Annotated in this window: 411 protein-coding genes, 6 pseudogenes, 1 CRISPR repeat array and 1 riboswitch (1 of these 419 running past the window's edge); of the genes and pseudogenes, 295 read left to right on the top strand and 122 right to left on the bottom strand. The window is 44.9% G+C overall.

The genetic code is table 11. From position 1 onward, the window contains the following. The 4 genes from cdiI (BSQ33_RS19475) to BSQ33_RS19460 all read left to right on the top strand — a co-directional run. On the top strand, positions 1 to 211 hold the 3' portion of the coding sequence (gene cdiI / locus BSQ33_RS19475) for a ribonuclease toxin immunity protein CdiI (RefSeq protein WP_088135003.1). The gene continues 167 nt to the left of window position 1, outside the view; 211 of the gene's 378 nt are visible here — the last part of the coding sequence; its start codon lies beyond the left edge, outside the window; its stop codon occupies positions 209 to 211. Further along, positions 204 to 641, top strand: a complete 438-nt coding sequence (locus BSQ33_RS19470; RefSeq protein ID WP_088134972.1) for an immunity protein YezG family protein — start codon at positions 204 to 206, stop codon at positions 639 to 641. The genes cdiI (BSQ33_RS19475) and BSQ33_RS19470 overlap by 8 nt, the downstream gene beginning before the upstream one ends. A gap of 1,024 nt (positions 642 to 1,665) precedes the next feature. Then, positions 1,666 to 2,124: a hypothetical protein gene (locus tag BSQ33_RS19465; RefSeq protein ID WP_088135002.1), complete on the top strand. Its 459-nt coding sequence runs from the start codon at positions 1,666 to 1,668 to the stop codon at positions 2,122 to 2,124. Next, positions 2,124 to 2,417 carry a hypothetical protein gene (locus BSQ33_RS19460; protein ID WP_088135001.1) on the top strand — a complete coding sequence of 98 codons (294 nt, stop codon included), beginning with the start codon at positions 2,124 to 2,126 and terminating at the stop codon, positions 2,415 to 2,417. The genes BSQ33_RS19465 and BSQ33_RS19460 overlap by 1 nt, the downstream gene beginning before the upstream one ends. A gap of 232 nt (positions 2,418 to 2,649) precedes the next feature. Here the strand turns inward: BSQ33_RS19460 and BSQ33_RS19455 are convergent, their stop codons facing one another. Further along, positions 2,650 to 3,096 carry a hypothetical protein gene (locus BSQ33_RS19455; protein WP_088135000.1) on the bottom strand — a complete coding sequence of 149 codons (447 nt, stop codon included), beginning with the start codon at positions 3,094 to 3,096 and terminating at the stop codon, positions 2,650 to 2,652. 77 nt (positions 3,097 to 3,173) lie between these two features. Further along, positions 3,174 to 4,049: a HEPN domain-containing protein gene (locus BSQ33_RS19450; RefSeq protein ID WP_157721452.1), complete on the bottom strand. Its 876-nt coding sequence runs from the start codon at positions 4,047 to 4,049 to the stop codon at positions 3,174 to 3,176. Between the two features lie 501 nt (positions 4,050 to 4,550). On the opposite strand from BSQ33_RS19450, the gene BSQ33_RS22295 reads away from it, so the two are divergent. Then, positions 4,551 to 4,679, top strand: coding sequence for a hypothetical protein (locus BSQ33_RS22295; RefSeq protein ID WP_420070640.1), 129 nt, complete (start codon positions 4,551 to 4,553; stop codon positions 4,677 to 4,679). After that, positions 4,679 to 5,119, top strand: a complete 441-nt coding sequence (locus BSQ33_RS19440) for an immunity protein YezG family protein (RefSeq protein ID WP_074374381.1) — start codon at positions 4,679 to 4,681, stop codon at positions 5,117 to 5,119. The genes BSQ33_RS22295 and BSQ33_RS19440 overlap by 1 nt, the downstream gene beginning before the upstream one ends. Positions 5,120 to 5,220: 101 nt before the next feature. Here BSQ33_RS19440 and BSQ33_RS19435 read toward each other — a convergent pair whose 3' ends face one another. Next, the gene (locus BSQ33_RS19435) at positions 5,221 to 5,664 is read right to left on the bottom strand and encodes a HEPN domain-containing protein (RefSeq protein ID WP_157721451.1); all 444 of its coding nucleotides are present in this window, start codon (positions 5,662 to 5,664) and stop codon (positions 5,221 to 5,223) included. Between the two features lie 95 nt (positions 5,665 to 5,759). On the opposite strand from BSQ33_RS19435, the gene BSQ33_RS19430 reads away from it, so the two are divergent. From BSQ33_RS19430 to imm45, 10 genes are all read left to right on the top strand, one after another. Further along, positions 5,760 to 6,578 (top strand): EndoU domain-containing protein, encoded by an 819-nt coding sequence (locus BSQ33_RS19430; protein ID WP_088134996.1) that lies wholly within the window; start codon positions 5,760 to 5,762, stop codon positions 6,576 to 6,578. Between the two features lie 2 nt (positions 6,579 to 6,580). Next, positions 6,581 to 7,012, top strand: coding sequence for a hypothetical protein (locus tag BSQ33_RS19425; RefSeq protein ID WP_088134995.1), 432 nt, complete (start codon positions 6,581 to 6,583; stop codon positions 7,010 to 7,012). 391 nt (positions 7,013 to 7,403) lie between these two features. Next, positions 7,404 to 7,796: a hypothetical protein gene (locus tag BSQ33_RS19420; protein ID WP_232471995.1), complete on the top strand. Its 393-nt coding sequence runs from the start codon at positions 7,404 to 7,406 to the stop codon at positions 7,794 to 7,796. Between the two features lie 11 nt (positions 7,797 to 7,807). Beyond that, a complete protein-coding gene (locus BSQ33_RS22080; protein ID WP_232471994.1) occupies positions 7,808 to 7,960 on the top strand; it encodes a hypothetical protein in 153 nt (50 codons plus the stop codon). Between the two features lie 234 nt (positions 7,961 to 8,194). After that, a complete protein-coding gene (locus tag BSQ33_RS19410) occupies positions 8,195 to 9,448 on the top strand; it encodes a hypothetical protein (protein WP_088134994.1) in 1,254 nt (417 codons plus the stop codon). Then, a complete protein-coding gene (locus tag BSQ33_RS19405) occupies positions 9,449 to 9,916 on the top strand; it encodes a hypothetical protein (protein ID WP_088134993.1) in 468 nt (155 codons plus the stop codon). A gap of 192 nt (positions 9,917 to 10,108) precedes the next feature. Then, positions 10,109 to 10,621: a hypothetical protein gene (locus BSQ33_RS19400; RefSeq protein WP_088134992.1), complete on the top strand. Its 513-nt coding sequence runs from the start codon at positions 10,109 to 10,111 to the stop codon at positions 10,619 to 10,621. Between the two features lie 57 nt (positions 10,622 to 10,678). Next, on the top strand, positions 10,679 to 11,179 hold the full coding sequence (locus BSQ33_RS19395) for a hypothetical protein (protein WP_088134991.1): 501 nt from the start codon (positions 10,679 to 10,681) through the stop codon (positions 11,177 to 11,179). 77 nt (positions 11,180 to 11,256) lie between these two features. Continuing rightward, entirely contained in the window at positions 11,257 to 11,514 is a 258-nt protein-coding gene (locus tag BSQ33_RS19390) for a hypothetical protein (protein ID WP_088134990.1), read from the top strand. 262 nt (positions 11,515 to 11,776) lie between these two features. Beyond that, on the top strand, positions 11,777 to 12,082 hold the full coding sequence (gene imm45, locus BSQ33_RS19385; RefSeq protein WP_198298199.1) for an Imm45 family immunity protein: 306 nt from the start codon (positions 11,777 to 11,779) through the stop codon (positions 12,080 to 12,082). 183 nt (positions 12,083 to 12,265) lie between these two features. Here the strand turns inward: imm45 and BSQ33_RS19380 are convergent, their stop codons facing one another. Continuing rightward, on the bottom strand, positions 12,266 to 12,721 hold the full coding sequence (locus BSQ33_RS19380) for a HEPN domain-containing protein (RefSeq protein WP_157721450.1): 456 nt from the start codon (positions 12,719 to 12,721) through the stop codon (positions 12,266 to 12,268). A gap of 83 nt (positions 12,722 to 12,804) precedes the next feature. Between BSQ33_RS19380 and BSQ33_RS19375 the strand changes: the two genes are divergently transcribed. The 5 genes from BSQ33_RS19375 (at position 12,805) to BSQ33_RS19355 (ending at position 16,324) form a co-directional block, all read left to right on the top strand. Further along, complete coding sequence (locus tag BSQ33_RS19375; protein ID WP_198298198.1) at positions 12,805 to 13,398, top strand: colicin D domain-containing protein; 594 nt, start codon at positions 12,805 to 12,807, stop codon at positions 13,396 to 13,398. After that, the gene (locus BSQ33_RS19370) at positions 13,395 to 13,664 is read left to right on the top strand and encodes a colicin immunity domain-containing protein (RefSeq protein WP_021021966.1); all 270 of its coding nucleotides are present in this window, start codon (positions 13,395 to 13,397) and stop codon (positions 13,662 to 13,664) included. The genes BSQ33_RS19375 and BSQ33_RS19370 overlap by 4 nt, the downstream gene beginning before the upstream one ends. 337 nt (positions 13,665 to 14,001) lie before the next feature. Further along, positions 14,002 to 14,472 carry a POTRA domain-containing protein gene (locus tag BSQ33_RS19365; RefSeq protein ID WP_088134988.1) on the top strand — a complete coding sequence of 157 codons (471 nt, stop codon included), beginning with the start codon at positions 14,002 to 14,004 and terminating at the stop codon, positions 14,470 to 14,472. Positions 14,473 to 14,529: 57 nt separating this feature from the next. Then, positions 14,530 to 15,702, top strand: coding sequence for a tetratricopeptide repeat protein (locus tag BSQ33_RS19360; protein WP_088134987.1), 1,173 nt, complete (start codon positions 14,530 to 14,532; stop codon positions 15,700 to 15,702). A 64-nt stretch (positions 15,703 to 15,766) separates the two neighbouring features. Then, positions 15,767 to 16,324 carry a hypothetical protein gene (locus BSQ33_RS19355; RefSeq protein ID WP_088134986.1) on the top strand — a complete coding sequence of 186 codons (558 nt, stop codon included), beginning with the start codon at positions 15,767 to 15,769 and terminating at the stop codon, positions 16,322 to 16,324. 52 nt (positions 16,325 to 16,376) lie between these two features. Here BSQ33_RS19355 and BSQ33_RS19350 read toward each other — a convergent pair whose 3' ends face one another. After that, positions 16,377 to 16,625, bottom strand: coding sequence for a HEPN domain-containing protein (locus BSQ33_RS19350; protein ID WP_088134985.1), 249 nt, complete (start codon positions 16,623 to 16,625; stop codon positions 16,377 to 16,379). Positions 16,626 to 16,681: 56 nt separating this feature from the next. Between BSQ33_RS19350 and BSQ33_RS19345 the strand changes: the two genes are divergently transcribed. Together BSQ33_RS19345 and BSQ33_RS19340 are read left to right on the top strand one after the other, a co-directional pair. After that, positions 16,682 to 16,981: a hypothetical protein gene (locus BSQ33_RS19345; protein WP_232471993.1), complete on the top strand. Its 300-nt coding sequence runs from the start codon at positions 16,682 to 16,684 to the stop codon at positions 16,979 to 16,981. A 10-nt stretch (positions 16,982 to 16,991) separates the two neighbouring features. Beyond that, complete coding sequence (locus BSQ33_RS19340; RefSeq protein ID WP_021021972.1) at positions 16,992 to 17,519, top strand: hypothetical protein; 528 nt, start codon at positions 16,992 to 16,994, stop codon at positions 17,517 to 17,519. Here the strand turns inward: BSQ33_RS19340 and BSQ33_RS19335 are convergent. Together BSQ33_RS19335 and BSQ33_RS19330 are read right to left on the bottom strand one after the other, a co-directional pair. After that, positions 17,516 to 18,112, bottom strand: coding sequence for a DUF4291 domain-containing protein (locus BSQ33_RS19335; RefSeq protein ID WP_198298197.1), 597 nt, complete (start codon positions 18,110 to 18,112; stop codon positions 17,516 to 17,518). The genes BSQ33_RS19340 and BSQ33_RS19335 overlap by 4 nt on opposite strands. 11 nt (positions 18,113 to 18,123) lie before the next feature. After that, positions 18,124 to 18,999 (bottom strand): HEPN domain-containing protein, encoded by an 876-nt coding sequence (locus BSQ33_RS19330; protein WP_088134983.1) that lies wholly within the window; start codon positions 18,997 to 18,999, stop codon positions 18,124 to 18,126. Positions 19,000 to 19,490: 491 nt separating this feature from the next. On the opposite strand from BSQ33_RS19330, the gene BSQ33_RS19325 reads away from it, so the two are divergent. The 3 genes from BSQ33_RS19325 to BSQ33_RS19315 all read left to right on the top strand — a co-directional run bounded on the left by BSQ33_RS19325 (position 19,491) and on the right by BSQ33_RS19315 (position 22,395). Then, on the top strand, positions 19,491 to 19,865 hold the full coding sequence (locus BSQ33_RS19325) for a hypothetical protein (protein WP_021021969.1): 375 nt from the start codon (positions 19,491 to 19,493) through the stop codon (positions 19,863 to 19,865). Between the two features lie 383 nt (positions 19,866 to 20,248). Beyond that, the gene (locus BSQ33_RS21880) at positions 20,249 to 22,006 is read left to right on the top strand and encodes a hypothetical protein (protein WP_088134982.1); all 1,758 of its coding nucleotides are present in this window, start codon (positions 20,249 to 20,251) and stop codon (positions 22,004 to 22,006) included. Then, positions 22,003 to 22,395, top strand: a complete 393-nt coding sequence (locus BSQ33_RS19315) for a hypothetical protein (protein ID WP_088134981.1) — start codon at positions 22,003 to 22,005, stop codon at positions 22,393 to 22,395. Before BSQ33_RS21880 ends, BSQ33_RS19315 begins: the two co-directional genes overlap by 4 nt. Here the strand turns inward: BSQ33_RS19315 and BSQ33_RS19310 are convergent. Further along, positions 22,380 to 22,940, bottom strand: a complete 561-nt coding sequence (locus tag BSQ33_RS19310) for an RNA 2'-phosphotransferase (protein ID WP_088134980.1) — start codon at positions 22,938 to 22,940, stop codon at positions 22,380 to 22,382. The two genes, BSQ33_RS19315 and BSQ33_RS19310, sit on opposite strands and share 16 nt — an antisense overlap. A gap of 30 nt (positions 22,941 to 22,970) precedes the next feature. Then, positions 22,971 to 23,849, bottom strand: a complete 879-nt coding sequence (locus tag BSQ33_RS19305) for a HEPN domain-containing protein (RefSeq protein WP_157721449.1) — start codon at positions 23,847 to 23,849, stop codon at positions 22,971 to 22,973. 992 nt (positions 23,850 to 24,841) lie between these two features. On the opposite strand from BSQ33_RS19305, the gene BSQ33_RS19300 reads away from it, so the two are divergent. Both BSQ33_RS19300 and BSQ33_RS19295 read left to right on the top strand, forming a co-directional pair. Beyond that, entirely contained in the window at positions 24,842 to 26,575 is a 1,734-nt protein-coding gene (locus BSQ33_RS19300) for a hypothetical protein (RefSeq protein WP_088134978.1), read from the top strand. A gap of 13 nt (positions 26,576 to 26,588) precedes the next feature. Then, entirely contained in the window at positions 26,589 to 26,843 is a 255-nt protein-coding gene (locus BSQ33_RS19295; protein ID WP_088134977.1) for a hypothetical protein, read from the top strand. Positions 26,844 to 26,951: 108 nt separating this feature from the next. Here BSQ33_RS19295 and BSQ33_RS19290 read toward each other — a convergent pair whose 3' ends face one another. Beyond that, positions 26,952 to 27,830 (bottom strand): HEPN domain-containing protein, encoded by an 879-nt coding sequence (locus tag BSQ33_RS19290; protein WP_088134976.1) that lies wholly within the window; start codon positions 27,828 to 27,830, stop codon positions 26,952 to 26,954. Positions 27,831 to 28,323: 493 nt separating this feature from the next. On the opposite strand from BSQ33_RS19290, the gene BSQ33_RS19285 reads away from it, so the two are divergent. Continuing rightward, positions 28,324 to 28,698 (top strand): hypothetical protein, encoded by a 375-nt coding sequence (locus BSQ33_RS19285; protein ID WP_021021969.1) that lies wholly within the window; start codon positions 28,324 to 28,326, stop codon positions 28,696 to 28,698. A 150-nt stretch (positions 28,699 to 28,848) separates the two neighbouring features. Here the strand turns inward: BSQ33_RS19285 and BSQ33_RS19280 are convergent, their stop codons facing one another. Beyond that, on the bottom strand, positions 28,849 to 29,304 hold the full coding sequence (locus BSQ33_RS19280) for a HEPN domain-containing protein (RefSeq protein WP_157721448.1): 456 nt from the start codon (positions 29,302 to 29,304) through the stop codon (positions 28,849 to 28,851). A gap of 83 nt (positions 29,305 to 29,387) precedes the next feature. On the opposite strand from BSQ33_RS19280, the gene BSQ33_RS19275 reads away from it, so the two are divergent. From BSQ33_RS19275 to BSQ33_RS19255, 5 genes are all read left to right on the top strand, one after another. Next, complete coding sequence (locus tag BSQ33_RS19275) at positions 29,388 to 30,083, top strand: CdiA family toxin C-terminal domain-containing protein (RefSeq protein ID WP_088134974.1); 696 nt, start codon at positions 29,388 to 29,390, stop codon at positions 30,081 to 30,083. Positions 30,084 to 30,086: 3 nt separating this feature from the next. After that, positions 30,087 to 30,464 carry a ribonuclease toxin immunity protein CdiI gene (gene cdiI / locus BSQ33_RS19270; RefSeq protein ID WP_088134973.1) on the top strand — a complete coding sequence of 126 codons (378 nt, stop codon included), beginning with the start codon at positions 30,087 to 30,089 and terminating at the stop codon, positions 30,462 to 30,464. Then, on the top strand, positions 30,457 to 30,894 hold the full coding sequence (locus BSQ33_RS19265; RefSeq protein WP_088134972.1) for an immunity protein YezG family protein: 438 nt from the start codon (positions 30,457 to 30,459) through the stop codon (positions 30,892 to 30,894). The genes cdiI (BSQ33_RS19270) and BSQ33_RS19265 overlap by 8 nt, the downstream gene beginning before the upstream one ends. A gap of 432 nt (positions 30,895 to 31,326) precedes the next feature. Next, positions 31,327 to 32,901, top strand: a complete 1,575-nt coding sequence (locus BSQ33_RS19260) for an AHH domain-containing protein (RefSeq protein ID WP_088134971.1) — start codon at positions 31,327 to 31,329, stop codon at positions 32,899 to 32,901. A 1-nt stretch (position 32,902) separates the two neighbouring features. Next, on the top strand, positions 32,903 to 33,412 hold the full coding sequence (locus BSQ33_RS19255) for a hypothetical protein (protein ID WP_021021564.1): 510 nt from the start codon (positions 32,903 to 32,905) through the stop codon (positions 33,410 to 33,412). A 171-nt stretch (positions 33,413 to 33,583) separates the two neighbouring features. Here the strand turns inward: BSQ33_RS19255 and BSQ33_RS21875 are convergent, their stop codons facing one another. Further along, entirely contained in the window at positions 33,584 to 33,850 is a 267-nt protein-coding gene (locus BSQ33_RS21875; RefSeq protein WP_021021563.1) for a hypothetical protein, read from the bottom strand. Positions 33,851 to 34,040: 190 nt separating this feature from the next. On the opposite strand from BSQ33_RS21875, the gene BSQ33_RS19245 reads away from it, so the two are divergent. From BSQ33_RS19245 to BSQ33_RS19225, 5 genes are all read left to right on the top strand, one after another. After that, positions 34,041 to 34,424: a hypothetical protein gene (locus BSQ33_RS19245; protein ID WP_021021562.1), complete on the top strand. Its 384-nt coding sequence runs from the start codon at positions 34,041 to 34,043 to the stop codon at positions 34,422 to 34,424. A 309-nt stretch (positions 34,425 to 34,733) separates the two neighbouring features. Further along, a complete protein-coding gene (locus BSQ33_RS19240; protein ID WP_088134970.1) occupies positions 34,734 to 35,099 on the top strand; it encodes a hypothetical protein in 366 nt (121 codons plus the stop codon). Between the two features lie 158 nt (positions 35,100 to 35,257). Then, positions 35,258 to 35,683: a hypothetical protein gene (locus BSQ33_RS19235; RefSeq protein WP_021021560.1), complete on the top strand. Its 426-nt coding sequence runs from the start codon at positions 35,258 to 35,260 to the stop codon at positions 35,681 to 35,683. 335 nt (positions 35,684 to 36,018) lie between these two features. Beyond that, positions 36,019 to 36,258 (top strand): contact-dependent growth inhibition system immunity protein, encoded by a 240-nt coding sequence (locus BSQ33_RS22290; RefSeq protein ID WP_088134969.1) that lies wholly within the window; start codon positions 36,019 to 36,021, stop codon positions 36,256 to 36,258. A 119-nt stretch (positions 36,259 to 36,377) separates the two neighbouring features. Then, positions 36,378 to 36,821, top strand: a complete 444-nt coding sequence (locus tag BSQ33_RS19225) for an SMI1/KNR4 family protein (protein ID WP_157721447.1) — start codon at positions 36,378 to 36,380, stop codon at positions 36,819 to 36,821. A 73-nt stretch (positions 36,822 to 36,894) separates the two neighbouring features. On the opposite strand, the pseudogene BSQ33_RS19220 reads toward BSQ33_RS19225, so the two are convergent. Further along, a pseudogene (locus tag BSQ33_RS19220) lies at positions 36,895 to 37,130 on the bottom strand (transposase); the annotation flags it as partial. Between the two features lie 176 nt (positions 37,131 to 37,306). On the opposite strand from BSQ33_RS19220, the gene BSQ33_RS19215 reads away from it, so the two are divergent. The 7 genes from BSQ33_RS19215 (at position 37,307) to BSQ33_RS19180 (ending at position 42,517) form a co-directional block, all read left to right on the top strand. Then, positions 37,307 to 38,446: a deaminase domain-containing protein gene (locus BSQ33_RS19215; protein WP_088134967.1), complete on the top strand. Its 1,140-nt coding sequence runs from the start codon at positions 37,307 to 37,309 to the stop codon at positions 38,444 to 38,446. 2 nt (positions 38,447 to 38,448) lie between these two features. After that, on the top strand, positions 38,449 to 38,787 hold the full coding sequence (locus tag BSQ33_RS19210) for a hypothetical protein (RefSeq protein WP_021021977.1): 339 nt from the start codon (positions 38,449 to 38,451) through the stop codon (positions 38,785 to 38,787). Between the two features lie 251 nt (positions 38,788 to 39,038). Then, entirely contained in the window at positions 39,039 to 40,253 is a 1,215-nt protein-coding gene (locus tag BSQ33_RS19200; RefSeq protein ID WP_088134966.1) for a toxin C-terminal domain-containing protein, read from the top strand. Positions 40,254 to 40,259: 6 nt separating this feature from the next. After that, the gene (locus BSQ33_RS19195) at positions 40,260 to 40,718 is read left to right on the top strand and encodes a hypothetical protein (RefSeq protein WP_088134965.1); all 459 of its coding nucleotides are present in this window, start codon (positions 40,260 to 40,262) and stop codon (positions 40,716 to 40,718) included. A gap of 429 nt (positions 40,719 to 41,147) precedes the next feature. Next, the gene (locus BSQ33_RS19190; RefSeq protein ID WP_021021973.1) at positions 41,148 to 41,417 is read left to right on the top strand and encodes a hypothetical protein; all 270 of its coding nucleotides are present in this window, start codon (positions 41,148 to 41,150) and stop codon (positions 41,415 to 41,417) included. Next, complete coding sequence (locus BSQ33_RS19185) at positions 41,414 to 41,833, top strand: hypothetical protein (RefSeq protein WP_021021974.1); 420 nt, start codon at positions 41,414 to 41,416, stop codon at positions 41,831 to 41,833. Before BSQ33_RS19190 ends, BSQ33_RS19185 begins: the two co-directional genes overlap by 4 nt. A 402-nt stretch (positions 41,834 to 42,235) precedes the next feature. Beyond that, complete coding sequence (locus BSQ33_RS19180) at positions 42,236 to 42,517, top strand: hypothetical protein (protein ID WP_088134964.1); 282 nt, start codon at positions 42,236 to 42,238, stop codon at positions 42,515 to 42,517. 142 nt (positions 42,518 to 42,659) lie between these two features. On the opposite strand, the gene BSQ33_RS19175 is transcribed toward BSQ33_RS19180, so the two are convergent. Continuing rightward, on the bottom strand, positions 42,660 to 43,538 hold the full coding sequence (locus BSQ33_RS19175) for a HEPN domain-containing protein (RefSeq protein ID WP_157721446.1): 879 nt from the start codon (positions 43,536 to 43,538) through the stop codon (positions 42,660 to 42,662). A gap of 468 nt (positions 43,539 to 44,006) precedes the next feature. On the opposite strand from BSQ33_RS19175, the gene BSQ33_RS19170 reads away from it, so the two are divergent. From BSQ33_RS19170 to BSQ33_RS19160, 3 genes are read left to right on the top strand one after another with little or no spacing between them, the layout of a single operon-like run. Next, positions 44,007 to 46,640, top strand: a complete 2,634-nt coding sequence (locus tag BSQ33_RS19170; protein ID WP_198298196.1) for a hemagglutinin repeat-containing protein — start codon at positions 44,007 to 44,009, stop codon at positions 46,638 to 46,640. A 3-nt stretch (positions 46,641 to 46,643) separates the two neighbouring features. Continuing rightward, complete coding sequence (locus tag BSQ33_RS19165) at positions 46,644 to 47,018, top strand: RES family NAD+ phosphorylase (RefSeq protein WP_088134961.1); 375 nt, start codon at positions 46,644 to 46,646, stop codon at positions 47,016 to 47,018. Continuing rightward, a complete protein-coding gene (locus tag BSQ33_RS19160) occupies positions 47,011 to 47,310 on the top strand; it encodes an antitoxin Xre/MbcA/ParS toxin-binding domain-containing protein (protein ID WP_088134960.1) in 300 nt (99 codons plus the stop codon). Before BSQ33_RS19165 ends, BSQ33_RS19160 begins: the two co-directional genes overlap by 8 nt. 101 nt (positions 47,311 to 47,411) lie before the next feature. On the opposite strand, the gene BSQ33_RS19155 is transcribed toward BSQ33_RS19160, so the two are convergent. After that, complete coding sequence (locus tag BSQ33_RS19155) at positions 47,412 to 48,287, bottom strand: HEPN domain-containing protein (RefSeq protein WP_088134959.1); 876 nt, start codon at positions 48,285 to 48,287, stop codon at positions 47,412 to 47,414. Positions 48,288 to 48,806: 519 nt separating this feature from the next. Between BSQ33_RS19155 and BSQ33_RS19150 the strand changes: the two genes are divergently transcribed. Continuing rightward, complete coding sequence (locus BSQ33_RS19150) at positions 48,807 to 50,585, top strand: YwqJ-related putative deaminase (RefSeq protein ID WP_088134958.1); 1,779 nt, start codon at positions 48,807 to 48,809, stop codon at positions 50,583 to 50,585. Position 50,586: 1 nt separating this feature from the next. After that, complete coding sequence (locus BSQ33_RS19145) at positions 50,587 to 51,477, top strand: hypothetical protein (protein ID WP_088134957.1); 891 nt, start codon at positions 50,587 to 50,589, stop codon at positions 51,475 to 51,477. Here BSQ33_RS19145 and nfi read toward each other — a convergent pair. Together nfi and BSQ33_RS19135 are read right to left on the bottom strand one after the other, a co-directional pair. Continuing rightward, positions 51,469 to 52,110: pseudogene (gene nfi / locus BSQ33_RS22075) on the bottom strand (deoxyribonuclease V). The gene BSQ33_RS19145 and the pseudogene nfi sit on opposite strands and share 9 nt — an antisense overlap. A gap of 92 nt (positions 52,111 to 52,202) precedes the next feature. Beyond that, positions 52,203 to 53,078: a HEPN domain-containing protein gene (locus BSQ33_RS19135; RefSeq protein ID WP_157721445.1), complete on the bottom strand. Its 876-nt coding sequence runs from the start codon at positions 53,076 to 53,078 to the stop codon at positions 52,203 to 52,205. Positions 53,079 to 53,962: 884 nt separating this feature from the next. Between BSQ33_RS19135 and BSQ33_RS19130 the strand changes: the two genes are divergently transcribed. Both BSQ33_RS19130 and BSQ33_RS19125 read left to right on the top strand, forming a co-directional pair. Further along, a complete protein-coding gene (locus tag BSQ33_RS19130) occupies positions 53,963 to 54,931 on the top strand; it encodes an EndoU domain-containing protein (RefSeq protein ID WP_088134955.1) in 969 nt (322 codons plus the stop codon). Further along, on the top strand, positions 54,931 to 55,356 hold the full coding sequence (locus BSQ33_RS19125; RefSeq protein ID WP_088134954.1) for a hypothetical protein: 426 nt from the start codon (positions 54,931 to 54,933) through the stop codon (positions 55,354 to 55,356). The genes BSQ33_RS19130 and BSQ33_RS19125 overlap by 1 nt, the downstream gene beginning before the upstream one ends. Positions 55,357 to 55,604: 248 nt before the next feature. On the opposite strand, the gene BSQ33_RS19120 is transcribed toward BSQ33_RS19125, so the two are convergent. Beyond that, positions 55,605 to 56,716 (bottom strand): IS3 family transposase gene (locus BSQ33_RS19120; protein ID WP_420070639.1). Its coding sequence is split into 2 segments (ribosomal slippage): positions 55,605 to 56,455 and positions 56,455 to 56,716, totalling 1,113 coding nucleotides; the frame shifts between segments, so codons are not numbered across the junction. A 1,021-nt stretch (positions 56,717 to 57,737) separates the two neighbouring features. Between BSQ33_RS19120 and BSQ33_RS19115 the strand changes: the two genes are divergently transcribed. The 11 genes from BSQ33_RS19115 to BSQ33_RS19065 all read left to right on the top strand — a co-directional run bounded on the left by BSQ33_RS19115 (position 57,738) and on the right by BSQ33_RS19065 (position 110,655). Beyond that, positions 57,738 to 65,228, top strand: coding sequence for a non-ribosomal peptide synthetase (locus tag BSQ33_RS19115; RefSeq protein WP_088134953.1), 7,491 nt, complete (start codon positions 57,738 to 57,740; stop codon positions 65,226 to 65,228). Next, a complete protein-coding gene (locus BSQ33_RS19110) occupies positions 65,225 to 71,857 on the top strand; it encodes a type I polyketide synthase (RefSeq protein ID WP_088134952.1) in 6,633 nt (2,210 codons plus the stop codon). The genes BSQ33_RS19115 and BSQ33_RS19110 overlap by 4 nt, the downstream gene beginning before the upstream one ends. Before the next feature lie 28 nt (positions 71,858 to 71,885). Continuing rightward, positions 71,886 to 77,264 carry a type I polyketide synthase gene (locus BSQ33_RS19105; RefSeq protein WP_088134951.1) on the top strand — a complete coding sequence of 1,793 codons (5,379 nt, stop codon included), beginning with the start codon at positions 71,886 to 71,888 and terminating at the stop codon, positions 77,262 to 77,264. 17 nt (positions 77,265 to 77,281) lie between these two features. Beyond that, entirely contained in the window at positions 77,282 to 83,845 is a 6,564-nt protein-coding gene (locus BSQ33_RS19100) for a type I polyketide synthase (RefSeq protein WP_088134950.1), read from the top strand. Positions 83,846 to 83,876: 31 nt separating this feature from the next. Beyond that, positions 83,877 to 91,634, top strand: coding sequence for a type I polyketide synthase (locus BSQ33_RS19095; RefSeq protein ID WP_088134949.1), 7,758 nt, complete (start codon positions 83,877 to 83,879; stop codon positions 91,632 to 91,634). 5 nt (positions 91,635 to 91,639) lie between these two features. Continuing rightward, positions 91,640 to 97,180 carry a type I polyketide synthase gene (locus BSQ33_RS19090; RefSeq protein WP_198298193.1) on the top strand — a complete coding sequence of 1,847 codons (5,541 nt, stop codon included), beginning with the start codon at positions 91,640 to 91,642 and terminating at the stop codon, positions 97,178 to 97,180. Then, on the top strand, positions 97,180 to 101,298 hold the full coding sequence (locus BSQ33_RS19085; RefSeq protein ID WP_088134947.1) for a type I polyketide synthase: 4,119 nt from the start codon (positions 97,180 to 97,182) through the stop codon (positions 101,296 to 101,298). Before BSQ33_RS19090 ends, BSQ33_RS19085 begins: the two co-directional genes overlap by 1 nt. After that, positions 101,295 to 106,052, top strand: coding sequence for a non-ribosomal peptide synthetase (locus tag BSQ33_RS19080; protein WP_088134946.1), 4,758 nt, complete (start codon positions 101,295 to 101,297; stop codon positions 106,050 to 106,052). The genes BSQ33_RS19085 and BSQ33_RS19080 overlap by 4 nt, the downstream gene beginning before the upstream one ends. 135 nt (positions 106,053 to 106,187) lie before the next feature. Beyond that, complete coding sequence (locus tag BSQ33_RS19075; RefSeq protein WP_157721443.1) at positions 106,188 to 107,402, top strand: cytochrome P450; 1,215 nt, start codon at positions 106,188 to 106,190, stop codon at positions 107,400 to 107,402. 470 nt (positions 107,403 to 107,872) lie between these two features. Further along, positions 107,873 to 109,828, top strand: coding sequence for a threonine--tRNA ligase (gene thrS / locus BSQ33_RS19070; protein ID WP_088134944.1), 1,956 nt, complete (start codon positions 107,873 to 107,875; stop codon positions 109,826 to 109,828). A 59-nt stretch (positions 109,829 to 109,887) separates the two neighbouring features. Continuing rightward, on the top strand, positions 109,888 to 110,655 hold the full coding sequence (locus BSQ33_RS19065; RefSeq protein ID WP_088134943.1) for a thioesterase II family protein: 768 nt from the start codon (positions 109,888 to 109,890) through the stop codon (positions 110,653 to 110,655). 269 nt (positions 110,656 to 110,924) lie between these two features. Here the strand turns inward: BSQ33_RS19065 and BSQ33_RS22285 are convergent, their stop codons facing one another. Together BSQ33_RS22285 and BSQ33_RS19055 are read right to left on the bottom strand one after the other, a co-directional pair. Beyond that, the gene (locus BSQ33_RS22285) at positions 110,925 to 111,326 is read right to left on the bottom strand and encodes a DDE-type integrase/transposase/recombinase (protein ID WP_088134942.1); all 402 of its coding nucleotides are present in this window, start codon (positions 111,324 to 111,326) and stop codon (positions 110,925 to 110,927) included. Between the two features lie 55 nt (positions 111,327 to 111,381). Continuing rightward, positions 111,382 to 111,771 carry a helix-turn-helix domain-containing protein gene (locus BSQ33_RS19055; RefSeq protein WP_072955215.1) on the bottom strand — a complete coding sequence of 130 codons (390 nt, stop codon included), beginning with the start codon at positions 111,769 to 111,771 and terminating at the stop codon, positions 111,382 to 111,384. A 94-nt stretch (positions 111,772 to 111,865) separates the two neighbouring features. Here BSQ33_RS19055 and BSQ33_RS19050 point away from each other — a divergent pair, with 94 nt between their 5' ends. Continuing rightward, a complete protein-coding gene (locus BSQ33_RS19050) occupies positions 111,866 to 112,366 on the top strand; it encodes a DUF2938 domain-containing protein (protein ID WP_088134941.1) in 501 nt (166 codons plus the stop codon). Between the two features lie 5 nt (positions 112,367 to 112,371). Here the strand turns inward: BSQ33_RS19050 and BSQ33_RS19045 are convergent, their stop codons facing one another. Then, complete coding sequence (locus BSQ33_RS19045) at positions 112,372 to 113,823, bottom strand: APC family permease (protein WP_088134940.1); 1,452 nt, start codon at positions 113,821 to 113,823, stop codon at positions 112,372 to 112,374. Between the two features lie 379 nt (positions 113,824 to 114,202). Between BSQ33_RS19045 and BSQ33_RS19040 the strand changes: the two genes are divergently transcribed. Then, positions 114,203 to 114,811 (top strand): TetR/AcrR family transcriptional regulator, encoded by a 609-nt coding sequence (locus BSQ33_RS19040; RefSeq protein ID WP_021021109.1) that lies wholly within the window; start codon positions 114,203 to 114,205, stop codon positions 114,809 to 114,811. 108 nt (positions 114,812 to 114,919) lie between these two features. Here BSQ33_RS19040 and BSQ33_RS19035 read toward each other — a convergent pair whose 3' ends face one another. After that, complete coding sequence (locus BSQ33_RS19035; RefSeq protein WP_088135306.1) at positions 114,920 to 115,849, bottom strand: LysR family transcriptional regulator; 930 nt, start codon at positions 115,847 to 115,849, stop codon at positions 114,920 to 114,922. A 135-nt stretch (positions 115,850 to 115,984) separates the two neighbouring features. Here BSQ33_RS19035 and BSQ33_RS19030 point away from each other — a divergent pair, with 135 nt between their 5' ends. After that, positions 115,985 to 117,379, top strand: a complete 1,395-nt coding sequence (locus BSQ33_RS19030) for a DHA2 family efflux MFS transporter permease subunit (protein WP_088134939.1) — start codon at positions 115,985 to 115,987, stop codon at positions 117,377 to 117,379. Between the two features lie 150 nt (positions 117,380 to 117,529). Here the strand turns inward: BSQ33_RS19030 and argF are convergent, their stop codons facing one another. The 3 genes from argF to BSQ33_RS19015 form a co-directional block, all read right to left on the bottom strand. Next, positions 117,530 to 118,576: an ornithine carbamoyltransferase gene (gene argF / locus BSQ33_RS19025; protein ID WP_021021106.1), complete on the bottom strand. Its 1,047-nt coding sequence runs from the start codon at positions 118,574 to 118,576 to the stop codon at positions 117,530 to 117,532. Positions 118,577 to 118,684: 108 nt separating this feature from the next. Beyond that, a complete protein-coding gene (aguA, locus tag BSQ33_RS19020) occupies positions 118,685 to 119,776 on the bottom strand; it encodes an agmatine deiminase (RefSeq protein WP_021021105.1) in 1,092 nt (363 codons plus the stop codon). An 11-nt stretch (positions 119,777 to 119,787) separates the two neighbouring features. Beyond that, positions 119,788 to 121,191 carry an APC family permease gene (locus BSQ33_RS19015; protein ID WP_088134938.1) on the bottom strand — a complete coding sequence of 468 codons (1,404 nt, stop codon included), beginning with the start codon at positions 121,189 to 121,191 and terminating at the stop codon, positions 119,788 to 119,790. 281 nt (positions 121,192 to 121,472) lie between these two features. On the opposite strand from BSQ33_RS19015, the gene arcC reads away from it, so the two are divergent. Continuing rightward, positions 121,473 to 122,381: a carbamate kinase gene (gene arcC, locus BSQ33_RS19010; protein ID WP_088134937.1), complete on the top strand. Its 909-nt coding sequence runs from the start codon at positions 121,473 to 121,475 to the stop codon at positions 122,379 to 122,381. Positions 122,382 to 122,475: 94 nt separating this feature from the next. Next, a complete protein-coding gene (locus tag BSQ33_RS19005) occupies positions 122,476 to 123,105 on the top strand; it encodes a TetR/AcrR family transcriptional regulator (RefSeq protein WP_088135305.1) in 630 nt (209 codons plus the stop codon). Positions 123,106 to 123,328: 223 nt separating this feature from the next. Here the strand turns inward: BSQ33_RS19005 and BSQ33_RS19000 are convergent, their stop codons facing one another. Continuing rightward, the gene (locus tag BSQ33_RS19000) at positions 123,329 to 124,009 is read right to left on the bottom strand and encodes a B3/4 domain-containing protein (RefSeq protein WP_021021101.1); all 681 of its coding nucleotides are present in this window, start codon (positions 124,007 to 124,009) and stop codon (positions 123,329 to 123,331) included. Between the two features lie 40 nt (positions 124,010 to 124,049). Between BSQ33_RS19000 and BSQ33_RS21695 the strand changes: the two genes are divergently transcribed. Next, on the top strand, positions 124,050 to 124,193 hold the full coding sequence (locus BSQ33_RS21695; protein ID WP_021021100.1) for a hypothetical protein: 144 nt from the start codon (positions 124,050 to 124,052) through the stop codon (positions 124,191 to 124,193). Here BSQ33_RS21695 and BSQ33_RS22280 read toward each other — a convergent pair. Genes BSQ33_RS22280 through BSQ33_RS18985 form a run of 3 tightly spaced genes read right to left on the bottom strand, consistent with a single transcriptional unit; the run spans position 124,186 to position 125,923 of the window. Further along, the gene (locus BSQ33_RS22280; RefSeq protein ID WP_039837567.1) at positions 124,186 to 124,428 is read right to left on the bottom strand and encodes a 2Fe-2S iron-sulfur cluster-binding protein; all 243 of its coding nucleotides are present in this window, start codon (positions 124,426 to 124,428) and stop codon (positions 124,186 to 124,188) included. The two genes, BSQ33_RS21695 and BSQ33_RS22280, sit on opposite strands and share 8 nt — an antisense overlap. Positions 124,429 to 124,430: 2 nt before the next feature. Continuing rightward, a complete protein-coding gene (locus tag BSQ33_RS18990) occupies positions 124,431 to 125,039 on the bottom strand; it encodes a LysE/ArgO family amino acid transporter (RefSeq protein WP_021021098.1) in 609 nt (202 codons plus the stop codon). Then, on the bottom strand, positions 125,039 to 125,923 hold the full coding sequence (locus tag BSQ33_RS18985) for a fatty acid desaturase family protein (RefSeq protein WP_021021097.1): 885 nt from the start codon (positions 125,921 to 125,923) through the stop codon (positions 125,039 to 125,041). The genes BSQ33_RS18990 and BSQ33_RS18985 overlap by 1 nt, the downstream gene beginning before the upstream one ends. A gap of 300 nt (positions 125,924 to 126,223) precedes the next feature. Here BSQ33_RS18985 and BSQ33_RS18980 point away from each other — a divergent pair, with 300 nt between their 5' ends. From BSQ33_RS18980 to BSQ33_RS18950, 7 genes are all read left to right on the top strand, one after another. Further along, positions 126,224 to 127,096, top strand: a complete 873-nt coding sequence (locus BSQ33_RS18980) for a PhzF family phenazine biosynthesis protein (RefSeq protein WP_088134936.1) — start codon at positions 126,224 to 126,226, stop codon at positions 127,094 to 127,096. Between the two features lie 172 nt (positions 127,097 to 127,268). Then, a complete protein-coding gene (locus BSQ33_RS18975; protein ID WP_088134935.1) occupies positions 127,269 to 127,799 on the top strand; it encodes a DUF2937 family protein in 531 nt (176 codons plus the stop codon). Positions 127,800 to 128,208: 409 nt separating this feature from the next. Beyond that, positions 128,209 to 129,480 carry an O-acetylhomoserine aminocarboxypropyltransferase/cysteine synthase family protein gene (locus tag BSQ33_RS18970; protein ID WP_088134934.1) on the top strand — a complete coding sequence of 424 codons (1,272 nt, stop codon included), beginning with the start codon at positions 128,209 to 128,211 and terminating at the stop codon, positions 129,478 to 129,480. A 351-nt stretch (positions 129,481 to 129,831) separates the two neighbouring features. After that, positions 129,832 to 130,488 (top strand): Qnr family pentapeptide repeat protein, encoded by a 657-nt coding sequence (locus tag BSQ33_RS18965; protein WP_021021092.1) that lies wholly within the window; start codon positions 129,832 to 129,834, stop codon positions 130,486 to 130,488. A gap of 665 nt (positions 130,489 to 131,153) precedes the next feature. Then, complete coding sequence (locus BSQ33_RS18960) at positions 131,154 to 132,725, top strand: ABC transporter substrate-binding protein (RefSeq protein WP_088134933.1); 1,572 nt, start codon at positions 131,154 to 131,156, stop codon at positions 132,723 to 132,725. Between the two features lie 51 nt (positions 132,726 to 132,776). Further along, the gene (locus BSQ33_RS18955) at positions 132,777 to 134,864 is read left to right on the top strand and encodes a methyl-accepting chemotaxis protein (RefSeq protein ID WP_088134932.1); all 2,088 of its coding nucleotides are present in this window, start codon (positions 132,777 to 132,779) and stop codon (positions 134,862 to 134,864) included. A 392-nt stretch (positions 134,865 to 135,256) separates the two neighbouring features. Next, the gene (locus BSQ33_RS18950; protein WP_021021091.1) at positions 135,257 to 137,356 is read left to right on the top strand and encodes a TonB-dependent receptor; all 2,100 of its coding nucleotides are present in this window, start codon (positions 135,257 to 135,259) and stop codon (positions 137,354 to 137,356) included. A gap of 67 nt (positions 137,357 to 137,423) precedes the next feature. On the opposite strand, the gene BSQ33_RS18945 is transcribed toward BSQ33_RS18950, so the two are convergent. The 6 genes from BSQ33_RS18945 to BSQ33_RS18920 form a co-directional block, all read right to left on the bottom strand. Next, on the bottom strand, positions 137,424 to 138,215 hold the full coding sequence (locus BSQ33_RS18945) for an IucA/IucC family C-terminal-domain containing protein (protein WP_198298192.1): 792 nt from the start codon (positions 138,213 to 138,215) through the stop codon (positions 137,424 to 137,426). Continuing rightward, positions 138,193 to 138,957, bottom strand: a complete 765-nt coding sequence (locus BSQ33_RS18940; protein WP_198298238.1) for an ABC transporter ATP-binding protein — start codon at positions 138,955 to 138,957, stop codon at positions 138,193 to 138,195. Before BSQ33_RS18940 ends, BSQ33_RS18945 begins: the two co-directional genes overlap by 23 nt. Before the next feature lie 135 nt (positions 138,958 to 139,092). Then, the gene (locus tag BSQ33_RS18935) at positions 139,093 to 140,121 is read right to left on the bottom strand and encodes a FecCD family ABC transporter permease (RefSeq protein WP_088134931.1); all 1,029 of its coding nucleotides are present in this window, start codon (positions 140,119 to 140,121) and stop codon (positions 139,093 to 139,095) included. Continuing rightward, entirely contained in the window at positions 140,114 to 141,127 is a 1,014-nt protein-coding gene (locus tag BSQ33_RS18930; RefSeq protein WP_088134930.1) for a FecCD family ABC transporter permease, read from the bottom strand. The genes BSQ33_RS18935 and BSQ33_RS18930 overlap by 8 nt, the downstream gene beginning before the upstream one ends. Beyond that, positions 141,124 to 142,116, bottom strand: a complete 993-nt coding sequence (locus BSQ33_RS18925; RefSeq protein ID WP_088134929.1) for an ABC transporter substrate-binding protein — start codon at positions 142,114 to 142,116, stop codon at positions 141,124 to 141,126. Before BSQ33_RS18925 ends, BSQ33_RS18930 begins: the two co-directional genes overlap by 4 nt. Positions 142,117 to 142,599: 483 nt before the next feature. Further along, on the bottom strand, positions 142,600 to 142,995 hold the full coding sequence (locus tag BSQ33_RS18920; protein WP_021021085.1) for a RidA family protein: 396 nt from the start codon (positions 142,993 to 142,995) through the stop codon (positions 142,600 to 142,602). 175 nt (positions 142,996 to 143,170) lie between these two features. Between BSQ33_RS18920 and BSQ33_RS18915 the strand changes: the two genes are divergently transcribed. From BSQ33_RS18915 to BSQ33_RS18890, 6 genes are all read left to right on the top strand, one after another. After that, positions 143,171 to 143,758: a TetR/AcrR family transcriptional regulator gene (locus tag BSQ33_RS18915; protein WP_021021084.1), complete on the top strand. Its 588-nt coding sequence runs from the start codon at positions 143,171 to 143,173 to the stop codon at positions 143,756 to 143,758. A 281-nt stretch (positions 143,759 to 144,039) separates the two neighbouring features. Continuing rightward, a complete protein-coding gene (locus BSQ33_RS18910; protein ID WP_088134928.1) occupies positions 144,040 to 144,372 on the top strand; it encodes a hypothetical protein in 333 nt (110 codons plus the stop codon). 144 nt (positions 144,373 to 144,516) lie between these two features. Then, positions 144,517 to 145,287, top strand: a complete 771-nt coding sequence (locus BSQ33_RS18905; RefSeq protein ID WP_088134927.1) for a GNAT family N-acetyltransferase — start codon at positions 144,517 to 144,519, stop codon at positions 145,285 to 145,287. Between the two features lie 216 nt (positions 145,288 to 145,503). After that, complete coding sequence (locus tag BSQ33_RS18900) at positions 145,504 to 146,385, top strand: HEPN domain-containing protein (protein ID WP_157721442.1); 882 nt, start codon at positions 145,504 to 145,506, stop codon at positions 146,383 to 146,385. Between the two features lie 228 nt (positions 146,386 to 146,613). Further along, positions 146,614 to 147,099 (top strand): hypothetical protein, encoded by a 486-nt coding sequence (locus BSQ33_RS18895; RefSeq protein ID WP_088134925.1) that lies wholly within the window; start codon positions 146,614 to 146,616, stop codon positions 147,097 to 147,099. Positions 147,100 to 147,105: 6 nt separating this feature from the next. Next, on the top strand, positions 147,106 to 147,459 hold the full coding sequence (locus BSQ33_RS18890; protein ID WP_088134924.1) for a hypothetical protein: 354 nt from the start codon (positions 147,106 to 147,108) through the stop codon (positions 147,457 to 147,459). A 384-nt stretch (positions 147,460 to 147,843) separates the two neighbouring features. Here the strand turns inward: BSQ33_RS18890 and BSQ33_RS18885 are convergent, their stop codons facing one another. After that, on the bottom strand, positions 147,844 to 148,806 hold the full coding sequence (locus BSQ33_RS18885) for a transposase (RefSeq protein WP_088134923.1): 963 nt from the start codon (positions 148,804 to 148,806) through the stop codon (positions 147,844 to 147,846). A gap of 276 nt (positions 148,807 to 149,082) precedes the next feature. Here BSQ33_RS18885 and BSQ33_RS18875 point away from each other — a divergent pair, with 276 nt between their 5' ends. After that, positions 149,083 to 149,514 carry a nuclear transport factor 2 family protein gene (locus tag BSQ33_RS18875; protein WP_027694302.1) on the top strand — a complete coding sequence of 144 codons (432 nt, stop codon included), beginning with the start codon at positions 149,083 to 149,085 and terminating at the stop codon, positions 149,512 to 149,514. Positions 149,515 to 149,649: 135 nt separating this feature from the next. After that, positions 149,650 to 150,063 (top strand): GNAT family N-acetyltransferase, encoded by a 414-nt coding sequence (locus BSQ33_RS18870; protein WP_021021074.1) that lies wholly within the window; start codon positions 149,650 to 149,652, stop codon positions 150,061 to 150,063. A gap of 319 nt (positions 150,064 to 150,382) precedes the next feature. On the opposite strand, the gene BSQ33_RS18865 is transcribed toward BSQ33_RS18870, so the two are convergent. Next, positions 150,383 to 151,132 carry a 5'-methylthioadenosine/adenosylhomocysteine nucleosidase gene (locus tag BSQ33_RS18865; protein ID WP_021021073.1) on the bottom strand — a complete coding sequence of 250 codons (750 nt, stop codon included), beginning with the start codon at positions 151,130 to 151,132 and terminating at the stop codon, positions 150,383 to 150,385. Positions 151,133 to 151,490: 358 nt separating this feature from the next. Between BSQ33_RS18865 and BSQ33_RS18860 the strand changes: the two are divergent. The 3 genes and pseudogenes from BSQ33_RS18860 to BSQ33_RS18850 all read left to right on the top strand — a co-directional run bounded on the left by BSQ33_RS18860 (position 151,491) and on the right by BSQ33_RS18850 (position 153,769). Continuing rightward, positions 151,491 to 151,971 (top strand): annotated as a pseudogene (locus BSQ33_RS18860) (DUF1456 family protein). 132 nt (positions 151,972 to 152,103) lie between these two features. Further along, positions 152,104 to 152,415 (top strand): LysE family translocator, encoded by a 312-nt coding sequence (locus tag BSQ33_RS22275; protein ID WP_088134921.1) that lies wholly within the window; start codon positions 152,104 to 152,106, stop codon positions 152,413 to 152,415. Between the two features lie 139 nt (positions 152,416 to 152,554). Continuing rightward, positions 152,555 to 153,769: a hypothetical protein gene (locus BSQ33_RS18850; RefSeq protein WP_088134920.1), complete on the top strand. Its 1,215-nt coding sequence runs from the start codon at positions 152,555 to 152,557 to the stop codon at positions 153,767 to 153,769. Positions 153,770 to 154,044: 275 nt separating this feature from the next. Here the strand turns inward: BSQ33_RS18850 and BSQ33_RS18845 are convergent, their stop codons facing one another. Further along, a complete protein-coding gene (locus BSQ33_RS18845) occupies positions 154,045 to 156,081 on the bottom strand; it encodes a starch-binding protein (RefSeq protein WP_088134919.1) in 2,037 nt (678 codons plus the stop codon). Between the two features lie 446 nt (positions 156,082 to 156,527). Between BSQ33_RS18845 and BSQ33_RS18840 the strand changes: the two genes are divergently transcribed. Further along, on the top strand, positions 156,528 to 157,136 hold the full coding sequence (locus BSQ33_RS18840) for a histidine phosphatase family protein (RefSeq protein WP_088135302.1): 609 nt from the start codon (positions 156,528 to 156,530) through the stop codon (positions 157,134 to 157,136). A 13-nt stretch (positions 157,137 to 157,149) separates the two neighbouring features. On the opposite strand, the gene cobA is transcribed toward BSQ33_RS18840, so the two are convergent. Continuing rightward, positions 157,150 to 157,935, bottom strand: a complete 786-nt coding sequence (gene cobA / locus BSQ33_RS18835; protein WP_088134918.1) for a uroporphyrinogen-III C-methyltransferase — start codon at positions 157,933 to 157,935, stop codon at positions 157,150 to 157,152. Between the two features lie 336 nt (positions 157,936 to 158,271). Then, a riboswitch (cobalamin riboswitch) is annotated at positions 158,272 to 158,467 on the top strand. Positions 158,468 to 158,611: 144 nt separating this feature from the next. On the opposite strand from cobA, the gene BSQ33_RS18830 reads away from it, so the two are divergent. The 14 genes from BSQ33_RS18830 to BSQ33_RS18765 all read left to right on the top strand — a co-directional run bounded on the left by BSQ33_RS18830 (position 158,612) and on the right by BSQ33_RS18765 (position 169,191). Beyond that, positions 158,612 to 159,292: a cobalt-precorrin-8 methylmutase gene (locus tag BSQ33_RS18830; protein ID WP_088134917.1), complete on the top strand. Its 681-nt coding sequence runs from the start codon at positions 158,612 to 158,614 to the stop codon at positions 159,290 to 159,292. Further along, complete coding sequence (gene cbiD, locus BSQ33_RS18825) at positions 159,289 to 160,425, top strand: cobalt-precorrin-5B (C(1))-methyltransferase CbiD (protein WP_088134916.1); 1,137 nt, start codon at positions 159,289 to 159,291, stop codon at positions 160,423 to 160,425. The genes BSQ33_RS18830 and cbiD overlap by 4 nt, the downstream gene beginning before the upstream one ends. Continuing rightward, positions 160,422 to 161,030 carry a cobalt-precorrin-7 (C(5))-methyltransferase gene (locus BSQ33_RS18820; RefSeq protein ID WP_021021066.1) on the top strand — a complete coding sequence of 203 codons (609 nt, stop codon included), beginning with the start codon at positions 160,422 to 160,424 and terminating at the stop codon, positions 161,028 to 161,030. Before cbiD ends, BSQ33_RS18820 begins: the two co-directional genes overlap by 4 nt. A gap of 38 nt (positions 161,031 to 161,068) precedes the next feature. Next, positions 161,069 to 161,644: a decarboxylating cobalt-precorrin-6B (C(15))-methyltransferase gene (locus tag BSQ33_RS18815; protein ID WP_021021065.1), complete on the top strand. Its 576-nt coding sequence runs from the start codon at positions 161,069 to 161,071 to the stop codon at positions 161,642 to 161,644. After that, positions 161,641 to 162,408, top strand: coding sequence for a cobalt-precorrin-4 methyltransferase (locus tag BSQ33_RS18810; RefSeq protein WP_088134915.1), 768 nt, complete (start codon positions 161,641 to 161,643; stop codon positions 162,406 to 162,408). The genes BSQ33_RS18815 and BSQ33_RS18810 overlap by 4 nt, the downstream gene beginning before the upstream one ends. Then, positions 162,395 to 163,489 (top strand): cobalt-precorrin 5A hydrolase, encoded by a 1,095-nt coding sequence (locus tag BSQ33_RS18805; protein ID WP_088134914.1) that lies wholly within the window; start codon positions 162,395 to 162,397, stop codon positions 163,487 to 163,489. The genes BSQ33_RS18810 and BSQ33_RS18805 overlap by 14 nt, the downstream gene beginning before the upstream one ends. Further along, positions 163,474 to 164,199 (top strand): precorrin-3B C(17)-methyltransferase, encoded by a 726-nt coding sequence (locus BSQ33_RS18800; protein WP_021021062.1) that lies wholly within the window; start codon positions 163,474 to 163,476, stop codon positions 164,197 to 164,199. The genes BSQ33_RS18805 and BSQ33_RS18800 overlap by 16 nt, the downstream gene beginning before the upstream one ends. Then, complete coding sequence (cobK, locus tag BSQ33_RS18795) at positions 164,196 to 165,017, top strand: precorrin-6A reductase (protein WP_021021061.1); 822 nt, start codon at positions 164,196 to 164,198, stop codon at positions 165,015 to 165,017. Before BSQ33_RS18800 ends, cobK begins: the two co-directional genes overlap by 4 nt. Next, positions 164,992 to 165,837 carry a sirohydrochlorin cobaltochelatase gene (cbiK, locus tag BSQ33_RS18790; RefSeq protein WP_088134913.1) on the top strand — a complete coding sequence of 282 codons (846 nt, stop codon included), beginning with the start codon at positions 164,992 to 164,994 and terminating at the stop codon, positions 165,835 to 165,837. The genes cobK and cbiK overlap by 26 nt, the downstream gene beginning before the upstream one ends. Then, positions 165,834 to 166,679, top strand: coding sequence for a cobalt-factor II C(20)-methyltransferase (locus tag BSQ33_RS18785; protein ID WP_088134912.1), 846 nt, complete (start codon positions 165,834 to 165,836; stop codon positions 166,677 to 166,679). The genes cbiK and BSQ33_RS18785 overlap by 4 nt, the downstream gene beginning before the upstream one ends. 86 nt (positions 166,680 to 166,765) lie before the next feature. Further along, positions 166,766 to 167,446, top strand: a complete 681-nt coding sequence (locus BSQ33_RS18780; protein ID WP_039837596.1) for an energy-coupling factor ABC transporter permease — start codon at positions 166,766 to 166,768, stop codon at positions 167,444 to 167,446. Continuing rightward, a complete protein-coding gene (locus tag BSQ33_RS18775) occupies positions 167,443 to 167,727 on the top strand; it encodes an energy-coupling factor ABC transporter substrate-binding protein (protein WP_021021057.1) in 285 nt (94 codons plus the stop codon). Before BSQ33_RS18780 ends, BSQ33_RS18775 begins: the two co-directional genes overlap by 4 nt. Beyond that, positions 167,711 to 168,385: a cobalt ECF transporter T component CbiQ gene (gene cbiQ, locus BSQ33_RS18770; RefSeq protein WP_021021056.1), complete on the top strand. Its 675-nt coding sequence runs from the start codon at positions 167,711 to 167,713 to the stop codon at positions 168,383 to 168,385. The genes BSQ33_RS18775 and cbiQ overlap by 17 nt, the downstream gene beginning before the upstream one ends. Beyond that, a complete protein-coding gene (locus BSQ33_RS18765; RefSeq protein WP_088134911.1) occupies positions 168,385 to 169,191 on the top strand; it encodes an ATP-binding cassette domain-containing protein in 807 nt (268 codons plus the stop codon). The genes cbiQ and BSQ33_RS18765 overlap by 1 nt, the downstream gene beginning before the upstream one ends. Positions 169,192 to 169,306: 115 nt before the next feature. Here the strand turns inward: BSQ33_RS18765 and BSQ33_RS18760 are convergent, their stop codons facing one another. The 4 genes from BSQ33_RS18760 to BSQ33_RS18745 all read right to left on the bottom strand — a co-directional run bounded on the left by BSQ33_RS18760 (position 169,307) and on the right by BSQ33_RS18745 (position 172,795). Next, positions 169,307 to 170,944, bottom strand: a complete 1,638-nt coding sequence (locus BSQ33_RS18760; protein ID WP_088134910.1) for a phosphoethanolamine transferase — start codon at positions 170,942 to 170,944, stop codon at positions 169,307 to 169,309. A gap of 380 nt (positions 170,945 to 171,324) precedes the next feature. Beyond that, entirely contained in the window at positions 171,325 to 171,900 is a 576-nt protein-coding gene (locus tag BSQ33_RS18755) for an NAD(P)H-dependent oxidoreductase (protein ID WP_021021053.1), read from the bottom strand. Between the two features lie 48 nt (positions 171,901 to 171,948). Beyond that, positions 171,949 to 172,308, bottom strand: coding sequence for a MerR family transcriptional regulator (locus tag BSQ33_RS18750; protein WP_021021052.1), 360 nt, complete (start codon positions 172,306 to 172,308; stop codon positions 171,949 to 171,951). 274 nt (positions 172,309 to 172,582) lie between these two features. Further along, complete coding sequence (locus BSQ33_RS18745; protein WP_027694299.1) at positions 172,583 to 172,795, bottom strand: cold-shock protein; 213 nt, start codon at positions 172,793 to 172,795, stop codon at positions 172,583 to 172,585. A 755-nt stretch (positions 172,796 to 173,550) separates the two neighbouring features. On the opposite strand from BSQ33_RS18745, the gene BSQ33_RS18740 reads away from it, so the two are divergent. Further along, positions 173,551 to 173,754 carry a hypothetical protein gene (locus tag BSQ33_RS18740; RefSeq protein WP_021021050.1) on the top strand — a complete coding sequence of 68 codons (204 nt, stop codon included), beginning with the start codon at positions 173,551 to 173,553 and terminating at the stop codon, positions 173,752 to 173,754. A 98-nt stretch (positions 173,755 to 173,852) separates the two neighbouring features. Here BSQ33_RS18740 and BSQ33_RS18735 read toward each other — a convergent pair whose 3' ends face one another. The 8 genes from BSQ33_RS18735 to BSQ33_RS18700 form a co-directional block, all read right to left on the bottom strand. Continuing rightward, a complete protein-coding gene (locus BSQ33_RS18735; RefSeq protein WP_021021049.1) occupies positions 173,853 to 174,605 on the bottom strand; it encodes an SDR family oxidoreductase in 753 nt (250 codons plus the stop codon). Between the two features lie 97 nt (positions 174,606 to 174,702). Further along, the gene (locus BSQ33_RS18730; protein ID WP_021021048.1) at positions 174,703 to 175,473 is read right to left on the bottom strand and encodes an alpha/beta fold hydrolase; all 771 of its coding nucleotides are present in this window, start codon (positions 175,471 to 175,473) and stop codon (positions 174,703 to 174,705) included. 255 nt (positions 175,474 to 175,728) lie between these two features. Continuing rightward, the gene (locus tag BSQ33_RS18725; RefSeq protein ID WP_088134909.1) at positions 175,729 to 177,561 is read right to left on the bottom strand and encodes a M4 family metallopeptidase; all 1,833 of its coding nucleotides are present in this window, start codon (positions 177,559 to 177,561) and stop codon (positions 175,729 to 175,731) included. A 689-nt stretch (positions 177,562 to 178,250) separates the two neighbouring features. Continuing rightward, on the bottom strand, positions 178,251 to 179,225 hold the full coding sequence (locus BSQ33_RS18720; protein WP_088134908.1) for an ABC transporter ATP-binding protein: 975 nt from the start codon (positions 179,223 to 179,225) through the stop codon (positions 178,251 to 178,253). Beyond that, positions 179,222 to 180,232 (bottom strand): ABC transporter ATP-binding protein, encoded by a 1,011-nt coding sequence (locus BSQ33_RS18715; RefSeq protein WP_021021045.1) that lies wholly within the window; start codon positions 180,230 to 180,232, stop codon positions 179,222 to 179,224. The genes BSQ33_RS18720 and BSQ33_RS18715 overlap by 4 nt, the downstream gene beginning before the upstream one ends. Then, entirely contained in the window at positions 180,229 to 181,116 is an 888-nt protein-coding gene (locus BSQ33_RS18710) for an ABC transporter permease (protein WP_021021044.1), read from the bottom strand. Before BSQ33_RS18710 ends, BSQ33_RS18715 begins: the two co-directional genes overlap by 4 nt. Before the next feature lie 10 nt (positions 181,117 to 181,126). Next, positions 181,127 to 182,080 (bottom strand): ABC transporter permease, encoded by a 954-nt coding sequence (locus BSQ33_RS18705; RefSeq protein WP_021021043.1) that lies wholly within the window; start codon positions 182,078 to 182,080, stop codon positions 181,127 to 181,129. 11 nt (positions 182,081 to 182,091) lie between these two features. Next, on the bottom strand, positions 182,092 to 183,876 hold the full coding sequence (locus tag BSQ33_RS18700) for an ABC transporter substrate-binding protein (RefSeq protein ID WP_088134907.1): 1,785 nt from the start codon (positions 183,874 to 183,876) through the stop codon (positions 182,092 to 182,094). Between the two features lie 810 nt (positions 183,877 to 184,686). On the opposite strand from BSQ33_RS18700, the gene BSQ33_RS18695 reads away from it, so the two are divergent. Continuing rightward, the gene (locus BSQ33_RS18695) at positions 184,687 to 187,137 is read left to right on the top strand and encodes a beta-glucosidase (RefSeq protein WP_088134906.1); all 2,451 of its coding nucleotides are present in this window, start codon (positions 184,687 to 184,689) and stop codon (positions 187,135 to 187,137) included. 438 nt (positions 187,138 to 187,575) lie between these two features. Next, entirely contained in the window at positions 187,576 to 188,619 is a 1,044-nt protein-coding gene (locus BSQ33_RS18690) for a helix-turn-helix domain-containing protein (protein ID WP_021021040.1), read from the top strand. A 98-nt stretch (positions 188,620 to 188,717) separates the two neighbouring features. On the opposite strand, the gene BSQ33_RS18685 is transcribed toward BSQ33_RS18690, so the two are convergent. Continuing rightward, entirely contained in the window at positions 188,718 to 189,326 is a 609-nt protein-coding gene (locus BSQ33_RS18685; RefSeq protein WP_021021039.1) for a Yip1 family protein, read from the bottom strand. Between the two features lie 260 nt (positions 189,327 to 189,586). On the opposite strand from BSQ33_RS18685, the gene BSQ33_RS18680 reads away from it, so the two are divergent. From BSQ33_RS18680 to BSQ33_RS18665, 4 genes are read left to right on the top strand one after another with little or no spacing between them, the layout of a single operon-like run. Then, a complete protein-coding gene (locus BSQ33_RS18680; protein WP_157721441.1) occupies positions 189,587 to 191,077 on the top strand; it encodes a pyridoxal-dependent decarboxylase in 1,491 nt (496 codons plus the stop codon). Beyond that, complete coding sequence (locus BSQ33_RS18675; protein WP_088134904.1) at positions 191,074 to 192,078, top strand: gamma-aminobutyric-acid receptor subunit beta; 1,005 nt, start codon at positions 191,074 to 191,076, stop codon at positions 192,076 to 192,078. The genes BSQ33_RS18680 and BSQ33_RS18675 overlap by 4 nt, the downstream gene beginning before the upstream one ends. Further along, a complete protein-coding gene (locus BSQ33_RS18670) occupies positions 192,075 to 193,643 on the top strand; it encodes a cache domain-containing protein (protein ID WP_088134903.1) in 1,569 nt (522 codons plus the stop codon). The genes BSQ33_RS18675 and BSQ33_RS18670 overlap by 4 nt, the downstream gene beginning before the upstream one ends. After that, the gene (locus BSQ33_RS18665) at positions 193,640 to 194,785 is read left to right on the top strand and encodes an MFS transporter (protein WP_021021035.1); all 1,146 of its coding nucleotides are present in this window, start codon (positions 193,640 to 193,642) and stop codon (positions 194,783 to 194,785) included. Before BSQ33_RS18670 ends, BSQ33_RS18665 begins: the two co-directional genes overlap by 4 nt. Positions 194,786 to 195,270: 485 nt before the next feature. Here BSQ33_RS18665 and BSQ33_RS18660 read toward each other — a convergent pair whose 3' ends face one another. Further along, complete coding sequence (locus tag BSQ33_RS18660) at positions 195,271 to 196,227, bottom strand: substrate-binding domain-containing protein (protein WP_088134902.1); 957 nt, start codon at positions 196,225 to 196,227, stop codon at positions 195,271 to 195,273. 667 nt (positions 196,228 to 196,894) lie between these two features. Here BSQ33_RS18660 and BSQ33_RS18655 point away from each other — a divergent pair. Continuing rightward, positions 196,895 to 197,413, top strand: coding sequence for a GNAT family N-acetyltransferase (locus tag BSQ33_RS18655; protein WP_088135301.1), 519 nt, complete (start codon positions 196,895 to 196,897; stop codon positions 197,411 to 197,413). 209 nt (positions 197,414 to 197,622) lie between these two features. On the opposite strand, the gene BSQ33_RS18650 is transcribed toward BSQ33_RS18655, so the two are convergent. Further along, a complete protein-coding gene (locus BSQ33_RS18650) occupies positions 197,623 to 198,285 on the bottom strand; it encodes a transaldolase family protein (RefSeq protein WP_088134901.1) in 663 nt (220 codons plus the stop codon). Positions 198,286 to 198,909: 624 nt separating this feature from the next. Here BSQ33_RS18650 and srlA (BSQ33_RS18645) point away from each other — a divergent pair. The 18 genes from srlA (BSQ33_RS18645) to BSQ33_RS18560 all read left to right on the top strand — a co-directional run bounded on the left by srlA (BSQ33_RS18645) (position 198,910) and on the right by BSQ33_RS18560 (position 212,534). Then, on the top strand, positions 198,910 to 199,458 hold the full coding sequence (gene srlA / locus BSQ33_RS18645) for a PTS glucitol/sorbitol transporter subunit IIC (RefSeq protein WP_021021032.1): 549 nt from the start codon (positions 198,910 to 198,912) through the stop codon (positions 199,456 to 199,458). A gap of 13 nt (positions 199,459 to 199,471) precedes the next feature. After that, entirely contained in the window at positions 199,472 to 200,512 is a 1,041-nt protein-coding gene (gene srlE, locus BSQ33_RS18640; protein ID WP_088134900.1) for a PTS glucitol/sorbitol transporter subunit IIB, read from the top strand. Between the two features lie 10 nt (positions 200,513 to 200,522). Continuing rightward, positions 200,523 to 200,879 (top strand): PTS glucitol/sorbitol transporter subunit IIA, encoded by a 357-nt coding sequence (locus BSQ33_RS18635; protein ID WP_088134899.1) that lies wholly within the window; start codon positions 200,523 to 200,525, stop codon positions 200,877 to 200,879. Between the two features lie 46 nt (positions 200,880 to 200,925). Beyond that, the gene (srlD, locus tag BSQ33_RS18630; protein ID WP_027694296.1) at positions 200,926 to 201,702 is read left to right on the top strand and encodes a sorbitol-6-phosphate dehydrogenase; all 777 of its coding nucleotides are present in this window, start codon (positions 200,926 to 200,928) and stop codon (positions 201,700 to 201,702) included. Between the two features lie 371 nt (positions 201,703 to 202,073). Beyond that, the gene (locus BSQ33_RS18620) at positions 202,074 to 202,430 is read left to right on the top strand and encodes a transcriptional regulator GutM (RefSeq protein ID WP_021021026.1); all 357 of its coding nucleotides are present in this window, start codon (positions 202,074 to 202,076) and stop codon (positions 202,428 to 202,430) included. A 72-nt stretch (positions 202,431 to 202,502) separates the two neighbouring features. After that, positions 202,503 to 203,285 carry a glucitol operon DNA-binding transcriptional repressor SrlR gene (gene srlR, locus BSQ33_RS18615; RefSeq protein ID WP_232471991.1) on the top strand — a complete coding sequence of 261 codons (783 nt, stop codon included), beginning with the start codon at positions 202,503 to 202,505 and terminating at the stop codon, positions 203,283 to 203,285. Between the two features lie 122 nt (positions 203,286 to 203,407). Further along, entirely contained in the window at positions 203,408 to 203,971 is a 564-nt protein-coding gene (srlA, locus tag BSQ33_RS18610) for a PTS glucitol/sorbitol transporter subunit IIC (RefSeq protein WP_021021024.1), read from the top strand. Then, positions 203,971 to 204,951 carry a PTS glucitol/sorbitol transporter subunit IIB gene (gene srlE / locus BSQ33_RS18605; RefSeq protein WP_088135300.1) on the top strand — a complete coding sequence of 327 codons (981 nt, stop codon included), beginning with the start codon at positions 203,971 to 203,973 and terminating at the stop codon, positions 204,949 to 204,951. The genes srlA (BSQ33_RS18610) and srlE (BSQ33_RS18605) overlap by 1 nt, the downstream gene beginning before the upstream one ends. Positions 204,952 to 205,010: 59 nt before the next feature. Further along, entirely contained in the window at positions 205,011 to 205,331 is a 321-nt protein-coding gene (locus BSQ33_RS18600) for a PTS glucitol/sorbitol transporter subunit IIA (protein ID WP_232471990.1), read from the top strand. Between the two features lie 366 nt (positions 205,332 to 205,697). Beyond that, the gene (locus BSQ33_RS18595; protein ID WP_088134897.1) at positions 205,698 to 206,315 is read left to right on the top strand and encodes an HAD family hydrolase; all 618 of its coding nucleotides are present in this window, start codon (positions 205,698 to 205,700) and stop codon (positions 206,313 to 206,315) included. 154 nt (positions 206,316 to 206,469) lie between these two features. After that, complete coding sequence (locus tag BSQ33_RS18590) at positions 206,470 to 207,372, top strand: DMT family transporter (RefSeq protein ID WP_232471989.1); 903 nt, start codon at positions 206,470 to 206,472, stop codon at positions 207,370 to 207,372. Between the two features lie 141 nt (positions 207,373 to 207,513). Next, on the top strand, positions 207,514 to 207,717 hold the full coding sequence (locus BSQ33_RS18585; protein ID WP_021021019.1) for a 2-hydroxymuconate tautomerase family protein: 204 nt from the start codon (positions 207,514 to 207,516) through the stop codon (positions 207,715 to 207,717). A 151-nt stretch (positions 207,718 to 207,868) separates the two neighbouring features. After that, positions 207,869 to 208,174 (top strand): YkgJ family cysteine cluster protein, encoded by a 306-nt coding sequence (locus BSQ33_RS18580; RefSeq protein ID WP_021021018.1) that lies wholly within the window; start codon positions 207,869 to 207,871, stop codon positions 208,172 to 208,174. A 94-nt stretch (positions 208,175 to 208,268) separates the two neighbouring features. Next, the gene (locus BSQ33_RS18575; protein ID WP_021021017.1) at positions 208,269 to 208,601 is read left to right on the top strand and encodes a hypothetical protein; all 333 of its coding nucleotides are present in this window, start codon (positions 208,269 to 208,271) and stop codon (positions 208,599 to 208,601) included. Positions 208,602 to 209,496: 895 nt separating this feature from the next. Next, on the top strand, positions 209,497 to 211,200 hold the full coding sequence (locus BSQ33_RS22145; RefSeq protein WP_088134896.1) for a glycoside hydrolase family 11 protein: 1,704 nt from the start codon (positions 209,497 to 209,499) through the stop codon (positions 211,198 to 211,200). Between the two features lie 418 nt (positions 211,201 to 211,618). Next, positions 211,619 to 211,966 carry a cupin domain-containing protein gene (locus tag BSQ33_RS18565; RefSeq protein WP_027694291.1) on the top strand — a complete coding sequence of 116 codons (348 nt, stop codon included), beginning with the start codon at positions 211,619 to 211,621 and terminating at the stop codon, positions 211,964 to 211,966. Between the two features lie 75 nt (positions 211,967 to 212,041). Further along, a complete protein-coding gene (locus tag BSQ33_RS21855) occupies positions 212,042 to 212,227 on the top strand; it encodes a hypothetical protein (protein WP_198298191.1) in 186 nt (61 codons plus the stop codon). A gap of 25 nt (positions 212,228 to 212,252) precedes the next feature. Next, positions 212,253 to 212,534, top strand: coding sequence for a hypothetical protein (locus BSQ33_RS18560; RefSeq protein ID WP_021021013.1), 282 nt, complete (start codon positions 212,253 to 212,255; stop codon positions 212,532 to 212,534). A gap of 187 nt (positions 212,535 to 212,721) precedes the next feature. On the opposite strand, the pseudogene BSQ33_RS18555 reads toward BSQ33_RS18560, so the two are convergent. Beyond that, positions 212,722 to 213,677: pseudogene (locus BSQ33_RS18555) on the bottom strand (IS110 family transposase). Between the two features lie 254 nt (positions 213,678 to 213,931). Between BSQ33_RS18555 and BSQ33_RS18550 the strand changes: the two are divergent. From BSQ33_RS18550 to lepB, 17 genes are all read left to right on the top strand, one after another. Then, positions 213,932 to 214,405 carry a GrpB family protein gene (locus BSQ33_RS18550; protein WP_021021001.1) on the top strand — a complete coding sequence of 158 codons (474 nt, stop codon included), beginning with the start codon at positions 213,932 to 213,934 and terminating at the stop codon, positions 214,403 to 214,405. A gap of 154 nt (positions 214,406 to 214,559) precedes the next feature. Further along, on the top strand, positions 214,560 to 215,141 hold the full coding sequence (locus tag BSQ33_RS18545) for an HD domain-containing protein (RefSeq protein ID WP_088134895.1): 582 nt from the start codon (positions 214,560 to 214,562) through the stop codon (positions 215,139 to 215,141). Positions 215,142 to 215,441: 300 nt separating this feature from the next. Beyond that, positions 215,442 to 216,323, top strand: a complete 882-nt coding sequence (locus tag BSQ33_RS18540) for a HEPN domain-containing protein (protein WP_157721440.1) — start codon at positions 215,442 to 215,444, stop codon at positions 216,321 to 216,323. A gap of 553 nt (positions 216,324 to 216,876) precedes the next feature. After that, positions 216,877 to 218,208, top strand: coding sequence for a KAP family P-loop NTPase fold protein (locus BSQ33_RS18535; RefSeq protein ID WP_088134893.1), 1,332 nt, complete (start codon positions 216,877 to 216,879; stop codon positions 218,206 to 218,208). Positions 218,209 to 218,344: 136 nt separating this feature from the next. Further along, positions 218,345 to 218,821 carry a GNAT family N-acetyltransferase gene (locus BSQ33_RS18530; RefSeq protein ID WP_088134892.1) on the top strand — a complete coding sequence of 159 codons (477 nt, stop codon included), beginning with the start codon at positions 218,345 to 218,347 and terminating at the stop codon, positions 218,819 to 218,821. A gap of 139 nt (positions 218,822 to 218,960) precedes the next feature. Further along, positions 218,961 to 219,416, top strand: coding sequence for a hypothetical protein (locus BSQ33_RS18525; RefSeq protein ID WP_072955408.1), 456 nt, complete (start codon positions 218,961 to 218,963; stop codon positions 219,414 to 219,416). 146 nt (positions 219,417 to 219,562) lie between these two features. Next, a complete protein-coding gene (locus BSQ33_RS18520) occupies positions 219,563 to 219,817 on the top strand; it encodes a type II toxin-antitoxin system Phd/YefM family antitoxin (RefSeq protein WP_072955410.1) in 255 nt (84 codons plus the stop codon). Next, positions 219,810 to 220,079, top strand: a complete 270-nt coding sequence (locus BSQ33_RS18515; protein WP_088134891.1) for a Txe/YoeB family addiction module toxin — start codon at positions 219,810 to 219,812, stop codon at positions 220,077 to 220,079. Before BSQ33_RS18520 ends, BSQ33_RS18515 begins: the two co-directional genes overlap by 8 nt. Before the next feature lie 141 nt (positions 220,080 to 220,220). Next, on the top strand, positions 220,221 to 220,724 hold the full coding sequence (def, locus tag BSQ33_RS18510; protein WP_088134890.1) for a peptide deformylase: 504 nt from the start codon (positions 220,221 to 220,223) through the stop codon (positions 220,722 to 220,724). Positions 220,725 to 220,826: 102 nt separating this feature from the next. Beyond that, positions 220,827 to 221,324 (top strand): GNAT family N-acetyltransferase, encoded by a 498-nt coding sequence (locus BSQ33_RS18505; RefSeq protein ID WP_021020996.1) that lies wholly within the window; start codon positions 220,827 to 220,829, stop codon positions 221,322 to 221,324. Between the two features lie 279 nt (positions 221,325 to 221,603). Beyond that, a complete protein-coding gene (locus BSQ33_RS18500) occupies positions 221,604 to 222,482 on the top strand; it encodes a HEPN domain-containing protein (protein ID WP_157721439.1) in 879 nt (292 codons plus the stop codon). Positions 222,483 to 223,060: 578 nt separating this feature from the next. Further along, entirely contained in the window at positions 223,061 to 223,684 is a 624-nt protein-coding gene (locus tag BSQ33_RS18495; RefSeq protein WP_088134888.1) for a hypothetical protein, read from the top strand. 95 nt (positions 223,685 to 223,779) lie between these two features. Next, a complete protein-coding gene (locus BSQ33_RS22270) occupies positions 223,780 to 223,980 on the top strand; it encodes a phosphotransferase-like protein (protein ID WP_088134887.1) in 201 nt (66 codons plus the stop codon). Positions 223,981 to 224,120: 140 nt separating this feature from the next. Next, the gene (locus tag BSQ33_RS18485) at positions 224,121 to 224,816 is read left to right on the top strand and encodes a methyltransferase domain-containing protein (RefSeq protein WP_157721438.1); all 696 of its coding nucleotides are present in this window, start codon (positions 224,121 to 224,123) and stop codon (positions 224,814 to 224,816) included. 455 nt (positions 224,817 to 225,271) lie between these two features. Then, complete coding sequence (locus BSQ33_RS18480) at positions 225,272 to 226,150, top strand: alpha/beta hydrolase family protein (protein ID WP_157721437.1); 879 nt, start codon at positions 225,272 to 225,274, stop codon at positions 226,148 to 226,150. A gap of 36 nt (positions 226,151 to 226,186) precedes the next feature. Further along, a complete protein-coding gene (locus tag BSQ33_RS18475; protein ID WP_088135298.1) occupies positions 226,187 to 226,933 on the top strand; it encodes a carbon-nitrogen hydrolase family protein in 747 nt (248 codons plus the stop codon). A 31-nt stretch (positions 226,934 to 226,964) separates the two neighbouring features. After that, positions 226,965 to 227,786: a signal peptidase I gene (gene lepB, locus BSQ33_RS18470; protein ID WP_088134884.1), complete on the top strand. Its 822-nt coding sequence runs from the start codon at positions 226,965 to 226,967 to the stop codon at positions 227,784 to 227,786. Between the two features lie 105 nt (positions 227,787 to 227,891). On the opposite strand, the gene BSQ33_RS18465 is transcribed toward lepB, so the two are convergent. Next, positions 227,892 to 228,635 carry an HAD-IIB family hydrolase gene (locus BSQ33_RS18465; protein ID WP_232472028.1) on the bottom strand — a complete coding sequence of 248 codons (744 nt, stop codon included), beginning with the start codon at positions 228,633 to 228,635 and terminating at the stop codon, positions 227,892 to 227,894. Between the two features lie 4 nt (positions 228,636 to 228,639). Between BSQ33_RS18465 and BSQ33_RS21690 the strand changes: the two genes are divergently transcribed. Then, complete coding sequence (locus BSQ33_RS21690; protein ID WP_157721436.1) at positions 228,640 to 228,786, top strand: hypothetical protein; 147 nt, start codon at positions 228,640 to 228,642, stop codon at positions 228,784 to 228,786. Between the two features lie 50 nt (positions 228,787 to 228,836). Here BSQ33_RS21690 and BSQ33_RS18460 read toward each other — a convergent pair whose 3' ends face one another. Continuing rightward, on the bottom strand, positions 228,837 to 229,766 hold the full coding sequence (locus BSQ33_RS18460) for a LysR family transcriptional regulator (protein WP_021020974.1): 930 nt from the start codon (positions 229,764 to 229,766) through the stop codon (positions 228,837 to 228,839). Positions 229,767 to 229,912: 146 nt separating this feature from the next. On the opposite strand from BSQ33_RS18460, the gene BSQ33_RS18455 reads away from it, so the two are divergent. Then, complete coding sequence (locus BSQ33_RS18455; protein ID WP_088134882.1) at positions 229,913 to 230,773, top strand: prephenate dehydratase; 861 nt, start codon at positions 229,913 to 229,915, stop codon at positions 230,771 to 230,773. A 70-nt stretch (positions 230,774 to 230,843) separates the two neighbouring features. On the opposite strand, the gene BSQ33_RS18450 is transcribed toward BSQ33_RS18455, so the two are convergent. Next, positions 230,844 to 232,664, bottom strand: a complete 1,821-nt coding sequence (locus BSQ33_RS18450) for a sigma-54-dependent Fis family transcriptional regulator (RefSeq protein WP_088134881.1) — start codon at positions 232,662 to 232,664, stop codon at positions 230,844 to 230,846. 286 nt (positions 232,665 to 232,950) lie between these two features. Between BSQ33_RS18450 and BSQ33_RS18445 the strand changes: the two genes are divergently transcribed. The 5 genes from BSQ33_RS18445 (at position 232,951) to BSQ33_RS18425 (ending at position 237,964) form a co-directional block, all read left to right on the top strand. Continuing rightward, entirely contained in the window at positions 232,951 to 234,471 is a 1,521-nt protein-coding gene (locus BSQ33_RS18445; RefSeq protein WP_088134880.1) for an aldehyde dehydrogenase family protein, read from the top strand. 327 nt (positions 234,472 to 234,798) lie between these two features. Continuing rightward, positions 234,799 to 235,410, top strand: coding sequence for a YagU family protein (locus BSQ33_RS18440; protein ID WP_088134879.1), 612 nt, complete (start codon positions 234,799 to 234,801; stop codon positions 235,408 to 235,410). 225 nt (positions 235,411 to 235,635) lie between these two features. Continuing rightward, positions 235,636 to 236,610: an amidoligase family protein gene (locus BSQ33_RS18435; RefSeq protein WP_021020969.1), complete on the top strand. Its 975-nt coding sequence runs from the start codon at positions 235,636 to 235,638 to the stop codon at positions 236,608 to 236,610. Continuing rightward, a complete protein-coding gene (locus BSQ33_RS18430) occupies positions 236,583 to 237,269 on the top strand; it encodes a gamma-glutamyl-gamma-aminobutyrate hydrolase family protein (RefSeq protein WP_088134878.1) in 687 nt (228 codons plus the stop codon). Before BSQ33_RS18435 ends, BSQ33_RS18430 begins: the two co-directional genes overlap by 28 nt. Before the next feature lie 167 nt (positions 237,270 to 237,436). Next, complete coding sequence (locus BSQ33_RS18425; protein ID WP_088134877.1) at positions 237,437 to 237,964, top strand: hypothetical protein; 528 nt, start codon at positions 237,437 to 237,439, stop codon at positions 237,962 to 237,964. A 113-nt stretch (positions 237,965 to 238,077) separates the two neighbouring features. Here BSQ33_RS18425 and BSQ33_RS18420 read toward each other — a convergent pair whose 3' ends face one another. Further along, the gene (locus BSQ33_RS18420; RefSeq protein ID WP_021020966.1) at positions 238,078 to 239,484 is read right to left on the bottom strand and encodes a glycoside-pentoside-hexuronide (GPH):cation symporter; all 1,407 of its coding nucleotides are present in this window, start codon (positions 239,482 to 239,484) and stop codon (positions 238,078 to 238,080) included. 760 nt (positions 239,485 to 240,244) lie between these two features. Between BSQ33_RS18420 and BSQ33_RS18415 the strand changes: the two genes are divergently transcribed. The 3 genes from BSQ33_RS18415 to BSQ33_RS18405 all read left to right on the top strand — a co-directional run bounded on the left by BSQ33_RS18415 (position 240,245) and on the right by BSQ33_RS18405 (position 244,131). Continuing rightward, complete coding sequence (locus BSQ33_RS18415) at positions 240,245 to 240,514, top strand: hypothetical protein (protein WP_021020965.1); 270 nt, start codon at positions 240,245 to 240,247, stop codon at positions 240,512 to 240,514. A gap of 99 nt (positions 240,515 to 240,613) precedes the next feature. Beyond that, positions 240,614 to 243,376, top strand: coding sequence for an immune inhibitor A domain-containing protein (locus BSQ33_RS18410; protein ID WP_021020964.1), 2,763 nt, complete (start codon positions 240,614 to 240,616; stop codon positions 243,374 to 243,376). Between the two features lie 218 nt (positions 243,377 to 243,594). Beyond that, positions 243,595 to 244,131 (top strand): thioesterase family protein, encoded by a 537-nt coding sequence (locus tag BSQ33_RS18405; protein ID WP_027694286.1) that lies wholly within the window; start codon positions 243,595 to 243,597, stop codon positions 244,129 to 244,131. A gap of 25 nt (positions 244,132 to 244,156) precedes the next feature. On the opposite strand, the gene BSQ33_RS18400 is transcribed toward BSQ33_RS18405, so the two are convergent. Genes BSQ33_RS18400 through BSQ33_RS18390 form a run of 3 tightly spaced genes read right to left on the bottom strand, consistent with a single transcriptional unit; the run spans position 244,157 to position 247,264 of the window. Beyond that, on the bottom strand, positions 244,157 to 246,208 hold the full coding sequence (locus BSQ33_RS18400; RefSeq protein WP_039837557.1) for an FUSC family protein: 2,052 nt from the start codon (positions 246,206 to 246,208) through the stop codon (positions 244,157 to 244,159). Beyond that, entirely contained in the window at positions 246,205 to 247,059 is an 855-nt protein-coding gene (locus BSQ33_RS18395) for an HlyD family secretion protein (RefSeq protein WP_198298223.1), read from the bottom strand. Before BSQ33_RS18395 ends, BSQ33_RS18400 begins: the two co-directional genes overlap by 4 nt. Before the next feature lie 4 nt (positions 247,060 to 247,063). Beyond that, complete coding sequence (locus BSQ33_RS18390; protein ID WP_021020961.1) at positions 247,064 to 247,264, bottom strand: DUF1656 domain-containing protein; 201 nt, start codon at positions 247,262 to 247,264, stop codon at positions 247,064 to 247,066. 798 nt (positions 247,265 to 248,062) lie between these two features. Here BSQ33_RS18390 and BSQ33_RS18385 point away from each other — a divergent pair. Genes BSQ33_RS18385 through galM form a run of 3 tightly spaced genes read left to right on the top strand, consistent with a single transcriptional unit; the run spans position 248,063 to position 251,350 of the window. Continuing rightward, a complete protein-coding gene (locus tag BSQ33_RS18385) occupies positions 248,063 to 249,115 on the top strand; it encodes a UDP-glucose--hexose-1-phosphate uridylyltransferase (RefSeq protein WP_021020960.1) in 1,053 nt (350 codons plus the stop codon). 11 nt (positions 249,116 to 249,126) lie between these two features. Then, on the top strand, positions 249,127 to 250,287 hold the full coding sequence (gene galK, locus BSQ33_RS18380) for a galactokinase (protein WP_088134875.1): 1,161 nt from the start codon (positions 249,127 to 249,129) through the stop codon (positions 250,285 to 250,287). A gap of 10 nt (positions 250,288 to 250,297) precedes the next feature. Next, on the top strand, positions 250,298 to 251,350 hold the full coding sequence (gene galM, locus BSQ33_RS18375; RefSeq protein ID WP_088134874.1) for a galactose-1-epimerase: 1,053 nt from the start codon (positions 250,298 to 250,300) through the stop codon (positions 251,348 to 251,350). A gap of 98 nt (positions 251,351 to 251,448) precedes the next feature. On the opposite strand, the gene BSQ33_RS18370 is transcribed toward galM, so the two are convergent. Beyond that, positions 251,449 to 251,874, bottom strand: a complete 426-nt coding sequence (locus BSQ33_RS18370) for a VOC family protein (RefSeq protein ID WP_088134873.1) — start codon at positions 251,872 to 251,874, stop codon at positions 251,449 to 251,451. 315 nt (positions 251,875 to 252,189) lie between these two features. Between BSQ33_RS18370 and BSQ33_RS18365 the strand changes: the two genes are divergently transcribed. Beyond that, positions 252,190 to 252,603: a GFA family protein gene (locus BSQ33_RS18365; RefSeq protein WP_088134872.1), complete on the top strand. Its 414-nt coding sequence runs from the start codon at positions 252,190 to 252,192 to the stop codon at positions 252,601 to 252,603. Positions 252,604 to 252,778: 175 nt separating this feature from the next. Here the strand turns inward: BSQ33_RS18365 and BSQ33_RS18360 are convergent, their stop codons facing one another. Next, positions 252,779 to 253,405: a helix-turn-helix domain-containing protein gene (locus tag BSQ33_RS18360; RefSeq protein WP_021019992.1), complete on the bottom strand. Its 627-nt coding sequence runs from the start codon at positions 253,403 to 253,405 to the stop codon at positions 252,779 to 252,781. Between the two features lie 339 nt (positions 253,406 to 253,744). On the opposite strand from BSQ33_RS18360, the gene BSQ33_RS18355 reads away from it, so the two are divergent. Continuing rightward, a complete protein-coding gene (locus BSQ33_RS18355; RefSeq protein ID WP_088134871.1) occupies positions 253,745 to 254,155 on the top strand; it encodes a GNAT family N-acetyltransferase in 411 nt (136 codons plus the stop codon). A gap of 3 nt (positions 254,156 to 254,158) precedes the next feature. Here BSQ33_RS18355 and BSQ33_RS18350 read toward each other — a convergent pair whose 3' ends face one another. Next, positions 254,159 to 254,824, bottom strand: coding sequence for a phage repressor protein CI (locus BSQ33_RS18350; protein WP_021019990.1), 666 nt, complete (start codon positions 254,822 to 254,824; stop codon positions 254,159 to 254,161). A 350-nt stretch (positions 254,825 to 255,174) separates the two neighbouring features. Between BSQ33_RS18350 and BSQ33_RS18345 the strand changes: the two genes are divergently transcribed. From BSQ33_RS18345 to BSQ33_RS21685, 3 genes are all read left to right on the top strand, one after another. Next, positions 255,175 to 255,954: a hypothetical protein gene (locus BSQ33_RS18345; RefSeq protein WP_157721435.1), complete on the top strand. Its 780-nt coding sequence runs from the start codon at positions 255,175 to 255,177 to the stop codon at positions 255,952 to 255,954. Between the two features lie 349 nt (positions 255,955 to 256,303). Next, positions 256,304 to 258,061 (top strand): diguanylate cyclase, encoded by a 1,758-nt coding sequence (locus BSQ33_RS18340; protein WP_198298222.1) that lies wholly within the window; start codon positions 256,304 to 256,306, stop codon positions 258,059 to 258,061. Between the two features lie 425 nt (positions 258,062 to 258,486). Next, entirely contained in the window at positions 258,487 to 258,693 is a 207-nt protein-coding gene (locus BSQ33_RS21685) for a hypothetical protein (protein ID WP_021019986.1), read from the top strand. A gap of 70 nt (positions 258,694 to 258,763) precedes the next feature. Here the strand turns inward: BSQ33_RS21685 and BSQ33_RS18335 are convergent, their stop codons facing one another. Next, positions 258,764 to 260,437, bottom strand: coding sequence for a SulP family inorganic anion transporter (locus tag BSQ33_RS18335; RefSeq protein ID WP_021019985.1), 1,674 nt, complete (start codon positions 260,435 to 260,437; stop codon positions 258,764 to 258,766). Positions 260,438 to 260,622: 185 nt separating this feature from the next. Between BSQ33_RS18335 and BSQ33_RS18330 the strand changes: the two genes are divergently transcribed. From BSQ33_RS18330 to BSQ33_RS18310, 5 genes and pseudogenes are all read left to right on the top strand, one after another. Continuing rightward, positions 260,623 to 261,627, top strand: a complete 1,005-nt coding sequence (locus tag BSQ33_RS18330) for a 2-hydroxyacid dehydrogenase (RefSeq protein ID WP_088134868.1) — start codon at positions 260,623 to 260,625, stop codon at positions 261,625 to 261,627. Positions 261,628 to 262,024: 397 nt separating this feature from the next. Beyond that, positions 262,025 to 262,336, top strand: a pseudogene (locus tag BSQ33_RS18325) (portal protein); the annotation flags it as partial. A 478-nt stretch (positions 262,337 to 262,814) separates the two neighbouring features. Next, positions 262,815 to 263,399, top strand: coding sequence for a type VI secretion system PAAR protein (locus BSQ33_RS22180; protein ID WP_332457875.1), 585 nt, complete (start codon positions 262,815 to 262,817; stop codon positions 263,397 to 263,399). Then, positions 263,399 to 263,974, top strand: a complete 576-nt coding sequence (locus BSQ33_RS18315) for a type VI secretion system amidase effector protein Tae4 (protein WP_088134867.1) — start codon at positions 263,399 to 263,401, stop codon at positions 263,972 to 263,974. The genes BSQ33_RS22180 and BSQ33_RS18315 overlap by 1 nt, the downstream gene beginning before the upstream one ends. Next, entirely contained in the window at positions 263,956 to 264,390 is a 435-nt protein-coding gene (locus BSQ33_RS18310) for a hypothetical protein (RefSeq protein WP_232472027.1), read from the top strand. Before BSQ33_RS18315 ends, BSQ33_RS18310 begins: the two co-directional genes overlap by 19 nt. Positions 264,391 to 264,679: 289 nt before the next feature. Here the strand turns inward: BSQ33_RS18310 and BSQ33_RS18305 are convergent, their stop codons facing one another. The 6 genes from BSQ33_RS18305 to BSQ33_RS21680 form a co-directional block, all read right to left on the bottom strand. Then, positions 264,680 to 265,429: a sulfite exporter TauE/SafE family protein gene (locus BSQ33_RS18305; protein ID WP_232472026.1), complete on the bottom strand. Its 750-nt coding sequence runs from the start codon at positions 265,427 to 265,429 to the stop codon at positions 264,680 to 264,682. Between the two features lie 34 nt (positions 265,430 to 265,463). Next, on the bottom strand, positions 265,464 to 265,934 hold the full coding sequence (locus BSQ33_RS18300; protein ID WP_088134866.1) for a GNAT family N-acetyltransferase: 471 nt from the start codon (positions 265,932 to 265,934) through the stop codon (positions 265,464 to 265,466). Positions 265,935 to 266,317: 383 nt separating this feature from the next. Then, positions 266,318 to 266,788: a GNAT family N-acetyltransferase gene (locus BSQ33_RS18295; protein WP_088134865.1), complete on the bottom strand. Its 471-nt coding sequence runs from the start codon at positions 266,786 to 266,788 to the stop codon at positions 266,318 to 266,320. A 179-nt stretch (positions 266,789 to 266,967) separates the two neighbouring features. After that, positions 266,968 to 267,321, bottom strand: coding sequence for a hypothetical protein (locus BSQ33_RS18290; RefSeq protein ID WP_088134864.1), 354 nt, complete (start codon positions 267,319 to 267,321; stop codon positions 266,968 to 266,970). Positions 267,322 to 267,343: 22 nt separating this feature from the next. Beyond that, positions 267,344 to 267,772, bottom strand: a complete 429-nt coding sequence (locus BSQ33_RS18285; protein ID WP_088134863.1) for a GNAT family N-acetyltransferase — start codon at positions 267,770 to 267,772, stop codon at positions 267,344 to 267,346. A gap of 226 nt (positions 267,773 to 267,998) precedes the next feature. Beyond that, positions 267,999 to 268,136, bottom strand: coding sequence for a hypothetical protein (locus tag BSQ33_RS21680; protein WP_157721433.1), 138 nt, complete (start codon positions 268,134 to 268,136; stop codon positions 267,999 to 268,001). 201 nt (positions 268,137 to 268,337) lie between these two features. On the opposite strand from BSQ33_RS21680, the gene BSQ33_RS18280 reads away from it, so the two are divergent. From BSQ33_RS18280 to BSQ33_RS18270, 3 genes are read left to right on the top strand one after another with little or no spacing between them, the layout of a single operon-like run. Then, on the top strand, positions 268,338 to 268,835 hold the full coding sequence (locus BSQ33_RS18280; protein ID WP_088134862.1) for a type VI secretion system PAAR protein: 498 nt from the start codon (positions 268,338 to 268,340) through the stop codon (positions 268,833 to 268,835). Then, a complete protein-coding gene (locus BSQ33_RS18275; RefSeq protein ID WP_021019977.1) occupies positions 268,835 to 269,638 on the top strand; it encodes a polymorphic toxin type 44 domain-containing protein in 804 nt (267 codons plus the stop codon). Before BSQ33_RS18280 ends, BSQ33_RS18275 begins: the two co-directional genes overlap by 1 nt. Next, complete coding sequence (locus tag BSQ33_RS18270; RefSeq protein WP_088134861.1) at positions 269,628 to 270,047, top strand: hypothetical protein; 420 nt, start codon at positions 269,628 to 269,630, stop codon at positions 270,045 to 270,047. Before BSQ33_RS18275 ends, BSQ33_RS18270 begins: the two co-directional genes overlap by 11 nt. A gap of 177 nt (positions 270,048 to 270,224) precedes the next feature. On the opposite strand, the gene BSQ33_RS18265 is transcribed toward BSQ33_RS18270, so the two are convergent. After that, a complete protein-coding gene (locus tag BSQ33_RS18265) occupies positions 270,225 to 273,263 on the bottom strand; it encodes an AAA family ATPase (protein WP_088134860.1) in 3,039 nt (1,012 codons plus the stop codon). A gap of 9 nt (positions 273,264 to 273,272) precedes the next feature. Continuing rightward, the gene (locus BSQ33_RS18260) at positions 273,273 to 274,406 is read right to left on the bottom strand and encodes an exonuclease SbcCD subunit D (protein ID WP_021019974.1); all 1,134 of its coding nucleotides are present in this window, start codon (positions 274,404 to 274,406) and stop codon (positions 273,273 to 273,275) included. 517 nt (positions 274,407 to 274,923) lie between these two features. On the opposite strand from BSQ33_RS18260, the gene BSQ33_RS18255 reads away from it, so the two are divergent. From BSQ33_RS18255 to BSQ33_RS21850, 5 genes are all read left to right on the top strand, one after another. After that, positions 274,924 to 277,227 (top strand): hypothetical protein, encoded by a 2,304-nt coding sequence (locus BSQ33_RS18255; protein ID WP_157721432.1) that lies wholly within the window; start codon positions 274,924 to 274,926, stop codon positions 277,225 to 277,227. 70 nt (positions 277,228 to 277,297) lie between these two features. After that, entirely contained in the window at positions 277,298 to 280,132 is a 2,835-nt protein-coding gene (locus tag BSQ33_RS18250) for a DUF637 domain-containing protein (protein ID WP_176698969.1), read from the top strand. 165 nt (positions 280,133 to 280,297) lie between these two features. Continuing rightward, positions 280,298 to 280,522, top strand: a complete 225-nt coding sequence (locus BSQ33_RS18245) for a YgjP-like metallopeptidase domain-containing protein (RefSeq protein ID WP_232472025.1) — start codon at positions 280,298 to 280,300, stop codon at positions 280,520 to 280,522. A gap of 58 nt (positions 280,523 to 280,580) precedes the next feature. Beyond that, a complete protein-coding gene (locus tag BSQ33_RS18240) occupies positions 280,581 to 281,294 on the top strand; it encodes a zeta toxin family protein (RefSeq protein WP_088134859.1) in 714 nt (237 codons plus the stop codon). Positions 281,295 to 281,309: 15 nt separating this feature from the next. Continuing rightward, positions 281,310 to 281,474, top strand: a complete 165-nt coding sequence (locus BSQ33_RS21850) for a hypothetical protein (RefSeq protein WP_198298221.1) — start codon at positions 281,310 to 281,312, stop codon at positions 281,472 to 281,474. 210 nt (positions 281,475 to 281,684) lie between these two features. Here BSQ33_RS21850 and BSQ33_RS21675 read toward each other — a convergent pair whose 3' ends face one another. Both BSQ33_RS21675 and BSQ33_RS18235 read right to left on the bottom strand, forming a co-directional pair. Further along, the gene (locus tag BSQ33_RS21675; RefSeq protein ID WP_157721431.1) at positions 281,685 to 281,828 is read right to left on the bottom strand and encodes a hypothetical protein; all 144 of its coding nucleotides are present in this window, start codon (positions 281,826 to 281,828) and stop codon (positions 281,685 to 281,687) included. A gap of 1 nt (position 281,829) precedes the next feature. Then, positions 281,830 to 285,351, bottom strand: coding sequence for an AAA domain-containing protein (locus BSQ33_RS18235; protein WP_088134858.1), 3,522 nt, complete (start codon positions 285,349 to 285,351; stop codon positions 281,830 to 281,832). A gap of 459 nt (positions 285,352 to 285,810) precedes the next feature. Between BSQ33_RS18235 and BSQ33_RS18230 the strand changes: the two genes are divergently transcribed. The 6 genes from BSQ33_RS18230 to alsE all read left to right on the top strand — a co-directional run bounded on the left by BSQ33_RS18230 (position 285,811) and on the right by alsE (position 291,215). Beyond that, positions 285,811 to 287,445: a BglG family transcription antiterminator gene (locus BSQ33_RS18230; RefSeq protein WP_198298220.1), complete on the top strand. Its 1,635-nt coding sequence runs from the start codon at positions 285,811 to 285,813 to the stop codon at positions 287,443 to 287,445. Positions 287,446 to 287,468: 23 nt separating this feature from the next. Then, complete coding sequence (locus BSQ33_RS18225) at positions 287,469 to 287,924, top strand: PTS sugar transporter subunit IIA (RefSeq protein WP_088134856.1); 456 nt, start codon at positions 287,469 to 287,471, stop codon at positions 287,922 to 287,924. 394 nt (positions 287,925 to 288,318) lie between these two features. After that, entirely contained in the window at positions 288,319 to 288,786 is a 468-nt protein-coding gene (locus tag BSQ33_RS18220) for a PTS sugar transporter subunit IIA (protein ID WP_088134855.1), read from the top strand. Between the two features lie 68 nt (positions 288,787 to 288,854). Beyond that, complete coding sequence (locus tag BSQ33_RS18215; protein WP_088134854.1) at positions 288,855 to 289,178, top strand: PTS fructose transporter subunit IIB; 324 nt, start codon at positions 288,855 to 288,857, stop codon at positions 289,176 to 289,178. A gap of 56 nt (positions 289,179 to 289,234) precedes the next feature. Further along, positions 289,235 to 290,335 carry a PTS fructose transporter subunit IIC gene (locus tag BSQ33_RS18210; RefSeq protein ID WP_088134853.1) on the top strand — a complete coding sequence of 367 codons (1,101 nt, stop codon included), beginning with the start codon at positions 289,235 to 289,237 and terminating at the stop codon, positions 290,333 to 290,335. A gap of 187 nt (positions 290,336 to 290,522) precedes the next feature. Continuing rightward, a complete protein-coding gene (alsE, locus tag BSQ33_RS18205) occupies positions 290,523 to 291,215 on the top strand; it encodes a D-allulose 6-phosphate 3-epimerase (RefSeq protein WP_088134852.1) in 693 nt (230 codons plus the stop codon). A gap of 174 nt (positions 291,216 to 291,389) precedes the next feature. Here alsE and BSQ33_RS18200 read toward each other — a convergent pair whose 3' ends face one another. From BSQ33_RS18200 to BSQ33_RS18185, 4 genes and pseudogenes are all read right to left on the bottom strand, one after another. Further along, entirely contained in the window at positions 291,390 to 292,268 is an 879-nt protein-coding gene (locus BSQ33_RS18200; protein WP_088134851.1) for a HEPN domain-containing protein, read from the bottom strand. A 788-nt stretch (positions 292,269 to 293,056) separates the two neighbouring features. Next, complete coding sequence (locus BSQ33_RS18195) at positions 293,057 to 293,539, bottom strand: helix-turn-helix transcriptional regulator (protein WP_027694144.1); 483 nt, start codon at positions 293,537 to 293,539, stop codon at positions 293,057 to 293,059. Beyond that, positions 293,524 to 294,763: pseudogene (locus BSQ33_RS18190) on the bottom strand (type II toxin-antitoxin system HipA family toxin). Before BSQ33_RS18190 ends, BSQ33_RS18195 begins: the two are co-directional and overlap by 16 nt. Before the next feature lie 389 nt (positions 294,764 to 295,152). Continuing rightward, complete coding sequence (locus tag BSQ33_RS18185) at positions 295,153 to 297,510, bottom strand: glycoside hydrolase family 3 N-terminal domain-containing protein (protein WP_088134850.1); 2,358 nt, start codon at positions 297,508 to 297,510, stop codon at positions 295,153 to 295,155. Positions 297,511 to 298,040: 530 nt separating this feature from the next. Between BSQ33_RS18185 and BSQ33_RS18180 the strand changes: the two genes are divergently transcribed. Next, a complete protein-coding gene (locus BSQ33_RS18180) occupies positions 298,041 to 299,213 on the top strand; it encodes a carbohydrate-binding protein (RefSeq protein WP_088134849.1) in 1,173 nt (390 codons plus the stop codon). Positions 299,214 to 299,430: 217 nt separating this feature from the next. On the opposite strand, the gene puuE is transcribed toward BSQ33_RS18180, so the two are convergent. Next, positions 299,431 to 300,345, bottom strand: coding sequence for an allantoinase PuuE (gene puuE, locus BSQ33_RS18175; protein ID WP_088134848.1), 915 nt, complete (start codon positions 300,343 to 300,345; stop codon positions 299,431 to 299,433). Positions 300,346 to 300,369: 24 nt separating this feature from the next. Continuing rightward, positions 300,370 to 301,044, bottom strand: coding sequence for a GntR family transcriptional regulator (locus BSQ33_RS18170; protein WP_088134847.1), 675 nt, complete (start codon positions 301,042 to 301,044; stop codon positions 300,370 to 300,372). Between the two features lie 347 nt (positions 301,045 to 301,391). Here BSQ33_RS18170 and BSQ33_RS18165 point away from each other — a divergent pair, with 347 nt between their 5' ends. The 11 genes from BSQ33_RS18165 (at position 301,392) to BSQ33_RS18115 (ending at position 313,620) form a co-directional block, all read left to right on the top strand. Continuing rightward, on the top strand, positions 301,392 to 302,840 hold the full coding sequence (locus BSQ33_RS18165; RefSeq protein WP_021019960.1) for an NCS1 family nucleobase:cation symporter-1: 1,449 nt from the start codon (positions 301,392 to 301,394) through the stop codon (positions 302,838 to 302,840). Between the two features lie 441 nt (positions 302,841 to 303,281). Continuing rightward, positions 303,282 to 304,073, top strand: coding sequence for a transporter substrate-binding domain-containing protein (locus tag BSQ33_RS18160; RefSeq protein ID WP_088134846.1), 792 nt, complete (start codon positions 303,282 to 303,284; stop codon positions 304,071 to 304,073). 16 nt (positions 304,074 to 304,089) lie between these two features. Continuing rightward, positions 304,090 to 304,758: an amino acid ABC transporter permease gene (locus BSQ33_RS18155; RefSeq protein ID WP_021019958.1), complete on the top strand. Its 669-nt coding sequence runs from the start codon at positions 304,090 to 304,092 to the stop codon at positions 304,756 to 304,758. A gap of 12 nt (positions 304,759 to 304,770) precedes the next feature. After that, complete coding sequence (locus BSQ33_RS18150) at positions 304,771 to 305,412, top strand: amino acid ABC transporter permease (RefSeq protein WP_021019957.1); 642 nt, start codon at positions 304,771 to 304,773, stop codon at positions 305,410 to 305,412. A 99-nt stretch (positions 305,413 to 305,511) separates the two neighbouring features. Then, positions 305,512 to 306,240, top strand: coding sequence for an amino acid ABC transporter ATP-binding protein (locus BSQ33_RS18145; protein WP_021019956.1), 729 nt, complete (start codon positions 305,512 to 305,514; stop codon positions 306,238 to 306,240). Positions 306,241 to 306,331: 91 nt separating this feature from the next. Continuing rightward, complete coding sequence (locus BSQ33_RS18140; RefSeq protein WP_021019955.1) at positions 306,332 to 307,189, top strand: MurR/RpiR family transcriptional regulator; 858 nt, start codon at positions 306,332 to 306,334, stop codon at positions 307,187 to 307,189. A 70-nt stretch (positions 307,190 to 307,259) separates the two neighbouring features. Next, on the top strand, positions 307,260 to 308,264 hold the full coding sequence (locus BSQ33_RS18135; RefSeq protein WP_088134845.1) for a bile acid:sodium symporter family protein: 1,005 nt from the start codon (positions 307,260 to 307,262) through the stop codon (positions 308,262 to 308,264). A 14-nt stretch (positions 308,265 to 308,278) separates the two neighbouring features. Further along, complete coding sequence (locus tag BSQ33_RS18130) at positions 308,279 to 309,484, top strand: amidase (protein WP_021019953.1); 1,206 nt, start codon at positions 308,279 to 308,281, stop codon at positions 309,482 to 309,484. Beyond that, complete coding sequence (locus tag BSQ33_RS18125) at positions 309,481 to 311,049, top strand: gamma-glutamyltransferase family protein (RefSeq protein ID WP_088134844.1); 1,569 nt, start codon at positions 309,481 to 309,483, stop codon at positions 311,047 to 311,049. The genes BSQ33_RS18130 and BSQ33_RS18125 overlap by 4 nt, the downstream gene beginning before the upstream one ends. A 35-nt stretch (positions 311,050 to 311,084) precedes the next feature. Beyond that, positions 311,085 to 312,317 (top strand): pyridoxal-phosphate-dependent aminotransferase family protein, encoded by a 1,233-nt coding sequence (locus tag BSQ33_RS18120; protein ID WP_021019951.1) that lies wholly within the window; start codon positions 311,085 to 311,087, stop codon positions 312,315 to 312,317. A 37-nt stretch (positions 312,318 to 312,354) separates the two neighbouring features. After that, entirely contained in the window at positions 312,355 to 313,620 is a 1,266-nt protein-coding gene (locus tag BSQ33_RS18115; protein WP_232472024.1) for an allantoate amidohydrolase, read from the top strand. Between the two features lie 105 nt (positions 313,621 to 313,725). Here BSQ33_RS18115 and BSQ33_RS18110 read toward each other — a convergent pair whose 3' ends face one another. Continuing rightward, on the bottom strand, positions 313,726 to 314,481 hold the full coding sequence (locus tag BSQ33_RS18110; RefSeq protein ID WP_021019949.1) for a DUF3307 domain-containing protein: 756 nt from the start codon (positions 314,479 to 314,481) through the stop codon (positions 313,726 to 313,728). After that, on the bottom strand, positions 314,474 to 315,151 hold the full coding sequence (locus BSQ33_RS18105) for a hypothetical protein (RefSeq protein WP_232472023.1): 678 nt from the start codon (positions 315,149 to 315,151) through the stop codon (positions 314,474 to 314,476). The genes BSQ33_RS18110 and BSQ33_RS18105 overlap by 8 nt, the downstream gene beginning before the upstream one ends. A gap of 292 nt (positions 315,152 to 315,443) precedes the next feature. On the opposite strand from BSQ33_RS18105, the gene BSQ33_RS18100 reads away from it, so the two are divergent. The 5 genes from BSQ33_RS18100 to zntB all read left to right on the top strand — a co-directional run bounded on the left by BSQ33_RS18100 (position 315,444) and on the right by zntB (position 319,081). Continuing rightward, positions 315,444 to 315,848 (top strand): DUF6088 family protein, encoded by a 405-nt coding sequence (locus tag BSQ33_RS18100; RefSeq protein WP_088134842.1) that lies wholly within the window; start codon positions 315,444 to 315,446, stop codon positions 315,846 to 315,848. 3 nt (positions 315,849 to 315,851) lie between these two features. Further along, on the top strand, positions 315,852 to 316,796 hold the full coding sequence (locus BSQ33_RS18095; RefSeq protein WP_088134841.1) for a nucleotidyl transferase AbiEii/AbiGii toxin family protein: 945 nt from the start codon (positions 315,852 to 315,854) through the stop codon (positions 316,794 to 316,796). A 157-nt stretch (positions 316,797 to 316,953) separates the two neighbouring features. Then, complete coding sequence (locus tag BSQ33_RS22265) at positions 316,954 to 317,277, top strand: DUF2834 domain-containing protein (protein WP_021019945.1); 324 nt, start codon at positions 316,954 to 316,956, stop codon at positions 317,275 to 317,277. A 232-nt stretch (positions 317,278 to 317,509) separates the two neighbouring features. Beyond that, positions 317,510 to 318,010, top strand: a complete 501-nt coding sequence (locus BSQ33_RS18085; RefSeq protein WP_157721430.1) for a hypothetical protein — start codon at positions 317,510 to 317,512, stop codon at positions 318,008 to 318,010. A gap of 96 nt (positions 318,011 to 318,106) precedes the next feature. Beyond that, positions 318,107 to 319,081 (top strand): zinc transporter ZntB, encoded by a 975-nt coding sequence (zntB, locus tag BSQ33_RS18080; protein ID WP_088134839.1) that lies wholly within the window; start codon positions 318,107 to 318,109, stop codon positions 319,079 to 319,081. A 144-nt stretch (positions 319,082 to 319,225) separates the two neighbouring features. Here zntB and xylA read toward each other — a convergent pair whose 3' ends face one another. Further along, on the bottom strand, positions 319,226 to 320,545 hold the full coding sequence (gene xylA, locus BSQ33_RS18075; RefSeq protein WP_021019942.1) for a xylose isomerase: 1,320 nt from the start codon (positions 320,543 to 320,545) through the stop codon (positions 319,226 to 319,228). A 337-nt stretch (positions 320,546 to 320,882) separates the two neighbouring features. Here xylA and xylE point away from each other — a divergent pair, with 337 nt between their 5' ends. Next, complete coding sequence (xylE, locus tag BSQ33_RS18070; RefSeq protein ID WP_021019941.1) at positions 320,883 to 322,286, top strand: D-xylose transporter XylE; 1,404 nt, start codon at positions 320,883 to 320,885, stop codon at positions 322,284 to 322,286. A gap of 160 nt (positions 322,287 to 322,446) precedes the next feature. Here xylE and BSQ33_RS18065 read toward each other — a convergent pair whose 3' ends face one another. Then, a complete protein-coding gene (locus tag BSQ33_RS18065; RefSeq protein WP_021019940.1) occupies positions 322,447 to 323,706 on the bottom strand; it encodes a XylR family transcriptional regulator in 1,260 nt (419 codons plus the stop codon). 276 nt (positions 323,707 to 323,982) lie between these two features. On the opposite strand from BSQ33_RS18065, the gene xylB reads away from it, so the two are divergent. Continuing rightward, a complete protein-coding gene (gene xylB, locus BSQ33_RS18060) occupies positions 323,983 to 325,437 on the top strand; it encodes a xylulokinase (protein WP_021019939.1) in 1,455 nt (484 codons plus the stop codon). 243 nt (positions 325,438 to 325,680) lie between these two features. On the opposite strand, the gene BSQ33_RS18055 is transcribed toward xylB, so the two are convergent. The 3 genes from BSQ33_RS18055 to BSQ33_RS18045 form a co-directional block, all read right to left on the bottom strand. After that, entirely contained in the window at positions 325,681 to 327,078 is a 1,398-nt protein-coding gene (locus BSQ33_RS18055; RefSeq protein ID WP_021019938.1) for a peptide MFS transporter, read from the bottom strand. A gap of 326 nt (positions 327,079 to 327,404) precedes the next feature. Then, complete coding sequence (locus tag BSQ33_RS22055) at positions 327,405 to 328,595, bottom strand: cellulase family glycosylhydrolase (protein WP_088135294.1); 1,191 nt, start codon at positions 328,593 to 328,595, stop codon at positions 327,405 to 327,407. A gap of 434 nt (positions 328,596 to 329,029) precedes the next feature. Next, a complete protein-coding gene (locus tag BSQ33_RS18045) occupies positions 329,030 to 329,476 on the bottom strand; it encodes a DUF1353 domain-containing protein (protein WP_074373047.1) in 447 nt (148 codons plus the stop codon). A gap of 346 nt (positions 329,477 to 329,822) precedes the next feature. Here BSQ33_RS18045 and BSQ33_RS18040 point away from each other — a divergent pair, with 346 nt between their 5' ends. The 4 genes from BSQ33_RS18040 (at position 329,823) to BSQ33_RS18025 (ending at position 334,914) form a co-directional block, all read left to right on the top strand. Next, positions 329,823 to 330,509: a DUF4336 domain-containing protein gene (locus BSQ33_RS18040; RefSeq protein ID WP_021019935.1), complete on the top strand. Its 687-nt coding sequence runs from the start codon at positions 329,823 to 329,825 to the stop codon at positions 330,507 to 330,509. 117 nt (positions 330,510 to 330,626) lie between these two features. Then, positions 330,627 to 331,028, top strand: a complete 402-nt coding sequence (locus BSQ33_RS18035; RefSeq protein ID WP_088134838.1) for a GFA family protein — start codon at positions 330,627 to 330,629, stop codon at positions 331,026 to 331,028. 156 nt (positions 331,029 to 331,184) lie between these two features. Next, positions 331,185 to 333,020 carry a CHASE domain-containing protein gene (locus tag BSQ33_RS18030; RefSeq protein WP_232472022.1) on the top strand — a complete coding sequence of 612 codons (1,836 nt, stop codon included), beginning with the start codon at positions 331,185 to 331,187 and terminating at the stop codon, positions 333,018 to 333,020. A gap of 160 nt (positions 333,021 to 333,180) precedes the next feature. Next, positions 333,181 to 334,914 carry a putative bifunctional diguanylate cyclase/phosphodiesterase gene (locus BSQ33_RS18025; RefSeq protein WP_088134837.1) on the top strand — a complete coding sequence of 578 codons (1,734 nt, stop codon included), beginning with the start codon at positions 333,181 to 333,183 and terminating at the stop codon, positions 334,912 to 334,914. A gap of 23 nt (positions 334,915 to 334,937) precedes the next feature. Here the strand turns inward: BSQ33_RS18025 and BSQ33_RS18020 are convergent, their stop codons facing one another. After that, entirely contained in the window at positions 334,938 to 336,974 is a 2,037-nt protein-coding gene (locus BSQ33_RS18020) for an NADPH-dependent 2,4-dienoyl-CoA reductase (RefSeq protein ID WP_088134836.1), read from the bottom strand. Positions 336,975 to 336,979: 5 nt separating this feature from the next. Between BSQ33_RS18020 and BSQ33_RS18015 the strand changes: the two genes are divergently transcribed. Continuing rightward, positions 336,980 to 337,684 (top strand): TetR/AcrR family transcriptional regulator, encoded by a 705-nt coding sequence (locus BSQ33_RS18015; protein WP_198298219.1) that lies wholly within the window; start codon positions 336,980 to 336,982, stop codon positions 337,682 to 337,684. 111 nt (positions 337,685 to 337,795) lie between these two features. On the opposite strand, the gene BSQ33_RS18010 is transcribed toward BSQ33_RS18015, so the two are convergent. After that, positions 337,796 to 337,978 (bottom strand): hypothetical protein, encoded by a 183-nt coding sequence (locus BSQ33_RS18010; protein ID WP_021019928.1) that lies wholly within the window; start codon positions 337,976 to 337,978, stop codon positions 337,796 to 337,798. Positions 337,979 to 338,458: 480 nt separating this feature from the next. Here BSQ33_RS18010 and BSQ33_RS18005 point away from each other — a divergent pair, with 480 nt between their 5' ends. The 3 genes from BSQ33_RS18005 (at position 338,459) to BSQ33_RS17995 (ending at position 342,479) form a co-directional block, all read left to right on the top strand. Continuing rightward, a complete protein-coding gene (locus BSQ33_RS18005) occupies positions 338,459 to 339,616 on the top strand; it encodes a glycerate kinase (protein ID WP_021019927.1) in 1,158 nt (385 codons plus the stop codon). A 236-nt stretch (positions 339,617 to 339,852) separates the two neighbouring features. Then, a complete protein-coding gene (locus BSQ33_RS18000; RefSeq protein ID WP_088134835.1) occupies positions 339,853 to 340,626 on the top strand; it encodes a RimK/LysX family protein in 774 nt (257 codons plus the stop codon). Between the two features lie 377 nt (positions 340,627 to 341,003). Further along, on the top strand, positions 341,004 to 342,479 hold the full coding sequence (locus BSQ33_RS17995) for an endo-1,4-beta-xylanase (RefSeq protein WP_021019924.1): 1,476 nt from the start codon (positions 341,004 to 341,006) through the stop codon (positions 342,477 to 342,479). Between the two features lie 295 nt (positions 342,480 to 342,774). Here BSQ33_RS17995 and fruA read toward each other — a convergent pair whose 3' ends face one another. From fruA to fruB, 3 genes are read right to left on the bottom strand one after another with little or no spacing between them, the layout of a single operon-like run. Next, on the bottom strand, positions 342,775 to 344,505 hold the full coding sequence (fruA, locus tag BSQ33_RS17990) for a PTS fructose transporter subunit IIBC (protein WP_021019923.1): 1,731 nt from the start codon (positions 344,503 to 344,505) through the stop codon (positions 342,775 to 342,777). A 22-nt stretch (positions 344,506 to 344,527) separates the two neighbouring features. After that, entirely contained in the window at positions 344,528 to 345,481 is a 954-nt protein-coding gene (gene pfkB / locus BSQ33_RS17985; RefSeq protein ID WP_088134834.1) for a 1-phosphofructokinase, read from the bottom strand. A 9-nt stretch (positions 345,482 to 345,490) separates the two neighbouring features. Then, positions 345,491 to 346,627 (bottom strand): fused PTS fructose transporter subunit IIA/HPr protein, encoded by a 1,137-nt coding sequence (gene fruB / locus BSQ33_RS17980; RefSeq protein WP_088134833.1) that lies wholly within the window; start codon positions 346,625 to 346,627, stop codon positions 345,491 to 345,493. 357 nt (positions 346,628 to 346,984) lie between these two features. Between fruB and cra the strand changes: the two genes are divergently transcribed. Beyond that, on the top strand, positions 346,985 to 347,980 hold the full coding sequence (gene cra, locus BSQ33_RS17970; RefSeq protein ID WP_021019919.1) for a catabolite repressor/activator: 996 nt from the start codon (positions 346,985 to 346,987) through the stop codon (positions 347,978 to 347,980). 35 nt (positions 347,981 to 348,015) lie between these two features. On the opposite strand, the gene BSQ33_RS17965 is transcribed toward cra, so the two are convergent. Further along, positions 348,016 to 348,828, bottom strand: coding sequence for a class I SAM-dependent methyltransferase (locus BSQ33_RS17965; protein WP_157721429.1), 813 nt, complete (start codon positions 348,826 to 348,828; stop codon positions 348,016 to 348,018). A gap of 153 nt (positions 348,829 to 348,981) precedes the next feature. Here BSQ33_RS17965 and BSQ33_RS17960 point away from each other — a divergent pair, with 153 nt between their 5' ends. The 13 genes from BSQ33_RS17960 (at position 348,982) to BSQ33_RS17905 (ending at position 365,485) form a co-directional block, all read left to right on the top strand. Continuing rightward, positions 348,982 to 349,941, top strand: coding sequence for a kinase (locus BSQ33_RS17960; protein WP_088134831.1), 960 nt, complete (start codon positions 348,982 to 348,984; stop codon positions 349,939 to 349,941). A gap of 461 nt (positions 349,942 to 350,402) precedes the next feature. After that, the gene (locus tag BSQ33_RS17955; protein WP_021019916.1) at positions 350,403 to 351,068 is read left to right on the top strand and encodes a response regulator transcription factor; all 666 of its coding nucleotides are present in this window, start codon (positions 350,403 to 350,405) and stop codon (positions 351,066 to 351,068) included. Next, the gene (locus tag BSQ33_RS17950) at positions 351,068 to 352,498 is read left to right on the top strand and encodes a sensor histidine kinase (RefSeq protein ID WP_088134830.1); all 1,431 of its coding nucleotides are present in this window, start codon (positions 351,068 to 351,070) and stop codon (positions 352,496 to 352,498) included. The genes BSQ33_RS17955 and BSQ33_RS17950 overlap by 1 nt, the downstream gene beginning before the upstream one ends. After that, the gene (locus tag BSQ33_RS17945) at positions 352,495 to 353,556 is read left to right on the top strand and encodes an ABC transporter substrate-binding protein (protein ID WP_232472021.1); all 1,062 of its coding nucleotides are present in this window, start codon (positions 352,495 to 352,497) and stop codon (positions 353,554 to 353,556) included. The genes BSQ33_RS17950 and BSQ33_RS17945 overlap by 4 nt, the downstream gene beginning before the upstream one ends. 184 nt (positions 353,557 to 353,740) lie before the next feature. Continuing rightward, complete coding sequence (locus BSQ33_RS17940; protein WP_088134828.1) at positions 353,741 to 354,808, top strand: 4-oxalomesaconate tautomerase; 1,068 nt, start codon at positions 353,741 to 353,743, stop codon at positions 354,806 to 354,808. A 322-nt stretch (positions 354,809 to 355,130) separates the two neighbouring features. Then, positions 355,131 to 356,264: a Bug family tripartite tricarboxylate transporter substrate binding protein gene (locus tag BSQ33_RS17935; RefSeq protein ID WP_021019912.1), complete on the top strand. Its 1,134-nt coding sequence runs from the start codon at positions 355,131 to 355,133 to the stop codon at positions 356,262 to 356,264. A gap of 158 nt (positions 356,265 to 356,422) precedes the next feature. Continuing rightward, positions 356,423 to 358,399 carry a tripartite tricarboxylate transporter permease gene (locus tag BSQ33_RS17930; RefSeq protein ID WP_232472020.1) on the top strand — a complete coding sequence of 659 codons (1,977 nt, stop codon included), beginning with the start codon at positions 356,423 to 356,425 and terminating at the stop codon, positions 358,397 to 358,399. A 12-nt stretch (positions 358,400 to 358,411) separates the two neighbouring features. Beyond that, positions 358,412 to 359,263: a universal stress protein gene (locus BSQ33_RS17925; RefSeq protein WP_021019910.1), complete on the top strand. Its 852-nt coding sequence runs from the start codon at positions 358,412 to 358,414 to the stop codon at positions 359,261 to 359,263. Positions 359,264 to 359,735: 472 nt separating this feature from the next. Beyond that, positions 359,736 to 359,951, top strand: coding sequence for a hypothetical protein (locus BSQ33_RS17920; protein WP_088134826.1), 216 nt, complete (start codon positions 359,736 to 359,738; stop codon positions 359,949 to 359,951). Between the two features lie 255 nt (positions 359,952 to 360,206). Continuing rightward, the gene (locus tag BSQ33_RS21670; RefSeq protein WP_157721428.1) at positions 360,207 to 360,476 is read left to right on the top strand and encodes a hypothetical protein; all 270 of its coding nucleotides are present in this window, start codon (positions 360,207 to 360,209) and stop codon (positions 360,474 to 360,476) included. 189 nt (positions 360,477 to 360,665) lie between these two features. After that, complete coding sequence (locus tag BSQ33_RS17915; protein ID WP_088134825.1) at positions 360,666 to 363,509, top strand: type VI secretion system Vgr family protein; 2,844 nt, start codon at positions 360,666 to 360,668, stop codon at positions 363,507 to 363,509. Continuing rightward, positions 363,506 to 363,955: a DUF1240 domain-containing protein gene (locus BSQ33_RS17910; RefSeq protein ID WP_088134824.1), complete on the top strand. Its 450-nt coding sequence runs from the start codon at positions 363,506 to 363,508 to the stop codon at positions 363,953 to 363,955. Before BSQ33_RS17915 ends, BSQ33_RS17910 begins: the two co-directional genes overlap by 4 nt. A gap of 645 nt (positions 363,956 to 364,600) precedes the next feature. Further along, positions 364,601 to 365,485 carry a hypothetical protein gene (locus BSQ33_RS17905; protein WP_088134823.1) on the top strand — a complete coding sequence of 295 codons (885 nt, stop codon included), beginning with the start codon at positions 364,601 to 364,603 and terminating at the stop codon, positions 365,483 to 365,485. A 100-nt stretch (positions 365,486 to 365,585) separates the two neighbouring features. Here the strand turns inward: BSQ33_RS17905 and BSQ33_RS17900 are convergent, their stop codons facing one another. Further along, the gene (locus tag BSQ33_RS17900) at positions 365,586 to 366,428 is read right to left on the bottom strand and encodes an alpha/beta fold hydrolase (protein ID WP_021019907.1); all 843 of its coding nucleotides are present in this window, start codon (positions 366,426 to 366,428) and stop codon (positions 365,586 to 365,588) included. 114 nt (positions 366,429 to 366,542) lie between these two features. Here BSQ33_RS17900 and BSQ33_RS17895 point away from each other — a divergent pair, with 114 nt between their 5' ends. After that, positions 366,543 to 366,755 (top strand): hypothetical protein, encoded by a 213-nt coding sequence (locus BSQ33_RS17895; protein ID WP_021019906.1) that lies wholly within the window; start codon positions 366,543 to 366,545, stop codon positions 366,753 to 366,755. A 105-nt stretch (positions 366,756 to 366,860) separates the two neighbouring features. Here the strand turns inward: BSQ33_RS17895 and BSQ33_RS17890 are convergent, their stop codons facing one another. Then, on the bottom strand, positions 366,861 to 367,076 hold the full coding sequence (locus tag BSQ33_RS17890; RefSeq protein WP_088134822.1) for a hypothetical protein: 216 nt from the start codon (positions 367,074 to 367,076) through the stop codon (positions 366,861 to 366,863). 643 nt (positions 367,077 to 367,719) lie between these two features. Between BSQ33_RS17890 and BSQ33_RS17885 the strand changes: the two genes are divergently transcribed. The 8 genes from BSQ33_RS17885 (at position 367,720) to cas2e (ending at position 376,467) form a co-directional block, all read left to right on the top strand. Next, complete coding sequence (locus tag BSQ33_RS17885; protein ID WP_088134821.1) at positions 367,720 to 370,440, top strand: CRISPR-associated helicase/endonuclease Cas3; 2,721 nt, start codon at positions 367,720 to 367,722, stop codon at positions 370,438 to 370,440. Beyond that, a complete protein-coding gene (gene casA / locus BSQ33_RS17880; RefSeq protein WP_088134820.1) occupies positions 370,440 to 372,038 on the top strand; it encodes a type I-E CRISPR-associated protein Cse1/CasA in 1,599 nt (532 codons plus the stop codon). Before BSQ33_RS17885 ends, casA begins: the two co-directional genes overlap by 1 nt. After that, complete coding sequence (gene casB, locus BSQ33_RS17875; RefSeq protein WP_021019903.1) at positions 372,038 to 372,628, top strand: type I-E CRISPR-associated protein Cse2/CasB; 591 nt, start codon at positions 372,038 to 372,040, stop codon at positions 372,626 to 372,628. Before casA ends, casB begins: the two co-directional genes overlap by 1 nt. 91 nt (positions 372,629 to 372,719) lie before the next feature. Continuing rightward, positions 372,720 to 373,754, top strand: coding sequence for a type I-E CRISPR-associated protein Cas7/Cse4/CasC (cas7e, locus tag BSQ33_RS17870; protein WP_021019902.1), 1,035 nt, complete (start codon positions 372,720 to 372,722; stop codon positions 373,752 to 373,754). A gap of 9 nt (positions 373,755 to 373,763) precedes the next feature. Further along, positions 373,764 to 374,552 carry a type I-E CRISPR-associated protein Cas5/CasD gene (cas5e, locus tag BSQ33_RS17865; protein ID WP_088134819.1) on the top strand — a complete coding sequence of 263 codons (789 nt, stop codon included), beginning with the start codon at positions 373,764 to 373,766 and terminating at the stop codon, positions 374,550 to 374,552. A gap of 3 nt (positions 374,553 to 374,555) precedes the next feature. After that, positions 374,556 to 375,248 carry a type I-E CRISPR-associated protein Cas6/Cse3/CasE gene (gene cas6e, locus BSQ33_RS17860; RefSeq protein WP_021019900.1) on the top strand — a complete coding sequence of 231 codons (693 nt, stop codon included), beginning with the start codon at positions 374,556 to 374,558 and terminating at the stop codon, positions 375,246 to 375,248. Next, entirely contained in the window at positions 375,248 to 376,168 is a 921-nt protein-coding gene (gene cas1e / locus BSQ33_RS17855) for a type I-E CRISPR-associated endonuclease Cas1e (RefSeq protein ID WP_088134818.1), read from the top strand. The genes cas6e and cas1e overlap by 1 nt, the downstream gene beginning before the upstream one ends. 8 nt (positions 376,169 to 376,176) lie before the next feature. Next, positions 376,177 to 376,467: a type I-E CRISPR-associated endoribonuclease Cas2e gene (gene cas2e / locus BSQ33_RS17850; protein WP_353844469.1), complete on the top strand. Its 291-nt coding sequence runs from the start codon at positions 376,177 to 376,179 to the stop codon at positions 376,465 to 376,467. Between the two features lie 157 nt (positions 376,468 to 376,624). Further along, positions 376,625 to 377,263: a CRISPR direct-repeat array (repeat unit 29 nt; unit sequence GTGTTCCCCGTATGCACGGGGATGAACCG). 116 nt (positions 377,264 to 377,379) lie between these two features. Here cas2e and BSQ33_RS17845 read toward each other — a convergent pair. Together BSQ33_RS17845 and BSQ33_RS17840 are read right to left on the bottom strand one after the other, a co-directional pair. Continuing rightward, the gene (locus BSQ33_RS17845; protein WP_088134817.1) at positions 377,380 to 377,778 is read right to left on the bottom strand and encodes a hypothetical protein; all 399 of its coding nucleotides are present in this window, start codon (positions 377,776 to 377,778) and stop codon (positions 377,380 to 377,382) included. 556 nt (positions 377,779 to 378,334) lie between these two features. After that, positions 378,335 to 378,793: a Flp pilus assembly complex ATPase component TadA gene (locus tag BSQ33_RS17840; RefSeq protein ID WP_088134816.1), complete on the bottom strand. Its 459-nt coding sequence runs from the start codon at positions 378,791 to 378,793 to the stop codon at positions 378,335 to 378,337. A gap of 370 nt (positions 378,794 to 379,163) precedes the next feature. On the opposite strand from BSQ33_RS17840, the gene BSQ33_RS17835 reads away from it, so the two are divergent. The 3 genes from BSQ33_RS17835 to BSQ33_RS17825 all read left to right on the top strand — a co-directional run bounded on the left by BSQ33_RS17835 (position 379,164) and on the right by BSQ33_RS17825 (position 381,790). Continuing rightward, positions 379,164 to 380,375 (top strand): MFS transporter, encoded by a 1,212-nt coding sequence (locus BSQ33_RS17835; RefSeq protein WP_198298218.1) that lies wholly within the window; start codon positions 379,164 to 379,166, stop codon positions 380,373 to 380,375. 34 nt (positions 380,376 to 380,409) lie between these two features. Next, entirely contained in the window at positions 380,410 to 381,018 is a 609-nt protein-coding gene (locus BSQ33_RS17830) for a DUF4573 domain-containing protein (RefSeq protein WP_088134814.1), read from the top strand. 67 nt (positions 381,019 to 381,085) lie between these two features. Continuing rightward, complete coding sequence (locus BSQ33_RS17825) at positions 381,086 to 381,790, top strand: hypothetical protein (protein WP_021019893.1); 705 nt, start codon at positions 381,086 to 381,088, stop codon at positions 381,788 to 381,790. A 176-nt stretch (positions 381,791 to 381,966) separates the two neighbouring features. Here BSQ33_RS17825 and BSQ33_RS21665 read toward each other — a convergent pair whose 3' ends face one another. After that, positions 381,967 to 382,128: a hypothetical protein gene (locus BSQ33_RS21665; protein WP_021019892.1), complete on the bottom strand. Its 162-nt coding sequence runs from the start codon at positions 382,126 to 382,128 to the stop codon at positions 381,967 to 381,969. Between the two features lie 36 nt (positions 382,129 to 382,164). Beyond that, positions 382,165 to 382,380, bottom strand: coding sequence for a hypothetical protein (locus BSQ33_RS17820; protein ID WP_021019891.1), 216 nt, complete (start codon positions 382,378 to 382,380; stop codon positions 382,165 to 382,167). Positions 382,381 to 382,876: 496 nt separating this feature from the next. On the opposite strand from BSQ33_RS17820, the gene BSQ33_RS22140 reads away from it, so the two are divergent. The 9 genes from BSQ33_RS22140 to BSQ33_RS17780 all read left to right on the top strand — a co-directional run bounded on the left by BSQ33_RS22140 (position 382,877) and on the right by BSQ33_RS17780 (position 391,874). Then, on the top strand, positions 382,877 to 383,011 hold the full coding sequence (locus BSQ33_RS22140) for a hypothetical protein (protein WP_269768130.1): 135 nt from the start codon (positions 382,877 to 382,879) through the stop codon (positions 383,009 to 383,011). A 270-nt stretch (positions 383,012 to 383,281) separates the two neighbouring features. Continuing rightward, positions 383,282 to 384,178, top strand: a complete 897-nt coding sequence (locus BSQ33_RS17815; protein ID WP_088134813.1) for a glycoside hydrolase family 25 protein — start codon at positions 383,282 to 383,284, stop codon at positions 384,176 to 384,178. Then, positions 384,175 to 385,254 carry a hypothetical protein gene (locus BSQ33_RS17810; RefSeq protein ID WP_088134812.1) on the top strand — a complete coding sequence of 360 codons (1,080 nt, stop codon included), beginning with the start codon at positions 384,175 to 384,177 and terminating at the stop codon, positions 385,252 to 385,254. The genes BSQ33_RS17815 and BSQ33_RS17810 overlap by 4 nt, the downstream gene beginning before the upstream one ends. A 453-nt stretch (positions 385,255 to 385,707) precedes the next feature. After that, positions 385,708 to 386,127, top strand: a complete 420-nt coding sequence (gene rbsD / locus BSQ33_RS17805) for a D-ribose pyranase (protein ID WP_021019888.1) — start codon at positions 385,708 to 385,710, stop codon at positions 386,125 to 386,127. A gap of 75 nt (positions 386,128 to 386,202) precedes the next feature. Continuing rightward, the gene (gene rbsA / locus BSQ33_RS17800) at positions 386,203 to 387,714 is read left to right on the top strand and encodes a ribose ABC transporter ATP-binding protein RbsA (RefSeq protein WP_088134811.1); all 1,512 of its coding nucleotides are present in this window, start codon (positions 386,203 to 386,205) and stop codon (positions 387,712 to 387,714) included. After that, positions 387,711 to 388,691 (top strand): ribose ABC transporter permease, encoded by a 981-nt coding sequence (gene rbsC, locus BSQ33_RS17795; protein WP_027694129.1) that lies wholly within the window; start codon positions 387,711 to 387,713, stop codon positions 388,689 to 388,691. Before rbsA ends, rbsC begins: the two co-directional genes overlap by 4 nt. Before the next feature lie 140 nt (positions 388,692 to 388,831). Further along, the gene (rbsB, locus tag BSQ33_RS17790) at positions 388,832 to 389,710 is read left to right on the top strand and encodes a ribose ABC transporter substrate-binding protein RbsB (protein WP_021019885.1); all 879 of its coding nucleotides are present in this window, start codon (positions 388,832 to 388,834) and stop codon (positions 389,708 to 389,710) included. A 188-nt stretch (positions 389,711 to 389,898) separates the two neighbouring features. After that, the gene (rbsK, locus tag BSQ33_RS17785; RefSeq protein ID WP_088134810.1) at positions 389,899 to 390,819 is read left to right on the top strand and encodes a ribokinase; all 921 of its coding nucleotides are present in this window, start codon (positions 389,899 to 389,901) and stop codon (positions 390,817 to 390,819) included. Between the two features lie 47 nt (positions 390,820 to 390,866). Continuing rightward, entirely contained in the window at positions 390,867 to 391,874 is a 1,008-nt protein-coding gene (locus BSQ33_RS17780) for a substrate-binding domain-containing protein (RefSeq protein WP_088134809.1), read from the top strand. A gap of 69 nt (positions 391,875 to 391,943) precedes the next feature. Here the strand turns inward: BSQ33_RS17780 and BSQ33_RS17775 are convergent, their stop codons facing one another. Then, the gene (locus BSQ33_RS17775) at positions 391,944 to 392,423 is read right to left on the bottom strand and encodes a hypothetical protein (protein ID WP_021019881.1); all 480 of its coding nucleotides are present in this window, start codon (positions 392,421 to 392,423) and stop codon (positions 391,944 to 391,946) included. Positions 392,424 to 392,876: 453 nt separating this feature from the next. Between BSQ33_RS17775 and BSQ33_RS17770 the strand changes: the two genes are divergently transcribed. Beyond that, on the top strand, positions 392,877 to 394,541 hold the full coding sequence (locus BSQ33_RS17770) for a putative transporter (RefSeq protein WP_021019880.1): 1,665 nt from the start codon (positions 392,877 to 392,879) through the stop codon (positions 394,539 to 394,541). A 72-nt stretch (positions 394,542 to 394,613) separates the two neighbouring features. Here the strand turns inward: BSQ33_RS17770 and BSQ33_RS17765 are convergent, their stop codons facing one another. Genes BSQ33_RS17765 through BSQ33_RS17750 form a run of 4 tightly spaced genes read right to left on the bottom strand, consistent with a single transcriptional unit; the run spans position 394,614 to position 398,206 of the window. Next, positions 394,614 to 395,486 carry a metal ABC transporter permease gene (locus BSQ33_RS17765; protein ID WP_021019879.1) on the bottom strand — a complete coding sequence of 291 codons (873 nt, stop codon included), beginning with the start codon at positions 395,484 to 395,486 and terminating at the stop codon, positions 394,614 to 394,616. Further along, positions 395,479 to 396,423 carry a metal ABC transporter permease gene (locus BSQ33_RS17760; RefSeq protein ID WP_088134808.1) on the bottom strand — a complete coding sequence of 315 codons (945 nt, stop codon included), beginning with the start codon at positions 396,421 to 396,423 and terminating at the stop codon, positions 395,479 to 395,481. Before BSQ33_RS17760 ends, BSQ33_RS17765 begins: the two co-directional genes overlap by 8 nt. Positions 396,424 to 396,428: 5 nt before the next feature. Continuing rightward, on the bottom strand, positions 396,429 to 397,328 hold the full coding sequence (locus BSQ33_RS17755; protein ID WP_021019877.1) for a metal ABC transporter ATP-binding protein: 900 nt from the start codon (positions 397,326 to 397,328) through the stop codon (positions 396,429 to 396,431). Continuing rightward, on the bottom strand, positions 397,325 to 398,206 hold the full coding sequence (locus BSQ33_RS17750; RefSeq protein ID WP_021019876.1) for a metal ABC transporter substrate-binding protein: 882 nt from the start codon (positions 398,204 to 398,206) through the stop codon (positions 397,325 to 397,327). The genes BSQ33_RS17755 and BSQ33_RS17750 overlap by 4 nt, the downstream gene beginning before the upstream one ends. A gap of 530 nt (positions 398,207 to 398,736) precedes the next feature. Between BSQ33_RS17750 and BSQ33_RS17745 the strand changes: the two genes are divergently transcribed. Further along, a complete protein-coding gene (locus BSQ33_RS17745; protein WP_021019875.1) occupies positions 398,737 to 399,465 on the top strand; it encodes a MaoC family dehydratase in 729 nt (242 codons plus the stop codon). 129 nt (positions 399,466 to 399,594) lie between these two features. Here the strand turns inward: BSQ33_RS17745 and BSQ33_RS17740 are convergent, their stop codons facing one another. Beyond that, the gene (locus BSQ33_RS17740; RefSeq protein ID WP_027694127.1) at positions 399,595 to 400,059 is read right to left on the bottom strand and encodes an Lrp/AsnC family transcriptional regulator; all 465 of its coding nucleotides are present in this window, start codon (positions 400,057 to 400,059) and stop codon (positions 399,595 to 399,597) included. 176 nt (positions 400,060 to 400,235) lie between these two features. Between BSQ33_RS17740 and BSQ33_RS17735 the strand changes: the two genes are divergently transcribed. Both BSQ33_RS17735 and BSQ33_RS17730 read left to right on the top strand, forming a co-directional pair. Continuing rightward, on the top strand, positions 400,236 to 401,252 hold the full coding sequence (locus BSQ33_RS17735) for a 1-aminocyclopropane-1-carboxylate deaminase (protein ID WP_088134807.1): 1,017 nt from the start codon (positions 400,236 to 400,238) through the stop codon (positions 401,250 to 401,252). A gap of 767 nt (positions 401,253 to 402,019) precedes the next feature. Continuing rightward, positions 402,020 to 403,321 carry an anaerobic C4-dicarboxylate transporter gene (locus BSQ33_RS17730; protein ID WP_021019872.1) on the top strand — a complete coding sequence of 434 codons (1,302 nt, stop codon included), beginning with the start codon at positions 402,020 to 402,022 and terminating at the stop codon, positions 403,319 to 403,321. Between the two features lie 76 nt (positions 403,322 to 403,397). Here BSQ33_RS17730 and BSQ33_RS17725 read toward each other — a convergent pair whose 3' ends face one another. Beyond that, positions 403,398 to 404,087: a LexA family protein gene (locus BSQ33_RS17725; protein ID WP_021019871.1), complete on the bottom strand. Its 690-nt coding sequence runs from the start codon at positions 404,085 to 404,087 to the stop codon at positions 403,398 to 403,400. Between the two features lie 287 nt (positions 404,088 to 404,374). Between BSQ33_RS17725 and BSQ33_RS17720 the strand changes: the two genes are divergently transcribed. From BSQ33_RS17720 to lysC, 7 genes are all read left to right on the top strand, one after another. Then, positions 404,375 to 405,214, top strand: a complete 840-nt coding sequence (locus BSQ33_RS17720) for a conserved phage C-terminal domain-containing protein (RefSeq protein WP_021019870.1) — start codon at positions 404,375 to 404,377, stop codon at positions 405,212 to 405,214. A gap of 23 nt (positions 405,215 to 405,237) precedes the next feature. Beyond that, complete coding sequence (locus tag BSQ33_RS17715) at positions 405,238 to 405,912, top strand: replication protein P (RefSeq protein WP_085049847.1); 675 nt, start codon at positions 405,238 to 405,240, stop codon at positions 405,910 to 405,912. A gap of 3 nt (positions 405,913 to 405,915) precedes the next feature. Next, the gene (locus BSQ33_RS17710; protein ID WP_072959894.1) at positions 405,916 to 406,293 is read left to right on the top strand and encodes a hypothetical protein; all 378 of its coding nucleotides are present in this window, start codon (positions 405,916 to 405,918) and stop codon (positions 406,291 to 406,293) included. Between the two features lie 89 nt (positions 406,294 to 406,382). Then, positions 406,383 to 406,661 carry a hypothetical protein gene (locus BSQ33_RS17705; RefSeq protein WP_021019866.1) on the top strand — a complete coding sequence of 93 codons (279 nt, stop codon included), beginning with the start codon at positions 406,383 to 406,385 and terminating at the stop codon, positions 406,659 to 406,661. Between the two features lie 26 nt (positions 406,662 to 406,687). Beyond that, positions 406,688 to 407,224 carry a lysozyme gene (locus BSQ33_RS17700; protein WP_021019865.1) on the top strand — a complete coding sequence of 179 codons (537 nt, stop codon included), beginning with the start codon at positions 406,688 to 406,690 and terminating at the stop codon, positions 407,222 to 407,224. Then, the gene (locus BSQ33_RS17695; protein WP_088134806.1) at positions 407,214 to 407,552 is read left to right on the top strand and encodes a hypothetical protein; all 339 of its coding nucleotides are present in this window, start codon (positions 407,214 to 407,216) and stop codon (positions 407,550 to 407,552) included. The genes BSQ33_RS17700 and BSQ33_RS17695 overlap by 11 nt, the downstream gene beginning before the upstream one ends. Positions 407,553 to 407,562: 10 nt before the next feature. Continuing rightward, on the top strand, positions 407,563 to 407,748 hold the full coding sequence (lysC, locus tag BSQ33_RS17690; protein ID WP_027694126.1) for a hypothetical protein: 186 nt from the start codon (positions 407,563 to 407,565) through the stop codon (positions 407,746 to 407,748). A gap of 341 nt (positions 407,749 to 408,089) precedes the next feature. Here lysC and BSQ33_RS17685 read toward each other — a convergent pair whose 3' ends face one another. Continuing rightward, positions 408,090 to 408,341, bottom strand: a complete 252-nt coding sequence (locus tag BSQ33_RS17685; protein ID WP_021019862.1) for an ogr/Delta-like zinc finger family protein — start codon at positions 408,339 to 408,341, stop codon at positions 408,090 to 408,092. Positions 408,342 to 408,841: 500 nt separating this feature from the next. Here BSQ33_RS17685 and BSQ33_RS17675 point away from each other — a divergent pair, with 500 nt between their 5' ends. The 19 genes from BSQ33_RS17675 (at position 408,842) to BSQ33_RS17585 (ending at position 426,524) form a co-directional block, all read left to right on the top strand. Continuing rightward, positions 408,842 to 409,339: a phage tail protein gene (locus BSQ33_RS17675; RefSeq protein ID WP_088134804.1), complete on the top strand. Its 498-nt coding sequence runs from the start codon at positions 408,842 to 408,844 to the stop codon at positions 409,337 to 409,339. A 151-nt stretch (positions 409,340 to 409,490) separates the two neighbouring features. Beyond that, the gene (locus BSQ33_RS17670) at positions 409,491 to 410,609 is read left to right on the top strand and encodes a DUF2586 domain-containing protein (RefSeq protein ID WP_072959881.1); all 1,119 of its coding nucleotides are present in this window, start codon (positions 409,491 to 409,493) and stop codon (positions 410,607 to 410,609) included. Next, complete coding sequence (locus BSQ33_RS17665; protein ID WP_072959879.1) at positions 410,606 to 411,061, top strand: phage protein; 456 nt, start codon at positions 410,606 to 410,608, stop codon at positions 411,059 to 411,061. Before BSQ33_RS17670 ends, BSQ33_RS17665 begins: the two co-directional genes overlap by 4 nt. Positions 411,062 to 411,352: 291 nt before the next feature. Then, a complete protein-coding gene (locus BSQ33_RS17660; RefSeq protein ID WP_021019857.1) occupies positions 411,353 to 411,634 on the top strand; it encodes a putative phage tail assembly chaperone in 282 nt (93 codons plus the stop codon). 8 nt (positions 411,635 to 411,642) lie between these two features. Continuing rightward, positions 411,643 to 411,822: a DUF6890 family protein gene (locus BSQ33_RS22260; RefSeq protein WP_021019856.1), complete on the top strand. Its 180-nt coding sequence runs from the start codon at positions 411,643 to 411,645 to the stop codon at positions 411,820 to 411,822. A gap of 26 nt (positions 411,823 to 411,848) precedes the next feature. Next, positions 411,849 to 413,777 (top strand): phage tail protein, encoded by a 1,929-nt coding sequence (locus BSQ33_RS17650; RefSeq protein ID WP_157721427.1) that lies wholly within the window; start codon positions 411,849 to 411,851, stop codon positions 413,775 to 413,777. After that, positions 413,767 to 414,099 (top strand): DUF2590 family protein, encoded by a 333-nt coding sequence (locus BSQ33_RS17645; protein ID WP_021019854.1) that lies wholly within the window; start codon positions 413,767 to 413,769, stop codon positions 414,097 to 414,099. The genes BSQ33_RS17650 and BSQ33_RS17645 overlap by 11 nt, the downstream gene beginning before the upstream one ends. Then, positions 414,096 to 415,307, top strand: coding sequence for a baseplate J/gp47 family protein (locus BSQ33_RS17640; RefSeq protein ID WP_088134802.1), 1,212 nt, complete (start codon positions 414,096 to 414,098; stop codon positions 415,305 to 415,307). Before BSQ33_RS17645 ends, BSQ33_RS17640 begins: the two co-directional genes overlap by 4 nt. Beyond that, positions 415,279 to 415,863: a phage tail protein gene (locus BSQ33_RS17635; protein WP_420070644.1), complete on the top strand. Its 585-nt coding sequence runs from the start codon at positions 415,279 to 415,281 to the stop codon at positions 415,861 to 415,863. The genes BSQ33_RS17640 and BSQ33_RS17635 overlap by 29 nt, the downstream gene beginning before the upstream one ends. Before the next feature lie 8 nt (positions 415,864 to 415,871). Continuing rightward, positions 415,872 to 417,638 carry a tail fiber protein gene (locus BSQ33_RS17630; protein ID WP_088134800.1) on the top strand — a complete coding sequence of 589 codons (1,767 nt, stop codon included), beginning with the start codon at positions 415,872 to 415,874 and terminating at the stop codon, positions 417,636 to 417,638. Between the two features lie 11 nt (positions 417,639 to 417,649). Then, positions 417,650 to 418,630 carry a hypothetical protein gene (locus BSQ33_RS17625; RefSeq protein WP_141650674.1) on the top strand — a complete coding sequence of 327 codons (981 nt, stop codon included), beginning with the start codon at positions 417,650 to 417,652 and terminating at the stop codon, positions 418,628 to 418,630. A 112-nt stretch (positions 418,631 to 418,742) separates the two neighbouring features. After that, positions 418,743 to 420,473: a phage tail protein gene (locus BSQ33_RS17620; RefSeq protein ID WP_021019849.1), complete on the top strand. Its 1,731-nt coding sequence runs from the start codon at positions 418,743 to 418,745 to the stop codon at positions 420,471 to 420,473. A 2-nt stretch (positions 420,474 to 420,475) separates the two neighbouring features. Continuing rightward, positions 420,476 to 420,829, top strand: coding sequence for a hypothetical protein (locus BSQ33_RS17615; protein ID WP_088134799.1), 354 nt, complete (start codon positions 420,476 to 420,478; stop codon positions 420,827 to 420,829). Between the two features lie 118 nt (positions 420,830 to 420,947). Then, positions 420,948 to 422,912 (top strand): phage tail protein, encoded by a 1,965-nt coding sequence (locus BSQ33_RS17610; RefSeq protein WP_088134798.1) that lies wholly within the window; start codon positions 420,948 to 420,950, stop codon positions 422,910 to 422,912. Beyond that, on the top strand, positions 422,912 to 423,313 hold the full coding sequence (locus tag BSQ33_RS17605; RefSeq protein WP_021019846.1) for a hypothetical protein: 402 nt from the start codon (positions 422,912 to 422,914) through the stop codon (positions 423,311 to 423,313). Before BSQ33_RS17610 ends, BSQ33_RS17605 begins: the two co-directional genes overlap by 1 nt. Positions 423,314 to 423,315: 2 nt before the next feature. Continuing rightward, positions 423,316 to 424,203: a hypothetical protein gene (locus tag BSQ33_RS17600; protein ID WP_021019845.1), complete on the top strand. Its 888-nt coding sequence runs from the start codon at positions 423,316 to 423,318 to the stop codon at positions 424,201 to 424,203. After that, positions 424,191 to 424,736, top strand: a complete 546-nt coding sequence (locus tag BSQ33_RS17595; RefSeq protein ID WP_021019844.1) for a hypothetical protein — start codon at positions 424,191 to 424,193, stop codon at positions 424,734 to 424,736. Before BSQ33_RS17600 ends, BSQ33_RS17595 begins: the two co-directional genes overlap by 13 nt. Then, positions 424,733 to 426,325, top strand: coding sequence for a hypothetical protein (locus BSQ33_RS17590; RefSeq protein ID WP_088134797.1), 1,593 nt, complete (start codon positions 424,733 to 424,735; stop codon positions 426,323 to 426,325). Before BSQ33_RS17595 ends, BSQ33_RS17590 begins: the two co-directional genes overlap by 4 nt. Position 426,326: 1 nt before the next feature. Further along, on the top strand, positions 426,327 to 426,524 hold the full coding sequence (locus BSQ33_RS17585; protein WP_088134796.1) for a hypothetical protein: 198 nt from the start codon (positions 426,327 to 426,329) through the stop codon (positions 426,522 to 426,524). Positions 426,525 to 426,555: 31 nt separating this feature from the next. Here BSQ33_RS17585 and BSQ33_RS17580 read toward each other — a convergent pair whose 3' ends face one another. Continuing rightward, positions 426,556 to 426,858, bottom strand: coding sequence for a helix-turn-helix domain-containing protein (locus BSQ33_RS17580; protein WP_021019841.1), 303 nt, complete (start codon positions 426,856 to 426,858; stop codon positions 426,556 to 426,558). A gap of 219 nt (positions 426,859 to 427,077) precedes the next feature. Here BSQ33_RS17580 and BSQ33_RS17575 point away from each other — a divergent pair, with 219 nt between their 5' ends. From BSQ33_RS17575 to BSQ33_RS17540, 8 genes are all read left to right on the top strand, one after another. After that, positions 427,078 to 427,308: a hypothetical protein gene (locus BSQ33_RS17575; RefSeq protein WP_021019840.1), complete on the top strand. Its 231-nt coding sequence runs from the start codon at positions 427,078 to 427,080 to the stop codon at positions 427,306 to 427,308. 187 nt (positions 427,309 to 427,495) lie between these two features. After that, a complete protein-coding gene (thrS, locus tag BSQ33_RS17570; RefSeq protein ID WP_021019839.1) occupies positions 427,496 to 429,424 on the top strand; it encodes a threonine--tRNA ligase in 1,929 nt (642 codons plus the stop codon). A 27-nt stretch (positions 429,425 to 429,451) separates the two neighbouring features. Further along, entirely contained in the window at positions 429,452 to 429,979 is a 528-nt protein-coding gene (gene infC / locus BSQ33_RS17565; protein WP_021019838.1) for a translation initiation factor IF-3, read from the top strand. Between the two features lie 102 nt (positions 429,980 to 430,081). Next, positions 430,082 to 430,276, top strand: coding sequence for a 50S ribosomal protein L35 (gene rpmI / locus BSQ33_RS17560; protein ID WP_027694124.1), 195 nt, complete (start codon positions 430,082 to 430,084; stop codon positions 430,274 to 430,276). Between the two features lie 41 nt (positions 430,277 to 430,317). Further along, complete coding sequence (rplT, locus tag BSQ33_RS17555) at positions 430,318 to 430,671, top strand: 50S ribosomal protein L20 (RefSeq protein WP_021019837.1); 354 nt, start codon at positions 430,318 to 430,320, stop codon at positions 430,669 to 430,671. Between the two features lie 145 nt (positions 430,672 to 430,816). Then, the gene (locus BSQ33_RS17550; protein WP_021019836.1) at positions 430,817 to 432,019 is read left to right on the top strand and encodes a sugar efflux transporter; all 1,203 of its coding nucleotides are present in this window, start codon (positions 430,817 to 430,819) and stop codon (positions 432,017 to 432,019) included. Between the two features lie 233 nt (positions 432,020 to 432,252). Then, the gene (locus BSQ33_RS17545) at positions 432,253 to 432,783 is read left to right on the top strand and encodes a GNAT family N-acetyltransferase (RefSeq protein WP_021019835.1); all 531 of its coding nucleotides are present in this window, start codon (positions 432,253 to 432,255) and stop codon (positions 432,781 to 432,783) included. Positions 432,784 to 432,980: 197 nt separating this feature from the next. After that, a complete protein-coding gene (locus tag BSQ33_RS17540; protein ID WP_232472041.1) occupies positions 432,981 to 433,550 on the top strand; it encodes a beta-phosphoglucomutase family hydrolase in 570 nt (189 codons plus the stop codon). Between the two features lie 75 nt (positions 433,551 to 433,625). Here the strand turns inward: BSQ33_RS17540 and BSQ33_RS17535 are convergent, their stop codons facing one another. Continuing rightward, complete coding sequence (locus tag BSQ33_RS17535) at positions 433,626 to 434,102, bottom strand: FKBP-type peptidyl-prolyl cis-trans isomerase (RefSeq protein ID WP_021019833.1); 477 nt, start codon at positions 434,100 to 434,102, stop codon at positions 433,626 to 433,628. Between the two features lie 252 nt (positions 434,103 to 434,354). Between BSQ33_RS17535 and BSQ33_RS17530 the strand changes: the two genes are divergently transcribed. After that, complete coding sequence (locus BSQ33_RS17530) at positions 434,355 to 434,969, top strand: OmpA family protein (protein ID WP_021019832.1); 615 nt, start codon at positions 434,355 to 434,357, stop codon at positions 434,967 to 434,969. Positions 434,970 to 435,043: 74 nt separating this feature from the next. On the opposite strand, the gene tkt is transcribed toward BSQ33_RS17530, so the two are convergent. Both tkt and tal read right to left on the bottom strand, forming a co-directional pair. Further along, positions 435,044 to 437,035, bottom strand: coding sequence for a transketolase (tkt, locus tag BSQ33_RS17525; RefSeq protein ID WP_088134794.1), 1,992 nt, complete (start codon positions 437,033 to 437,035; stop codon positions 435,044 to 435,046). 85 nt (positions 437,036 to 437,120) lie between these two features. After that, a complete protein-coding gene (gene tal / locus BSQ33_RS17520) occupies positions 437,121 to 438,071 on the bottom strand; it encodes a transaldolase (RefSeq protein WP_027694039.1) in 951 nt (316 codons plus the stop codon). A 434-nt stretch (positions 438,072 to 438,505) separates the two neighbouring features. Between tal and BSQ33_RS17515 the strand changes: the two genes are divergently transcribed. Further along, positions 438,506 to 439,495, top strand: coding sequence for a sugar-binding transcriptional regulator (locus BSQ33_RS17515; RefSeq protein WP_021019323.1), 990 nt, complete (start codon positions 438,506 to 438,508; stop codon positions 439,493 to 439,495). A gap of 158 nt (positions 439,496 to 439,653) precedes the next feature. On the opposite strand, the gene BSQ33_RS17510 is transcribed toward BSQ33_RS17515, so the two are convergent. The 3 genes from BSQ33_RS17510 to moeA all read right to left on the bottom strand — a co-directional run bounded on the left by BSQ33_RS17510 (position 439,654) and on the right by moeA (position 442,585). After that, a complete protein-coding gene (locus BSQ33_RS17510; protein WP_088134793.1) occupies positions 439,654 to 440,484 on the bottom strand; it encodes a sulfurtransferase in 831 nt (276 codons plus the stop codon). 83 nt (positions 440,485 to 440,567) lie between these two features. Beyond that, a complete protein-coding gene (moeB, locus tag BSQ33_RS17505; RefSeq protein WP_088134792.1) occupies positions 440,568 to 441,338 on the bottom strand; it encodes a molybdopterin-synthase adenylyltransferase MoeB in 771 nt (256 codons plus the stop codon). 11 nt (positions 441,339 to 441,349) lie between these two features. Beyond that, a complete protein-coding gene (moeA, locus tag BSQ33_RS17500; RefSeq protein ID WP_088134791.1) occupies positions 441,350 to 442,585 on the bottom strand; it encodes a molybdopterin molybdotransferase MoeA in 1,236 nt (411 codons plus the stop codon). A gap of 256 nt (positions 442,586 to 442,841) precedes the next feature. On the opposite strand from moeA, the gene folE reads away from it, so the two are divergent. Next, positions 442,842 to 443,498, top strand: a complete 657-nt coding sequence (gene folE, locus BSQ33_RS17495) for a GTP cyclohydrolase I FolE (RefSeq protein WP_021019319.1) — start codon at positions 442,842 to 442,844, stop codon at positions 443,496 to 443,498. A 148-nt stretch (positions 443,499 to 443,646) separates the two neighbouring features. Here folE and BSQ33_RS17490 read toward each other — a convergent pair whose 3' ends face one another. From BSQ33_RS17490 to BSQ33_RS17480, 3 genes are all read right to left on the bottom strand, one after another. Further along, positions 443,647 to 446,265 carry a pectinesterase family protein gene (locus BSQ33_RS17490; protein WP_088134790.1) on the bottom strand — a complete coding sequence of 873 codons (2,619 nt, stop codon included), beginning with the start codon at positions 446,263 to 446,265 and terminating at the stop codon, positions 443,647 to 443,649. A 348-nt stretch (positions 446,266 to 446,613) separates the two neighbouring features. Next, complete coding sequence (elbB, locus tag BSQ33_RS17485; protein ID WP_021019317.1) at positions 446,614 to 447,264, bottom strand: isoprenoid biosynthesis glyoxalase ElbB; 651 nt, start codon at positions 447,262 to 447,264, stop codon at positions 446,614 to 446,616. 60 nt (positions 447,265 to 447,324) lie between these two features. Beyond that, positions 447,325 to 448,272 (bottom strand): LysR family transcriptional regulator, encoded by a 948-nt coding sequence (locus BSQ33_RS17480; protein WP_021019316.1) that lies wholly within the window; start codon positions 448,270 to 448,272, stop codon positions 447,325 to 447,327. Between the two features lie 137 nt (positions 448,273 to 448,409). On the opposite strand from BSQ33_RS17480, the gene yjjG reads away from it, so the two are divergent. Together yjjG and BSQ33_RS17470 are read left to right on the top strand one after the other, a co-directional pair. Next, complete coding sequence (gene yjjG / locus BSQ33_RS17475; RefSeq protein WP_088135291.1) at positions 448,410 to 449,084, top strand: pyrimidine 5'-nucleotidase; 675 nt, start codon at positions 448,410 to 448,412, stop codon at positions 449,082 to 449,084. A 135-nt stretch (positions 449,085 to 449,219) separates the two neighbouring features. Further along, positions 449,220 to 449,921: a GntR family transcriptional regulator gene (locus BSQ33_RS17470; RefSeq protein WP_021019314.1), complete on the top strand. Its 702-nt coding sequence runs from the start codon at positions 449,220 to 449,222 to the stop codon at positions 449,919 to 449,921. A 123-nt stretch (positions 449,922 to 450,044) separates the two neighbouring features. On the opposite strand, the gene BSQ33_RS17465 is transcribed toward BSQ33_RS17470, so the two are convergent. Next, on the bottom strand, positions 450,045 to 450,752 hold the full coding sequence (locus BSQ33_RS17465; protein ID WP_021019313.1) for a hypothetical protein: 708 nt from the start codon (positions 450,750 to 450,752) through the stop codon (positions 450,045 to 450,047). 298 nt (positions 450,753 to 451,050) lie between these two features. On the opposite strand from BSQ33_RS17465, the gene BSQ33_RS17460 reads away from it, so the two are divergent. Genes BSQ33_RS17460 through BSQ33_RS17440 form a run of 5 tightly spaced genes read left to right on the top strand, consistent with a single transcriptional unit; the run spans position 451,051 to position 457,154 of the window. After that, entirely contained in the window at positions 451,051 to 451,575 is a 525-nt protein-coding gene (locus BSQ33_RS17460) for an NUDIX hydrolase (protein WP_021019312.1), read from the top strand. Between the two features lie 13 nt (positions 451,576 to 451,588). Next, positions 451,589 to 453,409 (top strand): extracellular solute-binding protein, encoded by a 1,821-nt coding sequence (locus tag BSQ33_RS17455; protein ID WP_088134789.1) that lies wholly within the window; start codon positions 451,589 to 451,591, stop codon positions 453,407 to 453,409. A gap of 8 nt (positions 453,410 to 453,417) precedes the next feature. Further along, positions 453,418 to 454,503 carry a microcin C ABC transporter permease YejB gene (locus tag BSQ33_RS17450; RefSeq protein WP_021019310.1) on the top strand — a complete coding sequence of 362 codons (1,086 nt, stop codon included), beginning with the start codon at positions 453,418 to 453,420 and terminating at the stop codon, positions 454,501 to 454,503. Beyond that, positions 454,504 to 455,547, top strand: a complete 1,044-nt coding sequence (locus BSQ33_RS17445; protein ID WP_021019309.1) for an ABC transporter permease — start codon at positions 454,504 to 454,506, stop codon at positions 455,545 to 455,547. Then, positions 455,544 to 457,154, top strand: a complete 1,611-nt coding sequence (locus BSQ33_RS17440) for an ABC transporter ATP-binding protein (RefSeq protein ID WP_088134788.1) — start codon at positions 455,544 to 455,546, stop codon at positions 457,152 to 457,154. Before BSQ33_RS17445 ends, BSQ33_RS17440 begins: the two co-directional genes overlap by 4 nt. 167 nt (positions 457,155 to 457,321) lie before the next feature. On the opposite strand, the gene BSQ33_RS17435 is transcribed toward BSQ33_RS17440, so the two are convergent. Further along, complete coding sequence (locus BSQ33_RS17435) at positions 457,322 to 458,758, bottom strand: glyceraldehyde-3-phosphate dehydrogenase (RefSeq protein ID WP_088134787.1); 1,437 nt, start codon at positions 458,756 to 458,758, stop codon at positions 457,322 to 457,324. A gap of 348 nt (positions 458,759 to 459,106) precedes the next feature. Next, complete coding sequence (locus tag BSQ33_RS17430) at positions 459,107 to 459,742, bottom strand: hypothetical protein (RefSeq protein WP_021019306.1); 636 nt, start codon at positions 459,740 to 459,742, stop codon at positions 459,107 to 459,109. A 394-nt stretch (positions 459,743 to 460,136) separates the two neighbouring features. Here BSQ33_RS17430 and BSQ33_RS17425 point away from each other — a divergent pair, with 394 nt between their 5' ends. Continuing rightward, positions 460,137 to 460,679 carry a cytochrome b gene (locus BSQ33_RS17425; RefSeq protein ID WP_021019305.1) on the top strand — a complete coding sequence of 181 codons (543 nt, stop codon included), beginning with the start codon at positions 460,137 to 460,139 and terminating at the stop codon, positions 460,677 to 460,679. Then, complete coding sequence (locus BSQ33_RS17420) at positions 460,676 to 461,245, top strand: YceI family protein (protein ID WP_021019304.1); 570 nt, start codon at positions 460,676 to 460,678, stop codon at positions 461,243 to 461,245. The genes BSQ33_RS17425 and BSQ33_RS17420 overlap by 4 nt, the downstream gene beginning before the upstream one ends. The last annotated feature ends 128 nt before the right edge of the window (positions 461,246 to 461,373 follow it).

Below are 461,373 nucleotides of genomic sequence, written 5' to 3'. Positions count from 1 at the left end.
TGAAGAGGAGCAACCACCATTTGATGGAGTATGCATTCGTTTTATGGATGACTGTACAATAGTATCTCATGAGTATTTTTATTCTTTCTTAATTACTGCATGTAGTAAATTTTTAGAATCACATATAGATAGATACGAAGAGATGAAACCTCTCATATATAATGCAACAGTCATACGTAACCACTACTCAAAACAGGTGAACAATGACTGATGATCAAAAGATATATCAACATATAGGCAAAGCTCTTTGGTCAATAATGCCAGAGAATGCTTCATCTATTTATTGTATAGGGATGATTTATCCTGATACTTATCAGATAGGACCAGAGTGGATAGATAGCAATGGTTTAGTTCAATGCTTTGATTTTGATAATTATCCTAATGAATTTTGCGATAAAATTTATTGTTTAACTCAGAAACTTCAGAGACTACCACCTTTTGATAGAGAACCTTGGACACATTTTAAAGCGACATTGACAGAAGCTGGTAAATTTAAGATGGACTTTGCGTATATACCAGAAGATGATTCCTGGTCAGGCTTGTTTATGAAACGGGTCAGTGAATTGAGTTTGGAAGAAGTAGAAGAAAAATATATACCAGAGGAAGAGTGGAAGAAATGCGTCGATAAATACGGTTCCTGAAGAGGTTGTTCATTATTCTGGTGTCGCACCCATTTTTATAAATCCAGGTATGGGATGAGTCGGCTTTTAAGCGCATCCATGCTCTGAAAAGCCTAACCATTCTCCCGGAATGGTTTTCTTGGTTGGGTGGTTGATTTTAATAAAGTAAAACACTGAATAAATGAAGCTAAATTGATCGATGATCTCAGGGTAAAATTCAGGGACGAATTTTAAGCTTTTCGTGAGCAGGAGCGAATAAAAGCGTCCCTGATTACACGCGCTGAACTCAAACTCAAGGCACTTTTGGGGACTTTTGCTGCTGGGCAAAAGTCTCTGGGATGCTGTCGAAAATGCCATTGAAATTGATGAATGTTATTGCGTCCCAAACACCTACACAAAAGTTTTATTTGCCTAGCCTCCGGCTCCGAAATATGACGCACAATTCCGTTTTTCGATTTCAGAGGCATCGGTGTGCTGTGCGCCTGTTCATCTTTCAGAGATGAAAGACGAACCAGAAAATCTTTCTTTGTTGGGCTTGGTCGTGCGTTGTCCAGAACCAGCTTTACGGGCGTCCTGCCCGGAAAAGCCTAACCATTCTCCCGGAATGGTTTTCTTGGTCGGGTGGTTTTCACAAACCACGGAATTACAATTTATCTTCCCAGCCTCCGGCACCGAAATATGACGCACTTTAAGGTGTGTGTCCTGATAAGCTAAAAAGGACGATAATAAACTTCCAATAAAAGATAAGCTAGGTAACTATATACTTGATCCTGAGGCTAGTATTCCTAAAGGAAAATATATTACTTTTACAAAAGATGTTGAGGGTCTTTCAAATAGCGAAACAAAAAATAAACTGACAATCGAGAGTGTTCCGGGACAGCAAGGTTATGAACAGTACAATGGTTCTAATGTTCGTATTGACTTCGACATTGACACTCCGGATAGTGTTTTAGATATACCGCAGAAATCCGATTATCTGAATGATATCGGTGGACCAAGAGCTTTAGGCGGAGCACGCCAGCGGGTTCCAAATCAGACTCTTCCGGTGAATAATCCGACGGCGACTAGGCTGGGTGATGCTAAATCAGCGGAAATTGGTGGAGGGACAGTGTTATTGCCAAATTCAAGAACAACCTCCTCGATACTGATGATTAATGATAGGGTTGATAATAATTATTCGTTAGACAGTTTTACTGATGTTGGTAATAAGATTAGTCAAAAGCAAATGAGACATGTTGCGGGGCGGAAGGAATATCGTGGTGGAGGATTTATGGATAGCCTTGATGATGCTCAGAAGGTGCTAGATGCTTATAATTCAGGTAAGTCAAATATTATCGGTAAGTCTAAACAAGGGTTTCCGATAATCACAGTCGAAGATGTTACTGGGACTAATGTCTCTAACGTTGTTTCTGGAACATATAAACAAGCAACAAATATATTCATGGTCAAAGGTACAAAATCACCAAGCATTGTACCTATGAATCCAAATTGGAGTGATAAGTAATGCTAGATTATCTTCGAAAACAATCCCTAATATTGATGCAGGCTTTATTAGGTGTAATATCTGCTAATTTTCGGATGGTTTATATTAGTCAAAATAATGGTTGTGTAACTGTTACTATTGTTCTTGAATCAGAAAATGATGATGATTTTGAGGAGATTGAAGATCTAAAAAGTGAATTTGAGGCACTTCAAGAGTCGCCTATTGACTATGATTTTATGGTAAAAGTGACAGATAGAGAATTGTTTTGGCCTGATTGTAATACAATCGTAGTTTTTAGACGACGAGAATTTTAGAGACTAGTGATGAAATAAGAATTTCTGAGTTCTGTGTCATTCATTGATGAAACTGAATCTAAAAGGGAATGATATAAATAATGAATAATTTCATAAGTTATTTGTACTAATTCAGACCTGATCTGACAATTACCCACTTTTAATCAAAGTTGGTAATTATCTTCTTTTCAAAGTGAAGCGTCAGATCGATTTTGAACTAATACAACTTAGAAATGGCTGTTTTTCCTTATGATCAAGATATATTAATGATTGGAGATGGTATATTATACTTATTACAAAGAGAGTTAATTAGCTCTCTATCTTTTTTAGGTAAGGATAATTTTGATTCTTTCGACCAACGGTCTTGAATATAATAACAAGCCTTTTCAAAGAAAATGCGTTTTTTTATCTCTGATTTTTCATTTCTTAATATATTAATGTACTCTTTTGAGAATTTAATACCAAAGCATGAGGAAAGATAAAATATTTGCTTTACATTTTCTTCTAATTCATCATTTTCTTTTAATTTATTATAGCCCATATAAAATACAGAAATTTTTTCTTCTTCAGATAATGGTTGTAGATATTTCTCATCATAATGATTATACTCTTCCATTCCCCAAGGGCTAGATATGATGTCATCATATTGACCTTCAATTAATAGAATTAATTTTTTTGCTGCTAGTTCTAAATTTTTCATATATATTTTCCAAATAGATTCATTATTCTAATAATACTCTAATCTAATTAAACACTAAAATAATCTTTTTAGTTCACTCACCCAATCCGCCCCAAACAAACCCGTTCCACCAATCCTTTCAGCTTTTGCACCTCACCCTCCAGATACGCCAATTCTTCAACCGTAATTTCATAATGCTCCGAATAGCGGGCTTCGATATAGGCGCGTTGCAGGCGGCGGAAGCAGCGGCGGTGGAATTTGTTGTCGAGCGGGAAAATCGTCGCAAATTCAGCATCGATTTGGGCGCATAGTTTGCCCAGTTTTTCGATGTTGTGGGATTTAGGTAAATAATTGGTGCAGGTGAGTAGGGTACAGGCAAACAATTTTTCAGTGACTTGGTGAAGCTGAAATGCCGCAGTCTTCAGATGATGATTTGCAGTCATGAGTTCAAAACACATAAAGAATTCGTTGGCACTCGTAAACCACTGTTCATAATGCTTACGGGCAATTTCTTGCTTTTCTTGCTCGGTTAAATCCCCCGGCTCGGCCAATGGTTTCGGTGTGGCGGCAAACAGTTCAATTCCTTCTTCGCGGATATCTTTGAAGAAATAATGCCCTTGCTGTAGCCGTTCGTTCACTTCCTGCAAATCATGGACGATCAATCCCAGCGGTGCGGAAGTGACTTTACGGTCGATCTGCTCTTTGGCGCGTTGCCAGACCACATCTTCCTCAACCAGAGCGGCTTTGTTCACAATCACCAGAATATCGTAATCGCTGATATAACCATTGACCGGATCGTTGACCCAACTGCCTTTGGCATGGCTGCCGAACAGGATGATTTTTAGGATCCGAAACTCGCTTTTACTCCCGTTTTTGCCCTGAAGATAGTCGTCCAGCGTATCGCGCAGAATGGTCGATATGGTGGCAAGCTCCTGTTGTTTGGATTCGGGCAAATGATCGAGAGATGTTTTCATAAAGCAATGTTTGGTCTGTGATTGAATCGCCATAGCATAAAAGAAGTGAGCGGCAAAAAACACTGTTTGTCATGGTTTTAGATGGGTTGCCTAGGGAAATGCGACGGGGTTCGGTTTTATTGATTTGTCTGGTGATTCTTGTCGCCTTTGGCTTCGAGGCATGACGCACAATTCCGTTTTTCGATTTCAGAGGCATCGGTGTGCTGTGCGCCTGTTCATCTTTCAGAGATGAAAGACGAACCAGAAAATCTTTTTTGTTGGGCTTGGTCGTGCGTTGTCCAGAACCGGCTTTTACAGGCGTCCTGCCCGGAAAAGCCTAACCATTCTCCCGGAATGGTTTTCTTCTTTCAGTGATTCATTTGAGTACTCATGGGACACACAGATTAAAAGCAAATAATCAGGACACGCACCTCAAGGAATGGATTTACTTATGATGAGTGTCCTCGTAATTTGTACAAACTTGAAACACAATGGCGTAATATTCTTGGTAAAGGAGGCTCTGTGAAAGTGAAGGTAGAGCCGATATATTCAGGTAAGCGTAAGAGACCTGATACTTTTAAAGTTAGGTATTCGGCTAACAGTGGTAAGACAATTACCCGTATACTGCAAAATACTCCTACAGGTGAATAATGACAGACGACCAAAAAATATATGCAGAAATAGGAAGATCTCTTTGGAATATAATGCCTCATACAGCCTCGGAGATTTATTTTTATGGTGATATCTTTCCTAAATCAAAAGGTTGTACAACTGAGTTTAAGTTAAAAAAAGATAGCTCAATTTCTTGGTTTAAGTTTGGTGAAAATCCAGAGGATGTTGAGCTATTTATTCTTAGCAAGGCTGAACTATTACAAAAAACTGAACCGTATAAACAAGAGCCTTGGACACATTTTAAAGCGACATTGACAGAAGCTGGTAAATTTAAGATGGACTTTGCGTATATACCAGAAGATGATTCCTGGCCAGGCTTGTTTATGAAACGGGTCAGTGAATTGAGTTTGGAAGAAGCAGAAGAAAAATATATACCAGAGGAAGAGTGGAAGAAATGCGTCGATAAATACGGTTCCTGAAGAGACTGTTCATTATTCTGGTATCACGCCCATGTTTATAAATCCAGATATGGGGTGAGCCATCCTTCAAAGTGGATGCAAAGCTGAGACCACGTCAGGTTTCAGCTCTGCATCCACCCCAAACAAACCCGTTCCACCAACCCTTTCAGCTTTTGCACCTCACCCTCCAGATATGCCAATTCTTCCACGGTAATCTCATAATGCTCCGAATAGCGGGCTTCGATATAGGCGCGTTGCAGGCGACGGAAGCAGCGGCGGTGGAATTTGTTGTCGAGCGGGAAAATCGTCGCAAATTCAGCATCGATTTGGGCGCATAGTTTGCCCAGTTTTTCGATATTGTGGGACTTGGGTAAATAATTGGTGCAGGTGAGTAGGGTACAGGCGAATAAATGTTCACTTGCTTGATGGAGTAAAAACGCAGCTTTTTTCAACCAATGGTTTTGCATCGTCACTTGGTGTAAAGCAATAAACTGAACTGCACTTTCAAACCACTGCTCATAATGCTTACGGGCAATTTCCTGCTTTTCTGCTTCGGTTAAATCCACCGGCTCGGCCAATGGTTTGGGTGTGGCGGCAAACAGTTCAATCCCTTCTTCGCGGATATCTTTGAAGAAATAATGCCCTTGCTGTGGCCCTGCGGATGATGGGCAAAAATGAAGAAGCTCAGCAGGTGGGAGCGAAGCATGTTGGTGAGATGCTGACCAATATCGCGTTAGGTCTGGGCGGAGAAGCGGCCGCGACCAAAGCCGTTGAAGCGATAGGCAAGGTCACAAAGACAGTCAAGGGTGCGCTTCCGGTGATTGATAACACGTCATTACCGAAATATACCGGAGGCAATGGGTCAGCGGTTGTTGAGGGTGAATTTGCCGGGCAGTCAAGTGCGCAGGGGGTGATTGAGAAGGTTGCAAAAACCGAGGCCGCAACTGCACAGAAAGTGGCGAATAGTGGGGAGACTACGGGGACGAAATTGACTGAGAGTGATACGAGCCAACCGAGTCTGACACCCCTTGAGTTAGTACAACAGGCATCTAATCAATCTAAACATATAGCTAGTATTGGTTTAGAACATATAATTGATGGTGAAGTTAAACCAGTAGTGAAGTCTGGAGTTGTGGTAGGGAAGCGGGCTGTTGGTGGGCATTATCTACGTTCATCAAATGTTAGAGTTACAGAAATAATAGGGGAAAGTGATGCCAATGGTGTTATGAAAGCTAAAATTCAAGTACATGACCCAGATACAGGTGGATGGGTTGATAAAACAGCACCTTCAACTTTCTATCCAGAAAATTGGTCGAAACGGCAAGTTAAAATCGAGATACAAGAAGCATTTTATAACTCCAAGCCTATAGGCGGTGATATGTGGGAAGGTAAGTCTCCAAGCGGAGTAACCATTAGAGGGTATTATAAAGTGCCGGATGGCAGTGCATCTACAGCGTGGCCTGTCTATAGTAAGGAATAAAAATGAAAGGTAATGTTTCTTTTATAAGACCGAATGATTATCTAGTACCTGTGGGCGATACTATAGGTGCTAAAACGGTAGCAAATTGGTTAGGGAATGATATTCAGTATAGCCAAAGAGATGTCGAAGAGTGGTTAAACGTCTTGTCGGAAGTTGAGGCTGGGAAAAGAAAATCTGGTTATCAGGGAACTGGAAATTCACATTCTGTCATGATAATACAAGATGTCATATATATTGAATGTGAATATAATGACACACATAAGGTATTTATAACAAAAAGTCAATTTGTTGATATTCTAAATAAATATATACTTTTTTTAAGAGGTGGTTACAAATCCTCTCGGGTTGAAGTCGAACCGTTTACCATAGAGTATGAGTTTGAAGGAGATGAAGCGCTGGAGCAATATATTAATTCTGGAGGCGATCTGGTGTGATATACCAGTGTTCATTGAAGATGCTTGATTTTCGATAGGAACAAGATCATGCTACATCCCATGAAAATGATGCTGCCACCCCAACAGAAGCTATAACTCGAACAGAGAGACTGTTCATTATTCTGTGTCACGCCCATGTTTATACATCCAGATATGGGGTGAGTCGGCTTTCACGGTTGGGTAGTCTCCGGCAGCTTTAGTTGTCCTCTTTCTTATGGTTATGAGTGTGTAATTTATTATGCTCAGATAGTAAAAGCATTCAGTCATGTTTTGAGAAAAAACAGGAACTTTGGTACCAAGATTTTATTTTTGAAATTAAGTGATGAATGATGTTCGTATAAGCAGATATTTTTATTAAAAAGTAAATAAATCATAAATAGGTGTTAAGAATATGCTACGTAATTTATTAATTTGTATCGGTATGTTGTTTTTATTTGGCTGTTCCAGTGGTCCGGGATATAAATATTATGTCGATCCCGTACCAATCACAAAAGGTGTTACCAAATATAAGCTGGGAACTGTCAAAGTTAATTTAACTTTAGGAAATGGTGCGATTGAGGGGGATACGACTTTTGCTTCAGAAGAAGTCTTGAATCAGGAATTTTTCGATGATATCCAAAAATATATGCAAGAGCAGGGAATACTGGCAGCATCAGAAAATCAGGAATCACCTACAGTTGATATTACCATTGATTATAAGCGGACATTTAATATTGGTGGAAAAGCTTTAAGAAAACCAGAGATTTCTCATCATGTTGTTGTATCTCAGAATGGAAAAAATTAGCAGATTTTGGTATGAGTCACTATACAACCAAATATGCTTATTTCGAAGAAGCAGCAGTTGACTTTAAAATTTTATCTTTCTTATGGGATGAGAAAGATGAGCCTAAGGATGTCGATTTAGCCTCTCAACTGATGATTAAAGAACTCGCTGGATTGGGCAAGTAAACGGTAGCAATTCAATGATATCCCAAGCTGGAACCATCAGGTTCCAGCCCCTTCACCCAACCTACCCCAAACAGACCCGTTCCACCAATCCTTTCAGCTTTTGCACCTCACTCTCCAGATATGCCAATTCTTCCACGGTAATCTCATAATGCTCCGAATAGCGGGCTTCGATATAGGCGCGTTGCAGGCGACGGAAGCAGCGGCGGTGGAATTTGTTGTCGAGCGGGAAAATGGTTGCAAATTCAGCATCTGACTTATTCGGCTATGCAGGCATTGGGTTATGACCCTGCAGGATATGAGAACAAGATTATTGCGAAAGACGATGATGCTCGCAAAGGTTTCCATTCAGAAGAGACCCAAAAATCTTATATCAATGATCAGAATGCCAATAATACCGAAGAGTTAGTTCTCATTGCCGGACATGAGATGAGTCATGCGGTTGATGATAAAACAGGAGATGTGAATCGATATTCTGAGCAGGATCGGGAAATCTATGCAAACAATATCGGAGAAGACTTCACGGACTATACAGACACAGCACTGGGTGTGACTGGGAACGGCAGCATGGCGAGTCGTAATAGCCATGTGGGTAATACAGGAAGTACCGTGGTCGGTAACAATCAGGCGTATAAGCGATTAGATAAGAGTCAGGGCGACAATTTAATACCGTTAGTGATACCCGCTGCAGTAGCAATCACTTCTATTACTGCGGCTGCAATTGCTGATCCTAAAATGCAACAAGTTACCCAACAAGCGTTAACGGATGCAATGGCGGGAGCGAAAGAAGTCGGCAACGGTATTTTAAATTTCTTTGAGCCGGATGCTCAGTACACAGATGAAGAGCTTGATATTGCGGCCAAAGCCTATCTTCAGATGCAGGAATACAGAGATTCGAGTACTGAAACGGGCGATTGGGTCGAGATGGATAACCTGATGCAACAGGTTAGTGCGGAAGTTGTTGCGCGAGCACACACGATGAGCGCCCAGAATAAAGAGATTGCGGAAACGATTCCGATGCCGAGCGGTAGTGAAATTGTGGAAGGGACATCCACAGTTTTGACCAATCCTGTCGGAGAAAGCATTGACGCATCATCGGTGACAGTAGCAGACAAAGATCAGGGAATGTGGACGACGGAAACCCCGGCAGATCATGGTGTGGATGTTCCGTTGGTTGTTACGGTGGAGAATAGTAGTGGGGATGAAGTAAAGTATGCTCCTACAGATAAGCATCGAAAAGGTGGTTGGGGAACTGAAATGGATCTTGATGATAACATAGCTCAAGATGTCTTAAACAACTCAATTCAAGGTGGCAAACAGCGATATGGCTATTATGACGGTAAGCTTTATGAATTCCAAGCAGATAATCAAGGTGGGTGGCATGGTTATCCAATTAAAGGAACAGAAGCTCCTCCGTCAGTGTTAAAAGAATTAAGAGATAGCGGAGAGTTTTCAAATGCAGAATATAAAAAATTAATAAAAGGAAAATAAATGTATAAATTCAATATTGATATTAAACCAGCGAATGAAATCGATGAATTAGGGCGATTAAAATATCTTATTATGAAACTGGTTATAGCTGGTAAAACAGTTGAATTGGTCTCATTGGTTCTAGAAAATATAGAACAACTTAGTTGGTTTATAGAAAATGAGGAAGCTATAAGATATACAAGATGTCCTTTGGATATTGAAAATTCTTGTTCCATTGCTGAAGGTATTAACCTTTTATACGACAAACTAGACTATGATTCAGATGTTCTGGATAAGTTATATATGTTTAGATCTCAACATGCACTTAGATTTGCATTTCGAGGGCAGGATATACCTGATATATTTATTGCATTGAACAATGATCAGTATGAGGTTTCTTGTTCAGATGAAAATTGTAAATGTCATTACGTGGTTGATATAGATAGTCTATTTCATGAAGTGAGAAAATTAATTGAGTACAATAAATAGAATTTAGCAAGTGAAAAAATAAATGGGACATATATGGTCACTCCGTCAGAGTCAATCAATGTTGATGGTTAAAAATAGAAGAAAATGTCACCGGAAAATTTTTCACTGTTGGAAGATGCATGTAGTAGAATTAAATGTGCTTCTAATGAACAATATGATGATTTCTTAAAAAATTAACTGGATGAATAGATTATGTCTTATATAAATCCTTTATTATCTTTACTGGGACTGCCTAAAAGCGATACTACATTATCTGTAGAATTGGAAAAAAAAGATATTGTTATTTCTAATGAGTTGGTTTTGGGAGATGATGAATATCGAGCATATATAGAGCGACCTAATTATGGGTTTTGTCTGATTTTTACAGATGAATCCTATTTTTTAGGAAATAGTGGGGTAGCTATTGGCGAGGGGGAGCTATTCTATTCTGGTGTGTTTTTTCATTCAGAAGGTAAAGATGACTATAAAGAATATAAAGAAGATTTGCCTTTTAATTTGTCATTTTTAGATACAAGAGACGATGTATTGAATAAGTTAGGTAGGCAATCATGGCAGCGCTTAGCAAAAGATGGGGTAAGAGTGATATCTGACCGTTGGGATGATTTGGCAGAAGTCCCGTATCGTTTAAGTGTGACTTATGATAAAGAATCGGGAAGAGTCAGCATTATTTCTGCTAGTATTCCTGATCAACCTTTAAACGGATAGGCTGTACTAGTGTCAGCATCCATTGCTGAGCAGTTTGATTTGAACCCTGTATAAGCGATGACAGCGCTGGTCAAAACAGCGAATGGTCAGTCCGCGAAAGGCGCATATGCGGCAGGGAAGGTGCTCATTAATGATGCTACACATTATCATCTTGAAGATATTGCTAACACCATCGGCCATGAAACCCAACATTATCTGGATGATGCTCAAAGTACCGGTACACATAATGACGCCTATGAGGCGAACCGGGAAAAGGCATCGATAATCTGTCGGGGAAATTCTGGCGGTTCAGTGGCCGGAGCTTCTTCAACGGAGAGCGGTCCGCTGTTACTGGAATATAAACCGGGCGTTGCAGATAAGTCCAAGTTGCCGGTGGTGACTGCCGAGATACCGAGTGTGAATCGTGGTAGTTTGGTAAGTGCTGGTTCTTCTTCATTGGTGGCAGAGGGTGAAGGAACTGGTCGTCCTATATACGAATATCAATTTAATGGTCAAACGCACCGTACGGCAATTACTGTCGGAAATAACGGTTTTATTGTAGGGGCTAATCCGCAATGACATCCATATCTAGAAAAATAAAGCTAATGGCAGATTATGAGTGTTAGTGCTTATGGGAGGTAAATCCATCGGAGGGTATGCCGTATAACATTGACCCCAAAACATTGCCATTATCGAAGGAATTACTAAATAGGCTTTCAGCTTGGGAAGATAAATTTGATGCTACATTGGTGCGCGATAATCCCATTGATTCTGGGTTTAAGACGAAAAAAGAAGCGATTTTATTTAATGATGAAGGTTGGAAGTTATTTGATACCTTGAAAAATGAAATGCCGATGGTGGAGTTCTATTATTTCGATAATGAACTTTCTGAGCTTTTAAAAGAAAAGCCATGACAGGTGTAGTGGTCAACGAGAATTGGCCACGGTTTTAGAATTTTCCCAATACAGTGGTTTAGACTCATTGGGTGTCAACCCATTATTATATTGATCTGGCCTTAGTTAAGACTATTCATCACTCAAAAATAGCGAGGACACTCGCCCGAAGTTAGATCATAAAACTGTACCATTTTTGCTACAACAGGAGTTGGGTAATGTATGAGAAAAAATTTGTGGTTTGTTAAGGTGTGTGTCCTTGTAAGAATTTAAAGGTAAAATAATGATTAAGCTAGTAGACAGTCCAACGGAACAAATCTATAGGGGAAGCGTTTTAAGGTTTCCAGCTACTCATCCTTATGAAAAGTTCGTAGACTTTATGGTATTTGAACAACATCAGGATAACACTAGAGGGATGGGACTAATGGTGACTTCAGGTTATAAAGCTGGTCTCATTTCTATTGTTTTACCTTCAGAATCTGGAAAGACATCAGTAGATAAAGCATGGCTGATTGCCAATTGGAACAAATGGGTTTATCCAGATTGTAATGTAGAAGATGTTTATCTTATTGATTGCTATAAGATTTAATAAATAATATGAGAAAGAATAAGCAAGATATGCACCTCAAGGAATGAATTCAGGGGAGCAGGTCAAAACTAAGCTAGCTCTCGAGAGACTGTTCATTATCCTGTGTCACGCCCATGTTTATAAATCCAGATATGGGGTGAGTTGGCCGTCAAAGTGGATGCAGAGCTGAGACCACGTCAGGTTTCAGCTCTGCATCCACCCCAAACAAACCCGTTCCACCAACCCTTTCAGCTTTTGCACCTCACCCTCCAGATATGCCAATTCTTCCACGGTAATCTCATAATGCTCCGAATAGCGGGCTTCGATATAGGCGCGTTGCAGGCGGCGGAAGCAGCGGCGGTGGAATTTGTTGTCGAGTGGGAAAATGGTTGCAAATTCAGCATCGATTTGGGCGCATAGTTTGCCCAGTTTTTCGATGTTGTGGGACTTGGGTAAATAATTGGTGCAGGTGAGTAGGGTACAGGCGAATAAATGTTCACTTGCTTGATGGAGTAAAAACGCAGCTTTTTTCAACCAATGGTTTTGCATCGTCACTTGGTGTAAAGCAATAAACTGAACTGCACTTTCAAACCACTGCTCATAATGCTTACGGGCAATTTCTTGCTTTTCTGCTTCGGTTAAATCCCCCGGCTCGGCCAATGGTTTGGGTGTGGCGGCAAACAGTTCAATCCCTTCTTCGCGGATATCTTTGAAGAAATAATGCCCTTGCTGTGGCCCTGCGGATGATGGGCAAAAATGAAGAAGCTCAGCAGGTGGGAGCGAAGCATGTTGGTGAGATGCTGACCAATATCGTGTTAGGTCTGGGCGGAGAAGCGGCCGCGACCAAAGCCGTTGAAGCGATAGGCAAGGTCACAAAGACAGTCAAGGGTGCGCTTCCGGTGATTGATAACACGTCATTACCGAAATATACCGGAGGCAATGGGTCAGCGGTTGTTGAGGGTGAATTTGCCGGGCAGTCAAGTGCGCAGGGGGGGATTGGGAAGACAGTTGGTGATAATCGTGATAGTTTAGCAAACTTTACCGAGAAGCAATTGGCTAAGAAATTCAAACATGCTTCAGACTTTGGAGTTAACACGACTAAAAAGAACCCTCAGACTCTTGCAGAATTTCAAAATGCAATTACGAGTCACCTTGATGATGCTACAACTGTACAGAAAGGAACGTATGGTTTTGTGAATGATTCAAAGGTATTTTTTAATCCTAATACAAATAATGTGGTTGTTTTGGATAGTGTTGGTGATTTTGTTACTGGCTTTAAGCTATCACCAGGTACTCCGCAGTTTGAAAACTTCATGAATAATGGTTTGTTACGATGAGTATTACAGTTTTGGCATTAGCAAGAGCATTCTCTGCCGAGAGGTTGACGGCAGATGAGTTTTCAAACGCATATATGGAATTATGGAAATTCGAGCGCGATAGTAATCTTCTGCAGGAGGATGAAAGCAGTTTAAGCGAGTGTCTTTCAAGTATTTTTTGTATAACCGATTTATATAATCCCAAATTTGATCGTGAAGAATATGAACTCGATGAGGAACAGCTTCGGGTTAAAGTGGCTGAACTTATCGAGAAATTTAAACTATAGAATAAGAAAATAAGCAGGACACACACATTCAAGGAATGGATTTACTTATGGCGTGTGTCCTCGTAATTTTATGTTTAACTGACCTGATGGATTTATATTATATTACCAAATATGAATCTTGATTCGCATAACTCTTTTATACAGTAAGTGTGTCTCCTTAAAATCTTATATTTGAGAAAGCAAAAAATATAAGTTTTCAACATTTTTTTATAAAATTTTGAATTAGAATTGAGAATTTTATTGCTGTTGATGTTTTTGTAACCTAAAATTCGTCCCCAATTAAGAAAAACAATAAATCCCTTTCCTGGGATGATATTAATGCTAGGTTGTTCCCTGAATGAGAAAACGTAATTTTCAGCGCTTTGTGCTGTCCGGATTTTTATTTCTTTCTTTTTATACTTACAGTGATACCGGCGCTGTCCCGGTTTCCCCTGCGACTCAGGCTAGTATTGAGCAGGAGCAGGAGCAGGAGCAGGAGCAGCGCCAGCGTCTGCAGGATGTTGAAAATTCAAAACAATCTGTTCAGCAACTGAGTGAGCTGCCAACCCTGCCCGCACCACAGGCGTCTGCTCAGGCGCAGCAGTGTTTCCCTGTCCGCAATATTACTTTTACCGGAAATACCTTATTCCCCCAGGAACAACTGCTGGCATTGAGTCATTTTAAACCGGGCTGTCAGGGTTTGGCAGAGATTAATGAATATCTGCGTTTAATTACTAACGAATATGTGGCTGCAGGATATGTGACTTCCTGGGCTTATTTAGTGCCTCAGGATTGCCGTAGTGGAAATGGTGAAACCTGTCAGGGTTAGGGACATCTTTCATATGATTTTTGGTATAAGTGGTCAATTTTAGAATTAAGGTGATTTATGTTAAAGATATTAAAGCCGTTTTATATTGTTTGTGTGATTTTATGGCTTACTGCCTGTGCCTCTCAGACAGTACTTGAAAAGTATAAGAAAAAAGCAGATCAAGGAGATCCGAAGAGTCAGCTGATGGTTGGAGATGAATATTATTTTGGTTCAAAAACACAACCTGTAAATAAAGAGCTTGGAGTTAAATATTATACACTTTCTGCTGAGGGTGGGAATTCTGATGCTGCATTCAATTTAGGACGAATTTATGAAAAAGAAGGTAAGAACGAGAAAGCAGTTCATTACTATAAATTATCTGCTGATGCAGGTAATTTAAAAGCGCAAGATAATCTTGGTATTATGTACCAATATGGAAGAGGCGTACCTAAAGACATAAAAAAGGCAGAGTCGCTTTATCGACAAGCTTTGGAAAATGGTAGTGAATACAGCCAGCTTAACTTGGCAATTCTATATAAAGATACTCAACGAATAGATAAGTCTATTGAAGAGTTTAAAACTATTGCTACTTCTCCAGAAACATCAGTTATAACAAAACGGCATAAGAAAGCTATCGCATTTAATCTTATGAATTTATATCTCTCACAAAAAGATGACAGGAATGCTTATATTTGGGGGGCTGTTTCAGTATTATCTGGCTACTTTGATTCCGAAAATGAAAATATTGAAAAAGAGATAGAACAATATGAGACTTTAGCCAATCAATTAACTGATGAAGAGAAAAATGAGTTAGCAAAAGATGTCATGTTGATCGAGTACAAGGTGTTCCAACAATTTGACTCTATGATTAAAAAAAGAGAAAACTATCGACTAAGTGATGGACTAATTCGCTTGTCTGGAGATGAGACCCTTAAATTTGTTGTTGATTCGGTGATGTTAAATAAAAAATTGCATGTCGCTCTCAGTTATTATAAAGATAAAACCGATGATAATTCTAGGATTAATTATGCTATAGGTAAATTGAAAATGGCAGCGTACAATATTTCTATTGGTGCTATTTACATGAATTATTATTATGCACTCAAAGGTATTGAAGAGGCAATTGATATTTTAAATAAATATGATAGAAGTAATATTTCACATATAAAACGAAGTAGTGCAATTAAGCTTGATATTGTGCGGCGTGTTTGGAATTATCAAGAAAAATTATATAAAAATTTAAATGGATAAAAGTTATTTTTGGTTATCAGTTGACTAATTTTCTATGTTGAACTTATTATTAGGTGTTTAAATTATGCTAAGAAGTTTATTAATCTGTACCTGTATTTTATTCTTTGCTGGTTGTTCCAGTCACTCAATGTATAACTATTATGTTGAGCCAGTCCCCATCACAAAAGGTGTTACCAAATATAAGCTGGGAACTGTCAAAGTTAATTTAACTTTAGGACATGGTGCGATTGAGGGGGATGAGACTTTTGCTTCAGAAGAGGTCTTGAATCAGGAATTTTTCGATGATATCCAAAAATATATGCAAGAGCAGGGAATACTGGCAGCATCAGAAAATCAGGAATCACCTACAGTTGATATTACCATTGATTATAAGCGGACATTTAATATTGGTGGAAAAGCTTTAAGAAAACCAGAGATTTCTCATCATGTTGTTGTATCTCAGAATGGAAAAAAATTAGCAGATTTTGGTATGAGTCACTATACGACCAAATATGCTTATTTCGAAGAAGCAGCAGTTGACTTTAAAATTTTATCTTTCTTATGGGATGAGAAAGATGAGCCTAAGGATGTCGATTTAGCCTCTCAACTGATGATTAAAGAACTCGCTGGATTGGGCAAGTAAACGGTAGCAATTCAATGATATCCCAAGCTGGAACCATCAGGTTCCAGCCCTTTCACCCAATCCGCCCCAAACAAACCCGTTCCACCAATTCTTTCAGCTTTTGCACCTCACCCTCCAGATATGCCAATTCTTCCACGGTAATCTCATAATGCTCCGAATAGCGGGCTTCGATATAGGCGCGTTGCAGGCGACGGAAGCAGCGGCGGTGGAATTTGTTGTCGAGCGGGAAAATGGTTGCAAATTCGGCATCGATTTGGGCGCATAGTTTGCCCAGTTTTTCGATGTAAAATAGCGAGGACACTCGCCCAGAGTTAGATCATAAAACTGTACCATTTTTGCTACAACAGGAGTTGGGTAATGTATGAGAAAAATTTGTGGTTTGTTAAGGTGTGTGTCCTTGTAAGAATTCTATATTTCCAAATCTTGAGACCAGGTTCTGAGATAACTTCCTTTGATATCCCTAAATGGATGGATGATTTCATTGAGGAAAGTGCCATTCCTCAAGTGAACTATAAATCTAACCCATTGAGTCAGGGCGGTTTAGCTCCAAAAATTGTAGACCCTACAACTCCTGGACGCTCATATGAATTACCATCAATTTGGACACAATGGCTTGAAGAAACGGCAGTCAAAGGATCAGGAAAAGTTATTAAATAGGTATATTTAAATGAGCGATATAGAAGATCAAAAAGTTGTAGTAGTAGTTCGTTTTAAAGGAAAAATTTTTTGGTTTAGGAGTGATCGTGATTTATGGGTTCTCGATGTCAATAAGTGGCGTGATGAGTTTATAGCACATGGTTATGAAGTACCTGAGTTCCAAGACGATTATCGATTTGGGATTCGTTCAGTTAATCAAGAAACTGCCCAACAGTTTCTTGATAGCATGTTTGAGTTTGAAGTTCAGCGTGATGAATTGAGTATTGAGTTAGCGAATAGATTTACTACTGCAAGATCATGGTGGGATGTTTCAGATTTATTTCCAATAATGTTCGTAAATTTTGATGACTGCAAGGTTGCAGGGTTTTATCCAGATGGCACCCCGATGGAACGCTATATTCCAGATGGCTGGGAAGGTGAATTTATCGACTTTGCGAATGATTATCCCGAAGAAGTTTTTCCAACTTCCGAAAAGTTTTGGGTTCAAGGTGAGTCTGATCTATTGAAGCTATTGAATGAAAAAGGTGCCAGCAATTAAGTGTTCAAGTGCTTAAAGATATCGTCTGCAACCTCGTAGGGTTCTTCAACAGGCAGCAGCTGTTCAGCGGCTGCCTGTTCTCCTTTCTCAACCAGTGCATGGATCTCAGTCGCCAGATCAGTCACTTCAGTAATCTGCTGTATCCACTCATTCACATAAAGCGGTACAGCCTCATTAGAGAGTCCGATCTGAATAGCTCGATGCTCTAGCGGCTGTAAATACAAGTCCCGTTCCGGATCCCATTGAATGCGAATCGGCGTGGCTTTTTTTATTTTTAGCCACTCATCTCTGTCTTTATATTTTTGAGCGTCATGGCTGAGTAAACTGTTTTCTAAGGCCCATTCAAAACCTCCTCGTGTAATATCAATTGCGAGTATCCGATTTTGACCAGCATCTTTCTGCCCCCAACCAGAGCGGTACATCATCCAGAGGAAAGAGGGTTTAATCCAAGTCATGCGTTCCATCTTGAATGGTGGTGATTTGAATGTACCGTGTTCAAGGGCTGAATCAGCAATTGCATCATTGTAAGCTTGGTAGACTCGAATAGTTTTATCGTCATAGACAGCTCGGATTTGTCGAATTGGAATAGTCATATTTTTTATCATCACCCAACCCTTTCCAAACAAACCCGTTCCACCAATCCTTTCAGCTTCTGCACTTCACCCTCCAGATATGCCAATTCTTCCACGGTAATCTCGTAATGCTCCGAATAGCGGGCTTCGATATAGGCGCGTTGCAGGCGACGGAAGCAGCGGCGGTGGAATTTGTTGTCGAGCGGGAAAATGGTTGCAAATTCAGCATCGATTTGGGCGCATAGTTTGCCCAGTTTTTCGATGTTGTGGGACTTGGGTAAATAATTGGTGCAGGTGAGTAGGGTACAGGCGAATAAATGTTCACTTGCTTGATGGAGTAAAAACGCAGCTTTTTTCAACCAATGGTTTTGCATCGTCACTTGGTGTAAAGCAATAAACTGAACTGCACTTTCAAACCACTGCTCATAATGCTTACGGGCAATTTCTTGCTTTTCTGCTTCGGTTAAGTCCCCCGGCTCGGCCAATGGTTTGGGTGTGGCGGCAAACAGCTCAATCCCTTCTTCGCGGATATCTTTGAAGAAATAATGCCCTTGCTGTAGCCGTTCGTTCACTTCCTGCAAATCATGGACAATCAATCCCAGCGGTGCGGAAGTGACTTTACGGTCGATCTGCTCTTTGGCGCGTTGCCAGACCACATCTTCCTCAACCAGAGCGGCTTTGTTCACAATCACCAGAATATCGTAATCGCTGATATAACCATTGACCGGATCGTTGACCCAACTGCCTTTGGCATGGCTGCCGAACAGGATGATTTTTAAGATGCGAAACTCGCTTTTACTCGCTGTTTTGCCCTGAAGATACTCGTCCAGCGTATCGCGCAGAATGGTCGATATGGTGGCAAGCTCCTGTTGTTTGGATTCGGGCAAATGGTCGAGGGATGTTTTCATAAAGCGATATTCGGTCTGTGTGGATTGAATAGCGCATAGGATAAAAGAAGTGAGTAGCGAAAAACACTGTTTGTCATGGTTTTAGTGGGGTTGCCTAGGGAAATGCGACGAGGTTCGGTTTTATTGATTTGTCTGGTGATTCTTGTCGCCTTTGGCTTCGAGGCATGACGCACAATTCCGTTTTTCGATTTCAGAGGCATCGGTGTGCTGTGCGCCTGTTCATCTTTCAGAGATGAAAGACGAACCAGAAAATCTTTTGTTTGACGGCGTCGCGTGTTGTCCAGAACCAGCTTTTACGGGCGTCCTGCCCGGAAAAGCCTAACCATTCTTCCATGAATGGTTTTCTTGGTCGGGTGGTTTTCCCAAACCACGGAATTACAATTTATCTTCCCAGCCTCCGGCACCGAAATATGACGCACTTTAAGGTGTGTGTCCTGATAAGCTAGAGAAAAATATCCAAATATTCAGTTAAATATTTTTACGGTGGTTGAATGAATAACAGAAATAAAAGATTAACCTATAGAGACGCTTTGACTATAGCAGAAGGTTTGTTCTCTTCTGCTTTAAATGAGTTTCAATTTAGCGCAGGGCAAGCTTGGGCATTTACTTTAGATGAACTGGATTCAGTTAAAAATAAGACAGATCCTAAAGGAAACATTATTGTACTAACTGCAATTTATAAGTTGGCGTTGGTTAACAATGTTGAGTTATCTAAATCCGACGACTATACGAATGATATGTTGCTTGAGTTAAAAGAGTCGTACCAGCAATTTGATGAGTGCATCTTTGACGACCTTAATATGAGTACAGAGGAAAGATTGTTTTTGAAGTCAGATATGCAGTTGGTTTCTAACAAGTATCTATAGATAGAGACGGTTCTATTTCATATCGAGAGACTGTTCATTATTCTGTGTCACGCCCATTTTTATAAATCCAGGTATGGGGTGAGTTGGCCGTCAAAGTGGATACTGAGCTGAGACAGCGTCAGGTTTCAGCTCTGCCCCCGCCCCAAACAAACCCGTTCCACCAATCCTTTCAGCTTCTGCACTTCACCCTCCAGATATGCCAATTCTTCCACGGTGATCTCTTAATGCTCCGAATAGCGGGCTTCGATATAAGCGCGTTGCAGGCGGCGGAAGCAGCGGCGGTGGAATTTGTTGTCGAGCGGGAAAATCGTTGCTGCGTATCGAGGACACACACAACAGTGGCGATACCGAGCGTCTGAACCGGGATATCACACCTGTACTCAGTGGATCGTCAGCAGGGCAACGTTGATGTCACGCTTGACCATCGGTTGCTGAGTGAGACCGGGCGTGCACAAATCAAGGAAGACTTTAAACGCAATGCAATCACTGGCACTGCGATTGCCGATACGGTAACGAAAAAGAGCGTAGGCTTATTGAGTGATGACGACAGTGGTGTCAGCAGCCTGCGGGAGCATGTGGGACAGAAACAAGGGTTCTTTACCGCAGCAAAAACATTTGTGACAAGCGATGACAATCAGGCGTATGTCGAGACGCTCAATAACCCGACTGCAACCCCAGCGCAAAAGGAGACGGCTTATCAGGCACTGTCAGCATCCATTGCTGAGCAGTTTGGTTTGAACCCAGCACAAGTGATGACAGCACTGGTTAAAACAGCGAATGGTCAGTCCGCGAAAGGCGCATATGCGGCAGGGAAGGTGCTCATTAATGATGCTGCACATTACCGTCTTGAAGATATTGTCAACACCATCGGCCATGAAACCCAACATTATCTGGACGATGCTCAAAGTACCGGTACACATAATGATGCCTATAAGGCGAATCGGGAAGAGTATGCCGACACGATGGGTGAAGCCACTGAAGATTATGTTGGTTTCAACTTCGCCAATACAGGGCGTGGCGATTTCGGTGGCTGGAATTTACAGCGAGGCACCAATCATAGTGATTTAGTCCGGGAAAATACACAAACGGCAGCGCCATTATTGCGAGACCCGACGATTGATTATCGTCAGCCGAATGCTGATGAGCGAACTGCGATTCTGGCACTTGCCGGGAATGATAAGCGCCGTCAGCAAGAGCTGAAAGAGGCCGCCTGTGCCTTGACGCATTGCTCTGCGGAATATGCAGTCGGCACAGAAAAATATAATGAAATGAAAGCCCTTGAAGAGGCTGGAGCCAGCAATCCGGAAGCACAGGAAGTGTTGTTGAAATATAGCTTCCTGAAAGTTGCCGACAATATGAACATGGCAACGGTGGTGGACAAATCATTTGGCTACACCAACAGCGATGCGCGGACGGATCGGTATCAAGCGGGTATGGATCAAGGGACTGAGAATAGTCTGAAAGCATTCAATGAGGCCTACGGAACCAATATCACTAAAGAGCAGTTTGAGTCAGGGGTCGGTTTCTTGAGTGGTCTTGCCGCTGGATTAGGTGCGGCGAAAGGTGGCAGTACGCTGGGTACAACTGATGGCTCAGTTGTTTCTAAAGTTGCTGATGATGTGCAGTCACCGAAAAAATATGGCAGTAATGGCTCTTATGTGGCCGAGGGAGAATTTGCCGGACAGTCGAGTGCGCAGGGGGTGATTGAGACGACTATTGATAGCCCTATTGCTACTCTTAATGCAAGTGAAGTTCGTTTTTCTCAGAATTCCGTGTCTTTTAATAAAAAAGATCGCATTACGGGAGAGAGATATACATATAAGGATTTGGTTTCCAGTATGAGTGAAAAAGGATGGCAAGGTGACCCTGTTGATGTTATTCAGATGCCAGATGGAAAACTCACCAGTATGGATAACACTCGTATAAGAGCAGCGAGAGAAGCTGGAATTGAAGTTGAGGCTAATGTGAGAGATTTCAATGAACCGTTGACTCAAGAAATTCAGAAGGCTAGGGGCTGGGAAGATTATAAAACATGGGGTGAGGCTATCTTGGCAAGAATAAATAAACAGTCTGGAGGATTCTCCAAATATGACCCTTATGGTTCAAATTCAGAACCTAAATTATCGGGAGTGAAAAAATGAAGATTTATCTTTTTGAAGGTAATGAATTACCTGATGATTTCCAATATCCAAATGATTTTTTAAAGTTTGTTTCATCTTATGATGAAAAGATGATAAAACCATGGCGGATTTTAGGGGAATCTAAATCTGAGCTTATATTTTTTCGTACATCAATGAATGAAATATATACTGATAAGCCTTTAATTCCATTTGCTCGTCTAGAGGATAGTGCCAATGGTGATTTAGCTTGCTTTGATGGCAGTGATATTTCAGGAAACCCTCGGATATTTTTTCATGTTTATTGTTATCAAGGTGAGCTTCCTAGCTGGGATAAACGCTATAGCCTGGATAATTTTAATTGTTGGCTTGAGGAAGCTCAAGAAGAAGCAAGCTTTTATGATGATGTGTAGTTTATAAACTTCGATGGCACATAACTCGTTAACCAAACACCATTTTCGGAAACATTGAATTCAAAGCCCTGCTCATGCATGAGTTGGGCTTTAATTTCTAAAATAACAGGTTTACCGTACCGCTGGCCAACAGTGACAGCTGTCTCTTTATCTGTAGATAAATGAACATGCTGGCGTTGCTGTGGTTTTAATCCTTGCTCGATAATACTGTCTAAAAATCGAGTCGCTGTACCGTGGTATAAAAATTCTGGTGGGACAGAAGGTTGTAGTTGTAAATCGACACGAATTGAATGTCCTTGGTTGGCTCGAATATGTTGACCATCTTCAGACATAATGAAACGTTTTTTATCATTGGTATCTACAACTTCTTGAATTAAGTCCCTATCAATATTCTCTATTTCGTTCGAAGTAGAAGCTTTATGAATCAGCTCGTCAATATTAGCCCAGCCATGAGGGTCAAGTGTTAGACCAATCGTTTCTGGTTTATGACGTAGTACAAGGCTTAAAAATTTACTGATATGTTTAAGTTGATTTTGGGAAGTCATATATTTTATTTTCTCTATTACATACTTAAGTTAGTTAATTATTCGTTTTAAACAAACCCGCTCCACCAATCCTTTCAGCTTTTGCACCTCACCCTCCAAATAAGTCAGTTCTTCCACGGTAATCTCATAATGTTCCGAATAGCGGGCTTCGATATAGGCGCGTTGCAGGCGGCGGAAGCAGCGGCGGTGGAATTTGTTGTCGAGCGGGAAAATGGTTGCAAATTCAGCATCGATTTGGGCACATAGTTTCCCCAGTTTTTCGATATTGTGGGATTTAGGTAAATAATTGGTGCAGGTGAGTAGGGTACAGGCGAAAAAACGTTCCGTCGATTGATGTAGGAGAAAAGCTGATTGCTTCAACCATTGCCTCTTCATTCCATCTTGAAAGAATACAAAGAGCTGTTCTGCACTTTCAAACCACTGTTCATAATGCTTACGGGCAATTCCCTGCTTTTCTGCTTCGGTTAAGTCCCCCGGCTCTGCCAATGGTTTGGGTGTGGCGGCAAACAGCTCAATCCCTTCTTCGCGGATATCTTTGAAGAAATAATGCCCTTGCTGTAGCCGTTCGTTCACTTCCTGCAAATCATGGACGATCAATCCCAGCGGTGCGGAAGTGACTTTACGGTCGATCTGCTCTTTGGCGCGTTGCCAGACCACATCTTCCTCAACCAGAGCGGCTTTGTTCACAATCACCAGAATATCGTAATCGCTGATATAACCATTGACCGGATCGTTGACCCAACTGCCTTTGGCATGGCTGCCGAACAGGATGATTTTTAGGATGCGAAACTCGCTTTTACTCGCTGTTTTACCCTGAAGATAGTCGTCCAGCGTATCGCGCAGAATGGTTGAAATGTTCTGAAGCTCTTGCTGTTTGGATTCGGGCAAATGGTCGAGAGATGTTTTCATAAAGCGATATTCGGTCTGTGTGGATTGAATCGCCATAGGATAAAAGAAGCGAGCGGCAAAAAACACTGTTTGTCATGGTTTTAGATGGGTTGCCTAGGGAAATGCGACGGGGTTCGGTTTTATTGGTTTGTCTGGTGATTCTTGTCGCCTTTGGCTTCGAGGCATGACGCACAATTCCGTTTTTCGATTTCAGAGGCATCGGTGTGCTGTGCGCCTGTTCATCTTTCAGAGATGAAAGACGAACCAGAAAATCTTTTTTTGTTGGGCTTGGTCGTGCGTTGTCCAGAACCAGCTTTTACGGGCGTCCTGCCCGGAAAAGCCTAACCATTCATCCGTGAATGGTTTTCTTGGTTTGGTGGCTGATTTGAATTGAGAGAAATATTTTTAAAGCCAAATTGAGCGATGCTCTCAGGGTGAAAAATCATGGAAGATTTTTCAGGATTGCTTGAGCAGGATGCGAATCAATCCGACCCTGATTACACGCGCTGAACTCAAACTCAAGGCACTTTTGGGGACTTTTGCTGCTGGGCAAAAGTCTCTGGGGCGCTGTCGAAAATGCCATTGAAATTGATGAATGTGATTGCGTCCCAAACACCTGCACAAAAGTTTTATTTGCCTAGCCTCCGGCTTCTAAATTTGACGCACAATTCCGTTTTTCGGTTTCAGTGGCATCGGTGTGCTGTGCGCCTGTTCATCTTTCAGAGATGAAAGACGAACCAGAAAATCTTTTTTGTTGGGCTTGGTCGTGCGTTGTCCAGAACCGGCTTTACGGGCGTCCTGCCCGGAAAAGCTTAATCATTCTTCCATGAATGATTTTCTTGGTTGGGTGGTTGATTTTAATAAAGTAAAACACTGAATAAATGAAGCTAAATTGATCGATGATCTCAGGGTAAAATTCAGGGATGAATTTTAAGATTTTCGTGAGCAGGAGCGAATAAAAGCGTCCCTGATTACACGCGCTGAACTCAAACTCAAGGCACTTTTGGGGACTTTTGCTGCTGGGCAAAAGTCTCTGGGACGCTGTCGAAAATGCCATTGAAATTGATGAATGTTATTGCGTCCCAAACCACAGCATCATTAATACGGCCATTGGTCAGGAGCTGGGACGCCAGAAGGATGTTCAGAGTGGAATCAGCGATTCGGCAGACCGGACTTCGATGAACGAAGCGATGGGTGAACAGTATGCCCGGCGTCTGGGACAGTTGTACAGCAGTGACAACTATTCGAGCTATTCAGAGACGTTTGCCAGCAGCCTACAAAACAGTTCGATAGTGGCGCAGGGCACCGCATCGGCCAATCAGGTAGGTGATGCGAATGTGGTGTATCGTCAGTTACACCCGAAAGAGGTGGCTGCGATTCACTCGCTGTCAGACCAACTGGCGCAGAAGACCGGGATGTCGAGTGACAAGGCTGAAAAACTTTTAGCACAAGTTGCCGCAGGCCGGGTGGATGAGAAATGGTCTGAAGTCTACCAACTGGATGATGCCAGTACTGCCGATGATGTTGCGGCGGCAAACGCGCTGTTGGATGGGTTTGCTGAAGCGCAGGGTAAAGAGCTGCTCAAAGATGATGATGTGGTGGCGAACTGGTTCAGCGAAGACCCTGAGTCGGATGTGTACAAGGATACCAGTCTGTTCAGTGAAAACCTGACCAGTGGGGTTGAGGTCAACAATCCGGGCGGTTATCCGCAGAGTGAGGCTGCCGGACCGGTGGCACGCAATCCAGAATATCTGAACTTCTACAAGCAGAACCTTGAAGTTGCGGTGGCAGATACCTATCAGGGCAAGCTGACGGCAGAGCAGCTATCCGCGATGAAAGCGGGCGCGACCCAAAGCCTCGATGACATGGTTGATGCCGTGAAACAGTTACCGGAAGTTGCAGCGTTTGCGGCTTCACACCCGGTATTATTTGGCAAAGCGATGGCGAAAGCATATACGCAGATGCTGACGGATAACCAGCGGGATACGGGTGAGATGCTGACCAATATCGCGTTAGGTCTGGGCGGAGAAGCGGCCGCGACCAAAGCCGTTGAAGCGATTGGCAAGGTCACAAAGACAGTCAAGGGTGCGCTTCCGGTGATTGATAATACGTCATTACCGAAATATACCGGAGGCAACGGGTCAGGTGTGGCACCAACTCATAACAGGAACCTTTCTGATGTTGACACTGAATTTGGGGTATTACCACTAAATTCTACAATTTCAAACCGTATTGATTTTGGTAACTATGTATCAGACAACAAACTGACATTTAAAGATGGATGGAGTGTTGATAGGGTCTATGATGAAATAGTTAATATTCCTCACGGGAGTCGTCCTGCCCCTACAACTTATTTAACAGATGCTCAAATAGAGGCCCACTTATCAACTTTTGACGAAGGAGCTATTCGATTTACATCGAGAGAGAAAGTTGAACAGTATGGAACAGCTGGGACATCAGAAGCATTTGTCTTGCCTAAAAAAGAATTTGATCGGATTGTGAAAGATTCTAATGGTAATTTACGTTCGATTGAGAAAAAACTTGGATTAGATCAAGGTTACTTAGGAAATGGGGACACAATGGCTGTGTACATTAAGCCAGAAGATATTAAAAATATTCATATACCATCAGGCAATGAAGCTGGTGCCAATGGTCAATGGATTCCTGGTGGATACACAAATGGAGGTGTCCCAGAAGCTATAATTGATCTCTCAGACTCTCCTTTTACTGAAATTTCAATAAAATGAAGGATATTATATTATGAAAAATTCACGTTACATTGAGGTAGGGAAAACCTTTGACCCTAAGGAGCATAAACGTTCGGTCTCTGTCTCTGATGATGAAGTTATTGGTAATTATTGGAGAGTTTGGAATGATGGAGGTAAATATTTTTATGAGTATGACACAGGGCATTTCGCTACCAAATTTGATGTGGTTCAGATTTCGGAAGATGATTTTTTGCTGATTAAATCTGGAAAATTAGATGTAGAGAGCCTACATCGGAAATACACATAGATATTATGGAGACTGTTCATTATTCTGTGCCACGTCCATATTTATAAATCTAGATATATGGGTGAACCATCCTTGAAAGTGGATGCAAAGCTGAGACCACGTCAGGTTTCAGCTCTGCACCCGCCCCAAACAAACCTGTTCCACCAATCCCTTCAGCTTTTGCACCTCACCCTCCAAATAAGTCAGTTCTTCCACGGTGATCTCATAATGCTCCGAATAGCGGGCTTCGATATAGGCGCGTTGCAGGCGACGGAAGCAGCGGCGGTGGAATTTGTTGTCGAGCGGGAAAATGGTTGCAAATTCAGCATCGATTTGGGCGCATAGTTTGCCCAGTTTTTCGATGTTGTGGGACTTGGGTAAATAATTGGTGCAGGTGAGTAGGGTACAGGCAAAGAGTCTTTCTGTGACTTGATGAAGCATGAATGCAGAAATTTTCTCATCCCCTTTTTCTAAACTGAACTGGAAATGATCAAAGAAACCATTGGCGCTTTTGAACCACTGTTCATAATGCTTACGGGCAATTTCTTGCTTTTCTTGCTCGGTTAAATCCCCCGGCTCGGCCAATGGTTTGGGTGTGGCGGCAAACAGCTCAATCCCTTCTTCGCGGATATCTTTGAAGAAATAATGCCCTTGCTGTAGCCGTTCGTTCACTTCCTGCAAATCATGGACAATCAATCCCAGCGGTGCGGAAGTGACTTTTCGGTCGATCTGCTCTTTGGCGCGTTGCCAGACGACATCTTCTTCAACCAGTGCGGCTTTGTTCACAATCACCAGAATATCGTAATCGCTGATATAGCCGTTGACCGGATCGTTGACCCAACTGCCTTTGGCATGGCTGCCGAACAGGATGATTTTTAAGATGCGAAACTCGCTTTTACTCGCTGTTTTGCCCTGAAGATAGTCGTCCAGCGTATCGCGCAGAATGGTCGATATGGTGGCAAGCTCCTGTTGTTTGGATTCGGGCAAATGGTCGAGGGATGTTTTCATAAAGCGATATTCGGTCTGTGTGGATTGAATAGCGCATAGGATAAAAGAAGTGAGTAGCGAAAAACACTGTTTGTCATGGTTTTAGTGGGGTTGCCTAGGGAAATGCGACGGGGTTCGGTTTTATTGATTTGTCTGGTGATTCTTGTCGCCTTTGGCTTCGAGGCATGACGCACAATTCCGTTTTTCGGTTTCAGTGGCATCGGTGCCCAGTGCGCCAGTTACTCTTGCCAAGATGCAAGAGTAACCAGAAGATCTTTTTTGTTGGGCTTGGTCGTGCGTTGTCCAGAACCGGCTTTTACGGGCGTCCTGCCCGGAAAAGCCTAACCATTCATCCGTGAATGGTTTTCTTGGTCGGGTGGTTTTCCCAAACCACGGAATTACAATTTATCTTCCCAGCCTCCGGCACCGAAATATGACGCACTTTAAGGTGTGTGTCCTGATAAGCTAGAGAAAAATATCCAAATATTCAGTTAAATATTTTTACGGTGGTTGAATGAATAACAGAAATAAAAGATTAACCTATAGAGACGCTTTGACTATAGCAGAAGGTTTGTTCTCTTCTGCTTTAAATGAGTTTCAATTTAGCGCAGGGCAAGCTTGGGCATTTACTTTAGATGAACTGGATTCAGTTAAAAATAAGACAGATCCTAAAGGAAACATTATTGTACTAACTGCAATTTATAAGTTGGCGTTGGTTAACAATGTTGAGTTATCTAAATCCGACGACTATACGAATGATATGTTGCTTGAGTTAAAAGAGTCGTACCAGCAATTTGATGAGTGCATCTTTGACGACCTTAATATGAGTACAGAGGAAAGATTGTTTTTGAAGTCAGATATGCAGTTGGTTTCTAACAAGTATCTATAGATAGAGACGGTTCTATTTCATATCGATTATCAGATATGAGATGTTATTTTGATACTATTCATTATTCTGGTATCACGCCCATGTTTATAAATCCAGATATGGGGTGAGTTGGCCGTCAAAGTGGATGCAGAGCTGAGACCACGTCAGGTTTCAGCTCTGCATCCACCCCAAACAAACCCGCTCCACCAACCCTTTCAGCTTTTGCACCTCACCCTCCAGATATGCCAATTCTTCCACGGTAATCTCGTAATGCTCCGAATAGCGGGCTTCGATATAGGCGCGTTGCAGGCGGCGGAAGCAGCGGCGGTGGAATTTGTTGTCGAGCGGGAAAATCGTCGCAAATTCAGCATCGATTTGGGCGCATAGTTTGCCCAGTTTTTCGATATTGTGGGATTTAGGTAAATAATTGGTGCAGGTGAGTAGCGTGCAGGCGAAAAAACGTTCCGTCGATTGATGTAGGAGAAAAGCTGATTGCTTCAACCATTGCCTCTTCATTCCATCTTGAAAGAATACAAAGAGCTGTTCTGCACTTTCAAACCACTGTTCATAATGCTTACGGGCAATTTCCTGCTTTTCTGCTTCGGTTAAATCCCCCGGCTCGGCCAATGGTTTGGGTGTGGCGGCAAACAGTTCAATCCCTTCTTCGCGGATATCTTTGAAGAAATAATGCCCTTGCTGTGGCCCTGCGGATGATGGGCAAAAATGAAGAAGCTCAGCAGGTGGGAGCGAAGCATGTTGGTGAGATGCTGACCAATATCGTGTTAGGTCTGGGCGGAGAAGCGGCCGCGACCAAAGCCGTTGAAGCGATAGGCAAGGTCACAAAGACAGTCAAGGGTGCGCTTCCGGTGATTGATAATACGTCATTACCGAAATATACCGGGGGCAATGGGTCAGCGGTTGTTGAAGGTGAGTTTGGTACAACCACTTTTAATTATGCTGATAGCCATATTGAATTTTCATCGAATATTAAGAATCATATTTCAAGTGTAGATGGCTTTCGTCAAACGAAAGGTGTTATAGGAGGGCACAATCAAAACGTTTTTGATCAAATTGTTCAAGAAAAAGGATTAAAGATAGTTGATGAAGTTGTTGATCCGGAAATTCTGGGTATCAAAAAAATAACTTACCAAATTCCTTCTAAAGATAGGGCTGGTAACATTACTGGTTATAAAGATAAATATTATGAGAAAACTATCTATGATCCAAAATATTTTTCTGATGAGAGGATATATGCTCTTGGGCGGCAGGCATCAAATCAACTTACACCGGATGAGTTAGTGAGTGGTTCGGCATATTTCAATAAAGTTGTTGATGGTATAAAATTTAGAGTTTATGTTCGTGATGGTAAAGTGGTCAACTTCCATCCACAGATAAATGGAGAATAATTTATGGACGTTCATCTTTTTAATGAACCAAATAATGGTGATCAAGATAGCATATTGATGTGGTATTTTAACTCGATTAATGGTAACCAATTTCCATCAGTGATTAAGAAGCTTTTGAATAAAATTGGGTATGGAAATGAATATTTTTCGTGTGATTTTGAAACATTAGATGAAGAGGAGCAACCACCATTTGATGGAGTATGCATTCGTTTTATGGATGACTGTACAATAGTATCTCATGAGTATTTTTATTCTTTCTTAATTACTGCATGTAGTAAATTTTTAGAATCACATATAGATAGATACGAAGAGATGAAATCTCTCATATATAATGCAACAGTCATACGTAACCACTACTCAAAACAGGTGAACAATGACTGATGATCAAAAGATATATCAACATATAGGCAAAGCTCTTTGGTCAATAATGCCAGAGAATGCTTCATCTATTTATTGTATAGGGATGATTTATCCTGATACTTATCAGATAGGACCAGAGTGGATAGATAGCAATGGTTTAGTTCAATGCTTTGATTTTGATAATTATCCTAATGAATTTTGCGATAAAATTTATTGTTTAACTCAGAAACTTCAGAGACTACCACCTTTTGATAGAGAACCTTGGACACATTTTAAAGCGACATTGACAGAAGCTGGTAAATTTAAGATGGACTTTGCGTATATACCAGAAGATGATTCCTGGTCAGGCTTGTTTATGAAACGGGTCAGTGAATTGAGTTTGGAAGAAGTAGAAGAAAAATATATACCAGAGGAAGAGTGGAAGAAATGCGTCGATAAATACGGTTCCTGAAGAGGTTGTTCATTATTCTGGTGTCGCACCCATTTTTATAAATCCAGGTATGGGATGAGTCGGCTTTTAAGCGCATCCATGCTCTGAAAAGCCTAACCATTCTCCCGGAATGGTTTTCTTGGTTTGGTGGCTGATTTGAATTGAGAGAAACATTTTTAAAGCCAAATTGATCGATGCTCTCAGGGTGAAAAATCATGGAAGATTTTTCAGAATTGCCTGAGCAGGATGCGAATCAATCCGACCCTGATTACACGCGCTGAACTCAAACCCAAGGCACTTTTGGGGACTTTTGCTGCTGGGCAAAAGTCTCTGGGGCGCTGTCGAAAATGCCATTGAAATTGATGAATGTTATTGCGTCCCAAACCACAGCATCATTAATACGGCCATTGGTCAGGAGCTGGGACGGCAGGGTCTGAGACGGAGCGGACTTCGATGAACGAAGCGATGGGTGAGCAGTATGCCCGGCGTCTGGGACAGTTGTACAGCAGTGACAACTATTCGAGCTATTCAGAGACGTTTGCCAGCAGCCTACAAAACAGTTCGATAGTGGCGCAGGGCACCGCATCGGCCAATCAGGTAGGTGATGCGAATGTGGTGTATCGTCAGTTACACCCGAAAGAGGTGGCTGCGATTCACTCGCTGTCAGACCAACTGGCGCAGAAGACCGGGATGTCGAGTGACAAGGCTGAAAAACTTTTAGCACAAGTTGCCGCAGGCCGGGTGGATGAGAAATGGTCTGAAGTCTACCAACTGGATGATGCCAGTATTGGCGATGATGTTGCGGCGGCAAACGAGCTATTGGATGGGTTTGCTGAAGCGCAGGGTAAAGAGCTGCTCAAAGATGATGATGTGGTGGCGAACTGGTTCAGCGAAGACCCTGAATCGGATGTGTACAAGGACACCAGTCTGTTCAGTGAAAACCTGACCAGTGGTGTTGAGGTCAACAATCCGGGCGGTTATCCGCAGAGTGAGGCTGCCGGACCGGTGGCACGCAATCCAGAATATCTGAACTTCTACAAGCAGAACCTTGAAGTTGCGGTGGCAGATACCTATCAGGGCAAGCTGACGGCAGAGCAGTTATCCGCGATGAAAGCGGGCGCGACCCAAAGCCTCGATGACATGGTTGATGCCGTGAAACAGTTACCGGAAGTTGCAGCGTTTGCGGCTTCACACCCGGTATTATTTGGCAAAGCGATGGCGAAAGCATATACGCAGATGCTGACGGATAACCAGCGGGATACGGGAGAGATGCTGGCCCTGCGGATGATGGGCAAAAATGAAGAAGCTCAGCAGGTGGGAGCGAAGCATGTTGGTGAGATGCTGACCAATATCGCGTTAGGTCTGGGCGGAGAAGCGGCCGCGACCAAAGCCGTTGAAGCGATTGGCAAGGTTACGAAGACCGTCAAGGGTGCGCTTCCGGTGATTGATAATACGTCATTACCGAAATATACCGGGGGCAATGGGTCAGCGGTTGTTGAGGGTGAGTTTGCCGGGCAGTCAAGTGCGCAGGGGGTGATTGAGAAGACAGTTGGTGATAATCATGGTAGTTTGGCGAGTATGGGCTCTTCAGCCTCGGCGGAAGCTGGTGCGGGGACGGTGCTGGCTGAGGGTACGACGCAGGGTGGAAGTGTTGTTCCAAACACTGAGCGGTTGCTTTCTGGAACACCTGGACAAGTAACTGGCGGTAGTTCGACAAAGCTAGGGAAAAACCTCAATGAGGCTATGGGTCGGAATCGCTCTGATTCATGGGCGGGTTATCAGGCTCAACATCTAATTCCTTCGGAGTTAAAAAGTCATCCGATATTAAAGAAAGTGGGTATCGATTTAGATGATGCTTCTAATGGTTTGTTTTTACCGGCAACCAAAGCTAAACCGGAAGGCATAGTAAGTGGTCTTCCAAGGCATACTGGTAGCCATCCAAATTATACTGAGGCTGTGAGACAGAGCCTGAATAATATGGATCGAAACTTACCAGTAGAGCAGTTACAAAAACAGATGTGTGGTTGAAATGGATAAACAAATAGAAGTAGGCGAAAACTCTAATTTGGTAACTGAGATATTGGACTTTGTAGATAGAGGTGTGCTTCTCAAGCCCTCAGGTCAGATTGCTTCAGGAAGTGAAGCAATCTTGGATCTTGAGATGGCGAAGAAGTTTGCGTGGGAAGAGGTCTATGGCGAAGACGAATTTACTTGGGCGGATTTACGTTCTGAAAAAATGAGCGAGATTTGGGAGCTCATTTATGAAAATGAAGAAAAATATTCCGAAGTAGATAGTAAGTTATCAAGCATTTTGGATGAATTAAGTCGTGTGATTCAAAAGCAACTTGATCAATCACATAAAGAACTGCTAGATGATATTGTTTCAGATCTGAAAGGCTGTATGTTCAGTCGGGCAGTACAAGGTAAGAATAATGAGTTTTTCGAGAATATTTTAGCTATTTATTTAGAGGGCGGATGGCCATGTGGTTGGAAGGGCGATTGGCCTAATGGTGAGGCGCTTACCTATCGTAAAGCTTAATCGGTTCGTTGGTTCGTAACTTGTTGTTCCAGACAGTAATCTTCGCTAAAGAACCGATGTTTTCTTCTTGATAAGAGTGCTTTGAGCCAGTCTGATTTTTGTTCAAATCTAAATTGAATATATCGGCATACAGTAGTACTGAACAAGTAGTTTTCATTGGCTAAACCGCCCTTAATTTTGGTTTGTTTGGGGATCAACCCGCCCCAAACAAACCTGTTCCACCAATCCTTTCAGCTTTTGCACCTCACCCTCTAGGTATGCCAATTCTTCCACGGTAATCTCATAATGCTCCGAATAGCGGGCTTCGATATAGGCGCGTTGCAGGCGGCGGAAGCAGCGGCGGTGGAATTTGTTGTCGAGCGGGAAAATGGTTGCAAATTCAGCATCGATTTGGGCGCATAGTTTGCCCAGTTTTTCGATGTAAAATAGCGAGGACACTCGCCCGGAGTTAGATCATAAAACTGTACCATTTTTGCTACAACAGGAGTTGGGTAATGTATGAGAAAAAATTTGTGGTTTGTTAAGGTGTGTGTCCTTGTAAGAATTTTAAAGCAGTATTAAACCTAGATGGTACATTAAACATCGCGAAGACCACTCAAGCAAAGAAAACAGGAAGAAGGCTACCTAAATGATTGAAGATTTAAAGTTCCTAATTAAGTGTTTAGAACGAATATCTGATAGCAAAGACATCGATACGAAGAATTTAAAGTTAGAAATTGAAGATTGTTTTCATGATATTGAAGTTTTAAAAGAAAGAGTCAGTGGATTGGCTGGTGCTATAGAATGTAAGGAAGAGTTATCAACGCTTAGTGCTCTAATGCTGGTAGGTATGAGTATACAAGATTTATGCACTGCGTTTTCTAACATAACAGATGAGCTTAACCCAGTAGCAGTGGATAGTCGTTGGGCAGATTTTCCTGAAACAGAGCAATATGAAACTGAAAGTAAAAGAGAATATTACTGTAAAGTTGGTGAAAAAGTTAGAGAAAAATGGTCAGGTAAATGTCGGTGATAGGAAAATAAGCAGGACACGTACTTCAAAGAATGGATTTACTTATAGCATGTGTCCTCGTAAGAATTCTGAAACACCAGCATCTCTGGTGTTTATTACTCAAGGAATAAGCAGGACACACACATTCAAGGGATGGATTTATTAATGGTGTGTGCTCTTGTAAGAATTTATGGGGATGCCAAATTTGAATTTGTAGGTACAAATAATGATGGGTTTATTACGACTTAGCATATTGAATCAAAAGATTTTTGGAAAATGATTAATAATGATAAACATCATAAAGTAATTTACCCAACGGAGTGATTTTGAATGGAAATAATAGTTAAAAATCTTAACTCATTGATAGAAGAAGAAGTCTTGATTAGTGATGGAAATACAGACTTTATAGTTTTTGCAAATATTTGCCCATATCCTTTGGAAATGGGTAAGAAATATCCTGTGGAATTAAATTTGGTTTTTCTCGATGAATTAAATTATGAGGAATTTACTGAATTAGATGAAAAAATAGAAAGAATTGATGACAGTTTTAGCTATAGGATTGTCGGGTTATTGGATGATGGTAAAATATTTGTTCGAGGGATTCCTTTTATATGTGATGAATTTGATGGTATGAGCTGTCTTTATGGGAAATGGATAGGAGTAACTGTAGATAGGATTAGTGCTGAATTTAAGTAATAGTAAATAAAATAAGTAGAGACGAGACTGTTCATTATTCTGTGTCACGCCCATTCTCACAAATCCAGATGAGTTTGTTTTTTGATCTCATTTTGAAAAATGAAACTACAGATCAGAGAAAACCTGGGGTTCCACGTATTTTATAAGGTGTAAAGTTGATGAGTGAAATAGAAGTTAAATCTCAGCATGAGCCAAATAGCGTTAAAGCGATAGGATTTGATATATCAGAGCAAGATATAGAAATGATTAAGTGGCTGCGTAAGGGTGATGAAGTAACACAGTTCGTAATTGGTGACGTTGAAAGTGAACTGTATGTACAGGATAGTGCTTCTCAATTGATATCTGTCCATTGTCTAAGGAAGCCGGAATTTCAAACGAAAGCATTGAAGAAGCATCCGAACGATAGTCAGGTTATTGTCTCTCAGTTTAAAGTGATGTTTCCTTTGCTTGTTGAAGTTAGAAGCTCAGATGGAGTTGTTTGGAAGCTAGAAATTGAGCATAGCTATCACGCGTTAAATATGGAAACGCCTGATAATTTTGTTTTAAGACTTGATTTTACGATTGTAGGACAGCAGCAGGCTTAGCGAGACTGTTCATTATTCTACGTCACGCCCGACATTGATATTTATTGAAAGAATTCGGTTGTATATGGATGAGAATAAAAGTGAGCAGAATGAATTGAAAATTTACTATCGGTTAGTAGAATGTTATTTCTTAGCTTTGGAAAAGCTCCTCAATTAAGATTGTAGGTTATTACCCAATTTGATAAGAGGACTGTTTGTCAAAAAATAAGCAGGGCACATACCTCAAGGAATGAATTTGCTTATGGTGTGTACCCTCATAAGAATTCATTATTAAGATGCTCCAAATGGATATAGAGTCCAGACTTCTTTTCCTAAACCAAATGAATAGGTAATAAATGGATAGTATTTTACGGTATCTAGCTGAAGCATATTTTCATCAAGACTGGCGCTATGACCACACTACCTCTAAGTCTTTGATGGAGAGTTTTGTAAAATGTGAAACAGAAGACACAGTTCACGAGCTGTACAGTTGCCTTTTAGCACTGCGTGAGACAGATAACTTGCCCCAGAGTTTTATTAACGACATTGGCGGAAGTTTTAGACCAGAATCTGAAGACATGTCGTCATATCAATGAATTGATATGTCTCTAAGTTTGCTTTTGCCTGATAATGATGAGAGCACCAATCAATAAATGGCGAACAGATTATTAGAAATTCCGAGCAAATGATTTTTAATTTGATAGGTTGTCTGAATATGAATGATTTAAATGAGGCTTTTCAGCTAATCAATGATTTTGGTGGTGATTTCGAGGGTGAAAAAGATATTGCTCTGATTGAGAAAGCTGAGTCTGCCTTAAACTTAAAATTCCCACCATCATATCGAGTGTTCTTAAAAACATTGGGTTGCGGGGACATTGAAGGTTTAGAGTTTTATGGACTAATTGATGATAACTTTGAAAGCTCTTCAGTACCAAATGCTATTTGGTTGACGCTGCATGAACGTAAGGCATCTGGTTTGCCGAATCATCTAGTACTTATCTATGGTTTAGATGACGGTACATTTTATGCGGTGGATACTAAAACAACAGGGTTAGATGGAGAAAATCCTATTGTTAGGTATGGAGCTAATGGAGTAGCTGAAAAAGTCGCTGATAGCTTTGGCTCCTTTTTACTATCAGAACTTAAGACTGTTTTATAGTACAGTTTTGTTTAAGAAAGCCCGCACTAGCGGGCTTTTGAGACTGTAAAAGATTCTGTGTAAACGTCAGTGGTTACATGTAATCCGATAAACGGTCTTCAAATTCAATCATAAAACGATTCAGGGCTTGCTTCCAATTTCTTATGGGCATCGTCCATTTTTTAGACACATCCTGAATCGCCATTCCGTTGGGAAGAGTTTGCGTTTTTTAATCGCTTTCCTGATAACACTGTTCAGTGACTCAATTGAATTCGTTGTATAAATGGCCTTACGGATATCCTGAGGATAATCGAACAACGTATTCAGGTTGTTCTGACCTGCTCCCGAGAACTAATCCAAAACTTCATTAGTAATGCTAGTTAAATTACCGTTGTTTCGTGCTGTTCTTGTTGTAACTTCGACGCAGGTCCGAGTTTATGACTTCCCTTAGCTGCTTCTTTGCTGTGCAGTAGCTCATCAACTGAGCTGGAAAAACGCCGTGGCGTGTGTCCTTACAATTCGAAGCACAAATCAAGTTGTCTGGACTGGTTGGTGGTATTGCCGGTTTGATTGTGACGGGCGATGAAAGCGGGATCACCGCTGGGCAAAGCGCTGGAGAAGGAGTGTATGCGAATAATTATCTGAATCACAATGAAGCGATCCGACTAGATAAAGAGCTGAACAGTTGTCAAGATCCGTCCAGTTGTCAGAAAGTTATTGATAAATATAGGGCTTTAAGTGATAAGAACTCGCAAGAGCTTCAAGCCGCATGTGCAAGACACCCGATGACATGTACGGCACATTATCAAAAGCTGGTTAGTAATGGTTTAGACGCTACGGAAATTCCTGATTGGGTGCCATTAAACGATTCCATGTCGAATGAGCAAGCCATTGAATTTGTAAGAGCAGTTAATCGTGAAGATCAGGAATATATAAATACACATACTTCGCTCGCGGATAAAGTTCTGCCAGTTGTTTCAGATCCAGAAGTCCAATTCGGGCTTTTAACCGGAGCTGTTATAGTCAAAGACTTGGCGTTAGCGGTATCGAATGGCGCAAAAAATCTTTTTGGGAATGCCGGAAAGGTTGTAACATCAGAGGTGAGTGCTGCGGGATCAGCTTCAGGTTTAACGCGAAGTAGGAGCTCTGTTCCAAACCGCAGACAAATTTATTTGAGCAATTCGACGAATCCAGAGGTAAGGCAGTCCTTACTTGATCGAAGTCGAGAATTACGGGGCGAGTTACCTAGCAAATTGAAGAGAGAAGGAAATGTTGGAGTAGCTCAAATTGAAATAGAAGGCCAACCTCTAGAATTAAAAGCGCATAGTAAGATTAACTATTCTGGTGATAAGGGAAGTGACCGAGGTTTCACATTATTGAAACCACAAGAGGATTGGGTGTTTACACCGAAGAAAGTTAATTCAGATGGTTATCTAGATGAAACCGGCTATTTAAGGCATGCGGACACAGAATTTAAGTTATTGGAAGATATTGCTTCCCGATTAGGCAGTGATAAAGCAGCAATTGGTAAAATAAATTTATTTACTGAACGACAGGCGTGTCAAAGCTGCGGTGACGTTATTTTGGATTTCCGAAATAGATATCCGAATATACAGTTAAATATTTTTTTACGAGATATTGAATAATTATGGAAAGATACACTTATGAAGAAATTATCGAGAGTGTCGAAGAAGACTTTCAATCTTCTTTCAAACTCGGCGATGATCATGTAGCAGCTACAATGAGATTACTTGGGGATTTTTACAAGGATATTATCCAGTCGAACTCGATTGAGAATCTTATGTTTCATGTTGCAATTTGCTTGTATTTAAAAGCTCAGAATTTTTCAATAGAGCATATGAAAATGTCATTGGTAAAAGTAATTGAAGATGTGCCATTAGCTAGTATTAAAGATGACTTGGAAGTAGAAGAGTTCAACCGTTTACAAAATGATTTGAACCAAGTTCAAGCTTTTGTGAGCATTTAGTTTGATATAGTAGAGAGCACTCGCAATAGTGACGAAGTAGATGCAGAGCTGAGACCACGTCAGGTTTCAGCTCTGCACCCACCCCAAACAAACCCGCTCCACCAATCCTTTCAGCTTTTGCACCTCACCCTCCAAATAAGTCAGTTCTTCCACGGTAATCTCGTAATGCTCCGAATAGCGGGCTTCGATATAGGCGCGTTGCAGGCGGCGGAAGCAGCGGCGGTGGAATTTGTTGTCGAGCGGGAAAATGGTTGCAAATTCAGCATCTGACTTATTCGGCTATGCAGGCATTGGGTTATGACCCTGCAGGATATGAGAACAAGATTATTGCGAAAGACGATGATGCTCGCAAAGGTTTCTATTCAGAAGAGACCCAAAAATCTTATATCAATGATCAGAATGCCAATAATACCGAAGAGTTAGTTCTCATTGCCGGATATGAGATGAGTCATGCGGTTGATGATAAAACAGGAGATGTGAATCGATATTCTGAGCAGGATCGGGAAATCTATGCAAACAATATCGGAGAAGACTTCACGGACTATACAGACACAGCACTGGGTGTGACTGGGAACGGCAGCATGGCGAATCGTAATAGCCATGTGGGTAATACAGGAAGTACCGTGGTCGGTAACAATCAGGCGTATAACCGATTAGATAAGAGTCAGGGCGACAATTTAATACCGTTAGTGATACCCGCTGCAGTAGCAATCACTTCTATTACTGCGGCTGCAATTGCTGATCCTAAAGTGCAACAAGTTACCCAACAAGCGTTAACGGATGCAATGGCGGGAGCCAAAGAAGTCGGCAACGGTATTTTAAATTTCTTTGAGCCGGATGCTCAGTACACAGATGAAGAGCTTGATATTGCGGCCAAAGCCTATCTTCAGATGCAGGAATACAGAGATTCGAGTACTGAAACGGGCGACTGGGTCGAGATGGATAACCTGATGCAACAGGTTAGTGCGGAAGTTGTTGCAGCGGCTGAAAAGCTCAGAGCGGAAGGCATATCTTCCAATACTGGCGGTAGTGAAATTGTTGAAGGAAGAGTTACCAATTATACTAATCCGGCTCATGAGGGAATTGATTCATCGACTGTATCAGTAGCAGATAAAGATCAGGGTGTCTGGACGACAGAAACCAATGTTACAGATGAGAAGGGGGTAGGGACGACGGAATCTCCTGCTGAATCTGGTGTGGATGTGCCGTTGGTTGTTGTATCGGAGAACATCGGGGATGAATTTAATCCAAAAGTGGCGGCTAATGAACTTGGTTATAATAGAAGAATAGCGCCACAAAAAGCCCCATTTAACTCTCATGGTCAACCCGTATTCTTCAATGGGAAAGGGTATATTTCGCCAGATGTAGATAGCCACAATGTTACAAATGGATGGAAAACATTTGATAAAAAAGGGCGAAGAACAGGAACCTGGAATTCAGATTTAACTAAAAGAATTAAGGACTAAAAACTTATGTTTAGTTTAAAACTTGGAACAGTAAAAATTGAATCTGAAGGTGAGCAGATTCTAGTAGGAAATATAAAAATAGAAGATTTTTCAGAAGATTTTCATGTTCCTCTTTCTTATTGGGATAGAAATGAGTATCTATCACAATGGACTAGAGGGTTAGAAGTGATTTTTTCAGGTGGCAAAAAATCTGCTTTTATTACTGCGATGTATAATCCAACTACAGCTAACTTTATTTTTTGGTGGGTTATCTATCGAGTTGGAAATGATGTTTATATACAAAATCATGTTCTGTTCGTGGATGAGTTAAAGGAGCCGTTTGATGAAAATAATTTTATAAGATATGTTCCTGAACGTGAAACAATTACAGAAGATGGTGATCCTATTTCTGAATGGAAAGTTAATATTGATGATATTGGACAAGCATTGTTAACTATTAAAAGTTTTGAAAAAAATAACGAGTGAAAAATAGCGAGGACACTCGCCCGAAGTTAGATCATAAAACTGTACCATTTTTGCTACAACAGGAGTTGGGTAATGTATGAGAAAAATTTTGTGGTTTGTTAAGGTGTGTGTCCTTATAATTCGTCATGGATGCTACCGGGATGATGATATATGAGTATTATCGTGGAGGATTGAGGCTGGATAGGGAATCGATTTAACCGCTGATTCCGAGTGAGTTCAAATTTATTGGTCATCAATGATCAGACTGATTTCATGATGATGATAGATTGATTAGAGCGGGTGTCCTTATTTTGTTTCCTTATTTTGTTCTGATGCTCATAGCCCAGAAAAGTATCGTTCAGGACCATTGAGAATCGTAATTTATATGGTTATCAAGAGGGAGGAAACTATGCAGGGAGCTTTAAGCGACCAGAGGTTGATGATCAAAAATTGCAAAATATAGTAAATGATGTTTATAAAGGGGATAAATTCTCTTCATATGAAGGGACTGGCAGTACCGCTGATGCAGCTCGATGGGAATATAATTCTGGTGGTATGTTAAATGGTGCAGACCATTTAAATAATAAAGCTCCTCAAGTTATAACAAGGCTTGAGAAGTGGTTGAAGAGCAATTCATCAGCATCTCTTTCAGATAAGCATGCTGCTCAGGAGATGTTGAAAGACTTTCGCAATGCTATAGATGGTAAGAATAATAAATGATGATGGATACACCAGACGAACTACTCAAATTTTTTATATATATAGCTCCCAGCTTTATTGAAAGATGGAATTCTGACGATAATTATAATATTGAAGATAATGGTGATTTTACATTTTGTGGTGTATGCAATGAATTTGCTCATTTCTTTATTGATCAAAGTCAATTTAGACATAGCCCCGCTACTATGAAAATTGAGCCTGATTGGCAAGAGAATATCAATGTTGGAAAAATGGTAGAGTTATTTGATTTTATAGAGCATAGTTTAACCCACTCTAACTCCTTGTTAGCAAATTCTCTTAAATCTTGCTTTTTAGAAGATATCGCTCAGACTGCTGCGGGTGAATATGCTAGATCGTTTATGGGAAAAAATTCATTAAATTTTTTCTCCCAGTGGCATAGAGATATAAGATATTAACTCTGGTAGCAAGACGAAATTGTTCATTATTTATCCTTGGAACGTCAAAGTGGTTGCAGAGCTGAGACCACGTCAGGTTTCAGCTCTACACCCGTCCCAAACAAACCCGTTCCACCAACTCTTTCAGCTTCTGGAATAAGCAGGACACACACATTCAAGGGATAGATTTACTTATGGCGTGTGTCCTTATAATTCGTCATGGATGCTATTGGGATGATGATATATGAGTCTTATCGTGGAGAATTGAAGCTGGATAGGGAATCGATTTAACCGCTGATTCCGAGTGAGTTCAAATTTATTGGTCATCAATTATCAGACTGATTTCATGATGATGAGAGATTGATTAGAGCGGGTGTCCTTATTTTTTTTGAACCCAGTATCCTGTGAATTAAGAAGTAACATATGCCAATACCAGAGCCATTGAAAAAAGTTTTTGAATCTTATTGTCATGTGAATGCAACTAATATTGAGCTGCTGGCAGAGCATTATAAATATGATAATTGGTCATATAGTAAGCCAAATATTTTCAAGGAACAGCTTCGATCAGCAATTGAAAATCATTCTATTTCAATTGCTGAATATGATGAGATAACCAAAGAAGAGTTTGACTCATCTGAAGAGTTGTATGGATGGCTCATTGAAATTTGGAATAGAGTCATAGGTGAGCCTATTAACATTTCATGAGGAGAGTGTTCAGAATCCTGAGACAGTGAAATAAGCAGGACACACACCTCAAGGAATGGATTTACTTATGGTGCGTGTCTATAGTGGTTTAACTACCCAAAGGATATCAGGAAGGCGCTCAGCCAGTATTTGTACGAGACTTTCAGCTCTGCACCCGCCCCAAACAAACCCGTTCCACCAATCCTTTCAGCTTTTGCACCTCACCCTCCAGATACGCCAATTCTTCAACCGTAATTTCATAATGCTCCGAATAGCGGGCTTCGATATACGCCCGTTGCAGACGGCGGAAGCAGCGGCGGTGGAATTTGTTGTCGAGCGGGAAAATGGTTGCAAATTCAGCATCGATTTGTGAGCAAAGTTTACTGAGCTTTTCGATATCGTGAGATTTTGGCAGGTAGTTGGTGCAAGTAAGTAGAGCACAAGCGAAGAAACGTTCAGCCGATTGATGAAGCATGAAAGCTGACTTTTTGAGCCAATTCCGTTTTAGATCATCTTCATATGAAACGAAAAACTGCTCTGCACTTTCAAACCACTGCTCATAATGTTTCCGAGCAATCTCCTGTTTTTCTTCCTCAGTCAAATCTCCCGGCTCGGCCAATGGTTTTGGTGTGGTGGCAAACAGTTCAATCCCTTCTTCGCGGATATCTTTGAAGAAATAATGCCCTTGCTGTAGCCGTTCGTTCACTTCCTGCAAATCATGGACAATCAATCCCAGCGGTGCGGAAGTGACTTTACGGTCGATCTGCTCTTTGGCGCGTTGCCAGACCACATCTTCTTCAACCAATGCGGCTTTATTCACAATCACCAGAATATCGTAATCGCTGATATAGCCATTGACCGGATCGTTGACCCAACTGCCTTTGGCATGGCTGCCGAACAGGATGATTTTTAGGATCCGAAACTCGCTTTTACTCCCGTTTTTGCCCTGAAGATAGTCGTCCAGCGTATCGCGCAGAATGGTCGATATGGTGGCAAGCTCCTGTTGTTTGGATTCGGGTAAATGGTCGAGGGATGTTTTCATAAAGCAATGTTTGGTCTGTGATTGAATCGCCATAGCATAAAAGAAGCGAGCGGCAAAAAACACTGTTTGTCATGGTTTTATTGAGGTTGCCGGGGGAAATGCGACGAGGTTCGGTTTTATTGACTTGTCTGGTGATTCTTGTCGCCTTTGGCTTCGAGGCATGACGCACAATTCCGTTTTTCGATTTCAGAGGCATCGGTGTGCTGTGCGCCTGTTCATCTTTCAGAGATGAAAGACGAACCAGAAAATCTTTTTTTGTTGGGCTTGGTCGTGCGTTGTCCAGAACCGGCTTTTACGGGCGTCCTGCCCGGAAAAGCTTAATCATTCTTCCATGAATGATTTTCTTGGTTGGGTGGTTTTCCCAAACCACGGAATTACAATTTATCTTCCCAGCCTCCGGCACCGAAATATGATGCACTATGAGGTGTGTGTCCTGATAAGCTGACCCTTGCTTCCAAAACGACCCTGTTGGCAAAACAAAATGCTGCGGCGGTAAACAGTATCACTTCCGGTGCGTTTGGTTTTGACGCCGGGCTGCATCTGGATATTGATGCCAACAAACAAAACAGCCAGTCCCTTCAGGTGACGTCGGTCGGCTCTCAATTGTCGGGGCAGAATGTCACGATTGAGGCGGGTCACCAAGCCGGACAGTCAGCGACGGTACAGGGCTCTGTGGTACAGGCTGAAGACACACTGGCTGTCAGTGGCAATCAAGTGAATCTGCTGGCGTCAGATGAGCAAAACAGCAACTCAAATGGCAGCGAGTCGGCGCATGTCGGTGCTTCTGTCACGCTATTCGGGGCGAACAGCGGGATTAACCTTGATGCCAGCTATAGCCGCAATGAGACTGTATCTAACAGTCAGACCCACACCAACAGTGTGTTGAGTGCCGATCATATCCAAATTACCTCGGACGGTAATACCGATGTGAACGGTGCCAGCGTTGCGGCCAATGAGCAACTGGATATGTCGGTGGGCGGTGACCTGAATGTGGCGTCGGTACAGAACCGCTACAGCAGCACCAATCACGGCGGTTCTGTCAGCGGTGGATTGAGTCTTTCCGGCGGGGATGTCGGCAGAGGTGGTGCTGTGAGCGGCTTTGATCATGCCGGGAACTTACAGGGCGTGAATGGTGGCGTGAACCTCTCCAACGGGCGTTCACACAGCCGGGAAACCGTGCAAACCCGTATCACTGCCGGTGGTGATGCCAATATTAGCGTGGGTGGCAATACCGATATCAAGGGCGCGACGATTGCGACGGTGAATGAAGACGGCAGCGACGCAGGAAAGCTCAATCTGGAAACCGGCACGCTGAGCTATACCGACCTGAGCAATACCCGTTATACCAGTAGCCTCAATGCCGGGGTGAGCACGGGTGTCGGTATCGGCAAGGATAAAACCGATTCGACCCAAATGGACAGTACCTATAACTCATCGAGATATCAGTACACCAATCAAAGCGGTTATCACAAGAGTAAAACGCTGGCGACGGTCGGACAGGGCGTGCTGCGTATTGAGGACACACACAACAGTGATGATACCGAGCGTCTGAACCGGGATATCACCAACACGACCAAAGACCTGTACTCAGTGGATCGTCAGCAGGGCAACTTTGATGTCACGGTTGACCATCGGTTGCTGAGTGAGACCGGGCGTGCACAAATCAAGGAAGACTTTAAACGCAATGCAATCACTGGCACTGCGATTGCCGATACGGTAACGAAAAAGAGCGTAGGCTTATTGAGTGATGACGACAGTGGTGTCAGCAGCCTGCGGGAGCATGTGGGACAGAAACAAGGGTTCTTTACCGCAGCAAAAACATTTGTGACAAGCGATGACAATCAGGCGTATGTCGAGACGCTCAATAACCCGACTGCAACCCCGGCGCAAAAGGAGGCGGCTTATCAGGCACTGTCAGCATCTGTTGCTGAGCAGTTTGGTTTGAACCCTGCACAAGTGATGACAGCACTGGTTAAAACAGCGAATGGTCAGTCCGCGAAAGGCGCATATGCGGCAGGGAAGGTGCTCATTAATGATGCAGCACATTACCGTCTTGAAGATATTGTCAACACCATCGGCCATGAAACCCAACATTATCTGGACGATGCTCAAAGTACCGGTACACATAATGATGTCTATAAGGCGAATCGGGAAGAGTATGCCGACACGATGGGTGAAGCCACTGAAGATTATGTTGGTTTCAACTTCGCCAATACAGGGCGTGGCGATTTCGGTGGCTGGAATTTACAGCGAGGCACAAATCATAGTGATTTAGTTCGAGAAAATACACAAACGGCAGCGCCATTATTACGAGACCCGACGATTGATTATCGTCAGCCGAATGCTGATGAGCGAACTGCGATTCTGGCACTTGCCGGGAATGATAAGCGCCGTCAGCAAGAGCTGAAAGAGGCCGCCTGTGCCTTGACGCATTGTTCTGCGGAATATGCAGTCGGCACAGAAAAATATAATGAAATGAAAGCCCTTGAAGAGGCTGGAGCCAGCAATCCGGAAGCACAGGAAGTGTTGTTGAAATATAGCTTCCTGAAAGTTGCCGACAATATGAACATGGCAACGGTGGTGGACAAATCATTTGGCTACACCGACAGCGATGCGCGGACGGATCGGTATCAAGCAGGTATGGATCAAGGGACTGAGAATAGTCTGAAAGCATTCAATGAGGCCTACGGAACCAATATCACTAAAGAGCAGTTTGAGTCAGGGGTCGGTTTCTTGAGTGGTCTTGCCGCTGGATTAGGTGCGGCGAAAGGAGGCAAATATACTGGCGCAGCGACAGCAGAGGATGCGACAGCATATAAGGCACTCAAGGGAATAGGGGAGAAAGCTGATACGGTTAGTTCGTTGTCGACAAAAGGATTGCCAACTTCAGGGAACACGTTATCCCGGGAAGAGGCATCGATCATCAGTCGGGGAAATTCTGGTGGTTCAGTGGTCGGGGCTTCTTCAGCCGAGACACCGAGTGTGAATCGTGGTAGTTTGGCTGAGCCAGTGTCGCCTTCATTAGGTTATGATTTATCTAAAATTGATCTACCTGAAGGAAAAACTTATGAAGGGACTGTTTATCGATATGAAAAGCCTTAATACATAGAAACTTCTTGGGATCAGCATTCTGGAAATATAAATGCTGACCACCGTTATACAGGGCAGGGTCAGGGAGGTGTTTATGCTGGAACTTCTCAGAACACGGCTCTGAACGAAATAAGTCACTACGATCCTAATGCTCAGGATTTGAGAGTTGTACTAACTAAAGAAGTAAAATTAAAAAAAGTTTTGGATTTAACTGATAGCCAAGTTAGAGGTAAATTAAATGTGACTTTGGAAGATATTACTAACGGTAGTGACTATTCAAAAACACAAGCAATTGGAAAGTGGGCTAAAGAGCATGGATATGATGGTATTCTAGCTCCTTCAGCCCGAGACTCCGAAGGTTCAAATATAGTGATACTGAAAAATGAATAAACTTCCTGAAGAATTGATAGAACTACATAATAATTACTTGGGTGAATATGCATGGAAAATATTTGTAAATAGTTTGCGTTTATCTGAATCAGAGGTTGATAAATTATTTGATTCTGAAATCTCAGAAGATGTGGCAAAAGTACTTCTGTGTAAAGTTGGCCCGGTAGAACATTCAAAGCGTTGGCTTGAAACAAATATTCCTGCTCTGCATAACTATAAGCCATTAGACGTAATTAAAAATTATAAGGAAGGTGAGGAAATTATTCGCTCTATTTTGATGAGAATGCCATAGTAGCAGCTAGTGTAATCCATATGAATATTTTTGAATAAATAAAATCCAAACAGGGGTGATTCATTCGCCCACCAAGCTGGAACCATCAGGTTCCAGCCCCTTCACCCAACCCGCCCCAAACAAACCCGTTCCACCAACTCTTTCAGCTTTCGCACCTCACCCTCCAAATAAGTCAGTTCTTCCACGGTAATCTCATAATGCTCCGAATAGCGGGCTTCGATATAGGCGCGTTGCAGGTGACGGAAGCAGCGGCGGTGGAATTTGTTGTCGAGCGGGAAAATGGTTGTAAACTCAGCATCGATTTGGGCGCACAGTTTGCCCAGTTTTTCGATGTTGTGGGATTTAGGTAAATAGTTGGTGCAGGTGAGTAGGGTACAGGCGAATAAATGTTCACTTGCTTGATGGAGTAAAAACGCAGCTTTTTTCAACCAATGGTTTTGCATCGTTACTTGGTGTAAAGCAATAAACTGAACTGCACTTTCAAACCACTGCTCATAATGCTTACGGGCAATTTCCTGCTTTTCTGCTTCGGTTAAATCCCCCGGCTCTGCCAATGGTTTCGGTGTGGCGGCAAACAGTTCAATTCCCTCTTCGCGGATATCTTTGAAGAAATAATGCCCTTGCTGTAGCCGTTCATTCACTTCCTGCAAATCATGGACAATCAATCCCAGTGGTGCGGAAGTGACTTTACGGTCGATCTGCTCTTTGGCGCGTTGCCAGACGACATCTTCTTCAACCAATGCGGCTTTATTCACAATCACCAAAATATCGTAATCGCTGATATAGCCGTTGATCGGATCGTTGACCCAACTGCCTTTGGCATGGCTGCCGAACAGGATGATTTTTAAGATCCGAAACTCGCTTTTACTCCCGTTTTTGCCCTGAAGATAGTCTTCCAGCGTGTCACGCAGAATGGTTGAAATGCTCTGAAGCTCTTGCTGTTTGGATTCGGGCAAATGGTCGAGAGATGTTTTCATAAAGCGATATTCGGTCTGTGTGGATTGAATAGCGCATAGGATAAAAGAAGTGAGTAGCAAAAAACACTGCTTGTCATGGTTTTAGAGGGGTTGCCTAGGGAAATGCGACGGGGTTCGGTTTTATTGATTTGTCTGGTGATTCTTGCCGTCTTTGGCTTCGAGGCATGACGCACAATTCCGTTTTTCGATTTCAGTGGCATCGGTGTGCTGTGCGCCTGTTCATCTTTCAGAGATGAAAGACGAACCAGAAAATCTTTTTTTGTTGAGCTTGGTCGTGCGTTGTCCAGAACCAGCTTTTACGGGCGTCCTGCCCGGAAAAGCCTAACCATTCATCCGTGAATGGTTTTCTTGGTTGGGTGGCTGATTTGAATTGAGAGAAATATTTTTAAAGCCAAATTGAGCGATGCTCTCAGGGTGAAAAATCATGGAAGATTTTTCAGGATTGCTTGAGCAGGATGCGAATCAATCCGACCCTGATTACACGCGCTGAACTCAAACTCAAGGCACTTTTGGGGACTTTTGCTGCTGGGCAAAAGTCTCTGGGGCGCTGTCGAAAATGCCATTGAAATTGATGAATGTTATTGCGTCCCAAACCACAGCATCATTAATACGGCCATTGGTCAGGAGCTGGGACGGCAGAAGGATTTACAAACGGGGACGGCAGGGTCTGAGACGGAGCGGACTTCGATGAACGAAGCGATGGGTGAGCAGTATGCCCGGCGTCTGGGACAGTTGTACAGCAGTGACAACTATTCGAGCTATTCAGAGACGTTTGCCAGCAGCCTACAAAACAGTTCGATAGTGGCGCAGGGCACCGCATCGGCCAATCAGGTAGGTGATGCGAATGTGGTGTATCGTCAGTTACACCCGAAAGAGGTGGCTGCGATTCACTCGCTGTCAGACCAACTGGCGCAGAAGACCGGGATGTCGAGTGACAAGGCTGAAAAACTTTTAGCACAAGTTGCCGCAGGCCGGGTGGATGAGAAATGGTCTGAAGTCTACCAACTGGATGATGCCAGTATTGGCGATGATGTTGCGGCGGCAAACGAGCTATTGGATGGGTTTGCTGAAGCGCAGGGTAAAGAGCTGCTCAAAGATGATGATGTGGTGGCGAACTGGTTCAGCGAAGACCCTGAATCGGATGTGTACAAGGACACCAGTCTGTTCAGTGAAAACCTGACCAGTGGTGTTGAGGTCAACAATCCGGGCGGTTATCCGCAGAGTGAGGCTGCCGGACCGGTGGCACGCAATCCAGAATATCTGAACTTCTACAAGCAGAACCTTGAAGTTGCGGTGGCAGATACCTATCAGGGCAAGCTGACGGCAGAGCAGTTATCCGCGATGAAAGCGGGCGCGACCCAAAGCCTCGATGACATGGTTGATGCCGTGAAACAGTTACCGGAAGTTGCAGCGTTTGCGGCTTCACACCCGGTATTATTTGGCAAAGCGATGGCGAAAGCATATACGCAGATGCTGACGGATAACCAGCGGGATACGGGAGAGATGCTGGCCCTACGGATGATGGGCAAAAATGAAGAAGCTCAGCAGGTGGGAGCGAAGCATGTTGGTGAGATGCTGACCAATATCGCGTTAGGTCTGAGCGGAGAAGCGGCCGCGACCAAAGCCGTTGAAGCGATTGGCAAGGTTACGAAGACCGTCAAGGGTGCGCTTCCGGTTGTTGATAATACGTCATTACCGAAATATACCGGAGGCAACGGGGCTAGTGATATCGACAGAACGCTTCCGTTAGCCGAAACACCGCAACATGAGCTAACAAGTACAGTTTTAAATGATGCGGCTAAGATATTAGATTCGGGGTTATCAACAAAGAAATTAAAAAGACAAGCAGCGGTTTCAAGAGCATCGGTTGATGAACTGGAAGTTGTGAGCAAAGAATATACAAATCTCCCCGGCAAGGTAAATAAATTCCCGGGTGTTAGCCAAGTTGATGAGCAACATTTTGTGATTGAGGATAAACAGGCATTTATCTCTGCTGTTAAGGAATTATATGAAGATGCAAAAAATCCCCTTAATCAAATAACTCAAGCAGAAATAATGAAACATATTGGTGAAGGAAAAGTATTTGATACCATCGCAGGGATTCCTGGGCTACATGCAGAGGTTCAGTCTGTGAATGATATTATTAATCAACTACCCGAAGGTTTTGATTTATCTAAAGTAAAAGTATCAACAGTTAAATTGGCTCCGGGCAATGGGCAAGGGCAAGCTTTTCCTGCATGTACCAACTGTAGTGGTATACTGTCGAATCAGGTCGATATTCTTACAGGAGTCAAATGATATGAAGTATTTTATGCTGAGGGTAAAGCAAAGTGCTTTAACGGAGAAGGAGGGGGTATTCTTCTATAACGATGTTCCTTTTACTGGCGTAGCCTTCTTAATGAATGACAATATGCTGGAAAGTGCGAATGAATTTAGCGATGGTAACGTTGTTGGAGAATACTTATTTGAACATTTTCATGGCTTTGATACAAAGCTAATTATTGATGACGAATTACTCGAACCTGAAGATGAAGATTCTTATCAGCCTTTTATGTGTTTTAATGGCGATATGTTTACGGGTTTATCGCTTGAATTTGAAGGGGATTTTTGCACAGCAGAGTATATGTATGTGAGAGGCTGGAGTGATTCGAGTATCGGATATTATCCGACGGGTTGTATTGAGGCAATTGAGATTGAACACCCCAAGTTGTCGCAAAATTTTCTTTGGTATAAAAGTGGTCAGGTTGAACGGTTTGAGATTTCATATCATCATCAGATTTTTATAAAACTATTGTTTAATGAAGATGGAACTATCTCAGTATTAAATATTAGTGATGATTATTTTAATCAAGTGATATTATTATCAGATCAATTACTTTGTGGCTTATTTAGAGATGATTGTTTTATAGATACATTAAGGATAGGAGATTTTTTGTCTATTCGAGGATTATTTATTGATGATGATGTGTTTAAAAGAATTTTCACAAATGATGGTATTAAAAATATAAAAATATTATATGTTTCTGATACAAAAATCACAGAAAGGAGTGTTTTTTTGTTGAAAGAATTACCAATGTTAGAAAACCTTTCCATTACTTCTACATTGATTAATGCAGAAGTAATAAGAGAAATAAAGCTAAATAATCCAGAATGCTATATAAAATTTAATGATAAAGAGATCTTACTGTAGAATCTCTTTCATGTATTGGTTAACAAGTTGATCAGCGAGCCGGGTTGTTTCAGGGAGGCGGTACTTGGGGGCCAGTTTTAGTATCCAGCCACAAGCAGTTTCTAAGGAAATCCGGTGACCTATAGAAACATAGATTGGATTCACATTGTTTTGTGTTCTTAATACCGAACCAATAATCTCATTCTCATTAAAGAGGGGGCTCACTTATCCTCTTATTGTGTTTGGTTCATCATATGTGCCGATTAATCGTGTTTTGCCACAGCCAATCGTTGGTATATCGAAAATTACACCTAAATGACAGGCTAGTCCAAATCGGCGAGGGTGGGCATAGCCTTGTCCATCACAAACAATTAAATCCGGTTTATGTTGAAGTTTTTTGAATACTTTTACTAATGGAGGTATTTCCCGAAAGGAGAACAATCCGGGAATGTAAGGAAACTGCTCGATATCTTCCTCTGCTACTTTTTCTACAACATCTAAGGTATCAGCATCAAGAATAACTGCGGCTGCGACAAGTTTATGGCTGCTTTTTTGATAAGCGACATCAACACCGGCAACTAATCCAATTTTATTAAAGGAATCATGCGTAATTACTTTTTGGGCGAGCTCTTTTTGTATATCTAATGCTTCCATTTCAGATAAAGCCCAATTGTGATGAATGACAGGTTCCAATATATACTCCTATTTAAGTAGACGGTTCATTGTTCTACGTTGTTCCAGCTCTATTACCCAATCCACCCCAAACAAACCCGCTCCACCAACCCTTTCAGCTTTTGCACCTCACCCTCCAAATAAGTCAGTTCTTCCACGGTAATCTCATAATGCTCCGAATAGCGGGCTTCGATATAGGCGCGTTGCAGGCGACGGAAGCAGCGGCGGTGGAATTTGTTGTCGAGCGGGAAAATCGTCGCAAATTCAGCATCGATTTGGGCGCATAGTTTGCCCAGTTTTTCGATGTTGTGGGATTTAGGTAAATAATTGGTGCAGGTGAGTAGGGTACAGGCAAAGAGTCTTTCTGTGACTTGATGAAGCATGAATGCAGAAATTTTCTCATCCCCTTTTTCTAAACTGAACTGGAAATGATCAAAGAAACCATTGGCGCTTTTGAACCACTGTTCATAATGCTTACGGGCAATTTCCTGCTTTTCTGCTTCGGTTAAATCCCCCGGCTCGGCCAATGGTTTGGGTGTGGCGGCAAACAGTTCAATCCCTTCTTCACGGATATCCTTAAAAAAGTAGTGCCCTTGCTGTAGCCGTTCGTTCACTTCCTGCAAATCATGGACAATCAATCCCAGTGGTGCGGAAGTGACTTTACGGTCGATCTGCTCTTTGGCGCGTTGCCAGACCACATCTTCTTCAACCAGTGCGGCTTTATTCACAATCACCAGAATATCGTAATCGCTGATATAGCCATTGACCGGATCGTTGACCCAACTGCCTTTGGCATGGCTGCCGAACAGGATGATTTTTAGGATGCGAAACTCGCTTTTACTCGCTGTTTTGCCCTGAAGATAGTCGTCCAGCGTATCGCGCAGAATGGTTGAAATGTTCTGAAGCTCTTGCTGTTTGGATTCGGGCAAATGGTCGAGAGATGTTTTCATAAAGCGATATTCGGTCTGTGTGGATTGAATCGCCATAGGATAAAAGAAGCGAGCGGCAAAAAACACTGTTTGTCATGGTTTTAGATGGGTTGCCTAGGGAAATGCGACGGGGTTCGGTTTTATTGGTTTGTCTGGTGATTCTTGTCGCCTTTGGCTTCGAGGCATGACGCACAATTCCGTTTTTCGATTTCAGAGGCATCGGTGTGCTGTGCGCCTGTTCATCTTTCAGAGATGAAAGACGAACCAGAAAATCTTTTTTTGTTGAGCTTGGTCGTGCGTTGTCCAGAACCAGCTTTTACGGGCGTCCTGCCCGGAAAAGCCTAACCATTCATCCGTGAATGGTTTTCTTGGTTTGGTGGCTGATTTGAATTGAGAGAAATATTTTTAAAGCCAAATTGAGCGATGCTCTCAGGGTGAAAAATCATGGAAGATTTTTCAGGATTGCTTGAGCAGGATGCGAATCAATCCGACCCTGATTACACGCGCTGAACTCAAACTCAAGGCACTTTTGGGGACTTTTGCTGCTGGGCAAAAGTCTCTGGGGCGCTGTCGAAAATGCCATTGAAATTGATGAATGTTATTGCGTCCCAAACACCTGCACAAAAGTTTTATTTGCCTAGCCTCCGGCTCCGAAATATGACGCACAATTCCGTTTTTCGATTTCAGTGGCATCGGTGTGCTGTGCGCCTGTTCATCTTTCAGAGATGAAAGACGAACCAGAAAATCTTTTTTTGTTGGGCTTGGTCGTGCGTTGTCCAGAACCAGCTTTTACGGGCGTCCTGCCCGGAAAAGCCTAACCATTCTCCCGGAATGGTTTTCTTGGTCGGGTGGTTTTCACAAACCACGGAATTACAATTTATCTTCCCAGCCTCCGGCACCGAAATATGACGCACTTTAAGGTGTGTGTCCTGATAAGCTTTGAAGTGGCCGTGGCCGAGACTTATCAGGGCAAGCTGACGGCAGAGCAGTTATCCGCGATGAAAGCGGGCGCGACCCAAAGCCTCGATGACATGGTTGATGCCGTGAAACAGTTACCGGAAGTTGCAGCGTTTGCGGCTTCACACCCGGTATTATTTGGCAAAGCGATGGCGAAAGCATATACGCAGATGCTGACGGACAACCAGCGGGATACGGGTGAGATGCTGGCCCTGCGGATGATGGGCAAAAATGAAGAAGCTCAGCAGGTGGGAGCGAAGCATGTTGGTGAGATGCTGACCAATATCGCGTTAGGTCTGGGCGGAGAAGCGGCCGCGACCAAAGCCCTTGAAGCGATTGGCAAGGTTACGAAGACAGTCAAGGGTGCGCTTCCGGTTGTTGATAATACGTCATTACCGAAATATACCGGAGGCAATGGGTCAGCGGTTGTTGAGGGTGAGTTTGCCGGGCAGTCAAGTGCGCAGGGGGTTATTGGGAAGACTGCTGGGAATGATCTTTCAAATGATTACGTTCAGAATTCACCTGTAGATTTTAACCATATTCTGAAGGCAGATTATACCAAAAAAGGCAAACCAACAGGTGGCCATACTTTACTTTATGGTGATGTCCGTATCGTTTCTGGGACTGAGTCAAAGCCGGATATATCAGGTGTATACAAAGCAACTATTCAGGTCCCAGATCCAGCGAATCCTGAACAATGGATTACCAAAACTAGTAATAAATCTACTAATTCGATGTTCCCCAAAGATTGGGACGAAACTCGTGTTAAAGTAGAAGTTGATGCAGCTTGGAATAGCCCAAATAAAATAGTCGATGGTGATTTTTGGAGTTCTACAACCCCATCAGGTGTTAAAGTAGAAGGATATATTTCTCCAAGAACTACAGTCTACCCAGTATATCAGGAGTCGATTAAGTGATGAGTAGTATGAATATAAAGCTAAAATGTTTCTATACTGACGGTGGTCAAAATCCAAATATTGGGCAAGTATTTCAACGACGTAAAATTATAGAAGGAGACAGTAAGCAGATGGAACGATACCAACGTTACCTTGCGAATACACTAAGTCTTATAGCTCCTACTATAGATGACTGTGATTTTGTTTTGTGTTGCATTGATAAAGTAGAAAGTGGAACTGAAGCCGAATTTGAGGTTGAGGGTACAGATGTGGATTGGGTGATTAATGCTTCTGGGGTACAAATAAATATCAACATTAATGATGATTGGGTTGATCAACCTGAAGGTAAGTTCGAATTAAACGAGGTTAAGGTTGCTGTGAATGGATGGAAATCATTTTTGTGTATGTCAGAGGCATTTGATTCAATTGTAGAGGTTGAGTTGTAGGTGGTTTCTATAGTAGCTGATACATATAGATGGTAGATAGATTATGGAGCCTGTTACATAGAGGCAGGCTCAATTTATTTCAATAGCGAACTTACTCCAACTTATTGTAAATAGTTTTTGATGAAAATGTAGCTGTTGAGACAGCATTAACGGAACATGGACAAAAATGTAATCAAGGAATTTCTAGAGACGGTTCATTATTCTGTGTCACGCCCATTTTTATAAATCCAGGTGTAAACCTCCCCTAATTAGTTACACCCATAATTAGAGCTTTCAGCCTGTTCATGCTTCATTAAATATTCCCATGGTGTCAGATCGTTCAGTGCTCCATGAGGACGTTCTTCGTTGTATTCCCTGAGCCAGTCTTCCGTTAATTCTCGAACTTCCGTCAGTGTTTTGAAGACGTACATATCCAAGATTTCAGTGCGGTATGTGCGATTAAATCGTTCAATGTACGAGTTCTGAGTGGGTTTTCCTGGGTGGATAAATTCCAACTGAACATCGTGTTCTTCTGCCCATGTTGCTAATGTTGTGGAGATAAACTCAGGGCCATTATCCATTCGAAGTTTCTCAGGGTAGCCTCGCCATGCAATGACTCGTTCAAGTACTCGAACCACTCGCTGAGCGGGTAGGCTGAGATCGACTTCGATAGTTAATACTTCTCGGTTAAAATCATCCACAATATTGAAGGTTCGGAACCGACGTCCGCATTGCAGGCTATCGCTCATAAAATCAATAGACCAACACTGATTCTCTGACAACGGTACACTCAGCGGCTCTGGGTTACGATTTGGCAGACGCTTTTTCCCTTTACGACGTTTATTGAGTTTTAGCTCGCAGTAAATCCGATATATCCGCTTATGATTCCACGTCTTACCCCAGCGACGAAGGATCTTGAGTAACAGACCAAAGCCGTATGCCGGATAGCGCTCAACGGCCTTCTGCAATTCACAGATCACCTCTTGGTCATCGTTCGCTTTAGGCTGATATCGATAAACAGAGTCGCTAATGCCAACTGCGCGACAAGCAAGACGTAAACTGACGTTATGCACCTGTCGAGCATAATCAACGAGTTCACGTTTAGTCGCTGGCTTTACAGCTTTTTTTCCACGATATCTTTGAGAATTCGGTGCTCTAAGCTCAATTCTGCAAACATCGATTTAAGACGACGATTTTCGTCTTCCAGCTCTTTTAAACGTTTAACATCCGATGCTTCCATACCACCATATTTAGATTTCCAGTTGTAATAAGTTGCGTCAGATATGCCGTATTCTCGGCAGACTTCCTTGATAAGGCGGCCACCTTCTACTTCTTTCAAAATCTTCACGATCTGTGTTTCGGTATAGCGTGATTTTTTCATAGCGAGTTCTCCCTGATTAGCTCAGTTTATGCTGAAGAACTCCAAAATGGTATGCCACTATTTTAGGGGGTGATTACATCATCACCCAATTAGTCGTCGATGGCAGACGCTCCCTGTTTACTGGTGATGCGGGTATTGAGGCTTTGGAACATGCAGTAGATCAGGTGGAACGATGTACAAGTATAAGTGGTGCAGAGCTGAGATTTATGCAAATCCCGCATCATGGTAGCAAGCGTAATATTGGTACGACAGTGCTAAAACCGGATACACGGTTTTATGCAATGAAGACTGGTAACAAGGGAATGCCTCAGTTTCTTGAATTCAAATGCTGAAAGTAATTTTCTTACCGATAGCACTGAACTAACTTTGTAAACTAACAATAAAGTGATAATTACAACCATCTCTTGATAATTATCACGACGATAATATTACCTCTTCATTGTTAAGACTTATGTGAGTTTATTTATATTCTTTCAATGTGATCTTACTGAAAATACTATAATAGTGTTAGATTATGCTTTTTATAATCCTACATATTATGTCTTTAACTTTATATTGAGTGTATCAATGACAACAGTATTCGTTTCGTCAATATTGTGTTTCTGTTCTTACCACCCCTTTTATGACCAGAATTTTAATAGCATGATTTTTAGGCCAGCATCCATATATTCCATATATCAACTTATTTCAATACAGCGATGTTCTTCGATTCTGTAAAGCGTGATTTTTATGGTGGTTTTATACATTAGTTATTACAGGATTATCTAATTAATTCTATCTTATTTTAGAGGTGTAGATATTATGATATTTATCAATACTAATTAACTAATATGTTATTATTTTGTTTGATGTTAAATTTATTGACTGCTATTGTCTGGGTGTAATAACATGGATGTAACATAAGAATTAGACGTTTATCTTTAGAGTTACTCACTATCAATGTTAACTAAAGATAATGAGCCTTAATAGATTATTGTAAAGTCAGACATCGGTGTCTTATCACCGTCAAAGGATAGGTATAATGGATTCTTCTTTCCAAGAGAGAATGATTCTGTCTATTAGACAGCATCGGTTTGTTCTAGATGAAGCGATTTACTGTGGAAATGAATTTTCATCAGAAAATAGAGTAAAAATATATATTGTTCTAGAAAACGGTTATTCTGTACCCATTTGTCGAGAAAAGATATTATCAGATCTTTATTATATTGATAACTTTAAAGATACGGTATGGGATATGTACTTTGTTTCAAATATTCCTATTATTGATGGAGATGTTGATTTTGATGGATTGAATTGTCAATTTACATTCAAGCATGAAATTCAAGATATAGATTCTAATGATATATATCAATATTCCGATATTGAATTCGTATTAAAGGAGCGCGTTAATCAAAGCCGTCGCCTGCACTTATCTGATGTTTTTCAAAACCAATATTTATCTAATGACTATGATAATATCCAGATAGATTCCGCAGAATATTCTTATTCTAATGAAAATTATAAAGAAATTGTTCTTGGAAGACCTAAGGCGATTAGTTGTGGCGGAGAGTTGCCAGAATTTAAGCACTCAGCTTGTACAATGACTGACGCTTTACTCACTACTGTAGATCTATATCCAAATCGTGCTATTACATGTATTGATGAATCTGGTCAGGTAATTAGATTAACTTATAAAATGTTGTTAGCTGAAGCCCAAAAAGTTTTGGCAGGTCTTTCATTATCTGGAATCAAAGCTGGTGATACAGTCATTCTTCAGATAAATAAACTCAATACCTATTTTCCCATGCTATGGGGGTGTATTTTAGCTGGTGTTCGCCCTATTACTGTTGCTGTTCCTCCTGTCTATCATCCAGATCAAAATGTAGTAAAGAAGCTATTTAATATTTGGAGCTTACTAGATAAGCCGGCCGTTATAACCACTTCTGACCATTATTTAGAGATAGAAGAACTGTCATCAGTTATGTCAATGGAAGGATTACGCGTTTTTTCAAGTGAGAAACTGATTAAAAATGGCAGTGTTGATACCTATGCGGAAAGAACACCAAAAGATATTGTTTTTTTGCAGCTGAGTTCTGGGAGTACTGGTGTATCTAAGTGTATTCCAGAGACAAGTCGATCAATCATTAGTCATGCTCAGGCTGAGCAGGTCTATAACGGAGTCAGTGATAAAGATATTACATTGAATTGGTTACCTATGGATCATGTGGTTCCTTTGTTAACTTGCCATTTAAAAGATGTATATCTGGGCTGTGAGCAACTGCATGTTGATACCGGATATATATTATCTGATCCTCTAAGATGGCTTGATTTGATTGATACATATCGGGTGACACATACATGGGCTCCCAATTTCGGTTTTCGCTTAGTGAGTGAGCAATTATCCGAAGGTACTTCGAAACACTGGGATCTTTCTTCTATTCAGTATTTCATGAATGCAGGAGAGCAAGCTACGCTCTCTGTTATTAAAGCCTTTATTGAGGCTGTAAAACCATTTGGGGTTAAACCTCAGTCGATGCAACCTGCTTTTGGTATGGCAGAATCATCAACTTGTATTACCTATAAAAATGATTTTGATGTTGATACTGGAATGTATCATGTTCAACCTGATAAGCAGTTTCCACATATACTGCATCCATATTCAGAATCTGGAGAGGAATATTTTTCCTTTGTGTCTTTAGGGAAGCCTGTTCCCGGAGTTGAGATTCGTATTGCAGATGAAAATAATGAAACTCTTTCAGAAGGGGTTATTGGGAATTTACATATTCGAGGTGCAGTCGTAACTAGCGGTTATATTCGAAATGATGAGGCTAATACAGAAGCACTTGTCGGAGATGGTTGGTTTAATTCAGGAGATCTGGGGTTTATTAAAGATAAAGACTTAGTATTAACTGGCCGCAAGAAAGAACAGGTAATCGTTAATGGTGCAAATTACTATTGCTATGATATTGAAGATATTGTTTCTTCTGTTTCTGGTGTTTTATCTGGCCATGTTGCATCTTTCGGAGCAAGAAATTCTCAGACAGAAACACACTCATTGATTATTTGCTTTGTCCTGTCTGATGAATCTGTTCTGAAAGATCTTTCCATACTATGCCCTATTATTGATGAAATTCGTAGTAGTTTATCTCGTCAGATTGGATTAAGTCCTGAATATATTATCCCTATGTCTAAAGAGCATTTTCCGAGGACAACGAGTGGTAAAATCCAAAGGACAATGCTTTGTAATCAACTTATCCAAGGGAAGTTTGATCTCTTGCTTAAAGAAATTGATCTGTATAGTAACAATTCTAATACTATTCCTGATTATTTTTTTAGCCAGATATGGAGTGTCCGGAATGATTATTCGGTGATGTCAGATGATTATGTTCAGTCAGTAGTTATATTTACTGACTCCTATGGTTTAGGTGATGAATTATCCTATCAGCTCAGAGAGTCAGGATTTTTTGTAATAATCGTTGAATCAGGAGACCAATATGATGTGACCGCTGAGGGACATTATACATTAAATCCACGAGAGTCCAGTCAGATAGAATCTTTATTTCAGACACTCAGACAAAAGAATCAATTCCCATCTTCTGTTATTTGTCTGTGGGGTTATAAGCTGAATAACATTGTTAATGAACATTTCAATTTTCCAGATGATCTTCAGACTATTTTTCATTTTTTATCTCTGGCGAATACTCTGGGAAAAGTGACAGGAGAAGATGAGCAGGTTCATCTTATGATTGTTGGTAGTCAGATGTATACTGTTCTCTCAGATGATACTACTAATTTGCAATTAGGGGTATTACCGGGATATCTCAGAACATTCTCTCAAGAGAATCCTTGCATATTATGTCGTTATATTGACTTAGAGCCTCGGTCATCATTGGAACGGATTGATGCTACAGTTTTAGCACAAGAGTTAAGAATAGTTTCATCAGCGACTGAAGTGGCTTATAGACATGGCAAACGATGGGTCCCGCAGTTGTCAAAAGTCCTTTTTCCACAACAAGAGATCGAATTATTTTCTTCTCCTTTCCAGCAACATGGGTTTTATGTGCTTACCGGAGGTTTGGGAGGAATCGGATTCTTAGTTGCCAGACATTTACTGCAACATTATCAGGCCCGTTTGCTTTTGATTGGTCGTGACTTAACGTTAGACAAATCAGATAAACTAAAAATCCTACAAAGCTTACAGGGTGATGTACTGTATGAAAATGCTGATGTTTGTAATATTGAAGCAATCAGAGCCGCAGTAGAAAAAGCGGAATCTATATGGGGGCAATCGTTGAATGGCGCCATTCATCTTGCTGGTCACTATTCAGAAAGAAAAATTGCCGATGAAAATATTGAATCCGCTCTATTGGATATGGCTCCAAAAGTCCAGGGGGCTTGGGTTTTACACCAAATATTAAGCTATAGAGAAAATACATTCTGTTTATATATGTCTTCAGTTCTTGGTCTGTTTGGAGGAGTGGATGTAGGAACATATGCAGCAGCCAACTCTTTTCTAAGCAATCTCACTCAGTACCAAAATAGTTGTACATCTGTAAGAGCCTACTGCCTTGACTGGAGCATGTGGAACAATGTTGGTATGAATACTGGCTATAAGTTTAAGGATTTCTTTATTGCGAAAGGTTACTTTTTGATCCCCCCACGTCAGGCTTTACTTGCTATGGAAGCTGCATTGCAAACTGGTCCGGGTCGAATTGTTATTGGTCTTGATAAAGAGAATAGAAATATTGCTGCTCGTCTGGATCAGCCCCCAGTTTCTTCTGAGGGCTGGTATGGGTATTATGTTTTGCATGATCAGAGCACCCCATTGCCTGACAGACTGATGAAACAATATAAGACTGATTATGGTATTGCTGGCTTTATTGAATTAGATAAATTTCCACTGACCGACTCGAAGGAAATTGATTTTCGTGCATTAGCACTCTATCGGGAAGAGCAAAAGGAATATGTTAAACCGGCAAATGATCTTGAGTTCAAGATTGCAGAGATTTGGCAAAAAATATTACAAATAGAAGATGTTAGTGTATGTAGTACATTTTTTGAGTTAGGCGGGAACTCACTTTCGGCGATGAAACTCATCGAGCAGTTGTGTACTTTCACCGGACATCCCTTGATGTTAAATCAATTATTTGATTATCCGACAATCAGAGAATTCTCAGAATGGATTGCGACGCTTGAAATTCAAGAGAACTCTCATGAACATATGTTACTTCTGGGAGATGAACAAGATCGCTATAAATCATTTCCATTAACAGACATGCAGCAAGCATATTTTGTCGGACGGCAAAATGTATTTTCTCTGGGAGGAGTGTCGTTACATTGGTATGTTGAAATTGAATGCAGCTCATTAGATGTTTTCCGCTTTAATCAAGCATGTAATTCGGTTATCCGTCGTCATGAAGCACTACGAACAGTAATTGTTGAAGATGATCAGCAGTGTGTTCTTGAACATGTACCTACATGGGAAATACCGATAGTGGATTATTCACATCTACAAGATGTTCAAGTTGATAAATGCTTATCTGAAATTCGGGAAGAAATGTCTCATCAGGTTATTGATCTAAAAGAATGGCCAATGTTTGATGTCAGACTCTCGGTTTTTTCTCCGGAAAAACAGAGGCTGCATATTAGTATTGATGGACAATTTTTAGACACGAGAAGCTTTCAGATTATCTTGCATGATTTACTGGTTCAATATCAACAACCAACGGATAACGATCTATTGGAGCCGTTTGCGTTTTCATTTCGTGATTATGTCCAATGGCAAGAAAACCGACGTCAGGTCCAGGAGCAACAACATTCATTGAACTATTGGCGAGAAAAGATAAAGACGTTAGCGCCGGCCCCTGATTTACCATTGGCAAAACAGCCGAATCAATTGACACAACATAAGACCCGAATTCTTCACCGGAATCTTGCGGTTGATCTGTTGAACAGCATTGAGTCTCAATCACAGGAATATGGTTTAACCTCCGCAGCTGTCTGGTTGACTGCTTATACGACAATATTGGAACGATGGAGTCATTCTCCTCGCTTTACCATCAATGTGCCCATTTTGAACCGCCCATCTGTACATGATCAGATTCATGATGTTGCCGGGTTGTTTTCGACATTTGTTCCTGTGGAAGTTGATTACTCAACTGAAATGACCTTTGTTGAAAAGGTAAAAGATATTCAGTACCGACTTGCTGAAGCTATGGCACATGCTGATGTTTCCGGTGTTGAGATATTAAGGGAAATTTTTCAGCAGCAGTCTCATATCTCAGATAATCTGATGCCGGTTGTTTTTACATGTTTTCCCTCGGGACTGAGTTCATGGGATAAGACGCTTAGTAAGCGTATGAAATCCGTATTCGGGGAACCAGTCTATGTTGCCAATCAAACGCCTCAGGTCTGGCTGGATTATTTAGTGACCCAGGAAGAAGATTGTGTTCATGTTAGTTGGGTTGTTACTGACGGTCTTTTCCCTGAAGGTATGATTGAGGATATGTTTGATGCTCATTATCAGCTTTTGTGTCAGTTGGGCACTATGAGTGAAGCATGGCATTGGCTACCTAAGTCAAGCTGTAGTTTACCCAAAACACAAATGGCTGTTCGTCAGCAGAGTAACAACACCACAACGTCATTTCCTGCTTGTATGCTGCATGAGTTGTTTGATGATCAGGCGGAAAGTCAGCCGGAAAGTATCGCTCTGATAAGTGGTGGGAAACGATTCAGTTATCAGGAAATATTTCATCTTAGTAACCATATCGGTCATCTATTGAGATTGCATGGTATCCAGCCAAATCAGCTGGTTGCAGTGGTTATGAAGAAAGGCTGGGAGCAGATAGTTGCAACCCTGGGAATCTTAAAGTCAGGTGGTGCATATTTGCCCATAGATGCTTCATTACCAGAGGAAAGGCAACATTATTTGCTGGAGAATGCAGATGTAAGTATCGTGCTCACACAGGAAGAATTTGAATATTCATTACGGTGGCCTAAATCTGTTCGAGTTGTTCGTATTAACGATGATATGAAATCTGACGCTTCAGGAAGTAATAAATTGCCTGTTGTACAGTCATGGAATGATCTGGCATATGTCATCTTTACATCGGGGTCTACCGGTCAGCCTAAAGGAGTTATGATCGATCACCTTGGGGTTACGAATACAGTATTAGATATTAATCAGCGCTATCGTGTAACTAACAGTGATCGTACGCTTGCAATCTCCTCACTTAGCTTTGATTTATCTGTCTATGATATCTTTGGTGTACTGGCTGCTGGCGGCACAGTTATCGTACCTGATGCGGATAAACTACGTGATCCGGAACATTGGTTTGAGCTAATCGAACAGGAGCAGGTTAGTGTATGGAACACGGTTCCGGCATTGATGCAAATGCTTGTTGATTATGCTGAAGAATGTCATGGACATCTTCCTGAATCACTTCGCATTGTTCTGATGAGTGGGGATTGGATTCCTGTAAGTTTGCCGGGACGCATCTGGACACTGGGGCGAGACATTGATGTTAATAGTCTGGGTGGGGCGACAGAAGCCTCAATCTGGTCAATACACTATCCCATACGGAATGTAGATCCTCAGTGGAAAAGTATTCCATATGGACAGCCTCTGCTTAATCAGACCTATTATGTTTTGGATCATCATTTGACTGAAAAGCCGGATTTTGTAACCGGAGACTTGTATATCGGTGGTATTGGCCTTGCTCAGGGATACTGGAAAAATCAGGAAAAGAGTCAGGAAAGTTTTATTCTTCACCCAGACACGAAAGAACGCCTGTACCGAACCGGTGACCGCGGTTGTTATTTGCCTGACGGAAATATTCTTTTCCAGGGACGAGAAGATTATCAGGTCAAAATTCAGGGATACCGAATCGAGCTGGGAGAAATCGAGAGTGTTCTAAAAGAATGTGAATTTGCTCAGGATGCTGTGGTCATTGTGATTGAGCCTCGGAAGGGTAGTCGGCAACTTGCTGCGATTGTCCAGGAAGAAGGGGGAAAAGAGCTCAGAAGTCAGATAATATCTGAAGTATTAGAGAAAAAATTACCGGAATATATGGTGCCTTCAGCAATTGTTGTGGTTTCGACAATGCCGTTGACATTTAACGGTAAAGTTGACCGGAATGCTTTGGAAAAACTGGCCTGTGAAGCTTATGAACAAAGACAGAACTCACAATCTTCAGTGCCTGTGTCAGATTTGGAAGCAACCTTGACAAGTGGGCTGCAAGATATTTTATCGGTTCCTTCTGTTGATTTAGAAAGTAGCTTTTTCTCGCTTGGTGCGACTTCTGTGGATGTTGTAGCATTTTACCGCAAACTGAAACAGTCGCTGTCATGTGAACTGTCTACTTCAGATCTCTTTAAATACACGTCTATCCGTAAACTTGCTGACTTTATTGTATCGAAAGACTCTCAGAATCTTGATTTATCAGTTGCTAAATCTCGTGCCAATAAAGCCAGACAGTCATCCGCCAATGCCCGTTCCCGCAGGAAAAGTCGGTTGGAGAATTATGAACTATGAAAGAATTAACACCGGAAGAGTTACAAAGTATTGCTGTTATTGGAATTGGTTGTCGTTTCCCCGGTGCAGATAGCCCTCAGCAGTTTTGGGATAATATGGCTGCCGGTTTAAGTGGAATGGGAGAGTTATCTGAGGATTATTTACAGAATAAAGGTGTCACGAAAGCCAAAAGATCTGATAAAAACTATGTAAGAAAATCAGGGATTCTTAATGGTGTCGAGTTTTTTGATGCTCAGTTTTTTAAAATGCCTCCTTCTGATGTTCGGGTAACTGATCCGCAGCAAAGACTATTACTGGAATGCGCACATGAAGCAATGGAAGATGCTGGTTATGCCTCTGAGCCGGAGGGTTGCCCAGTAGCTGTTTATGCCAGTGTCGGCCTGAATACGTATTTCATCAATAATCTACATAGTGATTTTGTCCGGTCGGATTCGATAGAATATTTAAAATTACTGGTCGGGAATGATAAAGATTATGCAGCAACGATGATTTCTCATCAACTTAATCTGACGGGGCCAAGTGTTAGTGTCAATACGGCTTGTTCTAGTTCTCTTGTTGCGATACATATGGCATGTCGGGCGCTGTTATCCTATGAGTGTGATATGGCTTTGGCTGGTGGGGCGAAGGTTATTGTTCCACATGGTGTTGGTTATCAATATGTAGAAGGTGGCATATTTTCTCCTGATGGACAAATTCGGGCATTTGATGCTGACGCTCAGGGGCCAGCTCCTGGAAATGGGGTTGGGATCGTTTTGCTGAAACGACTGGAAGATGCACTTACTGATCAAGATCCTATCTATGCAGTTATTCGTGGTTCAGCCGTCAATAATGATGGTGGAGACAAAATGTCTTTCACTGCACCGAGTCAGGCAGGGCAATCATCAGTAATTGCTGAAGCATTAGCTATTGCTGATGTGTCAGCAGAGACAATAGGTTATGTCGAGGCGCATGGCACTGGTACTGCTTTGGGGGATCCTATTGAGATCTCAGCATTAAGTGATGTTTATAATCAGGATACTACAAAAAAAAATTATTGTGCTATTAGTTCGGTGAAGACTAATCTGGGACATTTAGATGTTGCTGCTGGTGTGGCAGGTTTCATTAAAGCTGTGGGCTCACTTTACCGTCAGCAATTATTTCCTAGCTTGAATTTTGAACGGCCAAATCCTCAAATTGACTTTGATAATTCTCCTTTTTATGTCAACACCCAGTGTCGGCCGTGGATTAACAATGATGTCAGACGTGCAGCTGTGAGTGCATTTGGCTTCGGTGGAACGAATGCTCATTTAATTTTGGAGCAGGCTAATCTTCCCCTGAGAAATGAAATGCATGTAGGGGCTAAAGAGGACATCTATCCTCTGTGTTTGTCTGCAAAAACCCCTGATGCATTGCGTGATCTTGTTCAGTCTTATCACAATTTTTTGCAGAATTCTCCGGAAGTTTGTCTGGCTGGTCTTTGTTATACGGCTTCTGTAGGCAGAAATCACTATCAATATCGGGCTGGTTTTACTGGCAGAAATCATCATGAACTGGAAACTGGATTGTGTGACTTTCTGAGGGAGAAAGATCAGCCGGTATGGGCATCGTCTGGAGCGATGGGCTGGTCTTTTACCGGTCAGGGGGCACAGTACTCAGGGATGGGCAAGCAACTTTATCGGCAATATCCTGTTTTCAGAAAAGCCCTTGACCAATGTGCTTCTCTACTGGAAGCATACTGGAGTGTTCCACTTACATCTGTTTTGTGGGGAGAACAGAGTTCTCTCCTTTCCCAGACTCAGTATACTCAGCCTGCTATATTTGCTTTTGAATATGCGTTGGCACAACTTTGGCGAACGTGGATCGGTTTGCCAACCTGTGTGCTTGGGCACAGCATCGGAGAATATGCCGCGGCCTGTATTGCCGGCATTTTCTCGCTTGATGATGCGATTAAGATGCTTGTTGCCCGGGGACGGCTGATGGAAGAGCTGACTTTACCTGGCAAAATGCTGGCGGTTTTTGCTTCAGAGGTATCCGTGCAGGAACTATTGACTCAGTTTGAGCAAACATTGTCCATTGCCGCAATCAATGGTCCGGAACATGTCACGATTTCAGGTGCGGCTGAGTGTATTGATGATTTTATAAATCTTTTGCACGAACATGCCGTTGACTACCGTCCTTTAGATGTTTCCAGAGCTTTCCATTCCACGCTGATGAAGCCGATGTTGAGCGAATTTGAGCGAGTTATTAGTACGGTGACATTTCACTTTCCCCAATTAAAGATGATATCTACAGTTACCGGGCAAAGTGAAAGAGGGCTCTTTTGCGATAAACAGTATTGGGTTAGTCAGGTTGAGCAATGTGTACAGTTTGAAATGGCTGTACATACGCTTCATCGGGAAGGAACCTATCTTTGTCTTGAAATCGGGCCTGTGGATATTTTAAATAAACTGGCACAACGATGTGTTCCTGACGGGGTTCAGTGGCTGACCTCGATTGCATTTCGACATCAAGAATATTATCTGCTTGAAACTCTGACTCGTCTGTATACATTGGGAGTAAACATCCACTGGCATTCTGTATATGCTGAAAACCAACCGCAACGTGTCCATCTGCCGACTTATCCTTTCCAGAGACAAAGGTATTGGGTTGAAGCAGATATAAGAGCGAAATCCATTCTTCCGGAGTCGGTAGATCTATCTTCTCATTCTTTACTTTTACATCCACTGTTGGGACGGCCATTTTCTTCTCCATTGCTTGAGAAAGATACTTTCTTGTTTGAATCTCAGGTTTCAGCGGATATGCCGGATTTTCTATCCGATCATGTCCTTCATGGTCAGGTCTTTATGCCTGCCAGTGCAATGATAGAGATGATCTTAGAGGCATCTGTTCAGGTGACTGGCAGCACATTCTTGAGTCTTCTTCAGCTAAGTATTTATCAACCACTTCAATTACCAGTAGACGGAGCTGTAACCCTGCAGGTTTCCTTGGTTAAAACAAGTGAAGGATATACGGCAAAAGTATTTTCTTTCGAACAGGGAAGCCGTCGTATCGGAGCTAGTGCTTTGCTACATGCAGAATGCCAGATTATTGCTAATGAAAACAATCACATAACTGATTCCGGATTTGCCGGATTATCTCAACGATGTACGAAAGAGGTTAGTGTTAGTGAGCTGTATGATATTTTAAAACAGCAAGGTATTGAATTTGGCCACTCCTTCCGGTTATTACAAACAGTCCGACGGTCTGCAGATGAAGCATTCGCGACAGTTGTGTTACCTGAACATATGCAATCACAAATAGATCAGTATTCTCTCCATCCCGCACTCATTGATGCTTGCTTTCAGACACTGAGTGCATTGGATTTGGGGGGTAATACTGATGAAACTTTCCTTTTTCAGGGGTTTGAATCGATGCATTATCATTCGGGGAAAGTGAGTGAATTAAATTGTGCAGTCCGTATAAGAACTGGTGTAAACACTTCTCCGGGTTTACGTATGGCCGATATTCTGATCACGGATTCGGAGCAACAGGCTGTTGCTTCTGTTCTGGGGGTTAAGATCCGGATTGTTCCGAAAACTTTGCTGCAAAACAATATCGTTATAGAGGATCAATTGTCTCTTTATGATGTCCAGTGGCAATACAAGCTCCGCAGTTCTGTTCGGGCCCGGTTGGAAAATTTACCCAGCATTGAAGAACTGATGGCGGAGGTTATACATCAGGATAAGTCTCAGAATAAAATAAGTATCAAAAGTTATTTTGAGGAGCTTAAGTCTGTTGAATCTATGAGTATCGTATATGTTCTGAAAGCACTGCGGAAACTGGGATGGGTGTGGCAGGAAGGAGAATCGTTTACCACAGAGCAATGTGTCCAAACATTGGGTGTTATTCCTAAGTATCAACGGCTTATGGCCCGTATTCTTGCAATGTTAACTGAAGTGGGTTTTCTGGTTCAGAGTGAGCCGCATCTTTGGAATGTGGTGTCTTTGCCAGAAGGCGATGAAGAAGTGATTACGAATCTGGTATTGGATTCGGTGACTGCTGAGCTGAACATACTGAACCGTTGTGGTCCAGTATTGGATCAAGTGCTGATAGGTGTTGCTGATCCTTTGGATGTGTTATTTCCCGATGGTGATGTTACCGATGTCAACCAAGTTTATGAGCATACACCGTTAGCTCAGAGAATGAACCAATTGGTGACTCAAACAGTCATTCATGTTTTAGACACATTTCCTCTTGATCAGGAAGCCAGTATTTTGGAAATTGGCGCGGGTACCGGTGGTACAACGGCAGCTCTTCTGCCTTCTTTACGGGAACATTCGGTACATTATGATTTTACTGACATATCGCCGTTGTTTGTCGAAAATGCTAAAGAGCGTTTCTGTGCCTATGATTTTGTCAGTTATCAGACACTGAATATTGAAAGTGATCTGGAAGAGCAGGGGTTCTCCGAACACCAGTATGACATGATCATTGCTTCTAACGTGTTACATGCGACGAGGGAGATGCACCAGACAATGGCTCAGGTCCACCGGCTTTTGAAGCCGGGGGGAATTCTCGTAATGCGTGAGGTGGTTAAGCCTCAGCGCTGGGGCGATCTTAGTTTTGGCCTGACCGATGGGTGGTGGCATTTCACTGACATAGGCTTACGTCCGGATTATCCTCTTTTATCGGGTAAACAATGGCAATGTCTGTTGCAAGACAATCACCTGACGAATACACACGTTTATCAGCTTGATGAAGCCAGTGCCGAAGCTCTGATTGTTACCTCCCGAGAGTTGGATATTGAGGTGGTTCCGTCGGCTCACTGGCTGATTTTTGCAGATCACCAGGGTGTTGGTGAGTCTATGATGAGATTGTTGACAGCTCGTGGTGACCAGGTGACCTGCGTCACCCAAGGGAATGACTTTGTGAAGACCGGTGAAAGTCACTTCATACTCAATCCATCGGTAGCGCAGCATTATGACATGTTGAGCCAGCATGTTCCTGTTTCCCGGCTTACTTATGTAGTCCACCTGTGGAATCTGGATTTATTGACAAATCATGATTCGCCGAGAGGTTTTACGAAGCAAGTCTCCACAACTTGTGCGAGTGTTCATGCTCTTGAAACATTACTTTCCACAATGGCAGAAAGCGCCTCCTCCGGTAGAGTTTGGGTGGTTACCCGAGGTGCTCAGCAAGTTAGTCATGAGGGTGCAGATGGTTTTGCTCAATCACTTGCCTGGGGTATAGGAAAAACGCTTTCAGTTGAGTACCCGGATTATTGGGGGGGATTAATTGATTTAGACTCTCACCGTGAAGAAGATATTAATAATGATATTGAAGCATCATGTTTATGGCGAGAGATCACGGCAAATGATGGCGAAGAACAACTGGCTTTTCGTGGCAGTTCACGCATGGTTGCCCGGCTCACCCCTTTAACCCCCGATACCGGAAGACAAGAACAGGAATTCTCTTTTGATTCAGAAGCTAGTTATCTGATAACCGGAGGTCTTGGTAAGCTCGGTTTGAGAGCAGCTACTTGGATGATAGAACAAGGTGCAAAACACCTGATTTTAATTGGCCGGAATTCTCCGTCACAGCAGGTAGAATCGACTCTGGAAGAGCTTCGGGTAAAAGGAGACAAAATATACCTTTGCCAGGCGGATGTTACAGACAGAGAATCGATGACGCGGTTATTTACATCTCTGAAACAGACAATGCCAGAAATTAAAGGGGTTATCCATGCTGCTGGAATTTCCGGAGGAGTAACACAACGGTTTGATATCGATTGTTTGGATAACGTCTTACAACCCAAAGTAGCTGGCGCCTGGAATCTTCATGAACTCACGAAAGAGATGCCTTTGGATTTCTTCATTTTGTATTCATCAATGGTCTCTGTATGGGGAGCATCCGGACAGGCTCATTATTCGGCTGCAAATGCTTTTCTGGGAGCTTTGGGGGCATTCCGCCGACAGCAGAATCTTCCGGCGTTAACAGTCTATTGGGGACCATGGAAAGATACGCTGGGCCATCATGAACAGAAAATGGCAGAGAAGTCCGGAGCACGTTTACTCCGCCCTGATGCGTCGTTAAATAAAATGTTTTCTCTGATCGAACAAGATATAAGCCAGGGAATCATTGTTGATATTGACTGGGAAAAATTCAAAGCTGTTTATCAGTCACGAAAAAACCGTCCACTTTTTACCAATATTGTCACTGATACATCGGTAGTTTCACAGTCGAATGCCTCAGTGCCTGATGATGATTTGCAACAGCGCCTTACTGAACTTCCTCCTCAGGAACGTTTACCCCGGCTGACAGCATCCATTTGCAAGGAAATATTGGATGTTCTCGGCTTGCCACCAGAAGAAATTGTAAACCCAGAGCAAGGGTTCTTTGATATGGGAATGGATTCCTTGCTGATTATCGATTTACGTAAGCGATTGTCTCTTCAATTGGGAGGCAGCATTGCCGCACAGGTGATGTTTGATTATCCATCTGTTTCCCGGCTGGCTGAGTTTATTTTGTCATCATTACTTCAACTGGAAAGTCCGGCACCGACAGTTTCAGGGCAACAATCTATCGATGTGGTACAGAATGAATCGGATAACTACGAAGATTTATCGTCAGATGAACTGATGGCTCTATTGGAAGACAGTCTGATTGACTGAAAATAATTATATAAAAAGGATTGATATCATGGGCAACATAAATGATGCAGAGAAGCAAAAGACAGTTATGGCTAGGGCTTTGCGTCAAATAAAGACATTATCAGCAGAAGTGGAAGCACTGAAAGAGCCGATTGCTGTTGTCGGCTTAGGATGTCGTTTCCCTGGTGCTGATGATATTACTCAATTCTGGGATTTGCTCCGCTCTGGCGTAGATATGACGACAGATATGCCGGAAACACGTTTTGATTTATCCCGAGACTATCATCCGGATCCGGATGTTAAAGGAAAAATGTCAGTTTGCCGGGGAAGTTTTTTCTCTGCGATCGATCAGTTTGACCCGTATTTTTTTGGTATATCTCCAAGGGAAGCACAATCGATGGACCCACAGCAGAGATTGCTGCTGGAAGTCTGTTGGGAGTCTCTGGAGAATACAGGACTGTTGCATGAGAGAAGTCTCCCGTCTGCAACTGGTGTTTTTGTCGGTGTCAGTACAGGTGACTATGCTTCACCTTCGTTAATGCTTAACGATTACAGGCAGATTGATGCTTACTCGCTCACCGGAAACGCTGCAAATGCCACTGTTGGTCGACTCTCTTATGTTTTTGGTTTTATCGGACCGAATATTGCGGTAGATACAGCATGTTCTTCATCATTGGTTGCTATTCACCAGGCTTGTCAGAGTCTTCGCTCCGGAGAGTGTGAGCAGGCGATTGCCGGAGGAATTAATCTGATTATTTCCCCTGCTAATACAATTGCGTTGTCCCAGAATAAAGTGTTGTCCCCTGACGGAAGGTGTAAAACTTTTGATGCTTCAGCTGATGGTATGGCCAGAGGAGAAGGATGTGGCCTGATTGTGTTAAAGCGGTTAAGCAGTGCGTTGCAAGATGGCAATCCTATCTGGGGGATTATCCGGGGATCAGCTATTAATCAGGATGGGCCAACAAGTGGTTTCACCGTACCTAACGGGCGCTCTCAACAATCATTACTTCAGACAGCATTAGAAAAGGCACAGGTTGAGCCTGATGAGATTGATTATATCGAGGCTCACGGGACAGGAACACCATTGGGAGACCCGATAGAAATTAGTGCAATTCAGGCTGTATTCGGTCAGACAAGACAAAAGGTACAGCCGTTAAAAGTGGGTTCTGTAAAAACGAATATTGCCCATACAGAAGCGGCGGCTGGTGTTGCTGGCATTATTAAAGTTTTGTTGTCGATGCACCATGAGAATATTCCGGCGCATTTACATTTTCACCAACCAAATCCTGAAATTGACTGGGATTCCAGAGTCATTGATGTTGCAGTGAAGCAGACAGCCTGGCAACGGGGAAACCGAAAGCGTTTGGCTGGGGTTAGTTCCTTTGGTTTTAGCGGTGTGAATGCACATGTGATTCTTGAAGAAGCACCATCGTCATCACTATGTATTGAACCGACATCGACACATGATATCAAACCGGACGGTGGTCAAAATCATGTACTTTGCCTGTCTGCTAAAACTTCAGACTCATTATATCATCAGGTACGAAGATATATCAGTTACTTACGTGACCAGCCTGAGGTGTCTCTTGCTGACATCTGTTATTCGGTAAACACAGGACGATTACATTTTGAAAACAGAGTCTCCGTAGTTGGTCATTCGGTGAACGAAATAGTTTCGCAGCTACAACATATTGCTGAAAACTTTTCGCCAGATAAATTTCGCACGGCTAATGTGCCTGAACTGGTGATGTTTTTTCCTGAGACAGGTCATTATCGGCCAGATGTTGTGAAGCGTATGTACCAAGATTATGCTGTTTTTCGGCAATGTATCGATTATTGCTCCAAATTGCTTATCCCACATCTAGACCGCCCTTTATACGACATCCTCTGGTCCGAGACGGCTACAGGTGATTTCGTTGGTACTCTTTTACACGGGCAGGTTATAGGCTTTGTTCTCGGGTATGCAACAACAACATTATGGGAGAGCTGGGGAATACCGATTCACACAGTCACTAGTGTTGGTAGTGGAGCTTATGCTGCTGCCTGTGTAGCTGGTATTTTGATGCCAGAAGATACGATTGCTTTGATCATTGCTCAGGATAAGGGCAGAAAGGCCTTTACTCATGCTGTAGAACAAGCGGTTTACCATATGCCGAATCGTGACTATCTTTCTCTGACAAATGGAGAAAATATTGCTCAGCATATGGCGTCGGCAACCGGTTGGCTGGAACAGTTCGATATGTCTAGTGACATGGATCAGCGATCACTACAGATTCAACTGGAGTCCTCTGGTTATGATGCCTGTCTGATAGTCTCAACTTCACTTCTCTCTTTTTCATCAGTAGTAACATGTGTTTCTGCTTTTCCCGATATGCAGGATGACCATGCCAGATGCGTGTTGCTTTCCTCGTTGTATCAGGCTGGTGTCATGCTACGTTGGAACGACATCTATCCGTCGGAAGGTTATCACCGCCTCCATTGGCTGCCAACCTATGCTTTTCAGCGGCAGACCTATTGGAAAAGTCTGCCGAAATTATCAGTACGAAGTGATGGTGAAGTACATCCTCTTCTAGGACGAAAAGTATTGTTGCCACCAGTTTCGTCGTTCATTTGTTTGTTCGAGAATCGGCTTTCGGTTCAGTCAGTTGCTTACCTGGCTGATCATTCGTTAGATGATCGGGTAATTGTTCCTGCTGCAGCTCTGCTTGAAATGGGAATGATTGCTGGAAAGACAGGGCTTAACCAAAATTCTATTGAATTAGAGAATATTGAATTTCAGCAGCCGCTGTATCTTACTGATGATGGTTGTCTTGTGCAGACAACCTTGTCTGAATATGAAGATGATGGTTGCTATACATTTGGCATATACAGTTGGAATGATGCGGCAGATGAACAATCGTGGCTTTGCCATGTTCAGGGGAAAGTTGTTCTCGTTAGCGAGAAAGACACACCGTCCCATAACGTTCTGAGTTCACTGCAGGATGCTTGTCAGCAGGTACTGGATGTTGATGTTTACAATATTACGTCTGGTGTCTGTTTAGGTGAGAGTTTCCAATGTCAGCGACAGCTCTGGGGTGGTCCGGAGCAGGCTCTGGCAAGAATAGAGTTGCCGGTATCGGTTGAAATGTCCCGAGGGGATGTTCTGCATCCTGTTCTTTTAGATGGTGCATTTCAACTACTGGCTGCTTTTCTGGACAAGAATGAAAGAGATAAATCAGCACATTTACCTGTTGGTGTAAAACGTTTTCGTGTGTTGTCTCATCCGACGGTAACTTTGTGGGGACATGCCCGTCTGGTTCGTGCCCGGCAGAATTCAATTGAGTTAGATTTGCGCCTGTTTTCTGAGTCCGGTGAGATAGTTGCCTGTATTGATGGTTTTCAGGTTTTATCACGCAATCCATCTCATGCGGAAACTCAGATTCAGCATCTTCTTTATCATGAAGATTGGCAGCATATCGAATTATCTACTGATGTCTCGTCAAACCTTCCTACGCCCGGGGACACATGGCTGATTTTTGCAGATCAGGATGGAGAAGGGGCAGCCATGGCTGTCGATCTGGAAGATTTGCAGCAACGTGTGTTGCTGGTCTATAAAGAACGGCTTCCGGAAAGGCGGGGTGATAACCATACTCCAGCAGTGGTATATACAGATACCGGTACCCTTGAAACCTTGTGTCAGGAATACTTAGGTGGTGTTCCAAAACAGGTGAGTTACTTATGGGGGCTTGATATATCAGCGAACGAGGATGATGTTGCTGACAAAGTTTTCCACACTTGCCGATTATGGATGGAAACGATACAGGCGTTGAGTTGTTTTGATTTTGTTCTTCCGCCCCGGATATGGCTGATTACCCGGCAGGCTCAGGAACTTTGTCATGGAGAATCAACTTCTTTGGCCTGTCAGAATTTGGCTCAGGCTCCTTTATGGAGTCTGGGACAGGTTATAGCTTGTGAATTTTCTCAATGGCGTTTTCGGTTTGTTGATATCGATTCGGTGTCAGTAATGTCAGGTCGAGAGTCCCCACTCCTCCATATGCTGCTTGCTCTGGATGAAGAAGCCCATTTGATGCTCAGGGGAGAGCAAACCTATGCCCGAAGAATTGTGCCATGTCAGCCAGAATGGGTAGATGGTCATATTTCTTCCTCTGTCGATCCCGATGGTCTGTATGTAGTAACTGGTGGCTTGGGTGGATTAGGGTTTGCTGTCACAGAGTGGCTTGTCAGCCAAGGTGCAAAACATATTCTGTTACTCGGCAGGAACAGAGCCAGTACTGAAAAGGAAAAACGTATCTCCGAGCTGAGTCAGCAGGGAATTGATATTCAGGTAGAGCATGCTGATGTCAGCCGTTATCAGGATATGGAGAGAATTTTTTCCGAGTATGGAGCCAGATACTCGATCAAAGGTGTTATCCATACTGCCGGAGTTTTGGACGATGGCATGATCAAAAATTATTTGCCTGAGCGATTGTCTGGTGTTTTAGCACCGAAAGTTGCTGGTGCCTGGAATTTACATCGTTTAACACAATCATTATCTCTTGATTTATTTGTTTTATTTTCTTCAGCATCTAGTTATTTACCTGGAAATGGTCAAGGAGCATATGCCGCTGCCAATGGCTTTTTAGACTCTCTGGCATCGTATCGTCGTATGCACCATTTACCTGTTCAGAGTATTAACTGGGGGCCATGGCAAGATGTGGGTATGGCCTCAGCTTTGGATACCACTGAACAGGAACGCCTGAAATCAATCGGAATGGAATTTATTTCCATCAGGCAGGGTTGTGAAATTATGCAGGCATTAGTTCATGGTCAGTCAAAAGGTGTGCCGCCACAGGTTATGGCACTTGATATTCACTGGCCGCATTACGCATCGCACTGCAAATTTCCTGCATTACTGAAAGCATTACCTGCCATGAGGGAGCAACGACCAGAAAAAGGAGAACAGTCCCATCTGCTAAAAAGCAGTTCGACTTTGTCAAAGTCCCAGGCAAGAACCACAACGTCTCCCTTGTTATCTGTATTGGAGCAAACCCCTGCAGATAATCGACGCCGCACACTGGCAACACATCTGGTTGATATGGTTGCTCAGGTCATGGGAATTAAGCAGGTTGAGATGATCGATATTGATAAGCAGCTGTTTGATATCGGTATGGATTCGCTGATGGCAGTTGAATTTAAAAATATGCTTCAAAAGCAGCTTGCCTGCTCATTTCATTCCACGTTGATTTTTGATTTTCCGACAATTAAGAAACTTGCCGGGTACATAGTGGATGAATGCCTGTCATTTGACCCGTCAGATGTTGCTGACATAGATGAGGTTACCGAAGAAGAAAATCAGATCGATACAGAGTCAGTCAGTACTCTAGGCATGCTTGAATCCATGACGGATGAAGAAGTTGCCGAATTAATGATGAGTCAGTTTGAAAGTTAATGGATGCATAAGAAAAAATGACTAATACAGCCTTAGAAGAGCAAAGTTCCCAGCAATTATCTCCAATCAAGCGTGCTTTTCTTGAAATGGAAAAGATGCGGAAGGAGATCTCTTCACTGAAAAAGCAGACAAGTGAGCCGATTGCCGTTGTAGGTATGAGCTGTCGATTTCCCGGGGGGGTCAATAGCCCAGAATCATACTGGCAACTATTGGGTAATGGAATTGACGCCATTGAAGAGATTCCTGAAAGCCGATGGAATGTTGAACAATATTACCATGCTGATCCTGAAGCAACCGGAAAAATGTATTGTCGTCATGGCGGTTTCTTAACCGGTATTGATCAGTTTGATGCGGATTTTTTCGGAATCACACCTCGTGAGGCTGCGAATATGGATCCTCAGCAGCGTTTAATGTTGGAAGTCGGTTGGGAAGCATTAGAGCGTGCTTGTATCAGCCCTGAACAGTTAGTACAAACTTCAACGGGTGTGTTCATTGGTGTCAGCGGTTCCGACTATGTCAAAACTCACGGTGGAGAAGCCAATGCTTATATGGGGGTTGGTACATCCCTGAGCTCGACGGCAAGTCGGATATCTTATCTGTTGAATCTGAATGGCCCTGCTATAGCAGTCGATACTGCATGTGCTTCTTCACTGACTGCGGTACATTTAGCCTGTCAGAGCCTGCACACCGGTGAAAGCAATGTGGCTTTGGCCGGAGGAGTTTGTTTACTGCTCGACCCGCATATGAATGTTGTGACATCTAAAGCCAAAATGCTTTCGGAAGACGGCCGCTGTAAAGCATTTGATGCCTCGGCAAATGGTTATGTCCGAAGTGAAGGCTGTGGCATGGTTGTCTTGAAACGATTGTCACAGGCTCAGAATGACGGAGATACAATTCTTGCTCTTATCAAAGGTAGTGCGGTAAATCAGAACGGGACCAGCGGTGGACTGACAGTACCCAGTGCCTACGCACAGGAGCAGGTCATCCGGAAAGCTTTGAAACAGGCGGGGTGTTCTCCGAAGATGATCGACTATGTTGAGGCTCATGGAACAGGCACATCATTGGGTGACCCGATTGAGATCCGGGCACTGGAAGCCGTTTTTAATCAGGAGCGAACAGCTCCACTATGGGTGGGCTCTGTAAAGACGAATATTGGTCATACTGAATCTGCTTCGGGGATTGCCGGATTAATCAAGACGATATTAGCGATGCAACATCGGCAATTACCACCTCATTTGCATTTGGATCATCCTTCCCCGCACATTCCCTGGGATAAATTGAATATTCGCATCCCTGTCCGGTTGAGTGAATGGGAAGCTGTTCAAAAAAGCAGAATGGCCGGGATCAGCTCTTTTGGTTTTACTGGAACAAATGCTCATGTGATTCTTGAAGAAGCACCAGAGCCTGCAACTGAGCCAAATCAGGAGCCAATGTCACCTTATGTTTTGACATGGTCTGCCAGAACGAAGAAAGGGCTTAGGGAAGTCGCATCACAATTGTCTGCATGTCTGAGTCATACTCAGGAAGAACAACTGTCATCTCTATGTTATAGCGCGAATATTGGGAAGAAACATTTCAAATACCGTCAGGGAATTACTGCGGCTTCAAAAATTGAGTTGCAGTCTCAGTTACAGGAGATCGTTCATTCTGATAGTGAGAAGGTAGCCGCTGCCGAAAGCAATATTGTGTTCTTATTTACCGGACAGGGTTCTCAATACATTGGAATGGGGCAGACACTGTACCGGAGAAATAAACAATTCAAACAGTATCTGGATGACATTGAAGATTTATTTATAGAACAGATTGGTGTTTCCTTATTCAGTTTACTCTGGGGAGAGTCTTCATCCAAATTGAGTCAGACTCAGTATACGCAGCCTGCTCTTTTCGCTCTGGAATATGCTCTCGGCCGATTATGGTTTGCATGGGGTATCGAACCGGTTGCCATGATGGGCCACAGTGTTGGTGAATATGCAGCTGCTTGTCACGCCGGTGTATTCAGTTTTGAAGATGGATTAAAACTGATTGCAGCCCGAGGACGTCTGATGCAGCCGTTGTCGGCAAAAGGAGAAATGTATGCCGTGATGGCTGATGCAAAGACTGTAGAGACTTTACTTGTGCCATTCACCGGGCAAGTGTCTGTTGCTGCATACAATGGGCCGGAGCAGACCGTCATTTCAGGGGATCAAACAGCGCTACAATCAATCATTGAGCTGCTGGATAAGCAACAAATCAGATATTCTCAGTTAGATGTTTCTCATGCTTTCCATTCTCCATTAATGCAGCCAATGCTGGCAGAATTTGCAGTAGTGGCTGCAAGTATTCACTACGAGCTCCCCAAGCGGACTCTGATATCTAATGTTTCTGGCCAAATAGCCCAGAATGATATTAGCACTGCGGATTATTGGGTTCAGCATATTCAAGCTCCTGTGAATTTTCTTCAAAGTATTCGGGTGTCAGAACAGTCCGGAGGTAATATATTTCTGGAAATTGGTCCGCGTCCGACCTTGGTTTCATTGGGAAAGCAATGCATTGAGGATGAAACAGTCCTATGGCTGGGTAGTTTTCAGCCAGGCCGTCAGGAGGCTGAATATCTGGCTGAATCTTTAGTCCACATATACCAGCGTGGAAGTCATATTTCCTGGGATTCGTATTATCAGGGCTCTCGATGGGAGAAAATGTTGTTACCGGTTTATCCGTTTGAACGTCAGCGGCATTGGTATTCTGAATCTACATCCGGAAAGACATTATTGTGTAACCATGTTGATCATTCAGAGATCTCTTTGTTAGGTTCTCCAGTTTCGGTAGCAACCCTTCATGATGAATGGTGTTATGAGAAAACACTCTCATACGAGTCTTTGGGGTATCTTGCTGATCATTGTGTTTATGATCAGATTATTTTCCCTGCTGCAGGATATCTGGCGATGATATCGGCGGCGATGAGGCAATTGCCTGGGGAGCCTAAAGACACCATCATGAACTTCAAGATAGAGCAGCCGCTCGTGCTTCCGAAAACAGACACTATATCTGTGCAGACATCACTGAAAAAACAAGATGATGTCTATATCGGTCGTGTGTTCAGCACGAGTGAATCCGGAGCCCAGACACAATGGTTGCAACATATAGAATGTCAGATAACGTCAGTACATAGTACAGTTCCGAATATTGATGGTCTTGCACAGTTGCATCGTTGGCAGCAATCCTGCCAACAGATGATTTTCCCTGGTCATTTTTATCAGCGTGCGGCGCGTCAGGGTATGGAATACGGCTCTGCATTTCAGGCAATAGATGAACTTTGGGTTGGTGATACATCGGCACTGAGTCATATAAAACTTCCGGAACTGCTGGAAAATGATCTGGATTTTCATCCGGTGTTGCTTGATGCCTGTTTTCAGTCTTTAGGTGGGCTGTTACAGCATCAGGACTCTATCTACTTGCCGATAGGAATTGAGCAAGTCTCATTTTACCACTCCGGTGAACGAGAGTTGTGGTGTCACGCATGCATCCAGTCACCTGTTCAGACTGATGGAACATCGCTTTATGCCGATTTAGATCTTGTGAATGCTGAAGGTCAGTGGGTTGCTCGATTCAAAGGACTGGAGCTTCGGCAGGTTTCCGGTTCTTCGAAACGAAGTATGACCTGGCAGCAAGCAGAACAGTTACTTTACCAAGTGCAGTGGCAACAGGCAGAAGCGGGTGAAACCCACTCTGTTGCAGGTCAGTCTTGGATCATTGTCGGTAATGAATCTCAACCTGTCGAACAGGTTGCCGGGTTACTGCGTATGCAGGGATGTGACTGTGCTGTCTGTGATGTGGCCGGAGTGGAGTCAATGCTTACTTCTCTTCAGACTCCTTTCTGTCATGGTGTGATTGTTCTGGGTGATTTTCCTGTCACTGTATATCCGTCTGAGGTAGTGGATGATGGGTTGATTGAATCCTTGAGCGAAATACCGACACAGATATTGTCTCTGGTGGAAGTTCTGTCCCGACGATTGCAGGATAAACCTCCACAACTCATGTTGATTACTCATGGTGCCTGTGCTGTACCGAATGATCATCACACATATTCGGTCAGACAAAGTACATTGAATGGTTTGATTCAGGCTATCGATGCTGAGCATCCTGAGTTGGCATGTTTGCATCTTGATTTAGACCGGGTGATGTCATCAGAAGATTATGATTTCCTGCCCATCGTTTCTGAGATGACTGCCAATGATGCTGAGATACAAGTTGCTTATCGTGGAAAACAGCGGTTTGTCAGTCGTTTTCAACCATTTGTGTATGATGTTAAAACTAAGACTCAGGACTTCAAAATTCAGCTGTCAGAATATGGTGTGTTTGACAATCTACATCCGGTAACAATTCAGAAAAGAGAACCCCGGCAGGAAGAAGTTCAGGTCCAGGTCAGAGCTAGTGGCCTCAATTTCAAAGATGTTTTATATACATTGGGGATGCTTGAAGAACATGCTGTAGAGCTTGGCATTCATTCAGCAGAGCAACTACCTCTCGGGTATGAGTGTGCTGGGGTTGTAACCGCTGTTGGTGAGGGTGTTGATCAGATTCGGGTGGGGACGTCTGTTATTGTATTTGCAGCCGGAACTTTTGCCAGCACAGTTACGGTTAGTCAGGACTGTGTAGTCCCCATGCCGAAGACACTGGATTTTGTTCAGGCGTCAGTGTTGCCAACAGTTTTTATGACCGCATGTTATGCACTGAATCATCTGGCTTGTCTGCAACCGGGAGAACGTATTTTAATTCATGCGGCAGCTGGTGGGGTTGGTCAGGCTGCGGTACAGATTGCTTTGTCACGAGGTGCTGAGATCTTTGCAACAGCAAGCCAGCCGAAATGGACTCACTTAGAAAGTCAAGGTATCTGTCATGTGATGGATTCTCGCAGCCAGGAATTCCGTCAGCAGATTCTGACACTAACGGAAGGGCAAGGTGTAGATGTTGTTTTGAACTGCCTCAATGGGGATTTCATTCAGAATTCATTTGATGTGCTGGCATCGAAAGGCAGGTTTGTCGATATTGGTAAGATCGGTGTGTGGAGTGAGGCGCAGGCTCATCAGTATCGGTCCGACGCTCAGTATTTTTCTTTTGATTTAGGACAGGCAATGGCAGTCACACCGGGGCTGCAGACTCAACTGTTATCGGAAATGGTTGATGGCTACCAGCAGAATTTGTATCAACCTCTCCCGGTTCAGTCTTTCCCGGTGGAATCGGTCAAACAGGCATTCCGGCTTTTATCTCAGGGTAAAAATATTGGCAAAGTTGCTCTGTATATGCCACCCAGAGAGATGGAGAGCAGACCCGAATCGATTGATCCTCAGGCTACATATTTAATCACAGGTGGTTTAGGTGATCTTGGACTTGCCAGTGCAGCTCTGCTTGTTGATATGGGAGCTAAACATTTAGCTCTTCTTGGACGCTCTGCACCTAGTGAGATGGTTTCTCAGATTCTTGAAAGTTGGCGCTCCCAAGGTGTGGATGTTTCTTCATGGCAAGTTGATATTGCTGAAGAAACAGAACTCGCCTCTGCGTTGGACAGTATTCGGGAAACGATGCCATTAATGAAAGGAATCATTCATACGGCAGGTGTATTACATGATGGTGTGATAGAGCAACAGACACGTAATACGATTGAGGAAGTCATAAGGCCTAAAGCGGTTGGTGCATGGTTATTACATCAATGGTGCCGACATGCCGATATTACTCTGGATTTTTTTATCAGTTATTCTTCTCTGGCATCGGTTGTTGGAGTGAAAGGTCAATCGAACTATGCAGCTGCTAACGCATTTCTTGATGGACTGGCACATTATCAAAGGCAACTGGGCATTGTCGGATACAGTATCAATTGGCCTTTATGGCAAGACATGGGGATGGGAGCCAGACTTTCATCTCAGGAGCAACAGAGACTTGTAAGAGCCGGATTAACCCCCTTGTCATCTACTGATGGTTTGCAGATGTTGCAATTAATCCTGCAGTCACCATTACTTCCGGCTCGGCTTTGTGTGGCACAGATAGATTGGCCGACATGGTTGTCTTCTGTACCTGAACGGATGAAACAAACATTTTATCGCCATTTCTATGAACGCTATCGGGAACGCTGTAAGGTTGAGCGTGATCTGCTGACAGACATTCGAGATGCCCATTTTAGTGATCAGCCTGCACTGATGCTGGAGTCAGTACTTCATGAAATTAAGAAAATACTTGGCTTTCGTCACCATCAGACAATGGATGCAGACGCTCGTCTGACCGACACCGGTGTTGATTCATTAATGGCTATCGAACTTAAAAATCAATTACAAAAACGTTTTTCCTGTCGTTTAGGCAGTACATTGATTTTCGATTATCCAACCCCCCGGGCGATTGCTCAGTATTTGTCAGAAATGTTGTTACCCAGCCCGAAGACGGCGGAGGGTGAACATTTTTCTGAAATACCACCAGCACATGTTACCGAGTCTGCATCTGCAGAATCGGAGATAGTAGATAAATTAGGAAATTTTGCAGAAGATCAATTGGATGAATGGCTCAATGATAAGTTGACTTTTGTAGATGGTTTAACGAATAGCGACTCAATCTAGAACAAGAACAAAAACAAGATGGAATGACGTAATGAGAGATAATAGTCAGAATGATCGTCAGAGGTTACTCAAAGCCCTGACCGCGCTTGAAAAAATGGAAGGTAAATTAAAATCGTTGACGACAGCGCAAAATGAACCGATTGCAATAGTTGCTGTGGATTGCCGTTTTCCCGGTTCGGTCAATGATCCCGATGCTTATTGGCAAATGTTGCTTAGCGGAGAAGATGCTATTGATGATATTCCCGAAGGGCGTTGGTCGGAAGAAATACTAGAATCATTGTCTCAGGATGTTTCCATGATTCGTCAGGGAGGATTTATCGGACAGATAGATCAATTTGATGCTGCATTTTTTGGTATTAGTCCCCGTGAAGCGATCGATATGGATCCGCGTCAGCGATTACTACTCGAGACAACCTGGTCAGCTTTGGAACGGGGCAATCTGTCACCGGAGCGGCTCATGGGGTCAAATACTGGAGTATTTATCGGTTACAGTGGTGCTGAATATATTAATGAACAAAATCGTATTGCCCCTGAACGAGTGAATGGTTATATGGGGACAGGCTCGGCACCAAGTGTTGCTGCAGGGCGGATTTCTTATATTTTAGGATTAAAAGGACCGAGTAGTGTTGTTGATACAGCCTGTTCTTCCTCATTGGTTGCGGTTCACATGGCATGCGAAAGTTTACGACGAAATGAGTGCCAGCAGGCGATTGTCGGAGCGGCTAATCTGATTGTATCGCCACAGACCAGTATTATGTTTGCACGTTCGGGGATGCTCTCTGAAGATAGCCGATGTAAACCATTTGATGACAGTGCTAATGGTTATGTCCGAGGCGAAGGTTGCGCAGTCGTTGTATTAAAAAGGTTGTCAAAAGCAATTGCTGATGGAAATGACATTCTTGCTGTGATTAAAGGATCAGCAGTGAATCATGATGGTACAAGTTCTGGTCTGACTGTACCGAATGTTCATGCTCAGGAAGAAGTCATTCGCCAGGCTTTGAAAAATGCTGGTGTGACTCCGGATGACATTGATTATATTGAAGCTCATGGTACCGGAACATCACTTGGTGATCCGATTGAAATTGGGGCGCTGACCTCGATTTTTCATCAGCCTGAAGTGCGAAATTGTCCGTTATGGATAGGTTCAGTCAAGAGTAATATCGGTCATTTGGAAGTCTGTGCCGGGATGGCGAGTCTGATCAAGGTTGTTCTGGCGCTGAAAAATCGCCGTATACCAGCTCACTTACATTTCCATCGCCCCAATACGCATATTGACTGGGAAGATACCTCGGTTCGGGTGGTACAAGAAGAAATGTCCTGGCCTGAATCAGGTAAAAGCCTTCCATGTGCCGGTGTCAGTGCTTTTGGTTTTAGTGGTACTAATGTTCATATGGTGATTTCGGGTGCTCCGGGTTATGACTCTTCCCAGAATGTGAAGGAAAAACCGCCAAGAGAACAGATTCTGACGCTGTCCGCAAAAAGTGGTCAGGCACTGAGTGACTTAGTTCAGCGTTATATTGACTTTTTAAAACCCTCAAATCCTGGCCGGGAGTATCCACTAGAGCATATTTGCTATTCTGCTAATGTCGGACGGACACATTTCCGACACAGACTGGCACTACATGGACATACTCATGATAGTCTGTATCGTCAGTTACAGGATCTTCAGAAAGAGTTTCTGGCGCAGGAAACTGCTCCATTTTCCGGGAACAAGGATATTGTATTTCTATTCACTGGACAGGGCTCTCAATATATTGGAATGGGGAAAGAGCTGTATAACACCATTCCATATTTTCGTCAGATTGTTGACCAGTGTGACGAGATTCTACAGCCAATTCTGGGGTGTTCAATTTTGTCGGTGCTGTGGGATGAATCTCAATCAGAACGTATCCACCAGACTCAATACACACAGCCAGCGTTATTTGTACTTGAATATGCCTTGACTAAACTGTGGCAGTCATGGGGAATCCAGCCATCGGCGGTTGTCGGACATAGTGTTGGTGAATATGCTGCTGCTTGTATTGCCGGTGTATTTAGTTTGAATGATGCATTATTACTTATTGCAATGCGTGGAAAGCTGATGTCCGAACTCCCGGGGGAAGGCGCTATGGCTGCGGTGATGGCTCCGGCTGCTGATCTGGTGGACATTATCAATCCTTTTGCCGAATCATTGTCGATTGCTGCTTGTAATACTCCGGCTCAGACAGTTCTGTCCGGTAGCGAAGACGCGATGCAGCAAGTGCTTGATATGTTAAAGCAACAAGATATATCTGCTCATCCCCTGGAAGTATCGCATGCTTTTCACTCCCCGTTAATGCGACCAATACTGGATGAATTCCGGATCGTAGCCGAACGTGTGACTTACCATCGACCAACGCTCAAGATTATTTCTAATGTCTCGGGACATTTGGCAGATGAGCGATTAATGTCGCCCGAATACTGGGTTGAGCATGTGACTGCCCCGGTTCGTTTTATGGAGAGCATCACCAACCTTCAGAGTCAGTTACGTGGTGAGGTTCGTTATCTGGAAGTCGGACCTAAGCCTGTATTAATAAAGATGGTGCAGCAGTGTCTTAAACAGCAACAGCTCTATGTATTGGCGAGTATTCAGCCAGAAATACCTGAAACTGAGTTAATGATGACAAATCTGGGGCGACTTTATACCGATGGTGCAAGCGTTCTTTGGCAAGATTTTTATCAGGATTTTGCATTGCAGTTCTGCTCGTTACCGACTTATGCATTTCAACATCAACGTTTTTGGTTTGATCGCCTTACTCAGGAAGAGCGCCCCCGTAAAGAATACACATATTCTTCTGTTGCTACTCATTCCGGAACTCATCCACTATCGGGCAAACTGCTTCAGTCTCCGGTGCCTATTTTTGCTCTGGAGTTGTCTCGCATGAAAGACGTCTTCTGGAATGAACATCGTGTTTATGATCAAGTTGTCATTCCGGGGGCTGCATTTCTGGAGACAGGACTCGCTATTGCGAAAGCGCAATTTCCGGATAAAGTATTCGTTCTGGAAGATATGAAGATCCAGACAATGCTGAGTTTTTCTGCACAGGAAGCAGACACTCTGCATTTGCAAACCGTGCTTCAGCCAGAGCAGAAAAGGACACGATTTAGTATATACAGTCGTCAACAGGATGCATCAGAATGTACCTGGACAGAACATGCAAGCGGTTTCTTCCAAGTGACTGAACCATCAGTCGAGTTATCCGGGTTCCCTGAGTGGATTGAGAATGCACCCGTAGTTGATGGAAAGACGTTGTACCATGTTCAGGACTCTGGCGTATTTTATGGCCCGGCATTTCAAAGTGTGTCATCACTTCACTTTAGTGGTACAGGAAGTGTTGCTACCCGGCTGGAGGTTACTGATGCGATAGATACAAGTGCATGGATATTTCACCCAACACTTCTGGATGGATGCTTTCAGACTGTCGGTGCACTGATGAAACAGCAGGAAATGCTTGATGGTCTGTACATTCCGGTCAAGATCGGACGGTTTTATATGCATCAGCCGGTGGGAGACAGTGTCTGGTGTGTCGTTGAGCAGGTAACCGACAACAGAGAGATCAAAGTTGCTGATTTAGTATTTTATGACGCGGAAAAACGGCAGGTAGGTTATCTTGAGAGTCTCCAGTTACACCGGATTGAGACACCGCATTTGCAAGAACAGTCAGAAATATCTGCCTCCGGTGATTTTTCAGATGACTGGCTGTATTCGATTTTCTGGCAGCAGAAAAATTTGTACACACAACAAGGCCAGATTGGATTATCCGTAGCATTGAAGGATGTCGATTTTCAACGATGCACATTTAGTGAGTCGAACCATGATTTGGAGCTCATCAGTCAGGTTTTTGATCAGCTAAGTCTTGTCTATGTCAAACAGGCATTTGAGGTGCTGGGGTGGTCCTGGAAAGTTGGTGATGTCTTTTCTACGGGGCAACTTGCTACTTATTTTGCTGTTCATCCGAATCATATCCGTTTGTTGAATCGGATGCTTGAGATTTTATCTGAAGCAGAACTGATTGAATCTGAAGGGGAAGAGTGGCGGGTTTGCCAGCTTTTAGAGCAGTTAGATCTTAAAAGTGACATTGCAGACGTGGCAGACATGCTACTGGCTCACTTTCCGGAAACAGTTAGTGCACTACGTTTGTTAAAACGTTGCGGAGAGAAACTGGCTGATGTCATTACGGATCGAACCGATCCTATCCAACTATTGTTCCCTGGGGGGGATCTGTCAGATACGACTGCAGTTTATGAAAATATGCCAGAAGCACAATTGATGAACCGACAGATGAAATCATGTTTGCAGTCGTTGATTAAAAGTCGGCCGACATACCGGGGACTTCGTATTCTGGAAATCGGTGGTGGAACAGGAGGAACGACTTCTTCACTATTGAAAGAGTTGGATGATGTTGTCTGTGAATATACATTTACTGATATATCCCCATCATTTACTGCAAAGGCGAAAGTACGTTTTAGTGATTATGATTTCGTGAAATATCAGGTTCTGGATATCGAATCTTCTCCACAAAGTCAGGGTTTTCAGCCTGGTGACTATGACATAGTCATTGCAGCTAACGTTCTGCATGCAACACAGAACATGACCAAAACGATGACCCATGTGAAATCACTTCTGGCACCTGGTGGTGTTTGCCTGATTCTGGAAGGCACGGTTCGGCAGCGGTGGTTAGATCTGACATTTGGTATGACAACCGGGTGGTGGAGTTTTCAGGATGATACTCTTCGTCCTGATTATCCGTTAATGTCTGCCTCTCAGTGGCAATTATTGTCAGAAGCGGTATCACTGGAATCGTTTACTCTTATTCAGCCGAAAGCTAAAACTTCACAAGCAGTTATTTTGGCTCAATCCCCTGCTGTCAGTGAATATAGTGATCACTACCTGTTTTTAGCCGAGGAGCATTGTGCCCAGAGTTATCATGATGTGATGAATCACTACGGATTGAATTGTACGGTGGTTGTCCGGGGTGATGAATATTGCAAAATCAATGCGTACAGCTACATGATTCGGGAAGATGAAGCAACAGATTACATCCGTCTGTTGCAGGACATCACCCATGAACATAGCTGTGAACAGGGTGCACAGACACAGATTCTATATGCCTGGGAAACTGGTATTTCTCAGGATCTTGCTGAAAACCATCCTCTTGCTGCTGTCGGTCAGCAAGACTGTCGGAGTTTGTTGTATCTGATTCAGGCAATAACATCAGCCCAACTGCCCGCTTCTCTGACACTCGCGACTCAAGGAGCACAGCCTGTTGCCGGTTTTGATTGTCCTAATGTTGCACAGTCAAGCTTATGGGGTATGGCGAAAGTCATTGCCATGGAGCATCCTGAACTTCACTGCCGCCGGATTGATTTAGATCCTCAGGGTGATAATCGTTCTAATCTTCTGTATCTGATTGATGAGTTTCTCAACGATTATGATGATGAGCAGGTCGCGTTGAGAGACGGAAGTCGTTATGTCGCTCGCATGGCACCTTACTATCATGAGAAGAAATTAATTGCTGACGGGGACAATTGTCAGTTAATGATTTCTGAGCCCGGTAATTTGTCTACGATGCAATACGCTGTCTCTCACCGAAGAAAGCCAACTGCAGGAGAAGTTGAAATTGAGGTGAAAGCTTCCGGACTGAACTTTATGGATGTTTTAGATGCACTGGGTCTGTATCCGGATCCCCGACCCGGAGGGTTAGGAGGAGAATGCGCCGGTGTCGTTGTTTCAGTCGGAGAAAATGTTGAAGGAATCCAGGTTGGTGATGAAGTGATGGCTATGGCTCCAGGAGCTTTTGGGCGTTTTGTTTATACAAATGCCCATTTAGTCATGCCAATCCCCACTGCGATGACTTTTGAGGCAGCAGCAACCGTTCCAGTTGCTTTTTTAACGGCCATTTATGCGTTACGCCATGTCGCGCAAATTCAACCGGGTCAACGGGTTTTGATCCATGCTGCCGCTGGTGGGGTAGGAATGGCTGCAATTCAGGTTGTTCAGGCCTGTGGTGGCGAAGTGTTTGCCACAGCGAGCCCGGAAAAATGGCCAGTGTTGGAATCACTAGGTGTCCGGCATGTGATGAACTCCCGGACACTGGACTTCGCCGATCAAATTATGCAAGAAACACAAGGTGTTGGTGTGGACGTTGTTCTTAATAGTCTGGCCGGTGATTTCATCCCTAAAAGCCTGGATATTCTGGCTCAGGGCGGTGTGTTTGTTGAAATCGGTAAACGGGATCGTGAACTGTGGGGAGAAGAGCAGATTCATAAAATACGTCCAGATGCACATTTTAGCCTGATTGATTTGATGGCGACGACAGACTCACAGCCACATATATTTGCTCCTTTGATACAGATGTTGTCTGAAGGGTTAGTGCAAGGAAATTATCAGCCACTTCCTTCAAAGACCTTCCCGGTAGACAAAGCCGTACAAGCTTTTCGTTTTATGCAGCAAGCGAGACATACGGGAAAAATTGTGTTGGATATGCGGATGTTGTCTGTCATACAAGAGAACAAGCCCGGGCAAGATCTTCTCTCTGCGGAGCGGACTTATTTGATCACCGGCGGTTTAAAAGGACTTGGTCTTCTGATTGCTCAGTGGTTGGTTGAATGTGGTGTCCGGCATATTGCTTTAATTGGCCGTTCAGCTCCTGAAGACTCTGCTTTATCTACAATTCGTTCACTTCGCGACAGTGGAGCTGACGTTCAGATCTATCAAGTTGATGTGACATCATATGATGAAATGGCAACACTCTTTCAGCAAATTGAGCACGCAATGCCACCGCTTATCGGTGTCATACATGCGGCCGGTGTTTTGCTGGATGGCGTGTTATCCAAACATAACTGGGTACAATTTTCTAAGGTATTGTCACCAAAAGTGGATGGAGCTTGGCTTCTACATCATTTCACACAACATATGGATCTCGATATGTTTACGCTGTTCTCTTCAGCAACTGCATTGATTGGTAATGCCGGACAAAGTAGTCATGCTGCTGCGAACAGTTTTCTTGATGCACTGGCAGGCTATCGTCACTCGCTTGGACTCCCGGGATTAAGTATAAACTGGGGAGCTTGGTCTGATGTGGGATCAGCCGCGTCACATTCACTCCTTGAACGTCTTCAAATGAAAGGACTGGGTGTCATTACTCCACAACAAGGACTGCGTGCATTTGAATTATTATGTTTACCTCAGATAGCTCATCAGGTCGGAGTTATGCCTGTCCATTGGGATGTGCTTCGTCAGGAATTAAAAAGTAAAGGAAGATGGTCAGATTTCCTGGAAGCTTTTAATGTGACTGATAACTGTACTGTTCCGATGATGCAGGAGCAGTCGGATCCAAAACACAATATCCGCGAGCAGCTTACTCAAAGCGCGCAGCAATCACACTTTGCTCAGATGTCCCGTTATCTCGAAGGCGTGGTCAAAACGATTTTGCAGTTAGGTCAACATGATTCTGTAACGAGCGATCGTCCTTTACAGGAACTGGGAATGGATTCTTTGATGGCGGTAGAGCTGCGTAATGTCATCGGTACCGGTACAGGTCTGAAATTAGCGTCGACCCTATTGTTTACTTATCCAACGATTGAACAGCTCGGCCATTATCTTCTGTCAGAGTTATTTCCGGTGGAATCAGAGGAAGCGATTTTAGTTCCCGAATCATACTCAGATACTCCGGCTTCTTTATCGGACATTGACTCAATTACACAGATTTCAGAACAGGAACTCGAACAAATGCTGGGGGGATTCTACCAGCCCCAAGAGGAAGTATGAGCCTTATGGAAAAATATTTACAGCAGATCGGACGCTTATCCCGGAACCAGTTACTGTTGCTGGCTGCCCGACAGCAGCAATCTTTGGAACATCAGCAGCAGTCATCAGCAGAGCAACGTTCGATAGAAAAAAAACCGGATGTTCAGGAGCCGATAGCCATTATCGGTATGGCTTGCCGATTCCCTGGAGATGTCCGTGATCCTCAGTCTTTCTGGGAGGCTCTGGAAAATGGTCGCGATCTCATGTGCCAGCCTGAAGCTATAGGAAGACAATTTGACTCGCGGCATCCGGAAGACCTTTGTATGGGGTTACTCCGTGATATTGACTTATTTGATGCGGCATTTTTTGGGTTGTCTGAACGAGAAGTTGAGCAAATGGATCCGCAACAGCGTCTGCTATTGGAAGTCAGTTGGGAAGCTTTGGAATGTGCAGGTTATAACCCCAGAGGTCAGAAAGAATCACTGACAGGGGTTTTTATTGGTATTAGTTCAAACGATTACGGACGTTTTTCGACCGGAGGAGATAAGCCATCTATTTATAGCCTGACAGGAAATTCCGGTAGTGTTGCTGCCGGACGTATTGCCTACATGCTGGGACTCCAGGGGCCGACAGTATCCATTGATACTGCCTGCTCTTCATCTCTGGTCAGCCTTCATTTAGCGTGCCAGAGTTTAAAACTGGGAGAAAGCAATATGGCACTTGTAGGTGGTGTGAATCTGATTCTCGACCCTTACAATACAGCAAGTTTTTACGATGCTGGCATGTTGGCATCTGACGGTCATTGTAAAACATTCGATGCTTCAGCTGATGGGTTTGCCAGAGCTGAAGGTTGTGGAATGGTTGTTTTGAAACGCCTGAGTGATGCTCAAAGAGACGGGGATAATATTCGGGCTGTTATTTCAGGAAGTGCTGTTAATCAGGATGGGCGCAGTCAGGGACTAACGGCTCCAAATGAACTATCTCAGGTCAAATTATTACGTGCAGCACTGAAAAATGCCGGTATGAGTACTTCTGATATTGATTATATTGAGTGCCATGGTACGGGAACGGCTTTAGGTGATCCGATAGAGTTTTCTGCCCTTGCGACAGTATTTGGTGATGATCAGGCGCGCCGGGGAAATCTAATTATGGGAGCTGTGAAAACCAATATGGGCCATGCAGAAGCGGCTTCTGGTATGGCTGGACTTTTGAAAACTATATTATCGATCGAACATGGTGTTATTCCGCCAAATAAACATTTTCATCATCCCAGTCCTCATATTTTATGGGAGAAATTACCAGTAGAATTTCCGACACAATGTATGCTGTGGAGTGACTCAGAACATCCCCGGACAGCAGGGCTTAGCGCGTTCGGATTTAGTGGGACGAATGCTCATATTGTATTAACACAAGCACCAGAGAAAATCTTGCAGAAAGTGAGTCAGGCAGAGCGTTCCCACCATATGTTGACATTATCTGCAGAAACCCCCGAAGCATTGGAGACGCTGGTAAAACGTTACAATGAAATGTTATCCGACAAGGAGTATTTTGTTGGTGATGTCGGTTTCAGCGCCAATTCCGGAAGATATGCTGCATCCCATCGGTTGGCTATTGTTGCCGAAAATACAACACAGCTTCAGGCTCTGATAACACAATATATTCAGGGAATTCCATCTTTGCAGATTAACCATGCATACAGTGAAAACGAGAAAAAAATCGCATTCCTTTTTTCCGGACAGGGCTCTCAGTATGCAGGAATGGGATATGATTTGTACTGTTCTTCTCCGGTTTTCAGACAGGTGATCGACCGTTGTGAAACAATTCTGGCGTCAGAGCTTGATTATGCACTTACTTCGTTATTATGGGGAGAACATACACATCTTGTGCGCCAGACTGAATATACACAACCAGTTTTGTTTGCGTTTGAATATGCACTGGCAACATTGTGGCAATCATGGGGGATTCAGCCGGATGTATTAATTGGACACAGTCTGGGGGAATATGTTGCAGCTTGCATTGCAGGTGTTTTTAGTCTGGAAGATGGTCTGAAACTTGTAGCAACGAGAGGACGTTTGCTAGCGGCACGGTGCCAGCCCGGCAGTATGATGAGTATTGCAGCACCAACTGATGTTGTTGCGACTATGATTCTTTCATTTCCCGGAGTCGTTATTGCTGCTGAAAATGGCCCGGTAAGTACAGTTGTTGCCGGAGAGACCGATTGCATACTGGCATTGGAAGCCCATTTACAGGCACATTCGTTGACGTACCAGATGCTGGCCGTTTCTCATGCATTCCATTCACCGCTGGTCGAACCGATGTGTGAAGCCTTTACAGAAGTGTTATCTCAAATTAAGTGGGCCCGGCCTCAGCTTCCCGTGATATCTAATCTGACCGGTGAGATTGCCGGTGAGCAGTTGTGTACCTCAGAGTACTGGCTTAAGCATTTGTGTAAACCAGTAAAATTTTATCAGGGAGTTCAACGGCTTGATGCTGATGGTGTGGATACCTATCTGGAAGTCGGTCCGTCGGCAACTTTATTGAGTATGGCTCGTCAATGTTTGCCATCCTCAATAAAACCAGTGCTCTGGTTACCTTCGCTTCGGCGGGGACATGACGAATGGCTGCAGATACTGACTGCAGCTTCTCAACTTTATGTTTATGGGCAGTCATTCGACTGGCAGACATTTGAGCAGGGATTCTATCGTCAGCGGGTCACGTTACCAACCTATCCGTTTGAGGTTACGGGCCGATCATTCTGGTGCCAGAAGCAAGAGGAATCATCTTTATATCATCATGTAACAGCTCACTCTATTAATAATATTGACGATATAGACTCGGTATTATTGCCGCAGGTTATTTCAATGGCTGAGGATGAATGGTTATGTTGTCTGACACTGGATCAGCATCACCCTGATTTTTTACAGGATCACCGTGTTCGGGGGGCTGTCGTTGTTCCTGCTGCCATGTTTATTGAACTGGCACTTGAAGCCGGAAGAGTCGTTCTGAAAGATGGACCTTTGTCTTTAAATTCGATTGATATATCACAGATGCTGGTTATCCCTGATGGTGAAAAGATTGACGTTCAGGTTAAGATCAAACTGCTTCAAAATGGTACCTATCGTTTTTCGATCCACAGTCACCAGTTTCGCTGGGAGCAGCACTGCAGTGGAATCATTGAGCCAACGGTACAAGTCAGGAACACCGCTCAGCAATCTTTGCCGCAAATTCAGCAGCAATGCCGCCAAGAAATTCCGATGTCGGAATATTATACACGTATGGCTCAAGAGGGACTAGAACTTGGACGTCAGTTTCAGACACTGAAGCAAATCTGGAATGGTGAGCGAATAGCTTTGGCCCGAATTGGACTTCCGGAAGAAAGCGGGCAAAAGAATTATTGTCTGCACCCGCTGCTGATAGATGCTTGTTTTCAGATGTTGGCCACATTACTTCCCGAAGATGATAAGACCCTTTATCTTCCCTGTGCTGTTAGTCAGATCCGGTTTTTTTCTAAACCATGTTCTGCGCAGATATGGGCGACCGCCCAACTAATCTCGTATTCACCGGAACGGCTGGAGGCCGATTTTGAGCTTATCACCGATGATGGTCAGCTTGTCGCTACTATCGAAGGGCTACAACTTGTTCCTTTTTCTGGTCAGCCAGCTACACCGATGACGTTCTATCAGCGTCAGTGGATTGAGTGGAAGCCAGATGAGAACGAAGATTTCCTTCTGGCTCAGCAAGCATGGCTCATATTAGCCGATCAGTCGGGATTTGCGCAAAAGCTGGCTGATGTTTTAGTCGATGAAGGACATCAGGTAACTTTAGTATATGCAGATTCAATACCTCCTGAATCGGTTGGTCAGGCACACAATCAACTGGCATTAGATCCGAACGATAAGTGCGAATTTGAACAGCTGTTATCTATTTGGGCCGAACAGATAGCATCAGTTGATGATTTGCATATTGTTCATTGTTGGAGTCTGGATACTTATGATGTGGTGCAAAGTAGCCGTCTGAATGGTGCTGGTATCCTAAACCTGATTCAGGCGGTACCAAGAACGTTAGGTTCAGATATCCCTCAACTGACATTCGTGACGGAACAAGCCCATTCTGTTGTTAACGGAACAGAAGACCCTGTCATGAATCCGGCAAGTTCTATGTTATGGGGGATAGCTGATGTGATACGGATAGAACATCCTGAGTTTGGTTGCCTCTCTGTGGATCTTCAGTGTGATGGACAGTTTGGATATACAGAACAGGCTCGGCAATTATGTCATCTCATTCATTTGCATGGCAAAATCGATCAGGTTGCCGTTCGTTGGGGAAGGTTGTGGAAAGCTGAACTTCGAGCTTTGGCACCTTCACAACAAAGTCATACCTATATTCGACATGATCGTAGTTATCTGATTACCGGAGCTTTTGGTGGTATTGGTCAGCAAGTTACAGCATGGCTTGCTGACCAAGGTGCCGGACATCTGATATTGCTGAGCCGGAGTGAGCCTCAGAAATCACAGAAAATACTGGAAGAACGACTAGGAGTACCAGTGACCGTTTTGAGATGTGATGTGTCAAAGGCTGAGTCACTGAATCTGGCTCTTTCCCAAGTATCAGAACAGACATTCCCTTTGGCCGGAATATTACATCTGGCCGGAGAAGCTCATGATACCGTTCTGATGAAACAGACGTGGGATGATTTTTCCCGGGTTCTGGCTCCCAAGGTATGGGGAGGCTGGCATTTACATCAATTCACTGAAGAACACGCCATTAATCTCGACTTTTTTGTCTGTTTTTCATCAGTTGCTTCATTATTTGGTTCTGCCGGACAGGCTGCTTACGCATCAGCCAATGCATTTATGGATGGGCTAATGCAATACCGCTGTCAACGTGGCTTATCTGGCATCAGTATCAACTGGGGACGCTGGGATGATACCGGGATGGCGAAGCAGGTCTCCGGACATCTGGAGAAAGTCGGATTACTGCCTATCTCTTCTGAACAAGGGTTACAGGCACTTTCATGGTTACTGGGTGCAAGTGAGGGCCAGATAGGAGCTATGAATATCGATTGGGTACGATTCTTTGAGTATCTGCCTGAAGGTCTGCACCTTTCTGTTCTGGATTCAGTCCGTCAGACCATTTCTACTCAGAATAAGAATGAAGTCAGTCCGGAGATAACGCAGTGGCACCATTTGCCACTAGCAGAGCAACAGCAACAACTGGAGGTTTATGTTCGACAACAGGTGACATCGTTGCTTGGTCATATGACGGACCGGCATGTCCGGCCAAGAGACAAGTTTTTTGATATTGGCTTTGATTCTATGATGGCGGTTGAATTGAAGAATCGACTTCAGTCTGGTTTAGGTCTGACTCTTTCTCCGACTTTATTGTTTGACTATCCCAACCTTCAGGCACTGAGCTGCTATCTCGGAGAACTGATCTTTGAACAAAGTAATGATGATGAGCCAGCTCCGAAACAGGCAGTTTCGGGAAATGTTGATGACATTAAATCACTGGATGATAGTGACATTGACAAGTTACTTGATGATTTAATTGAGGAAAACGTATTGTGATGAAGTCGTTTATTGATGAACTTAAGGGAATGTCTCCGAAGCAACTGATGTTGTTGGCAGCTCAGATGAAACGTGAATTGACTGTAGTACAAAAACGACAGCATGAGGCGATTGCCATTGTGGGTATGGGATGTCGTTTCCCGGGGGGCGTTACAACTCCGGAAGTCTACTGGGAAAGACTTTGTGAAGGATATGATGGTATTTCAGATGTTCCTGCGGATCGCTGGGATAATGAGAAATACTACGATCCGGATATCCGGGCTCCCTGGAAGATCAGGACAAAAAAGGCAGGTTTTCTTTCTGACATTGATCTGTTCGATGCAAGCTTTTTTGAAATCTCTCCCCGAGAAGCGATGAATATGGATCCCCAGCAACGTATGTTGCTGGAGGTTAGCTGGGAAGCATTTGAACAGGCGGGAATTACTCAGGCACAACTCTACGGGAAAAATACAGGAGTATTCATTGGTATCAGTGGCGCCGAGTATTTATCTGCTTATATTCAGTCAAACCCGGATGATTTAAATGGTTACATGGGTAGTGGTTCAACGCCGAGTGTTGCCGCTGGGAGAGTCTCTTATACGTTTGGTTTGACCGGCCCCAGCATCACTTATGATACTGCATGTTCTTCATCACTTGTCGCAATCCATCATGCGGTTGAAAGCCTGAGACGTGGAGAGTGTGACAGTGCATTGGCCGGGGCAACCAATTTGATTTTGCTGCCAGAGACAAGTTCGGTCTTTTCTAAAGCACAAATGTTGTCTCCTGACGGGTATTGTAAAACATTTGATGAGTCAGCAAATGGTTTTGTCCGGGGAGAAGGATGCGGAGTCGTTGTCCTCAAACGACTGTCCGATGCTCAGGCGGATGGTGATCATATTCTGGCAGTTATCCGTGGAAGTGCGGTCAATCAGGATGGCGCAACAGCAGGACTGACAGTACCAAATGGCCATGCCCAGCAGGCTGTGATCCGGGCCGCACTGGATGACGCTGGATTGAGTCCAGCAGCGGTTGGATACATCGAGAGCCATGGGACCGGAACGGCCTTAGGAGATCCGATTGAATTAGGCGCTCTGGGGCAGGTTTTTCGTCAGGGATTTAGCCGGGAGCAACCTCTTTGGGTCGGCTCGGTGAAAACAAATGTCGGTCATCTGGAAGCCGCAGCAGGAATGGCGAGTCTGTGTAAGGTTGTGATGGCGTTACAAAAGCGCACCATACCACCGCATCTGCATTTTCAAACACCTAGTTCGAAAATTTCCTGGGATACACTTCCTGTCCGGATTCCAACACAGACTCAGTCATGGGAACCTCGTCAGGAAACTCGTATTGCCGGGATTAGTGCGTTTAGTTTTATGGGAACCAATGCTCATATTCTGGTTGAGCAGGCACCTACTCAAGAACAACTTCCGGATGAAGCGGTATCGGAACAACGAAAGACATTCATGCTGAAATTGTCGGCTAAAAGTCTCTCGGCATTACGGGATATTGCAGCTGACTATCTGGCGAAGCTACAAGGTAAAAATCTATCTGGCCTAGATAAATTATGTGCTGCAAGTGCTGTTAGACGCTCCGATTTTGCGTATCGGTTGGCTGCTATAGCTGAGACTTCAGAGTCAATGGCGGAACAGCTACAAGCGTTTACTGATCAGCGCCAGTCGTCAGGTTTACTGACTTCAGAGCAAGGAGAGCAGGAACCGAAAATTGCATTTTTGTTCACTGGTCAGGGAAGCCAATATGTCGGGATGGGGAAGAATTTATATCAGTCGGAGCCTCATTTCAGATATGTATTGGATCAAATGGATGAACAATTTTTACAGCATATGGATGTCTCTTTATTATCTGTGCTATGGGGAGAGAATCACCATCTTCTTGATCAGACTCAGTACACTCAGCCTGCTTTATTTGCTATTGCATATGCATTGACAGCATTGTGGGAGAAATGGGGCATTCGGCCTGATTTTGTTATGGGGCATAGTGTTGGCGAATATGCTGCAGCATGCACGGCCGGAGTATTTTCCTGGCAAGACGGATTCTCTCTCATTTGTGCCCGGGGACGTTTGATGGCTGAATTAGCTCAGCCGGGTGGAATGTTGTCTGTTCTTGCTTCCGTCGAACAAATTAATCCATTGATCCTCGCAGACAAAGATAATGTTACGGTTGCGGCCGATAATGGGCCGCAGCAGGTTGTGCTTGCCGGAGATATTCAGACTTTAGAACGTATTCAGCAAACTTTGCATACGATGGATATCACGACAACGATGCTGAATGTCTCTCACGGTTTTCACTCTCCATTGATGACTCCGATGTTAGAAGCATTTCGTGAAGCGTTGGACAAGATCAGTTTTTCTGCTCCGAAATTACCAGTTGTTTCCAATATAACTGGTGAGTTAGCCGAGGCTGATAAAATCTGTCAGCCTCAGTATTGGCTTAAACATGTTCTGGCTTGTGTTCAGTTCCGGAAAAGTATTCAGACCTTACAACAGTTTCATGTTGACACTTACATTGAAATCGGTACGGGGAATACATTGCTGTCAATGGGGCGTCAGGTTTCTGAACTGCATTCGGTCTCCCGGCCTGTGGCATGGTTGCCTTCTTTGGCCCGGGGTAAGCAGGATGAATGGCAACTGATGAAAACACTGGGACATTTATATGTCCGCCATGCAAATATCTGCTGGGCAGGTGTTTATCCTAAGGGCTTTTCAACCCGCATAGAGTTACCAGGGTATCCGTTTCAACGTCGGCGTTACTGGTTTTCAGACTCTCAGAAAATACTCCGGAAGTCTGGCGTTACCACTTCAGATATATTTTCTGAAGAAAGCTCATTGCTTGGAAAACAACTCTCGGTACCAGCAGATGATGACATTCGTTTTGAAAAATATGTTCAGGCTGACATGTCGGCGATACTACGGGATCACTATTTGCTGGGGCATTGTGTAATTTCAGCATCCTATTACGCTGAAATGCTATGGCTTCTGGGGCGTCAGTTTGATCAGAATTCTTGCTGGCGGCTTCAGAATCTTACATGGCACTCTCCTTGTATTGTCGCAGACGGGGAAGTAAAGCGGTTACATTCATTAACCACGAATGCTCAAAATATGTCGAGGCAGGTTCAGGTATACAGTCAGTCAGTTGTTGATCCCGGCTCCATCGGACCATGGACAATTCATTTTTCTGCAGAGATGCACGCTGTTGATACACAATCTCTTCAAACTGTCTCTGAACAGAGAATGAAAGAAGTTCAGGATACTGGGCAGGTATTTCAGGGGAAAGATTTTTACCAATATTTGTCAATGACAGGATATGTATTGGGAGATACATATCGTTGGCTGAGGAAAGGTTGGACTACTCAGGAGCAGTGTGTCGCACATGTACGAATGCCGGAGACGGTAGCTCTCGATACAGGAGTCTCGGTGTATCCTGGATTATTCGAATCTTGCTACCAATCCATGATGGTTTTAATTAACCGAATATATCCGGGGCTGCCTTATGCATTAAGCCGGATCAGTCAAATATCATGTTACGAGAATATTAAACCATCAGGTCAGTATAAGACTTGGGTGAAATTGACGACATTACCATCGGCCGCATCCGGGATTCCGGAGTCTCTCTGTGCCGATATCATGTTGGTTCGCGACGATGAAGCCGTTTGTTTGGTTTTACAGTCGGTTGAAGCTGCTCTGATCAACGAAGAAGCGACCAGAATATTGGATCGTGAACAGTCGACTACCGGGGACAACAGAATTCTTCTCACTGAATTGTCACAGCTATCCGAGGAAGATCAACTCAAATCACTGCATTTATATTTATGTGCGCTGATTGCTCCGGTTTTACAAATGAATGAACAGGATATTCCATTACATGAACCTGTCACCCGCCTTGGGATTGACTCATTAATGGCGATTGATATCCGGACTAAAGCCAAAAGAACGCTGGGAGTAACATTTGCATTAGAAGCTTTGCTTGGCCGGGGGACATTGAATGATCTAGCTGTTGATGCATTGCAGACGCTTAAAGAGAGAAATTTCTCTCTCGACGGGGAAGTGGAAAGCCTGACACAGGATGTAGTTGTTATCGATACACAGGAAGATGTATTGAATTTATTGGTTGAGGGAGAAATATGATCCAGAAACTGTTTGATCAATTAATAGCTCAGGAAGTTGAGCTTTGGCTTGAAGGTGATCGGATTCGTTATCAGGGTCCGGGTTCAGCGATTACTCAAGAGTTACTTCATGTACTCAGAGAAAATAAACCTGAGTTAATTTCCTGTCTGACAAAGTATCCGGAGAAGGGGCTGATTCGCTATCCTCTGAGCTATAGTCAAAAGTCTCTTTGGATCATCTATCAGCAGGATCCGGAAAGCCCTGCTTATAACGTAACTTTAGCAATTAGCTTAGCGCAGGATTGTGATCTGGATGATTTACACCGGGCTGTCTGTTTACTGGTTCAGCGTCACGCATCATTACGGACCACTTACGTCGAAAGTGGGGGAAATCCTGTTCAGGTAGTTCAGCGGCAGGGAGCTTTTGAATGGAATGTTGAGTCTGTCGGGGCCCAAACCAGCCAAATACTTGAACACTGGATTGCTGAAAAAAGCGATAAGCCATTCGATTTGTCCAAAACACCATTACGGTTTGATATTCGTCAGGATGCGTCGGATACCCGGACATTGGTCATGACTGTACACCATATTGCTGCTGATTTCTGGTCGCTGGAAATTATGATGAGAGAGCTGATGACTCTTTATCAGGCAGTGAGAGATGAAGGGACTGCTTCATTACCTGCTTTACCGTATCAATATCATGAATGGGTTGAAAAAGAACAGCGTTGGCTGGCATCGGGTGAAGGGCACATGAGTGAAGCCTTCTGGCTGCATGAAATGTCAGGAGGGATCCCGGTTGTTCATTTACCTACAGATAAGCCCCGGCCTGCCAGAATGACCCGCCACGGGCAGACCTGTCAGTTAACAATAGATAGCACGAGAGTGAAACAGATCCGGTCATTATCAAAATCTTATCATGCGACTCCATTTGTTTGCCTGTTAACTGTTTTTCAGGTTCTATTGCAACGGTTTACTAATCAGAATCAGTTGGTCATAGGAATACCAACGGCCGGCCGTACTGATGAGTACATGAATAATGTTGTCGGTCATTTTGTCAATACCGTAGTGTTTAAGTCTGAGCTGAATCTGCAAGAATGCTTCGGGAACCTGGTTGAAGCATTCCATTTGCGGATTCTGAACCTGATGGAAAATCAAAGTTATCCGTTTCCGAAGTTGGTTGAGCAGTTAAATCCTGAACGTGACTCCAGTCGTTCACCAATATTCCAGATTATGTACAACTGGAATCAGACACACGATAGTATCGATAAACGGGGGCTGACGTCTGATTATCAGCGTCTTATTGAAAAGATTTTGTATACCTCCAGTTCTGGTGGGAGTGGGACAACTCATGATTTAGTTCTTACCGTGACGGATGAGGGGGAACAGTTCCAGTGTTCATGGTTGTATAACTCTGATTTATTTGAAGTATCAATAATTGAGAGGATGGCAGCATATTTTCTTGAGCTTGTCGATGAAGTGATTGCCCGACCGGAAAATGCATTATGTGATTATGACATTATGCCCGGTGATGAGCGGGAGAAGATACTGCAACTCTGGAATCAAAATGTGTTGGCGTTGCCTTCAGTGACAGCCATCCATGAGTGGGTTGAAAAGCAAGTCGATATTCAGCCAGAGTCTATTGCTGTCAAAGATAGTGATGGGAAGTCCTACAGTTATCAGACACTAAATCAGCAGGCTAATCAACTGGCGCGGTATTTGAGGGAACTGGGCGCTGATGAACATACCTATGTTGGTGTGTTTCTGGAACGTTCATATAATATGCTTGTCGGTATATTAGCTATTTTAAAAGCTGGTGCAGCTTATGTTCCACTGGATCCTGCTTATCCAGAGAATCGTTTAGCGGCGATTCTTGACGATTCATCTCCTGTGATTGTTTTATCTCAGTTGCATTTAAAAGAGAAGCTTGAGCTTGACTTACAAGCATCGGTCAATTTAGTCATTGCGATAGATGATCCTTTGATCATGAAGACCGTCAGCCAGTTTATGACAACAAATTTGAATCTATCTTTAAGTGCTGGTGCATTATCACATATTATTTTTACTTCTGGCTCTACCGGTCGCCCGAAAGGTGTGATGATTCAACACCAAAATGTGATTGCTTTACTAGCCTGGGCACAACAAGAGTATCAGCAGGCTGATTTATCTGGAGTGCTTGCCGCAACCTCGATTTGTTTTGATCTGTCAGTCTACGAAATCTTCTTCACTTTGATTTCCGGTGGATCGATTATTTTAGTAGAAGATGCATTGCAACTACCTGAGTCTCCGTGGCGCGAGTCGGTGACTTTGATCAATTCAGTCCCTTCTGCGGTGACAGCACTATTACAACATCATGCTATTCCTGAATCGGTCAAAATCGTAAATCTGGCAGGAGAGCCACTAGTTCGCCATTTGGTTGGGCAGCTTTATGCCTTACCTCATATCGAGAGAGTTTATAACCTGTACGGGCCGAGTGAAGATACTACCTACTCAACTTATGAATGGGTTCCTAAAGATGAAAAGCGGGAACCGACAATTGGTCGTCCTATCAACAATACGTCGGCTTATATTCTGAATGCTGATTTGAATCCTGTTCCTATTGGTGTTTCAGGAGAGCTTTATCTGGGAGGGAACGGTGTTTCTCTGGGTTACTTGCATCGCCAGGATTTAACCGATGAACGATTCATTCCAGACCGATGGAATCACCAAAAGGGGAAAAAGCTATATAAAACCGGGGATTTAGTCCGTTACCTCCCTGATGGCCGCATTGAGTATCTGGGCAGAAGTGATTTTCAGGTCAAAATCCGTGGTTACCGTATTGAGTTGGGTGAAATTGAGAGTGTCATGCGCTGTCTTGATCATATTCAGGATGCAGTTGTTGTTGCACAGACCGATGAACAAGGGAATAGTCGTTTGGTCGCTTACGTTATTCTTTCAATGCAGCAGGATTCCTGGCAGGAAGGTATTCGGCATCATTTGTATGAGTTGCTTCCTAAGTATATGGTTCCTTCCCTGTTCTTTGCGATTGATGAATTCCCTTTGGCGCAAACGGGGAAAGTTGATCGTCAGAAGCTGATATTGATGGTTCCGGAGAGTGGGCCTTCAGAAACAGTTTATACTGCTCCAGATTCGGTATTAGAACAGGAGCTGGCAGAAATATGGCAGCAGGTACTTGGTAAATCAGAAGTCGGGATCTATGACAACTTTTTTGCTTCAGGCGGTGATTCGATTATTGCATTGAAAGTTGTTTCCCGGATGAGGCAATCAGGTTATAGCATTGCTATGAAAGATCTTTTTGAATATCAGAATATTGCTGAACTAGCTTATTTCATTTCTGAGCATACTACTGTACCCATGACCTCAGATTTTCAGGTAAAAATAGCGGAAATTCCTAATTCAGGATATCGGGTTGAAGACTATATCGATACCGGGAAAGCGGATTCAATTGAGTCTGTTTATCCATTAGCGTCTTTACAGGATGCTTTTCTGCAAGAGCTGGGTGTGGTGGAATGCTCTACTGTCGAGCGTTTGATCGTTCAATATATTGCTGAGCTGGATAAGATTAATGTTCAGGCATTGAAACAGGCCTGGGATAGTGTTGTTCAAAGGCATGATATCTTAAGAACTAGTTTCCTGATGTCGGATTCCGGCGAAAAATTGCAATTGGTTCATCAAGAAATCGTTCTGCCGTTTCAGGAGCTTGATTGGTCCGGTCTGGAGCAATCTGAGCAAGAACAAAGCTTTGAACGCTGGCTCGATGAAGATAGGCACTCAGGCTTCTTCTTCGAAAAAGCGCCTTTATTACGTGTCCAGTTGATTCGGTTTTCTGCTTCCTCGTATAAAATGATATGGAGTTTCCATCATGCTCTATTGGATGGTTGGTCCGTTGATATCATTAGGCGTGAATTAGTATCGTTTTACGACCAGTTTGCAAGTCAACGACAGCCGGATGTGACACCAGGATATCCTTATTACCGTTATATCCAATGGCTACAAGACAAAGTTGCAGATCAGAGAGACAGCCGAAAGTACTGGCAAGACTATTTAGCAGGGAAAGAACAATATACACCTTATCCTGCATTGATGAAGCAGTCTTCAGATGACCAGAACTCACATGATTTTCTCCCTGCATATTATACGATTGAGTTATTGGATTCGTTTTGTCTGAACCAGTTGGAAAAATTTGCACGGACTCAGCAAGTTACATTGAATGTTATTTTTCAGGCGGCCTGGGCATTGTTACTCAGATTCTACTCGCATGAGGATGATGTACTTTTTGCTACTGTTGTTGCTGGGCGTCCGTCGGAGCTGGATGGCTGTGATCAGATGGTGGGCTCTTTCTTCCAGGCTTTACCTGTCCGGATTCAAATGTCTCCACACCATGAAAAATCGGTGTGGCTAAAAGCATTACATCTCAATCAGATTTCTATGGAAGAACATAAATATGTTGGGCCAATGGTTATTCAGGATTGTAGCCAACTGCCGGAAGAGACTCATTATTCCAGTCAGCCGATTCTGGTATTCCAGAAGTTCTCTGAAGAAACCAGTGAAGTAGACAGTTTAAATTCATCACATTGGTTCCATCGGCAGCCGGGAGCATCACCGCTGCATATTTCTTTAATTCCTCAAGATGAAACCATACAAGCCTATATACGTTATGACAGAAATAGTTATAACCCGGAATCTCTTAATAAAGTAATGGAAAAATATAAAGATATATTATCTATTTTATCAGTAGAGGAGGTTGAGCATTTAGCTGATACCAAAATATTTGATTGATAAATCCAGATAATCCAGAAAGTTGATATCTTTCATTATTCATCTGAACCAAAAGGATGGGGTGAGAGATATTCAGCAATCATTCAAAGCATGAATAATAGTAAATTTATTGATGATGACAATAAGAGGAACACTATGAATACTCAAATTCTGAATGAATTGATTTTTAACCCGACAGATAAAGATTTTTTATATAACCCATATCCGTTTTATCGATGCTTAAGAAGTGAAGATCCAATACATTATTCTCCATTGGGATTTTGGTTGGTGACTCGTCATAAAGATATAGAAGATGTATTGAGGAATAAATTTTTTGGCAAAAACTTCGGTGCAGTACTCGAAAAACAACTGAATACAAAAATAGCAGATGAACCAGCATTGAAGATGATTAATTTACAGGTTCTAATGTCTAATCCCCCTGCACACACCAGACTACGGAAGCTCATTATGAAAGCTTTTGTTTCCAGTTCAATCAAGAAGTTACAGCCCATGATTGAAGAAACAGCCAATATGCTGATTGATAGGGTTGAGGCAGAAGGCAGTATGGATATTATGAGAAACTATGCCGAAAGGCTTCCGTTGATGGTCATCTGCAAAATGTTAGGGATTGATGCGGAAGCTGATATGGATTTCTTTGTCAGTCGGATTCCCAGCCGGTTGTTGGATTTGAAACCTGTCTCTCGTGAGGAACTTGATGAAGTAAATCAGGATGTTATTGAGTTAAGTGCCTATATTAAAGGGTTGTGTGATGAACGTCGGGTATCTCCTAAAGACGACTTAATTACCCATATGGTTCATGCCCGCGAAGATGGTGATATATTATCTGACGATGAACTTGTCGCCAACATTATGTTAACACTGGGGGCAGGTTATGAGACTACAACATCACTTATCTCCAATGCTCTGCTACTCTTGTTCCGTCACAAGGAGAGCCTTGATGAAATTAAAGCTGACCCTTCATTAACCGTTAATGCAATTGAAGAGGCGTTACGATATGAGCCTCCGGTGCAGATAGCCGCGAGAACTGCTTTAGAAGACACATCTATCGATGGTCAAATGATAAAAAAAGGAGAAACAGTTATCCTTGTTCTTTCCTCAGCAAACAGAGATGAAGAGGTTTATTCCAACCCGGATGTTTTTGATATTTACCGGGAAAATATTCGTCCAATCTCATTTGGTGGTGGTGCCCACCTTTGCTTAGGGGCACAACTTTCCCGTGTTGAATCGGCTATTGCAATTAATACGATATTAAAGAGATTGCCTCACCTTTCTTTAGATGATGTTGAACAGCCGAATTGGTCATTACAGTTTACAAGACGTATATTGAATAATCTAATTGCTCACTGGTAAAGCATGAATCATTATGAAGATAAAGAATATCCCAATTGACTTCAATTTGGTATAGACTGTTAGATTCATCATAAATTGGAAGTCTTCTCATTTGATGTTAGGCTTGTAAGTTCTTCGAATGAAATATAAATGTTTCTAATTTTTATGAGACATTAGTGGTAGTTTTGTCAGTAATGGTTGGTGGCTTGAGTTGTATCCTATTTGTTCTGATATAAGAGTTATCTGAATTACAAATGATAAAACTCATATTGTTTGTTGAGTTTATAATTGATTTTGTGGGCCGGAAGAAACTGGCTTCACTGTAGTACGACTATTGCTGTTAAATGGTTGTGACTTCCTATTTTATGGATTAGATACTTTATTAAGAATGAACTTTACTAAGAATGTCTAATATAAAACCCTGCGTTATTATATAAATTAGATATTTATTCTGTCTTTATCATAGTTTTTATTGAAGGAAATTTAAAATCATGCCTGTTATCACATTTCCCAATGGAGAAAAAAGAGCATTCCAGGAGCCAGTCTCAGTTTTGGATATTGCTAGAAGTATCAGCCCAAGTTTAGCTAAATCTGCAGTTGCCGGGCAGGTGAATGATCAATTGGTCGATCTCTGTGAACTGATTACCGGTGATTCAACGGTGCGTTTGATCAAAGATAAGGATCCTGAAGGAATTGAAATAATTCGCCATTCATTTGCCCACATGATAGGTCAAGCCGTTAAGCAGTTATATCCAGAGGCTAAAATGGCAATTGGCCCAGTTATTCAAGATGGTTTTTACTATGATGTTGAGCATGAGCCCTTTACGACAGATGATGTAGAAACGATTGAAGCGCTTATCCAAAAGTTAGTGAAGAAAAATTATGATGTTATTCGGAAAAGAGTCACTGTAGATGAAGCGATTCAAGTATTCACCGAACGGAATGAACCCTATAAAGTGGAAATTATCCAAGAACTGGATGAAAGCATAACCCATGTGAATCTATATATTCATGAAGAATATATAGATATGTGCCGGGGACCTCACGTACCAAACACTCGTTTCTTACGCCACTTCAAACTGCTGAGAGTGTCCAGTGCATACTGGAGAGGTGATTCAAGCAAACAGTCATTGCAGCGTATTTATGGTACGGCCTGGAATACTCAGGATGAACTGGATGGGTATTTACATGCATTAAAAGAGTCAGAGAAGAATGATCACCGGAATATTGGCCGACGACTTGACCTTTTTCATATGCAGGAAGAAGCCCCGGGGATGGTTTTCTGGCATCCGAGAGGATGGCGGCTTAATAAGACAATTGTCAATTATGTAAGTGAACGGTTAGAAACATTTAACTATGATGAAATTCATACACCACAGTTAGTTGACAAGAATTTATGGAAGAAATCTGGGCATTCGGATAAGTATTCTGAAAATATGTTTGTAACTCATATTGATGGGAGAGAATATGCAGTAAAACCTATGAATTGTCCCTGCCATATTCAGGTTTTTAATGATGGTCTGAAAAGTTATAAAGATTTACCGATCCGGTACGCTGAGTTTGGATGCTGCCACCGCTATGAACCATCTGGTAGTTTACGCGGTTTGATGCGTGTCAGGTCAATGGTTCAGGATGACGGACATATTTTCTGCCAAGAGAAACAAATTCTTTCTGAAGTTGCTTTATTCACTTCTCAGGTATTTCAGGTATATCAGGATTTCGGTTTTGAAGAAAAAAATATATCGATAAAAATTGCGACGCGTCCGGAAAAGAGAATAGGTTCAGATGACGTTTGGGATCGAGCTGAAGCGATGTTACAGGATGCTGTTACAAAAGCGGGTTTTGAGTACGAAATACTGCCGGGAGAAGGGGCGTTTTATGGGCCTAAAGTTGAGTTTCATTTGAAAGATCGTATGGGACGTGAATGGCAATGTGGAACTGTTCAGTTAGATTACATGGTTCCTGAACGTCTGGGAGCTAGTTTTATTAATGAAGAAGGCAATAAAGAAGTACCAGTAATGCTACATCGAGCAATGTTAGGGTCGGTCGAGCGCTTCATTGCCATTCTGATTGAACATTATGCAGGTGCGTTGCCAACATGGCTGTCTCCACATCAGCTTGTCATTATGAATATTTCTGAGAAGCAATCAGATTATTGTCAGGCATTATATGAAACATTTAAGGAACAAGGAATTAAAGCTAAATTAGATATTCGCAATGAAAAAATTGGGTATAAAATTCGTGAGAATACGCTGAAAAAAATTCCTTATCTAGTTGTTGTTGGTGATGCTGAAGTTGAAAATAATCAAGTATCTCTGCGTATTAACACTGGTGAAGATTTAGGCAGAATAGATGTTACAAAATTGATTGATATTATTTTTGATGATATTAAATTGAAGCGTCGTTCCCCGTTAGTTGCTTTAGATAATCAATTAATGGCTGTATAAGTATATTCTACCTAAGAGGCCTAGCTGTCTCTTAGGTAATAATTTTTTAGGTTTAAAATATGAATTTAGACATAGATGATAAATGGCTATATTGCCCTAAGAAAAATAAAAATGCTGGAAAAAGAATGTTCATTTTTCCACATGCTGGTGGTACAGCACAGGGATATAGGAAATGGGCAGAAGCTTTAATTGAGAGAAATAATGTTGAAGTTTATATTGTTCAGCTTCCTGGGCGTGCTGAACGCATGAATGAAGAACACATTGTTCATATGCCCAGCTTAGTTAATGGGCTTTTAGGAGCAATCCAACGTTTTTTAGACAAACCATATCTATGCTTTGGGCATAGTTTAGGGTGCTTAGTTTGCTTTGAATTAATGAAAGAGATAAGAAATAAAAGTCTCAGAATGGCTGAGCACATGATTTTTTCTGCGAAGCGAGCCCCTCATTTACCACGCCAATATGATAAAATTTCCAGTCAATCAAAATCAGATCTTGTTCGTACATTAAAGACATTTGATGGTACACCTTCATTTATTTTAGATGATGATGATCTACTAAACATACTATTGCCTATTATGCGCAATGATTTTTTATTAGATGAATCATATACATATATAAATTCTGAGCCTCTAGATATTCCATTAATGATATTAGGTGCAGATAAAGATTTACTAGCAAGTCAATCAGAATTGCTGGCTTGGAATATACATACATTAAATGAATTTAATTATAAAATATATAGTGGATCTCATTTTTATATATTTAATTATGAGAAAGAGATATTGAATTTAATGAGCGAAATTATAAGTGATAAATTAAATTTTTAATTTAAAATGTGATTGAGCATTGATTTGGATAGTGTTGATTAGTTTTTTAAATTAACAACATATTTATTCTCGATTGCATTATTTAAGATATGCTAAAATATCAGCAGCGAAATATGACGTATAATTTAGTTTATCAAATTTAGATACATCCATATTAGTGTGAAAAATCTATGAATATTTTTTAGGGTTACATGAGCAGGATGCGAATCAATCCGTCTCTGATAATATACGCTGAAGTTGTAAAGATGTTTTGGTTCCACTGATATCTATCAAAAGGAACTTTGGGAGGTGTTATCATGGCAGTTTCCACGTCGACTCATACTTTGTTCAATATTAAACGACTCCCGTAACTTTCGGCATTTTCGACTCGAATATTGGCTACCCTGATCGGAGTGCAAATGAACGATGGATTCTGGCTTTCTTTTCCAATAAGCCATGGTGATCGCCGAGAGAACAAGGTCTTCTGTCATTCTTTCCGACATTGACCAGCCCACAATGTTACGTGCATACAAATCCATCATAACGGCCAAAAATAAGAAGCCCTCATGTGTATGAATATACGTAATGTCTCTGACCCACCATTGATTGGGGGCCGAAATGAGTTCATGCCCTGAGTCATCCACTTTAGGGCGCTTATAACCCCGTAAAGCTTGAATTTTCGCACTTTGCATCAATCTCAATACGCGATCTCGACCACATTCAATCTCCTCAGCAGAGAGTCCAATCTCAAGACAAATAACGCTTCACTGATTTCATTAGTTTTTGAAATGATGAACAGTCTAAATGCGATGACTGCGGGCAAGTTGCCACATGCTTAAGACTATCTCGTACAATTTTCAGGCGTTTGATCTGAATATCAATTTCTACCGCTTTTTGCATGAGCAAATTTCGGTCAATCGCTAAATCATCCGCAGTGTCAAACATTGTGGCGATTTCATTGAGCGATAATCCCGCCATCCGTCCGAGTGAAATAATATTCAATTGATTCAAAATTTTCGGGGCATATTGTCGCCTCAATCCTTTTCTGCCATTGGAGCGGATCAGTCCGATTTTTTCGTAATATCTTAGCGTTGATGGGGTTAATCCCGATTCTCGAGACACGTCAGCAATATCCATAAAATATCCTATGACTTAAAGTCAACTTTAAGTTGTATGGTGTCTGCCAATATAACAAGCCTTAATAAAAGTACAACGTGTGAGGAGTATGAGAATGGAAACTTCAATGGGGTTACAAGCGATATTGGTCGGCATCGGTGCCACGTTCATCATGGATGTCTGGGGTTGGTTACAAAAAAATATATTTAATAGCCCACCACTAAACTATGCACTGATCGCCCGTTGGCTGGCATGCATGCCTAAAGGACAGTTCGTCCATCGGCCTATTATGGCGACGCCATCGATTCGGGGAGAAAAGCCGCTAGGTTGGGTGCTGCATTACGTGATAGGGATTATTTTTGCGCTGACTCATGTGTTCATTTGGGGAGAAGGGTGGTTGACTGAGCCGAGGGTGATTCCTGCGATATTCACTGGTATTGTCACGCTGGTATTCCCTTTTTGTCTCATTCAGCCTTGTCTTGGTTTTGGGGTTGCTGCCAGTCAAACCCCAAGGCCTTGGAAAGCGCGGTGGTTAAGTTTTTTAGCACACGGTGCGTATGGTCTCGGCTTATTCGGAAGCGCTTTAAGTCTTCACATAGGTAGTGTCATCCTGTGATTGAATCAATGCCTATAACTCAAACACCGCAGACTTGCTTCGTTTGCTATCGGTTGGGCGAGCAATATTTTCACTCGCAAGCCTTTCTTCAACTCAGCTTGTTTCAGCATATACTCTCCGACTAAAATCGTCACAATCACGCCACTCAATACCGGTGCGCTGTAACGCCAGTCAATGCTGAAATCAATGAGCGCAGGGAAAATGAACAGGATCAATGCTTGTACAATGACCAGAAAACAGACGGTGGTGAGGGTGTACTGTACAAGCATATTTCCCGGGACTTTGAAGGTGCGTGGTGTTGCCAAGTCGCTTAAACGGAGTTTCAGATAAGCAGGAAACATAAACAAGTAAGGGATTAAGAAAATACAGCTGGAAAACGCAAATACCGACCAGAATAGGCCATCACTGTTTTGTGCAAACAACGCATAGAAAGCAATCACCGTCGTGGAAACGATACCGGTTATTTTATTGGCGCCTGAGGGGGTATGGTATTTTTCATGTAACTGGCCAATCATCTGAGGCAGTTCGCCTTCTCTCGCCGCTTCTACTGCTGCTCTTCCCGCCCCCATTGTCCAAGTCACCATATTGCCGATAAAGCTCAGTAAAATCATGGTACCGACGATGTAGACCATGCTGTTACCAAACGCCGAATCTCCGAACAACTGTCGCAGTGTGGCAATCATTCCCGACACTAAACCGATATCTTCCACCGGTAACGCCATTAAAATGCCTAGCGTGCCGAAGATATAAAGAAATGCGGTGATACCAATGGCTAAAAATATCGCTTTGGGCATATCGCTCACATCTTTCATATCTTTGCTCATGGTGGCAACGAGCTCAAAGCCCATGAGGTTAAAGACTAATGCAGGCAGAAAGGCGATACCGGAATCAAAGCTCGGTAACATGGCAGAAAAACTAAACTGATTAGCGATGCCATACTGGGCGGCATACATAAAACCACCGACCCCCAGAATGAGGATCACTACCACTTTCAAGACGGCTGAGATATTGACGACCCAGACACCGATGTTGGTTGACACGTTACAAATCGCAATGGTTACCCAAGTCAGAACAATACAAATCACGACTTGGGAAAAGAGAGAAAGGGCGAGGTTAAACAGTTCAGAAAATACGCCAGCGAACATGATGTAAACTGCCGGCATCCATAAGCCGACATTTATCCAGTAAAACCACGTTGTTCTCATCGCCCAGCAGGAACCAAAGGCCCTTTTGACCCAGTCATATATGCCGCCTTCGCAAGGATAAGATGCGGAGAGTTCAGAGGTAATGAGACCGTAGGGAATGATAAAAATGATCAGCGTGGTTACCCACCAACCAATCGAACTGACGCCAATCGCTGCGGATGCACATAAAGTATCCACTGCAATCACGGCACATAGGCTAAACAGAGCGACACTACCGATTCCCATTTGCTGATCTTGTGTCTGAATACTCATGCTCTGTCTCCGTTAGTGACTAAAAGCTTACTAACACCATAGTAAAAGCTTCGCGGGGACAATCTTGTTACTCAAATCACTTATCCGGTGCTCATGTGTTTTCAGGCATAAAATCTTGAGCGAGTGCAGATTAATCAATATCCGACGCCCGCTTGAACAGAAACTTGATTCTAGTCAAGTATGTGGTTCGTTCTGAAAACGGTGACCCCTGCAATAAGCCGCCATAAAATGGAATCGAACATCAAACTTGGTTTTCCAGATCATGCTAGTATGGGTTGATTTCGTGACGTACATCTTTAAAGCGGTAATGGTCACTTTCAGTCTGGAATGAAAGTTGAGCGTTAGAAGTAGCATCTAGCATGAATTTAGAGATTAAAAGATGAGAAAAGAATCAACAGAGCAAAGGCTGGAAAGGATCCGAAGCGCAGCAATCAACTTAGCCTCAAAAAGGGATGTGAATACCATATCGATATACGATATTGCCAAAGAAGCGAGTATCGCCGCATCGAGTGTGTACCACCACTATCCCAATGTTGAAGCCCTTATGTGTGAACTTATGGATGATGTGTTCACCGACTTCGAAACCGTTCTCAACCAAGCGGTCGATAGTGATAAAGTCACTCACTGGTCTGATATAAACCGAATGATCGAAAAAGGCTTTGTTGACTACTATCGCACGAGTCCGCTGGCCCAACATACGCTATTAGGGCAACATACCTACATGACAATCCGCCATGCGGATGCGCAGAATGATCAGTTATTGGCCCAAAAAGTCGAAAGCATCTATCGGGAACATTTCGTTCTGCCGCCGCTCCCCACGGACGTCAACATTTTTGCGGTTGCGCTACAGGTTGCCGATAAAGTCTATTCAATGAACTATCGAGAAGACGGGGACATTGCGCCAGAGATGGAAAGAGAAGCGATTATTCTCACAGAAGCCTATTTAGGGGCTTACTTACCGCAAGTGCTTCCCAAAGTAGAAAAATAACATCAAAGGGATTGCGCTAACTCGTTGATGTTCCATGAGTGTTCGATCATCCGTCTAGTCGTTATCAACCTGATATGATCAATATCGTTTGCCCTGATCGCTGGTCATTTAAAACCAACGTTTTTCCATTGCTCCCTGACAAACTTTATCGACTTGTTCTCTCAGCCAGATATGTGCGGAATCTAGTTGTAGGCGGGGATGCCACATCATGGAAATCGTAATGTCATTGGTCTGTACTGGCAGCTCAAAGACCCATAAACCAGATTCACCGGCGCTCAGTGATTCATTGATCAAAAATGAAGCTGGCACTAAGGCGATTAAATCTGAATTTCTGGCGACTTCAAGTGCAGCAGGAAAGCTGGGGACTGTCGCAGCGATATGGCGCGCTACGCCTTGTGCTTTGAGCGCTTCATCGACCGGTCCTGAAAAATCACCTCTTCGGGAAGCGATAATATGACTAAATTGACAGTATTGTTGTATCGTTACCTGTTTGCATTGATTCAGTGGGTGTCCTTTCCTGACGACACCCACGAAGTGATCATAAAACAAGGCTTTGATGCGTATTTCAGGCCCCATATTTTTGAGTACACCAATTTCTAAATCGATTTTACCTTCTCGCAGAGCCTCAGGGCTTTTTTGCTGTTTTGGCATGAATCGTAACCGGACTTGCGGCGCATGTTGAGTCATGTGAGTGATGAGTTTGGCTGCAAACGTTTCAATGAATCCATCGTTGGCACGAATGGTAAAAGTCCGTTCAAGTGTGGGTAAATCTACAGCTTGAATATTTGGCTGAAGAATATTGAGCGCTTCAAATACAGTCTGTCTTGTCCGCTCTCTAATCGATTCAGCATAAGGGGTTAATACCATCTTTCGTCCGGCACGAACCAGCAGTTGATCGCCCGTGATGAAGCGTAATCGGGCTAATGTCCGGCTCATTGCTGAGGGACTTAAAGATAACTGATTCGCAGCCCCTGCGACACTTTGCTCCGCAAGTAAAACGTCCAGTGCAGCGAGTAAGTTCATATCAGGCATGGTCATCGTTTCCCCTTGCATTGTTGTTGCATCTGAAATGATATGGCGTCTGGTGCAACTATATAGTGAATTTGATGCGTCTTCCGCCTTGTATGATAGCAATTTAAACTTTAATCTTTCAAAGAAAAGAGGTGGCAATATATGGCACTGTTTATGAATCAAGCGGGCGATGACGGATTGCCCGGTAAAGAACGATTATTTGCGATGTTGGCCGTCATGATTACGACGACGATGAATGTTTTTGATGGTTCGATGATCAATATAGCATTGCCCCAGATGTCAACATCACTCGGGGTCAGTGCTTCCGAGGCCGTTTGGGTTGCGAATGGTTACTTACTTGCTGTTGCGATGTCTTTGGCTATTTTTTCAGCACTGGCGACTCGTATCGGTTTTCGTAAACAGTTTATCGGGGGATTGATTGTTTTTACGCTGTCTTCTGTGGGATGTGCATTATCTTCTTCATTATCAGAGCTGGTGGTCATGCGTTTTATTCAGGGGATTGGTGGCGCAGCGACGCTCAGTATCGCACCGGCACTCCTGAGACGGATTTTCCCCACCCGATTACTCGGACGAATTTTAGGGATGAACGCATTATTAGTTGCCACATGTACCGCAGTCGCACCATTAATCAGTGGTGCTTTGTTGGTTACGTTAAGCTGGCCGTGGCTGTTTATGATCAATGCCCCGCTCGGCGTTATCGCTGTCGTTTTTTCGAAACGATTTCTTCCTCAGTCCGCTCAGCTTGATACACGTCCTTTAGATAAAATCGGTGCATTGTTGTCTGTCATTATGCTGGGTAGCACGATCTTGTGTGCCAACTCATTTTCTAAACATGTAACCAGTGATAACGAACAACAGGCGTTGTTTTATGCGGTAACTGCGTTGGTGAGCGGTATAGCATTCGTTTATCGTCAGCGCAGAACCATTGCGCCATTGTTGCCGTTAGAAATTTTTTCAAATCAACGTTTCTCTCTCTCAGCGATTACATCTTTCATTTCGTTTATCGCTCAGGGGATTATTTTTATTGCACTGCCATTTTTATATGAGGGGGTTTATGGCTATAGTCCACTCGCATCCGCGCTGCTTTTCCTGCCATGGCCTGTCGGTATTATTCTTGCGGCACCACATGCAGGGAGGCTGGCCGATAAGAAAAATCCGGCAATGATTTCAACGTTCGGGCTTGTCATTTTTGGGATGGGATCGCTGCTATTAATCGGTCTCCCACAAACCCCGTCAGTTTTAGATATTGCGTGGAGAAGTTTAGTTTGTGGTATTGGTTTCGGCTTATTTCAAAGCCCTAACAATCGTGAAATGATGGCAAATGTGCAGGTCAATTACAGTAGTTATGCTTCCGGAGTATTGGCGATGATGAGAACATTTGGTCAGTGTCTTGGTACTGCGGTGATTGGTATCATACTATCCCAGTCAGATTCTCTTGCCTCATCTTCCGGAAATATAGTCCACCTAGGGTTGTGGTTTGCTTCCGGCTCCGTATTTTTAGCGATTTTATTTAGTGTGAGTCGGATTAAAAAATAAATAGGGTAGATTCATCTTTTATTCATTGATGGTTGCGCCATGTATTTAGCACTTAGATCAATGAAAGAGGCAGCAATCACCACCTCTTTCATCTGTCTCATTCAACAATGAATCTGTATTTTAATTGATCGTTTCTTTATATCGAGTGAGTTACAACGTTTTTAAAAAATCACCGATTTTTGCTTCGTGTTTCTTCACCACATCGGCTGATGGCAGATGAGAATGTTTGTGAGTGAAATAAACCAAAATTGCCATTTGTGCGGTTAAACGGTTTTCAGCTTCATCGAACGCAACAGAGTATTCGCTTTCAAGTGCGCCACGAGTGATTTCTTCCTGATCGTTCGCCGGTAGGCAGTGAAGGAGCATGGCGCCCGGTTTTGCTTTCGCCATGAGTTCTTCTGTAATCACATAATCCGGCATGAATGCCGCCAAGCGTTCTTCTTTCTCATCCGTTTGAGTGACCCAGTAGAAGCTATCACCGTACACCACATCACAGTCACGAATCTGGTCGACATCATCAGTGATTTCGATATGACCACCAGATTCAGCACAGAAGGCTTCGGCGAGATCAATCCACGCTTGCTCCATATGGTATTTCTTCGGACCAATCTGTTTAAAGCCCATTCCATATTTTGCACAGGTAAGCATCAGTGAACGGCACACATCCGTTGCATCTCCCATGAACGCCAGCGTTAAGTCTGATAAAGCCCGTCCGTCAGTGATATGTTCTTTAATGGTGAAGAGGTCCGCCAGCATCTGAGTGGGGTGGAAACGCGTATCGAGCCCATTGATTACGGGGACAGTCGACATTTTCAGTAACCCATCCAGTGTTTCCGGGCTATTGGTACGCGCCATAATGATGTCACACATACGGGATAGCACGCGTGATGTATCATCAATCGACTCTTTGCCGCCAAGGTGGATATCTTTTGGCGATAAGAACAGCGCATGACCGCCTAACAGTGTCGCTGCCACTTCGAAAGACACGCGGGTCCGCGTTGAGCCGGCCTCAAAAATCATCGCGACAGATTTACCCTTAAATAATTGAGGAATCGCATTGTCCTGACGCGCGTCTTTTAAATAGCTCATTAATTCCATCATGCGATCCATTTCTTCGACACTGAAGTCTTTCATCGACACCATGTGTTCCATATTTTTTTTGTTGAGTTCGGTCGCGCTTGAAGATGGTAATTTCATAATATTATTCCTTCTTGATCAGAATTTGGGGTGTAGATATTCATACCTACACAAAGTAGATTTAATTCGTTATTCAATTGAGAGGGCGTTTAAATTAAACGTGATGAATTAAACTGCCGGTACTTGTTGTGATATACAGTGAATATTTCCGCCGCCTAATAATATTTCCCGAGCATTCACCCCATTCACTTTATAATCTGGATAGAGCGTTTCTAATTTATGTTTCACGTCCATATCGTAACGTTCATCTAATAATGGAAATACAATCTGGTGATTGGTAATCAGATAATTGGCATATGATGCGGCAAGTCTCTCTCCGGCTTCACGTTCCATACCTGCGGCAATATCAATCCCGGATGCTTCTGCTTCATTCATAAATAGCGGGCCAGGCATAGGGAGCTTGTGGACTACGATTTTTCGTCCTTTCGCATCGGTCTGGCGGGTTAAACAGTCGTAAGCTTCACGGCTAATTGCATATTGTGGGTCATGCTCATCATCACACCAGGTCAGAACAACTTCTCCGGGCTTCACGACATGAAGAAGGTTATCAACGTGACCATTGGTTTCGTCGTTATATAAGCCATGAGGTAACCAGATAATCTTTTCGACATTTAAGTGTTCACCAAGAATGTTGCTTAATTCTTCTTTGGTTAAATCGGGGTTCCGGCTGGCATGCAGCAAACACTCTTCCGTTGTATAAAGTGTGCCTTCACCGTCAACATGAATTGAACCACCTTCTAAAACAATCGGTGCGCGATAACGGCTGTCTCCCGTCATTTCACACATTTTCTGCGCGACTTGGTCGTCGCGTTTCCAAGGCCAGTAGAGACCATCAACAAAACCACCCCAGGCATTAAACTCCCAGTCAACACCACGGCGTTCGCCTTTATCATTGACGACGTAACTGGCGCCGATATCCCGCATCCAGGAATCATCGGTTGAGACTTCTAACACTCTGATGTTATCAGGCAGACGAGACACGGCATTATCATACTGGTCTGCACTCACCAGCATGGTGACCGGTGTGGTTGCGCGAATCTGTGTCGCGACTTCAACGAAAGCTCGCTGAGCGGGTTTGGCACCATCACGCCAGTTATCCGTCCGCTCAGGCCATGCCATCCACACTTCACTGTGAGGTTCATGTTCAGCCGGCATTCTGAAGCCGTCTTGTTTTGGGGTTGTCGCTAATAATTTGCTCATCTCAATACTCCTCATTCAGTATCTTGCTGCTTTAATTCATTTTGTTTTCTTTTCAGTGCGCCGGATAGAATCCACTCACCCATCACAATGGTCACGATGACGCCGATCAAGACAGGGGCGGTGTAATTCCAGTCAGCCACTTCTAAATCCAGCGCTTCCGGGAAGATGAAAAGAATTACGGCTTGAAAAACGACCAAGAAACAGACGATTGACATTAACCACTGCATTCCCCGACCCCCAGGGACCTTGAATGGTCGCTCATGTCCGCCATCCGTAACGCGAAGTTTCAAGTACGCTGGGAACATGAATAAATAAGGCAATAAGAAGATGCAGCTTGAGAAAGCAAACACCGACCAGAACAGATCGTCGTTCCCTTGTGCGAAAAACGCGTAAGAGATAATGACCACGGTAGAAACGATTCCCGTAATGTTATTTGCCCCAACCGGAGAGCCTTTCTCAGATACTTTTGCCACAGCCGCCGGTAACTCACCTTCTTGTGCAGCTTCAGCCGCAGCCCGGCTTGCGCCCATTGTCCAGCTCACCATGTTGCCGATCAGCGTCAGGAGAGCACAAACCCCGAGGGCATAAACCATCGCTGTCCCCATTGCACCGCCACCAAACAAGGTTTTAAAGGTATCGATCAAGCCGGCGACCAAGCCAATATCTTTAACGGGTAACGCCATCAAAATACCGACTGTACCAAAGATGTATAAAAATGCTGTAATGCCGATAGAAAGGAACACCGCTTTCGGCATATCACGAACATCTTTCATTTCTGAAGTCATGGTTGCGACCAGCTCAAATCCCATGAGGTTAAAGACAATCGCAGGTAAGAACGCGACCGCAGAGTCAACACCCGGTGTCATCGTTTGGAGCGAAAATTCATTGGCAACACCATGTTTCATGCCATAGATAAAACCGCCCACACCAACTGTGCCGATAACCATAATCTTCAAAATTGCGCCAACGTTGGTGACCCAAACCCCAATATCTGCCGAGACATTACAGATCCATATCGTTAACCAGGTCAGAGCGATGCAAATCGCAATTTGTCCCCACAATGACAGATCAGGCATAAAGAGTTCGGCGAACATACCGGCAAACATGATGTAAACTGCGGGCATCCATAAACCGACGTTTATCCAGTAAAACCAAGTGGTCCGTACCGCCCATTTGAAATCAAAAGCTGACTTAACCCAGTCGTAAATCCCACCTTCACCAGGGTAGGCTGTACTTAGTTCTGACGTGATTAATCCATAGGGGATAACGAAGAAAATCAACATGACCACCCACCAACCGATAGCACTTACACCGATGCTCGCAGAAGCCGTGAGTGTATCGACAACGAGCACCGCACATAACGTAAATAACGCTATACTGGCGACCCCCATTTTTCCTTTTTGCTCAGTACTCATAGTTATTCTCCTTCAAAGACGTCGTTGCTGCTTTTGATTAAGACTGACTGAATATTGACCTGAACACTGTGATAAAAATTCACTATCGGCTTTGATTGAAGTTTTCATGGATAGATTAAAATAGAGGTAACACTTTTAATTCAAAATAATCGATAAATTCGGAATATTGACTCTGATCAATTTTAGTTTTATTTCTCTTCGACTAGCATAAATAAATATTCTCTATCAATGTGCATACACGGCACACATAAAATGAATAAAATTCTAAAGAGGAATTTTTTATGAACAAGCCAATTATTGTTGTTGCTATCGGTGGCAATGCATTACTTCAACGTGGTGAAATAATGAGTTGTGATAATCAAAAAAAGAGCATCACCAAAACATCTGAATCACTTGCTGAATTAAGTAAAAATTACCGATTAGTCATTGTTCATGGTAACGGACCACAAGTCGGCCTGCTTTCATTGCAAAATGATGCTTATAAAGATTGTCCGTCTTATCCATTCGATGTATTAGGTGCAGAAACACAAGGTATGATTGGATATTTAATTCAGCAGGGTTTAAATGCCGCGATTGATGATAAATATACCACAACAATATTAACAAGAATGGTCGTAGACTCAAATGACCCTGCTATTTTAAACCCGACTAAATTCATTGGGCCAGTATATAACGAAGCCGAGGCTTTAGCTCTGGCAGATAAAAATAATTGGGTTGTTAAACCCGATGGTCAATATTGGCGTCGGGTTGTACCATCACCAAAACCTAAAGAAGTATTAGAAATTAAAGCAATTAAAGATTTACTTGAAAAAGATCATCTGGTTATTTGTGGTGGCGGCGGTGGTACGCCAGTGATCGAGAAAAATCATGCTTATGAAGGTTTTGAAGCGGTCATCGATAAAGATATGAGTGCAGCGCTGATTGCCAAAGAAATTGGTGCAGAACACCTGATTATTCTGACGGACGGTACTCATGTTTGTTTAGACTGGGGAACCGACAACGAACAACAGCTGCATGATGTCTCCGTGGCAGAAATTCAAGGCTATAACTTTGCTGCCGGTTCCATGGGACCCAAGGTTGATGCTTGTTGCCAGTTTGTTCAACAAACAGGAAAAACCGCACATATTGGTGATCTCTATTACGCTCTGGATATTATTAAAGGCACTTCAGGAACTCATATTCATCCTTAATGAATGGTCTCATACCAATTATTGATCAAAGCGATATGGATACCCAATTGTCAGGGTATCTCTATCCATACTATTGAAACATAGGGTGGATTATATGCAAAAAATTAGCAAAGAGAAAAAATTGGATAGAATACATCATGCAGTGATGAATCTTATTGAGCGCAGAGATGCGAACGATATCTCGATATACGATATTGCCAAAGAATGTGGCATTGCAACATCAACGGTATATCATCACTATCCAAATATAGAATGTCTCTTCCAATCACTGATGGCGGATGTATTTACAGATTTTGATGCTATATTAGATAGTTGTATAAAACCGGATGAAATTAAACATTGGTCTGATATTAACCGTATGATTGAATCTGGATATGTTCAATATTATGAAGATAATGCGATTGCACAAAAATTAATACTGAGTCGGCATACATTTACCAGTATCAATCATTCTGATGTGGAAAATGATTTTGCATTAGGTCAACGTGTCGAAAATATCTATCACCGTTATTTTAATCTTCCGGCATTACCTGAAAATATTAATATTTTTGCTATTGCACTGCAAACGGCGGATAAGGTTTACTCGCTTTCATATAGAGAGCACGGCTGTATAGAAAGAGATATGGCAGAAGAAGCGGTCAGATTAACTCAAGCTTATTTAGGACTGTATCTTCCCAATCAAATGCAACGGATATACCCAAGTAACCTCAAGATGCAGGATTGAAGCACTCCCGAAGGGCGAGTTCACCGAACTCAGAGACTGCGTTAGAGATTCTCGCTGAAACTGCATCTTGAGGTCATTTGGGTATATAAATATTAAATATGCACTTTGTTCCTTAAATCTGATTGGGCGTTAACTAAGATTTTTAATTTCAGTATTGACCGTTCAAACTTTTATATTCATTGTCTGTCATCGGTTGGCGAGACAAATTCCCCCGTGTTGTTTGTCACACGCTGGTTTGTTCAATGATTGCGTCAGGCATCAGTATTTGTAAGTGTTTCACCATATCTTGACCGGCTTGCTGTAAGCTTTCTAATGGCATTTCAGGTAGGCTTTCCAATATAAACCACATATTGCGTGTATCTGGCTCAATGCGTGTCCGGAGTCCTTGCCGCCAATTCCACCGGCGACATGTTACGCCGATCGCATCACGCCATATGACTTCTCCGGCGTTTGGCGATTCAGTCGTGAGCGAACCATCTTTCATGGTGTCAAATCGTTCTGTCCCGTCGGCAATCGTGAGTGTCGGTGTTCCTTGGTAAGCATCAATATTTTCTCCGCCAACAGGAAGCGCATATTGAATACTGACTGCGTTATAAATATCCACAATCGGATCAATGCTTTCCATGCCACCGTTTTTCAATACTCGTTTTCTCAGCGCTGCCGCAGAGCACGGTGTTCGATTCGGTTTCGAACCAAATTGACGGAAAACATCTCCCCAAGCATCAATGTGAGACTCTGCCCATGCGTAGTCGCTCTCAGTCACAAATGTACAAGCCGCTTGCAGAACCTGCTTTGCGTACTCCGGATTCTGGATGGCGGTTCCCTGAACGGAAATACTCAATGCTCTAAATTTTGGGGCGATATGATAAATTCGATCGTCAATCGACGGTACTATCACTACCATGCGATTCATTCCTTTGGTGATTGATTGATGATATTGACCGATGCTTAAGGCGATAATCGGTTATCAAGCCACGACGCCAGAAGGGTTCACTCTGGCGTTTATTTCGCTGATGGCTATCAACCCGTTTACATCGTCTTTATTCAGCATCGTTGTTCTGGTCACGTTGACGTTTGTGCTTACTTGATAGTGCTAAACCGATTGGTTTGCGTGGGCAAAATGATCCTCTGACACGCAAGGACGGTGATGTCACCTTGGCTTGTGTGCTCGACAACCGCGCATTTTTTACATATCCCACTCTGGCATTTATGCTGAATATTTATCCCATTGCTTAAACAAACGCGAAGCAGCGTTGATTTTTTGCTTGCTGAATAAGCTTTGTCATCGATATCAACGGGGATTTTTTTAAACAGTCCAAACATATTCATATTTCCATGACGATTAATTTATATGCGATAAAGTACATAAATAATGCAATGACACCGTCTAAAACACGCCAATAGACCGGTTTCGAAAATATTGGCGTGAGCAACCTTGCTCCAAACCCTAAGGCGAAGAAGAATGTGAATGAAGCCATAATCGCGCCCACGGTAAAGAACAACTGTTGTTCTGCGTAATTGGTGGAAATTGAACCAATCAAAAGAACCGTATCAAGATAGACATGTGGATTGAGCCATGTGAATGCTAAACAGGTTAAAATAACCTTGGTGAATGGTAATCCGTCACTGCCTTCTGCGGAGAGAGATGATCCACTGTGCCATATGGCTGAGCGTAAGTTTTGTGTGCCGTAAAAAATCAGAAAGGCGACCCCAAAATATTTAGCAGCAATAGAGAATTGAGGCAGTAGCGATACAATCGTTGCCATCCCATAGACACCAATGGTGATCAGAATTGCATCGGATAGTGCACAAAAAATACAGACTGAAAAAACATACTGCTGTTTTAAGCCTTGCTTGAGGACGAAGGCATTCTGAGAGCCGATTGCCAAAATTAAGCTAAAACCCAGCGTGATCCCTGCAATGAATGCTTCCATTACGCCTTTTCTCCTATCAGTGATTTGAATTTTTCAACGGTTGATGTTCGATGATATCCGTTCATGTACTTTTCATCACGCGCCATTAAGAATTCGTGCGCTTTTTTGTGGTTCCAAAATGGTAGCGTAGGATAGAGATGATGAAGTAGATGGTAGCCATCGGAGGCCGGATGAAACAGCCAGCGATCGACAAAGGATAAGTTATTGAATGTTGAACCTAATTCAGAATCAGACAACGTATAATCGTGTTCCGCCATTTCCGCGATGTAGCGTATCGCGGGTAAAACTAAAAAAAAGGCCACCAGAGCAATCATTGTCAATCTTACTGCAATCTCGCTTGAAGCCAACTGTGCGATTAAGGCGTATAGACCTGAGTAATAAAGGACAGTCATCAATATGACCGATTTATTGGCATGAATTTGTTTATAAAAGCTGAATGTCATGGCAACCATGTTTGTGAATGGTTGATCCTGATTTTTATATCGAGCCATACATGGATCGTTTTCCTCTCCAAAATAGGCATGATGCATTGCATGACTCATTCGATAGGCTTTGACCAACTGAAAAACTTGGATGCCAGCGAAGATATTGACCAATAAGTCGTTAATGGTATGGTTGTCACTGGCACAATAATGGCTGCCGCTATGGACTAAGTTTTCTTGGAATCGAAGGTTTATCGCAAATAATATGACAGCGAGAGCTGCCAATAACCATGAGATTAAACTGTTGCCATCCCAATATTTGGCTGCCATGAGCGCCACCGCAAAGGCAATCAGTGTCGAGAGCAGCGACCTGCCGACAAACTGAGTGAGCGATGGCGTGAAAAACAGATTGAAGAACTCTTTATGTTCCTTTTCAGTGAGTGAACTCTCGCTTATTGACATGACCATGCTCCTTCACCTGAACGTTGGAACTGAGTATCAAAGTAAAATTTATCTGAGGTAGGGCTTTCTTCGGTCTTGACTAATTCTGTATCAGTCAGCCTGAATGACAATAAATGATTGGTTAACACGTTCATCGTAACAAAATCCTTTAATTTCAATTGCAAATAAACGACTAAGCCTATTCGGGGGCCTAATCTAATCAGATTGATTCGAAAATGCAATGCGTTTGTATAAAATTAGTTGCGTTTTGGTTAAATGTGAGTTTTGTTGATTGAGTTGTAGTAAGTCAGGAGAAAGAGATTGAAAGACATTGAAGTTATTTTAGTGAATGCTTTTATTGAAAATGGCTCTGGCGGGAACCCTGCGGGGGTGGTGTTGTATGCCGATGATCTGTCAGATGCAGAAAAGCAAGAAATAGCCAATGCGGTTGGTTATTCCGAGACTGCATTTGTATCACAGGATGATGACGTAGACTTTGCGCTGTCATTTTTTACCCCAACCGATGAAGTTGATTTTTGCGGGCACGCAACATTAGCCGCATTTTCAGTCATGTACCAAAAGGGGATTGTCACCAACGCGGAATACACACAAAAAACCAAAGCGGGGCAACTCGGTGTTACGGTTGCGTCAAATGGTTATGTCGTCATGGAGCAGAACTTACCGGAATATCTTCATGTTCTTGATTACGAGTCTGTATCAGCGTTAATCGGTATTGATGCTGCGTTGCTGGAGTCAACCCAATTACCGGTTGAGGTGATCTCAACAGGATTGCCCGACATTATTGTTCCATTACCCCGTGGCTTCCTTGATAAAATCCAAGTGGATGAAGATTTACTCAGGGATTTTTCACAACAACATCAGGTGACGGGGATGCATGTGTTTGAACTGTGCGATGAAAGTAGCGGATTAACCGCAAGTTGCCGAAACTTTGCGCCTTTATTTGGTATTCCCGAAGAATCAGCAACCGGGAGTGCAAATGGTGCACTTGCATGTTATCTGACCAAGCATCTTTATGGCGGGCCCGTTAACCATTTCACGTTCGAGCAAGGTCGGGCAATGGGGAAAACCTCGAGACTTACAGCGTCAGTTGAATCAAATGAGTTTGGTATTATCAAAGTTTCGGTTGGTGGTTGTGCGCAAACATTCGGGGAGCGGACAATCTCCGTGTGTTAATTTTTATCCTTATGGCTTTGGGGGCAGGGCAACGAGTGAGCAAGCCACATTTTTAGCAATCCAGACAACAATTTTTACAATCATCCGTTGTGTTATACAGAACAATACAGGGAAACTATACAGTTGAGTGCTGTCTAACAGCGGTGAAACACTAATTTTATCAGGAGTCAGAGTGGGTCTATTTTTTTCATACATCAGAATTTTCGTATTCCTCGGATGTACTTTGGCTGCCATTCAAGTGCCCGTGTTTGTGGATCAGTATGGGAAAAGTCTGGAGTCGCATTTTATAGAATCCCAACTAGCCCTGAATGAATTTCAGGATGATGCTGATAAGTTCTTTAACGGCAGTTTAGCGAAGTTGATTGCCCACTATAGAGAAAATGGCGATGCGGTTTTCAATGCGGGGGGTCGAAGTATTGCATCCATTTACGAGCGCAATAGCATGCTCAGGCGTCATTTCGAACAATTTCAGAGCAGTTCGTGGGCTGCCTATACTCAGGCCATACTGGCTCCGGTGCCTGATATCGGGAAGGCGGTATGGAAGAACTATTCTTACGCAATACAGTTAAAGCCGACTGCACTCGCGTTTGGCCTAATGACAGGTTTAATTTTCACTTTGGTGGTTGAGCTTCTGCTCAAGTTACTTTGCCATACGCCCAAAATGCTTCACGCCAGATTCAGGCGACAGCATCGGCGTGCCTGACATCGTGATTCGTTGTATCTGATTGTGAGAGGATGATTTATATTTACGAATTATTATGAAATCAAATGCTTAGATGAGCATATTCAGTGAGCTTTTGACTTAACGTTGTTATGGTTGTTGTGATACGTTTGTAATGGAACCGTTTAATTAATACTCTAGGGCTGTTGACCTTTTGTGATGTTTTTTGCAGCAATTTGTCGTGCATTTAGTCAAGGCAGGTCATGTGAAGTGATCTACATGAACTATATGCAGTTGCCTAGAAGGTTTTTATTGTTCTGTGATTAGCACAATGAGGGATCTGAGAACGGCAGTAAACTGAACGGAAATCATAGAATAGTGGCTTTTCTTAACCAAAAAAGAGAGCTGTTATTTAGTAATATAATCACGATAAATTTAAACGAGATATGCTATGAAACTCGAATCTATTGCTCTGCATGAAGGCTATAAATCTGAAGCGACCACTAAATCCGCAGCTGTACCCATTTATCAAACCACATCGTATACCTTTGATGATACTCAGCATGGTGCGGATCTGTTTAACTTAGCCGTGCCGGGTAATATTTATACCCGCATTATGAACCCAACCACCGATGTGTTAGAAAAACGTGTCGCTGCGATGGAAGGCGGTATTGCAGCGCTGGCGGTGTCGTCCGGTATGGCTGCCATTACCTATGCGATTCAGTGTATTACACAAGTGGGTGACAATATTGTCAGTACCAGCCAGTTGTATGGAGGGACGTATAACTTGTTTGCGCACTCGCTGCCGCGTCAGGGTGTGGATGTGCGTATGGTATCGCATGATGATTTCGCAGGCTTTGAAAACGCAATTGACGAAAATACCAAAGCGGTATTTTGCGAATCGATTGGTAACCCAGCCGGTAATATTGTCGATATTGTGCGTTTGGCCGAGATTGCGCACAAACATGGTGTCCCTCTGATTGTCGATAATACGGTTGCCACACCTTATCTGTGTCGTCCGTTTGATCTGGGTGCCGACATTGTGGTGCATTCACTGACTAAATATATTGGCGGCCACGGTACATCGATTGGCGGTATTATTGTTGACTCTGGCAAGTTTGATTGGGTTGCCAATAAGAAACGTTTTCCGATTCTTAATGAGCCTGATCCTTCATATCACGGTGTGGTTTACACCGAAGCCTTAGGGGCTGCCGCGTATATCGCGCGTTGCCGGGTGGTGCCACTGCGTAATACCGGCTCGGCCATTTCACCGATGAATGCGTTTCAGATTTTACAAGGTTTGGAAACGCTGGGTTTGCGGATGGATCGCCATTGTGAAAACGCCCAGCGCCTTGCAGAATATTTGCGGCAACACCCGAAAGTAGAATGGGTCAACTATGCTGCTTTACCAGATAGCCCGTATTATGAAACCTGCCAAAAAATTACGAAGGGCAAAGCCTCAGGTATTTTGAGTTTTGGTATCTCTGGAGGGATTGATGCCTGTGCTAAGTTTATTGATTCGCTTGAGATGATTTTACGCTTGGTCAACATTGGCGATGCGAAATCACTGGCATGTCATCCTGCATCGACGACACACCGTCAGTTGAATGAAGAAGAGCTTAAAAAAGCGGGTGTGAGTGCTGACTTGGTGCGTATCTCCGTCGGTATTGAGCACATTGACGATATTATCGCTGATGTATCGCAGGCGTTAGATAAAGCCTAAAATGTGATGCAAGGGCCTGCATTGAAGTGTCAGGCCCTTCTTCACCCGTTTGTGTCCGAACACCTGCATCGGCGGACGGTGGTTAGCTTTATTCGCTTCCCTTTGTATTGTGTTGCTCACCACTTCTTTGGAAGTAATGGACTTTGTCTAAAATCAATCAGGTGCCCGCAAACTTTTTTCTAGCAGCCCACATGCGGTATTTCTGAATTACCCCCTTCAAAACGCCCGTTTGATACCTTATTTTGGCTAATTTGGCATGTTTTAACGCATTGTTTTTGTGTGATTTGTTTTTGTTGAGAAGTTTCAGGTAAGTGATAACCTTCCAATCAAATCATTTTTTGGGGTGACCACATGAAAAAAACTGAACAGTCATATACCCAAGCCGACTTTTCTCATCAAGACTTGAGTGAACAGACCTTTATAAACTGCACATTTATCCGTTGTAGTTTTAAGCGCGCTAACCTTCGAGATACACAGTTCATTGGCTGTACTTTTATCGGGCAAGGTGAATTAGAAGGATGTGATTTTTCTTTTGCAGATCTTCGCGATGCTTCGTTTAAAGACTGTCGGCTGGCAATGTCATATTTTAAGGGGGCCAATTGCTTTGGTATTGAGCTAAGAGATTGTGATCTGAAAGGTGCAAATTTTAGCCAAGTCAGCTTCGTAAATCAGGTGTCGAACAACATGTATTTTTGCTCTGCATACATCACCGGCTGTAATTTGTCTTACGCAAATTTTGAGATGCAACTTATTGAAAAGTGTGATTTATTTGAAAATAGATGGATTGGTGCAAACCTCAAAAATGCTTCGTTTAAAGCATCAGATTTAAGTCGGGGTGTTTTTTCTGCAGACTGTTGGGGTCAATTTAAAATGCAGGGGTGTGATTTGAGTCACTCTGAACTTGACGGTTTAGACCCACGAAAAGTTGACCTGACCGGTGTTAAAATATGCGCTTGGCAGCAAGAGCAACTACTAGAACAACTCGGTCTGATCATTGTTCCGGATTAGCACACACTCTCAACCACGCATATAACAAGACGAACCCATTGATCTTGTACTGTCACAAATGTTGGTTCCCTAAATCAAGATTGGTCCCCTAAATCGTCGCAATTCTAGAATGCGAGCTACGGTCAAATGGATTCGCGACACGTGGCATCGACACACGTCGCGTTAATTAGAGTGATAAGGCCGTGTATCGCGGTTGCTCCCCCCTTCGCAGATGACGCCATATTCCATGCTGGTTGATATGGGCAAGACATCTCAATATGTCGTACGAAGTCGTGACGGAGGCTGGATTGTCATGCAACTAAGCATAAGTATTTCATCATTATATATGGCAATACTGGCTTATTGAGGAAAGTAATACATTATTTTTGCACTCCCCCAAACAGCTGCTATGCTTTTTTAACGTAAATAAAAATAGATAAAAACATGACATGCTTGAAGTATTGGCTCTAATTATCGCCATATCCATATAGGAACTTCAAGTCGGTGATGACCTTAGAAATATGATGATGCTAGATAGTAAATAGGACTACGCATCTTCTTCTTAAGCATCATTATCGATTAGCAAATCGGATTTTTTAGTCTGGATTTGTCTTTGTTAATAACACTAGGTGGATGAGAAAATCAATTAACCATTCACACTATGTTGCTGATTTATGGAGAAACATATGTGTAGTTCATTTTTGCGCAACACATTTTCACTACTTTGTGTGTTTTCTATTCTGTCTTTTTTACCGACGGCTGGTGCAGCACCAGTGAAAGGTTCACATGTAAAAATATATATCTCAAGCCTTCCTTACCTTTACACATCTCATGCTGTCAACGGCTCACTTTTAAGACCCGCTCATAATGAACGTGGTTGGGAATACTATATGGCCACATCGCATACACAAATTAGCGATACCGTCTATGAATTTAAGTTACGCCAAGGTGTTCAGTTTCAGGATGGAACGCCATTTAATGCAGATGCAGTCATTGAAAATATGGCGTACTTCAAAAAAGAACCCTTTTTATTTAGTAAAATCAATACCGTATATGACCACACTGAAAAAGTGGACGATTATACAGTAAGGTTCTATTTGAAAGAAAAGTACGGAACATTTTTGAATGATGTTATCTGGATTCAATTTTATACAACAAAATATCTCGAAAAATTTGGCTGGAATGGTAAAGCGACCTGCCCGAATCTGGCCGAAGCCGGTCCTTATGGATTAGGCCCTTACATGCTGAGTGAAGGCTACATAGAAGGTGATAGAAAAACGGATAAAGCCGTATTTACTGCGAACCCTTACTACTATGACAAAGATTTAGCAAAAGTAGAAAAATTCACTGTTTACACAAAAATGGATCCCAAAATTGCATTATCTGATGTCATTGAATCGGAAGGTTATCTGGATATTATGCCAATCGATTTTTCTGATGTTAAATTAGTCAGTTCTTCTCCTTATGCCAAATTAGTTACCGGTCCATCAACAGATAATATCGCCATTCATATCAATATGGTTAACGGTAATGAAAAACTAAAAGATAGAAAGGTACGTCTTGCTCTCAATAGAGCGATCGATCAGCAGCAGCTATTAAGTTATGCATTTTCTGGTTATGGTCAAATAAAGCCCACATTAGCTTCACCTAATTTTCCTGGTGTTAAAGATGCGGTAAAAAATCTGAAGGCCTATTCAGAAGTTGAGTCACCCAAAGAAATCCGGCAAGAACTAAAGAGTATTTTAGATGGGCTAAAACTTAAAGTGCTAACGCAACAGAAGTTCATGTTTCTTTGGCGCTCAATCGACCGAGATTTACGCAAAGTTGGTGTAAAGCTTGATTTTGAAATCGTTGATGAAACCACTATTTTTGGACAAGTTTTGTCTACCAATGCGGGTAAGAATACTAAATCGTGGGATTTAATTGTGTGGGGTGATGATGATTGGTACTTCAATCATCCGTGGGCTGCGATCTTTGTTTACCAGCCAAATAGTGTTTGGAGTACGATGCCTGCGGATCCTTTGATGGGTGAATATATCGATGAAATGTTTAAAGCAACAGCCAACACGCCACAATTCAGTGAAGTCATGACCAAAATGCTGAATCATGTCTACAAGAATGCTTATATGCTGGTTGTACCTGCACCTAATAAGGTTGTTGCAGTCAATAAGAAAGTTTCTTACACCCCATTACCAATGGCTTCTCTGCCATTATGGGAAATTGAAGTGAGTGAAGATCACTGGTCGCTAAAAAAATAACAAACATTCGTAGCCACTTGCTCAAATATTTATTTTTATCGAGATAATCATATGAAAATAAAATTAAAACTTAGAAGTCAATTGTTACTTATTTTCTCTTTGATAGGGATATTGCCAGTTGCAATTGTTGCGACTATTTCATTAATGAAATCGAGTGCAGCACTGGAAAGTAATGCATTGGAGCAGCTGATAAGTTCACGAGATGTTAAAGCGAGTCAAATAGAAAGCTATCTTAACAGTGCAAAAAAAGAAATTTCTATCCTATCAAATAGCAGAGATATATATGAGTTGTTCCATGCGTTGCAAGTTTATCAAGAGTTAGAAGAGATCGGTTCTGAAAATGATAAGTTTGGCATTGACAATATAGACTATAAAGGGATATGGAAAGAGCGAAGTGAAAATCTATTAAAATATGTCGACATTCTGGGCTATCGTGACCTTTTATTATTGTCTGCTGATAAGGGGCATATTATTTATAGTGTGAAAAAAGGTGCGGAACTTGGTTCAAATGTTAAAAAGAATTTCGATGAAAAAAATCCAGTGGCAGCACTATGGAGAAAGGTTTTAGAAACAAAGAATATCGCGTTTCAGGACTTTACACCTTATCGCTATCGGAATAATAGTCCGAGATTCTTTATTGGTGCGCCGGTGCTTAACTTGCGGGGGGATATCACCTCAGTCATCATTTTAGAGCTTTCCGGAGACATCATTAATGACATCATGTCTCAGCGTTCAGGGCTCGGAGAAACAGGTGAAACCTATCTCGTTGGGCAAGATAATTTAATGCGTTCCAACTCGTATTTGGATAGTGCACGTTATTCAGTGATGAATGCATTTGCCAATCCAGAAAGTAATCAAGTCACAAGTATCGCAATTAACGCTGCACTATCGGGTGAAACAGGCTCAAAAGTGATCGACAGTTATTTAGGGCGTGAAGTGTTGTCTGCTTATGCACCACTAAAATTTGAGGGTGTGACATGGGCGATTGTCGCAGAACAGTCACATGGGGAGGCTTTTGCATCGGTGAGTGCAATCAAATGGGCCGTCATGATTTCAATCTTAATTACAGCCGTCATCATTATTGCAATCGGTATTGTATTAAGTCGCTCTATTACCCATCCTATTCTTAAAATGACCGATATTGTTAATCAATTGGCGAGTGGTAATGTGCGTAAGAGAACGAATATAAAACGCTCAGATGAACTTGGAGATATGGCCTCGTCGTTAGATAACTTTGCAGAAGAGCTGGACACGGTTTTTGTGAGTAGTTTAGAGAAAATATCAGAAGGTGATTTGACGAGTAATTTAACGTCAAACGGCCAACAAGATGTCATCACCAATGCACTGATTAAAACGAATGCTGATCTGAAAAGCATCGTGACCGACATTTCAGGTTATACCAATAGCATCGTTGAGCAGAGCAATAAAGTCATGCTTTCCAGCGAAACAATATTGTCTAATACGGCAAGTTCTGAACAATCGATACAGTCGATTTCAGCGGCAATCGTTGAAGTTAACGAGCAAGTCAAGATTACTGCGAATACCGCGAAAGAGGCTGATGAATTGGGTCAAAAAGCGAAGCAGTCGGCTTCACTTGGGAGCGACCTTGTGAGCAAAACCGTGTCAGCTATGAATGACATCAGAGAGGCGAGCAGTAATATTTCTTCTATTCTTTCTGCGATAGAAAACATTGCAAATCAAACCAATCTGTTGGCCTTGAATGCAGCGATTGAGGCCGCCAGAGCGGGTGAGTCAGGCAGAGGGTTTGCTGTGGTTGCAGATGAAGTACGTGCTTTGGCCGCACAGAGTACAAAAGCGGCAAATGAAACGGCTAAGTTAATTGAAATTGTGGTTGAAAAAACGCAAGTCGGTGCAGAAATTTCTGAAAGCTCGTCTGAGAGCCTTAAAGAGATCGTTGACTCTATTGAAGTCGTATGCGACTTGATGGGTAATATTGCGGTGGCTTCTGAAGAGCAGGCTAGAACCATTGATGATACGAGTAGCAATTTAAATCGTATCGCTGATAAAAATGTTGAAACAACATCAGAAGCGAAAGAGGGCGCGGGTACTTCTCAGAAACTAACCGAAATGTCGTCTGGACTGAAAGGCATTGTGGAAAAATTTGTCCTCAGCCGCTAATCCACACATTCTAATCACCGATCGTAAGGTCTGTCTCAAACATGAGGCTGTAACTGGTTTGGTGTCCGCTTAAAAACGCCCCCTCCCGGCACTGGATTTGTCCTTGGGGGCTGTCATCATGATTCTTTCTTCAATTGCCACAATGGGTCGGGAGCAGGGCGTGAATCTGGTAAAATGCCTGCCTTCCAGTCATTACGTTGATAGCACTCGATTTACCTAAAATCAGACCCTATTTTGACCAATCATGCTATTTTATGCCGTGTACCACGCACTGTGCACTAAATAACGGCATCGATTCTATCGATATATTGTTATCTACAAAATTATAACTAGAAATGATAATTATTATCATTATAATCCTTATTCTAAATAAAGTGATAAGGCAGTCGTAAATGAAAATATCGAACAAGAAGTTTTTACTCCCCATTACGGTTTCAACTTTAATCCCCATTTATGCAGTGGCTCAAGCCCCACAAACAGAAACAATGGTTGTTATGTCGAGCCGGACCGACTTGACGCCGGAAAACTCTGCACAAGTTGTCAGTATTATCACGCAGGAGAAAATTGAACAGCAATTAGCCCTGACCAGTGATAGCTCGCAGGTCTTATCAAACTTGTTGCCAGCATATTCCCCTAATACTCAAAAACTCAACAATAGCAGTCAGACATTCAGGGGACGGTCCGTTCTGTATATGATTGATGGTGTGCCTCAGTCGAACCCGTTGAGAGAGGGGAGTCGTTCAGCACACACGATTGATTTATCGATGGTAGAAAGAATCGAAGTCATCCATGGTGCCACTGCGATTCACGGACTTGGAGCCACAGGCGCTATTATTAACTTCATTACCAAATCAAATAATACCAGTGAGCCACTGAAGCAACATTTTGGTTTGCAATTAACAACCCCGACGAACGATGCAGACACCGATTCACTTGCCTACCGGGCAACTTACAATGCCAAAGGTTCCAAAGATAATTGGGACTATCTGGTCGGTGTGACTGGGGATGTTCAGGGCATTTTCGAAGATGCGAATGGCAATGATGTCGGCTCGGCGACGGTTCGCGGTGATCTGATGGACTCTCGTAGTTATGACGGGTTTGTGAAATTAGGATATTGGTTTAGTGATAGTGAAAACCTGCAATTTGCTGTGAACCAATATCAAGTTAAAGGGCAAATGAATTATACCGGCGTGCCGGGAGATCGGGATAACGGCATTGCGACATCCTCTGTGAAAGGTCGCCCGGTTGGGAAAGCTGCGTTAAATGATGTTCAAACCTACAGTCTGGTTTATACCGATACCGATTTTTCGGGTATGTCACTCAAGGCGCAAACATTTTATCAGCGTTTTGTCGGGCGCTATGGTGCAACAACGTCTTCCAGCTTCCAAGACCCGAGCACTCCAGAAAAAATCTACGATCAGTCGCAAAATGAGTCAGATAAAATTGGGGCTAAATTCAGTTTATCGAAGCAAGGGTTGTTGAACCAAACACTGAATATTACGGGTGGTCTCGACCTTTTGAAAGACACCACGAGCCAGAATCTCATTTTGACCGGACGAACCTATGTGCCGGAAACCACGTACTATAATTACGCACCATTCTTACAACTGGAATACCAACCAATCGAGCGCTTAGTGCTGCAAGCCGGTGTGCGATACGAGAATGCAAAGCTTGATATACCAACCTATCAGACGGTTGCAGCCCGAAACGGCGTGACGGTTGATGGGGGCTCGCCGAGCTTTGATAAAACAGTATATAACGCGGGAGCGGTGTTTAAGCTGACACCAAGTGTGAGTGCCTTTGCCAACTACTCTCAAGGCTTTGGTATGCCAGATGTCGGGAGAGTACTTCGTGGTGTGAAAAAAACCGGACAAGACGTCGATGATTTGATCGACCTCTCACCGATCATCACAGATAACTACGAAGGTGGTTTTCGTATCAATAAAGATAGCCTTGATTTTGAAATCAGTTACTACGAATCCATATCAAAGCTAGGAAGCCGTATTGTTAACAATGGCGGTTTATATACGATCAAGCGGGAAAGAAAAGAAATAAAAGGTGCTGAAGCATCAGTGGGTTATCAGTTCAATCAGCAACATCGATTCGTGACGGGTTATTCTTATATTGAGGGTAAATCAGATACTGATGGTGATAACCAAGTTGATACGAAACTGACGGGTGCAGATATCCCACCAAACCGTTTACGTATTGCCTGGACGGCACAGTGGACACCGGATCTCTTCACAATGCTGCAAGCAAATCATAATTTTGACCGGACATTCGATGACGAGGCGCTTAATTTCAATGGCTATACATTAGTTGATGCTTCCATGGAATACACGCTGCCGGTCGGAAAACTGAGAGTCTCTGTTGCGAACTTACTCAATGAAGATTATTTCACTTATTATTCGCAAAGTGCTTATCAAGATGATGATTTTTACTTCAAGGGAAGAGGGCGCACACTCACGATTGGATATGGACTAAACTTCTAGATCATCTGACACGCCATCTTCAGTTGAATGAAGGTGGCGTTTTTTATACGGATGATGGTCTCTGTGATTACGGTTTTCTTTTACGCAGTAACGGGCAATTACGACAGAATATCATCGGCTCGGTTGCCTTATAGTAGTAACAGCAGGTACGCCGAACCCTGACAGCCTTCGATGGATTCTCAGACATGGATGGCTCAGTGTGATAGCGAGCGATAGGGTTGGCTGGTGTGTTATAGATTTCCGTCGTGTTTTTATCGAGTAAGTAGGCCAAGTCCGATTGTGCGATCATCAATTGTTGTGGCTGGGAAAGATCGCTCAGGATCCATCTTTCGTAAATGCTGAAAATACGTACCGCGACATTTTCCCACAACACAGCCGATGGCACCCGGGTTAACTTGTTCAGTTGGGTCACTAATAAAGATAAATTGCCTTGAAAAGCCTGCGTCAATAAGGTTTGACGCCAATGGTCTCTCGTTTGTAACGGTACGGTAACCTGGATATTTTTAAGCGGCATTTTGGAGCGCCACAGCCGGTTTTCCAATGGATATTCAAAAATACAATTCTCAATCGATACATCTAAGCCCTTGTTGTAACAGGACATCGCATAAAGCATTGGCGCTAAGGTTAGAAAAGCAATGCGTTTGATGACCAGAGAAGCCGTCACTTTCAAGTCAGGGGCACCAATTTCAGGCTGTATTTGCCTGAGCACTTCCAGACAGGTTTCATCGTCCAGTAGCGTGAGCGTATCAACGGATAGCAAAGCCGCACAGCGACTGTCCCTCAACCCGAGTTCTTCTAATTTTTCCCATTCATTACCGAGTAGGGGATGCTTTTCGTTATGCATTGTTTTTGTTGTCATCAGAAAGAGAACGTCCTTTACCATATGGGATACACATCGGGGTACCAAACAGAGGATCCCGGGTGATGTGGCATTTCATACCAAATACGCTTTCAACCATATCAACATCGAGAATATCTTCGGGAGCGCCCTGCCGAAAAACGGTGCCATCTTTGACAGCAATCATTTGGTGCGCATAACGGCAAGCCAAGTTGAGATCGTGAAGAACCATCAAAATGGTGCAATGCTGCTTTTGGTTCAATTCAAACAACAGATCTAAAATTTCTATTTGATGGGTGAGATCCAGATAAGTCGTCGGTTCATCAAGTAACAGGACATCCGTATCTTGCGCCAAAGCCATGGCTATCCATGCTCGCTGTCGCTGACCGCCAGACAGAGACTCAACGCTTTGTTTGGCTAATGCTAGCATGTTGGTATCTAGCAAGGCTTTTTGAACCAAACGTTCATCTTTTTCACCCCAGCTATTTAACCAATTTTGATGCGGGTAGCGGCCTTGCCTGACCAATTGCTCAACGGATAGTCCTTCAGGCGCAACAGGGCCTTGGGGCAGAATCGCTAACCGTCGGGCCACGGCCTTACCGGACTGCTGATTGAGATTCTTGTCATAGAGAAATATCTCGCCCGCCTGTGGTTTGAGTAGGCGAGCCAGTGATTTGAGTAAAGTCGATTTACCACAACCATTACCTCCGACCAGAGCCGTGATCTGATGGGGTTGGATCGTTAAATTAAGCGAGTTGATGATCGGTTTTTTACCGTAGCCAAGTAACAGGCTTTCTGTTTTTAACGGCGCTGTTTTTGACGGATCGATTTCTAACGGATCGTTTGCGAATGGCTCTGTTGCTTGCAAAGAAGTCACCAATTCAATGTCTCTCTTATCTTAAAAGCGCTGACGGTACAGCAAATAAATGAAGAATGGCGCACCGATAGCCGACACAAATACACCTGCCGGTATATCTAACGGTTGAAATAAAGTTCGGCCACATAAATCAGCCAGCATCACCAAACAGGCACCGGTGCAGGCTGTCATTGGCATTAATAAGGCAAAACTTCGTGTGACAAAACGGCGGGCAATATGAGGCGCAATTAACCCCACAAAGCTTACCGCCCCTGCATAGGCGATGGCCGGTGCTGCCATGACGACGCTTAGAAATAACAAACAGACTCTGGTGGACTGTAGTTGAATCCCCAGACCGACAGCGGTTTGGTCTCCCAGTTCTTGTACGTTGATTTTGCGGGCAAAGAACAGAGAAAGAATCAGGCTGACGAGAACCCATACCGCGAGTGCTTTCACATCATCCCAACTGGCCCCATAGACACTGCCTGTCAGCCAGATATAGGCGGTGAGGCTTGTTGATTCTGAGCTGACCGCAATGAGAAAAGTTACAATCGCGCCCATGAAAGCCGATACCCCAATGCCAACTAAAATCAATCGCATCGGCGTCACACCTTTATGCCAGGACATGAGATATATCGATAAGCTGGTGATGAATGCACCACCAATTGCAAAAACAGGTAACCACTCGATACTCAGTATCGCTTTGAAAAAAAAGAGAAAGCATACTGCGGCGGCAGATGCGCCACTGGTAATCCCGATGATATCCGGAGAGGCCAGTGGGTTGCGGATCATAGATTGAAGCACAAGTCCTGAACACCCTAACGCAGCCCCAACCAGCGCAGCCATTAACATACGAGGTAAGCGCAACATTTCGACCACAAATGGAGAGGTTGCATCAGGGGTAAATCGGTTCAATAAGGTCGCGCTCACATCAACGTGCAGTGTACCTATCGCCAACGAGCACCACATCACCAATAAAGTGAATAATACAGAGATGAACAGAACGGTCAGATCTGATATGGATACCGAAAAAGATAGCCAATGACGGCGTACTGTTATTTGTTTATCCATATCGATGTCCTTTCCGGGAGAGGAAAATGAAGAAAGGGGCGCCCAGTAATGCGGTCATCACACCAATCGGTATTACTTGTGGTGCCAGAATGATCCGCCCCAAAACGTCCGCCAGCAGTAACAATATCGCGCCCCAAATCGCACTAAGAGGCAGTAACCATTGATGATTGTTACCGACGACCGCTCTTACCATATGTGGGACGATTAAGCCAATAAAGCCAATGTTTCCGGCGATGGAGACACAAAGACCTGCGAGACTGACGATCAACAGACTCAGGACGATTTTAAGCAAGAAGATACTTTGCCCCAGCCCCGTTGCGATATCGTCTCCGGATAGCAACACATTGATATGTGGGGAAAGTAAGATGGCAGCAAATATCCCTAGATATATATAAGGTAAAAAGGGGGATACGGTGGATAATTCATGCCCGGAGACAGAACCCGCAACCCAAAATAGGACACTGTCTAATCCCTCCTGCCCGATGATGAGGATGCCCTGAGTAAAGGCCATAAATAGCGCTGAAATTGCGGCACCGGCAATGACCACTCTCACGGGAGATAGACCATCACGCCCCATACAGCCTAATCCATACACCAGCCCTCCGCCTAATGCAGAACCTGCAAAAGCGATCCAGATATAGTTATCAAGTGAGCCGACACCCAAAAATTCTGTAAACAAAACAATCAAGAAAACCGCACCGCTGTTAACACCGAAAACCGCCGGAGAAGCCAATGGATTACGGGTCAGTGACTGCATCAGAACGCCAGCGACAGCAAGACCGGCCCCAACAGAACAAGCAATCAAGCTGCGAGATAAGCGTGTTGTTGTGAGAATGACATGATCAATCGAGTTGGGGTCAGTTGACCAAAGTGCGTCCCATGCATTGGTGAATGGAATCGGGTACTGTCCAACCAGCATACTGCTTGTAAAAGCAATCAAAATGAGGAGCAGCGATAAACAGACGATCCCGAAGCGGTCACGATAATTCGATTGAATCAATTTCATAAATAACGCGATTGCTCTTCTGATTTGAGATGATAAAGACTGGATAGCTGGTCGAGTATCAGATTGGCGCCCAAAATACCGCCAGACAATAACCAGCTCGTTCTATCAACGATGTACACTTCACCATTTCTCGGGGCATTAAGGATCTTCCACAATGGGTGGTGACTCCAGCTTCGGTAATTCTGTTGAACGGCTGGATCGTCAGACTGGGGAATGATGAAAAACACATCTGCATTTATGGTGGGCAACGATTCTTTTGATTTGAGTTTCATTCCCCAACCCGCGAAATTATTTGCCTTTGGGAATTGAAATCCGATCGATTTCAATACCATTCCCGGGAAGCTATCTTGTAGATATAAACGTAAATGGTCGGCTCTGACATTGATGATCGATGCTGTGATTGGCCATTTTGTATTGTTTCCCTGAAGCTTTGCTCTGAATTGTGTGACACGGCTGTGCCACTGTCCTAAAAGCTTCGCTTCTTCTGATTCGTGCCTTGTTGCTTTGGCGATAAGTGCCAGCGTTCGTTTAAAGTTGTAAACATTTTCAGTAAAGATGGTTGGCGCGATTTGTGAGAGTTGAGGATAAATTTTCTCATGGCGTGATTTCGAGCCGATAATCAAGTCTGGATGAAGGGCTGCGATTTTTTCCAGATTAGGCTGTGTTTCCAGACCCACATGTACGACGCCTTTTAACGACTCACGTAAATACCGATACGTTGGCTTTTCGGCCCAGGCGTCAACGACGCCTATCGGACGAAGGCCCAAGGCAATGGCAGAATCTGTCGCGCCTTGAAATAAAGTGACGATACGAATCGGTTGCTGAGGAATGTCAGTATTCCCCATCGCATGAGCGACGGATTGAGGCGCAACCTCTCCTGAATAAGCAAAAAAGCTGGAGAATAGGCAGAGGGGGAGGAGAAGCACAGGGTTTAAAATAATTTGACTAACGATTTTATTAACGAAAGCAACAACACTGCGAATGCGCATTCATAAGGCCTTATTGAGCATTTGATTATGATAATGATAAGTATTGTTATTTACATGTTTTCGGTGCTTTAGTCAAATCTGTATATGATTCATCGACACCTTATTCCGCAGAATTTAAACGCGATAAATGCGAAGTAGCAACGTTCTTCACCAAAGCGTTACCGTAAGGTCTCTTGCGATATCGCGTTGCCGCGATACGTTTTCGGTTCGTCTTATGTGCCGGTGTTTGAAAGTCGCCCCCCACTGGTTATTACGCTTGGGTGGTTCGTCAGCCGAGCCCGCGGGCTCTTGCTAACGCAAAGTTATTCGCACGAATAAGCGAGCGACAACCTCTCAACCATAAGTGGTGCAGTTATTCTCTGAATTCGGGTATCTCTGTACATTCATCAAATGGTTGATACATCCACTTTACTCGCGCTTAGTCTCAAAACATTTTGCGATGTTATGTACAGCCGAATTTTGCATAAAGTGTTCTCGGATGATCTATGGAATACGAGCGATAACTTTGATTTCAAAATCAAAGCCGGCAAGCCAATTGACACCCAAAGCAGTCCAGTTTGGATGAGGCGTAGTTTTAAATACAGCTTGCTTGACTGCCATGATGGTTTCAAACTGATTTTCAGGGTCCGTATGAAAGGTTGTCACATCAATGATGTCATCGAAAGTACAGCCTGCTGCTTTCAAAACATGAGTTAAATTTTCAAACGCCAATTCCACCTGCTTTTTAAAGTCTGGCTCCGGACTGCCATCTAACCGGCTTCCGACTTGACCTGATACAAATAAAAGATCACCAGATTTGATTGCGGCTGAATAGCCATGCTCTTGATAAAGAGCATGGCGTTCTGATGCTGCTGGGAAAATAGCTTCACGTTGTGACATGTTTTACCTCAATAAGTACAATTCTGTTTCAAGACGGTGTTTCTGCTACTGAGAGCTTTGAAGCACGACAGACTCCAAATGGAAAATTTCACATGCGGAGCGTAAATCACTATAATTCACATACGCCGCGAATGTCAATTTAATATACGCCACGTATGTAAAGGAGCTTAAAGTAATGAATAAACGCTTAGAAAAAATGGCAGAGACGAAAGCGAAATTGATCACGGCAGCCAGAGCGGCATTTGCAGAGAAAGGATTCACCGCAGCATCAATGGATGATTTGACATCAAGCGTGGGTTTGACGCGGGGGGCCCTTTATCACAACTTTGGCGACAAAGTGGGATTGCTAGCCGCTGTTGTAGAGCAAATAGACTCTGAAATGGCAATCAAAGCACACGCTGAAGGAGAAAAGCACAAAGATGCATGGGAAGGTCTTTTAGCAGAAGGTGCTGCTTACGTAGAAATGGCGATAGTTCCAGAGGTCCAGAGAATCGTGCTGCGAGACGGCCCAGCGTTTTTAGGCGACCCATCTCAATGGCCAAGCCAAAGTGGTTGTCTTCAGTCTACTATCAAAACTCTAGAAACGTTATTTGCGAGTGGTGTTTTGAAGGAAGTTGATATAGAAGCCGCTGCGAGACTGCTCAATGGTGCAACTTTAAACGCGGCTCTGTGGGTCGCTGCCAGTGACACACCGGACGAAGTTCTGCCAAAGGCAATTGATGCGTTTAGAGCGTTATCAACTGGCTTACTAAAGCAATCTTAAACATTCATTATTGCGGTCGTTCATTCAACTCGCAGTCGGGCATTTAACCGCCATTCAGTCATCAAATGGTGATTTTAAATGCGCTCTTCTACTGGTCGCAGTTACATGACAAAAGTGCTGTTGGCTGATTGGACAGCACTGCGCTGGTAATTTCTACCGCACCTCTTTTTTGATTTATTTGGGTATACAACAATTTTTATATTCAACAGTTGTGTTATACGGAATAATGTAGGGGTTGTTTAATCACGGTTTGTACCACTATGTAATTCTGGAGACGTAATATGTTTAGGTTGTTTTTATTGGTATTGGCTTTATTGCCGATTAGCTCGATGGCAGGTAATGGCAGTAAAGGGAAAGTCACATTAATTGAGTTTATGGGTAATGGCGTGATTTTGTTTCGTCATACAGGGGCACACACTGCTATTCCTACATGTGTGGGTAATAACTTCAGAAATAGATGGGCGATTGATGCCAAGACAGATGCTGGTAAAGCTCAACTTTCAGGTTTGCTAACAGCTTATTCGGCAGGAAAGGATGTTACAGTCATTGGCGCAAACAGCTGTTCGTTGTGGGGAGATACTGAAACAGTGAAATATTTCTATATTAGTGGGTAGTGGTGACAAAAGCTTCAAACCGGCAGCCAACGCGCGGCACTTTTGGTTTGCGTTAATTTTAGTGTTTAAGGCGTCATGCAGCAGCTAGTTTTGTGCGTTGTCTGCGGTTTAAGCGATTATATTTCATTCAATATCGAGGGAACGATGCAAGATAAAAGAGTCAAAGACGTATATAACTCTTACTTTCACTTTAATAATGAGAGAACGCTGTCAACCGATTTAGCAAGTGAACTTTTTTCGGCTGAAGTAGAAGGGTGCTCAGTTTTTGTGGACAAAACGCGCAAGTATGATAATCAGATAATTATTCATGGTATGTGTAGCGCAGAAAACTTAGAGAACCATCTGAGGTTATATAAACATGGTTTTTCACCTGAGATTTCGATCGAACCACAGGCCATGACAAATGAGCTGAAAGCATGGTTATCAAGTCATGAGTTTGTGCCAGCTTATGAGCATGAGTTTCTCGAATTAAGGGCGGCAAACTATGTAGCACTTGCTGACGCATCAGAACAAGTACAAGTTGAGCGATGGTCAAATGATCATGTCGATGCGTTTTTAGCTTTACTCAAAACGTCAGGTTTAAAGTGTTCGGACGAAATCTGGGAGAAGAAGCGTTCGCTTTATTGCACCGATACTTTTCGTTGCTATGTTGCAACAATAAATGGTAAGCCGTGTGCTTGGGCGACGAGTTTCATCGAGGATGAATACGTAATATTAGCGAATGCATACACACAGGAGAACTATCGTTCGAAGGGGTGTCAAACGGCCTTACTGAAAGCTCGAATCGAAGATGCAATCTCTTTGGGTATCAAGGTAATTTTAACTGATGTCATGCCAGACAGTACGAGTAGTAAGAATTGTAAATCAGTCGGTTTTAGTCGTGTTGGGATACGAAGTGTGTGGTGCAAAGAATAGAAGTACAGCAAACGAGTATGCCGTCAATCATTGATTTTTACTCAGCCATCACAGCCTTTAATACCAAAAGGCTGTGATGGCTAGAATTCGCTACAGCTTTGAATTGAATCGCATTTTAATCAGCAATATGCGCAAAATGAGAGTTGGTGGTGTTCTTTGTCAGCCCCTTCTTTTATGCTAACGCCATTCATCCACAACCAGCCCCATGTCACGATTATGAAAACAACCCTCGACCATCTGCCCGAATATAAACAGCGTGAGCTGGCGACAATCTCAACCATTCTGCGTGACACGTTAGACGATTATCTGCAAGGCAAAACGGGCAGTAAAAGTGAGTTTCGTATTCTGAAAATCATCCTATTTGGCAGCCATGCCAAGGGGAATTGGGTCAAGGATCCGGTCAATGGTTATATCAGTGATTACGATATTCTGGTGATTGTGAATAAAGCGGCAATGGTGGATGACGATGTGGTCTGGCAACGCGCCAAAGAACTGATTGACCGTAAAGTCACCTCTGCTCCGCTGGGGCTAATCGTTCATGATTTGAATGAAGTGAATAATCGACTGCAACAGGGCCATTATTTCTTTAAAGATATTCGCGAAGAAGGGATTGAGCTGTTTGCCGCCACCCCGAAACCGTTGGCAGAGCCGGGGGATTTAACTGAGGCAGAAAAACGGGAAATCGCCCGTAAGCATTATGGACAGTGGTCTTATTCAGCGCAGCGTTTTTTTCGTTATTATGAAGTTGCTGTTTCTGATGACGATTGGATTCATGCAGCCTTTATGCTTCATCAAGCCACAGAAAAAGCTTATGCCTGCACTTTGCTTACTTGTACCAACTACTTACCCAAATCCCACAATATTGAAAAGCTAAGTAAGCTGTGCGCCCAAATCGATGCTGAATTTACAACAATTTTCCCGCTCGACAACAAGTTTCATCGGCGCAGTTTCCGCCGCCTGCAACGGGCTTATATCGAAGCTCGCTATTCTGAACATTACGAAATCACTGAAGAAGAGCTTCATTATCTGGCAACCGAAGTACAGCGTTTGCAGGCATTAACGGTGCGGGTTTGTCGGGAGAGAATAGGAGAGGTTTGAGCGCACTTTTAACCTTGATTTGCTCAGCCATTGGCTCCGAAATTTGACGCACAATTTAGTTTCTCGATTTCAGAGGCATACTAGATTTGTAAATAACATTTAGGGAATTACTAAATTTTTAAAAAAATAAATAAAATTAATAAATATGTAGTGCTAATATATGATGAGATCAATTAATGATTTTTTGAACCGTATAGTGTATTGACAATCATAAATAGGTGGTGTTGCGTGCGTTATTTGTTATTTATTCTATCAGTATTGATTTTTGGTTGTAGTTCTGGTGTAGATACAAAACAGTCACTAAAGATAGAAGAACAGTCAATAGAAATAAACCAATTAAAACAAACTTCTAGGGATTTGAACAATGAAATAGAAGAGCTGAGAGTAGAGATTAAGCTCAAAAGTAAAGATATCAACACAAATAGTGATGAGCTTGCGGATTTACATTTTCAGCTTGGGAAGGCTCTGAAAAATAAAACAGAAATCAAACAATTAATTGAAAATCTCAAATCAGGGATTATAAGTAATAAATCAGCTATATCAAAAAACAATAAGATTATTTCCGAAATGGCTAATCGGGAAAAACTCAGGAAGCAAAGAGAAAAAGAAACTTTATCTCGTTTAGACAAAATTGAAGAAGAAAAACAAAGGAAATTGGATTCTTTAGAGGGGAAAGCAAGATTAGAATTTCCAAAAATCAATATTAAGGAGTAATCAATTATGGATAAAAATACAAAAACTAATGACAACCAGTTAAACGCACCAGTTGAAAAAAAGGGCCTTGTAATGAATCTAACTCCGGTTACTAGTGCGTTAATCTCGGGATTGGTCTCGGGATTGGTTTCTTTTGGGTATTTTTCAAGTAAAGCTGATTCTATTGATAAAAACACAGATAAAGTTAGTGAGCTAGAAAGCAAATTTATAAAATTAGAGTATGAACTACCTACATATTTTAATAAAAACTTCAAACCTCTCCTCAAAATGGATAATGAGATAAAAAGGCTACAGATCATTGTGGATGCACAAGAAAAAAAAATCTACGAATTAACAGAATTGATTCGAAAAAACCAGTAGAAAGTAACGCATAACAAGATCATTGGACACCCGTTTTCATGACGAACCTAAGGTGTGACTTGTCCTAACATAGGTTGTCACTTTGAGATTAACGCCTGATGTATTTCATAGGGCGTTTTGTATTTTAATGCCATATGGGGGCCATCTCTAAGGGCGACGCTAGAAAAAATAAGAAATAAGCAGGACACGCACCTCAAGGAGTGGATTCGTTAGAGGTTGAAGTCGTTCTAGGTTTTCTAAGCTAGCTCTCGAATTGAATGATTGTTTGCTCGTTTTATGTCGGGGTATTGAATAATTAAGGGCAGTTTTGCGTACCGATAACGTGAATCACCGGTTTGAATGGATGACGAGTGTGGCAACTGAATTGATATTGAACGGTATTGTTCAGGAAATATGAATCCCGAGCATTCTCTGCTTTTTGAGTTGTTGTTTCGCGAGATTAAGCCGTTCGGTTGAACCGACCCAGAGTCTGGGTTTCTTTTCCAGCTCGGTGCAGAGTTTGAGGCATTCCTGCTGAGGCAGAGACAACCGCGTGAGAATGTTGGGTAGGCGTTGGTTAATATCGCCCCGTTTATCTTTCCTGATTTGCCGCTCGACCCAATCAACCAATTCGATATAATCCATCAGTCGGAAAGGAATACCTTGGGGTTTATCCTGATGTTCATAGCCGATGAAATTCACTAAATTGTGGGCTTCAGTTTTTCCTTGCGCCAGTGAAGTCAGTCGGGCTTTAATCGAAGTGTATTCAGACTGCTCGGGTGTGTCAGCCATATTTGCCCTGACCGGATTGAGGTCAACATAGGCCATTGCTGTTAGCAGAGCTTTCTCATCGAGTAAAGCTTGAGATTTAAACCGTCCTTCCCAGAATCGCCCTTTGCACTGGTCTTCTTTATTGGCACGGACGGCAATCTCATGATTGAGCTCTTGCATAAAACAACTGAGGGAATAGAGCCGGTGACGCCAAGTTTCAATGAGTTGGGTGCAGGCATCACGCTCAGCTTGAGAAGTCAGTTGGCCGTCGAGAAGGCGCTGAATGAGCTGGGGGAGTTGATGCTCTTGTCCCCATCGTTCAATGACCTCATGGTCAGAAAGAGAGATAGCCTTCTTTTTATCGATATAGACGACCATATGGTAATGGTTACTCATTACAGCATGAGAGCAAATCCCAATACAGTAGATAGACGCTAATGTGAAAATACGCGATTCCACCCATTCCCGGCGATGTTCATAGGATTTACCACAATAAGGGTCATAACCACATAGAAATGAGCGACGGACACAGCGGGAGACGATGTGATAGTAGGGCGTGACTTCGGGGCAAATGAGTTGTGAGCGGGCAGTGGTCATGGATGCTCTCGGGATGATGATAGATGAGTATTATCGTGGAGGATTGAGTCTGGATAGGGAATCGATTCAACCGCTGATTCCGAGTGAGTTCAAATTTATTGGTCATCAATGCTCAGACTGGTTTCATGATGATGAGAGATTGATTAGAGCGGGTGTCCTTATTTTGCTGCTTATTTTGCTGTTATTTTGCTGTTATTTTGGATTGTCTTATTTTGGTAGAGTGGTTCTGTATAATAAACTGTTGTACGTAAAGATAATATGGACGTAGGAATAATCATGAACAAAGATGAGTTAGTTGAACTAGTAATTAAGTATTTCAAGAAAGTAGACGCAGGTGATCCTAGTTATCTGGATCTGTTTTCAGAGGATGTTGATTTTTTCTTTCCTAAATTTGGACAAGCGAAAGGAAAGAATGCCCTAGTGGAGTTCGGCAATAGAATTGGTAGCTCGTTGATAAGTATTTGGCACGACATAGAAGGCTTTCAAATAACAACCGCTGGAAACAAGGTAATTGTTGAAGGACAGGAGGGTGGTGTAATGAGCGATGGTACTTCTTGGCCAGACAACAATGTTTCCACTGGTCGTTTTTGTAGCGTATTTGAATTTAAAGGAGAAAAAATAAGTCGTATGTATGTGTATGTAGATCCTGATTTTCCAAGCCAAGATTTAGAAAGAATTTCTGTCCTGTCAGGAGAAAGTCACGCATAACAAGGCGTTAAAGAGGGACAGCCAACGCGTGGCATTTTTATTATGCGTTGTTTGTTGTGATTACGGTGTTATGCGGAAGCTTGGCCGCTGCGTTGTCTGCCCCTTAACACGGCGTTAGCTGCCAAGAGGAATTGTATGGAATTTGAATTAGATTTGTCTCCTTCAGACGAGAGCATTAATGAAATTAGAGATGGTTTGGTTGAACATAACTCACAGTATCTGAATGGAATAGAGCGTAATAAAATCGCGTACTACATTACTGAACGTGGGAAGAAAGTCGCAGGCGTAACTGCCGAAATATTTGGGAGTTGGCTACTAATTAATTTTCTTTGGGTAGATAAAGAATTACGCGGTTCTGGAATGGGTAGTGAGTTGATGGCTAAGCTCGAAGCCTATGCAAAATCAAAGGGATGCATGTTCTCATTGGTGGACACCTTTAGCTTTCAAGCCAAACCATTTTATGAAAAGCTCGGCTATGAATGTCAGATGTCTTTAGAGCAGTATCCAGTATCACATGCACGACATTATTTAACGAAGCAAATGGCATAAGCAGCTAACACAAAAATAAGAATAAGCAGGACACGCACCTCAAGGAATCAACATCCTTTTCCTAATCTGACAGAAACATTTTAGAGCATCAGATTTATCACGTGTCCAATTGTGGTTTAACGTAATTAATCAGAGACAGAATGTGTCATTGCATTTTCAGTATTTTGACTAATTGTTGGTAACAAAGGCTCGATGGGCGTAAGTATCTAATTAAAGATGAAGAAAAGTTCTCAATCGAAGGGGGATGGCGGACTGCTAATTCTGGATGATGCCATCAAATTGTTATGATGGCATCGGTTTCAACCAGTTAATCTAAAGCTTATTTGAACATTTCCAGTAGAATTGATATCGAGTTATGAGCGGTTGTATTTTTCATCTCATCATAAGTAAGTGATGCAGAGCCATCAGCTTTGTCTGAAATAGTACGAATCACAACGTAAGGGATATTAAACTGGTCAGCCACTTGTGCCAGAGCTGCGCCTTCCATTTCAACCGCTTTAGCTTGGAATTCTTGATACAAAAATGCTACTTTTTTCTTATCTGCTATAAATTGGTCACCAGAAACAATCGTTCCTGTTGTTACTTTATCTTCACCTAAAACAGAATGAGCAGCCTTCAATGCCTGATTAACCAGTGACTCAGAAGGTAAAAATTCTCGATTTTCATAACCATCAAGCAAGCCTATAGGGTTACCGAAAGCTGTTAAGTCTACATCATGTTGCACTAATGCCGTTGAAATGACTACATCCATAGGTTCTAAATCTGGAGAGCAAGCACCTGCAATCCCAGTAAATATAATTGAAGTGACATTAAATTTGGACGCAAGCAATGTTGTAGTGAGCGCTGCATTTACTTTTCCGACACCAGATTTTGTAACGATGACTGGCTTCTTATTTAGTTCACCAATATAAAAAATATGGTTTCCAATGGTTTCGTGCTTAACATTGGTTAGTTTGGGCAGAATACCTTCAATTTCTACATCCATTGCACCAACAATGGCAATACGCGCTACAGATGCAAAGCAGTTAAAAGAAAAGAGTGTTAGCAACAGGGCAAAAATACGAAACATGAAAAATCTCCTTATTAATGATGGAGATATTACGCTACATGCTTCACTCAGGCAATCGTTTGCTTACGTCGGACGGACTATTCGTATAGCGGTCGTATATGTGTGTTCATCAGAATGGAATGATTACGGATAGCATTTGCAGTCCAAAGAATAGGCGAAATTTGTCTAGGAGAACGGTGGTTATTCAGTCGCTGTTTTCTGATAAAAACAACGCCAAATTACTCGCTGGTGAATAAAGCGTTATGATTCTCTCTCAAATGGATACAATTGGTAGGGAGCAGGCCGTAAATCTGATAAAATCCAAGCCTTCCAGTAATCGTGTTGATAGCACTGGATTTACCTGAAACTAGGAACTATTTTGACCAATAATGATATTTTACCCCGTGTACGTTATACCTTTGATTTAAAAGACAATGTAATGACTGAAATTTTCTCTTTAGCAGACTTTACTGTGACAGATGAACAAGTCATTCGTTGGCTAAAAAAAAGAAGACGATGAGTCTTTTGTTGAACTTAGTGACACCGAGTTGGCTATATTTCTGAACGGTTTTATCAATTTTAAGCGTGGTAAACGTGAAGGTGAACAGCCTAAGCCAGAAGAGAAGTTAACTCATAATATTGTACTCCAGAAGTTACGCATTGCTTTGAACTTGAAAGCGGAAGATATCTTAGAGATTATGCAACTTGTAGATTTTCGTTAAAGTAAGCATGAACTCAGTGCATTTTTCCGTAAGCCGGATAATAAGCACTATAGAGAGTGCAAAGACCAAATTCTTCGCAACTTCTTGTTAGGTCTTCAGCATCAGTTGCGCCCAAGTGGTGATGAATCCGAATCATAACAAGCCAATTTAATTGAAGTGGTTTATCGTTGGCGGTTGCAGTTTAGCGTTACACAAACACTTTAATTTTATTGGTGTACACAATTAAACGGAACGTTATGCTTTGATTGCATATATACGGAGTATAAATTAATGGGCTATTTTATATATTTAGGTATATGTATTGTAGCGACAGCTAGCCCCGGACCTGCGATATTTTTGTCTATTAAAAATGGCGCAAAATATGGGCTTTCAAAAGCACTTATAGGTGTTGTCGGCAATGTTGCAGCAATGCTCACTTTGGCCTCAGTGTCGGCGGTAGGTTTAGGCGCCGTAATTCTAGCGTCTCCGTTGTTGTACACTGCTATAAAAGTTATAGGTGGCTTGTATCTGATTTATCTAGGTGTAAAGGCATGGTGCTCTAAACCTCTATCTCATACGGAACCCGTACGAAAAACAAGCTGAAGAGATTGAATTTAACTAATTAGATAACAAGTCGAATCAATTGATAAAAATACATATCACGAATTTTGGCACCCCAAATATAGCACCATGTATTTTTGCAACTGTTGTCAGCGTTAACTCACTTAATAGGAATTACAGTATGTCTGTAGATTGGGCAAATAGACAAAGAGATACAAATAAATTAGTACGTATAGTTGCAGAATATGTCTTCGATCAAAATGAAATTTCAGCGGAGCAACTCTATGGTTTATCAAAATTATCTTGGATTACTAATAGTTATGAAGGTGAAAATGCTGGCTATTTATCAAGCACGAAAATTCCTGCTTTAGCTGCGATATTTAATCGAGACTACGATAGATTAACCATTCAAGAAGTTGCTGAGGATGTTGCAAAAATAATTAAGAATCCCAACGTCACAGAATGGATTTTGAAACACACGGGCTTTACTCATTTCTATAAAGCATATCGTAATAGTGTTTACGAGTGGGTAAAAGATAATTTTGAAGTTCTATTGCCTATGTACAAGCGTGCTTTTCTAGCGCAAAGCTCACAAGATCGTAGAAATATTGTCATCGAGATAGCCAGATCATCAGGAATACCAAAAGCTAATCACCCAGATCAATTGATGAAGCCTGAGTATTTCTTAACGCCCACATTCTTCACGCTCGACGCAGAGATTAAGTTTCCACTTATAAATGGAAATGAATGGGTTAAAAACCTATTAAAAAAACTAGAAGTTCAAGGTCGAAGCTTACCAGAACAATATGATGCCATGGTTGAACTATACGGGGTTGGTGGAATTGTCGACGCTGCAGACTTGGACCAAGTAGGACGGGATATTCCTGACTTTATCAGCGCACCCGGGAAAAGTGCAAAAAAGAAACTTCTAGAGGGGAAAGGCACTAGAAGCCCCTCAGCACTCCCATTAAAGGATGAGAATGATGTAGAAGTCATTAAGAGCTCAGGAACAATCAAGCAAAGAAGAATTCATAACCAGTTAACAAATAAATTATTAGATAGCCTTTCTAGCTTTACCCTCCTCGAAGGTTGTGACGATTCTTGTATGTTTGACGTACTTGTATGGAATTATGATAGTGATGAAAATGATCTAATAATAGAAGTAAAAAGTTCTATAGAGAAATCAAACATACGAATGGCTATCGGTCAGTTATATGATTATTGGTATGAGCTAAAAGGTGATAAAGAGCCGCATATATCGATTCTGCTACCAGAGCGACCAGATGATAGAGCTATACAGTTCTTAGATTGGATGGAGATTGGTATGCTGTGGTATGAAGGTGACGATCTACACACATCATCAGATTGGCTTAACCATATAGCAACCGTAAGCTAACGAAAAAATCCAGGTGACGCCTATGGTGCACCTGATTTAGGCATTAAAAATATAAGTAAATCACATACAAATAAAGTATCAACAGGCCGATGAATCTGACGGTGAGTTGCTGGCTGATATCCGAGTCAGTGCGATGAAACCTAGCCCATATACATATACAGCCCCTAGCTATCAAGGCGAGGAAGCAGATCCGCAACGCCCGGCAAAAGTAATCGCGTACCAAATCACTGCTCCTCAATGTTTATTTCCCCAGCCTCCACCCCCGATTTTATTTCTTACTCAGAACTACACGCACTCATCTCATGCCACTTATTGTCCTTATAACAGAGCTTTGGCGGTGTTGCCGATAGATCAGCGGTTTGGCGGCTGCCATTGTCACTGAAAATTACATTCAGTGAAGACAACGTCTGATGGAAATCATAGCAATAGCTGTTGTTTTCCGCGGTCATGGCCACGCCCGGCCATGAGACGGTATTGACCGGAGCGGTGGCCTCAACATTCCAGAAATAGAGATAAGGCTGAGCAAAATTTTGCTGGTTGTCATAACACACTTTGTTGTTTTGCACCGTCGGATTGCCACCCTCTCCCGGTTTGAGTGAAAAGCCACACTCACGCAGTGACTTCCAGTCGCCGTTGAAGTAACAAGTACCGGATTGCGTGGTGAAATCGGCCGTTTGCGAGGCGCCTTGGTCCGAGAAAATTACATTCAGTGTTGTCAGCTGGGTCGCGGGCTCAAAACAAGCAAAGTCACCATTTTTCGCCATCGCGACGCCGGGCCAGCTTGTCGCTGCCAATGCATCGCTTGGCTCGACATGCCAATAGTACAGAGATGGTTGGTTAAAGGTGGTGTTTTTATCGTAGTAGCAGATTGCATGCTCACTCACGGCTGTTGCAGGAACCGGCTCGTTTGGTTGGGGCGTGGTTCCGCCTGAGATTTTAGCACCGACGTGAATTGCCGCAGCATTTTGTAAAGATACATGAAATGTGGCGTTGCCCTGACTATCGACATGAATGATATTGCCGCTGCACGCCCGACGACCCGAATCGAAATTACCGGAAATAATGTCACAGTAGTCCCCTTCAGGCATGCCGGTGCTCAGGGTTTTGTCTAATGCCGCGGTATCACTGCGGTTAATCACGACAAATCCCAGTCCGCCACGGCCGAATGCGATTTGATTACTACCGTTATCCCACCAGTGAGTGACTTGCTGCTGTGATGCGGTCTCGTTGCGGAAGGCCACCATGTTTGCGACGCCGCGCCATTGATGGGTACAGATCCAGTCGCCACCATTAAAACGACAGGCATTGCCTGAATGGACTCCCGTTGCCGGCGGTGCATCATCGCTGTGGTTAAATTGATAACCGGACATGATTTTCGGATAGCCGTAAGGGTAGGCCAGCATGAAGACATTGCCGAGCATGTATAAATTGCCCTGATCTTTATAGGTCAGTTCATTGCTGGCATTGGTGCGTTCATCATCATGATTGGTGACGAAGACAACCGCATCATCGCTGGGGAGCCAGCCGCTCCAGTGATTTAATTCTTTTAACTCATTGATGTGACCGTTTTTAAATTTACTGCCGAGAGTGCGGGCAAAGTTAAATTCCGTGACATCGCCATTGCCAACATATTCTGAAGGTTGGATCGGTTCGCCGCCAGCACCGATGACTTCCTGAAAGATGTATGGATTGCCGTTGAGTTTACTTTTTATCGCAGCAATATCGGCTGCCGGAATATGTTTGGCCGCATCAATTCTGAAACCGGCAACGCCCATACTGATGGCATCATTCATATAGTCCGCGATTTTCTGTCGCACATAGTCTGATTCGGTTTTTAAGTCGTTCAGCCCCACCAAGTCACAGTTTTGCACTTGCCAGCGATTGCTGTAATTAATATTGTCCGTGCAGTTATGAAAATCGTTGGGGCCATAAGGGACATCGGGGAAACTCCGATTTAACGCTGCCATATGATTGATAACCGCATCCAGATAGATATCGACACCAGCCGCTTTACACCGGCTCACCATATCTTTGAACTGTTCGCGATTGCCACTACGACTGTCGAACTGATAGCTCATCGGCTGATAGCGAGACCACCACGCCGCGTTATCGATACTTTTCTGCGGTGGCGAAATCTGGACGGCCGCGAACCCTTTTGGCCCCAAAAAATCTTCACACTCCGTCGCAATATCTGACCAGTGCCATTCAAATAAATGAACAAAAGTCGTTTTGGGCGCGTCCTGTGCGTACACTGGCGATAGCCCCCACAGGCTGCCGCATAGCATTATTCCGGTTAATAGTTTGTGATTCATATTCTCGTCCTAACCATTCCAATTGGTGTTCATTGTTCCATCAACATGTGTTTGGTTTCGTTAACGTGTCACTCAAGGGTTTTCATATTCACGCAGCAACACATCAACAACACCTATCATAGAAACAAATCATAGCGGAGAGCTCATCCACGGCTGCAGATGATGGGGAGGAATTCGACAGGCGTAGAATTGCATCAACCGTTTATTGTGTGAGAGCTGTCACTGATTCGGGGATGAGAGGCGTGAATCGATGCTAAAGGGCATAAGGATCCTGAAACCAAAGTCTCCTGAAACCACAGCATCTTGAAACAACAGTACCTTGAAACAACAGCAGCTTACCGGATGATGCAGCCATCGTTCGGCTTCAGTGTGCGCATCTTCAAAATAGTTGAGCGCTTTTTACAGAAATTGATATGCTGAGTGAATCGGATATCAAAGGACATGAGATGATTCACTTATATTTGCTGCGACATGGGAAAACCGAGGGGAAGCCAGCACTGAACGGGCATACGGATGTCGGTGTCGATGAAGTGACTCAACAAACGATGGCGCGTGCTTTACTGACCGATTATCAGTTTCAGACCATCTATACCTCGCCTTTAACCCGGTGCCGCTATCTGGCAGAACAATTAACGGCATTGGATCCGGCGCTGCATTTAACCGTGGATGAACGGTTCAAAGAGCAGAATTTCGGTCGGTTTGATGGGGTGCCGTTCGATGCGTTGCAAAACGAATGGGAGACCTTAGAAAAGTTTTGGATGGATCCGGCACATGCGCCCCTGCCGGAGGCTGAGTCATTGGCTCACGGTGTAGCACGCGTGACCGAAGCGTGGGAAGCCCTGATTGAACAATGCCAGCATGATAGTTTGATTATTACGCATGGCGGTCCGATTCGTTTTATCCTCGCACATGTGCTGGGGCTGGACTGGCAGAATCCGCGCTGGTACACCGGACTGGCGATTGCGAATCAGAGCGTCACACATCTCACCCTCAACCGCTATCAGGGGCAGGCTTATCTGACCGTTAACAGTATTGCATGTCCGTTAACGGTTTGAAGGCCGGTTGTTCTCACCACGACGACGCCATGAACGCTTCTAACTCACTGATATGGCGACAAGTTGTCTGAAACGAAAGCGTGGTATGTTTTGCCGCAACACCGCCAATGACAATCAATGCGGGAGATTTGATCTGAGCTTCTGCGACACGCTGGGCAATATTGGCAACAGTGCCGGTGACCACTTGCTGATTGTCCCGGCTGGCATAACGAACCACAGCCGCCGGGGTACTGACCGGTTTACCGCCATCCATCAGTTGTTGACAGATATGCTTGATTTGGCTCATGCCCATGAGAATCACCAGCGTTCCGTCCAGTCTGGAAAACTGTGTCCAGTCGAGCGGATCTTTCCCCTGTTGCAAATGGCCGGTGACCACATGAAAAGACGACGCACAGTCACGATGTGTGACCGGAATTCCTGCATAGGCGAGTCCGCCAATCGCTGAACTGATACCGGGAATCACTTCAAATGCAATATCGAATGCGGCCAGTGCTTCGGCTTCTTCGCCGCCGCGGCCGAACACGTAAGGATCACCACCTTTCAAACGCACCACATTGTGCCCCTGCAACGCAAACTGGATCAGACAGTCATTGATATCATCCTGAGGAATGGGATGATAATTAGGCAATTTGCCGACATTGATCATTTTGCAGTGGGGTGGTGCTTCCTGCAAAATTTCATCGCTGACCAAACGGTCATAGACGATCACTTCTGCCTGACGGATACAGTAAAGTGCTTTCACGGTCAGCAATGTCGGATCGCCCGGCCCGGCACCTACCAACCATACTTTGCCTTTCATCGTCTTACCTCATATTGATTCATTGGTCGGAGTGACCGTAACGCTGATTAAACGATTCGTTTATTGAGCATTTCGCTTATTGAACACTTCGCTTATTGAACACTTCGCTTATTGAACACTGCCCGTCAGAAAAGATCGTTGATCCAGAAGGGGGTTATATGCCAGCAATGAATATTTTTTGGGAAGGTGATGGACTGCTGAGGAATCAGCATTGCTTTGGTTATGTGACGATAAATTGATGATTATCAATGTAATCTGGCGTTGTTATGTCAGGGTGTTGATACGAATAAACATCATTGCTTTGATGCGAATCCGTTATCCAACACCTCTTAACATGACGCTTTGCAAGCGTTTGATATGAATGAATCGCAACATATTGAGGTGACTTGGAGACGGCCGGAAGTGAGGTGAAATTCCTCCACAGCCCCCGTTGCTGTAATGCTGACGACCTGATTAAACCACTGTGCAAACGGGAAGGGATCAGGAAGGTTGAAGCTAAGTCAGAAGACGAGTCAAAGCAATTCCGTAACTCCTTCGGTGGGAAGCGAGTAGGGTGCAGTCTTCAAATCGTCGATTTGGGGGCGGTTGCTTTATACCCGCAATTCACCAGTAGAACAGAACTTGGTTAAACCGGTCTTGGTTGAACCTTTCTCAGTTAAACAGTGATTGGTGGTCTATGAAAGCGAACCCAAACCGATGCCAGACAACAAGTCAGCAACCGCAATCTTTTATTCAACAGCCGCAGCAAATCGAATCGACCAGTTTCGAGATCATTGATCAAATCATCCAGACCGACTTTCCGACCTATCGTTTCCGCCATCCGCTTGAGCAAAAAATCATTACCCGGGCGATCCACACCACCGCCGATTTTGACTGGCTGGAGATCTTAAAATTCTCGCCAACGGTTCTGACCGGGCTGCAAGCTCAGATTGCGGCTGGGTGTGTGTGTTATACCGACACCACCATGGTGCTCGCCGGGATGAATAAATCACTGCTCCGTCAATTCGGCTGTGAAGTGCGCTGTTATATTGCCGATCCGGATGTCGCTGCGATAGCCAAGGCACAGGGTAAAACCCGGTCAATGGTTGCGGTAGAAAAGGCGTTGGCTGAAAGTGACGATGCGGTGTTTGTCTTCGGCAACGCCCCGACGGCTTTGTTTCAGTTACTGCAAAGTGCCGGAGCAAAGCGGCCTGTCACCATCGGCGTTCCGGTGGGGTTTGTCGGTGCGGCTGAATCAAAACAAGCCCTGTATGACAGTGATTTCCCTTTTATTACCGCGCTGGGGCGCAAAGGCGGCAGTAATGTTGCCGCCGCGATTGTTAACGCGGTGCTGTATGACATGCAGGAGGGACGATGACTGAATCGACGGCTCAGGATCTGGTCTGGCATCGCGGTAAAGCATATCGCAAAGGCTATACCACCGGCTCGTGTGCGACTGCGGCTGCGAAAGTCGCGGCACTGATGCTGCTGCGTCAACAACGTATTGATCAAGTTTCGATTGTGACACCGTCCGGTGTTCCACTGCATCTGAGTGTTGAAGCTGCGACTGTCGCGCAGTTTCAGGCTGTCGCTGCGATTCGCAAAGATGGCGGGGATGATGTCGATGCGACGCATGGCATGTTGATTTTTGCCCGAGTGACACGCAATTCCGGCACATCGATTGATATTACGGGAGGCGAAGGCATCGGCATCGTCACACGGCAAGGCGTTGGTTTGCCGGTCGGTGCAGCGGCCATCAATAAAACCCCGCGCCATACGATTGAACAAGCGGTGCGTGAGGTTATCGGGCCGAACCAAGGCGTCACGGTTGAGATTTTCGCACCGGAAGGTATTGAGCGAGCCAAACAAACCTACAATGCCAAGCTGGGCATTGAAAATGGGATTTCGATTATCGGGACATCCGGCATTGTGACGCCAATGTCTGAGGAGAGCTGGAAACGCTCGTTAGCCATTGAACTGGAACAGAAAAAAGCCCAAGGTCACCGCCGGGTTATTCTCGTCCCGGGCAACCATGGCGAACGGTTTGTGCGTCAACAGTTGCATCTGAATCACGAGATGGTCGTCACCATGAGTAATTTTGTCGGCTACATGTTGCAAGAGGCCAGTCGTCTTGAGTTCGAGCAGGTTCTACTGGTCGGGCATATCGGCAAACTGATTAAGATTGCTGCCGGTGTTTTTCATACCCATTCGCATGTTGCCGATGCGCGGCTGGAAACGCTGGTTACCCATTTGGCATTGCTGGGGGCCCCGAATGCATTGCTGCAACAAGTTTATGCTTGCCTGACCACAGAAGAAGCACTGGTACTGATTGAACAGCATGGCTATCAGGCCGTATATACCGCGCTGGCGCAGCGGATCTGTACGCGGGTTGCGGACATGCTGCGTTATGCCAGTCACCCGTTTTGTTGCGATGTAGTGCTGTTTTCTTATGACAATCAGATCTTAGGCTGTCATCGTCCGATTGACACAATTTTGGAGGATTACCAATGATTTATGTGGTTGGTATCGGCCCCGGTAAAGATGACATGCTCACGCTGGCTGCGCGTCAGCTCATTGACCGTGCAGAGGTGTTGGTCGGCTGGCCGAGATTATTGCAGCTGTTCCCTGATTTTCAGGGCGAAAAAATAGCAATGTCGGGCAGTATCGACCAAGCCATGCAATTTCTGGCTGAGATTTCATCCCGTCAGGTGGTGGTGTTGGCATCGGGCGACCCGATGTTGTTTGGGATCGGTAAACGTATCTGCCAGCATTTTCCGCCCGCTCAGCGGCAAGTCATTCCCGGTATCAGTTCGATTCAGATGTTGTTTGCTGAAATCGGCATGGATATGAACGAGCTGTATATCACCAGTAGTCATGGTCAGTCACCGGACTTCGATTTTCTGTTTGCACACGACAAGGTTGCATTGGTGACGGATCAATATCTCGGGCCGTATCGCATTGCCCAGCAAGCGCTTATCCGGCAACTGAAGCGGACCTTTATTATTGGTGAAAATCTGGGCTACGCCAATCAACGGATTTCGATGCTTCGGGCAGAACAGGTGCAGCGGTCATATGACATGAATGTGGTCATTGTGCTCAATGAATCCCCTGAATAAATGTAACGGAACAAAGGTACTGAACGAAAGAGACACAGATGAAAGATAGCGAATTTCTGAGAGCCGACAAAGTGCCGATGACCAAGCAGGAAGTCCGCGCTGTCGTGCTTGACCGATTAGAACTCGGTCGGGCGCAGCGGTTGATTGATGTCGGGGCGGGAACCGGAAGTGTTGCGATTGAAGCAGCCCTGCGTTTTCCTGAGTTGGCCGTTACCGCGATTGAGAAGAATGCCCGGGCGCTGGCGATCATGCGGCAAAACATCAAGCACCACGCCGTCGAGCGGATTGCGCTGATTGAGGCTGTTGCCCCTTGTGATCTGACGGGAGGCGCGGATGCGATATTTATCGGCGGCAGTGGCGGTAACCTCACGGCGATCATTGACTGGGCTCTGGCTCATTTGACGGAACATGGCCGGTTAGTGATGACATTTATTCTGCAAGACAATCTGCATCAGGCGTTAGAGCACCTGAAACACGGCCCGATCCGGGATCTGGACTGTACCCAAATCATGGTGTCCCCGATGACCCCGTTGGGCAGCAGTTACTATTTCAAACCCAATAACCCCACGTTTGTGATGTCGTGTACCAAGTGTACTGAAGGGAGCGCACAATGACGGAGACACTGGATAAAAGCAAAGTCTATTTTGTAGGTGCCGGACCCGGAGACCCGGAGCTGATGACCCTGAAAGGGTATCGCTTGCTGCAACAGGCGGATGTGGTGATTTATGCCGGTTCGCTGATCAATCCGGCCTTACTGGATTACTGCAAGCCGGAAGCGGAATGCCATGACAGTGCAGCCTTACATTTACAGCAAATCATTCAACTGATGGTTGACGGTATTCACGCCAACAAACTGGTGGTGAGACTGCAAACCGGTGACTTGTCGTTGTATGGTTCGGTGCGAGAACAGGGGGAAGAACTGGCAAAACAGCAGATAGGGTTTCGCTGTATTGCCGGGGTGTCTTCTTTTCTGGGAGCCGCAGCTGAGCTTGGGGTTGAATACACGGTGCCTGAAGTCTCGCAGAGCCTGATTATTACCCGGATGGCGGGCCGGACACCAACCCCGGAGCTGGAGTCGCTGACTCGCTTTGCCGGCCATCAAACCTCGATGGCGATCTTCCTGTCAGTCAAGGGCATCGCTGCCGTTGTCGAACAATTGGTGCAGGGGGGATACCCGCTCGATACCCCCGTCTCTGTGGTGTATAAAGCCACTTGGCCGGATTGCCAGATCCTGAAAGGCACCCTTGCCGATATCGCTCAAACCGTGACGGATGCAGGCATTCAAAAAACAGCGTTGATCTTGGTTGGTCGCTTTCTGGGAGAAGAATACCACTACTCTAAACTTTATGATGCGGCGTTCAGTCATGAATACCGTTAACGGTTTTTCCGTCTCTCTGTTTAGCCTGACACCGGGCGGTCAGCAGATTGCCCGGCGGCTTCGTCAGGCGTTTCCGGCATTATCAATGCGTTGCTACTGCGCGGAGAAGTACCTACAGGCTGGATTCCTGCCATTTGACGGCAGTTTGAAGCAGACGGTGGCGCAACGGTTTGGCTGCGATCATGCCCTGATTTTTATTGGTGCCTGTGGGATTGCGGTCAGAATGATCGCGCCGCTACTGAAAGATAAATTCACCGACCCGGGCGTGTTAGTGATTGATGAACAAGGACAATTTGTGATCAGTCTGTTGTCGGGGCATATCGGTGGGGCGAATGAGCTGGCTCGACAGGTGGCTGACAGTCTTGGGGCGCAGCCGGTGATCTCGACGGCAACGGATGTCAATCAAACCTGTGCTTTCGATCTGTTGGCACAACAGTTGAATGCCGCGAGTGAGCAGTTGCATGCTGCGACCAAAACCGTAAACCAATTGCTGGTCAGTGGGCACACGGTCGGGCTTCATATTGACCCGTGGCTCGAAGCGACACTCGGTTTTGATATCCATCAGTTTGATATTCGTGGTTTGACCCTTGTGACAGAACACGATGTTGCCCGTTATGCGTTGTCCGCGCTGATTGATGTGTCGATGCAAGTGACGCGACCGGACTGGCCCATTCCCAGCTTTCAGTTGATCCCGAGACGCCTCGTTGCCGGCATCGGGTGTCGGAAAAACATGTCTTCCGTACAGCTACTGACCCTCTTTCAGCAACAGTTGCAACGCCTCAATATTCATCCGCTCGCTATGGCTGCGATTGGCAGTATTGATCTCAAATGTGATGAGCCGGCATTGCAACATCTGGCGCAGCAGTATCAGGTGCCCTTCAAATTATTCAGCGCGGCCGAATTAAGTTCGTGTTCAGCACAATTTCCTCAATCGGAATTCGTTCAACAAACTGTGGGTGTCGGATGTGTTTCTCAACCGGCAGCCTGGCTGCTCAGTGACGGTTGTCTGTTGGGGGAAACCCTAAGACAACAAGGTATTACCCTGACCTATGGAGTCATGAAATCATGTTATATGTCGTAGGCATTGGCCCCGGTGGCCTAGAGATGATGACCGCAGAGGCGCGCGCTGCCATTGAAGCGGCTGATGTGATCGTGGGCTATAAAACCTATACCCATCTGGTGAAAGCGTTGGTGGGCGATAAACCGGTGATTAAAACCGGGATGTGTAAAGAGATTGAACGGTGTCAGGTCGCCCTTGAGATTGCACAATCGGGTCAAACCGTTGCGCTTATCAGTAGTGGCGATGCCGGGATTTATGGCATGGCCGGCTTGATTCTGGAAATGGTGACCAAGCAGACGTGGCATGTTGAAGTGAAGGTTGTGCCGGGAATGACCGCAAGTATTGCTGCCGGTGCTGCGCTGGGGGCGCCCCTGATGCATGATTTTTGTCACATCAGTCTGAGTGATCTATTGACACCTTGGTCAGTGATTGCCAAGCGCATTACCGCAGCCGCAGCCGCTGATTTTGTGATCTGTTTTTATAACCCGCGCAGTCGGGGGCGGGAAGGGCACTTACGTCATGCATTTGAATTGATGTCGCCCTATAAAGCACCGGAGACACCGGTCGGGGTCGTCAAAGAAGCCGGGCGTCGTAAAGAAACCAAATGGCTGACCACTTTGGCAGCCATGGATTTTGAACGGGTCGATATGCGTACGATGGTGATTGTCGGCAATCAGTCCACTTATGTTGAACAGGGGCTGATGATTACACCACGAGGATATACGTTATGAGCCCCGACCATGTTCTGGTTTTTGGCGGCACATCCGATGCAGCTATTCTCTGCCGGATGCTGGCGCAATGTCGCATCCGCTATACACTGTCCGTGGCGACCCCGACAGGGCTGGCTGCGGTACAGTCGCTGGGCGCGCCGGTGATTCAAGGCCGGCTGGATACCGCAACGATGAGCTCATGGATATTGACGCATCAGGTCGATTGTGTGATTGATGCCGCCCATCCTTATGCGCAGCAATTACGGGAAACCATCGTGGCTGCCAGCCTGAAAACGGGGTGTCCGGTGATTCGCTATGAGCGTCCGACACCGGTCGATGTCGGTGCGCATCCGCTGCTTACCTATGTCCGCAGCATTGCTGAAGCCTGTGAACGCATCACCCCGCAACAGCAGAATGTGTTGTTGACCACCGGGAGTAAAGATCTCGCCCGGTTCCGGCAATTACTGAGCGATAAAACCTTATATGCGCGTGTATTGCCGACATCGGAAGTGGTTGCGGAATGTGAGTCTCTGGGGCTGAGCTATGCGCAAATTATTGCGATGAAAGGTCCTTTTTCCGCAGCGATGAATCACGCGCTGTACGACATGATCCAGCCGGATGTGGTGATTACCAAAGAGTCCGGTCGGGCCGGTGGCTTTACCGAAAAAGTGGAACCATGTCTGTCACTGGGGATCCCTTGCATTGTGATTCAACGTCCTCCCCTGAATTTTGTGACCCACTATGTTGAAACATTACACGACCTTGACGCGTGCGAAGCATTGTTCCGCTCATGGCAACAGAAGGAATCATTTGATGAAAAAAGCACTATTAGTGATTAGTTTCGGAACCAGTTATCCGCAAGCACGGCAAAAAAATATTGAGGCGTGTGAACAAGCTTTGGCGGACGCATTTCCCGACCGGGATTTCTTTCGGGCTTTTACCTCATCGATGATTATTAACAAGTTAGCGCAGCGGGATGGGATGGATATTCATCACCCGCGTCAGGCACTGGAATCGCTGAAACGCGCCGGATATCAGGATGTGTTAATCCAGTCGCTCCATATTATCAACGGTGACGAATATGAAAAGATCGTCCGTGAAGTTGCGCATTTTCAAGACCAGTTTGCACGGATCGACATCGGTGTTCCATTGTTGAGTGGCGATGATGACTATCACCGCTTGATTGATGCGATTGAATACCAGTCACCGCCACTTGCGAGCGATGAACGCTTGGTGTTGATGGGACACGGGACGACACATCATGCGTTTTCAGCTTATGCGTGCCTTGACCATATGATGCAAACATATCAGCGACCTTTTATGGTCGGTGCGGTGGAAAGTTATCCGGGGATCGAGACCGTTATCAAGCGGCTGCAACAGGCGCAGATACGGAAAGTTTATTTGATGCCATTGATGCTGGTGGCCGGTGACCATGCGATTCATGACATGGCCTCCGATGAAGCGGACTCATGGAAAGTCCTGATTCAACAGGCTGGGATTGCCGCCGAACCGATCGTTCAGGGATTAGGTGAAAATCCGTTGATTCGTCAGTTGTTTATTGACCATTTAGCTGCGGTTGCCCCGCCACCGGAGCCGTCTGGCAATCAACGCTCAGCCACCGTTATGCCAGCAACGGATGTCAAGGAGCCTGTCGCATGAGTGGTGGAAAATTAAAGGATGGTGGGAAGTTCAAAAATGGTGGGAAGTCCAAAAATGGCGGAAAGTTATTTGCCATGGGCACCGGACCGGGAGCCAGTGATTTAATCACCGTCCGCGCTGCCCGGATTTTGGGTCATCTCGATGTATTGTACGCACCGGCCGGGCGTCAGCAGGGGGACAGTCTTGCTTTGTCCATTGTGCGCGAGTATCTGGGGGAACACGTGGTGATCCAAGCGCGCCACTTTCCGATGACCAACGATGCAGCAGCCAAGCATCAGGCCTGGGATCGCATTGCCGCAGAAATCGCACAAGATGTCACCGCGGGGAAGCAGGTCGGTTTTATCACTCTGGGTGACAGTATGCTGTTCAGCACTTGGGTGTTCTTGCTCGAACGGCTTGCGCCACAGTTGGATATTGAAGTGGTGCCGGGCATCACGTCATTTGCTGCCATTGCTGCCGGCGGACAATTTCCGCTGTGTATGGAACAACAGTCAATGGCGGTGATGTCATGTACGGCGGACGAAGCGGTTTTGCGCCGAGCGCTGACCGAGCATGAATGTGTGGTGTTGATGAAAGTGTATGGGCGATTTGAAAAAATCCGCACCCTACTGGATGAACAGGGATTGCTCTCCTGTGCCATTTTGATGGCGAATGCGTCAATGGACAACGAAATCTATTATCCAGACCTGAGCGCGATTCGTAGCGACACCCCGCTGCCTTACTTTTCGACCATTTTAGTCAATCGGCGTTTCGCCCATCAAGGTTTCGTCCACCGGGATTTCGTGAAGACCAGTCATGGTGACCAACCACAAAAGTTCTCCGCCGTTTCAGACAACAGATAAGGAACTGACTTATGTTTTCTCAACGCTTGTTCTCTCAACTCTCCTGCAAACCCTTTGGGCCATGTCTCGGAGCAGTGGCGTGCTTGATGTTCCCCATCCGTGCGAATGCGATGCATATCATGGAAGGATTTTTACCACCGATATGGGCGCTGAGCTGGTGGGTACTCTTTCTGCCATTTTTGATCTTGAGTATCAGAAAACTGAAGCATCTGGTTGCCAACGACAGTGATAAAAAGGTGCTGTTAGCGTTGTGTGGGGCCTTTATTTTTGTTCTGTCCGCACTCAAGCTACCGGCGGTGACTGGCAGTTGCTCCCACCCTACGGGGGTAGGTCTGGCGGTGATTCTGTTCGGGTTTATGGTGGTGCCGCTGCTCGGCGGGATCGTCCTGCTGTTTCAGGCGTTGTTACTGGCACACGGGGGGCTGTCAACTTTGGGGGCCAATGGCATGTCAATGGCGGTGATCGGGCCTTTGGTCGGATACGCTTTGTGGGTTACGGCGAACCGGCTCAATCTCAGAAAGGATATTGCTGTGTTTTTGTGTGCCGCCGGTGCTGATTTGGCAACGTATTTAGTCACTTCCGTGCAACTGGGTTTCGCATTCCCCGATCCGCAGTTAGGGATGGTCGCCTCAGTGAGTAAATTTATGGGGGTGTTTATGCTGACTCAGGTGCCAATTGCCATTGCGGAAGGGTTACTGACGGTTTTGATTTATGAACAACTGAGTAAACGGGCGTTGCTCGGAACAACACAAGGTGTGCTGAGATGAAAAAGAATGTATTGATTATATTGATGATCGGCCTGCTGATCGTGATGCCGTTTGTGTTAGGTGTTCCGGGCGAATTCGGTGGTTCAGACGGTGAAGCAGAGTCGGTCATCACCGAAATAGCGCCTGACTATCAGCCGTGGCTTGAGCCGATATTTGAACCGGCCAGTGGTGAAATTGAAAGCCTGCTGTTTACCCTACAGGGTTCGCTTGGCTCGGCTGTGATCTTCTATATTCTCGGCTTTTATCAAGGGCGTCGGCGTCGTCATGTTACTCATCGATAAATACGCCTATCGGAGTCGGTGGGTTCATGTGCCCCCCGTGTACAAAGGCTGGTTTTATCTCGTCACGTTGATTCTGGCTCTTACACTACCGGTTGTTTATCAATGGGGACTGTTTCTGTTGTTGATGCTGCTGACTTGTGTCGGTGGCCGGATCACGCTCAGGCAATACCTGCGTTGGTTGCGGTTACCCGCCGGATTTTTGCTCTTCAGCATTATTGCGATGGTGTTGACCTATCATCAACAGCCGGATGGATTGATCATCAGTCTGCCGGTTGCTGACGGATTTTTCGGCGTCAGTCGTGAGTTATGGGGGATGGCTGGGCAAACATTGATACGGTGTTTATGTTCGATTGCTGCCACTTACTGTTTTGTGGTATCGACGCCATTCAATCAGTGTATCCGGTTGCTGAAAGCAACGCGGTTACCGATGGTACTGGTTGAACAAGTGTTACTGACGTATCGGTTCATTTTTATTTTGATTGAAGAAGCGCACGCCATTTTTACCGCCCAAACGTTGCGCTTTGGTTATATCCGTCGCCGTAACTGGCTGAAATCTCTGGCACAGTTAGCGGCGATGTTGTTACAGCGTGTCTTGGTGCGCCATCAACAGATGAAAGCATCCCTTTTTGTGAAGCTATATCAAGGAGAGTTTCTCTAATGACGTTAGCGGTTCAGGCGGTTGATTTTGCTTATGAGGATGGCTCATCGGTACTTAAGCATGTGTCGATGGATTTTACGGCACATTCGGTCATCGGGGTGGTCGGTGCCAACGGTTGTGGTAAATCGACACTGTTTAAACTCTTACTTGGTTTATACCGGCCACGGCATGGCAATGTTTTATGGCAAGGTCAGCCCCTGACATACGCGAAAAAATCGTTGTTTGAGTATCGACAGCGCGTCACGCTGGTGTTTCAGGAACCGGATCAGCAAATATTTTATACCGATGTCTTTGATGACATTGCTTTTAGCTTAAGAAATCTGGGGGTGAATGAAGCAGAGATCGAGCGGCGAGTCAGCGATGCGTTATCATTGGTAGATGGTCAAAACCTGATCAATCAGCCGGTTCATGCTTTGAGCTATGGTCAGAAAAAACGGGTTGCGATTGCCGGTGCGCTGGTGTTAGACAGTTCGTATCTGCTGCTGGATGAACCAACTGCCGGGCTGGATCCCGTCGGAACACGTCAGATGAAATCTTTGATTGGGACATTTGCTTCTCTGGGCAAACATGTTGTGATGTCCAGCCATGATATCGATCTGATTTACGAGTTGTGCGATTACGTTTATGTGATGGCCGACGGCGCTGTGGTGAACGCGGGAAAACCGGAAAGCATTTTTCTCGACAAAGCTGCGATGGAAAGTATCGGCTTGGAACAGCCGTGGCTGGTCAAAATGCATCAGACATTGGGTATCCCTTTATTTCGTAGCGAGCAAGAGATGAATCATCAGGCTTCGGTTATCCAATGACGGCAAAGCAAATACAGGCCGGTGGGACACACGCGTTAATATCCGCTCTATGGCACTGAGACCGATCAGAGCAGGCCTGTGCCCCTCTGATCTGATTGACCCAGGATTTACGGGACTATCTTTTTCGGCATGCGGAAAAGATATCTTTTGCCGGTCGATAGAGATGGGTTGAAACATTGAGTGCGCCAAGCAGTGAATCAAACAGGTTGTCTTGTGACACATGCACTGTTGCGGCTTGCTTTTTCAGGCAGGATTCATCGATATGCTGCGCGGCTTGATACCCATCAGACAACCACACCATCAGCGGCACATGTTTCTGCTCCATCGGTGCGATAGAGTAGGGTAAACCATGCAGATAGATGCCATTCTCACCTAAAGATTCACCATGGTCAGAGAGATAGATCAGCGCGGTATTATAGCGGTCAGAGAATTGCTTTAACCGGTCGATCGTCTGGGCGACGACGTAGTCGGTATAGCGGATCGTGTTATCGTAAGTATTGACGAGCTGCTCGTGGGTACAGTTTTCAATATCATCCCGCTGACAATCTGGCTGAAAGTGCGCAAATTCTTGCGGATAACGCTGAAAATAAGCCGGCCCATGGCTGCCGATCAAATGGAGTACCACCAAGCTATTGCCCTGTAGTGCATGAATATCCTGCTCGAAATGATTGAGCAAAGCCATATCTTTACATCCTTCAAGCGTACATAACGGATGATGAGAATTACGTTTCAGCTCCTGATATTTGACATGTTTGGGGATCCCTTTACTGGCGGCATCATTCTCTTTCCAGAAAATATCGATACCCGCCCTGTTTAAGACGTCGATCAGGTTGTCCTGATGATAGGCGCGTTGCTCATTATAGTTTTTTCTGTCGAGACGGGAAAACATGCAGGGAACCGAGACGGCGGTGGCTGTACCACAAGAAGCGACATGTTGATAGGAGATCACCCCTTGCGCATCGGTGAAAGGTGTCGTGGGTCTTGGGTAGCCATTTGAGTGATAATTGTATGTTCTGGCGGTTTCACCCAGGATGAAGACCACCAATGACGGTTTTTGACCGGGAACTGCCGCCTGCTGCTTTGCATCCAACCCAATCTGGACATAAGGCAATGGAGTATAAAAATATGTCTGATGAATATATTCAGCAATACCATTGACATAATATGTTGGGATTATCATCCGCTTGATATAGCCGTTATTGCGTCCGACTGATACATAATCTTGATAATATGCTGAAGCAATCAGGCCAATCCCTAATCCAGAGATGAAAATAATCCCCAATTTTTTCGTCAGTAAAGCGAGGAACTTTTCCTGTTTGATCGGGGTTAGGATGAGCAGTATGGTTGGTAAGACTCCCAGACCAAGAAACCAGAGAACCGATCTGAGACTCAGGTAAGAAGAGGCCTCACCGACGTTCGTCTCAATCAGGTTTTCTATCATTTCAGCATTGAATATCGTGCCATAATTGTAAGTGGCGTAACTGACAAGACTCGATGTTAACAGTAGGATAGAAAAGAATATTTTCGTTATTTTTGGCCATGAAAATACACTGAAAATAATGGTTAAAGCAAAAATAAAAAAGAATGGAATAGAAATAATGAATCCAGTATCAACTGCATCCAATTGATTAAAAATTTCATGCAGTGATTTATATACCGGCAAATTTAAAATAACCGAAAAATAAATAGCAATAATAATTGTAATGGCATGATAAGATAATTTTAATTGTTTGATCGTATTTATTATTTTCATTTTTTCATGGCTTGTTAGTCAGAGTATTACTGAGAAATATCTACAGCATTGATTGGTGTCGGTTCAATTACCTATGATTCAATTCCGTATGAAAAGTTGCATAAACTTATAGTCAAAGGTGTGATCTGGTCAACAAAAATATCCATATAATTGAGATTAATACTCAATTTGATTCGTATTGGTGTCATCGGCTTATGATATGGATGGGCGGGAATTTTATGGCTATCGTATTGAAATTTGGGTAGATAAATCGTAATGGCACGCAATCATTGGGCCGGGAATCGCTGAAGAGAAACGTCAGATGAAAGTCGTGAGTCAAATAACAGAGACCCCAATGCATGTGTATTGACTCATGCATTGGGGTGTTCAACGATATACTGTTACTTTATTTTGCTTGCCAGTTGCGCTGTTTTATTCAGCCAAGCTTCCCGATGATTGTGACTTGCACTCATCATTGGACCAAAATACGTCGAAGAGGTATTTTTTATGCCACAAAAGTCCAAAATAGCATGCTTCAACTGTTTGTATATCGGGTTACCATAGAGAAGTCTGAACCAGAAGGGTGGCGTATCAAGGGTGATGATCAGCTCAGAGGTTCGCCCTTTTAATAACTTTTGGGGAATTGATTTACCCTCTATGTATTTGAATGAGAAACTGGGTAGAAAGGTTCTATCAATCGCACCTTTGAATTTCGCGGGTATTGTTCCCCACCAAACAGGGCTAATAATGACAATATGTTCTGCCCATTGAATCTTTTTCTGGAAATCTAGTAAATCAGGCTCTAGGGTTGCTATTTCATCATACCCTTCGTTTAAACTGATTTCGAAATTCAGATCACCAATATGGATTTGCTCAACGTCATGGTCGTTTGCCGCAGTTGAGGTATATTTTTCAGCTAAGGATTTACAAAAACTGTTAGATTTTGGGTTGGCATTGATGACTAGAATCTTTTTCATCGTCTAATTGCTCCGTATTGTATTGAGGTCCGTAGTTTAAACTCTGACCTAAAGGTCAGAGTCAACCCCTCGAATACACTGGTCAATCGAAATGCGATAATCTTCAATACGCTGTTTCTGTATTTCTAATGTTTTTATTTTTTCTTCAACGATTTTTTGCTGTTGAGTTAGAAAATCGCTCACTAATGCCCAGTCTAAATCTTCTTGATCACTTTTTAAGGCGACCAGATCGGAGAGTTGAATCCCAAGTGTTTGCGCTTCTTTGATAATCTTGATCAGACTGATGTGTTGTTGATTATAAACTCGATATTTACCTGAGCGGGAAACATTCAATAATCCGAGAGATTCATACAGTCTGATTGCCCGTTGAGTCGCGCCAGATTGTTTTGATGCTTCATTGATGAACACAGCTATCTCCTTGTTCTTTCACATCTTATTATCACGTATAACAATTGTTGCATAGGATAGTAAAAAGACAAGTCAAACTATTGCTAAAATTCGCTGAAACACACATGTATGATGCAACGATCTCTTATGAAATTCGGACTGCATTGATGAGACGAATGATTGATGTTTTACAAGGAGGAAATAATGAGTTTTGAAATAGAGAGGGGAGCGAGATTTGGAGATTGAATCTGAGATATTTGAGTGGCATCAGCGGATGCTGACGCCACACTAAGTATTACACGACAGTGACTTGCGCTGCTTGTAATCCTTTTTGACCTTGTTCAACAACGAACGATACCTTTTGGCCTTCGTTCAGAGTTTTGAAACCTGTTGAAACGATTGATTGGAAATGAACGAATACGTCATCACCACCGTTATCTGGAGAAATAAAACCAAAGCCTTTCGTTTCGTTAAACCATTTTACTGAACCAGTTGTTTTATTAGACATAGATACCTCTATATTTGATAATTTAATATTAAGTGTTGTTAGCTAATAAGCGCTATTATCTATTTTAGAGATATATATTTTATCGTAGGTACGCAAACGAAAAATCGATGTAGAACCGAGAGAAATTTGATCTTAAAGTAAATAAATAGCTCTTTTCTTAAGAGCTGATGAACAGTATACCGACGAATCTGATAAAAGCTATCTTTTTCTCATTTTATTTTTTTATGGCCTTGAACTGTGACCTGTTTAAACGCGTACTGAGTAGTAACATGCTGATATAACGGTTTTTTTACTGATACTTGCTGCTTGTGTCATTGCGTCAGTCGACGCGAAAATTTGGGTGCGATGGGAAAAAATAGAAAATCACTATCTATTTATAGGAATGAGTGTATAGTGGCCCCAGCTCCTAAACGTGAGCTATTAATGAGACATATAGTTCGAGTATCTTCTTAGTTTTCTTTCGAGTCATTTCGTTATACAACGCCTGTAGCAACTTATTCTTTATCTTCCATTAAATAGCCTCATATCTATCTGTTTAGGTGAATGATGAATCCTGAAAATATAAGCGTTTTGGGTGTAGTAGTCACAAAAATAATTGGTCATATTGTGAGTTAGAGTTTTAGATAATAATGAATATTGGTACTGAAATAGATCATCCATTTATCTAAGTGCCGGTGATTTTGATAAAAATAAAGTAACTCTGATTTCAATCTTTGCCCATGACCTTTACGAAATTTGTTTAGAAAGGAACAAGAATGAGAAAGAAACGCGATAAATCTCCCAAAAAGCATAAAAAAAGCGGTTATGAAGCCAAATTCGAAGTGATGGTGAAAGAATACCATAGTGCCCAAGAAGTTCTGAACGGCATGTCTGAAGATTCTGCTGATTATAGTAAGCAGAAAAAACATTGTGAATCTCTCTTTGCCAGCGCTGAGCGCTTCTTTAAGCAGCATCAATAATCCGATAAGCATCCGCTGAACTGACGAATGTCATAATGGTGTGTCGGTATCGCCACTTCCACATCATTTGGCCTCATTCCTGTTTTGCCTATTGTGCGTTATAAGCCTCCGGTTACATCCACATAGTTTCCTGTCGAAAATGATGATTTTTCAGAAGCTAACCAATAAATTGCCTCGGCAACCTCTTCCGGTAATCCGCCTCTTTGCAGAGGAATGACGCTTTTTAGCCTTTCAATGCGTTCTGGCTCACCACCGTCAGTGTGCATATCTGTGTAAATGAAACCGGGACGCACGCAGTTGACCCTGATGCCATCGGCTGCAACCTCTAACGACAGCCCTTTGGTTAAGGTGTCGATAGCGCCTTTTGATGCGGCATAATCAATATATTCATGTGGTGCTCCCGAACGAGCTGCACCTGACGAAACATTCACAATGACCCCACCCAATCCGCCGCGCCGAGTCGACATACGTTTGATCGCTTCCCGACAACACAAAAAGTAACTTGTGACATTATTGGTCAGAATCGTATTGATTCTGTCGGCGCTCATGTCCTCTAAGCGCATCTGAGGTTTTAATATGCCGGCATTATTGACGAGTACCGATACAGCACCTAATTGTTGATCCACTGTTTCAAACAAACGCAACACCTCATCTTCAAGAGAAATATCCGCTTGTACTGTGATACAACGACCACCTTGTGCCGTAATGTCTTGTGCCAGATGATTGGCAGATGCTGAATTAGATTTATAGTTGATACAGACGGCATAGCCATGGTGTGCAAAAATTTTTGCGGTTGCGGCTCCGATGCCTCGTCCTCCGCCTGTAATGATCGCGACCTTTTGATGCTTCATTGTCTATCCTTATACATTCTCAATGTGAGACGCTTATATCGCTCACTGAATATGATCTAAACATGCTTCAGTGATAAGCGTCGGGGCAATAGTCGGGTTAATTTTGAGGTTGTGACAAAAATTGTTTGAGAATTTTTCCAACCAATTCGGGGGACTCTTGATGGGCGGCATGCGCTGCCATAGGAAGATTGGCAAATGCAGCTTTGGTGATTCTGGACTTTAATGAAACTGCTTCATCAAGTGAAAATAAGAAATCATTGTCACCACGCATGATTAATGTCGGGCAACGGATTTGTTCAACTTGCTCAAGTGGATAGCCGGATGCGGTTGTGTCAAGCCATACGGCCTTGACGGCATCGACGAGTTTTGGGAAATCTGGCTCCGGATTCGAGGCATGATAATCGGCGACGTCATCAGCGAATCTTGCTGTCCAAAAATCTGCGGTCAACCCTTTGAATATTCCAATGGATGGATCGTTTGCTTCTAACCGCCAATGAGACCCTAATGTGATCAGACGAGTGACTTGTTCTGGTGCTTGTGCTGCGAGTCGATACCCGACAATGCCACCGTCACTAAAACCAAAAATTGAATAACGTTCAACGCCGAGGTGGTTGAGGACGTTTTGGACATCTTGCTGATATTGTAAGTAACTGAGGGGGCGGTCACCGAGCAGGGACTTGCCATGTCCCCGAAAATCGATGCTGATTAAACGATAATCTTGAGCAACATATTGGTGAATGGGTCGCAGATCATGCCGGGAGCCTAGTCCGCCATGTAACATCACCAGTGGTTCCCCATCTGAGTTCCCTGAACATTCGTAGTAAAGGGAAGTCCCGTTGATTTCGATATAGTCACCTTGACTGGTCATTTCATTTCCTCGTTACTTGCAACAGCGGTGTGACATATGCTGCTCTGCGTCGCGTCATACTTCACTTATAACAGAAATTAAAACGTCATCACAAATAAATATCGGTCGCTAGCTTGGATTGTGCCCCAGTTCGGCTATCAAACGTCCGGCGATAAAAAAGCGCATGGAGAATGCATCCATGCGCTTTTACTGTTGATATAAATATGTTGGCTTAAATGCGTTGACTTAGGTGTCAAACAGGCATCGAGCCAAGTCTTATCTTAGACTCAGTTTAACACCAGAGTATGCGGAGTAGCCATTCAACATCACGTGGTAGGTTGTACCGCTGCGAGAGTTGATCGAGCATGACTCATTGCTACCGCTTTTATACGGACGGCAATCATATGAGTTTGTACTTGGACGGCTGCCGGCTTTCACATAGAGATCCGCATCACCGCTACCACCAGAGATTTGGACAGTCATGTTTGAACCATCACCTTTAAAGGCATAGTAAGTCTGTGAGCCACGATTACCAGATAAAGTGACAGACTGACCTTTTTTCAGTTCACTTCCCGTAGATGGTGGAGCAGATGAACATGAAGCATTGACACCAACAGTGCTGAATGCGCTAGTGACATCTGAAGTGCTGTAGCCGAGATCTTTCGCCGCTTTGAAGACACCGCAAGCCGCTTGGTCAAATGTTGCAGTTGGTGTCCAGTACAGTTGGTTTGCAACCGCAAAGACTTCGAAGCCTTTACGAGCGTTCCAGCCTGATTTGTTGGAGAGCAGGTAGTAAGCCCGGTTGAATACACCACTCGAGTAATGGACGTTCAGACTATTGTAGAATTCAGAAGCGTTGTCGATTGAACGGCCATCGCGGGAAGGTCGGTCAAAATAACGCAGTGCACCGGAACCTTTTGTAATGGATGCACCAATTTGCCAGTCAACACTGCCTTTCATGAAGTATTCAGCTGCTTCACCGGCAATATCAGAGAACGCTTCGTTGATACCACCAGACATGCCTTCATAAACAAGACCTGAGTTTTGTTCAGTAAAGCCGTGGCTGACTTCATGTGCACTTACATTCAAATCAACCAGTGGGTAGAACTGACTGCCACCGTCGCCAAAAGTCATACTGGAGCCGTTCCAGAATGCGTTTTCATAGTTTGTATCATAGTGGACGCGCATGGTGAGCTGGAAGGTCAGTGGTGATGTATTCAACCAATCCTGATACATATCGAACACAACTTTACCGAAGAAGTGTGCATCATTTAATGGCGAGTATGCACCGTTGATCGCTTTATAATCGTTGTAGTTCGATGATGTTGTACATCTGTAGCTGTAAGGCGTGGTTCCAGATTTTCGTCCATTGAGGTCCACGGTCTTCACAACACTGTTATTCATGGTACAGGTTGAGCCAGATTTATTGACAATAAACCCTGGGTAGTCGGTGCCGTAGTTATACTGGCCGGTTTTTCTGTTTCCGCCAGGGCCTGTGCCGCGAGCTTCAGCATGATTCAGACCTTCCCAAGTCTTGATGATATTACCATTGATTGCATCGATGAAGAAGAATGGACGTGAAGGGTGGTCATCAGCAACGAAAAAGTCTACCTGATAGACAAGCTGTGCCTGATTGTTTTCGTCAACCCGTACCAGCAGTTCGGCTTTTTCATTTTCAAACTCAGCAGCGTTGATACTGACAGTTTGTTGTTGATAATAAGATTTAGCAATTGAGATTGCTTCTTTGAGCGCAATCGATGGGGATGCGACGGCAATATCGTCGGCAATGCCTTCAGCAACAACGCCATAAACATCAGTTGTACCTGAAGCGACCCCTTTCGTTAAGGTTGCAGCAACGGACGTATCATAAACAGGAATGCCCATGTAAGTCTGTTGATAGCGGACTTTTACTTTACCATTTGGTAATGTCACTTGTTTGACTTCTTTGAAGCCTGTTTCGAGCGGTGCAACGCTATGAGCTTGTGTGTTCAGAACTTGATCAAGTTGTGAGCTATCCTGCATGGTGACCATTTCTGCAGCGGATACTGGCAATGCAGCGGTGAGACTCGCAGCGAATACCCAATGAATGTGACGTTGTATTTTATTCATTTCTCAATCCTAGAGATTTGTTCTTTAATTAATTAATTTCTGAAATGTCAGTAATTAACCCTATTGCAATCGCTAGTGCGATAAAATGCATAACAACAATGCTGAACATTTTTAAATTCGTCTAGTCTTTAATGCAAAAAAAAACAAAAATTTTTTTAGTTATGTCTATAAAAATTTACATATTTATAAATGTAATCGATTTATTTTTTGAAGTGGGTAAGTTCAGGTTTTTATTGAGGTTAGACTCGGGAAGGTGTCTGGATTAATTAATAATTTTGTGACAATTTAAAAATACACAAATATATCAATAACGAGAGGTGTTATTTATTTTTATTTTATTCATAAATGTATTATTTAATAACGTTTATCCTGAGATGATAGGCTTTGGCTCACTCATATTTGTCACTCTTTCAAATATACTATAGACGTATTTTTCATCAGTGAAAGAAAAAAATCACCTAACTGATTGTAATAATTGGATAATGTTTATTTTTATGGGCGTTTGTTTATTTGTGTGTGTAAATGTAAATCAATCGTGACAATCTGGGCCCAATGGCGTCTCTGAATCGATCTGGTATGTTGTTCGTGTGGGTGAGATAAAGGCCCCGACTCACACACATATCGCATGTGAGCAGGGGGGAGTGTCAGAACTGAATCGATAGCGTGTCTGGTGGTGGCTTCCTATGCCATTAACTGGCCGGATAAAGGTGACATGCAGTCCAGTGATCGCCTTGTGTTTGTGTCAATGTCGGCGCCTCGCGGGAACATCGTTCAGTGGCGTACTTACAGCGAGGGTGAAAGGCACAGCCGCTCGGGGGATTGAGCGGAGAGGGGATATCACCGATAAGTGGTACATGCTCGGTATTGTGGGTTGGATCCGGCACGGGAATCGCAGATAACAATGCTTGCGTATAAGGGTGTTTGGGCTGACGATAGAGAATTTCTGCTGGTGCCCTTTCAACAATCTTACCCAAATACATCACCCCAACCTCATCACAGGTGTGTTGTACCACGGCCAGATCATGGGCAATGAACAGAAACGAAATGCCCCGGGTTTCCTGTAGTTCGGCAATCAAGTTGAGAACCTGCGCCTGCACAGAAACATCCAGTGCCGAGACAGGCTCATCCGCAATAATCAGCTTCGGCTCTAAAACGAGGGCGCGGGCAATGCCGACCCGCTGTCGTTGCCCACCGGAAAATTCATGCGGATAACGATTGAGTGCCTGAGGACGGAGCCCGACGGTATGCATCACCTCGGCAATCTTCTCCTCGCGTTGTGCGACCGTTCCAATGTTATGAATATCCAGCGGTTCACGCAGAATATCATGGATAGTCATTCGCGGACTCAGAGAAGCAAATGGATCCTGAAAAATCATCTGCATCTCTTTACGCATCGCTTTGAGCTCGCGAGCATTCATTCGGGTAATATCTTGTCCCGAGATGGTGATTGTGCCAGCCGAGGGCTCAATGAGACGCAGGATACAGCGTCCTAGGGTTGATTTACCGCATCCCGATTCCCCGACTAACCCGAGGGTCTTCCCCTGATGAATTTTGAAACTCACACTATCGACGGCTTTACAGACGGAACGAGCACGTTTAAATAATGATTTCCCGGCGTAGAAATGTTTTTCCAAGCCTTTGACTTCTAATAATATATCGCTCATCTGGAGGCCTCTGCTATGTGAAAACATGCCGCTTGGTGTTCTGGCGGTCCGGTCAGGACTGGCGTATTTTGGCGACATGTCTGAGTGACACGGTCACAGCGGTCAGCAAAACGACACCCTGTCGGCAGATGAAATAAGTCCGGAACCATGCCTTCAATGGTTGGCAGGCGAGCAATTTTCTGTTGCCGAACAACAGGGATTGATTGGAGTAATCCTTGCGTATATGGGTGCTTCGGGTGACTGAAAATGGCCTCAACCGGCCCTTGTTCCACCACTTCACCACAGTACATCACCACGACGCGCTGACAAGATTCAGCGACGACACCCAAATCATGCGTCACCAACACCACCGCCATGTTCAAGGATTGTTTTAACTGTTTGATTTCATACATCACCTGCGCCTGAATAGTCACATCGAGCGCGGTGGTCGGCTCATCGGCCAATAACAGGGCGGGGCGACAGGAGAGCGCCATGGCGATCATCACGCGTTGACGCATGCCGCCGGAGAGCTGATGCGGGTATTCGCGAATACGTTTCTCCGGTGACGGAATGCCAACCATACGGAGCATTTCAATTGCCCGAATCGCAGCCTGTTTGCGCGAAATCTGCTGGTGATTGCGAATCACATCCACCATCTGCGTTTCGATTCTTAGTACAGGGTTTAAAGCGGTCATCGGTTCCTGAAAAATCATCGAGATATCGTTGCCGCGTAATTGACGATAGGCTTTTTCATTCATACCCACCAACTCTTGTCCCTGAAAGCGAATACTGCCGGAGACAATTTTACCCGGCGGGCTTGGGATCAGCCCCATCACCGCCAACGAACTGACCGATTTTCCGCAGCCGGATTCACCGACAATCGCGACGCTTTCACCGGGCATTACTTCAAAACTGATGCCGTTGATTGCGCGGGCGATCCCTTTATCCGTCTGAAAATCGACGGTCAGTCCTTCCACTTTGAGCAATGGGTCTGTCGACACTGTCACGGTATGGTCTGTTGCGTTCATGACACCTTCCTTGGATCTAACGCATCCTGGAGCGAATCTGAAAATAAATTGAATGCCAGCACCAGTACAAACAACATACCGGAGGCAGCAAAAAAGTTACAGAAGTGGCCTGAAGTCACTTCGGTACTGGCTTCCGCGATCATCAGCCCCCAACTGATGCTTTCTTTTACACCCAATCCGAGGAAGCTCAGAATGACTTCACTCTTGATGGCGGTGATAAACAGTAAAGTCATCTCAACCAAAAGAATATGGCTGGTATTGGGCATTAAGTGGCGGAAGATGATGCGATAGGTCGGTACGCCGAGCGCATGAGCTGCCTCGGTAAATTCCATATTTTTTAGCTTGATCACTTCTCCGCGAATCACCCGGGCGGTACCCGTCCAAAACGCGAGTGTCATTGCCGTATGCATCGCGTAAGGATTACCTTCCATGGCGACGGCAATCGCAGCGACCAGTAAGAAATAAGGAATACAGTCGATACAGTTCATCACCCACAGAATGAATTCATCGAGGAGCGATCCGGCATAGTAGCCCATCAGAGAGCCGGTCAGCGCACCTATCATTGTAGCGAGTACGGCGACAACCAACCCAACCTCAAATGCAGTTTTGGTGCTGTAAATTGCCCGTTGAAAAATATCTTGTCCGTTGATGGTGGTCCCGAACCAATGCTCAGCACTCGGCCCGCTTTGTCCTGCTGTTTGTAAGACATCCCATTGTTGGGCAATCAAACCGAACCAGACCAGCATCGCAATGAAAAAATAAACCAACACAATGGCTAAACTGATCATCCCGATGCGATCTTTGCGGAATTTCTCAATGCCTTTAGACCAGAGTGATTCTCGTTTCTGCCTTGTATCCTGAGTTGTATGAATCGTTTCAGTCATCGAGTGCCCCTTATTTGAGTGAGATCCGAGGATCGACGAGTTTATAAAGAATATCGACCGTACTGACGATGACGATAAATACCAGCGTGAGGAGAACGATAACGGCTTTGAGTACCGGCAGATCACCGGTGGTGATCGCGTTGTAGGTAATCAGGCCGACACCGGGAATACCAAAATAACTCTCCAGCAAGAGAGACCCGCCGATCATCACGAACGGGATAGAAAACACAATTCGTGTCAGGATCGGAATCAGCGCGTTCTTCAACACGTGTTTGAATAACACTTGCAGGTGGGAATGGCCGAACGCTCTGACGGTACGAATATGATCCCGGGTCATTTCTTCGACAAAAAGGGCGCGGTAAAACCGGGTGCTGTACCCAACGGAAACAAAAATCGAACAGAGTGTCGGCACCGTCACATAGTACAAATAACTACTCAGGGAATTCACTTCCCAGCCATATACCGGAAATAGGTTCAGCCCGTAACTGGAGCAGAAAATTAATTGCAATACGATGATGATGATGAGGTAAGAAATACTCATCCCAATCACCGATGAAGACATGACGAGTTTGTCAATCCAACGCCCACGGTAGTGCGATGCAAACAGACCCAACCCGATACTGATCAAGTGGCCTAAAATAAAACCCGGTAATGCCAGCAGCAGTGAGATTGGTATTGTCCGTTCGAGAATGGTGGTAACCGACTCGCCACTCGAGTCGGAATAACCAAAGTCAAAGGTGACCACTTGCTGGAGATAGTGTAGATAACGAACCCAGAACGGTTGGTCATAGCCAAGCTCATGACGAATCGCATTGATCTCTTCGACCGTTGGATTGCGGCCTAATAAATCATAGGTTTTATCCGGGCCGAAATAGACCATCAGCACAAAACTAATCAGAGTCACGCCAAACAGCAGTGGCAGACTATAAATGAGCTTCCGCAGACAATAACGGAGTGTATCCATGTGTGAGACCTCTACTGCACATCAATATATTTGAGGTAGTTACCGAGGATCTCCCGTTGTGGCCACATCGTGACATCTTTGTGCCACATCCGAACCCGGGTACGTGAGAAGCTGCCGATCCCAACACAGTCATCGATTAAGATCTGGTTGAGCTGATGATAGATGGCCGTCCGTTCTGGCCCCGGTTGCATCACCGACGCTTTCTCAAATAACGCATTATATTTCGGGTTATTGTAGTTTGCGCTGTTGGAGCCGGGAGAGCGGTTGGGTCCGTAGAAGAGTTGCAGCGTATTTTCGGCATCGGGATAGTCGAGCCCCCAGCCCATCGGGATCATCTGAGTCCGGCTGTTCTTAATATCCCGGTTGAAGTCACCGAAAGTCGCATAAGGTTTGAATTTGATCTTATTTTTCGGATAACCGATTTTCATCAAATTGCCACGGAACTGTTCGAAGAATTGCTTATAACGGACAGTGGATGTCGCCGGATAGTAAAGGACCGGTAAATTGCGAGCATTCCAGTCGTTCTCTTTCAGCAGTTTCTTCGCTCCGGCAATATCTTGTGTAATGGAACTTTTGTCCAGATTCGGATCAAAAGCATCGGTTCCGGGAACAATGAAACCCGGATAGGCTTCACCAAGCCCTAAATAAAAGCGCGAGATACGCTGTGGCCAGTCAAATGATTTAATAATGGCACACCGCAATGCTTTATTTTGCGCATTGGTTTTGGGGTTGTCCGAATGACCCAAATACTCATCATCGAAGTTGAACACGTTAAACACCATGCCTGCTTCACGTTGAGCGCGGAAGTTATATTTTGCGGCATATTCCGGTTTGAGGGTTACCGGGTGTTTGGATGACAGCACGGTATCGAGCTGTTCATTTTGCAATGTGGTATTGATGATTTCATTGCCTTTGCTGAATGAATTCCACCGCGCAGATGCTTGTTTCACCCAGTTGACTTCGACGCGATCAACCCGTGGCAGTGTTTTTCCATCCAGAGCTGCAATGCCCGTTTCGCCCTGAACTTTCGGATCGTAACCTGATTCAGCAAGATGGAAGACTTCATGACGGTAAGTCGGGTTTCTCTCCAGCACCGTTTTGGTTGAGTCGTGTGAAATGAGTTTGAACGGGCCACTGCCCACCGGGTGAGTGGCGAATTCACGACCATAAGTTTCGACCGCTTCATGAGGGACGAGCGCTGAATAACCCATCGCCAGGGTATAGACCAGTTGTGGGTAGGGTTTCACCAACTTGATTTGAATGGTGTACTTATCCGGTGCGCTCAGTCCTTCGAGCGGTTTACTATAATCCGCACCAGCCTCTTTCCATGCTGTGACCCCCGCAATTTTATTCGCCCATAACCAAGCACCTTGTGAACGGTTTTTGGGATCAAAGTGGCGTTTGATTGAATAGATAAAATCGTCAGCCGTGACTTCTCTACCTTTGCCATCCGGGAAGGCTGGATCATCGATAAAATGAACACCCGGTTTGATATGGATGGTATACGTCAGCCCATCATCGGAAACTTCCGGCATCGCGGTGGCAAGATTTGGTTTTAATTCATACGGATTCTTCAGATATTTATATTCGTATAAGGTGTCGTATACAGCGGTGACAATGGTGTTGCTGTAGGTTGTCCCGGACTGAACCGAATCAAAATTTGTCGGGGTTCCGTCTTCAGAAAAGCGTAATACTTTGGGGGCTGATGAGGTGGTGTCTGCAAATGCCGGTGTGCCGACATAAATCAGTGAAGCCGCAAGCGCGACAGCCAGCGGGCGTAATCTCAATCGTGACATACAAATTCCTTTTGTATTTTATGGTTATGTGGGTGTGAAATTGGTTATGGGTGAATTTCACGCGCAACACTATGTGAGTTGTTGCTAAACATGTCTATAAAACACAAGGCATCTGTACTATGTCAATAATTGTGTGAAAAATATGAATTAGGCTGGATTAAAAAGTGCGCCTCATCACAAAAAATGATGATATTAAAAAGTGTTGTTTAAATATAATGAGGAAAAAATGCGGTTTATTTCATCATGGAAGTGATGCGAATGATTGTGAGAGAATTCAACGATACTTGTTAATATAAAACCTTGTTCATATTTGGGTTTATGTCTTTGCTGACGGTGTATTCGGAGTTGAATCCGTCTGGCAAGAAAATAATTGTTTAAGGTAGATAATGATCGATTAGATATATTTATCTGATGATGTCTCTGCCCTTTTAATTTCAATTTACGGCGAATTTTTATTATTACACACTTTTTTAACGATGATGAATATTTAAATATGAAATAGCGAGTATTCTTAATTTATAAGACAATGAACAACAGTTTTTATCGGTAAATATGACACCTTGTTATTCTGATTATAATCACATTTTTTAATAATTCCCTCCTATGCAAAAAAAATCACCGACAGGCAAAAACATCCGTTATGAAAATCAATTAATATACGCCTGAACATCATGTGACCCCATGTGAAATTCAGCTATTGTCGTCGCATGTCCTTGCACGATAAGGCTCGAAGTCACAATGAACCCCTACACCCAAGAAGATTTGGGTATATCGGTATCTGAAAAGAATAACTCTAGTATGGAATTCAACATGAAGAAAAAGATACTTACGACAATTATTTCATCAACACTATTCGTCAGTTATGGATTATATTCGGTCAGTGCTTTGGCAAAAACCGACCCTGTGCAAAATTCAGCAAATAGTGAACAATTAAAATCACAACAGACTCAGGCAAATTGGCACGATAATAGGTATGACATTCTGGCGAAGGGTATCGTTGCCAGAATGACGGATGAAGAAAAGTTAAAAATGTTAGTCGGTGCAGGAATGGATCCCGATACCGATCAAGTCGTTAATTTAAAAGCATTAGTCAATGGTGTCGCAGGGTATATCCACGGGGTGTATGACCACAAACGCCACTTAGATGTGCCGGCACTGAAACTTGCCGATGGCCCGGCAGGTATCCGGATTGATCCGACGCGTGAGGGGGAGAATCAGACTTACTATGCCACCGCATTTCCCAATGGTGCATTGATGGCATCCACGTGGAATCCCGATTTGATTCATGACGTTGGTGAAGCCGTGGCTAATGAAGGAAAAGAATACGGGGTCGATTTCTGGTTGGCTCCGGGGATGAATATTCAGCGTAACCCGCTCAATGGTCGTAATTTCGAATACTATTCAGAAGACCCACTGGTCAGCGGCATGATCGCTTCTGCGATGGTGCAGGGGGTTCAAAGCAAAGGTCTGGCAACAACCATTAAGCATTTTGTCGCCAATAACTCAGAAACGAATCGCTTCTTTGTCAATGCGGTGGTGACACCGCGTGCGCTGCGGGAAATTTACCTGCGTGGTTTTGAGTATGCGGTCAAAACATCTCACCCATGGGGTATTATGTCATCTTATAATCAGGTGAATGGCGTGAACAGTGGTGAACGTGCTGATCTGATGACAGATATCCTGCGTCATGAATGGGGATTCAATGGTTTAGCAATGAGCGACTGGTTCGCGGGCTACAACCCGATTGATCTCTTGAACGCTGGTGTTGATGTGATTCAGCCCGGTGGCGAAAACTCGGTTGTTCCCGGTTTAGGTGATTGGCATGAATATGTGGTTGAGGGCTATAAAAAAGGCGACTTAACCAAAGCAACCCTCGATCGCAATGTACAACACATCGTCGCTCAGGCTTTGAAAACACCATCTGCGAAGCATTATCCCATCTCGAATAACCCCAATCTGCAAGCGCATGCGACCTTAGCGAAACAAGTGGCGGATGAAGGGATTATTCTGCTGAAAAATCAGGATTCAGTCTTACCTCTGGCTACGTCACAAGCGATTGCTTCTTTTGGGATTACCCAGATCAATACCTTGAAAGGGGGGACCGGCAGCGGGGATGTTCATCCGGATCATGTAACGACCATTATTGATGGGCTTGCAAAACAGTTCCCGGTGAATCAAGGATTGGCATCATTCTATAACGATTATTTTGAAGCAAACAAAGTGATCACCACGGGTAGTTTGGGCGTGTCAAAAATTGTGAGCTGTACGGAACCTTCCGTGACCGATTTGGGCTCACAAATCAGCAGTGCGGCACAACAGAGTGAGGTCGCCGTGATCACCTTGGGTCGTGTTGCGGGTGAAGCGGCCGATCGTAAAGCCGAACGTGGTGACTATTTGTTGTCTGAAACTGAGCGGGGGCTGATTTCGGCAGTATCCCATGCTTTCCATGCGCAGGATAAAAAGGTGGTTGTGGTTCTGAACATTGCCGGTGTGATTGATATGAGTGAATGGCAGGATCAAGTCGATGGGATTGTACTGGCGTATATGCCGGGGCAAGAATCCGGTGATGCAGTTGCTGATATTCTCTCTGGTAAGGCGAATCCAAGCGGCAAACTGGCGCAAACCATTCCATTGTCTTATGCGGATGTTCCGTCTTCGGCAACATTCCCCGGTGTCGATGAAAATAACGACGGTGAATTGGATCATCAATATTACAATGAAGATATTTATGTCGGATATCGTTATTACCAGACATTTAACAAACCCGTCGCGTATCCGTTTGGTTACGGATTGTCATACACATCTTTCAATTTATCGCGCACCAGAGTGCTGATTAATGGGCTGAATCATCGTCATCCGAGAAAAGGTGTGTTGCTCAAAACCGTGGTCGCGAATACGGGCGATGTCGCAGGTAAAGAAGTGGTTCAGGTCTATGTTGCTGCGCCTGAAGTGAAACTGAAAAAACCTAACATTGAACTCAAAGCATTCGCTAAAACCAGAAAACTGGCCCCCGGAAGATCACAACGGATGGTGCTGGAAATATCACCGGAGACATTGGCGAGCTTCGATCCTGATAAGAATCAGTGGATTGTTGAACCGGGGACTTATCAGGTCTATGTCAGTCAGTCATCCGATATTACTTCGGTTACACCGGTTCCGTTTGTGGTGCGCAAAGAAATAGTGGTTGAGAATACCACACCGGGCGCGCTGGCACTGGAGGAAGGGGTGACGGCAGCGTCATTTGTCACTGTCGCAGAATAACAACATGTTTGCATCATTTGGCGGGCTTTGTCCCGCCTTTTTTATCATCACAAATCACCGACAGCATCATTGCTCATCACCAAGCGGGTCATCACACATTGATAGTAACGCATTGATAGTCACGAATTGATAGTCACGAATGGGTAATAACAATAAAGTTATTAATCGTGATGGACAGTATGATTTATATTGCACAATTATATTTTGTGGTCATGTCGTATCCCTTTATCACTCAGCGATATCATTTCTGAACCAGAATCTTTGTTAAATTGGCACCAAACTCGTGCTGGCATGTGTTTTCGCGCAGGGGCAGCGGAGAGACGTGGTATGGGTGAAACGAGATTTCAGATGTTATGCCTTTGATATGTCGATGAATCGGAGAGTCAGGCTGATTCGGACAAATGATTTGGTTTTCAAAGTTTCAGAGAAAGAGCAACGATGAACGGTAGATATGAGAAAAGTGTCTCTAATGTATTAGCGCGTAATATGATTCAACAGTTGTCGCTACACGATATTGATATTGATACGATTTTAAAACGCTGTGGCATCAGCGATTATGAACTCAATCGGCCCAATGGCAGGCTTGCCGAGCGAACACACTACCAGTTCATGCTCGAAACGATGAAATATAATCGGTATATCTATGAGTCGTCGTCAATTCAGTCACTGTTTAATAAATTTCCCGAACTGATAGGCTTATGCATGAATGAATCTTCAGCGGTTCAGGCGGCAGAAAGCTTTATTCGTTACCGGATGCTGATTGGTAATTGCGATCGCTGTGATCTGCAAGTTGCGGGGAATCGGATCAAGTTGACTTATGTCGATGACGGCCCCGAAGAACTATCGACCAGTGCATTGGGCAATTTCATCATCTGTCGGGAACTGCTTAAAACTTATCTGCCAGTGATGTCGGTTCAGGCCAGCCTGACGCATGTGGGGCCGCTCTCCCGGCATATCGTCAATGATTGTCTGGAAACCCAGTGTTTACTGCATCAGCGTGAGAATTCTTTGATCATTGAAAGTCCTTCGCTGCAAGCGTCCAATCATCATTTCAACCCACAACTGAATCAGTTACAAAAAATGCATCTGGCGGGGTTATGCCGTCAGATCAATGACCAGCAAACATTTGTGGTGGTGGTGGAAGAACTGATTGAGTCGTTGCTGTTACAGCAGCATATTCACAATGAACATTCGGTACTCCAGTGTGTTTGCAGCCATTTAAAAATGAGCCGTTGGACACTGAACAATAAGCTACGGCAAGATCATCAGTCCTTTACTGATGTGTTGAATCGGGTGCGGCTGAATAAAGCCTGTGAGTTGTTAGTTGAAACCCAAAAAAGTATTAAAGAAATCAGTGAGCTGGTTTACTTCTCTTCGCAGGCGGTGTTTTCAAGATTTTTTCGACTGCATGCCAACATGTCACCGATTCAATATCGGAAGAAGTTAGCAAACCGTTCCTCTTCACCCGTTAACGAGTCTTGAGTCGGGAGTTGAAGGGCATGGCCACACGACCGAATGGGTATTTTTATCACTTGCCGTCATTAGATCGCGTGGCTGATTGAATGATGTCTGAAGTGCGGTTAAAAGAACTGCCAAACGACACTATGTTCAGAGCCCATGCTCCAAAGGAGAACCACCACCGCCAGTAGCGCTTCCAGAATCAACACACCGACTCCGAGTGTAGTCCCCGAGAGAATGAAGCCACGTTTATGACTGATCCCCAGAAAGCTGGGTGTGCCTTTATACAGCAGATAAGCGGTATAGATAACCCCACTCACTAAGGCGAGCAGGCAAAGCCAGAACACCGGATAAATTGCAAAAATACCGCTCAAGAACATCGGTGTGGCGATGTATCCGGCAAAGATAATACAGTCACGCTGTGATGGACGATCGGGGAGCTTACGGGCGAGCCAGTAAATCAGGCTACCGACAAGGCCAACAGCGAGCAAGATTAAAGCATAAAATGCAACGGCGAGGGCAAGCCCATCCATCAGAGAAACTTTGTAAGTTTCTTCGCCACCAAATGTCCACCCGACTTGTGTTGTGCCGATCAATGATGCAACGACCGGAATCGCGGCCATCCATAACACATGGTATAAATAGAGGTGACCGACCGTTTCGTGTTCTGCATTAATCTCACGCCATTCGCGTTCCGGATGGTGTAATAATCCCCATACATGATTACTCATCGTTAGCCCCTTATTTCCTATTGTCGGAATGACTTTCTCGTTTACGATGCGGTCAAATATTAACCAGTATTGATCAGTATAGACCGAACTCTTCAAGGACACACAATCAGAATCATTTGCATTTGTCTCCCCGTTTAACCTCTCTGTTTCACCGCGAAATCGGACGGCTATCTCTCTAATCTATCGTTATTTAAATCAACAACATTTATATCGACAGAGGTTGAGAGCGTCAGTCGTCATCAAATGAGGTAATGAAAATCATGCAGTACAAATTGGCAATCGGGGAAGACAGTTTGAGTGAGGCTGAGAAAGAGGCGATTCTGTCAGACTACTTTATGACACTGGATCAGCAAAAGGCCTCTTTTCTGGGATATCAGACCAACCAACAGGTTGAATTCCCGCCACGACTGTTGCCTTTTCTGTCTTTGAATTTGCTGAATCTCGGTGACGGATTCGAAGACGGCAGCTACCGGATTAATGCAAAACAGTTTGAACGGGCAGTGCTGGATTATTATGCCCGGTTATGTGGTTTTGCCGGCTCGCATACCCAGCGTCAGTATTGGGGATATGTGACCGCAATGGGGTCAACCGAAGGGAATCTTTATGCGCTCTGGAATGCGCGGGATTTCTTACGGGGACATCCGGTTGAAGACTCGGTTGAAGGCTATGCTGAGGCGACCACGACTGATTCTCCGCCGGTGTTGATCTGTTCGGGGGCGACCCATTATTCGATTTATAAAGCCAGTCAAATGCTTGGTGTTGGTTTATTCCACGATATCGGGCCGGACTTGGGAGCGTGCCCGATTAATCAGGGCAACTGGTATCAGCCATTGGCTGTTGATGAAAATGATGCGGTGATCATTGACGATCTATATGCGTTGGTTGAGTTTTTCACCGCTGCGCAATATCCGGTGATTTTGGTGCTGAATCATGGCACCACGTTTAGCGGTGGCAGCGATGCGATTCATACGATTCTGACGCGCCTGAAACCATTACTGGGGAACAATACCCCACAACAACGGCGTTACTGGATCCATATTGATGGGGCACTGGCAGTCAATTTCTCACCGTATTTACATGTCGGATCTGCACCTTTTGCCATCACGGATGAGCCCGATGAATTTCGTCATCCGGAAGTGATGTCGCTGTGTACCAGCCCTTATAAATGGCTGGGTATGCCGTGGGCTTGCGGGATTTATCTCATGCAAGCACGCTATAAAGTCGGCTCGTCTGCCCGGCCGGTTTATATCGGTAGCCGGGATTCAACGGTTTCTGGCTCCCGGCAAGGCATCTTTGCGCTCTACTTATGGGATCATCTTGTCACACTGGGCAAGGCTGGCTTGCAACAGTTGGCTGATGCCAATGAACATCTGGCGAATCATACCCAGCACCGCATCGAACAGCTATTTCAGCAGTTCGATCCAAGCGGCAAACAGTTGTGTGTGATGCCGCGGCCACATCACAGTAATGTTGTCCGCTTTACTGCGCCCAATCCGGCAGTGATCGAACAATTTTCTTTGGCACAAAATGATGTGATGAGCGATGGGCGATTACAGCGGATGTGTCACGTTGTCATCTTAAGCCATGTCACTCCGGCTGCGATTGAGCGATTACTGGATGCCCTCGCTCATGCCAATGCCTTTTCATGCATATCCCGACCCAAAAATCCACTGACTGATCTGCGGTCAATGCGCCATCTTTCCGGGGCACTATCTGATGATTCGGCATCGCAAGCGGAGCGTTTTATATGATCAAAAAAGAGATACGAGCGTTAATTGTCAGCTTGGTTTGGTTCTGTTCTCCAGCCCTATATGCGCAATATGTGGTGGATACGTCAGTCTCGATTAACAAAATCTATGGCGTAAATACGGTCGATCAGACCTACAAAGTCGATGGTTATCTGGTGACGTCCTGGGATGAACCCGATCGGACTTACCGGCCTGCCAGTGGTGAGCGGGTTTATGAGAATCGTCACGCTGATCAGTTGATGAGTGACGGGCTTTGGGTACCGGCATTTGAGTTTATCAATATCATCGGCCAGCGTCAGACCGCGAACCGACGGGTGGTGATCTCCGCGGATGGTCGGGTGACGTACAATGAGCGCTTTCAGGGGCTGTTCACGACGACAATGGATTTTCGTCAGTTTCCCTTTGATCATCAGACCTTTGTACTGATGATGGAACCATTTTCTTATGAGCAGCAACAACTCGTATTTGGCACCGCCCGGATTAATGTTGAAGCCTTGGAAAACCAAGCGCTCAGCGAATGGCAAATGCAAGGAAAGCCTCAGGCGCGCGTGAGTCGTTCGGACTACACACACTTACAAAGCGGCATGCTGAGTCACTTCTCGCGTTTAACGATTAGCATTCAGGCATTACGTAAACCCGATTATTACCTGTGGCGTTTCATTTTGCCGCTGTCTTTGATTTTAGTGGCGTCGTGGGCGGTCTTTTGGATTGAAGGCTTTTCTGAACGTCTGATGACCTCTTTCACCATGATGCTGACCGTAGTTGCTTACACCTTTTATACCAGTAGTTTGTTGCCGAGGCTGCCATACACCACGTTGATCGAGCGGATGGTGATCATGGGGTATGTCAGTATATTTGCAGCAATTATTGTGATTGTCTTCGTCAAAATTCAGGATGAAAAAGGACGGCCGGTTGAACATGTGATACCGCGTTGCCGGGTCATTTTCCCTGCCTTATTTCTAATTGCAATGAGTGTACTCATCGGGGTGAATGGTGGCTTATGAAACTTTCTCAATCGACTCGGACATGGTTTGATGCAACCCTTGCGGCTGCTGTATTCGTTGGATTATTAGGCATCACGACTTATCTGTTATATGCCAAATCCGTCAGTGCACTCGAAGGGCAGATTAAAGCCGGGCTGATGTCAACCGTCAGTGCATCGGCGACCACTTTAGATGGTGATATCCATCGTCATTTTCAGGCAGACACATCACCGGATGAGCCGGAATATTACACCATGGCAATGCATATGGAGCATATTCGGCAGGCTGCGACAGGGGTGCGATATATCTACACCTGTATTCTCAAACCTCAAGGGGTCTACTTTGTCGTGAACCCCAGCCCGCAGAATGACGGTGATGGCGATGGGATACCGGATCCGCCGCCGGCATTAATGACACTTTATGATGACGCGCCTCAGGAATTAGTGGCAGCACTGACGCAGCAGGAAGTCAGCGTCTCAAGCGTGCCTTATCAGGATCAGTGGGGCACGTTTATCAGTGCTTATGCGCCTTTTTATGACGCGCAAGGGGAGTTTGTCGGTGTGCTGGCGATGGACTTAGAGCTAAGCGGGTTTTATAAGCGACTGAGTCAGGTTCAACGCGTGTTCGGTAAAGCAAAGATCATCATTTTGTTTATCGGACTCATTGCCGGTCTGGTGGTTTGGTGGATTCGTCGTGCTTATGTGAATAATCTTCATGTATTGGAAACGACAGAGCAGCAAGCCGCACAGACCTTGGCGCACATGCGTTATCGTCGGGATGTTCTGTTGGAAATCGTACGATATTGCTTTCAGCGGTTACCGGGAGCGTACCGTGACCAACCGACTGACAATGAGCAACGCATATCGGGTGATCAACCGATGCACAGGGCGCGCCAAAATGGCAGCATCAGCGACTGTCCTCCTGAGCGTTCTCCTTCAGAACGACATCCTTCAGAACGACATCCTTCAGAGCAATATCCTCCTGAACAATATTCCCCTGAGCAATATTCCGCTGAACAAACAGATACGCCAAATCTGACCGGAGCTTTCAATCAGGCCAACAGCACGGAAAACCACCAGCAAGCGGTTTATCACTATGCATTGAGTTTTGGCGATATGACGACCGTGTCGGAGTCATTTTATTTGGCAGACTGGTTCGACAAGCTGAATACGAGCATACAACGGGGCGGGTATGCATCTCATCAATGGTTAGGTGAGATGCAGCACCCGGTAGAGGGTGATTGCCAAATTTTGTTGGAGATTTTCTGTGAATTTTACCACCGTCTCAGTCAGCTGTTACAGCAACCAGTGAAGGCTCAAACCCAGATCGCGCAAGAAAGTCTCGCACACTGGCAGTTGGTGACCGTCATTTCAATTCAGGATGAGATGCAATGGACACGGTGTCGGCGACTGTTCAAAATTTCAGCCGCACACGATATGACGCATCGGTTGGCCGCTCTGTCGGCAACGGAGCTCCACCTTTTAAAAGTTATTTATTTGCTGCAACAACTGGGGAGTGAACTGACACTGACAGAAGACGGTATCCTACAAATCACTTGGCAAGTCAGTAAGGAGCGGAGCGAATGAAAACTTATGCACCGATACTACTCATCATGGCAACCTTACTGGTTCAGCTCTCCTCCGGCATTAACTATGTCACTATTCCCGTAGTGATGGATGATCAGGGGATTGGTAATACGGCTATCGGGATCGCGATGGCTTTTGAAATTATTGGCGTGCTATTGTTTTACCGCCCATTGAGTCAGTATCTGAGTCACTTTGGGATCTTGATTTCACTGTTGATATTAACATTGTTCAGATCCCTGAGCCTGTTACTGATGGCTCATGCAGGATACTACGGCTTATGGCTGATCAGTATTTTTAGCTACGGTTTGTCCACGGGGATGCTGCTGGTTTTATTGCAGACTTGGCTGAATATTAGCGTGCAAGGGAAAACGAAAGGTTTAATGATGGGGTTGTACTCTTCGGCACTCTCTTGTGGCATCGCTTTAGGGCCGATCATCGTCCAACTGATTCATCTCACGCTCGCGTGGCGGTTTGAGACTGGTGCGCTGATTACATTGTTGCCGTTACTCTTGTGCCTCGGTCTGAAAGCAAGGGGGCAGGCAATGCATCGCTTGGGGGTGGTCCGGTTCAGTTTCGCCTTTCGGCACGCCAAAATTATTCTGGTGGCTGCGTTTGTCGGGGGAATCAGCTTTTTTGGGTTACCGGGTTTTTTGACCTTGTACGGACTCCATAACGGGTTATCTGAACCACAAGCGCAGCTATTACTCACCATGTTTATGACCGGCAGTGTCAGCCTTGGTATTCTCATGAGCGCCTTTGCATCGATTTTGAACCGCCGTACGGTGGTGTTGTGCTGTATTTTCGGATCCGTGGTTTGTGCGGTGTTTCTGTCTATGGCGGTTTATGCCAAGTATTGGGTTGCGTTGGCGTTACTGTTTGTCTGGGGGGGATGTATGGGAGGAATCTACGGGATTGGTCTGACGGTGATGGGAGAACGTTTCTGCCAACAGGATCAAATGTCGGCCAATATGAGTTACACCCTAATGGATTCTTTTGGGGGCATTATTGGGTTACTGTTGATTGGTGCGATGCTCGATACATTTGGTTCCGAAGGGATGACCACGGTCTTCATTGTATTTGGTTGCCTGCTACTGGTTTTTGCGGTGTACGAGATGTTGGTGCCGAGGCGAACATATGAGTAAAGTGGGTTTTGATATAAGAGATTCTCGCCATAGAATGGCTATGACTCAAATCTCTGCCTTGCCTCTGAGCCCAGTGATTCTCGCTGAAACTGCATCTTGAGGTCATTTGGGTATACAAATATTACCGGAGATTGTCTTGATTATGTTTGATGGGTGCTGTTTTTTGCAAAATGAGAATATATTTCCATTTTGAAAACACATTATGAGTCAATATGCTATAAATCGATTGCTTAATAAAAAATAATCAACTAAAACAGTAAGTTAAATTTAATAAAATAGTTGGCATGTATAGTGCATTAATAACAGTGATCCTTTTAAGCCAAAGGGTCACCTAGCCAACTGACGTTGTTAGTGAACCAAATTTGTTCATATTGATAGCCAATCACGATTGTTGTGATTGGCTTTTTTTATGGGGCAAATGTCAATGAGATTTTTTTACGGTCAATGGGATCGCTTTACCCTCAGTCTCAATATTCGCTGATGAGTTATCGCGGTTCTGATGCTGTTGTTGCTTTGGCTGCATTGGATTGCGGACGAGAGATAAACTCAATTGGCGTGTGTAACTGGCCTTGAACCGTTTTACCCTGAAGTGCTTGATGAATGAGCCAGACGCCTTGATAGCCCATTTTGAACGGTAGTTGAACCACGTAGCCGTATAGTTTTCCCTTCTTGAGGCTTTCAACCATGATTTTTTGCTCATCAAAGCCGATATGAACGACATTGGATTGATTCAGATGTTTTTCGCTCGCAATTAACACACCAATCGTTGTGGTATCATTCGGGGTGAAAATACCATCGATTTGATTAAATTGATCGAGAATTTCTCCTGACCTTGAACGTGCATTACCAACTTGTGTGCCCAAATAAGTATCGGCAATGATCGTCAGTCCGAGCTTCTGAGCCTCATCTGCAAAACCACGCTCTCTCGCATCAGTCGATGCAACGCCTGGCTTGAGCCGGAAAAGGATAACATTACCGTGATAGCCTAATGCTTCTGCCATTTTTTGCGCGGCCAGTTTTCCTGCAGCATAGTTATCCGTGGTCACAGAAGCAAGCCGATCACCGCCGGTATCCCGATCAATATAGATCGCCGGAATCCCCTTTGCTTTTAAGTGAGTGATGTCCTGATTACGACCAACATCTGACGGTGCAATGATGAGACCACGACAGTGAAACAGCTTCATTGTATTGTCTAACACGAATGCTTGCCCGGCAGAATCGGAATCTTCAACGGTTCCTCTGGCGTAGATCTTCAATCCTAACTCTTTGCCTGCTTGCGTCGCACCCTCAATAACTTTTGACCAAAACGGTCGACTGGTACTGCCGGATGTGATCACCGTGACGCAATTTTGTCTCTCTTTCGAGGCGGATTGGGCGCTCAGGGGAACGATTAGCGTAAGGATACAGCCAGTGATAAAAGCGGATACGATCCTGAAATTCATCGTTTTGTCTCTTCGTCGTCATGACATTATCCCGATCATTATAAGTCTGATTTCATAGTTACGGGTGAAGAAATTCAAACTTGTAGCCAATGTCACGCAGCGCCCACTGTCCCGTTTTTTCCCCGTTCGACTCCGAATATGTGTTTTCGCAAAATGATAATCGATTTTCATTTTGCATTTACACTATGTCTGTACATGCAATAAAACCCAAGGCATTAAAATTAAAATCAACAAAATCAATTAATTATAATTTATTGAAAAAGTGGCACGCATTGTGCTTTATATACATCGACCCTTATTAAGCCGAGGGTCACCTAGCCAACTGACGTTGTTAGTGAACCTAATTTGTTCATATTGATAGCCAATCACGATCTTGTGATTGGCTTTTTTTATGCCTGTCGATTGCTCTGCTACTTTATTTACGACCCATTTTTGTCACGACATTTTCCTTGAATGACGCCGATTGAAGACACTCTGAATCCTGCATCTTGAGGTTACTTGGGTATAATCTTTATATCGCCTTTACTTAGAGTGGGGAGATAGGTAAGAATTCATGCAATACATATCACTTGATCGGGTTCGCTCAGGTTTTAACGCCGTCATATGGTTTCACACCGCTTTGCGGCTGATGCTGTGTTATACCAAACTTACCGGGAGAAAAAATAACATGGAGTTAGTGGTACCATCGCAAACGTTTCAGTCTGCTTTTGAATACTTCTATGAGGACTTTGCTCAAAGCGATGTTGAGAATGCTGAATATTATCTTGAAGGTAAAACAGATTTTTCGCAGTATGTTCAGCGCTTGAGTGAAGAGGCAGCAGGTATAAACCTACGTGAGGGGTATGTACCATGTAGTCACTTCTGGTTGGTAGACCGATCAACGTCAATCCTTGGTGCCATTCGGGTTCGCCATCATATCGATAATGACTTTCTTGCTTTAGAAGCTGGGCATATTGGCTACGATATCGCTCCCTCACATCGAGGCAAGGGGTACGGTAAATTAATGTTAAAGCTGGCATTGTCGAAAGCAGCGGATCTCGGCATAGAACGAGTGTTGTTGACCGCTGATGAGGATAACTTGGCATCGCGCGGTGTTATAGAAGCCAATGGTGGTGAGTTTGAAAAAGTCGTTATGGGTAAGGTTTTTCCCGGACCTTTGGTTCGGTATTGGATCAACTGTAAGTAACGGTATAAATAGCTGGAAGGTTAGGACTGGGTTACATGCTTAAAATTAACCTTTTTCGACAAACGAAGTAGGCGGTTTTAAGCGCCTACTTCATTTTTGCGTTATCAATTTTCCCTAGGGGCTGTTGATCTTTCGTGGTTGAATTTTGTTCAATCTGAACGGGTGTTGATCGCGGTGCGTGCTGCTTAGCTATCCTAAGCAAATGACCCCTAGTGTGATAAAGAACCAAAGCAGTCGAGCCAATCTTGATTGAATTGATCAATTGCTTCGTTTACGGATGGGTTCTCCATCATTTGATGGACAAGCGCGACGGGGATGGTCACACTCGCTTGGCGAATACTTAAGCAGTCGATCACTTGTTTGGTATTTTTGAAACTCGCACCGATAATTTGACATGTCTGCGCATGATGAGAAAGGAGGTTCGATATCGATTCCACCGTTTCAATCGCATTGCCAGTCAGCATATCAATTCGATTGATGTAAGGCGCAACAAACGAAGCACCTGCTAATGCCGCGAAAAAAGCTTGTTGCGACGTATATATTGCAGTCCCTAAGGTCGTAACCCCTTCATTTTTTAACCTTTTTATGGCTTTTACGCCTTGCATATTCACCGGTATTTTCACGACGAAATGATCAACCATCTGATTGAGTTTTAATGCTTCTGCCACTATGTCATCTGCATTCGTGCTAATGACTTGACCAAAAATCAGCCCATCACCATCTAAAGCATCCCGAATCCGGGGTAACAGATTGATCATCTTTACACCGGACTTAGCGACGATTGTTGGATTCGTTGTGACACCAGCAATTGGTAATAAATCGGATAGCGTCTTAATTTGTTCAATATCACTGGTATCAAGATAAACGGACATAATGAGCCTCTCTTATCGTACTGAATAAAAGGGCTAATACAGATATTGAGGAGCATGGGGGAAATACCTGTATTAGCATGTATAGATCATGTTTAAAAACAAAAGCTTGATGGATTGAGTTTATCCTGATGACGCCTGAAAAGATGCCACTTTGTCTACGATAACAAGTCATACCGTTATTGAATTGTCATTCATATATCGCGCGACAGGTGTCGTTAACGTTTTCATCAATCCCATCAACGCGCTCCTATCTGCGCGTTGATTCGCCCGCCTGAACGAATGCTTCTTTCACCATCCTACGAGCTGTCGAGCTTACTATTATTTTATCTTATTTTCATTTTGAAAGTAATTGCTGGTTTCTTTATTTTTGTTTGATTGTTTTATTTGCGCTCTGTGTTTTTAATTTAACGACTTACTCTGAATAATTCAATGCTATTTTTTTATTTAAAAGTTAAAACAAAAAATATATCAGTAAGTCTTTGATTTGAAATGGGTTAAAATTTTTGAGTTTTTTATTGAGATTTCATTGTTTTCATTTGGTTTTCATTTTGTGAGGTTCGTCTCTTTTAAAGTGAAAGTTGATCTGCATAATGCAGTAACCAAATAACAACAAGGTGAAACAATATGGATACCATAATTTTAGGCGCGGAATGGTTTATCGGACTATTCCAAAAAGGCGGAGAAACTTTGCTTGGTATGATGACAGGGATTCTGCCACTACTCATTGCGCTACTTTGTGCAATGAATGCATTGATTGCGTTTATTGGAGAGAACCGAGTCGAAAGACTGGCGAGCAGATGTGCAAGCAATCCAGTTTCTCGTTACCTCATTCTTCCGGTTGTCGGCACATTCATTTTTTGTAACCCGATGACTCTTTCATTGGGCAAATTTTTGCCAGAACGTTACAAACCGAGCTATTACGCAGCGGGTTCATACTCTTGTCACTCGATGAATGGTTTATTTCCACACGTAAATCCAGGTGAATTATTTGTTTACCTGGGTATAGCAAGTGGCATTACAACACTCGGTTTACCGCTCGCTCCATTGGCTGTCGCGTACTTATTTGTCGGCATGATTTCGAATTTCTTCAGAGGTTGGGTCACTGACTTCACCACCATGATGGTCGAAAAACAACAAGGCATTCAATTAGATCGCGAAGTTCGTTTCAGTTAATGAGGAAGAGATCATGACGACAACATTAAAAATCAAAGCAGGAAAAGGTGGTTGGGGGAAAGAACTGATCGTCGATTTCCCAAAAACTAAGAAAATCATGTACATGGTTGGAGGGACCCGACCCGCACTTGTTGACCGATTAGTTGAATTGACAGGTTTAGAGGCTGTTGATGGATTCGCTGACGGTTGTGAATATAAAGATATGGCGGTCGCTGTTATTGACTGCGGCGGCTCAATGCGCTGTGGCCTGTATCCTAAAAACAATGTTCCCACTCTGAATGTTATGCCGACAGGCAAGTCTGGCGTAATGGCGAAGTACATCAATGAAAGTAACTATGTTTCCAATGTTGACGTTGATTGCGTGAGTGTCGTGGACGGTTTGGATGCTGCAAGGGGGACTTCAACGGTTGCAGCTCACGAAGTTTCTATGGATTCAAGTCACGCGGATTCAAATAACGCGGATTCAAGTGATGCAGCCGTAACGACAGGGGACATCGATACCACTAAGAAACTCACCGAACAGTCAGATGGCCTGTTAGCCCGGATTGGTATGGCTATGGGGAATGTTATGGCGGTATTTTTCCAAGCCGGCCGTGACACGATTGATACCGTCATGTCTACCATCATTCCATTCATGGCATTCGTTTCTATGCTCATCGGTGTGATATTGGCCAGTGGTATTGGGGACACAATTGCTCACGTGTTAGTGCCGCTGGCAACGAATCCTGTTGGATTAATTATCTTAGCGCTGATTTGTTCGTTCCCGTTCTTGTCACCATTCTTAGGGCCCGGAGCTGTAATTGCCCAAGTCATCGGTGTGTTGATCGGCACTCAGATCGGTTTAGGCAATATCCCGCCGCACCTCGCGCTACCCGCTTTATTCGCGATCAATGCTCAAGCTGCTTGTGACTTTATTCCGGTCGGGTTAGGGCTTGCTGAAGCCAAACCGGAAACCGTGCGTGTCGGTGTTCCATCTGTTCTTTATGGACGCTTCTTAACCGGTGCACCAACCGTATTGTTGGCATGGTTTGCATCAATGTTCATTTACAACTGAGGGCAAGCAAATGAGTTTGTATAGTGTTGAAATCATTCAAGTTGGTGAATGTGCATTAGAAGCACTGGAAGACGATATGTTGATTTTATTCAACCAGTCAGTGCCAGCCGATGCTGCCGAGTACTGCTTTGTGCACACGCATGATCAATTGAAAGGTGAAATTGCGGTCGGTGGTGAAGTGGTTATCGATGGCAATACCTACCCAATCACTGCTGTCGGTGATGGTGTGAATCAAAATTTAGGCAACTTAGGACATATTACATTGCGTTTTGACGCATCAAGCGAAGCTGATTTCGTCGGTAGCCTTCATTTAGCCGGTCCTCAACCCCGTTCACTGGGTGTTGGTTCAACTATTCGCTTTATTTGATTTTTTGGAGGGGGCAGAGCTCCCTCTACATTTTAGGAGATTCGTTATGAAAACAGCAGTTGTTGTTGGTGGTGGTCAAACACTTGGGGAGTATCTTTGTAAAGGACTTGCAGCAGCAGGATACAAAGTGGGAGTTGCCGACTTAAATGTTCGGAATGCCACCCAAGTGGCTGATGAAATCTGTACATTACAAGGGGACGGTATCGCAGTTGGCGTTGGTGTTGATGCCACGAACGAACAAAGTGTTGCTGATGCATTTAAAACCATCAAAGCACAGCTCGGTAGTATTGATGTTTTGGTTTATAGCGCAGGTGTTGCCAAAGCAACGAAAATTACCGATTTTACGCTGCAAGATTTTAATTTTAATGTGAATGTAAACTTAAATGGGTACTTCTTGTGTGCTCGCGAAGCAGCGCGTTATATGGTTGAGCAAGGTCATGGCGGACGCATTATTCAAATTAACAGCAAATCAGGGAAAGTAGGGAGTAAACATAATGCCGGTTATAGCTCAGCAAAATTTGGCGGGGTTGGTTTAACGCAGTCTATTGCTCTTGACTTAGCGGATGACAAAATTACCGTCAATAGCTTGATGCTAGGCAATCTACTGGAATCCCCGATGTTCCAAAGTCTAATTCCGCAATATGCGAAGAAACTGGGGCTTGAAGAACACGAAGTCATGCAGTATTACATCGATAAAGTCCCTCTGAAAGCCGGTTGCGGGTATGACGATGTGTTAAATGTTCTCAAATTCTATATCAGTGATGGTGCGAAATACTGCACGGGTCAATCGATCAATATCACTGGCGGACAAGTGATGTTTTAAGCGTTGTTGCCAGCCGATGAAATCGTATTGAAGGGGCTGAAAAGCCCCTCATGTTTTCGAGTCTGAGGGATAGTATGGATATCATTGTCGCGATTGGGGGATTGTGCATTCTGGCTTGGTGGACAAGATTATTTCTGAACAATATGAAATATACCCAAGTAACCTCAAGATGCAGGATTCAGAGTGTCTTCAATCAGCGTCTTTCTGCGTCAAATGCCGTATACACGCCCAAAATAAAAATCAAAGATAAAAAAATTGAAAATCAGTAAAATCACGCCATCACTATGAAAATGGTGATACTTAGAAGCTATCATGATGTTTTATGCTTTCTCATTCGTTCATGCACTGTGACAATTATTTTGAGGTAACCTATGGATTCTATTTCTTTATTCATCAGCATAGCGATTGTCGCGTGGATCGCGCAAATAGCGATGAGTTTTTTCCAAATACGCGCCTTTAATCGAATGATTCAATCGATGGCTAGAAAGGGTAAGGTGAAGATCGGCCGAACGAAAAGTCGTTGGAAAGCAAGAACAATTGTTGTTTTAGTTGAAGCTGAGGACGGTACAGTTACGGATGCGAAGGTACTCAATGGTGTGACTGTTTTTGCCCGTCCGAAAACACTGGCTGAAGTGATTGGTTGCTCATATCCATTCGATAAACAGATGCTGAACGGGCTGAGTCACGGGACTCAGGAAGCGCTTAACGTTGCCTTTCAAACTGAATGACAGAGTTTTCAAATTACATTCAATATGATAATAATCTGGTGTAGAATAACCACAAATTAATCGGTAGATTTTATGATGAGTATTGATAGCAGACAAAGTCAGTTGGTTTCTTACCTTCAACAAAACGGCAAAACAGCAGTCAACGATCTGGCCTCTATTTTCCAGACATCTGGCGCCACGATTCGTAGTGATCTCAGAGCATTAGAAGAAAAAGGCATTGTGGCAAGACGCTACGGAAGTGCAGAAGCGGTGACCAGTCATGGTGCGACTAACAGCGCTTCCGAAGAGATTGCTATGGATGAGAAGAAAACTTTAAATCTGGACAAAAAAATCCGCATCGCAAAAAAAGCGGCCCAGCTAGTTCGAGATGGTGACTCCATCATTCTCGATTGTGGGAGTACAACGCTACAAATGGTCCCTGAGTTTGATAAAATTATGTCTTTGACCTTAATGACAAATAGTCTGGATATCGTTCATGCGATGAACGAACTCAACTCAGAACATACGGTGATTATGCCGGGAGGAACTTACCGAAAACGTTCAGCTTCGTTTCATGGAAGTTTGGCCGAAAGTGCTTTCAGCCATTTTACATTTGATAAACTTTTTATTGGGGCTGACGGTTTTGATTTAATTCAAGGTTGTACGACTTACAATGAAGCTTATCAGGTCAGCCAAGCGATGTGCCAATCAGCCAATCAAATTATTGTGGTCCTAGACTCCTCAAAGTTTGGTCGTAAAAGCCCAAATGTTGTTGTTCCCCTCGATTTGGTTGATATCGTCGTCACTGATTCAGATCTATCAGAAGAACATTTAAACGGATTGAAAAGCAAAGGCATTACGGTTTATCTGGTGTAAATGTTTTTAATTTGAAAATTTCCATTGATGATTGAAATCACATTTCAGCACACTGTTTATGTTTAAACTATCATTATGCATCAGGATAGAATGACGACTGTGTCTATATTTAGGTAAGCATCATGGAGTATTTAACCTTAAGTGCTGAGTGGTTTTTAGGGCTGTTTGAGAAAGGTGGTGACGTTCTTGTAAGCATGGTCACGGGGGTACTCCCCGTGTTGATATGTCTGCTGGTTGCCATGAACGCATTAATCCGCTTTATCGGCCAGCATCGCGTTGAGAAATTGGCCGCAAAATGTGCCAGTAATCCGGTCTCTCGATATTTAATCCTTCCTTTTATTGGCACGTTTGTTTTTTGTAATCCAATGACATTGAGCCTCGGCAAGTTTCTCCCTGAGCGTTATAAACCATCTTATTATGCTTCAGCCTCTTATAGCTGCCATTCGATGAATGGTATGTTTCCTCATGTCAATCCAGGTGAATTGTTTATCTATCTTGGCGTAGCCAATGGCTTAACCCAGCTTGGTTTACCTTTAGCGCCTTTGGCGATGGGGTATCTATTGGTTGGGTTAGTTTCCAATTTTTTCAGAGGTTGGGTCACCGATTTCACGACGGCCATGGTGTCTCGGCAGCAAGGGAAAATATTGTCTGGCAAAGCAGACTTCTCATTAGACGGTGAGCAATGATGACGCGCATGTTAAGCGTCGTTGCGGGGGCGCAAGGATGGGGAGGCCCTCTGTATATACCCATCGTCTCAGGGAAAAAAATCCTGTATGTCACAGGGGGAACGAAGCCTAAAGTTGTCGACTATATCAGTCAGTTAACGGGTCTTGAGTCCGTTGATGGCTTCAAAAATATTATCGCAGATGAAGATGTCGCCCTAGTTGTCATTGATTGTGGCGGCACTCTGCGCTGTGGTTTGTACCCCAAAAAACACCTGTATACATTAAATATTCATGCAACCGGAAAATCAGGCCCTCTTGCTCAGTTTATTCATGAGGGGATCTATGCATCTTCCATAGACGAGTCGTGCGTCAGCATGATTGATCAAGACAACGTCGATGCAGCAGAAAACGAAACCATCAGCAACGCTCACCCGTTGACTTACGATACCGATACAAAATTAAGTGAACAAAGTGGCGGTCTGATCGCTAAAGTTGGTATGTCTATGGGGAACATCATGTCGACTTTTTACCAAGCGGGTCGGGATACCATTGACACTGTACTCAAAACGATTTTGCCTTTTATGGCATTTGTTTCGATGTTGATCGGGGTGATCATGGCGTCAGGTCTTGGTGATTGGGTTGCCGATTTACTCACGCCACTATCTTCTAATCCGCTTGGTTTAATTGTGTTAGCGCTGATTTGTTCATTTCCCTTATTTTCTCCGTTTTTAGGCCCTGGCGCTGTGATTGCGCAAGTCATTGGGGTCATGATTGGTGTGCAGATTGGTACGGGAGCAATTCCGCCTCACTTGGCTCTCCCGGCACTGTTTGCGATCAATTCACAAGCTGCTTGCGACTTTATCCCCGTCGGTTTAGGGCTGGCCGGTGCGAAACAGGAAACCGTAGAAGTCGGTGTGCCTTCTGTGTTGTATTCCCGATTTATCACGGGTGCGCCAACCGTATTATTGGCTTGGTTTGTTTCCATGTTCATTTATCAGTAGGTTTATCAATAGGTCGGATGATGACTTTCCAATTCAAAGCCACAATCACTGAAATAGGCATGCTAGCGAACGAAGCGTTACAAGAAAATATGCTCATTTTGTTTAACCAAACTGCGCCAGAAGATGTGAAAGACTACTGCTTTATTCATGATCAAGGGCAACATGTCGGCGCAATTACAACCCAAAGCACATTACTGATTGCAGATAAAGACTTTATCGTCACGGCAGTCGGGAGTGCGGTAAGCCAGAATCTGGCCAATTTAGGCCATATAACGATTCAATTTGATGGTCAACTGGAACCAGAACGACCAGGGACTGTTCATGTCATTGGTCATTGCCCGAACGTCATACATGTTGGTGATGAAATCGTATTTGGTTAACACGGTGGCAAGCAAAGATGCAACATTTGGGGTTCATTACGCGTTTACACCCGATCAACTAAGTCATCTATTGGGTTGAATTGACCTGCTCCCCCTTCATTAACAGAACTTTCGGACCAGATCCGTGAGTGTTGCCTGTTTCTGCTTGCTGATGATACCTGACGATAGATGAAGGACTGTCGGTACCGAACAAAAGCAGGTACAGTGAAGGAAAGCATTCAATCAGGCCCATATGTCAGTCCGGATTGTGACCGTGTGTTGGTCGTCAACGGATGAATAGCAGCAAACGCTGCGAATGACGCATGGGTAACAGATTCGCAGATTGGAATGAATCGTATAAAAACTGTGATGTAAAAGGAGTACATAATGACTGCTGTTGATATTAAAAACGTCGTTTTTGACATCGGTAATGTTGTGGTTCGCTGGGACCCTGTGGCGATTATTAAACTCACTTTTGATGACAGCAGTGCCGCTGAAGAGCAAGCCAAGTCAATATTTCAGTCAGAAACTTGGTTAAGTTTGAATAAAGGGTTGATCACTGAAAATGAGGCAAAAGCTCAGTATCAGCAAACGCAGGGGTTAACGGCGTTAGAATGTGAGCGGCTGTTCTATTATGTGAAACAGACACAGATTCTCATCTACGGCTCAGTTGACCTGATTAAACGCTGTAAATCTGCTGGCTATCATGTTCTGGCGTTAACCGACAATGTTCATGAAATTATCTCTTACCTAAAAGCAACCTACACGTTCTGGGATTTGTTCGACGGGGCGACAGTTTCCGCGGAAGTCGGTTTATTGAAGCCTCAGCCAGAAATTTACCAGTCACTGCTTTCTCAATATGGTTTAAAGGCTTCCGAAACCGTGTTCATTGATGACATGCCATACAATGTCAAAGGCGCAGAATCAGTGGGTATGACAGCCATTCAGTTTAAAAACGCTGCCCAATGTGAGCAAGCTCTCAAGTCATGCGGTGTCCGGCTTTAGTCGCTATTTGGTGACTGCATCACACATAACCCTAAACGGTCACGAGAAACTTTCGAACAGCGTGTTGATGCAAAAGGGTGGCTCGTCAGATGGCCATTACTGAAAGTTGTGTTATAACAAAGTACTATATTGAGAAGGTTGTTGTGTATAAGGATTGTTCATCATCAATCATTCACTTTTTAAAATAGCCATACTGACTGGGTTAGCATTAATTGCTTTTGCTGCTAACTCGGTACTATGTCGATTAGCATTGGGTCATGAAGCCATCGATGCGTCAAGCTTTACGGCGATTCGGTTACTATCCGGTGCCGTTGTGCTTGTCTTGATTGTCCTCACCACGCAAAAGAATACCGACTCCCCGACGCAAGACGCCCGTCCGAAAGGGAGTTGGACTGCCAGTTTGATGTTATTTCTATATGCGGTGACCTTTTCCTATGCATATATCTCATTAGACACCGGAACTGGCGCGCTGATTCTGTTCGGCGCCGTTCAAATTACCATGATATTGCACTCCCTTTTCTCCGGTACAAAATTACATGTTACGGAGTGGTTAGGTATCACGACAGCTTTCGCAGGGTTTGTTTATTTGATTCTCCCGGGAGTCACCGCACCATCCTTGTCGGGTTTCTTACTGATGGCGACATCTGGCGTTGCATGGGGAATTTATACCCTCAAAGGCCGAGCTTCGAAAAATCCGCTGCTGGATACCGCCTATAATTTTTTCAGGTCTGTTCCGCTGGTGATCATCCTAACCCTCATCACCATACGCCATACCAATTATTCATCAGCAGGAATATGGTTAGCGATCATATCCGGTGGTATCACCTCAGGGATTGGTTACACGCTTTGGTATATCGCGCTGAGCGGCCTTTCTTCGATACAAGCCGCTGTGCTTCAATTAGCTGTTCCGATCATTGCGACTTTTGGTGGGGTTATATTTGTATCTGAAGTGATTACTTCCCGTCTGATCATGTCAGCGATTTTAGTGCTGGGTGGCATTTTAATGGTGATTTTAGGTCGCTATTATTTTTTAAAACGCAGCTTTTATAAAAAATAAATCATTTTATAAAAGATAAGTTATTTGATAAAACCTCAGCCAGGAACAAAAATATAACCACTTGCTGTCTACGGAGAATTATCTGGAACGCTCTCACTTACCCGTGAGTCATATGTTTACGATATATTGAGGAGAATACGGATGCCATACGTCAATATTAAAATCACAAAAGAAGGCGCAACTGCTGAGCAGAAGGGAGAGCTGATTGCCGGTGTGACCGAATTACTTGAAAGGGTGTTGAATAAAAACCCGGCGACCACAGTGGTTGTGATTGATGAGGTCGAAACCGATAACTGGGGCATTGCAGGTGAGCAGGTGACTCATCGCAGGAAGAAGGGCATGTAATCCCGGGAGGCGCATTGATCCTCTTTGCGTGACGGTGACGTTTATTCCCTCGACCGGAAAGTGCCGTGGAATATTATGTGATTGATGCCGCCAAGCGGCATTTGTCTTAAATTTACGGTATCATGCATCATTAACCCAATTGTAGTTACTCATGATTATACCCACTAAAAATCTTTCTTCTTCAAATACATCTTCTTCAAATGTATCTTGCTCAAACTGCGAAGCATGTTGTTGCCGCCTTGAAGTGATGATCATTTCAGACACGGGTGTGCCGGAACGATTTATCGAACGTGACCAATATGGCGGTGAAACAATGATGCGGCTTGATGACGGTTGGTGTGCTGCTTTAGACCGAGAGACTTTAATGTGCTCTATTTATGAGAACCGACCTTGGATATGCCGCGAGTTCGAAATGGGTTCTGAAGAATGTATCGATGAGCGTGTGAAATTCCTATAAAGCGGTATTCTCACAGTCAACGACATGAATGTTGAAGTGATTTTCTAGCGAGATCGATATGACCAAAACCAGACTTTTCAGAAGGATAAAAATTGTGAAATACATTTATTTTCTAATACTATTTACGGTCTTCAGTGGCCAGTCTTTGGCTTCAGATAATCTAGTCGGCCATGTGGTTTATACGGGTTTGTATGGCAATGGTCGGTTATTTATCGCAACAGATACGCAAATCAATGAACCGGGATGCCCAAGTGATCGAATCGATGTTGCTCCAAATCATCCACAAATTGACCGGTGGTTAAGTATTGCATTGGCCGCGAATACAACGGGAAAACGCGTTCAATTTAAAACCAATGGTTGCTATAAAAATCATCCGACATTGGATAAGACAGATAAATCTTGGTTCCACACGAAGTTTTCTGGTTAAGCATCATCCACATACAAGAGGCTATGCAGGCAATAATAGCCTCTTTCTCGATTCATAAAGATAACACCGGGATGAATGCTTTGATATTTCATCGGTTCAAGCTTGCATGCAGGGTACGGTTTTTGATGATTCAACCCTAAATAGACATGGTGTGGAAGGGCATATATAAAACGAGTTGATATTTATGATCGAATGTTATTGATAAAAACAGGTCATGTTATATTTCTTCAAAAATACAGATGTCATTTATATAATAATCATTTTGTAAATTGTAGGTTATATAATTAAGCCAAGTAGCACTGCATTGAACAAACACGTTTTTTAAAGAATAAATTCATTTTTTAAATCATGATTTTGATAAAATTAATGAATAAAAAAGAGTACGTAATTATATCAAAGAGAAAAAACAGAAATACTTTCTTAAATGAATCGTTATCCGTCACCTTCTCAGGTAGCTAGCGAGTAATAATTTTTATTAAATAAAAACAATAGCTTAAATTTTTAAACTTACGCTGAATCACCGACAAGTTTTAGCCAGTCAGTACCAGCCACTACGTCAAATGAAAGCAGTAAACAGCTATCTTTAAAGTTCAAAAATAAGTAGGTTAAAATATTCGATCATGATCACAATTGATTATTTGAGGTGGTTAATTTTATTATTTTTTTTCATAACACCATTATTAAATTAATTTTATTCTGAGCCTCTTCACCTTTGGCATAAATTGCATTATCCATATTTAAATATGGCTTCTACAATATTCATCACTTAACTCTTTTTAACAGTAAAAGTAGTGTGTTAAGGCAAACAAAAGTTTGCTGATAAAAAAGCAAACTGTACTTAACGGCCCAACCTCTGTAAGTGGTATTGGTTGAGAGGTAGAACTGGAGAATAACAATGGCCATAGTGAAAACGACGACCAATCGTGCAAAAAAATTTTTGACTATTCTGACCGTAACTGCGGGCGTTTTGTCAGCAACTGCCAGTGAGGCAAAAACCCTCACCTCAAATGAAACCGGTACCCATAACGGTTACTATTATTCGTTCTGGACTGATGCGCCAGGTACCGTTTCGATGACATTGGGGAATGGCGGTAGTTACAGCTCACAGTGGCGCAATACCGGCAACTGGGTTGGCGGTAAGGGTTGGAACCCGGGCGGGCGACGCTCCGTACAATATTCAGGTACTTTTAGTCCTTCCGGTAACGGTTACCTAGCGCTATACGGCTGGACAACCAATCCGTTGGTTGAGTATTACATCATTGAGAACTGGGGCAGCTATCGACCCGGTACAAACGGCACCTATTACGGTACCGTGAATACTGACGGCGGCACCTACGATATTTATCGTACACTGCGGGTTGATAAGCCTTCGATTGAGGGAGACCGATCCACATTCTATCAATACTGGAGTGTGCGTCAGCAAAAACGCACTGGTGGTACGATTACCACTGGCAATCACTTTGACGCATGGGCCAGCAAGGGCTTAAACCTCGGAAAATTCAATTACATGGTCATGGCGACCGAGGGTTATCAAAGTAGTGGTAGCTCGAACATCACGCTGGGCAGCTCTGGTGGCGGTGATAATGGCGGCGGCGATAATGGCGGCGGTGGCACCGGCTCAAGCAGTACCGACATTGTGGTCCGCGCAATGGGGATTAGTGGCCAAGAGCACATTAACCTACTGATTGGCGGTACTGCGGTTGCCAGCTGGAATTTAAGCAACAGCTATCAAGAGTATACCTATAAGGGCAGAGCCGCCGGGGATATACAAGTTCAGTATGACAACGATACGAATGGTCGTGATGTTGTCTTAGACTGGGTCTATGTCAACGGTGAAACCAGACAGGCTGAAGATATGGAATACAACACCTCTACCTATGACAATGGTAAGTGCGGTGGTGGTTCATATTCTGAAAACATGGACTGTAATGGTGTCATTGGCTTTGGTAATACTGATGATTGCTTTAGCGGCAACTGCTCTGGCAACGGTGGCGGTAACGGCAACAACGGCGGCAATAACAACGCGTGTAAAGGTTATGTCGGTATCACTTTCGATGACGGTCCTACCAGTAATACAGGGACACTCGTCAACCTGCTGAAACAAAATAACCTTAAACCGGTCACATGGTTTGCTTGGGGGCAGCGCGTCAGTGGCCGTTCGTGGATGATATCCCAAATGAAAGAAGTGGGTGAAGTTCAAAACCATAGCTACACTCATCCCCACATGTCGAATTACAGCTATCAGCAAATCACTAATGAGTTAAGCCGGACCAGTCAGGCGATCCAAAATGCCGGAGCACCAGCACCGACTTTGTATCGTCCGCCATATGGTGAAGTGAACTCAACGATTCAGCAGGCAGCACAAAATCTTGGTATGCGCGTCGTCACTTGGGATGTAGATTCCAAAGACTGGAACAACGCAAGTACCAGCGCTATTGTGAATGCAGCGAATCAACTTCGAAACGGGCAGATCATTTTAATGCATGATGGTTACAGCAACACCAACAACGCCGTTGCGCAAATTGCCCGTAATTTGAGAGCGAAAGGGTTATGCCCCGGACGGATTGATCGATACAGTGGTAAAGCAGTCGCGCCATAGGCAGAGTGGGCGAAACATTTCTCGCCCGCAATGAAGTACCGATCATAGACGTACCGATCATAAAGTACCGACTATATTCGCGAGGGAGAACAACAGTCAGATAGTCCCCCATATCTGACTCACTCCCACCTCAAGGCCGCAGATATCCGTCTGCGGCCTTGTCTGTTCTTCGTGATAAAAAATGGGAAAGTTAACCGATTCATCAGTCAAAGTAACTTGTTGATGTTTCTCAAACAGCAACAAGTTTTAGCACCAAGCTTTAGCAATAAGAAAAATGAAATAAGCAAGTCAAGGAAAGTGAATCCCACTAAGCCTGAACATCACGCAATCTCAGAGGCAAATATATGGCTGACAAGATCAGTGGTTTAGGTATGATGGCAGAGTGGCGCATCACTTTCATTGGGGCGGAGGAAGAAATTTGGCAGTCGTATCTAAGGATAATTCAGAACATTATCAATGGGGTGAGCAATGTGATGGTTGGCACTTGGTTAAGTCTCAGAGCCTCAGCGTTATTCAAGAGCGAGTTCCCCCGGGTTGTTCAGAGGTTCGTCATCTGCACAACAAGTCAGAACAATTTTTCTTTGTGTTATCCGGTTGCGCAACACTCGAAGTCAATGGCGAAACTTTTGAATTACTGCAAAACCAAGGTTTTCATGTACCAAGCAACACTCCTCACCAGTTGAGTAATCGTGGTCATACCGATCTACATTTCGTTGTCACATCTACGCCACCAAGTCATGGTGATCGTGTTGAAAAACCAGCATAACAAGAAAACACTCGTCTAGCACTGTGTACCACCATCAGTCGCCTAAGCGTTAAGTGCTGAAGAGAAAAGGTCAGTATGGCAATCGCTTATCGGCAGATAAGTATTGATGACGATCTCGACTTATGTGCTGATGCCAGAAAAGATGCATACTTTTGTCGCTGCGGACATTATGATGGATTCGATGACTTCATCAGAGGTATCGCAGAGAGTTGGCGAACGATTGGTGACAGCGGGATGGTGCGACATCCACATATTTTTTAGCTCAGCTACCAGAAAGGATTCACTGATGAATGTGGACAAAGCGAAAAAACGCATACTGAAACGCGTACAACGGGGGTTCAACGGTTATCCGCAAATCTCTGTAGAGTATTTCGGCAAAACGGCAGATATGGCGACGGAAGTCGCGATCACCTTTTTATCTGAAGAGAATGGCGAACCTCAAATACAACGATTCACGAGTGATAAAGACGCCAGAGAAGACGAAGCGATTCAATCGGTGTTGTTAAAAATCATTGAGCGTGCGGGCGCGAACACCGTATTAGAAAATCGAGTCATATCGGTTTGTTAAAGGTTCGCGGTTATGTTTCGTTTTTCTGTGATTTCAACATCGGCAACGAAACATACAAACGAGAGCATGGAGTCAGTCATGACATGCAATCCGATATATAGCCGTCAAATTCAATCATAAAACGATTCAGGACTTGCTGCCCATTTCTTGGTAAGGCAAGACATTCAAGAGACTATGCCGTCAATAATTAATTTTCACCCATATTAGCGTCCCATTTGCTTCCGTCTCTGAGCATCGAATTTAGGATGACAACCATCTTTCTGATGCAGGCAATAATGGCTACTTTTTTGGGGTTTCCGGCAGTTAAAAGGCGTTGATAAGTTGCCTTAATGACTGGGTTAGATTGCAGAGCTGACATCATTGCCATATACAGAACAGTGCGTACTTGTGCTCGCCCTCCTTGGATGACTCGCTTACCTTTGTAGCGACCGCTTTCACGGCTCATGGGGGCAACACCGATGAGTGAAGCCGCTTGTTTATTGCTGATATAACCCAGTTCAGGAACGTTACTAATAATCGAGGCCGCACAGATTTTTCCAATGCCGGGGACGCTCTGTAAAATCTCATTTTTGGCTTGGTACTCTGGGATGATTTGAATCAGAGCGACGATGAGTTTTTCGAGTTTCTCAATCTGTGCTTCAAACACTTCAGCACGGGATTGATGGTTGAAGCTAATGATTTCGGCATCGACTGCAGTCGGTTTTTCTCCATCGTCTGCATGGTCATTATTTGGTGACGCCGGGCCACTAAATCACTCATTAGACGCATAATTTCTGGTTTTAGCTGCGTGAGTTTCGGTTGGATAGCTTCGCTATAATGAGCGATAAGATTGGCGTCAAGCTTGTCAGTTTTGGCCCGACGGCCAATGGCTCCGGCAAAGCGTTTAATGTGGATTGGATTGGCAATGACAAAGGGCAATTGAGCTTGAGAGCAGGCGAGAATGAATGGCATTTCTAATCGCCCGGTTGCTTCGACAACGACCCGTTGAGGATGGTATTTTTTGATGGTTTGTACGGCTTCCTTGATGCCGTTTTCATCGTTAGAAACGGTGAAAAAAATATCAAGTGGACGGATGTAGATATCGAGTTTTGATTTGCCGGTATCAACACCGACATGAATGTTTTGAAGTGTGTTGGTATTCATAATAAGCTAACTCTTGCTTGCATAATGCGGGTTCGAGACCCAGAAGACTATTCGAGTGTGGTGCTTGGAGTCTATGCAGCGTTCGTTCTTGTTACCGGTCTCTCAATCGAGGATCCAACGCTGCATCGAACTGCTGCATAAAAAGCTTTAGTTGCTGCTAAAGCCTGGGTCTCACTTTACCCGAATTTAGATATTTATTATCCATACAATGCGCAGCAATTGACCTCGCAATATCACGCATTTTGGGAGAAAACATGCATTTTTATCAACCAGATGAATATCTGGCATCTTGTGAAAACCTCTACCGTAAGTACGAACTTGAGATAGCTGCTTTACTTCCAGACGCAACAATTGAGCATATTGGAGCTTCTTCTATCCCTAATGCTATATCTAAGGGAGATTTGGATATACTTGTTGGTGTTAACGGTAACGAGCTAGAGGAAGCAGTAAAGTTACTTTCTACTTTAGGTTTCAATGAAAAATCCAATACGCTAAGAACTCCAGAGCTTTGCATGCTAGAAAATAGCTCAGGTGAAGACGTCGCTTTCCAAGTCGTAGCGAATGGCTCAGAATTTGACTTCTTTGTGGAGTTTAGGGACAAGCTCCGCGAAAGCCCTGAGTTGGTTCAACAATACAATGAACTCAAAATGTCTTGTACAGGTTGGTCTCACGAAGAGTATCGTCGAAAAAAGTCAGCTTTTATTGAACGCGTTTTAGGACAGGCATAACCATAGCTTTAAGACGGATTCCCACGCTTGGCATTTTCGGTTTGAATTGGGTTAAGTGTTTACGGCACAATGGGTTAGGTAAGGTGTTAGCGTTGTTCATACCTTAATTTGGCGTTATACGCCAATCAGAAATTTCACATAAAAAGGAGTTAATGTGGAAGAAATCAAGGGAATAATCGACTTCATGGTTGAAGTTGAAAAACTCAAATCTGTCGAAAGACAAACCAAACCCGTAGGGTTAGATCGATATGAAAACTCAGCAGAACATAGTTGGCACGTATGTTTGAGTGCTCTAATGCTTAAAGACTTTGCTAATGTTCAAGTTGATATTGTTCGTGTCATGAAGATGTTGCTCATCCATGACTTAGGTGAAATTGAAGCTGGTGATATAATTATTTACTCCAGTGAAACAGATGAAAATAAACAACTGGAAAGATCGGGAATACACAAGTTATTCAAACTATTGCCAGAAGCAAGCCGAGAAGAATTTGGCAGCCTTTGGGACGAGTTTGAAGAAGGCGAAAGCCCTGATGCGAGATTTGCTAAGGCAATTGACCGAGTGCCGCCTTTACTTCACAACATTTACGGTGAAGGTCATAGCTGGAAAAAGCACAATATATCCAAAGAAAAGGTTTTCGCTTTCAACGGTGAACGTATTGCAAAGGGCAGTAACAGACTTTGGCAAGAAGTCGAGTCTAGACTGAATGAAGCGGTTGAATCTGGCGTATTGAAATAGGCGTATAACAAACGATTAAGGTTTCAAGGTACTTTTTCTAATCTGGTTCATGGGCGTTGGAGCATCATATCTAGCTTATTTCTGGCCAAAAATAAGTTTGAGTAGAGATTGAGACCTTTTCTATTCTGACACCTCACTCGCATCAGCACCTCAACGTTGCAGCATAAAAAATAAAGTGGTGTGAAGTGACTCGGGAAAAGGTCGCGATATGGATTTAAACTGATGAAAAGCCATAGACTTTTACGCAGCAGCTCGCCACACTGTGGGCATTGTTCACTAACCGATTCAAATCATTCAGATATGAAGACTTCACTCGACCACCTTCCCGAACGTAAACAGCATGAACTTGCGCTGATCTCGACCATTTTGCGCGACACGCTGGAAGAATACCTCGTTGGTAAGCAGGGGAGTAAAGCTGAATTTCGGATCCTGAAAATCATTCTGTTCGGCAGTCACGCCAAAGGCGGTTGGGTGCGGGACATTCCCAATGGCTATGTCAGTGACTACGACATTCTGGTCATCGTCAACAAATCCGCGCTGGTGGAAGACGATCTTGTCTGGCGCAGGGCGGAAGAGCAGATCGACCGTAAAGTCAAAAGTGCACCGCTGGGTCTGATTGTGCATACCTTGGAAGAGGTCAATGAACAGCTCAGACAAGGGCACTACTTCTTCAAGGATATTCGCGAAGAGGGCATCGAAATCTTTGCCGCGACGCCGAAAGCGCTGGCCGAACCGGGGGATCTGACCGATGAAGAACGTCATCAAATCGCCCAGAAGCATTATGATTACTGGTTTGAAAGTGCACAGCGATATTATTATGTCTATAGCACTCTACTATCTGAGAAAAAATGGTTAAGTGAAGCTGCTTTCAATCTTCATCAAGCCGCAGAGCGATTCTTTGCCTGTACCTTACTGGTTCTGACCAACTACCTACCCAAAACCCACAATATCGAAAAACTGAAAAAATACTGTGCCGAGCAAGACCGTGCCTTTGCCGATATTTTCCCAATGGATGACAAATTCCACCGCCGCAGCTTCCGCCGCCTGCAACGCGCCTACATCGACGCCCGTTACTCGATGCATTACGAAATCACCGAAGAAGAACTGGTGTATCTGCAAGGGGAAGTGGAGAAGCTGAAAGGGCTGGTGGAGCAGGTTTGTCTGACGCGGCTTGAAGGGTGATTCCACTTATGCAGCATGTATCGAAAATGATGTGTGCCCCCATATCTTCCTCTTTATCCCCTTATTTTCATCCGCTAGCCAGATTGTTTTTTATAGTCGATTTCCCATTTACCGTAGGCATCACAGTGACTCTTTGCTATAAATATATGCAATGAATTGATAAATGTTTATACCCACATTTCGTATGCGAAAGAGCGGTAGCGTGGAAAATGTCATGTTACACCATGAGATGTGAAAGCGGACTCTTCACATCACCCAATAAAGATACGTTTTAATGGTTTTTCACGCGTGACGAGTCTGCATCAACTCTTTTAAATTCGTGAGAAACAGGGATTTCATTGATAACTCCAGCACTGTTTTTATCAAATCACAACGTGGATAAATTAGATCGAACAAGTCAGTATTTCGCGATAGATGTTGAGAAAGCTCCGACTTTTTACTACTTGATGGTGAGTTGTGAGATTTTCAGTTTAGAAAAGAATTAAGTTATACAGAAGTATTCTCATAGAGTTGTTCTGTATAAGAAATGTTATGTGGTGCATAGAGGTAACTAATGAGATTAACAGTACCAGAACTAGAAATTAGCGAAAATGAAGGTTTTTCTCCTGAAAAGGATTTATTCCACAGAAAAGGATTTGGCGACCGATTATATAATTTGATAAATAATTCAAATGAGAATTTGGTACTAGCATTAGACGCCCAATGGGGGGAAGGCAAAAGCACATTTATTAAAATGTGGTCTAGTGAAAATTATCATCATCGCGAAGTACCACTAGAAACTATTTACTTTGATGCTTTTGAAAATGACTATCAAAAAGAACCATTCTTGGCATTAGCTTCAGAGATATATGAGTTGCTGGAAGATAAAGTTGAAAATAAAAAACAAGAATTTAAAGAAAAAGCAGCGCAAGTTTTTAAGGCTTTTAGTCGGGGGCTTATTAAGACAGGCATTCGTGTTGGTACGGCTGGTATCGTTGATGGTACGGCGCTGGATGAAGTAGAACAAGACCTATCAAAATTAGTATCTGAACAAGTAGATTCAGTTATATCTTCAAAATTTGAAAGTTCTAAGGCAGATAAATTAGCTTTAAAAAACTTCAAACATTTCTTATCCGATATGGCACTAAATAATACTGATGGGAAGCGAATTGTGTTTGTTATAGACGAACTTGATCGTTGTAGGCCTGATTTTGCATTAGAGCTACTAGAAAACATTAAACATCTATTCTCAGTTGCGGGAATAACATTTTTACTTGTTATGAATCGTAAACAACTCGAAGAGTCTGTTAAATATCGATACGGAAATGGAATAGATTCAGTCACTTATTTACAAAAATTCATTAATGTGTGGTTATCATTACCTCGATCATCAGGTAAGTATCAGCAAGATGATGGAGCTGAGTATCTAGTCAATTCATTAAAGTTAATGGCATCAGGGAATCCAATAAATAATGATTCTGCTGTTAATATGCTTAAATTGCTTGTAAAGCATTTAAAACCTTCATTCCGAGATATTGAAAGAATACTAACTTATTTTGCAATCATAGAAAATTCTCGTAATCAGACTATGAATGAATATTATCAGGATATTATGGCTGTAGTTTGTCTGATGAAAGTCATTAATCCTCGAATGATAGACGCTATTATAGCTAAAAGAGCAAATGCTCAAGACTTGCTAGAATTTCTTGGTATCTCACAAGGATCTGACTATTCAGAGGAATATGGACTTGAATATTTGGCCGTTGAAATTGAATTTGACTTGGCTACTGAGGAGCGAAAAAAAGAAATGCAAGACGATAAATTATTAGACATCAGGTTTCGAGCTCCGAGTAAAGTTATCGAATCTTTATATCAAGAACTTACTAACATTCAGCCTGTAAGTTAAATCACATAACAAGGCAAATCAAGCAGACGCAATACGGCTGTCGCGGTTTTTGCTAAAAACAAAAAGCCAGCAAAAATAACGCCATTCTATGCGCTGTTGTTTGCGGCGTTATGCGTAAAAGCCAGGAGGCAAATTTATGATCACAATTAGAAAAGCGAATAAAAGTGATGCTCAGGTGATTTACGACTTAAGAAGTCGCGCAATCCTTAATCAGTGTTCACAGTATTATTCCGAAGAACAACTTTTATTGTGGACGCAGGGTGGACCATCTGATCGTTTCATTGAGGATGTTGTTGAAACTTTTTATGTGTCAGAAGTAGATAGTCGGGTTGTTGGTAGCGGTAAGCTCAACACTGAAACAGGTATGATCGATGCGATATTCGTTGATCCTGATTATTTTGGGATGGGTGCTGCAAAAAAAATGCTCAAGTTTCTAGAGGGTCTGGCTGAGGAAAGCGGTTTGCAGTTGTTAATGTTAGAGTCAACTATAAATGCAGCGCCTTTCTATCGCTCATGTGGTTTTATTGGAGACAAACTATCTACTTATCACTCACCACGAGGTATCAGTTTGGATTGTGTTCCTATGGAAAAACATCTGGATAAATACGCATAACAAATGCCTCAAGAGGGACTATCAACGCGTGGCGTTTCCAGTCCCATTGAGCCGAAGTGGTTATGGCTGTTGTGTTTGAGGTTAGTGGTAATGCGTTGCCAGCCCCTTAGGCGGGCATTAGGTTTATGGTGAAAATATTATGGTAGATGAAAGACAAATAAATTTTACAGATAAAAGTGTATCAGAGCAGATGGTTTGGTGGTCATACTCTATGAGAGGCTTTTTATTCTTTTGCTTAGTTATGATATTGATTGGTCTGTCACCAATAAAATATTATCTATATTCAGTAGACCCAATTGTATCGAAAACCATTACTTGGACGATAGTTTGTATAGCATTTGGTGCAATTTCAGTACTTTATAAAATAAATAAAATTAAGCCAGTATTTTTACGTTCCAACAATAGAATAAATACAAAATCTTGGTGTTTATATAATGGTGTTTTATCTGTTCTATTCTTGATTTTTGCCTTTGCTACCCATATGGCGTCATTTTTATCTATAGAAGCTTGGGTTTATACAAAGCTATTTTTTGGCTTCTCACAGTACATCATTATTATCGGAGTTGGTGTTTGGGCTGCATCTACATCTAAGTAAATACAAACCAACTATGGCGCGTGGCGGTTTAGATAGAGGGAGTCCATATCATTCGTTAGCTGCTATCGAATCCACATGTCCGTTTAACTGTACAGCTAGTTTTTGGGGATTATACTTGTCCTGTTAACTGTACATGTGGATGTTTTATGAAAATTGTATCCTTTACGGAAGCGAGAAATAGTTTAAAAGCTGTTCTCGATGGTGTCGTGAATGATGCTGATACAACAGTAATTACTCGTCGTGATGCAGAGGATGCAGTCGTCATGTCCTTGGATTACTACAATAGCTTGATGGAAACCGTTCATTTACTTCGTTCTCCAGAAAACGCAGAGCATCTAAATCGTTCGATTGCTCAATATCGTGCAGGTCAAACAACAGCTCGAGATTTAATGGATGAGTAGTAGCCAGCGATTGCTTTCATGGACTGATGAATCTTGGAATGATCGTTTATATTGGCAAACACAAAATAAAAAGACATTGAAGCGTATAAATAAATTAATTAGTGATGTAAAACGTTCACCATTTGAAGGTATCGGAAAGCCCGAGCCATTAAAAGAAAATCTAGCCGGCTTTTGGTCACGCCGTATTGACGACACTAACCGGTTAGTTTATGCGGTTGATGACCAAGCTATCACAATTATTTCATGTCGTTATCATTACTAATGAGCTTTTGGTGAAGGGCAGCGAACAAATTGAAGTAATTGATAAAAATACCTGTCACGAATTTGGGTTCCCAAAATGTAGCGCCAGATATTTTTGCAACTGTTCTCAGTATTATGATTTTCCAAGAATGAGAAGGTAATTATGGCAGTTTTAGACATTCTCACGGTGCCGGATCCAAGGCTTAAAGTCAAAGCGGAAAAGGTACAAGATGTTTTGTTGATACAAACGTTAATCGACGATATGTTAGAAACCTTGTATGCCACCGACAATGGTATCGGCTTGGCTTCAACTCAAGTTGGTCGCAAAGAAGCGGTTGTCGTTATCGACCTTTCAGAAAATCGAGACAAACCATTGATTTTGGTTAACCCAGAAGTGGTCAGTGGTTCAGACAAAGCATTCGGTCAAGAAGGGTGTTTGTCAGTCCCTGATTACTACGCAGATGTAGAGCGTTTCACTTCAGTTGTCGTGTCTGCTCTCGATCGTGAAGGAAAGCCCATTAAAATTGAGAGTGATGATTTTCTGGCTATCGTCATGCAGCACGAAATTGATCATTTGTTGGGTAATTTGTTTATTGATTATCTTTCACCACTGAAGCGTCAAATGGCGATAAAAAAGGTTAAAAAGTACGTTAAAGCGCACTCTTAAGCCGTCTATTACAAGGCGTCTCAACCGACCCGCTTCGCCCTAAAAGAGCGTTGGTCACTAGCGGTCGAGCTTGGCGTTATACATGAGGAGATAAGTTGTACAGTGAAAGGTAAAATCAGAAGCGCAGAATCAACAGATGCCAAAGCAATCAAAGAAATATACGAATGTGAGCATACTTATACGGGGACGTTACAACTCCCATACCCTTCGATAGCAACTTGGGAAAAACGTGTTTCAAATGTGCCTGAGAATGTGTATCAGTATGTGGCGCTATTGGATGGTGAGATCGTCGGACATATTGGTTTTGAAATTTGTAAAAACCCTCGCCGTCGGCATGTTGGCAGTTTCGGTATGGGTGTGAAAGATCATGTGCAAGGCAGAGGTGTGGGTAGTCAGTTGTTGACAACAGTCGTAGAGCTTTCAGACAAATGGTTAAACCTAAGACGTTTAGAAGTTGAGGTTTATGCTGATAATGAGCGAGCGATTAACCTTTACAAAAAATTTGGCTTTCAAATTGAAGGGGAATCAGTGGATTATGCCTTTAGAAATGGTAAATATGTGAATGTCTATCATATGGCGCGAGTCGTAAAAAATGTATAACAAGCATCGCCACGCGTGGGATTTTTAACTCACTGAATAGAGAACTATTTCTAACTCACTGTTACATTCAAGGCCGCAGATATTCGTCTGCGGCTTTTTCTTTTTTTGACGTCTCAATCGCATCGTCGGTGTGACAGATAGCATGAACGATGCATTGGTGTGAAGTGCCTCGGGAAAAGGTCGCGATATGGATTTAAACTGATGAAAAGCCATAGACTTTTGCGCAGCAGCTCGCCACACTGTGGGCATTGTTCACTAACCGATTCAAATCATTCAGGTATGAAGACTTCACTCGACCACCTTTCCGAACGTAAACAGCATGAACTTGGGCTGATCTCGACCATTTTGCGCGACACGCTGGAAGAATACCTCGTTGGTAAGCAGGGGAGTAAAGCTGAATTTCGGATCCTGAAAATCATTCTGTTCGGCAGCCATGCCAAAGGTGGTTGGGTACGGGACATTCCCAACGGCTATGTCAGTGATTACGACATTCTGGTGATCGTCAACAAATCCTCACTGGTGGAAGAAGATCTCATCTGGCGCAGGGCGGAAGAGCAGATCGACCGCAAAGTCACAAGTGCGCCGCTGGGGCTGATTGTGCATACCTTGGAAGAGGTCAATGAACAGCTCAGACAGGGTCACTACTTCTTCAAGGATATTCGCGAAGAGGGCATCGAAATCTTTGCCGCGACGCCGAAAGCGCTGGCCGAACCGGGGGATCTGACCGATGAAGAACGCCATCAAATCGCACAGCATCATTTTGACCACTGGTTTATCAGTGCTTCTGACTTTTTTGAATTATTTCAAATTTCGGTGGAGAGAGAAAAACTTGCTCAAGCGGCTTTCCTTCTCCACCAATCCACAGAGCGATTCTTTGCCTGTACCTTACTGGTTCTGACCAACTACTTGCCCAAAACCCACAATATCGAAAAACTGAAAAAATACTGTGCCGAGCAAGCCCGTGCCTTCGCCGATATTTTCCCGATGGATGACAAATTCCACCGCCGCAGCTTCCGCCGCCTGCAACGCGCCTACATCGACGCCCGTTACTCGATGCATTACGAAATCACCGAAGAAGAACTGGTGTATCTGCAAAGTGAAGTGGAGAATCTGAAAGGGCTGGTGGAGCAGGTTTGTCTGACACGGCTTGAAGGGTGATCCCACTTATGCAGCGCATCGAAAATGATGTGTGCCTTGTGTCTTCCTCTTTATCCTCTTATTTTTCATCCGCTAGCCAGATTGTTTTTTATAATCGATTCCCATTTACCGTAGGCATCACAGCGACTCTTTGCTATAAATATATGCAATGAATTGATAAATGTTTATACCCACATTTCGTATGCGAAAGAGCGGTAGCGTGGAAAAATGTCATGTTACACCATGAGATGTGAAAGCGGACTCTTCACACCCAATAAAGATACGTTTTAATGGTTTTTCACGCGTAGTGACGAGCCAGCATCAACTCTTTTCAACTCGTGAGAAACGGGGATTTCATTAATAATTCCAGCACTGTTTTTATCTACAGCTTTTATCAAGTCACAATGTGGATAAATTAGATCGAACAAGTCAGCATTTTGCGACAGATGTTGAAAAAGATCTGAATTTTTACGACTTGATGGTGAGTTGTGAGAGATTCAGTTTAGAAAAAGAATTAAGTTATACGGAAGTATTCTTATAGAGTAGTTCTGTATAAGAAAGGTTATGTTCAGGGCTGAGATATTTAAACGGGAGTGAAAGTGAAAATTGAAAACGAAATTGACAAACTTCTTCAGCTCGATGACTCGATGAAAATTTCTGTCCTTGGTTTTTCTTTAATCGAAGAAAAAGTTGAACGTTTAATTGAACTATGTTTGGATAGTGAACATCGCGTTGAAATAACGAAGATGTCAACAATGATCAAAGTAGATCTAGCAGTAGGTTTAGGAGTTCTTCCATCTGATTATAAAGGGTTAATCAAAAAGCTCTACCAACTTCGTAATGAATATGCGCATAAGATATACATTGAATCATTTCCTAAACAAATAGATCATATCGAGTCATCATTATCGATAAGCCAGCGAGATGCACTTAAAGAAATTGAGAGAGAACTCAGTCAGATTGAAATTCTTCGTTATGCTACATTTAGCACCATTTTCAGTATTGAACAGTGTGTTAAAAATTATACTAATAAACTCGAAACAGATAAAAAAATTAGAGAACACAAATTTAACCCTCCGTTTGCGTTAGGCATAGGGATCCCGTTTCCGAGTGAAAAAATAATAAATAGTTTACTTGAAAATAAGTGGAGCATATTACTTCAGCAGAGTGCTCAGCGTGCTTTGGATGCTATGAACATAACAAAGCAAATCAATGGACGCTAAACGCTTGGGGCTTGTTGTTTAAAGGTTTTTTGTTGCTGAAACATTGGAGTTAGCGCCATTGTTTGTGGCGTTATGTGCTTGGAGGTGAAATAGGTATGGATGTCATAATATTAAACGGCGCAAGCAGTTCTGGAAAAAGCTCTATTGCTAGAGAACTTCAGGCGATTTTACCTAGAAACGACCTACACATCGGAATCGATACGTTTATCTCGATGATGCCAGAGAAATCGAACTCACTAGATTGCAGCAATAAAAGTGAAGCAACCCTGTACAATTGGCGTAACGCATTAAGATAGTCAGTATATTGGCGCATTGAGTCAGAAAAATCTTGCGACTGTTCTCAGAATGATGCATTTAGTGTTCAAAGGAGTGATATGTGAAAAGAAGTAATGCAACAACAGAAAGGCTTTTTAAGTCTGCAGGGATTTGTGAGGGCATGACAGTCCTTGAGCTAGGATGTGGCCCCGGAGAGGTCTCTGAAGTTTTGAGTGATATTGTCGGTTCTAGTGGCAGTGTGTTAGCCATTGATCGCAGTAAAGAGATGATAGCTTCCGCCTCAAATCGTCTCGACAAATCTGGAAAGAGCAATGTACGTTTTTTACAAGCCGATTTGAATGAAGCTCCGAAGTACCTGGAAAGCATTGACCTTTTGTCTTTTGATGCAGTGGTTGGGCGTCGGGTTCTCATGTATTTACCTAGCCCTGAGAGAGTTCTTTCCGGTCTGTTACCTTGGTTACGAGAGAATGGTCTGGTCGTATTTGAGGAGCACGACTCGACTATCTGTCCTGGGTTTGTTGAGGCGATGCCAGCACACGAGAAAGGCGTCTCTTTACTCGCAAAAATGCTTGCCGAAGAAGGCGTTGATCAGTCTATGGGATTCCATTTACCTGCAACTTACGCGGCTGCTGGACTAAAGTTTGAGGCAATCTGGGCAGAGGCGGTTATTGACGGGCAAGGCGACCAATATACGCTTGGAGAGCTTTTGCAGTTGCTTAAGCCACGCATGGCGTCGTCGAATATTGCCATCGCGTCTGAAATTGATGAGCTGATAGCACAAATTGAAAGTGAGAAAAACCCTACAACTGTATTCGTTAGCGGAATGCGTTTCTGTGCTAAGGCTATAAAAGGGTAAAAATTGTTGCGACGAAACATAACAAGCATCGCCTCGCGTGGGATTTTTAACTCACTGAATAGAGAACCATTTCTGACTCACTGTTACATTCAAGGCCGTAGATATTTATCTGCGGCTTTTTCTTTTTTGCAGCCTCACTCGCACTGTCGGTGTGACTGACGGCATGAACGATACATCGGTGTGAAGTGCCTCGGGAAAAGATAACGATATGGATTTAACCCGATGAAAAACCATAGACTTTTACGCAGCAGCTCGCCACACTGTGGGCATTGGGTAATCTAGCGGTATACCATTTTAGAATTCTTCGACTGAGAGTGAGCTGCGAGTTTAAAGGGATTGATCAATTGAATGATTTGAAAATAGCGTTGTTATTCATCATATTGACATCAATATCGGCAAATGCCCATGATGTTGGTTTTCGACGGTTAGATAACGTCTCAACAAATGGTTTATCAATGTTTGTGCTTTATCCGACCACATCAAAGCCAAAGTCGGTTGATTTCGGCCCTTTTACGCTGAATGTTGCGATTGGCGGGGCAATGGAAGACGGTCGCTTTCCATTAGCGGTTTTATCGCATGGTTCAGGCAGCAGTGGCTTATCCTACAAGGATATCGCGCTTTCACTCGTTCACCATGGCTTTATTGTTGCGATGCCTTTGCATCCTCACAATAATCACCTCGATAATTCACTGGAAGGTAAGGTCGAGAATTATGTTAACAGGCCGAAGGATATTTCTGCGTCGATAGACAAGTTATTCGCAATACCAAGGGTAAGCGCTCATATTGACCCACAAAAAATTGCTGTATTAGGGCACTCTATTGGTGGGTACACAGCCCTTGTTGTTTCCGGTGCCATCGCGAAGACCAAAGCACTGATTGATTTATGTAAAAGTTTACCAACACTGGCCGATCCTTACTGTGCCCCGGTCTTGAGTGGTGAATTAACCCAAAACATTACGGTGAATTCAAAAGATACCAGAATTCGGGCTCAAGTATTAATGGCGCCTGTTGGTGCGCTCTTTTTGTCTAAACACGCCTTTGACAATGTCGATATTCCAACGTTATTGCTCGTCGCTGAGAAAGATCAAGAGCTGACTGCGGCGTACAATGCGCAAGTGATAAAAAATGGCCTTGAAAAAACGGGGCGCCTCACGGTCAAAGTCATTCCTAATGCGGGGCATTACTCATTTTTAACGGCTTACCCTGATTCTTTGAAAGCGACGTTAGGCATCATCGCACAAGATCCGCAAGGCTTTGATCGTGTTGAGTTCCAAAACAGTATTGGCGATCAAATTGCCACTTATCTTATTCAAGTCTTGTCACCACACACATAATCATCATTTAGCATGTTTGTCATTGAAGGAGGAAACTTGAACACAAGTGTTACGATCAGTCTGGCTCAAATCCCAGTCAGCAAAGGCGATGTAAAGGCCAACCTTGAACAGCATCTTTACATGATTGAACGCGCATCTTCTTCCCAAGCTGATGTGGTGGTATTTCCGGAACTGTCATTAACGGGGTATGAACTTGAGCTGTTGGCTGAGTTGGCTGTACCGCCAGAGTCATCGCACTTCCAGACGTTATCTCAAGCCGCTGTTGACCATGATATTGTCGTTATCGCCGGATGCCCGCTAAAACCGGAACAAGCGGGCAAACCAACAATCGGTGCGGTTATCTGTTTTCCTGACGGCACTGTGCAGTTTTATGTAAAACAGTCCTTACATGCGGGAGAAGAGGTGTATTGCTCATCCGGTGAGACGGATTACTGTTTCCACATCAAAGGATATCAAATCGCATTGGCGGTTTGTGCCGATTTTGCCGACCCTCAGCATGCTCAGCGCGCCAAAGCAGCCGGTGCCGATATCTACGTTGTGAGTGCTTTAATCTCAGAGCACGGCTTTGTACCGGACGGCAAGATTTTATCTCAAACAGCAACTGAACATGGTTTTCCTGTTTTTTTGAGTAATCATATTTCAGTCACCGGCGGGTGGGACACGTGTGGTCGCAACGCCGTCTGGAACTCACATGGCGAGCTTGTGTTGAGTTCTGAGACTAAAGATAGCTGTCTGGTCTTGGGGACGGTCACTGGCAATCAGATCGAAGCCGCGAAAATATAATGGTTCTGTCATTGGAAGTGATGATATCTAAATGAACGAGGAAGCAATCATCGTGACGAAAAAGAGAAACCCAATTTGGGCAGCACTGCTGTCAGTGCTCACACCGGGTCTTGGGCATGTCTATGCCGGCGATTTAAAAAAGGGCTTGTCACTTATCGGTATTGAATATGGTGTCATCCTCGTGGCTGGCATTGCTGGTGTGCTATCGACGTTCTATGGCATCGCAGCGTTGATTGTCTTTTTTATCGGGTTTTATATTTTTGTCATCATCAGTTCAGTGAGACTGGCCCTGAAAAACCGGCAATACCCATTACAGCCATATAACCGCTGGTATTGGTATCTGGCGATATTGATGGCTGTCTCGCTGATTGCCAATACATTGTTCTCTGCGCGTGGTGCGATTCTCGGTTATCAAACGTATCAGATTCCTTCCAGAGCGATGGAGCCGACTTTGCAGGCCGGTGACTTTATTACGGTGAATACCCGATATCACCAACCCAAAGTGGGGGATGTGATCGTATTTTTATACCCGAAAGATCGGCGGATTCTCTATGTTAAAAGAGTTGCGGCAGTGGGGGATGATACGGTCTCGATACATGATGGCGTGGTATATCGCAATGGCAAGCCTGAGCCCTCGCTCGCTGTCCCGGAGGAGCGCAGAGTCAGAGATATTTCTGTTTCTATGAATGAAAGACGCATTCCTGAAAATGAGTTGTTTGTTCTTGGCGACTGGCGAGATAACAGCAGCGACAGTCGGTTTTGGGGGACTGTCCCGGTCAATGATGTGATTGGTCAGGTGACGCAAATCTGGTTTGCCGACGATACCAGCAGGATTGGCAAAACGGTTAAATAACACGTATCTGCATCAATACCCGTACAGATTTCCAATGACAGCCCCAGCGTCTGAGAGACGTCGGGGGCTGTTCATAAAAGCCACACACCTCGGAAAAAGGCGTGGTTATGTGCCTCGCAGCTGCAATAAGTTATCGGCCAGTTCCGAGAATCCATAGCCGCCGTTACGTTCGGTGATGAAACTGGGCTGATGAGTCAAATCATCCATGACTGCAAGAATATTATTGACGCCAAAGGTCAGTGGCAGCCAAGCGAACATACTTTCGTCATTGTGAGAATCACCGATGTAGGTCACGGTTGCCAAATCAATTTCATCCTGCTGCGTGATGCTGCGTAGAAACGACTTACCACTGCGTTGTTTGCTATGTTCTCCTACCCACGCATTGATATGGATCGAACTCACCATCACATTGACGGGGGAGCCATCGATGTTTAAGTCACCAATCCGCCGGGCAATGTCTTGTGCAATGGTTTTGTTCACCGGAATGCGATCCTGACTTAAATTAATCGCAACGTCGCAGATTCGGTAACCTTGGTCTGTGGCAAAATCGACGTCCGGGTAATCGGCTAAAATCGTCCCGATTTTTTCTCTGAGCAGCTCCTGACGCACACGCATCGTGTCAACCGGTTGGGTGTAGTGGGTTTGAAAACCGTGGCGATTTTTGATCATCCAGAATGCGCCATTTTCCCCAATCACTCCGTACAACGGCCAAAGTTTGGCGATATGATCGCACCATCCGGCACAAGCGCCGGTCACGGCAACGACTTTTACCCCGGCGCGGTGCAACCGGTCGAGAGCGGTGAGCGTTTCCGGTGGAATTCGCCCGCGCCACGTTAAAGTGTCATCCACATCAGTGAGTAACCATTCTATCTTTTTGGCTCGCTCTGCGGTCAGTCAGGTCAAATGGCAAAGAAAAGCCAATGCAAAAGTGATTGCGCTGAACCAGTTTGATCGTATTTTTACTGCGGAATCATCACCCAATGAACCGGCCGACACATAGCGGTGGTGTTTGCCTCATTTGTTACATGATCGGGGTAGCGTTTCAAACGGTCATTGATGACATCGGAGTGCTTCGGTCAGTTGTTGTGTGATCTCATCAATAAACACGCGCACGCGGGCAGGCATGTAATGGGTTTGTGCGTATTGCATGACAATCGCCCCGTGATAGCTGCTTTTAATCGACCAATCGGGTAATAACCGGACAATCTCACCACGGACTAATGCTTCCCGAACCACGAAATCATGAAATATACCGATGCCCAGCCCGTGTTTGACGCCATTGAGCCGCATCTGTGAATGATTGACGGCGTAGCGTCCGGTGACAGTGACGGTATGGGTTTCCTGCGCATGCATGAATGTCCAGATATTATCTTTGCTATGTTCGGCGAGATAGAGACAGTCATGGTGTTTTAAGTCCAACGGATGGGCGGGCTGGCCGCGTTCCGCCAGATAATCCGGGCTGGCACACAGCACTAAATTCGTCTTACCGATTTCTTTCATCACCAGACTTTCATCGGGTTTGTCGGTTAAACGAATGGCGACATCAATATTGTTTTTAAACAGGTCGATGTGGCCGTCCTCAGAGCGTAAACGCAACTGAATATCCGGATAGTGTTTGAGAAAAGGCACAACCAAAGGTTGCAGGACTGAATTGAGAAAGGCTTCCGGCGCTGCGACTGTCAGGGTCCCCGACGGATGAATATGCTCCGAAGTCGAGAGGTCAACCGCCTGTTGAGCTGCTTGCATCATCAGCAGACATTGGTCATAAATCTGTTGACCTGACTGGGTAATCATCAGTTTGCGGGTGGTTCTTTCCAATAATTTGACGTGGAGTGATTGTTCCAGTCTGGTGACTAACTTACTCAGGGCTGAAGGCGTGACGCCCAGTTTTGCTGCCGCTGCTGTGAAACTGCCTTCGTTCACAATCAGAATGAAGGTTGCCAAATCCGGTAATAAGCTGATGAGTTGTGTCTGGCGCATTGAAATCGGTCATCTCGTCAAAAAGGTTGCTGAGTCTATCATACCGGAGTCTCGGCGGCGGCGGATAGTGCGATGAGAGCCCCGGTCGGTTTTATGTTAGACTGCCGGCTCATTTTCGAGGTTAGATCGATGAGTTTGGAAAGGACATGAGAAAAATTGCCACACTGGGGCCGCAGGGAACATTTTCGGAAACCGCAACCCGTCGCTATATCGCCGGGCTGTCAGCATCAGCGACGAATACGCCGCCACTGCCATCCGAGCTGGTGTATTTTCCGACCATCGAACGGGCACTGGATGCGATTGGTTCGGATTGTGATGTCGGTGTGTTGCCGATTGAAAACTTCTCTGAAGGGTTTATTCCATCCGTGCTGGATCAACTGATTCATGCGGATCTCAAAGTCATTGGCGAAGTGATTCTCCCGATTCGGTTTTCTTGTGTGGGTACGGCAGCATTTGCTGATGTGCAGCAATTGTTTGTCCAGTTTGTCGCGAAGGGGCAGTGCAGTCGTTTTATTGAATCATTGGGCCATTGCCAGATTGTTCTGACCGAGAGTAATACCGAATCGCTGGCCTTGGCTCGTCAGGCGTCACAGCCCTGTGCGGCGATCGTACCGGCTGAGAGTGTGCAGCAAGAGATGTTTGCCGCAGTGGCTGAGAACGTCAATGACTATGAGAATAATCAGACTCGGTTTTTGGTCTTTGCCGCCCAACATTACCCGGAGACTTATCATGCGAAAGCCGCTTATAAAACCAGCCTGATTGTGGTCGATGAGCATGATCACCCCGGTTTCCTCGGTGAAATTCTGACCTCCTTTTCCCGCCGAAAAATCAATCTGACATCGATTATTTCCCGGCCGACCTGTACCCAGTTCGGCAAATATTATTTCTTTATCGATTTGGATGGTCACCTCCGAGATCCCGCAGTGGCGGCTGCACTCAATGAAATAGAGGCGATCAGTAAAGTGAAACGGCTCGGCGCTTATTTGAGAGCAGACACCCACGTCTAGCCGGACGAAGTTCACTGGCAGCCCCGACCAATAAACCTGTGTCCAGCCGGATGACAGGGTGGCGGGTGATTTACTGACTTAAAATACCGAGCATTTTGAGTTTACGGTAGATGGTATTGCGGCTGACACCGAGCAGACGGGAGGTCTGGCTGATATTTCCCTGCGTCGCCTGATAGGTTTGCAGTAAACGATTTTCCACCGTGGTTTTCAGATCCGCCTCCTGCCGCATGTCACTGACTGCCGGTGGCGCGGTGTCTGCCAGTTGAATGGATGAGGGGGCGGTTGATGGTGCAGATGTCGTCAACGACTTCAAAATATGCCCGGGAATATGTGCCAGCTGTAACAGCGGTTCATCGCTGGTGAGCAGGCAAGTGACTTTCAGCATATTGTCCAGTTCGCGAATATTGCCCGGCCAGAGATAAGCTTGCAGAATGTGCAGCAGTTGCGGACAGATTTGTTGCTGATTGAGACGATACTGGCGATGAATGTGCGCAATCAGTTGGGCTTTGTCTTGCCGATCCCGCAGTGGCGGCAGTTCGAGCACCAGCCCGTTGAGCCGATAGTAGAGGTCCTGGCGGAATCGTCCGGCTGTGACTTCTGCGGTTAAATCCTTATGGGTGGCCGCGATGACCTGAATATTGACCGGCTGGCTCTGACCCGACCCGACCGGAATCACTTCTTTTTCCTGTAAGACATGCAGCAGGCGACATTGTGCGTCCAGCGGCATGTCGGCAATTTCATCGAGGAACAATATACCTTGATGCGCCTGGCGGATTTTACCCTGATAACCTTTGGGGCTAGCCCCCGTGAAAGCACCGGCAACGTAACCGAATAGCTCCGATTCAATCAGGTCTTTGGGAATCGCGCCACAGTTGACGATCACCAGCGGATGATGTTTGCGTGAGCTGTGCTGATGTAACGCTTTGACAAATTCATTTTTACCGACACCGGTTTCGCCGAGAATCAGCAAAGGAATATCTTTATCGATCAGTTTATGTGCCTGTTGCCAAGCTTGTTCAATCCGATTATCGCCGAAATGAAGTTCACAAGATGTGGTGAATGCACTGGCCGAGCGAAATGTGCTGGATTTTGTCGCGGCGGATTGAAGGGGATGTTGTTCAAAAACTAGCGTCCGCTCTTGCTGTTGTAATAGGTTCTCGATGGAGAGCCCGATAATGTTGGGCCGTTCAAGTAACTGAAATGCAATGTGGTTATGCGCCAGAACTTTGCCGGATGCGTCCGCAACCAACACTCCTTGCCAGCCACTGTTGAGTAAGTTTTTTTCACAGGCCAGATTGATTTTTACCGCACCGTCGGGAATATCGCATAGCAGATGGTTTTCTACCTGCTGAACCATATTCTGCACCAGCATTTGTGTCGCGAGATCGTGTTGCTGTTGCTCGCTGGTAATATCCAGAATACCGATGAGGTGTCCGTGATGGTTAAACACCGGACTGGCCGAGCAACTGATAAACTGGTGCTGATGAACGTAATGTTGTTTACCGATGATCGTTAAGGGGCGCGCTTCGATAATCGCAGTGCCGATGGCATTGGTCCCTTTGAGGTTTTCCTGCCAGCAAACACCATTCTCTAATGCGATCTGAGTCAGACGTTCTTTAAACCGCTGTTGCCCCCAGCTTGCCAGAATAACCCCTTCCCGGTCGGTCAGGAGCAGGCGGCTGTCACTATGGGCAAACATCTGGTTAAACAATGGTACTGCATACGTTTCGACGGCTTGGAGCAGCGCATTGACCGACCATTGTCGTTCTTTGAGCTCTGCACTGGACATGATGATGTTATCAGGCTGTCTGCGCTGTTTTAAACCGGCTTGATGACAGCGATCCCAAGATGATGTCAGCCAGTCACCGGCAGAAAATTGAACATGTTGCATCACTGTTTCACTCTTTCACATGAACGGTGTTCCATTTTGGAACACTTGAACAATTTGGAGAGAATCATTGGGTTACCCCAACACCAACGGATTATTATTGTTATTTTTTGTTAATCATAGTGTTACAAAAAGGTAACAACAAGCTTTTCCATGCTGGCCTGTGATTTGCGTTACACAGAAAATTACAGGCAAGAAATCATGCCTGAAGAATGTCAGAACAAACAATGACATGAATTGAAAATAAACATGAAACGTGAACAATAAAATCGGCCAGAAGGAACGACATATGATCTATGCACAACCCGGAACAGCAGATGCCATCATCAATTTTAAATCCCATTATGATAACTATATTGGTGGTCAGTGGGTCAAACCGGTTGGTGGCACCTACTTTGACAATATTTCTCCGGTGAATGGTCAGCCTTACTGTCAGGTTGCCCGCTCTTCGGAAGCAGATATCAACCTTGCCTTGGACGCAGCACATGAGATTCGTGCTCAATGGGCTGCAACATCTGTGACTGATCGTGCCAATATTCTCCTTAAAGTTGCCGATCGCATCGAAGCACATCTGGAAGAGCTGGCTGTTGCTGAAGCATGGGAAAATGGTAAACCTGTTCGTGAAACACTGGCTGCGGATCTACCATTGGTGGTGGATCACTTCCGTTATTTCGCCGGTTGTATCCGAGCGCAGGAAGGTTCAGCCGCAGAGCTGGACAGTACGACGGCAAGTTACCACTTCCCTGAGCCCATCGGGGTGGTCGGACAAATAATTCCGTGGAACTTCCCGATGTTGATGGCGGCCTGGAAACTGGCTCCGGCACTGGCAGCGGGCTGTTGTGTGGTATTAAAACCAGCAGAACAGACACCAACGTCTATACTGGTATTAATGGAAAAAATTGGTGACCTGTTACCACCGGGTGTCGTGAATGTCGTCAACGGATATGGTGCTGAAGCCGGACAAGCATTAGCCGTCAGTAACCGCATTGCCAAACTGGCGTTTACCGGTTCAACCCAAGTGGGCAACCATATCTTGAAATGCGCGGCGGATAATCTGATTCCATCAACCGTTGAGTTGGGTGGTAAATCACCAAATCTCTACTTTTCCGATATTTTCGATCATGAAGATGAATATCTGGATAAGTGTATTGAGGGGATTTTGCTGGGATTTTTCAATCAAGGCGAAGTTTGTACGTGTCCGTCTCGGGTGTTGGTGCATGAATCGGTTTATGAACGGTTTATTGAGAAAGTGATTGAACGGGCGAAAACCATCAAACAGGGCAACCCGCTCGATACTGAAACGCAAGTCGGATCGCAGGTATCGCAGGAACAATTCGACAAGATTCTCAGTTATCTTGAAATCGGTCGTAACGAAGGGGCTCAAGTTCTGTTTGGCGGAGAAACATCGCAGCAGCATGGCGATCTCGAAAATGGCTACTATATTCAGCCGACAATGCTGTTCGGTCATAACAAAATGCGCGTCTTTCAGGAAGAGATTTTCGGCCCGGTGATTGCGATTACGACGTTTAAAGATGAAGCCGAAGCCTTGGCGATTGCCAATGATACTGAGTATGGTTTGGGTGCTGGAGTCTGGACGCGCGATACCAATCTCGCGTATCGCATGGCAAGAAATATCCAAGCGGGTCGGGTTTGGGTGAATTGCTACCATGCTTATCCGGCGCATGCAGCTTTCGGTGGCTACAAAAAATCAGGTATTGGTCGGGAAAATCATAAAATGATGCTCGGTCACTATCAGAACACGAAGAATATTTTGGTCAGTTACAGCACCAACCCACTGGGATTCTTCTAAGGTTTTGTCTCCCCGCTTCACAAAAAAGAAGTTGTGAAGCACTTATTGTGCTAGGAGCTAAGGAAAGTTTAGCACGCTTACGCAGCGCCTCTGTTTTCAGCGGCGCTTTTTTATTCACTGACTCGCGATGACTGAGCGGGAGAGATCGCGTTCCTGTCATGATTCGGATATTGTCTATTATCTATCCGGTTACATCCTTACATCAGAATTGTGATGTACATTTATGTGCATCGATGCTATAACCCTTCTTGCGCTAGGTATTTTAACTTATTGTTTTTAATTATTATTTTGTAAATTATTTTTCAAGTAAACGTTTGAGATGGTGTTATGCATATTTTTCAACAATCAGATCCGGCTCGCCGCCGTTATGGCCTCGCGGCATTCATTGGCCTTATTGCAGGTATTGTGTCTGCATTCGTTAAATGGGGGGCTGAGCATCCGTTACCGCCTCGTAGCCCCGATGATATTTTCAGTGCCGCTTGTGCACCGGAATTACTCAATCGTGTCGCAGAACAAATTGACTGTTCGCGTAACTTTTTAAATCCACCATATGTTTTTCTGCGTGACTGGTTGGGGATGGTTGACCCGAACAGTGCGGTGTATACCTTTGCCGGACATGCGTTTAACTGGGTTGGTGTGACACATATTATTTTCTCCATTGTGTTCGCTGTTGGTTACTGTGTGGTGACGGAACGCTTCCCTGTCTTCAAACTATGGCAGGGGCTGTTTGCCGGTGCATTGGCACAACTGTTTGTCCATATGATTTCTTTCCCGTTAATGGGCTTAACCCCACCGGTGTTTGACTTGCCTTGGTATGAGCATGTGTCTGAAATCGTCGGGCATTTAATCTGGTTCTGGTCGATTGAAATTATTCGTCGCGATTTACGCAATCGCATGACACACGAACCGGACCCTGAAGTGCCACTGACCGCCCGGTAAGTTGGACCGTCATCGATGAGATGCCACCACGTTTGTTGTTTTGACGTGGTGGCATTTTTTTTGAGTGTTCCGGCACTGGCTGGCGGCAACGGATACGGAGAAAAAGCATATTGAGTCAGTAAAAGTACATTGTATAACAATCAGTTAGACTTCTGGCCATCTTGCAATAGCCCGAGGTTGATATGCTAGACTGATAAAACGATGTATAACAATGGTGATTGATCGATGTCATTTAAGATGCCACCTGTCACTGACACGCAACAAGGCGCAGTCAGAAAAGTAGGATTTGAATTGGAATTTACCGGTTTGACGCTTGAACAAGTGATTGAACCCTTGTGCTCGATTCTGGGTGGTCAAGTTGAACAGCGGTCTGCGGTTGAGTTTCGTGTGCGGACTGACGATTTAGGCACATTCAATCTCGAACTAGACTGGGATTTTCTCAAACGTAAGGCCCAAACGGCTTGGCAGAATGACGATGGTCATCAACTGGTCGATATGTTACATCAGGCCGCTTTGCCGGTTGTGCCGCTTGAAATTGTCAGTCCGCCGATTCCGCTGGATCGACTGGAGCCGCTTAATCAACTGATTGTGGCGTTGCGAAAAGCGGGAGCAAAAGGGACAGAAGATTCTTTGATTGCTGCTTTTGGTGTGCATATCAACCCGGAATTACCAGATTTGAGTGCGGCGACGATCAACCGTTATCTCAAGGCATTTGCTTTATTACAGTGGTGGTTAGTTGAGGCGCATGATGTTGATCCGACGCGGCGAATCAGCCCGTATATTGCGCTTTACCCGGAAGCTTATGTGAAAGAACTGCTCACTGATACATCCACTGATTTGACACATCTGTTCGAGCGCTATCTTAAACACAATCCCACGCGTAACCGTGCGCTGGATTTACTGCCGTTATTGGCTGAGATCGATGCTGATCGGGTTCGTCAGGTGGTCAATGATCCCAAAATCAAATCTCGCCCGACATTCCACTATCGCCTGCCGGACTGTCGGATTGAAGATGCCGATTGGGATCTGACCAAGAGTTGGGATTTGTGGTGTGTTGTCGAACAGCTTGCGGCGGATCCACAGGCTATCGAGACGCTGGCGGCACGCTTTCTTCAATTAGAGCGTCCCTTGCTTGGTGTCGAACGTAAAGTTTGGGTAAAGGAGATCTCACAATGGCTCAACGACCAAGGGTGGGTGTAACGGGGAACGGCAGGCGCTGGTCTCCTTCGTGGTGGTGTACCCGGATTGCATTATGGCTGGTCGGTGCACGGGCGATCCGGCTGAGTGTTCATCATGCATGGACGGGCGAACCGTTGGATGCATTGATCATTGGTGGTGGTGATGATATCAGCCCCGAGCATTACGGTGGTGATGTCAATCAACAGGTACGGCTTGATCCGGAGCGTGACCAACTGGAAATTGACTGGATTGAATGGGCGCTCGAACATCGGAAGCCCTTGTTGGGTATCTGCCGCGGATTACAGTTGATCAATGTGGTCAAAGGCGGCTCCTTATATGCTGATATCAGTGAGCTGCGGCAACAGACCTATAACCGTTCAGGGTTACTCCCAACCAAACAGGTGAAGCTCCGTGCGAATTCAAAAATGGCCGCACTCTGTAGAAAAAATCATTTACGGGTCAATAGCTTACACCATCAGGCGGTTAAGGATGTCGGTCAGGACTTACAAGTGGTCGGCAGGGATTTAGACCAATTTACGCAAGCAGTCGAAAGCACTGATCAAACCCCCATTCTCGGTGTGCAGTGGCATCCCGAATATCTCTTTTATTTACCCGCCCAACTCGCGATTTTTCGCTGGCTTTGTTGTCAGGGCGCTGCTTGCCAAACGGATGAAGCATGATTCAAGGATTTGGTTCGCATTTTTGACTGAAAAATGAAGGGATTATCAATTCTGTGGCATGAGTTTGGTGTGCTATATAACACGGCTTGATAGGATTTTTTATGCATGTTATTTGTATAATCTTGGTTTTATATGGGTATAAATAACATTACAAGGAAATCTTAAGTATGATGAATCTTATCAAGTCAGTTGCTATCCTCTCCCTTAGCGCACTGTCGTTTATGACGCAGGCCGCTCAAGTACCGTCGGAAGTGGTTCTCGGTGGTGTTTCTTATGCGGTCAACCCTGAAGAGCGTCCGTCTGTTGTGGATCAAACTTTATCGATTGATGTCACTCAAGAAGAAAACGAGCAGGTTGAAAAGCATGGGTTCGCAAGTGCTTTTGCATTTGATTTCAAATGCCGCCTGACAAGCAAGAATACGTTCTATTTTACCAATGTTCGTCCGAATGACCTGCAACTGGTTTATACGTTTGATCAAACTTGTGCGAATAAATATATTGAAGCGAAGTTGACGAATCTATCGAACGGTTCCTTAGATTTATATCTTACAGACTCGACCGGCAATGAGATTGTGGATGGGCCGACAAGTTGGGTGCTGGTTCCACTTCCAGTAGGCACTTATCATCTGTTTGTGGTCAATAGCAGTTCATCTCAACGAGGTGACGGATATGTTGATACGAAAGTGACGCTCTAAATCAGTTTATATCTGGGAATACAGCTGGTTGCCTGAGGCAACCAGCTGTTAATATCAACCTTTCACAAGACATCTTTCTGGTTTGCCGAATATCTTCCGCTCAATCAGAAAGATTATATTAACGCCTCCCGATCTTTCTGGGTCTGGATTGGATCCGCCGATTGTGACGCAGGCAATTCAAGTTTGGCTAAGTCAACTTTGATTTGGGCTAACTTATCGTTATCCAGTTTATAGAACAGCATGAATATCGCTAACGCAGCAAAGAAGACACCGGGGATCACCGTAAACAGTAAGTTGATTGCGTCGATGGCTTGTGGTGTTTGAACGGCTGCACCGCCTTGATATCCAGCCCATGCCAGAATCCAGCCGACACCTGCACCACCAATTGCGATGCCAAGTTTGATAGCAAACAGATTGGTTGAAAATACCATACCGCTGAGTGAGCGATTACTCCGAGTTTTTTCGTAGTCAACCACATCCGACATCATACTCCACAAAATCGGGGTCGTACTCATCTGCACGACACCTAACAGAACGACTAATGTAAACACAGCCGGAACATTGGTGGGTTCGACGAAGTAGAGCACTGCTGCGAGAATGCCGGAAATGATAATCAGAATACGGTATATGGTTGGTTTGTTATATTTGCCGAACAATGGAGAAGATAGCATCGCCCCAACAATATTCGCTAACATGCCAGATACCATGAAAATAGTAGCAAGGTCAGCTCGGCCCATGACGACTTTCACATAGTACATCGTTGATGCGCCTTTAAAGACAACACCGGTAAGCAGCACGACGTTGACGATGAACAAGATTCGCCACTGGCTATTTTTCATTAACCGTTTTAAGTCTTGTAATGCAGATTGTCTTTCCTCGGTTGGGACATAGCGCTCTTTGGTGTTGGCGAAGCTGAAAAAGAATAATGCGATAGCACCGAGGCCCATGACGGCCATTGCACCCAGATACCCTTTCTGCATGTTTCCTTTGCCGATGATATCCACCAACGGGAGTGCAACCATGGTGACAATCAGGCCACCCGCTGTACTCAGTGCGAAACGATATGATTGTAGCGACGTCCGTTCACTCGAATCATTGGTCAGCGCATTCGCCATCGCACAGTATGGGACATTGATTGCGGTATACATCAGGGTTAAGAAAATATAAGACGCGTAAGCGTAGATCAGTTTGCCGGTTTCTCCAAAATTCGGGGTGAAAAAAGCAAACATACAAGCGGCCCCGAAAGGGACGGCGATCCATAGCAGGTAAGGTCTGTAGCGACCATGTTTTGAACGGGTTCTATCGACAATTGAACCCATCATCGGGTCTGTCACGGCATCAATGAAACGGACAAGTAAAAACATGGTTCCCATGTGTGCGGGAGAGAGCCCATATATGTCCGTATAAAAGTAAGCTAAAAAAAGCATGACGGTCTGCCAGACAAAGTTACAGCCAGTATCACCTAAGCCATACGCGACTTTCTCTTTGACCGACAATTTAATCGTAGTCGTCGTAGTCATTTTATTTATTCTCCAGGGTACAGTTTTTACCAATATTTATAGTATTTATTGTGTTAGGTCGTGAGATATAATCAATTTGTCTAAATTAACAATGGTTTTATGATATTTTATTAATGTGACTAATATTGCAGAAAAAGTAATCTATCAAATACTAAATTCCTTTAAAAACAGCAACTTGTATTTATTGTTGAATTAATTTTTGATGATATTTGCGACGTGAAGCACAATTAAACAATAGGGGATATCAAGAATTAAAAAACGTAATCATTGGAAAAAGACTCAATTTTTTGTCTGAGCCGATTATAAAAATAAATAACTTATCGCATCACATGATGAATAAATATTTAAAAGTAGTGATGGGCGATGCGAACAGTCACTCTGTATTTAATTTTACCATTCTCTGTTGTGAAACATCGATACCAAAAATGAGACAGCGGTCGGCTTGTGTGACAATAATCATACCAACAGCGATGATTGGATTTATTTGTGATATCTATCCAAATATATTTCAATATAAATAATTTTATTATCATGATAATAATTTGAATGCGAGTTATATTTTACGAATTAGCGAATTTCGTCAGTGGCTGATGAATATGTGATATATCTTCTTTTTTATCAATTAATAGGGGGCATGCTATGATGGCTGTTCATTATATTTCAAAGCATTGAGAGAAGGGTTTAAATTAAAAAATTATTTGTTGATAAAATGTAAATATAAATATATTTTGTAAAAATCAATTACAGAAAAAGACTCAATATGAAAGCAAGGATCGCATTTTTATTGACGTTGGGCTTCTCCGTTTCAGTTTATTCCGGCTCGCAGCCTCAGGATGAGAAACTACTCCAGTCACTGATTCAACGTGGTGTTATCTGTCAAGGATTAACCTACGAAGAACAGCAAGAAGCACTGCGTATTTATCTGCATAAGAAAGCAAAAATGCATCCAGATAAATCGTTAGGCGCTCAATCATCAGAAGCATCTGAAACAACTGCTTCGAAGTCATGCATTGCACCACCTAAACAATAATTTCACCCACAACAAACCTGTTTGTTTTGATTTTATCCTTGATCAAAATTCAGGAAGCGTTGGCTATTTGTAACATAAAAAAATAAGAAGGATTATCCAATGATAAAAATGAGGAAAACCTTGCTTGTAACAGCAGTGATGAGCTGTATTGGCATCAGCAGTTATACCCATGCAAATGCCCCGATTGATATGGGGGTTGTGAATGAAGAAAAACTGATTGAAATGCTGGTTCGCAAGGGGGTGGTGGATCGTCATGCCTCTGAAGAGGCCAAATACCGTGCACTCAAAGCATATCTGGCGAAAAAAATTAGTCATGGCTTTAGCGGTGATGATCAGCTTGGTAAAAAAGCATTGTTCAACCGGGCAAAAGTGCTGAAAGCGATGAAAGCAGGGAAAGGGAGTCAAAAACACAATGTCTTTGCGCTGGATGTCAGCCAGAAACGCAATGATAAAGTGCTTGCTTTGTTGATTGATTTTCCTGATTTGCCATGGAATGACAACCGGTTGACCCCAGAACTGACCGATATGTTCTATCCCGATTATTTGCCCGAACATTATCAGTCGCTATTGTTCTCTGATAACGGCTATGACGGTCCAAACGGGCAGAATCTGATCTCAATGCGTCAATATTATCATCAGGAATCCGGTGATAGTTACGGGGTGTCCGGTCAAGTTATGGGATGGTATCACGCGACGCATGAAGCGGCTTATTATGGGGGGCACAGTGAATCCGGTGGCAATGATGTCAACCCACAGCAACTGGTTCGTGAAGCACTCGATCAACTTGCCCAAGATCCCAATGTCAACCTTGCTGATTTTGATATCGAAGATCGCTATGACTACGACAATGATGGTGACTACCGTGAGCCGGATGGGGTGATCGATCACCTGATGGTCTTCCACTCATCAGTCGGTGAAGAAGCCGGTGGTGGGGTGTTGGGTGATGACGCGATTTGGTCACACCGTCATAATCTGGGACAGTTTTATGTCCTGAAAGGCACACAGAGTAACGTTCCGGGCCGGTTTAACGGTCAGTACGCAGCCTATGACTATACCATGCAGCCTATCGATGCGGCCGCAGGGGTATGTGCACATGAATATGGGCACGATTTGGGGTTACCCGATGAATATGACACGCAATATACCGGTCAAGGTGAGCCCGTGTCTTACTGGTCAATTATGTCGTCAGGCAGTTGGGCCGGGAAAGTGCCGGGCACAGAACCGACCGCATTTTCAGCTTGGTCGAAACAGTTCTTACAAGATGCCGTCGGCGGGAAGTGGATTAACACGACAGAAGTGACGCTGGATGAACTGGCACAACATGCCAAAGTGATTCAATTGCGTCAGACCATTGATACGGATCAGCAAAATCTGGTTAAGATTCCGCTGCCACCGAAACAAGTTGAAGACTTGCCACCGTATGAAGGCAGTTATGATTTCTATTCAGATAAAGGCGATAGTCTGAAGAATAAGATGCAGCGTACTTTAATGGTACCGAATGCATCCAATGTAACGTTGAAGTTCAAAGCATGGTATCAAATCGAGAAGGACTATGATTTCGCGCGAGTCACGGTGAATGGTGAGTCTGTGGCCGGCAATATTACCACGATGGACGATCCGCAAAATACGGGATTGGTGCCAGCGATTTCCGGTGAATCACAAGGTTGGGTGGATGCTGAATTTGACCTGTCGAAGTGGGCCGGTCAAGAGATTAACCTCGGATTTGAATACATCACAGACGGCGGTCTGGCTATGGCTGGTCTCTATGTGGACAACCTACAACTGGACGCGGATGGGGTGACGACACTGATTGATGATGCGGAAAGTACACCGACATTCACTTTTGACGGTTTCCGTCTCAACAATGGTTTCCATACGGCTGATCATTATTATCTGTTGCAGTGGCGAAGCCATGCAGGTGTTGATGCCGGTCTGGGTCATTTACGGCGCTTCAATAGCTTGATGTCATTCGAACCGGGTCTGCTGGTTTGGTATGTGGATGAGTCTCTAACGGATAACTGGGTTGGTAATCATCCCGGTGAAGGCTGGCTCGGTGTGGTTGATGCTGACCAGAATACTTTGGTCTGGGCCAACAGCGCCCAAGCTGCACAAACCCGTTTCCAAGTCCGTGATGCGGCATTCTCATTGCAAGACCAAGCACCGTTACGTCTGGTCAACAATAATGGCGATGTTCTGGAAGATAGCAGCTTGATTGCAAATGCGAATTTTGCCGATGATCAAGATTATAGCAATCCCGGCCAACCGGATGCAGGGCGGTTATTGACTGAACTGGGACTACAAATCGACGTGTTGGAACATGGGGAGAATAATCAATATGGTTTGATTAAGATCGCCCGACAATCGACACCCAATACGGCACCCGAAGCTGATTTTGATTTCACGGTGAATGATCTGACCGTCTCAGCGGTCAACCATAGTCACGATACGGACGGTCATATTGTCAGCTATCATTGGGATTTCGGCAATGGGCAGACAAGTGCCGCCGCAGCACCGACGTGGACGTATCAAAAGCCGGGGACTTATCGTGTTTCCTTAACGGTGACCGATGATCAGGGGGCGACAGGTCGCGTGAGTCAATCGGTCGTTGTACTTGAACCGGGTCAGGCACCGATTGCACATGTTTGGCATTTCAATTTATTCCGGACGGTTGTGTTGTGGTCGACTAGCTGGGATGAAGACGGACGTATTGTTGATACCAAGTGGACGCTTCCCAATGGTGAAGAAAAGCATGGCGTGTCACTGATATATACGTTCCCCAAACGTGGTCAGTATGAGGTGTTATTGACGATTACTGACAACGATGGGCAGACGACCACCAAAACCATTCACATCAATCTATAACGAGTATCAATTGATAACGGTTTGTTTCTATCATCCGTTTATATTGACAGCGATGTGTTTTGACACAGACAAAGTGCAACCTTCGGGTTGCACTTTTTACGTCAAAGCAACGTGATCAAACCAAGTTGTACCCCGTATATTTATTGTGGTATGACCAGTTTTCGATTACGCTGATTTTTATCGAATGAATCGATGCAATGCAGATCAAGGGGAAGATCATGAATCTTTATTTCCGTTTCATGTGGCTTTTAGTTTGGCGGATGCGTTTTTGTCGGCGTCTCGGTTTGTTGGACAACTCCCGATTAGGATTTCGCGCCTGGCCAACGGATTGTGATATCAATTTACATCTGACGAATGCACGTTATCCGGCACTGATGGATTTAGGCCGCACCTATCTGTTGGCGGAAATGGGATTGTTGAAACCGTTTCTTAAGCGCAGTTGGTTGCCGGTCGTCAATGCTTCTGAATTCACGTTTATACGTGCGATCAAACCCTTGCAAAAATTCTATATTGATAGCCGTATTCTCGGTTGGGATGAAAAATATTTTTATCTGGAGCAACGATTTACCAGTGAAACCGGATTGCATGCGATTGCGAATATCCGGGCCTTGTTTGTCTGTAAAGGTCATAAGGTGGAGACGAGCCAATTACTCCAAGTCGCTGACTTCGAATTCCATCATGCACCGGAGTTGCCACAAGACATTCAAAATTGGAAAGCCTTGTTGCAAATGAAGAAAGAGCAGAATGCGATTTGAGAACTATCAAGCATGCAGCAGTGTTTCACACGTTGATACTCTGCGCTGTTCTTTCAAACGTAAAGCCGATTCGTTGCATCATCCCTTCAATCATCCGAATTTGTGCTTCGCTGACCCCAGCGGCTTGTAGGTCGGCCAATAATTGTTCAGACGCAATTTGTAGCGGCTCACTATACTGACCTTGGGCAGCCAATCCATAAGCTTCCGCCAACACTGTTTGCCAATGTTGATACGATGAGGTGTGTTGATTCAATCCGAGCGTGTTTAACATCCGGCTGAAGCGCAGAATAATATGGCCGAGATTGAGCCCTGTCAGTACGATATCGGTCATTCTCTGTCGTTCCGGTGTTGCTTCTCCGGCGATAGAGCGGAGGAGTCGATCGGTCATGCGGGCATTAAAGCGGGTTTCTTCATTTTCCTGATGACATGAAAGGGACTTCAAATCCTTCACCGTTGCTCTTAAGACACCTTTTTGAATCAGTTTCAGACTGGGGCCGGTGATAATTTGGAATAGCCAATACAACAGGTAACTGCCGCAGATAATGCCCAGTCCGCTACTCAGTGCGAAGTCGATAGAAAACGACAGGCTCATGTCCGGTCCCGGACGAGTTAATATTGTGAACGGAATACAAAAGCCGAGCCCGTAAGGCAATGTCGGACGGTTTGCCAATGCCAGAAGACCGAGAAAATAAGGCCCGGCCAGAACCATCAAAAGCAAAATATAATCGGCCGAACTTTGGGCCAGAATATTCAGCGCATAAAAAATGGCGACACCAACAGCTACGATGGCACTGATCGTCAGTCGTTTCAGCACGATGGTGACAATGTTGAGTGGTAAACGCGCCATCATCATCGAAAAGACGACGGGCAAAATCATCATCAGGATCACCGCGGATGAGCCGGTAAAAATCCAGAGTGTCGAAGAAATGGCGAACACACTCACCGTTCTCAGTGCGACGGAAATACCGATCCACGGATCGCGATGGGGTTGAAACTTCGGCGCATGGAGTCGCGTGCCTTCACGGTGGAAAATCGCCTGATAGGTGGTTAAGACCACGACCAGATCCGCCGACATTTCCATAGCAACTTTGACCAAGCGTAATTCTATCGGGCTAGGTTGCTCCGTAGACTGCTTGAGGATAAGCAGTTTCTGGCGCAGATTTTTCGCAATTTGGTAGCAGATTTGTCGGTCCGTTTCTGCCTTCATCTGACAGACGGATTCGCGGATATGCCGGACGATTTCATTGAGAAACGGGCTATCCAGCTCGGGGTGATAACGTTTGACCCGACCAAAGATTTGAATGACAGCCAGCAACGACATAATTTTGTTATTCAGCAGAGAGATAGCCCGGTAAATACTGGGGCCTTGCGGGCCTTCATACTGAACCGCACTGGTACTTTCATTCAGTTGGGCCAGTGTTTCCAAAATCGCGTCAAGCGCCTGATGGCGTTCCTGATGGGTTTTGTGTTCGTCCAGCTCATGATCGAGATAATGCAATGTCTGATTGACGACCACACGGGATAAGTCGTGCAGGCTGTCTTTGATATGTGTCGGCCAAAAAAACAGGCTGATGAATGTGGCGCAGACTGAACCGACAATCAGTTCACTCATCCGAGCCTGAGCGACATCAAATACAGTATGGCTGGATATGGTTGCTGCCGGTTGCGCCATGGTCAACACGACGATGAGTATCGGCGTGACGCCAGCCATCGTATAGGCATAGGTCGCATTAGGATTACGTACCATGGCAGAGCTATACGCCATGATTCCCAGCCAGAGCGCCAGCGCCGGTAATGCCAGTTCCGGGAATGGCATCAACCAGTTCAGAATCAAAATGCCGATGCCGCCCCCGACCAAGGTGCCGCTGATCTGGCTGATCCCTTTTTCAATGACCAGCCCGCTTTCCGGCCGGATTTGCAGAAACACCGCTGAAACCAGCGCCCAATAAGGGCGATCTAGCTGACAATACATTGCCACATATAATGACAGGGCCATGGCAATAATCCCTTTGGTGGCAAAAATAACGGCCGAACGCTGCGGGAAAAAGATGGCCTTGGCGAGGACAGAAGCGCTCACTCAGTTGGTTCCTGTATGGTGATTGAGGCGGTCATGCCGGCACTGAGCTGCTGTTGATCGACTTGATCATCGAGCCGGATATTCACCGGAATTCGCTGAGCGAGCCTGACCCAGTTAAATGTTTGTTGGATCTGTGGAAGCAACTGACTGTTGGTATTGGTGTTGCTGTTTGCAATCGCACGACCAATGCTCAGTACTTTACCGGTTAGCGGGGGTTGTCCGTTCATCAGTTGGATCGTCGTCGGCTGTCCGGGCTGAATTTTAGCGATTTTGGTTTCTTCAAAATAGCCGGTGATGTAAAACGAGTTCTTCTCAACTAATGCCAGCACCGATGTTCCCTGACGGACGTAATTGCCGGAACGTAGGCTCAGATTAATCACCGTACCGTCAAACGGTGCCGCGATTTTGGTTCTTGCCAGATTGAGCTTCGCTTCATCTAACTGGGCTTGCGCTAATTGATAGTTTGCTTTGGCAATATCCATGTTAATTCGGGATGTTTCCAGATCTTCACTGCTGATCGAGTCCTGACTCGGCAGATTTTTACGCCGTTCATATTTGTGTTTTGACAATTCCCAAGCCGCAAAACGATTTTTCAGGGTCGCATTCGCCTGAGACACCGCAATCTCGTAACGTTTCGGATCGATCTGGAACAGTATCTGCCCCTGACGGACCGTCTGATTATCGTTGACCGCAACCTGTGTGACAAAACCGGAAACATCCGGTGAGATGGTAATGATATGGGCGTTTACTCTCGCATCTCTGGTCCAGGGCGTCAGCATATAATGATGCCAGAGCCAGTAACCGGAGCAGACAGCGATCAGGATCATGATGATAGTCGAAAATTTTTTCATCGCATTAAGCTCCATAGAGTGTGACAGAAAGAGATAAAATACAGACAAAGAGACTGACCAGCATCCATGCGGGTTTCCAGATTTTTGCATAGATACCAGTGCGAAACAGCACGATCCGGATGAGGTACGTGATCCCAAGTGCGAGAGGGATGTAAACCACTAACGGGCTAAAGAGAAGCCCCAACAATGGAATTTCGTGTAACACTTGTGCTCCCTTAAATTAAGCTGTCATGAGTTTCATGACAGTCGTGCGATAGCTGAGATCAAGATACTTGCTTTGGCATTCCCGCAGGCAGGAAGTTGGTCATGATACGACGTTTATGTCACGCGGAAAAGAACAGCATGGGTTGCTGAATGGTATCCTGACCAGTGCTAGGGGCTGTTAACCTTTCATGGTTGAATTTTGTTCAATCTGAACGGGTATTGATCGCGGCGCGGGGCATGCCGCTTAGCTATCCTAAGCAAATGACCCGTAACAAAGAGCAAGACACGTTCAGATGAACCCTCTGGGCAGCATTTGTCGCTCATTTATCCAGCGTTAGGTCATAGTTCATGTAGATCGCTACACTTCACATGACCTGCCTTGACTAAATGCACGACAAATTGCTGCAAAAACCATCACGAAAGGTCAACAGCCCCTACCGAAGATGTTACGCCGACACGATTTGGGCGACATCAATTCATGCTAGCGCATTCTTATTAACAAGAAAAGTAATAACAAGAAAAGCATCCCAACGGTTCGGTTTCACCATCTGAGTTCGCTTGATTACGGAGAAAAAAATCCATCCCATTCCATTCAGTACATGCTTGTGTAAACGTTTCCACAGTGTGGTTTTAATCACAGAAACAGAGAGAGCGGTGCTGTTAGACTCACATTCTATTTGGGGGCGGAGGCTAATCAGCTGAATGCGTGCTGAAAGCGCGAATGGTTTGGCATTGGTCGTCTTTACCCGAATGGTTTATGAATTTCCTGTTTGCATTCATGCATAAAGAGTAAGTGACAATGACAAATCAATTATTTGACCCGAGTGCTCATCCTCATCGTCGTTACAACCCGCTGACCGGGCAATGGGTACTGGTCTCGCCACACCGGGCGAAGCGGCCATGGAGTGGGCTCAACGAGCCGCCCAGTCACAGCGATATTCCATCCTATGATGAATCTTGTTTTTTGTGCCCGGGGAATCAGCGGGTTTCGGGAGAGATGAACCCTGATTATGCGGATACTTATGTCTTTGGTAATGACTTTGCAGCGTTGATGCCGGATTCTCCCGCTGTACCTGAAACCGACAATCCGCTGTTGAAAGTGCAGGGCGTGCAGGGGTTAAGCCGCGTGATATGCTTCTCTCCTGATCATAGCAAGACGTTGCCGGAACTTGCGCCACAACAGATCCGTCAAGTCATTGATACATGGAATGCGCAAATCGAAGAATTGGGGCAGTCCTATGTCTGGGTGCAGGCCTTTGAAAACAAAGGGGAAATGATGGGATGCTCTCAGCCGCATCCGCATGGCCAGATTTGGGCTAACAGCTTTCTGCCGAATGAAATTGAGCGTAAAGATAAACAGTTGAAAGCATATTTTGAGCAACATGGCTCTAATTTACTGGTCGATTATGTTCAGACTGAGTTGAATGATGGCTCTCGAACTGTGGTCGAAACGCAACACTGGCTGGCGGTGGTGCCTTTCTGGGCCGTGTGGCCCTATGAGACGCTCTTGTTGCCAAAAACGCATGTGCGTCGGATGAACGATCTGACGGATGAACAGCGGGATGATCTGGCGCTGGCTATCAAAAAACTCACCTGTCGATATGACAATCTATTCCAATGTTCCTTCCCTTATTCGATGGGATGGCATTATGCGCCATTCTTTGAGCAAGGGACGGATATTGATCACTGGCAATTGCACGCGTTGTTTTATCCACCGTTACTACGCAGTGCATCGATACGTAAGTTTATGGTGGGTTATGAAATGCTGGCTGAAACGCAGCGGGATCTGACAGCGGAACAAGCGGCGCAGTATTTGCGTGATGTCAGTGAGATTCATTATAAAGAACAATAAAGAGAAACAAGATGTCGAATCCAATTCAAAATGTAAAAACATCATTTGCCGAAGTTTTCGGATATCAGTCGAGTCATCTGATTCAGGCGCCCGGTCGTGTGAATTTGATTGGTGAACATACCGATTACAACGACGGGTTTGTCTTGCCTTGTGCGATTAATTATCAGACGGTTGTCGCCGCAGCGAAACGTCAGGATACCCGTATTCGGGTGGTGGCTTGTGATTACCAGAACGCGATCGATGAATTTGATCTCAATGCACCCATCGAATTTCAGCCTGACAACATGTGGGCGAATTATATCCGTGGTGTGGTGAAGTGTTTAATTGAACGCGGCTATGCGTTGTGCGGTCTGGATATGACTGTCAGTGGTAATGTTCCCCAGGGGGCAGGGTTAAGTTCTTCTGCTGCGCTGGAAGTTGTGATTGGACAAACATTTAAAGTGTTACTGAACCTTGAAATTAGCCAGCAGGAGATTGCGTTGAATGCACAACAGGCAGAAAATGAATTTGTCGGTTGTAACTGTGGGATTATGGACCAACTGATCTCGTCGGAAGGGGATGAAAATCATGCATTGTTGATTGATTGCCGGGACTTAATGACTCAGGCGGTGTCGCTCCCCTCCGAGATGGTTGTCATGATCATCAATTCAAATAAACAGCGAGGCTTGGTTGACAGCGAATATAATACGCGTCGTGAGCAGTGCGAAGCAGCAGCGCGTCAGTTTGGCGTTAAAGCGTTGCGAGATGTGACGCTGGAACAGCTTAACGCACGGTTCAATGAGCTGGATGAGGTTGTTGCCCGCAGAGCCCGGCATGTCATTACTGAAAATGACCGGACTTGTAAAGCGGCCCAAGCCCTTGCTGCTGGTGATATCCACACGGTTGCCAAACTGATGGCACAGTCCCATATTTCAATGCGGGATGATTTTGAAATAACAGTACCAGAAATCGATATACTGGTAGATTTGATAAAAACGGAGATCGGCGAACAGGGGGGTGTCAGGATGACCGGTGGCGGTTTCGGTGGATGTGTGGTCGCGTTAGTGCCGCCCGCATTCGTGGCAAGAGTCCGGACTGCCGTTGAAACGCAGTATCAAGCTGCGACTGGTTTGCAAGCATCTATCTATGTCTGCCAAGCGACACACGGGGCAGGCCTGATTTCTGAATCATGAGGACATAATAATGCAAAAATCATTTGCCGAACAAACATCGGCAGGGCATCAAACGCAATGGAAAGACTCGATTGTTTTGCAGAACTCGCGCGGCATGCGTCTCGAACTCACCCCGATGGGAGCCACTTGGCTCAGTTGCCAGTTACCACTCGGTCAGGGTGAAATGCGGGAAGTGTTGCTGGGGGTCGATTCTGAAGAGACGTTACTGACTCAGACAAGTTATTTGGGGATGACGATCGGGCCTTATGCCAACCGGATTGCCAATGCCAGCTTTACCCTTGACGGCAAACAATATGAGCTTGATGCGAATGAAAACGGTAATTGCCTGCATAGTGGCAAACAGGCGTTCCATAACCGTCGCTGGGACGTCGCTGAGCAGACAGAAAATCAAGTCCGGTTTTCTACCACATCTCCGGATGGTGAGATGGGATTCCCCGGTGATTTAGTCGTTTCGGTAACGTATACCGTGACTGACGCTGATCAGGTGTTGATTGAATATCATGCGACAACGGATAGACCGACGCCCGTTAGTCTGACCAATCACGCTTATTTTAACCTGCACGGTGCCGATCTGGGAGACTCTTGTCTCGACCATTCTCTCTGGTTAGATGCGGATGCGTTTTTACCGATTAGTGATACAGGCATTCCGCTCGGATCGCTGCAAGATGTGACGGGTACCGGTTTTGATTTTCGGCGTACCAAACAAGTGCGAGCTGATTTAATGCAGGATCAGCAGCAAATGACCGCACAAGGCTACGATCATGCCTACTTATTCCGGGATGAACGTGATTTAGCAAGCCGCGTGGCATCATTAACCAGTGCTGATGAACAGATTCAGATGCATGTCACCACCACGATGCCAGCTATCCAGCTTTATACCGGTAACTGGCTGACAGGCACGCCGGGACGTGGTGATCATGTCTACTCCCAATATGCGGGGATTGCTTTAGAAACGCAGTTTTTACCGGATTCCCCCAACCATCCTGAATGGCAACAACCTAGCTGTATTCTGCAACCGGGTGAAACCTATCAGCACACAACTTGTTATCAGTTTGAGTTTTAACAACTGCGCCAATATGCAGTTGTTAAAGCACATTGATGTACGTCTATGATAATATGCCGGAGCATGGTTATTCGGCATATTATCAGTGTTCACACAGATTAAATCGTACTATTCCTTTCGCTGACGATGTCACTCACATACTCAACAAACTCAACTTCAAATCCTGCCGGGTCAATAAAGTAAATATTTTTCCGATGTGGGTGTTCTGCACCATCTTTTGCAATCTCGAATCCGGCATCAGTCAGGCGGGTAATGACAGCGTCAAGATTATTGGTGACATAAGCAAAATGCGCCAGCCCAACTTGGTGACCGGTTAAATCCCGGTTTTCTCCTTCGCCATTGTCACTGATCGCCAGATACTGATAATCGTCACCAAAGTGGAGCCATGTCCGGGATTTACCATACCAACTCGATACGCCCTGATCTCTGATATGCCAGTGTGGAAAAGCTGCCTGATAAAATTTCAGCATGGCAGGAACGTCATCTTTCCGGACAACCAGATTAACGTGTTCTAAATGAATCATCATGAACTCCTTATCTTATTTTGAGAATTGACTGCTAACAATATGATTGAGTTGGGTATCAGGATGTCTCGTTACTCATTATTGCTAACGCATGAGGAAATATAAAACCTCAAGTTAACTTGAGGTAAAGCATTTTTTTATTTTTTTGAGGCGTGCCGTATCAGAGGTTGTGTCCGTTCTGTCGATGTGGGGAACCGTAGATCAAGTGATTGAGTCAAATGTATTGTTCTGCGATGATAGGTTGGTTTCGATACGTCGTACTTCAATGCGTACCTCTGTACTGGAAGAAATACATCAATCGAGGAGAAATTTAAGATGGAATTTCCTATCCATGGTGCCTGTCAATGTGGTCAGGTCACCTACGAATTACTTGCTGCACCACAAAGAGTGATTGCTTGCCATTGTCAGGAGTGTCAAAAGCTGTCTAGTGCCCCTTTTAGTGTCACAGCGCTGGTTTCTGCTGAAAATATTCGTTTCTCCGGAGACATGAAAGAGTGGTGTCGAGTTGCAGAGAGTGGCAATACCAATGTTGCTAAATTCTGCCCGGAGTGTGGGGTGCGTATTTATCATGTGAATCCGGCAGAACCGGACGCGATTAAATTAAAATTGAAGCCAGCCGGATTGGCTGACGATACCCTTTTTACACCATCACGCCATATATGGACGAGTGAAAAATTGAGTTGGGATACCATTCCTGAAGGCATGCCGACAGCCGAAAAGCAGGCTTGAGCATGTTGTTTTGCTCACAAACGGTCCTGATTTTTAGTGGACATCACAAATCGATGGCAGCCATGAATGTGGCTGCCATCGTTGTCATTGAGCGTTGAAAAGCGAAAGTTGCAATCGGTCAGGTGAGCTGTCCAGACTCCCCACGGTTTAGTCTGTGGTGAGGCTGTTTGTGTGTTTATTCACGGGACATGCGTAGGACGACCTTGCCAGAGACTTTCAGTGCATCCTCAGCAACAACCAATGGTGAACCTTTAAAATCGATGGCCAATTGCTTTTCGGGTAATCGCTGAATATCGTTGACGGAATACAGACCATCGAAGTCGATGAGATAACTCCCGGAAACCGCTTGTTGTGCTTCCTGATCGACAATATAGGTATGACCGTCTTCACGAACCGCAATCACATTAGTGATGGATAGTTCATCCAATAAGAACTGCTCCAGTGTTATTGTCCCATTCTGGACCAGCTTGCCATTTTTTAGCCAAAAGAGATCAATCTCGATCAGCTTTTTGACCTCATGATTGTCTCCCTGATAGGCATGCGTTGCCGCATTTGGATAGGGTGTCCCTTCTCCCAATAACAGCCACTTTAAAGAAATACCTTTATGCAAATGAGACCGGATAGCCAGGTCGAATGGGCAGCTATTACGCTGATGCCAAGTCGTAATGGTTGAATAAGATATCTCGGCATTTTCTGCCAGAGCCCGTACGCTCTTGATATTTAAGACTTCTCTGATCCTATCAGTTACTTGTTTCCCTAACTGATAGTCAATTGTTGGTAATAAAACTTGTTTTTTATTCATATGCGATCAATAATGAACTCAATTGAGCATGAAAACAGAAGGGCAAGCCTGTTATCCATGCTGAACAAACAGTGCGAATCAGAATACCATCGATTGTAGGAGGGACGTAGTATCGAGTTGAATTTATTTCATATGCAAACATGTTCTGCGACCAGCGACAAACTTTCTTTAATAAAAGCTGTCTTCAGTGAAAAAGTTTTTCATCTGAAATCATGTAATTTGCTTGATTGTTAGTCCTTGTTATTCAGTCAGATAATGAGATGATATTTTCTCACGTGTGGTCGCTTCTCTGTAGAAGCGTTCGTGCGGTGTTATCTGATGTTTTTCAAGGAGGTCATCATGAAGGGGTATTACATCAGCTCGGATAAGAAGGAACTGAATTTCGATATTATTTATGGTTTTTTATCAACAAGTTATTGGGCTGACAATATTCCGGAGTCTGTACTTCGCAAAGCGATTGAAAATGCCTTTTGCTTTGGGGTGTATTTAGATTCAGGAGAACAGGTTGGTTTTGCCAGAGTGATCACGGATCAAGCCACTTTTGCTTATCTGGCAGATGTGTTTATTCTGGAAGCGCATCGCGGCAAAGGGTTGAGTAAATGGTTGATAGCAACGATCCTTGAGGCCCCCGACTTACAGGGGCTACGGCGTGTATTACTCACTACGAAAGATGCGCATGGCCTTTATGCTCAACATGGTTTTGTACAAGTTGAGCATCCCGAAAGGTTGATGCACATCTGGTACCCCTAGAAACTAAACAGTCTCACCTGTCTTATCGAGGGTCTCGGCCTGAGATTGTCTACGAGACATGAATAAGACAACTTTTCCGGCGACTTTGACGTCGGCTTCGTTGACTGTCAAAGCGGAACCATCAAAGTTCAGTGCCAGTTGTTTGCCCGGCAGACGTTGCAGCGCATTAATCGATAATAGGCCATCAACATTGAGCAGATAAGTGCCGCTGACTGCTCGGGTGGCTTCCTGATCAACCAGATAAGTCATATCCCCGTCACGAACTGCAATGACATTGGAAATCTCCAATTCATCTAAGAAGAACTGATCTAACGTCATCGTTCCCCGATCATTGAGTTGCCCATTCTTTAATGCAAACAAATCAATATGTACCAAACGTTTTGGCTCATCATTGACATGATATTCATGAGCGGCAGCATTCGGATAAGGATCACCTTCATCAAGTAGTAGCCACTTTAAAGAGATTCCTTTGTGTAAATGTAGTCTTATTGCCAGCTCATAAGGGCAGACATTCCGTTTATGCCAAGTCGCGAAAGTCGATGTCGGGACGTTGAGTTGCTCGGACAGAGCGCGCGTACTTTTGACGTTTAGTATGTTGCATAGTTTTTCTGTGACCTGCTTCCCAGCAAGATAGTCAAAAGGCGGCAATGAAACTTGTTTTTTACTCATATGCGATCAATAATATCCTCAAATGAGCATGAATGTAGAAAGGCAAGCCTGCATTACATGCTGAATAAACAATGACTTAACAGGATAACATGATGGCTTTTCTGCAAATAGCCTTAAATGCACTTTTTATGACGTCACTCCATAATCTACGCATTTGAATCAATAAAGTATTCAATTGCTATTTCCTATGATGGGGATATTCACAACCCGTTTTACGCGAAACCTATGCTGAATCGGATGATGACAACATTCTGCTGTCGATTCCGGTCGTTGCTTTGCCCTCATTTGAGGGCTTTTTTCCAGCTGGGGTTCAGCACTCAATGATTGAATGACAATTTGTATTAGGAATAATGATGATCAATGAATTCGATTTGGATACTGAAACGTTGGCAAGTGTCACTGAGCAACCTCGAAAGGGTCCTATTTACTGGAAACACTCACCTATATATTGGCCGGCGCTCTCTTCACAACAAGCGGCTCGGGAGATCCCGCTGAAGTTTGTCTCTGATAAGGTTGATATCACAATCTTATCTCCGAATGAATGGTGGGAATTTTTATCTCTGTTGTACCACCGCAAGTACCAGCATCCACCAGAACATCTCATGATGCCACCCTCTGATCCACTGGTGTTATGTGCCGAATTGGGGATTACGGCTTACGTGAAAAATTATAATCACGACACTTATTTGGTGTTACCGGAGTATCGGAAACATCTTATGACTTTACTTTCTGGTGACTACTTCCGCCATCGACATCCACAGATTTTGACATTAGGGCTGGGTGCTCTCAGTATTGAAACCGATATCTCTTTGGCAACCCATGTTATTTCATCGGTAGAAATATTAATCGGGGAATCGCTGCATATGTTGCAATACCTGATTAACGATGAACAACTGTTAAGTCAGTTAGGGCTTGGGCATCTGTCACTTCTGGCTCAATCGATCACCACTGCCGGCGCGTCTCTGTCTCTGGAAGAATCCTTTCCGGTTTCACTTTGCGTTGGTTTAGGTTTGGTGTTGGTCAGTATCGCTTCACCGGTGTGGGAGACCGAGCGTAAGACGCGGTTTTCACAGGCGATGGTTGATAAGATGTCAGAGCTTGTCATCAGTGAGGCTGAACTCCCGGAGTAGAGCATATGTATGACTGGTCAGTCTGCTCGGAAAATCAATCAGATATTGCGTTATCATAACGATGCACCATACTTAGTTTATACCAAAGCAGTCAATGCTAAATTCTGGAGCTAGGGATTATGGCTATCGGTTCATAACATTTTATTCTGATGGATGCTCTAAAGTGATACTGACCAGAAAATTTCCGAAACTATTTTTGTTTTATAGTCTACTGGTAGGAACATTTCTCTTTTTATTATCAACGCTTTATCGGGTTGAGTTGCATAAAGTCGATACAACCATGATAAATCATGCCAGTAACCAAATATCCAGTGCTAAAAAAGTACTTGAGAACGCTCTGAGATGGCGAGTGAGTGATTTGAATTTCTTTGAAAGGACACTCGTTGCTGCTGAGTTTGATCAATCCGGGCATCTGAAAACTGAAAATATCACATCGTTATGGCGTACCTTTATTCAATCTCGTCGAGTCTATACCGAAGTGAGATGGGTTGATTTTTCAGGGCAAGAACAAATTAAAATCAGTTACAGGGCAAGACAAATCTCAGTTGCTCAAGAAGAAGATTTAAACAATATCAGTAAAGTGTCTTACTTTAAGGATATTATGACATTCCCCCGAAAAAAAATATTTATTTCACCACTCAGCATTGATATGAAAGAAAGTGTTAATGCGATTAATGATGTACCCGTGTTGGTATTCGGTGAGAAGATAGAAAATATACCAAATAATAAAAACCTGAAAGGTGTACTCATTATCAGTTATAAAGTCGATAATTTATTGAGTCGGATGTATAACATTAATAACAATCTCTGGATTTCAAATAATATGGGTCAATGGTTTAAAATTGCCTCGGATAATTCACTTGAGAAAAGATACCAGTTGAAATATCAAGTTAGAATGCCAACCGACCATCTTCAAGTCTGGCATAAAATGAGTGCGGCAATTTCAGGAACATTCATTGATGACTACGAGTTTGGCGTCTTTGATACATTACTTCGAGTAGAGAAAAGTGGCAAGCTCCATGGCACGAGATTTTATCTCAGTGATGCAGAACGTCAATCATCTCACTATCCGTGGAAAATTATCTATTATATTGAAAGGAAACATTTAGATAATTTAAAAAAATCCATCCATGATCATCATATGGTAATGATCGGCGGATTTGCTATTTTCTTTATTTTATTTGGTTATTATATCTTTTCTATATACTTTAAATCACAGAAGACAATCAATAAGTTATTGGTGGCAAATACAATTATCGACAATTATGTAATTCATGCTACGGTGGATTTAAACGATTGTCTTGAATCTGTGTCTGAGGCTTTTTGTCAGGTCTCTGGCTATACCGCTGAAGCGCTAAAAGGTCAGTCCTATTATCGATTTTGTCACTCGGATATATCTGAAAACCTTCCTGCTGATATAAAAGATAATATTCTGGCAGATCAATCCTGGAGCGGAGAGATCAAAAAGCTCAGTAAAACCGGTGAGGTATATTGGGTACTTGCTTATATTGAACCGACTTATGACTTCAATAAGCGTCTGATTGGATACACCACTGTGGAGCAGAATATTACTGACCGCAAGCATCTTGAAGTGCTGTCTGTTACTGATCGGTTGACCGGGATGCATAACCGTTTGAAGCTGGATGAAACACTGGAGAGAGAAATATCCCGCGCGGACCGTCATAATCATCCTTTATCGATCATTATGTTTGATATCGATGATTTTAAAGTGGTAAACGATACCTTCGGCCATCAGGTCGGTGATGAAGTATTATGCAACATTGCCGAACTATTAAAACAACATGTGAGGAAGACCGATATTCCCGGCCGCTGGGGAGGCGAAGAGTTTCTGGTGGTATGCCCTGAAACCGATCACCATGGCGTCCGTATTTTGGCAGAAAAAATCCGCCAGTTATTTATGAATCATGATTTTAACGTGGTGGGACATTGCACTTGCAGCTTCGGAGTGGCGACACGTCAGGATAATGAAAATATCGAACAGATGATAGAACGTGCTGATATGGCCCTGTATACCGCTAAAGACAGAGGTAAAAACCGGGTTGAGTCAGGTGAGCGCCGACTGATTCAAATCCACCAGCATCAATGAGGAGTTATAGCTACTAAAGCTACGACTATCCTCATATGACAAACGCATGTTACCAATGCAGCATTGTGAATATCAACTCTATTGTCATTTAAAGTCCACATATTTGTGATTGATAGCCTCAGAATGAACATGAGGTGGATAAAAAACACATTGTGAACGGTTGACCATCGTGGCTTTAAAATATAAAAATAGCTCCATTTGAAAAACGAAACCTTTAGGGGCTGTTGACCTTTCGTGGTTGAATTTTGTTCAATCTGAACGGGTATTGATCGCGGCGTGGGGCATGCCGCTTAGCTATCCTAAGCAAATGACCCTTTTGCACCTTGGCTTATCTTGATATACGTGACTATTACCGGATTCACATCAATGATTCATTATGAAACTGGCGACACGATCAGTTCACAAAAACGTTGGCAGGTATAAACATGAAAAAAAATTATTCGGAATATTCCGAACAGGCGGTTAGGAATTTTATGGCTGACCTGTTTGAAACGTTCGATTCGCAACTGAAGGATAGTCAGGATCCTCGTGTTGAACTGGAATTCTTCGGTGGCACAATCGAAATTCGCTTACTCTCCTTTGAAGGTGTCTACAAACCTCAACTTGTCGCTCTGGAATCCGAGTCTTCCTAATCTTTTCCATGAGCAGAGAGACTTCAGGTGGTATTCCTGAAGTCTTACCTCTGATGAAACCTTGTAAACGTTATGCTTCTGTTGATGGATGAGATGTAGCATCAATGATTTCTAATGCAGTATGTAGCGCTGCCTGAAACTCACCGAAGCAATAATCTTCACCAATCAGTTGTATCACGCCGACTTTTTGTAATTTATACGTGACTCGGGCATTGGCGCCGGAGATCATCACTTGGATATTCCGGCGTCTGAAATCCTGAACCATTTCTTCCAGTGTCTGTAAGCCAGTCATATCCATAAACGGCACCCACTTCAGGCGTAATATCAGAATTTTCGGCTTGTCCGGAATGCTGTGCATGACACGTTCAAAGGCATCTGCGGCAGCAAAGAAAAATGGGCCTTCCAACGCATAAACCGCCAATTCCGGTGGCAACTGTGTGATGCCTTGATGTGCCAATTCATCAGCCAGTTCAACATTGGTACTGGCTTTGACTTCAACACTTGTTGCCATGCGTTTAACAAAGTGTAAAACAGCAAGAATGACCCCGATATTGACCGCCACAACCAGATCGGCGAAGACAGTCAGGAAGAAAGTGATCAGCAGAATTAGCACATCAGCTCTCGGAGCCCGCTTCAGGAGTTTAAAAAAGTGCCGGGCTTCACTCATATTCCATGCGACCACGAACAAAATCGCACTTAAGGTGGCAAGTGGAATATTGACTGCCAGCGGAGCGAGCAGAAGCAGGATGATGATGAGAGTGGCGGTGTGGACAAGGCCAGCCAGCGGACTATTACCACCGTTACGGATGTTGGTCGCCGTCCGGGCGATGGCTCCTGTTGCAGCAATGCCACCGAACAGGGGAGAGACCATATTCGCGATCCCCTGACCGATGAGTTCCTGATTGGAATTGTGTCTTGTCCCAGTCATCCCGTCTGCAACCACAGCAGATAAGAGTGACTCGATTGCTCCTAGCATGGCAATCGCGAAGGCAGGGCCGATCAACGGAATCAAATCAGCAAGACTCGCTTGTGGCAGCGTCATCGATGGTAATCCCTGAGGAATGCCGCCAAATGCAGTCCCGATAGTACGGATACCGTCGAGATGCAGCGTGTTCTGTAGCAGCGTCACGACCACCAGCGCCAGTAACGGACCGGGGACTTTGGTCAGTTTCGGGATCTTTGGCCCGTAAATGACAATCGCCAAAGACAACAGAGCCAACCCGGTTGTTTGCCAGTTTAATTGAGGGAAAGCGTGATAGATGGACAGCAGTTTTTGATGAAAGTGTTCACCATGAATTTGCGGTAAGCCGAAGAATTCCCGCCATTGTCCGACCCAGATAATGACCCCGATCCCGCTGGTAAAACCAATAATGACCGGATCAGGAATAAACCGAATAATGCTGCCAAGTTTGGTAATGCCCAACAGCAGCAGAAAAACACCTGCCATCATGGTTGCGATCTGTAAGCCACTGATACCGTAGTCATGAACAACACCGGACAATAACACGATAAAAGCACCCGTCGGCCCCGCAATTTGAATGCGCGACCCACCGAACAACGAAACAAGGATGCCGGCAATGATAGCGGTGTACAGACCTTGTTCCGGCTTTACACCGGATGCAATTGCAAACGCCATTGCTAAGGGTAAAGCGACCACGCCGACAATGACGCCAGCGCTAATATTTCGTAACCATTGAGAAGGATGAAAGAGCCCGGCTTTATAGGACTCATAACAGGCAATCATGACAATAACCTTTAAAAAAGAAAGGAGAACCGATCTTACAGCGATGTTTTACACTGTAAAGAGCAACTAGTAATAATTTCATGATTTCGGTATAAAACCAGTGAGGACAGCAAAATAGTCAACATGAACGTAACATCATCAATAAGAATCGCTGCCGTTTATTGTTCAGTCTGAGGAATGAAGTTATGAAAATATCAGTATTTAGCTCGAAAGCTTATGATCAGGCGTATTTCACCCAAGCCAATCAAGCATATGGATTCGAGCTTGAGTTTTACGAAGTCCGGTTAGATCAAAAGACCGCCAGACTCGCGCATAACAGTCCGGTTGTCTGTGCATTTGTGAATGATGATCTGTCTGAGCCGGTGCTACAGACCTTAGCTGCAAATGGCACCCGATTATTGGCAATGCGCTGTGCGGGTTATAACAATGTCGATCTGGAAGCTGCCAAAAAGCACAACATCACGGTGGTTCGGGTACCGGCATATTCACCTGAAGCCGTGGCTGAACATACCGTCGGTTTAATGATGACTCTGAACCGACGGATTCATAAAGCCTATCAACGCACCCGAGATGCCAATTTTTCACTCGATGGGTTAGTCGGGTTCAACATGTATGGTAAAACAGCCGGTATTATCGGAACCGGAAAAATTGGTGTGGCGACTTTGCGAATTCTGAAAGGATTCGGCATGCGCTTATTAGTGCATGATCCCTATCAAAACCCTGCGGCACTTGAGCTCGGGGCAGAATATGTTGATTTAGACACACTATTACAAGCGTCGGATGTGATTAGTCTGCACTGTCCGCTATTCAAAGAAAATCACCACATGCTCGATGCTCAGGCTTTTGCCAAAATGAAAAAGGGCGTCATGATCATCAATACCAGTCGCGGCGCATTACTGAATGCACTTGATTCGATTGAAGCACTTAAACAAGGGGTTATCGGCTCTCTGGGGCTGGATGTTTACGAAGAAGAACAAGAACTGTTCTTTGAAGATAAATCCAATGTCGTGATTACCGATGATGTGTTCCGCCGTTTATCGGCTTGTCATAATGTTCTGTTTACCGGCCATCAGGCATTTCTGACTAAAGAAGCCTTATTATCGATCGCCAGTACGACATTCGACAATGTGAGCAGTTTCCAGCAGAACATTCGCAGTGGTAATGAGGTTGAGTTCGTTGTTGCAAAATAAAAATTACTTTGCATTTTGAGAATTTCATATGAGTTTCAGTGTATTGCGAATAGGTTTATATTTATACAAATCATTTAAAATCAAATGGTTAAATCAAAATTAAAAGTTGGCATGTATACTGCATTAATAACCATGACCCTTATTAAGCCGAGGGTCACCTAGCCAACTGACGTTGTTAGTGAACCTATTTTGTTCATATTGATAGCCAATCACAATTTTGTGGTTGGCTTTTTTTTGTTGAAAAAAATCGATAGTGGGTGGTTCGTTTCATTCTTTAGGCGTGAGTCATACTACAAAGAGAACATCTGGTCGTCGAACCGCACCAAAACCGATAAGCCAATAAAACAAACCGCCTTGATGAGCAGGGCCATATTTCATTGATGGACATGCTCTTCGTCTGGGAATGGAAGCCAAAACCAGAACTGATTTGATGGTGATTGCGGATGACTCCGATGAAGAGATGGAACTGTTGGCCAAAGCCGTTAACGCTGAATTTTCTGATGCCTGTCGGTTGGGAAGAATAGATAAAGCGCGCTCGGATGCCTATGTGAATCAGATTAAAGGTGGGATTGGATTCGTGGTAGTTTATCGCAATCCAAATCCATTCGGACCACGCTATAAAATCAAAAATTTGCCAAGGGATGAAATTTACTGGGACTGGTTTTCTGTGGAGTCGGACTGGTCAAATTGTCGGTGGGTGCTGTTTATGCTGGATTATATCTGTCTGGTGATAAATATTGGATTTCCTTTAGTGTCTGCTGCATTTTGGTCGTATAAGTATATTTATTCGGTTCTATGATATTTATATGCTCCACAACGAAGACCAGATAATGAGTGGGGTATACACGAATGGCTTAGAGACCTATTAGAAGATAGTCCAGAGATTCAGATGGCAATCCTATATCCCGTGGGTATAGGCATGTATATTGATTGCTGGTACAACTCGGCTTTAGTCAAACTGTTGCAACATCATATTTTAAAGATGTTCATTTGACTTTAGTGAACAGAAGGTCTGAAGTCGGGCTAGGGCACCTGAATACATCGCAATCTGAGAACTAACAGATAGAGTTTTGACTTGTCCACCTCACATATCTGCCAGTGATCTGCATTCAGATTTAAATATTTCCATATTGCCACCAATTGCATAATAATTTAATAATGATCATTAAAATGACAAGGATGAAATGATGGCAAAGGCAGTTAGAGTTGGAGATACAGGTACTGATCACGATGGTTTCCCTCCTACACCAGTGACTGCAGGCTCGCCTGACGTGAAATTTGATGGCATTCCTGCGGCGAGAGTTGGCGATCCATTGGCTTCTCACAGCAAGCCCAAACATCCTCCACATGGACGTAGTATTGCATCAGGCTCTTCTACGGTTTCTATTAATGGAAAGGCTGCTGCAATCACGGGTGGTGCAGTCAGTTGCGGTGGTGTTACCATTGGTGGAGGGACAGTTAACATTGGAGATGTTCCATCTAATGGGGGCGGAGGTGCTGCTCCAATGAATGTCGCTGCCACTAGGGCCATTACCGCTGTTTACTTTTCTTATGGACCAGATTGTCAACTCATCTCAGGAGCTTCTCGTCACTATACTGATATCAATGTGCATGCGAAAACAAGTGGTTATCTTCCCGGTGAAACTGTTTCCATCACGTTATCCGGACCGGTTAATAAGGTCGTTTCTGGCTATGTCGATGAAAATGGTGAAGTTTGTATAATAAATGCCCTTAAAGGTACTCGCTTGGAATTTGAAGGGAAGGACATGTAATGGGAAGTTTAACTGCAAGTGCTGGACACTCAGTAACGACAGTAGATATAAAGCGCCCTAAATTTTCAGATCTATGGTCTGCTTATTCTGAAGTTGGCTTCAAGTCTGCTCGAAAAGTGTATGAGCTAGTCGGTGGGAGAGTTTTGGAGCTATATATTGCTGATAGTGCAAGTTATGCGAATGCCTGTGCGCTAAGAATGAGTCGTGGTTTCAATTATGGAGGGTTTCTTGTTCCAAGTGGCACAATTATTGAAACCTATCCGATATATCGCGTCCGAGGTGCTGACAATAAAATCTATATTCTTCGAGTCAAAGATTTAGTGAAGTATATCGAGTTCAATTGGGGTAAGCCCGAATATGATATGAAACCTTCTGATATATCAGCGATATCTGGCAAAAAGGGACTGCTCATTACTGAAGTCAGCGGATGGAGCGATGCGTATGGACATGCAACACTCTGGGATGGCTCATCCACAGGAGACGGGAGTCGCTATCATGAGTTGAATTACTATAAAGAACATTATAATGGGACTGTTAGTCCCAATAAGGTAATGCTATGGGAACTAAAAGACTAATCTATCCTTTATTTTCAGTGGTACTATTTTTTTCAGTGGGATGTGCCACACATGTGGAGAACCTAAATGAGCAAGTGCTTGATGCTAGGAATAAACTAAAAGATTATGCACTGGTCTCTTGTCTGATTACGATTGATCCTGATAGCAAGTTGGCTGAAGACTTAAAATATAGCAAACGCTCTCTCTCTTTTATGGGCAATGGTGAGTATATGATTGTTCAAAATGAAGAGACGCTTGAAACGGAACACGATCCATACGCTGAGGCGGTAAACGTCCTGAACGGTGAGGCTAAGCAATCTCTGGGCTATATGAAAAATGGTCAAGCATCTGAAAGTTATGGGTGTTTTAAGGCTTATCAATCAAAAAAATTCAATGAATTCATTGCTGGTCAAGATGCATTTATAACCGCAAAGTAATGACTCCAAAGATTAGGAGTTGATTTCCTGACATGGATTTGATTCTCTGAAAAAAGTAGTACACAATTTCCACATTATGCAAAGCCACGTCCAAAAACGACGGGGCTTTTTATTGCGCGCAATTCAGGAATACCAAACGACATCAACCGATAGCTGCAAGGCTGTCGGTTTTTGTTGATAAATGAGTCTACGGTATTTTTATTATCAGGTTATGGGAGTCATGAGTGACTGATGATTACATGACAAAACCGACGACAATAAACCGCGCTTATCCAAAAACAAGCAAGAATTATATTATCCCTTGAACAATCATTTTGACGGCAAACAAGCTGAGTAACACTTTGATGATTTGAATCATCCGCTCATTATTGCTTCTTAAACGCAGCCTTGTACCTAAAAATGATCCCAACACCGCGCCGATAATCATATAAATAATCAAATTTAAATCAGTGAGCAAGCTTGCCGTGACAGTTAAATAGACCGGGATTTTGGCGAGGTGACTGATCGTCATAAACAATGAACTTGTTGCAATAATACTATCTTTCGACTTCAGTTGTTTGGTTAAGACATTTAAGGCCAAAGGGCCGGTTGCACCAACGACCAGTCCCAAACCTGTTTGCAAGAAACCAATCAAATAATAGCTTTCGTAGCGACTGACAAAAATTGAAAAACGAGAACTCCACAGGTTCAGTAGTATGTAGATACCAATTGCCAGCGGTATATAGTCGATAGGGATATATGACAGGCCATAGCCAATGCTCAGCGTACCGATGATTGAGCCGACTAAAAACTTAGGGAGTAGCACCCACTGCACATATTTGAGTGAGAAAAGCATTCGCGAAACGTTGCTTGCAAGTTGAACAACGCCATAGACAGGTATGATTAAATTGGGGCTTAGGAAGCTTGGAAAAACGGTAATCAGTAACATACCGCCACCGAATCCAATGGTTGCAGCAACCATTGATGTTAGTAATGTTAATAAACCTAATAAGTATTCGATTGTCCGTTTTCCCTGATGCGATGATGTCTGCCGTAGCAATCAATTCATATTGAGGTGCTTAACACAGTTGCTGTTATTTGAATGTTTTGATCAGATCTCGTGTCATAAAGCGGCTGTGCGGATCGTCTTGATAGTGAGCAAATGGCCCGCAATAACGGAAACCAAATTTTTCGTATAAGTTTCTGGCCGGGCGGAAGAAATCATGAGATCCCGTTTCAAGGCTAACGGTCTGATAGCCGCGCTCAGTGGCGATATCAAGTGCATGCATGAGCAGTTGCGTCGCGACACCGGATTGACGGGCGGCGCGTGAGGTTCGCATCGATTTCAGCTCAATATGTTCGGGGGTCAGTTGTTTGATAGCGAGACAACCTTGCAGTTCATTACCGAGCCAAGCGCTGAAGAAGGTTATCTCCGGGGATTTGAGTGCATCAACATCTAAGGCATGCGCGCTTTCCGCGGGTGAGGTCTCATACATATCTGCCAGATGCTCTTCGAGCAGTCTGATCACCTCGCTACCCGATAAATCATCAATTTTGATTTCCATATGCTGGATTGTCCTTTTATTTATATAACATTTACTTATATCACGTTAAATGAGAGGAAAGGCTCCTGAATGCCGTGCCAAAATTTATCGTTCACCACAAAAATCGTTATATATCAAAATGTCACACAGCACAAATTTCTGATGAATCGGAAACGTTGCTTGCAAGTTGAACAACGCCATAGACAGGTATGATTAAATTGGGGCTTAGGAAGCTTGGAAAAACGGTAATCAGTAACATACCGCCACCGAATCCAATGGTTGCAGCAACCATTGATGTTAGTAATGTTAATAAACCTAATAAGTATTCGATTGTCCGTTTTCCCTGATGCGATGATGTCTGCCGTAGCAATCAATTCATATTGAGGTGCTTAACACAGTTGCTGTTATTTGAATGTTTTGATCAGATCTCGTGTCATAAAGCGACTATGCGGATCGTCTTGATAGTGAGCAAATGGCCCGCAATAACGGAAACCAAATTTTTCGTATAAGTTTCTGGCCGGGCGGAAGAAATTATGAGATCCCGTTTCAAGGCTAACGGTCTGATAGCCGCGCTCAGTAGCGATATTAAGTGCATGCATAAGCAGTTGCGTCGCGACACCGGATTGACGGGCAGCGCGTGAGGTTCGCATCGATTTCAACTCAATATGCTCGGGGGTCAGTTGTTTGATGGCGAGACAACCTTGCAGTTCATTACCGAGCCAAGCGCTGAAGAAGGTTATCTCCGGGGATTTGAGTGCATCAACATCTAAGGCATGCACGCTTTCCGCGGGTGAGGTCTCATACATATCTGCCAGATGCTCTTCGAGCAGTCTGATCACTTCGCCACCCGATAAATCATCAATTTTGATTTCCATATGTTGGATTGTCCTTTTATTTATATAACATTTACTTATATCACGTTAAATGAGGGGAAGAGCGCACCTGAATGCCGTGCCAAAATTTATCGTTCACCACAAAAATCGTTATATATCAAAATGTCACACAGCACAAATTTCTGATGAATCGTTTTGGTGTATTGCTAACGACAGCCTTGTCAATTGATCAAAAAACCGATTTCTTTGATCTGCTGGTCAATCTCTTTAATGAAGTAACGCGCTAAGCGTTCTCCCGGAACGACGTCGCTGGTCTGCTTCCACACGATCTGAGCCACTTCATTGTTACGCAATACAGCCAGTATTTCTCGATCAAGGCTTAACGATGTGAAAAATTCATTTTCTTGCCATAACTTGAGAACATGTTCTTTATTATTGGGATCCTGCGCTTCTTCGTCTGTTTGATAAGCACAAAAAGCAGCCCAGTCTTGCCGGTTTGAAGCGTTGACAACGGCATCAATCATCGGCTGGGCGATGGCTATAATTTCTTCGTCCGTTTTACTGGTAATCGACATATCGTTTCTCCGTATGACTGATTTAATTGAGCAATTTCACTAAATACTTTGGCGATTCTACATATCCGTTTTGATCATAAAAGCGGTGTGCATCAACACGTCTGGCATGGCAATGGACTTCGATGCGATCACAGCCGCGCGCTTTTGCGATATCAACGGCATGAGACTCAAGCATAGTACCCACACCCTCGCCACGAGACGTTTCAGAGATACAAAAATAGCTGATGCGGCAAAAATCCCCGGGCAAAGCAAGCTGGGGTATGAAATGTAAAGCAATCACGCCAATAATTTCATGCTCTTTGACAGCAATCAGCAGTACGTCGTTGTCATGAGAGAGGAGTTGAGTCATCCGCTTTTCAATGAATGCCTCGGTTTCCGGGTAACCAAGAGACGCCAGCAGTGCAACAATGGCTGGTGCATCAGATAGTGTCGGTTCTTTGATATCGAGCATCAATCGCCTCCTTGCTTAAATCGAATTGTTTTCAATCTCTGAAAACAGGAGTGAATATATCGCAACTACTGTTTGAAAGCTTATTTGAAGCGGTTAGATATTGGAACCTTTATCTATGCTCCTTTTAGCCAGTTTATAAACCCATATGAACTTAGATTTATTTGGTTATGATCAGTCGATTGTACTGATTTGTAATGATGAGTCGGTTGGTGTTCACCCCAGCGCATTAATAATGCACTTTGACGGTTGATCCGGTCAGTGAAAGTTCGACGTTAATCCGTAGCGCCATTTGTTCTTTCAGATCCGCGACGTGGGAGATGATGCCGATCATCCGCCCGGTTTGTTGGAGATCTACCAGTAGCAATGATACGACACGATCAGCCCTAGCTTTGATCTGTTCAGATTGAATCGGATAGTGACTTAATCATTAAATGAATGAATAAGTGATAAAAGTTTCTGACACCATCTATCAAAAAATAAAACCAGTTGCATAATCAAGTTGTTGACATGTGTTCAATGTGATATTTGAAAACATCATTCATCGTTATTGGATCCAATAAAAGTTATGGCTAAAGCTGTTCGTGTCGGAGACACCGGAACTGCTCATGATGGATTTCCACCAACACCTGTCACCTCCGGCTCTCCCGACGTTTTCATTGATGGTATTCCCGCTGCTCGGGTTGGGGATCCACTCGCATCTCATTCCAAACCAAAGCATCCACCACATGCACGAAAAATATCATCGGGTTCTTCTACTGTGATGATTAACAACAAACCAGCAGCGATTACAGGCGGTTCGGTGAATTGTGGTGGGGTCACAATGGGAGGGGGTACGGTTAATATTGGTGATGAGGTCCCGCAACCACAACTGATGAAAAAATTGCATGATCGTGCCTTTATTATGAAAGATGAAACGGGACAACCGCTTCGGGATGTGGAATATCGTATTGTTGTTGATGGAGAGACAATTGCTCAGGGAAAAACCGATCACAGTGGACAGTTACCCGTCATAGATACAGGTACTCAGCCGAAAAAAGTCCAAATATTTATTAAGGAAATATAATGTCAGATACATCGGGCTGGGTACTGAAAAAAGAGGTTGTCTCGACCCCCGCCTCTACGCTTGATCCAGTGTCTATTTTGTTATCGTGTCAACATTCGGATGGTGCCTTACTGGTCGCTGAGTATATTATTGGTGAAATGAAAACAAATATTCAGAGTCAGACTTGTGAAACAATTCGATATTTGTTGGATTATAAGTATGAGCGGCTGAAGGAATGGCAGCAATTACCGTGGTATAAACAACTGTTTGCACCTATGCCGAGGCCTGACTTGATTACGGCAAGCGCATTGTGGTTCGAAAAAGTATATAAAGGGCATTCGTGGGATCATAAGCCATTAATTCGTGATAACCCAAGGTTAAAAGCTGTTGCGGTACATCGTAAATTATGGACATTAACGAAAGTACGAGCATATCGGCAAAATAAAAAACCGAATGATAAACCACCGACAGACTCTAAAAGTTATTGGCATAAATATAAAAGACATGATTATTTTTATGATATTTGGTCCAATGTGCATTATGGCTATGTTGGTTTGGCTTGCGGTTTTAGCCAAGAGCTTTTGTTACGAGGTGCAGGCGGAGCACAGTTTCTCGATAATATGACCACCTCGGGCGATGCCCCGGATGATGTGATTGCTGTGAAGGTCGGCTTCAAACTATATCAGGATTACGGTGATTCGTTAGCAACATTGACCCCATCGGAGTTAATGAAACGGTTGGAGCAAGCGAGTTTTTCTGATGCAGCTCGTGACATTCATTTATGTTTTCACCCCCACAGAAAAGAATTAGAAAATGAAAGCTAGTCCAGTCAAAATAATTCGAATGATTCTTTTATTGATATGCATCGGTTTTATCGTTGCTTTTTTCTTTCCGAAACGGATGTACATTCATTACAACAACCCAGACAAGCCGATACAGGTTTGGCTATATCAGTATGACGATACCTCAGAAATCAAAGAGGTTTCACAAGGGCCAGTGATGTTTGTCATTAAACGGCCATGGCTAGCAACTTTTTTCTCACCGGATATTTTGGCCTCAGTCAGTTGGTCTTACAAAAAGCAGCGTTCAGTGATTGATGCGCTGGATATGATCGCTGAACAAGGGCAACCTGATTTACACCATGTGTGTCGGTTGGATCTCTATCTTGACGACCATGCAAAACTGCTGCGCTATGAAGAGACCGACTTTCTGTTTTTGAATTTCTGTTGGTGAGTTTTGTAGATAAAACGGGACGTATTGCCCGCTTTCGACCGAAAAATAAAGAACCGTTAGGGCATGTCTTTACATTGCGTATGCAAGCATGAAGGTGTATCAGTGAGCCCTAATGACACTCAAATGTACCATTAGGGCAATATGCAATCATGACTCGGCTGATATTTCCCCCAGCGCTTAATGATGCACTTTGACGGTTGATCCGGTCAGTGAAGGTTCGACGTCAATCCGTAGCGCCATTTGCTCTTTCAGACCCGCGACGTGGGAGATGATGCCGATCATCCGCCCGGTTTGTTGGAGGTCTACCAATGTCTGGATCGCCAGATCGAGCGACTCCGGATCTAAGCTACCAAAACCCTCATCAATGAATAATGTTTCCAGTCGGATGCCACCACTGTAGGACTGCACCACATCAGACAAGCCCAAAGCGAGCGCCAGCGCAGCCATAAATGACTCCCCGCCGGACAGTGTTGCCACATCGCGGTTTTTACCGGTGTAACCATCTTCCACCATCAAATCGAGCCCCCGACCGGCAATGCCTTTGAACCCCTCCGTTTTCCGCACCAGCGTATAGCGACCTTTGCTCATTAAACTCAGCCGCTGAGAGGCTTGGATCAGGACGTCATCAAGTAATACCCCCAGCACAAAGCGGTGCAGGCTGACCCGGCTCCCCGTGTTACCTCTGGCAACATCATAGAGGGTGCCGTAGACCTGATATTCTTGTTCCAGTTTGGCATTTTTCGCATGTAACTGAGTCATATCCTGACGCACTTTCTCCAACCGTTCGAAGGTTGAATAGGTGGCGTCAAGTTGCTGGCGAGCGTCGCTATAGATTTGTTGGCTCTGCGTCAGGGTCGCGTCCAGTGCTGCTAAATCCGGTCTTTGGGCATCTTTTAAAGTTGTCGTTAAGTCAGCCAGTGTCTGTTCCAAGCGGGTTTGTGTCTGTTTGAACGCATCCAGATCTTGTTGCCAGCGCTGAATCTCCTGCTCGGTGCGTTGACTGTCGAGGTAGTGTTGTTCATCGTTGAAATGGCTTGCAGCCAACGCTTGGTGCCATTCAGCTTCTGCTGTGGTCAGGCGTGTTTTGGCCTGTTGCAGTAACTCCTGATTGGTTGTGATCTGGCTGTTAAGGTTCGCATAGGCCAGCGTTGCTTGTTGCAGCTCAGTCTGTGCGGTCGTGAATGTTTGGTTGAGCGTATCGATTTGCTGCTGGGTTGCCGCAATTTCCTGATCGACTTTAGTGACGCTGTCACATTTAGGGTCGATGGATTCACTGAGCTGGCGCAGTTGTTCCTGACTGGTACTCAACTGTGAATCGTTGACCACCATTTGCTGCTGGAGTTCGGTCAGTTTGTGTTCTCCGGCTTCGCAGCGTTGATTGAGTGTTGTGACGGCTTGCGCCATCTGTTCCAGATTGAGGGTGGATAAATATTGCAGGCGGTCATGTTTGGCCTGTAAATCTTGCTGGAGTTGTGCCGGTTGAATCGAGGCTTGTTCACCGAGTTGTGTGGTGAACTCATTCAGACGTTGTTCGGTCTGGCTAATGAGTGTCTGGTGTTGGTCCAGTTGTGCTGAGCATTGATGATAGTGTTGCCATGCCTGTTGCTGTTCAGCGCGGGCTTGCTGGATGTGTGCTTTGGTCACTTCAGTCTCGGTCAACAGTGCGGGGGACGGATGATCACAACTGCCGCAGACCGGACACGCCTCTCCGGACTGAAGTTTCTGAGCAAGAATGGCTGCTTGCGCACTGTGCCACTGCATTTCTAGCCGATCGGCTTGTTGCTGCGCCGCAGTAAAATCTTGCTGTGCCTGTTTGACCGCAGCCGTCTTTTGCGGCGTCTGTTCGAGTGCTTGCTGATGCTGTTTTCTGAGGGTGTCCAGTTGATTGAGATCCGTGGCTAAACGCTGCATCCGGGCAATATCAGCTTCAATCACTGGCTTTTCAGCCACTTCAGTTTGCGCTGTCTCCAATGCTTGGCGGGCTTGCTCGGCTTCGCGGACCAATTTTTCTTTATGGGTAAGATATTGGGTCTGAGTGGTCTCAAGCTTCTGTTTCTGGTTGATATATTCCGCGATTTTTGCTTCGAGTGCCTGCTTTTCAGTCAATTTGGTTTTGAGGCTTTCTAACTGATAGACCGTCTTGGTCAGTTCAGGGATCTGCTTGGCTTGTTCCGTCGCGTGATCGAGTGTGGCTTGTTTACGCTGTTGTTCCGTCTGTGCGGTGGTGCGAGCCTTCTCCTGAGCGCTGATTTTCTGCTGAAACTCGTCAGTCTGCTTGGCGGCATTGATTCGATTGACATAAGGTAGCTGGATTTTGGCCGCATTGCGCGCGGTATCAAGTTGTTGTTGCTTGGCTGCCATGAGCGCACTTTGTTCAAGGTGCGTGTTCAGAGCGGATTGTGCCTGGCTGAATCGGTCAAAATCCTGATTGAGCGTCTGGGCCTTGTGGATCTCGGATTTAGCCTGATTGAGTGCCGACAAGGCGTTCTGCTCTTGATGACGCGCCGCTTCGAGTTGTCGGGCAAGCTCGGTCTGCTGTTCGTCCAGTTCCTGCTCTGAAGTGACGCCTGCAACTTGTAATGCGCCGCGAATCTGATTATCGAATTCGTTTTTAGCCTGAGTGATATCGCTGGCCTTATCTTTGAGTGCAAACTCGATTTTCTTGTAGATATCGGTTTGAAACAGTTGGCCGAAAATGGCTTCCCGATCTTTAGAGCTGGCCAGTAATAGCTCGCGGAACTGACCTTGTGGCAGCACCATGACCTGACGAAACTGGGTGTCGTTGAGGCCGATCAAAGCCGTCACATCGGTTTTGACCTGTGTGGTTTTGGCGGTGATGAGTTTTTCTTCGTTCGTGATGTCGTACAGCGCTGCGCTGTGTTTGCGAACGGTGGTGCCTTCACCACGGCTTTTAGGCACTTGTTGTTCCGGGCTGCGGGTGACTCGATAGACTTTATCATGCAGCGCAAAAGTCAGGGTGATTTCAGTCGGGGTGTCTATACTCGCGAGATCACTGCGCATTTGGTTGCCCTGACGTTCATTGCCAGTGGTTTCGCCATACAGTGCAAAGCAGATCGCATCCAGAATCGAAGTCTTTCCTGAGCCGGTCGGGCCATTAATCAGAAACAGCGGATGACGCCCCAACTGCGTAAAATCAATCTGTTCTGTATGCGCAAAAGGGCCAAAGGCCTGCATTGTCAGTTTTAATGGTGTCATGCGAGTCTCTTACTGCCGGGTGAGTTGGTTGATAATGTCGCTGATAGCACGATCTTGTTCTGCCGATAAGTCGCAGTCTTGCACTTCAACAAAGAAATCACGGAACATGTCAATCTCGCTGCGCGACAGTCTGGCTGATGCCATTTCCTGTTCCACGCCAATTAGCATGCCCGGTTTTTCTAAATGCAGCACATTGGGATAGACGGCACGGAGTTTCTCCATCGGATTGAGGATGGCGTGTTTATCCATCAACCGGACCAGCAGATAATCAAGATGTTTCGGATCGGTCTTGCCCTGTTCGAGAATGGTGTTCAGTTCACCTTCGAGGATGCGCATTTCATGCGGTGCGGTCAGTTCGATATGTTCGGCAGACACAAAACCGTCCTGATTCAATTCAACCCGTGTAAATCCTTTCTTTTGATGTTGCTCACTGAAGCTGTACTTCATTAAAGAGCCGGAGTAGCGAATGTAAGGCGCACCTTTTTGCTGGGGCTGATGCAGATGGCCGAGGGCGACATAATCGAAATCGATGAAGTGTTCATGACTGACCCGATCTGAGCCCCCGATAGAGAGCGGCCTTTCTGACTCGGATTCAATCGCCCCATCGACAAAACAGTGACTGATGAGCACCTGTTTCTGGGTGGGGGAGGTGTGCTCGTGCACTTTGCGGGTCAGCAACTGGTGGGCGTCATCGTGCGTCGTAACTGAAGTTTGAAAGGCTGCGCGAACCGTTTCAGGATCACTGTAAGGAATGCCATAAAAGGCGACTTCACCGGCAGACTGACTCCGCAGGATCACCGGTTCCAGCATCTGTTTAAAGTCACTGATAATGTGTAATCCGGCATTTTTCATCTGTTCAGCCCCGAAACCGAGTCGTTCTGCACCGTCATGATTCCCCGGGATGAGAATCATGGGCGTATTCAGCGTGCCGCAAATCTGATGGATGACTTGATTCAATAGCTCGATGGCAACCGTTGGCGGGACGGAACGATCATAGATATCACCGGCAACAATCACCGCATCGACCGGATTTTCCTCAATAAAAGCAACCAATTGTGCCAAAACTGCGCTTTGATCGGCAATCAGTGAAACGTTGTGAAACTGGCGGCCAAGGTGCCAGTCTGAAGTATGGATAAATTTCATGGGTGTTGATTTCTTGATTCGTGGGCCAGAGCGGCATTGATAAAGTCCGGAAGATCAAAGACTAGCTTATCTGAGCTTGACTGCAAAGGGAATGGTCTCAGGACATCGTGATTGAACTTTGACGCCTGAGCCGTATATGAACGCATGATTTCACCGTATATTCGCATCGTACGACCGATATTCCGTGACACATGAGCGACGACCAGAAAATCGGTCAGTCATCAGCCATTCGGACATTTATATATCACTAAAATAAATATAATCACCCAATGAATATTGGGTTTTGAATATATTAATTCTGACCCCGAGGATTGAATTGTGATAATAGTCAAAGGATATCTTTGTACAAAATATCACCGGAAATGTTTATTTGTTGAATTGCATATTGGTGATATGATTTGCATACTGAAATTGACATTATCATGACATTATAAAAGTTAATTCTTTCGGGGTTTATCGTGATTTGATAAACATTTTTATTTAAATGTAGAAATATCTCTGAATCGTAGGTATCACATTGACTAATATAAATTGGAAACTGAACGTCGGATATAGGGCTTCGGTGAAGTACGTATGGCTCATTATTGGTCTCTCTTTGATTTCAATCTGTCACTCGGCAGTGGCAGCGATCAATGCAAAAGATGAAGGCAGCCGTGCTGATCAAACGTCTGTATTGAACCGATCTGGTCAATATTATGTCCGCATTGCAAAGGCAAATGAACAAGGCCTCTCGGTCAATTATTTTAATACGTTTGATGCGCAAGGAAAAAATATCGTCTTGCTCAACTCACTCGTGATGAATCCGAAAATCGGCAACTCTCCGGCTCAGACGATCCTGTTGGTTGTCGATCAAAAGCAACGAGCAAAGATTCAGTCGGTTCGGGTTGAAGGACATGCGGCAGATGTGGTGTTGGTTGCCCCAGGTGGGATCCAGTGTCAGGGTTGTTCTATCGCGAATACTGAACGGGCGACACTCGCGACCGGTACAGCTCAGATAGAGAATGGCGAACTGACCGCTATTGATGTGAGCGGTGGTCGTGTCATGATTGGCGGTGCCGGACTGACAGCCACGGATTTATCCTTATTGGATATTGCCGCAGGTCAGGTCGTGGTTGATGGCCCGTTACGCACCAATATGAAAGGCAGCCTTTCGACACGCAATCATCAAGAAGTGAAAGAAATTGATGCGGGCGGTAATTTAGAAGTCTCAAATGGCGACGTACAAATTATTGTGGGTAAAAACCACTTCCGTTATACCGACCGCCGGTCTGATGCGCATTATCAACAGTTTAATTCTAAATCTTATCAAAACGCATCAAACGCCTTAGAGATCACGGATAAAGGTCGTATTTCAGTCGGGAATCTTCACCTCGAATCAACCTATGATTTCGGGACGATTTGGGTGGATGGTTTAATTCGGACTCAGGGTAACTGGACTTATGTCGGGCGATATAATGAACAGAGTATTATTCCATTAGAGTCCGTTTCGATTAAATCAAATGGCAATATCAAATTATCTGAGCAGATTATTGCTGCCAATAAAGTCGATATTGAATCAACCCGGGCAATTCATATTGCTGCGCTGCCTGCCGGTAACAATTATCTGCTCGACAGTATTCAGGGTGCAGAAATCAAAGTTGTTGCGGTCGGTGATATTAAAAACCTCGGTGCGATTTCCGGGGATTCTGTTTATTTTACCGGACAGAATATTGTCAATGAGGGAGATATTGAAGCGACTCGCGATCTTTACCTCAATGGTCAGACAGGGGTGAGAAACCAATATGGCGGTATTATTCTGGGAGAGAATATTGAGTTAACGTCTCAGCAGGATGTGATTAACGGTCAATATTATCCGTTCAAGCCGGCTGAAATATGTGCAATGCTCCGCATCGTGAATCGTTCTCCTTCCATTGAAGTCGGCGGGAAATTAGCGGTTCCACCGTTTAAAGGATGTGGCAAAGTTGCAGCAAAATCGCTGAGTGCTTACATCTTAGGGCAGAACATCAAGGTTATTGCTCAGAATTTTACCAATGCCAACCCTTATGAAGTCTCCAGAAACAGTTATACCGATCCGGAACTGAATTTAGATTTGACTCAGAGTGAGCAAGTGGTTGTGTCTGCGGAATCGATTATGGACATCCGAGTCCGCGAACGGTTCTGGAACATGTCAGCCGTCGTTGAATCGTGGACGGGCAATGTCATTGTACAGGCACCGATTATCGATAATGAACGCTATCATATTTGGGCTGACACGCATGTGAAAGTCGTCGGTGATCCGAATGGCACCCACACCAATCAAAGTATTCAGTATCTGAAAGTGCTGTCGCCACCGGCGAGATTGAATGTCGGTCAGGATCTGATCCTGAACAGTGACATGCTCAATAACGAGCACAGTAGTGTTGAAGTCAAACGCGATGTTTCCGGTTCGGTCAATAAAATCTGGATGGAAGGGCTGCAAATCCGGGACATCTTTAAAAAGACGACCGTCACCCAACACTCAAAACGTTACTGTAGTAAGCGCATATTTGGTCATTGTATCAAACATAAGAGAAAGCATTGGACGACATCCAGTGTTGCGCTGACGAAGAATAGTAAAACCGCTGAGTATCCATTTATCTTCCTGGTTGACGGACATATTCATGAAGGTTTCGGCAGTGAATACAATATGTTACAGAGTGTCACCTTCGGACCTGAAGCTTCTGCTTATGAGCCCAAACCCATGGATCAGCCGGCGAAGCCCGGAAAACCTGGCAAATTCGTTCCGATTACTGCCGGTGACGTTATCTTCTTTGTCAAAAACCCTGATTATAAAGGAGATTAATCATGATCTATCGTCGTGTATTCGTAAATATCCATGTTATTGAATGACTCAGAATCAGGTGAAACAAATTATGAAAAAAAATCAAATACCATCGTGGCAGCGCCTGACTTCTTCTGCACTGTTGCCGATTATTTTTACGCATATGTCTTTCCCGGCTTATGCTGCAGTACAACAGAATATTGGGCTGGAATCGATTACCAACGCTGTTTCTAGTTCGGCACGTTATGAACTGAAAGCGCAAGTTCATGATTATCTGTATGCCGGCGCAATTGAGCAGAATGAACTGGCTATTTTTGATGGGTTCGGATTCTTTTTTGAGCAAATTAAAGCCAGCTACCCAGCCATGTTGTCAGCGTATCATGGCAAAGATACAACCTTGAATGATCTGCCGGTGCGATTCGGAACGCCTTATGTAGAGCGTGGTGTGATTCGTCAACAGATCATCCAGTTACTGAATAAAAGCTGGATCACGGCCCCCGGTTATTCGAGCTATAACGAACAGACTAAAAAACTGTATGAGAATGCCGTCAGTTATGCGCAATCTCACGCGAAGAAGCTGGGACAAACTTTAACTGGCGCTGAAATTGCTCAGATTCCGGCAGATATGGTGTGGCCTGAAATCCGAGTCATTAATGGTCGTAACTATATTGTGCCGTTTGTGTACTTAACGCCAGCCACGATTAACAACCAGAAAATTTCTGAGTCAACTCTGGCCGCCGGTTCCGCCGACATCAAAACCGATACGTTTGTAGTCAATGATGCCAATGTTCGTTTTACACATAATGCCTTACTGGATATTACGAATGACTTCATTAATACCAAAGGTCGGGTTTCCGGTGGAGAGCTCACCATCCGTACTGGCCGTGAACTGCAAAACTTATCCGGTACGATTACCGGTGATGATGTGTCGCTCATCGCCAAAAAATTGGTGAACGACACGCTGGTGACTCGTTTTGACTACGGTCACGGCTATTCTGAGCATTTTGACCAGATTGGTTCAATTGTGTCGTTAGGGGATTTGAATATCCGCACCGCCGGTGATGTTGTCAGTCACGGCGGACAGTTTTCAGCGCAGGGCGATTTACGGATTCAGTCGCAAGGCAATGTCATTCTTGTGCCGCAGACTGCAAAAAGCGAGCGGGCGGAATCCGGCAGTCATTGGTCGGACAGTGAATCCTCACTGGTGAACTTACAAACGCATCTTTCTGCGGTTGATACGCTGTCATTGATCTCCGGCGGAGAGGTGTACATTGAAGGCGGCGTGCTGGAAAGTCAGGGATTATTAGAAGTTTTGGCTGCCCACGGGATTACGCTGAAAAGTGCAGTCGATATGGCGACCTTTGACCGTCGTTTTGAAGCTGACAGTGGCGGTTTGTTCGGCAGTAAGGAGAGTGAGTCAGAGAGTAAGACCGAGGCTAAAATTGTCAAAACCTTGCTGAAAGCCGGCCAAAGTATGGTACTGCATACGATTCAGGGAGATGTGTCGTTAGAAGCGGTCACGGTTGATAGCAAGGGGATGGCTAAAATCATTTCTGATTATGGTTCGATTGATTTCAAACTGGCGAAACTGCTTGAAAGTTATAGTTATGAGAAATCTTATGACGGAGCACTCGCCTTCCGGCATCAGGGCCATGGCTACCAGCGTGAAGTGGCTTACTATTCGGAGTTCATCAATTCCGGCGGTATTATGCTCAATGCCTATAGTGGGGTGCGCATTCAGTATGCCGGTGATAAGCATGATCTGGACACCACACTGGCAACACTGGCACAGACACCAGAATTGTCGTGGATGCTCAATGTCCGCAATGATCCGTCGATCAATGTCGACTGGCAGCAAGTCCAGCTGGTGATGGAAGACTGGGATTATGATCAGTCTGGCCTGACACCCGCTGCAATGGCGATTATTGCCGTGGCAATGGCGGTTGCGACCAGCGGTGCCGGTATGGCGGTGATTGGTGGCGAAGGACCATTGTATACAGCGATTAATGTCGGCTTTAAATCTTTGGTGTCACAGGCAACCAGTAGCCTGATGGCGAATAAGTTTGATTTTAAAGCGACCCTGAAATCATTGTCGTCTAAACAAGCGTTAATTTCATTAGCGACTGCAATGGTGACCGCCGGTGTGCTGAAAAGTGTTGATACACACCTGTTTGCCGAAGGTACCGATGCTGCAAATGCGATCAAAGATGCAACCACGATAGATATTGCGAGCAACAGTATTGAAGCCCAGATCATTCGTTCCGTTGTCAATTCAACGGTCAGTATCGGCATTAATACCACGGTTCAAGGCGGTAGTCTGAATGATTTCGGGCAGGCATTTTCGACCAGTTTTGCATCGTCAATGGTGTCAATCATCGGCAGCTCATTGTCGGAAAAAATCAGTGATGCAGCCGGTCATAAAGGGGTGACAGAAACGAACCCGAGCGGTACACCACAGATCAGTGAAGCAGCCAAGTATATTGCCTATGCATCGCTAGGATGTGGGATTGGTACTTTCACATCCTCTATTGGTGGCGGACAAGGGGCCGATATGGCAATGGGATGTGCATCGGGCGCGACAGGCAGTGTGATTGGTGAATATGTTGCTGATAAATACGGTGATGTGATTGCTGAAACGGATCGTAAAGTAGAAGCGTGGACCAGAGATTTTCTGAGTGGCGGGTTACTTTGTCCGAAAAGCATCAACAAACTGATTAAAAAGCTGCATGAACAAGCGATCAATGTGCCACGCTATGCGGCCTCAGTCGCGGTGTTTGCCTTTGGTGATAAAGGGATCGGTGGGCGTAACGCTGATAATGTCGTTAAACAGAATGCCTTGTATCTGCTTTCTTTCGCATTTGATGAAGATAAATCAAGTGGCGATAGCAACAGTAGCGATGCAGATAAGGATTCTTGTCTCATCTAGCCGGTTCGATTGTGATTTGGTGAGGTTAAGCCTCTGAATCTTTGACAGTCACATCATATCAACACAGCCGGGATTAACCTCCCGGCTTTTTTATGATGATGCCCGGCTGTGATTTGATGTTGGAATCAGTGTGAGTGCGGTTGGTGTGAAGAAAATGAAGACCAAATGGGGTATAACATTCAAGCGAAACGACTATGGTTGAATTCAAAACTTGCTAAAAAACCACCTGAATGTTTGGAATATATATTGGTTCATGAGATGGTTCATTTACTCGAACGTCATCATAATGAGCAATTCAAACACCTGATGGATCCATTTATGCCGAACTGGCGAGAGCGGCGTCGTTTGTTCAATAGTTTGCCTTTGGGGTATGAGGATTGGTGTTACTGATTCTGTACTGTTTATTTATGAAGAGAACTAACCAGTCATTTGTCATGGGATACACACAATGAGTGACCAAGAGATTATCGCTAAGGCAATTGCTGAAGCTAAAAAAATGAAAAAGGCTCTGGCTAAGAAAATGGTTGATCATTTACCTCAGGAAGAGTCTGCTGTCTCTGTTTTTATGGCTGGCTCTCCCGGGGCAGGAAAAACTGAAACAGCACGTAATATTCTGAGGATATTTAAAACTCAAAGTGGTATGTCGCTAGTCCATATCGAAAATGATGAGCTTCGTAAACAGTTCGAGGATTATCATGGAGATAATTCATCGTTGTTCCAAAGATCTGCTACTCTTCTGGTAGAAGCGATTCATGATCGTGCTTTAAAAAAGGACGTAAGTTTTATCTTAGATTCAACATTGTCTAGCTTTGAAAAAGCAAAAGACAATATCGAACGTTCTTTAAAGCGTGGACGCTATGTACAAATTATCTTTATATATCAGGAGCCAGAACAAGCATGGCGCTTGGTGAAAGCACGAGAAAGAGTTGAAGGGCGAAGAGTTCCTGAAGACGTGTTTGTGACTCAGTTTATGCAATCGCAACAAGTCGTGAGTGAATTAAAGAAAATATTTGGTTCTGACATCGATATTGTGTTCATTGAGAAAAATATTGACGGTAAGAACGAAAGACCTCATTTTAATGTGACTGACATTGACGCATTGTTACGCAAAAAGTACAATCGCCAGTCTCTCGAAACTATCGTCGGATTAAAAAAATCCTAAGAGAAGGAGGAAACAATGAGCGGTACTAAACGTGAAAAGGTTAAATCCACACCTTTCTCTGATTTTATTCGTCATGCTTCATCAAGCGAGAAACGCAAACTCTTCGATAAAGTGGTAAGAGAAACGATTAAAGAACAGCAAGAAATGATCGCCAAAGCTGATCAGCGTGTTTGTCGTTAGAATAAAACGTAATTCAAGGCCGCTGTTAAGCGGCTTTGTTTGTTTCTGGATTTGAAAAAATGATATGCAAGACCAACCCATACGTTTGATAAATTCTGCGAGCCTAACAAGTACCGTTGTTACATCCGGACGATCGTTCATCCGTTTATCGAAGATATTCAGTGGCAGCCCCACACTGTCCCCAATACCTAGACCCCTAAGTTCAAGCAACTAGGGTGCGATCCGCTCACGACAAACCCGCTCGGTTATCTCCCGTAATTTATCCGCTTCACTTTGTAAATATTTCAGCTCTTCGGCGGTGATCTCAAAATACTCGGAATAGCGGGCATCGATATAGACGCGTTTGAGATTCATTTTATGCCGACGCCACAAGCTGCTTGTTTATGTAGTCACCGCGGCTATTGAGAAACTTTAACTGGGTTTTGATCTCTTTCTCCAGTTCACCGATATAGATGAGTGATGTCTCGATATTGGCGTACTTTCCGCTTCTGCTTGCACTAAACCAATTGAATGATCCCACTGCCATATATCGGTCATCCGCAAAAATACTCTTGCTATGTACCCCATGAATCACATTGACCATAATGCCCAGTTCTCCCAACGTCGAACAGCAATGTTGAAAAGCTTTCACCTTATTCGTATCTGGGCGATTGGCTCTCGTGGTGTTGAAGTGTCTATCGGTATGGATGGTTACCTGCACACCTTTTTGTTGTGCCGTTTTGAGTTGCTCTAACAGCCCGGTTGATTGTAGTTTTTCTAAAAAGATCCAAGGTGAGACGATATCAATCTTTCGTTTGACCTCGCTTAACAGGTTCGATAAGAACAGATCGTGTTCTTCTGCATTGGTGAGTAACTTAGGCTGTCCGCAGGCTTGTAGTAAGTCGGGACGTTCACCAACTTTAAACTCAAGCTCATTCTGTTCATCAGTAAAGAGATACTTAGCGAGTAAGCCTCTTGGCGTCGATGAGGGGGCCGCTTCAATGATATCTAAATCGCCAAAAACCAAGAATGAATCTTTAGCCCGAGAGACAGCAACGTTGAGCATTGAAGGATCCCTATCGATGAATCCTCCATCGTTATGCCTCGTATATACATGGGAGAAAATAATGATCTTGCGTTCAGCGCCTTGTAAAGCATGAACCGTCCCAACCGTTAATTGGTTGTCGCCTTCGGTTTTAATATCGTATTGATTGCATGCTGTTCTGATTTGGCTGACTTGGGCTGAAAATGGCGTAATGATGCCGACGCACTTTGCCAGCGGTTGGTTGTAGTAGCGCTCTATTTTTTCTCTATTGGTATTGAGCCATGCAGCAATGGTTTCTGCCTCTAACTTGTTACACCGGCTGCCACTGAAAGACTCTGCGATGCCATCAATGTGCAGATGGCAGAAAGGCGGATAGAGGGTATCCTCTGCTGCTTTGCCTCGTTTTGGGATCAACATACCTTGATAGCAGAGATCATTGCAGTACGAGATGAGTTCATCATAGCAGCGTCGGTGTTCTTGTAAAAACATCCCCGGTTCTGCTTCAGAGATATAGTGAAAACGGCTTGCTTGTTGAGCCACATGCATCGCACTCCCCGTTACCACACTTCGGCCTGCCTCTTGAATGGCTGTGTATTCATTATCAGAGGCAATAATTTTATGCTGTTTTAAGTTACCTCTGTCAATTGATGCGCAAACATTTCTAATCGGCGCAATTTGATAAGTATCACCAATGACCAAAGCCTTTTTCGCAAGAGCGAATGAGGCTGCTGCAACTTCTGGCGAAACTTGTCCGGCTTCATCGACGATCAAAAGATCAATTTCATTGAGAAGATAGTTCGTTTCGAATTCATTGTTGCCAATATGAGACTGATAAGTCATATGAGCGGGGAGTGAATGGAAGGTTGACACGATACATGGTGTGAGCATCATTCTCCGTCGCCACCGAGGGCGAACGACTTTGAGTCCCGTTTTCTTGATTTGTTTATTCAGCTCATTACCGAGTTCTCGACATGAAAGTAACCAGCTTACCTCCCAGTAATGAACTGCTAGACGGAACATTCGAAAACGTGTAGTGATATCCAAAACTGAATCGATGTCTGCCAGTTGCGGAATAGGATTGGCTGAACCGCTCCCGGTAACTTGCTTAATCGAATGCAACCAGTTTTGTTGTGATTTTTCAAAGGATTGGTACTGCTCTAGCCAAGTTTGATATTGTTTTTCTTGTGCGTTGAAATCATCTTCGCGGGTGGAGATATTTTGTTCTAATAACTGCTCAAATTGGTCTGATGATTGGCCCTCAAGTGGTTGTTCATCGTGATCGAAAAGGCTCAGAATGAAATTCTTGCGCTGAAGTTCGAGCTTGTTTTTGATTGGGGGAAGCCACTGAAATAACGCGAGCCATACGGATTCATTCGCAAGATAGGTTCGCCATGCTGTTAAATGTTTTTTGGCGTTATCTTTTGACTCTTGAGCGTGTGCAACCGCAGATTGTTGTTTTGCCAATGTTTGTTCGGGGTCATTCCCCAAGAGCGAATGGATGTGCTCAAGTTGATGACTGTATTGATGCCAACAGGTTTGGATATGATCTAATTGAGTTTGAGATTGACGTAGCTGCGTAAGAAGATATGCTTTGATTTGTTGTAAATCGGCAAAATCTTGCTGTGGAAAAGCCAGCTTTGCTTGCTCAAAATAATGTGCTGCTGCCCGATCGAGAAAATCCTGTTGTTCTACTTGTTCATAGAAATGTTTTGTTTGGTACCTTTTTGCTTCTTTAGATTCACTAGAGGCTGATGGTAGATAACCACCGTAACTAAAAATGTTGGGCAACCATCTTCCTGAGAGCGCATCATCTCCTTCATCGAAATCTTTACCGAAAGCATCAATAATATTCGTCACCGCCTGATTATTGGTTGAAGCTGCAATGATCAGTGGTGGCTGACTCTCTTTCAGCGCTGATTCAATCCACAATGATGCAACGACTGATAAAACAAAGGTCGTTTTGCCTGTCCCAGGAGGGCCATTAACTGCGAGCATATCGCCGTCTTGCATGGCGAGGGTGTGAGCCAGAGCATCGCGTTGTGCTGTCGCAAGGGGAAACTGATGATTTGAGTGCCCTAAACGCAGATTCACCGTTTGAGAGATATCAATACACGCTTCGTGGTTCGTGACTGTTTTAGCTGCGTAGTTATCAAGCAAAGGTAAGGCGGTATTTAAATCGCTCAGGTTATCGTACAGTTTTAAAATATGCCTTGAAGCCCCTAAGCATTCACTGACTTTATTGACTAAACCACCATGTTGCAGGTCTTCGTAGAATTGCTCGATACCGTTTTTATTGCAGTAGTCAGTAAACAGCTTTTGTGTGAGTCCGTAGTAGTTATTCCAATCTTCTTGATGAGACTGGTACTGTTCTTTTTGGTCAAATTTAGCGGGAATATGTTCAGCAGAGAGTGTCGGTACTTCATTGATTGTCAGAAATTTATCGAGCTCGTCAACGTGAGCAATCGTAAATGTGTCATCTCCTTGTGGTGCAAGCAAGTCCCGAGGGATAAACGGCGCCGTGTTCGGAAATAGCATACCTTCACGATTGACCCACAGAGAGCAGAGAATCGGGGTCAGAATCCCGGGCATATTCGCGCTGTAATCTTTACTGTGAACTTTTCTGAGAGAATAGATGACTGGGCGAAGATGAATATTGACGGCCGTGATGGCATCCGATTCATTGTGGAACAGCTGCTTGAGTAACGGGGAGTCTGAATCAAGTTTCCCTGCTTTGAACTCAGTGGTCGTCGTTCGTTCATAATTTTTCCGATCTTGTTTTTTTAACCCACCTTTTGCGCTGTCGGCGTCTGCCAGTGAATTACGCCAATAGTCAATCCAGCCGTGATGATTCATACCTAACCTTGAAATTTTTGTTTTAAGCGTGTGATTTTAGTCGAATATTTTAGGGTGAACAGCGCTTTTTGCTGTAACTTTGATCAATTTCTTACTAACGAATCTTTGGTGATGCATATGGCTAACATTCGAACCGGTTCGTTCAGCAAGTTATAACCCATAGCGGCCAGATATGATGAACAGAAAAGGCGAACCGATATCATGTTTTGGTGGTTTTTTTGGACGTTGGCTGACGCGCAGCATTGAATCGATTATTTTTTTAATCAGCATCTTATGTTGACTGTTATCTCCTTTAGTGTTCATCAATTGTCCTGAGTTATGGACACTATTTAGTATTGTGACCACATCAATATTTTCTTATCTTGACACTCACCGAGTCTCCACCGCTCCGAAACCGAAGACGAAATACAACAGATTGAACGATGAATCATGGATTGATAACCAAAGGTAAAAATTGAAATGATTACCTCACGACAACATAAATTATTACGTTTTCTGCTCCAACAGCGAGAGTATGTCACCTTATTCAATTTGGCAGAGCAATTTGACGTCTCGAAAAAAACGATCCAGCGTGATCTGAATATGATTGAGGATTACTTAACGGGTTCGAACGTTCAGGTGGATAAAAAAGTCGGGGCAGGGGTTTTGCTGTTGGCCGACAATACCGCAGACCTCTTGCAGCTAGAACTACAACTCAATGGTGAAAGTGAAGATTCAGACAGCATGATGGGGCACGCCCGCCGGATAAAAATTGTGTCCTGGTTATTGAGTGAGACCCCCAAAGAAACGTCAATCAACAAACTGTCAGAACGTTTTTATATCAGCAATGCCTCGGTCGTGAATGATCTGAGAATGATTGAAGATTGGATAACGCCGCTTGGGCTACAGTTGATTCGCAGTCAAAGCGGTACCCGGATTCAAGGAGATGAAAATCATGTCCGTCAGGCGATGGCGGCTTTGATCAACGGCTTAATCAACCATCAGGAGTTTGGTCTTGTCAACCATTCAAGACTGGACTCGGGAAGCTATAAAGCACTGGTTCAGTATTTCGGTCACGACGAAGTCGCCTTTGTTCAGGGGCTGCTGCAAGACATGGAACAAGAGCTGGCATACCCATTAGGTGAAGCGTACTACATCAATCTATTTACCCACATTTTGATTATGATGCATCGCCGCACCAGAGGAAATTTACTCGATCATCCCGAACCTGTCTCCCGCCAACCCTTAACGGACACTGTGTTTCTTGTTGCCGAAAGTATGGTAGAAAAAATTGAGCAATACATTGCTTTACCGCTACCCGATGATGAAGTGTGGTTTATTTACCAGTACATTATTTCATCGGGTGTGTTAGTCGTTGAAAATCACAATAGCCAGAAGTTGCACTCAGCATTATTCAGCGATGAGGCGCGTGAGATTACATCGGATTTAGTGACGCACTTTTCACAGCTTATCAATATCGATCTGAGTCAGGACAGCCAATTGTATGACGGTTTGGTCGTGCATATCCGTCCCCTGATGAATCGACTGCATTACCAGATTAATATTCGCAACCCTTTGCTGGAGGATATTAAAAATGAGCTGGCGGATGTCTACCACTTAACCCGGATTGCGATAGAAAATGTCTTGCGCTATCGCCTAGAACAAGACGGCTTTGAACAGAACGGTCTTAAACAGGAAAACCTTGAAAAACAATTAATTGAAGACGCAGTGATACAACACAGCGTGTCTGACGATGAAGTGGGATATCTGGCGGTTCACTTTCAGGCAGCGATTGAACGCCAGATCACCCACAAGCGTGTCCTGTTGGTGTGCTCTACCGGAATCGGCACATCACACTTGCTGAAAAGCCGGATTCTGCGTGCATTTCCTGATTGGGAGATCGTTGCTGCGGTGCCAGTCGGTCATGTTAAAAGTGTGAACCGGCAGATGCAGCCCGACCTGATTATTTCTACGGTTCATGTGTCAGAGGTCGAGACGCCCGTCGTCTATGTCACCGCATTTCTGAATGATGCCGATATCCAACGGATTACGGAAAAGCTCATCACAGAGAAACTACAGCAAGCCAGTGATGCGTACGTGGTGACGCAAGCTTGATTTCATGTTAACGGGGAACATCAATGGATATTTCATCAGTGCTGAAGACGCAACATATCAAACTAAAGATGAGCGCCAGAACCAAAACGGAGGCCATTGAAGAATTGACTGATTTATTGGTGCAGGGGGGCTGTGTGAGCGACAAAGCTCAGTTTCTTCGGGATGTCTGGCAACGAGAGGCGCAAGGAACCACCGGATTTGAAAATCATATCGCCCTGCCGCATGGCACATCTTCAGCGGTCAGCCAAACCGCATTGGCGATTGGGCGATCTCCGCAGGGCATTGATTGGCAAGTTGAGGATGGCAGCGATATTCGTTGCATTATTTTATATGCCATTTGTTCGGATGCGCCCAATACGGATCATCTTCGTTTATTAACCCAAGTTTCATGTGCATTGGCAGATGAGGCGATCATTGCGCAATTACTCGCAGCGAATGAACCTCAAAGTATCATAGCAATGTTGAATCAACCGTCGTGAGTCACCGATAAAATGAGTCTGTATTTTTTTATTTACTCATCTTGTCAGTGTTCATCAATTGTCCTGAGTAACGGACACTATTTAGTATTGTGAGCCGAGGGGATTTTTCTTATCGTTATTATCATAGAGGGCGGCCGAATAATAATGACCAGATAGTTTGAACGGAAAATTGTATTTTATCTGATAATTTATTTGATTTGGATTAGGGTGATTTGGTGAAGTGTCTAATATTTTATGCAAGATTAAAGAATAATCGCATGACAGCACTTTTTCATTACAGAATTTTTATTAAAGAAGTCTCTCATTACAGCAGTTTTTATGACAGAAAGTGATATCCGGTCAGTGATACACAAACTGTTTCTCAATTTTTATTTAATCTTAACAAAGGTGGTTTATGGATATTTCGACAGTGCTGAAGGCGAAACATATCAAATTAAATATGCTCGCCAGAACCAAGGAAGAGGCCATTGAAGAATTGACCGATTTATTAGTGCAGGATGGCTCTGTCAGCGATAAAGCGCAGTTTCTTCGGGATGTCTGGTTCCGTGAAGAACAAAGTTCAACCGGATTTGAAAACCATGTTGCGATCCCGCATGGCAAGTCTTCAGCGGTCACTCATACCACACTGGCTATCGGTCGCACGCAGCATGACATTCCCTGGGAAACCATGGACGGGAGCGATATTCGTTGCGTGATTTTATTTGCTGTGCGTGTAGCAGATCAAGACACGATGCATATCCGGTTATTAACACAAGTTTCAAGCGCATTAGCCGACGAGGAAATTATTGCGCAATTACTGGCAGAAAATGATCCGGAAAATATGATTAAAATTTTTAATACACAACATGAAGTGAATGCTTAAATTGAACGTCCACTATTTTTATTTCTCATCGCAGAAATAGAAAACTGAATGAATTATCGAGGGTGATTATGAATATTGTTGGTATTTCAGCTTGTACTGTAGGGATTGCACATACTTATATTGCACAGAAAAAGATTGAAATTGCAGCCCAAAAAGCGGGCCATCATGCAAAAATTGAAACGCAGGGCACGATTGGAATTGAGAATGCATTAACAGCAGAGGAAATAGCCCAAGCCGATATTGTTTTGCTGGCGGCTGATGTTCAGGTCTCCGGAGAAGAACGATTCGCCGGAAAAAAAGTTGTCAAAGTGCCGACAGAAATGGCGGTGAAGTCACCCAATAAACTGATAGAAAAACTACAAGAAATCGTCTTAAACAATCAAACACAATAAAAATAACATCGATTGATTCATCCATTACATCCTACATGAAATAGAAGGTGCTATATATGAGCATGAAAGAAATATGGAAAGCAGCCAATCCGAAAGGGCATCTGCTCACCGCTATATCATTTTTAATTCCCATTGTTTGCGGTGCGGGTTTTATTATTTCCATCGGTTTATCGCTGGGCGGTACCGTTCAAGACACACTGGTTCCCGGGCAATTTGATGTGTGGGGTGTTCTCGCCACCATCGGTGCCAAGGCGCTTGGTCTGTTGCCGGTTGTGATTGCCTGCGGGATCGCCGGTTCGATTGCCGGTAAACCGGGTATTGCACCGGGTTTTGTGGTCGGGCTCGCGGCGAATGCGATTTCTGCCGGTTTTATTGGCGGGATTCTCGGCGGTTACATGGCGGGCTATCTGGCACTTGCCATTATTAAGCATGTCAAAGTACCGAATTGGGCGAAAGGATTAATGCCGACTTTGATTGTGCCTTTCTTTGCCTCGATCATCAGTGCTCTGGTTATGGTCTATATCATCGGTACTCCTGTGGGGGTTTTTACCGAGGTGCTGACCTCTTTCTTAAAAAGTATGAGCACGTCATCGAACTTGGTATTAGGCGCAGTGATTGGTGCACTATGTATTATTGACTTTGGCGGGCCGATTAATAAAACATGTTTTGCATTTGTATTAACGCTTCAGGCACAGGGCATTAATGAACCGATTACCGCCCTCCAGCTGGTGAATACCGCAACGCCGGTTGGTTTTGGCCTAGCTTATTTTATTGCCAAACTGCTGCGGAAAAATATTTATAACTACGAGGAAATCGAAACCCTCAAATCTGCGGTTCCGATGGGTGTGGTTAATATTGTGGAAGGGGCTATTCCGATCGTAATGAATGATATTGCCCGCGGGATTACTGCGGCAGCGATTGGTGGTGCCTGTGGTGGTGCGATTACTCTGGTGTATGGCGCTGATGCGACTGTCCCTTTCGGGGGGATTTTTATGCTGCCCACCATGTCGAACCCAATGGCCGGTTTGATGGCATTAATCGTCAATATTCTCGTTACCGGTACTGTTTATGCGCTGATTAAAAAAGATGTCCCGATGGATGTCATCGCAGATAATGACGAAGAAGACCTCAATTTAGACAATATTAAAATTAACTAAGCGAAATTTTTGTAAAGTAGCAATAAATAACATAGCGCTTTAAATAGACTCAGTATCAAATTTAAATATTTAAATTACTCATATAAATAATGGCGTGAATTATATAAATTTCTCCTCGTTATTTAATGGTGGGGGCTTGTTATTGCTATTTGAAATATCTTTTCATCAAAGAACGGAATTTGAAAATATGAGTGAACATATACATATTTCTCCATCGTTAATGACTATGGACCTTGATCAATTTAAAGAGCAGATTACTTTTTTAAACGATCACGTTGATTCATTTCATATTGATATTATGGATGGACATTTTGTCCCAAACTTAAGTTTATCGCCGTGGTTTATTGAACAGACCCGTAAACTGAGCAATAAACCGATGTCCGCCCATTTGATGGTCACTGACCCGACATTCTGGGTGCAGCAACTGATCAATATCCAATGTGAATTCATCTGTATGCCAGCAGAAAACACCAATGGCACCGCTTTTCGTCTGATCGACCAAATCCATGCTGCCGGGCTCAAGGCCGGTGTGGTGTTAAACCCCGAGACACCGGTGAGCGCGATTCTGCCGTATATCGATCTGCTTGATAAAGTCACCATCATGACAGTTGACCCGGGATTCGCTGGACAACGATTCTTGGTCAAGATGCTCGACAAAATTACCGAGTTAAGACAGTTGCGTGACGCGCATGACTACCACTATCTGATTGAAATGGATGGCTCAACCAATAAAGAGCACTGGCAAGTGATCCATGCTGTCAAACCCGATATTTATGTGATTGGGCGTAGCGGGCTGTTCAATTTGACGGATAATATTGAAAGTTCATGGCTCCAAATGGTGGCTGAGTTTGAACAAGCGACGGGGGAAACGTTTCGTTAGTTTGGTTCAAGTCAGTGACGGCCGGGCTGTGGGGTGATGAACACACAGCCCGGACTGATTTTTATAAAGCAGCATATGAATATATGAATATATGAATATATGAATTTATAAAAATCCCCGCTCTCTCAGATCAAGTGACTCGCCCCTTGTTGCCCTAAGCAACTAGGTAAGCAACTAGGGTGCGATCCGCCCCCGACAAACCTGTTCGGTTATCTCCCGCAATTTATCCACTTCACTTTGTAAATACGTCAGTTCTTCGGCGGTGATCTCGTAATGCTCGGAATAACGGGCATCGATGTAGGCGCGTTTAAGGCGCTGGAAGCTGCGGCGGTGGAACTTGTTGTCCATCGGGAATAGCTCGGCAAAGGCCGGATCTTGCTGGGCGCACATCGAGCGCAGGCTTTCAATATTGTGGGTTTTCGGCAGATAGTTGGTACACACCAATAGGGTGCAGGCGAACAGGCGTTCGGTAGTCTGATGGAGCATGAATGCAGCAACTGCATAATCCTGTCGCCGAGTATAATCACCGTAGCCTAGAAAATATGACTCTGCACTTTTAAACCAGTGCTGAAAATGTTTGGTTGCAACCGCCACTCGCTCTGCTTCACTTAAATTCCCCGGCATGGGCAGCTCTCGCTTATCAGCGCTGAACAGTTCAATGCCCTGTTCACGAATATCAGCAAAGAAGTAATGACCTTGCTGGAGCTGCTGATGGACATCATTGAGCGTGTGGACGATCAAGCCGAGTGGGGCAGAGGTGACGCGACGCGCGATCTGCTCTTCGGCGCTGTGCCACACCGCGTACTCTTCGACCAATGATGAGCGGTTGACGATCACCAGAATATCGTAGTCGCTGATATAACCGTTGGGTCGGTCACTGACCCATGTGCCTTTGGCATAGCTGCCGAACAAGATAATTTTAAGAATGCGAAACTCAGCCTTGCTGCCATTTTTGTTGCGCAGAAAATCATCCAACGTATCGCGTAATACGGTGGTGATGGTGTGAAGTTCTTGTTGCTTCCGCTCCGGGAGGTGGTCGAGTGCTGTTTTCATCGCGGTTATCCTACTATGAGCCGGAGGTAAAACAAACCGTTACCGCATCCTGTGGGGTTGTTTTTGCTGAACATTGCCAGTTTTATCATGATGATACCTTGCTGTGATTTGATGTTGGTATCGTGAGCGATTTTGTTGGCAGTGGCGAGGCAGGCAGAGCCACTTTGCGACACAATTCAGGAAAACTCATACTTTTCTCATACTTGTGAGGGATATTGCGCTGCCACTTGGAGACAAGCCGGATACCTTGAGCATAAGAAAGCTGGGGATTTCGCATGTGTCTGGTTACACAATCGGTTTGACGGGATGTTCCGGATTGCTTTTGTCTCCAGATTTGACACAGTTTATGAATGAACGTAACACCAAATCAGCGTAGATACCATGTGGCAGTGATAACAATACCTAGTCATTGATTTATTGGTGCCTGTCCAGCTTCTCCATAAAAAGTACATGCTGTACAAATTGATCGTTGGAGTTCAATTCTAAGAAATTATCGACAATACTCATAAACACTGAATCCGATTGAGCTTGTTCCAGATAAGAAAAAAGACGCCCGAGGACGTCTTTAAGCTTTGATTTGGTGGGCTGTTAGCAGTTGAAATAGCTTGTGAATTTTCATAAATTCAGTAACTTATATCGATGTTGCCAATTTGGTGTTGCATCAAATGTTACATTAATTTCCTGCTTCAAAAGGAACTGAACCCGCATCCACATATTTCTAATTCATTTAAAAAGATTGAGTTCTTATGACAATTCAATCTAAAACAAGAAAGCTGATACAGGACATTTTACCCAGCCTCACCATCTATTAATAACGATTGTAATACATCGGGAGAAGACGGTAGCAGCCCGACTTTTAAGCCAAATGGTTTGAATACCTTGTTGAGAATTTCTGTATTGTAGCTGCCCCGATCATTCTCTATATCTGAGAGTGTTTTTCTTGAAACATCGACAAGTCTGGCGAACACATCCTGTTTGAGTCCCAGTATATGAAGACGTAAATATTTCAATGCTTGACCCTGTGTAAGCTCACCAAGTAATAGTTGCTTGATGATCTTGTTCGCTTCGGTTTTGCGTTCTGCTGCACTTACTGCTTTGGCGTTTTTTGAGGCTTTCGATCGAGTTGGAGTATTAAGTTGCGATCGCTCTTCGCTCGAATAAGTTGCATTCTTCCCAGTCTTGGGCTGCTGTTGATTTCGGCTTGCTCTTAGGCGAGCCACCGTATCTTGTACGGACTCTTTATTGCTTGGCTTATTCATAGCAGCCCCCATTTAGTGAGCTTTTCTGATATATAATTAAGTCCAACGGCTGGCATCTCCAAGATTTGTTCTGGTACTCCTCGTAAAGCTAGTCTCTGCTTCAGGTCAATGCATTTACTTGCAGTAACCTCTAGCTCTTGTAATAACACTTCCTTTGGCACGAGATCAGATAAGGTGTCCGCTATTCCGACGAAGTCGTAAGTTCCGCCAACCTCTAGTGGGGCTTTCCATTTTGTTGTTCTTGGAATGCCTTCAGGATCAGCTTTCATTGGTGCGAAATCGTAAACGGGAGCAAGCTTTATGACGCCATCACCTTTTAAGAATGAAGTGTTTCTGCCATGGTTATCACTATTACCAAACAAGATGTTGAGTAGATCTCTCTTCACCCATTCAATGACGAAAGCTTGGGTATCAAACTTATACCCTTGGTGTTTAACCATATTGCTTTCAGTAATTTTTTCTATGAGAGTTCGGATTGTTGTTTCGTGATCAAGAGTGACCCCAGCGCCTTTGTTCAAACTGGAATACACAGATTCCATGCCAAATCTCTCTATTTGTTGCTCAATAATTTGAACATCAAATCGAGGAAGCCACAAGGAAGGGTAGTTTAATCCTTCCTCCAAGCGCATACCGTCGGTGGAGATCGTTTCAACTCCCATTTCAGTTAGCTCGTGGTAGAAGTAGAACTCAGCTCTTAGAATATTACAGTCGATGGTGCTTCTTGAGCCTCTAGGGTACTTTACTAAGTAATGTAAGTCGTGGTTGCTATTGTCATCTTGGTATGGATCAATCCATATTTTTTCGCTGCCAGATCCATGATCGAAACCACATCGGAGGGTCAATTTTGGTGCTTCACCTCCAGCCCCAGTTGCACCACCTGCGACTGCCCCTCTTTGCTGTGCATAGTCGAGGAAATCACCTGCTCGATTTTTAACATCATCAACAGAGAAGTAGAGGTTGTCTGCTACTTCGTAGCGCTCAGGAAGAGAGTCTTTTATTCTTAAGTTACCAATAGGCGACATTGTGCCAAACTTGAGCAAAACATAGTCTTGTTCATCAGAACTAAGGTCTTCAATATCTAGATGTTTGACCCAGTATCGTCTACTAGCGCCACTAGGCATAATATCGTCTAGAACCCGTCACTCGGAAATTATGTTGGCTACTTTTAGGGAATGAGATGATACCAATATCTATCCATTCACCTCTGATAAAAGCTTGTACGGTTAGTTCTTCCATCGACAACACCTCTACTTATCAATGAGTAAAACTTTACTCTTAAAGTTATTTTTTTTTCAATATATGAGTAAAAATTTACTCATTAATGTGTGGGGAGACTTTTTATGAGTAAATAATTACTCATATCTGCAAGTCAAAATTGTGATGAGCAGAATGGATTGTTTTAGCTATGAAAGCTGCGATAGGGAGTGGGGCGTTAATTGTTTGTGAATAACCACCGAGTCAGTAGACACTAGTTAGTCTTGGGCATAGTGACCTCTGGCATTGACGTGGAATGGATTATCATCACGAAGAGGGGCCAGCATGTCATGCTGACCCCTCTTCCTTCTTCTTTCCTTCCTTCTTTCTGTCAAATGTCTGTGACCAGAATAGGATGGGTGTTCTCGCGGCTATTCTACCGTGACATCACAGACCATATCCCATGCTTGCGGCAGCACTTTTTTGCTCCCCCTGACGTGGATGGTATGGCGCGATTCAATCGCTTGTGAAGAACGGCCAATCATCAGTTCAAACTCGCCACCTTCGACAACGCGCTGGTTGGAAGCGTCGGTAAAATTCAGCATATCAACCGGTAAATGGAAGGTGACTGTTTTCTGTTCTCCGGCTTTTAAGTAAACCTTTTTAAAGCCTTTCAGTTCTTTGACCGGGCGGACAACCGAACAGACTTTATCCCGGACATATAACTGGACGACGTCTGCACCGTCACGTTCACCGCTGTTGGTAATCATCACCGACAGCGCCACGGACTCATCAAAATCATATTCGGTTTTGGCCAGTGTCGCATTGGTATAGTCGAAGTGGGTGTAACTGAGCCCAAAACCGAAGTTGAACTGGGAACCGAAGTGGAATGCGATCGGTGTGCCGGAGCTTTTCAGTTTATGGTTGTAGAAGTAGGGGACGGCACCGACATTTTTCGGAATCGAAACGGTCAGGCGACCACTTGGGTTGATCACCCCCGTGAGCATATCTGCAATCGCATCGGCACCACCTTGTCCGGGCTCCCAGCCATAGACAATCGCAGCGGCTTCGTCTTCAGCGCGTCCCAAACGATATGGTCGGCCACCCGTGACGAGGACTACGACCGGTTTACCGCGATCTAATGCGGCATCGATCAGTTGTTGCTGAACGCCCGGCAGATTCAGCGAGTCTGCATCTGAACCTTCGCCCGTCGTACCGGTTTGGAATAATCCTGCCAAGTCCCCGACGCACACCACAGCGATGTCTGCGTCATCGATGATTGATACGGACGACGCAATCGCGGATGTATCCAGACTGACAGGGGAGACTTTGTCTTGTGTTACTGCGATATCGACATCCCCGGGGAATACCGGTGCACCGCTGTTACGTTCAGGCAGAATGTCACACCCTTTTTGATAACCAATGAGATTGACACGTTCCTCTAACGCTTCTTTAATCGATTTAGCCACGCGTTCGCTGGCATTACTTCCCCCCAAAATGAGGTGAACAGGGAAACTATAACCGGAGAGCAGTGCTAAAGGATCATCGGCTGTCGGCCCGATTAGCGCAACTTTGGTCTGTTGCGACATCGGCAGATGACCATCGTTTTTCAGTAAGACAATCGACTCGCCTGCGGCTTGGTAGGCCAGCTTCTCACTCGCGTCATTGTGCAGTGCTTCGGTCGGCAGGGGAGTGTAAGGGTTTTCAAATAGACCCAATTCAAATTTGACGGATAGAATACGGGTAACGATTTCGTTAATTTTTTCTTCTGTAATCAAACCGCGTTCGATAGCTTCGGTGAGATAAATTGCACACGTGTCGTCCGGTAATTCAACATCAAGCCCCGCATTAAAGGATTGTGCTGCTGCATCCACACGGTCTGTCGCGGTGGCGTGATGTTCGCTCAGCAACTCCACACCGCCGTAGTCAGCCACGACCAGACCATCAAAGCCCCACCGATGACGCAGAATTTCGGTCAGCAAGTACGCCGAGCTATGACAGGGTTCACCGTCGATATCATGATAAGCGGGCATGACAGAACCGGCGTTGCCGAGTTTAACCGCCATTTCAAAGGGGAGCAGGAAGGTATCATTGAGTGTTTTAAAACCGATATTGACTGGTGCATGGTTACGCGCACCTTCACTGGCTGAGTGACCGACATAGTGTTTCAGGGTGGCAATAAAATCGCGGTCTTTGCCTTGTAATCCTTTGACGTAGCTGGTGGCGATCATGCCGACAAGATAAGGGTCTTCGGCTAATGTCTCTTCAGTACGCCCCCAGCGCACATCGCGAGACACATCCAATACCGGTGATAACCCTTGTTTGGCACCGATAGCTTTTGCCTGACGGCTGATATCTTGCGCGACCTGCTCGATCAACTCCGGGTTCCACGTATGGCCATAATTGATCGACGCGGGATACAGGGTGGCATCTTTGGCCATCAGACCGACAAGACATTCCTCATGAGCAATCGCAGGGATACCCAATCGGGTTTCTTCGACAAGATATTTTTGGAGTTGATTGAGTGCTTTGACGCCAGTCACGGGATCAACAATATGTGTGCCGAGAGGACGCGTGATCTGCCCCAGACCATGCATGAGCTTTTCTTTGACGGAACGCGAAACAGCCTGATTTGTGAATTCCAGCTCACGTTCCTGATGATCACCTTGTTCGTCGAGTATCAGCCATTGTGCGCCTAACTGCGCGATTTTTTCTTCGATTGTCATCTGTGACAGTAGGTCATGCACACGTTCAGACGTTGTGTAGCTCGCATCTTTGTATATTGACATAGACAAGTTCCTATCATTGAAAACTCCATTAAACTCTGCCCATTCTGACTGAGTCTTGCAAAGCTGCATTTATTCAAATTCACGATTAGGTTACGTTATTTTGTAAATGTGATTCAAATACAAAAAACGACAGAGGCACAGAGATTGTGTGAGCCCAATACGATGGTATTGGCGTCTGCTGAATATCGATACAATGATGATATTTCTACAATAAATCGTATTTATCTGTCCATGAACGAGGTGCTTGATAATAAACAATGAGCGTGATGATACAAGGTTATTTATTCAGGGTGTGATGAGAAGCCGCGCTCGATTCTGTCAGTGGTTATTGACATGGTGACGTTGTGTTAATTGATAGAATACGTTTATTTTTATGCTCATTTTGCAGCGATATTCATTGAATAAATGTCAAAGTTTGATGTCATACGCAAATGAGTGAATATTAATATTGTTATCCTTTCTCAAGTTTTAATCATTGTGATGTTGATGTCGGTCTTGATTTGATGACGATATGTTGATTGAGGATAAAGATGAAAGTGAAATTAAATACTGCATTGAGCTTGATTGGGTGTGCTTTGTTTTCGCAGGCAGCGATGAGCGCCAACTGGGAGCTTGTCTGGCAAGATGAATTTACCAATCGCATTAGCCCTGATTGGGTCTTTGAAACCGGGAATAACAACGGTTGGGGAAATCAGGAGCTGCAATATTACCAACGGCAAAATGCGACGGTTGAACAGGGGAACTTGGTGATCACCGCCAAACGTGAAGATGTGAATGGCTTCCGGTATACCTCATCGCGGATGAAGACTCAGGGATTGGCGTCATTTCGTTACGGTCGTGTCGAAGCACGGATCCGTTTACCGAATGGCAGTGGTCTGTGGCCTGCGTTCTGGATGTTGGGCAGTAATATTGATCGTGTTGACTGGCCTCGTTGCGGTGAGCTGGACATTATGGAACACATTAATTCGGAGAACCAAATCTACGGTACGGCACACTGGGAAAATAATGGGCATGCGAGCTACTCCAGCCCGAGTTATAACCTCGACGTCAGCCAATACCATAATTACGCGATTGAGTGGGATGAAAACGAAATTCGCTGGTATGTCGATGGCAATATGTACCATGTGATGAGCATTGCCAATAATGCCGGTGGCACTGAAGAATTACATAACGATTTCTTCTTACTCCTGAATATGGCTGTTGGCGGACAGTGGCCGGGATTCAATATTGATGAGAGTAAACTCCCTGCGAAGATGTATGTCGATTATGTCCGGGTTTACCGCGATGCAGAGCGGCCTTCCGATGAGCCGTCAAACGATTTTCCTAAACAGATTGAAGCGGAAGACTTTTCCAATATGAAAGGCGTTGGCACCGGGCCGAGTAACGATGTTGGTGGGGGTGACAGTGTCGGCTGGATCGACACCGGCGACTGGATGTCTTACGACAATATCAACATTCCGACCTCAGGCGACTATCGCATTGACTACCGTGTTTCTAGCTTAAATGGTGGCGGACGCTTGTCACTGGATCATTCATCAGGCTCAACCGTATTAGGATATTTAGATATTGGTGCGACCGGTGGTTGGGACAAATGGAAAACCTTATCGCATACCGTGCATCTCAATGCCGGTACTTATAACTTTGGTATCTATGCACAACAGGGTGGTTTTAACTTGAACTGGTGGCGGATAAGCAAGTTATAACGTCCTAGGCATTGAGCCCGGCTCATATGTCTGATCGACAAATCCCCATTCATATTAATGAGTGGGGATTTTTTATGAGCGAGTGGGATGTGCTGAGTTCAGCATGCGACCGAAAGCAATGACGGAACTCAAATGAAGGCCGCTGTATTCAGAAACCCGTTGTATTCGGAAAAACCATAGTATTCGGGGAAACCATAGTATTCAGAAAACAATCGTATTAAAACGCCGGCGGATGGGTCTCCATCCAATGGCGGGCAATGGCTTCTCGTTTGGCGATCCAGACGTGCTCATGTGACTGAACATAATCGAGGAATTTCTTCAGCGCCATAAATCGGCTCGGTTTCCCCAGAATCCGGCAATGCATACCAATCGACATCATTTTGGGGCTTTCTTTGCCTTCTTCATATAAACAATCGAAATGATCTTTCAGATACTGGAAGAATTCATCCCCGTGACTGAAACCATAAGGGGACGCAAAGCGCATATCATTGGTATCAAGAGTGTAAGGGATGACCAAATGAGGTTCAGTTTGACCTGCAACCGGTGTCCAGAATGGTAGATCGTCTCCGTAATAATCAGAGTCATAGAGCAAGCCGTCTTGTTGTGCGACTAACTGGCGCGTGTTGGGTGAATCGCGCCCGGTGTACCAGCCAATCGGACGTTTGCCCGTGAGGTTTTCAATGATATCCAGTGCTTCCTGCATGTGCTGGCGTTCCTGCTCGATCGGCATACTCTGATAATGAATCCATTTCAGGCCATGGCAGACAATTTCATGATCGGCTTCAACAATCGCTTTTGTGACTTCCGGGTTCCGTTGGAGTGCGGTTGCAATGCCGAAAATCGTCAATGGCAGGTTGCGTTGACGAAATTCATTCAGAATCCGCCAGACGCCAACCCGCGAGCCGTATTCATAAAGAGATTCCATACTCATGTGGCGTTCGGGATAAGGCTCTGCACCGAATATCTCAGAGAGAAATGTTTCGGCATGGTCATCCCCGTGCAGTACGCAGTTTTCCCCGCCTTCTTCGTAGTTCAACACAAATTGCAGCGCGATACGCGCCTGTCCCGGCCATTGGGCATGCGGCACGGTGCGGCCATAGCCGATATAATCGCGGGGATTGTTTTCTTCCATGTATGATTCCTTCCTTGATGACAATTATTTTTCTGTTGTGGCAAAAATCTGCTGAAAATCAATCACTGTTTTCTGGTCTTGTTTGAGTCTCAACGAGGCGCGGATATGATGGAGATGGTGAGTCATCCACTGTTGTGCTGCTTGCGTCTCTTGCTGGTTGAGCAGCGTAATCAGTTCGGCATGGTCACCACAATCACAGCTAACGCTTTGATGTGAGCCGAATGCGGCGATGACCAGAGAAGATCGATAGCAGAGTTGTTCGATAAAATCGGCCAGTACGGAATTACCGGCCTGTTTGGCAAGTTCGTAATGGAAGCGGGCAGTAAGCTGAATGGAATCGGAGAGATGCCCATGGCGTTCGGCTTCTTTTTCTTCATAAATCATTTGGGTAAACCGTTCGGACTGTTGTGCATCCCAATGTTTTTGTAGCTCGGGAATCAACAGCGGTTCCAGCAGAATCCGGCTATTCAGTACCTCTTCCGCTTCCTGCGGTGTCGGGCGATTCACATGCGCGCCTTTGTTCGGCTCAATCACGACAAACCGTTCCAGCGCTAAACGTTGCAATACTTTGCGAATTCCGGTTCGGCTGACGCCGAATGCCTCAGAGAGCCGATCCTCCGGCAGGCGCACGCCCGGTGCGAGTTGATGCTCGACAATGGCTTTGAGCATTTTCTGATAAATTTTTTCATCATTCGACATCGGTGTCTTCTCGTTAGGTGATTTCTCGTGATGTGACAGATTCTTTGAACGACATACTTTGTATACAGTTTATGTCGGTAAGCTGTATACAGGCAATATATATACCACGGAAACAGACAATTGTTCAGGATGTTTTACTTACATGGTGTCTGTCCGTGTCTTGTGCGGTGGTTGGGGGGCCAAAATGGGATTCTGTGCACCATGAGGCTGCAAAATTGCATGGAATCAGTGCAATCCAAACCGTGTGGTGCGCCATAAAACGACACACCGCAGGGCTTTATCATGACATTTCAGGTTGGCACGCAAATTGTATTTATCATTGTATACAATCTTGACATGGAGAGTCGATGATGAAAACAACACAATTACCAATCAGCCCTCGGCTGAGTAATGAAGACCTAGCCCCTGATACGGAACAAAAGTGGGGTTGGTATAGTATTTTTGCGTTCTGGATGTCTGATGTGCACAGCGTTGGCGGCTACGTGTTCGCAGCGAGTCTGTTTGCGCTCGGGCTCAATGGCATTCAGGTCTTTATCAGTTTACTGGCCGGTATATCTATCGTGATGATCTTTGCGAATCTGATGGGTAAACCGGGTCAGCAATCCGGAGCACCGTTTCCGGTGATTGCCCGGATGTCATTCGGTGTTTTCGGCGCGAATATTCCTGCGGTGATTCGCGGGTTGATCGCTGTGGTCTGGTATGGGATTCAAACCTTCTTAGCATCAAGCTCATTTATTATTTTACTGTTGTACTTCTTCCCGCAGTTAAGCAGTTTGGCGGACAAAAGCTTTGTCGGATTATCCTATCTCGGTTGGATTGGCTTCAGTGCGATGTGGTTGATGCAAGCGATTGTCTTTATGTTTGGAATGACGATGATCCGCAAAGTGATCGATTGGTCAGGGCCGGCGATTTATGTCGCGATGTTTGCACTGTGTCTGTACATGATTGACCGTGCCGGATGGGACAATATCAGCTTTAACCTGAGCAGCCATAATCTCGAAGGATGGGATGCAATCACTCAGATGATCATTGCGATTGCTCTGGTTGCCGGTTATTTCGCAGGGCCGACCCTCAACTTCAGTGACTTTTCGCGGTATTGCGGTAGCTATCAAAAGCTGAAGCTGGGGAACTGGCTGGGTCTGCCACTGAACTTTATTTTGTTCTCGCTGTTCAGTGTGGTGATTGTCTCGGCATCGATTCCGGTCTTTGGTGAAATGATTACTGATCCGGTTGAAACCGTAAAACGACTTGATTCCGGGCTGATTACGGTATTGGGTGCTCTGACATTCATCTTTGCGACCGTGGGGATCAATATCGTTGCCAACTTTGTTGCACCAGCATTTGATTTCTCGAATGTGTCACCGCAGAAAATCAGTTTTAAACTCGGTGGCTTTATCGCTGCTTTCGGTTCGGTACTGCTGACACCGTGGAACCTGTTTAACAACCCGGAAGTGATTCACTACACGGTGGATATTCTTGCTGCGATGATTGGCCCGCTGTACGGCATTATTCTGGTCGATTATTTCCTGATTAAGAAAGGTCAGATTGATGTCCCATCGTTATACACTGAATCCCCGCAAGGACAATATTGGTATGAAAATGGTGTGAACTGGAAAAGTATCTACGCCCTTGTCATTGCTGGCTTCGTGGCTGTCTGTGCTACATTTTGGGTCACTGAACTTGCCAACTATGCGCTATTTATTGGTGGTGGGGTCGCGGCATCGACTTATCGTTTCCTGATGGAATCGGAGCGAGTTCGTGTCGGCGGCTTAAAGCTGGCTAAGCAAAAGTCATAACGTGGGTTGCCGGTGAAAAGATAACAAACGGTCCGGTTCGCCTTTGACTGCTCAAAAAGCTACTCAAAAGCGAACCGGGTTTTCTCTGGCGATGCTGGTAGAATCAATTGACCACCCAGCGCGACTGATTCAGTCACCATCCCGTCCCGGCACTTTAGCCACAATCCTAATCCCTCTGTTATCCCGCTCCTCACCGCTTTATCGCGCTTTTTGCTCCCTGATGGGGAGTGTCACCCTGATATCATGCCCCTTGCACCGTATTGGTTCATCGGTTGCATGAGAATGGGCCAATGGTGAATGGTGTGCGCGCGACATATTGATATTGAATGGTTTAATCATTAATTAAATCAATTAGATAAAATGTTATTTTTAACATGGCACAATCGTTGCAAAAATCGATTTGATTGTTTCAATCGTTTCATGACAAGATAAGGGACTCAAATGAAATTACTTCGATTGTTTGCTATAGCAGTGGCTTCGGTCATGTTGATGGGATACACACTGACCGCGTCAGCCGATCAACTGGAAACTATTCAGAAACGTGGGGTATTAAAGGTGGCGGTGCCTCAGGATTTTCCACCGTTTGGTTCTGTCGGGACAGACATGCAGCCACAGGGATACGATATTGATATGGCAGCCTACATTGCCAAACAGATGAAGGTCAAATTGAAATTGGTGCCGGTCACCAGTGCCAACCGGATCCCGTATTTGCAAACGCAGAAAGTGGATTTAGTGATTTCAAGTATGGGGAAAAACCCGCAACGCGAAAAGGCGATCGACTTCAGTGAAGCCTATGCACCGTTTTATCTGGGCGTATTTGGCGCGGCAGATGAGCAAGTCAGTTCTGCGGATGATTTAGCGAATAAAACCATCGGTGTGACTCGTGGCTCAGTTGAAGATCTTGAGTTAAGCAAACTGGTGCCGGCATCGGCAACGATTAAACGGTTTGAAGACAACAATGCCACACTGTCGGCTTTCTTGTCCGGGCAGCTCAGTCTGATCGCGACCGGGAATTTGGTGGTCACCGAAATAGCGACCCGTTACCCGAATAAAGCCCCACAGACGAAGTTTTTGCTGAAAAATTCACCGTGCTATGTCGGGGTGATGAAAGGTGAGCAACCGTTGGTCAGCGAAGTCAATCGTTTGATCGAACAAGCCAAAGCTGACGGTGTGCTGGAGCAGCTCTCACAAAAATGGCTCAAAGCACCATTTCCGAAAAATTTAGGCGCTTAACTTCTGGGAGAACCGCATGAGTTATCAGCTAGACTATGCCGGATTAGCGCCATACCTGCCACAGTTTGTGGCAGGTGTCTGGACGACGGTGCAACTGACGGTGATTTCAACCGTCGCAGGGCTGGTGGTTGGCACGTTGTGTGCCGCAGGCCGAACCGGACGCCAACCCGGATTGCGCTTGCTGTGTGCCAGTTACATTGAGGTCACTCGCAACACCCCGTTTATTGTGCAGCTCTTTTTCATTTTCTTCGGTTTACCGGCACTTGGCCTCAAGCTTACCGCATGGGAGGCCGGTGTGATCGCCATGGTCTTCAATCTGGGCGCATACAGTGCAGAGATTATCCGGGCCGGTATTGATGCTGTGCCGTCAGGGCAATGGGAGGCGGGTAAAACGCTGGGGCTGACCCGACGCCAGATCTTCATCCACATTGTTTTGCCACCGGCATACCAACGGGTTTATCCGGCGCTGGTCAGTCAATGCATTATTGTGATGCTCGGTTCAGCGGTGGTGTCGCAGATATCGGTCGAAGACCTGACCTTTGCTGCAAACTTTGTGCAATCCCGTAGTTTTCTGAGTTTTGAATCCTACACATTAACCGCGGTGATTTATCTGGTACTGGCGATTTTGATGCGCCAAGGATTTGCTTATTTTCGCCACCTTGCGTTTAAAAACCCATCGTTATAGGAGACATTCAGGATGATGCAGTTTACCGATTGGGATATCTTCCGTAACCTCCTGCTGGCTGCGCGCTGGACATTATTATTGTCCGTGTACGCCTTTATCGGCGGTGGTCTGGTCGGGCTGGGGCTGACCTTATTGCGCAGTACGCGCAATCCGTTTTTTACCCGTTTGATTCAGCTCTATGTTGAACTGTTTCAAGGGACACCGTTATTGATGCAGCTCTTTCTGGCTTTCTTCGGCTTGTCGCTGATTGGTATCGAAGTGAGTGCGTGGTCGGCAGCGATTTTGGCGTTAACGTTATTCAGCAGTGCGTTTTTTCATGATATCTGGCGGGGATGTATTGAATCTTTACCCAAAGGGCAGTGGGAAGCCTGTCGGACGCTGGGGCTGACTTATCTGCAAACGATGCGGCATGTTATTTTCCCGCAGGCAATGCGGATTGCGATTGCCCCGACGGTCGGTTTTTCGGTGCAAATTGTCAAAGGGACTGCCTTGGCATCGATTATTGGTTTTGTCGAATTGACCAAAGCCGGCACGATGCTCAACAACGCAACATTTCAGCCGTTTAAAGTGTTTGCCATGGTGGCGTTGCTCTATTTTGCCATCTGCTTTCCTTTATCGATGTTTGCCCGTTATCTCGAGTCACGCAAGGTTTGAGGTGTATTGGTATGAAAAGCACACAGTCTTGCTATAAGAACAGACCACAAGAACAACTGAAATCAGGACGATTTATTTACAGCTCGGAGGCGAAGCATTATGTCACTTATTAGTGTTGATCAGGTTCATAAGTTTTATGGTGAAAACCATGTATTGAAAGGGGTAGACCTGAAAATTCAAGCCGGAGAAGTGATCTCGATTATCGGCCGGAGCGGCTCAGGGAAAAGCACATTACTGCGGTGTATGAACGGGCTGGAAACCTATCAGGAAGGCGCGATCGTCGTCGATCAGCAAGCCGTAGAAAATGATGAATATAAATTGCGCTTACTGAGTCAGAGCGTTGGTATGGTCTTTCAGAGCTTCAACCTGTTTCCTCACAAAACCGTTGGTGAAAATGTCATGCTGGCACCGAAGCTGGTACAGAAAAAAACGACCGCAGACTGTCAGCAGATTGCTCGCGAGCTTCTGGAAAAAGTCGGATTGGGCGATAAATTCGACGCCTATCCGGGCAACCTTTCCGGAGGACAACAGCAGCGTGTGGCAATTGCCCGCTCACTGGCGATGTCTCCGAAAGTCTTGTTATGTGATGAAATTACCTCAGCGCTGGATCCCGAACTTGTCGGTGAAGTGTTGAAAGTGCTTGAACAACTCAAAGCGGAAGGAATGACCCTGATTCTCGTTACCCATGAAATGAATTTCGCCCGGGATGTCGGTGATCGGGTCGTGTTTATGAACGAAGGCAAAGTGTGGGAAACCGGGCCGAGTGAAGCGGTGTTCGCGAACCCGCAAACTGCGGAGCTGAGAAGTTTTCTTTCAGCGGTACTGTAATGCTTTTGGGGTTAACCCTTGAGAAACCTGACTGCTGCATACGACGTGGCAGCATCCACCCTCAATTGTCCGGCAGGAGAGAACATCAGCTATGAATGACCGAACCCATGATGTCAGTCAACCCGTTCATCAGTCATCGGCAAACTGTCCGCTCAGTGAACGGATTACCCGGCATTATGCCAGCCTGACTGACAATAACCGGCGTTTGGCGGATTACTTGCAATTGAATCCGGAAAAGGTGCTGATGTTATCCACCAGCGAGATTGCTGAAGCGTGTCAGGTCTCGAAAGCCAGTGTCAGCCGTTTTATCCGCAAACTGGGCTATGAAGACCACCTCGCTTTACGTCAGGAACTGATGATTGAGCGGGATAATGGTCAGCCGGTGATGATGACGACACTGGATGACTCTGAATTCAACCATGAGCTGCGGGCACTCGAAAAACTTTGGGAGCAACTGACTCAGCAGGAGCACCACGCATTAATTGAGAAACTGGCGACGGCAAAACGGATCAAAATTATCGGCTATCGCAACAGTTACCCGCTGGCGATGCATTTTCGTCAGCAGCTCATGCAGTGTCGGACACAGGTTGAGTTGTTGCCGTTACCCGGTCAGACGATTGGTGAAGATCTGGCCTCGATTGAGGACGATGATTTTACGATTGTGATCGGTATCCGTCGGCGGGTGGCAAATTTTGAGAAAATAATGTCTTTTCTGGCATCGCGGGATAGCTTACTGATTACCGATCAGTCCGGACAGAAATACGCGCAGCAAGCCGGGCACTACTTTATCTGTTATATGAATAATGAGCTGCCGTTAGACAGCTATACGGTGCCGATGAGTTTGATTTCGCATTTGGTCAATCAAACGTTTTTACACTTAAAAAGCAAATCGACACAGGTCAGTCGAAAAATCAGTATGAACTATGCTCAGCTCAACGAGTTAGAGTGAGTCAGATTGGCCGTCATGCAAGACGATAAACACAATAGCAGCAACGTAAAAGCAACGGGTATAAACAAGAATGAGTATCATCAGTAAATTAAAAAAAGAGTGGTTTCTGGTTGGCATGGTGGTCGCCATCCTGCTGGCGACAGTTTCTGAACAGGTGGGCCGTTCCGGTGGGTTGATTCATCTCGACAAGCTGACTGGGATCGGGGTCGCGATTGTCTTCTTCTTACACGGGTTGGGCCTGTCTCCGCAGAAAATTAAAGCCGGCGTGAGTAACTGGAAACTGCACGTCTATATCCAGTTGGCGACTTACCTGTTTTATCCGTTACTGTGGTTGATTTTAGGCAACGGAATGCTGGCGTGGATGCCAACATCGCTTGCCTTTGGTTTCTGCTATCTGTTTGTGTTGCCTAGTACCATTTCGTCCTCGGTCGCGATGACCAGTGTGGGTAAAGGTAATGTCCCGGGGGCGATTTTCAACGCATCCCTTTCCAGTATTCTCGGTGTTTTTCTTACCCCGCTGATGATTCAGTTCTTTATGGGGATGAAAGGGGTACAGTTAGATCTGATGAGCTCGGTGATCTCTATCGCCAAACTGTTGTTAATCCCGATGATTGCCGGACAACTTGCCAGACCGGTATTGCTGAATTTTATCGAGCGACATAAGTCTGTGGTCAACAAAGTTGATAAATACGTTATTCTACTGATTGTCTATAATGCGTTTTGTGACTCGGTCGCAAATGGCATCTGGCATAACTTCTCGGTCGGGATGCTTGCTACCGCTATTGGCATCTGTTGTGTGGTGCTGTTGGTGATGGTTCATGCGATTCAGTGGGGTGCGCAGCGTTGTCAGTTTTCGCGGGCAGATGAAGTTGCTGCGGTGTTTTGTGGTACCAAGAAAACACTGGCGGCAGGCGTGCCGATGGCAACCGCAATTTTTGGTACCGACCCGAATCTTGGCATGATTTTGCTGCCGATAATGCTGTATCACCCGATTCAGATTTTCTACTGTGCAATTCTTGCGAATCGGTATGCCAAACGTTATCAGCCAGCCAGTGAAGCGGCTGCTAACTCGTAAGCGGAGAAACAGAGATGGGACAACATCTGGTCAGAGACCAACGAATTTACTGTCAGCAAGGGCCCGATTACCTTGCGGCAACGGATGATGGCGCATTATCCGGTTTGAGCTTTGTGTTTAAAGATTTGTTTGATGTCGCAGGATATAACACCGGGGCGGGGAATCCCGCATGGCTGGAGAGCCATGCCTCGGCCAATGCGACGTCACCGATCATAGAAAATTTACTCAGCGCTGGGGCAATGTGCCGTGGTCGGGTCCAGACCGACGAGCTGGCTTATAGCTTAAACGGACAGAACATTCACTACGGGACCCCCGAAAACCCGGCTGCGCCCGGTTGTATTCCCGGCGGTTCATCGAGTGGCAGTGCCGTGGCTGTTGCGCAGGGAGATGTGGATTTCTCTATCGGGACAGACACCGGCGGTTCGGTTCGGATTCCCGCCAGCTATTGTGGTTTGTTCGGCCTACGCCCCACGTTGGGCAAATTTGATCTCGCCAACTGCTTCGAACTCGCCAAAAGTTTTGATACCGCAGGCATTTTTGCGCGGGATCTGTCGGTTCTGACGTCGGTCTATCGTGAACTCTCCGCAGAGACCATCCCTGATCGTGTTGATCCGATTCCAACCCTCTATCTCGACCGTTTTATGGCTCAGCAACTGAGCGAAGATCGCTATCAGCGGGTTCATGACCGTTGCCGTTGGGCCGGGATTGCGCTCGAAGAAAAAGATTTTATGACACAGTCCGAGTGGACGCTGGATGCACTGAGTTTGCTGTTTCGCAGTATTCAGGGCTATGAAATTATCCAGAAACATGGCCGTTGGCTGACGGAGCATGAGCGCTCGCTCGACCCGGCAATTCTGGAGCGGGTTAAATGGGCGAGAACCATTGAGGATACCACCTATCAGCAAGGTAAGCTGCGCCAGAAAGCCTTTCGGATGTGGTTATATGCCCAGTTAGATGAACACGGTGGCGTCTGGCTCTTGCCAACGACACCTGCGGGGCCGCCGTCACTGGATATTACGCCGCAAGCCATGGCGGATTACCGGACTGAGTTAATGGGATTGACCGCCATTGCCGGACTGGCGGGATTTCCCCAGTTACATTTGCCGTTTCAGGGAATGCATGACGGCCCTTGCGGGATGTCGTTGCTGGGGCTACCGAATGAAGAGCCTCGGTTATTGGCGATTGCAGCAAGACTGATGGCCGGGGAGAGCAGTCAATGACATATCAGACAGCCTTTACCGCGCCACATTATCGGGCGGCACAAGTCGGACAAAAAATTCTCGATGAGGGCGGTACTGCCAGCGAAGCGATGGTTGCTGCGGCTGCGATGGTGACCGTGCAGTATCCGCATATGAATAGCATTGGCGGTGACAGCTTTTGGCTCATTTGTCACCCGGGACAACAACCGATTGCCATTGATGCCTGTGGCGCGGCTGCATTGAATCTCGATCCGGCTGAATACCGTGCGCAAGGGGATGAATTACCCGCGAGCGGTGGTGCTGCTGCGATGACCATGGCCGGAGCGCTCTCCGGCTGGCATCAGGCTTTAGCACTCAATCATCGCCAACATACCTTGCCACAACTGTTGCAACCGGCGATTACCGCTGCGCGGGACGGTATTGAAGTGACACAGAGTCTGGTCAATGCGAGCGAAAAAACGGTCGCGATGCTGGCAGATATACCGTCATTTGCTCAGTACTATTTACCCGGCGGTAAGACGCTTGAAATCGGGCAGATTCTGCGTAATCCGACGCTGGCAACGACGTTTGAGCGGCTTGCAACAGCAGGATTGGACGATTTTTATCGTGGTGAGATTGCCAGGCAGGCCGCGGCGGATTTGGCGGCATTAGGCAGCCCGATTACGCTTGACGACTTCCATCACCATCAGGCACGTGTGATGACGCCGTTATCGGTACAGACCGGCAAGGGCAGACTGTATAACTTCGGAGCGCCAACACAAGGTGTGGCTTCGTTGCTAATTTTAGCGATTTATGATCGTTTGGTCGCGCAGGCTGACAGTGAGATCGATCACATTCATCTATTGGTCGAAGCAACCAAACAGGCGTTTATTCTGCGCGATCAATACGTGACCGATGAAGCTGACCTGTCTGTATCGCTTCAGCAACTGCTGACGGAGCAGAGCGTCACTGAGTGCGCGGCTCGCATTACTCTTGAGCAGGCACAACCGTGGCCGCATCTCGCCAAACCCGGAGATACGGTCTGGATGGGAGCGACCGACCGATACGGCACGATGGTGAGTTTTATTCAGAGTGTGTACTGGGAATTCGGCAGCGGTGCGGTATTGCCGAATCTGGGATTTGTCTGGAACAACCGGGCGAAAAGTTTTTCACTTGATGCGACGCATCACAATGTGCTGAAGCCGGGCAAAAAGCCATTTCATACCCTAAACCCAGCGTATGCTGAGTTGAACGATGGTCAGCGGATCGTATACGGAACTATGGGTGGGGAAGGACAGCCACAGACACAAGCTTGTCTGTTCAGTCGCTACGTGTATCAAGGCTATACGCTGGATGAAGCGATTGCGATGCCGCGCTGGTTGCTGGGCCGGACTTGGGGGGATGATACGCATCAGCTGCGGCTTGAGCAGAGCTTATATCTGGCGTATCAGGATACATTACGTGAGCGCGGTCATCAGATTACGCAAGTGAAAGATCAAAATGAATTGATGGGCCATGCCGGTGCAATCACGCTAGATGAGGGTGGCCGAGCCACCTCGGCAACCGATCCGCGCAGCGATGGCGATGCTTTGGTCGGTCAGTTTTAAACCGACAATTTGAATCAGATTTTATGGAGAGATGTATGGAAACCAATCCGCTATTTGAAACCCTCAATCCGCCACAACGGATGCTGATGGGGCCGGGACCGATTAACGCGTATCCTCGGGTTCATCAGGCAATCTCATCGGCGTTGATCGGGCAATACGATCCGGTCATGACCGGCTATATGAATCAGGTACAAACCCTTTACCGCAACGTGTTTGAGACCCAGAATCAACAGACATTTCTCGTCGATGGCACTGCCCGGGCCGGCATTGAAGCGGTATTGGTGTCGGTGTTGCAACCGGGAGATAAAGTGCTGATTCCGGTGATTGGACGATTCGGTCATCTGTTGTGTGAAATCGCGCATCGGGTTGGTGCTGCGGTGCAGACGATTGATATTGAATGGGGCGAGGTATGCCCGCCGGAAAAAGTTGAAGCGGCCATCCGTGAATTCCAGCCGAAAATGCTGGCAACCGTACAGGGTGATACATCAACCACCATGAACCAACCGTTAGCTGAGATCGGGGAGATCTGTCAGCGTCACGGGGTGTTATTTTACTGTGATGCGACAGCATCGATTGCCGGGAATGCGCTCAAGGTTGATGAATGGCATCTCGATGCGGTTTCTGCCGGACTGCAAAAATGTTTAGGCGGCCCGTCTGGTAGCGCGCCGGTAACACTCAGTGAGCAGTGTGTTGCGGTGATTAACCGACGTAAACGGGTTGAAGCCGGTATTCGTACCGAAGCGCATCAGGATGGTGAAGATACCCCGATTCTGTCGAACTATTTTGATTTAGCGATGGTGATGGACTACTGGGGACCGGAACGACTTAACCATCACACAGAAGCAACCAGTATGTTGTACGCGGCCCGCGAATGTGCCCGGCTCTATCTGGAAGAGGGGGCGACACAAGTGATTGCCCGCCACCAGCAAGCCGGACGGGCGATGGCGGTTGGCCTTGAAGCGATGGGCTTAACCCTGTTTGGTAATCAACAATACAAAATGAATAACGTGGTTGGCGTCTATATTCCTGAACAAGTCAATGGTGAGCAGGTTCGTCAAGAATTGTTGCATCGTTTCGGCATTGAAATCGGCACCTCATTCGGGCCGCTCCACGGTAAAATCTGGCGGATTGGAACCATGGGCTATAACGCTCGTCAAGAATGTGTATTGATGACGCTGGCAGCACTGGAATCTGTGTTATTGAAAGCCAAAGCTCCCGTTGCAGCGGGCCAAGCGGTTGCGGCAGCAATGGATGTCTTCGGTGCCTGATAGAGGTCATCGTCAAAGCAAGGAAGAGTCATACAATATGAGTCAATCAGAAGGAGCGCGTATGCAGGCAGCACACCGGGCAACACAGGTGATGGAGAGAATTCAGACATTAGCCTCATTCAGCGCAATGCCAAATGGCATTCTACGGGCTTATCTGACTGAAGAGCACCGTCAAGCGCATCAACAATTGGCGCAGTGGATGACTCAGACGGGGTTGGAAACGTGGCAGGATGAAGTGGGCAATCAGTGGGGTCGAAAAGTCTCGGCACATCCCAGTATGCCGACGCTGATCATCGGTTCGCACAGTGATACCGTGGTCAATGCCGGTGGTTATGACGGCCCGCTGGGAATTCTGCTGGCGATTGAAGCGTTAGATGCTCTCAAGGACGTTGATTTACCGTTTCATGTCGATGTGGTGGCGTTTGCCGATGAAGAAGGGACTCGTTTTCAAACCACGTTGCTTGGTTCCAGCCCGGTTGCCGGGATGTGGAATCCGGCATTGTTAGATCGTCAGGATAAAGACGGGATCAGTATTGGCGAGGCGATGAGCCGGTTCGGACTTGATCCTGATAAGGTGGTTAACGCTGGCCGAAATCCTGAAGAGACGCTTGCTTATCTGGAAGTCCATATCGAACAGGGGCCACTGCTGGAAAGTCTTGATTTACCGGTTGGTGTCGTGACTGCGATTGCCGGGGCGAAACGGTTTCTCATCGATGTGTCTGGCGTTGCCGGTCATGCGGGGACGGTTCCTTTGCCGTTACGCCATGATGCATTATGTGGCACCGCTGAGATGATTGCCTGCATTGAAGCCTTTGCGACCGAGCATGAAATCGTCGCGACGGTGGGCAAGTGTGAGGTGCGTTCTGCTGCCGTTAATGTGATTCCCGGACAGGTGCAGTTTTCACTGGATATTCGGAGTCAGTCTCAACAAAAACTGGATCTCTGTACGCCACTGCTGATGGCACAATTGGCCGCCATTGCTGATAAGCGCAGCTTAACGATGACTCAGGAACAGATCTATCAGGCACAGGCTGTTCCATGTAGTGATCGGTTACAACAGGTCTGGGCAGATGTGGTCGAATCAGTAACCGGCAAAGATGTCTGTTACCTTGCCAGTGGTGCCGGTCATGATGCGATGGTGATGGCAAACCTTGCCGAGATGGGGATGTTGTTTGTCCGCTGTGAAAAAGGCATCAGCCATAATCCGCGAGAAAATGTAGAGACTCAGGATGTGGCGGTGGCGCTGGACTGCTTGATCAACATGATTTGCTCTCTTGCACCATCTTGTGCCGGTATTGATTAACCACAAGCTAAGATCCTTCTTCGCCCGGACCATGGAACACCGTCTGGGCATTTTTTTGCGTTGCGTTTGACGGGCTTGCTGTCAGCTTGTGGCTATCGTGAGAGATCACTTCATTTTGATATCAAGGCCGAGTGAGACCAACGTGCCGACAAGGGTGGCGATCACGACTGATAATAAAGAGCCAATCAAAACATATTCGGTGAGGCTGCGACTGTCTGATTTGTTCAGTTCACCGAATCTGAAAATTGATTTGGCAGTAAAGACAAAACCGACGGCAGCGTAGCTCCCGACCAGCGTAAACGTCAGGATCAGTATGCGCTCTAAATAACCGATCAACTCACCACCGGCGACAAGGCCATTCATCTGCGGATGATTATCTGTCACGGTCATGGAATACTTGTTTAAGATACTGCCAATCACCACCGATGTGGGTTTGAGGATCAGGACATACGCCAAGGCGACCAGCATGCCGTCGGAGAATTTGTCATACCCGAGTATTGCGTCAATTGTGATGTCTGTTGTCATATGCAAGGCGATCAGGGCAAACACCAGAACATGAAGGGTTTGCTCCACCATCATGTGTGTCAATCGATGTTGATGTCGCGAGGCTTGCCACAGGTCGATAACCCAGTGACTGAGCACAACGATTGCGATCAGACAAACCGTTGAGGGCCAACCCATCCCGAGCACGAGGGCCGGTACAGATAGTGCAATGCCCTGTAATAACGCATGAATGTACAGCTCAGGGGCACGATAGGTGGCTTTTTGCTTGGCTGCCCGCCACCGTCCGGGCTGAAGGTAAAAATCACCGATCAGATGAATCAGCAAAAACGCGATGAAAACCGTCAAAAAATCAGACATTTTGAAGCCCTGTCACTTGGTTGATGAATTGTTGATTGAGCGCACTGATGAGCGGCCAGCCCGATGCTTTTAGTGATTTACTGACGGTCGCGGTTGCGACGTCGAGCTGTGTCGCCAACTCACTGATCGATAAATCCTGAGTGGTTTTCAGCATCGGTAGCATCACTTCACACTGGCGTGCGGTTAGGTCAGTCAACTGTCGGTCGAGGTATTGAAAGAGTAAATCAAATTGCGTACTGAGTTCGGCACGATCAGAACTAAAAACCAGCCGGTGGTTTTTTAATGACTTGAGGCCACGCCCGGACAGGACAAATGCTTCTCCCATCGATTCCGAGACGGACTCTCGCAGCTCGGCATGCCTTGCGATGGCAAAGCTGATTCGGCTATCAAAGGCTTTGCCAAGCGCTTTAATTCCAAGCCGGTAAATCAGGGTATAGCGCAGCGTGTTGCCAATATCATGCACCACACTCTGAAATTCATCCCCCCGAATGATACTGTGTGCATTGGATGGGTTTTCGGTACTCATCCATGTCTGAATCTCTTTAATGCGTGCCAGTAGTCGCTCAAACTGATCTGCACTCAATCCGGTTGAGTTGATAATATCACCACTGATCACTGCAATCGTTTTATCGGTCGCCGCCACAGAAAACTCCTCTTTATTTCTCAGCATTAACTTAGCTCTTTATAGCTAATTATGCAAATTTAGCTTTTTATGGCTAATTTGAGGTGTTAAGCGATTTAAGGCTAAATTGAAGATGTGTTGAAATTGTCTGAGAATATTGATTAATGAGTAATGTCATGACCGGTTTCTGGAATAGGTCATTTTATTTTAATTTATACTTATGTTTATAAATCAATTAATTATAATTTAATTATGTAAATCAGTGCCGTATTTAAGTATGCATGTTTGCCGTATTTATTCCAGTTAAGGTATACTTGTTTTACCTAACGATGGAGGTCCTATGACGGCAGCAGATCGAATCAATCAAAAGTTGAAGCGTTCAAGACGGTATGTTTTTGAGCGCAAAGATTTTGAAGATATTGCCAGTTATGACCAGATCGGGCGTGCTCTTAATCAATTGATTAAACAAGGTGAGCTGATGAAAATCGGCTATGGCCTTTATACTAAGGCACGTATAAACAGGCTCACGGGCCGTTTAATGCCAACGAACCCAGGCGGCTCCGATGCGATTTTACGTGAAATACTAAAGATGAAAGGTGTCGACTTTGAAGTCGATAGCCTATCACAACAAAGTCTTGCAGGTAAAAGCACTCAGATACCCTCTTCAGTGCAATATTCTTGGAATCCTAAGCAGTTTAATCGCAAGCTGGTTGTTGGTAATCGCGTTCTAAACTCGCCCAGTTAAAAAATGAAAAAACTAAAAGAGCAATTTTTAGAGGTTTCCGATGCTTTAGCGCTCGGAAATCCTGCCATCATCGAAAAAGATTATTGGGTAGTGGCTTTACTTGCTGCGTTAGAACATCTCACTTTTGAAACGCATCAAATGGTGTTTTCCGGTGGAACTGCCTTAGCTAAATCCAACGTCAAAATCCTCAGAATGTCGGAAGATGTCGACATTAAATTGATCCCAACAGATGAGTTTAATTTATTAGGGCGTGATAAGAGAAAAGCCAAACGCAAAGAGCTTGTACAACAACTCGAAGACGCGTTAACTCATCAAGCCAGCCATTTTTCTATTGAGTATAGAAATGTTCGTGATGAATATCGCTATGTTGAATTTGAGCTCAAATACCCACAACAATTTAGTCAAGCACCTTGCTTACGTCCAATTATAAAGTTGGAATTGATGGAAACGATTCCTTTGCTTCAAGTTGAGCAGCGTGGCATTCAATCACTCGTTGCAGAACTGTATAAACAACCTCAAGAAGTAAACGATTTCGCTTGTATCTCCGTTCTGTCTACATTGGTCGAAAAAATCATTTCGATGTTGCGCCGTACTATGTTGGTCAAGCGATACCCCGATCGAAAAGATGATGCTACGCTCGTTCGTCATATCTACGATGTTTACTGCATTGAATTCAACCAAAAATTCGACTTTGATGCCCTTAAGTCTCTTTTTCAAACCGTATTAGTAGAAGATGTGAAACGGTTTGGCAATCAACATGCAGAGTTTGTCGCTGAGCCTATTCAAGAATTACGGCTAGGGATACAAGAGTTAGAAACTAACCCATTGTTTCGTGAACGATTTACAGACTTTGTAACGCCAATGGTATTTAATACCGATACACCAGACTTCGATACTTGCTTTGCCTCGTTTAAACGCATCGCCCAGTCACTCATGAATCATCATTAGAGCCACGGATTCTCCCCCCAGATTTTACGGACATGGTTTGACGGCAGCAGTCTATCGTGTCAGTTTTAACCGGAAGTACTATACCCAAATGACCTCAATTTGCGATATTTCTGTCGTTGGCTGATTGGGGGCATGTGTTTATCAGAGATATTATTGTATGAAAGTGAAATACCTTTATTTAATTTTGTGCGTTTTCGGTACGTTATTGCCTTTCACTCAATTGATACCTTGGGTTACGGAGCATGGGATTGATATATCGTTATTCATTCAAGAACTATTCTCTACAAGAATCGGGGGCTTTTTCGGTTGGGATGTCATTATTTCAGCCGTCGTTTTGCTCGTTTTCATCTTCACTGAAAGCAAGCGTATCCATATGCGATATCTCTGGCTGCCTGTGGTCGCGACATTGAGCATTGGAGTGTCACTTGGATTGCCGTTATTTCTTTACCTGAGACAAATCCACATGGATAGCAAGACGTAACAGTCCATTCAATTCGCTTCCCGTTATTTATATTCGCGGACTGGCGTGTACTTCAGCATTGATTGTCCATGCGTAGCCGCAATTGACACATATTCAGCGAATTGATCCCTTTAGAACTCAAAGACGGGCACCTGTATGGTCAAGGTGGCAATGATGAGCTTTACCTATATGAGTCGGACTGTGTATTCGCTTATTGATATCCGTATCATTTTCGAACTAACCAGTGCTCTGAATGTCTGTAAAGGGAGATATAGACCGCGAAAAGAAGCAGGAGCCTGAAAGTATGCGAGGGTTGAGCACGATTATTCTAATTGCTGTCGGGTGTTTGATCGGATATTTCACACCACAGTCGTTTGGCAAGAAACACCACCGCACCAATATGCAGGTGGTCTCGGAGAAAATTGCACCGGGGGTGGTGCTGACGGGTTACCGGGAGCCAGAAGAAAGCGAAAAAAGCGCCACAAAGAGTCCTCAAGGTTATCATTATCTTTATTACTTGCACGCACCTGATGAAGCGTTGAGCGATCCCTTCCTGATTACCGATACTCCGGAATTCCACATGCGTCAGTTAAGCCCTCATCATTTGACTATCCGCTTAACCGGACATGTTTTCCACTATCAAAGCTTGTCACAAGTCGAATGGCATGATCATCTGACGACGATTGTGGTTGATTTGACGGCTCACAATCCCGCTGCTTCGTCATCATTATTGATGTCGTCAGTCAAGAAATGATTGAGTCATTGAGGGGACATGTAACCAATTCAGTTCCTTTATGTTTATCTGTAAAAATCTGCTAATTTAAACAAGGTAAGGATTCTCGGAGGCAGCATGAGTCAAAGTGCGTTTATAGCAGCTTTATTATTTGATGGGCAAGGTGGTGCGGTTGAGCTGGATCAGGAACAGGTCAATGCCTGGCAACCTGAACAGGGCACATTATGGGTACATATCGATTATGCCAATGAACAGGGCTGTCATTGGTTGGCGCATCAAAGTGGTGTCGGCGAATTGGTCGCGGATGCCTTACTGAGTCATGACACGCGTCCGCGGGTGAGTCACGTCAATGAACAATCATTGATCTTTTTACGTGGTGTGAATCTGAGTGAGGGTGCGAGCCCTGAAGATATGGTCTCGGTGAGGATTGTCATTGATGCGCAGCGGATTATTTCTACCCGGCGGCGGAAATTGCTATCGGTCAGTGATTTAATTGAATCTCTTCATCGGGGAGAAGGACCCGTCAACCCTTCTGATTTTCTGGTGAGATTGTGCCATTATCTGACATTGCGGATTGATGCCGTGGCCGCCACGTTTGAAGACCGGATCGCGCAGATTGAAGAGCTTGTGCTTGAGGCAGAAGATCCTGCCGGACAACGCAAAGCGTTGATGGAAATCCGGCGTCAGACGATTCATTTACGGCGTTATCTGGCTCCGCAGCGTGAAGCGATGTTGAAAATGATGGCTGAGCGCAAAGCGTGGTTACTGGCAGATGATCGGCTCTATTTACAAGAGAGCACGGATCGGTTGATGCGTTCTGTTGAAGAACTGGATGCGGTGCGTGAGCGTGCGGTGGTGACTCAGGAAGAGTTGGTCAGTCAGGTGAATGATCAGATAAACCAGCGGATGTATGTCATGTCGCTGATTGCAGCATTGTTTTTACCGCTTGGATTTTTGACCGGGCTGCTGGGCGTGAATATTGGCGGGATCCCGGGGACGGATAATCCCAGTGCCTTTCTCTGGTTCTCTGCCATGCTGGTTGTGGTGATGTTCATTATTTTAGGGTTCTTCAAGCTCAAACGTTGGTTTTAGTGCTGAGTCAATGACATCATCATAAAACAGCTCAGCACAAGATGTGCTGAGCTGTTTTGATAAGAGCGACGGTTTGATATCGGATACCGTCTGGGGGTGAGGAGCGTCGGTTAATCCGGTAAGCTCATTCTTTCAATGAGCGTATTACCGATAAATAAACCGATTGACCAGATTTTCCAGATATTCTTGCTGGCCGGATACTTTCTGTGGTGCGATATCATTGTCTACAGCGAACTGTGCCAGTGATGCTAATGAATGTTCACCTGACAGAATTTGACGACCCAGTGATTGACTCCAATCCGCATAACGTTGTGCGATATGTTTGGAGAGCAGATCATTTTCGATCATGTTTGCTGCCCGTTCGAGAGCTAATGCCATGATGTCCATACCACCGATGTGACCGTAGAACATATCTTCTGCGTCAATGGATGGACGGCGGAGTTTGGCATCAAAGTTCAGCCCGCCGGTTGTGAAGCCACCTGTTTTGAGAATTTCGTACATGATCAGCGTGTTCTCTTCCACACTGTTCGGGAATTGGTCGGTATCCCAGCCAAGCTGCGCATCGCCGCGGTTGGTATCAATCGAACCAAAAATACCCAGTGCTGTTGCTGTCGCGACTTCATGATGGAAGCTGTGTCCGGCCAGTGTGGCATGGTTCGCTTCGATGTTCACTTTCACTTCATCTTCTAGCCCGAACTGTTTTAAGAAGCCATAAACTGTTGCACAGTCGTAATCGTACTGGTGTTTGGTTGGTTCTTGTGGTTTCGGTTCGATCAGGATAGTGCCTTTAAAGCCGATTTTGTGTTTGTGTTCGACAACCATTTGCATCAAGCGGCCAAGTTGTTTGCGTTCTTGACGCAAATCGGTATTCAGCAAGGTTTCATAGCCTTCGCGACCGCCCCATAACACATAGTTTTCACCACCGAGTTTTTGAGTTGCACTCATGGCATGAAAAATCTGAGTGGCAGCAAAAGCAAATACTTTTGGATCCGGATTGGTGGCCGCGCCAGCCATATAACGTGGATGAGAGAACGCATTGGCGGTTCCCCATAACAGTTTGACGCCAGTGTCCTGTTGTTTTTGTCCTAAGATATCAACCATTTCTGCGAAATTATTGACGTATTCTTTGATGGAGTTGCCTTCAGGGGCAACATCGGCATCGTGGAAGCAGTAGTAAGGCACTCCGAGCTTGGTAAAGAATTCAAATGCAAGGTCTGCTTTTAAGCGAGCCAGCTCCATTGCACTACCACCGTGATGCCATGGTCGGTCAAACGTTGCTGCACCAAATACATCCGCACCCGGCCAGACGAAGTTGTGCCAGTAGCAGGCTGAGAAACGTAAATGGTCTTTCATTGATTTGCCAAGAATCATCCGGTCCGCATCATAATGATGGAATGCTAAGGGATTCTCTGATTCTGTCCCTTCAAATTGAATGGGTTCAATGTGTTTGAAAAATTCAGTCATGATGGTTTTCCTGTATTAGTGGATAAATGCAGAGCGAATAAACTCAATTTCAATTTCTATTCATCATGAAGGGATTGTTGAGTTGACGGCAATTGTGATTTTTCTTATCGCTATTATTCATTTTTTTAAATTTGAACTGTGTTGTTTTTTTAAAATATTGGCTTATCTATATGATCACATAAATAAAAAATCATAACTCCGTTGAATTATTCCATAATATGCAAACCTGAATCGTTTGACTTTATATATAGCCAGACAACGCCAAGATGAGGCGAAATCTGCATCTTGAGATTGTGAGATAGAAAGACTCCCTACAAATATAAAAGAGGTCATTCAGATGAAAACAGGTACAAATGTTATTCACCTAACGCTGGTTGTAGCGTTAGGTGGGTTGTTATTTGGTTACGATACCGCGGTCATTTCCGGCGCGGTCGAAGCACTGCAAAATTATTTTCAACTTACCGCAACCGAGTTGGGGTTTGCTGCATCCTCTGCTTTAATCGGCTGTGTTCTTGGCGCTGCATTGTCCGGTTATATCAGTAACCGTCACGGACGGCGGGGGGCATTGATTATTGCTGCGTTACTCTTTCTGATTTCCGCGATCGGTTCCGCAGTGCCACAGCACTATTGGACCTTTGTGATTTATCGGATTATCGGGGGTGTTGGTGTGGGAGTTGCGTCGATGGTTTCTCCGATGTACATCGCAGAAGTCGCACCACCTGCACGTCGCGGTGGATTGGTTGCCTGGAACCAGTTTGCCATTATTTTCGGTATGTTGGTGGTGTACTTCGTCAACTATGGCATTGCCCTGCTGGGCAGCGATAACTGGCTCAATGATGTGGGCTGGCGGTATATGTTTGCTTCTGAAGTGATTCCTGCAACCCTGTTCTTTGGCCTGTTGTTTACCGTACCGGAAACACCGCGCTGGCTGGCACTGAAAGGGCGTGATAATGAAGCACATAGTCTGCTGAAGGCCATTAATCCACAGCAAGATGTTGAGCCGCAATGGAAAGAAATTAAGCAGTCATTAGTGAAGGTTCAGCGGCCGGGGATTATCGCTGCGGGATATCTGAGCGTGTTACTGATCGGTATTATGCTGAGTGTATTACAACAGGTCACAGGGATTAATGTATTTCTCTACTATGCGCCTGCGATTCTGAAAAGTTTCAGTGATTCCACGACGGATATCGCCTTACTGCAAACCATTCTGGTGGGAGCGGTCAATTTAAGTTTTACCGTGTTGGCTATTTTCACCGTGGATAAATTCGGACGTCGTCCGCTGATGATGATTGGTGCCGGTTTGATGGCGGTCAGTATGTTAGCGATTGGCACCGCTGCTTATCTCGATGCAATTGGTAGTTATCTGTTAGTGTTTATGTTGATGTATATTGCCGCGTTTGCATTGTCACTGGGGCCGGTGACGTGGGTTCTGTTGTCTGAAATCTTCCCCAACAGTGTTCGTTCCAGAGCATTATCTATTGCTGTGCTTGCGCAATGGTTCGCCAACTTCGTGGTGTCTCAGTCCTTCCCGATGATGAATGAAAAAGAGAGTTTTATCTTCCAGCAATTCCATGGTGGTTTTCCATTCTGGCTGTATGGGATTATGGGGATATTTACCGTTTACTTTATTTATCGCTGGGTTCCGGAAACCAAAGGCAAGTCGTTGGAACAACTGGAAGCTCTCTGGCAGCGTGATTCAGAGCAAACGGGTAATCGCATGAAAACGGCTAAATTATCTTGAGCAGTGAGGATCACTTCGTGCCATCCGATGAAGTTGATGGCTGATTCACATAAAAGAATGATTTGATGGTGATGATTATCGTTCTGTGCAGTTGCCCACCGAGTCTCGGTGGGCCTGCCTATTTAATTAACTGCTTTAATCAACTACGAAATCGCTTTGGTTATAGCACATCACGATGACGCCATCTGTCGTGATGCTGTTCGCGAAATTCTTTCGGTGTACATTGCTGATGTTTTTTAAACACGCTGTACATATATTGCAGTGAAGGATAGCCACATAATTCAGCAATTTCGGCGACCGGTAATGATGTGGTTGCCAGCAGATGGCGTGCTTGCCTTAGCTTAGAATTGTGGATTTCCTGATGAATGGAATGCCCGCATTCTTCTTTAAAACGGATTTCCATGTTGGAACGAGAAATACCGACATAATCGAGAACCTGTTCGACTTTAATTCCTTTGCAGGCGTGATGCCGGATAAAATGCATCGCCTGAATCACATAGGGATCTTTCAGCGCTTGATAGTCGGTACTCTGCCGAGCGTGGACTTGTGTCGGAGGAACCAGCCGACGCGTTTGTCTGAGCGCCTCTAACTGCTCAGTCTCTTCGGGGGCGGTGGTCAGCAGGCGGTGCAGTAGTTTGGCAGCCTGATAGCCCATCTCTTTACATCCTTGTTCGACCGAAGATAACGACACACGGCTCAGATAGCGGGTCAGCTCTTCATTATCAATCCCAATAACGGAAATTTTGTCCGGCACCATCAACTTCAAATGATCGCAAACCTGAAGCAGGTGGCGAGCCCGGGCATCGGTAACCGCAACAATGCCGACCGGCGTTGGTAGCTGCTGCAACCAGTCCGCGAGACGATTCATATCGTACTGCCATGTTTGCGGGCTTACTTCATTGCCTCGATACACTGAACCTGAGTATCCCTCCCGTCGTAAGAGTTGAATAAAGGCCTGTTCTCGTTCATGAGACCAGCGTCGCCATGATTCTTCCGGCATCCCGTAGAACGCGAAATTTTCAATCCCTTTGCTTTTGAGGTGTTGAAATGCCAGCTCAATCAATGCCTGATTATCGGTGGCAACATAAGGGACATCCGGATAATCGGATGGATGTTCATAAGAGCCACCAATTGCGACAACAGGGATCGTCGTATCTTTGAGCAGTTCCCGAATCTGGGGGTTGTCGAAATCAGCTATCACCCCGTCGCCTTTCCAAGTATGGAAATTCTCCAGATGCGTGGTGAATTCTTCTTCCAGATAAATATCCCAGTTACATTGCGACGCCTGTAAATATTCGCCGATGCCTTCGATTACCTCCCGGTCATACACTTTATTGGCATTAAATAATAGTGTAATTCGATAACGGTGGTCGATGAACTGACGATATAAGTTGTGAGGGTAAGGTTTCAGATCTGTCATGGATGGGTTTTTATTCATAAATGATATTAATTATATTTTGTCCATAATTTTTAAGTCTAACAGGCAAGTCCGGTGTTAAATGTGATCCTTCACTCAGTCGTTAAATCCATGAAGCTATCTATGAAAAATCGTAATTGTTTCGTGAACTGAGAGACTTATGATAATGATTCGATAAATAAAATCATCACGAAGCGTAAATATATCCGGATGGCCCCATTACACTGTGTATTTCCTGAGGTTATCCGAGTCTATTGAGTGAAAATGAAAGGGTAGCTTATGTATGTTGGAATCGATTTAGGGACATCCGGCGTTAAGGTCATTGTACTTGCAGAAAATGGTGATGTGGTGGCGAGCGAGGTGGCACCACTTGAGATATCCCGTCCATTTCCGCTGTGGTCAGAACAAGATCCGCAGCATTGGTGGCAAGCCATGTGTCAAGCCATTCAGGCGTTGGGAAAACAGACGGATCTGAGCGCGGTGAAAGCCATCGGCTTGTCGGGACAGATGCATGGTGCGGTGTTGCTCGATCAGCAAGGGCAGGTTTTGCGCCCTGCGATTTTGTGGAATGACGGTCGTTGTCAGGCGCAATGCGCTGAACTGGAGCGGCGCGTCCCTGATAGTCGTCAGATTACGGGAAATATGATGATGCCGGGCTTTACTGCCCCGAAACTCCTTTGGGTGGCAGAACATGAACCGGAAATTTTTGCTCAGACAGACAAAGTCCTGCTGCCGAAAGACTACTTGCGCTATCGGATGACAGGGGTGTATGCCTCGGATATGTCCGATGCCGCCGGAACCATGTGGTTAGATGTAGCCCAGCGAGACTGGAGTGATGAACTGCTTGATGCAACCGGGCTGGCGCGATGTCAGATGCCGGATCTGTATGAAGGAAATGCGATCACCGGCACTTTGAATTCTGAACTGGCCAAAGCATGGGGCATGCCTGAAGTACCAGTCATTGCTGGTGGTGGCGACAATGCTGCTGGCGCTGTCGGGGTCGGGATTATCGAACCGGGTCAGGCGATGCTCTCTTTGGGAACTTCCGGTGTATATTTCGCCGTCAGTGATGGTTTCCTTGCGAATCCTGATTCTGCATTACACAGCTTTTGTCATGCATTACCCGGGACTTGGCATACCATGTCGGTTATTTTGAGTGCGGCATCTTGTTTGTCTTGGGTATGTGAGTTGACCGGATTTAGCGATGTCAGCGAGATGTTGAGTGAGACAGAACGTCATGCGAATCCTGATTCTGGGGTGGTGTTCCTGCCTTATTTATCGGGAGAACGGACACCGCATAATGACCCGTATGCAAAAGGCGTATTCTTCGGTATGACTCATTCGACATCGAAGTACGAATTGGCTCAGGCGGTATTGGAAGGGGTCGGGTTTGCATTTGCCGATGGATTTGATGCATTACATCAGACGGGGTTATTGCCGGAAGAGGTGGTTTTGATTGGTGGTGGCGCCCGCAGCCAATACTGGCGTCAGATGTTGGCGGATATTGTCCGGTTGCCGCTGGCATATCGTCAGGGCGGGGATGTCGGCCCGGCACTCGGCGCGGCACGACTGGCGATGTTAGCGGTCAGGCCCGAAATGACCGCCCGGGATATTTGTGCATCACCGGTATTAATCGAAAAGCATATGCCGGATGAAGAGCAAACGGCACATTACCAACACAAGAGAGCGGTTTATCAACAGTTATATCGCCAATTGAAACCACTGTTTGTGTAAGCGGGAGAGATTTTATCTCGGTGGTATCTTCGGTGATTTCCTGATGTTTGAGAAAGTAACCAATCCCAACGGGGTGTCATAAAATAGATAAGGAGCCATATGGCTCCTTATTTTGATCTCGCTGAAACGTATGCGGTTTAACTGGGTCTCAGCTCAATTGTATGTTCAATACACATTTGCATCTCAATACTTACTGTACGATCAAGATAACTGTACGATCAAGATAACTGTATGACCAAGATATTAAGCGGTTTGAGTCACACTGTCGGCTTCTTGAGGTTTTTGGTTCAGATGAGTTGCTTGCTCTGCACCATGCATCCACATAACCAATTGATTAGAGAATAGGAGCAGGATGAGGCCGGAGACGGTTGCAGTGACGGCAATGCCACCGAAAATCGCTAAGGGGCCGAAGTCGCCAACATGGGCACCGATCAACCCGGCAATGTAGTTGGCAATCGCATTAAATCCGAACCAGACGCCCATCATCAGTGAAGCAAGGCGGAGCGGTGCCAGTTTGGTGGTCATCGATAAGCCAATCGGTGACAGGCACAATTCCCCGACAGTATGGAAGAAAAACGCACCAACCAGCCAGAACATCGAGGTTTTCACACTCAGGTCGCCACCTTGCTCTAAAACGGCACCAATCATGCACAAGAAACCGATCGCCAGAAAGAATAGTCCAAATGCAAATTTGACGGGTGAATTGGGTTCTCGACGGCCAAGTTTGACCCATAGCGCAGCAATCAGCGGTGCACAGACAATGATGAAAAATGGATTCAGAGACTGGAACCAGGCTGCGGGCACTTCAAAGCTGCCGATCATCCGATCGGTATACTGTTGGGTGTAGAGGTTCATCAAACCACCGGCTTGTTCAAATCCGGCCCAGAAGACAATCACGAATAATCCCATGATGATAATGACCTTCATGCGGTCAATTTCTTCTTTGGTTAACGGTTCTTTCTTCGTGGATTTTTTCTGTTGTAAATCTCGCGCAGCAGCCGGTTTGAGACCAATATCTCCCAGCCAGCGTTGGGCAAACAGGATTTGGATCACGAAGCTGATGAGCATCCCGATACCTGCTGCAACGAAGCCTGCTTTCCAGCCATAGCTGTTGGTTGCGATACCGGAAATAATTCCTGCGAGTAGTGCACCGATATTAATCCCCATATAAAAGATGGTGAATGCGCCGTCGCGACGATGGTCACCTTCTGTGTACAGATCGCCAACCATGGTTGAAATATTAGGTTTAAACAGACCATTCCCGATGATCAGTAGCGCTAGGCCAAGGTAGAAACTATGTGCTGCATCAAGACCGAATAATTGATGCGGTAATGCCAGTGTAAACTGACCAATTGCCATCAGCGCGCCACCAGCAAGAATTGAGCGACGTTGACCGAAATAGTTATCGGCCAGCCAGCCACCGATGAGGGGGGTAATATAGACAAGCCCGGTATAAATGCCATAAAGATCTAATGCCTCTTTGGCTGACCAGCCCATGCCACCGTTTAGTGTTGTATCTGTGAGGTATAAAACCAGAATTGCTCGCATTGCGTAGTAGGAGAATCGTTCCCACAGTTCCGTGCCAAACAATAGGAACAGGCCACGAGGATGGCCTAAGAATTGGTGATTGTTGTGATTCATATTTGCTTTGTTTAGATTATTTATTAGGGTTTTATTTTACTTTAATGTTACATATTGGGTAAATGGTTTGGTTTTTAACATTTATGCAATACATTATAAAACTGTATTTTTAAGTTTTTGAAATTCAAACACTTTATGATTTTGGCTACAAAGTGAGAAAATCGAGGTGAACTAAGTTTTCATTTATGAAACAATTGTTTGCATGGTTGGTACAGAAAAATTAGTGAATATTAAAAATTTGTGATGGTGATTGATATAAAGATAGAAAAAAGCCAGCACGGAATGCTGGCAAGGTCCCACAAAATGAGGATTTCAGGACATATCGGTTAATCTGTACACAGACCCGTTAAGCGCCAAGAGTCATCACTCCCGGGTGTTGACTTTGTATACCAGTTGGCTTGATAGAGTTTATTCTGGTACACCATGTAGTCACCGCTCTCGCTATGGTCATAATTTCCGCCTTCCCATGACTTACGTGTCCAGTTCGGATAAACATTCACTCCCGTACAATTTTGGGGGGTGCGATTGTCGAGTTGATATGGCCAGTTCTCGATGATCGATTTTACTTTCTTACCGGATGGGGTCAGTGTCATGGTATCCGGATAGTAGGTGGATGCGCCTTCATCCTTATCGTTTAACGCCCAGTTCGCATTACTGAGGTCATGCTCTTTCATGAAGTTCACCCAGATGTCAGTTTCTGCTTCATTGACATTGCCATCACCGTTGGCATTGATGGTTCCCCATTCGGTGACGAATAGTGCAATCCCATTGTTCATCGCTGTGAGTGCTTTATCTCTGAGAAATTGACCGTGTGTTCCGGCATAAAAGTGCAGTGTATAGGCGATATTTGTGCCATTGATCGGGTTCCAGGATGCGGTATCGACGTCTTGTGACCAGCTTGGCGTGCCGACAACGATTAAGTTATCCGGATCAAATTCACGGATTGCAGCAATCACAGTTTCTGCATAGGGTTTGATAACGTTATCCCAAGAGATTTGTAGGGGCTCATTGTAGATCTCATAAATGACATTGGGGCTGTCACCATATTTCTGAGCCATTTCCCGGAAGAAGCTGACGGCTTCAGCAACATTATCTTCCGCATGGTGAGAATGCCAATCGATAATGACATACATATCGTTAGCGATGGCTGCATCTACGACGGTAACGACTTTGGCCTTATTGCCTGCGGGATCATCAAGATAGCCGCCATCTTCCTGAATACCCATTGAGGCTCTGACGATACTGGCATTCCAGTCTTCCCGGAGCATCTTGACAATATCTGCACGATAGAATTTTTCACCGCCCCACTCATTATTACTCCAGAACAGACTATTTCCTGAGAAGCTTTTGATGCTATCACCGGCATAGATTTTATTGCCGGATACGGATAACGGTTCAACAGCATATGCTTGCTGGGTTAATCCAATCAATAAGCATCCCAGACAGGAAAGCAATAATTTTTTGGCAGAGGAACCACTTTTCCTCATGGATGGACGTTGTATTGGTAAATATGACATCAGTTCACCTCTAATTAAACATGACGTACCACTCATGATAAGTGGAATGACTCATGATAATTGTATTGTTAGCTGGAATTATGTTTGACAAGTATTGCCCTTAATAAATTGGCAACTGTTTTAAATATAGGCGGAAATAGCAATCAGGGGATATAAACTATAATAGTTGTGACAGTACGCTAGATAGTCGATTCCTATATTTTTATTTATATTATTAATAAAGCAGTTTTAAATTTATTGAAACGATATCTGTGATCTGGATTTGAATAATCAGTATAAAAATGTATGGAAAATCATGAGATAAAATATTGTGTACTGTATGTATCGGACATTCCGTCCGAGAACACAGGACGGAATGATGGCATTATTCAACCACGCTTTTATATTATACAGAATAAAAGATGATGAGATGCTTGCTTTGTTTTATCCGTAAATTACAGACCATACTTTGATGGTTGGCGATTATCATTCTGAATCATGGTTTTCAGATCAGATAAATATTGCAAATCATCATCATTATTTTCCCAGTAGAAATGGCCGAATGCTTCAACGGCTTCGCGCATTAAAATCGCTTTGACTTTGCTGACACCGGATTCGCGCAGTAGCTCATAGAACAGTTGGTCTGCATCTGAGCGACTTAACAAGTGCGTGTAATAAAGCCAGTCGTGGATAACCGCAGCTTTCATGAAACGCGGGTTAAATGGCGTACCGATAATGCTGTAGGCAGCACTCGGAATACTCGCACCATCATACTGAAAGAACTTCGGTACCCAGATTGCAGTACCTTGATTCACGATGCCAAAATCTTCAGCGACTTCGTAGGCTTCATCCAGCTTGCTGTTGTGAGTTTCAGTCACCGGAAATATATATAAATTGCTCATATTTGAGTCTCCATATTGAAACGAATTGCTTGAAACGTATTACTTGAAACGTATAGCTAGGTTGTTGTGTTCGTCCGGACGGCTGAGGCACATGAACCGCAGCAGGGATAGACTATGTGCTTCGATGACTATTGAATAGGGGGGCTTGCGAACAGTTTTGCGAACAAATATAAGATTTACAGTAAGTTATATACAGAACTTGAAGCAAACGTCGGAGAAAATGTGGGGAAGTTGCAAGGAGTTATGCTGTCTGTGAATTTTATGTTTTTTGTTGCATACTAACCATCGAGCAACAACAACCCGTCATGCAATAACAACCAGATGAAAAACCACAACGGAGAACATCATGAGAGCGATTGGCGAAAATATTTGGATATTTGATGGTAAAGCGGTCCCGTTTTTGACCTTGCCTTACTCGACCCGGATGACGATCGTTCGGCTTGCTGATCAATCGTTATGGGTCCACAGCCCGATTGAATTAAATCCTGATCTGAAAGCGTCCGTCGATACTTTAGGGGCGGTCAAGTATTTGATTGCTCCCAACCAACTTCATCATCTGTTCATTTCCCAATGGCAAGACGCCTATCCAGAGGCGCTCACCTATGGAACGGAAGGGGTGCGTCATAAACGTCAGGACTTAACATTCAACGCAATGTTGTCTGCACAGGCTGACTATCTCTGGGGTGATGAACTGGATGATGTGTTATTTACCGGCTCTCGGGTCATGGAGGAATGTGTCTTTTTTCACCGGCCGAGTGAGACGCTCATCGTGACGGACCTGATTGAGAATTTCTCCCCGAAGGCATTCAATATCTTTCAGCGTTTGCTGGCTAAGCTGACCGGGATTTTAGCCCCAACAGGGAAGATGCCGCTGGATTGGCGATTAAGTTTCATGACCGGAAAAGCAACCGCCCGGGCCCATTTGAAAAAAATCCTGAGTTGGCATCCAAAGACGATTGTCATGGCACATGGTGTTATTGTGACTGAAGATGCTGAAAAATTCTTACGCCGCTCGTTTCGTTGGCTATTGTAAATGAGGCGAAATGTCGAAGTACTCTCGGCTCAGTGTCGGGTGAGCCGCGGGTCAATACTTCGATGAATCATTGCATTGATCCATCCCGTGAATTTTAGAAAATTGTCAGGAGAAAAGATGAATCATTTTCAAGGCTCGTGTCTTTGCGACAGTGTCCGGTATGAACTGTCAGGTGAATTACAGAAATTTTTCCTGTGTCACTGTCAACGATGTCGTAAAGATACAGGGTCGGCTCATGCGGCAAATTTGTTTGTGAAGCCGGTCTCGTTTAAGTGGCTGAGTGGCGCTGATATGGTGAAAACATATCATCATCCGGACAGCCGTCATGTGAAAAGCTTCTGTCAAAACTGTGGCTCTGCCGTGCCGACGGTGATTGATAGTATGATGGTTCTGCTCCCCGCTGGCAGCCTCAATTCTGAACTCCCCCATAAGCCTGACGCGAATATTTTTATCGACAGTCAGGCGAGTTGGTCAAAAAATTCAGGCGACCTGCCAAGTTTTGCCCAACTTCCTGAGTAAGTCTGTGAGTCTAATGTATTCTTGATGTGACTTAGATTCTTATTGAATGAGCACCCACTTAAAATAATCCTCATTAGACGATTGAACGAATATTGAGGTTTCACACTCCTTCAACTAACTTAAAAATATCGCTTCGATGTTAGGGATAGGATATTGATGTCATCTCAACCAAAAGACATGGAATATCACGTGAGTGGCGTCTCCTCTGGATTACATTGGTATCATTGGGTCGTGATTTCACTGTCTCTGTTATTAACTTTTGGGGCTTATTATATAACCGAACGTCAGACCGATCTTAAAATCGCCAATCAATTTGAGTTCCAGTCACAGCAAATTGTCGAGTTGGTTCAAGAGCGCATGATTCGTTACGAAGAGGCGTTATGGGCGGGTGTTTCTGCATTGAAAATGTTTCCGCGTGATGCTGCGCGGGCAGATTGGCGAACGTTTTCAACCAGCTTACAGATTGATCAGCGTTTCCCGGGCATTAACGGGATTGGCGTGATTCATTATGTTCCCCCGGAAAAGCTGTCGAACTACCTGTCATGGCAAAGATCATCTCTGGATGATTATGCGATTCACCCTGAGCATGCTGAATCAGAATATTGGCCAATTACCTATATTGAACCGCAAGCGGAAAATCGCAGAGCGGTTGGTTTAGATATGGCACACGAAATCAATCGATATACCGCAGCGAAAAAAGCACGTGATACACATTTGGCGAATATTACCGGTCCGATTACTTTAGTTCAGGATGACCAGAAAACGCCGGGATTTTTATTTTACGCGCCATGGTATTCATCGAGCAGAGTTTCTGAGCGGTATGGTGAAACGCATGGTGATTTTAAGGGGTTGGTATATGCGCCTTTCATCATGTTCAAATTGATGGATGGCACGTTAAAAAACGTCAACCGTCTGGTCAATTTCAGTATCTATGACGGAGACACGTTACTGTACACCGAGCTGGATTCAAATTCCAAAAACTTCGATCCTTCCCCATTATTCCAGCGAGAGATTACACTGGAACTCTACGGGCGTGTATGGCGTTTTAATCTGCAATCGACAGAGCTATTTCGAGCGCAACAAAATCATGCCCAGCCTTTCATTATTTTGTTCGGTGGCTTGATGATTGATGCGTTGCTCTTTGCTATTTTCTTTATCCTCGCCCGATCAAATCGCAATGCGATTGAGTTCGCGCACAAAGTCACCGCTAATTTGAAATCACGTACAGCAGAGCTGGAACAGATCAGCCAACGTCTCCAGCAAAAAAATCGAGATCTGGAAGAGGCAAACAGCGAATTAGATCAATTTGCATTTGTTGCATCACATGACTTAAAAGCACCGCTGAGAGGGATCAATCAGTTAGCGCAATGGATTGAAGAAGACAGTGAAGGGGCGCTGACCGAAACAACTTATGCGCATCTCAGCTTAATGAAAAGCCGGATCTCCCGCCTTGAGCGTTTATTAAATGATTTACTGGCCTATTCTCGTGTCGGCAGAAATGAAGAGTTGCCCGGTTCTGTAAACATTGGGTCTTTGATTGATGATGTCTTTCATTTACTGAATCACGACAATCGTTTTTCGTTAACGATTGAAGCACCGGATGAAGATGTGATAACGATTGCCACACCGTTGGAACAGATTATCAGAAACTTGATCGGCAATGCGATGAAACATCATGACCAGAAGACGGGGAATATCGCCATCACGGTTTCCCAGTCTCCCCAATCTCTTCACTTTAAAGTCAGCGATGACGGGCCGGGGATCCCGACTGAACATCAGGAAAAAGTCTTTGAACTGTTCCATACTTTAAGACCACGAGATCAGGTCGAAGGCAGTGGGTTGGGATTATCGATCATTAAAAAAATATTAGAGCGTTACCACTGCACATATCAAATTCAGTCAGATGGTCAACGTGGGCTCACTTTTTCATTTTCTTGGCCGATTGGTATGCAACCACAGAATACAGAAGATGAGAAGAGAGACGAAGCATAAACCCGTTTTAAGGTGTGAAAAAGAAATCGCACAGGCTTATCAAAACGATGTTGCCGGATATATTGACCAGTCGTCGGTCATCAAGATTTCAAACGTGTATTAGGATGTCTTGATCACGACTGACGATGGATTGAAATCCAGCATGAAAGGCAGGCGTTCTATGGATATTTTGATTATTGATGACGATGCGGTTGACCGGATGTCAGCCCTCAGAACTTTACGTAAATCAGAACTGGTTTTGAATCGAGTTGATCAGTCTGACACTGCTGCCGAGGGCATTCGTCTGGCTGCTGAGCACAGCTATGACGTGATTTTACTCGATTACCAGATTCCGCCTTCAAACGGTATTGAAATATTGCGTGAAATTCGCGGCGGAAATGATTATTCCACCGCGATAGTGATGCTCAGCCATAGTAATGATGAAAGACTGGCGTTAGCGTGTGTCGAAGCGGGTGCGCAAGATTTTATCATGAAAAGTGAAGTGACGTCGTCACGTTTAAAGCGTGCCATTTTGATTTCACAAGAACGCCATGCGCTGGAGCAAGAGATTCGTTCCAGTCATGATCAACTGCGGTATATTGCGGAGCGCGATAGCTTGACAGGGTTACGCAATCGGTATTTTTTTGATGAAGCACTTCGTGATGCGGTGACCAAGAATTCTCGCAGTGGTGAACAGCTGGTTTTATTATTATTAGATTTAGATAACTTCAAAAAAGTCAACGATGTGCTCGGACATCAGGCCGGAGATAGTCTCCTTCAAGAAATTGCCCGGCGCTTGGAGCAACCAATCCGAAAAAGTGACAAGCTGTGCCGTTTAGGCGGCGATGAATTTGCGATTCTTTTTTACGACCTGCCGCAGCTTGAGCATGTCCGGTTACTGGTTGAGCGTATTTTTAAATCGTTAGAAAAACCGATGATTATTCAGGAACAAACCGTCGAAGTCACCGTAAGTATTGGCGTTGCAAGTTACCCATTATGTGCGACAGATGCGACAGGGTTGATGAAATGTGCTGATGTTGCGATGTATCGTGCCAAAGAGCTCGGGCGCAATCGTGTTCAATATTATTCTGTTGATTTTCATGAAAAAATGGTGTCGCGGATGCAGTTGGAATTTGACTTAAAGCAAGCGGTCAAAGACGATCAATTGACGCTGTTTTTTCAGCCACAAGTGGATACGCATTCCGAGCGGCTGGTTGGTGTTGAAGCCCTGATTCGTTGGCAGCATCACTCTTTGGGCATGATACCACCCGATGAATTCATTCCGATTGCAGAGGAGTCGGACTTGATTATTGATATTGGTCGCTGGGTGATTGAAGAGGCTTGCCGTCAGTTCAGTCAATGGGTTGAGACCGCTCAGGGGCCCCATATCAGCTTTTCTATCGCGGTTAATCTTTCTGCACGCCAGTTAAAGGATCATGCGTTGTCGGAATTCCTGCAACGCTGTCTGGCACAATACAATATCCCCGCTGATCTCGTTGAGTTGGAGTTAACGGAAAGTCATTTAGAAAATAGCCTCAGCGCAATTGAAATGCTGAATAACTTGTCTCAAACGGGGGTGCGCCTCTCTTTGGACGATTTTGGTACCGGCTATTCATCGCTATCGCACCTGAGTCAGTTCCCGTTCAGTATCTTGAAAATTGATAAATCTTTTGTGCAAAATGCCGATGACAAGCAACAACGAACCTTGCTCAAAGCTATCTGTGCATTTGCTCATTCACTGGGCTACGAAACGGTGGCAGAAGGGATTGAAACCGAAGAACAAAAACAATTTTGCCAGGCACTGAATGTGAATCGACTCCAAGGTTATTTATTCTCGCAGCCGCTCTCTGCCGAGTCGTTTGAAAATAACTGGCTTCAGGGCATGATTGAAACCGTCCCCCGAACAAGGGATTGATGTCGGCTATTTTTATCGTTGCCCTATATCTGCATCGCTGTGATGGTACCCTGATGAATGGCCCGTTTAGCATCGAGCTCGGCAGCGATATCGGCCCCACCGATTAAGTGATAGGGTTTATTCAGCCCCTCAGTCAGGGTTCGCAAAGGTTCTTGCCCGGCACACATGATCACCTGATCCACACCGAGACATTGCTCTTCATCGTTGACGCGTAGCCACAGGCCATCATCATCGATCCGCAAATACTCACAGCCTGATATCATTTGAACCCCTCTGTTGTATAAACTGGTGCGGTGAATCCAGCCGGTCGTTTTACCTAACTCAGCACCAACTTTGGTTGTTTTACGCTGGAGTAGATAAATCTGGCGGGGGGATTTGGGGTGCGCGGGTTGTACGCCTTCGATGCCACTGCGAGCCTTGAGCGTCATATCGATCCCCCATTGCTGCATAAATGCCTGAGGTGTGGTCAATGCGCTTTGATCGGCTGCATGAGACAGATATTCCGCCACATCAAACCCAATCCCTCCTGCACCGATAATCGCGACTCGTTGACCGACAGGATGCTGTTCCCGTAAGACATCGAGGTAACTGAGCACTTTCGTGTGATCAATCCCTTCTATCGCGGGCGTGCGGGGGAAGACGCCCGTTGCAATGATGACTTCATCGACATCTGACTGATTCAATTGCTCGACATCAACGTGCGTGTTGAGCTGAATATCGACCTGCAATAATGCAAGTTGACGGGCAAAATAGCGCAGTGTCTCGTGAAACTCGGATTTCCCCGGAATTTGTTTGGCAATATTAAATTGACCGCCAATTTCAGACGCTGCATCAAACAAGGTAACTTGATGACCGCGCCGGGCTGCTGTGACCGCTGCGGCGAGCCCGGCCGGACCGGCACCAACGACTGCGATTTGTTTTGGCTGTGCTGTGGGGCTGACCACTAATTCGGTTTCATGACAAGCGAATGGATTGACCAGACAACTGGCTATCTTGCCGACAAAGACGTGATCGAGACAGGCTTGATTACAGCCGATACAGGTATTGATTTCATCACTGCGCCCGTGCTGGGCTTTGTAAACAAAATCAGGATCGGCCAGAAAAGGACGAGCCATGGAAACCATATCGGCATCACCACGGGCTAAGACGCTTTCAGCCATTTCCGGGGTGTTAATACGGTTGGTGGTAATCACCGGAATCTGCAAGGCCTGACGAAAATGTTTCGTTACCCACGTAAACGCCCCCCGGGGGACACAGGTTGCAATGGTCGGAATTCTGGCTTCATGCCAGCCAATGCCGGTATTGATTAGCGTTGCTCCGGCAGCTTCAATGGCTTGACCCAGCTCGGTGACTTCTGCGGCACTGGAGCCACCTTCAACCAGATCCAACATCGAAAGACGATAGATGAGAATGAAATGTTGACCGACGGCGGCTCTGACGCGTCGCACGACCTCTAACGGAAAGCGAATGCGATGGGAATAGCTGCCTCCCCATTGATCATCACGTTGGTTCGTGCGTGTCGCAATAAACTGATTGAGCAGATAGCCTTCCGAGCCCATGATTTCGACACCATCATAACCCGCCTGTTGTGCGTTAAGTGCCGTTTGTACAAAGTCATCGAGCTGTTTTTCAATACCGGATTCATCGAGGGCATTGGGTTTGAAGCGGTTAATCGGTGCCTGAATGGCCGACGGAGCCACCAGCGCCGGGTTATAGGCATATCGTCCGGTATGCAGAATTTGCAGGCAGATTTTGCCCCCTTCGGCATGAACGGCTTGGGTGACGACTCGATGGGCCTGAATTTGTGCTGCCGTGGTGAGCCCCGGGCTATTCGGGTGCGTTGCACCTTCGGGATTCGGGCCGATGCCCCCGGTTACGATCAAACCAACCCCGCCTCTGGCGCGTTCAGCATAATAAGCGGCAAGCCGTTTTTCGCCATGAGGGATGTCTTCCAATCCGGTATGCATCGATCCCATCAACACTCGGTTTTTCAGGGTCGTAAATCCTAAATCCAGAGGCTGGAACAGATGTGGATAGTGTGGATGAGCAGATGCTGGCATAAATCATGTCCCTCGATTGTTATCTTGACAGTGTCAATATTGTCGATGATTTTGACACTGTCAAGATTCATGCTAATTTACAGAGTATGAAATCAAGAAAATTGAACTACCATCATGGTGATCTGCGGCGAAGCCTATTACAGTCAGCGGCTCTGATGCTCAAAGAAACCGGAATTGAAGGGCTGTCATTACGCAAACTGGCGGACCACGTTGGGGTATCACGAACCGCGTTATATCACCATTTTCAGGACAAAAATGAATTACTCTGCGCGTTGGCTGAGCAGGGGTTTCATCATTGGTATCAGCGCACCCGTCAATTAGTCGAAAGTGCAACGGATGATCATCACGAGACGTTTCGCCAGTTCTTCTATCACTATATTCATGATGCGACCACAACACCGGAAACATATGAACTGATGTTTGGCCGGGCTATCTGGAAGCAAGCACAAGCCACCCCCGCATTAAAAGAAATTGCCTATCTCTGTTTTCAGTATCAGGTTGATATTACTGCCCGCTGGCAGCAAGAGGGCCTTTTCCCTCAGGAAGAAACAACCGTACGGCTCGCACAAGTTATTTGGAGCACCATGCATGGCTTAGCACGACTGGTCATCGATGGCGTGTATGCCGATAGTCAGCATGTTGATGATATGTGTGATTGTGCGATTCGAATGCTGGTCATCCCAAAAGCAAATGCGTGTGGAGAGGAATAAAATCGGAGAGAAAAACATGTTGGGTATTGCCTTGGGCAGTGGCGCCACCCAAACATGTGGGGGGAATTTTTTAAAGGTTGCTGTCGATGACAATCAACAGCATCAAATGCGCTACGAGCTGAATCGAATTTCTCCAGACTCATTGAGACAAAGGTGGGCTTGACGATTTTTGAGTAACTGAACAGCAAGTATTGGACTGACGGCTAACAATTCACCTTTAGCATGAGCAATGGGGGCTTCCCAAGCATGGTCTCTGTGTTTTCCGCTTTGATCAAACTGAACTAAAACTTTCATATTTACTTCTCCTCAACAAAGGTTTTTATTGAATTTTTTTAGTAACCTGTTTGTAAACGTAGCGTAACTGAACTGTTACTTCACTAGTTAAAAATGCAAGATTAATTTGATGAAATGATTATTAATATCATTAGTGAATATAATCTTATTCTCATATAGAAAAAACCTACGACTGATATTGAGTATGACCCGATCCAGCATGACCGTTTATCTGACTCAGCGGAAGTTGATGATTGAGCAACTTTAGGCTGAGAGAGCCGTGTGATTGTTTTTCCTTTACATCAAATTTTAAACATCGTGCAGCAAGCATTATTTTGAATCCGTGATCTCGGTAAGTGGTGCCATGTGTCTATGTAATATACTGATCTGTATCGCGTACTGACCGAGTTTAAATATGAACTGCGTGCATGTGCGAGTGGTTTTGACGACTAAGAGTGATGAAATACCGAGGAATACGAGCGAGATTACGGAGAGATATTGATGAGAATAGTGATTGCCCCTGATTCATTTAAAGAGAGCTTGAGTGCTGTCGAGGTCGCAGAAATCATTGCACAGGGCTGGCAGCAAGTTTTTCCTGAGGCTGAGTGTATCAAAAAACCAGTTACCGATGGCGGGGATGGATTTGTCGATGCTTTGGTTACGGCATCTCAAGGACAAAAACTGACGGCGCGTGTCAATAACCCGATTGGTGTTGAAATTGATGCTGAGTGGGGGATGAGTCAAGACCGACAAACGGCGTTTATCGAAATGGCGGCAGCCAGCGGATTGGCATTACTGACGGCCGAGGAACGTAATCCGTTACTGACGACGAGTTTTGGGACCGGACAATTGATCCGCGCGGCATTGGATGAGGGGATTAATCATCTGGTGCTGGGAATCGGCGGGAGTGCGACCAATGACGGTGGCGTCGGGATGATGCAGGCGTTGGGTGCATCGTTTATCGATGCGCAAGGAGATGAGTTACCACCCGGTGGTGCGACGCTGTCTCGGCTTGATTCAATTGACCTTTCCGGTTTAGATCCCCGCTTGCAGTCATGTCGGATAGAGGTCGCTTGTGATGTAACGAATCCATTAACCGGAAAATCGGGCGCGGCAGCAGTTTATGGGCCCCAGAAGGGCGCAACACCAGCGATGGTTCGGGTGCTGGATCGAGGCTTGGCTCATTATGCTGAGATGGTAGAAAAGCAGCTCGGCCAAACCGTTGATACGCGACCCGGAGCAGGGGCTGCCGGTGGCGTTGGCGCTGCATTGATAGCATTTCTCAATGCCCGATTATCTCCGGGGGTTGAACTCGTCAGTGAAGCGCTTGATCTGGCACCGGAAATTGCCCGCTGCGATTTAGTCATTACCGGTGAAGGGTGCCTTGATACACAAAGCCTTAATGGTAAAGTGCCGGTTGGGATTGCCCATCTTGCCAAACGTTACGGTAAACCGGTTATCGCGCTTGCCGGAAGCGTAAAAGCGACTGAGCAGCAACTCTATGAGGCTGGCATTGACGCCGCTTTCGGTACAGTACAAGCGGTCATGACACTGGATGCGGCACTCGCTCAGGCAGCCAGTCATCTTGAACAGACGACCGTTCAGGTTGCCCGTCTGGTCCATATCAGTGGAAAGCAGATCACGGGTGAGTCAGCCTAAAGCGTAAAAAGTTGTGGTTTTCAGGACAAAAAATCGACTAAAATCTTGAAAGTTAACTATAAACCGCCACACTTTAGTCAATAACAAATCAATAAGTAACAATTAGATAAGTAACAAATAGATAAGCAACAAATAGAATCAGTCATCAAGAGAACAGTCACCAATCGATATGACTCAGTTGATGAATTTTAGTGGCAGCATCAAATTTGGCGGCACAATAAAGGTGGGGGAACCGGATGAAACGACCATGGAAGTCATGGATGATATTAATGCTGTTTAGCGGGCTGGTGGGATGTAGTCATACAGGATCTGTGGCAGTGTCGTCATCGACAACACCGCAGGATGGCGGCTATACCGATCATCAAAAAGCGCTGCAACCGATCGATCAAGCCTATGGATATGAATTTGCACCCCAGAGTGATGCGGCAACGCCGGAGACATTGACTGTGCAAGCGGATGTCGCTGATCAGCCTGAGGCGGTTTCTGCGGTGTCTGCGCAGGCGGAACGCCCTGATGAACAGGTGATGACAGATATTCCGGCGATGACCGCAGATGTAACAACAACTGTAACAACAATGCCGCCGGCTCAGCAGTCAGACGTCGCTCAAAAAGATTGGGTGTATCTGCCCGGGGTCAATGAAAAGTTCCCGGCTCTGCTTGATCGGGGGGTTGAGGTATCCCGATTATCGACGACGGATGTCAATTATTTTCAGCGTAGTGGTCAGGATTGGGTTCAGTTTAGTATTCAGTCGGGTCAGCGTAAAAGTGTGCCCATCAGTTTACCGGTAATGCGTTGGATGAAAGTTACACCGACCCAAGTACATACTGACGCAGAACGACATGCTGTGGTGGTGACTTGGGTTGAATTTGGCCAAGAGATTAAAGAGCGGACCGAATTTATGTTGACCGATGCTTTACAGCGGACTCGCTCTCCCGTATTGCTCGGACAAAGTTTTTTTCGAGATATGGCATCTCATGAAACGGCACAAATTATTGATATTTTTAACTAGAAATAAGTAATAAAATTAAAATGATGGTTTAATAACAATCAATTGATATAACATATTACTCAATGGCCTCGGTTATTTTATACCTGAGGCCATTTTTTTTATAAATATCATGTTTATAACACGCCAAATATTCCTTCATTGATTGCAAGTTTTAATTCGGTGACGAGATCACAAATTGATACTTCGTTTTAAAAATATATAGACGCAAATAACAAAAATATGAGGTGGTATCTCTCATCTTTTTAATTTGGTGATATTCTATATGCGACCTGATTTATATTTTGGGTCTATGTTTGAACTGTTTGTCATGGGTTCCTCCTCGACGGAAGAATTCGCTTGATAAATAGTGATAGCGTCTTAACGCAAAAGGAGAAAACATGAAGGAAATAACACAACGGCAATGGTTAGGTTTCAAGGCTAAACAGTTCCGGACAGGACCGGTTCTGACGGCTTTGGCTGCTTTGATGATGCCATTTATGAGTGCGACTGCCGACACTCAGGCAGATGTCAGTGCAGCAGCGCCATCAGATTTCGCAGCATATTATGCTGCTGAATCGTTTGCTGGTTTGGCAAACAATGGTGGTGTTGAAAATGGACTAACCAACTGGTCATCAGTTGGGGGTTATATCACTCGCACCAATCAAGCGAGTCATAGTGGGGCAGCGAGTGTACAGATTTTAAATCGCAATGCGACTTGGAATGGTATTACGTTTAAGCCGGCACCATTAATCAATGGTAAAAAATATAATGTGTCTGTTTGGGTTCGGTTAGCGCCGGGATCTCAGCGTGCCAATATTATTCTGACTGGTAAACGGACAAATAATGAATATGTCCGGATTGGAAGCGTATCAGCTAACGACTATCAGTGGACTGAGCTGAAAGGGTCATATACCCAGTCAGGTTCACCGTTCCAGCATTTGATTATTGAATCTGATAATGATCGTGTTAGCTATTATGCAGATGACATGTCGGTTGAAGATGTTGGCGGTGGCGGTTCTGACAACCCTGGAAACGGTAAGAAATTCGTCGGAAATATCACCACTTCTGGTCAGGTTCGTGGAGATTTCACCAGATACTGGGATCAGATTACGCCAGAAAATGAAGGCAAATGGGGCTCTGTTGAAAGAACGCGTGATGTTTACAACTGGAGTTCGGTTGACGCCTCTTATAATTATGCGAAACAAAATAATATTCCATTTAAACAGCATACGTTTGTCTGGGGAAATCAGTATCCGTCTTGGATGGATCGATTAAGCCCATCTGAGCAAGCAGGCGAAATCGAAGAATGGATCCGTGATTTCTGTACTCGCTATCCTGATGTTGCGATGATTGATGTCGTTAACGAAGCAACTCCGGGTCATGCACCGGCTGAATATGCTCGAAGAGCCTTTGGTAATGATTGGATCATCAAGTCATTCCAACTGGCACGTAAATATTGTCCGAATGCAACATTGATTCTTAACGATTACAACGTGTTAAGCTGGAATACCAATGAGTTCATTGCGATGGCAAGACCGGCCGTACAAGCTGGGGTTGTTGATGCAATCGGGCTACAAGCGCATGGTTTGGAAAACTTCTCAGTCTCTCAATTGCAAGCGAATCTGAATAAAGTCGCTGCGCTAGGGTTACCGATTTATATTTCTGAATATGACGTGGCCAGAGGGAATGATCAGGAACAACTGAATGTCATGAGACAACAGTTCCCGTTATTCTATAACTCTGATGCGGTTGCAGGGATTACGTTGTGGGGATATGTTGTCGGCAGAACATGGGTCGATGGCTCGGGTCTGATTTATGATAACGGCTCACCACGTCCTGCAATGAGTTGGCTGATGAACTACTTAGGCCGATAAGCAATGTAGTGATACGGATATGTTCTGTTCACCATTTGGAACCGGTGGTTGAGCGAGCGTATTGATCAATTACATTGACGATCCCCTCAGACATTGTGTCTGAGGGGATTTTTTATATCGGTTCATTTATCGCGGGTCATCAGAGGGAAGCATCTCGATGGTTACGTGTGTTATCCGTGATTTCCCGTCTTATCGATGAGCGTCAAATTCGATGATCGTCAAATATAAAAAAGCCAGTGGGGGATTCCCACTGGCAAACCGTTTTCAATGGAGCAAAGATGTGCCCCAAGAGGGTTTAGGAGACTGCTTTCTCTAATGCTGATTGTGGTTTAAGCATCGCATAGCCAATACCAGTGATTGCTGTACCGACAGCAATCGCAACCAGATACATCAGCACTGGTGAAATTGCGTTTGGAATTAACAGTACGAACAGACCACCGTGAGGCGCCATCAGCTTCGCACCGAACAGCATTGATAATGCACCAGTGACCGCACCACCAGCCATACAAGCAGGGATGACACGCATTGGATCTTTCGCTGCAAATGGAATCGCACCTTCTGAGATGAAACACAGACCCAGCACGAATGATGCTTTCCCTGCTTCTTGTTCACTTTTCTCAAATTTATTTTTAGCGATGAAGGTTGCAACACCCATACCCAATGCCGGCACCATACCGGCAGCCATGATTGCCGCCATTGGCAGATACTGTTGCGAAGCTAACAGACCAACCCCAAAGGTATAGGCTGCTTTATTGACCGGACCACCCAAGTCAAAGCACATCATTGCTCCGAGAATAATCCCTAGCAGAATCGCATTACCTGAGCCCATATTCTCAAGGAATGTTGTCATTGCTGACATGATGTTCGCAACGGGTGTACCCACGATATAAATCATGATCAAGCCAGTCGCCAGTGTGGCTAAGAATGGGATGATCAGAATCGGTTTCAATGCTTCCATCGACTGAGGCAGTTGTACTTTATCTGCAATCAGTTTTGCGGCATAACCGGCAATGAAACCAGCAACGATACCACCAAGGAAACCAGAACCGATAGAGCTGGCTAACATACCACCGACTAAACCAGGAGCAAGCCCGGGACGGTCTGCAATCGAGAAGGCAATGTAACCTGCCAATACCGGAATCATTAGCGCAAATGCGGAACCACCACCGATTTTCATCAGTGCAGCGGCAAGTGTTCCTTCTTCTTTAAAGGCTTCAATCCCGAAGACGAAAGACAAGGCGATGATCAAACCACCGGCAACCACCACGGGCAACATGTGTGATACACCTGTCATCAAGTGTTTATAAACACCTTTCTTCTCTTCAGTCGCTGCTTCACTGGAACCAGCAGAACCCTGATAAACAGTCGCCTGAACGAATGCTTTTTCGATCTCTTCCTGTGTTTTTTTCAGTGCCGGGCCTGTTTTGGTCCGGTAGAGCTTCTTCCCGTTGAAACGATCCAGTGGCACCTCAATATCAGCCGCGATAATGACAAGATCAGCCGCTGCAATATCTTCGGCAGTCAGTTGGTTTTTTGCACCGACGGAACCACGCGTTTCCACCTTGATCTGGTGTCCCATGGTTTGAGCAGTATTTTCCAGTGCTTCAGCCGCCATGAATGTGTGTGCAACACCTGTCGGGCAGGCTGTAATTGCAACGATTTTCTTCGCGCTTGCTGCTGATGCAACTGGTGCTGCCGCAACGGTTTGCGCTTTATCAAGGACTTGCGCTTGTTCTGCGGCTGTTTTCAGATAAGCGGTTGGATCCGCTGTACATGCGGCAATATCGCTTTGGTAAACTTTTTTGCCAACGAAACGGGTGGTATCAACAGGTGTATTGGCAGCAATGACAACCAGCTCCGCTTCAGCAACATCGGCGTCAGTGAGCGTATAGCCATCGACAACGGAAGAGTGACATTCAACCGTTGCTGACCAATCCAGAGACTTCGCTGCTTGCTCTAACAAACCGGCAGCGAGAATACTATTTGCGACGCCGCTTGGGCACGCGGTAATAATGGCAATTTTCATAGTTACGACCTTATTGTTGTCCTTAATTACTAGCCTCAGGGCTATACGGTTGTAATTGGATCTGCTGTTGTAGGGTGTTTAACTGTTGGATATCGGCGACACCGACACCCACCTGACTCACTGCTAGTGCAGATAGTGCCGTTGCAAAGGTAAGTAGCTCCTCCTTCTTCATGGACTGCATATGTCCCCAGCACAACCCGGCAACCAGCGTATCACCGGCTCCGACGGTACTGACGACATTCATCCGAGGTGGTTTCGCATGTAGCCATTCATTGTTGTTAAGCCACATCACCCCGTTTGCACCCATTGAGACGACGATATTTTCGATCTCTTTTGCGGCGAGTTCGCTCGCTGCTTGCTGACATTCAGCCGCAGACTCAAGCGGTCTGCCGACGAAATGAGACAATTCCTCATCATTGGGTTTGATTAACCACGGATGAGCCTCCAGACCGGCGGCAAGCGCATCGCGGCTGCTATCGAACAACACTTTCTTACCCTGTTGGTGGAGTTGCTCGATCCAAGATGCACAAAGCTGAGGAGAAACCCCTTTCGGTAAACTGCCCGCCAAGACAAAATATTCATGACTTTCAGCCAGTCGGAACAATGTTTCTTCAAATGCTGCAATGGCTTGTGGTGACACTTCGACACCGGGGAAGTTGATATCGCTGACTTCACCGGAAGACTCGACCAGCTTCACGTTGATTCGGGTTGCGCCATCAACGCGGATAAACGCATCCGTTGCACCCATGGATTCGAATAACTGACAGAAGATGTCTTGATTATCGTTACCCAGAAAACCGGTCACGGTAACTTCAGCACCCAGATCACTGAGCACCTGAGCAACGTTAACCCCTTTTCCTGCCGCATGAAGCGAACCTTGATTGACCAGACTGACAGAACCGACTTGTAATGTGTCAAGGCTGCCGGTCAGATCCAGTGCCGGATTGAGTGTAATAGTGACTACTCGATTCGTCATAATGATCCCTTAATGTTCGCCCAGACCAGCATTAATCGCGGCACCCAGCGCTTCAAGTGCTTGGCTTGCATCAGAACCGTTAGCGGTAAATTCAAGTCTGTGTCCGCATTTCACACCCAGTGCGATGACTTTCATCAGGCTCTTCGCATTGACGGCCTTACCATCGCCATCGAGATTGGAAACCTTGATTTCAGCTTCGAATTTCTTCGCTTCCGCGACGAGCATTGCGCCTGGACGAGCGTGCAAGCCATGTGAGTTTTTCACTTGGAAAACCGCCGTGTTGGTGCTGTTGTCGGCACTTGCAGGTACTGATTCAGCCATACCCAATGCTGCCAGAACCGCTTGTTTGTCAGCGGTGAACAGGGCTTGTTGATTTTTCTGGAAAACAATCTCCGTGATTTTTTGCATCAGCGGCTGATGTGCGCCATTGCAAGCGGCAACAACGATGAGGCCTTTGACTGACTGTCCCTGAACTTCAAAAGCATCCTGGGCAGTGATGAATGCCAGACCGGTACGGGACACACCGCGATTACTACTGGTGAGCCACAGACCACCACCGAGTGGGGTTGCTTCTTTGGCGACCACATCAGCGACAAACTCACTGTTGACACAGCCTTTGTTTTTCAACAGTCCGCTTGCGACTGCGGACAGTGGCGTCATGTCTGTTGCCGGGAATTGCAACTGAATCAGTGAGTCATCAAAGTCAGCTTCGAACTGAACATCACCATTGAGCAGGGCAATGATGTCTTGTGCCTGGCTGGCCTGTTGCAGTTTTTGTTCAACGCCATCGGCTGACAGCACTTTGGTCAGCTGTTTCAAAATGCCAAGGTGTTCATCCGATTTGGCAGCGATACCGATCGCAACATAAACCGTATTACCATCACCCCAATCAACGCCCTGAGGAAAATGGTGTACAGCGACACCGGTTTCTTTCACTAAAGAGCGGGTATCGGTTGTACCATGCGGAATGGCAATACCATTGCCGAGGAATGTTGAATTTTGTGCTTCCCGGTTGAGCATGCCATCGACGTAACCGGCATCAACGAGTCCCTTCTCGCTCAGGTGGCTCGCAATTGCACGAATTGCATCTTGTTTGTTCGATTGAGACTGTCCCAGATGGATGTCATGAGGAGTGAGTTGCAGCATGTTTGGCCCCTTTAATTGCCTTATTTGGCGCTTTAGGTGCGGACACATCCGATAACTCTCTAACGGAGTTTCTGGTTGGGAAGATCATCCCTGGGTGTCTGCACCATCGTTTTATTATGAAAATAGCTGAATCGTTTCAGTATCTATTTAAAAAAATTCAGCAAAAATCACTTCACATTGCTCATAATATGGAAGTTATCTAACAAATAGTCCAAAAAAGTAGATTTCGCTATCATTTTTGAATTTTGCTGAATCCTTTCAGCTTTTATAGTGAATCGATTCAGCATATAGTTCAATCCTATTGAGGATCTTAATTTTAATTTCTATGATCCGACGCACACTAAAAAGAGTAGCGATATGACACTAGATGAAATTGCCAAATTAGCTGGCGTGTCGAAAACCACTGCAAGTTATGTGATCAATGGAAAAGCACAAAAGTATCGCATTAGTGAGAAGACGCAGCTGAAAGTTATGGATGTGGTGAATGCGCATAATTACCGTCCTGATCACACGGCTTCTGCGCTGCGAGCCGGGAACAGTCGGTCATTCGGATTGATTATCCCGGATCTAGAAAACACCAGTTATGCACGTTTATCTAAATTACTTGAGCAAAATTCCAGACAAGCGGGATACCAAATACTTATCGCTTGCTCGGATGACAATCCCGAAACTGAAATGTCAGTTGCAAACACACTGATTGCTCGCCGGATTGATGCCTTGTTTGTTGCCAGTTCGATTCCGAATGCCAGTGAATTCTATTACGGGCTTCAGCAAGCCGGAACCCCGGTGATTGCGATTGACCGTCCGCTGGATGATGAATTCTTCGCGTGTGTGGTCAGTGAAGATTATAGTGCTGCTTTGGAATTGACCGAATCCGTTTTAGATGATCAGCTTCAGTCGATAGGTCTGATTGGTGCATTGCCGGAACTCAGTATTTCTACGGATCGTCAGTTGGGATTTGAAGCGGCTGTTAAACCCAAAGGGATTCAGATTTTAGAAGGGTATGGCAGTCACTTTAACCGCGAAGAAGGAAAGAAGGTTTTCTCTGAGTGGGTAAATAAAGGCACCGTACCGGAAGCGATCGTATCAACCTCATATACCTTGTTAGAAGGGATTCTGGATGTCCTGCTGGAACACCCGCAACTGATGGACAACATCCGCTTGGCAACCTTCGGGGATAACCGGCTCCTGGACTTTTTACCGCTGAAAATTAATTCCTTACCGCAGCAGTTTGAACTGATTGCCGACAGCGCACTGGCCGTTGCTTTAAATGCAACCGCGAAGCGCCATCAGCCCGGCATTGAACTGGTTCCGCGAAAATTACGGGTGCGTCGCAATCCGAGCCAGTCATGATGAGAAAATGAATCATTGCTGATGGCTTACAGGGATCACTGTGGTGGTGGAGTGCTGCAATTCTCGATAAGATGACCAACAATTGAAAACATCATTGGGATATTCAATGGATGGCGATAAGTGCCTGATCCTTCAGTCACTTCATAGAGGTTCGGAAAGCAGTTGTAATTGCTATATGGATACTCGGCCATTTCGAAGATGATCCCCGCATGGGTAAGTGCGTTACTCACATCAGACAGTGTATGTAAATATTCATAAGTGGTATACAAGCCATGGTCATCTGGGCTGTTCACATATGATTTTTGGTCTTTAAACGCGATAGCATCCCCTTGATGACAGTAATCGTAACCGATACCCGTAAATTCATCGTCGAGGATATTGAGAAACGGATGGAATTCAACCATCACTAAACGACCATCTTCCTTGAGATGCCGACGAATCACTTGCGCCCATTGATTCAGATCGGACAACCAATTGATCACCCCATAAGAGGTGTAAATAATGTCGAACTTCTGATCCAGTTGCAGCGCTAAAACATCTTGGCAGACAAAATTTGCCGGAATGTTGAGTTCAGCAGACAACGCAGTGGCGGTTTTGATCGCCTCCGGTGAATAATCTACTCCGGTTACATGCGCCCCGGCATGTGCTAATGACAGGGTATCTTGGCCAAAATGACACTGCAGATGAAGGACCTCTTTATCTTGCAGATCCCCCAGCAGTTGTTTGTCGAGCGCTTTGAGCGAGTCAGGGTTTTTCTTGAATTCATCCATGGCGTAAAAATCGGAGCGGACATGAATCGGCACCCATGCGTTCCATACATGAATATTTTTAGTATTAACAGTGGTCAATTTTGGTGATCCCTATGGATACGTTTGGGAGAAGTCTATCATACCCATCGGTATGAATATCAAAGTATCCTGATGATTGACACCAATCGGTGAACCACGTATCAAGGTTAAATTCAGAAAACGTTACCTGTTTATATGTGACCTCATCAGATTATGTATCTTGCCCAAATACCTCACGCGATGTGTGAGCCGTTCATTGATACTTTGTCAGAACCACAGGATTCGAGTGGCCGCTGTCATTTTGGATCGGGTCAGTCTTGCTGCACGTTTGGTGAGTTACTGCAAGGCGTGTTACCCAACGGGCAAGATTTTCTGGTAACGCTTCCGGTTCAGCGTTACGTGAGCGCAAAATTTTATCTCGAAGAAGAAGAAGCGGCGGGCTTGCAGGTTTCTCCGCCCCATAAGACGAAGGCACTGGCTTTAGCTCACGCACTGTTGAGCCGCTATCAATTGCCATTGCACGGTGTACTTGAGATTGCGTCGGATATTCCTGAGAGTAAAGGTTTAGCCAGCTCGTCAGCAGATCTTGTGGCTGCTGCACGAGCGATTATCGACCATTATCAGGTTTGTATCAGCAATGAAGAACTCGCCCGGATGTTGTGCCAAATCGAGCCGACCGATGCAGTGATGTTTCCCCACTGTGTCGCGTTTCATCAGAATATCGGGCATTTAATTGCCGAGCTTGGCCCATTACCCAAGATGGTCATTGTGGCTCATGATGAAGGGGGCAGTGTGGATACCGTTGCGCATAAGAAAATGCTTCCCGGTATTGGTATTGCTGAAAGAGAGCAATATCAGGATTTGTTGTCTCGCATCCAGCGTGCTGTCAAGCACGGTGACTGTCGGGAGATCGGTCAGGTCACCACCATGAGCGCAATTTTAAATCAGCGATTCCGGCCTAATAAACACCTGAGTTTGTTTATTGATCTTTGTGATCAGCATGGTGGGCTTGGTGTTACTGTCGCACACAGTGGCACATATATCGGCATCCTTCTCGATGCCGGTGATATTAAGCTGACCGAAAAGAGAACCGCAATAGAGAATGCACTGAAAGCCAATGACTTAGCGCCTGAAACGTTTTCAACCTCTGGTGCAAGCCACGAGCCGGTATAACCCCCTAGGTAAATGGATGGCACGGATAAGAATTTCCCCGTGTAATCATCACCTTGTCTCTTCTCATCCCTTCGTTGATCGTCTTCCTGATATGAGTCGCGTTGTATGAGGGGGAGAAGAGACCATCAAAATGGTATGTAACAAACCTGTCATTTCGCTGACTTTATGATCATCCTCTTAACAGATTTATCATAAATGTGACCAGTATTAAAAATAGATTAACAAGTATGTATGACTTGGCGGAGATTAGTGTAACTTTACCCCCAAGTGAGTCTCAATCGCAGTACGCTGATATGTCAGTGTCACCATGAATCAGAAAAAGTTATCACGATGACCGGATAGCTTATTTCTGGCAGTTGAATTGAGGCGATTAATAAATATAACGATTTGTTAATTAAAAATTTTTTATTGTTAGCATACATGAACGAAGCAGTTTGCTTTTAAAGGAAGTCACAAAGGCAATGCGAATTTTAATTGTAGAGGATGATCAATTAATCAGTGAGTCACTTGAGCAACGGTTTAGCGACCTTGGTCATGGCGTTGACTGTGCTGATGATGGCGATGTTGCCTATTCACTGGTTTCACACACCCAGTACGATCTAGTGATTCTGGATCTTAATCTACCGAAACGCTCAGGTGAAGAAATAACCAAGAGAATCCGTCAACGCTCAAATACCCCGATTCTGATTTTAACGGCACGTAAAGATGTTTATGACCGCATTAATTTGCTTGATTTGGGCGCTGATGATTTTTTAAGTAAACCTTTTGATTTCGGTGAGCTGGAAGCACGTTGTCGCAGTATTGTGCGTCGCAGCCGGGGGAATGACCATAACGTGATAGAACTGGGTAACCTGAGTTTTGATTCCGTCACGGCGACAGTCAAAGTCAACGGTGAAAGTATTCAACTCAAACAGCGCGAGTACCGACTCCTCGAAGTTTTTATCAATCATCCGAATCGTGTCCTGAGTAAAGAGGACATCATTGACCATTTATATGGCTATGATAATCCGCCTAATCAAAATGCGATTGAAACCTATGTGGGGCGACTACGCAAAGCACTGGTGACCAGTAACGTTGAGATTAAAACGCTACGCGGTTTGGGTTATGTATTCGCTGTGCAGCCGTAATGTTTTCTTTATCTTCTCTTTCAACCCGCTCACTCCGTTTTCAGCTTCTTGCCTATTCCGCAAGTGCTTTACTGTTTATCGGCTTGCTCTCCATGCTGGCGGTGAAGCGCTACGCCTATCAAACCGCGCAGTACACTTTTGATCGTCCTCTGGCAAATGCAGCATTACAAATTTTGGAAGATGTACTGTTAGATGGTGATGAACTAAGTGTTGATTTACCGTTCTCTGCATTTAGCGGGCTGGCTGACTCACCGCGTGATAAAGTTTTTTATCTTGTGACGACGAAGCAGAAGGAATTTGTAACCGGATATCCGGCGCTATTATCTGAACAAACGGTGATCTCACAAATCGATGCTCATCCCCTGCAACTGGAGGTTGCGCCCCATTTTTTTGATTTAGTGTTTAAACAGCAACATGTGCGTTTTGCGCTGGTTGGCCGAGTGATTAACACCAGAAAAGGGCCGCATCATGTCTATGTATTGGTCGGACAAACGACAGAAGCGAGGACCGACTGGGAGCAGCAGTTATCGGGCGTGGCATCCAAGCTTATTTTTGGTGTGGTGTTTTGTACCATTATCGTCATTATGATCTTAATCGCCCAAGTGATGAAGCCGCTGAAAAGTATTAACAGAAAAATATCGAAACGTTCAAATGTTGACCTGACACCGATAGACGTTCAGGGGCCCGAAGAGGTGACGCATCTGGTTAAAACAATTAATAGTTTCATGTTCCAGTTGGATGAAACCTTAGTGAATCTGAAAAACTTTACCAGTGAAGCGGCGCATCAGTTGAAGACGCCTGTCGCAGGGATGCGCTCTCAAATTGAGCTGATGTTGAGCCGGGAAAGTTCCCCCCAGACAACCCAGTGGCTGATGCGTCTCTTAGACGCTTGCGGCATTCTGGATCGCACTATTGAACAACTGTTGAATCATGCCATGATTAAACACCGTTTTCGCAGTGTTGAGCCGACCAGTAACAATATCAATCAGCTTGTCCAGTCCATTTGCCGCGGGCTTGCAATTAACGCACTGAAACGAAATATAGAGCTGAGTTATCAGCAACATGGTCAATACCAAATCGAAGGCGACGAATTTGCGTTAACACAAATGCTATCCAATTTGATTGAGAATGCGATCAAATATTCTCCCGACAATAGTGTTGTCGAGGTGGAAGTGGCCCGGCGTGGCACCAAAGCCATTATTTTGATTCGGGACTTTGGGGTCGGCATTAAAGATGAAGACAAGCCGCATGTCTTTAAGAGATTCTACCGGACTTCAGGCAATAGCCACTCAGGGACTGGATTAGGCATGACTATCGCGGCCGATGTCGCGAGGACGTATCACGCTCGATTAATTTTACATGATACGGTCCCTCAGGGGTTGACGGTCGAAATACAGTTCCCGTACCGGAAATGGAAGGAGATTCAATGATTATCCGACGATTGTTCTGCTTTGTACTATTCGTGGGGGTGAGTTTTTCGGGGGCGTTTGCCAGTGAAAATCAACCGCGAGTGATTCGGATCTTTGGTGCGGCTTATCTGTCAGAAATGAAGCCCCTGTTGGATGACTTCTCCATGCGACATCCCAAGATCAAGATTCAGTATCGGTGGATGAGCAGTGACGATCTCGACCGCTATATCCGCGAGCAGAAAACCCCTCAACCGGATGTAACCATCAGTTCGGTGATGCATTTACAGCTTGGTCTGGTCAATGATGGTTATGCGCTTGAACATCAACGAAAAGCCTTGAGCGGCGGATATAACGACCTGGTTTTGCCTGCTTGGAGTCAGTGGCGGGATGAGCTGTTCGGGTTTAGTTTTGAACCGGCTGTGATTGTATTCAACAATGCATTCTTAGCGGGTAAACCCATGCCCACCAATCGAATTGAGCTGCTGTCTTTTATCCGCCGTTATAGTGACGCGCTGATGGGAAAAATTGGATTGTACGATATTCGCCATGTGGGAATCGGATATTTATTCTGGTCTTTTGAACGACAGCAAGCACGTAATTACGGACAATTTCTGGAATTGTTTAATTCTCATAATGCCCGCACATTTAATAGTTCACGAGAAATGCTCGCAGCGCTAAGCAAGGGCGAGATTGCGATGGCGTATAACATATTAGGCTCTTACGCGCGGAGCTGGCAAATGCTGAATAATAACGTGACCATGACAACGATGTCCGATTACACACCCGTGATTATTCGCACTGCGCTCATCAACCGAACCACAAAAAATGCCCACGATGCAAAACTGTTTATCGATTATTTACTGTCATCCTCCGGTCAATGGGTGATGGCCGAGCAAACCAACATGCCTCCCATCCGCTCTGATATTAATACGGTAAATTCTGCTTCCTATATGCGAGCACAATATGCAGAGCAACTGAAACCATTACCGCTCGATGTCCGTCTTTTGGTGTTTTCTGATAAAAGCAAACGTCAGATTGTGACCACAGAATGGGAAAATGCCCTGAAAAATTATGACTGATATATACCCAAGTAACCTCAAGATGCAGGATTCAGAGTGTCTTCAATCAGCGCCTTTCTGCGTCAAATGCCTAACGTGAACACATTTTACCGAATGACGAGTCAGTGATTTGACAGGTTCATTTTGTAGCTTGATACCACCGCTTTTGGGACTTGAAAGCGAACGTAATGGTAAGGAGCTCAAAATGACACATTCCCGATTTATTCCTTGTATGCTGATCCGTGGTGGCACATCAAAAGGTGCCTATTTTCTGGCAAGTGATCTGCCCCAATCTCCTGAAGAAAGAGATCCGTTACTGATTCAGATTATGGGATCCGGTGACGCCCAGCAAATTAATGGCATTGGCGGCGGAACAACGTTAACGAGTAAAGTCGGTATTATCTCGCTGTCGCAGTCACCGGAGGCTGAGCTGGACTACTTTTTTGTCCAAGTCGGTGTCGAAGAAAAAGTCGTCGATACCAAACCGTCTTGCGGCAATATCTTATCCGGTGTTATCGCATTCGCGGCAGAAAAAGGGTTAATTGAATTAACTGAAGGCTCGACAACCGTTCGTGTTCGAAACGTGAATACCAATACGATTATCGAAGTGACTGCTGAAACGCCTGATAAAACACTCAAATTTGATGGTGATACCTCAATCGACGGGGTACCCGGGACGGGCTCTCCCGTGTTACTGAACTTTTTAAATGTCGGTGGCGCGAAAACCGGTAAACTGTTCCCCACCGGATCAACCAAAGAAATCATCCATGATATTGAAGTCAGTTGTGTTGATGCCGCCGTCCCGATGGTCCATATCCCTGCTCAAGCATTGGGTTTAGTCGGCAACGAGTCCAAAGCGGCCATCGACAGTAACCCTGATTTACTCAGTCGAATTGAATCGATTCGTCTCGTCGCCGGTGAGCGCATGGGGCTAGGGGATGTCCGGGGCAGTGTCATCCCCAAAGTCGCCATTGTTTCTCCGCCTCATGCGGGAGGCTCCATTACTTCTCGTTACCTCGTGCCGCATAATTGCCATGCCAGCCACGCGGTTACCGGGGCAATCTGTGTCGGCGCTGCGAGCTTGATTGAAGGCACGGTGGCCCACCAGCAAGCCCAAATCTCCTCAGAACTTGTCAGCATTGAACATCCCAGCGGAAAAATCGACGTGAAACTTACTTTGCTTGCAGGTGAATCTGAACCTGTGATTGCGCAAGCCGCATTAGTCAGAACAGCAAGACCACTCTTTAAAGGAGAAGTCTATATAGCCAAGTAACCTCAAGATGCACTCCCGAAGGGCGAGTTCACTGAACTCAGAGACTGCGTGAGAGATTCTCGCCATAGAATGGCTATGACTCAAATCTCTGCCTTGCCTCTGAGCCCAGTGATTCTCGCTGAAACTGCATCTGAGGTCATTTGGGTATATCGCTTAGCCGATTCCGGCTGTCTCCGGCGATTGGGCTCAATCGCGCGATCTATGTATCAATATTGTTAATAATATGTAGGTATGTCAGTTTGGTGACAGCTTGAATCTTTACGGTGACCCCATCGCTCTGCCGCGATAGAGATTAAATCATACTGTAAAAGAAGGAGGCGCTATGCTGCTTAGCAATCATTTTAATAAAAACGTATTCCGTGTCAGCAGTCAGATAGTATCCACAGTGTTCATGACATTTTGTCTGACATCAGCAGGGAATGCACAAGCGAGCAGTCATGAACAATCGGTCAGTTTTGAAGATGAACGGATTGAAGTGACAGTTCCTTATAAAGAAGGTGGCGGTACAGATACTTGGGCTCGTTTCTTCGGCCCTTACTTTTCACAGTCACTTCCCGGTAATCCCGTGGTGGTGATCCGCAATATTCCCGGTGGGGGTTCCACCAAAGGCGCAAACCAATTTGCCCGACGTGCTAGTGACAATGGTTTGGATGTTCTGGCAAGCTCGGCATCGACGCATTACACATATCTGCTCAATGACCGTCGTGTCAGATACGACTACAACGATTGGACACCGGTTCTCGCCACACCAACAGGGGGCGTTGTTTATATCTCCGCAGATGAAGGCATCAAGAATGCCGAGCAATTTGTGAATAATCTGGACAAGCTGCAATTCAAATATGCGAGTCAGGGCGCGACAACGATCGATCTGGTCCCGCTACTGGCCTTAGATTTAATCGGTGCCGATGTTCAGGCGGTATTTGGCATGAAAGGGCGTGGTGCAGGTCGACTGGCATTCGAAAGAGGCGAAGTCAATATCGATTCACAAACCAGTTCTGCCTATTTGAAAAAAGTCGTGCCGCTGGTTAAAGAAGGGAAAGCGATTCCGCTGTTCAGTTTCGGTGTCGTCGATGATCAAGGCCATCTGCAACGGGATCCCAATTTCCCGGATCTGCCTCACTTCGGTGAAGTGTATCAACTTGCGAAAGGGGATATCGATAGCTCACAAGGTTTCAAAGTCTGGCGTTCATTCTTTATCGCAGGATTTGTTGCTCAGAAAGTTTTCTTTTTACCCAAGTCAACGCCGCAAGACGTTCAGGATGCATGGCGTGATGCCATGATTAAATTAGTCGCTGAACCCGATTTTCAAAAACGAGCCAAAGAGATATTGGGTAATTATCAACAGCTGACAGGCACTGAAATGGATCAAGCGGTCAATGCCATTCTTTCTTTAGATGAAAATAGTAAAAAATGGGTGGCGAAATGGTTGAAGGAAAAATACAACACCAGACTTTAATCCGTCTGACTCATCAATATTAATTATTCGTCGATCGATATTCGACAGAACTTTATTCAATGAAGCATATAACGGCGCATTGTCTCTATATTCAGTGCGTTGTTGATATGCCAATTATTTCAAAAACTAATATTGCAATGTGACATTATAAGGATTCAATGATGTTGAATGAATTGCTGACCGCTTTGCAGACCATTTTAACATTGCACCATCTCATTTATATGCTGGGTGGTGTATTGCTGGGTCTTGCAATTGGAATTTTCCCCGGACTGGGGGGGATTGCCGGTTTATCTTTATTACTACCATTCTTATATGGTATGGAGCCCGTTTCTGCGCTCGCGATGCTCATCGGTTTGGTGGCAGTCATCCCAACGTCTGACACCTTTACTTCCGTATTGATGGGGATTCCCGGTTCGAGCGGTTCGCAAGCCACCGTGCTGGATGGCTTCCCGATGGCTAAAAACGGACATGCAGCGCGGGCGCTGTCTGCCGCTTTTACGGCGTCTTTATTCGGGGGACTATTCGGTGCCGTGGTTCTGACCGGGTTTGTACTCATTGCACGCCCTGTGATTCTGGCTTTTGGATCCGGTGAACTCTTCATGCTCACCTTGCTTGGACTGACCATGGTTGGTTCACTGGCAGGGAAGAGCCTTGTCAAAGGGCTGTCTGCCTGCGGTTTGGGGATGCTGTTAGGGAGTGTCGGCAGCGCACCTGCAACGGGTGAATATCGAATGACATTCGATAATTTCTATCTGATGGATGGCATCCCGTTGGTGGTGGTCGGGTTAGGGATTTTCGCTTTGCCGGAGATTATTGACCTCTTGCGCCAGAACAAGCCAATCGCCAATGCCAGCAAATTAGGGTCGGGATGGTTTCAGGGCGTGAAAGACTTCTTCGCCAATAAATGGCTGGCACTGCGGTGCAGTGTGATCGGTTGTATTGTTGGTGCACTGCCCGGTTTAGGCGGTAGTGTGGTGGATTGGATCGCTTATGGTCACGCGGTGCAAACCACGAAAGATAAGCCTGATTTTGGTCATGGTGATGTCAGAGGTGTGATTGCACCTGAGTCATCTAACAATGCCAAAGAAGGCGGTGGACTGGTTCCGACACTGTTATTTGGCATTCCCGGTTCAGGCAGTATGGCTGTATTCCTCGGCGGCATGGTTCTGGTTGGCTTAGAGCCGGGCCCGGCGATGGTCGGCAAAGATCTCGACATCACATATACCATTGTATGGTCGCTTGCACTGGCAAATATCTTTGGTGCAGCTGCATGTATGCTTATTTCACCTTGGGTCGCAAAATTAACGACGGTTCGTTACGCACTTTTAGCCCCCTTTATGGTGATGGTGATCTGTTTTGCCGCTTTCCAGGCAACGCGTGATCTGGCTGATTTGGTCACCTTACTCGGTATCGGTGTGCTTGGCGTACTGATGAAACGATTCGACTGGCCAAGACCGGCCTTTCTGATTGGCTTTGTGCTTTCTCCGGGCATGGAAACCTATTTATACCAAGCGATTCAATTTGATGGTATCGAGTTTTTGCTGCGTCCCGGTGTCATGATCATCGGCGCCATCATTCTCTTTTCACTGGTCTTTATGATTCGTCAAAACATGAAAAAGAATCACACCGTTGAAAAGGCAGCCAGAGCACCGACCCGCAAACCGCAAGTGTTATTCGCGATCCTCGTGAATATTGTTTTTGCATATGGCATTTATGACAGCAACCAGCACAGCTTTTTGGGCGGCATCTTTCCGACCGTCGTCGCGAGTGGGATGTGGTTTTTATCCGCCATTGTGGTTGTGCAGCTTCTGACTCGTCCGGAAGGATCACCGGTCTGTTATGATCACGAATATGTCCAAGGATACGCTTATGACAGTCATACCGCATCAGTGATGCATTATATCTACTGGATAGCCGGATTGATCATTGGCAGCTATTTCGTCGGATACGTTATCTCAATTACGTTATTTTTCTGTGCATTTTTAATGAACAAAGCCGGGATGGGATTGTGGCGAGCATTAACTGTCACCATCGCAGCCGTGGGTTTCTTGCTCGGTCTGACCCACATCATGATGCTTGATTTGCCAATCGGCTTATTACAAGAAAGCGTTTCACTACCGTGGCCGCTAGGTTAAAAGGAGTACAGCATGCCAATTAAATCTATCATTATGCCGTTTGCTTCTCAGGAACACGGTGAACAACGGTTAGAGGGCGCACTCAATGTTGCTAAATTCTTCAATGCTCATTTAGACGTGTTACATGCACAAGTTGGCGCAGAGAAATTCATGCCCAGCGAACAGCGTTTAGTTTCAAGGAAATTTTACGACCAGATCGATAAGTTGGTTCGTGATTATGTCCATGATGATATGACACAAGCCAAACAGATCTTTGAACGCTTATGCCAGCAACTGGGCATTCAGGACGAAATCATCGATTCGGATCAAGTCAGTGCCAAATGGCATGATATTTTCGGTTATCGGGGTGAAGTTGTTGCCGAGTGGGCGAAAGTCTCCGATGTGATTATTATTCCTCAATCTCTCAACGGACAAACCAGTGTGAGTTTTGAGACGGCGGTCAGTCATGGTGGTAAACCGATTTTAGTGATGCCCCGTGAGCAAACACACTTCGCACCAGAGACGATCATGATCGCCTGGAACGGTGACAAACCGGGTGCAAACTCGGTCAATAGTGCATTGCATTTACTGCAAAGAGCGAAGCAGGTCGTTGTCGTCACCAGTGAAAAATACCTGTCGAAAAGACCGACTCAAGTTGATTTAGTCCGTTATCTGGCCCGACATAAAATCGAAGTTGATTGCATTACATTCGCGCATAAAAGCAGGAATACGGGGTCGCAACTGTTAGAAGTTGCCGCCGGGATCAATGCTGATGTGATTGTGTCCGGTGCTTTCGCCCACCAAAAACTGCATCAAAAAGTATTTGGTGGTGTGACTCAGAAGCTATTGATGCGTGCTGATGTGCCTTTATGGATGATGAGCTAATTATGATGTCAGCTTGACGACAGGTTCATCGGTTATCTTAAAATACATGGCTGGTTAGTCATTAATTCGTCCCCCTAAGAAAAACACAAGGTTATCAATCTCCTGCCTTGCTTAGCTAACCAGCCTTTTCTTTTTTATCCTGATGTTTGAGTGCGGTTAAACCGCGGGATCTTCATTCTCAATTCTTAATTTTCCCAGCCTCCGGCTCTGAAATATGACGCACAATTTAGTTCTGCGATTTCAGCGGCATTGGTGCTCTGTGCGCCAGTTCATCTTTCAAAGATGAAAGACGAACCAGAAGATCTTTTTTGTTTGGCTGAGTCGTACGTTGTCCAGAACCGCCTTTTACGGGCGTCCTGCCCGGAAAAGCCTAACCATTCTCCCGGAATGGTTTTCTTGGTTGGGTGGTTGATTTGAATTCAGTGAGACATTTTAGAAGCTAACTTGATCGATGTACTCAGGGTAAAAATTCATGGATGAATTTTTAGCTTTTCGTGAGCAGGAGCGAATAAAAGCGACCCTGATCATGTACGCTGAACTTAAACTCAGGCACTTTTGGGTACTTTTGCTGCTGGGCAAAAGTACCTGGGGCGCTTTCGGAGATGCTATTGAAATCGAAGAAAGTGATTACGCACCAAACCAGCAGCTTATTATTCTTACCTTCCCAGCCTCCGGCACCCAAATTTGACGCACAATTGAGTTTCTCGATTTCAGAGGCTTCTGAGCTCTGTGCGTCAGTTTATCTTTCAGAGATGAAAGACGAACCAGAAAATCTTTTTTGTTTGACGGCGTCGCACGTTGTCCAGAACCGCCTTTTACGGTCGTCCTGCCCTGAAAAGCCTAACCATTCTTCCATGAATGGTTTTCTTGGTTGGGTGGTTGATTTGGATTGGGTGAGACATTTTAGAAGCCAGCTTGATCGATGTACTCAGGGTAAAAATTCATGGATGAATTTTTAGCTTTTCGTGAGCAGGAGCGAATAAAAGCGACCCTGATCATGTGCGCTGAACTTAAACTCAGGCACTTTTGGGTACTTTTGCTGCTGGGCAAAAGTATCTGGGGCGCTTTCGGAGATGCTATTGAAATCGGCAAAATCAATCGCGCACCAAACTGCTGCACCTCAACTTCCAATCTTTCCAGCCTCCGGCTCCGAATTTTGACGCACAATTACGTTCTTCGATTTCAGAGGCATTGGTGCTTTGTGCGCCAGTGACTCTTGCCAAATCACAACCGAGTCATTTCAAGTCGCGCTCCATGTTATTCCCGTTCCAGAAATAATATCTCGCCCCTAAAACTCCTGATTAGAGCATGAATTATAAACTCTATTGAGTATAATTGTGTATTCATATGAAAAGAATATTATCAATAAATATCAATCAGGAAACAACACAGACAGACTTTTATGACCCGACTTAAATTTAAACTCACCATCGATGGTGTCAATGATGAGACATTGGTGGTCCGTGACTATCAGGGCATCGAATCGATCTCAGACTCGGTGGATGATCAAGGTCAACCGGTTTATGGCTATCGGTATCGCATCGATATTGCCAGCCGCAACAGTGACCTGAGTTTCGAGCAGATGGTCGATAGTACCGCACTGCTTGAAGTGCTGCGCGATCATGAGGTCGCGCAAAAGGTTCACGGCATTATTCGTAATTTCAGCCGGGGCGATACCGGTCACCATCATACCTTTTATTCACTCACCTTGGTGCCGTCTCTGGAAAGACTGTCGCTGCGCCATAACAGCCGGATTTTTCAACAACTGGACGTACCGGAAATTCTCTCCGTGCTGCTTCAGGAAATGAATATCAATGATTATGCGTTTTCAGTGCGCCGCGAGTGTGCCAAACGCGAATACTGCGTTCAGTACCGTGAGACCGATTTAGAATTTTTCCACCGTCTGGCGGCGGAAGAAGGGCTGATGTATCACTTTGAACATCAACAAGACAAGCATGTGTTAGTCCTGACGGATAATCCCGAAGGGTTCGGTCGTCTGTCGATGCCAGTGCCGTATAACGCGCTGTCCGGTGGAGTATTTGAAAATCCGTATGTCTCGACCCTGATCGAGCAGAAACAGATGGAAGTCAGTGACGTCCAACTGGGCGATTACAGTTTTAAAAAGCCATCCTATAATCTGGCTCAGTCAGCCACGGCATCCGATATGAATTATCAGCGTGGCGACTATGAGCACTTTGACCATCCGGGGCGATTTAAAGACGACACCAGCGGTCAGGCGTTTACGCAAATCCGCCTTGAAGCGCTGCGCCGACAAGCGCACACCTTCCACGGCAAAAGTAACGACGCACAGCTTCAGGCCGGTAAGCGCTTTGATTTGATGGAACACTTGGACAGTGAGATGAATCGCAATTATCTGCTGGTTCAGGTGGCGCATCAGGGCAGCCAGCCGCAAGCGCTGGAAGAATCCGGTGGCAGCGGTGCAACTACGTACGCCAACCAGTTTGCTGCGGTTCTCGGTGATCAAGTGTGGCAAATGACACCCCGCAGCAAGCCGCTCCTCAAGTTCCCGATGATGGGCACGGTGGTCGGCCCCGAAGGGGAAGAGATCTACTGTGATGAGCATGGTCGGGTGAAAGTACACTTTCCTTGGGACAGAAAGGCATGGGACAGATACGGCAGCTCAAATGAGCAAAGCTCTTGCTGGCTCCGCGTGACCCAAGGTTGGGCCGGTGCACAGTATGGCATGATGGCTGTGCCACGGGTTGGTCATGAAGTGGTGGTGCATTTTCTTAATGGCGACCCGGATCAGCCGATCATTACCGGTCGGACTTACAATGCCAATAATGTTACACCGTATCCGTTGCCGGAAAACAAAACCAAAACGGTGATCCGCACGGAAACGCACCAAGGCGAAGGCTATAACGAGCTGAGTTTTGAAGACCAGTCAGGCAGTGAGAAAATCTACCTGCACGCGCAGAAAGATACCGACACGCTGGTCGAGAACGACGCGACCACGCATATCAAGCATAACCAAAGTACCACCATCGACAATGACCGCTACAGCCATATCAAGGTCAATGATCACCACACCGTCAGCGGTGAAGCGCGCACTAAAATCGCCAAAAGCCAGACGCTGATGATTGAAGGTGAGTTGCATGTGAAAGCCGGTAAAGTGTGGGTCAATGAAGCGGGCACCGAAATCCACATCAAAGCCGGTGAGCAAGTCATCATCGAAGCCGGGAATGAAATCACCCTTAAAGCCGGTGGCAGCTTCGTTAAAGTCGATCCATCCGGTGTTTCCCTCAGTGGTGCCGGAGTCAACCTCAACTCCGGTGGCAGTGCCGGAAGTGGCAGTGGGTTTGGTGGGAAAAATGTTATGCTTCCGAATTCCTCGGCCAAAGCAACCACCGCCGAACAGTCATCATTTACACCGAAACAGGCTTCACTGATCACAGCGAATGCTGACGTGAAAATCGATATGCCAGAAATGATAAAACAAGGTCGTATGACACAGGGAGCTGCGAGCAATGGTGGAGCATCAGTTACTGCTTCCGCAACGCCCGTCAAGGTTGATCCGGAGAATATGCACTGGCCTAACTATGACTTTATCAATCACCGGGAAATTACGGTGGAATATACGCAGAAGGCGGTGGACCTAGCGGTGCTGTCGCTCGAAGAGGCGGAAGAGTTTGCCAATAATTTGTGGCGGGAATACAACGGCAAAGATACGCTGGACAATGGCAAGAAAGTTTGGGATGGTGCTGCCAATGCGCATGATGCCTACCGATTGACAAAAGGGCTGGGAGGCATGGGTGTGGTCGTGTACACCAAACCCGCCAATGGACGGGATTATGTGATTATCAAAGGGTATAAAAAACATTTAAAAACGCTGATGAAAGGCAATCGCTGGCGCGCCAATAATCCGCAGGTGGTTCAACTCGGTCTGGGGACGAAGAACATGGCGAGAAACATGCTGCGGGTGGGGCTGGTGGTAGATATTATCTTCGCTGTTGCAATTAATGCCGTGGATGTGTTTGTTCATGATGAGAAAACCATGGCAGATTTAGTCGGGCGCTCCGGTGTGGATATTGCCAAAGGGATGATAGCGACGGGGGTTGGGACAGTGATGGCTGTTATAGCCAGCTCAATCGGTTTACCTTTAGTTGTTGTTGGGTGTGCTTTTGCTGGATTTGGTATGGGAGCAAGTTTCTTACTTGATAGTTTAGATAATGATTATGGCATTTCTGATACGTTGGTTGATAAATTGAAAGAGATTGAATTATGACGATAAGAATTTTTGGATTGTTGTTCTGCTTGCTTATATTAGGAGGTGGGATTGCTTTAGGATTTTTGTCTGAGTTATATCTCCCTTTTCAACCACTAGAAAACAGAGTTCGTTTGATTGCGTATACCAATTATGTGGCAGTAGCGTCAGTATTCCCTATGTCAATCGGGATTCTATTCGTCATAGTTCATCAACTATTTCACCCTAAAAAAGATGCTGGGGAATATGCAAAAGCTTATCACAGTGTTGGGATGAAGATTATGTGGATCACGTTAGCTGTTGCCATTGCTGCTATTCCTGCTCGTTTCTACCTGGGCTACAAAGTCGATCAGGCCGGATATGTAAAGTGTGTAAAAGAATCTCGCACTTCTGCCAAGAGTAGTTGGCGAGTTTATGCCAAATCAAAAAGTTTATGTAAAGACTCTTCCGGGATTTATGGGGGATAGATAAAAGCAACGGTGTTGAAAGGTTATCGAGTCTCATAAATTTTACCTTCTCAGCCTTAGTTCCGAAATATGACGCACAATTGAGTTTCTCGATTTCAGAGGCTTCTGAGCTCTGTGCGTCAGTTTATCTTTCAGAGATGAAAGACGAACCAGAAAATCTTTTTTGTTTGACGGCGTCGCACGTTGTCCAGAACCGCCTTTTACGGTCGTCCTGCCCGGAAAAGCCTAAGCATTCTTCCATGAATGGTTTTCTTGGTTGGGTGGTTGATTTGGATTGGGTGAAACATAGCAAAAGCTAATTTGATCGATGTACTCAGGGTAAAATGTAAGTCGTTTAAACCTTCTTTTTTGCCCTTAAAAAATAATCAATAAAAATAGCAATATACAGAGAAGCATTTTTAACAAGGTAAAAAGGTTTTTGCCGCTAACCACTGCATAGGTAGTTTAGTAATCCCAGAGTTCTGTCAATCAATAATCAATGCTGAATGAAAACATATATTGAGAATATGAAGGGAATAAATCATCAATATCTGTTCTGTTCAAAAATGAGTCACCAACAAGATTGACATATCTGATAAAATTAATAATCTTTGTGCCTATATAATTAGTGAAATATTGATTTTTTAACAGTTGGATTAAGTATATATGGCTGAATATGGAAATAAGAAAATTTTAGTAGTATCGGAGCAAGAGACTGCTCATTTAGATGAAGTGATGAAAAGTTTAAATTCTAATGTTTCGGCTGCAATGTCCTATGTAAGACGAGTCCAAAAGTTAACATTCAGTCAACTAGATAAACGGTTTTCTGGTATACAAGGGAGTACTTTAAAACGTTATATGCATCAAAGCTACTCATCGATGCGTCCTATTCATGTTGTTGCAGCATATTCATGGATAACTATGGTTCCTATGACTGCATTTTTTCATGGATTTAAGCAAAATAAACTTTACCGAGGCATGGGAGATAGTGTTGTTGAAGCTCTTGTTCGTGTCGGACGTGTACCAACAGAAGTCATAGAACTTTTTTTATCGATGATTTTCTGTATGCTCAATGAAGAATCAAAACAAATTTTTCTGACATTCAGACAACAGATAGAAGCAGAGTATGGATGTATGATAGATCATAGTCATTTGTTGCCACCGGATGTACTGGACATTAATGCCTTTGCAATTGACTATTATCATTCAATTGCTCTTACAGTAAAAAAATTCAGACACGAAAATAATCTCTCTATTGACACTATATCGAGAGTGCTTGGTTTATCAGAATATCAGTATAACATTTTGGAAAATCCGAATAGAACAATACACTTTCCTGTATCTATCGGTTTCAGAGTTATGCAGGGTTTTCATCTCGATGCTCATGTTAATTTCATCAGTGAAATGAAGCAGTTCCCCGAGTTTCATAAACTTAGACAGGTTCAACATGTACGAGATTCTTTAATGATAGAGGCACTTAGATTACTTGGAGAAAATGAAAGAAAATCAATGATTAAAGTTCTGATGAGTTTATCAGAACTTTATAGATAAAACGTGATGCCTATCATGTCATTGTAAAAGGTCAACTTAAAACGGACATAGATTTAAGTTGACCAAGTTGAATATAAATTTAAAAATAAGACTCAATCATTCATACAAATTCTTGTAATTTTTTACTTAAATTCATATAGGTATCAGCCTGTACAATTAAAATATTACATAGTTTATCTGGATGCTCTAAATGAACAAAGTGGTCAGCATTATTAATTATAATAAAGTTACAATTTGTTAGTTGTTGTGAAAAGTTAAATACGCTTTCTTTAGTAATATATGGGTCGTATTCTCCCACACAAATAGTGCAAGGCGTTTTTATTTTTTCTATGTTATCAGGGTGATGTACTAATAGCCTGACTGTATTCTCAAAGAATATATTCATTCGATCCGGTGACATTTTAGATATGTTTCTTTCGACCACTTTTCGGATTGCTTTATTTTGGGGGATATCAGGATTATCGACTGTCATGGTATTAGTAAATAATTTGGCGAATTCTTTGCTATCGCCCATTGATGCAGCAATCATTTTTTTGGTCGCATATCTGCCTGATTCTGGGATGCTTGGCAGTCCGCCACATATCGATAGACTAAAGATATCGGGGCAGAGATCACAAAGTTCAACCGATATTGCTGTTGCATATGATAAGGCAATTATATGGATTTTTTTCATACCCATATAATGAATAAATTCTAAAAGCATCATGGCCTGCTCTCGAATACTAATGCTGGCGTCAAGCGGTTTAGTACATCCAGTTCCGGGAACTTCTATAGTGAAGCAATCCAGATGCTCAGAAAATTTACGAGAGAATGAATCAACAGATTCGATCTCCTGTAAAGCACCAAGCAGAAAAATGACCACATGTTCTGATTCAGATTGACGATTCTTATACAAAGAATATCTGAATAAGTTGTTATTAAGAATAATTTGATTGATTTCCATTGTGTTCTCCTTTTAAAAATGGAGAGCAAAATATAAATCATTCATGTAGATAAAAATAAAAGTAAGCGATTACATCATGTTATCACTTACTTTATAAACGGTGTTGGTAGGCATATGAAACAAGATAAATCATCTCACACTCTGGTTGATGCTGATCAATCTGTCAGGGACTTTATTGCATCCCTTTATGAAACTTTCAGCGCTCAGTTGAAACAGCAAGATGACCCACGGGTTAAAATTGAATATTTTGGGGCTGTCATAGAGGTTCGGCTCTTATCTTTTGATGGGGTTTATGAATCCGACGCGAAAGAAGTGGCTTGTCGTTAGCTGGTCGTTTTAATCGATGGTTTTAGTTCCTTTTGAATTGTTCAAAAGGAACTGGGCAAATTTGCAGAATATGGTTGAAATCGGCAAAATTAATCGCGCATCAAATCACTGCACCACTGTTTTTATTCTCCTAGTCTCCAGCCCCGAACTTTGACGCACAATCGATTTCTCCGATTTCAGCGGCATTGGTGCTCTGTGCGTCAGTGACTCTTGCCAAGATGCAAGCGTAACCAGAAAATCTTTTTTGTTTGGCTTGGTCACGCGTTGTCCAGAACTGCCTTTACAGGCGTCCTGCCCGGAAAAGCCTAACCATTCTTCCATGAATGGTTTTCTTTGTTCAGAATTTTATTTGAATTCAGAGAAACATATACAAAGCCAATAGGATCGATGTACTCAGGGTAAAAATTCATGGATGAATTAATTGCACACTAAACCTACGATAGCTTCATAACCGACCATATTGATAACCTTTAAAACCACCTCCAAATGTTGGTAGATTGTGAATGTCGAAATTTGTATTTATAAATCAAATGACTACAATTAGTGTTCCCCGTATGCACGGGGATGAACCGCTGAATTGGACAATGCTGGGGTGGATTATGTCGTGTTCCCCGTATGCACGGGGATGAACCGCATAACAGTAAGACGATCCTTGCTCGCTTGTTGTGTTCCCCGTATGCACGGGGATGAACCGAGCTCGCTAACCGTTGCCTCGGCGCTTTCTTGGTGTTCCCCGTATGCACGGGGATGAGCCATAAATATCGTCGTTCCAGTCCTCATTTAGTTCGCATTCCCCGTACATTCGGGGATAAATTGAGTGCTGACAAACATGATTATTGACTGTGTTGTTATTAATTGTGTAAATAAGCTTGAACTTCTTCTTAGTCTGTTATTTTTCCCGTATTTAAAACAAGAGGTGTGTTATTTTTGATAACATTCAATTGATTACTGGAATCAACCTCTCATGGAAGAACCTGCCTACTTCTTGTACTGGGGCAAGGCGAGTCAAGCACTGACATATCATGGGGATGACTACCATCTTTTGCCTTATCATTGTCTTGATGTAGCTGCTGTCGGGCAACAACTATTACATCCTGAAAAACCACTCACCGGTGAGTTGGCTGCATTTCTGGGCATTTCACCAAGTCAGCTCAATCGTTGGTTTACTTTTGTGCTGACGTTACATGATTTAGGCAAGTTTGCCTCCGCTTTTCAGGCGCTACATCGGCCACCTGATGGTTCATGGTTACCACATTGCCGTCGCACATACGATGGCCGCGAATATCGACATGACCGATTAGGGTTATTTTTTTGGGAAGTATTGAAAGATTCTGTCTATGCAGAGCTTCCCACTTTCGTATCATATTCTGAAAACGAACAAGATCGCATCGATCAAACCTTAATGATTATGCTCAATTGTGTCTTCGGTCATCATGGTCAGCCGGTTGAAAATGCCGCGATGGTAACTATGAGAAAGTTCACCGAACCGCATAATCTCGATGCCGCCGGGCAGTTTGTTCATGATGTTTATCATTTAATCCGGCCGGATATACCGTTAGAAAAGCTCACTGACAAAGCATGGACTAGCCGTCTGGCACAGGTGAGTTGGCAACTGGCCGGTATTGCTGTGTTGGCTGACTGGGTTGGTTCAAATCAGGCGTTTTTTCACTATCGAAGTCAACCCGAAGCACTTTGCGATTATTGGCATAAGGTGCAAGATGTGGCTGTCAGAGCAATCCAAGCGTTCGGTTTAGCGCAATCGAGTCGTCCGGCACCGTTTCAGTCTGTAGAGGCTCATTTTCATTTTCAACCGACACCATTGCAACGATGGGCCGAAGAGGTTCCGCTCGATGATGCACCGCAGTTATTTGTGTTAGAAGATGTGACCGGTTCGGGGAAAACAGAAGCGGCTTTAACACTGACACACCGCCTGATGGCAGCAAATGTCGCAGACGGTTTTTATTTCGGTCTGCCGACGATGGCTACTTCAAATGCGATGTTTGACCGAGTTGCAGACCACTACCAGCAGATGTTCGTCGCTGAGCAAGACAATATACCCAGTATCGTTCTGGCTCATGCTGCCCGGGAAATGAATGAACGGTTTCAACAAGCGACAATGGAATCCGGGCCGAGGGATATGAATTATGCGCAGACGGATCGCAGTGCAACAGCACAATGTAATCAGTGGTTAGCCGATTCGCGTAAAAAAGCATTATTAGCGCCCGTCGGGGTGGGAACCATCGATCAAGCATTATTAGCGGTGTTACCACGTCGCCACCAGTCGTTACGTTTATTAGGGTTACATCGAAAGGTACTGATTTTTGATGAAATACATACGGCAGATGACTACATGTTTGAGTTGCTTGAAGCCTTACTCAGGCTCCATTTACATCAAGGCGGGTCAGCGATTTTACTCACAGCAACACTCTCGCTGAAACAGCGTCAGCGTTTGGCTGATATTTGGCTAAATACTGAGTCAGAGTCACGTTTACTTCTCACACAAACCCATTTCCCGTTGGCCACCCAACTGAGCTATGGCAGCGTGACACCGATCCGGGAGCAGGCTTTAGCCAGTCGTGCGGATGTCAGCCGAGCGGTTCAGGTTGATTTTATTCATCATGAGCAAGCATGTGTGGACCGCATTGTCGCGGCTGTGGCACAGGGGCAATGTGTCGTCTGGGTGAGAAATTCGGTGGATGACGCATTGGCGGCCTATCGGTTACTCAGTGCTCAACTGGCAAAACCAGAAGACTGTTTGTTATTCCATAGCCGTTTTATTCTCGATGATCGGCGGCGGATAGAGACACAAGTTTTACAGTGGTTTGGTAAGAAAAGCACCGGGTCAGATCGGCAAGGTAAGGTCTTAATTGCGACTCAAGTCTTTCAGGAAAGTTTAGACGCCGATGCCGATGTAATGATTTCTGATTTATGTCCGATTGATGATCTGATTCAACGTGCCGGTCGGTTACACCGCCACACCCGGGATGCAACCGGATGCCATATGCCCAAGGTGAGTGATCAACGCCCGGCACCGGTTTTATATGTTCATGCACCGATGTGGGAAGAGGAACCGGCTAAGGATTGGCTGAGTCAAAACTTTCGCAATACAGAATTTGTTTACCGTTCACCGGGACGTTTGTGGCTTGCTCAACGCATTTTACGCCAGCTTGAAGCGATTCGAATGCCGGAACAGGCGCGGCAATTGATTGAAGCGGTTTATGGTGATACCGCAACAGACAGCATTCCCATCAGCTTACAAAGTCAAGAAGAGGCTCTGATGGGGGATGAGTGTGCCAAAGCAAATCAAGCTTGGTCTCAGTTGGTTGACTTCCGATATGGTTACCATACGAATAGCTCAAAATACTGGACAGAAGATCATCAGGAAATTGGTACCCGTTACAGTGATATTGAAACGGTGAGTGTGCTTTTACTCAAACGAACCGAAAATGATCAGTTGGTTCCTTGGGTTGATGATATGCAATTTGCTGTGGCTTTGAGTACGGTCAAAGTCGGGAAGAAAAAATTTGCTGACCATTTAGCGCTGCTTAGTGAAGAACAGATTCAATCCGTACACCGGGCGTACCCGGCAGCCAAATATTTGCAACTCTGGATGCCTGAGGCGGACTCACGATTTGCTTATGATGAAACAGCAGGTTTTTGTATGCAGCAAAAACAGGAGGTGTGATGAACTTGTTACAACAACCTTGGTTGCCATTTCGCATGCGTGATGGCACCGAGAAAGTATTAGCCCTGACCAGTATTGGTGATCCGGACGTTGTGGACTTTGCCCTCCCGCGCGCTGATTTTCAGGGCGCGGCTTACCAATTTACGATTGGGGTGCTCCAAACGGCTTTTGCCCCCCAAGATGCGGCCGAGTGGCGTGAGCACTTTCGGCAGTCACCGTCCGTTGCTCAGTTACAGGCGGTGTTTGAACCGATGGCTCATGCTTTTGATTTGCTTGGCGATGGGCCATTATTTATGCAAGACCTTGACCCGTTGGATGACCAGAAGACAACGCCCGTTTCCGCGTTGTTGATTGAAGCGCCGGGGGCGAATGGCATCCGGCATAACACCGACCATTTTATTAAACGTGGAATTGGTGACGTGATGTCGTTGGAAATGGCCGCTCTGGCCCTCTTTACCATGCAGATTAATGCGCCTGCCGGTGGCGTCGGGCATCGTGTCGGTCTTCGTGGTGGTGGGCCGCTGACGACGTTAGTTTTACCCGCAAACAGTGACTATTCGTTATGGCAGAAGTTATGGCTGAATGTGATCAATCGGGAGGCGTGGCACTACGATGATCCTGATTTTCATGATGGTCGTCTTTTCCCTTGGCTTGCTCCCACACGGGAAAGCCAGAAAAAGAATAGCGAAATCTATCAGAAAGATGTGCATCCCTTGCATATGTTTTGGGCTATGCCGCGTCGCATCCGCTTACAGGTCGATCAGGCGACGAGCCAATGCCAGATTAGTGGCAAAGAAACCACATTCTCAGTCAGCCAGTACCGGACTAAAAATTACGGCGGTAACTACAGCGGCAACTGGGAACATCCGCTCACACCTTATAAATGGGATCCGAAAAAACCGGACGAAGAACACCTGTCTATAAAAGGGCAGCCCGGCGGGATTAACTATAAAATTTGGGATGTGCTGACGTTCGATAGCCCGAATCTGGGCGTCAGATGTGCATCGGTTGTGAAGCATTATCAGTCCATCGCACGAAAAGCGAAACTGAACGAGCTGCCCCGTTTGTGGGTGTTCGGTTATGACATGGATAACATGAAAGCCCGGGGCTGGTATTCAGTGGCTCTACCTTTATTCGAGGTGGAACACACCATACAAGACGAGATTGTCAGTGAGGTGCAACGCTTACAAAAGCTTGCCAACGAAGCGTTATGGCATACCCGGACTCAAATCAAACAGGCGTGGTTCGAGCGGCCCGGAGATATCAAAGGGGATACCTCTTTTATTGATCTGGCCTTTTGGCAACGGAGCGAAACGAGCTTTTTCATTGCAGTTGAACAGATGGTTGCTCAGGCTCAACAAGGTGATCAACTTGCCCCCGAGCAAGCACAGCGGTGGCTTGAACAGCTTCGGCGCCTTTGTCTGGCGCTGTTTGATGAATATGCCTTGTCGGCTGAACTTGTCAACCAGCGCGATATGGCAAAACGAATTAAAGCACGCCGGGCATTACAAGGCTGGCTCTATAGCAGCAAAGATAAAAATCCAGTCCGGCAGTTTATCAATGATTATCGAATGACAACAATACAGGATGCGGTGTAATGGAACAGAGTAAGCCTACATCTTTCTCCATCCGTCATCATAATGCAGTCAGGAATACCTTACTGCGCTGGTGGCAAAGCATGGTGTTATCGAAAGATGAACTGAAAAAAACAGATATTTATCCGGCCCCTAGTGGCGTGAAAGCTCGTTTGAAACGGTGTGATTCGGTTGATAGTGTCATGATGACGGAAGGATTCCGGTTGTTATGGATGGCGCTCCCCGAAGCGTTCACCGGGCAAGCCAAGCCACAAGATATCGAATGCTGGGCTACCATTGCAGCGGCATTAGTTTACATTCCGGCTGAATCTGAAACCTCATTTGCCCGAGCAGCGGGGAAAAAAGGGGACAATGATAAATCAGCGGTCAGTGAAATGCGTTTTGCACAACTGCAAGCGGCCAAAACGCCAGATGAGTTTCTGCGTCGGTTACGTCGCATCCTGCAACAGGTCAAAGGTAAAGTTTCGCCATTAGCGCTGGCTCAAGACATCGAACAATGGTCTCAGGAACATGACAGTATGCGTCTTCACAAAGCGGATAAACGTATTGCTGTGCAATGGGCCATGGACTACTACCGAGCTGCCGGACACTAAAAACACATGTGAACCGACATGCAATATCACTTTTTAATGCTTCGCACGACACCGTGCCGCGAACCGATTGATGAATGAAGGATACCTAACAATGAGTCAGTTTATTCAGCTTCACCTACTTACATCTTATGCCCCCTCCAACTTGAACCGTGACGACTTAGGCCGACCTAAAACAGCCGTCATGGGCGGGACGGAGCGTCTTCGGGTGAGTTCTCAAAGTTTAAAACGCCATTGGCGAACCTCTGACCTATTTGAAGCCGCGATGGCCGGACATTTAGGCGTTCGAACCAAACGATTTGGTATGAGCTTATTTGAGGCACTCACACAAGCAGGCGTCAAAGAAAAATCGGCACAAAAATGGGCGGCAGAAATGGCCGGTCAATATGGCAAATTAAAAAAAGACTCGCTTGAAATTGAACAGTTAGCCCATATCAGCCCGGCAGAACAAGATGCTGCACTTTCGCTGGTTGCGATACTGGCGGCAGAAGATCGTGGCCCCAGTGCTGAGGAACTTAAGGCGCTCAAGAACAAACAGACGAGCGTGGATATTGCACTATTTGGTCGGATGCTCGCGTCTTCTCCTGAATTTAACGTCGAAGCTGCTTGTCAGGTCGCCCATGCGATTAGTGTCCATTCGGTGACAGTCGAAGATGACTATTTTACAGCGGTTGATGATCTAAACGATGGTAAAACTGATGCCGGTTCAGCACATATCGGCGAGGCCGGTTTTGCTGCTGCGCTGTTCTATAGCTATATCTGCATTAATAAAACACAACTGATCGACAGCTTACAGGGCGATGAATCGCTGGCGAATCAGGCCATTCAGGCGCTGACTGAAGCTGTTGTCAAGGTATCACCCAGCGGGAAACAGAACAGTTTCGGCTCACGCGCTTATGCGAGTTTTGTGTTGGCAGAGAAAGGTACTCAGCAACCGCGTTCGCTTTCTGTTGCTTTCCTGAAGCCGGTTGTGGATATTGATATGGGGGAAGCCGCCGTTAAAGCGCTGGAAAAACAAGCGGAGAATTTCGACGCCATTTACGGTGACTGTGCCGACAGCCGTTATCGGATCAATGCATTTACCGGAGAAGGTTCTCTGACACAATTGCAGCAATTTGTCGCTGAATAAGGAGGGGGAATGAGATCTTATCTCGTATTTCGTCTTTATGGCCCAATGGCGAGCTGGGGGTTACCAGCCGTCGGCGGGGATCGACAAACAGCCGTTGCCCCGTCCCGTTCTGCGATTTTAGGTTTGTTGGGGGCAGCATTAGGGATTCGGCGGGATAATGAAACACAACTACAAGCGTTACAGCAGAGTGTTGAAATTGCCGTGAAGCAACTCGTTCCGGGCACGCTGATCCGTGATTACCACACCACCCAAGTGCCGTCGGCGGATCGGAAATTTACGCACCGGACACGCAAGAGCGAACTGTCTGAATCGCACCTCAATACGGTACTTTCCAGCCGGGATTATCGATGTGATGGGATGTGGACGGTTGCGGTGACTCTGACACCTGAGCCGGCTTATACATTAGCTGAGCTTCATTCTGCCCTGAAAACACCGGTGTTTTCGCTCTATTTAGGCCGTAAGTCTTGCCCGCCTGCTGCGCCGTTATCACCACAAATTGTGGCTGACGGTTCCCTTCGTGCTGCTTTAGACACTGAATTTCACATGCTCACTTGGAGTCAAAAGGCTGATGACTTTTTGCTACGCCACAATGGATGGGTGACCTACTTTTGGGAAAAAGATCCTCAAGCGATTGAACCGGAAGATTCAGAGACGGTTGTCACGACTTTCCCTTGGGATGAACCTGAAAATAGGGGCCGTTGGCAGTTTCAGTCACGCACGATGTATCAACTCTCGGTCGCGCAATCTCGTGCGAGTAAAGACAGCGGATCATCGGCTCCGGCAAATGAAAGGGTATAAAACATGCAATTGTATTTATCAAAAGTTACGCTCATCCCCTCTGCTAATTTAGCCAAGGTTCTGCTTGAGCTTGACCAAAATGACGCATACGCCTCTCATCAACTGTTGTGGCGTGAGCTTTTTTATCGGGATGAGAAACGTCAGTTTATTTATCGCCAAGACGTCGATGCGCATCAATTACCGCTCTTTTATACGCTTTCGAAAACCCAGCCAGACCCATATAGCCGCCATTGTCGGGTCGAGAGTAAAGTTTTTGCACCACAGCTTCATGCCGGGCAGAAACTTGCTTATCAATTACGGGTCAATCCAACGGTTTGTATCACCAAAGATGGCCGCCAGCAGCGTCATGATGTGGTGATGCATACCAAACACCAGCTTCGGGATGAACAACTACAACCACATGTGTTGCAACAACATATGGATGACGCCGTGCACCAGTGGTTCGGTCATGATGCTCGCTTGAGCCAATGGGGAATCCAACTGGATACCCAGCCTGATATCCAGAGCTATACCCAACACGGTAGTTATAAGAAAAATCGTCGGGAAAAGCATAGACATCATGTTCGGTTTTCGAGTGTTGATGTACAGGGGGTTTTGACGGTCACCGATCCTGAACGCTTCTTAAGTCAATATGCTGAGGGTTTTGGCAGAGCCAAAGCGATGGGATGTGGCCTGATGTTGATCAGGAGGATCTAATGTCATTCATTCCCCTAAAACCGATCCCGATGAAAGAACGTAATTCGATGATTTTTGTCGCGATGGGGCGAATCGATGTGCGTGACGGGGCGTTTGTCGTCATTGATGAAGTTAATGGCGAACGGATGCATATTCCGGTCGGGTCATTGGCTTGTATTCTGCTCGAACCCGGTACGCGGATTAGCCATGCTGCGGTGAAACTGGCCTCAACCACGGGCACATTACTGATTTGGGTCGGTGAAGCGGGTGTGCGTCTTTATTCTGTGGGTCAGCCGGGTGGGGCACGATCCGATCGTCTGCTATATCAGGCCAAGTTAGCACTGGATGAAACGTTACGCTTAAAAGTCGTGCGCAAGATGTTCGAGCTTCGCTTTAAAGAATCTGCGCCAGAGCGCCGGAGTGTCGATCAGTTGCGGGGGATTGAAGGGGCACGGGTACGTAAAACCTACGAGATACTTGCCAAACAGTACGGGGTTGACTGGCAGGGGCGCCGGTACGACCCCAAAGACTGGCAAAAAGGGGATATCACCAATCAATGTATTAGTGCGGCAACGGCTTGTTTGTATGGGGTGACTGAAGCTGCGATTCTGGCGGCCGGGTATGCTCCGGCGATAGGTTTCTTACATACCGGCAAACCGTTATCGTTTGTGTATGATATTGCTGACATTATCAAATTTGATACTGTGGTTCCTGTTGCGTTCAGGGTTGCATCGTATCGGCCGCTTGAACCCGATAGAAAAGTACGCCAGGAATGTCGGGAAGCCTTTCGAAAAAATCAGACTCTTAAAAAATTGATTCCTCTGATTGAAGAGGTATTAGCTGCCGGAGAAATCGAGCCACCGCTGCCGCCGGAAGATGCACAACCCCCCGCGATTCCTGAACCTGAATCTTACGGTGATGCCGGACACAGGAGTAAATAATTGTGAGTATGTTGGTTGTTGTCACAGAGGCCGTACCACCCCGCTTACGTGGCCGGTTAGCCGTCTGGTTATTAGAAGTGCGTGCTGGGGTGTATGTCGGAGAGGTCTCTAAACGAGTTCGTGAGATGATTTGGGAGCAAGTGATGCAACTGGCGGAAACCGGCAATGTGGTCATGGCGTGGGCCACCAATACTGAATCTGGTTTTGATTTTCAGACATATGGCGAAAACCGCCGGGAGCCGATTGATTTTGAGGGGTTGAGGTTGGTGAAATTTAAGCCAATCGAGAGTGATATGTAAGTTGCTATAAAGACAAGGACAGGCACTCTGGCAGATCACCGGACACTAGATTGTGTGATGATTTTCGGTCAGATCGTTAAGCATCAAAATAGGGAAAAATGTTGGTAGATTGTTAACGTGGGGATTTATTTATATAAATCAAATGCCTACAATTAGAGTGTTCCCCGTATGCACGGGGATGAACCGCAAATTGACTTTCACGCGCCCATTCAATTTTGGTGTTCCCCGTATGCACGGGGATGAACCGCCAATTATCACAGGGATATCCATTGACACCAGGTGTTCCCCGTATGCACGGGGATGAACCGGTGGTGAGGCATATTAAGGGCAGTGATCGCATGTGTTCCCCGTATGCACGGGGATGAACCGCCAGCGGAAATGCTGGAACACATTCTTACTGCGTGTTCCCCGTATGCACGGGGATGAACCGCCACACGGACTCAAGGCAATACTTATTCAAAAGTGTTCCCCGTATGCACGGGGATGAACCGGGAGAGGCAAAAACATACGAGTCGTTTGTCATGTGTTCCCCGTATGCACGGGGATGAACCGATTGAAAGCTGAAAACAGTGATCAGCCCATTGGTGTTCCCCGTATGCACGGGGATGAACCGTAAATGATTAACAGCGAGCCATAAATGATGACGTGTTCCCCGTATGCACGGGGATGAACCGGATATGAAAAAACCCCATTTTCGTCTGCATCAGTGTTCCCCGTATGCACGGGGATGAACCGGCTACAAAGGTGTATGGCAAATCTTTGGTAAAGTGTTCCCCGTATGCACGGGGATGAACCGAATAAACGCAGATAGGAAGCACAGATAGATCAGTGTTCCCCGTATGCACGGGGACATGTGGAGTGGCACGCAGTGCATACCGGTGCCACTCCGCTCGTTTTCAGCCTATCGCTGATTTACTCATCGAGCATCATTTCTTCTTTCTTCAGATTAATCTCATCAAAGGTGATCAGATTATTGAGGTACAGGAGTACCTCTCGCAGTTCATTTTGATCGACACTGGGGAGCGTATTGGTGATCAGACAATCAATCAGATAGCCGCGGGCGGTCAGATGTAGATCAGGATTCGGTTGTTTGTTTTGCATCATAAGTATTCTCTTTGAAAGTGAATGGATCGCCACCAGATAAGATGGCATTGATGTCCCTTTGAGAGTCATACAGGTTCCTAATCCTGACACCGGATTTTTCGGTGCCTGTGCAGAGTAAGCAGCATCGGGTTTGTTGACGAGAGGTCGCAGTGCAAAACGCGTGTGGTATCGTGAAATCCCATACTTTCCTAATACTTGGTTTGTCATTTTTTTGCGAGTGATTTCAAAGACATTAGTGCTCAGTGCGCCAGTCACTCTTGCCAAGATGCAAGTAACCAGAAAATCTTTTTGTCTGGCGGTGTCGCACGTTGTCCAGAACCGCCTTTTACGGGCGTCCTGCCCGGAAAAGCCTAACCATGATTCCTTGAATGGTTTTCTTCGTTGAGGGGTTGATTTAGATTGGGTGAAACATAGCGAAAAGTCAATTTGGTCACAGGACTCAGGGTGAGAAATCAGGACGATTTTTCAGGATTGCTTGAGCAGGAGCGAATCAATCCGACCCGGCCAGCGCCCACGAACTAAACCATTCTTTTGGGTACTTTTGGAACGCCAAAAGTACCTGGGGCGCTTTCGGAGATGCTATTGACATCGGCAAAATTAATCGCGCACCAAACCGCTGCACCACAGTTTTTATTCTCTCAGTCTCCAGCATTGAATATCTCCCCAGCCTCCGGCCCCGAAATTTGACGCACAATCGATTTCTCCGATTTCAGCGGCATTACGGTGGTTTTGCCGGAGCCAGTTCCCCCAACCAACAGAATATTCAGATTGTTTTGAACAGCAACTTAAAGAAATCGCTGAGGCAACCCTTCTTTTTCAGCAACAGCAATTTTTCCTGAAGGGGACTGAGTCCGGTTGTCGCTGTATCCATTCCCCTGACCTGACTAAACCGGCCGGTCTGTTCGTAATCAGATAAAGTAAACCGGGTTATCGAGGGCTTACGAAAAGTCATGCTCACCACGTCAGCTTTTGTGATCGGAGGCATCGCTATCTGCCCCCGTTCTTCATTGGGCAGAACCACCGAAGCCACCGGATTTTCTGTATTGAGACGTTCCGGCAACCGGACATAAGTCGCCAGCGCTTTCGCCAGTTCCATGCACTGCTTCAATGTCAGCTTCGGCATGTATTCTCGCTCCCAGCCATTGCCCAGGTCATACCAGGCTTCACCGGGCTGGTTCACGGCCACCGCATCATCGAAGGCATAGTCGTTAGGTTGGGTCATATTGGGTGTTTTTCTCCCATAAAAAGCCACTGCGTGGGCAGCATTTGTTCGCACTTTCTACTGTGTTATCGCCTGCTGATGTAGAATGATTACACTGCACAGGATTTGCCTTGTATTAAGCACGAACACATTGCTGCAAAAATGAACTCGAAAGGTCAACAGCCTATGGAGTATTCAATAGCAATCAAGTCAGATAATCTAATCAATAGTATGTAAATCTTACAAACTCACAAGTGCTAAATATGTTAATAAATTGTTTATTTTTAGTGATATAAATCAAAACTGAAGATAATGTTAATACTTTGATCTTGATCAATGAATTGCATTTCTTTAGATTCGTACTAAATTGATAAACAATATGATAATCAATATGAAAATAGACAAAAAAAAGTCGACTGTATTTGCCATTATATTTATTGGACTCGTGATTAATGGAGCAGGACAGTCCATACTATTTTCTACATTACCATCTGTTTTTCGTGATCTAGGACTTCCTGATTTATGGATAGGTATTATTGTATCATGCTCAGCTTTTACTCTTGTTATTTTCTCTACCATATGGGGGAAAATAATTGATTATACATCAAATAAAATATCATATATAGTTGGATTAACTTCTTTCGGATTTGGAACGTTAATATTTGTATCAGTTCTGGATATGTTATATTTAGATATGATATCCACAACAACTACAATAATTAGTTTGATTGTTATTCGGATTATTTATGCTGCTCTAACAGCAGGGATGCACCCATCATCACTATCATATGTAACAAAGAATTATTCAGATAAAGTTAAAGTGAATAAAATATCTCTAATTTCTTCCGCATTCACTCTTGGTTTATGTATTGGTCCAAGCCTGGTCATATTGACCCGCTTTGGTAATTCTCTAACACCTATTTATTTTATTTCAATAGTTGCTTTATTTGTATCTATTATTGCGTACGTAGGAATACCATCTCAAACCTCAGTTATTGAAAAAAAAGAAGTGGTTAGCCACAGCCAAGGAAATATAAAAAATACGCTTCATTTATTATTTATAGTGATAGTTATGAACGCTCTATTTTCTTCAACACAACAAAACATTGGATTTTTAGTTCAAGAGTTAAATGGTCAAACAGGGTTAAGTAGTATCGAGAACACAGGTCTATTAGTGTCAATTCTAGCCTTTTCATTATTAGCGACACAAGTTTTTATAGTAAGAACTCTAAGTGTAAGTGTCGAAAGTATGATATTCATAGGTTTTAGCATGACATTAGCATTTATACTTGTTTCAATAAAATCATCATCCATTTATCATATGATGCTAGCAATGATATTTCTTGGTGTGGGTTTTGGGATATTAATACCATCAGTTCAGTCTAAGATATCTTCTATATATCCAAGCGAAAAACAAGGATACATCGCTGGTGTTATTTTTTCCTGTGCTTCAATAGGATATATAATTGGCCCTATAATAGGTACGGCGTTTAATAGCAAAAATATAAAATCGACATATTTAATAGGATTACTCATTCTGCTTTTAAGTGCAGTTTTCTACGCTATTGGCAGTATGAGTAAAAAGCGAAAAGTAACAATTTAATGTTTACTTTAAAATATTATTATAGGAGAAGTTTATGAAAGGATTATACACCTCAGCCTCGATCAAACCCACTCGGTTAGCAGCTGAAGTCAAACCTGCTCGGTTAGCAGCTGAAGTCAAACCTGCTCGGTTAGCAGCTGAAGTCAAACCTGCTCGGTTAGCAGCTGAAGTCAAACCTGCTCGGTTAGCAGCTGAAGTCAAACCTGCTCGGTTAGCAGCTGAAGTCAAACCTGCTCGGTTAGCAGCTGAAGTCAAACCTGCTCGGTTAGCAGCTGAAGTCAAACCTGCTCGGTTAGCAGCTGAAGTCAAACCTGCTCGGTTAGCAGCTGAAGTCAAACCTGCTCGGTTAGCAGCTGAAGTCAAACCTGCTCGGTTAGCAGCTGAAGTCAAACCCGCTCGGTTAGCAGCTGAAGTCAAACCTGCTCGGTTAGCAGCTGAAGTCAAACCCGCTCGGTTAGCAGCTGAAGTCAAACCTGCTCGGTTAGCAGCTGAAGTCAAACCTGCTCGGTTAGCAGCTGAAGTCAAACCCGCCCGGTTAACCGCTCAGGTTCCCCAAAAAGATGTGAGAATGAGCGCTTTCATGGCATCTCTAAGCAATCAAAAATTTAGCGCATCATTACAATCTCAAGTTACAGCTATGTAGCGAAAGCATCAGCTGCACTCATCAAAGTGGGTGCAGCTAACTATTTAAATTGGTAGGAAAAATAAAAATGGTTGCACTTAATAAACCTGCAGAATTTCAAACAAATGGCATCACTAAACTTAAATTTTCAAACGACTGTTTATCTCCACTACGTTCACTATATTACAACTTACGAGAAAATGGATTTGAGCCAAATGATGATATCGGGATAAAATTACACGATGATTCCGTTACAGGCCATCAAAAAGTTCAAATGAGATGGTTTTTCGCGAAATCGAACGAGTCAATAAAACTATTCCGTGATGTCCTTGACGGATGTGAACTGTCTCTGATCCGTGAATTAACAGGTGTAAAAAAAGAGAAGATGAGAGTGGTTCAGGCAAACATCATTGAAACTCGCGGCAGCTACCCAGAAGGACGATGGCATTCTGATATGGTGGATGAAGAATTACGTGAAAACCAATCAATCACTGTTCTTACTCCACTTTTTACTCTGGAAGACCACATTGGAGGCCTTGATACATCTAATATTCACAGAGATGAATTGGACTATGATAAAGATATGGAACAACACAATTATGAAGATGGCGAAGCAATAGCATTTGATGGGACGGCTAAAATACATAGAACATCAAGCTATACAGCATCTGATGATGATATTCGCCTACTCGTATGCTGGCAGCTAGCTGACTGTTCCAAAGAAATGAAACAACCACTACGAAGAGTTGGTAAACGAAATGGCGATCCTATGTTTTTGCACAAACACAAATAAATATGTTATTTCCAGCTAAAGCTGACATAAAGAAGAAAGTTACCTCTCTGTTTAAAGATGAAAAGTCCTTAGGAAAAAAAATAAGAGGTAACGTTCATTCCATATTTAATACAATCTCCAATAACTAAATACATAATTAGCTCACTAAGCTTCATATATAACTCCGTCCCCCCAACTCACTCAAACCCATAGACCCCGGACATATCCACATCCCGCGCAACCAGAATATGAATCTTCTGCCCGGTTTTGGTGTAACCGGTTGGTGAGATATAGATGCCGTTCTTCAGGCTTTCCTTAGCAATATTACCGGCAGTATTGGTTGAATTGCTAAACGACACACTAATAAGATGGTACGCCCCACTCTTGCACTACACTCAGCTATGTCGCTGAATATTGGGAGGTGGACAGATCGCCACCAGATAAGATTGCATTGATGTTCCTTTGAGAGTCATACAGGTTCCTAATCCCGACACCGGATTTTTCGGTGCCAGTGCAGAGTAAGCAGCATCGGGTTTGTTGACGAGAGGTCGCAGCGCGAAACGCGTGCGGTATTGTGAAATCCCATACTTTCCTAATACTTGGTTTGTCATTTTTTTGCGAGTGATTTCAAAGTATTGGGAGTATTGACCTATGGTCTTACGATTTGTTTTTCCTAGCCTCCGGTACTGAGTTGTGACGCACATTTTGTTCCTCGATTTCAGAAATATCGGTGCTTTGTGCGCCAGTCACTCTTGCCAAGATGCAAGCGTGACCAGAAAATCTTTTTGTTTGGCGGTGTCGCACGTTGTCCAGAACCGCCTTTTACGGGCGTCCTGCCCGGAAAAGCCTAACCATTATTCCTTGAATGGTTTTCTTGGTTGGGTGGTTTGTTTGAGTGAAGTGAAACATGTTTAGAACGAAGCTAAATTGATCGATGCTCTCAGGGTGAAATTCATGGATGAATTTTAAGCTTTTCGTGAGCAGGAGCGAATAAAAGCGTCCCTGATTACGTGCGCTGAACTCAGAAAGATGCTTTTGGTTACTTTTGACATCTATCAAAAGTAACTGGGGCGCGTTCGAGGATGCTAATGAAATCGAGGAAAGTCATTGCGTCCCAAACTCAGCATCATCCTTTTACTTTTCCAGCCATCGGCATTGCAGTTTGACGCACAACTGGTTTCCCCAGTTTCAGAGGCATGGACGCTCTGTGCGCCAGTCACTCTTGCCAAGATGCAAGCGTGACCAGAAAATCTTTTTGTCTGGCGGTGTCGCACGTTGTCCAGAACCAGCTTTTACGGGCGTCCTGCCCGGAAAATCCTAACTATTCTCCCGGAATGGTTTTCTTTGCTGCATGGTTGATTTGAGTTGAGTGAAACATAGCGATGGATGCTGTTCATTCCATTGAAATCACCGAGTTTCGTCACAATCGCGTCGGTAACATGACGAAAATAAGCTCAGCATGAGGGTCAGACCCGTCCTTCGCTGAGGGGTATTTTTGTGGCAGGGAACGCGATGACAGAAAAAGTTATAACAGAGAAAAATACAGTGCTGAAGACGGTATTCGGTACTGTAATCGTCGGGATGTTTGTCGGGAGTTATCTTTTACTCTCACGGCCGTTGCTTCATGATTTATCGAGTGCGATGCCATCAACGGCGAGACCGTCTGATACCTTCTCTAAATCAGTCACTCCGGCTACACTTCATTCATCTTCGGCTGAACAATCAGCATTGCCACCCACAACAGACCAATCTGCGGTTATCACATCATCAGAGGAGAAGAGCGTGCCCAAGCGTCAAAAGGCGCGAGGGATTGATGTTTCTCACGATCAAGGGCGGGTCGTGTGGCGTGATGTGATTGCGTCGGGTATCGATTTTGTTTATCTGAAAGCGTCTGACGGTATGACGTTCCTCGACCCGATGTTTGCGACCAATATGCAGGCGCTTATACCGCATCAGATTCTTGTCGGTGCTTATCATTTTTTTGAAGCCGGTGACGACCCGCATCAGCAACTGAATAATTTTTTGCGTGCGACCAAAGGACATCCGCTGACTTTGGCACCGATGGTGGATGTTGAGGTGTCCAGAGGCGTGAAACCGCAGGTCTTACAAATGCGATTGCGGCAGTTTTTAAATGGCGTTGAGCAGGCAACCGGATGTACGCCCGTTATCTATTCCTATGGTGACTTCTGGCAGACCTATATCGGACGATCATTCAATCATTATCCGTTCTGGCTGGCGGATTATTCACCGGAGATGATTCGACCGGCAGGGTTGCAGCATATTCAGCTCTGGCAGCATTCTGAACAAGGGCGGCTGCCGGGAATTCGAGGCGCGGTGGATCTGGATAAAGCGCTTGAGCAGACCGCCCTTGAAACGATTCGGTGTCGCGTTCGTCAGGAGGCCATATGAGTCCGACCACAACATCCAAACCGCAAGCCCGGCAGGGGGCGTTTCAGCAAAAGGTTTCTCCACAAGTGACTTCTCCACAAGGAACATTGGCTGAAAAACCAGCGTCATCCGATCCGCAGAAAACGACTTCATCCGGCCAGACCACACATTCATCATCAGCACCACAAATCAGCCGTTGGTGGTTGCTGTGTGCCATTGTGATACTCGGGGGAGCGGTATTTCTCTGGTTCCCCGGTCCGTTTTCACCGTCCGATGATGCATCTCTTAGCGATGCGTCTCACGATCCAGTGTATCGCGCCAACTTATTGTATCTGACTCATACGGAGCAGGAAGTCGGTGCCGAGTTATTGCACTTGCTGGAACTGGATGCGTTGATCAGTGTTGCAGGTAGCAGTCAGTTTGGAATGTCATTTATTGTGGATATGAATGTTGAAGTGGGTCGCATTCTGAAACGACTGAATCAGGTTCTTGAACGGGGCACCGAAGCGATTGCGATTTCTTTGGCGGCAATCGCGTTGCTACGGGTGCTGGTGATCTGTGCGGAATTGGCAACGCCTTGGTTGTTTTTGATATTTGTCGGTTTGTCGCTGGGCTGGCTGATATTGGCTCTGTTTCAACGCACTGTCTTGCAATGGTCGGTTGCCCGGAAGCTGTTACGCCTGAGCGCAACGCTGTTTTTGTTTTGCTGGTTGATTATTCCCTACGCACTGCATTTGAGTGTGGTGGTGGCGACTGTGGTTGAGCAGAGTTTTACAGAGCCGACGGGCTTTGGGTATTTCTCTGCGGTGACCGATGAACTCAAAGGCCACCAGCGTCACCATCGCGATCTGAAAGCACACGCCAAAAGCAGCGTGACTTTGCTGCATAAGGCAACATCGGCAAAACTTCATCACAAGGTGGAGCATGGTCTTCTGGTGGTGATTCAGTTTGCTATCAAAATGTTGTTGGGGCTGATCCTTGTGCCGCTGGGGCTGTCGCTATTATTGCACCATCTGTTATGCCGGGTGTTACTGCATCATTTCATGGTTGAAAAGAGGGTGGTTAAACAAATTATGACTGAAACCCATCATCAGTGAGCAATCATCATTGAACCTTTATCACCGAACAGTCATCAATCACTGAACAATCATTGTCGAACAATGAGCGTGGCGCGGTTCCACAATTTGTGCGCGCCATGACGCTGTTAGTTCTTTGTTTACTCAGGATTGTTTACACAGAATTGTCTGCCTGGGGATTGTCGTGTCAGGCTGCGTACGATGATTATTGCTTATGCTTCCGGTTTTATAATCATTATTCACTCATCAAATCATGTTTATTCAGTGATCTCGTTCAATTTTTTTAGCGCGTTTAAGTCACTTTCACCGATCTGCTTCACAGTCTGTATTTTACTGGGATTCAATCTTTTCAGATTGCGATATGATTTTATCGAAACGTTTCGATGAGTGTTTTTTATACAGCTTGTCGAAACTCAACGGCGAAAATTGATCACGATGTTGATCAGTGTTTTGCTTGATTGTTGAGGCATTGTGATGAAAAAAAATCAGTTACTGAACGCAGAACTTTCTTATTTGGTTGCGACGTTAGGACATACCGATGAAGTGACCGTCTGTGATGCCGGATTACCGATTCCGGAAACAACATCGCGTATTGATCTTGCTTTAACGCATGGTGTGCCGGGATTTATTGAAACGGTACGCACTTTATTGGCAGAGATGCAGATCGAAGGGGTTGTCCTTGCGTCTGAATTTCGTGAAGTCAGCCCAGATTTACATGAAGAATTGCAGCAGTTGCTGCAAATTGAAGAACAAAAAACCGGTAAAACCATCCGCCGAACCTATATTAGTCATGAAGCATTTAAGAGCCGCACCGAAGAAGGTCGTGCGGTTGTACGGACAGGCGAATGTACACCGTATGCCAACGTGATTTTTCAGGCGGGTGTCGTTTTTTAGTTCGAGAACAGGTTGCTTTAGTTTGAGAACAAATTGAAGTTCCGGCAGCATTCCAGAGTCAATTGAGGTGAAATCATGGTAGAACCCATTTTAGCGCTCAGCCAGATAGACAAAGCATTTCCCGGCGTGAAAGCGCTCGATGGTGCCAGTTTGAATGTCTATCCGGGACGAGTGATGGCGTTGATGGGAGAAAACGGCGCAGGAAAATCGACACTGATGAAAGTGTTGACTGGCATTTACACAAAAGATGCCGGAGATATTCTTTATCAACAAGAACGCGCTGCTTTTGCAGGGCCGAGAGATTCTCAGGAAGCCGGAATTTCTATTATTCATCAGGAGTTGAATCTGATTCCTGAGTTGACGATTGCCGAGAATATTTTCTTGGGGCGGGAAAAGACCAATCGTTTCGGTCGGATCTTGTGGCAAGAGATGTATCAGGAGGCCGATCGTTTGTTGCATCGCCTGAATGTGCGTCGTAGTTCGAAAACACCACTGGGGCAGTTGAGTCTCGGTGAACAACAGATGGTTGAAATTGCGAAAGCCCTGTCGTTTGAATCAAAAGTCATCATTATGGATGAGCCGACAGATGCCCTGACCGATACGGAAACGGAATCCCTGTTTAGTGTGATTCGAGAGCTCCGTGGACAAGGCTGTGGCATTGTCTATATCTCTCATCGACTGAAAGAAATTTTTGAAATTTGTGATGATGTTACGGTGTTGCGCGATGGGAAGTTTATTGGTCAGCGCCCGGTTGAGGAAATCGATGAAGATACGCTGATTGAGATGATGGTCGGACGTAAGCTTGATGAACAATATCCCCGGGTCGATTCGATGAATGGCGACATCTCGATGGAAGTAAGCGGTCTGACAGGGGCAGGGGTTCACGATGTGAGTTTTGTCCTGAAACGCGGTGAAATTCTTGGCGTATCCGGTTTGATGGGCGCAGGGCGTACCGAATTGATGAAAGTCATTTATGGCGCATTCCCGCGGGAGAAAGGCGAAGTGAAGCTCAATGGCAAAGTCATTTCACCCAATACCCCACAAGAAGGTCTGGCAAGCGGGATCGCTTATATTTCGGAAGACCGTAAAGGCGACGGGCTTGTGCTGGGCTTATCCGTTAAAGATAACATGTCGTTGTGTGCGTTGGATTACCTATCGTATGCCAATGGACTGCAAATTAACCATCATGCGGAAAGAGAAGCGGTCAGTGACTTCATTCGTCTGTTCAATATTAAAACCCCTTCTCAGGATCAGATTATCGGTAACTTATCTGGCGGGAATCAGCAGAAAGTGGCAATTGCCAAAGGCCTGATGACGCGACCTAAAGTACTGATTCTCGATGAACCAACACGCGGTGTGGATGTTGGTGCGAAGAAAGAGATTTACCAATTGATTAACAAATTTAAAGCGGAAGGGATGAGTATCATTCTTGTATCTTCCGAAATGCCGGAAGTCCTCGGAATGAGCGACAGAATTCTTGTCATGCATGAAGGACGCATTAGTGGCGAGTTTGCGGCGCAAGATGCCAATCAAGAAAACCTGCTGGCGTGTGCCGTGGGTAAGCATATTCACGAGGTAGCAGCATGAATACCAATTCTATGAATCAACCGACACCCAAGCAACGTAAGTGGTTCAGCAAAGAGTGGCTTATTGAGCAAAAATCATTGATAGCACTGCTTTTTTTGATTCTTGTTGTGTCGTTTTTGAACCCTAACTTTTTTACTGTTGATAATATACTTAACATTCTGCGCCAGACCTCGGTGAATGCCATCATGGCGGTCGGGATGACATTGGTTATCTTAACCGCAGGAATTGATTTGAGCGTCGGCTCTGTTTTGGCCCTCTGTGGTGCTTTTGCAGCGAGTATGATTGCGCTTGAGTTACCGGTATTTGTCGCGGTTCCTGTGTCGTTACTGGCCGGTGCCTGTCTGGGTGGGTTGAGTGGTATTATCATCGCCAAAGGTAAAGTTCAGGCATTTATTGCGACCTTGGTGACGATGACATTATTGCGCGGTGTGACCATGGTTTACACTGAGGGACGTCCTATCTCAGCCGGATTTACAGACGTTGCCGATAGTTTCGCTTGGTTTGGTACGGGTTATATGTTGGGTATTCCTGTACCGGTCTGGCTGATGGTCATCGTTTTCGGGCTGGCATGGTATTTATTGAATCACACTCGATTTGGGCGTTATGTTTACGCATTGGGTGGCAATGAGTCGGCAACCCGGTTATCCGGTATCAATGTGGATCGCGTCAAAATTGGTGTCTATGCAATTTGTGGTTTGATGGCAGCTTTGGCGGGGATTATTGTCACCTCACGTCTTTCTTCTGCACAACCAACTGCTGGTATGGGGTATGAGTTAGACGCGATTGCTGCCGTTGTTTTGGGCGGAACCAGCCTGATGGGTGGTAAAGGCCGAATCATGGGGACATTAGTCGGGGCGTTAATTATCGGATTTTTGAATAATGCGCTCAATCTGTTAGATGTCTCTTCCTATTATCAGATGATTGCCAAAGCGATCGTAATTTTGCTGGCAGTTCTGGTCGATAATAAAAATAAGTAGTCCGTTTTAAACAATCGTTATTTTTAAACAGTCGTTATTTTAAATAATCAGTAATTAGCAACACCCGTAGTACCTATACAATCATGGAATCTTGAATCGGGTTAAAGGTCGATTCAGAGCCTGAAAATAAGGAAAACAAGATGAAAAAACTAGTTACGCTAATCTCTACAGCTTTACTTTCGTCTACGATGTCTATTGCAGCGCAGGCGCAGGACACCATTGCGATTGTGCTCTCGACGTTGAACAATCCATTTTTTGTGAGCATGAAAGATGGTGCAGAAGCGAAAGCCAAAGATTTGGGCTATAAACTCATTGTTCTGGATTCACAAAATGATCCAAGTAAAGAGCTTTCCAATGTGGAAGACTTAACGGTTCGTGGTGTGAAAGCGATTCTGATTAACCCAACAGATTCCGATGCCGTTTCGAATGCTATTCGTCTGGCTAACCGTGCCAAAGTGCCAGTCATTACCCTTGACCGTGGTGCCAACCATGGTGATGTTGTCAGCCATATCGCATCAGATAACGTTGCCGGTGGCGAAATGGCAGGTGATTTCATTGCTGACAAGCTTGGTGATAAAGCCAAAGTGATTCAGTTAGAAGGGATTGCAGGGACTTCTGCCGCTCGTGAACGTGGTAAAGGTTTCATGAAAGCTGTAGAAAAACGTCATCTGAACCTTTTAGCCAGCCAACCAGCAGACTTTGACCGGACAAAAGGTCTGAACGTCATGGAAAACCTGCTGGCAGCAAACCCTGATGTACAAGCGGTATTTGCTCAGAATGATGAAATGGCGCTTGGTGCAGTTCGTGCGGTTCAGGCGGCAGGCAAAAAAGTGATGATCGTTGGATTTGATGGCACAGATGACGGTATGAAAGCGGTTCTGCGTGGTCAACTCGCAGCAACAATTGCTCAACAGCCAGATGTTATCGGTGCGTTGGGTGTTGATATCGCTGATAAATTACTCAAAGGCGGCACAGTGAACAAAAACGTTCCAGTACCTTTGAAAATTATTAGTAACTAAGCCAGATAGGTCAGCGGCGACCGTCGCTGACCTGCTTTTTCTCGATAATGTTGGTGAGTGAAACGCGTCACTGCATCCTGAGAAAACCTGTTATTCAAGATAAAAAAGACACCGAATATCGGTAAGGTCTGCATTTTTGCGAGAGTTCAGACCTTACATATATTGAGCTGATTTTCGAGGAAATCCTTATGAGTAAATTAGTTGTACTTGGCAGTGTGAACGCTGATCATGTGTTACGAGTTCCGACTTTTCCACGTCCGGGAGAAACACTTCATGGACATGATTATCAGGTGATTCCTGGTGGGAAAGGGGCCAATCAGGCGGTTGCTGCTGCTCGTTTGGGAGCCGATATCAGTTTTGTTGCCAGCGTTGGTGATGATCCGTTTGGCGTTAACATCCGGGAAAGTTTTAAGCTCGATGGCATGGATATCTCCGGCGTGAAAATTCAGCCGGATTGCCCGACTGGAATCGCGATGATTCAGGTCACAGATAGTGGTGAAAATGCGATTTGTATCTCTTCTGAAGCGAATGCTCGCCTCACGGCTGAATCACTGGACAGTGATCTGACTCGCATTCAGCAAGCTGAGTATTTTCTGACTCAGTTGGAAACACCGCTTGAAGGGGTGATTCGTGGTGCTCAGGCTGCAAAAGCTGCGAGTACGCAAGTGATTCTTAATCCTGCACCGGCGCGTTCATTGCCAGACGAGCTGCTCAGTTGTGTGGATATGATTACGCCGAATGAGACCGAGGCCGAAGTCCTGACGGGTGTGGCGGTCACGGATGAGTCGAGTGCCGCGCGTGCGGCTGCGGTGCTGCATGAGAAAGGTATCACCACGGTACTGATTACCTTGGGTGCTAAAGGCGTGTGGCTCAGTGAACACGGGCAGGGAACATTGATTCCCGGATTTCGGGTTGATGCCATCGATACCACCGCTGCCGGTGATACATTTAACGGCGCACTGGTGACTGGGTTATTGGAAGGGCTGTCAATGCAGCATGCCATTCGCTTTGCCCATGCATCGGCGGCGATTTCGGTGACTCGCTTTGGCGCACAGACTTCGATCCCGGCGCGACAAGAAGTCGATAGTTTTCTTGCACAACAGTCATGACCGATAAATCATGATGTAAGACAGATCAACCACAAAGGAGAGATCACATGGCGACGATGAAAGATATTGCCAAACGTGCTGGCGTTTCCACATCAACGGTAAGTCATGTGATCAATAAAACTCGTTATGTGAGTGATGAAATTGCCGCCCGAGTCAATCAGGCGGCGAAAGATCTGAATTATTCACCTTCTGCATTAGCACGTAGTCTCAAAATGAATCGCACCAAAACGCTTGGTATGTTAGTAACAACCTCAACGAATCCGTTCTTCGGTGAAGTGGTGAAGGGCGTTGAGCGGAGTTGCTATCAAAAGGGTTACAATCTCATCTTATGTAATACCGAAGGTGATGACCATCGGATGAAAGAATCGATCAATACCTTGCTTGAAAAGCGGGTCGATGGTCTGATTTTGATGTGCTCATCCCTTGAAGGGGAGCATATTGATGCGTTCGATCGTTTTCCGGAGGTGCCCGTGGTCGTGATGGATCGCGGCCCTGTCCATTTTGCTTGCGATAAAATTCAAGATAACTCGCTACTCGGCGGGTTTATGGCGACCAATTACTTGATTGAGTGCGGCCACCGGGAAATCGGCTGTATTACGGGGCCGTTGCAGTTGCATCAGGCTTATATGCGTTATGAAGGCTTTAAGAAAGCGATGAATGAGGCGAAACTGCCGATCAATCCGGCGTGGGTCGCGGAAGCTAATTTTGAATGCGACGGTGGTGTTGATGCCTTTCAGCGTATCTGTCAGCGTGGCCAGCTACCCAGCGCTATATTTGCCGGTAATGACATGATGGCGATGGGGGTGGTGAATGAAGCTCACACCCGGGGTATCCGGATTCCTGAGGATTTATCGATTATCGGTTACGATGATATCTACATTGCCAAATATGTGACGCCCTCTTTAACAACCATCCACCAGCCAAAGCATCGTTTAGGAACTGCTGCGGTTGAGGCGTTGGTTAACCGCCTTGATAAACACAAGACCGATGCACAGGTGGTTCATCTCGAGCCGACACTGGTGGTCCGCGACAGTGTCCGTGAGTTGACAGTATGATCGTGAATGGGTCATCTCCGGGATAAGGTGAAAATTGCACAGAACCAGCCAGCTCTGTGCATCACGGGATTAAAACTTCTGACCATTATTGATAACAATCGTAGAACCAGAACGGTAATACTGACCATTACCGGCAAATCCAGAGATCCAACCGGAAGCAATAATCTGTGCATCTGTATCCAAATTTGTCAGTTCGCCCCGGTAAGCCCGGTCACAGTCTGTTGGTGCGTTGTTGAATGAGCCATACCCCTTGTGGTAATGAACTGTCGTATAAGGTGCGATGGTCATTTCTGTGCCCGGAATAATATTTGATTGAATGCCACTATTTGCTGTTCCTTCGGCATTCACTTTATTGCCACTTTCACCATAAAGATCAAGCTTGATCGTCGCTTCATGACTACTTAAGTTTGATACCGAAATAGACATATCAGAAGAATGTCCCCCGCCACAATACTGATTACCCGGAATTGCAAAAGGTACAGAATGAGAACCGGCAAAAGCCATAGCAGAAGGGAGTGCTGTTAATAAGAATAGGGATAGTTTTTTCATTTTTCTATAGCCATTATTGTGAATTGTTTAAATAATTACTTGGGATTACTGTCTTTTGTATTCAATATATCTATATGATTTTTATAAATATATTTACATTAATCTATCAGTGGAAATGTATGAAATCAATAAGTTTTTAGATGAGTGTGGTATTGGTCACTGCCTCATTTTAATTATGAATAGGAATGATTATTGTTTTTGGAGGAAATACATGTAGCCAGTCACTAAATTGAACGCGTGAACCTATTGTCCTCACAAATTGAACACTTCGCTTTCCTGAACTTCGACTAATGTTGCAATTTTTAACCTTTATCAAAAATAAGACAGATCGAAGGCTATAGACTTATTTTTAGAATATTTATTTTTTGCACACTTGCGATTCAAAACTATTTTATTTAGTGCAGATAAATTTAATTTTTTCATTTTTTAAATCTGATAACGGAAGTAATAATTATGGGCGAAGTCGCACTCTCGATACTGGTCCTGTCCTTGGTGGCAGTGATTGGGTTGTGGTTAGGTGGCTTGAAAATCAAAGGTGTCGGGCTCGGTATTGGTGGCGTGCTGTTTGGCGGAATTTTCGTCGGGCATTTCATCAACCAGTTTGGTTGGCATCTTGATAGTCATGCTATGCATTTTATTAAAGAATTCGGATTGATTCTGTTTGTTTATACCATCGGTATTCAAGTCGGGCCGGGTTTTTTTGCCTCTCTGAAAAGTAGTGGTCTCAAACTGAATGGATTAGCGGCAGGGATTGTCGTGGTCGGTGGTTTGACGGCCGTTATCCTCCACTTTATTTTCAATATTCCGCTGCATATTTTCCTCGGAATCTATTCCGGCGCGGTGACGAATACGCCGTCTTTGGCCGCCGGGCAACAAATTCTGCATGAATTGGGAGAAGTTGACAGTCAAGTCGATATGCTGGGGCTCGGTTATGCCATGGCTTATCCTTTCGGGATTATCGGGATTTTGCTGTCAATGTGGATTATCCGGATTGTCTTTGAAATCAATGTCGATAAAGAAGCCGAGTCTTATGACAGCCGCAGTCTGGGGAAGAGTAAAGATCTGCTATCGGTCAATGTGATGATCGAAAATCCGAATATGGATCAGATGAAGTTTGCTGAATTAGCCACCTTGATCGGCCAGGGGGTGGTGTGTTCCAGGATGAAGACACAGGGGAATTTGGTTGTTCCCGGTGAGGACACCACGCTCCATGTCGGAGATTACCTGCATTTTGTCAGTGACCGTCAAGAGCTATTGCATAAAGCGGTTTTGATTGTCGGGCGTGAAGTTTCGGAGTCGCTGTCCACTAAAGGGACTGTGCTGAAAAGTGATCGGGTGGTGGTCACCAATGAAAAAGTGCTCGGCAAACATTTGGGGGAACTGAGCCTTAAACATAAACATAATGTGGTGATTTCACGGTTGAACCGGGCTGGTGTCGAACTAGTGGCAAGCCAAGATTCGGTGCTGCAATTCGGGGATATTCTGTACATTGTCGGCCAGAAAGAAGACATTGAATATGTCGGTAAAATGCTCGGAAATACGGCAAGTAAGTTACATCATGTACAAATGTTGCCGATTTTTATCGGCATTGGCTTAGGTGTATTACTGGGTTCAATTCCGTTTCAGTTGCCACATTTACCGGCACCGTTGAAGTTGGGACTGGCCGGCGGCCCGTTAATTGTTGCCATAATTTTGGCAAGAATCGGCAGTATCGGCCGGCTTTACTGGTTTATGCCACCAAGTGCCAATCTCGCTTTACGGGAAATTGGTATCGTGCTCTTCTTGGCGGTTGTTGGAATTAGTTCCGGTGGTGATTTCTTTACCACGATTATGGATGGTGAAGGGCTAACATGGATGGGATATGGCATTATCATGACGCTGATCCCATTGATCTCCGTCGGTATGTTCGCCCGCTTTTTCGGGAAAGTGAACTATCTGACGATTTGCGGATTAATGGCAGGTTCGATGACCGATCCACCGGCACTGGCATTTGCCAATGCGATGCATGCGACCAGCGGCGCGTCATCGCTGGCTTATGCAACAGTTTATCCGTTAGTGATGTGTTTAAGGATTCTGACACCGCAGGTGATCGCAGTGCTGCTCTGGGTGGCCAGCTGATTGACTTATTGTCGTAAAAATACCGCCGGTTGGCGGTATTTTTATGTCTGTCGCTGGCATGTCGCGCAGAAATTAATGGGATGTGCTAGGGGCTGTTGACGACGGTTCATTACGCATTGTCGCTCGGGTTTTTAGTTTTGTGACGGTAAGAGCCAGAATAAAAAATGCCGCCTGAACAAGGACGATACATGCGCTGGTCGAACCATCGATGTGAAAACTAATCAGAATTCCGAGAATAATCGCGCTCAGCGAGACCGCCAGCGCAATCCACATCATATAAGCAAACTGTTTGGTGAGAATAAAAGCGGTCATCCCCGGAGCCACTAGCATTGCAACCACCATAATCACGCCGACGGCTTGAATGGTTGCGACGATGGTCAGTGATAAGAGCACCAGTAAACCATAGTGAATCAGCACCACGGGTAATCCAACAACCCGCGCATGGCTGCGATCAAAGCAATAAAGTAAGAAATCTTTCCTGAATATGACGATAATCGCAAATACAATCAGGGATAAGGTCACGGTCTGAGTGAATTCAAAATCCTGAATACCGAGCATATTGCCGAACAGAATATGTAGCAGGTGTTGATCGGTTTCTATTTTGGTGAATAGGATCAGGCCCAGTGCAAACATGCCCGAGTACACTATCCCCATGACCGTGTCTTCTTTGACCCGGCAATTTTCCTTGATATAGCCACTCATCAAGGCGCAGGTCAGGCCGGAGATGAATGCGCCGATTGGCAGTGCAATACCCAATGCGTAGGCTATCACGATGCCCGGCAATACGGCATGAGAGATCGCATCGCCCATCAGCGACCAGCCTTTCAGGACTAGGTAACATGAGAGTACAGCGCAAACCGCACCGACGGCCAGCCCAGCCCACAGCGCACGCCGCATAAATTCAAACTGGAAAGGGTCACTGAACCATTGTATGACATTATCCATGAGAACCACCTGATATGACGACGTTGTGGGCATGTGTTTTGTTGACCGTCTTTTTCTCTAAGGTCTTTTCGTCAACGGACTCGCCAGCAGAGGCTCGATGTTTGGCGTTTCTCCGGTTTGCGAGTACACCATATTTCGGTGCAAAAACAAATGCGCAGAGAAAAATCAGGGTTTGAAGCAGCACAATCGTCCCGCCCGTTGCGCCATTCAGGTAATAACTGAGATAGGCACCTAAAGCACTGGTGATAAAACCAAGCGTGATGGCAATGATTAACAGCAGACCAAATCGATCAGTCAGTAAGTATGCTGTTGCCCCCGGAGTGATGACCATGGCGATGACCAGAATGGCACCGACGGTTTGTAGTGAGGCAACCGTACAGGCACTGAGAATAGTAAAGAAGATAACTTTCAGAATGATCGGTGATAAACCAACAGATGAGGCTTGGGTTTCATCGAAGAACACCAGCATGAGATCTTTCCACAGCAATGTCAGCAGCACAAATGACGCGCCGGCGATGATCAGCATTTGCATTAAGTCGGACTGACTGACCGTTAAGATACTGCCGAAAATAATCCCTTCAATATTAATTGACGTCGGGTTGAGTGAGATCAGCAGGAGGCCAGCGGCAAAAAAAGTAGTGAAGATGAAGCCGATAATGGCATCTTCTTTTAAATGGGAGAGTGACCGGAGCAGCGCGATCCCGATGGAAGCCAGAAAGCCGGCGATAAATGCGCCGACGGAGTAAGGTAATCCTAACGCATAGGCACCGGCAACGCCGGGAACCACAGAATGAGACAGCGCATCACCAATCAGTGACCAGCCTTTGAGCATCAGAAAAGCGGATAAGAATGCGCACACCGCACCGACGATTGCACTACTTAAAATGGCGTGCTGCATGTATTGATAGTGTAGTGGTTCTAGAAGCAATTCCAACATAGCCGTTACCTCTGGGGCGATTGAGGTTGTTCGGGCGATTTGCTGTCCCGAATCAGTGTTGCACTGTGTTGATCTTTGCCATAAAAGACCGCGGGTTTCTCATGGTCTGAAAAAATCGTAACGGCGCGTTCATCCTGATCCTGATGCAGCGTTTCACCAAGAATCCCGACGTGTTTCAGTACCCCGCCAAATGTGGCGATCAGATTCTTTTGGGTAAAGGTATCGTGAATATTGCCGGCTGCAACGATGGTTCGGTTGATAAACACCACTTCATTACAGTAGTCAGGAATATTCCCCAGGTTGTGCGTCGATACCAAAATCAGATGACCTTCATCTCTGAGTTCACGGAGCAGATTCATAATCGCTTCTTCGGTGGTAAAATCGACACCGGTAAATGGTTCATCGAGTAAGATCGTCTTACTTTCCTGAGCGAGTGCCCGAGCGAGAAACACCCGTTTTTTTTGTCCGCCGGAGAGTTCTCCGATTTGACGGCTCGCCAGATTTTCAATGCCCATTCGCTGCATCGCTTGTTGAACTTTGTCTTTATCCGTCAGACTCGGGCGGCGCAGAAAATTCATAAAACCATAACGTCCTTGCATCACCACATCCCGAACCAGGATCGGAAAGTCCCAGTCGATGTCTTCACTTTGTGGTACATAAGCGACCTGATTTTGTTTGAGCGCATGTCGGATAGGATTCTGAGATAAGAGAATTTCTCCCTGAGAGGTTTTGACCAGTCCCATGATGCTTTTGAATAGCGTTGACTTACCGCCACCATTCACACCCACCAGCGCACAGATGGTGCCGCCCTGTAACCGGAAGCTGACATCGTGAATCGCTTTAAAACCATTATTGTATGTAACACTCACTTGAGTGGCTTCAAGCGTGACGGGTTGCTGGCTCATGATCGTAATCCTCTGACAATGGTATCGGTGGTGACTTTGAGTAGATCCAGATAAGTCGGAACCGGCCCGTTCTGGGTCGAGAGAGAATCCACATAAAGGATACCACCATAGGTTGCCCCTGTTTCTCTGGCCACCTGTTTGGCAGGGCGGTCAGAGATGGTGCTCTCACTGAACAGTACATGAATATGATGCTGATAGATGGTATCAATTAAAGCTTTCACTTGATGTGGTGTGCCTTGTTGATCGGCATTAATCGGCCAGAGAAACGCTTCTTTTAAGCCATAATCTCTCGCGAGATAGCTGAAAGCACCTTCACTGGTGACCAGCCAGCGTTTTTGCTCTGGGATGGCTGCCAATTGCGTCCGGATATGTTCACTTAGCTGAGCGATTTTTTCCTGATAGATTTGAGCATTGTGATTATATGTTGCTGCATGGGCCGGATCGTATTTCACCAGTGCCTGACGGATGTTTTCTACATAGATCGATGCATTTTTCGGCGACATCCATGCATGCGGGTTGGGTTTATTTTTATATGGGCCGGTATAGATCGAGAGTGGCTGAATCCCGTCAGTGACAACAACGGAAGGTACGTCTTTTATATTGGAGAAAAAACGTTGGAACCACTGCTCTAGATTGAGGCCATTCCACAACACAAGGTCTGCAGACTGTGCTTTGATAATGTCTTTCGGTGTCGGTTGATAGTTGTGAATTTCTGCGCCGGGTTTCGTTAAAGAGACGACTTCGGCAGCATCTCCGGCAATATTCTGTGCCATGTCTTGAATAATAGTAAATGTTGTGACGACTTTAAACTTCGCCCAAGCCATGCCGGGGAGGAGCATCAAAGCACAGTAAAATGAGGTCATTAAATATTTTTTCATACAATCGCCACCTTCAGGCCTGATCGGAATCTCTATATGATAATAATTATCATTTATATTTAATGAATTGTCTACTGAGCATAGCAAAGTATTCCATCTGTCGGACCGATATCTGTGATAGGCACAAGCAATAGGGGAATTGCGCGACGAGCGTGTTGATGAATCAAATGATTGAAATTTTGTGCACAATGGCACTGTTTTTGTATGTCATAGCAAGTCTGGTTATTTTTTAATCACTTATGATACATCAGATCGAGTCGGGGAATGTGAATTTTCTATGACATTGATTTTTAAACTAAAAAAAGAAACAGTGTTCTTTTGAACCCTGTAGACAGGATGGATGCAAAGAGATCGTACCAGTGGCGCTCTATTGTTCTAATAAAATGGCGTTTTATTTGTAAGTTAATGAAATATATATAAAAAACACTGTTCAGTTAACGCATGTACGCCCGAAAGTGTTTGCACCTTTCTGTGAAGTAGTTCAAAATCAAGCCGTTACAGACTTCATAGTAATGGAGCAAGGAGTTGAGATGAAAGTCGTCGAACTGTTCAAGCAACGTGGTGAAATATTAAGCAAGCAGCATGCAGAATTGATGCAGAAAATGCCGCCGGCAATGCGTGAGTATTGGGAAGAATTGCTGACAAAAACGAATAACTTTCACCTATTTTCGTGGATCAGAGATTTTCATCAACCTGCGGTGAATGAAGAGGTTAATCTGCCGAACGATGCAGATCATGCTGCGTTAAAACGTGAATCAGCTGCCTTTACTCAAGAAACGCTGAAATTAACCCCGGAAGCTCAGGCTTTGTATGAAGAGCTACGGGAAAAAATTGGTGAAGTGATCCATGTCGGGGAGTGGTTGAATATTGACCAGTCCCGGATTGATCAATTTGGTTCTGTGACTGAAGATACACAGTGGATTCATACGGATCCAGAGCGAGCATCTGTTGAGTCTCCGTTTAAGACAACCATTGCACATGGTTTTCTGACGTTAGCATTGTTACCAAAACTGACTGACAGCGTGAATCCTGAAGTGCCGTTATTTCCGACCGCAAAAATGGTTGTGAACGTTGGTCTGAATCAGGTGCGTTTTCCGTATCCGGTGAAGTCAGGTGATCGGGTCCGGGCGAAAAGTATTCTGACCAAGGTGACCCCCGTGCGTAAAGGGTTGGAAATCGAGCGTGAAATTCGTGTTGAGATTGATGGTATCAGACGTCCGGGCTGTATCGTCGTGTCAGTGATTCAACTGCACTTCTAATATAACCATGTTGTTTTTTGCAGATATATCATGTTGTTTTTGCAGATATAAAGAGAAACGGGGCTTTGAGCCCCGTTTTTTTATGCTGCGATGTGATTATCCCTCTACCATGACTGCATATCGCGTGAGTTAGAACCGTAACGGCGCATGGTGAATGACTTCTTTCATCACAAAAAAGGTTCGGATTTGTCGGACACCGGGCAGGGCGATCAACTGAGTCGCATGCAGTTGATTGAAATCCGCCATATCTTGTACCCGGACCCGGAGAAAATAGTCAAATTCCCCCGCAACTAACTGGCAATCAATCATGACAGGCAGGCGAACAATTGCCGCTTCAAATGCGGCAAAGCTTTCCGGTGTTGAGCGATCCAGCACCACACCAACAGTAACCAAAGTGCCCAAATCAATATCCTGTGGATTAACTTCTGCCCTGACTGACTGAATTGTCCCTTGCTTGAACAAGCGTTCAACACGGCGATGACACGTCGCCGGACTAATATTGGTTTTTTCTGCCAATACGGCATTACTCGCTCTGCCGTCTTGTTGTAACAGGCGTAGCAGTTTCAGATCGATGCGATCAAGTGATTGATTCATGAAATTATCTTGCATTTTAATGGTTATTTATTCATTAAAATATCTATTTATGGCGTATATGTAAAATTTATATTAAAAAAATGAAAACAAATCGGAAGCACATTTCATTTCAGATTGAGTAATCTAAATGCATATCCTTTCAAACAAGATTGTTATCGCATATAAGGAAATTTGTCATGAAATTGGAGAAGTTTGAACGTTACCCGCTGAATTTTGGTCCGACCCCGATTGAAAAGCTCAGTCGCCTGAGTGAATTTCTCGGAGGAGAAGTGGAAATTTATGCCAAGCGAGAAGATTGCAACTGTGGGCTGGCTTTTGGCGGTAACAAAATTCGGAAGCTGGAATATATCGTCCCTGAGGCGCTTGCCAGTTGTGCCGATACATTAGTGACTATCGGAGGTGTGCAATCAAACCATACTCGTCTGGTGGCGGCGACGGCTGCGAAAATCGGCATGAAATGTCGGCTGGTACAGGAGAGCTGGGTGCCATTTCAGGATGCGGTCTATGATCGTGTCGGCAATATTCTGATGAGCCGGGTAATGGGTGCCGAGATTGAACTGGTTGATGAAGGGTTTGATATTGGTATTCGCGAAAGTTGGGAAAATGCAATTGAAGATGTCAAAGCAAAAGGGGGTGTTCCTTATCCGATTCCTGCCGGTGCATCAGAGCATCCATATGGCGGGTTAGGGTATGTCCGGTTTGCTGAAGAAGTTCGCGAACAAGAAGCCGACATGGGAATCAAATTCGATTATATCGTGGTGTGTACGGTGACGGGGTCTACCATGGCCGGGATGGTTGTCGGTTTTGCGGCAGATGGCAGAGCACAAAATGTGATTGGTATTGATGCTTCAGGTACCCCGGAGAAAAACCATGAGCAGGTTTTACGTATTGCACAGCATACGGCTGATTTGGTTGAATTGGGCCAAGAAATCACAGCGGAAGATATCGTCATCATGGATGATTATGCTTATCCGGCTTATGGTGTTCCTTCTGATGAGACCAATGATGCGATTCGAATTGCAGCGCGTACGGAAGGTATGATGACCGATCCGGTGTACGAAGGAAAATCGATGCAAGGTTTGATTGATTTGACCCGGAAGGGATTCTTTCCCAAAGGTGCCAAAGTATTATATGCACACTTGGGTGGTGTCCCGGCTATTAATGCCTATAGTTATATTTATCGGAATGGTTAATTGATTAACATCAATTTATTCATATATATCTGACACAACTTTGTTGTGTCAGATCTCTTCAAGATGTTCATTATTTTATTTAGATCAATTTTTATTTATTTATTTTTTGGTCAATAACCGGATGCACCAAAAAGGTGATCTAAGTACTGTTATTTTTGCGTTGGTACGGTATGATGAACTCCAAAATCAGGATGGATTTTTAAACTAATCTTTGCCCAGAAAGGATTCTTATATTTTAGTGAACGGTCATCATTACATGATTTCCGACATAATAAACTAAGGATTCTTGATGATTACTATGAGAGATGTTTTCTGTTCTTATCTATCCGTCTCCCTCGATCAGGCTAACCTGTCAAGATTTCCTCCGTTTCTTTTATTGTTGTCACTGAATATGCAACATAACAAGCGTTATCAATTTGAGTCACTTTTTACCTATAGGAAATAATAAAGTTTCAATTGATTTATTTAAATAATCAATTGTTTCAAATGTAAATATAGTGTGTTTTTTATTTGTGAATTGAGGAAAAATATTGATTTCATAAATATATTTTTGGGTTCAGGACGTTATTTATCGTTTAATTTCCTGTAACAAAAAAGCAAGACGTGTTCGTAAATTAAAGTCGTTATTGAGTGGTTGAGATGTAAGGGATTTTAGTTTGTGAGAGGGTGCTTGCAATGGATCTGCTATCAATTGCCCCACTAAGTCATTATTCAATATTGAAATAAAAATTATTAATTAAAATACAATAACTTAACGAGGTATCATCATGGTAGCAGTAGAGCTGTTTATTGTCCTGCTCTTCATTTTTCTCGGCGCCAGAATTGGCGGTATCGGCATTGGATTTGCCGGCGGGGCAGGGGTCATCATTTTGACAATGGGATTGGGCATGCACGCAGGTACCATCCCGGTCGATGTTATTTTAATCATTATGTCCGTGATTACCGCAATTGCAGCGATGCAAGTTGCCGGTGGTATGGACTGGCTGGTTGACCTGGCAGAAACGTTTTTAAGAAAAAATCCGAAACATATTACCTTTTATGCGCCCATCGTAACTTTTGTGATGACACTTTTGGCGGGCACTGGTCATACGGCATTTTCAACTTTGCCGGTTATTGCTGAAGTGGCGAAAGAGCAAAAAGTCAGACCGTCACGTCCCCTGTCGATAGCGGTGGTCGCATCTCAAATTGCGATTACAGCATCTCCCATTTCCGCAGCTGTGGTTTTTTTCTCTGGTATTCTTGAGCCGTTAGGCGTCGGTTATCTTATGTTGCTGGCTGTGTGTATTCCAACCACGTTTGCAGCCTGTATGGTTGGTGCTTTTGTCGCTAATTTCTTAGGTAAAGATCTGGAAGATGATCCGATTTATCAAGAACGTCTGGCAAAAGGTCTGATTAAAGTTCGCGGTGCAACCAAACGTGAGATCCTACCATCAGCAAAAACTTCTGTTTATATCTTCGTCATTGCGATTGTTGCTGTGGTTGCTTACGCGACAATGATTAGTAAGACTGTCGGATTGATTACTGACCCTGCAATCGGTCGTAACCAAGCCATTATGGCGATTATGCTGATGGCAGCGACGGCCATTATCCTGTTTACGAAGGTCGATGCTTCAAAAATCAGCTCAGTTTCAACGTTTAAATCTGGGATGAGTGCTTGTGTCTGTGTACTTGGGGTTGCTTGGTTAGGTGATACCTTTGTTTCCGGTCATATCAACGAGATTAAAGAATTATCGGCACATATTCTTGAGCAATATCCATGGATGCTGGCGATTACTCTGTTTTTTGCATCAATGCTGCTTTATTCACAAGGTGCGACAACGACTGCACTGATGCCCGCTGCACTAGCCATTGGTGTCGCACCGTTGACAGCCGTTGCTTCTTTTGCTGCTGTGAGTGCGCTCTTTGTTCTGCCAACTTATCCAACATTATTGGCGGCAGTCGAGATGGATGATACGGGGTCAACCCGAATCGGCAGTTATGTCTTCAACCATCCGTTCTTTATTCCGGGTGTGGTGACTATCACTTCAGCAGTGACGTTCGGATTTATCTTTGGTGGTATGATTCTGTAACAGCGTGATTGGTTATATCTGAGAGGGGAGCTTTTATAGCTCCCCTTTTTAATGAGTTCAATGTTAAAACAGAATGTTAAATGGGTTTCATGTGGGCAATGACTGTCCCAATGATCTGACAGTTACCATTGATTGATAAAAACCGCAGTTCTGGCGGATAGGAAGGATTAAGCGCCTTCAGATATTTCTTATTATCAATAACTTGTATCTGTTTGAATGTTGCTTCTGCCGAATCGGTCAGCATCGCAATGACGAACTTGTTGTGTTCTGGTTCGACGAGATTCGGATCAATAAAGATCAAATCGTTTTCCTCAAACCTTGGTTCCATCGAGTCACCCCGAACCCGGAGAATATAAGTGCCGGGGCCACTGTGCACCGGACAAGGATAATATTCATATTCATCCGGCGCATACGGGGTTACCGCTTCAGAAAAATCACCGGCTTTCACCCAGGAGATGACCGGACACATGGTCGAAACAGCGGGACCATGACTGACGTTTGCCTGCGACGGTATATCCGCGTGCTCGGCATTGGCAGAATTGGTGCCGTATACAATCCATTCCGGTGAACATTCTAATGCTTTAGACATCGCCAGTAATAAGCGATCTTTCATACTTGACTGAATGCCGTTTTCGATCTGACTGATCGTAATCCGATTCAGACTCAGTGATGAATCAATCTCTTTCACTCGGGCCGTCAGCATGTCTTGGGTGAGCCCTAAACTTTCTCGTCTGGCTTTGAGACGTTCGCCTAATTCAACAATCATAAATCACACTGCCCGTGATGACGGGGTATCCTCAATTGGTTGTTTCTTTCCAGAACCCTGACAGGTGTTCGCATTCAGAATTCCCATCATAGCCCTTTTCAATCCAAGTATACAGCACTTTTGTAATGATTTTTACACTAGGAAAGAAAATTTTATTACGTCGTTATATTTACACTGAGTGAAAGTTTTCTTACTATTACCATCAAAATAGTGGTGAGGTGTTGGATCCTTATCCGTTTTTCAGTCTGGCAAAGACATGATATTTCGGTCGTTAAAAAGGTGTATGGATGAGTATTAGACGGGCCAAGCGGGAGCAGTGTTTTACGTTGGTCGGCAATCATATTTTTCAGGAAGGGCATTTGTCCTTTCAGGCGATGGGAATGTTGACTTATCTGCTTTCTAAGCCGGATCACTGGCAGGTTAGCCCTGCTCATTTAGCCAATGTGACGCAAGGATCTGCGAAGAAAACGGGTCGGGATGGCGTTTACGCCATTTTGAAAGAGTTGCGGCAGGTCGGTTATGTGACGACACAAAAGCGAGCCTCCGGAGAAATTGAATACATCGTTTTCGATGAACCAAAAACGGCTCATCCGGATAAGGCTATTGAGGCAAGCCCGTGTGCTGAAACGGATAAGCCAGATCTGGCTGAACCAGATCCGGCTCAAACGACACAAATAATGACTGATCCACAACAAGAACGGAATGATCAAGCAATGATCCTTGCCCGGCCATTAGCAAAAAGTGATGTCGCTGTGACAACATCATCACAACATCAAACGATGCAAGCCGTTGTTTTTCATTTGAATCAAGCGGCACAAACACGGTTTCAGCCAAAGGGGCAAACCGCCAGTTTAATTATGGCGCGCTTACAGGAAGATTTCTCGGTTGAGGATCTCGTGGCTGTGATTGATCACAAAGTTCGAGAGTGGGGAAATGATGCCCGGATGCGCCAATATTTGCGGCCGGCCACACTGTTCAATACCAACAAATTTCCGGGTTATCTCTCACAAGCGCGGTATGTGCGCGAAAACGCTACCGCGGGACATTCGTTGCGAAACTGGGAACCTGATGATGAGGATACCGGGTGGATTCATGCGTTACATCAGTTTCCTGAACGACATAACTGATTCATAACACGGGTGAGGAATCGATGATGAAGTCAATAACCGATGAAGCAATACAGAATGGACTGAAGATGCTGTCAGCGGATAGTGAAACGGTCGCAGATCAACAGTCTGCCGATACTTTTGCCGCCCAGATCGTCAACATGATTTTACGTGAGCTACGGGGGATTCATCCGGCATGGCGTGCCTCAATTCGGAGTGAACAGGAATACGAAACACTGAAGTTGAACTATGTCAAAGCCATGATGGAGCAGGGTGTGAATACCATGGTGCAGGTACAGCGTGGTCTGCGAATGGCACGGGCGAATTCATCCGATTTTATTCCCGGACCAGGAAAATTTTGTGCCTGGTGTTTGGATGACGAGGCATGGCTGCCTGCTTATCAGCGCATGATAACGCGGCGCGCACCGCAAAGTCGTCTGGAACAACTGGTGCGCAACGAATGTGAATTTGATGCACGAAAGTTCAATCAGGAAAAAGCGCAGCAGCTTTTCGCAAAGACTTATCACAAATGGTTACAACGGGAACGAAATGGCACGTTACCACCGCAGGTTATCCGATTGTCACCACGAGCCGTGACAACTGAATTTGATCGACTGCGTTGTGAGCGAGGGGTACCGGATCCGAGGACGTTAACCGGCATTTTCAAACGTGTTGCTGAGCTAGGGCAGCGACACCAGAGCATAAAAATGGGGAAATAGATTATGGAATTTACCACAGTAGAAATGAACGCCATGCGCAAAGAGCTCATGAATCATGCGTTCTCAGCTTTGGTCCGGCGGATGCCGATGAATAAGTGTAAAGCGTATGAATATATTGCCAACTACCTTGGAGTGAAATATAGCACTGTGACCAATATGGTTCAGAAGGGGATTTCCGCAAAGCATGCTGCCGGGTTATCGGCCATTGCAGCACGGTTCAAAACCCGAATGTATCATTATCAGTTTGCTCCGACCGATACCATTTGTCAGGCATGGCTGGAACATGATTATCGCTGTGATAAAGGGAAGCATCCCAGCAAACATCTGTTCAAACATTGGGAGCGGGATATGAACAAGCTACACATTTATGAGGATGCATGAATGTTTCAAGACAAATCAGACGGGGTTCATTTTCGTGTATTCAATCTGGATACAAATCGTCCTTTCTACTTGACAGGAGAACCACAGCGATGAGTCTTTTTTCTTTCAAAACCGGACAGGGGGGAGCTGTTATTTCTGAAAAAGCAACGATGTCAATTGCTGTTGGAAGTGGTACGGGGGTTGGTGTCAGTGTCGCTCAGGGTGCAGAGAATTATCAGTCGATGATGAATTCAAGTTTACATGACATTCTGACGGGAAACTTTGTCTGGTATGGTTCAGATATCGCTTTCCTCATTGGTACAACCTTATCCGTGATCGGCATTGGTATTACATTGGTGCGTTTGTTTCTGTTTCAGTCACAAAGGTAAAGGTCAAAATAAAGATAGAGGTCAGCATGAAATATAACCGATTGATTGGTACGGTGCTTTTTGGTGCTGTGGCTGTCACCGGCACATTTGAAGGTCAGAGAAATGAGGCTTATCAAGATCCGGGAGGAGTCTGGACGGTCTGTTTCGGAGAAACGGCAGGGGTTCGTCAGGATATGTCTTACAGTGATGAACAGTGTGCCATGATGCTCGCCAGTTCCCTGAATTATCATAACCAGCCACTCGAGAACTTGCATTATCAACTGCCGGCCAATGTGCACATTGCCGCGCTTGATTTCAGCTATAACCTCGGGACGAATGCGCTGCGCCGCTCAACACTCTATCGCAAACTAAAGCAACAGGATATTGAAGGGGCGTGTCAGGAGTTTAATCGCTGGGTATATCTGAACGGTAAAGACTGCCGCGTGGCACAGAATCGTTGCCGGGGGATCGTCACACGCAGAGAGATTGAAACTCAGCTTTGTCTGGGACAGATTTCAGTCAGGGATGCATTGATACAACTGGGACATACCCCCTCGGATTCAGAGGTGATGTATGATCTTTAAAGGATATGTAAGACTTGGCATTTTCGTGCTGCTTGGGTGTGGGGTTGGCAGTGTGATGCTCAGAATCAAATGGTTGGTTGCTGAGAATGAAAAACTGACAGCGCAAGTCGCTCAATCCAGTGTACAGATTATGATGCAGAAAAATGTACTGGATCAGGTTGCTCAGGAGCGGGAACAGATGAATCAACTCCTGATCAAACGGGCCCGAAACAGTGCGGATAACGAGGAAAAACTACGCCATGAGATTCAAACACTGCAACAGGAAATATCGGGTCATTCTTGCGTTGTTCCTATTACCGTTACTGAACGGTTGCGCGAGTCATACTGAACCACAACCAGTGATTCAGACCCAGTATGTTTTGCCACCGGAAGGCATCATTGTCCCTTGTTATAAACCCAGTATCAGTGGCACTTGGCCGGAGATTGTCACGGAAGATATTCCCCGTCTGAAATCAGCGTTGAGTCAGTGTGCCGGCCGGGCGGATGACTATCTGCAATGGCGAGCATCCAAAGTCACACCTTGAAATCTTTTCCCACTCGGCTTGAGTCATATGGTTGAGATGAGTCACGTCAATCCGATATTCACGCTAAAATCTTCCTGTTGATTCCTAAGACCGAGCGGTTTGGGGATGATGCAGGAAGATTTTTGATATCCGTGATTGTTGAATCGGATCGTGTCGCGGTCATGCCAACAGTCTTATCTTATCTAGCCTGCGTGCCAGTCTTTATGAAAGATAATTTACATTTATCCTGAACAGGTCTGGAAGACAATGAGGAAGAAGAAAGAGGAAAGAAAGGAGAAAAAACGCAGTCAGCCGATAGAGAAAAATACGAACAGCGGCTGACTGACAGGGAGAGAAACCGGTTAAATTAAGGACAATTCTTGTTGTAGACTGGCCCTGCTTTCGGGCGGCAGGGACTTGATTAGATTGCAGACTAATTGGTTGGCGGCCTTGGCCGAAGGGCTCAGAGTATGGCTGTAAGATAGATTCATGACGAATGTGTGACCACACTCAGGATCACTACAACTACAGTACAAATCAGCATGACTGTTCGTTATCCGGTTCGATTTTTGAATCCGGCTTTTCTGACCACACTCAGGGCATAACACTCTCATATTTATACCTTTCCCTCTGATGAATAATTGACGCAATTATAACAACATCCATGGTATACACCTAGCGAAATGTAAAAAAACTTACCATGAAATGCGAACAAACTCAGTGCAACACCGATGCTATCTGACGTGCGCGGATTTTGCGGCGATTGATCACAGGGATTAGACCGCAATGGTCGCCAAATTATCCCTGGGGGATTGCCTGAGAAGTTTTACGGTTCCACACCATGATATCGAACAAAATATCGATAAAACCGCACCGTTCATCACGTATTTTCTCCCGATTTATTCCAGTCTGTTCCGTTTTATGCCATATCCGAATCAGGCCGAATTCAACGTGATGCATCTTTTTTTCAGACCGAGTATTCTTCTCTCAACCCAGCAAAATGGGGAAATAAAACGAAGTTGTTTCTATGTAATTAATTGATATTTATAAATTATTTATCAAATTAAGAAAGCTCAACTTCGGGAAAGCTAACCCACACTAAGGTGACAGTTTCATGGCTCAGTATGAAGCGGGCGATAAGCTCAGAGAACTTAAAACATTCATTGCGACGTGTGTCGGAGATGAGATTGCACAAAACCTGACAACCCAAATGAAGAATACCTCCCTGAGTCTGGACAGTCAGTTTCTGGGCAATGGTTGCCAGTTACTGAGCATGCGGTATCACGCTCGTCTGGTGTTCAATAACTTTCCCCATCTCACCTATAGCCCTGCGGTACTGTTTGCCAATGTGGGGGCCTGGTTGATGGATCATGATTCCGATCGGGAGGCCGGCGCGACACTGGCAAATCCAATGATTGAGATGACAACCGTGGATGACACGCATTCGACGATCATTATCGACATTGAGTTTGAAGAACCAATCAGTGTGACAGAAGACGTCGCGGGACCAATTTATTGGCGTGGTAAACAGTGGCGCATTGATGCATATGAAATCTGGGTGGCAGAAACATTGGGTCATTTCACTACCGGTTTGCGCCAAACAGGCCGGTGATGACAGCGCATTATTTCTGATTCACCCACACCAAAGGCGATTGAATCCCGGTTGGGGTTTGATCACACCAAGCGGTTGTTTGGCATTGTAAGTAGCGATATGACATGCAAGTAGAACAATCGGATGATCACATTAAATAGGAGCGGATAACATGGCGTGGCCCAGCGTTATTATTAATATTAAAAACATGATGAAAGGCCCCATTGCCGGGGTGGAGTATCATTTTCTGTTTGTCGGATACGGAACCGTTTCCGGTGCGGAACGTGAGTTAACGGTTGTTGATGCTTCAACCGATCTGGAAACAGCATTATCTTCAGCTGGTGAGTCTCTGCAAGCGACGGTGATGGCTGCGCAGTTGAATGGTGGCAGCGAATGGACTGCCGGCGTGATGGTCCTTGATCAAGCCGATGACTGGAAAGATGCCGTCCGTAAAGCCAATGAAACCGCGAGTTTCGAAGCATTCGTATTGGATTTCCCTGCAACGGATAAAACCTTGCTTGAAGATGCGATTGCCATGCGTACTGAGCTGAAAAATGCACTTGGCCGTGAAACCTTCGCCATTTGCTGTTTGCCGGAAATCGATAATACCGACGCAACCAACGGCGAAACTTGGGAAGCTTGGTTAGCGAAGTCGGTTGCAATTGTTGACGGGGTTGCCAGCCAATATATTACGGTTGTGCCATCGGTTCATGCAGATGGTTCGACACTGGGTAAATACTGTGGTCGTCTGGCCAATCAGGTGAATGCATCGATTGCGGATTCTCCGGCACGGATTAAAACCGGTAGTGTTGTCGGTTCAACGGATTTTCTGACAGACAAAGATGGTAAAGCGCTAGCACTGTCTGTCTTGAAAACTCTTGAGTCTAATCGCATTGCTTGCCCGATGTGGTATCCGGACTACGATGGTCAATACTGGACAACGGGTCGCACACTCGATGTGGAAGGCGGTGATTTTCAGGATATCCGTCATATCCGTGTGGCAATGAAAGCAGCCCGTAAAGTTCGCATTCGTGCCATTGCCCGTATCGCGGATCGGACATTCAACTCAACGCCACAGAGTGAAGCGCAGGCAAAACTCTTTATGACGCAGGATCTGCGTGAAATGGCACTGATCGGCAATCCGGGTGAGATTTATCCACCGGAAGATGACGACATTCAAATCAAATGGGTCAACAGCACTGAAGTTGAAATTTATATGGCTGTTCAGCCGTATGAATGCCCGGTCAAAATTACTGTTGCAATCTATATCAGCCAAGGAGATGAAGCATGAGTGCCCGTTTTTCCGGTCGTAGCTTTGATACGACACTATTTGGAGTGTATGTCCATGTTAAAAGTGCGACAGCGACGATCAATGATGAGTCAGCCGTTGCCTTTACCCGCGGTGTCACCGATGGCTATACCGACGGTAAAGTCAGCTGTGATGTTGAGCTCGAAATGGATCTGAAACAGTTCCAGAAGGTACATGCAGCCGCCAAAGAAGCTGGCAGCTATCGTGATATCAAACTCCAGGATATTCAGTTCTATGCCCATAACGGTGAAGATGAAGACAAAATCGAGTTGTATGGGGTGAAATTCCTGGTGTCAGATCTACTCAATATCGATTCAGAAAGTGCAGATAAATCGACTCGCAAACTGAAAGGTTTTGTCACCAGTCCGAACTTTGTCAAGATCAATGGTGTGCCTTACCTGTCTAAAGCGGATACCCGTAACTTGGTCAGTTAATTGATATGGGTTCAGATTGAATTGATGGTTGAATGAAAACCTATGGCATTTTTTGCTACGTGAAAATTACCATCGAATCTGTTTTTAATCCGGCGGACTAGACCGCGATTCCGACTTAGGGGACAGCCTTAACACTCAGGCTTGCGATTACCGAGGCTGAGAAAATCATCGAGAAACCACTAAATCAGGGTCAGCCCTGAGGGATTTCTGCGGCCTGAATGATGGGCTGACCCCAACTTAACAGTAATTTTTATCAGTGTCTTGTGGCACATAATGAAGAGAGAAAAAGACATGGCTAAAGCAGCTTTTACAATTCAACCGGTTGTCGTCACGATTGGTGAGACTGATTTTACGTTCAGACCAACAGTGAATGATGCCAACAACTACACCAACCATGTATCAATGGACAGTAAAGTTGAACCGGCACGAACTTATCTTGAGCGCACGGTTGATGCCGAGCAGAAGAGTGAATTAGTTGAACTGATGAATACGGTTCCCGGTCTGGTGATGGAAGTCTTCGGTCTGGTTCATGAATCTTCCAAAGGCGGGATTTCAATTACCCTAAAAAACTAACAGAGTGGGTGAAGCGCATTGAAACCAACGGGTTGGAACAGGCGCTCACCCTGCGGCGGCATTACTTTCCTGACGGAGAGGATGAGCCGCAAGAGTTAGCCAGGGCGCTCTGGCTCGATCAACACGAGAAAGAGCGTATGGAAGTCGCGGTTATGAGTGCAGTTGCGAGGTTATTTAATCACCGATGAACGATTCAGTCTTAATAGAAATCAATATGATTGATAAGGTGACTCAGCCTTTGACCGGCGTCGTTGACCAGATCAATCAGATTGTCCAAACCGCCAGTAGCGATTTTGACAAGGTAAAATCCAGTGCTTCAGATGTCGTACAGACGTTCACTGAAATGGGAACGTCCCTTGAACCGATATTGACGATGGATTGGGAGGTCGGAGGTGCCGACTCTCTGGAAAATGTCGGTCGCATTCTTGAGCATGTTTCTACAGCATCGAGCGAGATCCTCTCGCTCGGGCTTGGGAGTCAACTGGTCCAAGTATTTAAAGATGCAGAAGGAGGCATCAACAAGTTTGCTGACAGTCTCGATCAGGGGATCGACAATGTCGTCGAAACATTTGATCTGGCTAAAACGAAAGCCAAAGATTTTTCCAATACTGCCAAGGCGCAATTTGCAGCTTTGTCACAACGAACCCAGAATTATATTCAAATTGGTAAGCGCCTGACCACGTCGTTTTCGGCGAATGGTGTCAAGGGGTTTGCCAGCGCTGTAAAACAACAGTTTGCAGGCATCTCACAACAAACCCAAAGTCTGATCGGCCGGATCAAAAACGTCGGAACGGTTTTTTCTACCGGCGGATTTAAAAATGGTGCCAAAAACTTTGCGAAATCGGTCAACCTGCAATTAACGAGTATTTCGCAAAAAGCAGCAGGACTATCTGGCATGGGCGGGCGAGCACAACAATTTTTAGGTCCGATCTCTTCCTCGCTCGATAATGTTAAAAACAGTCTCTCTCAAGGGATGGGGGAAGGGATAGCCAAAGTTACTGCATTAGGTGAAAAGTTTCCCTTCCTTTCTGGCGGCACGGAATTGGTTGCTGCAGGCATGACATCCCTTGATGGGGTCATGAAATCGGCTTCCGGGACTATCAGTGGGGTACAAAGTGCGATCACATTGGTCTCTGATTCTGCCGGTGTTTTCCAAAGTGTGATGGGATCGGCTTCAACCGTGATCACCACGTTTCAAGGGGTAATGGGCGCGATGTCAAACGTGATGGCTGTTTTTGGCCGTTTGATTCCGAGTGTCTCAACCGCGATGATGGTGATGACAAGCCCTGTCACTTGGATTGTATTGGGAATCGTTGCGTTGATCGCAGCTGTTTATCTGATTATCAAATATTGGGATGACTTGGTTGCGGCCATGTCGAAAATCGAGATTTTCCAGCAAATCGGCCATTTGTTTGGCTGGCTGAGTGATATGTGGGGGCAGTTTGTTTCTTATCTGTCCGGCACAAGTTTTGGTGCTATTTTCGGTAAGATTTTCAATCAGATAAAAGGCTATGTTGATAAAATCATCGGGATGTTTAAAAGCATTGGCTCGGGTATTTCGTGGATAGCAGGCAAGCTTGGTCTTTCATTCGGAAGCGATGATGCGAAGAAACCCGAACAGGGGATGTCAACGGAGACCCGTGCGGCGGAGAAGCTTCAGAAACAAGCCCAGCCGGTGGCTCAGGCATCTAAATCAGAAAAGCGCGTCTTAACGGAAGCCCGTACGACAGAAAATATTCAGAAACAAGTTCAGCCGGTGACTCGGGCATCTAAATCAGAAAAGCGTGTCTTAACGGAAGCCCATACGACAGAAAATATTAGGAAACAAGTCCAGCCGGTGACTCGGGCATCTAAATCAGAGAAGCGCGTCTTAACGGAAGCCCGTACGACAGAAAATATTCAGAAACAAGTCAGGCCGGTCACTCGAACATCTGAGTCAGCAACTGCACACTCGTCTGAGAATGTAGTCATCGCCTATAAACAGAAACAGAACACTTTGCCTGCCGGTATGGTGCAGAACATGACCACGACGCAAAGCCAACAGGTGAGTGATGTGAAACGCTTTGGTGACGTTTACATCACCGCACCGAATGGTTTGACGCCGGATCAACTCGCAGAATGGGACGAACTCAATGTCGGATAAACAGTATATCGATATCAAAGTAGTCGATGGCGGCTGGGATATTGATGCTGGCCAACAGCCAATTATCTGCAGCGATACCTACAGTATCGCTCAGGATGTCAAGCACGCCATTATGGAATCGGGTTTAGCCAGAGCACTTCAGGCTGAGAGAAATCCAGTGTTGCGGGCCAATGTGCTGCTGCAAATTGAACAAATTGCGGAACAAGATCCCCGGATTATTCCGGGTACAGTCACCGTGACCGGAGATGTATCCGGCACCATCGGGCTCTCTGCTCAGGCATATGACAGTGAGGGCGTTATCAATACAGAGGTGAACACATGAGTAACAGACCCCAAGCCGATTTTTTAACCATCCTGGCGGAATCCGGCGTTCCGCTGAGCGAGCAGGCATTAGAAGACCAATTGAAAACCGAAGTGTCTGCGGCAGGCAGCTTGCTGGCGAATGACTCTGAAATGTCACCGTTCTGGCGCTGGGTTCGGGCTGCGGTTATCAAACCGGCATTATGGATGACCAGAACGCTTTTAGTGACGCATGTCATGCCGAATATGTTCGTGGCAACCGCAGAACGCTGGGCACTGGAACTGAAAGCGTGGGAACTGAACGTTGAACCGAAGCAAGCTGTGAAAACGCAGGGTTATCTAACGATGACCAAAGAAAATGCCAATGACGAAGTGCTTGTCGAGCGGGGTGTATTTATACAGACACTTGCAATTGAAGGTGTCGTGTATCGGGTTAAGGTCACTAAAGATACGGTGATTCCTGCCGGACAGGCCAGCGGACAGGTTCCCGTTGAAGCCGAACAAGCCGGTGTTGCTTATAACCTGCCTGCCGGTTATCTCAATATTTTACCGACAGAAGTCCCGGGCATTGTTGCTGTGGTCAATGACGCAGGATGGATTACTCGCTTAGGCGCGAATGAAGAAACGGATGAAGAGCTCGCATTGCGGCTTCAAAATGCCTTTACCGGCTCTGGTGAGTGGCATATCAATGATGTTTACCGGTCGATTATTGCCAGTGTTGCGGGCATTCGCAGTGACAATATTTTCTTCCGCAATACTGGCGATATCTCGCCGGGGACGGCCGAAGCGCTGATTTTGGTGGAAGTGGGTGAAACACCACAGTCGATCATTGACACACTCAATGATTACATCATGAATCAGGGCCATCACGGTCACGGGGATGTACTGACCTGTAAACCGATTCCTGAAACGCGTCACGAGGTGATTGCGAATGTGGTACTGGCAAAGAACCTGACCGTCGCGCAGATGACAGAAACGCTTCAGGAAGTGAAAGATCGGATTCGGGCTGCCTTTCGTGAAACTAAAGCGTATGACGAAATGACCCGTGCTGCGCCACAGAGCCGGTTTAGTATCTCCCGCATGGCGACAGAGATTCACAATAACATGGCAAATGTGAAGTCAGTCCGGATCACGCTTGATGGCGAGATTCAGGAAGATATTGTCAGTGGTTACACACAGCCGCGTTTGAAATCTTTAACAGTTGGGGAGTTGGCAGATGAAGGACAATAATGCACCTCAAATGGAAGAGATTGTGATTCCGTGGTGGGAAGATGGTGAAACGACCTCGGAAGTGCTGAAAGAACCTTATTTTCTGACCCGGGGGGTGAAAGCCTTCCTGAACAAAATTCGCTCGGGCTTGCTGTTTCCGTTGCAACAGATCGATGCACTGACCTGTCATGAGTCTTTGTTGAACTTACTTGCTTGGGATCGCGACATTCAGCGTTTTGCCGGAGAGCCGTTGAGTTTGTTTCGGTCTCGGGTGAAATATGCCGCGATTAATGCCAAAGATGCCGGCAGTGTCGCTGGGTTTAAACGCATTTTTGCCCGGTTAGGCGTCGGGATTGTCGATTTCAAGGAGCGGCAGGACCCGACCGAGTGGGATGTCTGCCTGATCCAATTGAGCGACAGTGATATTTCGATGAATACCCGCTTGGTTCAGACTTTGATTCGCCAGTACGGTCGTACTTGTCGTCGTTACCGTTTTCAAATTGTTTATCCGTCAACGGTGACACTGGCAGCCAACGGATTTCATCAAACATTTGCACTGTATAGTGCATCACTGTAACGGGGGAAATGATGAGTCAAGTAGCAATTCCTTTGGCATTTGAAGGTTATCTGCAAGCGCGACTGTTGAACGGTCTGGCTCCGGATATGAATGAGATGATCTTTGCTTATTTGCCGGATTTAGACCCGGAGCAAGTGATTGATCGTCATTTGGGACTTCCGGCTCCGAGTTATTGGGTGTATCGCCAGGATATAACGCAGAAGGCGAAACTGAACGACGATTCTGTGGCGTATTCGGTGGTGATTCCCAGTGAAGTTGAAGCGTTTACTTTTAATGCGGTTTACCTGCATGACAAACAGACTGCGAATTCTTGTGGCTTGGTGGTGCATAAAATTGCGGAAACCAAAGAGCCGGAGATGTCGAGTGTCCGGACTTGCGTGCAGCAATATACCGGTGCTGCAAAAGCTGCGAAGATTACCGTGACACCGGAAAGCTGGCAGATCGATTATCACGCCCGTTTATATGGTATGGATGACGACTTACGTTTGGCATGTTTTGACCTGTTTGGAAACGCGTCATTCTTTGCCGACGGTTTTCTGGTTCAGGCAGTGGATGGTCAGTATGTCTGTGCTGCAGGAATCGGTTATATTGCAGGTCTGCGTTGTGTCAATGAACAACCGGCTCAACTCCCTGATATTCAGGCTGGGTCTAAAATTTACTTGGATGTCAGTTGGCAGGGACAAGTGGTCAGTCGCTGGGCGACAGATTGGCAGTTAGTCGTCAGTGATACCCCATTAACCGACTATGTTGAAGATGGTATTCAGCATTACGTCGCGCCAATTGCCCAAGTTGAAACGGATGGTCGTGTAACGGATTTGCGGCATTTAGGACTGGATGAAAACAAGCTGCCGGATGCGACGAGTATTGCAAAAGGTGCCGTCATTTTAGCAACTGATCACCAAGCGAATACGGGGCAGGGAACGGGCGTTTTATCTGCACAACAACTGAAACAAGCACTGGGCCAGTTTGGTAGCTTTGGTACCGCCATTGATTTAGGTGTCATTGCCAGTAATGCGGCATTCGATCCTGTTCCGACCGGGTTGATTCACTTTGCATCCAGTCTGATTTCCGGTACGCAAATCGAGTATCAGGGACTGAAAGTTCGACACCCCAGTGGGGATTACTCAGTGATTGCCGGCGGATATCACGCAGGCAACAATACTTTGGTTGTGTATCACTCGCATAGTCAGAAATGGGCCGAAGTTCTGATGGCAGATCATGCGAACAGCATGTGTCCGGTCGGTGCCCCCCAGCCATGGCCGACCGATACCGCACCCGCAGGATGGGCGATCATGAAAGGACAGGCGTTTGATACAAAAGCTTATCCGGTACTGGCTGCTTTATACACCGATGGGATTTTGCCTGATATGCGCGGACTGGCGATTGTCGGTAAGAAAGATGAGGAGTCAGTGCTTTCTTATGAAGCCGATCAGGTTAAACGGCACGAACATACAGGTACGATGGCTAATGCGGGTGCACACTATCACGCACGCGGTAATATGAATATTTACGGTATGCTTAGTGGGGTTCAGTCTGGTGTCAGAAGGGTAATTGGAGCTAATGGGGCTTTTTCTGCTGTCAAAACAGTAGATTATGGTAACACGACTGCGGGGGGAGCCGGGGAATATGATATCTATTTTAATGCCAATCGCAACTGGGTTGGTGCGACTTCGGTCTCTGGTGAACATACGCACCCGATCAATATTGAAGCTTATGGTGCAGAAGAAAACACCATTAAAAACCGTAAGTATAACTGGATTGTGAGGTTAGGATAATGAATGCTTTTATGGCTGAATCTCAACATATCGAGGTCTCATATATCGACGGCAACGGATGGTGGATGGGTAATGGCGTTGAACATGTGGCTGCGGGGACAGCGCTTGGATCTGATTGTACACCAGTTGTGTATCGTCCGTCGGCTATTGGCAAAACAGCGCGTTTTCATCCTGAAAGTGGCACATGGTCGGCAGAAATTGAGAATATGGCATCAAAGACCTATTACTCAGACACCGGTGTCGCATCCACCATTGGTGTGCCTGACGGGACATATCCAGAAAACGCTATTACAGCACCGCCGCCAGATTATGACCCACGTTCTCAAGCCGTTTTATATAAGGACGGTGTGTGGAAAATTTATCGCAACCGGATTGGGACATCTTACTGGGATCACCAAGGTCACGAACACACCATAACTGAACCGTATTTTGAACTGCCGGTAGATTGTACTTTTGAGACACCACCACAGCCAGAGGATGGTTACGTTGTCCGCTTGATGGATGATCAATGGCAACAAGTGGAAGACCACCGGGGTGAGATTGCTTATGCCAAGAACCGAGAGAGTGAAACAGACCAAGACTATCAAATCACCGAGCTAGGTGCGGTTCCGGAAACACATACGTTGATTGCCCCCGGGTTATTCGATGCTTGGGATGAAAGCACTGGTAAATGGGTCTATGACGTCGAGAAAGAGCGTCACTATAAAATTTCAGTTGAGAAAAACTGGCGTGATGAGCAGCTTCGCAATGTACTCGATCGCATCGATCAATATGAAAAAGACCAGAACTATGAACCGCATTACCGGACTTCACCGTTGAGTGACACCGAGTATTTAGGCTTACTCGGCTATCGGAAACTGCTGTGTGATTACCCGGACAGTGACGGTTTTCCGTTTGGTGAGCGTCCTGTTTTGTCATATCCCGAGCCGGTTGAAGAACCACCTAAACCGACCATGATGCAACGCGTGCTGAACAAAGTGAAGCCTCGCTGACGGTGCAATCACAATCATCATGTCATTCAAAACACGATAATGGCAAAACTGCTGACAGCCATCGCTGATGTTGTCGTCCCTTTGTTCATCGTGATTAAAAGAAAGGTTTATTATGAGTCAAGTTGTTATTCCTCTGGAATTTGAACGATATTTGCAAGATCGGATCATCAACGGGCAAGCCCCGGATATGAATGAAATGATTTTTGCTTATCTGCCGGACTTGGATCCGGAACAAGACATTGATCGTCATCTGGGATTGCCGGATTCGTCTTATTGGGTACATCGGCAAGATATTACCCAAAAGGCCAGGTTGAATGATGATGCTGTCATTTACTCGGTGGTTATTCCCGGTGAAGTTGAGGTATTTACCTTTAATGCCATTTATCTGCATGACAAGCATACCGAGCATTCTTGTGGTTTGGCGGTGCATAAAATTGCGGAAACCAAAGAGCCGGAGATGTCGAGTATCCGTTCTTGTGTGCAGCAATATGCCGGGGCAGCCACCGCAGCACATATTCATGTAGCACCGGAAAGCTGGCAAATCGATTATCAGGCCCGTTTGTATGGTATGGATGACGACTTACGTTTGGCATGTTCTGATCTGTTCGGTGCGGCTTCGTTTTTGGCGGATGGTTTTCTGGTTCAGTCAGTGGGTGGTAAATATGTTTGTGAGGCCGGGACGGGTTATGTGGCCGGGTTGCGTTGTGTCAATCAGGGTCAGACAGAAATCACAGATGTACTGCCAGCATCGGGCGTCTACCTCGATGTGAGCTGGCAGGGAGACGTGGTGAGCCGTTGGCGCAGCAACTGGAAACTTACAGCTAGTACAACTTCGTTGACCGACTATGTTGCTGATGGCATTCAGCACTATGTGACGCAAATTGCGTGGATTGAATCAGACGGACGTGTGACCGATCGCCGTCATCTGGGGTTCGATGAACATAATCTTCCCGCTGCAACAACCCAAGCAAAAGGGGCGGTCGTGTTAGCGAGTGATGCACAAGTCAATGCCGGGCAAGGCGATGGCGTGGTGTCACCGCAGCAGCTAAAGCAAACTTTGGGACAGTTTGGGTTATTTGGTACCGCTGCATCGTTTACTGATTTCGATACCCAAGTGAACTCAGGGTTTTTTACTGCCTCTTCTGCTGTTTTAAATCCACCGGTTCCCAGTGTAAATGGCTGGTTTTTAACGGTGTTACGTGGCAGTGAACAATATTTATACCAAACTGCACATGATGCGTCCGCAGTGAACAGAACGTTTACCCGGTCAAAAGCGGCTGGGACATGGAGCTCGTGGGCTCAAGTGACCACAGGTAATGATATACAGCGTAGTTTTGTCGGCATGATTGCTGATTTTCAAATCGCAGCACCTCGCCCCGGCTGGTTGAATGCCAACGGAGGCGAAGTCTCACGGACCACCGATGCAATTTTGTGGCAGTACGCCCAGGATGCCGAGCTGATCATTGATCAGACGAACAAAGATGCTGACCCGATGAAGTATGCCGCCTATTTCGGTGACGGCGATGGTTCAACTACATTCACTCTGCCGAATTTCCATCTGGGACACTTTCGGCGTGGGGCTTCATCTGAAATTGTACATGGGGTAACACAGGGGGATGCTATCAGGAATATTGTTGGCACAATCGGCATTCAAACCGGCAATTTTATGAGTGCAACTGGCCCATTTTATCCATCATCGTATCAGGCTAATAGGTCTGCTGGCACTGCTGGAAGCGGTTATACGGCTGTGACGATTGATACATCTCGAGTTGTACCGACTGCTGATGAAAATCGTCCGTATACGGCCAATATTTCGGTGAAAATTTTCAGAGGATGGCTATAAGCATGAACCAAAAAATAACCGCTTATCATTATTCATATGAGACCGGCTTGTTTGTCGGCACCAGTTTGGCTTTCATTGAATATGGCTATGATCATTATATCAAGCCGCAATGTGCCACATTTACACCACTGCCGGCATTCGATAGCGCGACGCAGCAGTGTCGTTATCTGCCAGAGTATGATCGCTGGGCTGTTGAGGCGATTCCTGAAGTGCCCGATGACGGTGCTGAAGCGACGCCAACAATGCCGTCGGAGCTATCTGAAGCATCATCATCTGCTATCGATGAACAGACACACTCTGTGCCAGCGAAGTCCGGAGCGATGCGACGGCTGTTGAATCGACTTTCTTCCCGCTGAGCGGAGAGCACACAATACGGTTAACCATGCTGAGCGGTGCAAATTCAACTTTATAAACAGAGCTTTATAAATATAGCTTGATGTTTTCATCGCTCAACCCATCAAAAAGGTTTTTATCATGAGTCAGGTTGTGATTCCTTTGGAATTTGAACGTTACCTGCAAGATCGGATTATCAACGGGCAAGCCCCGGACATGAATGAAATGATCTTTGCTTATCTACCCGATTTGGATCCGGAGCAGCCAATTGAGCGTCATTTAGGACTGCCGGATCCTTCTTATTGGGTCTATCAACAGGATATTATGCAGCAGGCGAAGCTGAATGACGACTCGGTTATTTATTCAGTCGTCATTCCTGGAACAGTCAAAGCATTTACGTTTAATGCCATTTATTTGCATGACAAGCAGACCGCCAATTCATGCGGTTTGGTCGTGCACAAAATGACAGAAACCAAAGAGCCGGAGATGTCGAGTGTCCGTTCCTGTGTGCAGCAATATTCAGGAGCCGCCACTGTCGCAAATATTGATGTGACACCGGAGAGTTGGCAGATCGATTATCAGGCTCGTTTATATGGTATGGATGACGACTTACGTTTGGCATGTTGGGATCTGTTTGGCGATGCATCATTTCTTGGCAATGGATTTCAGATCAAAGTGTCGGGCAGTGATTATTTGTGCTCTCCCGGTGTCGGTTATGTGGGTGGATTGCGTTGTGTCAATGATACGCAAATAACCCTTGCCAATGTTCAAGCCGGTGACGGGATATATTTGGATGCAAGTTGGCAAGGGAATGTGCTGAGTCGTTGGACAACGCAGTGGCAATTGGTTGTGAGTGCCACCCCATTAACCGACTATGTGGACCACGGAACACAACACTATGTGACTCAGATTGCCTCGATAAAAGCGAATGGGAGTATCGCCGATCTGAGACATTTAGGCATTGATGAGCGCAAGCTGCCAAACGCGACCACAACCAGTAAAGGGGTGGTGAACTTAGCGACTGATGGCAATGTGAAAGCGGGTAAAGGGACCGGTGTTATCTCTCCGCGACAGTTGAAGCAGGTATTGAGTCAGTTCGGGGGCTTTGGTCAGTCAGCCGATTTGGGGATGATTACGGATAATGCAGCATTAGATGCAGCACCGACGGGATTTATTCACTTTGCCTCTCATCTGATGACGGGAACACTAGCAGAATGTCAGGGGATGAAAATCCATCATCCGGATGGTTATTACTCGATTCTTGCGGGGTCAGGCAGCCAGCAGGAACCTGCGCTCTTTTTCTATCATTCGGTACAGAATGAATGGTGTACGGTTCTTACTCACAAAACGTTATATGTTGAGAACTTGTTGAAAGGCAATCAGAACTGGAATGTTGAAGGTAATGATGGTGAGTTGACAACATCACCGCAAAATTTTGCAGCAGGTCAGGAATTTTCCCATGGATGGTTTTGTGATTCTGATGTGCAAGGCATCTATCTTGATGCGGATACGAGTGCTGTCCATGCGACGGCTGGGACAATCTTCAGAGAGTATCCATTACCGACTGTGGCAGGACTATACGCATCTGTCACTGATCCGACTGGTGTACAAACTTATGCCGACGCGCTGGAGACCAACGGTATTCGGTTGGCAGTTGATCAAGCGACCGGTCAGGTTCGGCTCTCTATCGATCTCTCGGTATATACCTCAGGGATTAAAATTGCAGGGCTGTCTTATGGGCGCGGGTTGATACCGGTGATTTCAGATGATGATTCAGAACGGGTAGCACGCGGCGGATATATTTTAATTAAAGCTGTTAACAGCCGAACAAAAATTTGGCCGGATGGCACATGTGATATATCGATGCTGTGTCGTGCTGCTCGATATGATACTCATCTTGCACAACAGCTTCCGGTCTCAATAAAGCCGTTTGATGTTCATGCGGGAGACACAATTACATCAAATCACTTTGGCGGAGAAGTATCTGTATTAATGATTGTGGATTCTAAATACATGGAAGGTTCAACAAATTATATATATTTGAGAACCAACTATTCATCTGATAATCCGAGCGCAGTAGTGCAAATGAAAGCGAGAGTCGCATAATGAGATATTTTTTAACTGACACAGGACTTATTCGTACTGAGAAAGCCTTGAAAGTTAACCGCGTTGATTACTCTGCATTCGTGGAACTTTCCCAACAGCAGATTGAAGAATTTGTTATCAACCCACCACCTGAAGGCAAACAACGAGACGGTTTATCGTGGGTCGATATGCCGGTTTTAGTCACGGCAGAGTCCGAATATCAATGGGTTCAAAAAGAACTAGCTGATGTCGATATCCAGCTCAAATATCACACGACCGGCGATAGCAAAAGGCGGCAACTGACCGCGAAAGACTGGAAGACCTACGCGATTGCGCTACGTGATTACACCACCACTGACGACGCGGGTAATCCGGTGCTGGTGGGTGATGAGCGGCCGCGTCGACCAATGGAGGAGCGCTGATTATGTGGACAGAATCATCACTCTCATGGCCCGGCTCAGTCAACGATATTCAAACCCGGGCAGCATCGGTGATCGATCAGATTGGGGCCGATCATGGCGAAGCGCGTTTGTCTGCGCTGGAAGGTGATGCCGCTTTCGGACGTCTGCCACTGAGTCACAATGCGCAAGCGTTGTTGAACCTGCGTTCGGAACTGGATCATTTACTCAGTCAGGGGCAAGTGCTGACAGTGACGCCGTATCAGTTTCAGGTTGGAGAGGTAAGCGACTCCGGTGATGTTCTCGATGCAGACGCTGCGACTCAGCGTTTGGCTGAGAAGCTCACTGACTATGCAGATTTACACCGGCCCGCAGGGCGGCTCCACGCGATTGTTGTGATGCTGACCGGGCCGACCAGAAAGCAGTTTGCCGAGCAGCTCCAACGTGTGACGAGTGTGATACCGCTGCCTGAATGGTGTCAGGCCCAGCGCCAGACCGAGTCGTTACTGGCCGCAGAACATGAGAAATTACGCAAACCGGCTGCGATTGTCCAGCCTCGGTTTAAACCGGTAGCGCCTTTGTCGACCAAGCCGTTTGCCGATATGAATGCCGCGCTGGGAACGCACATTGCGACGTTGGAATCGCTGGCCAGTGATCGAGTCAATATCATTGGCAAGCTCCGTCAGTTGGCAGAAAAGCGTCAAGCCACACTACAAACGGTGAGTGACACGCTTCAGACAATGCAAACCATGGATGCTCAAGTCTGGTCGGTCGCTTTAACGGGTGAGCTGGCAAGCTTAAGTCATCAGTTAGCGGAGATGTCACCGCCCAACTATCATCGGTACGCAGTTGCCAGCCTGATACTCAGTGCATCTCCGATGCCATTTTTCGAGGAGTTACTATGTTCGCCTTAAATGGTTTTACATTTGGATTAAAGAATCTTACCGTCAGTTTTGAACGGGAAATGAAGAGTAAAGACATGAGTGCTCAATCGTCTGGCACGCAAGAAGCAGAACAGGGCGATAAAGCTGCAACTCTCAATGTCTCCGGGATGATTGCTTTTCACGACATTCACAAGCTGGGAAGATTGCAAACGATGAGCTCAGCCAAAGATAGCAAAGGCAATCGCATGGTTTATACCATTGTCGAAGAAATGGCGAATGCGTTTAAAATCAAGAAGGTCAGATTTTCCGGTCGCTTTTCTGCAACCCAGCAGGAGAATATGATGGCCTGGAAAGTTTCTTTTCAGCTCAAAGAATCGAACAGTGTCGCTGAGCAGAAAGAGGCCCGGCAAAAAGAACAGACTAAAGCAAAACCGGCTGAGAACCCGCGTCTGCAGCAGTCATTGCAAAAAAATAAGCGACAAACAGGACAGACTAAAGCCAAACCAGTTCAGGATTCTCATTTTCAACAGTCATTGCAACAAAATAAGGAGGCGACTCGATGAACTTGGAAAAACGGCTCTATATTTCCGGGGAAGAGGTGCCTCTCGCCCGACAGATGATTAGTCTGAAATTGTCGCTGGGTAGCAAGGCCATTTTCACCATTCAGGCCGAACATGCCCCGGAACGTTACGAACTGGTACGACTGGACATCGGCTATGAACATGACCTATTTATCTTTTTTGAAGGTTATATTGATAAAATTCAGTCGGCAGAAAATGGCTTCTTCAAGATTACGGTCAAAGAAAATGCCGGTATTCTCAGCCAGCGGTGGCCGATCAGTCTTGAGCATCCGACAGCGATTGATGTGCTTGACCAACTGGCTTTACTGACCGGTTTAGATTTTAAATATCCGGATGCCGACTATATGCGGCAAGTCATTCCTAACTTCGTGCATCAGGGGAATGGCTATCAATGTCTGGATGAGCTGGCCAAGGCATTTGCAATCGAAGACTGTATCTGGTGTCAGGATACCGATCAGAACATTTATGTGGGTAGCTATGCTGATAGTCGCTTTGCCGGAAAACCGATGTCGATTCCGGCTGAGTTCACTTCGCGTCAGACGAGTAATAGTGTCACGTTTGTGCCGTATCCGATGTTGCGACCCGGCAGAGTGATGAATGGTCACCGAATCACGCGGGTGGATCTGATTGAAGATGAGATGACGGCTTACTGGCAACCTGCCAGTAGTGAAGCCACAGCACAGAAACAGCAGATTTATAATGACTTTCCTGAACTCTCGGCAGGATATCATTTACCGTTGTTCGGCCGGGTTGAAGCGGTTCGTGATGCGGTACCACAAGGGAAGATCGCTGATTCATTTCGGCCACGTTATGCGGTTGATGTGCAGATGTTAGATGCGGATCTTCAGCCCGATTCTTCTGTACCGGTTTATCGTTCCATTCCGTTGCCGATCGCGATGGGTGGTGTCGAATCTGGGTTACTGGCATATCCGCTTGAAGGTATGTTGGTAGAAATTGCGTTTGCTTATGGGCGCAGCGATCGGCCGATCATTCGGGGAATTTATGGTCTCAATCATATGCTGCCATCGATTGAGCCCGGTGAGCAGTTGCAACAACAGCGCGATGAAGTCAGCCGACGCATTGACGCTGCCGGAAATATCACCGATAAAACCGATCAACAGATGATACGAGCAGCGGAGCAAATGCAGGATCAGGCACAACATTATCAAGGGGGGTTCGGTCAACATCAGTTGGATATCCGGGAACATAGTCAGGAAAATATCGCGGGTAAGAAACAGATTGAGGCTTTGGGCGCGGTTGAATTGCTGGCCGGAGATAATCTGGAGCTTGGCAGTCTGGGTAATCTGCATGTTGCTACCGCAGGGGATTGGATCACAACCGTCGGCCAACTACGCAATACCGTGATTCAATTGAATGATCAGCTCAAAATTATGGGTAACCGATTGGAAGTGATCGAAAAAGACTGGGAAGCTTCGGCGGCCAATATGCGTTTTACCGCAGATTTGATCACGATGAATGGCGGGAAAGGCGTCGTACAAGGTGACTGTATTTGTGCCTTTACCGGTAAGCCACACTCGGATTTCTCTTCCACAGTTAAGGCAGGAAAATAAAATGGCATTAAGTAAACCATCACTGAAAAAACGAATTATAACGGAACTGAAAGGGCAAAAATTTGTGACGAAAGGTGAACATGCCCGTTCCGAGGAACTGGCTACAGCACTGGCAAACGCGATTGTCGATGAAATCACCCAAAACGCCGAGGCGATCATTTCCGGCGGAAGCTCTGCGGGGCAGTGGCCAGTGAATTAGTCCGCTTGGCATCGGATTCTTCGGTAGCATGTTATGAACGCTGTGTTTCAAACTTGATCGTAGTCATCAGTGACAGAACCACTTGTTTGAGATTGGGCGGCATTTGATGCCAGAGTGTCAGGTATTCAGCGTTGTTGAGATGATCAGCTTGCGTCATCTCAGCAACGCCGAGTACCACCATAATTTGGTCTCTCATTTCCAGCGTCATGGACTGTCGTCCGGATAAAACACGTTTAATTTTGGACTCGTCGATTCCGGAAAGGGTTGCCAACTGTGCATAAGAGAGCCCTTTATTTTTTAATATTTTCCGAATGAAGATAACAGTGGGATGCAAAATCAATCCTTAAGACAACGCATATGATAGTTAACAATATTATCACTAAAGATATTGATTCTATTGCTGATTTTATGAGGGGAAGGTAGTTCGCCTATTGAACTTTTTTTTCTGCTCAGTTTGTTTTTCGGACTAATTGAAAGTTGTTGGTAGCAGATCTCATAAAATTTATTGCACTATAGCAAAATATACAGATTCAACGTGAGGCATAAGGTTGTTATGAATAATAAAATCAAAGAGTTAGAGTATATTGCTGATGAGGCTGAATTAGCGATGCTGGCACTATCCTCAATGTTATTGATGGATTATGCCGGTATAGCGGTATTACAAAGGAAGATGCATGAAATTAGTCAGAAAGCTCATCAGTTGATCGCCCAGGAAACGCATCAGCACAGAGACGCTGTTGACAAAGCTGAACTTGAGGTAAAGGAATATCATCCATCGGTTTGATAAATGGGTTGTGATTTCATCTCGTTGATTTAGAATAATCAATAAGGTACTCAGGATGGTGCATCCGTATTTGCATCAAAATGGGTACTATTTTTATGTCGCGTGTTTTGCTCTGAAAAGACACAAAATGTACGAATCAATAAAGCAAGTGTTGCTTGGTGCGCAACACCACTGTAAAGGATAAATCATGCCTATTATTACTCTTCCTGACGGTAGTCAACGTCAATTCGATCACCCTGTTTCTGTTTCAGACGTTGCTTTGTCTATCGGTGCTGGCCTTGCGAAAGCAACCATTGCCGGACGTGTTAACGGTGTTCGTGTGGACGCCTGTGAACTCATTGAAAACGATGCCAGCTTAGAAATCATCACGGCAAAAGATGAAGTTGATGGTTTGGAAATCGTTCGTCACTCATGTGCCCATTTATTGGGGCATGCGCTGAAGCAACTGTATCCTGATGCCAAAATGGCGATTGGTCCAACAATCGACAATGGTTTTTATTACGATATCGATTTAGAACAGTCATTGTCGCAAGAGGATTTGGAAAAAATCGAAGCGCGGATGAAAGCGCTGGCTAAAACTAAATATCAAGTGGTCAAAAAGAATGTCAGTTGGCAGGAAGCACGTGATACGTTCGAATCTCGTGGGGAACCATACAAGATAGAAATTCTGGACGAAAACGTGGCGCGCGATGATCGCCCCGGCCTTTATCATCATGAAGAATATATTGATATGTGCCGTGGCCCCCATGTTCCTCATATGGGATTCTGTCAGCATTTTAAATTATTGAATGTGGCTGGCGCTTACTGGCGCGGCAACAGCGATAACAAAATGTTGCAGCGTATTTATGGTACGGCTTTTCACGATAAGAAAGCTCTGAGCGCGCATTTGACTCGTCTGGAAGAAGCTGCCAAACGCGATCACCGTAAAATCGGTAAACAGCTCGATTTATTCCATATGCAGCAAGAAGCGCCGGGAATGGTGTTTTGGCATCATAACGGCTGGTCTGTCTTCCGTGATTTAGAAGTTTTTGTCCGTGAAAAACTGACAGAATATGATTATCAGGAAGTCAAAGGTCCACTCATGATGGATCGCGTCCTGTGGGAACGTTCTGGGCACTGGGATAAATATGCCGAAGCAATGTTCACCACGAATTCTGAAAATCGTGAGTACGCGATTAAGCCAATGAACTGTCCCGGTCATGTCCAGATTTTTAATCAAGGTCTGAAATCTTACCGTGATTTACCGTTGCGAATGGCGGAGTTTGGTTCATGCCATCGGAACGAGCCATCAGGGTCTCTGCATGGCATCATGCGGGTACGTGGCTTCACTCAAGATGATGCTCATATTTTCTGTACTGAAGAACAGATTCAGCAAGAAGTCACTTCTTGTATTAAAATGGTCTATGATGTTTACCGGACGTTTGGTTTCGAGAATATTGCAGTGAAGCTTTCTACTCGCCCTGAACAGCGGGTTGGTAGTGACGAAATTTGGGATCGTTCTGAAGAAGCATTAATGCTTTCGCTAAAATCAATGAATATCGATTATGACATTCAGGAAGGCGAAGGTGCATTCTATGGGCCGAAAATTGAATTTACATTGCATGATTGCCTTGACCGGGCATGGCAGTGTGGTACAGTGCAGCTCGATTTTAATCTGCCGAACCGTTTAGGCGCGACTTATGTCGGCGAAAACAATGAGCGTCTGGTGCCTGTGATGATTCACCGGGCAATTTTAGGCTCACTGGAGCGGTTCATCGGTATTTTGATTGAAGAATATGCAGGATTTTTCCCGACTTGGCTTGCACCAGAGCAGGCAGTCGTATTAAATATTACTGATAAACAATCGGATTATGTTCAGAATGTGGTACGAAAACTACAAAAATGTGGGATTCGAGCAAAAGCAGACTTGAGAAATGAAAAGATAGGCTTTAAAATCCGCGAACATACTTTGAAACGTGTACCGTATATGCTGGTTTGTGGTGACCAGGAAGTAGAAGCTGGCGAAATCGCAGTACGGACACGAAGAGGCAAAGACTTAGGTAAATTTAAGCTGGATGATTTCATTGAGTTGGTCCGGACCGAAGTCTCAAGCCGTAAGCTCAATCTGGAGGAATAAACTATTAAAGGTGGAAGACGTGGCCAAGTGCCGGCCAAACAAAACCAACATCGTATCAACGGAGAAATTCGGGGTGTACGTGAAGTCCGTTTATCGGGAGCAGAAGGTGAAGACTCTCGGATTGTTTCAATTCAAGAAGCGCTTGATACAGCTGTAGAAGCTGGTATGGATCTTGTTGAAATTAGTCCAAATGCAGAGCCGCCTGTCTGCCGTGTGATGGATTATGGTAAATTCCTCTTCGAGAAGAGCAAAGCTGCAAAAGAGCAGAAGAAAAAGCAAAAGCAGATCCAGATTAAAGAAGTAAAATTCCGACCTGGAACTGATATTGGAGACTATCAGGTAAAACTACGCAACCTGTTACGTTTCCTTGAAGAAGGCAACAAAGTGAAGGTAACAATTCGCTTTCGTGGCCGAGAAATGGCACACCAAGATATCGGTGTCGATGTTTTGAATCGTCTGAAAGAAGATACAGTAGATATTGCTGTTGTAGAATCTTTCCCTAGTCGGATCGAAGCCCGTCAAATGATTATGGTGTTAGCCCCTAAGAAGAAGTAATGACCGGCTTGCAAGTAATAAACCCTGCCGTCGAGTACGGTGGGGTTTTATTCGCCCTCATTACATGGTTATTAAAATCGAAACAATGCGGAGTTATTCATCATGCCTAAGATGAAAAACAATAAAGGTGCTGCTAAGCGTTTTAAGAAAACTGCTGGTGGTGTTAAGTACAAGCACGCGACTAAACGTCACATCCTGACTAAGCGTACGACTAAGAACAAGCGTCATCTACGTCCAAACTCTGTCCTTCCTAAATGTGAAGTGGCTGCTGTTGCACGTATGTTGCCATACGCTTAATTCTTTTTAGTTTTTAATTCGTTTAGTTTAGGAGAAGCAGAATGCCTCGCGTAAAACGTGGTGTACAAGCTCGTGCACGTCATAAGAAAGTTCTAAAGCAAGCTAAAGGTTACTACGGTGCTCGTTCTCGAGTTTATCGTGTTGCCTTCCAAGCAGTGACTAAAGCTGGTCAATATGCATATCGTGACCGTCGCAACAAGAAACGTCAATTCCGTCAACTGTGGATTGCTCGTATCAATGCGGCATCTCGCCAAAATGGTCTGTCTTACAGCCGTTTCATCAACGGTCTGAAGAAAGCATCTATCGAGATCGATCGTAAGATCTTAGCTGATATCGCTGTATTTGATAAATCAGCATTTGCTGTGCTTGTTGAGAAAGCAAAAGCCGCACTTTAATTTAAAGTTGTAGCCCAGTTTTCGGAAAGGAGAGCTTTTAGCTCTCCTTTTTTGTCTGTATAGAAAATGAATCGTCCCAGTTTCCTCACTGAATTGAGTTGATTCAGGTTTTTTCGATGTTTTTTAAGCATAAAGGTATAAGTGGATGAAGTTTGAACTTTTTAGAGGGAGTTCAGGGGTATATTTCTGGTTGAATGGGCTGGCAGCAATGGCTTTCTCATTTATTCTACCAGTGATGAGCTTGTTTCTTATCGAAGGTTTGGGCATTGAACCCATGTATATCGGGCTTTATACAGTTGGTACCGCAATTTCTACAATTTTGGTTAGTCAGATATTAGGGCGTTTGGCAGATAAAGGAATCAATAGTAAAACATTATTGTTGATCGCGATTGGTTTTCTGTGTCTGGCGGCAGTATGCTTCTCTTTGCTGACACAATTCTGGCAGGCGATAATTGTCGGTTGGTGCTTTATGGCATTTGGGGCGTCGTCAATTCCTCTATTATTGGCAATGATCCGACGCTTTGCAGAGCAGTCTGGTAAGGATAGTACCAAGCTCAATTCTCAGATGCGTTCTTCGGTTTCACTGGTCTGGATTGTAGGTCCGGCACTGGCTTTTGCATCCGTTGGTACTTTTGGCTTTCGGGCAAACTTCACTCTGGCTGCGGGAATTGCACTGCTAGTTTTTGTGATGGTGTGGCGATTATTACCATCTGCGTCAAGGCCAAAGAACTCCCAAACCACTCAAGAAGTTGTTCCTCCTTTTCCTTATAAAATTTGGTTTCTTGGGATTGGTATTTTATTCGCGAATATGGCTAACAGCACTTATATCAATGCGATGCCACTCTTTATCACCAAAGAACTCGATTTGCCAGTTTCATATCCGGGAATTTTTATGGGATTGACTGCTGCGTTAGAAATACCAGTGATGCTCCTTTCCGCATCCTGGTCACATCGTTTCGGCAAAATGCCGATGATGATGGTGGGTTTTGTCATTGCCATGTTTTTTTATACCGGTATTCAATATGCTTCGACCATCGAATGGTTATTGGCTTTACAAGTATTAAATGGCCTTTTTTACGGAATCTTCGTCGGTTTGGGCATTACACTATTACAAGACTCAGCACCGAAGCGAGTCGGACAGGTTTCTGCTTTCTATACGAACGCGATGTCAGTCGGCACAATGTGTGGCACTTCATTGATGGGCTTTGTTGCACAACAGTATGGATTTCGCAACGCCATCTATATTTCACTCGTGGCCATTGTGGTTTCATTTGTTATCTTTTTGGTGGTTCATTTACATGAAAGTAAGCGGGACAGACTTGCTGAACAACAATCACTGCTTTTGTGAGGGGGTTGTTCATTTGTTGCGTATAACCCGAGTAATTGTATGTCGTTGAGTCATATCACGGTAGAAAAAACTGAATGTGCTGCGACAGGATGCTGATTGCTTGCAAAAATAATGATGCCGTCGTACGGTAATTGCCCTGCCAAATATTTTACCGGAACGTTATGCTTTCAGGTAAAATGATGTCAGTATAAATGAAGAAAACAGAGCTAACAGGAAGTTAGAAGGGCTATTAAATGGATATTCGAGTAGCTGAATATAGTGATTTTGAAAAAATTGCCGAACTACATGCCCAGAGTTGGCAACAGAATTATCAGGGAGTGATGGAAGCTCATTACCTTCAGGATGAAGTTGAAGAAGATCGGCGTTTGATCTGGCAAACCAGATTAATTAACCCACCCATTAACCAACATGTGGTTGTGGCTGAAGAAAATGGTAAGCTTTGTGGTTTTATTTGTGCATTTGGTAATCACGATTTTGAAAAAGGTACGGTGATAGAATCCCTGCATGTTGCCTCTGAATTTCAGGGGAAAGGGATTGCAAAGTTGTTGCTGAAAGACGTGACTAAATGGATTCAGCACTATTTCCCTGATAGCGGTGTGTATATTGAGGTCATGGAGCAGAACATCCGGGCCATTGAGTTTTATGATCACCTTGGGGGCTTACATACGTTGGATAGAATCTGGCATTCTCCATGTGGTAGTGATCTTCCGGAATGGATCTACACGTGGGATACACCTCAGGCGATTCTGTCTGCTATCGGATAAAACCAAGTGGGCCTGCGGGCCCATTTTTAGTCTGTTTTCTCGCAAGAAAAGCTGCTGCCAGAACGAAAGAAGTAGGAAATAAGTCTATGAATCAGCCAGAACCCGCTGCCCACGCTTCCCAGTTATATCATCTTGAGAATACTTCTCAACCAGAGTTGTCGCGCCATCTCTCCCAATATAAAGGACTGATTTTTGATATGGATGGGACGTTGCTTGATACCATGCCAGCTCATGTTGAGTCTTGGAAAAAAGCATCGGAACATTTTGGTTTTCCTTTCATCGCACAATGGCTGCAGAGTATGGGGGGGATGCCAAGTATCAAAGTTGTCGGTGAGATTAACCGACGTTTTGGTTTATCTTTGAATCCGCATGATGTTTCGCAGTTTAAACAGGATATGTTTCGCTTGCTTGATTACCAATATTCGCGTATTGCGCTGACCTGTGACATTCTTGAGCAAGCATACGGAGAAATGAAACTTGCAGTCGGTACCGGCAGTCACCGAGATAATGCACTGTCGCTATTAAAGAATGCCGGCTTGCTGGATAAACTGGACACGGTCATCACCGCAAGTGATGTGGAAAATCATAAACCTCACCCGGATACATTTCTGAAAGCCTGCCAACAAATTCAACTGGTACCGGCAGAATGTATCGTGTTTGAAGATACGGCACTTGGGAAACAAGCCGCACATGCTGCGGGGATGGATTGTTTTTTGGTTACGGGGCAGGGGTTAGTGTTCTATCCGTGGATGGATGAGGCGTCATAACCTGAGTTGTGAACGATGTAAACGAATCAAGAGAGCTGCGTGAGCAGCTCTCTTGATTTATATGACAGATAAATATTACTGAATATCAATCAATTCAACGTCAAAAATAAGCGTCGAACCGGCCGGAATTGTCGCAATGCCGCGATTACCATAGGCTAGCTTTGCCGGAATAAATAAGCGCACCTTCTGCCCGACGACCATCAATTGTAACCCTTCTTGCCAACCTTTAATGACTTGTTTCACGCCAAAGGTAATCGGCTTCTTGCGTTCAACTGAACTATCGAACACTTTGCCACTTAATAATGTCCCATGATAATGCACGGTCACTTTATTGGTCGGTGTTGGGTGTTGTGTGCCAGTTCCTTCCTCCAGAATCTGATATTGCAAACCGCTTTCTGTCGTCACAACGCCTTCTTGTTGTGCATTTTGTTCCAGAAAGGTTTTTCCTTCACTAACGTTCTTTGCCACTGTCTGACTCCGTTTCCAGTTCCGGTAAAGAAAAATACCCGCGATGGCAAACATAAAGAGCGAGAAAATATAATTTTTATCCATGATGAATCTGTTCCTTGGGTTGAATCGATGCTCCCATACACAATCAATCACTCGAAGACGCTGCCGATGAGAGAAAGTATTGTTGAATGAGTTTTTCGTCTGGGAGCTTGCAGATAGATATATTTCATCGAAAAGCTCGGGGAAAGGCAATCTTTGTTGTCTCACAATCAGGCAAATGTCGAAAAATCAGCTATAAAGTTTTTATGATTTAGCCGATAAAGTGAGTATGTCGGAAATAAGGATCGTGAATCAATGAAGTTTATCGTTTATCTATTAAGCTTCAGTCTTTTCGGGTGTGGTTCACTCGTCACTGAGCGTTTGTTTGATGACAATATGTTGGATAGGGCGCCCAAGAACAGCTCAGATGTGATTTATCCTGAGTGGGGACAGGATCCCAAGTCAACGCGATCTGGTGTACAAGGACCGCAAGGACAGAAAAGAGCCGATAGCGCTTATCTATCTCTGCAACGGTTTTTGCTCAAGAATCATATTGATTACGAAGTCTTACCGGGGCAGTTTATAATCGTTCGGGTTAAGCGGACGATTCAATTCGCAGTTGGCTCGGCGACTGTGGCACCAGAATCGCGGCTCTGGTTAGAAAAAGTGAATAACTATCTGGCAACTGCATACGGTCTTGAGTTGGTTATTGACGGGCATACGGATGATCTTGGCGACGCCCGTTACAATGATCAATTATCGAAAAGACGGGCGGAAGCCGTCAAACGGATCATTGCGAATCATCGTGTCTCTCTCGACTCTATTTATACTCGCGGGTATGGTGATGTTGTTCCGGCATGTACCAACCAGACGCAAAAAGGGAAAGCGTGTAATCGGCGTGTTGAGCTGTTCTTTATTCTTCCAAGTTAGTTGATTTATTGTATCGAGATTCAAAAAACGCCAGCAATTGCTGGCGTTTTTGTCATGATGTGTGATTCACTGCTTTACCCTAAAGACAGGGCCACTTCCACGACATTATCCACAGTAAAGCCGAACAGTTTGAACAGTTCGCCAGCCGGTGCTGACTCACCAAAGCTGTTCATTCCGACAATGCGACCATTGAGGCCGACATACTTGTACCAGTAATCCGCAATACCCGCTTCAATCGCAACGCGAGCAGTCACTGAGGCTGGTAGTACGGCTTCACGGTAAGCGGCATCCTGACGGTCAAATGCATCCGTTGAAGGCATAGAAACCACACGAACCTGCTTACCTTTTGCAGTCAGTTCTGCTGCCGCCTGAACGGCTAAATCAACTTCAGAGCCAGTCGCAATCAGAATTAAATCCGGTGTGCCCTGACAATCTTTGAGGATGTAGCCACCTTTGGCGATGTTTGCTACCTGTTCTGCATCACGCGCCTGCTGCGCCAGATTCTGACGAGAGAAAATCAGGGCAGTCGGGGCATCTTTGCGTTCAATCGCCAGCTTCCAAGCCACCGCGGATTCAACCTGGTCACAAGGACGCCATGTGCTCATGTTCGGTGTCAGACGCAGTGACGCAATTTGTTCAACCGGCTGGTGGGTCGGACCGTCTTCACCCAAACCAATGGAATCATGGGTATAAACCTGAATGTTCTGCACTTTCATCAACGCAGCCATCCGCATTGCATTGCGCGCATATTCCATAAACATCAGGAAGGTGGCACCGTAAGGAATGAAACCACCGTGCAGTGCAATCCCGTTGATGATAGCCGTCATCCCAAACTCACGCACACCATAATGAATATAGTTGCCGGACGCATCATTTGGCGTCAGAGACTTCGAGCCAGACCACATGGTCAGGTTAGAAGGCGCGAGGTCAGCCGAGCCGCCCATGAATTCAGGCAGTAACTTACCGAAGGCTTCCAAAGCATTTTGAGAGGCTTTCCGGGAAGCGATTGTGGCCGGATTGGCTTGCAATTGTGCAATGATTTGGTTGGTTTGTGTTTCCCAGTCTGCCGGCAGTTCACCATTGACCCGACGCTTGAATTCAGCCGCCAGCTCAGGGTAAGCCGCCTGATACGCTGCGAACTTCTCATCCCATGCCGCTTCTTTTGCTGCGCCGGATTCTTTCGCATCCCACTGTGCATAAATATCAGCCGGAATCTCAAACGGGCCATATTCCCAACCCAGTTGCTCACGTGTTGCTTTGATTTCATCCGCACCCAGTGGTGCACCGTGACAATCATGAGAGCCGGATTTGTTGGGTGAGCCAAAACCAATCACGGTTTTGGTACAAATCAATGTCGGACGTGACGTTTCTGCTTTGGCTGCGGTAATCGCCGCTTCAATTGCAGCTGAGTCATGTCCGTCTACCGCCGGAATGACATGCCAGCCGTATGCTTCAAAACGTTTTGCGGTGTCATCTGTGAACCAACCGTCCACCTCACCGTCAATCGAAATGCCATTGTCGTCCCAAAACGCAATCAGCTTACCCAGACCCAAAGTACCGGCCAAAGAGCACGCTTCATGAGAAATCCCTTCCATCAAACAGCCATCACCGAGGAAAGCATAAGTGTGATGGTCAACGATATTGTGCTGGTCACGGTTAAACTGCGCAGCAAGCGCTTTCTCCGCAATTGCCATACCAACCGCGTTGGTGATGCCTTGTCCGAGAGGCCCGGTTGTGGTTTCAATGCCCGGTGCATAGCCGTATTCCGGGTGGCCCGGTGTTTTCGAATGCAACTGACGGAAGTTCTTCAGGTCGTCAATCGACAGGTCATACCCCGTCAAATGTAACAGTGAATAAATCAGCATCGAGCCGTGGCCGTTAGAGAGCACGAAACGGTCGCGGTCAGCCCAATTCGGATTTTGTGGATTGTGGTTCAGGTGAGAGCGCCACAGCACTTCAGCGATATCCGCCATCCCCATTGGGGCGCCGGGGTGACCTGAATTGGCTTGTTGAACACCATCCATACTTAAAGCGCGGATTGCATTCGCGAGATCTTTACGGTTCATAATTTTTTTCCAACAAGATTATATGAAGATTAAAAGCGGTATAAATAGAAAGAGGACTGTTGGTACAGTCCTCTCAAATATCGTCTTAAAGCTGTTTGTTGATCATCGCTTCCAGCTTACCTTGGTCAATCGCAAAATTGCGAATCCCTTCAGCCAGTTTCTCAACTGCCATCGCATCCTGGTTATGTTCCCACAGGAATTCAGCGTGTGTCATAGGCTGTGGGCGTTCTTGAACGCGAGTTGTCGGTGTGAGTTTCACATCGATTTGGCTTTCGGTTTCTTCCAGCGTCTGGAGTAACTGAGGGCTGATCGTCAGGCGATCACAACCCGCGAGTTCAAGGATTTCGCCGGTATTACGGAAGCTGGCACCCATCACGACAGTGTCATAACCATGCTCTTTATAGTAGTTGTAGATTTTCGTGACAGACAGAACTCCCGGATCTTCATTTGCTGCGAAATCGCGGCCTTCTTTCGCTTTGTACCAGTCCATGATGCGACCGACAAATGGTGAAATCAGGTAAGCACCGGCTTCGGCACAAGCACGAGCTTGCGCAAAAGAGAACAACAGGGTCAGGTTACAGTTGATCCCATCTTTTTCGAGTACCTCTGCGGCACGAATCCCTTCCCATGTGGAAGCGACTTTAATCAAGATGCGATCATTGCTGATCCCTGCATCGTTATACAGACTGATGAGCTTGCGAGCTTTCTCAATCGTTTTCTCGGTATCGTAAGACAGACGGGCATCGACTTCAGTCGATATACGACCGGGAATACTTTTTAGGATTTCTTTACCAATGGTTACTGCCAGCATGTCACTGGTATCTTCAAGCTGTTGTACTTTATCATCACTTTTAGACTTGGCATAAGCGATGGCTTGATCGATAAATGCTGCATACTCAGGAATCTGGGCGGCTTTTAGAATCAACGATGGGTTCGTTGTTGCATCTTGGGGCTGATATTTTTTGATGGCATCAATCTCGCCGGTATCAGCAACGACAGTAGTATATTTGCGGAGTTGTTCTAGTTGATTGCTCATATTCCGATCATCCTCTTTTAGGGCAAAAGCACAGCTGAGAGATAAACATGACATCATGAGGGTGTCCGTTTCAAGAGCTGGCTTGATAAATCTTCAACATTTGTACCATTGCTCTGAACATATGATCAAATGTTGAGTAAATGATGAGTCCATATTTATCTGAACGATTGAGAAAGTCAACGGCTATCATGAATTTCTTCTGGGTGGTACTGATATTCAGAAAATGTAGTGCATTTTTTCTGTTTTTTTATCGCGATTTCCTAAAATAAGTACCATCCCTCAGTTAAAAACATAGCTGTTTTACGTGAACATTTGTCTTGTCATTGAACATTTGATATATAGATAAGCATTGATTGTGATGATATCACCCGCGCTTAAGTTGTTCTGAGTGAGTCAATCATCACTGTAGTGAGCCAGATGTGTTGGAGGTGTATATGACGGGATTGCAAGAGATATCCGTTGAAGATTCAGATCTACTGACAGAAATTTCGGTTGCCTATTATCAGGATGGTGCAACACAAGAAGAGATATCTAAGAAATATGCGATCTCCAGAGCCAAAGTTGGGCGGATGCTGAAGCAAGCCCGGGATGAAGGCATTGTCGAAATTACAGTAAAATATCATCCGGTATTCAGTGCAAAAGTCGAGCAACGATTGATTGAGCGGTTTGGTATTAAACGTGCCCTTATTGCCTTGGATCAACCGAAAGAAGCGCAACAACGCCAGCAAATTGCCGGGTTGGTTTCGAATTATTTATCCAGTTCACTCAAAAGTGGTCAGGTGATCGCTGTCGGTCAGGGGAGAAATGTCTCTGCTGTTGCCCACCATGTCGGTGTGATTTCACCGAAGGATGTCAAATTTGTTTGCAGTATTGGTGGGATTCATCCCCGAGGCGGCATGTTTAACGCGGACCATATTTGTCGCCAGTTGGCAAAAAAATATGGGGGAACATCAGAAACACTCTATGCACCGGCATATGCCGTGAATCGAGAGCAGAAACTGGCATTTATGGAAAATGACACCATTAAGCAGACACTGGATTTGGCCAGAAAAGCGGATGTTGCGCTGGTCGGTATTGGCGATATGAGTGAAAACAGTTATATGGTCGATTTAGGATGGTTTACCCCACAGGAAGTGGTTCAGTCCCGTCTCGAGCAGGGGGTTGTCGGTGATTTTGCCGGATATGACTTTTTTGATATCTATGGGCAGATTGCTAAAACAGTAATGAGTGATCGGATTATCGGATTAAGTATTGAAGAATTCAGACCGATTGCAGAAGTCATTGCCATCGCAGCAGAAAATAGTAAGCCACTGGCGTTATTAGGGGCTTTGCGCACCGGCGCCATTGATGTGATTGCAACCAGTGTGTCTAACGCGCTGACGATTCTCAACCTTGATGAGCAAATGCGCTTTAAATCAGTGTAACCGTGGTTACACTGAGATGCGTTAAGCGCCATACTTGAAGTTTATATATCCATCATGATGATCAAAACTTTGGGTACCCAAGTCGCCCGGACTCAGATACTGCAAGTGAAGCTGTGTCCGTTCATCATGCCAGTTATCCGATATGCTGGTTTGACTGATTAATCTGTGGCTATAGGGTGGTGGGATGAACCCCATTCAGTCCATGAACCATCATAGACTTTCAGATTTTGATATCCGCATATATATGCTGCCAGCAGAACAATGCAGGCCGTCACACCTGAGCCACAACTGAAGATATACTCTTCGGCATCGTGAGGCAGTGTTTCTTGCAGAATTGTGCGCAGTGCTTCCGGTGATTTCAGCGTGTGTCCGTCAATGAGACATGTAAATGGCACACAGATTGAATGAGGGATATGACCGCTCCGAATCCCGGCTCTGGGTTCGGCAACGGCACCCGCAAAACGCGCCTGTGAACGGGCATCGATTGTCAGACTGTTTTGCTGCGTCATTTGCTCAAGGACATGGTCTGCATCGACAAAGAAATCTGGGCTGAGCGTGCCAGAAAAATTACCGGGGGCTGTTGGTTCCTGAACGCTCGTTGCAAGCGGATGCCCCTGGCGTTTCCATTCAGCCAATCCCCCGTTGAGAATATAAACGTTTTCATGTCCCATCGCCTTGAACATCCACCATGCCCGGGGAGATGCCAGTGTGCCGCTGTTATCATAGACGACGATCAGCGAGTCTTGATTGAGTCCGATTTGGCGGGCGCATTGATTGAAACGACTCTCGCTTGGCATCATATGTGGCAAGTGACTATCTGGATCGCAAAATACTTTATCGTAATCAAAGCGTCGTGCACCGGGAATGTTATGTACGGTATCTTTTTCAGTTTCTGCAGGGATTTGAAAAGCAATACTGCTATCTAAGATGACCAGTTTCGGGTCAGACAGATGTTCTGACAGCCATTGCGGTGAGACGAGTGGTGACATAATTTATATTCCTTCTATTATTCAGTGAGCCGCCCATCCGCGAGCATTCGCAGATGAATTGGTGACATTGTCACTGAATTGCGTTAATCAACGGTGCTGCAACAGACTGGACAGTGCTCTCGCTGGGGGAGTTTCATCGTTTGCCATGACAATGTCATTGCATCGAATAACAGCACTTTCCCGCGCAACGGTTGGCCATAGTTCGCCAAGACTTTAAGCGTTTCCAGAGCTTGCATCGCCCCAATCACACCGACGACGGGCGCGAGTACACCATTTTCGACACAAGTCGGAACGTGGTTGCCAAATAATGTGCTGAAGCACTGATAACAAGGTTCACCGGCTTGATAGGTGAAAACACTTAAGAAACCTTCCATACGGATTGCAGCACCGGAGATGAGCGGGGTCTTACTTTGAAAGCAGAGCTGGTTAAGCTGGTTACGGGTTGCAATATTGTCACTGGCGTCCAGAACGGTATCGTGATGTTCCATCAGTGCCCGTAGTGCTGAATCGTCAAGCCGTTGCGCGATGGTTTTTACTCGAATATAAGGATTCAATTGACGCAGCGAATCTGCCGCAGAATCGACTTTCAGCCGTCCGATATCCTGATCGGTATGTAAAATTTGTCGCTGAAGATTGGATAATTCCACCACATCATCATCGACCAGTGTGATGTTGCCAACCCCCGCACTGGCAAGGTATTGACTGGCTGCGCACCCCAGACCTCCGGCACCAATGATGAGTACCCGACCTTCTTTCAGCGCTTCTTGCCCCTCAAAATCAAACTGTTTCAAGATAATCTGGCGATTGTAGCGCAGCTGCTCTTCATCACTGAGCAGCTCGTCATGCGTCGTCATGCTGTTTCTCTCTAATATAACGCTGGATTAAAGGGTTCGATAGTGACGATCTCACCGGCTTCAACGGTTCCGCGTTGCTGTTCGAGAACAATGAAGCAGTTGGCGGTACTCATCGCGCGAAATGCACCAGAACTCTGATTTCCCGCATTATCGACAACGATCTGTCCATTATCAACGCTAAAAACCCCGCGCTGATAATCGGTCCGACCGGGGGACTTTTTAAACGCAACCTGACTGACTGCTTGCATTTGCGTTGGTACTTGCCATTGAGTATGGCCTGCAAGTTTGGCGAGCATCGGCTGAACTAAAACATATAAAGTCACCGCCGCAGAGACCGGATTACCCGGCAGCCCACAAAACAGCGCATGATTCAGTTTACCGAAGGCAAAAGGTTTACCCGGCTTAATGGCGATTTTCCAGAAATTTATTTTACCGAGCGATTCGAGAATCGTTTTGGTGTAATCGGCTTCTCCGACACTCACGCCACCCGAGGTAATGACAACATCTGCAAGCGATTGTGCTTTTTGGAATGTTTCAGTGAGCTGGGTTTGATCATCGGGAATAATCCCTAAATCGAGCACATCACAGCCGAATTTCTCAAGCATAGGCCGAATGGCATAACGATTGCTGTCGTAGATTTGCCCTGCGTCGAGTGTTTCACCGACGGGCTTGAGTTCATCCCCGGTTGAGAAAATAGCGACTTTGGGTTTGCGTAGCACCAGTACCTGACTAATCCCCAGTGATGCCAGCAACGGTAAATCTCTGACGGTCAGACGGCTACCGGCAGGGAGGACAACCTCATTCTGCTTGAGGTCATCACCTTGAGGACGAATATTGGCCTGTGCTTTCACATGAGAAGTCAGGAAACGAATTCCCTCAGGTGTTGATTCGGTTTTTTCCTGCATGATTACGGCATCACAACCCGTTGGTACCGGGGCGCCAGTCATGATTCGAATACAGGTATTTGCCGGCCAATCACCATCAAAAGGCTGTCCGGCAAAGGCTTTCCCCGCAAGAGGGAGCGTCTCTGTTGTGGTGAGGTCTTGTGTACGGACGGCATAGCCATCCATTGCTGAATTATCAAAAGGGGGGACATCAATTGGAGACAGGACATCTTCGGCGAGAACATGGCCTAATGCCGTTTCGATAGGAAGTTTGTGACTGATTTTTATCGGAGAAACATCAGCCAGCATGGTTTGAATCGCATCTTCAATTGGGAGAAGTCCTTGGGTATCACAGCATCCCATATCTGTTTATCCTAATTCGCGTTGTATGATGTTGAGAGGTTACTTTAGCATGAATCGTTTCATATCGAATGTGCTTTTATGAATATTTTAATGCAATAAGTTGCATTTGTTGGTGAGGTTGGTATCCGGATTCGTTTGCAAATTATTATCTACTGAGGGCGTTCTGATTTCCTGCCTTAAATTGTGGATGTAATTATGACAAATTCCGAGTATCCTTGTCAGCCATCCGGAAGGGTTGAATCAGAGAGGTTATGTCATGTCAGGTCTGAGCGAGTCTGCTTTGCTGGTCAAAAATGCACTCGAAAATCGTGGTTTAGAAACGCCGATGCGTCCGAATCCTATTGGACGAGAAGAGAAGAAAGAAAAAATAGAATATCATATGCGTGAAATTCTCAATCTGCTCGGACTGGATTTAACTGACGATAGCCTTGAAGAAACACCACATCGTATTGCTAAGATGTATGTGGATGAAGTGTTTTCCGGCCTTGATTATCACAATTTTCCGAAGATCACCCTGATTGAAAATAAAATGAAAGTCAGTGAGATGGTACGGGTCAAAGACATCACCGTAACGAGTACCTGTGAGCACCACTTGGTCACCATTGACGGAAAAGCGGCCGTTGCCTACATTCCCCGAGGCAAAATTATCGGTTTATCAAAAATTAACCGGATTGTGCGTTTCTTTTCCCAGCGTCCGCAGGTGCAGGAAAGAATGACCCAGCAGATTCTGGTTGCGTTACAAGCACTGTTAGAAACAGATGATGTCGCGGTGACGATTGACGCGACTCATTATTGTGTTAAAGCCCGTGGCGTGATGGATGCAACTAGTGAAACGACGACGACCGCATTGGGTGGATTGTTCAAGTCTAACCCTGCGACGCGCTCCGAATTTTTACATGGACTTTTAGGGTAATCGTCCCTTCGGTTAATGGAAAACCAATGCAAAGAAAAAACCGAGTGGTGAACCACTCGGTTTTTTTATGGATGTTGCCAACTCTTTAGTCAGTGAACTCTTTCTGTAAAACTTTAGCCAGTCAAACGTTGACTAGTCAAAACGAGTGTCAGAATCGGTCATACGCTGGACTAGGCAGTTGTTGCGCAAGGTGATGGAGGGAAGGATTTTGGTGAATGGCTTCAATCACGAGTTGGGCAATCCGTTGTGCACCTTGCTGTTGGAAGTGAGTTGTATCGGGTTTCGCGAGTGAACCGGTCCGATTGGCATAGTATGGATATTGTGCCGGATCAACGGCCAGCCAGATCGATTTCCACGCATCACCGGTTGTCTGGTTTGCCATATCAATGACCAAAGTTTGTAGATCAATCAACGGTACATGATTGATCTGTGCAGTTTCTTCAATCGTTTGCGTATAGTTTCCGACATATTGATAGCCATTCTCTGCATTTTGCGTCGTGACATGCTGGTTTGACTTAATTGGCGTGCCATTGCCACCATAGATACTTTTCGCACGAGGGACCGGGGTGATCAGCACTGGGTGCATGTGATGACGACGGGCAAAATTCAGGTATCTTTCCAATGAGTGTTGGAAGGAATTGTTCCATGCAGAAAATGGGTATTGAGGATTACCCCAAGCATCATTCGGGTAGGTACATAAGTTCGCAACATCAACCGATCCTCGCCCTGCTTTTGCACCGTTACACTTCTCATCATTGTGTCCAAACTGAATGAGCAGGAAATCATGAGGCTGGACAAGCGACTCAATCTGGCTGAGCCAGCGGGCATTGATGAAATCTTTTGAACTGCGTCCTGAGCGAGCGGCATTGACCACCTGTAACTGATGACCATTGGACACCATCTCAGCAAATGCTTGTCCCCATCCCATGCGTGGAAAAACTTCATCGTCATAGTTTGAGACGGTTGAATCACCGACAAGAAATATTCGACGCTTGGCCGATTGGATCTGTTGCTGAGTGTCGTCAAGCTGTTCCCCGGTGACTCGGTATCCTGCAACCGTCTTTGCGGCAAGGATCGAATGAAATGACAGGTCGGTCAGGGCGGTTTTTGCCGTTAATCCTGTACTGGTGTCATAGCCGCGATTATGGATGACCTGACTGGCAAGTTTACGGATGACCGGCTCATAGATATCAGCATAACTGACAGGATCCCATGCTTGTTGCGCATCAATACCGTATGCGTCAGCTACAGACTGGAAAGCCGTTCTGAAATTTTGCTGCGCCTGTTGGAGTACTGCTGCTGAAAAGACCGGGAGTTTATCCATGTCATTCAGTAAGGCCGGGCCGTTGATCCCTTCATGTGCAGCAAGCTCGGAAACGATCAAATCACTGAACGGATTCACGTTGCCGATCGTCGTGCCGTTATTGGTGATATCACTGACCAGAGCGCTGGCACAGACCGATTGGTAGGCCTCTCGATGAAGACAGGAAGAGCCACTTTGATCGTCAACCGCAACCAGAATTGGTGGGGTCATACCTGCAATTGAAACTTGATAATATCCGGCAGAATCAGTCAACGTCGTTACTGTCTGGCCGCTACTGCCTTTCAGACGGACATTGGCAGGGAAACGCATACGTGCGTGAATGACCTGACCTTTGAGTACGCTTTCTGAGCCGAGAGAAACATCGGGTTGCCAGCCAGACAAAATATGACTACGGGTATATTGTGCCGCATCGGTGTCACTCAACTGACGTCTCGCTGTATTGGAAGCGTCGGCTGTACCGGCACCGGTATTCTGATATTCCCAGAAGCGACTGTCCTCTGGATAAAACCAAATCACATTACCGTTGATGTCTTTACCGCTCATTTTATCCCAGCCGAAAATATGATCGTCTACATCACAGTTGATGAAAGCAGTGTGGCCGATTGCATTCGGATCGGCATAGCGGCCATCCTCGAATGTTCGGGTCGGATGCCAAGGGCGTCCCAGGCCATAACTTGCAGCCGGAACCGCTTCTTCTTTTGATAGCTGACAATCTTTAAATACGAGGCCGAAAGGCGTGTTGATATTTGTGCTGGGGGCGGTCAGATAACCTTGGATATTGCCCGGTGCCACATCATCACGATATCGAGCGATCAATTGACTATTTTCGAAAAGAGCTGTGCCTTCACCGAAGATAAAATCGACCGTTCCGGTGATCACGGAGTTATCAACATAGGTGTGTGGCGCACGCAGATAGACCGTATCCTGATAACTCACCAGCCGGACATCTTTAAACTGCGAGCGATCCGCTTTGGTGGAGACCAGTAGCGCAACGGCTTGTGTTCCACGGAGCTTGGTCGGGTCATCATCACTTTTAGCCTGATTGGCCGGAAAATCAAATCCGTTTTCGATGGTTAGAGAACGAGCCGTGAAATTGGCAGCGTTGATATATACGGTACGACTGCCAGATGTACCATACTTTTTGCCATTCTCATCCAATGTGCCATTGGCCGTTGTCGCGGTAATGACAGTTTGATCACGATTTTCACCGATGAGTACGACATTGGGTCGAGAGACATTGAGTTTTTCGTGATAAATGCCATTGGTGACATAGATGACATACGGTCTTCCATCATCAGGCGCACTGTTAATGGCCTTTTGAATGGAAGTAAAGTCCGCAGAACCATCTAATGCAACCTTACTGTCATAGAGTGGGGCTGCGATGGCAGAAGAAAGACAAAGGAGGGATGTGAGTCCCAAACCTGTCGTTGTCAGGTGATTCATACAGAGGTTCCTTCTGTTATTGGTTAAATTAAAATAAGGGTGTTTTTATTTTGAAATGCTGTTTTATTTTATAATTTTCAGAACAGATTAACTGTGATCAAATGAATATGCAAGCCACGAATGAGTGACAGAATGGTCAATATGTGAACAAGCATTCATTGATAAGTGATATGTCTGGGCTAATAAACGATGGTTCTTTTTGAATAAGATGAGAGCGATGTATGCTGAGCGGTTCGAGACTGAGAGGTTCTAGACTGAATGGTTTGGTCGTGAGGCAGAAAAAACGATCGGAGACACCGATCGTTTTTAGTCATCTGATTCTTTGTGAATCAATATGATCTGAAATGCTTAAGCCAGCTCGACGAGTTTCTTGACCAGTTTATCGATGCCTGAGGCGGCTTCTGAAATACTGCCAGCCAACATATAGGCTGGTGTAGATAATACGTTGTAGCGCTCGTCATAAACAATATCGTCCACCGGACAATCGATGTGTTCGCCACCGAGTGCCTGAAACGCTGCGGCTGTATTGGGATCATGACCGATTGTGCCACGAACGCCTGCTTCGTAAATCATGGGGATAATCGCTGGGGCAATGCACAAATAACCGGCAGGTTTTCCTGACTGGGCGAACGCACGACATGCAGAAGCGACGTGAGTGTTGATACTGCATTCTGCGCCATTGATCGCAAAGTCTGTCAGATTTTTCGCAGCACCGAATCCACCCGGTAACAGCAGTGCATCATAGTCGGTGGGATTGATGGTCGACAGGTCGGTAATCTGGCCCCGAGCGATGCGGGCAGACTCTGTCAGTACATTTCTTTTCTCTTCGGTCACATCACCGGTTTTGTGGTTGATAACGTGGTGTTGCTCAATATCGGGAGCAAAACAATGCCAGCTAGCACCTTGACGTTCGATAGCAAGCAGTGCCAGAACACTCTCGTGGATCTCCGCTCCATCGAAGACACCGCAACCGCTTAAAATGACAGCTATCTTTTTCATGTTGTAATCCTTTCTGTTATTCAATTGAGTCATAATTTGTGTATAAGCCTAGCATGATTTTTACTGTGCTGAGACTGTCGGTTCAATCTGTTTCAGCGCTTGATCCCAATATGGTGTATCGATGCCGAATCGTGATTGAATGAAGTCAATAAAAAGGCGTACTTTATGCGGCAGATATTGTCTGTCTGGATAGACCGCATAAACGGCATGATTCGGTAACTGATAGCGAGACATGACGGGGACCAGAAGCCCTGCGGTTAAATCTTTACCGATCATAAATGTCGGAAGTTGGGCAATACCCAAACCGTCCAAAGCTGCCCGGCGAATGCCTTCACTGTTATTCATAACCAGATTCCCTTTAGGAACGACTTTATATTCTTTGTCTCGCTGGTGGAATGTCCAGGCTTGTCCGCCACGAAAGTATGAATAGATCAGACAGTTATGATGATGCAGATCCGCAGGGTGTTCCGGAAATCCGGACCGAGCAACATACTCAGGAGATGCACACAGCACGGATTGACAGTCGGTAAGGCGTTTGGCAATCATATTCGACATGGGTAAACGGCCGATTCTGATCGCGAGGTCGAATCCGCCTTGGAGCAGATCAACCATTTGATCTTCAAGCTCGATCTCGATCTCGAGTTTCGGATACTGCTTCATAAATTCACTGACATAAGGGGCAATATGCCGGACGCCAAACGACATCGGGGTCGCAATCTTCAGTTTCCCTTGAGGTTCCCCCTGAAGTTCTAACACCGAATCCAGCCCTTGTTTTGCATAAGACAGGGACTGAGAAGCATAAAAATAAAGTCTTTCTCCCGCTTCGGTCAGATGAATTTTTCGTGTGGTACGATGAAATAACCGTACACCAAGCATCTCTTCGAGCTGAGTCAGACGTTTACTGACCGCTGATTTCGTTATGTTGAGCTGATTTGCTGCTGCGGAAAAGCTGCCCGATTCGACCACTGCAACGAAAATCGGTAAGGAAGAAAATTTAGGGCTGATCATGAATGTTAACCTATAGGAAACAGTTAGTTTCTTTAGTGAGGGATTATAGCAAATTCAAAAACAGTATAAACTGATTGTACACAAATGATCGATAGATGCATTGTGAGGGTGAGTTGTATGATACAAAAGGATATTTTATGAAGTTTGACTGGATCTTATTCGACGCGGATGAAACTTTATTTCATTTTGATGCGTTTACCGGGCTGAAGAACATGTTTTCCAGTTTTGGTGTGGATTTCACTACTGAAGATTTCAACCAATATCAAGCACAAAATCAGCAGTTATGGCGCGATTATCAAGATGGAAAAATTGATGCGGCAACACTGAAACATCAGCGTTTTACGACGTGGGCTGCACGGCTTGGTCAGACGACCGAAGCATTGAACCTCCGTTTTTTTCAGGCAATGGCGGAGATCTCGACATTACTGCCCGGAGCCGGAGCTTTACTGGAACAGCTACGCGGGCAGGTTCAGCTCGGGATTATCACCAATGGTTTTATCGATTTACAGTACCACCGTCTGGAAAAGCACGGCCTGACGGATTCTTTTGCTCAAGTGACAGTTTCTGAACTGGTCGGTGTCGCCAAGCCGGATCCGGCAATTTTTGCCTATACACATCAACAGATCGGTTATCCTGACAAAAGTCGAGTGCTGATGGTCGGTGACAATCCAGTGGCTGATATATTGGGTGGTCACCAATATGGGTTTACCACTTGCTGGTTGAATACCGCTCAGCAATCGATTCCCGACCATGTTGTTTGTCACTATGAAATTCAATCTTTAACCGAATTATCAGCGGTGATTTTTGCCTGAATGTCATCTGAATCCTACCGGACATGGTTTGTTCGGTATCACGAAAAAATATCTCATTGTATCCGCAGAGAAAGCCCGTTAAATTGAGAGTATTCGTTTTGTTTTTGTGACAATGTCACTTTGAGTTGGTTATCCGTGCAATACATTAAAATTAAAGAAACCATTGCCGAACAAATAGAGCAGGGCATGTTGGCCGCTGGGCAGAAATTGCCTTCAGAGCGGCAACTGGCTGAAACATTTGCCACAACCCGGGTAACGTTGCGTGAAGCTTTGTCGTTGCTGGAGACCGAAGGATTGATTTATCGGGAAGATCGGCGGGGCTGGTTTATTGCGCCACCGCGGATCGACTTCCCTCTATCAATGGCTGAAGATTTTCTGGTTTTGGCAGAAAATCAGGGACGGCAAGCGAGCCTGTCGGTCATTCGTGCAAAAAATACGCTGGCGAATAAACAGGTGAGTGGCTGGCTCCAATTAGGGCCGTTTGCTGAAGTATATGCCGTCGAAATGTTGCGTTATCTGGAGAAGCGGCCGGTTTGTCTGGTTCGTTACTGGGTTCATGCTGAGAAACATGCAGCACAGGATTGCGATGTTGCGCAAGAGTTATTTGCATGGCTTCGGCAACGAGAATCACTGCATGATATTCATGTGAATGACAGCGTCACTGTTGGCTGCCTGAGCGGCGAAACAGCGGTGATGCTTCATGCTGCTCCGGGGACTCCGGCGATTGTGATTGAAAGAAAAGTGTATCGTGGTAAGCATCCTGTTGCTGCTGAGATTACCATATGGCGACATGATACTTTAACCGTGACTTCAAATGCTGCGCATTTGTCCCAATGAGTCGGTTTGTCAGTCACTTGATTAATATGAATCGGATAGGGTGAGCCTGTCGATAAAAACGTCGGGAGGCTTCATGGTTGATATGAAACCTCCCGCTGGTAAGACTTAGATACGTTTGTCTATTTAATGATAAATACTTTCATTGACATTGATTTGCTTGTGCTGTTGCGCAGCATAGCGGATTTTTATATAGAGCTGGGTTGAGACTGCCGAATAACTGATAAGCGCATAACACAGCAATTCAGTCCCTTCTTCAACAATGTTTTTCACATTGCGGATATAGTCTTCCTGCATGACCATATGCCAGAAACTTCCCATCCCAAATAATCGCGAAAACGAAATTAAGATGATGACACTACAGACCAACAAGCGCATATTGGGGACGCTGAGAATTTCAGCCATTTCATGAAATACCTGATCTTTCCCTTTCCATGCATAAGCCAAAGCGCCGAGAGTCACAAGAACTGCCGGGTAAACCCAGAAACCATGCCATATATGATCAAACAGAAAATCGAGTTCTCGGATGAATAAGACCATAAAAAAGCCGCTGATTAGGATTGCTGCATGACGCAAGGTCTCATGACCAACTTTGATCCGATAAAATGCGATGACCGCGATACCCAAGAGAATTTGTTGAACATATTCGGTAACTGAGGTCTCACCGATATAGTGGTCTCCGTATAGATAATCGAGCCAGAGACAGGCAATTGCCAGTAGACTTGATCCGAGCACGCCCAGTATCAACAGACCGGTATCAATCCATATTTGCTTCGTTTTCTCGTGTTGTTCATGTTGAGCATGAATCGATGACGACGAGTGTTGATTTTTCATAGTAGTCACCTATTATTGATAATAGTTATATATTGTTTTATTAATCAAAGACATATTGTATAAATTGTTGCACTGATCTGGTGTTACAGTGCGAATTAAGAAAATATGCCAGATCGAACAGTAATCATCCTTGGTTCATGGTATTTTGTTCCGGCTTGCTTCGAGATATGGCACTCGAAGTACTGAAAATGTTGCATTTTATTTTTTGCTAACTTATTGTTTTTCATGACCGATTTTTATGACGACTGGTCATCAGTATTTGCAATTCATTAGCAAGGACAGACAAGGAGAAGCCTTTATGAAACATCTGGCCACATCAGTCGATCCTGAGGTGCAAGCCCAGAAGGATTTTCAGACACAAGTTCGTTTGGCTAGCCGAGCGATTGTGCTGAACAAGCAGAACGAAATTTTAGCGCTGTATACCGACCGTTTTGATGATTACAGTCTACCGGGAGGGGGGTTAAGAGACGGTGAAGATCCGATTGTTGGCATGGTTCGAGAGCTACAAGAAGAAACTGGTGCCTACAATGTACACAATATCCAACCTTTAGGCATTTATGAAGAGTTTCGCCCGAAAGGTACTGAAGCTGGACAGGTTGAGCATGTCGTTTCTTATTGTTATGCCTGTAAAGTTGCTGATCAACTCAAAGAACCAACACCGGAAAATTATGAGATCCAGAACGGAAGTCGTCCAGTTTGGCTCGATATTCATCAGGCAATTGCTCATAATGAGCAGGCGTTGATGGATCCGTCCCATCATGGGGAGAATTTGGAGCGGGAAACATTTCTACTCCGGTTGGCTGCAAAAGAATTATTGATTTAGGAAAAGTAATCATATGGGTAAAGTAAGACTGGCTTTATTGAGTTGTGGCTTGATGATATTCAGTATGGCCAGTTTTGGCAAAGTTATTGAAACGACCCGTTTGGTTGGGTATGGTCAGGCGAAATATCCTGAGAATTTCAAGCACTTCGATTATGTTAATCCGCACGCCCCGAAATATGGCAAAGTCATTTATGGTCAAATCGGGACGTTCGATAATTTTAATCGCTACGCTTCACGGGGTGTCCCGGCGGTTGCCAGTGGAGAGCTATACGATAGCTTAATGTTTTCTCCCAGTGATGAAATCGATACCTACTACCCGTTAATTGCGACCAAGATTCGTTATTCGGATGATTACCTTTGGCTTGAAGCCGACTTAAATCCGAAGGCCCGGTTTCATGATGGGCAGCCGATTACAGCCCATGATGTCGCATTTAGTTTTAACAAACTGAACACCGAAGGTGTGCCTCAATTCCGCGTTTATTATAAAGATGTCAAAGTAGTAAAAGCACTCAATGATCGGACCGTTCGGTTTGAAATGTCACAACCGAATCGGGAGAAACTGTTCAGCATTGCTGAAACGCTTCCGATTTTACCCGCACATTTTTGGAAAGATAAGAACTTTGCCGAGCCGCTGGCGACGCCACCGGTCGGTAGTGGTGCCTATAAAATCATCGATTATAAAATGGGGCAAAGTATTACTTACGGTTTGGTTGATGATTATTGGGCGCGTGACTTACCGGTAAATGTCGGACGGAATAACTTTAAGGTGGTTCAGTATGATTACTATCGGGATGATACGGTCATGTTGGAGGCGTTCAAATCAGGTGAATTTGATTTTCGCCAGGAAACCAGTGCCAAACAGTGGGTAACCGCATATAAAGGCGTGAATTTCGACAATGGTCATATTATCAAAGAAGAAATTCCGCATCAGAAACCGGCACCGGCAAAAGGGTTTGTTTTCAATACTACACGGCCCGTATTTCAGGACCGACGCGTCAGAGAAGCGTTGACGTATGCACTGGATTTTCAGTGGATGAATCAACATATGTTCTATAACCAATATACGCGGACAAGAAGCTATTTCCAGAATACAGAGTTTGAAGCGAAAGGGCTGCCATCTGAAGCTGAGCTGGCGATTCTGAATCCATTGAAAGGTCAGATCCCGCCCCGGGTTTTTACCCAAGCATATCAACCACCTGTAACGGATGGTTCCGGACAGATTCGGGCTCAGATGCGTCAAGCTTTCCGGTTGCTTAAAGCGGCTGGATGGCAGATCAAAGATGGCATCATGACCAATATGAAAAGTGGTCAGCCATTTACATTTGAATTGCTAATTTATAATCCGAACGATGAACGTATTGCGATCCCGTTGCAGAAAAATTTAAAGCGGATGGGTATGACAATGAACATCCGTACCGTGGACACAACGCAATACACCAAACGTCTCCGTGACAGAGACTTCGATATGATTTCAAGAGGATATAGTGCGAACGCTTATCCGTCGTCGGATTTGATGATCGTCTGGAACTCCGGCTTCATCAACTCAACATACAATCAGGCGGGTGTTTCCGATCCGGCCGTCGATCAACTCACGGAAGAGATTGCCGCGAATCAGCATGATGCACAAAAGCTGGTCGCATTAGGGCGTGCATTTGATCGGGTATTGCAGTGGAATTTTTACATGATTCCCCAATGGTATGTCAGCACCTATCATGTTGCGATGTGGGATAAGTTTGAACGTCCGAAAGTGATGCCAAAATACTCGCTTGGTGTAGATAGCTGGTGGGTTTCAGCAGCGAAGGAACAAGCGTTGGCAAGCGATAAAAGCCATTAGAGGACATTATGGCTGCATATATATTCCGTCGGTTGTTATTAGTGATCCCGACATTGTGGGCAATTATCACGATTAATTTTTTTATTATCCAAATTGCACCTGGTGGGCCTGTGGAGCAGGCGATTGCGCAAATGCAAGGGCTCGGTTCCGGGGTGATGGACCGGCTCACCGGTGGTCATCATGATGTTTCCCTTTCAGACGAAAAAACCGAGCATTCAGGATACAAAGGCTCAAGAGGGCTCGATCCCGAAGTCGTTGCTGAGATTAGACGGCAGTTCGGTTTTGATAAGCCGTTGTTGGAACGGTATGTTGAGATGTTAAAAAACTATGCCACATTCAACTTTGGCCAAAGCCTGTTCAAGGGTGGGGATGTCATTACACTGATCAAGGAGCGATTACCGGTTTCTATCTCGTTGGGCCTGTGGAGCACCTTAATTATCTACCTTATTTCGATCCCGCTTGGGATTATGAAAGCGATCCGCCATGGTTCGCGCTTCGATCTTTGGTCCAGTGCCATGATTATCATCGGTTATGCGATCCCCGGTTTTCTGTTTGCGATTCTGTTGATTATCGTTTTTGCCAGTGGCAACTATTTCGACTGGTTTCCACTGCGGGGGTTAGTCTCAGACAATTTTGAACAACTGACGTGGTATCAGCAAATTGGTGATTACTTTTGGCATTTGACCTTGCCGATTCTGGCGATGGTGATCGGTGGATTTGCGACATTGACCATGCTGACGAAAAATTCATTTCTTGATGAGATTAATAAACAGTATGTGGTCACGGCTCGGGCAAAAGGGTTGGATGAACGCAGTATTCTGTATCAGCATGTGTTTCGGAATGCGATGTTAATTATTATTGCGGGTTTTCCCAGTGCGTTTATCAGTATTTTCTTCACCGGCTCCATGTTGATTGAAGTGATGTTCTCACTCAACGGTATTGGCTTGCTGGGATTTGAATCGACAATCCAGCGGGATTATCCGGTGGTATTCAGTTCTCTTTATATTATGACTTTGTTGGGGTTAGTGTTGGGTATCATTTCAGACTTGACGTATACCTGGGTTGACCCGCGTATTGATTTTGAGGCCCGTTGAATGGCGTTGATTAAGATGAATCCAATGAATGCCGAGCGTTGGCAACGCTTCAAAAAAAGCAAACGGGGTTACTGGTCACTTTGGGTTTTCAGTCTCTTGTTTCTGATCAGTTTGTTTGCTGAATTCATTGCCAATGATAAGCCACTTTTCATTTCCTATGACCATCACTGGTATTTCCCGATCATGTATGTGTACCCTGAAACCCAGTTTGGTGGTGAGTTTCCGACGGAAGCCGATTATACCGATCCGTATGTTGATGGATTGATTCGCGAAAAAGGCATGATTGTCTGGCCGCTGATTCGGTTTAGCTACGATACTATCAATTTTAATATTGATAGTGGCAGTGTCCCGTCGTCGCCGGATGCGGTTAACTGGCTCGGAACAGATGATAAGGGGCGGGATGTTTTAGCCCGGATTATCTATGGGTTTCGTATTTCGGTCTTATTTGGGTTTGTACTCACGCTGGTTTCTTCTGTGATTGGTGTTGGGGTTGGTGCGATTCAGGGGTATTACGGCGGATGGATTGATTTGTTCGGCCAGCGTTTTATTGAGATTTGGTCAGGCATGCCAACACTGTTCTTGCTCATTATTCTGTCTAGTTTTGTTGAACCGAATTTCTGGTGGTTACTGGGGATTATGGTGTTGTTCAGTTGGATGAGTCTGGTTGGTGTTGTCCGGGCTGAATTTCTGCGGTGTCGTAATTTTGATTATGTCAGAGCAGCACAGGCGATGGGCGTCTCCGATCACCAAATTATGCGACGTCATATGTTGCCGAATGCGATGGTGGCATCATTGACCATGATGCCATTTATCCTTTCCGGTTCGGTGACGACATTAACGTCTCTGGATTTTCTGGGATTCGGTCTGCCGGTTGGGTCACCGTCACTCGGAGAACTGCTGGCGCAGGGGAAAGCGAATCTACAGGCGCCTTGGTTAGGGATATCCGCTTTTGTCGTTTTATCGTTGATGCTGACTTTGCTGGTGTTTATCGGTGAAGCTGTACGAGATGCATTCGACCCACATCAATACGGGAAACGCACATGAGCCAGGATGTATTGAGTTTAAAAAACCTGTCGATTGGTTTTCGTCGTCAAGATCATGCCGAACAAGAGCGTATTGAACAAGTGACGCATCAGGTCAGTTTCTCTATCCGTAAGGGGGAGACGCTGGCGCTGGTTGGTGAGAGTGGCTCCGGAAAGTCGGTGACAGCCAATGCGATTCTGAAGTTGCTGCCACTTCATGCGGCACACTACTGCGAAGGTGAAATCTTTTTCGATGGTATCAACACATTAACCTGTTCTACCCGTCAATTACGCGGGATCCGTGGCGGACGGATTGGCATGATTTTTCAAGAACCGATGGTATCACTGAACCCGCTCCATAAAGTTGGCAGACAGTTGGTAGAAACACTGACAATTCATCGGGGAACCCGAACTCGTCAAGCTGAAGCGATCGCGTTGAACTGGTTAGAAAAGGTTGGCATTCGTGAACCGGCAACGAAAATTAATGCTTATCCGCATGAACTTTCAGGTGGTGAGCGCCAGCGGGTGATGATTGCGATGGCATTGATCAATGAACCGGAGTTGTTGATTGCCGATGAGCCGACCACCGCATTGGATGTGTCGGTGCAAGCCCAGATTCTTGACCTGCTGAAAGCGCTCCAACAAGAGCTGGGAATGGCGATGCTGTTCATTACGCATGATCTGAGTATTGTCCGACGAATCGCTGATCGAGTTGCTGTGATGCAACAGGGGCGTCTGGTTGAAACCAATGAAACACAACAACTGTTTACTGCCCCGCAACATCCCTATACCCATCAGTTAATTCATGCCGAGCCCAGAGGAAAACCGGTTGCCGTTTCTGAGCACGCACCAACATTGCTTCAGGTTCAAGATCTGAAAGTCTGGTTTGCGCTGAAAGGCGGTTTACTGAAGCGAACGATCAGCCATGTGAAAGCGGTCACGAATATGCAGTTCAACCTGCGCGAAGGTCATTCAATTGGTTTGGTCGGAGAGAGCGGATCCGGCAAGTCAACGACCGGACTCGCGATTTTGAAGTTGCTGCATTCCGAGGGTTCGATTCGCTTTCGGGAAACTGAATTACAGTCACTGGATCGTCAGGGGATGCTGCCTTTCCGTCACCAGATGCAAGTGGTATTTCAGGATCCATTCTCGGCACTGAACCCAAGAATGTCGGTTGCTCAAGTGATAGGTGAAGGGTTGCGGGTCCATCAGCGCTTGAGTGATGCCGAGATCGATCAGAAGATTTGCGACGTGATGCTCGAAGTTGGGCTTGAACCACACAGTCGTTATCGTTATCCCAATGAATTTTCCGGTGGTCAACGACAGCGGATTGCGATCGCTCGGGCATTGATCTTACAACCTCGGTTTATTCTACTGGATGAACCGACATCTTCACTTGATCGGACCGTTCAGGCGCAAGTGTTGGATTTACTAAAAATGTTGCAGGAAAAGCACGGTTTGACCTACTTATTTATCAGTCATGATCTGAATGTAGTGAAATCCTTGTGTCATTACACCATCGTGATGCGTCAGGGGAAAATGATTGAACAGGGAGAAACTGAAACACTCTTTACCAACCCACAACATGAATACACCCGAGAGCTGGTGGCTTTATCTTCATTCTCATGAGACATGATACCGTCTGTGTTGAATAGCAGGCAAAAAAAAGCCGCTTTGATTGAGAAAGCGGCAAGCACTCAGGTGCATGATTGATGTCGTCGGTATACGCAGAAGAAATATCGATCAACTGACGACATCGATCGGTTATTATTGTTATGTTGTGGAGACGAAACTGGTTATTGCACGGGATACGTTTTGTAGCGAACGCCCATCATCTGTTCCATACAGTGAATCACCTGACCACTGTAGCCAAATTCATTGTCATACCAGATATACAAGACACAGCGAGAATCCTGAGCAATTGTTGCTGCACCATCGATAACACCGGCATAGCGCGAACCGACTAAATCTGTTGAAACAATTTCAGTGGATTCGGTGTAATCAATTTGTGGAGCCAGCGGCGAATTCAGCGCGATATCTCGCAAGTAGTGATTTAATGTGTCTTTGTCGGTATCCGCGGCTAAATTTAGGTTGGCAACGGCCATTGATACGTTCGGAGTTGGCACTCGGATTGCGTTCCCTGTGAGTTTCCCGGCAAGCTCCGGTAGTGCTTTTGCAACCGCTTTAGCCGCACCGGTTGACGTCAGAACCATATTGAGTGAAGCACTTCGTCCACGACGTTCACCCGTGTGAAAGTTATCAATCAAATTCTGATCGTTGGTAAATGAATGAACGGTTTCGATGTGACCCGAGACAATCCCATACTGTTCATGAACGGCTTTTAGTACCGGTGTAATGGCATTGGTTGTACAGCTTGCAGCAGAAATGATGGTGTCATCAGGCAGAATCGTCGATTCGTTGACTCCGAAAACAATATTTTTCATCTCACCTTTGCCCGGCGCTGTCAGGAGTACTTTGGCTGCGCCTTGACATTGTAAATGCTGACTTAAACCTTCTTGATCACGCCAAACCCCCGTATTATCGACAATGAGAGCATCATGAATCCCATAATCGGTATAATCGATGTCTTGAGGCTGGTTGGCATAAATTACCTGAATATAGTTACCATTGGCAATGATCGCTTTACGCTCATGATCAACGGTAATACTGCCGTTGAACAGACCGTGAACCGAGTCACGACGTAATAAGCTGGCACGTTTCTCCAAATCACCGTCTTTTCCACCGCGCACCACAATCGCCCGTAAACGTAACGGATAACCGGGGCCACTTTTTTCGATCAGCAGGCGTGCCAGTAAGCGACCAATTCGACCGAATCCATAAAGCACGACATCTTGTTGGGCGGCTTTAGGCGTATTATTTAAAGCATCGTGCAGTGATGTCTGTAAATAGTCCTTCAGACCGGATTCATCTTTGTGGGTTTGCCAGTATCGATGGGCGAGTTGGCCGATATCGATGCGGCACGGGCTTAATTCAAGTGCTGCGAGCTGTTGTAAAATAGGGAGTGTTTGTTGTAAATCGAGGGGAGAACCAATATAGCGACGGGCAATCCGATGCGTTTTAATAATTTCAATCGTTGCTGCATTGATCAGCGTTTTACCGAATAAAATGACTTCAACCCCACGGTTCCGGTATAGCTGTCCAATAAGGGGAGACATGGATTCCGCAATCGTTTGGCCAGCGTGCCAGTCGAGTAGATGTTTCTCTGGGCTCATGATTCAGGGACCTTTTTATTTTGTTTACGTTGAGCTTAATTTCATACCTGAGGTATGAATTCAGTCATCACCTGTGATCAACAATTATCTATTGCAAGGGATGGCTGTTGTTATGAATTTTTATGGGAGGCGATTCTAATCTGAGTTGTTTTATTTTCCTAGTAAAAATAAAACGACATATTTTACTGCAAATAGAGAAGAAATTAGTTTTTTGAATGGCAAAACGATGAATTCATACCGGATGAAAAATGGGGTTCAATGTGGTGTAGATTCAAAACGATACGTCAGACAGATGCGATTGGATGATCTGCCGTGCAATTTTTTGAGAGGGGAAGGTGAGGGGGGAGCTCAGGCCCATTGCAACACTGCGTACAACTGAATGTATTTACGTACCAGTTGCTGATCTTTAGAGCGTCGGAGTGGGTGACCATACTTAATATAACAAGGTGAAACCGCATGACAGGTTTCTAAATATTGGCTTAATCGTGAGTCACTTTCATGGAGTGTGATGCCTTGGGCATTGTATTCGGCAAGCTCGTCCGGTAACTGCCCCATCCACCAATAGAGTAGTTCCCGGCTGGTGGCTCGACGCGAAATCCAGTGATCAGCCAGTAGCAGGAGCAGATCTGAAGGTTGAATTGCATAAGCATATTCTTCTTTCCAGAGGGTAATATCTTGAACAAGTTTTTCCCGGCATGTCTTTCCGGCACTGACAAGATGATGCGTTAGGATCCACACGGTGCCTATTTCTGAAGTCACACGAAAATGATGAGGGAGTTCATGGTGAATATGCAGATCGATCGGCATGTATTCACAAGAATGGCCGAATTCAACAAGCGTGCGTGCGAGTCGTCTGGAAAATGCTTTGGCAAGGTGATGTTCAGTCATTCCCTGATTATGAATCGTTGGATAATGTTTTTCACATAACTTCAGACAGTCAGATTGAAACTCATTGACACTTTGAATCAGGATATCCAATAACAAGATTAATACTCCTTGTAAGCACAAAACTCAGCGTAGCATATTTTATACCGAACTCGATTTTTTTTATGCTTTTCGGGGCGCGATTCGACTAAAAATATTAAGTTTTTGTGATGTTTTCGGCGCATTCTGACAGGCCACTTTGAGCGAGAAATGACCGAAGAGAATAGGGTTAAGCAATTATACTCATTAAGATGCAATGCATTGAAGTGTTCATAGTTCAATAAATTTGAATGAGTTCATCAATTTATTGAGGTGTTCGATGAAATATTTATAAGAAATACTTATTAAAGAAAGTGAGGATATACCAATTTCTACTATAAATACTATTGGAGCAACAATTGTTTTCTATTTGGAAAGCGTTGTTATGGGCAAATAGACCGTCAGGAAGGGCAATATGAGCACTGATGTTAAAAACTATAATCTTGTCGCTAGGTGTATACACTGGCTATCGGCAATTGTGATTGTGGGAATGTTTGCTGTTGGTATTTGGATGGTTGATCTGTCTTATTACAGCACTTGGTATCACGAGGCACCTTTTTTACATAAATCTGTCGGGATACTTTTGGCACTTTTGACTATTTTTCGAGTGATTTGGAAAGCCTCAACCGTCTCACCAAAAGTGACAGGGTCTCGTTTTGAGAAGATTGCATCGAAAGCAGTTCATCACACGATGTATCTTGATTTATTCATCATTTTTATCTCCGGTTATCTGATTTCTACAGAAGATGGCCGAGGCATTGATGTATTTAACTGGTTTACCATTCCCGGCGCTGGCGCACTGTTTGAAGGGCAGGCTGATCTGGCTGGGGTTGTTCACGAAATCGCGGCTTGGACATTGATCATTATGGTTGTACTGCATGTCTTGGCAGCCCTACAACATCACTTTATTTCCAAAGATGATACGTTACGAAAAATGATAGGAGCATCTAAATCATGAAAAAAACATTACTAGCAACAGGGTTGGCATTAGCAACAACTTTATCTTTTGGTGCAACTGCTGCCGATTATGTGATCGACACAGAAGGTGGTCACGCATCGATTAACTTTACCGTGAGCCATCTGGGGTACAGCTATATTCAGGGACGCTTTAATCGTTTTGACGGCACATTCTCTTATGATCCGCAGAATATCAAGGCATCAAAGGTTGAGGTTAAGGTTGATACAACATCTCTGGACTCAAACCACGCAGAGCGAGATAAGCACCTTCGTGGCGGAGAGTTCATTGATGCAGGTAAATATTCAACAGCAACGTTCAAAAGTACCAGTATTGATGATCAGGGTGATGGTGAATTTACGATCAATGGTGATCTGACGCTGCATGGACAAACAAAACCAATCAGTATCGATGCAGAACTTATCGGTGCGGGTCCGGATCCATGGGGAGGTGAGCGTGCTGGTTTTGAAGGAACGACGACACTACAGTTATCTGATTTCGGCATCAAAGCAATGGACATGGTTGAAACCGTCGATATGCAACTTTATGTTGAAGGGATTAAAAAGTAAGTCATTCTCGTTACGACATGACGATAGATAAACAAAAGCCTCTCATCTGAGAGGCTTTTGTGATCATCAAGTGTGCATCACTATGGTTCAATTATTCATTTGTGCTGATGTTCATCAACATTTAGGCA

It is taken from the genome of Vibrio gazogenes, assembly GCF_002196515.1.
GTDB lineage: Bacteria > Pseudomonadota > Gammaproteobacteria > Enterobacterales > Vibrionaceae > Vibrio > Vibrio gazogenes_A.
Note: the sequence above shows the minus strand (reverse complement) of the source record. Positions and strands in the feature narration are given on the sequence as shown.

What these genes read in the sequence shown, in the direction of transcription:
- BSQ33_RS19470 (WP_088134972.1), top strand. Translation starts at nt 204, where the DNA reads ATGACTGATGATCAAAAGATATATCAACATATAGGCAAAGCTCTTTGG.
- BSQ33_RS19460 (WP_088135001.1), top strand. Translation starts at nt 2,124, where the DNA reads ATGCTAGATTATCTTCGAAAACAATCCCTAATATTGATGCAGGCTTTA.
- BSQ33_RS19455 (WP_088135000.1), bottom strand. Translation starts at nt 3,096, where the DNA reads ATGAAAAATTTAGAACTAGCAGCAAAAAAATTAATTCTATTAATTGAA.
- BSQ33_RS19450 (WP_157721452.1), bottom strand. Translation starts at nt 4,049, where the DNA reads ATGAAAACATCTCTCGATCATTTGCCCGAATCCAAACAACAGGAGCTT.
- BSQ33_RS19440 (WP_074374381.1), top strand. Translation starts at nt 4,679, where the DNA reads ATGACAGACGACCAAAAAATATATGCAGAAATAGGAAGATCTCTTTGG.
- BSQ33_RS19430 (WP_088134996.1), top strand. Translation starts at nt 5,760, where the DNA reads ATGATGGGCAAAAATGAAGAAGCTCAGCAGGTGGGAGCGAAGCATGTT.
- BSQ33_RS19425 (WP_088134995.1), top strand. Translation starts at nt 6,581, where the DNA reads ATGAAAGGTAATGTTTCTTTTATAAGACCGAATGATTATCTAGTACCT.
- BSQ33_RS19420 (WP_232471995.1), top strand. Translation starts at nt 7,404, where the DNA reads ATGCTACGTAATTTATTAATTTGTATCGGTATGTTGTTTTTATTTGGC.
- BSQ33_RS22080 (WP_232471994.1), top strand. Translation starts at nt 7,808, where the DNA reads ATGAGTCACTATACAACCAAATATGCTTATTTCGAAGAAGCAGCAGTT.
- BSQ33_RS19405 (WP_088134993.1), top strand. Translation starts at nt 9,449, where the DNA reads ATGTATAAATTCAATATTGATATTAAACCAGCGAATGAAATCGATGAA.
- BSQ33_RS19400 (WP_088134992.1), top strand. Translation starts at nt 10,109, where the DNA reads ATGTCTTATATAAATCCTTTATTATCTTTACTGGGACTGCCTAAAAGC.
- BSQ33_RS19395 (WP_088134991.1), top strand. Translation starts at nt 10,679, where the DNA reads ATGACAGCGCTGGTCAAAACAGCGAATGGTCAGTCCGCGAAAGGCGCA.
- BSQ33_RS19390 (WP_088134990.1), top strand. Translation starts at nt 11,257, where the DNA reads ATGCCGTATAACATTGACCCCAAAACATTGCCATTATCGAAGGAATTA.
- imm45 (WP_198298199.1), top strand. Translation starts at nt 11,777, where the DNA reads ATGATTAAGCTAGTAGACAGTCCAACGGAACAAATCTATAGGGGAAGC.
- BSQ33_RS19375 (WP_198298198.1), top strand. Translation starts at nt 12,805, where the DNA reads ATGATGGGCAAAAATGAAGAAGCTCAGCAGGTGGGAGCGAAGCATGTT.
- BSQ33_RS19370 (WP_021021966.1), top strand. Translation starts at nt 13,395, where the DNA reads ATGAGTATTACAGTTTTGGCATTAGCAAGAGCATTCTCTGCCGAGAGG.
- BSQ33_RS19365 (WP_088134988.1), top strand. Translation starts at nt 14,002, where the DNA reads ATGAGAAAACGTAATTTTCAGCGCTTTGTGCTGTCCGGATTTTTATTT.
- BSQ33_RS19360 (WP_088134987.1), top strand. Translation starts at nt 14,530, where the DNA reads ATGTTAAAGATATTAAAGCCGTTTTATATTGTTTGTGTGATTTTATGG.
- BSQ33_RS19355 (WP_088134986.1), top strand. Translation starts at nt 15,767, where the DNA reads ATGCTAAGAAGTTTATTAATCTGTACCTGTATTTTATTCTTTGCTGGT.
- BSQ33_RS19345 (WP_232471993.1), top strand. Translation starts at nt 16,682, where the DNA reads ATGTATGAGAAAAATTTGTGGTTTGTTAAGGTGTGTGTCCTTGTAAGA.
- BSQ33_RS19340 (WP_021021972.1), top strand. Translation starts at nt 16,992, where the DNA reads ATGAGCGATATAGAAGATCAAAAAGTTGTAGTAGTAGTTCGTTTTAAA.
- BSQ33_RS19335 (WP_198298197.1), bottom strand. Translation starts at nt 18,112, where the DNA reads ATGACTATTCCAATTCGACAAATCCGAGCTGTCTATGACGATAAAACT.
- BSQ33_RS19330 (WP_088134983.1), bottom strand. Translation starts at nt 18,999, where the DNA reads ATGAAAACATCCCTCGACCATTTGCCCGAATCCAAACAACAGGAGCTT.
- BSQ33_RS19325 (WP_021021969.1), top strand. Translation starts at nt 19,491, where the DNA reads ATGAATAACAGAAATAAAAGATTAACCTATAGAGACGCTTTGACTATA.
- BSQ33_RS19315 (WP_088134981.1), top strand. Translation starts at nt 22,003, where the DNA reads ATGAAGATTTATCTTTTTGAAGGTAATGAATTACCTGATGATTTCCAA.
- BSQ33_RS19310 (WP_088134980.1), bottom strand. Translation starts at nt 22,940, where the DNA reads ATGACTTCCCAAAATCAACTTAAACATATCAGTAAATTTTTAAGCCTT.
- BSQ33_RS19305 (WP_157721449.1), bottom strand. Translation starts at nt 23,849, where the DNA reads ATGAAAACATCTCTCGACCATTTGCCCGAATCCAAACAGCAAGAGCTT.
- BSQ33_RS19295 (WP_088134977.1), top strand. Translation starts at nt 26,589, where the DNA reads ATGAAAAATTCACGTTACATTGAGGTAGGGAAAACCTTTGACCCTAAG.
- BSQ33_RS19290 (WP_088134976.1), bottom strand. Translation starts at nt 27,830, where the DNA reads ATGAAAACATCCCTCGACCATTTGCCCGAATCCAAACAACAGGAGCTT.
- BSQ33_RS19285 (WP_021021969.1), top strand. Translation starts at nt 28,324, where the DNA reads ATGAATAACAGAAATAAAAGATTAACCTATAGAGACGCTTTGACTATA.
- BSQ33_RS19275 (WP_088134974.1), top strand. Translation starts at nt 29,388, where the DNA reads ATGATGGGCAAAAATGAAGAAGCTCAGCAGGTGGGAGCGAAGCATGTT.
- cdiI (WP_088134973.1), top strand. Translation starts at nt 30,087, where the DNA reads ATGGACGTTCATCTTTTTAATGAACCAAATAATGGTGATCAAGATAGC.
- BSQ33_RS19265 (WP_088134972.1), top strand. Translation starts at nt 30,457, where the DNA reads ATGACTGATGATCAAAAGATATATCAACATATAGGCAAAGCTCTTTGG.
- BSQ33_RS19260 (WP_088134971.1), top strand. Translation starts at nt 31,327, where the DNA reads ATGAACGAAGCGATGGGTGAGCAGTATGCCCGGCGTCTGGGACAGTTG.
- BSQ33_RS19255 (WP_021021564.1), top strand. Translation starts at nt 32,903, where the DNA reads ATGGATAAACAAATAGAAGTAGGCGAAAACTCTAATTTGGTAACTGAG.
- BSQ33_RS19245 (WP_021021562.1), top strand. Translation starts at nt 34,041, where the DNA reads ATGATTGAAGATTTAAAGTTCCTAATTAAGTGTTTAGAACGAATATCT.
- BSQ33_RS19240 (WP_088134970.1), top strand. Translation starts at nt 34,734, where the DNA reads ATGGAAATAATAGTTAAAAATCTTAACTCATTGATAGAAGAAGAAGTC.
- BSQ33_RS19235 (WP_021021560.1), top strand. Translation starts at nt 35,258, where the DNA reads ATGAGTGAAATAGAAGTTAAATCTCAGCATGAGCCAAATAGCGTTAAA.
- BSQ33_RS22290 (WP_088134969.1), top strand. Translation starts at nt 36,019, where the DNA reads ATGGATAGTATTTTACGGTATCTAGCTGAAGCATATTTTCATCAAGAC.
- BSQ33_RS19225 (WP_157721447.1), top strand. Translation starts at nt 36,378, where the DNA reads ATGAATGATTTAAATGAGGCTTTTCAGCTAATCAATGATTTTGGTGGT.
- BSQ33_RS19210 (WP_021021977.1), top strand. Translation starts at nt 38,449, where the DNA reads ATGGAAAGATACACTTATGAAGAAATTATCGAGAGTGTCGAAGAAGAC.
- BSQ33_RS19195 (WP_088134965.1), top strand. Translation starts at nt 40,260, where the DNA reads ATGTTTAGTTTAAAACTTGGAACAGTAAAAATTGAATCTGAAGGTGAG.
- BSQ33_RS19185 (WP_021021974.1), top strand. Translation starts at nt 41,414, where the DNA reads ATGATGATGGATACACCAGACGAACTACTCAAATTTTTTATATATATA.
- BSQ33_RS19180 (WP_088134964.1), top strand. Translation starts at nt 42,236, where the DNA reads ATGCCAATACCAGAGCCATTGAAAAAAGTTTTTGAATCTTATTGTCAT.
- BSQ33_RS19175 (WP_157721446.1), bottom strand. Translation starts at nt 43,538, where the DNA reads ATGAAAACATCCCTCGACCATTTACCCGAATCCAAACAACAGGAGCTT.
- BSQ33_RS19160 (WP_088134960.1), top strand. Translation starts at nt 47,011, where the DNA reads ATGAATAAACTTCCTGAAGAATTGATAGAACTACATAATAATTACTTG.
- BSQ33_RS19155 (WP_088134959.1), bottom strand. Translation starts at nt 48,287, where the DNA reads ATGAAAACATCTCTCGACCATTTGCCCGAATCCAAACAGCAAGAGCTT.
- BSQ33_RS19145 (WP_088134957.1), top strand. Translation starts at nt 50,587, where the DNA reads ATGAAGTATTTTATGCTGAGGGTAAAGCAAAGTGCTTTAACGGAGAAG.
- BSQ33_RS19135 (WP_157721445.1), bottom strand. Translation starts at nt 53,078, where the DNA reads ATGAAAACATCTCTCGACCATTTGCCCGAATCCAAACAGCAAGAGCTT.
- BSQ33_RS19130 (WP_088134955.1), top strand. Translation starts at nt 53,963, where the DNA reads ATGACGCACTTTAAGGTGTGTGTCCTGATAAGCTTTGAAGTGGCCGTG.
- BSQ33_RS19125 (WP_088134954.1), top strand. Translation starts at nt 54,931, where the DNA reads ATGAGTAGTATGAATATAAAGCTAAAATGTTTCTATACTGACGGTGGT.
- BSQ33_RS19115 (WP_088134953.1), top strand. Translation starts at nt 57,738, where the DNA reads ATGGATTCTTCTTTCCAAGAGAGAATGATTCTGTCTATTAGACAGCAT.
- BSQ33_RS19110 (WP_088134952.1), top strand. Translation starts at nt 65,225, where the DNA reads ATGAAAGAATTAACACCGGAAGAGTTACAAAGTATTGCTGTTATTGGA.
- BSQ33_RS19105 (WP_088134951.1), top strand. Translation starts at nt 71,886, where the DNA reads ATGGGCAACATAAATGATGCAGAGAAGCAAAAGACAGTTATGGCTAGG.
- BSQ33_RS19100 (WP_088134950.1), top strand. Translation starts at nt 77,282, where the DNA reads ATGACTAATACAGCCTTAGAAGAGCAAAGTTCCCAGCAATTATCTCCA.
- BSQ33_RS19095 (WP_088134949.1), top strand. Translation starts at nt 83,877, where the DNA reads ATGAGAGATAATAGTCAGAATGATCGTCAGAGGTTACTCAAAGCCCTG.
- BSQ33_RS19090 (WP_198298193.1), top strand. Translation starts at nt 91,640, where the DNA reads ATGGAAAAATATTTACAGCAGATCGGACGCTTATCCCGGAACCAGTTA.
- BSQ33_RS19085 (WP_088134947.1), top strand. Translation starts at nt 97,180, where the DNA reads ATGAAGTCGTTTATTGATGAACTTAAGGGAATGTCTCCGAAGCAACTG.
- BSQ33_RS19080 (WP_088134946.1), top strand. Translation starts at nt 101,295, where the DNA reads ATGATCCAGAAACTGTTTGATCAATTAATAGCTCAGGAAGTTGAGCTT.
- BSQ33_RS19075 (WP_157721443.1), top strand. Translation starts at nt 106,188, where the DNA reads ATGAATACTCAAATTCTGAATGAATTGATTTTTAACCCGACAGATAAA.
- thrS (WP_088134944.1), top strand. Translation starts at nt 107,873, where the DNA reads ATGCCTGTTATCACATTTCCCAATGGAGAAAAAAGAGCATTCCAGGAG.
- BSQ33_RS19065 (WP_088134943.1), top strand. Translation starts at nt 109,888, where the DNA reads ATGAATTTAGACATAGATGATAAATGGCTATATTGCCCTAAGAAAAAT.
- BSQ33_RS22285 (WP_088134942.1), bottom strand. Translation starts at nt 111,326, where the DNA reads ATGCAAAGTGCGAAAATTCAAGCTTTACGGGGTTATAAGCGCCCTAAA.
- BSQ33_RS19055 (WP_072955215.1), bottom strand. Translation starts at nt 111,771, where the DNA reads ATGGATATTGCTGACGTGTCTCGAGAATCGGGATTAACCCCATCAACG.
- BSQ33_RS19050 (WP_088134941.1), top strand. Translation starts at nt 111,866, where the DNA reads ATGGAAACTTCAATGGGGTTACAAGCGATATTGGTCGGCATCGGTGCC.
- BSQ33_RS19045 (WP_088134940.1), bottom strand. Translation starts at nt 113,823, where the DNA reads ATGAGTATTCAGACACAAGATCAGCAAATGGGAATCGGTAGTGTCGCT.
- BSQ33_RS19040 (WP_021021109.1), top strand. Translation starts at nt 114,203, where the DNA reads ATGAGAAAAGAATCAACAGAGCAAAGGCTGGAAAGGATCCGAAGCGCA.
- BSQ33_RS19035 (WP_088135306.1), bottom strand. Translation starts at nt 115,849, where the DNA reads ATGACCATGCCTGATATGAACTTACTCGCTGCACTGGACGTTTTACTT.
- BSQ33_RS19030 (WP_088134939.1), top strand. Translation starts at nt 115,985, where the DNA reads ATGGCACTGTTTATGAATCAAGCGGGCGATGACGGATTGCCCGGTAAA.
- argF (WP_021021106.1), bottom strand. Translation starts at nt 118,576, where the DNA reads ATGAAATTACCATCTTCAAGCGCGACCGAACTCAACAAAAAAAATATG.
- aguA (WP_021021105.1), bottom strand. Translation starts at nt 119,776, where the DNA reads ATGAGCAAATTATTAGCGACAACCCCAAAACAAGACGGCTTCAGAATG.
- BSQ33_RS19015 (WP_088134938.1), bottom strand. Translation starts at nt 121,191, where the DNA reads ATGAGTACTGAGCAAAAAGGAAAAATGGGGGTCGCCAGTATAGCGTTA.
- arcC (WP_088134937.1), top strand. Translation starts at nt 121,473, where the DNA reads ATGAACAAGCCAATTATTGTTGTTGCTATCGGTGGCAATGCATTACTT.
- BSQ33_RS19005 (WP_088135305.1), top strand. Translation starts at nt 122,476, where the DNA reads ATGCAAAAAATTAGCAAAGAGAAAAAATTGGATAGAATACATCATGCA.
- BSQ33_RS19000 (WP_021021101.1), bottom strand. Translation starts at nt 124,009, where the DNA reads ATGGTAGTGATAGTACCGTCGATTGACGATCGAATTTATCATATCGCC.
- BSQ33_RS21695 (WP_021021100.1), top strand. Translation starts at nt 124,050, where the DNA reads ATGCTTAAGGCGATAATCGGTTATCAAGCCACGACGCCAGAAGGGTTC.
- BSQ33_RS22280 (WP_039837567.1), bottom strand. Translation starts at nt 124,428, where the DNA reads ATGTTTGGACTGTTTAAAAAAATCCCCGTTGATATCGATGACAAAGCT.
- BSQ33_RS18990 (WP_021021098.1), bottom strand. Translation starts at nt 125,039, where the DNA reads ATGGAAGCATTCATTGCAGGGATCACGCTGGGTTTTAGCTTAATTTTG.
- BSQ33_RS18985 (WP_021021097.1), bottom strand. Translation starts at nt 125,923, where the DNA reads ATGTCAATAAGCGAGAGTTCACTCACTGAAAAGGAACATAAAGAGTTC.
- BSQ33_RS18970 (WP_088134934.1), top strand. Translation starts at nt 128,209, where the DNA reads ATGAAACTCGAATCTATTGCTCTGCATGAAGGCTATAAATCTGAAGCG.
- BSQ33_RS18965 (WP_021021092.1), top strand. Translation starts at nt 129,832, where the DNA reads ATGAAAAAAACTGAACAGTCATATACCCAAGCCGACTTTTCTCATCAA.
- BSQ33_RS18960 (WP_088134933.1), top strand. Translation starts at nt 131,154, where the DNA reads ATGTGTAGTTCATTTTTGCGCAACACATTTTCACTACTTTGTGTGTTT.
- BSQ33_RS18955 (WP_088134932.1), top strand. Translation starts at nt 132,777, where the DNA reads ATGAAAATAAAATTAAAACTTAGAAGTCAATTGTTACTTATTTTCTCT.
- BSQ33_RS18950 (WP_021021091.1), top strand. Translation starts at nt 135,257, where the DNA reads ATGAAAATATCGAACAAGAAGTTTTTACTCCCCATTACGGTTTCAACT.
- BSQ33_RS18945 (WP_198298192.1), bottom strand. Translation starts at nt 138,215, where the DNA reads ATGACAACAAAAACAATGCATAACGAAAAGCATCCCCTACTCGGTAAT.
- BSQ33_RS18935 (WP_088134931.1), bottom strand. Translation starts at nt 140,121, where the DNA reads ATGGATAAACAAATAACAGTACGCCGTCATTGGCTATCTTTTTCGGTA.
- BSQ33_RS18930 (WP_088134930.1), bottom strand. Translation starts at nt 141,127, where the DNA reads ATGAAATTGATTCAATCGAATTATCGTGACCGCTTCGGGATCGTCTGT.
- BSQ33_RS18925 (WP_088134929.1), bottom strand. Translation starts at nt 142,116, where the DNA reads ATGCGCATTCGCAGTGTTGTTGCTTTCGTTAATAAAATCGTTAGTCAA.
- BSQ33_RS18920 (WP_021021085.1), bottom strand. Translation starts at nt 142,995, where the DNA reads ATGTCACAACGTGAAGCTATTTTCCCAGCAGCATCAGAACGCCATGCT.
- BSQ33_RS18915 (WP_021021084.1), top strand. Translation starts at nt 143,171, where the DNA reads ATGAATAAACGCTTAGAAAAAATGGCAGAGACGAAAGCGAAATTGATC.
- BSQ33_RS18910 (WP_088134928.1), top strand. Translation starts at nt 144,040, where the DNA reads ATGTTTAGGTTGTTTTTATTGGTATTGGCTTTATTGCCGATTAGCTCG.
- BSQ33_RS18905 (WP_088134927.1), top strand. Translation starts at nt 144,517, where the DNA reads ATGCAAGATAAAAGAGTCAAAGACGTATATAACTCTTACTTTCACTTT.
- BSQ33_RS18900 (WP_157721442.1), top strand. Translation starts at nt 145,504, where the DNA reads ATGAAAACAACCCTCGACCATCTGCCCGAATATAAACAGCGTGAGCTG.
- BSQ33_RS18890 (WP_088134924.1), top strand. Translation starts at nt 147,106, where the DNA reads ATGGATAAAAATACAAAAACTAATGACAACCAGTTAAACGCACCAGTT.
- BSQ33_RS18885 (WP_088134923.1), bottom strand. Translation starts at nt 148,806, where the DNA reads ATGACCACTGCCCGCTCACAACTCATTTGCCCCGAAGTCACGCCCTAC.
- BSQ33_RS18875 (WP_027694302.1), top strand. Translation starts at nt 149,083, where the DNA reads ATGAACAAAGATGAGTTAGTTGAACTAGTAATTAAGTATTTCAAGAAA.
- BSQ33_RS18870 (WP_021021074.1), top strand. Translation starts at nt 149,650, where the DNA reads ATGGAATTTGAATTAGATTTGTCTCCTTCAGACGAGAGCATTAATGAA.
- BSQ33_RS18865 (WP_021021073.1), bottom strand. Translation starts at nt 151,132, where the DNA reads ATGTTTCGTATTTTTGCCCTGTTGCTAACACTCTTTTCTTTTAACTGC.
- BSQ33_RS22275 (WP_088134921.1), top strand. Translation starts at nt 152,104, where the DNA reads ATGGGCTATTTTATATATTTAGGTATATGTATTGTAGCGACAGCTAGC.
- BSQ33_RS18850 (WP_088134920.1), top strand. Translation starts at nt 152,555, where the DNA reads ATGTCTGTAGATTGGGCAAATAGACAAAGAGATACAAATAAATTAGTA.
- BSQ33_RS18845 (WP_088134919.1), bottom strand. Translation starts at nt 156,081, where the DNA reads ATGAATCACAAACTATTAACCGGAATAATGCTATGCGGCAGCCTGTGG.
- BSQ33_RS18840 (WP_088135302.1), top strand. Translation starts at nt 156,528, where the DNA reads ATGATTCACTTATATTTGCTGCGACATGGGAAAACCGAGGGGAAGCCA.
- cobA (WP_088134918.1), bottom strand. Translation starts at nt 157,935, where the DNA reads ATGAAAGGCAAAGTATGGTTGGTAGGTGCCGGGCCGGGCGATCCGACA.
- BSQ33_RS18830 (WP_088134917.1), top strand. Translation starts at nt 158,612, where the DNA reads ATGAAAGCGAACCCAAACCGATGCCAGACAACAAGTCAGCAACCGCAA.
- cbiD (WP_088134916.1), top strand. Translation starts at nt 159,289, where the DNA reads ATGACTGAATCGACGGCTCAGGATCTGGTCTGGCATCGCGGTAAAGCA.
- BSQ33_RS18820 (WP_021021066.1), top strand. Translation starts at nt 160,422, where the DNA reads ATGATTTATGTGGTTGGTATCGGCCCCGGTAAAGATGACATGCTCACG.
- BSQ33_RS18815 (WP_021021065.1), top strand. Translation starts at nt 161,069, where the DNA reads ATGAAAGATAGCGAATTTCTGAGAGCCGACAAAGTGCCGATGACCAAG.
- BSQ33_RS18810 (WP_088134915.1), top strand. Translation starts at nt 161,641, where the DNA reads ATGACGGAGACACTGGATAAAAGCAAAGTCTATTTTGTAGGTGCCGGA.
- BSQ33_RS18805 (WP_088134914.1), top strand. Translation starts at nt 162,395, where the DNA reads ATGAATACCGTTAACGGTTTTTCCGTCTCTCTGTTTAGCCTGACACCG.
- BSQ33_RS18800 (WP_021021062.1), top strand. Translation starts at nt 163,474, where the DNA reads ATGTTATATGTCGTAGGCATTGGCCCCGGTGGCCTAGAGATGATGACC.
- cobK (WP_021021061.1), top strand. Translation starts at nt 164,196, where the DNA reads ATGAGCCCCGACCATGTTCTGGTTTTTGGCGGCACATCCGATGCAGCT.
- cbiK (WP_088134913.1), top strand. Translation starts at nt 164,992, where the DNA reads ATGAAAAAAGCACTATTAGTGATTAGTTTCGGAACCAGTTATCCGCAA.
- BSQ33_RS18785 (WP_088134912.1), top strand. Translation starts at nt 165,834, where the DNA reads ATGAGTGGTGGAAAATTAAAGGATGGTGGGAAGTTCAAAAATGGTGGG.
- BSQ33_RS18780 (WP_039837596.1), top strand. Translation starts at nt 166,766, where the DNA reads ATGTTCCCCATCCGTGCGAATGCGATGCATATCATGGAAGGATTTTTA.
- BSQ33_RS18775 (WP_021021057.1), top strand. Translation starts at nt 167,443, where the DNA reads ATGAAAAAGAATGTATTGATTATATTGATGATCGGCCTGCTGATCGTG.
- cbiQ (WP_021021056.1), top strand. Translation starts at nt 167,711, where the DNA reads ATGTTACTCATCGATAAATACGCCTATCGGAGTCGGTGGGTTCATGTG.
- BSQ33_RS18765 (WP_088134911.1), top strand. Translation starts at nt 168,385, where the DNA reads ATGACGTTAGCGGTTCAGGCGGTTGATTTTGCTTATGAGGATGGCTCA.
- BSQ33_RS18760 (WP_088134910.1), bottom strand. Translation starts at nt 170,944, where the DNA reads ATGAAAATAATAAATACGATCAAACAATTAAAATTATCTTATCATGCC.
- BSQ33_RS18755 (WP_021021053.1), bottom strand. Translation starts at nt 171,900, where the DNA reads ATGAAAAAGATTCTAGTCATCAATGCCAACCCAAAATCTAACAGTTTT.
- BSQ33_RS18745 (WP_027694299.1), bottom strand. Translation starts at nt 172,795, where the DNA reads ATGTCTAATAAAACAACTGGTTCAGTAAAATGGTTTAACGAAACGAAA.
- BSQ33_RS18740 (WP_021021050.1), top strand. Translation starts at nt 173,551, where the DNA reads ATGAGAAAGAAACGCGATAAATCTCCCAAAAAGCATAAAAAAAGCGGT.
- BSQ33_RS18735 (WP_021021049.1), bottom strand. Translation starts at nt 174,605, where the DNA reads ATGAAGCATCAAAAGGTCGCGATCATTACAGGCGGAGGACGAGGCATC.
- BSQ33_RS18730 (WP_021021048.1), bottom strand. Translation starts at nt 175,473, where the DNA reads ATGACCAGTCAAGGTGACTATATCGAAATCAACGGGACTTCCCTTTAC.
- BSQ33_RS18725 (WP_088134909.1), bottom strand. Translation starts at nt 177,561, where the DNA reads ATGAATAAAATACAACGTCACATTCATTGGGTATTCGCTGCGAGTCTC.
- BSQ33_RS18720 (WP_088134908.1), bottom strand. Translation starts at nt 179,225, where the DNA reads ATGAGCGATATATTATTAGAAGTCAAAGGCTTGGAAAAACATTTCTAC.
- BSQ33_RS18715 (WP_021021045.1), bottom strand. Translation starts at nt 180,232, where the DNA reads ATGAACGCAACAGACCATACCGTGACAGTGTCGACAGACCCATTGCTC.
- BSQ33_RS18710 (WP_021021044.1), bottom strand. Translation starts at nt 181,116, where the DNA reads ATGACTGAAACGATTCATACAACTCAGGATACAAGGCAGAAACGAGAA.
- BSQ33_RS18705 (WP_021021043.1), bottom strand. Translation starts at nt 182,080, where the DNA reads ATGGATACACTCCGTTATTGTCTGCGGAAGCTCATTTATAGTCTGCCA.
- BSQ33_RS18700 (WP_088134907.1), bottom strand. Translation starts at nt 183,876, where the DNA reads ATGTCACGATTGAGATTACGCCCGCTGGCTGTCGCGCTTGCGGCTTCA.
- BSQ33_RS18695 (WP_088134906.1), top strand. Translation starts at nt 184,687, where the DNA reads ATGAAGAAAAAGATACTTACGACAATTATTTCATCAACACTATTCGTC.
- BSQ33_RS18690 (WP_021021040.1), top strand. Translation starts at nt 187,576, where the DNA reads ATGAACGGTAGATATGAGAAAAGTGTCTCTAATGTATTAGCGCGTAAT.
- BSQ33_RS18685 (WP_021021039.1), bottom strand. Translation starts at nt 189,326, where the DNA reads ATGAGTAATCATGTATGGGGATTATTACACCATCCGGAACGCGAATGG.
- BSQ33_RS18680 (WP_157721441.1), top strand. Translation starts at nt 189,587, where the DNA reads ATGCAGTACAAATTGGCAATCGGGGAAGACAGTTTGAGTGAGGCTGAG.
- BSQ33_RS18675 (WP_088134904.1), top strand. Translation starts at nt 191,074, where the DNA reads ATGATCAAAAAAGAGATACGAGCGTTAATTGTCAGCTTGGTTTGGTTC.
- BSQ33_RS18670 (WP_088134903.1), top strand. Translation starts at nt 192,075, where the DNA reads ATGAAACTTTCTCAATCGACTCGGACATGGTTTGATGCAACCCTTGCG.
- BSQ33_RS18665 (WP_021021035.1), top strand. Translation starts at nt 193,640, where the DNA reads ATGAAAACTTATGCACCGATACTACTCATCATGGCAACCTTACTGGTT.
- BSQ33_RS18660 (WP_088134902.1), bottom strand. Translation starts at nt 196,227, where the DNA reads ATGAATTTCAGGATCGTATCCGCTTTTATCACTGGCTGTATCCTTACG.
- BSQ33_RS18655 (WP_088135301.1), top strand. Translation starts at nt 196,895, where the DNA reads ATGGAGTTAGTGGTACCATCGCAAACGTTTCAGTCTGCTTTTGAATAC.
- BSQ33_RS18650 (WP_088134901.1), bottom strand. Translation starts at nt 198,285, where the DNA reads ATGTCCGTTTATCTTGATACCAGTGATATTGAACAAATTAAGACGCTA.
- srlA (WP_021021032.1), top strand. Translation starts at nt 198,910, where the DNA reads ATGGATACCATAATTTTAGGCGCGGAATGGTTTATCGGACTATTCCAA.
- srlE (WP_088134900.1), top strand. Translation starts at nt 199,472, where the DNA reads ATGACGACAACATTAAAAATCAAAGCAGGAAAAGGTGGTTGGGGGAAA.
- BSQ33_RS18635 (WP_088134899.1), top strand. Translation starts at nt 200,523, where the DNA reads ATGAGTTTGTATAGTGTTGAAATCATTCAAGTTGGTGAATGTGCATTA.
- srlD (WP_027694296.1), top strand. Translation starts at nt 200,926, where the DNA reads ATGAAAACAGCAGTTGTTGTTGGTGGTGGTCAAACACTTGGGGAGTAT.
- BSQ33_RS18620 (WP_021021026.1), top strand. Translation starts at nt 202,074, where the DNA reads ATGGATTCTATTTCTTTATTCATCAGCATAGCGATTGTCGCGTGGATC.
- srlR (WP_232471991.1), top strand. Translation starts at nt 202,503, where the DNA reads ATGATGAGTATTGATAGCAGACAAAGTCAGTTGGTTTCTTACCTTCAA.
- srlA (WP_021021024.1), top strand. Translation starts at nt 203,408, where the DNA reads ATGGAGTATTTAACCTTAAGTGCTGAGTGGTTTTTAGGGCTGTTTGAG.
- srlE (WP_088135300.1), top strand. Translation starts at nt 203,971, where the DNA reads ATGACGCGCATGTTAAGCGTCGTTGCGGGGGCGCAAGGATGGGGAGGC.
- BSQ33_RS18600 (WP_232471990.1), top strand. Translation starts at nt 205,011, where the DNA reads ATGCTAGCGAACGAAGCGTTACAAGAAAATATGCTCATTTTGTTTAAC.
- BSQ33_RS18595 (WP_088134897.1), top strand. Translation starts at nt 205,698, where the DNA reads ATGACTGCTGTTGATATTAAAAACGTCGTTTTTGACATCGGTAATGTT.
- BSQ33_RS18585 (WP_021021019.1), top strand. Translation starts at nt 207,514, where the DNA reads ATGCCATACGTCAATATTAAAATCACAAAAGAAGGCGCAACTGCTGAG.
- BSQ33_RS18580 (WP_021021018.1), top strand. Translation starts at nt 207,869, where the DNA reads ATGATTATACCCACTAAAAATCTTTCTTCTTCAAATACATCTTCTTCA.
- BSQ33_RS22145 (WP_088134896.1), top strand. Translation starts at nt 209,497, where the DNA reads ATGGCCATAGTGAAAACGACGACCAATCGTGCAAAAAAATTTTTGACT.
- BSQ33_RS21855 (WP_198298191.1), top strand. Translation starts at nt 212,042, where the DNA reads ATGGCAATCGCTTATCGGCAGATAAGTATTGATGACGATCTCGACTTA.
- BSQ33_RS18560 (WP_021021013.1), top strand. Translation starts at nt 212,253, where the DNA reads ATGAATGTGGACAAAGCGAAAAAACGCATACTGAAACGCGTACAACGG.
- BSQ33_RS18550 (WP_021021001.1), top strand. Translation starts at nt 213,932, where the DNA reads ATGCATTTTTATCAACCAGATGAATATCTGGCATCTTGTGAAAACCTC.
- BSQ33_RS18540 (WP_157721440.1), top strand. Translation starts at nt 215,442, where the DNA reads ATGAAGACTTCACTCGACCACCTTCCCGAACGTAAACAGCATGAACTT.
- BSQ33_RS18535 (WP_088134893.1), top strand. Translation starts at nt 216,877, where the DNA reads ATGAGATTAACAGTACCAGAACTAGAAATTAGCGAAAATGAAGGTTTT.
- BSQ33_RS18530 (WP_088134892.1), top strand. Translation starts at nt 218,345, where the DNA reads ATGATCACAATTAGAAAAGCGAATAAAAGTGATGCTCAGGTGATTTAC.
- BSQ33_RS18525 (WP_072955408.1), top strand. Translation starts at nt 218,961, where the DNA reads ATGGTAGATGAAAGACAAATAAATTTTACAGATAAAAGTGTATCAGAG.
- BSQ33_RS18520 (WP_072955410.1), top strand. Translation starts at nt 219,563, where the DNA reads ATGAAAATTGTATCCTTTACGGAAGCGAGAAATAGTTTAAAAGCTGTT.
- BSQ33_RS18515 (WP_088134891.1), top strand. Translation starts at nt 219,810, where the DNA reads ATGAGTAGTAGCCAGCGATTGCTTTCATGGACTGATGAATCTTGGAAT.
- def (WP_088134890.1), top strand. Translation starts at nt 220,221, where the DNA reads ATGGCAGTTTTAGACATTCTCACGGTGCCGGATCCAAGGCTTAAAGTC.
- BSQ33_RS18500 (WP_157721439.1), top strand. Translation starts at nt 221,604, where the DNA reads ATGAAGACTTCACTCGACCACCTTTCCGAACGTAAACAGCATGAACTT.
- BSQ33_RS22270 (WP_088134887.1), top strand. Translation starts at nt 223,780, where the DNA reads ATGGATGTCATAATATTAAACGGCGCAAGCAGTTCTGGAAAAAGCTCT.
- BSQ33_RS18485 (WP_157721438.1), top strand. Translation starts at nt 224,121, where the DNA reads ATGACAGTCCTTGAGCTAGGATGTGGCCCCGGAGAGGTCTCTGAAGTT.
- BSQ33_RS18480 (WP_157721437.1), top strand. Translation starts at nt 225,272, where the DNA reads ATGTTTGTGCTTTATCCGACCACATCAAAGCCAAAGTCGGTTGATTTC.
- lepB (WP_088134884.1), top strand. Translation starts at nt 226,965, where the DNA reads ATGAACGAGGAAGCAATCATCGTGACGAAAAAGAGAAACCCAATTTGG.
- BSQ33_RS18460 (WP_021020974.1), bottom strand. Translation starts at nt 229,766, where the DNA reads ATGCGCCAGACACAACTCATCAGCTTATTACCGGATTTGGCAACCTTC.
- BSQ33_RS18455 (WP_088134882.1), top strand. Translation starts at nt 229,913, where the DNA reads ATGAGAAAAATTGCCACACTGGGGCCGCAGGGAACATTTTCGGAAACC.
- BSQ33_RS18450 (WP_088134881.1), bottom strand. Translation starts at nt 232,664, where the DNA reads ATGCAACATGTTCAATTTTCTGCCGGTGACTGGCTGACATCATCTTGG.
- BSQ33_RS18445 (WP_088134880.1), top strand. Translation starts at nt 232,951, where the DNA reads ATGATCTATGCACAACCCGGAACAGCAGATGCCATCATCAATTTTAAA.
- BSQ33_RS18440 (WP_088134879.1), top strand. Translation starts at nt 234,799, where the DNA reads ATGCATATTTTTCAACAATCAGATCCGGCTCGCCGCCGTTATGGCCTC.
- BSQ33_RS18435 (WP_021020969.1), top strand. Translation starts at nt 235,636, where the DNA reads ATGTCATTTAAGATGCCACCTGTCACTGACACGCAACAAGGCGCAGTC.
- BSQ33_RS18430 (WP_088134878.1), top strand. Translation starts at nt 236,583, where the DNA reads ATGGCTCAACGACCAAGGGTGGGTGTAACGGGGAACGGCAGGCGCTGG.
- BSQ33_RS18425 (WP_088134877.1), top strand. Translation starts at nt 237,437, where the DNA reads ATGATGAATCTTATCAAGTCAGTTGCTATCCTCTCCCTTAGCGCACTG.
- BSQ33_RS18420 (WP_021020966.1), bottom strand. Translation starts at nt 239,484, where the DNA reads ATGACTACGACGACTACGATTAAATTGTCGGTCAAAGAGAAAGTCGCG.
- BSQ33_RS18415 (WP_021020965.1), top strand. Translation starts at nt 240,245, where the DNA reads ATGAAAGCAAGGATCGCATTTTTATTGACGTTGGGCTTCTCCGTTTCA.
- BSQ33_RS18410 (WP_021020964.1), top strand. Translation starts at nt 240,614, where the DNA reads ATGATAAAAATGAGGAAAACCTTGCTTGTAACAGCAGTGATGAGCTGT.
- BSQ33_RS18405 (WP_027694286.1), top strand. Translation starts at nt 243,595, where the DNA reads ATGAATCTTTATTTCCGTTTCATGTGGCTTTTAGTTTGGCGGATGCGT.
- BSQ33_RS18395 (WP_198298223.1), bottom strand. Translation starts at nt 247,059, where the DNA reads ATGAAAAAATTTTCGACTATCATCATGATCCTGATCGCTGTCTGCTCC.
- BSQ33_RS18385 (WP_021020960.1), top strand. Translation starts at nt 248,063, where the DNA reads ATGACAAATCAATTATTTGACCCGAGTGCTCATCCTCATCGTCGTTAC.
- galK (WP_088134875.1), top strand. Translation starts at nt 249,127, where the DNA reads ATGTCGAATCCAATTCAAAATGTAAAAACATCATTTGCCGAAGTTTTC.
- galM (WP_088134874.1), top strand. Translation starts at nt 250,298, where the DNA reads ATGCAAAAATCATTTGCCGAACAAACATCGGCAGGGCATCAAACGCAA.
- BSQ33_RS18370 (WP_088134873.1), bottom strand. Translation starts at nt 251,874, where the DNA reads ATGATTCATTTAGAACACGTTAATCTGGTTGTCCGGAAAGATGACGTT.
- BSQ33_RS18365 (WP_088134872.1), top strand. Translation starts at nt 252,190, where the DNA reads ATGGAATTTCCTATCCATGGTGCCTGTCAATGTGGTCAGGTCACCTAC.
- BSQ33_RS18360 (WP_021019992.1), bottom strand. Translation starts at nt 253,405, where the DNA reads ATGAATAAAAAACAAGTTTTATTACCAACAATTGACTATCAGTTAGGG.
- BSQ33_RS18355 (WP_088134871.1), top strand. Translation starts at nt 253,745, where the DNA reads ATGAAGGGGTATTACATCAGCTCGGATAAGAAGGAACTGAATTTCGAT.
- BSQ33_RS18350 (WP_021019990.1), bottom strand. Translation starts at nt 254,824, where the DNA reads ATGAGTAAAAAACAAGTTTCATTGCCGCCTTTTGACTATCTTGCTGGG.
- BSQ33_RS18345 (WP_157721435.1), top strand. Translation starts at nt 255,175, where the DNA reads ATGATGATCAATGAATTCGATTTGGATACTGAAACGTTGGCAAGTGTC.
- BSQ33_RS21685 (WP_021019986.1), top strand. Translation starts at nt 258,487, where the DNA reads ATGAAAAAAAATTATTCGGAATATTCCGAACAGGCGGTTAGGAATTTT.
- BSQ33_RS18335 (WP_021019985.1), bottom strand. Translation starts at nt 260,437, where the DNA reads ATGATTGCCTGTTATGAGTCCTATAAAGCCGGGCTCTTTCATCCTTCT.
- BSQ33_RS18330 (WP_088134868.1), top strand. Translation starts at nt 260,623, where the DNA reads ATGAAAATATCAGTATTTAGCTCGAAAGCTTATGATCAGGCGTATTTC.
- BSQ33_RS22180 (WP_332457875.1), top strand. Translation starts at nt 262,815, where the DNA reads ATGGCAAAGGCAGTTAGAGTTGGAGATACAGGTACTGATCACGATGGT.
- BSQ33_RS18315 (WP_088134867.1), top strand. Translation starts at nt 263,399, where the DNA reads ATGGGAAGTTTAACTGCAAGTGCTGGACACTCAGTAACGACAGTAGAT.
- BSQ33_RS18310 (WP_232472027.1), top strand. Translation starts at nt 263,956, where the DNA reads ATGGGAACTAAAAGACTAATCTATCCTTTATTTTCAGTGGTACTATTT.
- BSQ33_RS18300 (WP_088134866.1), bottom strand. Translation starts at nt 265,934, where the DNA reads ATGGAAATCAAAATTGATGATTTATCGGGTAGCGAGGTGATCAGACTG.
- BSQ33_RS18295 (WP_088134865.1), bottom strand. Translation starts at nt 266,788, where the DNA reads ATGGAAATCAAAATTGATGATTTATCGGGTGGCGAAGTGATCAGACTG.
- BSQ33_RS18290 (WP_088134864.1), bottom strand. Translation starts at nt 267,321, where the DNA reads ATGTCGATTACCAGTAAAACGGACGAAGAAATTATAGCCATCGCCCAG.
- BSQ33_RS18285 (WP_088134863.1), bottom strand. Translation starts at nt 267,772, where the DNA reads ATGCTCGATATCAAAGAACCGACACTATCTGATGCACCAGCCATTGTT.
- BSQ33_RS18280 (WP_088134862.1), top strand. Translation starts at nt 268,338, where the DNA reads ATGGCTAAAGCTGTTCGTGTCGGAGACACCGGAACTGCTCATGATGGA.
- BSQ33_RS18275 (WP_021019977.1), top strand. Translation starts at nt 268,835, where the DNA reads ATGTCAGATACATCGGGCTGGGTACTGAAAAAAGAGGTTGTCTCGACC.
- BSQ33_RS18270 (WP_088134861.1), top strand. Translation starts at nt 269,628, where the DNA reads ATGAAAGCTAGTCCAGTCAAAATAATTCGAATGATTCTTTTATTGATA.
- BSQ33_RS18265 (WP_088134860.1), bottom strand. Translation starts at nt 273,263, where the DNA reads ATGACACCATTAAAACTGACAATGCAGGCCTTTGGCCCTTTTGCGCAT.
- BSQ33_RS18260 (WP_021019974.1), bottom strand. Translation starts at nt 274,406, where the DNA reads ATGAAATTTATCCATACTTCAGACTGGCACCTTGGCCGCCAGTTTCAC.
- BSQ33_RS18250 (WP_176698969.1), top strand. Translation starts at nt 277,298, where the DNA reads ATGAAAAAAAATCAAATACCATCGTGGCAGCGCCTGACTTCTTCTGCA.
- BSQ33_RS18245 (WP_232472025.1), top strand. Translation starts at nt 280,298, where the DNA reads ATGGGGTATAACATTCAAGCGAAACGACTATGGTTGAATTCAAAACTT.
- BSQ33_RS18240 (WP_088134859.1), top strand. Translation starts at nt 280,581, where the DNA reads ATGAGTGACCAAGAGATTATCGCTAAGGCAATTGCTGAAGCTAAAAAA.
- BSQ33_RS21850 (WP_198298221.1), top strand. Translation starts at nt 281,310, where the DNA reads ATGAGCGGTACTAAACGTGAAAAGGTTAAATCCACACCTTTCTCTGAT.
- BSQ33_RS21675 (WP_157721431.1), bottom strand. Translation starts at nt 281,828, where the DNA reads ATGAATCTCAAACGCGTCTATATCGATGCCCGCTATTCCGAGTATTTT.
- BSQ33_RS18235 (WP_088134858.1), bottom strand. Translation starts at nt 285,351, where the DNA reads ATGAATCATCACGGCTGGATTGACTATTGGCGTAATTCACTGGCAGAC.
- BSQ33_RS18230 (WP_198298220.1), top strand. Translation starts at nt 285,811, where the DNA reads ATGATTACCTCACGACAACATAAATTATTACGTTTTCTGCTCCAACAG.
- BSQ33_RS18225 (WP_088134856.1), top strand. Translation starts at nt 287,469, where the DNA reads ATGGATATTTCATCAGTGCTGAAGACGCAACATATCAAACTAAAGATG.
- BSQ33_RS18220 (WP_088134855.1), top strand. Translation starts at nt 288,319, where the DNA reads ATGGATATTTCGACAGTGCTGAAGGCGAAACATATCAAATTAAATATG.
- BSQ33_RS18215 (WP_088134854.1), top strand. Translation starts at nt 288,855, where the DNA reads ATGAATATTGTTGGTATTTCAGCTTGTACTGTAGGGATTGCACATACT.
- BSQ33_RS18210 (WP_088134853.1), top strand. Translation starts at nt 289,235, where the DNA reads ATGAGCATGAAAGAAATATGGAAAGCAGCCAATCCGAAAGGGCATCTG.
- alsE (WP_088134852.1), top strand. Translation starts at nt 290,523, where the DNA reads ATGAGTGAACATATACATATTTCTCCATCGTTAATGACTATGGACCTT.
- BSQ33_RS18200 (WP_088134851.1), bottom strand. Translation starts at nt 292,268, where the DNA reads ATGAAAACAGCACTCGACCACCTCCCGGAGCGGAAGCAACAAGAACTT.
- BSQ33_RS18195 (WP_027694144.1), bottom strand. Translation starts at nt 293,539, where the DNA reads ATGGGGGCTGCTATGAATAAGCCAAGCAATAAAGAGTCCGTACAAGAT.
- BSQ33_RS18185 (WP_088134850.1), bottom strand. Translation starts at nt 297,510, where the DNA reads ATGTCAATATACAAAGATGCGAGCTACACAACGTCTGAACGTGTGCAT.
- BSQ33_RS18180 (WP_088134849.1), top strand. Translation starts at nt 298,041, where the DNA reads ATGAAAGTGAAATTAAATACTGCATTGAGCTTGATTGGGTGTGCTTTG.
- puuE (WP_088134848.1), bottom strand. Translation starts at nt 300,345, where the DNA reads ATGGAAGAAAACAATCCCCGCGATTATATCGGCTATGGCCGCACCGTG.
- BSQ33_RS18170 (WP_088134847.1), bottom strand. Translation starts at nt 301,044, where the DNA reads ATGTCGAATGATGAAAAAATTTATCAGAAAATGCTCAAAGCCATTGTC.
- BSQ33_RS18165 (WP_021019960.1), top strand. Translation starts at nt 301,392, where the DNA reads ATGATGAAAACAACACAATTACCAATCAGCCCTCGGCTGAGTAATGAA.
- BSQ33_RS18160 (WP_088134846.1), top strand. Translation starts at nt 303,282, where the DNA reads ATGAAATTACTTCGATTGTTTGCTATAGCAGTGGCTTCGGTCATGTTG.
- BSQ33_RS18155 (WP_021019958.1), top strand. Translation starts at nt 304,090, where the DNA reads ATGAGTTATCAGCTAGACTATGCCGGATTAGCGCCATACCTGCCACAG.
- BSQ33_RS18150 (WP_021019957.1), top strand. Translation starts at nt 304,771, where the DNA reads ATGATGCAGTTTACCGATTGGGATATCTTCCGTAACCTCCTGCTGGCT.
- BSQ33_RS18145 (WP_021019956.1), top strand. Translation starts at nt 305,512, where the DNA reads ATGTCACTTATTAGTGTTGATCAGGTTCATAAGTTTTATGGTGAAAAC.
- BSQ33_RS18140 (WP_021019955.1), top strand. Translation starts at nt 306,332, where the DNA reads ATGAATGACCGAACCCATGATGTCAGTCAACCCGTTCATCAGTCATCG.
- BSQ33_RS18135 (WP_088134845.1), top strand. Translation starts at nt 307,260, where the DNA reads ATGAGTATCATCAGTAAATTAAAAAAAGAGTGGTTTCTGGTTGGCATG.
- BSQ33_RS18130 (WP_021019953.1), top strand. Translation starts at nt 308,279, where the DNA reads ATGGGACAACATCTGGTCAGAGACCAACGAATTTACTGTCAGCAAGGG.
- BSQ33_RS18125 (WP_088134844.1), top strand. Translation starts at nt 309,481, where the DNA reads ATGACATATCAGACAGCCTTTACCGCGCCACATTATCGGGCGGCACAA.
- BSQ33_RS18120 (WP_021019951.1), top strand. Translation starts at nt 311,085, where the DNA reads ATGGAAACCAATCCGCTATTTGAAACCCTCAATCCGCCACAACGGATG.
- BSQ33_RS18115 (WP_232472024.1), top strand. Translation starts at nt 312,355, where the DNA reads ATGAGTCAATCAGAAGGAGCGCGTATGCAGGCAGCACACCGGGCAACA.
- BSQ33_RS18110 (WP_021019949.1), bottom strand. Translation starts at nt 314,481, where the DNA reads ATGTCTGATTTTTTGACGGTTTTCATCGCGTTTTTGCTGATTCATCTG.
- BSQ33_RS18105 (WP_232472023.1), bottom strand. Translation starts at nt 315,151, where the DNA reads ATGCTGAGAAATAAAGAGGAGTTTTCTGTGGCGGCGACCGATAAAACG.
- BSQ33_RS18100 (WP_088134842.1), top strand. Translation starts at nt 315,444, where the DNA reads ATGACGGCAGCAGATCGAATCAATCAAAAGTTGAAGCGTTCAAGACGG.
- BSQ33_RS18095 (WP_088134841.1), top strand. Translation starts at nt 315,852, where the DNA reads ATGAAAAAACTAAAAGAGCAATTTTTAGAGGTTTCCGATGCTTTAGCG.
- BSQ33_RS22265 (WP_021019945.1), top strand. Translation starts at nt 316,954, where the DNA reads ATGAAAGTGAAATACCTTTATTTAATTTTGTGCGTTTTCGGTACGTTA.
- BSQ33_RS18085 (WP_157721430.1), top strand. Translation starts at nt 317,510, where the DNA reads ATGTCTGTAAAGGGAGATATAGACCGCGAAAAGAAGCAGGAGCCTGAA.
- zntB (WP_088134839.1), top strand. Translation starts at nt 318,107, where the DNA reads ATGAGTCAAAGTGCGTTTATAGCAGCTTTATTATTTGATGGGCAAGGT.
- xylA (WP_021019942.1), bottom strand. Translation starts at nt 320,545, where the DNA reads ATGACTGAATTTTTCAAACACATTGAACCCATTCAATTTGAAGGGACA.
- xylE (WP_021019941.1), top strand. Translation starts at nt 320,883, where the DNA reads ATGAAAACAGGTACAAATGTTATTCACCTAACGCTGGTTGTAGCGTTA.
- BSQ33_RS18065 (WP_021019940.1), bottom strand. Translation starts at nt 323,706, where the DNA reads ATGACAGATCTGAAACCTTACCCTCACAACTTATATCGTCAGTTCATC.
- xylB (WP_021019939.1), top strand. Translation starts at nt 323,983, where the DNA reads ATGTATGTTGGAATCGATTTAGGGACATCCGGCGTTAAGGTCATTGTA.
- BSQ33_RS18055 (WP_021019938.1), bottom strand. Translation starts at nt 327,078, where the DNA reads ATGAATCACAACAATCACCAATTCTTAGGCCATCCTCGTGGCCTGTTC.
- BSQ33_RS22055 (WP_088135294.1), bottom strand. Translation starts at nt 328,595, where the DNA reads ATGTCATATTTACCAATACAACGTCCATCCATGAGGAAAAGTGGTTCC.
- BSQ33_RS18045 (WP_074373047.1), bottom strand. Translation starts at nt 329,476, where the DNA reads ATGAGCAATTTATATATATTTCCGGTGACTGAAACTCACAACAGCAAG.
- BSQ33_RS18040 (WP_021019935.1), top strand. Translation starts at nt 329,823, where the DNA reads ATGAGAGCGATTGGCGAAAATATTTGGATATTTGATGGTAAAGCGGTC.
- BSQ33_RS18035 (WP_088134838.1), top strand. Translation starts at nt 330,627, where the DNA reads ATGAATCATTTTCAAGGCTCGTGTCTTTGCGACAGTGTCCGGTATGAA.
- BSQ33_RS18030 (WP_232472022.1), top strand. Translation starts at nt 331,185, where the DNA reads ATGTCATCTCAACCAAAAGACATGGAATATCACGTGAGTGGCGTCTCC.
- BSQ33_RS18025 (WP_088134837.1), top strand. Translation starts at nt 333,181, where the DNA reads ATGGATATTTTGATTATTGATGACGATGCGGTTGACCGGATGTCAGCC.
- BSQ33_RS18020 (WP_088134836.1), bottom strand. Translation starts at nt 336,974, where the DNA reads ATGCCAGCATCTGCTCATCCACACTATCCACATCTGTTCCAGCCTCTG.
- BSQ33_RS18015 (WP_198298219.1), top strand. Translation starts at nt 336,980, where the DNA reads ATGTCCCTCGATTGTTATCTTGACAGTGTCAATATTGTCGATGATTTT.
- BSQ33_RS18010 (WP_021019928.1), bottom strand. Translation starts at nt 337,978, where the DNA reads ATGAAAGTTTTAGTTCAGTTTGATCAAAGCGGAAAACACAGAGACCAT.
- BSQ33_RS18005 (WP_021019927.1), top strand. Translation starts at nt 338,459, where the DNA reads ATGAGAATAGTGATTGCCCCTGATTCATTTAAAGAGAGCTTGAGTGCT.
- BSQ33_RS18000 (WP_088134835.1), top strand. Translation starts at nt 339,853, where the DNA reads ATGAAACGACCATGGAAGTCATGGATGATATTAATGCTGTTTAGCGGG.
- BSQ33_RS17995 (WP_021019924.1), top strand. Translation starts at nt 341,004, where the DNA reads ATGAAGGAAATAACACAACGGCAATGGTTAGGTTTCAAGGCTAAACAG.
- fruA (WP_021019923.1), bottom strand. Translation starts at nt 344,505, where the DNA reads ATGAAAATTGCCATTATTACCGCGTGCCCAAGCGGCGTCGCAAATAGT.
- pfkB (WP_088134834.1), bottom strand. Translation starts at nt 345,481, where the DNA reads ATGACGAATCGAGTAGTCACTATTACACTCAATCCGGCACTGGATCTG.
- fruB (WP_088134833.1), bottom strand. Translation starts at nt 346,627, where the DNA reads ATGCTGCAACTCACTCCTCATGACATCCATCTGGGACAGTCTCAATCG.
- cra (WP_021019919.1), top strand. Translation starts at nt 346,985, where the DNA reads ATGACACTAGATGAAATTGCCAAATTAGCTGGCGTGTCGAAAACCACT.
- BSQ33_RS17960 (WP_088134831.1), top strand. Translation starts at nt 348,982, where the DNA reads ATGTATCTTGCCCAAATACCTCACGCGATGTGTGAGCCGTTCATTGAT.
- BSQ33_RS17955 (WP_021019916.1), top strand. Translation starts at nt 350,403, where the DNA reads ATGCGAATTTTAATTGTAGAGGATGATCAATTAATCAGTGAGTCACTT.
- BSQ33_RS17950 (WP_088134830.1), top strand. Translation starts at nt 351,068, where the DNA reads ATGTTTTCTTTATCTTCTCTTTCAACCCGCTCACTCCGTTTTCAGCTT.
- BSQ33_RS17945 (WP_232472021.1), top strand. Translation starts at nt 352,495, where the DNA reads ATGATTATCCGACGATTGTTCTGCTTTGTACTATTCGTGGGGGTGAGT.
- BSQ33_RS17940 (WP_088134828.1), top strand. Translation starts at nt 353,741, where the DNA reads ATGACACATTCCCGATTTATTCCTTGTATGCTGATCCGTGGTGGCACA.
- BSQ33_RS17935 (WP_021019912.1), top strand. Translation starts at nt 355,131, where the DNA reads ATGCTGCTTAGCAATCATTTTAATAAAAACGTATTCCGTGTCAGCAGT.
- BSQ33_RS17930 (WP_232472020.1), top strand. Translation starts at nt 356,423, where the DNA reads ATGATGTTGAATGAATTGCTGACCGCTTTGCAGACCATTTTAACATTG.
- BSQ33_RS17925 (WP_021019910.1), top strand. Translation starts at nt 358,412, where the DNA reads ATGCCAATTAAATCTATCATTATGCCGTTTGCTTCTCAGGAACACGGT.
- BSQ33_RS17920 (WP_088134826.1), top strand. Translation starts at nt 359,736, where the DNA reads ATGGATGAATTTTTAGCTTTTCGTGAGCAGGAGCGAATAAAAGCGACC.
- BSQ33_RS21670 (WP_157721428.1), top strand. Translation starts at nt 360,207, where the DNA reads ATGGATGAATTTTTAGCTTTTCGTGAGCAGGAGCGAATAAAAGCGACC.
- BSQ33_RS17915 (WP_088134825.1), top strand. Translation starts at nt 360,666, where the DNA reads ATGACCCGACTTAAATTTAAACTCACCATCGATGGTGTCAATGATGAG.
- BSQ33_RS17910 (WP_088134824.1), top strand. Translation starts at nt 363,506, where the DNA reads ATGACGATAAGAATTTTTGGATTGTTGTTCTGCTTGCTTATATTAGGA.
- BSQ33_RS17905 (WP_088134823.1), top strand. Translation starts at nt 364,601, where the DNA reads ATGGCTGAATATGGAAATAAGAAAATTTTAGTAGTATCGGAGCAAGAG.
- BSQ33_RS17900 (WP_021019907.1), bottom strand. Translation starts at nt 366,428, where the DNA reads ATGGAAATCAATCAAATTATTCTTAATAACAACTTATTCAGATATTCT.
- BSQ33_RS17895 (WP_021019906.1), top strand. Translation starts at nt 366,543, where the DNA reads ATGAAACAAGATAAATCATCTCACACTCTGGTTGATGCTGATCAATCT.
- BSQ33_RS17890 (WP_088134822.1), bottom strand. Translation starts at nt 367,076, where the DNA reads ATGGAAGAATGGTTAGGCTTTTCCGGGCAGGACGCCTGTAAAGGCAGT.
- BSQ33_RS17885 (WP_088134821.1), top strand. Translation starts at nt 367,720, where the DNA reads ATGGAAGAACCTGCCTACTTCTTGTACTGGGGCAAGGCGAGTCAAGCA.
- casA (WP_088134820.1), top strand. Translation starts at nt 370,440, where the DNA reads ATGAACTTGTTACAACAACCTTGGTTGCCATTTCGCATGCGTGATGGC.
- casB (WP_021019903.1), top strand. Translation starts at nt 372,038, where the DNA reads ATGGAACAGAGTAAGCCTACATCTTTCTCCATCCGTCATCATAATGCA.
- cas7e (WP_021019902.1), top strand. Translation starts at nt 372,720, where the DNA reads ATGAGTCAGTTTATTCAGCTTCACCTACTTACATCTTATGCCCCCTCC.
- cas5e (WP_088134819.1), top strand. Translation starts at nt 373,764, where the DNA reads ATGAGATCTTATCTCGTATTTCGTCTTTATGGCCCAATGGCGAGCTGG.
- cas6e (WP_021019900.1), top strand. Translation starts at nt 374,556, where the DNA reads ATGCAATTGTATTTATCAAAAGTTACGCTCATCCCCTCTGCTAATTTA.
- cas1e (WP_088134818.1), top strand. Translation starts at nt 375,248, where the DNA reads ATGTCATTCATTCCCCTAAAACCGATCCCGATGAAAGAACGTAATTCG.
- cas2e (WP_353844469.1), top strand. Translation starts at nt 376,177, where the DNA reads ATGTTGGTTGTTGTCACAGAGGCCGTACCACCCCGCTTACGTGGCCGG.
- BSQ33_RS17845 (WP_088134817.1), bottom strand. Translation starts at nt 377,778, where the DNA reads ATGACAAACCAAGTATTAGGAAAGTATGGGATTTCACGATACCACACG.
- BSQ33_RS17840 (WP_088134816.1), bottom strand. Translation starts at nt 378,793, where the DNA reads ATGACCCAACCTAACGACTATGCCTTCGATGATGCGGTGGCCGTGAAC.
- BSQ33_RS17835 (WP_198298218.1), top strand. Translation starts at nt 379,164, where the DNA reads ATGAAAATAGACAAAAAAAAGTCGACTGTATTTGCCATTATATTTATT.
- BSQ33_RS17830 (WP_088134814.1), top strand. Translation starts at nt 380,410, where the DNA reads ATGAAAGGATTATACACCTCAGCCTCGATCAAACCCACTCGGTTAGCA.
- BSQ33_RS17825 (WP_021019893.1), top strand. Translation starts at nt 381,086, where the DNA reads ATGGTTGCACTTAATAAACCTGCAGAATTTCAAACAAATGGCATCACT.
- BSQ33_RS17820 (WP_021019891.1), bottom strand. Translation starts at nt 382,380, where the DNA reads ATGACAAACCAAGTATTAGGAAAGTATGGGATTTCACAATACCGCACG.
- BSQ33_RS17815 (WP_088134813.1), top strand. Translation starts at nt 383,282, where the DNA reads ATGACAGAAAAAGTTATAACAGAGAAAAATACAGTGCTGAAGACGGTA.
- BSQ33_RS17810 (WP_088134812.1), top strand. Translation starts at nt 384,175, where the DNA reads ATGAGTCCGACCACAACATCCAAACCGCAAGCCCGGCAGGGGGCGTTT.
- rbsD (WP_021019888.1), top strand. Translation starts at nt 385,708, where the DNA reads ATGAAAAAAAATCAGTTACTGAACGCAGAACTTTCTTATTTGGTTGCG.
- rbsA (WP_088134811.1), top strand. Translation starts at nt 386,203, where the DNA reads ATGGTAGAACCCATTTTAGCGCTCAGCCAGATAGACAAAGCATTTCCC.
- rbsC (WP_027694129.1), top strand. Translation starts at nt 387,711, where the DNA reads ATGAATACCAATTCTATGAATCAACCGACACCCAAGCAACGTAAGTGG.
- rbsB (WP_021019885.1), top strand. Translation starts at nt 388,832, where the DNA reads ATGAAAAAACTAGTTACGCTAATCTCTACAGCTTTACTTTCGTCTACG.
- rbsK (WP_088134810.1), top strand. Translation starts at nt 389,899, where the DNA reads ATGAGTAAATTAGTTGTACTTGGCAGTGTGAACGCTGATCATGTGTTA.
- BSQ33_RS17780 (WP_088134809.1), top strand. Translation starts at nt 390,867, where the DNA reads ATGGCGACGATGAAAGATATTGCCAAACGTGCTGGCGTTTCCACATCA.
- BSQ33_RS17775 (WP_021019881.1), bottom strand. Translation starts at nt 392,423, where the DNA reads ATGAAAAAACTATCCCTATTCTTATTAACAGCACTCCCTTCTGCTATG.
- BSQ33_RS17770 (WP_021019880.1), top strand. Translation starts at nt 392,877, where the DNA reads ATGGGCGAAGTCGCACTCTCGATACTGGTCCTGTCCTTGGTGGCAGTG.
- BSQ33_RS17765 (WP_021019879.1), bottom strand. Translation starts at nt 395,486, where the DNA reads ATGGATAATGTCATACAATGGTTCAGTGACCCTTTCCAGTTTGAATTT.
- BSQ33_RS17760 (WP_088134808.1), bottom strand. Translation starts at nt 396,423, where the DNA reads ATGTTGGAATTGCTTCTAGAACCACTACACTATCAATACATGCAGCAC.
- BSQ33_RS17755 (WP_021019877.1), bottom strand. Translation starts at nt 397,328, where the DNA reads ATGAGCCAGCAACCCGTCACGCTTGAAGCCACTCAAGTGAGTGTTACA.
- BSQ33_RS17750 (WP_021019876.1), bottom strand. Translation starts at nt 398,206, where the DNA reads ATGAAAAAATATTTAATGACCTCATTTTACTGTGCTTTGATGCTCCTC.
- BSQ33_RS17745 (WP_021019875.1), top strand. Translation starts at nt 398,737, where the DNA reads ATGAAAGTCGTCGAACTGTTCAAGCAACGTGGTGAAATATTAAGCAAG.
- BSQ33_RS17740 (WP_027694127.1), bottom strand. Translation starts at nt 400,059, where the DNA reads ATGAATCAATCACTTGATCGCATCGATCTGAAACTGCTACGCCTGTTA.
- BSQ33_RS17735 (WP_088134807.1), top strand. Translation starts at nt 400,236, where the DNA reads ATGAAATTGGAGAAGTTTGAACGTTACCCGCTGAATTTTGGTCCGACC.
- BSQ33_RS17730 (WP_021019872.1), top strand. Translation starts at nt 402,020, where the DNA reads ATGGTAGCAGTAGAGCTGTTTATTGTCCTGCTCTTCATTTTTCTCGGC.
- BSQ33_RS17725 (WP_021019871.1), bottom strand. Translation starts at nt 404,087, where the DNA reads ATGATTGTTGAATTAGGCGAACGTCTCAAAGCCAGACGAGAAAGTTTA.
- BSQ33_RS17720 (WP_021019870.1), top strand. Translation starts at nt 404,375, where the DNA reads ATGAGTATTAGACGGGCCAAGCGGGAGCAGTGTTTTACGTTGGTCGGC.
- BSQ33_RS17715 (WP_085049847.1), top strand. Translation starts at nt 405,238, where the DNA reads ATGATGAAGTCAATAACCGATGAAGCAATACAGAATGGACTGAAGATG.
- BSQ33_RS17710 (WP_072959894.1), top strand. Translation starts at nt 405,916, where the DNA reads ATGGAATTTACCACAGTAGAAATGAACGCCATGCGCAAAGAGCTCATG.
- BSQ33_RS17705 (WP_021019866.1), top strand. Translation starts at nt 406,383, where the DNA reads ATGAGTCTTTTTTCTTTCAAAACCGGACAGGGGGGAGCTGTTATTTCT.
- BSQ33_RS17700 (WP_021019865.1), top strand. Translation starts at nt 406,688, where the DNA reads ATGAAATATAACCGATTGATTGGTACGGTGCTTTTTGGTGCTGTGGCT.
- BSQ33_RS17695 (WP_088134806.1), top strand. Translation starts at nt 407,214, where the DNA reads ATGATCTTTAAAGGATATGTAAGACTTGGCATTTTCGTGCTGCTTGGG.
- BSQ33_RS17685 (WP_021019862.1), bottom strand. Translation starts at nt 408,341, where the DNA reads ATGAGAGTGTTATGCCCTGAGTGTGGTCAGAAAAGCCGGATTCAAAAA.
- BSQ33_RS17675 (WP_088134804.1), top strand. Translation starts at nt 408,842, where the DNA reads ATGGCTCAGTATGAAGCGGGCGATAAGCTCAGAGAACTTAAAACATTC.
- BSQ33_RS17670 (WP_072959881.1), top strand. Translation starts at nt 409,491, where the DNA reads ATGGCGTGGCCCAGCGTTATTATTAATATTAAAAACATGATGAAAGGC.
- BSQ33_RS17665 (WP_072959879.1), top strand. Translation starts at nt 410,606, where the DNA reads ATGAGTGCCCGTTTTTCCGGTCGTAGCTTTGATACGACACTATTTGGA.
- BSQ33_RS17660 (WP_021019857.1), top strand. Translation starts at nt 411,353, where the DNA reads ATGGCTAAAGCAGCTTTTACAATTCAACCGGTTGTCGTCACGATTGGT.
- BSQ33_RS17650 (WP_157721427.1), top strand. Translation starts at nt 411,849, where the DNA reads ATGATTGATAAGGTGACTCAGCCTTTGACCGGCGTCGTTGACCAGATC.
- BSQ33_RS17645 (WP_021019854.1), top strand. Translation starts at nt 413,767, where the DNA reads ATGTCGGATAAACAGTATATCGATATCAAAGTAGTCGATGGCGGCTGG.
- BSQ33_RS17640 (WP_088134802.1), top strand. Translation starts at nt 414,096, where the DNA reads ATGAGTAACAGACCCCAAGCCGATTTTTTAACCATCCTGGCGGAATCC.
- BSQ33_RS17630 (WP_088134800.1), top strand. Translation starts at nt 415,872, where the DNA reads ATGATGAGTCAAGTAGCAATTCCTTTGGCATTTGAAGGTTATCTGCAA.
- BSQ33_RS17625 (WP_141650674.1), top strand. Translation starts at nt 417,650, where the DNA reads ATGGCTGAATCTCAACATATCGAGGTCTCATATATCGACGGCAACGGA.
- BSQ33_RS17620 (WP_021019849.1), top strand. Translation starts at nt 418,743, where the DNA reads ATGAGTCAAGTTGTTATTCCTCTGGAATTTGAACGATATTTGCAAGAT.
- BSQ33_RS17615 (WP_088134799.1), top strand. Translation starts at nt 420,476, where the DNA reads ATGAACCAAAAAATAACCGCTTATCATTATTCATATGAGACCGGCTTG.
- BSQ33_RS17610 (WP_088134798.1), top strand. Translation starts at nt 420,948, where the DNA reads ATGAGTCAGGTTGTGATTCCTTTGGAATTTGAACGTTACCTGCAAGAT.
- BSQ33_RS17605 (WP_021019846.1), top strand. Translation starts at nt 422,912, where the DNA reads ATGAGATATTTTTTAACTGACACAGGACTTATTCGTACTGAGAAAGCC.
- BSQ33_RS17600 (WP_021019845.1), top strand. Translation starts at nt 423,316, where the DNA reads ATGTGGACAGAATCATCACTCTCATGGCCCGGCTCAGTCAACGATATT.
- BSQ33_RS17595 (WP_021019844.1), top strand. Translation starts at nt 424,191, where the DNA reads ATGTTCGCCTTAAATGGTTTTACATTTGGATTAAAGAATCTTACCGTC.
- BSQ33_RS17590 (WP_088134797.1), top strand. Translation starts at nt 424,733, where the DNA reads ATGAACTTGGAAAAACGGCTCTATATTTCCGGGGAAGAGGTGCCTCTC.
- BSQ33_RS17585 (WP_088134796.1), top strand. Translation starts at nt 426,327, where the DNA reads ATGGCATTAAGTAAACCATCACTGAAAAAACGAATTATAACGGAACTG.
- BSQ33_RS17575 (WP_021019840.1), top strand. Translation starts at nt 427,078, where the DNA reads ATGAATAATAAAATCAAAGAGTTAGAGTATATTGCTGATGAGGCTGAA.
- thrS (WP_021019839.1), top strand. Translation starts at nt 427,496, where the DNA reads ATGCCTATTATTACTCTTCCTGACGGTAGTCAACGTCAATTCGATCAC.
- rpmI (WP_027694124.1), top strand. Translation starts at nt 430,082, where the DNA reads ATGCCTAAGATGAAAAACAATAAAGGTGCTGCTAAGCGTTTTAAGAAA.
- rplT (WP_021019837.1), top strand. Translation starts at nt 430,318, where the DNA reads ATGCCTCGCGTAAAACGTGGTGTACAAGCTCGTGCACGTCATAAGAAA.
- BSQ33_RS17550 (WP_021019836.1), top strand. Translation starts at nt 430,817, where the DNA reads ATGAAGTTTGAACTTTTTAGAGGGAGTTCAGGGGTATATTTCTGGTTG.
- BSQ33_RS17545 (WP_021019835.1), top strand. Translation starts at nt 432,253, where the DNA reads ATGGATATTCGAGTAGCTGAATATAGTGATTTTGAAAAAATTGCCGAA.
- BSQ33_RS17540 (WP_232472041.1), top strand. Translation starts at nt 432,981, where the DNA reads ATGGATGGGACGTTGCTTGATACCATGCCAGCTCATGTTGAGTCTTGG.
- BSQ33_RS17535 (WP_021019833.1), bottom strand. Translation starts at nt 434,102, where the DNA reads ATGGATAAAAATTATATTTTCTCGCTCTTTATGTTTGCCATCGCGGGT.
- BSQ33_RS17530 (WP_021019832.1), top strand. Translation starts at nt 434,355, where the DNA reads ATGAAGTTTATCGTTTATCTATTAAGCTTCAGTCTTTTCGGGTGTGGT.
- tkt (WP_088134794.1), bottom strand. Translation starts at nt 437,035, where the DNA reads ATGAACCGTAAAGATCTCGCGAATGCAATCCGCGCTTTAAGTATGGAT.
- tal (WP_027694039.1), bottom strand. Translation starts at nt 438,071, where the DNA reads ATGAGCAATCAACTAGAACAACTCCGCAAATATACTACTGTCGTTGCT.
- BSQ33_RS17515 (WP_021019323.1), top strand. Translation starts at nt 438,506, where the DNA reads ATGACGGGATTGCAAGAGATATCCGTTGAAGATTCAGATCTACTGACA.
- BSQ33_RS17510 (WP_088134793.1), bottom strand. Translation starts at nt 440,484, where the DNA reads ATGTCACCACTCGTCTCACCGCAATGGCTGTCAGAACATCTGTCTGAC.
- moeB (WP_088134792.1), bottom strand. Translation starts at nt 441,338, where the DNA reads ATGACGACGCATGACGAGCTGCTCAGTGATGAAGAGCAGCTGCGCTAC.
- moeA (WP_088134791.1), bottom strand. Translation starts at nt 442,585, where the DNA reads ATGGGATGCTGTGATACCCAAGGACTTCTCCCAATTGAAGATGCGATT.
- folE (WP_021019319.1), top strand. Translation starts at nt 442,842, where the DNA reads ATGTCAGGTCTGAGCGAGTCTGCTTTGCTGGTCAAAAATGCACTCGAA.
- BSQ33_RS17490 (WP_088134790.1), bottom strand. Translation starts at nt 446,265, where the DNA reads ATGAATCACCTGACAACGACAGGTTTGGGACTCACATCCCTCCTTTGT.
- elbB (WP_021019317.1), bottom strand. Translation starts at nt 447,264, where the DNA reads ATGAAAAAGATAGCTGTCATTTTAAGCGGTTGCGGTGTCTTCGATGGA.
- BSQ33_RS17480 (WP_021019316.1), bottom strand. Translation starts at nt 448,272, where the DNA reads ATGATCAGCCCTAAATTTTCTTCCTTACCGATTTTCGTTGCAGTGGTC.
- yjjG (WP_088135291.1), top strand. Translation starts at nt 448,410, where the DNA reads ATGAAGTTTGACTGGATCTTATTCGACGCGGATGAAACTTTATTTCAT.
- BSQ33_RS17465 (WP_021019313.1), bottom strand. Translation starts at nt 450,752, where the DNA reads ATGAAAAATCAACACTCGTCGTCATCGATTCATGCTCAACATGAACAA.
- BSQ33_RS17460 (WP_021019312.1), top strand. Translation starts at nt 451,051, where the DNA reads ATGAAACATCTGGCCACATCAGTCGATCCTGAGGTGCAAGCCCAGAAG.
- BSQ33_RS17455 (WP_088134789.1), top strand. Translation starts at nt 451,589, where the DNA reads ATGGGTAAAGTAAGACTGGCTTTATTGAGTTGTGGCTTGATGATATTC.
- BSQ33_RS17450 (WP_021019310.1), top strand. Translation starts at nt 453,418, where the DNA reads ATGGCTGCATATATATTCCGTCGGTTGTTATTAGTGATCCCGACATTG.
- BSQ33_RS17445 (WP_021019309.1), top strand. Translation starts at nt 454,504, where the DNA reads ATGGCGTTGATTAAGATGAATCCAATGAATGCCGAGCGTTGGCAACGC.
- BSQ33_RS17440 (WP_088134788.1), top strand. Translation starts at nt 455,544, where the DNA reads ATGAGCCAGGATGTATTGAGTTTAAAAAACCTGTCGATTGGTTTTCGT.
- BSQ33_RS17435 (WP_088134787.1), bottom strand. Translation starts at nt 458,758, where the DNA reads ATGAGCCCAGAGAAACATCTACTCGACTGGCACGCTGGCCAAACGATT.
- BSQ33_RS17425 (WP_021019305.1), top strand. Translation starts at nt 460,137, where the DNA reads ATGAGCACTGATGTTAAAAACTATAATCTTGTCGCTAGGTGTATACAC.
- BSQ33_RS17420 (WP_021019304.1), top strand. Translation starts at nt 460,676, where the DNA reads ATGAAAAAAACATTACTAGCAACAGGGTTGGCATTAGCAACAACTTTA.